At 36.8% G+C, this 461,373-nt stretch carries 463 protein-coding genes, 14 pseudogenes, 6 riboswitches and 1 other annotated feature (1 of these 484 cut by a window edge); of the genes and pseudogenes, 95 read left to right on the plus strand and 382 right to left on the minus strand.

The window, feature by feature from the left end:
- Window positions 1–660: 660 nt before the first annotated feature.
- Complete coding sequence (locus QUF99_RS19270) at window positions 661–1,176, minus strand: DUF3231 family protein (protein WP_289372072.1); 516 nt, start codon at window positions 1,174–1,176, stop codon at window positions 661–663.
- Window positions 1,177–1,521: 345 nt separating this feature from the next.
- On the opposite strand from QUF99_RS19270, the gene QUF99_RS19275 reads away from it, so the two are divergent.
- On the plus strand, window positions 1,522–1,824 hold the full coding sequence (locus QUF99_RS19275) for a WGxxGxxG family protein (RefSeq protein WP_289372074.1): 303 nt from the start codon (window positions 1,522–1,524) through the stop codon (window positions 1,822–1,824).
- Between the two features lie 787 nt (window positions 1,825–2,611).
- Here QUF99_RS19275 and QUF99_RS19280 read toward each other — a convergent pair.
- Window positions 2,612–2,995, minus strand: coding sequence for a RidA family protein (locus tag QUF99_RS19280; protein ID WP_289372076.1), 384 nt, complete (start codon window positions 2,993–2,995; stop codon window positions 2,612–2,614).
- Between the two features lie 105 nt (window positions 2,996–3,100).
- Here QUF99_RS19280 and QUF99_RS19285 point away from each other — a divergent pair, with 105 nt between their 5' ends.
- Window positions 3,101–3,448 (plus strand): winged helix-turn-helix transcriptional regulator, encoded by a 348-nt coding sequence (locus QUF99_RS19285; protein ID WP_289372078.1) that lies wholly within the window; start codon window positions 3,101–3,103, stop codon window positions 3,446–3,448.
- Between the two features lie 304 nt (window positions 3,449–3,752).
- On the opposite strand, the gene QUF99_RS19290 is transcribed toward QUF99_RS19285, so the two are convergent.
- From QUF99_RS19290 to QUF99_RS19365, 16 genes are all read right to left on the minus strand, one after another.
- Window positions 3,753–4,295 carry a site-specific integrase gene (locus tag QUF99_RS19290; protein ID WP_289372079.1) on the minus strand — a complete coding sequence of 181 codons (543 nt, stop codon included), beginning with the start codon at window positions 4,293–4,295 and terminating at the stop codon, window positions 3,753–3,755.
- Window positions 4,295–4,771 (minus strand): ArpU family phage packaging/lysis transcriptional regulator, encoded by a 477-nt coding sequence (locus QUF99_RS19295; protein ID WP_289372081.1) that lies wholly within the window; start codon window positions 4,769–4,771, stop codon window positions 4,295–4,297. The genes QUF99_RS19290 and QUF99_RS19295 overlap by 1 nt, the downstream gene beginning before the upstream one ends.
- 28 nt (window positions 4,772–4,799) lie before the next feature.
- Window positions 4,800–4,970 (minus strand): hypothetical protein, encoded by a 171-nt coding sequence (locus QUF99_RS19300; protein ID WP_289372083.1) that lies wholly within the window; start codon window positions 4,968–4,970, stop codon window positions 4,800–4,802.
- 114 nt (window positions 4,971–5,084) lie between these two features.
- Window positions 5,085–5,270 carry a hypothetical protein gene (locus QUF99_RS19305; RefSeq protein ID WP_289372084.1) on the minus strand — a complete coding sequence of 62 codons (186 nt, stop codon included), beginning with the start codon at window positions 5,268–5,270 and terminating at the stop codon, window positions 5,085–5,087.
- A 348-nt stretch (window positions 5,271–5,618) separates the two neighbouring features.
- Entirely contained in the window at window positions 5,619–5,813 is a 195-nt protein-coding gene (locus tag QUF99_RS19310; protein WP_289372086.1) for a hypothetical protein, read from the minus strand.
- Between the two features lie 947 nt (window positions 5,814–6,760).
- On the minus strand, window positions 6,761–6,958 hold the full coding sequence (locus QUF99_RS19315) for a DUF3954 domain-containing protein (RefSeq protein ID WP_289372088.1): 198 nt from the start codon (window positions 6,956–6,958) through the stop codon (window positions 6,761–6,763).
- A gap of 93 nt (window positions 6,959–7,051) precedes the next feature.
- Window positions 7,052–7,411, minus strand: coding sequence for a cell division protein SepF (locus tag QUF99_RS19320; RefSeq protein WP_289372090.1), 360 nt, complete (start codon window positions 7,409–7,411; stop codon window positions 7,052–7,054).
- Window positions 7,412–7,447: 36 nt separating this feature from the next.
- Complete coding sequence (locus tag QUF99_RS19325) at window positions 7,448–7,633, minus strand: hypothetical protein (RefSeq protein WP_289372093.1); 186 nt, start codon at window positions 7,631–7,633, stop codon at window positions 7,448–7,450.
- Complete coding sequence (locus QUF99_RS19330; RefSeq protein ID WP_289372094.1) at window positions 7,614–7,808, minus strand: hypothetical protein; 195 nt, start codon at window positions 7,806–7,808, stop codon at window positions 7,614–7,616. The genes QUF99_RS19325 and QUF99_RS19330 overlap by 20 nt, the downstream gene beginning before the upstream one ends.
- A 34-nt stretch (window positions 7,809–7,842) precedes the next feature.
- The gene (locus QUF99_RS19335; RefSeq protein WP_289372095.1) at window positions 7,843–8,718 is read right to left on the minus strand and encodes a DnaA ATPase domain-containing protein; all 876 of its coding nucleotides are present in this window, start codon (window positions 8,716–8,718) and stop codon (window positions 7,843–7,845) included.
- Complete coding sequence (locus QUF99_RS19340) at window positions 8,660–9,511, minus strand: phage replisome organizer N-terminal domain-containing protein (protein ID WP_289372097.1); 852 nt, start codon at window positions 9,509–9,511, stop codon at window positions 8,660–8,662. The genes QUF99_RS19335 and QUF99_RS19340 overlap by 59 nt, the downstream gene beginning before the upstream one ends.
- Window positions 9,512–9,516: 5 nt before the next feature.
- A complete protein-coding gene (locus tag QUF99_RS19345; protein WP_289372099.1) occupies window positions 9,517–9,699 on the minus strand; it encodes a hypothetical protein in 183 nt (60 codons plus the stop codon).
- Between the two features lie 96 nt (window positions 9,700–9,795).
- Window positions 9,796–9,951, minus strand: coding sequence for a hypothetical protein (locus QUF99_RS19350; protein ID WP_289372100.1), 156 nt, complete (start codon window positions 9,949–9,951; stop codon window positions 9,796–9,798).
- Window positions 9,948–10,262: a DUF771 domain-containing protein gene (locus QUF99_RS19355; RefSeq protein ID WP_289372101.1), complete on the minus strand. Its 315-nt coding sequence runs from the start codon at window positions 10,260–10,262 to the stop codon at window positions 9,948–9,950. The genes QUF99_RS19350 and QUF99_RS19355 overlap by 4 nt, the downstream gene beginning before the upstream one ends.
- A gap of 13 nt (window positions 10,263–10,275) precedes the next feature.
- Entirely contained in the window at window positions 10,276–10,986 is a 711-nt protein-coding gene (locus QUF99_RS19360) for a Rha family transcriptional regulator (protein WP_289372102.1), read from the minus strand.
- Window positions 10,986–11,237, minus strand: coding sequence for a helix-turn-helix transcriptional regulator (locus tag QUF99_RS19365; RefSeq protein WP_289372104.1), 252 nt, complete (start codon window positions 11,235–11,237; stop codon window positions 10,986–10,988). The genes QUF99_RS19360 and QUF99_RS19365 overlap by 1 nt, the downstream gene beginning before the upstream one ends.
- A 139-nt stretch (window positions 11,238–11,376) precedes the next feature.
- Between QUF99_RS19365 and QUF99_RS19370 the strand changes: the two genes are divergently transcribed.
- The 3 genes from QUF99_RS19370 (at window position 11,377) to QUF99_RS19380 (ending at window position 13,603) form a co-directional block, all read left to right on the plus strand.
- The gene (locus QUF99_RS19370) at window positions 11,377–11,805 is read left to right on the plus strand and encodes a helix-turn-helix domain-containing protein (protein WP_289372105.1); all 429 of its coding nucleotides are present in this window, start codon (window positions 11,377–11,379) and stop codon (window positions 11,803–11,805) included.
- Between the two features lie 22 nt (window positions 11,806–11,827).
- Window positions 11,828–12,256, plus strand: a complete 429-nt coding sequence (locus tag QUF99_RS19375) for an ImmA/IrrE family metallo-endopeptidase (RefSeq protein ID WP_289372106.1) — start codon at window positions 11,828–11,830, stop codon at window positions 12,254–12,256.
- Window positions 12,257–12,448: 192 nt separating this feature from the next.
- Complete coding sequence (locus QUF99_RS19380) at window positions 12,449–13,603, plus strand: tyrosine-type recombinase/integrase (protein WP_289372107.1); 1,155 nt, start codon at window positions 12,449–12,451, stop codon at window positions 13,601–13,603.
- 131 nt (window positions 13,604–13,734) lie between these two features.
- Here QUF99_RS19380 and glnA read toward each other — a convergent pair whose 3' ends face one another.
- From glnA to hflX, 4 genes are all read right to left on the minus strand, one after another.
- Window positions 13,735–15,069 carry a type I glutamate--ammonia ligase gene (glnA, locus tag QUF99_RS19385; protein ID WP_286121374.1) on the minus strand — a complete coding sequence of 445 codons (1,335 nt, stop codon included), beginning with the start codon at window positions 15,067–15,069 and terminating at the stop codon, window positions 13,735–13,737.
- A gap of 48 nt (window positions 15,070–15,117) precedes the next feature.
- Entirely contained in the window at window positions 15,118–15,507 is a 390-nt protein-coding gene (gene glnR / locus QUF99_RS19390; protein WP_289372110.1) for a transcriptional repressor GlnR, read from the minus strand.
- Between the two features lie 173 nt (window positions 15,508–15,680).
- A complete protein-coding gene (locus QUF99_RS19395) occupies window positions 15,681–16,952 on the minus strand; it encodes a methionine gamma-lyase family protein (RefSeq protein WP_289372112.1) in 1,272 nt (423 codons plus the stop codon).
- Window positions 16,945–18,222 (minus strand): GTPase HflX, encoded by a 1,278-nt coding sequence (hflX, locus tag QUF99_RS19400; RefSeq protein WP_289372114.1) that lies wholly within the window; start codon window positions 18,220–18,222, stop codon window positions 16,945–16,947. Before hflX ends, QUF99_RS19395 begins: the two co-directional genes overlap by 8 nt.
- Window positions 18,223–18,314: 92 nt before the next feature.
- On the opposite strand from hflX, the gene QUF99_RS19405 reads away from it, so the two are divergent.
- The 3 genes from QUF99_RS19405 to QUF99_RS19415 all read left to right on the plus strand — a co-directional run bounded on the left by QUF99_RS19405 (window position 18,315) and on the right by QUF99_RS19415 (window position 19,318).
- Window positions 18,315–18,938 carry a trimeric intracellular cation channel family protein gene (locus QUF99_RS19405; RefSeq protein WP_289372115.1) on the plus strand — a complete coding sequence of 208 codons (624 nt, stop codon included), beginning with the start codon at window positions 18,315–18,317 and terminating at the stop codon, window positions 18,936–18,938.
- Between the two features lie 95 nt (window positions 18,939–19,033).
- Window positions 19,034–19,171, plus strand: a complete 138-nt coding sequence (locus QUF99_RS19410) for a hypothetical protein (protein ID WP_286121383.1) — start codon at window positions 19,034–19,036, stop codon at window positions 19,169–19,171.
- 12 nt (window positions 19,172–19,183) lie between these two features.
- Entirely contained in the window at window positions 19,184–19,318 is a 135-nt protein-coding gene (locus QUF99_RS19415) for a hypothetical protein (RefSeq protein ID WP_286121385.1), read from the plus strand.
- Between the two features lie 11 nt (window positions 19,319–19,329).
- Here the strand turns inward: QUF99_RS19415 and QUF99_RS19420 are convergent, their stop codons facing one another.
- Together QUF99_RS19420 and spoVK are read right to left on the minus strand one after the other, a co-directional pair.
- On the minus strand, window positions 19,330–19,941 hold the full coding sequence (locus tag QUF99_RS19420; RefSeq protein ID WP_289372118.1) for a poly-gamma-glutamate hydrolase family protein: 612 nt from the start codon (window positions 19,939–19,941) through the stop codon (window positions 19,330–19,332).
- Window positions 19,942–19,986: 45 nt separating this feature from the next.
- Window positions 19,987–20,943, minus strand: coding sequence for a stage V sporulation protein K (spoVK, locus tag QUF99_RS19425; RefSeq protein WP_286121389.1), 957 nt, complete (start codon window positions 20,941–20,943; stop codon window positions 19,987–19,989).
- 118 nt (window positions 20,944–21,061) lie between these two features.
- Here spoVK and QUF99_RS19430 point away from each other — a divergent pair, with 118 nt between their 5' ends.
- Window positions 21,062–22,024 carry a tyrosine-type recombinase/integrase gene (locus QUF99_RS19430; RefSeq protein WP_289372120.1) on the plus strand — a complete coding sequence of 321 codons (963 nt, stop codon included), beginning with the start codon at window positions 21,062–21,064 and terminating at the stop codon, window positions 22,022–22,024.
- A 113-nt stretch (window positions 22,025–22,137) separates the two neighbouring features.
- Window positions 22,138–24,246, plus strand: coding sequence for a Gly-Xaa-Xaa repeat protein (locus QUF99_RS19435; protein WP_289372121.1), 2,109 nt, complete (start codon window positions 22,138–22,140; stop codon window positions 24,244–24,246).
- A gap of 86 nt (window positions 24,247–24,332) precedes the next feature.
- Here the strand turns inward: QUF99_RS19435 and hfq are convergent, their stop codons facing one another.
- The gene (gene hfq, locus QUF99_RS19440) at window positions 24,333–24,557 is read right to left on the minus strand and encodes an RNA chaperone Hfq (protein ID WP_000813896.1); all 225 of its coding nucleotides are present in this window, start codon (window positions 24,555–24,557) and stop codon (window positions 24,333–24,335) included.
- A gap of 25 nt (window positions 24,558–24,582) precedes the next feature.
- Window positions 24,583–25,533 (minus strand): tRNA (adenosine(37)-N6)-dimethylallyltransferase MiaA, encoded by a 951-nt coding sequence (gene miaA, locus QUF99_RS19445; protein WP_289372122.1) that lies wholly within the window; start codon window positions 25,531–25,533, stop codon window positions 24,583–24,585.
- 185 nt (window positions 25,534–25,718) lie between these two features.
- Here miaA and QUF99_RS19450 point away from each other — a divergent pair, with 185 nt between their 5' ends.
- Window positions 25,719–25,961: a hypothetical protein gene (locus tag QUF99_RS19450; RefSeq protein ID WP_289372124.1), complete on the plus strand. Its 243-nt coding sequence runs from the start codon at window positions 25,719–25,721 to the stop codon at window positions 25,959–25,961.
- 101 nt (window positions 25,962–26,062) lie between these two features.
- Here the strand turns inward: QUF99_RS19450 and QUF99_RS19455 are convergent, their stop codons facing one another.
- From QUF99_RS19455 to QUF99_RS19510, 12 genes are all read right to left on the minus strand, one after another.
- Window positions 26,063–26,932 (minus strand): cell wall-binding protein EntA, encoded by an 870-nt coding sequence (locus QUF99_RS19455; protein WP_289372125.1) that lies wholly within the window; start codon window positions 26,930–26,932, stop codon window positions 26,063–26,065.
- Between the two features lie 589 nt (window positions 26,933–27,521).
- Window positions 27,522–28,433, minus strand: coding sequence for a 1-phosphofructokinase (gene pfkB, locus QUF99_RS19460; protein ID WP_289372127.1), 912 nt, complete (start codon window positions 28,431–28,433; stop codon window positions 27,522–27,524).
- The gene (locus QUF99_RS19465; protein WP_289372129.1) at window positions 28,430–29,182 is read right to left on the minus strand and encodes a DeoR/GlpR family DNA-binding transcription regulator; all 753 of its coding nucleotides are present in this window, start codon (window positions 29,180–29,182) and stop codon (window positions 28,430–28,432) included. Before QUF99_RS19465 ends, pfkB begins: the two co-directional genes overlap by 4 nt.
- 180 nt (window positions 29,183–29,362) lie before the next feature.
- Window positions 29,363–30,526 carry an iron-containing alcohol dehydrogenase gene (locus QUF99_RS19470; protein WP_289372130.1) on the minus strand — a complete coding sequence of 388 codons (1,164 nt, stop codon included), beginning with the start codon at window positions 30,524–30,526 and terminating at the stop codon, window positions 29,363–29,365.
- A 122-nt stretch (window positions 30,527–30,648) separates the two neighbouring features.
- The gene (locus QUF99_RS19475; RefSeq protein ID WP_289372132.1) at window positions 30,649–31,188 is read right to left on the minus strand and encodes a DUF420 domain-containing protein; all 540 of its coding nucleotides are present in this window, start codon (window positions 31,186–31,188) and stop codon (window positions 30,649–30,651) included.
- Between the two features lie 315 nt (window positions 31,189–31,503).
- Window positions 31,504–31,836 carry a hypothetical protein gene (locus QUF99_RS19480; RefSeq protein ID WP_483298609.1) on the minus strand — a complete coding sequence of 111 codons (333 nt, stop codon included), beginning with the start codon at window positions 31,834–31,836 and terminating at the stop codon, window positions 31,504–31,506.
- A gap of 90 nt (window positions 31,837–31,926) precedes the next feature.
- Window positions 31,927–32,652, minus strand: a complete 726-nt coding sequence (locus QUF99_RS19485) for a BC_2427 family protein (protein ID WP_289372137.1) — start codon at window positions 32,650–32,652, stop codon at window positions 31,927–31,929.
- Window positions 32,642–33,193 (minus strand): hypothetical protein, encoded by a 552-nt coding sequence (locus tag QUF99_RS19490; protein ID WP_289372138.1) that lies wholly within the window; start codon window positions 33,191–33,193, stop codon window positions 32,642–32,644. Before QUF99_RS19490 ends, QUF99_RS19485 begins: the two co-directional genes overlap by 11 nt.
- A gap of 375 nt (window positions 33,194–33,568) precedes the next feature.
- Window positions 33,569–34,276, minus strand: coding sequence for a CsxC family protein (locus QUF99_RS19495; protein WP_289372140.1), 708 nt, complete (start codon window positions 34,274–34,276; stop codon window positions 33,569–33,571).
- Window positions 34,277–34,771: 495 nt separating this feature from the next.
- Window positions 34,772–36,172 (minus strand): amino acid permease, encoded by a 1,401-nt coding sequence (locus tag QUF99_RS19500; RefSeq protein WP_289372141.1) that lies wholly within the window; start codon window positions 36,170–36,172, stop codon window positions 34,772–34,774.
- Window positions 36,173–36,448: 276 nt separating this feature from the next.
- On the minus strand, window positions 36,449–36,664 hold the full coding sequence (locus QUF99_RS19505) for a hypothetical protein (protein ID WP_289372143.1): 216 nt from the start codon (window positions 36,662–36,664) through the stop codon (window positions 36,449–36,451).
- A 273-nt stretch (window positions 36,665–36,937) separates the two neighbouring features.
- The gene (locus QUF99_RS19510) at window positions 36,938–37,837 is read right to left on the minus strand and encodes a metallophosphoesterase (protein ID WP_289372146.1); all 900 of its coding nucleotides are present in this window, start codon (window positions 37,835–37,837) and stop codon (window positions 36,938–36,940) included.
- Between the two features lie 501 nt (window positions 37,838–38,338).
- Between QUF99_RS19510 and QUF99_RS19515 the strand changes: the two genes are divergently transcribed.
- Window positions 38,339–39,154 (plus strand): formate/nitrite transporter family protein, encoded by an 816-nt coding sequence (locus QUF99_RS19515; RefSeq protein WP_289372148.1) that lies wholly within the window; start codon window positions 38,339–38,341, stop codon window positions 39,152–39,154.
- 99 nt (window positions 39,155–39,253) lie between these two features.
- Complete coding sequence (locus QUF99_RS19520) at window positions 39,254–39,526, plus strand: HU family DNA-binding protein (RefSeq protein WP_286121422.1); 273 nt, start codon at window positions 39,254–39,256, stop codon at window positions 39,524–39,526.
- A 20-nt stretch (window positions 39,527–39,546) separates the two neighbouring features.
- On the opposite strand, the gene QUF99_RS19525 is transcribed toward QUF99_RS19520, so the two are convergent.
- The 7 genes from QUF99_RS19525 to QUF99_RS19555 all read right to left on the minus strand — a co-directional run bounded on the left by QUF99_RS19525 (window position 39,547) and on the right by QUF99_RS19555 (window position 46,482).
- The gene (locus QUF99_RS19525; protein WP_289372149.1) at window positions 39,547–40,026 is read right to left on the minus strand and encodes a GNAT family N-acetyltransferase; all 480 of its coding nucleotides are present in this window, start codon (window positions 40,024–40,026) and stop codon (window positions 39,547–39,549) included.
- Between the two features lie 22 nt (window positions 40,027–40,048).
- Window positions 40,049–40,867 carry an alpha/beta hydrolase gene (locus QUF99_RS19530; protein ID WP_289372151.1) on the minus strand — a complete coding sequence of 273 codons (819 nt, stop codon included), beginning with the start codon at window positions 40,865–40,867 and terminating at the stop codon, window positions 40,049–40,051.
- A gap of 25 nt (window positions 40,868–40,892) precedes the next feature.
- A complete protein-coding gene (locus tag QUF99_RS19535; protein ID WP_289372153.1) occupies window positions 40,893–41,711 on the minus strand; it encodes an ABC transporter ATP-binding protein in 819 nt (272 codons plus the stop codon).
- 15 nt (window positions 41,712–41,726) lie between these two features.
- Complete coding sequence (locus QUF99_RS19540) at window positions 41,727–42,749, minus strand: FecCD family ABC transporter permease (RefSeq protein WP_289372155.1); 1,023 nt, start codon at window positions 42,747–42,749, stop codon at window positions 41,727–41,729.
- Window positions 42,742–43,749, minus strand: coding sequence for a FecCD family ABC transporter permease (locus QUF99_RS19545; RefSeq protein WP_289372157.1), 1,008 nt, complete (start codon window positions 43,747–43,749; stop codon window positions 42,742–42,744). The genes QUF99_RS19540 and QUF99_RS19545 overlap by 8 nt, the downstream gene beginning before the upstream one ends.
- A 27-nt stretch (window positions 43,750–43,776) precedes the next feature.
- On the minus strand, window positions 43,777–44,745 hold the full coding sequence (locus tag QUF99_RS19550) for an iron-hydroxamate ABC transporter substrate-binding protein (RefSeq protein WP_289372159.1): 969 nt from the start codon (window positions 44,743–44,745) through the stop codon (window positions 43,777–43,779).
- A 675-nt stretch (window positions 44,746–45,420) separates the two neighbouring features.
- Window positions 45,421–46,482, minus strand: a complete 1,062-nt coding sequence (locus QUF99_RS19555; RefSeq protein ID WP_289372161.1) for a lactonase family protein — start codon at window positions 46,480–46,482, stop codon at window positions 45,421–45,423.
- A gap of 190 nt (window positions 46,483–46,672) precedes the next feature.
- On the opposite strand from QUF99_RS19555, the pseudogene QUF99_RS19560 reads away from it, so the two are divergent.
- From QUF99_RS19560 to QUF99_RS19570, 3 genes and pseudogenes are all read left to right on the plus strand, one after another.
- A pseudogene (locus tag QUF99_RS19560) lies at window positions 46,673–46,843 on the plus strand (AraC family transcriptional regulator); the annotation flags it as partial.
- Window positions 46,843–47,070 (plus strand): annotated as a pseudogene (locus QUF99_RS19565) (DNA-3-methyladenine glycosylase family protein); the annotation flags it as partial. The pseudogenes QUF99_RS19560 and QUF99_RS19565, both read left to right, overlap by 1 nt.
- A 356-nt stretch (window positions 47,071–47,426) precedes the next feature.
- Complete coding sequence (locus tag QUF99_RS19570) at window positions 47,427–47,645, plus strand: hypothetical protein (protein WP_289372163.1); 219 nt, start codon at window positions 47,427–47,429, stop codon at window positions 47,643–47,645.
- Between the two features lie 263 nt (window positions 47,646–47,908).
- Here QUF99_RS19570 and QUF99_RS19575 read toward each other — a convergent pair.
- Window positions 47,909–48,484 (minus strand): annotated as a pseudogene (locus QUF99_RS19575) (DJ-1/PfpI family protein).
- A 256-nt stretch (window positions 48,485–48,740) separates the two neighbouring features.
- Between QUF99_RS19575 and QUF99_RS19580 the strand changes: the two are divergent.
- Window positions 48,741–49,124, plus strand: a complete 384-nt coding sequence (locus tag QUF99_RS19580) for a YmaF family protein (protein WP_289372165.1) — start codon at window positions 48,741–48,743, stop codon at window positions 49,122–49,124.
- A 214-nt stretch (window positions 49,125–49,338) separates the two neighbouring features.
- Here the strand turns inward: QUF99_RS19580 and pepT are convergent, their stop codons facing one another.
- Entirely contained in the window at window positions 49,339–50,571 is a 1,233-nt protein-coding gene (gene pepT / locus QUF99_RS19585; RefSeq protein ID WP_289372166.1) for a peptidase T, read from the minus strand.
- Between the two features lie 885 nt (window positions 50,572–51,456).
- Between pepT and QUF99_RS19590 the strand changes: the two genes are divergently transcribed.
- Window positions 51,457–51,600, plus strand: a complete 144-nt coding sequence (locus QUF99_RS19590) for a hypothetical protein (protein WP_289372168.1) — start codon at window positions 51,457–51,459, stop codon at window positions 51,598–51,600.
- Window positions 51,601–51,876: 276 nt separating this feature from the next.
- Here the strand turns inward: QUF99_RS19590 and QUF99_RS19595 are convergent, their stop codons facing one another.
- The 3 genes from QUF99_RS19595 to QUF99_RS19605 form a co-directional block, all read right to left on the minus strand.
- Entirely contained in the window at window positions 51,877–52,596 is a 720-nt protein-coding gene (locus QUF99_RS19595; RefSeq protein ID WP_289372170.1) for a YebC/PmpR family DNA-binding transcriptional regulator, read from the minus strand.
- 332 nt (window positions 52,597–52,928) lie between these two features.
- Window positions 52,929–53,813, minus strand: coding sequence for an alpha/beta fold hydrolase (locus QUF99_RS19600; RefSeq protein ID WP_289372171.1), 885 nt, complete (start codon window positions 53,811–53,813; stop codon window positions 52,929–52,931).
- A gap of 713 nt (window positions 53,814–54,526) precedes the next feature.
- Entirely contained in the window at window positions 54,527–54,931 is a 405-nt protein-coding gene (locus QUF99_RS19605) for a DoxX family protein (protein ID WP_289372173.1), read from the minus strand.
- Between the two features lie 445 nt (window positions 54,932–55,376).
- Between QUF99_RS19605 and QUF99_RS19615 the strand changes: the two genes are divergently transcribed.
- Window positions 55,377–56,021, plus strand: a complete 645-nt coding sequence (locus tag QUF99_RS19615; RefSeq protein ID WP_289372175.1) for a YczE/YyaS/YitT family protein — start codon at window positions 55,377–55,379, stop codon at window positions 56,019–56,021.
- Between the two features lie 280 nt (window positions 56,022–56,301).
- Window positions 56,302–56,499, plus strand: a complete 198-nt coding sequence (locus QUF99_RS19620) for an XRE family transcriptional regulator (RefSeq protein ID WP_289372177.1) — start codon at window positions 56,302–56,304, stop codon at window positions 56,497–56,499.
- 35 nt (window positions 56,500–56,534) lie between these two features.
- On the opposite strand, the gene QUF99_RS19625 is transcribed toward QUF99_RS19620, so the two are convergent.
- The 9 genes and pseudogenes from QUF99_RS19625 to QUF99_RS19665 form a co-directional block, all read right to left on the minus strand.
- The gene (locus QUF99_RS19625; RefSeq protein ID WP_483298610.1) at window positions 56,535–57,386 is read right to left on the minus strand and encodes a MurR/RpiR family transcriptional regulator; all 852 of its coding nucleotides are present in this window, start codon (window positions 57,384–57,386) and stop codon (window positions 56,535–56,537) included.
- A gap of 182 nt (window positions 57,387–57,568) precedes the next feature.
- Window positions 57,569–58,993: a PTS transporter subunit EIIC gene (locus QUF99_RS19630; protein WP_289372181.1), complete on the minus strand. Its 1,425-nt coding sequence runs from the start codon at window positions 58,991–58,993 to the stop codon at window positions 57,569–57,571.
- Window positions 58,994–59,017: 24 nt separating this feature from the next.
- Window positions 59,018–59,905: an N-acetylmuramic acid 6-phosphate etherase gene (gene murQ, locus QUF99_RS19635; protein ID WP_289372182.1), complete on the minus strand. Its 888-nt coding sequence runs from the start codon at window positions 59,903–59,905 to the stop codon at window positions 59,018–59,020.
- Window positions 59,906–60,677: 772 nt separating this feature from the next.
- On the minus strand, window positions 60,678–61,349 hold the full coding sequence (locus tag QUF99_RS19640; RefSeq protein ID WP_289372183.1) for an ABC transporter ATP-binding protein: 672 nt from the start codon (window positions 61,347–61,349) through the stop codon (window positions 60,678–60,680).
- Window positions 61,349–62,413: an ABC transporter permease gene (locus QUF99_RS19645; RefSeq protein WP_289372184.1), complete on the minus strand. Its 1,065-nt coding sequence runs from the start codon at window positions 62,411–62,413 to the stop codon at window positions 61,349–61,351. The genes QUF99_RS19640 and QUF99_RS19645 overlap by 1 nt, the downstream gene beginning before the upstream one ends.
- A 25-nt stretch (window positions 62,414–62,438) precedes the next feature.
- Window positions 62,439–62,752: pseudogene (locus QUF99_RS19650) on the minus strand (COX15/CtaA family protein); the annotation flags it as partial.
- Between the two features lie 625 nt (window positions 62,753–63,377).
- Entirely contained in the window at window positions 63,378–65,774 is a 2,397-nt protein-coding gene (locus tag QUF99_RS19655) for a M60 family metallopeptidase (protein WP_353958406.1), read from the minus strand.
- A gap of 220 nt (window positions 65,775–65,994) precedes the next feature.
- The gene (locus QUF99_RS19660; protein WP_167535695.1) at window positions 65,995–66,135 is read right to left on the minus strand and encodes a hypothetical protein; all 141 of its coding nucleotides are present in this window, start codon (window positions 66,133–66,135) and stop codon (window positions 65,995–65,997) included.
- 189 nt (window positions 66,136–66,324) lie between these two features.
- Window positions 66,325–67,497 (minus strand): RICIN domain-containing protein, encoded by a 1,173-nt coding sequence (locus QUF99_RS19665; RefSeq protein ID WP_289372187.1) that lies wholly within the window; start codon window positions 67,495–67,497, stop codon window positions 66,325–66,327.
- Between the two features lie 674 nt (window positions 67,498–68,171).
- Here QUF99_RS19665 and QUF99_RS19670 point away from each other — a divergent pair.
- Window positions 68,172–68,732 (plus strand): annotated as a pseudogene (locus tag QUF99_RS19670) (recombinase family protein).
- A gap of 677 nt (window positions 68,733–69,409) precedes the next feature.
- On the opposite strand, the gene cntE reads toward QUF99_RS19670, so the two are convergent.
- The 6 genes from cntE to QUF99_RS19700 form a co-directional block, all read right to left on the minus strand.
- Window positions 69,410–70,570: a staphylopine family metallophore export MFS transporter CntE gene (cntE, locus tag QUF99_RS19675; protein WP_289372188.1), complete on the minus strand. Its 1,161-nt coding sequence runs from the start codon at window positions 70,568–70,570 to the stop codon at window positions 69,410–69,412.
- On the minus strand, window positions 70,567–71,358 hold the full coding sequence (locus QUF99_RS19680) for an ABC transporter ATP-binding protein (RefSeq protein ID WP_289372189.1): 792 nt from the start codon (window positions 71,356–71,358) through the stop codon (window positions 70,567–70,569). Before QUF99_RS19680 ends, cntE begins: the two co-directional genes overlap by 4 nt.
- 5 nt (window positions 71,359–71,363) lie before the next feature.
- The gene (locus QUF99_RS19685) at window positions 71,364–72,362 is read right to left on the minus strand and encodes a FecCD family ABC transporter permease (RefSeq protein ID WP_289372190.1); all 999 of its coding nucleotides are present in this window, start codon (window positions 72,360–72,362) and stop codon (window positions 71,364–71,366) included.
- Window positions 72,359–73,327: a FecCD family ABC transporter permease gene (locus QUF99_RS19690; protein WP_289372191.1), complete on the minus strand. Its 969-nt coding sequence runs from the start codon at window positions 73,325–73,327 to the stop codon at window positions 72,359–72,361. Before QUF99_RS19690 ends, QUF99_RS19685 begins: the two co-directional genes overlap by 4 nt.
- Before the next feature lie 43 nt (window positions 73,328–73,370).
- A complete protein-coding gene (locus QUF99_RS19695; RefSeq protein ID WP_289372193.1) occupies window positions 73,371–74,345 on the minus strand; it encodes an ABC transporter substrate-binding protein in 975 nt (324 codons plus the stop codon).
- Between the two features lie 630 nt (window positions 74,346–74,975).
- On the minus strand, window positions 74,976–75,536 hold the full coding sequence (locus QUF99_RS19700) for a class I SAM-dependent methyltransferase (RefSeq protein ID WP_289372195.1): 561 nt from the start codon (window positions 75,534–75,536) through the stop codon (window positions 74,976–74,978).
- Window positions 75,537–75,595: 59 nt separating this feature from the next.
- Here QUF99_RS19700 and QUF99_RS19705 point away from each other — a divergent pair, with 59 nt between their 5' ends.
- Complete coding sequence (locus QUF99_RS19705) at window positions 75,596–76,135, plus strand: TetR/AcrR family transcriptional regulator (protein WP_289374711.1); 540 nt, start codon at window positions 75,596–75,598, stop codon at window positions 76,133–76,135.
- 280 nt (window positions 76,136–76,415) lie between these two features.
- Here QUF99_RS19705 and QUF99_RS19710 read toward each other — a convergent pair whose 3' ends face one another.
- Window positions 76,416–77,297 (minus strand): 5'-methylthioadenosine/S-adenosylhomocysteine nucleosidase, encoded by an 882-nt coding sequence (locus QUF99_RS19710; protein ID WP_289372196.1) that lies wholly within the window; start codon window positions 77,295–77,297, stop codon window positions 76,416–76,418.
- A 205-nt stretch (window positions 77,298–77,502) separates the two neighbouring features.
- Window positions 77,503–77,606, minus strand: a riboswitch (purine riboswitch).
- Between the two features lie 347 nt (window positions 77,607–77,953).
- Between QUF99_RS19710 and QUF99_RS19715 the strand changes: the two genes are divergently transcribed.
- Together QUF99_RS19715 and QUF99_RS19720 are read left to right on the plus strand one after the other, a co-directional pair.
- Complete coding sequence (locus QUF99_RS19715; protein ID WP_289372199.1) at window positions 77,954–79,627, plus strand: ribonuclease J; 1,674 nt, start codon at window positions 77,954–77,956, stop codon at window positions 79,625–79,627.
- Window positions 79,628–79,825: 198 nt separating this feature from the next.
- A pseudogene (locus QUF99_RS19720) lies at window positions 79,826–81,388 on the plus strand (IS3 family transposase).
- A gap of 228 nt (window positions 81,389–81,616) precedes the next feature.
- Here the strand turns inward: QUF99_RS19720 and QUF99_RS19725 are convergent.
- From QUF99_RS19725 to QUF99_RS19750, 6 genes and pseudogenes are all read right to left on the minus strand, one after another.
- On the minus strand, window positions 81,617–82,039 hold the full coding sequence (locus QUF99_RS19725; protein WP_289372200.1) for a YfmQ family protein: 423 nt from the start codon (window positions 82,037–82,039) through the stop codon (window positions 81,617–81,619).
- Window positions 82,040–82,176: 137 nt separating this feature from the next.
- Window positions 82,177–83,655 carry an aminotransferase class I/II-fold pyridoxal phosphate-dependent enzyme gene (locus QUF99_RS19730; protein ID WP_289372201.1) on the minus strand — a complete coding sequence of 493 codons (1,479 nt, stop codon included), beginning with the start codon at window positions 83,653–83,655 and terminating at the stop codon, window positions 82,177–82,179.
- 192 nt (window positions 83,656–83,847) lie between these two features.
- The gene (pdxR, locus tag QUF99_RS19735; protein WP_289372203.1) at window positions 83,848–85,281 is read right to left on the minus strand and encodes a MocR-like pyridoxine biosynthesis transcription factor PdxR; all 1,434 of its coding nucleotides are present in this window, start codon (window positions 85,279–85,281) and stop codon (window positions 83,848–83,850) included.
- A gap of 412 nt (window positions 85,282–85,693) precedes the next feature.
- Window positions 85,694–85,888, minus strand: coding sequence for a hypothetical protein (locus tag QUF99_RS19740; RefSeq protein WP_289372204.1), 195 nt, complete (start codon window positions 85,886–85,888; stop codon window positions 85,694–85,696).
- A 608-nt stretch (window positions 85,889–86,496) separates the two neighbouring features.
- Window positions 86,497–87,888: an amino acid permease gene (locus tag QUF99_RS19745; protein ID WP_289372205.1), complete on the minus strand. Its 1,392-nt coding sequence runs from the start codon at window positions 87,886–87,888 to the stop codon at window positions 86,497–86,499.
- Window positions 87,889–88,323: 435 nt separating this feature from the next.
- A pseudogene (locus tag QUF99_RS19750) lies at window positions 88,324–89,391 on the minus strand (IS256 family transposase); the annotation flags it as partial.
- Window positions 89,392–89,739: 348 nt separating this feature from the next.
- On the opposite strand from QUF99_RS19750, the gene QUF99_RS19755 reads away from it, so the two are divergent.
- Complete coding sequence (locus QUF99_RS19755) at window positions 89,740–90,384, plus strand: formylglycine-generating enzyme family protein (RefSeq protein ID WP_289374712.1); 645 nt, start codon at window positions 89,740–89,742, stop codon at window positions 90,382–90,384.
- 679 nt (window positions 90,385–91,063) lie between these two features.
- On the opposite strand, the gene modA is transcribed toward QUF99_RS19755, so the two are convergent.
- The 17 genes from modA to QUF99_RS19845 form a co-directional block, all read right to left on the minus strand.
- The gene (modA, locus tag QUF99_RS19760; protein WP_289372207.1) at window positions 91,064–91,534 is read right to left on the minus strand and encodes a molybdate ABC transporter substrate-binding protein; all 471 of its coding nucleotides are present in this window, start codon (window positions 91,532–91,534) and stop codon (window positions 91,064–91,066) included.
- Window positions 91,518–91,727 (minus strand): hypothetical protein, encoded by a 210-nt coding sequence (locus QUF99_RS19765; protein ID WP_289372209.1) that lies wholly within the window; start codon window positions 91,725–91,727, stop codon window positions 91,518–91,520. Before QUF99_RS19765 ends, modA begins: the two co-directional genes overlap by 17 nt.
- 28 nt (window positions 91,728–91,755) lie before the next feature.
- Window positions 91,756–91,932, minus strand: a complete 177-nt coding sequence (locus QUF99_RS19770; protein ID WP_289372210.1) for a hypothetical protein — start codon at window positions 91,930–91,932, stop codon at window positions 91,756–91,758.
- Between the two features lie 158 nt (window positions 91,933–92,090).
- Window positions 92,091–92,633: a molybdopterin-guanine dinucleotide biosynthesis protein B gene (gene mobB, locus QUF99_RS19775; protein WP_289372211.1), complete on the minus strand. Its 543-nt coding sequence runs from the start codon at window positions 92,631–92,633 to the stop codon at window positions 92,091–92,093.
- Between the two features lie 150 nt (window positions 92,634–92,783).
- The gene (locus QUF99_RS19780) at window positions 92,784–93,833 is read right to left on the minus strand and encodes a P-loop NTPase (RefSeq protein WP_289372212.1); all 1,050 of its coding nucleotides are present in this window, start codon (window positions 93,831–93,833) and stop codon (window positions 92,784–92,786) included.
- A 188-nt stretch (window positions 93,834–94,021) separates the two neighbouring features.
- Entirely contained in the window at window positions 94,022–94,510 is a 489-nt protein-coding gene (gene moaC / locus QUF99_RS19785) for a cyclic pyranopterin monophosphate synthase MoaC (protein ID WP_289372214.1), read from the minus strand.
- A gap of 60 nt (window positions 94,511–94,570) precedes the next feature.
- A complete protein-coding gene (moaD, locus tag QUF99_RS19790) occupies window positions 94,571–94,807 on the minus strand; it encodes a molybdopterin converting factor subunit 1 (protein ID WP_289372215.1) in 237 nt (78 codons plus the stop codon).
- Between the two features lie 4 nt (window positions 94,808–94,811).
- Entirely contained in the window at window positions 94,812–95,276 is a 465-nt protein-coding gene (locus tag QUF99_RS19795) for a molybdenum cofactor biosynthesis protein MoaE (protein WP_289372217.1), read from the minus strand.
- Entirely contained in the window at window positions 95,257–96,573 is a 1,317-nt protein-coding gene (locus QUF99_RS19800; protein WP_289372219.1) for a molybdopterin molybdotransferase MoeA, read from the minus strand. The genes QUF99_RS19795 and QUF99_RS19800 overlap by 20 nt, the downstream gene beginning before the upstream one ends.
- Before the next feature lie 18 nt (window positions 96,574–96,591).
- Complete coding sequence (locus tag QUF99_RS19805; RefSeq protein WP_289372221.1) at window positions 96,592–97,608, minus strand: molybdopterin-synthase adenylyltransferase MoeB; 1,017 nt, start codon at window positions 97,606–97,608, stop codon at window positions 96,592–96,594.
- 62 nt (window positions 97,609–97,670) lie between these two features.
- Window positions 97,671–98,465, minus strand: a complete 795-nt coding sequence (locus QUF99_RS19810) for a formate channel (protein ID WP_289372222.1) — start codon at window positions 98,463–98,465, stop codon at window positions 97,671–97,673.
- 251 nt (window positions 98,466–98,716) lie between these two features.
- Window positions 98,717–99,733, minus strand: coding sequence for a GTP 3',8-cyclase MoaA (gene moaA, locus QUF99_RS19815; protein WP_289372224.1), 1,017 nt, complete (start codon window positions 99,731–99,733; stop codon window positions 98,717–98,719).
- Between the two features lie 66 nt (window positions 99,734–99,799).
- Window positions 99,800–100,597 (minus strand): formate dehydrogenase accessory sulfurtransferase FdhD, encoded by a 798-nt coding sequence (gene fdhD / locus QUF99_RS19820; RefSeq protein ID WP_289372226.1) that lies wholly within the window; start codon window positions 100,595–100,597, stop codon window positions 99,800–99,802.
- A 16-nt stretch (window positions 100,598–100,613) separates the two neighbouring features.
- Window positions 100,614–100,958 carry a Na-translocating system protein MpsC family protein gene (locus QUF99_RS19825; RefSeq protein ID WP_289372229.1) on the minus strand — a complete coding sequence of 115 codons (345 nt, stop codon included), beginning with the start codon at window positions 100,956–100,958 and terminating at the stop codon, window positions 100,614–100,616.
- Window positions 100,959–101,137: 179 nt separating this feature from the next.
- Window positions 101,138–101,620 (minus strand): helical membrane plugin domain-containing protein, encoded by a 483-nt coding sequence (locus tag QUF99_RS19830; protein WP_289372231.1) that lies wholly within the window; start codon window positions 101,618–101,620, stop codon window positions 101,138–101,140.
- A gap of 15 nt (window positions 101,621–101,635) precedes the next feature.
- Complete coding sequence (fdhF, locus tag QUF99_RS19835) at window positions 101,636–104,575, minus strand: formate dehydrogenase subunit alpha (RefSeq protein ID WP_289372232.1); 2,940 nt, start codon at window positions 104,573–104,575, stop codon at window positions 101,636–101,638.
- A 738-nt stretch (window positions 104,576–105,313) separates the two neighbouring features.
- A complete protein-coding gene (locus QUF99_RS19845; protein ID WP_289372234.1) occupies window positions 105,314–108,097 on the minus strand; it encodes a dynamin family protein in 2,784 nt (927 codons plus the stop codon).
- Window positions 108,098–108,320: 223 nt separating this feature from the next.
- On the opposite strand from QUF99_RS19845, the gene QUF99_RS19850 reads away from it, so the two are divergent.
- Complete coding sequence (locus QUF99_RS19850) at window positions 108,321–108,545, plus strand: DUF4097 family beta strand repeat-containing protein (RefSeq protein WP_289374714.1); 225 nt, start codon at window positions 108,321–108,323, stop codon at window positions 108,543–108,545.
- A 925-nt stretch (window positions 108,546–109,470) separates the two neighbouring features.
- Here QUF99_RS19850 and mutL read toward each other — a convergent pair.
- The 89 genes and pseudogenes from mutL to QUF99_RS20295 all read right to left on the minus strand — a co-directional run bounded on the left by mutL (window position 109,471) and on the right by QUF99_RS20295 (window position 209,745).
- On the minus strand, window positions 109,471–111,393 hold the full coding sequence (mutL, locus tag QUF99_RS19855; RefSeq protein ID WP_289372235.1) for a DNA mismatch repair endonuclease MutL: 1,923 nt from the start codon (window positions 111,391–111,393) through the stop codon (window positions 109,471–109,473).
- An 8-nt stretch (window positions 111,394–111,401) separates the two neighbouring features.
- Complete coding sequence (mutS, locus tag QUF99_RS19860; protein WP_289372236.1) at window positions 111,402–114,074, minus strand: DNA mismatch repair protein MutS; 2,673 nt, start codon at window positions 114,072–114,074, stop codon at window positions 111,402–111,404.
- A gap of 169 nt (window positions 114,075–114,243) precedes the next feature.
- Window positions 114,244–114,786, minus strand: coding sequence for an outer spore coat protein CotE (gene cotE / locus QUF99_RS19865; RefSeq protein WP_286121475.1), 543 nt, complete (start codon window positions 114,784–114,786; stop codon window positions 114,244–114,246).
- Window positions 114,787–114,915: 129 nt separating this feature from the next.
- Window positions 114,916–115,347: a YlbF/YmcA family competence regulator gene (locus QUF99_RS19870; RefSeq protein WP_289372238.1), complete on the minus strand. Its 432-nt coding sequence runs from the start codon at window positions 115,345–115,347 to the stop codon at window positions 114,916–114,918.
- 3 nt (window positions 115,348–115,350) lie between these two features.
- On the minus strand, window positions 115,351–116,880 hold the full coding sequence (miaB, locus tag QUF99_RS19875) for a tRNA (N6-isopentenyl adenosine(37)-C2)-methylthiotransferase MiaB (protein WP_289372239.1): 1,530 nt from the start codon (window positions 116,878–116,880) through the stop codon (window positions 115,351–115,353).
- Between the two features lie 552 nt (window positions 116,881–117,432).
- Window positions 117,433–118,299 carry a 2-oxoacid:ferredoxin oxidoreductase subunit beta gene (locus QUF99_RS19880; protein WP_289372241.1) on the minus strand — a complete coding sequence of 289 codons (867 nt, stop codon included), beginning with the start codon at window positions 118,297–118,299 and terminating at the stop codon, window positions 117,433–117,435.
- Window positions 118,286–120,043 (minus strand): 2-oxoacid:acceptor oxidoreductase subunit alpha, encoded by a 1,758-nt coding sequence (locus tag QUF99_RS19885; RefSeq protein WP_289372242.1) that lies wholly within the window; start codon window positions 120,041–120,043, stop codon window positions 118,286–118,288. The genes QUF99_RS19880 and QUF99_RS19885 overlap by 14 nt, the downstream gene beginning before the upstream one ends.
- Window positions 120,044–120,298: 255 nt before the next feature.
- Window positions 120,299–121,222: a dipeptidase gene (locus QUF99_RS19890; protein WP_289372245.1), complete on the minus strand. Its 924-nt coding sequence runs from the start codon at window positions 121,220–121,222 to the stop codon at window positions 120,299–120,301.
- 61 nt (window positions 121,223–121,283) lie between these two features.
- Window positions 121,284–121,544 (minus strand): stage V sporulation protein SpoVS, encoded by a 261-nt coding sequence (gene spoVS / locus QUF99_RS19895; RefSeq protein WP_286121482.1) that lies wholly within the window; start codon window positions 121,542–121,544, stop codon window positions 121,284–121,286.
- Between the two features lie 150 nt (window positions 121,545–121,694).
- Window positions 121,695–122,489, minus strand: a complete 795-nt coding sequence (locus QUF99_RS19900; RefSeq protein ID WP_289372247.1) for a TIGR00282 family metallophosphoesterase — start codon at window positions 122,487–122,489, stop codon at window positions 121,695–121,697.
- A gap of 190 nt (window positions 122,490–122,679) precedes the next feature.
- On the minus strand, window positions 122,680–124,242 hold the full coding sequence (gene rny, locus QUF99_RS19905; RefSeq protein ID WP_289372249.1) for a ribonuclease Y: 1,563 nt from the start codon (window positions 124,240–124,242) through the stop codon (window positions 122,680–122,682).
- 458 nt (window positions 124,243–124,700) lie between these two features.
- Window positions 124,701–125,126, minus strand: a pseudogene (locus tag QUF99_RS19910) (recombinase RecA family protein); the annotation flags it as partial.
- Window positions 125,127–125,452: 326 nt separating this feature from the next.
- Window positions 125,453–126,061 (minus strand): annotated as a pseudogene (gene recA, locus QUF99_RS19915) (recombinase RecA); the annotation flags it as partial.
- Window positions 126,062–126,205: 144 nt separating this feature from the next.
- Window positions 126,206–127,444 carry a competence/damage-inducible protein A gene (locus QUF99_RS19920; RefSeq protein WP_289372251.1) on the minus strand — a complete coding sequence of 413 codons (1,239 nt, stop codon included), beginning with the start codon at window positions 127,442–127,444 and terminating at the stop codon, window positions 126,206–126,208.
- Between the two features lie 20 nt (window positions 127,445–127,464).
- A complete protein-coding gene (pgsA, locus tag QUF99_RS19925; RefSeq protein WP_289372254.1) occupies window positions 127,465–128,043 on the minus strand; it encodes a CDP-diacylglycerol--glycerol-3-phosphate 3-phosphatidyltransferase in 579 nt (192 codons plus the stop codon).
- A 64-nt stretch (window positions 128,044–128,107) separates the two neighbouring features.
- On the minus strand, window positions 128,108–129,013 hold the full coding sequence (locus QUF99_RS19930; RefSeq protein WP_289372256.1) for a helix-turn-helix domain-containing protein: 906 nt from the start codon (window positions 129,011–129,013) through the stop codon (window positions 128,108–128,110).
- Window positions 129,014–129,034: 21 nt separating this feature from the next.
- The gene (locus tag QUF99_RS19935; protein ID WP_289372259.1) at window positions 129,035–129,820 is read right to left on the minus strand and encodes a DUF3388 domain-containing protein; all 786 of its coding nucleotides are present in this window, start codon (window positions 129,818–129,820) and stop codon (window positions 129,035–129,037) included.
- Window positions 129,821–129,958: 138 nt separating this feature from the next.
- Entirely contained in the window at window positions 129,959–130,207 is a 249-nt protein-coding gene (locus tag QUF99_RS19940; protein WP_289372261.1) for a DUF3243 domain-containing protein, read from the minus strand.
- An 80-nt stretch (window positions 130,208–130,287) separates the two neighbouring features.
- A complete protein-coding gene (gene ymfI, locus QUF99_RS19945) occupies window positions 130,288–131,001 on the minus strand; it encodes an elongation factor P 5-aminopentanone reductase (protein ID WP_289372263.1) in 714 nt (237 codons plus the stop codon).
- A gap of 63 nt (window positions 131,002–131,064) precedes the next feature.
- Entirely contained in the window at window positions 131,065–132,351 is a 1,287-nt protein-coding gene (yfmH, locus tag QUF99_RS19950) for an EF-P 5-aminopentanol modification-associated protein YfmH (protein WP_289372264.1), read from the minus strand.
- Window positions 132,352–133,626 (minus strand): EF-P 5-aminopentanol modification-associated protein YfmF, encoded by a 1,275-nt coding sequence (gene yfmF / locus QUF99_RS19955; protein ID WP_289372265.1) that lies wholly within the window; start codon window positions 133,624–133,626, stop codon window positions 132,352–132,354.
- Between the two features lie 242 nt (window positions 133,627–133,868).
- Window positions 133,869–134,828, minus strand: a complete 960-nt coding sequence (locus QUF99_RS19960) for an ABC transporter permease (protein ID WP_289372266.1) — start codon at window positions 134,826–134,828, stop codon at window positions 133,869–133,871.
- Entirely contained in the window at window positions 134,829–135,887 is a 1,059-nt protein-coding gene (locus QUF99_RS19965) for an ABC transporter permease (RefSeq protein WP_286121494.1), read from the minus strand. It lies immediately after the preceding gene.
- A complete protein-coding gene (locus QUF99_RS19970) occupies window positions 135,880–137,412 on the minus strand; it encodes an ABC transporter ATP-binding protein (protein WP_289372268.1) in 1,533 nt (510 codons plus the stop codon). Before QUF99_RS19970 ends, QUF99_RS19965 begins: the two co-directional genes overlap by 8 nt.
- Window positions 137,413–137,532: 120 nt before the next feature.
- A complete protein-coding gene (locus tag QUF99_RS19975; protein ID WP_289372269.1) occupies window positions 137,533–138,606 on the minus strand; it encodes a BMP family lipoprotein in 1,074 nt (357 codons plus the stop codon).
- Window positions 138,607–138,694: 88 nt separating this feature from the next.
- Window positions 138,695–139,420 carry a GntR family transcriptional regulator gene (locus QUF99_RS19980; RefSeq protein WP_286121497.1) on the minus strand — a complete coding sequence of 242 codons (726 nt, stop codon included), beginning with the start codon at window positions 139,418–139,420 and terminating at the stop codon, window positions 138,695–138,697.
- A 234-nt stretch (window positions 139,421–139,654) separates the two neighbouring features.
- Window positions 139,655–139,756, minus strand: a riboswitch (purine riboswitch).
- A 206-nt stretch (window positions 139,757–139,962) separates the two neighbouring features.
- Entirely contained in the window at window positions 139,963–142,356 is a 2,394-nt protein-coding gene (locus tag QUF99_RS19985) for a DNA translocase FtsK (RefSeq protein WP_289372271.1), read from the minus strand.
- A 390-nt stretch (window positions 142,357–142,746) separates the two neighbouring features.
- Window positions 142,747–142,950: a YlzJ-like family protein gene (locus tag QUF99_RS19990; protein ID WP_289372272.1), complete on the minus strand. Its 204-nt coding sequence runs from the start codon at window positions 142,948–142,950 to the stop codon at window positions 142,747–142,749.
- A complete protein-coding gene (locus tag QUF99_RS19995) occupies window positions 142,947–143,684 on the minus strand; it encodes a ClpP family protease (protein ID WP_289372273.1) in 738 nt (245 codons plus the stop codon). The genes QUF99_RS19990 and QUF99_RS19995 overlap by 4 nt, the downstream gene beginning before the upstream one ends.
- Before the next feature lie 101 nt (window positions 143,685–143,785).
- A complete protein-coding gene (locus QUF99_RS20000; protein ID WP_289372274.1) occupies window positions 143,786–145,456 on the minus strand; it encodes a ribonuclease J in 1,671 nt (556 codons plus the stop codon).
- A gap of 528 nt (window positions 145,457–145,984) precedes the next feature.
- A complete protein-coding gene (gene dapA / locus QUF99_RS20005) occupies window positions 145,985–146,863 on the minus strand; it encodes a 4-hydroxy-tetrahydrodipicolinate synthase (protein ID WP_289372276.1) in 879 nt (292 codons plus the stop codon).
- Window positions 146,864–146,874: 11 nt separating this feature from the next.
- The gene (gene dapG, locus QUF99_RS20010; RefSeq protein WP_289372277.1) at window positions 146,875–148,107 is read right to left on the minus strand and encodes an aspartate kinase; all 1,233 of its coding nucleotides are present in this window, start codon (window positions 148,105–148,107) and stop codon (window positions 146,875–146,877) included.
- A gap of 23 nt (window positions 148,108–148,130) precedes the next feature.
- Window positions 148,131–149,177: an aspartate-semialdehyde dehydrogenase gene (asd, locus tag QUF99_RS20015; RefSeq protein WP_289372278.1), complete on the minus strand. Its 1,047-nt coding sequence runs from the start codon at window positions 149,175–149,177 to the stop codon at window positions 148,131–148,133.
- Window positions 149,178–149,327: 150 nt separating this feature from the next.
- Entirely contained in the window at window positions 149,328–149,927 is a 600-nt protein-coding gene (locus QUF99_RS20020; RefSeq protein WP_289372279.1) for a dipicolinate synthase subunit B, read from the minus strand.
- Window positions 149,924–150,826, minus strand: coding sequence for a dipicolinic acid synthetase subunit A (gene dpaA, locus QUF99_RS20025; protein WP_289372280.1), 903 nt, complete (start codon window positions 150,824–150,826; stop codon window positions 149,924–149,926). Before dpaA ends, QUF99_RS20020 begins: the two co-directional genes overlap by 4 nt.
- 374 nt (window positions 150,827–151,200) lie before the next feature.
- Window positions 151,201–151,452 (minus strand): YlmC/YmxH family sporulation protein, encoded by a 252-nt coding sequence (locus QUF99_RS20030; protein ID WP_289372281.1) that lies wholly within the window; start codon window positions 151,450–151,452, stop codon window positions 151,201–151,203.
- A gap of 258 nt (window positions 151,453–151,710) precedes the next feature.
- The gene (locus tag QUF99_RS20035) at window positions 151,711–152,949 is read right to left on the minus strand and encodes a M16 family metallopeptidase (protein WP_289372283.1); all 1,239 of its coding nucleotides are present in this window, start codon (window positions 152,947–152,949) and stop codon (window positions 151,711–151,713) included.
- 88 nt (window positions 152,950–153,037) lie between these two features.
- The gene (locus QUF99_RS20040) at window positions 153,038–153,937 is read right to left on the minus strand and encodes a polysaccharide deacetylase family protein (RefSeq protein WP_289372284.1); all 900 of its coding nucleotides are present in this window, start codon (window positions 153,935–153,937) and stop codon (window positions 153,038–153,040) included.
- 162 nt (window positions 153,938–154,099) lie between these two features.
- Window positions 154,100–156,253 (minus strand): polyribonucleotide nucleotidyltransferase, encoded by a 2,154-nt coding sequence (pnp, locus tag QUF99_RS20045; RefSeq protein ID WP_289372286.1) that lies wholly within the window; start codon window positions 156,251–156,253, stop codon window positions 154,100–154,102.
- 168 nt (window positions 156,254–156,421) lie between these two features.
- Window positions 156,422–156,691: a 30S ribosomal protein S15 gene (gene rpsO, locus QUF99_RS20050; protein WP_286121511.1), complete on the minus strand. Its 270-nt coding sequence runs from the start codon at window positions 156,689–156,691 to the stop codon at window positions 156,422–156,424.
- Between the two features lie 100 nt (window positions 156,692–156,791).
- Window positions 156,792–157,760, minus strand: a complete 969-nt coding sequence (ribF, locus tag QUF99_RS20055) for a bifunctional riboflavin kinase/FAD synthetase (RefSeq protein WP_289372287.1) — start codon at window positions 157,758–157,760, stop codon at window positions 156,792–156,794.
- A gap of 42 nt (window positions 157,761–157,802) precedes the next feature.
- The gene (gene truB, locus QUF99_RS20060; protein WP_286121513.1) at window positions 157,803–158,726 is read right to left on the minus strand and encodes a tRNA pseudouridine(55) synthase TruB; all 924 of its coding nucleotides are present in this window, start codon (window positions 158,724–158,726) and stop codon (window positions 157,803–157,805) included.
- Window positions 158,727–158,962: 236 nt separating this feature from the next.
- Window positions 158,963–159,319, minus strand: a complete 357-nt coding sequence (gene rbfA, locus QUF99_RS20065) for a 30S ribosome-binding factor RbfA (protein WP_018764703.1) — start codon at window positions 159,317–159,319, stop codon at window positions 158,963–158,965.
- Window positions 159,320–159,334: 15 nt separating this feature from the next.
- Entirely contained in the window at window positions 159,335–159,616 is a 282-nt protein-coding gene (locus QUF99_RS20070) for a DUF503 domain-containing protein (protein ID WP_097847822.1), read from the minus strand.
- Window positions 159,613–161,682 carry a translation initiation factor IF-2 gene (gene infB, locus QUF99_RS20075; protein WP_289372290.1) on the minus strand — a complete coding sequence of 690 codons (2,070 nt, stop codon included), beginning with the start codon at window positions 161,680–161,682 and terminating at the stop codon, window positions 159,613–159,615. The genes QUF99_RS20070 and infB overlap by 4 nt, the downstream gene beginning before the upstream one ends.
- A gap of 4 nt (window positions 161,683–161,686) precedes the next feature.
- Window positions 161,687–161,998, minus strand: a complete 312-nt coding sequence (locus QUF99_RS20080) for a YlxQ family RNA-binding protein (RefSeq protein WP_289372292.1) — start codon at window positions 161,996–161,998, stop codon at window positions 161,687–161,689.
- Window positions 161,999–162,271: an RNase P modulator RnpM gene (rnpM, locus tag QUF99_RS20085; protein WP_141497286.1), complete on the minus strand. Its 273-nt coding sequence runs from the start codon at window positions 162,269–162,271 to the stop codon at window positions 161,999–162,001. It lies immediately after the preceding gene.
- A gap of 11 nt (window positions 162,272–162,282) precedes the next feature.
- A complete protein-coding gene (gene nusA, locus QUF99_RS20090; RefSeq protein WP_289372294.1) occupies window positions 162,283–163,383 on the minus strand; it encodes a transcription termination factor NusA in 1,101 nt (366 codons plus the stop codon).
- Window positions 163,384–163,400: 17 nt separating this feature from the next.
- A complete protein-coding gene (gene rimP / locus QUF99_RS20095; RefSeq protein ID WP_289372295.1) occupies window positions 163,401–163,871 on the minus strand; it encodes a ribosome maturation factor RimP in 471 nt (156 codons plus the stop codon).
- A gap of 337 nt (window positions 163,872–164,208) precedes the next feature.
- Complete coding sequence (locus QUF99_RS20100; RefSeq protein WP_289372296.1) at window positions 164,209–168,510, minus strand: PolC-type DNA polymerase III; 4,302 nt, start codon at window positions 168,508–168,510, stop codon at window positions 164,209–164,211.
- A gap of 125 nt (window positions 168,511–168,635) precedes the next feature.
- Window positions 168,636–170,336, minus strand: coding sequence for a proline--tRNA ligase (locus tag QUF99_RS20105; protein WP_289372297.1), 1,701 nt, complete (start codon window positions 170,334–170,336; stop codon window positions 168,636–168,638).
- Between the two features lie 165 nt (window positions 170,337–170,501).
- On the minus strand, window positions 170,502–171,758 hold the full coding sequence (gene rseP / locus QUF99_RS20110) for an RIP metalloprotease RseP (protein ID WP_289372298.1): 1,257 nt from the start codon (window positions 171,756–171,758) through the stop codon (window positions 170,502–170,504).
- 17 nt (window positions 171,759–171,775) lie between these two features.
- Window positions 171,776–172,918, minus strand: a complete 1,143-nt coding sequence (gene dxr / locus QUF99_RS20115) for a 1-deoxy-D-xylulose-5-phosphate reductoisomerase (RefSeq protein ID WP_289372299.1) — start codon at window positions 172,916–172,918, stop codon at window positions 171,776–171,778.
- 20 nt (window positions 172,919–172,938) lie between these two features.
- Window positions 172,939–173,730: a phosphatidate cytidylyltransferase gene (locus tag QUF99_RS20120; protein WP_289372300.1), complete on the minus strand. Its 792-nt coding sequence runs from the start codon at window positions 173,728–173,730 to the stop codon at window positions 172,939–172,941.
- Between the two features lie 17 nt (window positions 173,731–173,747).
- Window positions 173,748–174,524, minus strand: a complete 777-nt coding sequence (locus QUF99_RS20125; RefSeq protein ID WP_289372301.1) for an undecaprenyl pyrophosphate synthase — start codon at window positions 174,522–174,524, stop codon at window positions 173,748–173,750.
- Between the two features lie 85 nt (window positions 174,525–174,609).
- The gene (gene frr, locus QUF99_RS20130; RefSeq protein ID WP_286121525.1) at window positions 174,610–175,167 is read right to left on the minus strand and encodes a ribosome recycling factor; all 558 of its coding nucleotides are present in this window, start codon (window positions 175,165–175,167) and stop codon (window positions 174,610–174,612) included.
- 2 nt (window positions 175,168–175,169) lie between these two features.
- A complete protein-coding gene (gene pyrH / locus QUF99_RS20135) occupies window positions 175,170–175,892 on the minus strand; it encodes a UMP kinase (protein ID WP_286121526.1) in 723 nt (240 codons plus the stop codon).
- A 66-nt stretch (window positions 175,893–175,958) separates the two neighbouring features.
- Window positions 175,959–176,849: a translation elongation factor Ts gene (tsf, locus tag QUF99_RS20140; protein ID WP_289372302.1), complete on the minus strand. Its 891-nt coding sequence runs from the start codon at window positions 176,847–176,849 to the stop codon at window positions 175,959–175,961.
- Window positions 176,850–176,929: 80 nt separating this feature from the next.
- Window positions 176,930–177,631: a 30S ribosomal protein S2 gene (rpsB, locus tag QUF99_RS20145; protein WP_289372303.1), complete on the minus strand. Its 702-nt coding sequence runs from the start codon at window positions 177,629–177,631 to the stop codon at window positions 176,930–176,932.
- A gap of 531 nt (window positions 177,632–178,162) precedes the next feature.
- On the minus strand, window positions 178,163–178,942 hold the full coding sequence (gene codY / locus QUF99_RS20150) for a GTP-sensing pleiotropic transcriptional regulator CodY (RefSeq protein ID WP_286121529.1): 780 nt from the start codon (window positions 178,940–178,942) through the stop codon (window positions 178,163–178,165).
- Window positions 178,943–179,018: 76 nt separating this feature from the next.
- Window positions 179,019–180,410, minus strand: a complete 1,392-nt coding sequence (gene hslU / locus QUF99_RS20155; protein ID WP_289372304.1) for an ATP-dependent protease ATPase subunit HslU — start codon at window positions 180,408–180,410, stop codon at window positions 179,019–179,021.
- A gap of 22 nt (window positions 180,411–180,432) precedes the next feature.
- Entirely contained in the window at window positions 180,433–180,975 is a 543-nt protein-coding gene (gene hslV / locus QUF99_RS20160; RefSeq protein WP_286121531.1) for an ATP-dependent protease subunit HslV, read from the minus strand.
- Between the two features lie 43 nt (window positions 180,976–181,018).
- Window positions 181,019–181,918, minus strand: coding sequence for a tyrosine recombinase XerC (gene xerC / locus QUF99_RS20165; RefSeq protein WP_289372305.1), 900 nt, complete (start codon window positions 181,916–181,918; stop codon window positions 181,019–181,021).
- A gap of 65 nt (window positions 181,919–181,983) precedes the next feature.
- Window positions 181,984–183,288: an FADH(2)-oxidizing methylenetetrahydrofolate--tRNA-(uracil(54)-C(5))-methyltransferase TrmFO gene (gene trmFO / locus QUF99_RS20170; protein WP_289372306.1), complete on the minus strand. Its 1,305-nt coding sequence runs from the start codon at window positions 183,286–183,288 to the stop codon at window positions 181,984–181,986.
- A gap of 49 nt (window positions 183,289–183,337) precedes the next feature.
- Entirely contained in the window at window positions 183,338–185,416 is a 2,079-nt protein-coding gene (topA, locus tag QUF99_RS20175) for a type I DNA topoisomerase (protein ID WP_289372307.1), read from the minus strand.
- Between the two features lie 144 nt (window positions 185,417–185,560).
- Complete coding sequence (gene dprA / locus QUF99_RS20180; protein ID WP_289372308.1) at window positions 185,561–186,430, minus strand: DNA-processing protein DprA; 870 nt, start codon at window positions 186,428–186,430, stop codon at window positions 185,561–185,563.
- Window positions 186,431–186,518: 88 nt separating this feature from the next.
- A complete protein-coding gene (gene sucD, locus QUF99_RS20185) occupies window positions 186,519–187,421 on the minus strand; it encodes a succinate--CoA ligase subunit alpha (RefSeq protein WP_289372309.1) in 903 nt (300 codons plus the stop codon).
- A 19-nt stretch (window positions 187,422–187,440) separates the two neighbouring features.
- Window positions 187,441–188,601, minus strand: coding sequence for an ADP-forming succinate--CoA ligase subunit beta (sucC, locus tag QUF99_RS20190; RefSeq protein ID WP_286121537.1), 1,161 nt, complete (start codon window positions 188,599–188,601; stop codon window positions 187,441–187,443).
- A 193-nt stretch (window positions 188,602–188,794) separates the two neighbouring features.
- On the minus strand, window positions 188,795–189,568 hold the full coding sequence (locus QUF99_RS20195; RefSeq protein ID WP_289372312.1) for a ribonuclease HII: 774 nt from the start codon (window positions 189,566–189,568) through the stop codon (window positions 188,795–188,797).
- A gap of 220 nt (window positions 189,569–189,788) precedes the next feature.
- Entirely contained in the window at window positions 189,789–190,652 is an 864-nt protein-coding gene (ylqF, locus tag QUF99_RS20200) for a ribosome biogenesis GTPase YlqF (RefSeq protein ID WP_289372314.1), read from the minus strand.
- Window positions 190,653–190,673: 21 nt separating this feature from the next.
- On the minus strand, window positions 190,674–191,225 hold the full coding sequence (lepB, locus tag QUF99_RS20205) for a signal peptidase I (protein ID WP_289372315.1): 552 nt from the start codon (window positions 191,223–191,225) through the stop codon (window positions 190,674–190,676).
- A gap of 101 nt (window positions 191,226–191,326) precedes the next feature.
- A complete protein-coding gene (gene rplS / locus QUF99_RS20210; RefSeq protein ID WP_002014524.1) occupies window positions 191,327–191,671 on the minus strand; it encodes a 50S ribosomal protein L19 in 345 nt (114 codons plus the stop codon).
- Window positions 191,672–191,818: 147 nt separating this feature from the next.
- Window positions 191,819–192,553 (minus strand): tRNA (guanosine(37)-N1)-methyltransferase TrmD, encoded by a 735-nt coding sequence (trmD, locus tag QUF99_RS20215; RefSeq protein WP_289372318.1) that lies wholly within the window; start codon window positions 192,551–192,553, stop codon window positions 191,819–191,821.
- A complete protein-coding gene (rimM, locus tag QUF99_RS20220) occupies window positions 192,553–193,068 on the minus strand; it encodes a ribosome maturation factor RimM (protein ID WP_289372320.1) in 516 nt (171 codons plus the stop codon). Before rimM ends, trmD begins: the two co-directional genes overlap by 1 nt.
- A gap of 120 nt (window positions 193,069–193,188) precedes the next feature.
- Window positions 193,189–193,416: a KH domain-containing protein gene (locus tag QUF99_RS20225; protein ID WP_286121544.1), complete on the minus strand. Its 228-nt coding sequence runs from the start codon at window positions 193,414–193,416 to the stop codon at window positions 193,189–193,191.
- A 14-nt stretch (window positions 193,417–193,430) separates the two neighbouring features.
- The gene (gene rpsP / locus QUF99_RS20230) at window positions 193,431–193,703 is read right to left on the minus strand and encodes a 30S ribosomal protein S16 (protein ID WP_289372321.1); all 273 of its coding nucleotides are present in this window, start codon (window positions 193,701–193,703) and stop codon (window positions 193,431–193,433) included.
- 101 nt (window positions 193,704–193,804) lie between these two features.
- Window positions 193,805–195,154, minus strand: coding sequence for a signal recognition particle protein (gene ffh / locus QUF99_RS20235; protein WP_289372323.1), 1,350 nt, complete (start codon window positions 195,152–195,154; stop codon window positions 193,805–193,807).
- 12 nt (window positions 195,155–195,166) lie between these two features.
- Window positions 195,167–195,499, minus strand: coding sequence for a putative DNA-binding protein (locus tag QUF99_RS20240; protein ID WP_286121547.1), 333 nt, complete (start codon window positions 195,497–195,499; stop codon window positions 195,167–195,169).
- 287 nt (window positions 195,500–195,786) lie between these two features.
- Window positions 195,787–196,776: a signal recognition particle-docking protein FtsY gene (gene ftsY / locus QUF99_RS20245; protein ID WP_289372325.1), complete on the minus strand. Its 990-nt coding sequence runs from the start codon at window positions 196,774–196,776 to the stop codon at window positions 195,787–195,789.
- Between the two features lie 14 nt (window positions 196,777–196,790).
- Window positions 196,791–200,360 carry a chromosome segregation protein SMC gene (smc, locus tag QUF99_RS20250; protein WP_289372327.1) on the minus strand — a complete coding sequence of 1,190 codons (3,570 nt, stop codon included), beginning with the start codon at window positions 200,358–200,360 and terminating at the stop codon, window positions 196,791–196,793.
- Between the two features lie 281 nt (window positions 200,361–200,641).
- Window positions 200,642–201,379 (minus strand): ribonuclease III, encoded by a 738-nt coding sequence (gene rncS / locus QUF99_RS20255; RefSeq protein WP_286121550.1) that lies wholly within the window; start codon window positions 201,377–201,379, stop codon window positions 200,642–200,644.
- Window positions 201,380–201,438: 59 nt separating this feature from the next.
- The gene (gene acpP, locus QUF99_RS20260) at window positions 201,439–201,672 is read right to left on the minus strand and encodes an acyl carrier protein (protein ID WP_286121551.1); all 234 of its coding nucleotides are present in this window, start codon (window positions 201,670–201,672) and stop codon (window positions 201,439–201,441) included.
- Between the two features lie 82 nt (window positions 201,673–201,754).
- On the minus strand, window positions 201,755–202,495 hold the full coding sequence (gene fabG / locus QUF99_RS20265) for a 3-oxoacyl-[acyl-carrier-protein] reductase (protein ID WP_289372330.1): 741 nt from the start codon (window positions 202,493–202,495) through the stop codon (window positions 201,755–201,757).
- Complete coding sequence (gene fabD, locus QUF99_RS20270; protein WP_289372332.1) at window positions 202,489–203,439, minus strand: ACP S-malonyltransferase; 951 nt, start codon at window positions 203,437–203,439, stop codon at window positions 202,489–202,491. The genes fabG and fabD overlap by 7 nt, the downstream gene beginning before the upstream one ends.
- A gap of 14 nt (window positions 203,440–203,453) precedes the next feature.
- Window positions 203,454–204,446, minus strand: coding sequence for a phosphate acyltransferase PlsX (gene plsX, locus QUF99_RS20275; protein WP_289372333.1), 993 nt, complete (start codon window positions 204,444–204,446; stop codon window positions 203,454–203,456).
- Window positions 204,443–205,036 (minus strand): transcription factor FapR, encoded by a 594-nt coding sequence (gene fapR / locus QUF99_RS20280; RefSeq protein ID WP_289372334.1) that lies wholly within the window; start codon window positions 205,034–205,036, stop codon window positions 204,443–204,445. The genes plsX and fapR overlap by 4 nt, the downstream gene beginning before the upstream one ends.
- Window positions 205,037–205,125: 89 nt before the next feature.
- Window positions 205,126–207,174 (minus strand): ATP-dependent DNA helicase RecG, encoded by a 2,049-nt coding sequence (recG, locus tag QUF99_RS20285; RefSeq protein ID WP_289372336.1) that lies wholly within the window; start codon window positions 207,172–207,174, stop codon window positions 205,126–205,128.
- A 509-nt stretch (window positions 207,175–207,683) separates the two neighbouring features.
- On the minus strand, window positions 207,684–209,360 hold the full coding sequence (locus tag QUF99_RS20290; RefSeq protein ID WP_289372338.1) for a DAK2 domain-containing protein: 1,677 nt from the start codon (window positions 209,358–209,360) through the stop codon (window positions 207,684–207,686).
- 22 nt (window positions 209,361–209,382) lie between these two features.
- Entirely contained in the window at window positions 209,383–209,745 is a 363-nt protein-coding gene (locus QUF99_RS20295; RefSeq protein WP_070144601.1) for an Asp23/Gls24 family envelope stress response protein, read from the minus strand.
- Between the two features lie 377 nt (window positions 209,746–210,122).
- Here QUF99_RS20295 and rpmB point away from each other — a divergent pair, with 377 nt between their 5' ends.
- A complete protein-coding gene (rpmB, locus tag QUF99_RS20300; RefSeq protein ID WP_286121558.1) occupies window positions 210,123–210,311 on the plus strand; it encodes a 50S ribosomal protein L28 in 189 nt (62 codons plus the stop codon).
- A 73-nt stretch (window positions 210,312–210,384) separates the two neighbouring features.
- Here the strand turns inward: rpmB and spoVM are convergent, their stop codons facing one another.
- The 17 genes from spoVM to QUF99_RS20385 all read right to left on the minus strand — a co-directional run bounded on the left by spoVM (window position 210,385) and on the right by QUF99_RS20385 (window position 228,333).
- On the minus strand, window positions 210,385–210,465 hold the full coding sequence (gene spoVM / locus QUF99_RS20305; RefSeq protein WP_286125312.1) for a stage V sporulation protein SpoVM: 81 nt from the start codon (window positions 210,463–210,465) through the stop codon (window positions 210,385–210,387).
- A gap of 66 nt (window positions 210,466–210,531) precedes the next feature.
- Complete coding sequence (locus QUF99_RS20310) at window positions 210,532–211,173, minus strand: thiamine diphosphokinase (RefSeq protein ID WP_289372342.1); 642 nt, start codon at window positions 211,171–211,173, stop codon at window positions 210,532–210,534.
- Between the two features lie 116 nt (window positions 211,174–211,289).
- Entirely contained in the window at window positions 211,290–211,934 is a 645-nt protein-coding gene (gene rpe / locus QUF99_RS20315; RefSeq protein WP_289372344.1) for a ribulose-phosphate 3-epimerase, read from the minus strand.
- Between the two features lie 2 nt (window positions 211,935–211,936).
- Window positions 211,937–212,818: a ribosome small subunit-dependent GTPase A gene (rsgA, locus tag QUF99_RS20320; protein ID WP_289372346.1), complete on the minus strand. Its 882-nt coding sequence runs from the start codon at window positions 212,816–212,818 to the stop codon at window positions 211,937–211,939.
- Between the two features lie 220 nt (window positions 212,819–213,038).
- Window positions 213,039–215,015, minus strand: coding sequence for a Stk1 family PASTA domain-containing Ser/Thr kinase (gene pknB, locus QUF99_RS20325; RefSeq protein WP_289372347.1), 1,977 nt, complete (start codon window positions 215,013–215,015; stop codon window positions 213,039–213,041).
- Between the two features lie 8 nt (window positions 215,016–215,023).
- Window positions 215,024–215,776: a Stp1/IreP family PP2C-type Ser/Thr phosphatase gene (locus QUF99_RS20330; protein ID WP_289372349.1), complete on the minus strand. Its 753-nt coding sequence runs from the start codon at window positions 215,774–215,776 to the stop codon at window positions 215,024–215,026.
- A 4-nt stretch (window positions 215,777–215,780) separates the two neighbouring features.
- Window positions 215,781–216,869 carry a dual-specificity RNA methyltransferase RlmN gene (gene rlmN / locus QUF99_RS20335; RefSeq protein WP_289372350.1) on the minus strand — a complete coding sequence of 363 codons (1,089 nt, stop codon included), beginning with the start codon at window positions 216,867–216,869 and terminating at the stop codon, window positions 215,781–215,783.
- Between the two features lie 4 nt (window positions 216,870–216,873).
- Window positions 216,874–218,208, minus strand: coding sequence for a 16S rRNA (cytosine(967)-C(5))-methyltransferase RsmB (rsmB, locus tag QUF99_RS20340; RefSeq protein WP_289372352.1), 1,335 nt, complete (start codon window positions 218,206–218,208; stop codon window positions 216,874–216,876).
- Window positions 218,205–219,149, minus strand: coding sequence for a methionyl-tRNA formyltransferase (gene fmt, locus QUF99_RS20345; RefSeq protein WP_289372353.1), 945 nt, complete (start codon window positions 219,147–219,149; stop codon window positions 218,205–218,207). Before fmt ends, rsmB begins: the two co-directional genes overlap by 4 nt.
- A gap of 16 nt (window positions 219,150–219,165) precedes the next feature.
- Window positions 219,166–219,642 carry a peptide deformylase gene (gene def / locus QUF99_RS20350; RefSeq protein ID WP_289372355.1) on the minus strand — a complete coding sequence of 159 codons (477 nt, stop codon included), beginning with the start codon at window positions 219,640–219,642 and terminating at the stop codon, window positions 219,166–219,168.
- A gap of 11 nt (window positions 219,643–219,653) precedes the next feature.
- Entirely contained in the window at window positions 219,654–222,059 is a 2,406-nt protein-coding gene (priA, locus tag QUF99_RS20355; protein ID WP_289372358.1) for a primosomal protein N', read from the minus strand.
- Window positions 222,056–223,261 carry a bifunctional phosphopantothenoylcysteine decarboxylase/phosphopantothenate--cysteine ligase CoaBC gene (coaBC, locus tag QUF99_RS20360; protein WP_289372360.1) on the minus strand — a complete coding sequence of 402 codons (1,206 nt, stop codon included), beginning with the start codon at window positions 223,259–223,261 and terminating at the stop codon, window positions 222,056–222,058. The genes priA and coaBC overlap by 4 nt, the downstream gene beginning before the upstream one ends.
- Before the next feature lie 199 nt (window positions 223,262–223,460).
- Window positions 223,461–223,673: a DNA-directed RNA polymerase subunit omega gene (gene rpoZ, locus QUF99_RS20365; RefSeq protein WP_289372362.1), complete on the minus strand. Its 213-nt coding sequence runs from the start codon at window positions 223,671–223,673 to the stop codon at window positions 223,461–223,463.
- Window position 223,674: 1 nt separating this feature from the next.
- Window positions 223,675–224,292, minus strand: a complete 618-nt coding sequence (gene gmk, locus QUF99_RS20370) for a guanylate kinase (RefSeq protein ID WP_286121571.1) — start codon at window positions 224,290–224,292, stop codon at window positions 223,675–223,677.
- A 13-nt stretch (window positions 224,293–224,305) separates the two neighbouring features.
- Window positions 224,306–224,569 (minus strand): extracellular matrix/biofilm regulator RemA, encoded by a 264-nt coding sequence (gene remA, locus QUF99_RS20375; RefSeq protein WP_001251459.1) that lies wholly within the window; start codon window positions 224,567–224,569, stop codon window positions 224,306–224,308.
- A gap of 68 nt (window positions 224,570–224,637) precedes the next feature.
- A complete protein-coding gene (locus QUF99_RS20380; RefSeq protein ID WP_289372366.1) occupies window positions 224,638–225,513 on the minus strand; it encodes a YicC/YloC family endoribonuclease in 876 nt (291 codons plus the stop codon).
- A gap of 99 nt (window positions 225,514–225,612) precedes the next feature.
- Entirely contained in the window at window positions 225,613–228,333 is a 2,721-nt protein-coding gene (locus QUF99_RS20385; protein ID WP_289372367.1) for a calcium-translocating P-type ATPase, SERCA-type, read from the minus strand.
- Window positions 228,334–228,437: 104 nt separating this feature from the next.
- Between QUF99_RS20385 and QUF99_RS20390 the strand changes: the two genes are divergently transcribed.
- Window positions 228,438–230,147, plus strand: a complete 1,710-nt coding sequence (locus QUF99_RS20390; protein ID WP_289372369.1) for an Rqc2 family fibronectin-binding protein — start codon at window positions 228,438–228,440, stop codon at window positions 230,145–230,147.
- Between the two features lie 125 nt (window positions 230,148–230,272).
- Here the strand turns inward: QUF99_RS20390 and QUF99_RS20395 are convergent, their stop codons facing one another.
- Entirely contained in the window at window positions 230,273–230,785 is a 513-nt protein-coding gene (locus QUF99_RS20395) for a DinB family protein (protein WP_289372371.1), read from the minus strand.
- A gap of 50 nt (window positions 230,786–230,835) precedes the next feature.
- Window positions 230,836–231,804: an aldo/keto reductase gene (locus QUF99_RS20400; protein WP_289372373.1), complete on the minus strand. Its 969-nt coding sequence runs from the start codon at window positions 231,802–231,804 to the stop codon at window positions 230,836–230,838.
- A gap of 160 nt (window positions 231,805–231,964) precedes the next feature.
- Between QUF99_RS20400 and QUF99_RS20405 the strand changes: the two genes are divergently transcribed.
- The 3 genes from QUF99_RS20405 (at window position 231,965) to QUF99_RS20415 (ending at window position 233,785) form a co-directional block, all read left to right on the plus strand.
- The gene (locus tag QUF99_RS20405) at window positions 231,965–232,630 is read left to right on the plus strand and encodes a TetR/AcrR family transcriptional regulator (protein WP_289372376.1); all 666 of its coding nucleotides are present in this window, start codon (window positions 231,965–231,967) and stop codon (window positions 232,628–232,630) included.
- Window positions 232,631–232,764: 134 nt separating this feature from the next.
- Window positions 232,765–233,292 (plus strand): DinB family protein, encoded by a 528-nt coding sequence (locus QUF99_RS20410; protein ID WP_289372378.1) that lies wholly within the window; start codon window positions 232,765–232,767, stop codon window positions 233,290–233,292.
- Window positions 233,293–233,530: 238 nt separating this feature from the next.
- Window positions 233,531–233,785 (plus strand): YbeF family protein, encoded by a 255-nt coding sequence (locus QUF99_RS20415; protein WP_289372380.1) that lies wholly within the window; start codon window positions 233,531–233,533, stop codon window positions 233,783–233,785.
- A 98-nt stretch (window positions 233,786–233,883) separates the two neighbouring features.
- Here QUF99_RS20415 and pyrE read toward each other — a convergent pair whose 3' ends face one another.
- The 40 genes and pseudogenes from pyrE to QUF99_RS20610 form a co-directional block, all read right to left on the minus strand.
- Window positions 233,884–234,516 (minus strand): orotate phosphoribosyltransferase, encoded by a 633-nt coding sequence (pyrE, locus tag QUF99_RS20420; RefSeq protein WP_289372382.1) that lies wholly within the window; start codon window positions 234,514–234,516, stop codon window positions 233,884–233,886.
- The gene (pyrF, locus tag QUF99_RS20425; RefSeq protein ID WP_289372384.1) at window positions 234,513–235,229 is read right to left on the minus strand and encodes an orotidine-5'-phosphate decarboxylase; all 717 of its coding nucleotides are present in this window, start codon (window positions 235,227–235,229) and stop codon (window positions 234,513–234,515) included. The genes pyrE and pyrF overlap by 4 nt, the downstream gene beginning before the upstream one ends.
- Window positions 235,230–235,231: 2 nt before the next feature.
- Entirely contained in the window at window positions 235,232–236,143 is a 912-nt protein-coding gene (gene pyrD, locus QUF99_RS20430) for a dihydroorotate oxidase B catalytic subunit (protein ID WP_289372386.1), read from the minus strand.
- Entirely contained in the window at window positions 236,140–236,919 is a 780-nt protein-coding gene (pyrK, locus tag QUF99_RS20435) for a dihydroorotate oxidase B electron transfer subunit (RefSeq protein WP_289372387.1), read from the minus strand. The genes pyrD and pyrK overlap by 4 nt, the downstream gene beginning before the upstream one ends.
- Window positions 236,916–240,134, minus strand: a complete 3,219-nt coding sequence (gene carB / locus QUF99_RS20440; protein WP_289372389.1) for a carbamoyl-phosphate synthase large subunit — start codon at window positions 240,132–240,134, stop codon at window positions 236,916–236,918. The genes pyrK and carB overlap by 4 nt, the downstream gene beginning before the upstream one ends.
- Entirely contained in the window at window positions 240,119–241,216 is a 1,098-nt protein-coding gene (locus tag QUF99_RS20445) for a carbamoyl phosphate synthase small subunit (protein WP_289372391.1), read from the minus strand. Before QUF99_RS20445 ends, carB begins: the two co-directional genes overlap by 16 nt.
- Entirely contained in the window at window positions 241,213–242,499 is a 1,287-nt protein-coding gene (pyrC, locus tag QUF99_RS20450; RefSeq protein ID WP_289372392.1) for a dihydroorotase, read from the minus strand. Before pyrC ends, QUF99_RS20445 begins: the two co-directional genes overlap by 4 nt.
- Window positions 242,483–243,397 carry an aspartate carbamoyltransferase gene (pyrB, locus tag QUF99_RS20455; protein WP_286121584.1) on the minus strand — a complete coding sequence of 305 codons (915 nt, stop codon included), beginning with the start codon at window positions 243,395–243,397 and terminating at the stop codon, window positions 242,483–242,485. Before pyrB ends, pyrC begins: the two co-directional genes overlap by 17 nt.
- A gap of 148 nt (window positions 243,398–243,545) precedes the next feature.
- Window positions 243,546–244,829 (minus strand): uracil permease, encoded by a 1,284-nt coding sequence (gene uraA, locus QUF99_RS20460; protein WP_289372393.1) that lies wholly within the window; start codon window positions 244,827–244,829, stop codon window positions 243,546–243,548.
- A 148-nt stretch (window positions 244,830–244,977) separates the two neighbouring features.
- Window positions 244,978–245,520 carry a bifunctional pyrimidine operon transcriptional regulator/uracil phosphoribosyltransferase gene (gene pyrR, locus QUF99_RS20465; protein WP_289372394.1) on the minus strand — a complete coding sequence of 181 codons (543 nt, stop codon included), beginning with the start codon at window positions 245,518–245,520 and terminating at the stop codon, window positions 244,978–244,980.
- Between the two features lie 203 nt (window positions 245,521–245,723).
- On the minus strand, window positions 245,724–246,632 hold the full coding sequence (locus tag QUF99_RS20470; protein WP_289372396.1) for an RluA family pseudouridine synthase: 909 nt from the start codon (window positions 246,630–246,632) through the stop codon (window positions 245,724–245,726).
- 4 nt (window positions 246,633–246,636) lie between these two features.
- On the minus strand, window positions 246,637–247,095 hold the full coding sequence (lspA, locus tag QUF99_RS20475) for a lipoprotein signal peptidase LspA (protein WP_289372398.1): 459 nt from the start codon (window positions 247,093–247,095) through the stop codon (window positions 246,637–246,639).
- Between the two features lie 279 nt (window positions 247,096–247,374).
- Window positions 247,375–247,707 (minus strand): TraR/DksA C4-type zinc finger protein, encoded by a 333-nt coding sequence (locus QUF99_RS20480; RefSeq protein ID WP_289372400.1) that lies wholly within the window; start codon window positions 247,705–247,707, stop codon window positions 247,375–247,377.
- Between the two features lie 316 nt (window positions 247,708–248,023).
- On the minus strand, window positions 248,024–250,789 hold the full coding sequence (gene ileS, locus QUF99_RS20485; RefSeq protein ID WP_289372403.1) for an isoleucine--tRNA ligase: 2,766 nt from the start codon (window positions 250,787–250,789) through the stop codon (window positions 248,024–248,026).
- 80 nt (window positions 250,790–250,869) lie between these two features.
- Window positions 250,870–251,090 (minus strand) — a binding site (T-box leader).
- Between the two features lie 51 nt (window positions 251,091–251,141).
- Window positions 251,142–251,648, minus strand: coding sequence for a septum site-determining protein DivIVA (divIVA, locus tag QUF99_RS20490; RefSeq protein WP_286121591.1), 507 nt, complete (start codon window positions 251,646–251,648; stop codon window positions 251,142–251,144).
- Between the two features lie 90 nt (window positions 251,649–251,738).
- Window positions 251,739–252,512, minus strand: coding sequence for a YlmH family RNA-binding protein (locus tag QUF99_RS20495; RefSeq protein WP_289372406.1), 774 nt, complete (start codon window positions 252,510–252,512; stop codon window positions 251,739–251,741).
- Window positions 252,513–252,527: 15 nt separating this feature from the next.
- Window positions 252,528–252,791 (minus strand): YggT family protein, encoded by a 264-nt coding sequence (locus QUF99_RS20500; protein ID WP_289372408.1) that lies wholly within the window; start codon window positions 252,789–252,791, stop codon window positions 252,528–252,530.
- Window positions 252,792–252,797: 6 nt separating this feature from the next.
- Window positions 252,798–253,253 (minus strand): cell division protein SepF, encoded by a 456-nt coding sequence (locus QUF99_RS20505; RefSeq protein ID WP_289372410.1) that lies wholly within the window; start codon window positions 253,251–253,253, stop codon window positions 252,798–252,800.
- 19 nt (window positions 253,254–253,272) lie between these two features.
- Window positions 253,273–253,947 carry a YggS family pyridoxal phosphate-dependent enzyme gene (locus QUF99_RS20510; RefSeq protein WP_289372412.1) on the minus strand — a complete coding sequence of 225 codons (675 nt, stop codon included), beginning with the start codon at window positions 253,945–253,947 and terminating at the stop codon, window positions 253,273–253,275.
- Between the two features lie 5 nt (window positions 253,948–253,952).
- Window positions 253,953–254,762: a peptidoglycan editing factor PgeF gene (gene pgeF / locus QUF99_RS20515; protein ID WP_289372413.1), complete on the minus strand. Its 810-nt coding sequence runs from the start codon at window positions 254,760–254,762 to the stop codon at window positions 253,953–253,955.
- 115 nt (window positions 254,763–254,877) lie between these two features.
- On the minus strand, window positions 254,878–255,156 hold the full coding sequence (locus tag QUF99_RS20520; RefSeq protein WP_286121597.1) for a YlmC/YmxH family sporulation protein: 279 nt from the start codon (window positions 255,154–255,156) through the stop codon (window positions 254,878–254,880).
- A gap of 102 nt (window positions 255,157–255,258) precedes the next feature.
- Window positions 255,259–256,038 (minus strand): RNA polymerase sporulation sigma factor SigG, encoded by a 780-nt coding sequence (gene sigG / locus QUF99_RS20525; RefSeq protein ID WP_286121598.1) that lies wholly within the window; start codon window positions 256,036–256,038, stop codon window positions 255,259–255,261.
- Window positions 256,039–256,488: 450 nt separating this feature from the next.
- Window positions 256,489–257,208 (minus strand): RNA polymerase sporulation sigma factor SigE, encoded by a 720-nt coding sequence (gene sigE, locus QUF99_RS20530; protein WP_286121599.1) that lies wholly within the window; start codon window positions 257,206–257,208, stop codon window positions 256,489–256,491.
- A gap of 19 nt (window positions 257,209–257,227) precedes the next feature.
- Window positions 257,228–258,145 (minus strand): sigma-E processing peptidase SpoIIGA, encoded by a 918-nt coding sequence (gene spoIIGA, locus QUF99_RS20535; RefSeq protein ID WP_289372416.1) that lies wholly within the window; start codon window positions 258,143–258,145, stop codon window positions 257,228–257,230.
- A 328-nt stretch (window positions 258,146–258,473) separates the two neighbouring features.
- Window positions 258,474–259,631 carry a cell division protein FtsZ gene (ftsZ, locus tag QUF99_RS20540; RefSeq protein ID WP_289372418.1) on the minus strand — a complete coding sequence of 386 codons (1,158 nt, stop codon included), beginning with the start codon at window positions 259,629–259,631 and terminating at the stop codon, window positions 258,474–258,476.
- Window positions 259,632–259,670: 39 nt separating this feature from the next.
- Window positions 259,671–260,972, minus strand: coding sequence for a cell division protein FtsA (ftsA, locus tag QUF99_RS20545; protein WP_289372420.1), 1,302 nt, complete (start codon window positions 260,970–260,972; stop codon window positions 259,671–259,673).
- 189 nt (window positions 260,973–261,161) lie between these two features.
- Window positions 261,162–261,242 (minus strand): annotated as a pseudogene (locus QUF99_RS28770) (small basic protein); the annotation flags it as partial.
- Window positions 261,243–261,374: 132 nt separating this feature from the next.
- The gene (locus tag QUF99_RS20550) at window positions 261,375–262,142 is read right to left on the minus strand and encodes a cell division protein FtsQ/DivIB (RefSeq protein WP_289372422.1); all 768 of its coding nucleotides are present in this window, start codon (window positions 262,140–262,142) and stop codon (window positions 261,375–261,377) included.
- A 98-nt stretch (window positions 262,143–262,240) separates the two neighbouring features.
- Window positions 262,241–263,146: a UDP-N-acetylmuramate dehydrogenase gene (gene murB, locus QUF99_RS20555; protein ID WP_289372424.1), complete on the minus strand. Its 906-nt coding sequence runs from the start codon at window positions 263,144–263,146 to the stop codon at window positions 262,241–262,243.
- A 60-nt stretch (window positions 263,147–263,206) separates the two neighbouring features.
- The gene (gene murG, locus QUF99_RS20560; RefSeq protein ID WP_289372426.1) at window positions 263,207–264,301 is read right to left on the minus strand and encodes an undecaprenyldiphospho-muramoylpentapeptide beta-N-acetylglucosaminyltransferase; all 1,095 of its coding nucleotides are present in this window, start codon (window positions 264,299–264,301) and stop codon (window positions 263,207–263,209) included.
- A gap of 107 nt (window positions 264,302–264,408) precedes the next feature.
- Window positions 264,409–265,506 carry a stage V sporulation protein E gene (spoVE, locus tag QUF99_RS20565; protein ID WP_289372427.1) on the minus strand — a complete coding sequence of 366 codons (1,098 nt, stop codon included), beginning with the start codon at window positions 265,504–265,506 and terminating at the stop codon, window positions 264,409–264,411.
- Window positions 265,507–265,590: 84 nt separating this feature from the next.
- Window positions 265,591–266,943 (minus strand): UDP-N-acetylmuramoyl-L-alanine--D-glutamate ligase, encoded by a 1,353-nt coding sequence (murD, locus tag QUF99_RS20570; RefSeq protein ID WP_289372429.1) that lies wholly within the window; start codon window positions 266,941–266,943, stop codon window positions 265,591–265,593.
- Complete coding sequence (gene mraY / locus QUF99_RS20575; RefSeq protein ID WP_289372431.1) at window positions 266,944–267,915, minus strand: phospho-N-acetylmuramoyl-pentapeptide-transferase; 972 nt, start codon at window positions 267,913–267,915, stop codon at window positions 266,944–266,946.
- A 22-nt stretch (window positions 267,916–267,937) separates the two neighbouring features.
- Window positions 267,938–269,413 carry a UDP-N-acetylmuramoyl-L-alanyl-D-glutamate--2,6-diaminopimelate ligase gene (locus QUF99_RS20580; RefSeq protein ID WP_289372433.1) on the minus strand — a complete coding sequence of 492 codons (1,476 nt, stop codon included), beginning with the start codon at window positions 269,411–269,413 and terminating at the stop codon, window positions 267,938–267,940.
- A gap of 291 nt (window positions 269,414–269,704) precedes the next feature.
- Complete coding sequence (locus QUF99_RS20585) at window positions 269,705–271,621, minus strand: stage V sporulation protein D (protein WP_289372435.1); 1,917 nt, start codon at window positions 271,619–271,621, stop codon at window positions 269,705–269,707.
- Between the two features lie 84 nt (window positions 271,622–271,705).
- Window positions 271,706–273,862 (minus strand): penicillin-binding protein, encoded by a 2,157-nt coding sequence (locus tag QUF99_RS20590; protein WP_289372436.1) that lies wholly within the window; start codon window positions 273,860–273,862, stop codon window positions 271,706–271,708.
- An 18-nt stretch (window positions 273,863–273,880) separates the two neighbouring features.
- On the minus strand, window positions 273,881–274,237 hold the full coding sequence (gene ftsL, locus QUF99_RS20595; protein ID WP_289372438.1) for a cell division protein FtsL: 357 nt from the start codon (window positions 274,235–274,237) through the stop codon (window positions 273,881–273,883).
- Window positions 274,238–274,252: 15 nt separating this feature from the next.
- Window positions 274,253–275,185 carry a 16S rRNA (cytosine(1402)-N(4))-methyltransferase RsmH gene (gene rsmH, locus QUF99_RS20600; RefSeq protein ID WP_289372440.1) on the minus strand — a complete coding sequence of 311 codons (933 nt, stop codon included), beginning with the start codon at window positions 275,183–275,185 and terminating at the stop codon, window positions 274,253–274,255.
- A 408-nt stretch (window positions 275,186–275,593) separates the two neighbouring features.
- Window positions 275,594–277,210: a bacillithiol biosynthesis cysteine-adding enzyme BshC gene (gene bshC, locus QUF99_RS20605; RefSeq protein ID WP_289372442.1), complete on the minus strand. Its 1,617-nt coding sequence runs from the start codon at window positions 277,208–277,210 to the stop codon at window positions 275,594–275,596.
- Window positions 277,211–277,289: 79 nt separating this feature from the next.
- Entirely contained in the window at window positions 277,290–278,177 is an 888-nt protein-coding gene (locus QUF99_RS20610; RefSeq protein ID WP_289374717.1) for a 2-dehydropantoate 2-reductase, read from the minus strand.
- 331 nt (window positions 278,178–278,508) lie between these two features.
- On the opposite strand from QUF99_RS20610, the gene QUF99_RS20615 reads away from it, so the two are divergent.
- On the plus strand, window positions 278,509–278,982 hold the full coding sequence (locus QUF99_RS20615) for an N-acetyltransferase (RefSeq protein WP_289372444.1): 474 nt from the start codon (window positions 278,509–278,511) through the stop codon (window positions 278,980–278,982).
- A 28-nt stretch (window positions 278,983–279,010) separates the two neighbouring features.
- Here QUF99_RS20615 and QUF99_RS20620 read toward each other — a convergent pair whose 3' ends face one another.
- The 5 genes from QUF99_RS20620 to QUF99_RS20640 form a co-directional block, all read right to left on the minus strand.
- A complete protein-coding gene (locus QUF99_RS20620; RefSeq protein WP_289372446.1) occupies window positions 279,011–279,532 on the minus strand; it encodes an RsfA family transcriptional regulator in 522 nt (173 codons plus the stop codon).
- 86 nt (window positions 279,533–279,618) lie between these two features.
- Entirely contained in the window at window positions 279,619–279,786 is a 168-nt protein-coding gene (locus QUF99_RS20625) for a hypothetical protein (protein WP_289372448.1), read from the minus strand.
- 177 nt (window positions 279,787–279,963) lie between these two features.
- On the minus strand, window positions 279,964–280,134 hold the full coding sequence (locus QUF99_RS20630) for an enoyl-CoA hydratase-related protein (protein ID WP_289372450.1): 171 nt from the start codon (window positions 280,132–280,134) through the stop codon (window positions 279,964–279,966).
- A gap of 368 nt (window positions 280,135–280,502) precedes the next feature.
- A complete protein-coding gene (rpmF, locus tag QUF99_RS20635; protein ID WP_001984764.1) occupies window positions 280,503–280,676 on the minus strand; it encodes a 50S ribosomal protein L32 in 174 nt (57 codons plus the stop codon).
- A 62-nt stretch (window positions 280,677–280,738) separates the two neighbouring features.
- On the minus strand, window positions 280,739–281,248 hold the full coding sequence (locus tag QUF99_RS20640) for a YceD family protein (RefSeq protein WP_289372451.1): 510 nt from the start codon (window positions 281,246–281,248) through the stop codon (window positions 280,739–280,741).
- Window positions 281,249–281,401: 153 nt separating this feature from the next.
- Here QUF99_RS20640 and QUF99_RS20645 point away from each other — a divergent pair, with 153 nt between their 5' ends.
- On the plus strand, window positions 281,402–282,643 hold the full coding sequence (locus QUF99_RS20645) for a nucleotidyltransferase (protein WP_289374719.1): 1,242 nt from the start codon (window positions 281,402–281,404) through the stop codon (window positions 282,641–282,643).
- Between the two features lie 210 nt (window positions 282,644–282,853).
- Here the strand turns inward: QUF99_RS20645 and QUF99_RS20650 are convergent, their stop codons facing one another.
- Window positions 282,854–283,879 carry a SepM family pheromone-processing serine protease gene (locus QUF99_RS20650; protein WP_289372452.1) on the minus strand — a complete coding sequence of 342 codons (1,026 nt, stop codon included), beginning with the start codon at window positions 283,877–283,879 and terminating at the stop codon, window positions 282,854–282,856.
- Window positions 283,872–284,663 (minus strand): patatin-like phospholipase family protein, encoded by a 792-nt coding sequence (locus QUF99_RS20655; RefSeq protein ID WP_289372453.1) that lies wholly within the window; start codon window positions 284,661–284,663, stop codon window positions 283,872–283,874. The genes QUF99_RS20650 and QUF99_RS20655 overlap by 8 nt, the downstream gene beginning before the upstream one ends.
- 111 nt (window positions 284,664–284,774) lie before the next feature.
- Between QUF99_RS20655 and ylbJ the strand changes: the two genes are divergently transcribed.
- Window positions 284,775–286,007, plus strand: coding sequence for a sporulation integral membrane protein YlbJ (gene ylbJ, locus QUF99_RS20660; RefSeq protein ID WP_289372455.1), 1,233 nt, complete (start codon window positions 284,775–284,777; stop codon window positions 286,005–286,007).
- On the opposite strand, the gene coaD is transcribed toward ylbJ, so the two are convergent.
- The 3 genes from coaD to QUF99_RS20675 form a co-directional block, all read right to left on the minus strand.
- Window positions 285,999–286,490: a pantetheine-phosphate adenylyltransferase gene (gene coaD / locus QUF99_RS20665; protein WP_289372457.1), complete on the minus strand. Its 492-nt coding sequence runs from the start codon at window positions 286,488–286,490 to the stop codon at window positions 285,999–286,001. The two genes, ylbJ and coaD, sit on opposite strands and share 9 nt — an antisense overlap.
- Entirely contained in the window at window positions 286,478–287,053 is a 576-nt protein-coding gene (gene rsmD / locus QUF99_RS20670; protein WP_289372459.1) for a 16S rRNA (guanine(966)-N(2))-methyltransferase RsmD, read from the minus strand. The genes coaD and rsmD overlap by 13 nt, the downstream gene beginning before the upstream one ends.
- A gap of 255 nt (window positions 287,054–287,308) precedes the next feature.
- Window positions 287,309–287,455, minus strand: a complete 147-nt coding sequence (locus QUF99_RS20675; protein WP_289372461.1) for a hypothetical protein — start codon at window positions 287,453–287,455, stop codon at window positions 287,309–287,311.
- 148 nt (window positions 287,456–287,603) lie between these two features.
- Here QUF99_RS20675 and QUF99_RS20680 point away from each other — a divergent pair, with 148 nt between their 5' ends.
- On the plus strand, window positions 287,604–287,993 hold the full coding sequence (locus QUF99_RS20680) for a DUF7147 family protein (RefSeq protein ID WP_289372463.1): 390 nt from the start codon (window positions 287,604–287,606) through the stop codon (window positions 287,991–287,993).
- Between the two features lie 197 nt (window positions 287,994–288,190).
- On the opposite strand, the gene QUF99_RS20685 is transcribed toward QUF99_RS20680, so the two are convergent.
- The 6 genes from QUF99_RS20685 to QUF99_RS20710 all read right to left on the minus strand — a co-directional run bounded on the left by QUF99_RS20685 (window position 288,191) and on the right by QUF99_RS20710 (window position 291,845).
- The gene (locus QUF99_RS20685) at window positions 288,191–288,457 is read right to left on the minus strand and encodes a YlbG family protein (protein WP_286125315.1); all 267 of its coding nucleotides are present in this window, start codon (window positions 288,455–288,457) and stop codon (window positions 288,191–288,193) included.
- A gap of 138 nt (window positions 288,458–288,595) precedes the next feature.
- The gene (locus QUF99_RS20690) at window positions 288,596–289,045 is read right to left on the minus strand and encodes a YlbF/YmcA family competence regulator (RefSeq protein ID WP_286121626.1); all 450 of its coding nucleotides are present in this window, start codon (window positions 289,043–289,045) and stop codon (window positions 288,596–288,598) included.
- 351 nt (window positions 289,046–289,396) lie between these two features.
- Window positions 289,397–289,969: a histidine phosphatase family protein gene (locus tag QUF99_RS20695; protein ID WP_289372466.1), complete on the minus strand. Its 573-nt coding sequence runs from the start codon at window positions 289,967–289,969 to the stop codon at window positions 289,397–289,399.
- 77 nt (window positions 289,970–290,046) lie between these two features.
- Window positions 290,047–290,292 carry a YlbE-like family protein gene (locus QUF99_RS20700; protein WP_289372468.1) on the minus strand — a complete coding sequence of 82 codons (246 nt, stop codon included), beginning with the start codon at window positions 290,290–290,292 and terminating at the stop codon, window positions 290,047–290,049.
- 12 nt (window positions 290,293–290,304) lie between these two features.
- Window positions 290,305–290,718 (minus strand): YlbD family protein, encoded by a 414-nt coding sequence (ylbD, locus tag QUF99_RS20705; RefSeq protein ID WP_289372469.1) that lies wholly within the window; start codon window positions 290,716–290,718, stop codon window positions 290,305–290,307.
- An 89-nt stretch (window positions 290,719–290,807) separates the two neighbouring features.
- On the minus strand, window positions 290,808–291,845 hold the full coding sequence (locus QUF99_RS20710; RefSeq protein ID WP_289372470.1) for a CAP domain-containing protein: 1,038 nt from the start codon (window positions 291,843–291,845) through the stop codon (window positions 290,808–290,810).
- Between the two features lie 208 nt (window positions 291,846–292,053).
- Here QUF99_RS20710 and QUF99_RS20715 point away from each other — a divergent pair, with 208 nt between their 5' ends.
- Window positions 292,054–292,419 carry a YugN family protein gene (locus QUF99_RS20715; RefSeq protein WP_289372472.1) on the plus strand — a complete coding sequence of 122 codons (366 nt, stop codon included), beginning with the start codon at window positions 292,054–292,056 and terminating at the stop codon, window positions 292,417–292,419.
- A gap of 132 nt (window positions 292,420–292,551) precedes the next feature.
- Here the strand turns inward: QUF99_RS20715 and QUF99_RS20720 are convergent, their stop codons facing one another.
- The 7 genes from QUF99_RS20720 to cyoE form a co-directional block, all read right to left on the minus strand.
- A complete protein-coding gene (locus QUF99_RS20720; RefSeq protein ID WP_289372473.1) occupies window positions 292,552–293,550 on the minus strand; it encodes a formamidase in 999 nt (332 codons plus the stop codon).
- A 513-nt stretch (window positions 293,551–294,063) separates the two neighbouring features.
- Window positions 294,064–294,969 carry a cytochrome c oxidase assembly factor CtaG gene (gene ctaG / locus QUF99_RS20725; RefSeq protein ID WP_289372474.1) on the minus strand — a complete coding sequence of 302 codons (906 nt, stop codon included), beginning with the start codon at window positions 294,967–294,969 and terminating at the stop codon, window positions 294,064–294,066.
- Between the two features lie 87 nt (window positions 294,970–295,056).
- A complete protein-coding gene (ctaF, locus tag QUF99_RS20730) occupies window positions 295,057–295,395 on the minus strand; it encodes a cytochrome c oxidase subunit IVB (RefSeq protein ID WP_289372476.1) in 339 nt (112 codons plus the stop codon).
- 3 nt (window positions 295,396–295,398) lie between these two features.
- Window positions 295,399–296,022, minus strand: coding sequence for a cytochrome c oxidase subunit III (gene ctaE / locus QUF99_RS20735; RefSeq protein ID WP_289372477.1), 624 nt, complete (start codon window positions 296,020–296,022; stop codon window positions 295,399–295,401).
- A complete protein-coding gene (gene ctaD, locus QUF99_RS20740; protein ID WP_289374721.1) occupies window positions 296,022–297,857 on the minus strand; it encodes a cytochrome c oxidase subunit I in 1,836 nt (611 codons plus the stop codon). Before ctaD ends, ctaE begins: the two co-directional genes overlap by 1 nt.
- Before the next feature lie 60 nt (window positions 297,858–297,917).
- A complete protein-coding gene (gene coxB / locus QUF99_RS20745) occupies window positions 297,918–298,967 on the minus strand; it encodes a cytochrome c oxidase subunit II (RefSeq protein WP_289372479.1) in 1,050 nt (349 codons plus the stop codon).
- Window positions 298,968–299,059: 92 nt separating this feature from the next.
- Window positions 299,060–299,983: a heme o synthase gene (gene cyoE / locus QUF99_RS20750; protein WP_289372481.1), complete on the minus strand. Its 924-nt coding sequence runs from the start codon at window positions 299,981–299,983 to the stop codon at window positions 299,060–299,062.
- Between the two features lie 502 nt (window positions 299,984–300,485).
- Here cyoE and QUF99_RS20755 point away from each other — a divergent pair.
- Entirely contained in the window at window positions 300,486–301,433 is a 948-nt protein-coding gene (locus QUF99_RS20755) for a COX15/CtaA family protein (protein ID WP_289372482.1), read from the plus strand.
- A 233-nt stretch (window positions 301,434–301,666) separates the two neighbouring features.
- Here the strand turns inward: QUF99_RS20755 and pyc are convergent, their stop codons facing one another.
- From pyc to QUF99_RS20770, 3 genes are all read right to left on the minus strand, one after another.
- Window positions 301,667–305,113: a pyruvate carboxylase gene (gene pyc / locus QUF99_RS20760; RefSeq protein WP_289372483.1), complete on the minus strand. Its 3,447-nt coding sequence runs from the start codon at window positions 305,111–305,113 to the stop codon at window positions 301,667–301,669.
- Between the two features lie 330 nt (window positions 305,114–305,443).
- A complete protein-coding gene (locus QUF99_RS20765) occupies window positions 305,444–306,625 on the minus strand; it encodes an FtsW/RodA/SpoVE family cell cycle protein (protein WP_289372484.1) in 1,182 nt (393 codons plus the stop codon).
- 136 nt (window positions 306,626–306,761) lie between these two features.
- The gene (locus QUF99_RS20770) at window positions 306,762–307,049 is read right to left on the minus strand and encodes an Fpa/YlaN family protein (RefSeq protein ID WP_289372485.1); all 288 of its coding nucleotides are present in this window, start codon (window positions 307,047–307,049) and stop codon (window positions 306,762–306,764) included.
- A gap of 154 nt (window positions 307,050–307,203) precedes the next feature.
- Between QUF99_RS20770 and QUF99_RS20775 the strand changes: the two genes are divergently transcribed.
- Window positions 307,204–307,701: a molybdopterin-binding protein gene (locus QUF99_RS20775; RefSeq protein WP_289372487.1), complete on the plus strand. Its 498-nt coding sequence runs from the start codon at window positions 307,204–307,206 to the stop codon at window positions 307,699–307,701.
- A 30-nt stretch (window positions 307,702–307,731) separates the two neighbouring features.
- Here QUF99_RS20775 and QUF99_RS20780 read toward each other — a convergent pair whose 3' ends face one another.
- Both QUF99_RS20780 and QUF99_RS20785 read right to left on the minus strand, forming a co-directional pair.
- On the minus strand, window positions 307,732–309,060 hold the full coding sequence (locus tag QUF99_RS20780; RefSeq protein ID WP_289372489.1) for a PhoH family protein: 1,329 nt from the start codon (window positions 309,058–309,060) through the stop codon (window positions 307,732–307,734).
- A gap of 211 nt (window positions 309,061–309,271) precedes the next feature.
- Complete coding sequence (locus tag QUF99_RS20785) at window positions 309,272–309,727, minus strand: pyridoxamine 5'-phosphate oxidase family protein (RefSeq protein WP_289372491.1); 456 nt, start codon at window positions 309,725–309,727, stop codon at window positions 309,272–309,274.
- A 142-nt stretch (window positions 309,728–309,869) separates the two neighbouring features.
- On the opposite strand from QUF99_RS20785, the gene QUF99_RS20790 reads away from it, so the two are divergent.
- Window positions 309,870–310,070 (plus strand): YlaI family protein, encoded by a 201-nt coding sequence (locus QUF99_RS20790; protein ID WP_289372493.1) that lies wholly within the window; start codon window positions 309,870–309,872, stop codon window positions 310,068–310,070.
- A gap of 36 nt (window positions 310,071–310,106) precedes the next feature.
- On the opposite strand, the gene QUF99_RS20795 is transcribed toward QUF99_RS20790, so the two are convergent.
- From QUF99_RS20795 to typA, 3 genes are all read right to left on the minus strand, one after another.
- Window positions 310,107–310,382 (minus strand): hypothetical protein, encoded by a 276-nt coding sequence (locus tag QUF99_RS20795; RefSeq protein ID WP_289372495.1) that lies wholly within the window; start codon window positions 310,380–310,382, stop codon window positions 310,107–310,109.
- Window positions 310,383–310,396: 14 nt separating this feature from the next.
- Window positions 310,397–310,699, minus strand: a complete 303-nt coding sequence (locus QUF99_RS20800; protein ID WP_289372497.1) for a YlaH-like family protein — start codon at window positions 310,697–310,699, stop codon at window positions 310,397–310,399.
- 274 nt (window positions 310,700–310,973) lie between these two features.
- Window positions 310,974–312,818 (minus strand): translational GTPase TypA, encoded by a 1,845-nt coding sequence (gene typA / locus QUF99_RS20805; RefSeq protein ID WP_289372498.1) that lies wholly within the window; start codon window positions 312,816–312,818, stop codon window positions 310,974–310,976.
- 139 nt (window positions 312,819–312,957) lie between these two features.
- Between typA and QUF99_RS20810 the strand changes: the two genes are divergently transcribed.
- On the plus strand, window positions 312,958–313,137 hold the full coding sequence (locus QUF99_RS20810) for a DUF5325 family protein (protein WP_289372500.1): 180 nt from the start codon (window positions 312,958–312,960) through the stop codon (window positions 313,135–313,137).
- Window positions 313,138–313,181: 44 nt separating this feature from the next.
- Here the strand turns inward: QUF99_RS20810 and QUF99_RS20815 are convergent, their stop codons facing one another.
- Window positions 313,182–313,973 carry an inositol monophosphatase family protein gene (locus QUF99_RS20815; protein WP_289372501.1) on the minus strand — a complete coding sequence of 264 codons (792 nt, stop codon included), beginning with the start codon at window positions 313,971–313,973 and terminating at the stop codon, window positions 313,182–313,184.
- Window positions 313,974–314,061: 88 nt separating this feature from the next.
- Window positions 314,062–314,250, minus strand: a complete 189-nt coding sequence (locus QUF99_RS20820) for a hypothetical protein (RefSeq protein WP_286121649.1) — start codon at window positions 314,248–314,250, stop codon at window positions 314,062–314,064.
- A gap of 205 nt (window positions 314,251–314,455) precedes the next feature.
- Between QUF99_RS20820 and QUF99_RS20825 the strand changes: the two genes are divergently transcribed.
- Window positions 314,456–315,082 (plus strand): YktB family protein, encoded by a 627-nt coding sequence (locus tag QUF99_RS20825; protein ID WP_289372504.1) that lies wholly within the window; start codon window positions 314,456–314,458, stop codon window positions 315,080–315,082.
- An 81-nt stretch (window positions 315,083–315,163) separates the two neighbouring features.
- Here QUF99_RS20825 and QUF99_RS20830 read toward each other — a convergent pair whose 3' ends face one another.
- Complete coding sequence (locus QUF99_RS20830) at window positions 315,164–315,433, minus strand: UPF0223 family protein (protein ID WP_286121651.1); 270 nt, start codon at window positions 315,431–315,433, stop codon at window positions 315,164–315,166.
- A gap of 450 nt (window positions 315,434–315,883) precedes the next feature.
- Between QUF99_RS20830 and QUF99_RS20835 the strand changes: the two genes are divergently transcribed.
- Window positions 315,884–317,356 carry an aminotransferase class I/II-fold pyridoxal phosphate-dependent enzyme gene (locus tag QUF99_RS20835; RefSeq protein WP_483298611.1) on the plus strand — a complete coding sequence of 491 codons (1,473 nt, stop codon included), beginning with the start codon at window positions 315,884–315,886 and terminating at the stop codon, window positions 317,354–317,356.
- Between the two features lie 76 nt (window positions 317,357–317,432).
- Window positions 317,433–318,263, plus strand: coding sequence for a protein-glutamine gamma-glutamyltransferase (locus QUF99_RS20840; protein WP_289372507.1), 831 nt, complete (start codon window positions 317,433–317,435; stop codon window positions 318,261–318,263).
- Between the two features lie 37 nt (window positions 318,264–318,300).
- Here QUF99_RS20840 and QUF99_RS20845 read toward each other — a convergent pair whose 3' ends face one another.
- The 3 genes from QUF99_RS20845 to QUF99_RS20855 all read right to left on the minus strand — a co-directional run bounded on the left by QUF99_RS20845 (window position 318,301) and on the right by QUF99_RS20855 (window position 319,135).
- Complete coding sequence (locus tag QUF99_RS20845; RefSeq protein ID WP_017151126.1) at window positions 318,301–318,429, minus strand: GapA-binding peptide SR1P; 129 nt, start codon at window positions 318,427–318,429, stop codon at window positions 318,301–318,303.
- A gap of 62 nt (window positions 318,430–318,491) precedes the next feature.
- Window positions 318,492–318,620 carry a GapA-binding peptide SR1P gene (locus QUF99_RS20850; protein ID WP_286121654.1) on the minus strand — a complete coding sequence of 43 codons (129 nt, stop codon included), beginning with the start codon at window positions 318,618–318,620 and terminating at the stop codon, window positions 318,492–318,494.
- A gap of 218 nt (window positions 318,621–318,838) precedes the next feature.
- Window positions 318,839–319,135, minus strand: coding sequence for a DUF3055 domain-containing protein (locus QUF99_RS20855; protein ID WP_286121655.1), 297 nt, complete (start codon window positions 319,133–319,135; stop codon window positions 318,839–318,841).
- 137 nt (window positions 319,136–319,272) lie between these two features.
- On the opposite strand from QUF99_RS20855, the gene QUF99_RS20860 reads away from it, so the two are divergent.
- Window positions 319,273–319,665 (plus strand): DUF1885 family protein, encoded by a 393-nt coding sequence (locus tag QUF99_RS20860; protein ID WP_289372514.1) that lies wholly within the window; start codon window positions 319,273–319,275, stop codon window positions 319,663–319,665.
- A 4-nt stretch (window positions 319,666–319,669) separates the two neighbouring features.
- Here the strand turns inward: QUF99_RS20860 and QUF99_RS20865 are convergent, their stop codons facing one another.
- The 5 genes from QUF99_RS20865 to pdhA all read right to left on the minus strand — a co-directional run bounded on the left by QUF99_RS20865 (window position 319,670) and on the right by pdhA (window position 324,991).
- Window positions 319,670–319,897 (minus strand): hypothetical protein, encoded by a 228-nt coding sequence (locus tag QUF99_RS20865; RefSeq protein WP_289372516.1) that lies wholly within the window; start codon window positions 319,895–319,897, stop codon window positions 319,670–319,672.
- Between the two features lie 200 nt (window positions 319,898–320,097).
- Window positions 320,098–321,510 (minus strand): dihydrolipoyl dehydrogenase, encoded by a 1,413-nt coding sequence (lpdA, locus tag QUF99_RS20870; protein ID WP_289372518.1) that lies wholly within the window; start codon window positions 321,508–321,510, stop codon window positions 320,098–320,100.
- A gap of 5 nt (window positions 321,511–321,515) precedes the next feature.
- The gene (locus tag QUF99_RS20875) at window positions 321,516–322,802 is read right to left on the minus strand and encodes a dihydrolipoamide acetyltransferase family protein (protein WP_289372520.1); all 1,287 of its coding nucleotides are present in this window, start codon (window positions 322,800–322,802) and stop codon (window positions 321,516–321,518) included.
- A 92-nt stretch (window positions 322,803–322,894) separates the two neighbouring features.
- Window positions 322,895–323,872, minus strand: a complete 978-nt coding sequence (gene pdhB / locus QUF99_RS20880) for a pyruvate dehydrogenase complex E1 component subunit beta (protein WP_289372521.1) — start codon at window positions 323,870–323,872, stop codon at window positions 322,895–322,897.
- Between the two features lie 3 nt (window positions 323,873–323,875).
- The gene (gene pdhA, locus QUF99_RS20885) at window positions 323,876–324,991 is read right to left on the minus strand and encodes a pyruvate dehydrogenase E1 component subunit alpha (protein ID WP_289372523.1); all 1,116 of its coding nucleotides are present in this window, start codon (window positions 324,989–324,991) and stop codon (window positions 323,876–323,878) included.
- 593 nt (window positions 324,992–325,584) lie between these two features.
- On the opposite strand from pdhA, the pseudogene QUF99_RS20890 reads away from it, so the two are divergent.
- Both QUF99_RS20890 and def (QUF99_RS20895) read left to right on the plus strand, forming a co-directional pair.
- Window positions 325,585–325,665 (plus strand): annotated as a pseudogene (locus tag QUF99_RS20890) (YjcZ family sporulation protein); the annotation flags it as partial.
- Window positions 325,666–326,035: 370 nt separating this feature from the next.
- Window positions 326,036–326,590, plus strand: a complete 555-nt coding sequence (gene def / locus QUF99_RS20895; protein WP_286121662.1) for a peptide deformylase — start codon at window positions 326,036–326,038, stop codon at window positions 326,588–326,590.
- 132 nt (window positions 326,591–326,722) lie between these two features.
- Here def (QUF99_RS20895) and QUF99_RS20900 read toward each other — a convergent pair whose 3' ends face one another.
- Window positions 326,723–327,496, minus strand: a complete 774-nt coding sequence (locus QUF99_RS20900) for a Cof-type HAD-IIB family hydrolase (protein ID WP_289372525.1) — start codon at window positions 327,494–327,496, stop codon at window positions 326,723–326,725.
- 597 nt (window positions 327,497–328,093) lie between these two features.
- Here QUF99_RS20900 and QUF99_RS20905 point away from each other — a divergent pair.
- Window positions 328,094–328,306: a DNA-dependent RNA polymerase subunit epsilon gene (locus QUF99_RS20905; protein ID WP_289372526.1), complete on the plus strand. Its 213-nt coding sequence runs from the start codon at window positions 328,094–328,096 to the stop codon at window positions 328,304–328,306.
- 3 nt (window positions 328,307–328,309) lie between these two features.
- On the plus strand, window positions 328,310–329,977 hold the full coding sequence (gene rnjA, locus QUF99_RS20910) for a ribonuclease J1 (RefSeq protein WP_289372528.1): 1,668 nt from the start codon (window positions 328,310–328,312) through the stop codon (window positions 329,975–329,977).
- Between the two features lie 196 nt (window positions 329,978–330,173).
- Here rnjA and QUF99_RS20915 read toward each other — a convergent pair whose 3' ends face one another.
- From QUF99_RS20915 to QUF99_RS20970, 12 genes are all read right to left on the minus strand, one after another.
- A complete protein-coding gene (locus QUF99_RS20915) occupies window positions 330,174–330,839 on the minus strand; it encodes a potassium channel family protein (RefSeq protein ID WP_289372530.1) in 666 nt (221 codons plus the stop codon).
- Window positions 330,840–330,972: 133 nt separating this feature from the next.
- The gene (locus QUF99_RS20920; RefSeq protein WP_289372532.1) at window positions 330,973–331,839 is read right to left on the minus strand and encodes a cytochrome C oxidase assembly protein; all 867 of its coding nucleotides are present in this window, start codon (window positions 331,837–331,839) and stop codon (window positions 330,973–330,975) included.
- 303 nt (window positions 331,840–332,142) lie between these two features.
- Entirely contained in the window at window positions 332,143–332,601 is a 459-nt protein-coding gene (locus tag QUF99_RS20925) for a TlpA family protein disulfide reductase (protein ID WP_289372534.1), read from the minus strand.
- Between the two features lie 73 nt (window positions 332,602–332,674).
- The gene (locus QUF99_RS20930; protein ID WP_286121669.1) at window positions 332,675–333,223 is read right to left on the minus strand and encodes a peroxiredoxin; all 549 of its coding nucleotides are present in this window, start codon (window positions 333,221–333,223) and stop codon (window positions 332,675–332,677) included.
- Between the two features lie 210 nt (window positions 333,224–333,433).
- Window positions 333,434–334,564: an N-acetyldiaminopimelate deacetylase gene (locus tag QUF99_RS20935; RefSeq protein WP_289372536.1), complete on the minus strand. Its 1,131-nt coding sequence runs from the start codon at window positions 334,562–334,564 to the stop codon at window positions 333,434–333,436.
- Between the two features lie 59 nt (window positions 334,565–334,623).
- Entirely contained in the window at window positions 334,624–335,346 is a 723-nt protein-coding gene (dapD, locus tag QUF99_RS20940; RefSeq protein WP_289372538.1) for a 2,3,4,5-tetrahydropyridine-2,6-dicarboxylate N-acetyltransferase, read from the minus strand.
- A gap of 71 nt (window positions 335,347–335,417) precedes the next feature.
- A complete protein-coding gene (locus tag QUF99_RS20945) occupies window positions 335,418–336,275 on the minus strand; it encodes a transcriptional regulator CcpC (protein ID WP_289372540.1) in 858 nt (285 codons plus the stop codon).
- 328 nt (window positions 336,276–336,603) lie between these two features.
- A complete protein-coding gene (gene cbpB, locus QUF99_RS20950) occupies window positions 336,604–337,047 on the minus strand; it encodes a cyclic-di-AMP-binding protein CbpB (protein ID WP_289372542.1) in 444 nt (147 codons plus the stop codon).
- A gap of 320 nt (window positions 337,048–337,367) precedes the next feature.
- Window positions 337,368–337,559, minus strand: a complete 192-nt coding sequence (abbA, locus tag QUF99_RS20955) for an antirepressor AbbA (RefSeq protein ID WP_289372543.1) — start codon at window positions 337,557–337,559, stop codon at window positions 337,368–337,370.
- Window positions 337,560–337,644: 85 nt separating this feature from the next.
- Window positions 337,645–338,163: a ribonuclease H-like YkuK family protein gene (locus QUF99_RS20960; RefSeq protein ID WP_289372545.1), complete on the minus strand. Its 519-nt coding sequence runs from the start codon at window positions 338,161–338,163 to the stop codon at window positions 337,645–337,647.
- A gap of 75 nt (window positions 338,164–338,238) precedes the next feature.
- Entirely contained in the window at window positions 338,239–338,388 is a 150-nt protein-coding gene (locus tag QUF99_RS20965) for a hypothetical protein (protein WP_286121675.1), read from the minus strand.
- A gap of 295 nt (window positions 338,389–338,683) precedes the next feature.
- Entirely contained in the window at window positions 338,684–338,920 is a 237-nt protein-coding gene (locus QUF99_RS20970; protein ID WP_286121676.1) for a YkuJ family protein, read from the minus strand.
- Window positions 338,921–339,242: 322 nt separating this feature from the next.
- Between QUF99_RS20970 and QUF99_RS20975 the strand changes: the two genes are divergently transcribed.
- The gene (locus QUF99_RS20975) at window positions 339,243–339,485 is read left to right on the plus strand and encodes a glutaredoxin family protein (protein ID WP_289372547.1); all 243 of its coding nucleotides are present in this window, start codon (window positions 339,243–339,245) and stop codon (window positions 339,483–339,485) included.
- An 18-nt stretch (window positions 339,486–339,503) separates the two neighbouring features.
- Here QUF99_RS20975 and QUF99_RS20980 read toward each other — a convergent pair whose 3' ends face one another.
- The 3 genes from QUF99_RS20980 to fadH form a co-directional block, all read right to left on the minus strand.
- On the minus strand, window positions 339,504–339,998 hold the full coding sequence (locus QUF99_RS20980) for a DUF3993 domain-containing protein (RefSeq protein WP_289372549.1): 495 nt from the start codon (window positions 339,996–339,998) through the stop codon (window positions 339,504–339,506).
- A 181-nt stretch (window positions 339,999–340,179) separates the two neighbouring features.
- Entirely contained in the window at window positions 340,180–341,397 is a 1,218-nt protein-coding gene (locus tag QUF99_RS20985) for an EAL domain-containing protein (RefSeq protein WP_289372551.1), read from the minus strand.
- A 225-nt stretch (window positions 341,398–341,622) separates the two neighbouring features.
- Window positions 341,623–342,387 carry a 2,4-dienoyl-CoA reductase gene (gene fadH / locus QUF99_RS20990; RefSeq protein ID WP_289372553.1) on the minus strand — a complete coding sequence of 255 codons (765 nt, stop codon included), beginning with the start codon at window positions 342,385–342,387 and terminating at the stop codon, window positions 341,623–341,625.
- 536 nt (window positions 342,388–342,923) lie between these two features.
- Here fadH and QUF99_RS20995 point away from each other — a divergent pair.
- Together QUF99_RS20995 and QUF99_RS21000 are read left to right on the plus strand one after the other, a co-directional pair.
- Entirely contained in the window at window positions 342,924–343,790 is an 867-nt protein-coding gene (locus QUF99_RS20995; protein WP_289374723.1) for a metallophosphoesterase, read from the plus strand.
- A gap of 99 nt (window positions 343,791–343,889) precedes the next feature.
- Entirely contained in the window at window positions 343,890–344,129 is a 240-nt protein-coding gene (locus tag QUF99_RS21000; RefSeq protein WP_289372555.1) for a hypothetical protein, read from the plus strand.
- Between the two features lie 190 nt (window positions 344,130–344,319).
- On the opposite strand, the gene QUF99_RS21005 is transcribed toward QUF99_RS21000, so the two are convergent.
- Window positions 344,320–346,428, minus strand: a complete 2,109-nt coding sequence (locus QUF99_RS21005; protein ID WP_289372557.1) for an RNA degradosome polyphosphate kinase — start codon at window positions 346,426–346,428, stop codon at window positions 344,320–344,322.
- 109 nt (window positions 346,429–346,537) lie between these two features.
- Window positions 346,538–348,076, minus strand: a complete 1,539-nt coding sequence (locus QUF99_RS21010; protein WP_289372559.1) for a Ppx/GppA family phosphatase — start codon at window positions 348,074–348,076, stop codon at window positions 346,538–346,540.
- 177 nt (window positions 348,077–348,253) lie between these two features.
- On the opposite strand from QUF99_RS21010, the gene QUF99_RS21015 reads away from it, so the two are divergent.
- Complete coding sequence (locus tag QUF99_RS21015; RefSeq protein WP_289372561.1) at window positions 348,254–348,712, plus strand: YkyB family protein; 459 nt, start codon at window positions 348,254–348,256, stop codon at window positions 348,710–348,712.
- A gap of 30 nt (window positions 348,713–348,742) precedes the next feature.
- Here QUF99_RS21015 and QUF99_RS21020 read toward each other — a convergent pair whose 3' ends face one another.
- From QUF99_RS21020 to QUF99_RS21030, 3 genes are all read right to left on the minus strand, one after another.
- Window positions 348,743–349,363 carry a YkyA family protein gene (locus tag QUF99_RS21020; protein WP_289374724.1) on the minus strand — a complete coding sequence of 207 codons (621 nt, stop codon included), beginning with the start codon at window positions 349,361–349,363 and terminating at the stop codon, window positions 348,743–348,745.
- Window positions 349,364–349,418: 55 nt separating this feature from the next.
- The gene (locus QUF99_RS21025) at window positions 349,419–350,237 is read right to left on the minus strand and encodes a peptidoglycan-N-acetylglucosamine deacetylase (protein ID WP_289372563.1); all 819 of its coding nucleotides are present in this window, start codon (window positions 350,235–350,237) and stop codon (window positions 349,419–349,421) included.
- A gap of 266 nt (window positions 350,238–350,503) precedes the next feature.
- The gene (locus tag QUF99_RS21030; protein WP_289372565.1) at window positions 350,504–350,884 is read right to left on the minus strand and encodes a GGDEF domain-containing protein; all 381 of its coding nucleotides are present in this window, start codon (window positions 350,882–350,884) and stop codon (window positions 350,504–350,506) included.
- Between the two features lie 76 nt (window positions 350,885–350,960).
- Here QUF99_RS21030 and QUF99_RS21035 point away from each other — a divergent pair, with 76 nt between their 5' ends.
- Window positions 350,961–351,194 carry a phage holin gene (locus QUF99_RS21035; protein WP_289372567.1) on the plus strand — a complete coding sequence of 78 codons (234 nt, stop codon included), beginning with the start codon at window positions 350,961–350,963 and terminating at the stop codon, window positions 351,192–351,194.
- Between the two features lie 26 nt (window positions 351,195–351,220).
- Here QUF99_RS21035 and QUF99_RS21040 read toward each other — a convergent pair whose 3' ends face one another.
- A complete protein-coding gene (locus QUF99_RS21040; protein WP_289372570.1) occupies window positions 351,221–351,733 on the minus strand; it encodes a hypothetical protein in 513 nt (170 codons plus the stop codon).
- Between the two features lie 715 nt (window positions 351,734–352,448).
- On the opposite strand from QUF99_RS21040, the gene QUF99_RS21045 reads away from it, so the two are divergent.
- From QUF99_RS21045 to metE, 3 genes are all read left to right on the plus strand, one after another.
- Entirely contained in the window at window positions 352,449–353,984 is a 1,536-nt protein-coding gene (locus QUF99_RS21045) for an MDR family MFS transporter (RefSeq protein ID WP_289372571.1), read from the plus strand.
- A gap of 89 nt (window positions 353,985–354,073) precedes the next feature.
- Entirely contained in the window at window positions 354,074–354,640 is a 567-nt protein-coding gene (locus QUF99_RS21050; protein WP_289372573.1) for a PadR family transcriptional regulator, read from the plus strand.
- Window positions 354,641–355,025: 385 nt separating this feature from the next.
- Window positions 355,026–355,214, plus strand: a riboswitch (cobalamin riboswitch).
- 126 nt (window positions 355,215–355,340) lie between these two features.
- On the plus strand, window positions 355,341–357,629 hold the full coding sequence (gene metE, locus QUF99_RS21055) for a 5-methyltetrahydropteroyltriglutamate--homocysteine S-methyltransferase (RefSeq protein ID WP_289372575.1): 2,289 nt from the start codon (window positions 355,341–355,343) through the stop codon (window positions 357,627–357,629).
- A gap of 284 nt (window positions 357,630–357,913) precedes the next feature.
- On the opposite strand, the gene comJ is transcribed toward metE, so the two are convergent.
- Complete coding sequence (gene comJ, locus QUF99_RS21060; protein ID WP_289372577.1) at window positions 357,914–358,303, minus strand: competence protein ComJ; 390 nt, start codon at window positions 358,301–358,303, stop codon at window positions 357,914–357,916.
- A gap of 57 nt (window positions 358,304–358,360) precedes the next feature.
- Window positions 358,361–358,795 (minus strand): DNA-entry nuclease, encoded by a 435-nt coding sequence (gene nucA / locus QUF99_RS21065; RefSeq protein ID WP_289372578.1) that lies wholly within the window; start codon window positions 358,793–358,795, stop codon window positions 358,361–358,363.
- A gap of 239 nt (window positions 358,796–359,034) precedes the next feature.
- On the opposite strand from nucA, the gene QUF99_RS21070 reads away from it, so the two are divergent.
- Window positions 359,035–359,787 carry a DUF3967 domain-containing protein gene (locus QUF99_RS21070; RefSeq protein WP_289372580.1) on the plus strand — a complete coding sequence of 251 codons (753 nt, stop codon included), beginning with the start codon at window positions 359,035–359,037 and terminating at the stop codon, window positions 359,785–359,787.
- A gap of 26 nt (window positions 359,788–359,813) precedes the next feature.
- Here QUF99_RS21070 and QUF99_RS21075 read toward each other — a convergent pair whose 3' ends face one another.
- Window positions 359,814–361,088, minus strand: coding sequence for a sensor histidine kinase (locus QUF99_RS21075; RefSeq protein WP_289372582.1), 1,275 nt, complete (start codon window positions 361,086–361,088; stop codon window positions 359,814–359,816).
- Between the two features lie 311 nt (window positions 361,089–361,399).
- Here QUF99_RS21075 and QUF99_RS21080 point away from each other — a divergent pair, with 311 nt between their 5' ends.
- Both QUF99_RS21080 and QUF99_RS21085 read left to right on the plus strand, forming a co-directional pair.
- Window positions 361,400–361,600 (plus strand): hypothetical protein, encoded by a 201-nt coding sequence (locus tag QUF99_RS21080; RefSeq protein ID WP_289372584.1) that lies wholly within the window; start codon window positions 361,400–361,402, stop codon window positions 361,598–361,600.
- 261 nt (window positions 361,601–361,861) lie between these two features.
- A complete protein-coding gene (locus QUF99_RS21085) occupies window positions 361,862–363,019 on the plus strand; it encodes an aminotransferase A (protein ID WP_289372586.1) in 1,158 nt (385 codons plus the stop codon).
- Between the two features lie 21 nt (window positions 363,020–363,040).
- Here QUF99_RS21085 and QUF99_RS21090 read toward each other — a convergent pair whose 3' ends face one another.
- From QUF99_RS21090 to QUF99_RS21105, 4 genes are all read right to left on the minus strand, one after another.
- A complete protein-coding gene (locus QUF99_RS21090; protein WP_289372589.1) occupies window positions 363,041–364,063 on the minus strand; it encodes a LacI family DNA-binding transcriptional regulator in 1,023 nt (340 codons plus the stop codon).
- Window positions 364,064–364,481: 418 nt separating this feature from the next.
- Entirely contained in the window at window positions 364,482–365,324 is an 843-nt protein-coding gene (gene malD, locus QUF99_RS21095; RefSeq protein ID WP_289372591.1) for a maltosaccharide ABC transporter permease MalD, read from the minus strand.
- Window positions 365,325–366,626 carry a carbohydrate ABC transporter permease gene (locus QUF99_RS21100; RefSeq protein WP_289372593.1) on the minus strand — a complete coding sequence of 434 codons (1,302 nt, stop codon included), beginning with the start codon at window positions 366,624–366,626 and terminating at the stop codon, window positions 365,325–365,327.
- 77 nt (window positions 366,627–366,703) lie between these two features.
- A complete protein-coding gene (locus QUF99_RS21105) occupies window positions 366,704–367,963 on the minus strand; it encodes an extracellular solute-binding protein (RefSeq protein ID WP_289372595.1) in 1,260 nt (419 codons plus the stop codon).
- Between the two features lie 316 nt (window positions 367,964–368,279).
- Between QUF99_RS21105 and QUF99_RS21110 the strand changes: the two genes are divergently transcribed.
- Complete coding sequence (locus QUF99_RS21110; RefSeq protein ID WP_289372596.1) at window positions 368,280–370,040, plus strand: alpha-glycosidase; 1,761 nt, start codon at window positions 368,280–368,282, stop codon at window positions 370,038–370,040.
- A gap of 44 nt (window positions 370,041–370,084) precedes the next feature.
- On the opposite strand, the gene QUF99_RS21115 is transcribed toward QUF99_RS21110, so the two are convergent.
- Entirely contained in the window at window positions 370,085–371,779 is a 1,695-nt protein-coding gene (locus QUF99_RS21115; RefSeq protein WP_289372598.1) for a glycoside hydrolase family 13 protein, read from the minus strand.
- A gap of 291 nt (window positions 371,780–372,070) precedes the next feature.
- Here QUF99_RS21115 and QUF99_RS21120 point away from each other — a divergent pair, with 291 nt between their 5' ends.
- Window positions 372,071–373,171 (plus strand): ABC transporter ATP-binding protein, encoded by a 1,101-nt coding sequence (locus tag QUF99_RS21120; RefSeq protein ID WP_289372599.1) that lies wholly within the window; start codon window positions 372,071–372,073, stop codon window positions 373,169–373,171.
- 121 nt (window positions 373,172–373,292) lie between these two features.
- On the opposite strand, the gene QUF99_RS21125 is transcribed toward QUF99_RS21120, so the two are convergent.
- Entirely contained in the window at window positions 373,293–373,802 is a 510-nt protein-coding gene (locus QUF99_RS21125) for an SDR family NAD(P)-dependent oxidoreductase (protein ID WP_289374725.1), read from the minus strand.
- 546 nt (window positions 373,803–374,348) lie between these two features.
- On the minus strand, window positions 374,349–374,804 hold the full coding sequence (locus QUF99_RS21130; RefSeq protein WP_289372601.1) for an RDD family protein: 456 nt from the start codon (window positions 374,802–374,804) through the stop codon (window positions 374,349–374,351).
- Window positions 374,805–374,947: 143 nt separating this feature from the next.
- Between QUF99_RS21130 and QUF99_RS21135 the strand changes: the two genes are divergently transcribed.
- Window positions 374,948–375,385 (plus strand): DUF3997 domain-containing protein, encoded by a 438-nt coding sequence (locus QUF99_RS21135; protein WP_289372604.1) that lies wholly within the window; start codon window positions 374,948–374,950, stop codon window positions 375,383–375,385.
- 57 nt (window positions 375,386–375,442) lie between these two features.
- Here QUF99_RS21135 and QUF99_RS21140 read toward each other — a convergent pair whose 3' ends face one another.
- Window positions 375,443–375,628 carry a hypothetical protein gene (locus QUF99_RS21140; protein WP_286121711.1) on the minus strand — a complete coding sequence of 62 codons (186 nt, stop codon included), beginning with the start codon at window positions 375,626–375,628 and terminating at the stop codon, window positions 375,443–375,445.
- Window positions 375,629–375,714: 86 nt separating this feature from the next.
- Window positions 375,715–376,476, minus strand: coding sequence for a hypothetical protein (locus QUF99_RS21145; RefSeq protein WP_289372621.1), 762 nt, complete (start codon window positions 376,474–376,476; stop codon window positions 375,715–375,717).
- 574 nt (window positions 376,477–377,050) lie between these two features.
- On the opposite strand from QUF99_RS21145, the pseudogene QUF99_RS21150 reads away from it, so the two are divergent.
- Window positions 377,051–377,335, plus strand: a pseudogene (locus QUF99_RS21150) (AAA family ATPase); the annotation flags it as partial.
- An 87-nt stretch (window positions 377,336–377,422) separates the two neighbouring features.
- On the opposite strand, the gene QUF99_RS21155 reads toward QUF99_RS21150, so the two are convergent.
- The 3 genes from QUF99_RS21155 to QUF99_RS21165 all read right to left on the minus strand — a co-directional run bounded on the left by QUF99_RS21155 (window position 377,423) and on the right by QUF99_RS21165 (window position 379,628).
- Window positions 377,423–378,598 carry an acetyl-CoA C-acetyltransferase gene (locus tag QUF99_RS21155; protein WP_289372624.1) on the minus strand — a complete coding sequence of 392 codons (1,176 nt, stop codon included), beginning with the start codon at window positions 378,596–378,598 and terminating at the stop codon, window positions 377,423–377,425.
- Between the two features lie 165 nt (window positions 378,599–378,763).
- Window positions 378,764–379,213: an NUDIX hydrolase gene (locus QUF99_RS21160; RefSeq protein ID WP_289372626.1), complete on the minus strand. Its 450-nt coding sequence runs from the start codon at window positions 379,211–379,213 to the stop codon at window positions 378,764–378,766.
- A 121-nt stretch (window positions 379,214–379,334) separates the two neighbouring features.
- Window positions 379,335–379,628 carry a DUF3928 family protein gene (locus QUF99_RS21165; protein WP_289372629.1) on the minus strand — a complete coding sequence of 98 codons (294 nt, stop codon included), beginning with the start codon at window positions 379,626–379,628 and terminating at the stop codon, window positions 379,335–379,337.
- 237 nt (window positions 379,629–379,865) lie between these two features.
- Here QUF99_RS21165 and QUF99_RS21170 point away from each other — a divergent pair, with 237 nt between their 5' ends.
- Window positions 379,866–380,483 (plus strand): ImmA/IrrE family metallo-endopeptidase, encoded by a 618-nt coding sequence (locus tag QUF99_RS21170; RefSeq protein ID WP_289372631.1) that lies wholly within the window; start codon window positions 379,866–379,868, stop codon window positions 380,481–380,483.
- A 50-nt stretch (window positions 380,484–380,533) separates the two neighbouring features.
- Here QUF99_RS21170 and QUF99_RS21175 read toward each other — a convergent pair whose 3' ends face one another.
- The 3 genes and pseudogenes from QUF99_RS21175 to QUF99_RS21185 all read right to left on the minus strand — a co-directional run bounded on the left by QUF99_RS21175 (window position 380,534) and on the right by QUF99_RS21185 (window position 381,210).
- A complete protein-coding gene (locus QUF99_RS21175; protein WP_289372633.1) occupies window positions 380,534–380,716 on the minus strand; it encodes a hypothetical protein in 183 nt (60 codons plus the stop codon).
- A 2-nt stretch (window positions 380,717–380,718) separates the two neighbouring features.
- A pseudogene (locus QUF99_RS21180) lies at window positions 380,719–380,919 on the minus strand (PadR family transcriptional regulator); the annotation flags it as partial.
- Window positions 380,920–381,009: 90 nt separating this feature from the next.
- Window positions 381,010–381,210, minus strand: a complete 201-nt coding sequence (locus QUF99_RS21185; protein ID WP_483298612.1) for a PadR family transcriptional regulator — start codon at window positions 381,208–381,210, stop codon at window positions 381,010–381,012.
- A gap of 197 nt (window positions 381,211–381,407) precedes the next feature.
- On the opposite strand from QUF99_RS21185, the gene QUF99_RS21190 reads away from it, so the two are divergent.
- Entirely contained in the window at window positions 381,408–382,184 is a 777-nt protein-coding gene (locus QUF99_RS21190) for a 3-hydroxybutyrate dehydrogenase (protein WP_289372636.1), read from the plus strand.
- A gap of 151 nt (window positions 382,185–382,335) precedes the next feature.
- Here the strand turns inward: QUF99_RS21190 and QUF99_RS21195 are convergent, their stop codons facing one another.
- The 4 genes and pseudogenes from QUF99_RS21195 to QUF99_RS21210 form a co-directional block, all read right to left on the minus strand.
- A complete protein-coding gene (locus tag QUF99_RS21195; protein WP_289372638.1) occupies window positions 382,336–382,497 on the minus strand; it encodes a YvrJ family protein in 162 nt (53 codons plus the stop codon).
- Window positions 382,498–382,571: 74 nt separating this feature from the next.
- Window positions 382,572–383,627 carry an S-methyl-5-thioribose-1-phosphate isomerase gene (gene mtnA / locus QUF99_RS21200; RefSeq protein WP_289372641.1) on the minus strand — a complete coding sequence of 352 codons (1,056 nt, stop codon included), beginning with the start codon at window positions 383,625–383,627 and terminating at the stop codon, window positions 382,572–382,574.
- Entirely contained in the window at window positions 383,624–384,808 is a 1,185-nt protein-coding gene (gene mtnK, locus QUF99_RS21205) for an S-methyl-5-thioribose kinase (RefSeq protein ID WP_289372643.1), read from the minus strand. Before mtnK ends, mtnA begins: the two co-directional genes overlap by 4 nt.
- Window positions 384,809–384,897: 89 nt before the next feature.
- A riboswitch (SAM riboswitch) is annotated at window positions 384,898–385,039 on the minus strand.
- A gap of 170 nt (window positions 385,040–385,209) precedes the next feature.
- A pseudogene (locus QUF99_RS21210) lies at window positions 385,210–386,077 on the minus strand (carbon-nitrogen family hydrolase).
- A 14-nt stretch (window positions 386,078–386,091) separates the two neighbouring features.
- Here QUF99_RS21210 and QUF99_RS21215 point away from each other — a divergent pair.
- The 6 genes from QUF99_RS21215 to QUF99_RS21240 all read left to right on the plus strand — a co-directional run bounded on the left by QUF99_RS21215 (window position 386,092) and on the right by QUF99_RS21240 (window position 391,092).
- Window positions 386,092–387,282, plus strand: a complete 1,191-nt coding sequence (locus QUF99_RS21215) for a pyridoxal phosphate-dependent aminotransferase (RefSeq protein WP_289372645.1) — start codon at window positions 386,092–386,094, stop codon at window positions 387,280–387,282.
- 52 nt (window positions 387,283–387,334) lie between these two features.
- Window positions 387,335–387,440: riboswitch (SAM riboswitch) on the plus strand.
- 64 nt (window positions 387,441–387,504) lie between these two features.
- Entirely contained in the window at window positions 387,505–388,749 is a 1,245-nt protein-coding gene (gene mtnW, locus QUF99_RS21220; RefSeq protein ID WP_289372646.1) for a 2,3-diketo-5-methylthiopentyl-1-phosphate enolase, read from the plus strand.
- On the plus strand, window positions 388,746–389,405 hold the full coding sequence (locus tag QUF99_RS21225) for a 2-hydroxy-3-keto-5-methylthiopentenyl-1-phosphate phosphatase (RefSeq protein WP_289372648.1): 660 nt from the start codon (window positions 388,746–388,748) through the stop codon (window positions 389,403–389,405). Before mtnW ends, QUF99_RS21225 begins: the two co-directional genes overlap by 4 nt.
- Entirely contained in the window at window positions 389,402–390,040 is a 639-nt protein-coding gene (locus QUF99_RS21230; protein ID WP_289372650.1) for a methylthioribulose 1-phosphate dehydratase, read from the plus strand. Before QUF99_RS21225 ends, QUF99_RS21230 begins: the two co-directional genes overlap by 4 nt.
- Entirely contained in the window at window positions 390,018–390,530 is a 513-nt protein-coding gene (locus QUF99_RS21235) for a 1,2-dihydroxy-3-keto-5-methylthiopentene dioxygenase (RefSeq protein ID WP_289372652.1), read from the plus strand. The genes QUF99_RS21230 and QUF99_RS21235 overlap by 23 nt, the downstream gene beginning before the upstream one ends.
- A gap of 286 nt (window positions 390,531–390,816) precedes the next feature.
- Window positions 390,817–391,092, plus strand: a complete 276-nt coding sequence (locus QUF99_RS21240; protein WP_289372654.1) for a hypothetical protein — start codon at window positions 390,817–390,819, stop codon at window positions 391,090–391,092.
- Between the two features lie 139 nt (window positions 391,093–391,231).
- On the opposite strand, the gene QUF99_RS21245 is transcribed toward QUF99_RS21240, so the two are convergent.
- The 4 genes from QUF99_RS21245 to QUF99_RS21260 all read right to left on the minus strand — a co-directional run bounded on the left by QUF99_RS21245 (window position 391,232) and on the right by QUF99_RS21260 (window position 394,990).
- Window positions 391,232–391,564, minus strand: coding sequence for a DUF3909 family protein (locus tag QUF99_RS21245; RefSeq protein ID WP_289372656.1), 333 nt, complete (start codon window positions 391,562–391,564; stop codon window positions 391,232–391,234).
- Between the two features lie 22 nt (window positions 391,565–391,586).
- Complete coding sequence (locus tag QUF99_RS21250; RefSeq protein WP_289372657.1) at window positions 391,587–392,468, minus strand: NAD(P)-dependent oxidoreductase; 882 nt, start codon at window positions 392,466–392,468, stop codon at window positions 391,587–391,589.
- A gap of 4 nt (window positions 392,469–392,472) precedes the next feature.
- A complete protein-coding gene (locus tag QUF99_RS21255) occupies window positions 392,473–393,603 on the minus strand; it encodes a serine hydrolase domain-containing protein (protein ID WP_289372658.1) in 1,131 nt (376 codons plus the stop codon).
- A gap of 94 nt (window positions 393,604–393,697) precedes the next feature.
- Window positions 393,698–394,990, minus strand: a complete 1,293-nt coding sequence (locus QUF99_RS21260) for a GGDEF domain-containing protein (protein WP_289374727.1) — start codon at window positions 394,988–394,990, stop codon at window positions 393,698–393,700.
- 523 nt (window positions 394,991–395,513) lie between these two features.
- On the opposite strand from QUF99_RS21260, the gene QUF99_RS21265 reads away from it, so the two are divergent.
- From QUF99_RS21265 to QUF99_RS21275, 3 genes are all read left to right on the plus strand, one after another.
- Window positions 395,514–396,131, plus strand: a complete 618-nt coding sequence (locus QUF99_RS21265; protein ID WP_289372659.1) for a nitroreductase family protein — start codon at window positions 395,514–395,516, stop codon at window positions 396,129–396,131.
- 356 nt (window positions 396,132–396,487) lie between these two features.
- Entirely contained in the window at window positions 396,488–396,706 is a 219-nt protein-coding gene (locus QUF99_RS21270; protein ID WP_289372660.1) for a hypothetical protein, read from the plus strand.
- Window positions 396,707–396,918: 212 nt separating this feature from the next.
- A complete protein-coding gene (locus QUF99_RS21275; RefSeq protein ID WP_289372662.1) occupies window positions 396,919–397,224 on the plus strand; it encodes a DUF3915 family protein in 306 nt (101 codons plus the stop codon).
- Window positions 397,225–397,319: 95 nt separating this feature from the next.
- Here the strand turns inward: QUF99_RS21275 and ptsP are convergent, their stop codons facing one another.
- From ptsP to glcT, 4 genes are all read right to left on the minus strand, one after another.
- Window positions 397,320–399,032 (minus strand): phosphoenolpyruvate--protein phosphotransferase, encoded by a 1,713-nt coding sequence (ptsP, locus tag QUF99_RS21280; RefSeq protein WP_289372664.1) that lies wholly within the window; start codon window positions 399,030–399,032, stop codon window positions 397,320–397,322.
- On the minus strand, window positions 399,032–399,295 hold the full coding sequence (gene ptsH / locus QUF99_RS21285) for a phosphocarrier protein HPr (protein ID WP_289372665.1): 264 nt from the start codon (window positions 399,293–399,295) through the stop codon (window positions 399,032–399,034). The genes ptsP and ptsH overlap by 1 nt, the downstream gene beginning before the upstream one ends.
- Before the next feature lie 136 nt (window positions 399,296–399,431).
- A complete protein-coding gene (gene ptsG / locus QUF99_RS21290) occupies window positions 399,432–401,492 on the minus strand; it encodes a glucose-specific PTS transporter subunit IIBC (protein ID WP_289372668.1) in 2,061 nt (686 codons plus the stop codon).
- 338 nt (window positions 401,493–401,830) lie between these two features.
- Window positions 401,831–402,679, minus strand: coding sequence for a glucose PTS transporter transcription antiterminator GlcT (glcT, locus tag QUF99_RS21295; RefSeq protein ID WP_289372670.1), 849 nt, complete (start codon window positions 402,677–402,679; stop codon window positions 401,831–401,833).
- A 165-nt stretch (window positions 402,680–402,844) separates the two neighbouring features.
- On the opposite strand from glcT, the gene QUF99_RS21300 reads away from it, so the two are divergent.
- On the plus strand, window positions 402,845–403,663 hold the full coding sequence (locus QUF99_RS21300; RefSeq protein ID WP_289372671.1) for an HAD family hydrolase: 819 nt from the start codon (window positions 402,845–402,847) through the stop codon (window positions 403,661–403,663).
- Between the two features lie 76 nt (window positions 403,664–403,739).
- On the opposite strand, the gene phnF is transcribed toward QUF99_RS21300, so the two are convergent.
- From phnF to QUF99_RS21330, 6 genes are all read right to left on the minus strand, one after another.
- A complete protein-coding gene (phnF, locus tag QUF99_RS21305; RefSeq protein WP_289372673.1) occupies window positions 403,740–404,471 on the minus strand; it encodes a phosphonate metabolism transcriptional regulator PhnF in 732 nt (243 codons plus the stop codon).
- Window positions 404,401–405,189 carry a glucosamine-6-phosphate deaminase gene (locus QUF99_RS21310; protein WP_289372675.1) on the minus strand — a complete coding sequence of 263 codons (789 nt, stop codon included), beginning with the start codon at window positions 405,187–405,189 and terminating at the stop codon, window positions 404,401–404,403. The genes phnF and QUF99_RS21310 overlap by 71 nt, the downstream gene beginning before the upstream one ends.
- 4 nt (window positions 405,190–405,193) lie before the next feature.
- The gene (nagA, locus tag QUF99_RS21315; protein ID WP_289374728.1) at window positions 405,194–406,336 is read right to left on the minus strand and encodes an N-acetylglucosamine-6-phosphate deacetylase; all 1,143 of its coding nucleotides are present in this window, start codon (window positions 406,334–406,336) and stop codon (window positions 405,194–405,196) included.
- A gap of 315 nt (window positions 406,337–406,651) precedes the next feature.
- Window positions 406,652–407,554 (minus strand): ComEC/Rec2 family competence protein, encoded by a 903-nt coding sequence (locus QUF99_RS21320; protein WP_289372677.1) that lies wholly within the window; start codon window positions 407,552–407,554, stop codon window positions 406,652–406,654.
- Between the two features lie 75 nt (window positions 407,555–407,629).
- On the minus strand, window positions 407,630–408,205 hold the full coding sequence (gene scpB, locus QUF99_RS21325; RefSeq protein WP_289372680.1) for an SMC-Scp complex subunit ScpB: 576 nt from the start codon (window positions 408,203–408,205) through the stop codon (window positions 407,630–407,632).
- 287 nt (window positions 408,206–408,492) lie between these two features.
- Window positions 408,493–409,233: a segregation/condensation protein A gene (locus QUF99_RS21330; RefSeq protein ID WP_289372681.1), complete on the minus strand. Its 741-nt coding sequence runs from the start codon at window positions 409,231–409,233 to the stop codon at window positions 408,493–408,495.
- A 169-nt stretch (window positions 409,234–409,402) separates the two neighbouring features.
- On the opposite strand from QUF99_RS21330, the gene QUF99_RS21335 reads away from it, so the two are divergent.
- On the plus strand, window positions 409,403–409,495 hold the full coding sequence (locus QUF99_RS21335; protein WP_286121744.1) for a YjcZ family sporulation protein: 93 nt from the start codon (window positions 409,403–409,405) through the stop codon (window positions 409,493–409,495).
- A gap of 92 nt (window positions 409,496–409,587) precedes the next feature.
- Entirely contained in the window at window positions 409,588–410,106 is a 519-nt protein-coding gene (locus tag QUF99_RS21340; protein WP_289372684.1) for a DUF309 domain-containing protein, read from the plus strand.
- A gap of 20 nt (window positions 410,107–410,126) precedes the next feature.
- Here QUF99_RS21340 and QUF99_RS21345 read toward each other — a convergent pair whose 3' ends face one another.
- Entirely contained in the window at window positions 410,127–410,495 is a 369-nt protein-coding gene (locus QUF99_RS21345) for a GNAT family N-acetyltransferase (protein ID WP_289372685.1), read from the minus strand.
- A gap of 515 nt (window positions 410,496–411,010) precedes the next feature.
- Window positions 411,011–411,448, minus strand: a complete 438-nt coding sequence (locus tag QUF99_RS21350) for a peptidylprolyl isomerase (RefSeq protein WP_289372687.1) — start codon at window positions 411,446–411,448, stop codon at window positions 411,011–411,013.
- 187 nt (window positions 411,449–411,635) lie between these two features.
- On the opposite strand from QUF99_RS21350, the gene QUF99_RS21355 reads away from it, so the two are divergent.
- Window positions 411,636–412,502, plus strand: a complete 867-nt coding sequence (locus tag QUF99_RS21355; protein ID WP_289372688.1) for a DUF1002 domain-containing protein — start codon at window positions 411,636–411,638, stop codon at window positions 412,500–412,502.
- A gap of 28 nt (window positions 412,503–412,530) precedes the next feature.
- Here the strand turns inward: QUF99_RS21355 and QUF99_RS21360 are convergent, their stop codons facing one another.
- From QUF99_RS21360 to QUF99_RS21425, 14 genes are all read right to left on the minus strand, one after another.
- Window positions 412,531–413,316, minus strand: a complete 786-nt coding sequence (locus QUF99_RS21360; protein ID WP_289372689.1) for an HAD family hydrolase — start codon at window positions 413,314–413,316, stop codon at window positions 412,531–412,533.
- A 111-nt stretch (window positions 413,317–413,427) separates the two neighbouring features.
- On the minus strand, window positions 413,428–414,900 hold the full coding sequence (locus QUF99_RS21365; protein WP_289372690.1) for a spore germination protein: 1,473 nt from the start codon (window positions 414,898–414,900) through the stop codon (window positions 413,428–413,430).
- The gene (gene spoVAEA, locus QUF99_RS21370) at window positions 414,878–415,456 is read right to left on the minus strand and encodes a stage V sporulation protein SpoVABEA (protein ID WP_289372691.1); all 579 of its coding nucleotides are present in this window, start codon (window positions 415,454–415,456) and stop codon (window positions 414,878–414,880) included. The genes QUF99_RS21365 and spoVAEA overlap by 23 nt, the downstream gene beginning before the upstream one ends.
- Before the next feature lie 5 nt (window positions 415,457–415,461).
- Window positions 415,462–415,812, minus strand: a complete 351-nt coding sequence (gene spoVAE / locus QUF99_RS21375) for a stage V sporulation protein AE (RefSeq protein WP_289372693.1) — start codon at window positions 415,810–415,812, stop codon at window positions 415,462–415,464.
- Between the two features lie 3 nt (window positions 415,813–415,815).
- Window positions 415,816–416,829 carry a stage V sporulation protein AD gene (gene spoVAD / locus QUF99_RS21380; protein WP_289372695.1) on the minus strand — a complete coding sequence of 338 codons (1,014 nt, stop codon included), beginning with the start codon at window positions 416,827–416,829 and terminating at the stop codon, window positions 415,816–415,818.
- Between the two features lie 16 nt (window positions 416,830–416,845).
- A complete protein-coding gene (spoVAC, locus tag QUF99_RS21385) occupies window positions 416,846–417,301 on the minus strand; it encodes a stage V sporulation protein AC (protein WP_289372697.1) in 456 nt (151 codons plus the stop codon).
- 11 nt (window positions 417,302–417,312) lie between these two features.
- Complete coding sequence (locus tag QUF99_RS21390; protein WP_289374730.1) at window positions 417,313–417,729, minus strand: stage V sporulation protein AB; 417 nt, start codon at window positions 417,727–417,729, stop codon at window positions 417,313–417,315.
- Window positions 417,722–418,342, minus strand: a complete 621-nt coding sequence (locus QUF99_RS21395; protein ID WP_289372700.1) for a stage V sporulation protein AA — start codon at window positions 418,340–418,342, stop codon at window positions 417,722–417,724. The genes QUF99_RS21390 and QUF99_RS21395 overlap by 8 nt, the downstream gene beginning before the upstream one ends.
- Window positions 418,343–418,460: 118 nt before the next feature.
- Window positions 418,461–418,586: a methionine/alanine import family NSS transporter small subunit gene (locus QUF99_RS21400; RefSeq protein ID WP_353958407.1), complete on the minus strand. Its 126-nt coding sequence runs from the start codon at window positions 418,584–418,586 to the stop codon at window positions 418,461–418,463.
- Complete coding sequence (locus tag QUF99_RS21405) at window positions 418,562–420,088, minus strand: sodium-dependent transporter (RefSeq protein WP_289372702.1); 1,527 nt, start codon at window positions 420,086–420,088, stop codon at window positions 418,562–418,564. Before QUF99_RS21405 ends, QUF99_RS21400 begins: the two co-directional genes overlap by 25 nt.
- Window positions 420,089–420,351: 263 nt before the next feature.
- The gene (sigF, locus tag QUF99_RS21410) at window positions 420,352–421,110 is read right to left on the minus strand and encodes an RNA polymerase sporulation sigma factor SigF (RefSeq protein WP_289372703.1); all 759 of its coding nucleotides are present in this window, start codon (window positions 421,108–421,110) and stop codon (window positions 420,352–420,354) included.
- A gap of 12 nt (window positions 421,111–421,122) precedes the next feature.
- Entirely contained in the window at window positions 421,123–421,563 is a 441-nt protein-coding gene (spoIIAB, locus tag QUF99_RS21415; protein WP_289372705.1) for an anti-sigma F factor, read from the minus strand.
- A complete protein-coding gene (spoIIAA, locus tag QUF99_RS21420) occupies window positions 421,564–421,914 on the minus strand; it encodes an anti-sigma F factor antagonist (protein ID WP_286121760.1) in 351 nt (116 codons plus the stop codon).
- 171 nt (window positions 421,915–422,085) lie between these two features.
- The gene (locus QUF99_RS21425) at window positions 422,086–423,279 is read right to left on the minus strand and encodes a D-alanyl-D-alanine carboxypeptidase family protein (RefSeq protein ID WP_289372706.1); all 1,194 of its coding nucleotides are present in this window, start codon (window positions 423,277–423,279) and stop codon (window positions 422,086–422,088) included.
- A 165-nt stretch (window positions 423,280–423,444) separates the two neighbouring features.
- On the opposite strand from QUF99_RS21425, the gene QUF99_RS21430 reads away from it, so the two are divergent.
- The 4 genes from QUF99_RS21430 to QUF99_RS21445 are packed head-to-tail and all read left to right on the plus strand — an operon-like array spanning window position 423,445 to window position 426,905.
- Window positions 423,445–423,864 carry a GntR family transcriptional regulator gene (locus QUF99_RS21430; RefSeq protein WP_289372708.1) on the plus strand — a complete coding sequence of 140 codons (420 nt, stop codon included), beginning with the start codon at window positions 423,445–423,447 and terminating at the stop codon, window positions 423,862–423,864.
- Window positions 423,830–424,711 (plus strand): ABC transporter ATP-binding protein, encoded by an 882-nt coding sequence (locus QUF99_RS21435; protein ID WP_289372710.1) that lies wholly within the window; start codon window positions 423,830–423,832, stop codon window positions 424,709–424,711. Before QUF99_RS21430 ends, QUF99_RS21435 begins: the two co-directional genes overlap by 35 nt.
- Window positions 424,701–425,786 (plus strand): ABC transporter permease subunit, encoded by a 1,086-nt coding sequence (locus tag QUF99_RS21440; protein WP_289372711.1) that lies wholly within the window; start codon window positions 424,701–424,703, stop codon window positions 425,784–425,786. The genes QUF99_RS21435 and QUF99_RS21440 overlap by 11 nt, the downstream gene beginning before the upstream one ends.
- Before the next feature lie 48 nt (window positions 425,787–425,834).
- Window positions 425,835–426,905: an ABC transporter permease subunit gene (locus tag QUF99_RS21445; RefSeq protein ID WP_289372712.1), complete on the plus strand. Its 1,071-nt coding sequence runs from the start codon at window positions 425,835–425,837 to the stop codon at window positions 426,903–426,905.
- Between the two features lie 18 nt (window positions 426,906–426,923).
- On the opposite strand, the gene QUF99_RS21450 is transcribed toward QUF99_RS21445, so the two are convergent.
- Entirely contained in the window at window positions 426,924–427,469 is a 546-nt protein-coding gene (locus tag QUF99_RS21450; RefSeq protein WP_289372716.1) for a hypothetical protein, read from the minus strand.
- A gap of 102 nt (window positions 427,470–427,571) precedes the next feature.
- Window positions 427,572–427,991, minus strand: a complete 420-nt coding sequence (locus QUF99_RS21455) for a MarR family winged helix-turn-helix transcriptional regulator (protein ID WP_286121767.1) — start codon at window positions 427,989–427,991, stop codon at window positions 427,572–427,574.
- 159 nt (window positions 427,992–428,150) lie between these two features.
- Between QUF99_RS21455 and QUF99_RS21460 the strand changes: the two genes are divergently transcribed.
- Complete coding sequence (locus tag QUF99_RS21460; RefSeq protein WP_289372723.1) at window positions 428,151–428,813, plus strand: SIMPL domain-containing protein; 663 nt, start codon at window positions 428,151–428,153, stop codon at window positions 428,811–428,813.
- 137 nt (window positions 428,814–428,950) lie between these two features.
- A complete protein-coding gene (locus QUF99_RS21465; RefSeq protein WP_289372726.1) occupies window positions 428,951–430,240 on the plus strand; it encodes an NCS2 family permease in 1,290 nt (429 codons plus the stop codon).
- A 29-nt stretch (window positions 430,241–430,269) separates the two neighbouring features.
- On the opposite strand, the gene corA is transcribed toward QUF99_RS21465, so the two are convergent.
- From corA to spoIIM, 9 genes are all read right to left on the minus strand, one after another.
- Window positions 430,270–431,232, minus strand: coding sequence for a magnesium/cobalt transporter CorA (gene corA / locus QUF99_RS21470; protein WP_289372728.1), 963 nt, complete (start codon window positions 431,230–431,232; stop codon window positions 430,270–430,272).
- A gap of 61 nt (window positions 431,233–431,293) precedes the next feature.
- Window positions 431,294–432,598: a pyrimidine-nucleoside phosphorylase gene (locus tag QUF99_RS21475; protein WP_289372729.1), complete on the minus strand. Its 1,305-nt coding sequence runs from the start codon at window positions 432,596–432,598 to the stop codon at window positions 431,294–431,296.
- Between the two features lie 7 nt (window positions 432,599–432,605).
- Complete coding sequence (locus QUF99_RS21480) at window positions 432,606–433,427, minus strand: purine-nucleoside phosphorylase (RefSeq protein WP_289372730.1); 822 nt, start codon at window positions 433,425–433,427, stop codon at window positions 432,606–432,608.
- Between the two features lie 13 nt (window positions 433,428–433,440).
- On the minus strand, window positions 433,441–434,625 hold the full coding sequence (deoB, locus tag QUF99_RS21485) for a phosphopentomutase (protein ID WP_289372731.1): 1,185 nt from the start codon (window positions 434,623–434,625) through the stop codon (window positions 433,441–433,443).
- Between the two features lie 260 nt (window positions 434,626–434,885).
- The gene (locus QUF99_RS21490) at window positions 434,886–435,632 is read right to left on the minus strand and encodes a FixH family protein (RefSeq protein WP_289372732.1); all 747 of its coding nucleotides are present in this window, start codon (window positions 435,630–435,632) and stop codon (window positions 434,886–434,888) included.
- Between the two features lie 149 nt (window positions 435,633–435,781).
- A complete protein-coding gene (gene xerD / locus QUF99_RS21495; RefSeq protein ID WP_289372734.1) occupies window positions 435,782–436,672 on the minus strand; it encodes a site-specific tyrosine recombinase XerD in 891 nt (296 codons plus the stop codon).
- Between the two features lie 6 nt (window positions 436,673–436,678).
- Window positions 436,679–436,909: a YqzK family protein gene (locus QUF99_RS21500; protein ID WP_289372735.1), complete on the minus strand. Its 231-nt coding sequence runs from the start codon at window positions 436,907–436,909 to the stop codon at window positions 436,679–436,681.
- Between the two features lie 104 nt (window positions 436,910–437,013).
- Window positions 437,014–437,469 carry a ferric iron uptake transcriptional regulator gene (gene fur, locus QUF99_RS21505; protein ID WP_017150998.1) on the minus strand — a complete coding sequence of 152 codons (456 nt, stop codon included), beginning with the start codon at window positions 437,467–437,469 and terminating at the stop codon, window positions 437,014–437,016.
- A gap of 107 nt (window positions 437,470–437,576) precedes the next feature.
- The gene (gene spoIIM, locus QUF99_RS21510; RefSeq protein ID WP_289372738.1) at window positions 437,577–438,224 is read right to left on the minus strand and encodes a stage II sporulation protein M; all 648 of its coding nucleotides are present in this window, start codon (window positions 438,222–438,224) and stop codon (window positions 437,577–437,579) included.
- Window positions 438,225–438,349: 125 nt separating this feature from the next.
- Between spoIIM and QUF99_RS21515 the strand changes: the two genes are divergently transcribed.
- Window positions 438,350–438,901 carry a GNAT family N-acetyltransferase gene (locus tag QUF99_RS21515; protein WP_289372740.1) on the plus strand — a complete coding sequence of 184 codons (552 nt, stop codon included), beginning with the start codon at window positions 438,350–438,352 and terminating at the stop codon, window positions 438,899–438,901.
- 22 nt (window positions 438,902–438,923) lie between these two features.
- Here the strand turns inward: QUF99_RS21515 and QUF99_RS21520 are convergent, their stop codons facing one another.
- Complete coding sequence (locus tag QUF99_RS21520) at window positions 438,924–439,463, minus strand: NUDIX domain-containing protein (protein WP_289372742.1); 540 nt, start codon at window positions 439,461–439,463, stop codon at window positions 438,924–438,926.
- Window positions 439,464–439,537: 74 nt separating this feature from the next.
- Between QUF99_RS21520 and mciZ the strand changes: the two genes are divergently transcribed.
- Complete coding sequence (mciZ, locus tag QUF99_RS21525) at window positions 439,538–439,666, plus strand: Z-ring formation inhibitor MciZ (protein ID WP_289372744.1); 129 nt, start codon at window positions 439,538–439,540, stop codon at window positions 439,664–439,666.
- A 54-nt stretch (window positions 439,667–439,720) separates the two neighbouring features.
- Entirely contained in the window at window positions 439,721–440,635 is a 915-nt protein-coding gene (locus QUF99_RS21530) for an aldo/keto reductase (RefSeq protein WP_289372746.1), read from the plus strand.
- Between the two features lie 28 nt (window positions 440,636–440,663).
- Here the strand turns inward: QUF99_RS21530 and QUF99_RS21535 are convergent, their stop codons facing one another.
- The 4 genes from QUF99_RS21535 to QUF99_RS21550 form a co-directional block, all read right to left on the minus strand.
- Window positions 440,664–441,491 carry an aldo/keto reductase gene (locus QUF99_RS21535; RefSeq protein ID WP_289372748.1) on the minus strand — a complete coding sequence of 276 codons (828 nt, stop codon included), beginning with the start codon at window positions 441,489–441,491 and terminating at the stop codon, window positions 440,664–440,666.
- Window positions 441,492–441,643: 152 nt separating this feature from the next.
- Complete coding sequence (locus QUF99_RS21540) at window positions 441,644–442,147, minus strand: DNA topology modulation protein (RefSeq protein ID WP_289372750.1); 504 nt, start codon at window positions 442,145–442,147, stop codon at window positions 441,644–441,646.
- A 33-nt stretch (window positions 442,148–442,180) separates the two neighbouring features.
- Window positions 442,181–442,705 (minus strand): GrpB family protein, encoded by a 525-nt coding sequence (locus tag QUF99_RS21545; RefSeq protein WP_289372752.1) that lies wholly within the window; start codon window positions 442,703–442,705, stop codon window positions 442,181–442,183.
- An 86-nt stretch (window positions 442,706–442,791) separates the two neighbouring features.
- On the minus strand, window positions 442,792–443,055 hold the full coding sequence (locus QUF99_RS21550) for a YqkE family protein (RefSeq protein WP_289372754.1): 264 nt from the start codon (window positions 443,053–443,055) through the stop codon (window positions 442,792–442,794).
- 239 nt (window positions 443,056–443,294) lie between these two features.
- Between QUF99_RS21550 and QUF99_RS21555 the strand changes: the two genes are divergently transcribed.
- Window positions 443,295–444,884: a bifunctional metallophosphatase/5'-nucleotidase gene (locus QUF99_RS21555; RefSeq protein ID WP_289372757.1), complete on the plus strand. Its 1,590-nt coding sequence runs from the start codon at window positions 443,295–443,297 to the stop codon at window positions 444,882–444,884.
- Between the two features lie 208 nt (window positions 444,885–445,092).
- On the opposite strand, the gene QUF99_RS21560 is transcribed toward QUF99_RS21555, so the two are convergent.
- A complete protein-coding gene (locus QUF99_RS21560) occupies window positions 445,093–445,569 on the minus strand; it encodes a ribbon-helix-helix domain-containing protein (protein ID WP_289372759.1) in 477 nt (158 codons plus the stop codon).
- 131 nt (window positions 445,570–445,700) lie between these two features.
- Between QUF99_RS21560 and QUF99_RS21565 the strand changes: the two genes are divergently transcribed.
- On the plus strand, window positions 445,701–446,702 hold the full coding sequence (locus QUF99_RS21565; RefSeq protein WP_289372762.1) for an alpha/beta fold hydrolase: 1,002 nt from the start codon (window positions 445,701–445,703) through the stop codon (window positions 446,700–446,702).
- Between the two features lie 267 nt (window positions 446,703–446,969).
- Here QUF99_RS21565 and QUF99_RS21570 read toward each other — a convergent pair whose 3' ends face one another.
- From QUF99_RS21570 to QUF99_RS21580, 3 genes are all read right to left on the minus strand, one after another.
- Window positions 446,970–447,911 (minus strand): LacI family DNA-binding transcriptional regulator, encoded by a 942-nt coding sequence (locus tag QUF99_RS21570; RefSeq protein ID WP_289372763.1) that lies wholly within the window; start codon window positions 447,909–447,911, stop codon window positions 446,970–446,972.
- A gap of 118 nt (window positions 447,912–448,029) precedes the next feature.
- Window positions 448,030–449,193, minus strand: a complete 1,164-nt coding sequence (locus QUF99_RS21575; protein WP_289372764.1) for a cation:proton antiporter — start codon at window positions 449,191–449,193, stop codon at window positions 448,030–448,032.
- Window positions 449,194–449,366: 173 nt separating this feature from the next.
- Window positions 449,367–449,858, minus strand: coding sequence for a GNAT family N-acetyltransferase (locus tag QUF99_RS21580; RefSeq protein WP_289372770.1), 492 nt, complete (start codon window positions 449,856–449,858; stop codon window positions 449,367–449,369).
- A 73-nt stretch (window positions 449,859–449,931) separates the two neighbouring features.
- On the opposite strand from QUF99_RS21580, the gene QUF99_RS21585 reads away from it, so the two are divergent.
- A complete protein-coding gene (locus tag QUF99_RS21585; protein ID WP_289372772.1) occupies window positions 449,932–450,855 on the plus strand; it encodes an alpha/beta hydrolase in 924 nt (307 codons plus the stop codon).
- Between the two features lie 21 nt (window positions 450,856–450,876).
- Here the strand turns inward: QUF99_RS21585 and QUF99_RS21590 are convergent, their stop codons facing one another.
- On the minus strand, window positions 450,877–451,119 hold the full coding sequence (locus tag QUF99_RS21590) for a DUF2552 family protein (RefSeq protein ID WP_286121792.1): 243 nt from the start codon (window positions 451,117–451,119) through the stop codon (window positions 450,877–450,879).
- A gap of 104 nt (window positions 451,120–451,223) precedes the next feature.
- Between QUF99_RS21590 and QUF99_RS21595 the strand changes: the two genes are divergently transcribed.
- The gene (locus QUF99_RS21595) at window positions 451,224–451,466 is read left to right on the plus strand and encodes a CDGSH iron-sulfur domain-containing protein (protein ID WP_289372774.1); all 243 of its coding nucleotides are present in this window, start codon (window positions 451,224–451,226) and stop codon (window positions 451,464–451,466) included.
- 38 nt (window positions 451,467–451,504) lie between these two features.
- On the opposite strand, the gene crcB (QUF99_RS21600) is transcribed toward QUF99_RS21595, so the two are convergent.
- Together crcB (QUF99_RS21600) and crcB (QUF99_RS21605) are read right to left on the minus strand one after the other, a co-directional pair.
- On the minus strand, window positions 451,505–451,858 hold the full coding sequence (crcB, locus tag QUF99_RS21600; protein ID WP_289372776.1) for a fluoride efflux transporter CrcB: 354 nt from the start codon (window positions 451,856–451,858) through the stop codon (window positions 451,505–451,507).
- Entirely contained in the window at window positions 451,855–452,259 is a 405-nt protein-coding gene (gene crcB / locus QUF99_RS21605) for a fluoride efflux transporter CrcB (RefSeq protein WP_289372778.1), read from the minus strand. The genes crcB (QUF99_RS21600) and crcB (QUF99_RS21605) overlap by 4 nt, the downstream gene beginning before the upstream one ends.
- A 200-nt stretch (window positions 452,260–452,459) precedes the next feature.
- Window positions 452,460–452,603: riboswitch (FMN riboswitch) on the plus strand.
- Between the two features lie 310 nt (window positions 452,604–452,913).
- Here crcB (QUF99_RS21605) and ribD point away from each other — a divergent pair.
- The 4 genes from ribD to ribH are packed head-to-tail and all read left to right on the plus strand — an operon-like array spanning window position 452,914 to window position 456,343.
- Window positions 452,914–454,026 (plus strand): bifunctional diaminohydroxyphosphoribosylaminopyrimidine deaminase/5-amino-6-(5-phosphoribosylamino)uracil reductase RibD, encoded by a 1,113-nt coding sequence (ribD, locus tag QUF99_RS21610; RefSeq protein WP_289372779.1) that lies wholly within the window; start codon window positions 452,914–452,916, stop codon window positions 454,024–454,026.
- Window positions 454,008–454,652: a riboflavin synthase gene (gene ribE, locus QUF99_RS21615; protein WP_289372781.1), complete on the plus strand. Its 645-nt coding sequence runs from the start codon at window positions 454,008–454,010 to the stop codon at window positions 454,650–454,652. Before ribD ends, ribE begins: the two co-directional genes overlap by 19 nt.
- Before the next feature lie 12 nt (window positions 454,653–454,664).
- On the plus strand, window positions 454,665–455,858 hold the full coding sequence (locus QUF99_RS21620; RefSeq protein ID WP_289372782.1) for a bifunctional 3,4-dihydroxy-2-butanone-4-phosphate synthase/GTP cyclohydrolase II: 1,194 nt from the start codon (window positions 454,665–454,667) through the stop codon (window positions 455,856–455,858).
- Between the two features lie 23 nt (window positions 455,859–455,881).
- Window positions 455,882–456,343 (plus strand): 6,7-dimethyl-8-ribityllumazine synthase, encoded by a 462-nt coding sequence (gene ribH / locus QUF99_RS21625; RefSeq protein WP_289372784.1) that lies wholly within the window; start codon window positions 455,882–455,884, stop codon window positions 456,341–456,343.
- 25 nt (window positions 456,344–456,368) lie between these two features.
- Here ribH and QUF99_RS21630 read toward each other — a convergent pair whose 3' ends face one another.
- From QUF99_RS21630 to bioD, 6 genes are all read right to left on the minus strand, one after another.
- The gene (locus QUF99_RS21630; protein WP_289372786.1) at window positions 456,369–456,689 is read right to left on the minus strand and encodes a hypothetical protein; all 321 of its coding nucleotides are present in this window, start codon (window positions 456,687–456,689) and stop codon (window positions 456,369–456,371) included.
- 294 nt (window positions 456,690–456,983) lie between these two features.
- Complete coding sequence (bioB, locus tag QUF99_RS21635; protein ID WP_289372788.1) at window positions 456,984–457,982, minus strand: biotin synthase BioB; 999 nt, start codon at window positions 457,980–457,982, stop codon at window positions 456,984–456,986.
- Window positions 457,936–458,793: a malonyl-ACP O-methyltransferase BioC gene (bioC, locus tag QUF99_RS21640; protein WP_289372790.1), complete on the minus strand. Its 858-nt coding sequence runs from the start codon at window positions 458,791–458,793 to the stop codon at window positions 457,936–457,938. The genes bioB and bioC overlap by 47 nt, the downstream gene beginning before the upstream one ends.
- Complete coding sequence (locus tag QUF99_RS21645; protein WP_289372792.1) at window positions 458,783–459,499, minus strand: alpha/beta fold hydrolase; 717 nt, start codon at window positions 459,497–459,499, stop codon at window positions 458,783–458,785. The genes bioC and QUF99_RS21645 overlap by 11 nt, the downstream gene beginning before the upstream one ends.
- Window positions 459,496–460,683, minus strand: a complete 1,188-nt coding sequence (gene bioF, locus QUF99_RS21650) for an 8-amino-7-oxononanoate synthase (protein ID WP_289372793.1) — start codon at window positions 460,681–460,683, stop codon at window positions 459,496–459,498. Before bioF ends, QUF99_RS21645 begins: the two co-directional genes overlap by 4 nt.
- On the minus strand, window positions 460,649–461,373 hold the 3' portion of the coding sequence (gene bioD / locus QUF99_RS21655) for a dethiobiotin synthase (protein ID WP_289372795.1). Its footprint extends 4 nt past the window's final position; only the last 725 of its 729 coding nucleotides appear in the window; its start codon lies off the right edge, out of view; its stop codon occupies window positions 460,649–460,651. The genes bioF and bioD overlap by 35 nt, the downstream gene beginning before the upstream one ends.

The following is a 461,373-nucleotide window of genomic DNA, read 5'->3' on the forward strand; positions in this document are numbered from 1 at the left end:
GCCTTTTCCACAATGTAAGGGGTAATACTAACGGGCAAATCAACCTTTCCCAGTCCTTAACATTCTATGCTTATCTTTCCGTAATATTCATACGAAATAAAAAGAACAACCGTGCTTCAGTTTCCCTTTCGTCAAAAGCTTATGTTATTACTATAAATACGGTAAATGAAGTTTTATTCTCAATCAAAGAAATTAAAAACCGTTACCCAATCGGATAACGGCTTTCAAAATAGACAAGTCATGTTTGTGCGCTACATACTTCATTAAGTTTGGTTAAGGTGTTTTCACGCCTCTTTCAATCGCTAAAAAGTATATGACTTTCCCTAATACATATGTCTCTGCGTTAGCGACTGAAAGAAGAGCAAAAGCTCTCCTGTATCAACGGGTTTCATTCAACCTGCACCATTGATCTGGTTACGGATTTTTTAATGTACCGTCAATATGAACCGTTTAGAATTCAAGAATTAATATTGTGAGTTGTGTTTTCCGCCACTTCTCACAATACAAATATATCATGCTGAATCCAAAACAACCGGCACACTTGCGGTCAAAAAGCGGTCACGACTCTGCCACTTTATTTTAATTCGCCAATAACCTTTATTTCCCTAGACAAGCTCATTGCAGCAATCATAAAGAATAAATTGGATTGCTATTAAGGTATTATGCTTGTTCTGATTGTTGAACATGTAATGGAGGCGGAATAATCCAACCTTTTTTCTTATTCAGACGAAGTAATATAGCTCCAGCTTGTGCTTTTTTCATATGGAATTGACCAAACATCATTCCTACATCTTCTCGAAGAGATTGTCCCATAGCTTGGCTACATGCTACTAATCCAGCAGCAAGATCCATAGAAACTTTAGTTGCAATTTCTGCATCATTAATACGAGCACCAGGAGGAATCGTTTCAATAGATGCAACTGGTCTTTCTGGAGGTGCTGGTGGTAATGCAACACCATTTAATTTTAATAAATTTTTTAATTCTTCAACTTCTGATTGGATATCATTCTCTACAAGATTTTCTAAAAATTTCTTTAAATCGTCGTCTCCTGTGTGGTTAATAAGAACTTGATATCCAGCAATTGCACCTTGTGCCGCTGCAAGATAACTCCAAATCCCAAAGACTTCTCCGTAGTGCATTGGTTCATTTTGTGGATTTCCACTTAAAATACCCATTAAAATATTCCTCCTTAAAGAAATTAAACTCTTAACCAAAATGCTTACTATAGAAAAAATTTTCCCAACCATGTTCCGGATTAAAGAAAATAAGTTCTTATAACTCATAAGGAACACCTTACCCAAATATAGTAATTACATCTTATAGAATGTACTGTTTCAAAAAAATTATTCTTATAAATAACACATATATTTCAATTAACATAATCCATTATTATCAGTACTTTTAATAATAGAAATTAAAGATATTTATCATAATTTTAACTCAAATGGATTTATATATTCTTAAACGAATATTGTCTAAAGGAACTGGAGACATTACTAAATATGAAAGGAGGGAAAACCATGAAGAAAAAAATGTCATCTATTTTAGGTGCCCTATTACTAACTATTATGGTTTTTGGTACAAGTGTCCATGCTGAATACGATGGAAATAATATGAATAGAGTTAACAATGATGATATTACAACTCGAGCTAATGACAATAACATGAATAGAGTTAATAATGATACTAGAACTCAAAATGTGAATACAACAAATGATTTGAATAATGATCGTGATAATAATAATTGGGCATGGCTTGGTTTATTAGGACTAGCAGGTTTATTCGGTCTTAGAAGAAAAGAAAAAGAACCAGAAACACGTTAATGTAGAACATTGCATTTAAATTTAAAAGATACTTATTTATCAAAATGAATACACTATGCATCGCCTTTAATAAGGCGATTTTTTATTTTTTCAAAATCAATAATAATTACATAAAAACGGATACTATTAATCGGAAACAATAAATTTCTTAACTTGATGGTAATGGAGCGTTATGTCCATTTGACGAACTACGCTTCTTTTTTATGCCGTTGCTTCACTTACCCATATCTTATATTGTGTGTAACTGACGGAAACTCTGAATCCCTTGCTGTGCTTAATTTCATAAGACTTTTTATTTTGAGTTACACAACACGAAAAATATGAGTAACTGTATAAAATAAAACAAAGAAAATGTTGATTTTAAAAAAGTTTGTTAATTTATAAAAAAGTTTGATAAAACCCTGTATTAATTTAGGGTTTTTCTTTTGACCCTTAAACCTCAGTTGTATTGTTCAATTAAAGGGCCAGATTGTGGAACAACACCTTTAAAGAAAATTGGATATTTTATATTAAATTATAGAAGAGATTGTGAAATTCTTTACTTAAACAAACGAGGCAGGATTATTGAAGAAACAATAAAGCATTTTTTATAAAAACCAAAATTTGTTGAAAAGAACCCATTTTGAATTATTTTTCCAAAATGAATTCTCTTATTTACAGGAAGATATCTTTGCAATAATTTTGTTTTAAAGATACAAAATTATTGTAATTAGTTCGAATAGTATTCCTTTCTCATTCTCCCAGCTTCCTTCAATTTCAAAAATATTTTTGAATATAGTTTGTTAATTTAGTGGTGTGCGACTGCACGGATTTCAATCAGTTGGTGGGGGAATGCCAGACCTGACACGCCAACCAGGGTACCAGCTGGTCGATGATTGCCCACATACTCTTTGAACATTGCGACACACGGCTCAAAATGCTCTTGCGGGTTAGTCAAGAATATTTCCATTTCAGCAATGTTTGATCTTGTGACACCGAATCCCTTCAACACATCATCAAGATTTTGTAGTGTCTGCTGCATCTGTTTCTCAAAGTCACCCTCACCAATAAATGTACCCTCTAAATTATGGGAAAATTGACCTGAAATGTAGATTGTGCCGTTGACACTGTACCCTTGAGTGAGACCGAAAGCTTCTTCCCATGCAACACCATGATTATAAGTTTTATTCATTTTTATGTCTCCTTTACTTTAAGATAAGATTAGTATAGACTGGTCAAAAATAAAAAAATAGTACGCACTTTTTTGAAAGGTACTACCCGAAAGGATAGTGTTGTGATGGGAATGAAGGGATATGAAGGCAAGGTTAAAAGTGTTCAAGATACGCCATTCGGCTATACATTATCAATTATTGGCGGCAAATGGAAAATGGTGATCATCTATCTATTGGCAGAAAATGAACCGGTTCGCTTTAATGAACTGAAAAGACAAATAGGAGCTATCACTTTTAAAACATTGAGTTCGCAACTAAAGGAATTGGAATCAGATGGTATGGTGAATCGGATAGAATATCCTCAAATACCACCTAAAGTTGAGTACAGTCTCACGGATAAAGCTAAAACTCTATTACCAGCTTTGGAACAGTTATGTGAGTGGGGTGAAAAAAACAACAATAAAAATTTTTAAAGAATAAAGGATTGTTAAGGCAGCCCTTTTTTGTTCACCTAAAGGGTAGCTTTAGTAAAAGAAGAATTAGTTAATTTTTAGATTGAGATCATGTTTTATTTATTCCATTATAGGGCGCTTTAATTGAATAAGGATAACAGAAATAATCAATCTTTTTTATAAAAGATTGATTTACCGGGATATATTAAGAGCGTGTTTTGATCAATCTTTTTTTCAAAACACGCTCTTTCCTATTGTTCATTTATTAAAGTTATTAGTATTAATTTGATCAAACTTTATTCTAAAGCAACAGAAAAAGCAATGATTAGATTTTAAATCTTGTCATCGCTTTATCCATTGCATCTTGATTTACACCTATATAACGAAGCGTTACCTTCTCCGATGAATGATTAAATATCTCCATAAGTAAAGCAATGTTCTTTGTTTGCATGTACATATGGTATCCGTAGGTCTTTCTTAAAGTATGTGTACCTATCTCATCTAATCCAAACTCTGCTGCGGTTCCACTTAATATCTTATATGCCATGCTGCGACCGATCGGACGATTCTTTCCTTGTCTACTTTGTAATAAGTATTCACCATCTTCTCTATCTTCATTGAACCAGCGGAGCTCCCTCTTTAGTGCTGCTGTGATTTGAATCCGTTTCTGTTTACCTGTTTTCTTTTCTCGCATAGATATATGGCTACCTTTTACATCACCTACCTTTAATTTTAAGATATCACTGATTCGTAAACCTGTATTGATTCCCATGATGAATAAAAGGTAATTACGGTCATTCTTTTCTTTTAAATACTCTTTGATCTGTTGTATCTGTTCTGGATCACGTATTGGTTGAACAAAGTTCATTACTTATCACCTCCTGGTTGCTCTTGCTCGTAAACTTCTAATCTAAGAGCAAGAGTATAAAATGCCTTAGACTTCCAACGACGATAAGTACGTTCGCTCATACCAATTTCGTTATAAACCATATAGTCACACATATCCTCTTCTTCTAAATAACGCTTTTTAATAATGTCTCTTTGAATCTTCCCTGCACGACCGTTACCAAAACGAATTAACGTTTGATCAATTCGAAAAGACATATCCTTAAGAAACCCTTCACGTTCACTTCGTTTTACATTTTCTAAGGCTACATCTTCTAAAGGATTGCCAACTACATTTGTAGGACCATGATATCTAACTTCATAAGAAGGAGTGACTTTCATTTCTTGACGAATCATTCCAAACTGTCTGTAAATACGTACTTCCTCAAGAAGATTTTCTAATTCTTCCTGTGTTGCTGCACGATTGATTTCTGGTAAAAACGTTAATTGTTTAGTCATGTAAGACCACTCCTTATTATTTTTTAATTTACTTCTGTCTTAAAGCTCCGCGTCTACGTTCATAACGCGGTCCACGAATCCCCATTAAATCCTCGATATCTCTTGTACTAAACTTTTCTTTTCGTTTTTTCTTGTTTTTCTTTTTCACTTGTCTCGATTGCTTTTTCCATTCACGTAATTGGTCTTTTAATGCTTTCATTCCCCACATCTCCCTTTTATAAAATAAAAAGGACACCAATACATAGTGCAGCAAATACTACTGCTCTAATGAATTGATGTCCTCTAGTTTTCTAGCCGGACTATATTCAAAGGATTATTTTATTAAGTTTTGTTCATGTTTAATGATGATTTCTTTTGAAATATTAGTAGTAATTGTTTCATAAATCTTCCTTTGTGCTTCCTCTATGGTGTAACCTAGTTCTGCGCTAAGTTCTTCAGCTTTAGCATAAATGTATCCTTTAATAAACAATTCCTTTTCCTCAAAAGTCATTAGTCTCATTTTCCTCTACCTCCCCTGAATAAATCTTAAAATCCCGTCAATACTATAGATAAGCTGTGATAGCTTGAATGCATTTTTGTGGTACCCAATCTTTCTCCCTTTCCCTGGGACCGAGCAGTTAGCTTTTGCTAGCTGCTCTTATTTCTTCTGGTGTAGCATGTCTTAAAAACTCACTAGAAGCCAACCACTTAGTTTTATCTTCACAAAACTCAATGCGAATGATTTGATTGCGTGGTTTTATAACCCGTGCTAAACCGGATAATCCGGATGAACTACCATTACAAACTCGTCTTCTTTAAACCCCATTTACAGCACCTTACTTTTCTACAAAATGAAATTTTTGTTCATTTATACCTCAATAATCTCAAATTCCTGAGACGTATCCGCATGCCACATTTGAACGAATTCAGCATGTTCTTTTGACGGATACTTTTCCGCTTCTTCTGTGGTCTTAACATCGCTAAAGTGATAAGCGTCTGGATTGTAGTTGCCATTGTGTTTAAGATATTTCTTTGTTTTCACGTTTTGGATTACATACTTCATTTCCCATTTCCCCTTTGTTCATTATTTTGTAAAATCTATTTATCAGATCTTCTAAAATCACGTGTTACACTTAAAAAGTAGATCTGTCACATTCGGCAATCTAACACCCTTAGCAGCTCTAGCTTACCCTGGCTAGGGCTTGTCTTATTTGGACACATTTACCAGTTTTATTTCCAAGAAATTCATGTTGCGATTTCTTTGTTGAGTACGACACATCTCAGCTGTACGAAGCCCTGTAACATTTCCTGCAGGGCTTCTTTTATTTGATTAGTCGTAAATTTGCTGGAATTTCCTCTTTTAACCTTGCGATTTGTTTTTCCATTTCCAAAGACCTCCTTTGCTACTAAAATAGCGTTTTTGTTCAAAGTGATATGCCTTATTTATTTGGACAGATTTACCAATATTATTTTTCGAAAATTCATGTTACGGTTAATCAGTCGAGTACGTCATTACTTGACGATTACCCTTAGAAACCCTGTAGATAAACGGGGTTTCTTTTATTTAAATAAGGATTTTGTTCAAATATTAGATAGATGTTAATATTCTTAATAAAGGAGGTCTATTAATGAAAGAATTATGGGAAAAGATTTCTTTAGTTATTTTCATAGCAATTTTCCTTTTAATAATTTTATATTTTGTTGGTATGTCACTTTTTTGGAATCAGCCCTAAATTAAGCCCAGCAGTTAGCTTTTGCTAGCTGTTCTTTCTCTGTGAAATAACGCTTTTATATGAAACCCGTACACATTGTTGACACATCCACTATCACAATCCCCTGAAAATTCGTGATAATATTAATTTGTTGAATACGCCAAATTTCGACATTGCACGACAACAATATCTCCGTTATCGAATCCCTGTCCCTCAGGGATTTTTCCTTTTATTCATTACTTTTTGTTTCACTAAATTTTCATCCTGAACAAAATTCAAATTTTACTAGGAAAAATAATTATTTTATCTTTTCAGTAAACTTAGTATCCACACGATCAACTTTTCCATTAAGCCAAACTGCAACTTGCTCACCGTATCCACTTATTGGTGGTTCAATAGAAATGACACGACCGTCTTTCACAACGTAAATTTGATTCTTAGTAACATCTATCTCGACAGTTAATTGTTTAGTTTTTGTAAAGATTTCCTTTGTCACAGACGCTTCATCCTTTATTAGAGTTATAATGTAAGAGATTCACCTATCAATAAAATACCCTATCTTGTGCTAGGATCTCGCTCCTGGCTTTTTTTATTTCAAATACTCCACCACATTTGGTTTAAATCCGCTTCCTAAGTATATTCGTACCGGAATAGCTTCTTTATAATCCCTCGCTGCTCTACATAATTCTTCAGCGGCTTCCCAATTAAATAGCTTGTCCTGTTCGCGATGAAACCGCCATATTCCTATTGTGTAATCTTCAAATATTTCATACTGTTCATCTGGTTTAGTTGTACGAGGTAGTTCATCTGTACTTTTAGCATTCTTAGGAATTTGTACGCGCACATCAGTATATGTAATCTTTCCGATTCCTCTTTTCACATTGGCTTTACAAACATCAAATTGGATAATATCCGGTTCTACGTCAAAGATATTTAACTGTTTAGCCATTTTTACACCTTCATTTCTTATCAGATTATGCGAATACTAATTACACTGCATACGTTCCTTTTCTTGTATCCTTCCCTTTGCTTCTCCTTTTTGAAGAAGGAGGTCCATTAATTCTTTTGCTCCTTCCTTACTAAGAGCAATTCGTCCATCTAACAACTCCACATTGTCTTCCGAAAGCTTACCAGTAACTAGGCAAGCTTTTTTAGCTAACACGTTGTTCATGGTTTATCCCTCCAAACCTCATTTCCGATTCTTTAAATCGTTTTTCAAAATCCATCCACTCTTTCGATTGCTTTCTCCGTTCTGCACTTACTACTTCACAAGAACATGGTTCGATTATCCAAGCTCCTAAAAATGGTGAACTATATACTTTACCAGCGCCATTGCATGAGCACATTGCAATTCCCCTTTTGTTTTATTCCGTTCTATAATTAGAAAGGTAACTCTTTTCTCCGTCTATCTGGTGTATTTTTAAATGTCATTGCGGATTTGCATCCAAGTATCCTAGAGGTAATCCGTTGATCATAACAATATGTAATGGCTGCACCCACTAGATTTGTAGCAATTCCGTTTGCTTTACCTTGCCTTCCGTCAAAAATTGTCATGTAAGTGTCGTTCATATATTTTGTTGCTCTTTGAAGATCAGCAATATTACCTTGTCCTTTTTGGTTATGGAACTCTAGAGCTTTCAAATTGATATCTCGGTAATCTCCTAAAGTCGAGCCAAAATCATCAAAAATAACTACGTCTGCATCAATTATCTTTTGAATATAATCATCCTCAGACCGCTCTGAATCTTTCTTGAATGTCGCTTTTAATTTCTTGAACAAAATACCTTCGCTTACGAATAAAACTGTTTGCAATCCGCTCTCATTAATTTCCTCAGCTATCGCATGCATTAAATGACTTTTTCCTCGTCCAACATCTCCTGAAGCTACTAAGGTATATTTCATTTTGTTTATAAAATTATGAGCATGTGTTTTTGCTTGATCTTTATTGTTTATTTCTTCATCACATTCCGGTATAAAACTATCAAACGTTGCATTCATGATAGTAGGATCACTAATCAAACTATGGTTATGGAAAAATGCTTTTCTTTTTCGTTCTTCTTCACCTTTGTAATACGCATTACATTCCGCATACAATCTATCGTGATCTTTTTGTAAATAACACTTGGGACAAACTTCCTCATCTTGAAAAATCATTGTCCGTTGTTTGATCCCTTTTCCTTTACACACTTCGCATAGATTAGAAGTCAAATTCAGTTTCGTTGTAGTAAGCCGCTCCATTGTTGGCAATAGGGTCATTAGCTTTCGCTCCTTTTTTAGAATTCATCTGTATTGTTAGTTGATCAAATTTTTCACGTAGCTTTTTAGCTGATAAGATATTACCTTGCCAAAACGCATCTGCTTGGCACCAATCAATAATGTCTTTTATCTCCTGTGGTTCTCGATTATCTTTTTCACGCATTAATCTAAAGTCATTAGACCAAGAATCAAAGTTAGGTTCCTTTTGCTTTGGGTTATTATCCTTAATCTTTTCAAAAAGATATTTAGCAGCATTGATGTCGCAAGTTTCGAACTTGTGACGGGATGTCTTCTCTTTCTTTTTATTTATATCTAATTCTTTATCTTCTTCTATATCTGTGCCGTCACGTGACGTCACGGAAACGTCACTATCAATTTCTTTGTGTCCTAATGCTAATTGTTGTTGTTTCTTACGTTCACGGTATTTTTTATTTCTCTCAGCAGTTAATTGACGTACACGTTCTAAACCATCAACGTTCTGATGTTTCTCCCAGTTTGAAATGCAAATGTACTGATCATCTGTAATTTCAATCATTCCAAACTGTTTAAATGTTTGTAGTGCTAACCTAACTGTTGCAATCGGTCTATTGAAAAGTGTCGCAAGCATTTCGTCAGTATAAGGAATGTTTTTGCTAAGAAAAATATATCCACTTGCGTTTGTCTTACCAGCCTGGGACAGTAACCTAATCCATATAATGAGTAAAGTATCCGCTTCAGGCATACTCTCAATTAAACGGATTTTTTCATCCTCAAACATACTAGTTGATAACTTTATCCATTTAACTTCTGCCATTTTCATTACCTCCTTACACAAATCTCAACGTGTGATTCTCCGCTTTCAATGATTTCTTGAATCTCATAATTCGGATAACCTACGCTGAAATATTGTTCAATCATCTCATTTAATTCTTTTTCATTTTTTGCTTGTTCCCAAAATTTCCGAGGTAACAGTACTTGATAAGGAACTAGATTTATCTGCATGTACTACTTACTCACTTTCCGTGATATACTAAATTAAAGTGTTTTTTCTAAGATACTCATTGCCGTGGGTTTCTTTTTTATGCATTTTGCACATATTCAATGATGTTCGCCACTTTTCCGAATAAGAGCGTTTAAGCACACGAACCGATTCTCAATGAGACGTCGCTGCTTTTTATTTGGTAATTTGTAATGAGCCAGTAGTTTGAGATAGTCAGCTACTTTTACATTGTTGTAGTTGATAGTTAGATTCATTGGTTATTACCTCTTCCATTGAGATAATGAAAGTTTTGTTCTAAGAACTCGCGCATTTCTTTCGCCTTGAACATCCAACGCCCACTGCTTTTATTATTCGAAATTTCTTTCATTTCATTTTGGAACCTTGGATTAAATAAAATGTTTTCCGCTATCCAGTCATACTTACGATTTGTTTCTAACTTTAAGCGTTCCATGTTCCACCATGTTCCGATCCCCATTCCTTCTAAAATACTTTGAACCTTTTGTTCCGCTAGATTCCGAACATATTCTTCGTCAATAGCAACATTTACAACTGCTGTTCCGTTCATTAGGTATCCTCCCTTAAACCATCGGTCTCCAACCGTTAATAAAGTTCAGTGCTTCATTGAAATCTTTCTTCAAGATGTCACGATAACTGTTTACATTGAATGCATCTTTCAAATTACGTCCTAGCAATCCGAATAACTTACGAGTAGAATCATGTACGTCTCTATCTACATGTTCGTTTTCCCATAAGAAATAGATCCGTTTAGCTTTTACTTTTTCAATTACTCGTTGTTGCCCATAATCAACAGTAAGTTGCTTTTCAACTACCTGTTCCAATGAAGAAACTCTTTTATTCAAGTTACTAGTTCCTGCCGCTAACAACTCTATTTGACCGAATGTATCCCCAGGAATTTTCATCTTTTTTTCAATATGTTCTTTCATCCTTTTAAATTCTCGCAGAAATTCTACTTTCATTTTCATAGCTTCTAGAGTCACGTATGACATCGCAACAATTACGAACGCATCTTCTGTTAAAAGATATTTTTTATACCACTGTTTATTTTGAGGATGTTGATATTGGGTCTGCCCAAAGTTGAGCATCCCCCATTTTATTTCATTAGCTTCCGCTAGCTTTTCTAATTGAACCTCGATATCACGAATTACATTTTTATGCTCTTTTCCAAACATTTCAGCAACAGTTAAACTATCCGTTACAACCTCTCCATTATTGTCAAAAACTAATTTATTATTTTGTATTTCGTCATTTACTACCGCTAAATTTCCCATTATGAAACCTCCTTGTTACCATTATTTTTTTCAGACCAACAGGAAACTAAAAAGAACTTAAAGTTCGATTTGTTACTAAAAAAAATATCATCAATGTTCATATCAAAGAACTTTGCAATTTTCTTAGCTGTTTCCATTGATGGATTCCTTTCCTTCCGATCAATCATTCGGATATATCTTTCAGTAACTCCACAATAGATTGCAATTTCTTTATATAAGTTTCCTTGTGAGATGCTTATTTTATTTTTCATGTAATCACCCTCCAAAAAAGAACTATATGTTCTAAATACAGGACATAGAACTTTTTGTTCTATGTCAATGCAAAAAAGAACATTTTGTGCTAAACTTTAAAAAAAGTGAACAATTAGTTCAATTAGAGAGGTGAACAATATGATAGGTCTTAGAATAAAATCTTTGAGAAAAAAAGAAAATTTAACACAAAAACAACTAGCTGAAAAGATCGGAGTCTCCCAAAGAATGATAGGCTATTATGAATCCGAAGAAAGATTTCCTCCACATGATGTGCTAACTAAATTAGCTGATTGCTTTTCAATCTCCGCCGACTATTTATTAGGTAGAGCTGTTACGGATCAACCAAAAGAGCAGTTAACACAAAAAGATGAGAAAGATATAGCAAAAAGAATGGAAGAAATAAAAAGAGACCTTCAAGGTGAAGACGGCTTAATGTTCTCTGGTGAACCTATGAGTGAGGAAGCTGTTGAATCATTATTAGATGCAATGGAGTACATCGTGAAACAAACAAAAGTAATCAATAAAAAATACGTTCCTAAGAAATATCGTAATAACGAGAATGACTGATGCGAGCTTAGGAGGGAAAACATTGAAATTCGTCATAAGAGATCTAGTCACACAACTTTGCACAAAATATAACACGAAAAATCCCTTTGAGCTTGCTGATTGTTTAAATATCATTGTATTTTTTCACGATTTACATGAAGAAATTAATGGTTTTTACAAATGTGAAGAAGGAAATAAGTTTATCGCTATTAATAATAATTTATCAGAAACTATGCAAAGGACAGTTTGTGCTCACGAATTGGGACATGCTGTCCTTCACGAAGAAGTAAATACTCTATTCTTACGAAAAAATACTTTTTTATCTGTTGATAGATTAGAAATAGAAGCAAATACCTTTGCTGCATTTTTATTAACAGACAAAAATACCATTATTCCAGGTGATACAAAAAAATGTATAGCATATAAAAATAACATTCCTATAGAACTCTTAAAGTTTTATAAAATTTATTAAAAGAGGAAGTTGTTTTGATTATTGATTTAGCAATTGAAAGAGAAAAAAGATAGAAACAAAAAGAAAATCAACTTGTAAAATTGCCTATCGTTACGCGAGTTTACGAAGAAGATGGAGAAATTAAATACGAAATAGAAGGATATATAGACACACCTGTTTCTTGGTTAAAAGAAAAATAAAGGAGGGAAAATCATGGCGTCTTTCCAAAAATACCAAACAAAAGATGGAGCTAAATGGCTCTACAAAATTTACACCACTATTGATCCGAAAACAGGAAAGAAAAAACAAACAACAAAACGTGGTTTTAAAACAAAGAAAGAAGCTCAACTTCATGCTGCGAAGGCTGAAACAGAATTAAGTAACGGGACTTTTATAGAAGATAAAAATGTGATGATTTCTACATTTTTGAATGATTGGCTTATAACCTACAAAAAAGGAAAGGTTAGAAATCATACATACAATCTTCACAAAACAGCAATAAACAAACATATCGTTCCGTTTTTCGGATCGTATAAGGTATTCGATATTACACCTTCACTCTGTCAAAAATTCGTGAATCACCTCTTAGAAGAAGGGTATAGTGAAAATAGTGTTAAGAATTACACTGCACCTTTAAAAGGAGCTTTGCTCAAAGCTGTTGATTTGCAGCTTATTCAACAAACACCTTTCCGCGGAATTGTCATTGCTAAAAGTGATACTGAAGACAAAAAAATTAAGCATTTAGAAGGACAAGAAGTGAATACATTTGTTCAAAAATTAAAAGAAACAGAACCTCATTATTTCTCGTTGTTCTTTACACTACTTCACACAGGAATGCGCAAGGGTGAGGCACTGGCTTTACGATGGGATGATATTGATTTAGAAGAAGGAACAATAAGTATCCGTCACACCTTCACTTATGATTATAAAAGCCTAGATAATCTATTCGCTAAACCCAAAACAAAAGCATCTTACCGCACGATAATCTTAGCAGATTTTTTAATCCAAATCTTAAAAAATCATAAACTTGAACAGAATAAATGTAAACTGAAATTAGGAGGGTTATACCATGATCTTTCATTAGTATTCGCACGTGAAAATGGACTTCCTTATCCAAAGTCTACTTTACAAAGAGCTATGACTCGCATTTTAAAAAAAGCTAATGTAACAAATATCACGATTCATGGTTTACGTCATACACATGCCGTTCTTTTGTTAGACGCCGGATATTCAATGAAAGAAGTGCAAGAAAGATTAGGGCATGATTCAATTCAAATTACTTCTGACATATATGCCCACATTTCAAAAGAGATGAACAAAAAGAGTCTTAATAAATACGAAGCGTTTGCGAAACGCAACCTACTTTAAAAAGGTCATGGTATGGTCATGAAATAAATATGGTCAAAATATGGTCATAAGCTAAAAACAATTGATACTTCTCCCTTTATCCACGCATACAAAAAACCCTCAACACGTTATGTGTCAAGGGTTTGAGACTCTTAGTAAAGAGTCATATATTGATCGCGTTCCCATTGGTGAACTTGCGTTCTAAACATATCCCACTCAATTTCTTTCGCTTCGATGAAGTGCTCAAGTAAATGCTCACCTAATGCATTACATACGATTTCGTCAGATTGTAGTGTGATTAATGCTTGTGCTAATGTTGCTGGTAAATCAACGATACCTGCTTCTTCACGTTCTTCCTTTGTCATAACATAGATGTTACGATCTACTGCAGCTGGTGGCGTTAATTTATTTTTGATTCCTTCAAGGCCTGCTGCTAGTAATACTGCCATAACTAAGTATGGGTTTGCCGCTGGATCAACGCTACGTACTTCTACACGTGTACTTACACCACGAGATGCTGGAATACGTACTAATGGACTACGGTTTTGTGCAGACCATGCTACGTAACAAGGAGCTTCATATCCAGGTACTAAACGTTTGTAAGAGTTTACAGTTGGGTTTGCTACAGCTGTAAATGATGGTGCATGTTTTAAGATACCTGCGATGAAGTGACGAGCATCATCACTTAATTGTAAGTCACCGTCTTGATCGAAGAATACGTTTTTTCCATCTTTAAACAATGATAAGTTACAGTGCATACCAGATCCATTCACTCCGAATAATGGTTTTGGCATAAATGTTGCATGTAAACCATGTTTACGAGCGATTGTTTTTACAACAAGTTTGAATGTTTGAATGTCATCACATGAGCGAATTGCATTTGCATATTTAAAGTCGATTTCATGTTGCCCTGGTGCAACCTCATGGTGAGACGCTTCAATTTCAAAGCCCATTTCTTCTAGTTCAAGAACGATATCACGACGACAGTTTTCCCCTAGATCCATCGGCGCAAGGTCGAAGTATCCACCGTTATCGTTTAGTTCTAATGTTGGATTTCCTTTTTCATCAACTTTGAATAAGAAGAACTCTGGTTCTGGTCCAAGGTTGAACTCAGTAAATCCTAGTGCTTCCATTTCTTTTAGCATACGTTTTAAGTTGTTACGTGGGTCACCTTCAAATGGAGTGCCATCGGCGTTGTAGATATCGCAAATTAAGCGAGCTACTTTTCCTTTTTCAGCAGTCCAAGGGAATACTACCCAAGTATCTAAGTCTGGGTATAAGTACATATCAGACTCTTCAATACGAACAAATCCTTCAATAGAAGATCCGTCAAACATCATTTTGTTATCTAGAGCTTTTGTTAACTGACTAACTGGAATTTCTACGTTTTTAATACTTCCTAAAAGATCCGTAAACTGTAGACGGATATACTTTACATTATCTTCTTTTGCCAAACGGAAAATATCTTCTTTTGTGTACTTTGCCATTTTAAATTCCTCCTTAGTCCCTCTAAACACCTTCAGAATCAGTCATCTTTAGTGAAAAAACCTTGAAATATCACCTTGTCGTAATGAAGTTCGATTAAATCTGCCTGTATGCTGCAGTTCATCACGAAGAATTCTACGAAGCTCGGATTTTGAAATTTCTTTCGTTTCTTCTTTTGTTTTCACTGCTTCTGTTTGATTTTCTTTCATTTGTAATACTTGTTTAATACCAGCCATATTTAAGCCTTGATCTAACAAATCTTTAATTTCTAACAATTTATCTACGTCGTTAAATGAAAACAATCTACGATTTCCCTTTGTACGGGTTGGGAAAATTAAATTGTGCTCTTCATAATAGCGAATTTGACGCGCAGATAATTGTGTTAAATCCATTACAATACCAATTGGAAACAGCGGAGCAGAACGTCTATCTTCTTTCATTACTTCAGTTCCTCCTTCGCCTTAACTGTTTCTTATTTTATACCATGTTATGTTTCATGTCAACAGATGTGAGGTTTTCTTACATGGTTTTTTTATAAATTTTTTCATTCTTTTTTTAATGGAACAAATGCCTACTCCTATACAAAAAAGCTGCCAAAATCGACAGCTTTCCCTTACAAAATTATTAATAGATTTTTTTCAATTAGCGCATCAATTGCCGAGCAAATTGCAATTTTTACATGAGAGTACGTTAACCCACCTTGTACGTAAGCAACATATGGCGGACGAATTGGACCATCTGCTGACAGTTCAATACTTGCACCTTGAATAAACGTACCCGCAGCCATAATTACATCATCTTCATAACCTGGCATATAGGCTGGATACGGCGTAAAGTGCGAATTAATCGGAGATGCATATTGAATCGCTTGGCAAAATGCAACCATACGCTCTTTATCATCAAATTGAACAGATTGAATTAAATCTGTTCGCGGAGCATCCCAAGTTGGTGAAGTATTCATTCCTAATTTCTCTAAAAATGCCGCCGTAAAGATTGCTCCTTTTAACGCTTGGCCAGCAACGTGCGGTGCTAAGAAGAAACCTTGATACATTTCTTGTAAACTATATAAAGAGGCTCCTGCTTCTGCTCCAATACCCGGAGATGTTAGGCGATATGCACAAGCTTCTACATATTGTTCTTTTCCGACAATATAACCGCCCGTTTTAACGATACCACCACCTGGGTTTTTAATAAGAGATCCCGCCATTAAATCCGCACCAACGTGACAAGGCTCTAGTTCTTCAACAAACTCTCCGTAGCAGTTGTCCACAAATACAACAACATCCGACTTAATCTCTTTTACAAACGCGATCATTTCTTTAATTTCTGCAATTGTAAAGGACGGACGAGTTGCATAGCCTTTTGAACGCTGTATGCCAATCATTTTCGTATTTTCATGAATGGCTGCTTCCACAGCCGCATAATCAACGCGACCTTTTTCTGTTAACGGTACTGCATTGTAGCCAATATTATATTCTTTAAATGAACCGACACCTTTACCGCGAACACCGACAATTTCTTCTAATGTATCATATGGTTTTCCCGTCACATATAACAGTTCGTCACCAGGACGTAAAATACCAAATAAAGCTGTTGAAATGGCGTGTGTACCTGAAATGATTTGCGGACGAACAAGACCTGCCTCCGCCCCAAACACATCAGCGTATACTTTCTCTAACGTATCGCGACCGATATCATCATAACCATATCCTGTCGTTGGGATAAAATGAGAGTCACTAATTTTATGTTCGCGAAAACTTTCTAATACGCGAAATTGATTACTTTCAATTACTTCATCAATACGTTTATGTACATCTGTAATTTGTCCCTCTACTTCTTTTACAATCGGAGCTATCTTTTCTCCATTCTTCAAACGATCAAACATTTTTATTCTCTTCTCCTTTTTGCATCAAAAATCTCTTTAGTTGTCCATTAAGTGGCGAATGAGCAAAAATATATCCTTTACATTCATACGAGAGTCCATCTTCTTGGAACGTCATTTCCGTTAGTACCGTTTCTGTTCTTAGAAGGGTTAACAATCTACCTTCGCTTGGCGGAATCGTTACTTTGTAAGACTCCATCCGCTTCATCATTTTCGTTTCTACCGCTATTTTTAACTTGTCTAAATCCGTCTCATCAAAAGCGCTCGTCATAAGAAAGTCACTCTTTGGAAATGGAATGAAATTTTGGTGTAGTTTATCTTTTTTGTTATACACAGTAACGATTGGAATATGATCAACTTCAAGATCTTGTAGTAATTTTTTCACCGTCTGTTCATGTCCAACATAGTTCGGATCAGCAGAATCAATGACATGTAAAATGACATCCGCTTCATTTACTTCTTCTAACGTCGAACGGAACGCAGCAACTAACGATGTTGGCAGGTCTTGAATAAACCCTACTGTATCAGTTAGTAACACCGTATATCCGCATGGCAACTGCATTTTTCGTGTTGTCGGATCAAGCGTCGCAAAGAGTAAATCCTCTTCAAATGTATCCGCCATTGTTAATCTGTTAAACAAGGTTGATTTTCCAGCATTTGTATAACCGATTAGTGAAACTTGAAACACTTGATTATCTTTTCGGCGCTCACGATATCTTTTCCGGTGTTCCACAACAACTGACAGTTGTTTCTTAATTTCATCAATGCGAGAACGAATATGACGACGATCCGTTTCTAGCTTTGTTTCTCCAGGACCTCTCGTACCAATACCACCACCAAGACGTGATAGCGCCAATCCTTGTCCCACAAGGCGCGGCATGGTGTATTGCAGCTGCGCAAGTTCCACTTGCAGCTTACCTTCTCTTGATTTCGCGCGCTGAGCGAAAATATCTAATATAAGCTGTGTACGATCAATAACTCTTGCATCTAACTGCGCTGACAAATTTCGAATTTGACTTGGTGTTAACTCATTATTAAAAATAATAACATCTGGTTCTAGTTCTTCTGCCAGCAAAGCAAGTTCTTCTAATTTCCCCTTACCCACATAGGTAGCCGGGTGAAACTTCGGGCGTTTTTGCGTTGTAGAAATCAATACTTCCGCACGCGCTGTCTTTGCTAGTGATGCGAGTTCTTTCATGGAATGCATAAACCGTTCATCATCATCTTGCGGCAATTGACAGCCAACTAATATGACTTTTTCTTTTTCTTCCATCAAATATGTTCACTCATCCTTTTCGAAAATTAAACCTTCTAATATAATAGCAGAGGAAGCACATTTCATCTAGTTAGCGGGGGAGAAAATTCATGGCATGGGAGCTTTTTAGCATCATAGGTACAATCGCCTTCGCTTTAAGCGGAGCCATTGTGGCAATGGAGGAAGAATATGATATTTTCGGGGTATATATTTTAGGAATGGCAACCGCATTCGGGGGAGGCGCCCTTCGAAACTTATTAATTGGTTATCCAATCGTCGCGTTTTGGCAACAAGATATGTTATTCCAAATCGCACTCTTATCAATGACGATTATTTTTCTGTTTCCTAATAAATTAATTACACATTGGAAACGATGGGAAAACATTACAGACGCGATTGGTTTATCAGCATTCGCTGTCCAAGGGGCACTTTACGCACAAAAATTGAACTTACCGATTAGCGCTACAATCGTTGCAGCCGTTTTAACAGGAATCGGCGGTGGTATTATTCGTGATTTATTAGCACGACGCAAACCTCTCGTCCTTCGCGCAGATGTATACGCATTTTGGACAATTTTAGCAGGCTTTTTAATTGGTGCCAAGATCGTCGTTAGCGATTGGGCCCTATACATCTTATTTATTTTAATTGTTTGCTTCCGAATGGTTTCTATTCATTACAAGTGGCACTTGCCGCACAGACGTTTGGACAGTAAAGAGCATTCCATTCACAAATAACAACCTCACCCTTTACATTCGTAAAGGGTTTTTCATTTCTCACGTGTTTTTCTGTTCGTAGTGTAAATACTAAGCCTTAAAGCGAGGTGAACATAATGACAAAACACGTAAACAAAGGTGCTCAAAAAAGTTCCGTCGATCAAATTAGTCATGATCCAAATTCCGCACATGAAAAAAGCAAAAAGATGGAGCGGTATCATAATGCATATCAACAAAAGGCAAAAGAAGAATAGGAGTGATACAGGATGGCAAAAGGAAATAATAAAAGTAATCGCGGACAACGCAGCAGCGTTAACCCACAAGGACTTGCATCGGACGTAGCAGATCAAAGTCCGAAAAGCCAATTAGAACAACGTGCCAAAACAAAGAATACAAAATAGAACACGAAGCATTACGCTTCGTGTTCTTTTCTATATGATAGCGCCGCTTCACTTACCGCTTTTACATACAGCCAAAAGAATTCACTATACTGACCATCATTTGTTACAAAACGAGATCGCTCTGCTTCAGTAAGCTCTAATTGCAACCCCTTACCTCTTTTATTTCGATTTACAATATTATTAGGATGATCACCATTAATACTATCCGGAGCATCTGCAACCACAAATCCATACTCTTTCAATTTCTTAGTTGTAATTTCAATAAACACTTCATCACGTCCACCAACATATGTATGTATCTCTTCTCCCCAAGCTCCATGCACAGAAATTGTAAAATAAGATTGTCCCACAAGAGAAATCGCATGGGGCTCTTCAAAATAAGCTGACGTGACATGCAATTTTTTAGTATGAAATCCTTTTCGTCCTTTAAAAGTATAAAATGTCGCATCTAATTTCTCTGCAATTTTTTCCGCTAGTTCCGAAGTCATCTTTTCAATTTCCCCACCATGAATCGCTATAACCGTTTCACTCGGATTTCTCTTTATGTATATAATTTCATAATCCACTCCTTCCACTTCATGCTTTTGCAACTCCTCAAAGCTACCATATGTATCATTACTCATTGAAACACCCCTTCCACCTTCTAGTGTGACAAAAAAACGCACAATTTATGAACTGTGCGTCTCTTCTTCCAGTGTTAAATCACTACTTGATATCGCAATTAAATCATATTTATCATACGTATCCTCTTGCAACAGACGCATCGCCTGCGAACGAATCGATTTTTCAACAATATTTCGAACATAACGTCCATTACTAAACGACGTAATCTGCGATGAGTACTTTACTGCATGTAAATGATCACGAAATTTCCATTCTGCTTCTTTTGACAGCTGATATTCCCGGTCATCATACATTCTCTTCCCTATTTCCAACAGCTGATTTACTGTATAATCTGCAAACTCAATAATAAATGGAAAACGTGATTGTAGCCCTGGATTTAAAGAGAGAAAATGATTCATTTCTCTTGAATACCCTGCTAAAATCAAAACAAATCCATGTTGCTTATCTTCCATATGTTTCACAAGCGTATCAATTGCTTCTTTTCCAAAATCTTTCTCTCCACCACGAGCTAACGAATAAGCTTCATCAATAAATAAGATGCCACCCATCGCTTTTTTGATCAAATCCCGCGTTTTTTGCGCTGTATGACCAATATATTCTCCCACGAGATCTGCACGCTCCGCCTCTACTAAATGACCCTTTGATAAAATATTCATTTCAAACAGTAATTTCCCAATCATTCTTGCGACAGTTGTTTTCCCCGTTCCAGGATTTCCTTTAAACAACATATGAAGCACTTGTTTTTCTGATTTCAAACCAATTTCTTGCCTTTTTTTATTCACATAAATCCATGCATATATTTCTTTTATAATTTTTTTAATATCATCCATCCCAACAAGTTTGCTCATTTCCTCTTCAATTCGCTGCAGCATTTCATGTTTCGTAGCCGTTTCATTCGAAATAACTGATTTACTTTCTGAAGAAGGTACTGAGATTTTTTTTCGGTGATTTAGCACAATGTTAATTTGATTATTATTTTTCTTTCGCATCGATTGTTCCATACAATCACCTCATTTTTATCAACTTACCAAATATTGTTATCAATATTCCCACTTCCCCTATAAATAACTATTTTCAGAAAAATTTGTTATAATATAAGAAAACTAGGGTGGTGGGACTATGGAAACAACGGAACTTCATGATACGGTACAAGCTTTTTCCGCTTTTTTATTAAATAAAGGTCGGAAGCCTTCAACCATTAAACGTTATGTCTATGATATTGAAGATTTTGGACATTGGTTACAAAAGAATAAAAAACTTTCTTCTAGTAATATATGGGCGACACTTTGTACAAAAGACTATGAAGATTATTTTTCGGATTTAAAAATGAAACGACATTACTCCGAAAAGACTATGCATCGCGTATTTATTGTCCTAAATCGGCTCCATCAGTTTTTAAACCTACCAAGTCCCTTGAAAGATATGGAAATTGTTATTCAACCTGATCGTACGTTACGCAATGAAGATTTTATTTCCAAAGAGGACGAACAACGATTAAAGTATATTTTAACTTCACTAGAAGGGTTATCAGATAAACAACGCCCTGTTCGTCCCCTATTAATGGATCGGAATGTTTGTATCATTACCTTACTAATCGATTACGGCTTATCTCTTCAAGAGCTTGTATCGCTCCATATGAATCACGTGCATTTTGAAAATAATACACTATCCATTCCAGCGGTATCGGGTATCGAACGAACCATCCAATTAACCAACGAAGATAAAAAACAACTGTATAACTATTACAAAAAGATCCCAGAGCCAGTTCGCCCAAAGTATCATAGTGACGATCCATTATTTGTCGCATTCGATTTCAACCGCAACACCTATCGCTGGGTATACGAAAATGACGCCCCAAAAGCGTTAACAGAAATTGCAGTTCAAAAAATGATTCGCCTCGAAGTGGCCCGAGCTGGGCTACGAAAAGGTATTTCCGGACAACATTTACGAAATACATTCATTTTACGACTAATCAAACAACACATTCCAGAGCAAGAAATCATGAAACGCGTTGGTTTCAAATCAAAAATTTCATTAAAAAGGTATTATCATTATGCCAAGCAAAAAGAAAACGCCTCGTAATAGGCGTTTTTACTATTTTTACAGAAACAGCAAGTTCTCCTATTCCTTTTTACACTTTACTTGCATTTACTATGATAGGCTTTTCACCATCCCAATTAGAAAGGAGAATTTTAATGTCTGATTTTAACAATAATCAAAAAGAACTCTCAAAACCTTATTTTCCAATGCACCCTCGCCGTATTCCATCAGTTCACTACACCCCAATTCCAGAATCACACGTGAATATTTTTTCAAAAATCTTAAGTAACTTAACCGATATTATCCCATCTGTATTTTCAGATCCCTCACCATCCAACATTGAAGAACTTATACACATATTAAAAATAACAAAAGATTTTTTGGAACATGTAAGATTAACACTTGCACAGCGAGAAACTGGCATTGCGATTGTCGAAAATTTAATTACTATTTTGGATAATCAACCATTTGTAGCAAACGCAGTATATACTGAATTACAAAGTTTACTCAATTTTTCACTATACATCATAAAGTTATTTGGGTTAAATCAACATATATTCACAAAAATCAATGAGCAAATAAAAAAATTACAAATTACTTTACTACAAATTGCATCAATCGGAGTGACTGGACCTCAAGGCGAACAAGGACCTCAGGGCGAACAAGGGCTTCAAGGGGAGCAAGGACTTCAAGGGGAGCAAGGACTTCAAGGGGAGCAAGGGCTTCAGGGGGAGCAAGGGCTTCAAGGCGAACGGGGACCCCGAGGTATTCAAGGACTTCAGGGCGAACGGGGACCTCGAGGTATTCAAGGGCTTCAAGGAGAAATAGGATCTCAAGGCGAACAAGGCCTTCAGGGCGAACAAGGCCTTCAGGGCGAACAAGGGCTCCAAGGCGAACAAGGGCCTCAGGGCGAACAAGGGCCTCAAGGCGAACAAGGGCTCCAAGGCGAACAAGGGCTCCAAGGCGAACAAGGGCTCCAAGGCGAACAAGGGCCTCAGGGCGAACAAGGATTTCAAGGCGAACAAGGGCCTCAAGGCGAACAAGGACCTCAAGGGGAGCAAGGATTTCAAGGCGAACAAGGACCTCAGGGCGAACAAGGCCTTCAGGGCGAACAAGGGCCTCAGGGCGAACAAGGGCCTCAAGGCGAACAAGGGCCTCAGAGCGAACAAGGGCCTCAAGGGGAGCAAGGGCTTCAAGGCGAAATAGGACCTCAAGGGGAGCAAGGGCTTCAAGGCGAACAAGGCCTTCAGGGCGAACGGGGACCCCGAGGTATTCAAGGCCTTCAGGGCGAACGGGGACCTCGAGGTATTCAAGGACTTCAGGGCGAACGGGGACTTCAGGGCGAACAAGGGCTTCAAGGTGAACAAGGGCCTCAGGGCGAACAAGGGCTTCAAGGTGAACAAGGGCCTCAGGGTGAACAAGGGCCTCAGGGCGAACAAGGATTTCAAGGCGAACAAGGACCTCAGGGCGAACAAGGGCCTCAAGGTGAACAAGGACCTCAAGGGGAGCAAGGATTTCAAGGCGAACAAGGACCTCAAGGCGAACAAGGACCTCAGGGCGAACAAGGACCTCAGGGCGAACAAGGGCCTCAGGGCGAACAAGGATTTCAAGGCGAACAAGGGCCTCAGGGCGAACAAGGACCTCAAGGCGAACAAGGACCTCAAGGCGAACAAGGACCTCAGGGCGAACAAGGGCTTCAAGGCGAACAAGGGCTTCAAGGCGAACAAGGGCCTCAGGGCGAACAAGGACCTCAAGGCGAACAAGGGCTTCAAGGCGAACAAGGGCCTCAGGGCGAACAAGGACCTCAAGGCGAACAAGGGCTTCAAGGCGAACAAGGGCCTCAGGGTATTCAAGGACCAAAAGGTTTTAACTTTCCAACAACTACAGGCGTACTGAAAAACACACTTCCTCAAACCGTGAGACCAGATCAGAACATCCAGTTTAATATCGCTTCAAACATAAATAACATAAATTTCAACGGCATAGATACACTTACGATTCTTGATGATGGTGTATATGTCATTGACTTTTCAGCTTCAACAACCTTTCCAGGAACAACTCCCTTTGGCTTTGGTATATCCATTAATGGCGGAATTCCTTCAGATAATTTCTCAACAACCGCAATCGGAAGTGCAATTACCTTCTCAACAATAGACACTTTGACAGCTGGAACCACTTTAACCGTCAAATCTATCTCGAACACAATTTCCATTCCCGCAACAGACGACACAACAGCTAGACTTTCTATCTTCCGCATTAATTAACGGGTTTTGGGTAGAGATTCCTATATACATTTTAAAAATAAAAAAGAGCGAAGAATTCGCTCTTTTTTGTTATGTACAATTCGTTACTATTCTAATTCAATTGAAACATTCTTTTGCGGAACAAATGTAGAAATTGCATGTTTATAAATAAGCTGTTGCTTACCTTCTGTCTCCAATAAAACTGTAAAGTTATCAAAACCTTTAATTAACCCACGAAGCTGGAAACCGTTTAATAAGTACAGCGTCACAAACGTATTCTCTTTACGGAGTTGATTTAAAAACTGATCTTGAATATTGATTGATTGCTTCATGTCGAATCCTCCTCTTTTTCTCTACTTACTTATTATTCGACTTAAGTTGTAGCTTTCCTTCTATGTACTGCAAAATTTCTACTGTTTTTTCACCGTCTGTCACATCAAACCACGCGACATCCATTTTGTTGCGGAACCATGTTAATTGACGTTTTGCATAGCGACGTGAATTTGTTTTTAATTGCGATATCGCCTCTTCTAATGAAACATGACCTACGAAATAATCATACAGCTCTTTGTAGCCAATCGCTTGGATCGATTGACAATCTCGAACCCCATTTTCATATAAACCCTTTACTTCTTGTAATAACCCTTGTTCCATCATAATATCGACGCGCAAGTTGATGCGATCATATAACATTGCACGATCCATCGTCAAGCCAATTAACGAAACATCATATAGTAATTCATTTTCCTGTTCTTCTAACTGATTACTCATCGTTTCGCCTGTCGTATGAAAAATTTCTAAAGCACGGATAACACGCCTCACATTATTTACATGAATACGGTTCGCACTTTCTGGATCCACTTCTTGCAGCTTCTTATGTACATATTCCGCACCACGTTCTACTGCGAGTTTCTCCAAATTCTCTCGATACACAGGATCCCCAGCTTGATCTGTGAATTGATAATCATATAAAACAGATTGTATATAAAGACCGGTACCACCAACAATAATTGGCAATTTCCCGCGCTCTGTAACCTCTCGAATATGACCGCGAACCAGCTCTTGAAATTCTGCCACGGAAAATGAATCTTCTGGATCTTTTATATCAATCATATAATGCGGAATCCCGTTCATCTCTTCCTTCGTTACCTTAGCGGTTCCGATATCCATCGTACGATAGATTTGCATTGAATCACCACTAATAATTTCACCATTTAATGCTTTTGCAAGATCAATGCTAAGCTTCGTCTTTCCTACTGCAGTTGGTCCAATAATGACAGCAACTTTTTCACGCTGCATTTCTCCCATATACTTCAACTCTCTTTATATAATGTTTATCCATCTGATCATTATATCCAATCTTACCAATTTTAATAGCTACAATGCAAGTTCTTTCAATACGGTGAATGAAATTATGAATATGATAATTATAAAATAGACATAGTTTGTCCCAGATTTCATATACATGATAAAAAAGGATCGGAGAGGATACAATGAAAATTGGACAAGCTACTATTGATTACCCTACCTTAATAGAAGACCTTATTTTAGCAACGGCTATAAAAGAAAAGAACTGTTCGCAAGAAGAATTATATTTTGCTTTAAACTGTCTACTGCGTTCCTTTCATACAATGATAGACGATCAAATATTAGATGAATCATCATCACAATATACACAAACTCAATTTTGCAGTGCTTATAAGATTATTACTGGACGGACAATATATCCCTTTTAGCAAACCGGAAAAGATAGCTGTTCTGAACTCAAATTAATATATAATAAAAATACCAGCTCTCAATATACGAGAGCTGGCTTTACTTTTTAACAACAATAGCATTATTTTAAAATTTTCACTTTTACAGATTTACGTCCCCAGTTGTCAGCAGCTGAATCAGAACCAACTAGAACGTCGATACGGTTTCCTTTAATTGCACCGCCAGTGTCACCAGCGATTGCTTCTCCATATCCTTCTACCCATACTTTTGATCCAAGTGGAATCACTTTCGGGTCAACAGCAATCATCTTCATGTTCGGGTTTGCTGTTAGGTCATGACCCATTGCAGTTAATACACGGCCACCATATGTGCCACCGTTTTCGCTTGGATGAGCTGTATATGCTGTAGCTACAACTGTTAACTCACGGCCACCTGAAGGTGTGTTCGTTGTTGCTGCTTTTACAGCAGGCTTAGCTGCTGGTTGCGCTTGTGCCTGACCTTTAGCTGGTGCTTCAGCTTTAGCAGGAGCCGGCGTTTCTTGTTTTTCAATAACAGGTGCTGTACCTGTTAAGAAAGGAACATAAACGTAAGCCGTTTTTCCGTTATATTCGAATTGTAACCAACCGTTTTGTACTTGATTTGTTGTTTCGATGATATCATCTTTTTTCAACGTACCAAAAATTTCTGAGTTTGTGTTTGCTTCAGCACGTACGTTTAATACGTTTGTTGTTACATAATAGATGCTTTTTGTAAATTCTGAGCTTACGAATGCGTCTTTACCGTCTAATTTAACTTGTAACCATCCGTTTTGTGTATTTGTAACATCTAATTTATTACCATTTAGTAATTTTCCTACAACTTGTGATTCAGTAGTTGGGTTTTCGCGTACATTTAATACGTCTGTTGTGACAATAGTTTCTGCTTGTGCAGAAGATGTGAAAATCCCAAGACCAAAAACTAACGCTGTTGCTATACCAATTAATTTTTTCATGAATAGCCTCCCATGCTTTTGTTTTCGTGTTCTCATTATAGCAACACTTTTTTTGAGATTTGGAAAATCACACAATTACAAACGATTCGTAACAAACCATTAATACTTTGTAATATGAAGGTGAATGAAGAAAAGCGGTTTTCTATACGTATTTTTAAGAGTTTTAATATATTTCTCTCTTTCTAGCACAAATATTTTTTGCAATAAAAGTAACACTATTACCGTCCTGTTACAAAAAAGTACTGAAATGTTACATCACTTGCGTAATATGTACTTTTCCCTTAATTAGTTATCTAAACATACATATTTTCTTTGTGTATTTACAAAAGTAAACTACAATCTAAAAAGGACAGTTATCATAAACGATAGCTGTCCTTTTTAGATTTATCCGATACTCATTCTCAGTGGCGATGAAGAAACCCCCACTGAGAAAAATGTCACTTTATGAGATTTTCTTTTTCCATTTCCCAAGCATAAGAGCTGATACAACAGAACCTATTAATATAGAAAGAATATATAACAGCGGTTTATTTACTAACATAATGACAAACAATCCACCATGAGGAGCTGGTTTTCATATTCTGTTCCCCTACCGCTTGGTAATGATCACTTGCGATAATAATTCCTCTACTTTATCTTTTGTACATAAGTCAGTTGAAAAAGCTGTTGCACTGCCTGTCGCTACACCATAACGAAATGCTTCTTCAACATTTTTTGTTTTTTCATATATCCCTACAAAACCTGCAACAAGAGAATCACCCGCTCCAACAGAATTGATCACTTCCCCTTTTGGTACAGTCGCTTCATATACACCTTCTTTTGTAAATAACAGCGCCCCGTCCCCTGCCATAGAAACAATCACATGTTGTACACCTTGTTCAACCAGCTTTTTCCCATAAGGAATAATGTCTTCTACTGTTGAAAGCTTTTTCTGAAACAACTCTCCCAGCTCATGATGATTCGGTTTAATTAGAAATGGCTTTTTCTGAACAACATGTTCAAGTGCACTTCCGCTTGCATCGACAACGACGTTAATATGCTGCTCATCTCCATAAGCAGCAATTGTTTCATAAAACGTTTTTGGAACTGATTCCGGGAGACTACCAGCTAGTACAAGACAATCACCAGCCTGCATATTTTCAATTTCTTTTACCAACTGTTGTAGCTGTTCATCCGTAATAACTGGACCTTGTCCGTTCAACTCTGTCTCTTCCTGCCCCTTTATTTTCACATTAATACGTGAGTCGCCATTTACATGAGTAAAATTTGTGTTAACACCTTCTTTTTTCAATACATCCTCAATAAATTGACCTGTGAAGCCACCCTTAAAGCCAAGTGCTGTATTATGGATGCCAAGACGATGGAGAACACGAGATACATTAATTCCTTTTCCACCTGGAAACTTCATATTCTTTGTCGCTCGATTGACAGATCCTAACGTAAAATCATCCACTTGAACGACATAATCAATCGATGGATTTAAAGTAACTGTATAAATCATCTTTTATCAACCTCAATTATATTTGTTTTTCGTTTATATTCTTCTTGTTGTTCTTCCAATACATTTGTAATAATTGTCGCTTCTTCTATACTTGCGATTTTCGCAAATGCAACTTCTGAAAATTTGCTTTCATCTATTAAAAAATAACTTTCATTCGCTAATGTTAATGCCGTCTTTTTCAGTAATGCTTCTTCCGGATCCGGCGTTGTATAGCCAAGCTGTTCATGCACACCGTTTGCCCCTAAAAAACATATATCAAATCGGTAATGCTGCATGCTTTCCTGTGCCATTGCACCAATTAATGCTTTTGTTTGACTCTTCATCATTCCGCCAAGCAAATAAGCACGAATATTCTGTTCGACCAACGCCTCAATATGCATTAATCCATTTGTGACAACCGTAACTTCTTTATTTATTAAATACGGAATCATTTCAAATGTTGTACTTCCTGCATCTAAATAAATACAATCACCTTGTTCCACCAGTGAAGCGGCATATTCAGCAATTTGTTTTTTTATATGAATGTTTTTGGCTGATTTTTCAACCATCGTAGGCTCTTTACCTTTTCCAGTTAACATAGCCGCACCGCCATGTACCCTTTTCAGTAAACGTTGTTTTTCTAATTGTGCTAAATCACGACGAATTGTTGATTCTGAACTATTCGTTCGTTCCACTAATTCTTGTAACTTCACCACTTGTTGTTCTTTCACAAGCTCCAAAATAAGCTGATGACGTTTAAGAGTTAACATATCATTCACCTCTTCTTTGACTACAGTATAATGAAATCACATCCAAAAATCAACCAAAAACACCCAAATCCATTCAATAAAATTCACAAAAACATTCAATACCAACCATGAAACATAAAAAAACCTTGATATGTATACCAAATACATATCAAGGGGAACGTTCCAATTATCCTATATTTTTTATAGTGAAGCTTTATAAATTGCTACCACATCTTCTTTATTTAATTTTTTAAAATTACCAAATTCACCGTAAGCCATCGCTTTATCAGCCATTAGGTCAATTTTTTCTTCTCCAATTTCATAGTCAGCTAAACGAGATGGAGCCTCAATAGATATCCAAAATTGGCGCAATGCTTCAATACCTTCTACTGCAATTTCTTTATCTGTTCTCCCTTCTGTCTCTACATCAAAGACACGCACTGCAAATTGTTTAAACCGCGCTACATTTTCATCTAGTACGTGCCTCATCCAATTTGGGAATAAAATAGCTAAACCACCGCCATGTGGAATATCATACACAGCTGAAACAGCATGCTCAATATTATGCGTTGCCCAATCACCGCGTACACCCATTGCTAAAATGCCGTTTAATGCCATCGTTCCGCAATATAAAATTGTTTCACGATGTTCATAGCTTTCTAAATCGTTTAGAAGCCTCGGAGCTGTTTCAATTACCGTTTTTAAAATAGATTCACAGTAACGGTCTTGTAGTTCTGTATTTGTACCTTGATGAAAATATTGTTCCAATACATGCGACATAATATCAACCATGCCGTAAATTGTTTGATTACGTGGTACAGAAGCTGTATGAGCTGGATCTAAAATAGAAAACTGCGGGAATGTAACTGGACTTCCCCAGCCATACTTTTCATTTGTTTCCCAGTTCGTAATAACAGATCCTGCATTCATTTCAGATCCTGTTGCCGCAAGTGTTAATACCGTACCAAATGGTAAAGCTTCATTTGCGAATGCTTTCTTCGTCACAAGCTCCCATACATCCCCATCATATTTACTACCCGCAGCAATTGCTTTCGTACAGTCAATCACACTCCCGCCACCAACAGCTAAAATAAATTCAATGCCATTTTCTTTACAGATTTGAATTCCTTTATTTACAGTAGATAAACGTGGATTTGGTTCAACACCTGTTAATTCAAATATCTCTGCATCAATTTCTCTTAATGTAGAAATTACATTATCATATACGCCATTTCGCTTAATACTTCCTCCGCCATATACGAGAAGAACTTTTTTACCAAACTGTGGTACTTCTGTTTTCAATTGCTCTAATTGCCCTTTACCAAAAATAAGCTTTGTTGGATTACGAAATACGAAGTTTTGCATAATTCCCTATTCATCCTTCCTTCTAAAAAGTAACTATACTTTTGTATAACATACTTTGTTCATTTTACAAAGACATTTGCTTTACAAAAAAAGAATCTCAGCCCTTTGGCTAAGATTCTTTTTTAATAATAAGGTGAAATCATTAAGTACACAACAACACCAGTAAGACTTACATATAACCAAATTGGCATCGTCCAGCGTACAATTTTACGATGGCGAGTTAATTGATTTGTAAAGCCAAATACAAGCGAGAATAATGCAAGTGGCACAATGATAGCAGCAAGGAAAATATGCGTAATTAAAATAAAGAAGTACACATATTTAATAATCCCTTCTCCACCAAAATGCGTTGCTGGTGCTAAGTAATGATACGATAAATATGACACACAAAACAGCAGTGTGGATATAAATGCTGCCAGGATAAATCCTCGATGTAGCTTCACATTCTTTTTAATAATTGAGAACAATGCTATCAGTAAAAACACAAATGTAAAGCTGTTAAAAATTGCGTTTAACATCGGCAAAATTGTTACATCAAAATGTAATTCTCCTTTGTAGCCAACGGATCCAAAAAACAAAAATAAAATAATCGCATTGACGAGCACAGAAAGCGTTATCACAATAGGAGCATAGCTCTTTTGATTAGCAGAACGATCTGTCAAATTGGTCACTCCCTCTTTCTCTTCTACATATGTATAGGTAACCTCACTATTTTAACATATTATTCACAGTGCAAATGTGACAAAACTTTGACACAGTCAGATGTAACAAAGAAAAAATCCTTCTTAACCATACATCTTAAGAAGGATTTTATCGCTTTATTATTAAAATAGCAATTCATTTAGTTTTTATTAGAAAACATTTCGGTATATGCTTGGAAAATCTCTGATACTTGATATCCCATTAAAGAAATTGCAGTTAATGAAAAGAAACCAATCATAAGAAAACGAAACCACATATAAATCTCCTCCTTGTATTTAGCTTACAAACAATACGCTGGTCGGGTGGCAGTCTTCTTCTCCTTCCTTCTTCTTTACAATGGCCGTTATAAAACGGATGATGAAAAATGAAACCAAAGGCAGAGCGGTATATTTTAGATTGGCATCATTAGGTAACGACTCACGTTGCAAATCGGATGGGGATGTACTGGAAAAGAAAACACCTTGCTCTTCCATATACACAATAACTAGTTTCATACAAAATAAAATACCAAGAAATGAAACAATATCTTGCCAATCTGTTGTGTACAATACATTATAAAGATCCAGCACGTACTCTTCCACCATCACCCCTCCTTCCTTTTGTATCATTTTCCTAGTCAACGCATAAAAAGTCAAGAAAAATGTTTTATATACACTATGATAATAAGAATTACATATAATGGAATAACTTCTTCAGAATTAAACGATTTCCACTTGCACTTCTTGCTCTTGTAATAATTGGACAATTAACTCTAACACCATTTTTTGTAGTAACCGATATACCTTTGACGCATTTTGTTGAGTCCTTATCCTATATTCAATACGTTGCAAAACATAACCTTCCACAAATAATGTCCCTTTTTCAATTGTTATAGGGTGCTGATTTGAATTTATGACTTCTGTAGGCGAGAATTTACTATTTGTCAAAACAATCTCCTTTGAGACTTTCTCAATCTCTACTTCTTCTTCAAACATCACTTTTTCCTCTAGAATTATTTCCATTTTATACTTTCCTATTTCAATTGGTAACTTTGTTGTGATACAGTTACTAGTTTGTTTTTTTTCCTCTCTCTGTTTTGAAACCAAATTGTGCACAGGAATCCACGAAGGTTGCTGCAAATGATTCGTTTCCATATTCTTCACATAATTATGGGTGAACAACTCTACAAAAGCCCTCTGTTCAAAGAGCTTGGAAGAAGTTAAACAACAATATGGCTGTTCATAATAATGATGAACTGTAGCTAACAACTTTGTATCTAACTCACGGAACGTTTCATCCGTTTCGTTATGGAATGCAAATACTTCCTCATCCACACTGTTCAAAATAGGCAGCTTTAAAAAATCAGCCACTTCAGCAACAGTAGAAAATGGGGTTTTTACCATCATAGAACGTACTACACTTCCTACTTTTAATTCAGGAGGCAAGCTTTCTTCCTTCTTTAACTCTCGAGGCCATCTTTTTTTCTTCTCTAACTTTTGAGGTGATCTTTCTTCCTTCTCTAACTCTCGAGGTGATCTTTCTTCCTTCTCTAACTCTCGAGGCCATCTTTTTTCCTTCTCTAACTCTCGAGGCCATCTTTTTTCCTTCCCTAACTCTCGAGGCCATCTTTTTTTCTTCTCTAACTTTTGAGGTGATCTTTCTTCCTTCTCTAACTCTCGAGGCCATCTTTTTTCCTTCTCTAACTTTTGAGGTGATCTTTCTTCCTTCTCTAACTCTCGAGGCCATCTTTTTTCCTTCTCTAACTTTTGAGGTGATCTTTCTTCCTTCTCTAACTTTTGAGGTGATCTTTCTTCCTTCTCTAACTCTCGAGGCCATCTTTTTTCCTTCCCTAACTCTCGAGGCCATCTTTTTTCCTTCTCTAACTTTTGAGGTGACCTTTCTTTCTTCTCTAACTTTCGAGACACTCTTTCTTTCTTCTCTAACTTTTGAGGCGATCTTTCTTTCTTCTCTAACTTTTGAGGCCATCTTTCTTTCTTCCCTAACTTTTGAGGCGATCTTTCTTTCTTCTCTAACTTTTGAGACGATCTTTCTTCCCTCTCTAACTTTTGGGACGATCTTTCTTCCTTCTCTAATTTTTGAGGTGATTTTTCTTCCTTCTCTAACTTTTGAGACGATCTTTCTTCCTTCTCTAACTCTTGAGTCACTTTGTGCTCAGAAAAAATTCCATCTATCATTTTATTGTCAATCCACGGCTTATTCATCATCAATCACTTCCTAACTGATGAATTGAAAGACATATGTATTTTTTAAAATATATAACTGTTTTCAACATTATATATGTTTTATAACAATAAAAAAGACATCATCTTTCATACGAAAGATGATGATGTCTTTTTTGTTTTAAGCCCGTACTTGCTGTACTTGTAAGACTTTCAAAGTAAGATCCAATACAATCTTTTCACGAATCTTATCAAATGATTCATTTATCTTTGTAGGACATGGCGAAAAATCAAGTTCAAAGAAATTAGCGCTAATTAATTCACAAAACGGTTGTTCATTATAAACCACTGAATTTTCAAAGAAATACTTGTCTAATCGCGGTTCATCACCATTCTTAGGATTAATAAAGTGAGATGTAGTATCTGAAGAAGCTGCGATTAAAGGCTGTGTCAGAAAATCATCTCCTGCTAACTCTGCAAATCCAGAAAAATTAACATTAGCAATGCGATCATACAGTACTCCATTACACTCATCACTAGCAAATTCAATATTTTTACGAATAAAACCTTCTACAAATAATTTTGCTCTTGTAACTCGGCGGAAATTTGTATTTTGTACTGGTGTAAAGGCTACGGGTACTAACTTACATTGTGTTAAAAATACATTTTTTAAAACACGTTTAATTTCGGTCGCTGGAGGATCCAATGAAATAGTCGACTCTACCACAATTTGAATTGTTCTCTCAGCCAAAACAACTGGCACTTTCACCAGTGCATTTTGCGTAACAATAGGTGCTGCGGCTGTATCGCTAAGTGGAATTTGAGTCTTTCCTTCAACTGGACATGGCACCTCACTCGGACATTGTTTATCACCTTGAAGTTCACTCATAATTTATACTCTCCTTTTTAAGATAATTTTAGAGTTTTAAAAACTCCTTATGCTTCTAACATATGCATGTCTTTCTATCGTTGTGTAGGTTTGTATAATAGTCATTTTTATTATTTATAGAAAAAAACCGACTTAATAATAGTCACTTTTACATATATGATAGAAACCTTAACGAATACTTACCTATCATTTTTGAATGAAGTCTGATTACACATAAACGTATACACCTAAAAAAAACCTTCTTTCGTACTTTAAGTAAGCTTTCCCATTACTTAAAGTACGAAAGAAGGTATGTGTTCTCTTTTTCCTTATACATTTGCAACATTTATCCCGCTATTCGCAGGCAGTAAGACCCCCACCTCAAGATTCAGAGAGAGAGAAACAAGGAAGATAGGTGGGGAATAACTGCCCGTTAAAACCCGATTGGTGAGGGCTAATTATCAGTGGGGGATGAAGAAAACCCCACTGATAAAAGTTTCACTTTATCAAATATTATTATAGATTAGTCGATTCTTCATCTCTTTTTTGATGATAAGAAATTGAAATATTTCCTTTTCTATTAAAAAGAAAATAGGACACGATAATAAAAACTGTAACAAGCGTCGTTAAAAGAGCTTGTGAACGTAATGATTCGATAACAAACATAGCGATTAATACCGCTGTTATCCCAGCAATTGTGACATATGTTAAATAAGGAAACAGCCACATCTTCACCTTCAAAACTTCCTGATTTTTCTTATCCATCTTCTTACGCATACGTAAATGTGAAAAAGCAATAACAAGATACACTAACAAGGCAATCCCACCAGATGCGTTCACTAAGAATAAAAATACTTTATCCGGAGAAATATAACTGAAAATAACGCCAATATAAGCAAAAAATGTACCAAACAACACAGCTCGAACCGGTACTCCGCTGCTACTTAATTTTAAAAATGCCTTCGGAGCATCTCCTCTTCCAGCCATTGAAAAAAGCATTCTTGAATTTGTATACAAACCTGAATTTAAACAAGAAAGCACTGCAGTCAATACGATAAAATTCATAATCTGAGCTGCTGCTGGTATACCGATATGTTCCAGTACCGCTACAAATGGGCTTTTTAGTATATTAGCTGAATCCCAAGGAAGAAGAGTCACAACTACCGTGATAGAACCTATGTAAAATACAAGAATACGCCAAATCACACTGTTAGTCGCTGTTTTTACTGCTTTGGCAGGCTCTGTTGATTCCCCTGCTGCTACCGCAACAATTTCAGATCCCATAAATGAAAATATAACGACTGTAATTCCAAGAAGAACAGAACTTATACCATGAGGAATAAATCCCCCTTGCCCGACTAAATTAGAGAAACCGGGTGCTGAAGTTCCTGGTACAAGCCCCATAATAACAGCTAGTCCAAGACAAAGAAACAACACAATACTTACTACTTTTATAAAAGAAAACCAATATTCAAATTCTCCAAATGATTTCACTGAAAACACATTTGTAAGGGTCAAAAGAACAGTTAAAATTAAGCTTAATAACCAAAGTGGAACTTGTGGAATCCAATATTGAATAATCCCTGCTCCTGCCGTTGCTTCTATGGCAATAACGATTACCCAAAAAAACCAATACAACCAGCCAATTGTATACCCAGCCCACGGACCAATTGCCTCACGTGCATAGGTAGCAAAGGAACCACTTGTCGGATTAGCAACTGCCATTTCGCCTAGCATCCTCATTACAAAGATAACCAGCAGTCCAGCTAGTGCATACGAAAGTATAGAACCAGGACCGGTAGAATGAATAACCGCACCACTCCCAACAAATAGGCCAGCTCCAATAACTCCACCAATCGAAATCATTGTAATATGACGTATCTGTAAATCCTTCTTTAATTTTTTATCCGTCTTCATCTTATACCCCTCCCATTTTTCAGAATCCATGTAAAAGCATTAAGTATTACGTCTTGTTTTTATTATGTAAAAACTGTGTTTCTTCATCTTATATTTCATCCCCCCTTTTTACCCCATGATGAAATTCTTTTTTATACTTTCGTTTTCTTTTTAATGTGCGACACTAATTTAAAAATATCAAAATATTCCAAAAGTAACAAATGGTATATTTTTCTATAAAGAAAAAGATAGTCCTTGAACTTAAAAAACACATTTATTTAGAGTTTTTCTATTCTATTAATGTAACAAATAGTTCTTACAATTATTGCCTCGGCGAAATCCCCAACCAAAACAAAACAAATCAACTAACTCTTCTGCTGCTTTTTCTGGTCCACCCAGCTGTTCCATCAGTGAATGTTTGTTAGAAATTATCGTAACGGCAGAAAATGAATGTGCAAGTAGCAAAGGATTTTTCGTAGCAACTTCACCATTCTTTATCGCCGCTTGAAACAAATTTTCTAAAATGCACTGATCAAAGTTTTACTTTATTTTCTCAACAATTTTTTTAGTTAATTATGGTAAAATATAAATGGGATGGGAGTCCCCAATACATAAGTGGTTATTCAAGTCAGAGAAAAGGCACTCGTAATGAGTGCTTTTTCTCTGTTTAAGATCTTAATAGAAGGCATGAAATTGATTACATTTAGTACAAAAAGTACAAATGCATTCTCAAAATGAGAAAATTATTATTTTCTACTAACTTATCCATTTGGAATTCCTTTCAACTCAAATCTCTTTATTCGTCCGTTTCAACACGAAAACAGAGAGCTCAGGTTTACTTAAAAACCGCAAAGGCATTCTCGTAGTTCCAATTCCACGATTGACATACAATTGCAATGGTTTACTTCGATCTTTGAATAAATACAATCCTTCCACATATTTTTCAGCTAATGACGTAGTCACAATAGGCCCTATGAACGGAATTTGGACTTGCCCGCCATGACTATGCCCGGAAATCTGAAAATCTACTGGATATTTACGAATTTGATCTGCGACATCTGGTTCATGTACCAATAGTAAGTTAAAATCTTGACTTCGGAGCTGTTGCAACGTACGTTGAATTTGTGGCTTTCCGAGTAAAAAATCATCTAGTCCAGACACTGTAATATGATTACCATTTGCTACTGTTATCTTTTTCACTTCATTTACTAAAACAGTGAAACCCGCTTCCTCCATATATTTCTTATATAATCTACTCCCCCCTCCACCACGATCATGATTACCAAACACTGCATATTTTCCAAGCGGAGCACAAATTTGGCTCAAAATAGCTTTTGCCTGTTCTCTTTCAGAATGGTACGTACCAAAATGATCAATTAAATCACCCGTAAAAACAACAATATCAGGCTTTAGTATATTTATTTGTTCTACTAGCCCTTGTAGCTGTTGAAGAGTAAAATTTGGTCCTAAATGTGTATCTGACAACTGTACAATTTTTATATTATGAAAACCATCTGGAATATTAGAGTTTTCAATATCATTCCATGTGGTTAATATTGATTTAGGTTCAAATTTCGTGGCATATAAATAAACTACCACTGGTAAAATAAAAATGGCTAGGAAGCTAATTACAATTATTTTCTTTGAAATTATATTTTTCTTTTTTCTCTCTATATTAACACTCATATTTTCACCTCTGGATGTATCATAAGAGCTTAATGTTACATCCGTGTTACAAAATGAGAAGATAATACTACTATACGAATTTAAACACATTGTAATATATTAATTGCTTTTATTATGCATTTTTATCCATCATAAAGCCACACCCAATTGACAAGATTTTGAAAATTATGTAACATAAATTTATAATTTCTATATTTAATAAAAACGTTATTATTCCTAATACACTGTTCATTATGCTCCTACAAAATAAAGCTATTTCAGCCAGTATAAATGGTACATTTTCTACAAAAACAGGTCTGATTTATGTTGGTTTTTATATTTATTCCGCATTAATAGGCAGTAAGACTCCCATCTCAAGATTCTGAGAAATTCAAAGAAGATAGATGGGGGATAACTGCCCGTAAAAGTTCGATTGGTGAGGGCTAATGATCAGTGGGGGATGAAGAAAACCTCCACTGATCAAAGTTTCACTTTATTACCATAAATATGGAGGGGTTATTTATGTCTGTCTATGCACCACAAGAAATTACTGAATTGGCTACCAATTCAGGACAAAAGAAAGCTCTTTTACCACTACTGCCTATGCTAATTCTCGGGTTTCTAGGTGGCGCTTTCATTGCATTAGGTTATTTACTCGATATTCATGTAATTGGAACTGTACCAAAGTCTTGGGGATCGTTTGCTAGTTTTCTAGGAGCTGCTGTTTTCCCGATCGGTCTCATCTTAATTATTCTTGCCGGCGGTGAATTAGTAACTGGTAATATGATGACCGTACCAATCGCTTGGTTTTCTAAAAGGATTACCTTTTCTAAAGTATTAAAAAATTTAACGATTGTTACTGTTAGTAATTTTATTGGAGCTGTATTTGTTGCTTATTTTTTCGGGCACATTGTTGGATTAACGGAAGGACAGTTCTTAACAAAAACCGTAGCCATCGCTCAAGCGAAACTACATGATACACCTTTGCAAGCATTTGTCTCTGCTATTGGCTGTAACTGGCTCGTTTGCTTAGCCGTTTGGCTCAGTATGGGTAGCAAAGATTTTAGCGGAAAAGTAATTGGCATTTGGTTTCCTGTCATGACTTTTGTTGCCATTGGCTTTCAGCACGTTGTAGCCAATATGTTTGTCATTCCAGCAGCTATCTTTGCAGGACATATAACTTGGATGGAATACTTCCCGAATTTCATTGTCGTCTTTTTCGGAAATTTAGTCGGTGGTATGATTTTCGTTGCCTTACCTTATTTTTTAGCTTATAACAAACAGATGCAGTCTAAAAATGAAACAGCTGAATTAAAGAAAAAATCTGCGACTGCTTAACAAAATAATTTAACAGAAAATCAATAGTACACTTGTTCTCTTCTCTTTTATACGTTATAATAACAACTTATAATCAATACTTACATATGAGGTGAAGATATGAATAAAACAGAATTAATTAAAAATGTAGCACAAACAGCTGAAATTTCTCAAAAAGAAGCTACTGTAGTTGTGCAATCTGTATTAGAATCAATCACAAACACTTTAACAACTGGTGAAAAAGTACAACTTATCGGATTCGGTACATTTGAAGTTCGTGAAAGAGCTGCTCGTACAGGCCGTAACCCACAAACTGGTGAAGAAATGCAAATCGCAGCTTCAAAAGTTCCTGCATTCAAAGCTGGTAAAGAATTAAAAGAAGCTGTAAAATAATGAAAAAACGGCCTTCTCGCTTATGAGAAGGCTGTTTTTTTCATTATATAATTGATAAAAATTTGTCCATTATGTTTCTTGTTTTGTTTGTTTATACAGGTATATCCCTTCCTTTCAAAAAAAGGGCGTGCTGTAATACTCGCTTCTGTATACACTTCCTGATGTTCTAACTTTATTGCCTCTTTCTCCAGCATTTGCAATATTTTAGAAGCAACTCCCCACCCCTGATAATCTTTATGAGTAAATAATCGATCTATGTAAGCTTCATCATTATAATCCCCAAAACCAATCACCTTTCCTTCAAGCTCAGCTACATAACATATATTCTTTTCTAAAGAATTCAACCATTTCGTGCAACCTAAACCTTTTGGTGCCCATGCATCTAATTGCTTTTGATTATAATCTTTTTCATTAATTGTATGAACCGTATCATAAAAGAGCTGTAACACTTGGTCTAAGTCATTTTTATTAAAATTTCTTACTAATATATTTCTGGTCATTTTTAGTACCCTTTATCTGCAATTATTGATTAAATACAAACCGCAATGCCCTGCTTAAAACGGTCGGTATTACAGATACATGATTTTCTCCGTCAGCTTCATGGAAAGCAAACCGTAATCTACTATGTTGTAAATCAAATAAGCGCTCTGATAGTGCACTTGCATCCTCAACCATATGATCTTTTTCTAGTGATCCAACAGTAAGAAAAACCCCAATCTCAGAATCTGCTTTATCTAATTCATTTATAAAATCCGCTTCTTTTTCAAGAATGGATTGGTCGTTCCACCAAATAGAAGGACTGCTTATAAAATATGTTTGAAAAGCATTTATATTTGTAAACAATACGTACAAAACAAATAGTCCACCTAATGAATGTCCAAATATTGTTTGTCTCTTAGAATCAACTTGAAACTGTTTATTGATTCGTGGTTTCAATTCTTCTTGAATAAAATCTAAAAAAACATTCGCTCCTCCTGTTTTCGGCCATGGTTTTCCATCTGGTCTTGGCGGTAAAGTAAGAGAAGACGATGGAAGTGTAAAATCATAAAATCGGTAGGTAGAAGCAAAATTTTCTTCTATTGGATAACCGATACCAACAACAATAGCTGGTATAACTCCCGTTTTTTCAGATCTAACAGATTGTACCCGCACAGCCTCTTGAAACGTTTGGAAAAAAGCATTCCCATCTAATACATAAATCACGGGATATCCAGAAGGTGGCGCTTGTTGCTTTGGCTTCGAAATATGAATTCTATATTCACGATTCTCTTTTTTGGAATGCATATTCCATTGTTCTGTATTCGAAATGATAGCATCTTGTTTTTCAATACTGAAATTCATGAAATAAAATCCTCCCTCTTACTTTTTAACTCGTTACATAAATTTCTGTATTTTCCTCTTGGAATACACTGTCGTAACCGAAACATACAGGAGCCCCATTATATGGATCTATCATTACTCGTGCATCAATCTGAAACACATTTTTTAACACTTCATTTGTAATAATTTCTACAGGACTTCCAACTGTAACGATTTTCCCTTCTTTCATCGCGATAATTTCATGGGAAAATCGCGCCGCATGATTAATATCATGTAAAACCATAACTACCGTACATTTATGCTCCCTATTTAATCGTTCAACTATTTGCAGTACTTCTAATTGATGAGCCATGTCAAGATAGGTAGTTGGTTCATCTAATAATAAAATTTCCGTTTCTTGCGCTAAAGCCATAGCTAGCCATACTTTTTGTCTTTGTCCACCTGATAAATTTGCAATTTGACGTTTACGAAAAGCAGTCGTTTTTGTAATATCCATCGCCCATTCAATGATTTCTTTATCTTTTGATGAGATTTTATTGACATTGTTACGGTGTGGATATCGCCCGTAAGAAATCAGTTCTTCTACCTTCAATTCTCCTGGAGCAATTGGATTTTGTGGTAATAAAGCAAGCTGCTTCGCAATCTGTTTTGTAGGAATTGTATGTAAATCTTGTCCTTGTAAATACACCTTACCACTTTTCTGTTTTAAAATTCGGCCCATTGTTTTTAACAAGGTAGATTTTCCACATCCATTTGGTCCAATAATCGTTGTCACTTTACCTTCCTGTACTTCTACATTTAAATCACGAAACACCGTAAATTTTTCATAGCTTGTTTCTAAATTCTTTACGCTTAGGACACTCACTTCCTATCACTCCTTTTACGCCTTTGCTTTGTATAACAGATATAGAAAATATGGTACACCAATAATTGAAATCACGATTCCAACTGGTAACTCTGCTGGTGTAAAAAATGTTTTCGCAATAAAATCCGAGGCAATGACAAGTAGCATTCCAATTGCTCCGCATACGGGAATTACATGATTATGATGGATTCCGACCAGACATTTGGCAATGTGTGGCGCCATTAGACCAACAAAACCAATGCTTCCTGAAACAGAAACGCAAGCACTTACTAATCCAATACTACTTAATAATAAAATGGATTTTTCTTTTTCTACTGAAACTCCTAGGCTTGTTATACTCGTCTCTTCCAATTGAAATAAATCGAGCAAGTACGCTTTTCTTTTGATAATTGGAATTAAGATAATGAGCCAGGGCAACATTGCAATAATATATTTCCAGTTTGCATTATATATACTTCCCGAAACCCAAACCGTAGCCATTTCAAAATCAGTAGCTTTCATTTTCAATGATACATACATGGAAAATGCTCCAAATCCTGAACCTATCGCAATCCCTGTTAACAAAAGACGCTGCGAATCTAATTTTCCATTTCGCCAAGAAAACATATATATTAGTATTGCAGCTCCTAAGCCACCGACTAAACCAAACAATGGCATCATCATAATAGAAATCCAGTCTGTACTTTTTATTTGGCTTTGAAAGAAAAACATAAAGATAACGATTGCAGTTCCTGCTCCTGCATTAATCCCTAAAATACCTGGATCTGCTAAACCATTTCGTGTAACTCCTTGAATAACAGCACCTGCAATTCCAAGTCCTACTCCTACTAATCCAGCAATTACAATTCTAGGAAGCCTAAAATCAAATATAACTAAATCATGCTCAGGTACAGAATCAATCCGAAATATCGTTCGAAATACATCTGTAATCGTAATATCAAACGTACCATTTGTTAAACTCATATAAATTGCACTCAAAATTAAGAATATGATAATACTCATTGTCATTACATAACGCTGGCGTGAACCTCTAAGCATGCTTCTCTCCTCCTCTTGTTCTAATTAAGTAAAGGAAGAAAGGAATTCCAATTAATGACGTAACGACCCCTATTGGTGTTTCAAATGGATAATTTACAAATCTACTTAACACATCACATAAGGCTAGAAAAACTCCGCCGATTACACCAGCACACGGTACAATCCATTTATAATCTACTCCAATTAAAAAGCGAGTAATATGAGGAATAATTAGTCCTACAAAACCAATTTTTCCAACTAAAGCAACCGCAGTACCTGTTAAAAATACAACAGATATAATTGCAGTAGCTTTTACAAGTTTTGTGCGTTGACCTAAATTAATAGAAACCTCTTCCCCTAACGAAAGAATCGTAATAGATTTTGAGATAAGAAGCGCCAGAATAATACCAGCTAAGCCAAACGGAATTGCTAACTTGAGTATATTCGGATCTACTTGATGTAATTTCGCGTTATACCAAAAGCTAATATTTTGCGAGACTTGAAAATAGGATGCAATTGCAGCAGAAATACTACTTAAAAATGTTCCTATAACAGTTCCTATAATTGCCAGCCGAACTGGTGATAATCCATTTCGAAGCAATGAACCAAATCCAAAAACAATTCCAGCTCCTAATGCCGAACCGAGCATAGAACATAAAATCATATTCACTGAAGACATTCCTGGAAGGAACACCATACAAATTGTAATAACAAATGCAGAGCCATCTGTCACACCCATAATAGAAGGGGATGCAAGATAGTTTCTTGTCATCCCCTGCATAAGTGCTCCTGATATGGCTAGAAATGCTCCGACTAATAGAGCTCCAACTACCCTTGGTAAACGAGAAGTAATAACAATATTATGATTTACATTTCCTGAATTGAAATGAAACAGTGCATTCCAAGCTGTTTCAAAATCAATATTTTTCGCCCCATATAAAATAGATAACATAATCGTAAGTAAAATACATATGGGGGCCAGACATACAATTATCATTAGTACTGAATTTATTTTCCGCATATCATTCAACGCACCTTACTTATTTAATTATTTAGATAATTTTTTCTCTGCAGCTTTTAAGAATGCTGTTTTACTCCAAGCAGTACCACCTTGTGCCATTGGATCAACAGCGTTTACAAATACCTTTTTGTCTTTAACAGCATTAATACTTTGCCAGATTGGATTACTTTCTAATTCTTCTAGCGCTTTTGGCTTATCTTTATTTTCGCTTGCTTCAAATTGCAAGAAGACATAATCTGGATTGCTTTCAGCTAATTTTTCTAAAGAGATTGCTTCTTGCGCTTTTACAGCTTTAATTTGTTCTGGAACAGTTAATCCTAAATCTTTGTAAATAACAGGGTTGAAGTATACGCCTTCTGGATAAAGATACAAGCTACTAGCTCTTAGTCTTACTACAAGAACCTTCTTATCTTTTAACTTGTCTGATAGTTTTCCTTTTGCTTTCTCAGCATCTGCTTTGTAATCCTTAATAATTTTTTCTGCTTTATCTTTCTTACCAGATAGCTCTCCCATTAACTTTAAGTTATCTTCCCAATTTGTAGAAATGTGTGACACTGGGAATGTAGGAGCTACCTTCGTAAACTTCTCAAACGTTTCTGGTGGGAATTTTGAACTAGATGTAATTACATCTGGTTTTAATTGAAGTAACGTTTCAAAATTGGGTTGCATTTTCTCACCAACAGATTTTGCACCTTCTAAATCTTTTGCTAAATACTCAGGTAACTTTCCACCTACTGTAATTGCTCCTACTGGCTTAATTCCAAGTACAGCTGCATCTTCCATTGATTCTAAACTAGCTGTTACAATTTTTGATACTTTTGAAGGCACTGTATATTCTTTCCCAAGATATGTAATTTTCTGTTTCTCATCCTTCTTCGTTTCAGTCGCTTTACTTTGCTGCTTTTGTTCTCCTGAACTCTTTTCTGCACTGTTACATGCTGCAAGACCTACACTTAATACTGTTACCATTCCTAACGCAAATAATTTCTTCTTCATGTTTCTAACTACTCCTCTCCAAATTTACAATCTTAAAATGTATGAAATACACCATTTTAATAATTTTTATGAATCAAATGAAACATCGTCTTTATCTATGTATTTCCTTAGCGTACATCTATTCAACATTAAAAATCATTCGCTTCACTTCCTCCAATAACAAATCATCTTTTCTATCTCCATTAATTGATAATGATTATCGTTATTAAGTATATATTTATATACCAATTATTTCAATAATAATTTTAGAAATTTGAACAATTATGTGTACACTAACAATAGAGTTGTTTAATTTTAATCTCACCTCTTTTTTATTCATATAAATAATAGAAATGATATTCAAGAAATCCTCCTAAAAAAAACACGTTCGATTATATTAAATGTAATCGAACGTGTTTTTTTAGCTTTATTGTATACTTAATTTTATTAAAATATATCACCGCTGATTCATATTATATAAATCCATTTTGATTTTTCGACATATAGCCGCGGCTATGGATAACAAAAAGTGACCTGCACTCGTTTTCTCTCTTTGTTTTCACTTGACATGGGGCAGGAAAAGGCTCTGACCGCTTCTATGCATGGCCGGATGCTCTCTCCCACCTTAAAATTCGGTTTTTTAATTTGTATTTATATAGACGCCTACAACATGTCTACTTCAATACTATTTATAAATTAAATATTCAAAAATTTCATACATACCGGGTCAGGCACAACAACATCAGACTGCAAAAGCGTCAGCTTTCCTGTAGACTCGTTTCTTGAAAATAACACAAGATTACTGGATTTTTCATTTAAAGCAACAAGGAATTTTCCAGTAGGATCAAGTACAAAATCTCGTGGCCAATTCCCTTCTGTAGGTATAGATTCAACAAAAACAAGTTCACTTGAATCCTGATTTACACTGAAAACAGCAATACTATTATGTCCCCGGTTTGCCGCATATACAAAGCGACCATCCGAAGAGATATGAATCGCACTACCTTGGTTGTTCTCATTATATTCTTCTGGAATGGTAGAAATGTATTGTAACTCTTTAAAACTGCCGTCCTCAGCATTATATGTCAAAACGATTACCTCTGAACTAAGTTCAGTCATCATATAGGCGTATTTTTCATTTGGGTGAAACACAAGATGTCTTGGACCACTTCCTGGATTGACAGATAAATTGCTAACTTCCGTTAAAATACCTCTATTTACTTCATATGTAATCAATTTATCGATTCCCAAATCAATAGCTACTACATATTTTTCATCAGGAGTAAATCCTGCGTAATGTGTGTGCGGCTTTTGTTGTCTTTCTTTATTTGGGCCCGAACCTTTATGTTCAATAATGGATGTTGCAGAACTTACAGTTCCATTTTCCTGATTTACTAGATAGGATTCAATTGTTCCTTTATGGTAATTTGCTGTAACTACTGTGCGATTTTTTCTGTCAACACTAACATGGCAAGGGGGTGCCCCCTCTAATAATTGGGTATTTAGCGCTTCAAGATTTTTGGTCTGATTGTTAATTGAATAAACAGCTACACCTCCTGATTCCTCTTTTTTTATTACCGAATAGAGATATTGATTGTCTTGACTAATGGTTAAGTATGTGGGGTTGTCTAAATGAGCTGCTTCCTTTACATCCAAGATTCTTGCTGTTTCTGTATCCAGCGTAAAGCTGTAAATACCTTTGCTGTCACCTTTCGTATAAGTTCCGATATATCCAAAAAACTTACTTTTATTCATCATCTTTGTATGCTCCTTTCGGAAAATTTTATTCATATCATTGCATTCTAAGTTGGCTGTCAATAATCCCTTTATTTAAACACTGAAACAAATCCCCATGCTTCTAATGCAAGTTTACTATCTATAGAAACAGTAAACAAAGATATACTTACACACACTCGTTTACAAAATAATTTTTTTACTAAAAAGCCCCCGCCCCTGCAAACGATGTAAACCGAATGGACTGAGGTTGCCCGATGAAGATTGGGTAACACAAATTACGGAATACATTGATAATAATTACAATGAAACATTAACGTTAGAAACACTAGCAGCTATGTGTCACGGCAGTCCTTATCATTTACAGCGTACTTTCAAACGAGTTTGGTAAATATACGTGGAGTTGGGCCATGGACAGCAAATTATGTTTTGATGCGCTGTCTGAGAATTCCTTCTGCTTTTCCTATTGATGATGTCGGTCTGCATAACGTGATTAGACTTCTTACAGGTTCCGAGAACAAACCTACTAAAGAAGAAATTAGACAGTTCTCTTCAACATGGACAAACTGGGAATCCTATGCAATTTTCTATTTATGGAGAATTCTTTATTAATTTTATTCTAAAAATCTATTCCCTAGACAAAAACAGATACAATATCCTATACCCTGTGCAACTGCCACAGAATTGTGTTATTTATACAATAAAAGGTTCCTTTCACATTTTCGTGTTTTTAACTCAGCAATATTGGATCCTCTTCTTCCAAGTCCAATAACATTAAACATGCTTTCCCATCTTTTCTTTGCAGGTTCTTGTAAATCATTTCTAATATACAACTAGTGAAAATACTTCATACTGAAAACAAATTTCCAGCTTCTAAAAGTTCAAAACATAAAAGAAATGTACATAAAAACTGAGATAAGAGAAGATTATATAAGGGTATAAAAAATACAGTACAGGAGGAAACAAAAATGCCACAACAAATTGATACTAACCAATTAAAAAAAGCTCAAGCAGCAGTATCCCTTTCTAAGGGACTAATTACACAAGCAATTGAACAATCTGCTTCAGATCAAATACTATGTGAAGCAGCTTTAAAACAAGCTTCAACTGAGATAGCTCAAGCCCAAACCCTTGTGAGTCAAGTACAATCATCCCTTCAAACACAGTCAGCTCAACAATCAGAATAAAATCAATCTTATATGAAAAGAAAACACTGAAGATAGTAATTCAGCGTTTTTTGATTTATGTATATCATATTTATCCCGTAAAAGCCCGATTCGTGCGGGCTAATGATCAGTGGGGGATGAAGCCCCCCACTGATTAAAGTTTCACTTTATGTGAGGTTTACATAACCCCACTTTTCGGTAGTAAAAAGAAAAAGCTAGCATGATGCTAGCTTTTTTCATAAATCAATAATTAAAAATAAGTTTATTTATAACAAAGTTGATTACTACCTTACTTTTAATCCTTTTCCAACTGGTTGAACAGTCTCAATTACTTTGTTAACCATTTCTTCATCAATTAATAATTTTATGATCCATGAAACAAGCTCTTGTGCAGCTAAACATCCTGCAGCAGTTGATACATTACCTTCATTTACAAAACTTTCCTCAACCACATTAACACCATATTGCTCCAGTTGTTGAACCACTGTAGGGTATGTAGTGGCTTTCTTACCTGTTAAAAGACCTAATGCTCCTAGAAGCAATGCTCGTGAACACATAGAACCAATAAGCTATTTTTCTGGATTTAATTTTAGACTTTCCAAATAAGTAGATTCTTTTATTACTTTTTGTACACCAACACCACTAGAAATTAAAATAGCATACGCATTTATTATTTCTTCTAATGAACCAGAGGTAGGAATACATAATCCAGCCATAGATACATGATTTTCTTTTGTACCTATAATTTTCACCTCCCAATCAGTAACTCCTCCAATCAATTTCACTCTGTTTAATAATTCCCAAGGTAAAAAGACATCTATATCAGTGAACTGATTAAAACATAATATAACAATTTTCATAGACTATCCTCCATTTCAAATCAAAATTATTTGCATTTATCCTTTAACTGTTATGTACGCTCTCTTAACATATTAATTTCGTATTCAAATAGTAAAATCCCTGTTGTATATCTTATTCATATCAGATCTACATAAGATATCCTTACCGGTAGTAAACAAAAACTCATTAACAATTTTTCCAAATTTACTAACATACATTTTTATCAATTTTAATAACATATTAAAGTAAGTTTATCTAAAAGGAGGTAGTTCTTTCATGACGATAAATCCACCAGATAAGAATGTGCCAGAACCAAAGGAACAGAATAATACCAACACCCTCGAAGAAAATACAATACAGACACATGTACACGAATTTATAGCCAGTACTAAGTTAGCAGAAGAAGGTGACGACAGACATAATCACCGTTTTGCAGGCGTTACTAGCGAAGTAATACCAAAGGGTAACAGTCATGTTCATGCAATATTTGTTAATACCGATTTTTTTAATCATCATCATGAAGTAGCAATAACAACAGGTCCTGCTATCTTTATCGGAAATGGAAAACATATACATTTCATAAAAGGAACAACTACATTAGATGATGATCACGTTCATGAATTAGAATTCACTACTTTAATTGACCGACCTCTCTTATAAATCCATAAATGGTCATAAAAAAAGAACCTAATTAAATTAGATTCTTTTTTTTATTTTTCTTCTCGTTAATTTTTTTCATCCTGTATATCTATCTCAATAAGTCAATTTAATATTGATATTATTCTAGTTCATATCATAGTTGTTAAGCAAAAATTAAATAGATTTAAAAGAAATAAACCCAGATAGTAATCAACACCATCCGGGTTTATTTCTTTTATGCTTTTTCTTCAAATAACTGCGCTATCTCGATAATAACTTGAACAGCTTTTTCCATATTATCTACAGAAATATATTCAAATTTGCCATGGTAGTTTTCCCCACCAGTAAAGATATTTGGTGTTGGCAGACCCATATACGATAATTGGGAACCGTCAGTACCACCACGGATTGGTTGGATTTTCGGCTCGATATCGAGGTTTTTCATTGCTTCATAAGCAATATCCACAATTTCCTTGACCGGTTCAATCTTTTCAAGCATATTGTAGTATTGATCATTCATCTCGAGGATAATACTTTCAGTACCATACTTCTCCTGCATCTGATTCGCGATTGCTGCCACGTTTTCTTTTCGGGCAATAAAGTTGTTGCGGTTAAAGTCACGGATAATATAATTGGATTGACTTTGTTCAACATCACCATTTACCGAGATAAGGTGGTAAAATCCTTCATAACCATCTGTATACTCTGGTGCCTCTGCTGCCGGTAGTTGCTCGTGGAACTCCATCGCTAGCTTATTTGCATTGACCATTTTATTCTTGGCTGTACCAGGATGAGTATTGTTTCCTTTAAAAATAAGCTTGGCACTTGCAGCATTGAAACTTTCATACTCTAGCCCCCCCAGCGGTCCACCATCCATCGTGTACGCAAATGATGCCCCAAAAGATTTCACATCAAAATGTGCTGGTCCACGACCAATTTCTTCGTCAGGTGTAAATGCCACTCTAATTTTCCCATGTTTGATTTCTGGGTGATGTAATAGATAGTCCATTGCGGTCATAATTTCCGTAATCCCAGCTTTATCATCTGCGCCAAGAAGTGTTGTTCCATCAGTAGTAATCAATGTATGTCCTTTATAAGACGGCAGCTCCGGGAACATTTCTGGCGTTAGAATAACGCCCAATTCCTTGTTCAGCGTAATCGCTTTACCATCAAAATTTTGATGGATTTGCGGTTTAACATTTTTCCCTGTAAAATCTGTTGCAGTATCCAGATGAGCTAAAAATCCAATCACTGGAACCTGCTTGTCTGTATTTGCAGGAAGTGTCGCCATCACGTAACCATTTGCATCCATCGTTACTTCCGATAATCCCATCACGTTTAATTCTTCCACCAATAGTTTGGCAAACTCAATTTGACCAGATGTTGACGGTACTGTATGACTTTGTTCACTGGATTGTGTGTCTACCTTTACATATCTTGTAAAACGTTCTATGATTCCTTGTTTCATGCTACTTCACTCCTTTTCATGTTATCTTTCTTTATTATAGCCCCTGCTGCACAATATTTTTATTTATTTTAACTTTAATTGTACTACTATTCTCACTACATCTAGCATCTCATATCTTCCTTTACAAAAACTCCCGTTCCTATAAAAGAGACGAGAGTTAACCCGCGTTGCCACCCTAGTTGAAAGCATAAAAATATATACTTCCCCTTAAAACATTAACGACTTTTTATCCCGCATTAACGGGCAGTAATACCCCCACCTCAAAGTTCTGCAAGGAGAAAAGAAGTTAGGTGGGGGATAAACTGCCCGTAAAAGCCCGATTCGTTCAACTAATGATCAGTGGGGGATGAAGAAACCCCCCACTGATCAAAGTTTCACTTTATCTGAAAGTGATTACTAAATTCATAATGAAACGTTCCACATTTCGCTCAAGGATGGATTCATACTTGGTATTGGAAAACAGACATATCTATATAAATCCATTTTGATTTTTCGACATATAAGCCGCGGCTATGGATAACAAAAGGTGACCTGCACTCGTTTTCTCTCTTTGTTTTCACTATGTCTGGGGCAGGAAAAGGATCTGACCGCTTCTACGCATGGCCGGATGCTCTCTCCCACCTAAAAAGAAGGGTTTTATGTCGGTTTTTTAATTTGTATTTATATAATACCCGTTGTTACATGAGTACTGTTAAATTTTAAAAGCTTGTATCATTAATAATACCGTTAATAAATATATATTATCAATAGTGTTCATTTTTTAAAAATCATTTGAAACAGTGAAAAAATACATAAAATAAGTTATTTTTCGAACGATAAAAAGATTGAATATTCGATAATAATTGCATAAACAATATTTTCACCCATAACATAAGGAGGAATACAATGAAAGAGGATAAATTTTTTCAAAATAAAAACACCAAGAATGCCTGCAAGAAAAATACCGAAGATCTAAAAATATCACTTTTCAAGGAACATTTGAAAAAAGAATTGAAAAACATTTTAATAGGCGTTTATTCTAAAAAATAGATGAAAATCTAGTAGTCTAAAAATGTGACTACTGGATTTTCTATGTATTTATCCCACTATTCATGGGTAGCAATACGCTTCACCATAACACTTCTATACACATTCTCACAACAAAAGACATTCATCATATTTTAATTTGTTTCATTTTGATTGTACGTACACGGCGATATGTTCTAACATTAACAATAAAATCATTGAAAAACTACTCTGTCAGGCTTTCATGAAAAATCTAAAAAAGCAGACCTTTGTTACATAATAAAGGTCTGCTTTCATGTATTATTCTCCTAAATCCACATTGTGGTACACTTGTTGCACATCTTCTAAATCTTCTAATGCATCAATCATTTTTTCAAATTGTACTTGTGCGTCTTCTGGAAGTGTTAGCTCATTTTGCGCAAGCATTGTTAATTCTGCAACTGTAAATTCAGTTACACCAACATTCTTGAATGCTTCTTGTACTGCGTGGAACTGGTCAGGTTCAGCATAAACGATAACCGCTTCATCTTCTTCTAAAATGTCACGTGCGTCTACATCTGCTTCCATTAATATTTCAAGCACTTCATCTGCTGTTTTACCTTCAAGGCCGATGACAGCCGTTACATCAAACATATATGTTACAGATCCATTTACTCCCATGTTACCACCGTTTTTACTAAATGCAGCACGCACATCTGCTGCAGTACGGTTCACGTTATTTGTTAGTGTATCCACGATTACCATTGATCCATTTGGTCCGAAACCTTCATAACGAAGTTCGTCATAGCTTTCTTCTGAACCACCTTTTGCTTTTTCAATCGCACGGTCAATAATCGTTTTCGGTACACTGTAAGTTTTTGCACGCTCTAGTACGACTCTTAAAGTCTGATTTGATTCTGGATCTGGTTCACCTTGCTTTGCTGCTACATAAATTTCGCGTCCAAACTTTGCATATATACGACTCGTATTTGCATCTTTTGACGCTTTTTTTTCTTTAATATTGTTCCACTTACGGCCCATTCTGTTCCACTCTCTTTCAACTTTGAATCTACACAAATATATTACTATGAAATACTATACTTCTTCAACATAACGATAATGAATTCGTTACGATTTCATATTACTGACAAACAATATGAATTGAAGATGTTGCATTCATTCACTAGTTTCTATTATACCTTAATTTTATAATTTATCACGAGTTTAATATTGAACTCCCCGTGACTAAAGTCGCAGAATTCGAAAAAATAGCGTATTTGTTTTATTTAATATCTACACAGGTTGCATGTTCGATATCAATAGAAATACATAAAAAGTAAACATTTTTATTTCATTAAAACATACTGTTCATATTAATCATTTTTAGCGAGGCGATGTTTTTCAAAAAATGTTTGTACATATTCCATAAATTCTTTTGGATCTTGACGGAATGGGGCGTGATAACCTTGTTCAATAATATGGAAGGTACTATTGTTTAATAATTGATGATATATTTCGCCGTTTTTCCATGAAACACTTTTATCATGTCTTCCCCAAATAATCAAGGTTGGCACATGAATTTCATTCGCATCGATAATAAGGCGACGCTGCCGCATTTTACTTAATTCTGTATAATACTCTGTATCCTCACGTTTATATTTCACTTTATTTTCATGATAGTCTGTAATTGTAGATACGGTATTTAAGTCAGTCGATAAATTCGGTTTTATTGATCCTTCTCCTTGCTGCAAGGATTCTATCCCTGTCGCATCAGATAAAATAAGATGTGTGATCGCATTTGGATATAAGTACGTTAAATTGAGAGATATTTCTCCCCCCATCGAATGACCCAATATCGCAAACTTATCATAGCCTAATTTTTTCATTAATTTATAATATAAATTTGCTTGGTTTGGAAATGAATATTGAAAATCCATTGGCTTCGAAGAGTGACCGAAACCTAAAATATCGACCGCGATAATAGTATGATCTTTTGCTAATTTCGGATAAATATCACCAAAGCCATTAGAAGAACCTCCAAAACCATGAAGCATAAGTAAAGGTGGTTTATTTTCACCAATTTGTTTAAAATATATCGTTTGGCCATCAATTTCTACCATTTTTTCTTTTGTATTCAATTTTGTTGCCATTGTCTCTTTCACTTGTTTTACCTTTGCTGTTGGTTTTTCTATAACATTACAGCTCACTAATAATGCGAGAGCAAGACAACTGATTATATAAAGCGTTAATCGTTTCAAATTAAGTTTCTCCTTTCTAATCTATTGCTGCATCCAGCATAGCAAGTAACATATTCCAATTATCAGGAAGTTGGAGTGTTTATCATAAGAGATAAAATAACAGTTTTTTAAAACTACGAGGGTATAGCTACTTTGGAGATTAGATTGAGAATATGGAATGTGTACGAATGCGTGCCAGCCTCTATAAATAATTTAAGCCGCCTATTACTAGACTGCTTAAATTATTTCATACCGCTCATCGCAACCGTTACTTTTTAGAATCTTATTGCCTCTTGAACAATATGACTATCTTATATTCCCTCACTTTTTTTATTATCACCTTCAGTTGTAACCTAATTAGTTACAAATTAGGCAAAAAAATATGTTCAGTGATTGTAAAACTACTACTAGTTTTCATATTTACCGCCTTTGTTGTAATCAATATAGTTACAACTAAAACAGAAGTCAACCCTTCTTCACAAAAATTTATACAAACAATTCTAACCCCATTAAAATAAGGAGATTACGAGCTGCTAACGCCTTACAAATACCTTAATGCAAGATAAATACTCCAACGCATGTAGTAACATATTTCATTTAAATTCTTTAAATAGTAATTATTGCACAAAAAAACGCCGTCTTTTTGCAAATTTATTTACCAAAAGAACAGCATTTTTTTACATATAAGAAATCGTGTGCATTTTTTCTTGTTAGCACCAGGGACAAAATCCCTTTTAGTTTTTTTTCATTACTTTTTCCTTTAGGAAACGATCTACATACCCTTCTGCTTTTGCAACAAATAAGTAAGCGCTCATTGCTAATAAAGCAAGATCTAGTTCATATCCAGGATTCTTTCCATCTCCTAATAACCCAGCAGCTCCATTTACCTTTACAATTGCTCCAACTAAAATAAGTGCAAATAATAATCCAACATATCTTACACCTAAACCGATAATTAATAACATACCACCGACTAATTCAAATGTTGCTACTCCATATGCAAGGCCACCTGGTAATCCCATGCTTGTAAACCAACCTGCAACGTTGTCAATCCCTGATTGAAACTTTGCTAAACCGTGTGCAAAGAACGTTACCCCTAACACGATACGAATAATTAAATTCCCAATATATTGATTCATTTTGAACTCTCCTTTATTGTTTTGTAATATCGAACTTTTATTCACATAACAAAACATACAGTATGTTTTGTTATTCGTCAATTCTTTTTTGAAAGAAAGTAAAAAAAGACGATCACCCTTATATAGATGTTAATTAACAGAAAGACGGAATAATTATTATGAATATTGGTTCTGCAATACACGAAATACGTACAAGAAGCAGCATTACACTCGCACAAATTTGTGAAAAAACAGGACTTCAAAAGAGTCCTACCGCAAAGATAAATCATATTCAGAACAGTATTATGGGAGGTTAATGCTTCAAAATGAATTAACTTTATTATTACTAAACACCTACTAAAAACTTTTATTTAAAACTTTATATATTAAGATAAACAACTTGTCTTCTCAGACTTATTCATCTAATATGTATATAATTATATATTTCCAAAAGGGCGGTGAGAAAATGAGACTGAGACTCTTTCGGTATTTTCTTTTTTTCTTAGGATTGACTTTCTTCGGACTCGGCAACGCTATTGCAGTAAAGGTTAAATTCCTTGGTCTGCATCCATGGGAGGTTCTGAATATGGCACTGTATCAGCGATTTGGATGGACAATCGGGACATGGAGTGTTGTATGCGGCTTATTTCTCGTTCTTGTTTCCTTAGTGGTGGATCGAAGATACATTAATGTAGGGACATTCTTAAATGCACTGCTAATTGGTCCTATTATGGATTTTTTCTTACGATTAAACATTCTTCCTCATGCTACACATTATTTATGGATAAATCTCCTTATTTTACTTACTGGAATTATAATTACAGGCATCGGAGGCGGAATGTATGTTGCTGCAGGGATCGGTGCAGGGCCGCGGGATGGATTCATGCTTGCCATTTCAGATAAAACGGGATTATCTGTAAGCCGTGCGAGAATTATTGTGGAAAGTGTTGTGTTAGTAATTGGATATATTCTAGGAGGTCCCGTATTTATCGTGACATTCCTATACACCTTTATTCAAAGCCCTATATTTCAGCGGTCATTCAAGCTATTTCAAATATTTCTAGATACCTTGGAGAGGAAAAAGAAAGGGCAAATCAGTACAAATTTGTAGACATACAAAAATGGAGACGTACAGTCTATAGCTATTCATAAAGTGAAACTTTAATCAGTGGGGGATTTTCTTCATCCCCTACTGATTATTAGCCCTCACCAATCGGGCTTTTACGGGCAGTTTATCCTCCACCTAACTTCTTTGCTTCTTGCAGAACTTTGAGGTGAGGGTATTACTGCCCGCGAATAGCGGGGTAAACGAATAATTGCGGACTACATTCTGTAGAGTGCAAAGGGTTACTCTCTCAAAATTGTCTTATAAAGATAAGGAGAGTGATCTGTTGAAAATTGAAGAGGCATTTGGAGTTACATTACAAAAACACATAACTCTTTCCAAAATGAGTCAAGAACAATTAGCACTTAATTCTAGCTTAGATATAACTTATAGTACAATTTTCGCACCAAAACCCCTTTTCGGCATTTCAAACTATGAAAGATTTCTTCCTTGCCTAGCACTCGCTAATTCAATAATGACGTAACTACTTATTTTTTAAACTTTGTAACAAAAAGGCATTTATTCATGCAGATGCTGTATAGCATGTTTTGTTTTTTCTAATTGCTTTACTGTAAATTCATATTGAGAAGACGAGTATGCAAAGAAAACAACATCGACTACTAATAGTTGAGCAAATCGAGAACTTGTTGCTGCACTACGAAATTTCGCTTCGGGTGCACGTGCTGTAAATAAAGATACATCTGCTAGCTCAGAAATCTTATTGTTTCCTAAACGAGAAAGGCTAATTGTTTTCAGCCCAAGCTCTTTTGCTGTTTTCATTAGCTCTATTACATCCCTTGTTTCTCCACTATAGGAGACTCCCCAAAATAATGCATTTTCTGATTGAGTAGCCATTGCTACTGCTAACAAATGACGATCTGAGATTGCATAAGCTTTTTTACCTAGACGAATCCATTTCTGTGCCACATCCTCTGCAATAAGAAAAGATGCCCCCACTCCATAAATATAAATAACTTCTGCATCTCTTAGGAAATTCACTGCTTTTCCAATAGATTTCGTCTCTAATTGACCCACTGTATCATGAAGTGTTTGTACTGTATTAGATAACGTTTTATCAATAATTGACTGCACTTTTTCATTCGGTTCAATATCAAAATATCCTACATGATGCATATGCTCTACTTCAGCATATAGACGTGCTTTCAAATCCGGAAAACCCGTCACCCCTAATGATCGACAAAAGCGAACAACAGCTGCACTACTTGCTTCTGCTTCTTTTGCTACTTGATGTATTGTCATATGGGTTACTTCTTTTGCATGAGAAAGAATATATTCTGCGATTTTTTTCTCTGAGACAGGTAACTCACCTAAAATTAATTCTATTTGTGTTCGAATACTATTTACTGCCAATTGTTTCATCTTCTTTCTATTTATATTTTTCTCTATTTAGCTATAGGGATGTTTTTCCTTTAATAAAAAAATATGTAGTTATTACTTGTTCATGAATTACCAATATTTTCTTCTTATTTATTATATAGAAAAAAGCACGACTAACCAAAGGCTCAATCGTGCTTTTTGAAATTTCGTAATTATTATTCTTGTTCTACCATTGCTTCCTTTGGTACACCGAAGAAATATGTGAGAACAAATCCAGCAACATATCCAGCAAATAATCCAATTACATAGTTCAACCATGCTCCGTTTGCAATTAATGGAATTAAAGCCATACCCGATGGTCCAATTGCAATTGCACCAACTTGACCCATTAAACCAATAACTGCTCCTCCAATACCGCCGCCAATGCAAGCTGTAATAAAAGGACGACCTAATGGTAATGTTACACCATAGATAAGCGGTTCACCAATTCCAAGGATACCCACTGGAAGTGCACCTTTTATCATATTTGTTAATGACTTATTCTTTCTACAGCGAGCCCATAATGCAATTGCTGCACCAACTTGTCCAGCACCTGCCATTGAAAGAATAGGAAGTAATTGTGTCGCACCTATTGTATTAATCATTTCAATATGAATTGGTATTAATACTTGATGTAGCCCTAACATAACAAGCGGTAAGAACGCTGCTCCAAGTACAAATCCTGAGAATACACCACCATGTACTAATAACCAGTTAATTGCACCAATTAAATTACTTGATATAAAACCAGCGAATGGCATAATTAAGAAAATTGTGATTAACCCAACAACTAACAATGCAATTGTTGGTGTAACAATAATGTCTATTGCATCAGGAACAAATTTACGTAACTGCTTTTCAATAAGTGCTAAAATCCAAACAGCTAACAGAACTCCAAGTACTCCACCTTGGCCTGGTGATAGTGGTTGACCGTTGAATATATTGTGTATCGGAAGATCAGCTGTTACGCCTGTTAAAAGCGTTACACCACCGATTACTCCACCAAGAGATGGTGTTGCTCCAAATTCTTTTGCTGCATTAATTCCAACATAAATAACCAAGTAACTAAATATTGCATTTTTAATGACGTTAAAAATCGTTACATATTGCTGCCATGTAGCACTATCTAAGTTTCCTGCAGTAATATTATTTGACAAAATCGATGCAATACCAGCAATCAAACCCGCTCCAACAAATGCTGGGATTAAAGGGATGAAGATATTCCCAATTTTTCTTAAAAATGTTTTGAAAGGCGTATTATTCTTTTTCTTTAATTCGGCTTTCATTTCTGCACCTTTTGCTTGTAACTCTTCAGCAGAAGGAGATGATGAGCTAACAGATTTGTCTTTTTTCTGTGCTACAGCAATATTGAACTGCTCTGCTACTTTTGTAACAACACCTGGTCCAAGAATAATTTGATATGTTTCATCATCAACAACTCCAAGAACTCCGTTAACTTTTTTCACAGCTTCTTCATTAATTCGGCCTCGATTTACTGGTGTTATACGAAGACGTGTCATACAATTTGTATAAGATGATACATTCTCACTTCCACCAATAGCCTCTAATATTTCAGATGCCATATTATGATATTTACTCATGATAAACACCTCACTCATTTTCTATTATTTAATTGCTTGGCGAATAAAACCTTGTGTTTCTTCTAATCGTTGCACTGCTTCTTCTTTTGAAAAACCTGTTAAAATCATTACAATTGCAATTTTCGGCTTATTATCAGCCTTTGCTAAATATAATTCAGCTGTTTCATAGTCACAAGACGTAGCTTCCATTACAATACGTTTAGCACGTTCTACAAGCTTTTTGTTTGTTAATTGTACATCTACCATCAAGTTTCCATATACTTTTCCAATCCCAACCATAGATGCTGTTGAAAGCATATTACAAATTAATTTTTGAGAAGTACCAGATTTCAATCGAGTAGAACCCGTTAATACTTCTGGTCCATTATTAACTTCAATGGCAATGTTTGCCTTTTTCCCAATTGCTGAACCTTTATTACAACTTACTGCTACTGTTTGTGCTCCAATAGAATTCGCATACTCTAAACCACCAATCACATATGGAGTACGTCCACTTGCAGCAATTCCTACTACGATGTCTTTATTTGTTAGATTAATGTCCTTTAAATCTTGAATTCCTAATTCTTCACTGTCTTCTGCGCCTTCTACTGCTTTGATGAAAGCTTTCTCGCCACCAGCAATTAATCCAACTACTTCTTCAGGTTCTGTGCCAAAAGTTGGCGGACATTCAACTGCATCTAACAAACCAATACGGCCACTTGTTCCAGCACCAATATAAATTAAGCGTCCTCCTTTTCTTTTCGCTTCTACAATTGCTTCTACTGCTTTTGCAATTTGTGGAAGTTCTAACTTCACTCCGTCCGCTACTTTTGCATCCTCTTCGTTCATTACTGTAAGAAATTCTATTGTTGACATTTCATCTAAGTTCATTGTTTTTTCATTACGGGTTTCTGTTGTTAAATTTTCTAACATATCTATATCATCCTTTTCTTTTTATTGAAAGCATTTACTGAAATCGTTTTCTTTTTATTGAAAGTATTTACCGAAAACGTTTTCTTGATCTGAATATAGAATAACACCTTTGAAATATAATTTCAATTATTTTTTAAAAAATTAAAATTTAATTTCAATAATCATAAAAAAAATACCTATACGGAGGTCTGTGTAGCAATACTTCTTTGATTTTTGCTGAATTTTGAGGTGGGGGTTTTACTGTCCACTTAGGCTATACAAGCCCAACATCTTTAGCTAGATTCTGTAAGGTATTTGGGGATAAAAAGCTCTGAATCTCCTGTGCAAACAGTTGTAACTTGTTAGATACAGAAACAGACATACAAAAAACGCCATCCTTTCCTATGGTTCTACAGAAAGAATAGCGTATTTTTTTCGTTTTTGGGGTATTTCTGTTTGTTAGTTTGCTAGCGATGTGGCGATACCCTATCGCCATCAAGCTAAGGTTTTGAAGTACCCCCTAAATGAAAATTTTCTTTCTCTACAGTTAGTTATTTTGAGAAGTCAGCTCATTTTTTTGTTTTGGGGGTGTTTACTTTTCTTAAGTTGATGGGTATGTTTCCGTACCCCTAAAAAGGAATTTATATAAAGAAGATTTTTATGATGTACGCAAATAATAAAGTTGTTTTAAAGTAATAAAACTATGATAACATTTGATCTCAAAATTCATCTAAATAGATAATAATTCACAAAAACAGCACAGGAATTCCTCCTGTGCTGTTTCACATACTTTCTATACTAAATTTCCGTCTCTAAGTGTTAATATCCGATCACATACATCAAGAATTTTCTCATCATGCGTAATCATAATCGCTGCTTTTTGACTTTCTTTTACTTCTCGTTTCATCATTTCGACAACTTCTCGTCCACGTTTTGAATCAAGGCTTGCCGTTGGTTCATCTGCTAATATTAAATCTGGATTATTCATAAAAGCACGAGCAATCGCAACTCTTTGTCTTTCTCCACCAGATAACTGATGTGGGTAGTGATTTTTTCTCTGAGATAGTCCAAATACTGTTAGCAAGTGATTCGCACGCGTTTCAGATTCTTTTCGGTCTTCTTTCTTTAATTTTGCAATGTATAGTAATTGTTCTTTTACATTTAAATAGGGAACAAGATTAGCGAATTGAAAAATGAACCCGATTTTTCTTAACCGAATATCTGTCATTTCCTTTTCTGATAAATGGATAATATTTTGCTCACCAATATAAATATTACCTTTTGATGGTGATAATAATGCTCCAGCAATCGATAACAATGTACTTTTTCCTGAACCAGAAGGCCCCACAATACCGATGAATTCTCCAGCCTTCACATCAAGTGAAATTGGATGAAGGGCTGTTACCTCTGTGTTCCCTTCACCATATACTTTACTAACTCTATCTAGTTTCAATAGCGATGTCATTACATGCCCCCTCCAATTGCCTCTAGTGCATCCACTTTTAATACTTGATATAAGGAAATCAGTGTTCCTAGTATACTAATTACAATAAAGATTCCTGCATATTGGCCAATCATTGTCGTTGTCAATAAGAACGGCATACTTTCTGGCAAAATTATTTGCAAACCTTCTACTAACACAATACTTATAGCCATTGCGACAACAGATAAGAATAATGCTTGCACAACTAAACTATTTGCTAAATACGAATTTTTTGTTCCAATCGCTTTTAGTACACCTAATTGCTGTGTTTTTTGTAATGTAATAACATAGAAGAATACACCGATTAAGAGCGTTGCAATCACGAGTAAGAATGCAATAATCATTGTTAATGAGTTTTGTTGCCCTTTATGGCCTGGAATACTTTGAAGAACTTCGTTTTTCTCTATTACATGTGCATTTTTTACTTCCTTATCAGTACGAAGAGCAATTGCGTTGTAATCCTTTTGGTTCGGTTGTGCAATTTCTCCCCATACATCTCGATTCACATAAACAACAGGTGTATGACTGAACTTTTGACCTTTTGTAAAGCCAGCAATTTTAAATTCTTTTTTAGAAACCGGATCGATAATCATATCTCCAATATCTAAGCCTTTTTCTTTAATCGATTCGTCAGCAATCATTTCATTTTGTGCTGTTCCTAATGCATCACCTTTCACAATCTTTGGTTCCAAGAATGTTTCGCGTTCACTTGCAAATATTGCAATATCAACCTTTTTTGAACTATCCTTCTTTTCATATGTCGAAACTTTCACATGGAATGGTACAGCATCTTTTGCACCAACTTGTTTTACTACATTATCCACATCTTCTTTCTTAATTTGTGAACGAAGCAATGAATTTTCCACATCATTTGCTAATACAAACTTTTGGGCATCCATATTTTGAATGGAAGAGACAGTATTATACGCTAAACCATTTGCTAATCCAGAAATCACAAGAACTAAAAATGATAATAAAACCATCATAAGCCCAATTAATCCATATTTAAATTTTGATTGTTTTAATTCACGCAGAGCTAAAAACATGCTGCTTGAACCCCCTTATTTATTTCTATTTATCTCTATTTCTTTCTTCTCTTTTACTTCTTGTACTTAACATGGATAAATAATATTGCACAGCAAACAAGCAGGAAATAAATAGTGAATGTAATAGTGTCATTATTAGATTTAAATCTATGTATACAACTAAAATTCCTGCGGCAGCTTGAAATATCACAAGGATAAATGAAATGAACCACCCTCAATATATCACTTGTTGTTGTTGATAATGATGTGTAGCAGGAAATAATGCATATAGTATCCAAGCAAATATTAATATTGCAGCAATTCTGTGATCCATTTGAACCCCCATTCCTGTAATTGAGTAAGAATTGAACAATCAATAGTGGGATTATATTCTTTTCATCATATTTTCCTTTCTTATTATTATCAAAAACATATATGACTATAATATTGGCTTATTAAAAGTTGTACAATGGATATAATAGTTTTGAAACAAATAATTCACAATTTTAAAGCAACGTTAGGCGTTTTAAGAATGTCGATTCGATATGCATTACTAGGGGAACCTGAAGTTTTCGAAAAACTTAAAGAACTACAAAATGAAATAGTGTAAATAAAAAAGAGGAATCCATTTTGTTTTGGATTCTCCTTTTTTGTTCGTAAAAGTATACCTTTGGGAACGAAAAAAACTCCTTCCACGATTGGTGAAAGGAGTTTCCATATTTTGAAAGGGTATTTTCATTTTAATATATAAGGTAAAAAACTTGTATTGATAAAGTATACCTTTATACACAATCATTTACTTTTCCTATTTGTGAAAGAAGTATTTCAGTTGAGATTTTAAAAATCATCGAATTTCCAGTACCAAATAGTCCTTATTTAACTGAAAAATAGTCTTAACGTAAAATTTTCTTTTTTTTGATATGGTGACCCCTAATAGGTGTCTAGTAATATTACTGCCAGCTTGGTAAAACTTCACAAAATTAGTTCATATCTTTTTAATAGATCTTTTCCAAAGAATGGCACTTACCAATAATAATATAACACCAATTAAACCTAAAATAGATATTTGAGAACCCGTATTTGGTAATACATCATTTTTATTCGTCATTTGCTTTACAGAGGGTTCTATAGGTTTATTTTCAGTATTGGAAGACTTATTACTTGGTTCGTTGCTATTTAGTTCATTGTTACTTGTTTGATTGTTACCTGGTTCATTACTACTTGGTTGATTGTTACCTGGTTCATTACTACTTGGTTGATTGTTATCTGGTTCATTGTTACCTGGCTCATTATTACTTGGTTCATTGTTATTATTTCTAGTTATCCCTACATCGAATGTTAAATTATCATTTGAAAAAGCAATATCATCTGTTACCCCAGTCTCATTTACATTGGAGTCAACCGTTACATCTTGTCCACTTTGTTTTAGTGTAAAGACATAACCGGACGGTGTCTCTACTTGTACACGGTATATGCTTTCTGTTAAACCATCAAACAAGTAGTTTCCTTCTTTATCTGTTTTTATTTCTTTTAATACATTCCCTTCTTTATCTAGCAGTAGAACACGAACGCCCTCTATTCCTTTTTCATCTTGATCTTGAATGCCATTTCGGTTACTATCTTCCCATACTCGGTCACCTAGTTTGAGGAGTGGAACTTTCACTGTTACTTTATTACTTTCTTTTTCTTTACCATTCCATTGTACTTTTGCTGTATTTGGAATGGTTCTTTTTTCATAATTAGAGAGGTCCGCTTCGTCTTTCAGTTTGCCTGTAACCTTCATGAAAACATTGTTTCCGGCTACTTCTTTAATCTTGTCTTTCGCAAAATTGAATTCCACTTTACCTGTTGCCTTATCTACTTTGATTTCACCGTAGCTACTGATGTCTGTTCCTTTTTCATCTTCTACCGTTATTTTCTCTATATCAATCACATTTTCGGTATCATCATAAATACGTAACGAGTCATATCCAACTACCTCTACCGGAAGTGTCACCTTCACATTATATATAAAGTCTTCGTTTTTCTTCTGTAATTTAACATCTGTTTTATCCTTTTCATCAGTGTCACTTACTTGGTTTGTAATTGTTGGTTCCTCGACTTTCACCTTAATAGGTTTAGAATCAGTGGCTTCCCAAATAGGCGCGGTTAAAATTGGATGATTTAATGCTTCTACTTTTTGTCTTGTTTCCGGTGTAGCCATAAGTCCCCATTTATCAAAGAATGGAAGTAAATTTTGTTTTGCCACCTTGGATGTATTGTAAATAAAACCTTGTATTTTCTCTTCATTATTTTTAGGGAGTTCTTCTTTAGAAAGCGAACGATACTCTTGATGTAGTTTAGGATAGAATTCTTCCCCAAATGCTAAATCTAGCTGCCAAAACATTGCTAATTTCACAAAAACATCATCTATTTTATTGTAGTCTTTTTCTGACTGAGGTTTATTTAAATAATTGAATACTTTTTCATATGTTCCCTTCTCTAATCTCGATTTATTTCCAAAGGCCCGTTGTACAGACATACTGTAAATGTTTACAGTAACTTCTCCTAATCCATCCCACGTCCAAGGAATTTGTTGCCTCTGATGACCAGCTTCATGCCAAGGCCCCCATCCGTCTTTGGTAAAATCATTGACATCTAATATATGTTGAATCGCATCTCCAACATATGCTGTTCTACTAGAATACGAATACATATAATAACCTTGAGAATGATTATCCTCTACGAAGTGCACATAATGCTTGTCTGCTTCTTCATAAGATAACCCTGAAACTCGATCTTGAATTCTAATAGATTCATCTATTTTTTTCAAGAGTTGTACAGGGTCTGTATTAGAACCTATTAAATATTTTTTTACTCTTTCAGGACTTGCAGTGATTAGTACTCGTTCTCCTTTTAACTCAACTGCATGTGCATTAGGATATGTATCTAGCATGTTTACTAAATCTTGTTTAGTATGTTTACCTAATTCAAAAAACGGAGTAGGTGCTCCTCCTGCTGTTATTTCAGCTCGAACTGTACCACCTTGTTGAGGATTATAGAAATAAATCATCCCACCGTTTGGAGATTCAATTGTATTTTCCCCTGGTTTTAAGGTAAACGACTTTATTAACGAATCTTGATTCCAAGCGGCATCGTATGAGAATGTCCCTATGTAAGCTTGAATATTCTGTGTCCCTTCTACAAGAATCGTTATTTTTTCATTTGGATTTGCATATAACCCAGTTGGTTCATATGGACTAAATCTAAACTGACGTCTATCCTTATCTTTGATTTGATCTACATTCCCTTTACCCATAACTTGAAAAACATGCTCGGTGGATACTTGTTTTTTTATGGTTTTTTCTTGTGTTTCAGCTGAAACCTTTGTTATCCAAGCCATTTCTCCTATAAAGGGAAAAGTAAGTACATTCACAGCTATAAAGGCTTTTATTGCTATCTCCTTATTTCTTTTTTTGATATTTTGTTTCATTTTGTGTCACAAACCTTCCTTTAGTTTGATAAATTTAATATTTTAACAACATGTCTAAATAGTTCTGTATTTTACTATAATTCATAAATGAGATCTAACGTAAGTACATCATTCACATGACCCAAATTTTTTAATACTCAAATGGAAAGATAGACATTAAATCCACCTCTTCAGTTTCTTCTTTAGAATTCGTTACGACCTCGTTATGTTCAAAAGACATACTCGTTAGTATTGCAAATGCTACTAAATTTGCTAAAAAAATTTTTTGCATCTTCTGCTCTCCTCACATTTCTTCCTAGTAAATATAGCCAGGAGAAATATTTACTAGGAAGAAATACTTATTTTATCATTTGAAGTAAACAAATAATTGTAACAAGGGAAACCCCCTCATTTTTTGAGGGGGCTCCACCACTTCGCTTTGCTTGTCCACTTACTGTTGACATATATCGCAATATGTTTCCTATTTAGTTTGTGTTCTTGGTAGTGTTTGCGTAGGGTCTTTTACAATCCAAGGAGCTGAAACAGCTGAACCGTCTGTTCTCTTCAACGTATATTTTGTTTTCAGTTGATATTCTGTATATCCTGTGTCTTTACCATCTTTACTTGGAGCAATCTTTTCAATTGTTTCTTCCTTTGAGTCCGTATTAGTTGTACTAACTTCTGTTTGTAATGTTTTTGAAACACTTGATTTAATTGATAGAGATGAGTCTCCAAATTTTAATCCTAAGTCTGTTCCAAAGCTCATAGCAAGCGTTTCAGTCATCTTTTGTTGATCTGTATTACTTACACCTGTTTTAAGTGTATACTTACGACTACCACCAGCAGGAATAATGTCTGAAAATGCTTTCTCCCAATATTCTTCTTTTACTAAAACATAATATGGTGAATTATGTATTTTTGTTTTATCACTCGCACCATTATCCTTTACCATAATAGATGGTATTAAAGATGCCCCAACAACAACAGACTCTGAAGTTTGAGGTAATTGTTGATCAATAGGTCCACCATCAGTATACTTTGGAGCATTTGGTCTAGTTCCTACAGTTGGTAAGGTTGGTAATGAAAAAGTACTGCGAGCAGCTGGAATGTTAAATAGCCTATCATTATCAGAAGGATTTGATTCATCCAAATCTACATAATCTTTATATCCATACAGATTAACCCCCGCCCAAGATGCAACTTTCCCAGATCCTTGGTTTACAATTTCATAATTATTATTTCCCTTGTCTCGTAAATACCATTGTTCAGTAGAGGCACCAGTCCAACTCGTTTGTCGCAAACCCTCATTATTGTAAGAGGGAAAATGACGAACACCATCACTACCAATGATAGCATTACCAATCCCTACAGGTTTTCCACTATTTTTATTTACGATTGCATATGCTCCTCCATCAAGTGGGAAAAATACAAATTGTTCATTGTCACCACGGTCTCCATTCCATAGAAGAATCCCTGCATCATCAGAGTCCCATCCTCTATATACATCCCAAGCTATGTTTGTATTAGCTGCCAAATGAATAGTATGATATTCATTATTCGCTGGAGCTGCTGCTTCACTTGAAGGAGCCCAGATAGATAGACTCATTGCTCCTACACCTAACCCTGCCATGACTTTCTTTGATATTGATTTCATAATATACCCCCTAGTTTTGTTGGTAAGATTCCTACAAGATTACAAAAAATGATATTATACTGTACATTGCTTATACTTTTATTGCGAAATAAAATCACTTTTGCTATGTAGAAACTTAAAACCAATTTTGTACAAATATGATACTTTTGTGATTCGAGATCCCCTTTTTAAAATAACTGAATATTAAGAAAGTTTAAATCGACATAATGTTACTTGCTACTTTACCAAACTTCTATTAGTGTAATCTTCTTCTTTCTCAGTGGTCATACCAGTTATGTTTATATTAAATCATTAAACTTTCGATGCGTAAATAGTAGAATTTTGTCGAATGTATTTAATGATTTGAATGTTACGTACTAATATGAGTGAGAATATTATACCGATAAAACTAATATTGAATTCCACTACAGAAATTATAATAGTTATAACTTGATATATATGATGAAAAAACAATCATTCTAATTAAATTAACTTAGATTTAATTTAATTAGAATATTTTTAGTATAATTTAATATCATTACTCAAAGTGTTTCCCTTTATTTGGATATGCATAATTGCATATTTTCCTATCAATAGAGTGTACCCTATTGGTAAGAAATGCTTTCCTTGATATTATTAGTCTCAGAGACTCTCAATAACACTTATCAAAAATACATACAAAAAGAGGGGTAAAAATGGTCTATGGATACGCTCGTGTAAGTGCACAAGATCAAAATCTAGATACACAGATCGAACAGCTCATGAAATATGGAGTAGATGAGATTATAAAAGAGAAAATAAGTGGAGTAACAAAACAAAAGCCAGAGTTAGACACTATACTTTCAAAACTAACTACTGGGGATACTTTGGTCGTAACTAGAATGGATCGTTTAGGTCGAAATACCATTCAGCTATTACAATTAGTAGAACAACTTCGGGAAAAGGATGTTCACTTTGTGATTTTAAATTTAGGAATAGATACTAGAACTCCAACAGGAAAATTCTTTTTAACTGTCATGGCTGCCTTTAGTGAACTAGATCGAGAAATGATTAGAGAAAAACAACGTGCGGGAATAAAGTTAGCGAAATAAAAAGGAGTGTATAGAGGAAGATTGAAGAAATACACGGATAAGCACCCAGGTATGAATCATGCGATTGAATTAAGGAAGCATACCAAAAAAACTGTTAAGGAAATATGCCAAATTACAGGAGTGAGTCAGGCCGCTCTGTATCGTAGATTAAAAGAACTTGAATAAAGTTCTTTTTTATTTGTAATTAAATCCCAAAGTGGCCCCTCATACCCAGAATCGTTTCCGTACCCCATAAAGAGATAAAATTTCCGCTTTGAGGATACTTTAAAATATTAGCTTGATGGGCATGTATAGTGACCCCTTATAGCAATAAAACCAGCTTATGTAATATTGCATATTAAAATGTATTGATATATATGTAAGCGCTTACTATAATAAGGGTATAAAGATTTACAACATCTTACTATACAAAATAAGAGGAGGAAATAATATGGCAATCGCAATGGCAGTTTTATCATTCTTAGGTTCAATAATCCCATTAGTAGGAGAGCTTTTAAAAGCAGTAATGTAAGTTCATTATTCCGCAATTGCAATTATATGTAAAAAAATATCATACAAATGATCTGTATATCAAGAATGAATTGATGTGCAGATCATTTGTGTGAGCAAACTTTAAACAAGAAAAAGAATCCCAGAAATCATAAGGGATTCTTTTTCTTTATGTAATTACGGCATTAACATTTTTGCTACTGTAGATTTATAATAAAGTTTGATTAAAAAGTTAAATGTAATCCCTATTTTATAACAAATATAAAAACTCCATTTTGAAAAAAGATTGATCAAAATTAGATTAAATTCATGTATCACTTGATTAAACAACCTTATTTCATCGCATATTTATTTCAAAAATACACCTTGGCATTTTTAAATACTATGATTAGTACCATACATAGAATAGATAATACACTACATACCATAAACATTGCATTATATGAAACATATTCAATAATGAACCCTGTTGCTAAGCTACCTAGCGCGAATCCTAAATCATAGAAAGCTAAAAATACGCCGAGTAACATACCATTTTGTTCGGATTTAACAGCAAATGTAATGTATGTTGTTAATGTAGGGTATAACATGGCTGATGCTAATCCATTAAAAATAGCTGCTATATAAAATCCAGTCTCTCCTGCTAACAATAGCGTACCTAAAACACTTGATAATAATACTAATAAAATAAATCGTGGATGCCACTTGCCATCCGAAGGAATTTTTTTACGTAACGTAAAACGACTACCAACAATGACAACCGCTTGTAAAAATAAATAAATGGATGGATTCCCCACGTGTTCTTTCATAGCATATAGGGGTAAAAATGTCGCAATTGCACTAAAAACTAGTGCTCCTACTAGCATAATGAAAGATGCTAAATATAAAATTGGTTCCTTTCGCATATTATATGCTACCGTAAACATACTACGTACTGAAAACGAGGGCAGGTTCTCTCGTTCTTTTGGAAATGGTGATTTCACAAAACAAAGTAATGGAATTAACGCCAAAACTAAGATAAAAAAAGGTATATATCCTTTTGCATCATTCCATAGTAATAACGCTACTGCTGGGCCATAAAGTGAGGGCACAACAGATGAAAGGGAGTACATGGACATTCCTTGACCCCGGTCAGCGTTAGATAAAATTTTTGTAATTGCTTGTTGTATAGCCATCGAAAAAAAAGCTGTAGTCACCCCTTGCAATACGCGTACAACATAAATGCCATTTATTCCAAAAACTATATATATACATAATGTGACATCATGCACTAACAATAAGTATTTCATGACTGTATAAGAACTATATTTTGAAACAATTCGGCCTGCATAAGGACGTATAATCATACAAACGAGCATATAAATCCCCATAACTATACCAATTTCAGAAACTTTCATTGCATCGCTTTCTGCTTGAAGTGGGAATAAAACAGTTAGCATTGAACTCGATGTAAAAAACAAAACCGAGAGTCCATATATTTGCAACATCGGTCTTGATAACGGTGCTAAATTCATATTTTGCGTCCCGTACCTTTTGGTACACATAATGGTGTACCAAATATAGGATCCTTTATAATCATGCTGTCCACATGAAATACATCTTTGACAAACGCTTCTGTTACAACATTTTCTGGTCGACCTTCAGCATAAACTTGTTTATCTTTTAGTGCTATCACATGATGTGCATAACGACACGTAAGATTTAAATCATGCAATACCATAACAATCGTACGTTGTTCTTTTTCATTTAGCTTAAATAATAAATCTAGTACTTCGATTTGGTGTGTTAAGTCCAAATAAGTTGTTGGTTCATCTAATAAGATGACATCTGTTTCTTGCGCAAGCGTCATTGCAATCCATGCCCGCTGACGTTGACCACCAGACAGTTCATCCACCTTCTGATGCTTAATATCATATAATCCTGTTGCTTCAAGAGCGCGCTTCACCGCTGTTTCATCCTCATTGGTCCATTTTTTAAAAAAACTCTGATACGGATAACGCCCCTGCTTTACTAATTGCAAAATCGTCAAACCCTCTGGTGCCTCTGGACCTTGCGGCAAAATAGCAAGCTCCTGTGCCACGTCCTTTGTAGCCATTTTACTAATTGCCTTTCCATCTAAAATTACCTCACCTGCTTTTGGCTTTAATAAACGTGCAACAGAACGTAATAAAGTAGATTTCCCACAACCATTACTTCCTACAAAAACAGTAATTTCTTTAGGTGGAATAACTAATGATAACTCGTTAATGATCGTTTTATCATCATATGCTAATGTCAACGACTTTGTTTCTATTGAAGTCATACTACTCATCCTTTAGTTTTAAATAAAATATAAATAAAATATGGTGCACCAATTAAAGCTGTAAATACACCGGCTGAAATATCAAGTGGAGTAAATAATGTACGGCCTATTAGATCTGCAGCAACGACAATAATTGCGCCAACTAAAGCTGATACGACAACCATACTGTCAAACATTGATCCAACTAAGCGGCGTGCAATGTGCGGTGCAACTAGACCAACAAAGCCAATTGTCCCTGCAAATGCAACTGCGCTTCCTGCTAATGCCGTACTTAACAGTAGTAAGAAGAAGCGTTGCTTTTGCACACTACTCCCTAGGCTCATAGCAGTATCTTCATGTAATTGCTGTACATTCACATGCCTTACATTCATCCAAATTGCTATCAATAACACAAGTAAAATGGGTGCTAAAACCGCAATTTGCTCCCATGTCGCACGACTCACTGTACCAGTAATAAATAAATTTGCCTGTGCTGCTTGATGAATAGCACTTTTCATCATCATTAATGTTGTAATGGATTGTGATAGCATCGCCATCCCAATTCCAATCAAAACAAGCGTAAAAGTAGAAACACGTCCATTTTTACTCGATAACAAATAAACAACTAATCCAACAACTGTCGCACCAATAAAAGCTGCTAACGGTAACCATTGAATACTTACAGTCAAACTTTGGCTTTGTCCATTCGTACTAAATATATATAGAAAAGTAATAACAGCCAAGCCTGCTCCATTTGTTACACCAATAACATCTGGTGAAGCTAGTGGATTTCGTACGATACTTTGTAATAATGCACCAGATATCGCTAAGGCAACCCCCACCAGTAAAGCTAAAATAATTCGAGGCAAACGCAAAGACCAAATCACTAAAGTATCCATTTCGTTTCCAACACCAAATAACGTTTGAACAACTTTCCATGGGGAAATAAAATTTTCTCCTACTGCAATACTACTAACGACTAGAAGTACGAGTATCAGAAATAAACTACCTACGATTTTTTTCATGACCTCGCTCCCTTTCGTGCAATATAAATAAAGAATGGTGTACCAATGATTGCTGTGATAACGCCAACTGGAACCTCACTTGGCATAATAACAAAACGTGCAATAACGTCTGAAATTGTGATAAGCAACGCCCCTAATACGGCACTATAAGCAATGCCCCAATAATGGTTCGAGCCAACAAAAAAACGTGCTATATGTGGGATAACAATTCCTACAAAGCCGATTGGTCCTGCAATGGCAACTGCGCTACCCGCAAGTAAGACAACAATGACGATTACACTCACCTTTAATAACGTTGTACGCACACCTAACCCTTGGGCCACACTCTCACCTAAATTAAATAAATTTAATTTTGCAGACAACAACCAAGCCCAAACGAGACCAATAAGAATACTTGGCAACGTCGCCCAAACAACATCTAACTCTCTTCCTTGAATAGAGCCCGCTAACCAAAATAGCACTTCATCTAAAACCGATTCATTTACTACTAATAGCCCCTGTGTTAAGGCAGAGAAAAAAGCTGCCATCGATGCGCCTGCCAAAGTTAGTTTTACAGGCGTCAAGCCACCTCGACTAAATGCGCTCAATCCAAAAACAATAGCACTTGCAATCGCAGCACCTAAGAAGGCGTAATAAGGATTTGATACCCCAAATAGTGTTAAACCCAAAACAATCATAAAACCTGCACCAGCATTAATTCCAAAGACACTTGGTGAGGCAAGACCATTTTTTGTGATCGTTTGCATCAGCATTCCCGCTACTGCTAGGCTTGCGCCAACAACTACAGAAATAATAGCACGGGGTAAACGATTTTCGACAATCACAATATGTTCATTACTGCCATCAAATTGTGTAAACGCCTGCCAAACTATTTGCCAACTAGTATCAGTATAGCCATACACAATACTTGCTAGAAATGCCATGATAAGAACTATAAAGCTCGCTATAAGTCCGATCCCTTTCATCTAAATAACTCCTTAAATTGAAAAAAGCCAGAAAAATTCTGGCCTATTTCACAAGTGATTTCTCAACGTCTTTAAGCATTTCGTTAGCGGCTAATACACCACCAGCTGTATTCCATACAGCATCACTTACTTCATAAGCATGACCTTCTTTTACTACGTTAAGATTTTTCCACATTGAATCGTTTAGCCATTTTTCCTCCGTCTTTTTAACTTTAGTATCGCCTTCTACTGTGTATGCAAAGTAGAATAAATAATCTGCGTCAAATTTCGGAATAACTTCTTTACCTACTTCAACTGAAAAGTTACCTAGCTTATTATTTTCTCCAAATAATTCAGCTTGTGCTTCAGGTCGTTTGAATCCAAGTTGATCAAAAATAACACCAGAGAATGAATCTGTGTAGTATAAGTAAGATGTTCCCGCTACAAAGCGTACAACTGATACTGTTTTATTTGATGTGTCACCTAATTTTCCTTTTAAATCAGCAATATTATTATCAAAATCTGCTAAAACTTTTTCACCTTTTTCTTCTTGTTGTACAGTTTTAGCATATAACTCAAAATTATTTTTCCAGTTGCCTGTTAAATTTTCTGAAAATACTGTTGGAGCAATAGCTTGCAGTTTATCATAAATTGCTTCTTGACGTACTTTATTGCCAATGATTAAATCCGGCTTTAACGCCGCAATCTTTTCAATATTTACTTCAAGCTCTGTACCGACAACTTCGACATCTGCCATATCATCTTTAATATGGTCATACCATGGATTACCTAACCAAGACTTTACAGCACCTACTGGTTTAATGCCTAAAGCTAATAATGCTTCTGTTCCTTCATTTGTTAAAACAACAATACGTTTAGGTTCACCCTTAATTTCTGTTTTTCCCATACTGTGTCCAATAGTATATGTACTTTCTTTCTTTAAAGCTGTTGTTGCTTCGTCTTTAGCATCGGCATTTCCACAAGCTGCCAATACTAAGACTAGTATCACACTAAAAATAAGTAATAGCCTTTTTTCCATTAAGTTCCCTCTACCTTCTAAAATTAGTAGCAATTATTAATGATAATGATTATCATTAACGATCTTCCTCAATTCTAATTGTACAACTCCTCATTGTCAATATTTTTTAAAAATAATTAACTTTTTAAACATTTAAAATCAGGTGAATACGCATCCGAAAGTATTTCATCGAAACTTTATTATAAAACCCCAAAAAAATATGGTATAAAAATCCAGTTTTACACCATATTTTTAAACAACTATTTTATTTTTTAAAGAACTTTATTATTTGAAGACAGAATTTTTGATCCCGCTGCTTATATGATAAATTGAATAAATGGTACATATTGGGGTCTGTGTACATGCCCATCAACTTAAGAAATTGGTAGTTCCCCATGCCCATCAAGGTAATGCTTTCTAGTGCCCCCAGAATGAAAATTTCATTTAACTTTCATTTTTATTATTTTGGGTGCCTGTATGTAACTTTCCCGTGATTTATAAACCCATGTTACGAAATTGCCTGATACCTCAATATCATTATATCGATAAAGAGGTTCAAGACTGCTGAGCTATGATGCTAACAAAGTCGATTTCCTATTGGGAATCGACTTTAAAGCCCTTCTTCAAGAAAAGCACCTGGTAGCTTAATAACTAACACTTTATTGCATCTATAATTAACGATGGACAAACAAGTTTATCTCCTTGATTTCGTGGGTCATATTTTTTCGAACGAAAAATAACCCCATCGGCTCCATCCCACTCATTATAATGAAAATCTCCTTCTTCATCACAATATTCAAGTAATTGGACTTCATATCCAACAGTTTCAAACATTTTCCTTAAAGTTTTATAATTATGAACTATTTTATGACTGGCTGCGGGATGGTCATTAGGTCCAGGACCACCTACTTTAACTATATTTTGGTATGACTCATCTTGAAAAAATCCATCGGGAACGGCACAACGAATATATCCAGAATGCGTTAAAAATTCATAACACATTTTTGCAGCTTCGAGTCCTTCTTCATATGTAAGATGCTCCCATACGTGTTCTGCCAAAATTGCCGTAATAGAATGATAATCGAACCTGTTATTCCAAGTATTTTCATCTAATAGATTAAGCTCTTCCTCCTGTGTATGTATCCAACCTGGATTATTGTTATATTCACCTGCACCAATTACCAGCTTAATTTCCTTTTGTTTTATAGCCAACAGTTTCACCTCTTAGAGTTTTATTCGTATTACTTCGATTTTTCGGGAAAAATCCGCCAATTAATAACGCATCTTTAGAATTATTCAGTAAAAGAGGATTTATTGCAGTTAGTATAAAAGATATTGCCACATTGGCAAACGTTTCACAGGTTTCCATTTATAATTATTTTGGAAATAAAGAAGCATTAGTGAAAGAATGTGCCACTATAGTAATGAAAGATACTTTGCAAATAGCGCAAAATTTACTCTCTGTAGAAATGGATTTTAAGGAAAAATTATGTAAGGCTCTCTCTCTATGTTCTAACCAAATCAACCAATCATTATATGAGTATTTTTCACAGTCAGCATTAGAAGACACAGCATTGCTGCATTTGCTGGTTGAAAATATAAATAAAATAAAGAAAGACATTTATAGGGGCTACATAGAATTAGGAAAACAAGAAAATATAATTGATAATTCAATCTCAACTTCTACAATATTAGAACTCATAGAAGCTATCAATAGAATTGGAATTGACATGAAGCCAGAAAATATAGAAACAAAACAGGAAGAATTACATAAATTGTTTTTATACGGAATCATTGGCAAAGGTAAATAACTAAAAAAGTGTTTTCATGTCAAGAAAACACTTTTTTACTTCTATTGATTATAAAAAAAGACCCTAATGCCAGAGCGATTAGGGTCAATTCTTCCATATGGCTAAAGCACCCGATAACTTAAGATCGATTTGCCATACATAAGCTTCACTGATATTCCAGAAAAGTTCCCGAAAATGGAGGCACTTTTTTGCCTACAGACAGTCGAACCTGAGGTAGAGGCTAGGGATCAATTGTTGCTTTAGTTAAAAATGGTACTGATGTAAATGTAGTTTTACTATATTATTTGCTTGATATCGTAGCTATATATTTTTTAACTACTTCATAAACATATTCTTGATTTGCTGCTGCTGTATTCGGGTTGTACTTACCACCATTCACTTTATTATTTGATAGTACTCTAATACCTAAGAATGCTACATCATAAGCTTCGGCAATTTGTGCTGCTGCGGCACCTTCCATTTCTTCTACAGATGTACCATACTTAGTATGGAACCATTTAATTCTATCAACTTCATTATTCCAAACGTCTGCTGAACCTATAGTACCCTCGACAACCTTACCCTTAGTGTATTTATCTTTTACTGCATTAGCAGCCGCGAGTAAATCCTTATCTCCCTCATAGTAACGGATTTTTTCAGCATTAGGATCTTCTCCTGCACTTCCTTCCGAAGCCATTAAGTCCATAGGTTTCCATTTGGTTGGATCAATTCCTTGTTTTTCATCCATATTTGCTGTTTTTAATGCACCTAAGTTTGTAACTCTTTTTCCTAAAACAATATCAAATACGTTTAAACTCGGATCATGTCCGCCTGCTGTCCCTTGATTGATTATTGCTATAGGGTTATATTTTTCAATCGCCACTGCTGTAGCAGCTGCTGTATTTTCCATTCCCTTACCTGTTTTAGCAACGATTACAGGATAATTGTCCAGAGTTCCTTTGTAAAAGACAAAAGTTCCTGATTTTTCTTCTTTAACATTTTCTAACCTTTTTGCAAATTTTTCAGCTTCTATAGGCATTGGACCTTGAATGATGATAGGTTGTTGAGCTTTTTCTTGTTCAGTTTTATTTTGTGATGCTGAACTGCATCCTGCAAATACCGATATTAAAAGTACAGTAATAGCTACTAATAAAGTGTACTTTTTTAGCATTTTGTTTTTCATAATTAAGCTCTCCTTTTTTCTCTTGTTGTTTGTCTTGTTGTTTGTCTTGTTGTTTGATACACTCGAAAATTTGGTCCAAAGAAAAAGATCTAGAAAATGTAGAATAATTTCTACCTTCTAGACCTACGAAAGTCAAAGTATAAATAATTAAGCAAAAAATGAAGCTAATGCTAAATTATAAAATGGCAACGGCTAAAAAGCCTAACAGCCATATACTTTAACTCGTAGTCCAGTTCTTTCATTGGGAACCAGGTAGAAACACTCAGACCATATTACCGAGTATATACGAGTAATGATATTTAAGATTATTACTTTGATAATATAGCAAACTTATAAAAAACACTCAACAAAAACATGAACATTAATCTAAAAAAACTTTTTAATGTTTGTTTTTCAAGGGAAAAACAAGAAAAAAAACGGGATTTAATCATTATGTATTCGAAAAAAATAATGGTACCCAAATTCCAAATCAGGTACCACCAGAAGAAAATTCAATCCGAGCTTTTGAAACAGCTACTCCACATGAATTGATAAAAGGAAAATGAATATTTGTTTCACTATAAATTGGAATAACATTTAGTTAGATGGGTAATTATAAAAAAAATTCCGTATTTCTTCGGACATACTTGCATGTTTTAAAAAGGAGGGTATTCATTTTGAGTACAGTAAAAAATACACTATCCATTTTTGCTTTAGGCGGCGTAAATGAAATAGGCAAAAATATGTATGCAATACAATATGCAGACGATATCGTGGTAATCGATTGCGGTTCTAAGTTTCCGGATGAAAGTTTATTAGGAATTGATTTGGTTATTCCTGACATTACATACTTGCAAGAAAATAAGGATAAGATTCGGGCTTTAGTTGTTACACATGGACATGAGGATCATATTGGAGGAATCCCGTATTTATTAAAACAGTTGAATGTACCAATTTATGCAACACGTCTAACGCTAGGGTTAATTGAACTTAAATTAAAAGAACACGGACTTCAAAATTTAACGCGGTTGTGTGTTATTGACTCTGAATCATTAATTGAGTTCGGACAGATAAATCTAACTTTTTTCAAAACGAATCATAGTATCCCTGATTGCCTTGGTATTGCTTTTCATACACCAGAAGGCACAGTCGTACATACAGGTGACTTCAAATTTGATTTGACTCCTGTAAATAATCAATATCCGGATATTCATAAAATGGCTAACATCGGAAGTAATGGCGTTTTAGCTCTACTCTCTGAAAGTACGAATGCGGAACGTCCAGGCTTCACTCCATCAGAACGATTTGTAGGCGATCATATTCAAGAAGCATTCATCAAAGCTCGCAGAAAAGTTGTTATCTCTACCTTTGCTTCTAACGTTAATCGTGTACAGCAAGTGGTACATGCTGCTTTAAAAACGAATCGAAAGCTCGCCTTGCTCGGGAGGAGCATGGTAAATGTAGTGTCTGTTGCACTGGAGCAAGGTTATTTGGATATTCCTGAAGGGATGTTAATTGAAGCAAATGAAATCAATCGAATGGATCCAGAAAAAGTAGCTATTCTTTGTACTGGTAGTCAAGGTGAACCTCTGGCTGCTCTATCTCGTTTAGCCAGTGGAAACTATCGACAGGTGGATATCCTGCCTGAAGATACTGTGATTATAGCTGCAACTCCTATACCAGGAAATGAACGCAATGTTTCACGTATTATAGATAATTTATTTTTATTGGGAGCTAATGTTATTTATGGATCGGGAAGTTCAACGGGAATGCATGTTTCCGGACATGCCTATCAAGAAGAATTAAAATTAATGCTCACTTTAATGAAACCAAAATATTTCATTCCTATTCATGGCGAATTTAGAATGTTACATCATCATCGCTTATTAGCAGAATCCGTTGGTGTTAAGAAAGATAATATTTATGTTATTAACAATGGTGATGTTGTCGATATAAGCAACCAAGTGGCTCGTCAATCTAGACGAATACCTGCAGGGAATATATATGTAGATGGATTAGGCATTGGTGATGTTGGAAATACTCTTTTACGTGACCGCAAACAGCTTTCTGAGGATGGTATGCTTGTTATAGTTATCACTCTTAGTAAAAGGGATGGGAAAATTATTTCTGGTCCAGACACGATTTCTCGTGGATTTGTATACGTTCGCGATTCGGAAGATTTCTTGAAGAAAATTAATCAACTAGTTGTAACAACCATTAACAATTTACAAAAAGCAAATATTAGCCAATGGAATGTTCTTAAAAGAGACATAAGAGAAACACTTGGCCAGTTTATATACTCACATACAAAAAGAAAACCAATGATTCTTCCTATAATAATTGAAGTATAAAATGACTGCTTTCATGTGCTAATCAAATAGTCGAATTAATTCAAAGTGTAGCTTTATAAAAAAGTTTGATTAACAAGATCTTATAAACACTTATTTTAGTCCAAAGAAAAAGAATCCATTTAGACAAAAGATGATATGCTCCCCATTAGGTAGACAGATAAAAAATAAAAACCTGTTTATCTAAGGGGAGTATTTTCTATGGCTCGAATTAAATATTCTAAAGCTGAAAAATTGGCCATTTTAGCTCTTTATAAAGATGGTCATCATTCAATAGCTGACATTACTGCTAAATTTTTTGTTGATTCTGGGACGATTAGAGATTGGAAGAGAAGGTATGAAGTAAATGGTGAAGACGGCCTAGAAGAAGCAATTTCTTGGAAGCGTTATTCAAAAGAGTTAAAGTTAGCAGCCGTCAATGATTATCTATCAGGACACTATTCGTTATGCAAGGTTATCCAAAAATACAATATATCCAGTACTGCTGTTTTGAGAAAATGGATTAAAAAGTATAATAGTCATAGAGAATTAAATGATACCGGTAAAGGAATGACAAACTCTATGACAAATAGAAGAAAAACAACATTAGAAGAACGAATTCAAATTGTAAATTACTGTTTACAACACCAGAAAAACTATCAGCGCGTAGCCGAAAGCTATGAAGTTTCTTATCAACAAGTATATCAATGGGTCAAGAAGTTTGAAGCAAATGGTGAAGAAGCACTACAAGATAAACGAGGTCGAAAAAAAGAGGAATATGAATTAACAGATGAAGAAAAGTTTAAGCTGGAAGTGAAACGTTTAGAGCGAGAAAATGAACGATTACGTGCAGAAAATGCTTTTTAAAAAAAGTTAGAGGAACTCGAAAGGAGGCATCGTTAACAAGCATTCGCCTACAAAATAAATATAGAGCGATTCAAGATTTACACGCGAATGAAAATCTGCCAGTAATCCTTTTATGTGAAATTGCCGGTGTATCTCGTGCTGCTTATTATAAATGGCTACAGCGTACGCCGACAGCTAGAGAATTAGAGAATGAAGCAATTCTTCAGGATATTCAAGCTATTTATGCACGAGTAGGAGGCATTTATGGGTACCGAAGAATGAAATTAAATATTAATAGGATATATCATAAAGAATTTAATCACAAACGTATTTATCGCTTACTGCACATCGCTGGATTACAGTCTGTGATTCGTCGGAAAAGAAAGCGCTATGTTCCCTCATCTGTGCAATATGTCGCTGAAAATCGACTCAATCGTGAATTTACTGCAAGCAAGCCCAATGAAAAATGGGTAACAGATATCACGGAGTTCAAATTAGGAAACGGAAGGAAAACGTATTTAAGCGCCATTTTAGATCTTTACGATGGCTCCATTATTAGTTATGTATTGGGACATTCAAACAATAATAAATTGGTATTTCGAACGTTGGATCAAGCTATCACTATATTAAAAGAAAATGAACATCCATTGATTCATAGTGATCGAGGGTATCAATATACGTCACATGGGTTTAAGAGAAAAATAGAAAAAGCAAAAATGATTCATAGCATGTCACGTGTAGGAAAATGTATAGATAATGGACCAATGGAATCGTTTTAGGGAACGTTGAAGTGTGAAAAATATTACCTACATAAGTATGAAACATTTGAAGTGTTACAACAAGCAATAGATGATTATATCCAGTTTTACAATAACGAACGTTACCAAGAAAGATTAAACGGCTTGAGCCCTCTTGGAATACAGGGTTCAAGCCGCTTAAAATATTTTTATTATTTCCACTGTCTATTTGACAGGGAGCTGTTCAAGACTGCTCAAAATGGATTCTTTCATTGCGCATGATGACTTGATTTTTATAAAAAAATTTGATTATTTTTATTTAAAACAGTAAATCCCTTTAGCTTACTACAATCATAGATACCACTAGATACAACTATTTCTGAACTACCCCAATTTCATTTGAAAAAAAACCGTCTCTTTGACGATCCTTTTAAACTAAATCCCCCGTTACTAACATAGAACGTTTTTGAAGGCTATCGGAACGCAGACTATACGCGACTACTTTCTTCTTGTACTGTTTGACTACATCAACGTGATCGTTGTAACTGTACACAGAAAACCTAACATCATTTTTGCCCCTCTTAGTATTAATGACCAATGGAGTCCCACTGCTCTTTGGAGGAAAATAATGTCGCTCTAAAAATATCGCTTGGTTAAAATGATTAATAACTTGAATTTCATCTTCACCTTCCAAGCGTTTTCCGTCGATAGTTACGGTGACAGTCACGTCATTAAGTTTTGGATGCAATTCAAATTTGCTGACAAACGAGTCCACAACAGAGGTTGGCAGACACGTCACTATTATTTTAATACAACCCATAAGAATCAACGAAAGTATTAACCAGGTCGGCATGTTTTATCATCTCCGTTCCGTTCTAAAATAATATTGCTATATTATTTTAGAACAATTAGTTAATTTTTGTACATTTTCCCCATACTAACCACATATATATTCCTCTTTTTTCCTCTAAAAAATATAATTCTTTGAAACTATTCATTTATAGCACGATCTTCTTTTATTACGCGAAATGATTTCAGCTCATAATCTTCAGCACCTTGAACAGGAAGACCTACTTCCTTATTCTTTTTCGTATATATTAGGTTTTCTTCCGTAATAATTTCACCGGGAATGAAAATAGGAATGCCCGGCGGATAAATCATGACAAATTCGGCCATAATTCTTCCGACCGCTTCTTCAAATGGAATCATCTCCGTTTCGGCATAGAATGCTTCCCGCGGCGTTAAAGCGAGTACTGGAATGTCTGGCAATAATACAGACGCATTTATATTTGAATTCGTCTGATTTTCAAACGCAACCGACAGTTCTTTCAACGCATGAACAAGCTTTAATAAGTCTTGTTCGGTATCACCGGGTGTGGTAATACAAAGAATGTTATACAGATCTGACAGTTCAACCTCAATGTTAAACCTTTCACGAAGCCATTTTTCTGCATCATAACCAGTAATTCCAAGATCTTTTACTGAAATAAGGAGTTTAGTTGGATCCATGGTAATCGCAGCATTTGTTCCTAAAATCTCACGGCCGACACAGTACAGATATTCAATTTCATTAATTTGTGCACGGGTTTGTTCAGCCAAACGAATCGTAGTTTCTAGTAAAACTTGTCCTTCAGTCGCTAGTTGTTTTCTGGCCACATCTAAAGAAGCTAGCAAGATATATGAAGTGGATGTAGTCGTTAACATACTTAAAACCGCTTGTACACGCTTCGGTGAAATACGACTTCCTTGCAAATTTAAAATGGAGCTTTGTGTCAGTGATCCCCCTAATTTATGCACACTTGTCGATGCCATATCAGCACCTACTTGCATTGCAGAAAAAGGAAGTTCATCGTGGAAATGAATATGAGCACCATGCGCTTCGTCTACCAGAACCGGAATATCACGTGTATGAGCGATGTCTACAATTTTTTTCAAGTCTCCAGAGATTCCAAAATAGGTAGGGTTAATTACAAGTACAGCTTTAGCATCTGGGTGCTGTTCCAACGCTTTTTCTACAGCTTCAGGTGTAATCCCGTGTGAAATACCAAGATTCTTGTCAGCCTCGGGGTGAATGAAAATAGGAGTTGCACCTGAGAAAATAATACCGCTCATTATAGACTTGTGTACATTACGAGGTACCAGAATTTTCTCTCCCGGTCCGCATACACTCATTACCATCGTCATAATGACACTACTCGTTCCTTGAACAGAAAAGAAGGTATGATCAGCACCAAATGCTTCAGCAGCCAGCTCCTGTGCCTGTTTAATTATTTCTTTTGGATGATGTAAATCGTCCAATGGTTCGATGTTGATCAGATCTATGGAAAGAGCATTTTCGCCAATAAACTCTTTAAATTCAGGATCCATTCCTCTTCCTTTTTTATGGCCCGGAATATGGAATTGGATCGGTTGTTTTTGTGCATGTTCTACAAGTGCAGTAAACAATGGAGTTTTAAATTGAGAACACATTTTTAGTATTCACCTCTTAATCATAAAATTTAATAAATCTTAATATAAAGAATTAATAATTAATACTCTGGGGGCAATAAGCTCCCAACAAAGACACATTTCATAGTGACAATTTGAATGATAATAAAACATATATTATGCAACTATTTTGGCATACACCATCTCCCTTTCTTTACTTTTTTATATGCATTATTATCGAATGCTATTTAGAGTCTCCACAAATCTTGTAACCCCTACATGAATGTGGTTCGTGTTCACTCTTCCAAAAGTAAAACGTACATACTCTTTTTTCGAGCCCAAAACACTTCCTGGAACAAAAGCTACACCATTTTGTATAGCTCTTCCTAATAAATGATATTCATTAATTGGGTCCTGCACCTTACACCATAAATGGATTCCACCCTCTGGAACAAGAAATTCAACCCGATCACCTAAAAGTTCACCAAGACTTGTGATTAATTGATTCCTTCTCTGTTTGAGTTGTTTGCGAAGCATAGAGATATGTGCATTAAAATTTTCTGATTCTAAAAATTGATTTGCTATCCATTGAGTGAAGACACTATGTCCAAAATCTACTTGCTGCTTTGCATCTGCTAAACGTTCAATTACTCGCGGAGGACCAATAACCCACCCAATTCGCAGTCCAGATGCTACGATTTTCGATAATGAACTAATATATAGAACATTTCCATTGGGATCCATGGATTTTAAGGTTGGATTTACTTCTCCATTGAAGGAAGTTAAGCTATAAGGATCATCTTCCACAATTGGTATACCAAATTCAGATGACAATTCCAAAATCTTTTTACGACGGGACAATGAAAGAACCGTTCCGGTTGGATTTTGATAATCCGGATTTAGAAATATCATTCGAATTCGGTGCTTTTTGTGTAAATCTATCAGATCATCCGGATTCATGCCATGTTGATCCACAGGTAAATGGAATATTTTTAACCTAGCAGATTTGAACATCGGAAGCGAGAAACAATAAGATGGATCCTCAATAGCAATAGCATCTCCCGGTTTAAGCAAGCATTGAACAATAAGATTAAGAGCTTGTTGAGCCCCCGATGTAATTAGAATAGAACCCGGATCAGCATCTATGTTTTTATCTGTATCAACATGTGAAGAAATTGTTTTCCTTAACATTTCATTTCCTTGTGGATGATCATAACCCAGATTCCCCGTAAATGTTTGTTCTGAGAGAATAGTACGAAACTGATCGGTTGGAAACAAATCCGGTGACAATTCACCGCTAGCCAAATTAATCAAATCATCCTTCTGAGTTTCAGTTCGAATTCGTTGAACCAATGGCAAATTTGGGAGAAATGAACCATCTTCTACATATCTACCCCAGTTTGGGATACGTTTACGTGATACCCCCCATATGTCTGTGTTTACACGCGTTCCGCTTCCTTTTTTCCGCTCTACTACCCCAAGTGATTTCAGTTCCTCATATGCTGCTACTATCGTACTGCGGTTAACTTGCAACTCTTTTGCTAAAGTACGTTCCGAAGGTAACATATTATCTGAAGAAAATTCTCCTAAAGAAATTCCCCGTTCTATATAGTCAGCAATTTGTTTGTAGACCGGCGTCTTATCTGCACGATTGGGTTTCCATTCCATCTAGTCCCCCTCCCCCTTACCATCAGGTTTTTTGTTGATTTAAATAAAGTTCTGGTGTTAACCTCTGTTTGCTACATACTAAGTCCTTCCGTAAGAAAAGCGAAAAAAGATACAATTTATAAATCGTTTAGTTTGAAAGTATTCCTCTTTTTGAATTTAGCATAGTTTTCCTCATTCATCTCCAATTATTAAGATATTCATTAATTCTACAACGTCAATAGCAGTAACTAAGCATACATACAAAGTGAATGCCCGCTCCTGCCGCACATTCACATACTTGAGGAATGGAACTTCTTTACTTTTTCATTAAAAGGTAATATATTTTTCCATCCTTATAATAAAGAATAGTACTACGAAATAAGCCGCCAATTTGATATTATTTTGACCATCCACTTATCCAAAAATAGAAAGACTACAAGACGGCAACCGCATACCACGTAACTCCTATGAGAAGGCTTAAAAGAAGTACGATATAAATAGTAGACAAGTTAGTCACATTCTGCTTCGTAGACTGACCGTAATTTCCCTCCACATTTCTTGCAACTAATACCGTTCCCAAGAGTGATACAATTACAATAATAATGACTAATGAAATTGCAAATTCCATTGGCTTTCCCCTCTCTAAAACCAGTCTATTTGAATAGAAAATCTAATAGTTAAACTAAAAAAACTTTATATTTTCTGAATGAGAACATTTGTCTATATGAGGGTCTCATCCCATAATAACTATATGAAGCATACATATACAAAACACGTTCTATACTTAAAGAATACTACCTTTCCCTTTTATAATAAGGGATATTGGTTAAAAAAGGACCATCCACTTTCACAACTTTTTGCTCATCCACTTTGTAAGTGAAAAGTATTGTGATTCTAAGCAATTGCTATCACTAAAAAACAAAAGAAATTTAAACTTCTTTTTGAAGTAACTAAAAGGAACAATACCAGCAAAAAAGCAAACAACCTACTTATCGGTTGTTTGCTTTATATTAGCATTCTGAAACTTTGCAATTACTTTTTTGATTTATTTCATGAAAAGGCGTACGAAACTGCAGTTTCGCACGCAATGAACCAAAAATCAACTTTGTTATAGAACATATCTAATCAAGAAAAGAAATCATGCTTATGTCGTTTTAAGAAGTTGGATATATAATATTACTTTATTGATTTTTTCACTCGCTATTACTTACTCTAACGTTAACCAAACAAAGTGAATTATCGGTTAATCACTTCATCATCTGTTTGAGCATCTACTGGAACACGTTTGCCTATTCCAAAAGCATAAAAACTAATGACAACGATAGCCAGGAAAATAACTCCTACAATCAGTGAGATCCGCGTGTCTTCATTGAACCACATACCAATTAGTACCATAATTAAAAAGACAATCGTTAAATAGTTTGTAACAGGCGCAAAGGGCATTTTGAACGGATGATTGTCCATTTCAGCTCCTTTTGCTTTTCTGAATCGAATTTGACTAATCAGAATGACAAACCACGGAATCATACCAGGAAGCACACTTGCACTGTATACATACACGAATAAGTTTTTTGGTGCAATATAACTTAAAATAACGCCAATCACTAAACCAAGTAACACACCAATCGTACCGAATAAAGGCACACCGTTACGGGAGATTTTTGTAAAGTATTTTGGTGCTTGACCATTCATTCCTAATGTATAAAGCATACGTCCTGCACTGTAAATACCACTGTTACAGCCAGACATTGCAGCTGTGATCACAACAAAGTTAATCAGTCCAGCAGCTGCTGTAATCCCAACTTTTGCAAAAGTTGCAACAAATGGGCTACCAATTGAGCTTAGTTGATCCCAAGGGTAAACAGTTACAATAACAAAAATTGCCCCAATATAGAAGATTAAAATACGCCAAATCGTACTTTGAATTGCTTTAGTTAACGTTTTTTTCGGGTCTTTTGCTTCGCCAGCTGTAATCCCAATTAATTCGACACCTTGATAAGCCCCAACAACTAGTGATAGTGCAAAGAAGAACCCTGACCAGCCACCCGTAAAGAAGCCGCCATTTTCCCAAAGGTTAGATAAACCGATTGCATTCCCTCCGTTACCAAATCCAAAGAAAATAAGTCCAAACCCCGCAATAATCATTAACACAATGGTAACGATTTTAATCATCGCAAACCAAAATTCAAATTCACCAAATGATTTAACAGAAATTAAGTTCGCCGCACCAAGAATCACCATTGTGATGATACCTGGCACCCAAGCAGGCAGATCCGGGAACCAGTACTGCATGTATGCCCCAACCGCTATAATTTCTGACATTCCAACGATCACCCACTGGAACCAGTTACTCCATGCCGTCATATATCCTGCTAATGGGTGTATATACTTATGGCCAAATGTCGCAAATGAACCTGTACCTGGCTCTACATACAACATTTCTCCCATCGCACGCATAATGAGGAATATAAAAATCCCTGCGATTGCATAAGCAAGCATTACCGACGGGCCTGTCCATTGAATCGTGCTGGCTGAACCCATAAATAAACCAACACCAATTGTACCGCCCAAAGCAATCATCTGAATATGACGCGCTTCCAAGCCTCTCTTTAGTTCTTTGTTTTCCACTCCATTTCCCCCTCTTACCCTATTAAATCCCAAGCTGAACACTATACTACAATTTCTATTAGGTATCAAAATGATGAAGCAAGCGTCACTTTTTTAATCTATCTTAAAAGCTGCCCCCTAAAATCATTCTTCACTTCTTATTAATCATTCCGAACAGTTAGAAAGATTCTTCATCTTCCTTTCGTTATACAATCGCCAAATTACTTATTTTATAATAATTGATTTATCTGAAAAATACAATTGTTTTTTTTAGATAAATCAATATATAAATTAAATACAAAATAGTAACTATATTAGAAACGAAAAAATTTCATTTCAATATAATTTAAATTTTGTGAAAATTATCCAAAAACACTTCTTAGTTGGAGAAAACCTAGACGAATGATTATTTGTAATTGAACCTAAGGTTAAACATCGTCATCTATCTTCTATTAATATCTTTCTTTCCTTCGGGAATTGTTCTTTGCGTTTCGTATATTTTTTGATTTGCTTGTTAAACGATTCAATTAAATTTGTTAAATAAATACTTCTCCAAATAGACTTTGGAAATTTATAAAACGTAAAAATATATGGATTTTCAAGAAGCAATTTTGTGACTTTTGGATAAGCGGATTTCCACTTCTCTATGAAATCCTGAAGCGCTTTTTGACCCATTTCCAGATTATTAGCACGATAAATGGATTTGAAGTCATCACAAATTTCAGCACGTTCACTCATACCTACTTTATGTGAGATATTACGTGAAATATGGACGCAACACGCTTGGTATTGTGCTTTTGGGTACATGGTAAAGATACTATCTGTTATGCCTTTTAAGCCGTCAGAGATGAATAAAAGGACTGCTTCTACACCACGTTCTTTTAGATCTTCAAGAAGTTCTTTCCAGATAAATACTGATTCTGTTGGGGCAATCGTATAAGCAAGCACCTCTTTCGAACCATCTTCACGAATACCAATGGCAATATATATTGCTTCTTTTGAGACTGTTTCACGTTTCACCGCGATATAGGTCGCATCTAAATAGACACATGCGTAACGTGAGGTAAGTGCTCGAGATTGAAAAGCTTCCACCTGGCCGTTCATCGCTTTTGTCATATGAGAGATTGTTTGTGGCGTATAGTGATGGCCATACATCTTTTCAATCAAATCTGAGATTTCAGCCTTCGTTACACCTTTTTGAAACATATGAATCACAAAGGATTCCAGCGTATCATTGGAGCCTTTATAAGGTGGTACCGTTTGTTGTTTAAACTCACCATTGCGGTCGCGAGGTATGATAATCATCAAATCGCCATACTCTGTATGAAGCTTTCTCGAATAAGCTCCATTTCTTGAGTTCCCTGAATGAAACCCACTACGATCATACTTTTCGTAGTCTAAAAATGCGGTTAATTCTGTCGTTAAAAGTGTATTCACAGCCATTTCTAAATGCGCACGAAAAATCTCTGTAATATCTTCTTTTTTTACTAGAGCTTGAACAAGATCTGTTGTAAACTGATTCATAGGGAAGACCTCTTTTCTATGGATTGTTGTGTGGTAACTCCATTCTACTAGAAAAGGTCTTCCTTTTTTGTATTTATTCATTTACACAAAATATTTTATACTCTCTTCTTGAATGTTACTTCTTAGTTCTTACAAAATGATTCATTATAGCTTTGAAAGAAATTTTGATTAAATTATATGCTATATCCCCTGATAAATAGCTAAATAGAAAGAGAGTATTATCATGAGAAAAACAACGTAATTTTTGTATTGATCTAATGGTTCTGAATGTGATGAAATTTGTAAAATTAAGATCGTTAGGAGGAAGATAGAGTGTCAAATGAAATAATGAGTTACATTGACTATCCAATGGTAAAAATTCCAGGGGGAGAAATAGAATTAAGAGACGATAGAATAAAAAGCAAATGGAAAGCTGAAATAAGACCGTTTCTTCTTGCACGGTATCCTGTAACTATGGGTCTATATTATGCTATTACAAATAAATCACCTATTTCTTTTGATGGAGATCTAAAACCGGTTGTGAATATTTCTTGGAATGATGCAATTACTTTTTGTAATCTACTTTCACAGAAAGCTGGACTGAAAGAGTGTTATTCTATAAGTAATGATGGTGAAAACATTATTTGTAATTGGGAATCTGACGGCTATCGACTTCCTTCAGAAGCAGAGTGGCAATATGCATGTAAAGCAGAGACTACTGGTTATAGATATGGAGAGCTTGATAAGATTGCCTGGTATAATGAAAATTCAGGAGGCAAAATCCATGAAGTAGGAAGAAAGGAACCGAATGCATGGGGTCTGTATGATATGTTAGGGAATGTTTGGGAGTGGTGTTGGGATTTATATGATGAACAAGTGTACGGATCCTACCGAATTTTTCGAGGAGGTAGCTGGGCTGAAGAGGCCAGGGGTTGTGGGGCTTCGTGTCGTCGTCGTAGCCATCCGTCATTTTGCATAGACGACCTTGGATTCCGTGTTGCCCAGTCTTTTTAACTCCTACAAAGAAGCCAACTTTCGGGGTTTTACAGCTCAACTAACGGAGTGCTAAAGTTAAATAAAACAAATATATTTACTTCCAATAACACTGATTATGTGAATGGAAAGTTTCTTCAGTTTTTCTGAGGGGACCTTTGAAGCTTTTGCAACACATTGGTTCTATGTTAACAAAAGTTACTTTTATGTACAGAAAACATCTTTTCAATCTACAACTATTTTTTAACACTCTATCCGAAAGAATTCTCCTTCCTCAAGCGTGTGCAGGGCGATAGCCCAACGCTAGGTGGGAGATGAATTTCGGTTTGGCACAACCAAAAGATTTTTGATAAACTAGACACATGAAGTTCTTTGATAACTTGATATATAAGGTTGCAGGAAGAAAACACAGTGCGAAAACCAAGCCGTTCGGTTCCTGCGTAAAATATCAACCGTAAAAAAGAACGTCCAAGCGTTGGACATCTAGGGGTGGAATAACCCGAAGTAACGCTCAGGGAGACGAAAGGTTGCTTTCGTCGTGGAACTGAGAAGCTCCCACTTCAAAATTCATTAGAATTTAAGTGGGGGTAGTTCACTGGGACAATTTTTTATTTGATCTAGATATTTTTTCACCAACGTAACTTTCTTACCACCTTATAACAAATAAATTAAGAATCTTTACAAACTAAAAAGAAGCGATTTATTTTATCGCTTCTTTTTTTGTTAAATCCCCAAAGTTTTTCACACTAGACTCTATATCCTTAGGAACAACTAACACAAGCTCATTTCCAAATAAATCAACACCATCTTCTTTAGAAATTAATCCATCCTTAACTAGTGAATCACATTTATCTTTTGTAGCTGAGAAAAATAAATCTACCGGCGCTCCCTGTGCAATTTGTTGTTGCAATGCTCCGGCAGCTCCAAAATTAAATTTTAACTTTATATTGGAATGATCTTTTTCAAACGTTTTTTGAAGTTCTACAAGAGCGTCTTGCAAGCCCGCAGCAGCAGATATAGTTAACTCTACTTTTTCTTTTTTCTCTCCAGTAATTTTTTTATTACTTGACTCACTGCTTGTATCTAAATTACCAGAACAGCCAACACCAATTGCAATTGCCGCTACCAAAAAGAACACTGTTATACGCAATCTCTTAAATCCCATTTTCATTTCTTTTCTCCCGCTCTTCTTTAGATGCTAGGTCGTACTTTTTTAAAAGGTGAAATAGTTCATTTAATATTTGCTGTGAATGATTGCTCTTTAGAAATTCATGTAAGTCTTTAACCAAAAATCCGGATACAAAGTATTGCTGAGTTTCAAGTTTATTGATTACATCTTCAAAAGAATGATCTATATTACACATTCTATCCCCCTCCTTATATCCCACTCTTTTACAAGTTCCGTTCTTTTACTATGTTGATATTTAATTTCCATCTAGCATGTTTGATTAGTTCTTTTGATGATGTGGAAATTATCCAATGTTGACGATCAATCTGTTTAACATTTACTTTTTGCGCGCGAATTCCTTTTCTTTTTAAGTCTTTAACTATAGCATCAATTGACTTCATAAAAATCACCTCTTAGATAGTTCATTATGCACATTCACTTGAATGAGATGTTAATATAAATGCAATTGTATCTCGATTTTTAACAACCTCATCATCTGTTACAAAATTTTTATTCACTACTGATAATTTCTTCAACAAATACTAGATTACAAAAAATCCTACACAGTTCTGTCCCTGCTCCTTTTCATTGCTTCTTTCATTAAAAAATCTATATACAAATCATCATCTTCCAGCTGAAAAACCTGATAATGCTTGAGTTCCTTACTATTCAATTTCACATGACTTATTACACACCTGACATTAACTAGTGAATTAAGCAATGAAAGATCGTCCTCATCTCTAATTAAAACAACTTTAGGATAAGACTTTTTCTTATATCCCTCTACGAAAATAATATCTACAGAAAAAAAATGATATAACTTAATCATTTCCTCGAGATCCCAATTATCAAACTTAGCACATAGCTGTAAGACACCATCTCCTTCCACACTAGAAATTACAGCACCGGCTTCATGATGACGTATACTGTCTTTTGAGCTTAATTCATTATCTGGGGGTCCTCCATGTCCATGATGTTTAATTGATGCCGCTTTTAATCCAGCTTTACTAGCTCTAAAAATTAATTTTTCTGAGAGCGTTGTTTTGCCGCTGTTTTGAAATCCTACAATCTGCAGGATAGGACAAATTTCCCCCACGCTCATTCACTCCTTATATTTCAATTTTCATTTTATCTTCATAAGAAATAATCGCCGATTCCATTCATAAGAGACGAAGAACTATTTTAGTTAACTGCAATATTTATATAAAAAGATTTATTTCTATTTTCATGCCAGCCTTTTTTTTCTAATATATTACCCTTTGTAGACAAAATCTTGAGCTAAAGATGTAAAGATCTCTCCAACAAGCGAATCTTCGTCATATACGGACGAGCCTTTATTTTCTTCACGTTTTGCAAAAGGTATTTGTGCTATCACTTCTGTCTGCAGTTGTTCTGCTAACATTTCGCCTCCGCCTTTGCCAAAGAGATAGTTTCTTGAGCCATCTTGTTCTTCATAATATGCCATATTTTCAACGATACCTAAAATATCGTGTTTTGTATGCTTTGCCATTACCCCTACTCTAGACGCGACAAATGAAGCTACATTATGAGGCGTGGTAACGATAATTTCCTTCGCTTGTGGAATCATCGCAGCGACATCAATCGCAACATCTCCTGTTCCAGGTGGTAAATCAAGAAGAAGATAATCTAATTCTCCCCAGTGAGTGTTAACGAGAAAATTTTGAATCCATTTGTTTAACATTGGTCCTCGCCACATAACTGGGTTATTACCTTCTGTAAAAAATCCCATTGACATAATTTTAACACCGTGACTAACGACCGGAATTGCTGTCTGATCAATCATTGTTGGCTTTTGATTCGTTTCCATCATAGCAGGGATACTAAATCCATATATATCTGCATCTAAAATCCCAACTTTTTTCCCCATACGAGCTAAAGCAGTAGCAAGGTTAATCGTCACAGTTGATTTTCCGACTCCTCCTTTTCCGCTTGTCACAGTAATAAAACGTACACCTGAATCAGGTCGGAGCATACTAGGCATACCGGTTTCTGTTCTAGCATTTTTCTTTAAAGTTTCTGTTAATGCCGCTCGTTCTTCCGGTGTCATAGAACCGAATGTTAAAGATACATTAGAAGCTCCAATGTTTCGGAGAGAGTCTTCAATATCTTGTTGAATTTTCGCCTTTAACGGACAACCTTGAATAGTTAAAATGACTCCAAGTTGAACCTGTGTACCATCAATTTGAATATTTCTTACCATGTTTAATTCCACAATACTTTTGTGCAACTCTGGATCTTCTACATGGCTTAAAGCGTTCATAATTTTTTCATGAGTAATCATAAAACTCATTCCTTTCCGTCTTCTTAATTTGTATACAAAAAACACCATGTGTAATGAAACCTAATACAATAGGCTTCATTACTCATAGTGGAATAGATTACTAGCAATACTTACTAATATACCAATCCAACCATTTATAACATACGTAAAACGATAACAATCCATTATTACCATTCCATCCATTCTCATCATTTCAACTTATGAAAAAAATCTCCGCTTTTACCACCCGTTTTTTGAACCAAATATGTTTCTTTAATGACCATTGTTTTATCAACAGCTTTACACATATCATAAAAAGTAAGGGCGGCGATTGATACGGCAGTTAACGCCTCCATTTCTACCCCTGTTTTACCACTACATTTTACTGTAGCTCGTATAATTAAATCATATCCATCTAGTCTCTTTTCATAATTGAACGTAAAGTCTGTTCCTTGTATTAATATAGGGTGACACATAGGGATTACATCTGCTGTTTTTTTAGCACCGATAATTCCAGCTACTTGTGCTACTTGAAGTGGATCACCTTTTTTCAGCCCTCCACTTTGAATCGCTTGAAATAATTCATTAGATAAAGAAATTGTACTTTGTGCAACAGCTGTACGTGTTGAAATATCCTTTTGAGAGATATCAACCATTTTGGCTCTTCCCTCTTCGTTCCAGTGCGAGAAATCACTCATAATTATCCTCCTTAATGTGTGAAAGGTGCTGTATTCAAGGTGAAAATAGAATAGAAAGAATTATCCTCCGCTTACAGGTGGGATAAACGCAACGGTATCTCCGACTTTTACAATATCTTCGTCGATTGCGAATTCTTCGTTAATAGCTACCATAACTTTATCCAACGATTGTAAATGGTAATTATCTTTCAGCCATTCTTTTAATTGATGAACATTAATCCCTTGTCTTTCTATTATTACTAATTGATCTGAGCCGACTTCTTCTCGCAAATTTGCGAACAGTAAAATTGTAATCATCTTCTCATTCTTCCTTCTTTGGTTTTCCTTCTGAATACGGAGTATTTTCAAGCTGATCTCCAATCCACATCGTTCCATCTTCCCAAAATTCTTTTTTCCAAATTGGAACGATTTGCTTTATGCGTTCAATTGCGTATTCATTCGCTTCATAAGCTACTTTACGATGCGGTGACGATACTGCAATTACAACTGCAATATCCATTATTTCTAGTCGTCCCACTCGGTGTGTGATTGCTATTTTTGCATCCGGCCATTTTTTCTTAATTTCTTCTCCAATTTGAGTAAGCATTTTTACTGCCATCGGTTTATATGCTTCATACTCTAAATGCAAAGTTCTTTTTCCTTTTGTTAATTCTCTTACTGTTCCAATAAAGGTTGTAATCGCACCTGCTTCTCTTCTTGCTACCTTATTCGTTACTTCTTCGACTAAAATCGGAGTATCTACGATTTCAAATAGTACTTGTCCCATCAGAACCCCTCACTTTATAAGATGGAATAATATCGCTCCAAGGCCATTCACTACCTTCGTTATCTTCTAATAAGAGAACATCTACAAACATCTCTTTTTTATATCCTCTCGTACCGCCTGGTAGTACGATAAAAGCGTTTGATTCTGCTAATGAAGAAACTGAACTAGATTTATCAAATCCTGATGGATAGACGATTAGTTGTCCTTCGTTATATTTAAGCTTCGCTCGTACAAATCTTGTAAATGGATTAGGTTTTAGAAAATCTTCTCCTAATAATGCTTTTTCTCGCTTTAAATGTGCTTTTTCACTAAACATATAAGTACGAATGCTAGGTTTTACGAATAATTCAAAGCCTACGTAACAAGCAGAAGGATTACCTGATAATCCAAATAAGAGTTTTTTATTTAATTGTGCTACAGTCGTGACGCTGCCCGGCCGCATTGCAACTTTGTTGAAAAGAACCGATGCCCCTAATTTTTTGTATATAGCTGGCAAATAATCGTAATCTCCTACTGAAACACCACCGGTTGTAATTAACATATCAACTTGGGTTAACGCTTCTTTTACAACTGTAAAGCACGTATTCAAATCGTCACTAAACTTCCCAAAGTACTTTACTCTTCCACCCGCTCTTCGAATTTGGGACAATATCATATACGTATTACTATTCCGAATTTTCCCGGGTTGTAGTGATTCATTGACATCAAGAAGCTCACTCCCAGTCGCTAACACTCCAATTACAGGCTTTTTGACAACTGGCACTTCGCTGTAACCAAATGTAGCAAGGAGAGCTGAAATACCCGGATTAATGTAACAACCTCTCTTCGCAAGAATCTTCCCTTTACGTGCATCTTCACCTTGAAAGGAAATATTGTCCCCTTTTTTGAATAAGCGTTTCACTTCCATATAGGTTTTGCCGACATCTTCATATTGATGAGTCAGTTCTAGCATTACAACTGCGTTACATCCTTTCGGAATTTGCGCCCCCGTCATGATTCGAACTGCTTGAAATGGACCTACCTCTTGAGGAAATATGGAGCCTGCCCCAATTTCGCCAATTACTTCAAATAAAGTTGGATTCTCATAACTTGCCGAGGCAGTATCTTCTGCCCTAATAGCAAACCCATCATATGGTGAGCGATCGAAGGAAGGAACATCGTGATCAGCTACTAAATCCTCTGCTAATGTACGTCCGTAAGCTAATTCAAGTGGCAGTAGTTCTTTTAAACCACGATTGGCAAATTCCATTACTTTACGGACGGCCTCTTCAACTGCAATCGGCACTCTTCTTTCCATCATTACCAACCCTTTCTATTATCCTAATAAACGATAGTATATCTGTTTCGCTTTTTGAACTTCATTTGTCCCGTGAATAAATACACGACCATCTTGAAAAATGACCATGCGATAATCATCTAGTTGGCAAGATAGCAAATACGGGTTTCGATCTACTTTCCCGTGTTTTTTTAGCATTTTTTCTAAATCGTCAAAGTTGTACTGACTATTATGCGCCGTTCTAATTTGAACTGTATTTCTTCCGCATAAAACAACTGTCTTCGTTTGATTTTCATAAGATAAATAAGGATAAGTTCTATGTGTTCCGCACGAAGGACAATTGTCCGTTTTTATTTTTCCTAGTTTGATAGAATGATGATGATTACTCCATATATCAAACATTAAAAAAGTTTTTCTAATTGCTGAGAAATCTTCCACTAAAATTTTGAACGCTTCTGCCACTTGATATGCTGCGACCATTTGGACAGCTGGGCTAATAATTCCAACTGTGTCACACGTTGCTCCTGTAACGGGAACACTTTTAAGTACACAATGTAAACACGGTGTTTTCTTTGGAATAATGGTATAGCTCATACCATATCCCCCGACACAAGAACCGTAAATCCAAGGAATATCATATTTTTGTGATAGATCATTGATCACAAATCGAATATCAAAATTATCTGCTGCATCAATAATTACATCGACATCGTCTAATAAAGCTTCCATATTTTCTACTCTGGCATCCATCACGAGAGCATGAATCTGTACTTCTGAATTGATTTGTTTTAAACGCTTCTGTGCTGCAATTGCTTTTGGTAATTTTTCTATCGCATCTTGTTCAGCGTAAAGTTGTTGCCGCTGTAAATTACTCCATTCTACATAATCACGATCAATAACCGTTAACTTTCCGATACCTGCACGTACAAACGCTTCTGCACTCGCACTTCCTAATGCACCTGCTCCCACAATCAACACATGCTTATTTCTAATCTTCTCTTGTCCTTTACTCCCAATAGGAGTGAACAACTGTTGACGTGAATACCGCTCTATCATTAGATAGCCTTCCTTTCATATAAATAATCATCGATTAATTAAAAAATCTGCTTCATATTCGGTTATTTTTTTAAAAAATCTTTCTCTAAAGCACCTTGTTTCTGATAACAAGAAAAATAAGCAAATCCAACAAATCCAGCTCCACCAATTACATTTCCGATAAAAACAGGAACAAAGTTCTTAGCAAGATCCATCCACGTAAGGTGACCAGCAAAAATAACTGCTGAAATTACAAACATATTTGCTACTACTTGCTGAAATCCAATTACTACAAATGCCATAATAGGAATCCAAATTCCAACAATCTTCCCAACCAAATCGTTCGTTCCATAAGCTAACCAAATTGCAAGGCAAACGAGCCAGTTACAACCGATTGCTAAAATTAAAGTTCTCCCAAACGATTCATGTAATTTCTCTTGGGCTATCGCTATTGTTTTATTTAAATATGCCCCCTCCGTCAACCCGCCAAGGTGACCGAAACAATAAGCTACGAAAAGTGCACCAACAAAGTTAGTTAAAGTGATCCAAACCCAATTATTTAACACATTTTTCAATGAAATTTTCCGTGCATACAATGCCATGGACAGCGACATCATGTTTCCCGTAATTAATTCTCCTCCTGCTAAGACAACAAGCATAAGCCCTATAGGAAAAACCGCTCCTCCTAAAAAATTCACTAAACTTCCCCATTGCTGAGGTACATTACCTAGAACGCGAATATTAAGCAAAAATCCTAACGAAATGAATGCTCCTCCTAAAAAGCCGAGAATAAGCATAGCGGATAGCGATTGCCTTACCTTTTGAACACCGGCTTCAATCACAAGCTCAGCGATTTTTTCCGGTTTATGAAATGCCATAACCAATTCCTCCATTTTTTCAATTAAAAAAGCAGCTTCAAAAAACCCTTAACATAGTAAGGTTTTTTGAATGCTGCTTAATCTCCCTGCATTTCTCTTACAGGGATATCAATCATCACTTTTACTATAAAATAGAAAATCTGCAAAACTTGCAAACTTTCCACTTCGCGCTATTTGCTGTAACAAAAAGAAGCTACGAACAGCCTTCTTTCATAATGTTTTGAATGTTACCCTAACATATCCTTTATTTCTCAACCACCAATATGCGACATTTCAATTTTTGGCAATGTTTTTTTATTTGTATTGCTAAGCCGTTCATCTGAATAGCGATCTGAACGATTATTCCAAATATCACAAATAGCATCGGTAATCTCCTCATCGGTATAGCCAGAACGAAGTAATTCTCTAAAATCATTTCCTTTAGAAGCAAACAAACAAGTATATAATTTTCCTTCTGCGGAAATACGAGCTCTTGTACATGATGAACAAAAAGAATCTGTTACAGATGAAATAATTCCTATTTCCTCATCACTACCAATATAACGATAGCGAGTAGCAACTTCACCAGGATAGTTTGCTTCAATTCGTTCCAGCGGCATAACTTTATTAATCATCTCTAATATCTCTTGTTTAGAGACTACCTCTCCTAATTCCCAGCCGTTAAAATTCCCAACATCCATATATTCAATAAACCGAAGAATATGCTTATTCTCTTTAAAGTATTGCGCCATCTGAACGATGTCCTGTTCATTTTTTCCTTTTTGAACAACCATGTTCATTTTAATTTTCATCCCGACTTCCGCTGCAGCCTGTATTCCTCCAAGAACCGTTTTCACTTTACTTCTATTCCCATTTAAATAAGCAAAACGCTCTTCGTCCAAAGAATCCAAACTAACTGTCACACGTGATAAACCCGCCTTATATAAATCAGGAGCAAATTTCTTAAGTAAAGATCCATTTGTAGTCAAACCGATATCCTCTACTCCATCAATTTTGTTAAGTCGCTGGATTAGTTCAGGAAGATTTTTCCGAAGTAAAGGCTCTCCCCCAGTAATACGCAACTTTCTTACACCTAAAGAAACAAAAATACGTGTCACCCTTTCAATTTCATCAAAAGATAAAATTTTATCATTAGACAAAAAAGAATAATCTGGACCAAATATTTCCTCCGGCATACAATATCGACAGCGAAAATTACAGCGATCGGTAACAGAAATACGTAAATCCTTTAAAGGACGGTGCAATTTGTCTAATGTGACAGATTTCATGTTTATTGCCTCGCTTTTACATATTTTATAATTCCGTACAAGTTTTATTCTCTAGCCAGTTTGCATTTATTTCATATTTACAACCCGCTCTGGATGAGTATATACATTTAAAGATTGATTACGAATAAAACCTATTGTAGTAATTCCTAACTGTTCTGCTAGCTCTAGTGCTAACTCAGTTGGAGCGGATTTTGACAATATTACTTCACAACCAATTTTTGCAACTTTTAACAAGATTTCAGAAGATATACGGCCACTAAAAACAATAATTTTATCACCAATAGAAATATTATTTTTTAAACAATAGCCGTAAATTTTATCTAAAGCATTATGTCTTCCTATATCCATTCGGCTTAAAACAATCCCATTCATATCGCATAAAGCTGCATTATGAACCCCGCCTGTATGCTGAAAAGTAGCCGCAGATTGCTGCATATCATTCATTAATCGAAAACAATCCTGAGCAGAGATCTTTACGCGAATATCATTCATCTTCTTCGCAGTCAGCGCATCGTTTGCGAAAACAAATCCTTGTCTACTCATTCCACAGCATGAAGTAATATAACGCTTATTTTGGATGTCACAATAATAAGGATTGATTTTTGTCGTTTTTACATGTACATAACCTTCTTTATCCTGTACCCATATTTCATCAATGTCTTCATACTTTCGGATAATACCTTCAGATGCTAAAAAGCCTATTACCATATCTTCAATATACTCTGGAGTACTAACCATTGTAACAAGTTCCTGTCCGTTAATTTTAATCGTAACTGGAAACTCTGTTACAATGCTGTCCTCTATATGCTTAATTTGACCATTCTCATACCGGAAAATTTCCCGTTCCACCTGTATCGATTTCACGATCAATATCCTTCTCTCACGTTATATTTTTATCAAAGACAAATACTGAAACTGCAATATCTTCGTCTACTTTCATATCCGAAAACAGATGAACTAATTTGGCCCCAACAAGGTCCTCCAAATGTTCACGAGAATTAACAGCATAAACTTCCTGAATCATTTTCGTTCTAGCCATATGAACCATTTCCGCGCCATCCAAAGTTCCCGAAATGAATTTCTCAGTAGGTGTCAAATTCCCATAAAGTGTGGCAATAGCCATATTTTCAGCAAATACAGTATGAATTCGTTCCGGCCCTTTTCCGAACAAATCTTTTCGAAGCTTTCGTATCATATCATTAAATTCATGTACCATTTTTGACATACTTGCATTCCTCTCCGGTTCATTAATAATACTTTTCAAATACTACTTCATCATAAATATTTTAACAAAATGACCTTTTCCTCTGAATTATTCATTCAAATAATTAGACGAAAAGGCTCATTTTTTAGAATTATTTCAAACATACATAAAACCTATGAAATAATATTATTGTTGCTTACCTATTCGTCTTTTAACCCCTTACCTATACCTTTTAAGAAATGAAGACCGAATCCGATAGCACGGTTAATATCTGGATCCTTAAGCACTTTCATAAGGTCCAGTATTCCTACTTTTTTATTACTTTGCAGATGCTTGCTTCCTTCATCCATACCTGTCAATACACTACTTACAAGTTTTTTAGTAAGTTCCGGATCAAGTTCTGTTAAAGCTCCTGCGGCGCCCATCATATTATTAATCAAATTCGTGACTGGTTCACGAGTGACTTGTCCTAGAACAATTTTTGTGATTGGTTCTTTCGCTTTAAGCATAGAACTTGCAGCTTCCAGCATCCCAATGTCATTCAGTTCACCTACAATATTAAACATTTGATTTAAAGCTTCTTCATTATCAGCTAGAAGTGCTTTTAAATCTTCTAACTTTTGTTGTCGTTGTTCTTCCTCAGTTGGCTCATCCTTTTGGATAGCTTTAATAGGTGCTGCCATATTCTTTTCTCCTCCCTAGTTATCCGTTAAGTGTACGTATCCTGGACGAGCCCACTTACGATTTACCTCAATCCCATTTTGAGGGTGACGCTTTTTATTACGAGGATTCGCTTTTGGCATCGGATTTTCACCTTCTACTTGTAACACTTCCATACGAACTTTCGTTTGTTTATATGCAGGCGTATTCGTACGTTGATCGACCGCAGGGCCCGTTAGGAAATTAATCGCCGATTCTTTATCAGTCGAGTTCATCGGTAAATAAAGCTCATTTGCTTTTACACGATCCGTTACAAGTGCACGTAATTTAAGTGCTCCAAAAGGAGAAACAAGACGTACTAACGAACCCGTTTTAATTCCACGTTCTTGTGCAAGTTCTGGAGAAACTTCAACGAAAACACCAGGCACTTTAGCTTGAATACCATTTGATTTATTTGTCATGTTACCTTCATGGAAATGTTCAAGCATACGACCATTATTAATATGAAGATCGTATTCCGCTGGGAATTCAGCAGGACGTACCCAGTCAGCTATCGCGAAACGAGCTTTTTTGTCTGGGAAGTTAAATCCATCTTGGAAAAGAAGCGGTGTATTCGTTCCTTCAAAGCTTCCCCAATGGAAACTGTTCCAGCCTTCAAGCACTTCATAGTTTGCTTTTGCGAAAAGTGGCGATAAACTTGCCATTTCAGCAAAGATTTCACTTGGATGGCTATAGTTCCAGTTTGCGCCTAATTTATTTGCAATCGCTTGTACGATCCACCAGTCTGGTTTCGCATCTTCCAGCGTAGGAAGTACTTGATATAGTCTTTGTACACGACGCTCTGTATTTGTAAAAGTACCTTCTTTTTCAAGAGATGGTGCTGCTGGTAATACTACATCGGCGTATTGAGCAGTTTTAGAAAGGAAAACATCTTGAACGACAAAGAAATCAAGGCTTGATAGAACTTCATGTACATGATTTGCGTTAGAGTCTACAAGGGCCATATCCTCGCCAACAAGATACATAGCTTTCATTTTCCCTTCTTCAATTGCGTGAAGCATTTGAATGTTGTTGAGACCTGGTTTGTTATCAATTTTTACCCCATAAGCTATTTCAAATTTTGCACGTTCTACATCGTCGGTAACGTGCTGATACCCTGGAAGCCATCCTGGGAGAGTTCCCATATCACAAGCACCTTGTACGTTGTTATGACCTCGAAGCGGATACGCACCAGCACCTGGACGACGATAATTTCCTGTTGCAAGAAGTAAGTTTGAAATCGCAGCCGAAGTATCTGAACCACCCGTATTTTGAGTTACACCCATTCCCCAAAGAATACAAGTACCATCTGCATCACGAATCATTTCTGCCATTTGAACGAGAGTTTCTTTTGAAATGCCTGTAATCTTCTCTGCATATTCAAGTGTATATTCTGCCAGACTATCTTTGAAATCTTCAAAGAAGTTTACATTCTCGTCGATGAACTGTTGATCATGCCAGCCTTGATCAATCATATATTTGGTAACAGCCATTAACCATACTTGGTCTGTTCCTTGCTTTGGACTAATAAAGATATTTGAACGCTCTGCCATTTCGGTTTTACGAAGATCTGCAACAATTAGTTTTTGACCGTGAAGTTTATGCGCACGTTTCACACGAGTAGCTAACACCGGATGGCCTTCTGTTGGATTTGAGCCCACGATAATAACAAGGCCTGCTTGTGCAATATCTTTAATTGTTCCTGCATCTCCGCCCATACCAATTGTACGGAACAATCCATCTGTTGCTGGTGATTGACAATAACGAGAGCAGTTATCAACGTTGTTCGTTTCGAACACTTGTCGAGCTAATTTTTGAATGACATAATTGTCTTCATTCGTAATTTTAGAAGAAGAGATAAAACCTACAGAACCTTTACCATATTGTTGTTTAATGGAGCCTAATTTATTTGAAACTAAATCCAGCGCTTCTTCCCAAGTTGATTCAACAAATGTTCCATTTTTACGAATTAAAGGCTTAGTGAGGCGTTCTTCAGAATTTACGAAATCCCAACCAAATTTTCCTTTTACGCAAGTAGAAATTGCGTTAACCGGCGCCTCAGAAGTTGGTTGTACTTTAAGAATTTTACGTCCTTTCGTCCACACTTCAAATGAGCACCCTACACCACAGAACGTACATACCGTTTTCGTCTTCTTCGTACGAGTTTCGCGCATCGCAGCTTCTACTTCTGACACAGCGAAAATACCGCTGTATCCGGGTTCAACTTCTTTTATAAGATCAACCATAGGCTCAAGAATGTCCGGCTTCAGCCCAGTCATAAATCCAGCTTCACCAAGCATAGATTTCTCCATTAAAGCATTACAAGGACAAATAGTTACACATTGACCGCAGCTTACACATGAAGAATCGTTAATAGCCGCTCCGTCGTCCCAAATAACACGAGGACGCTCTGCCTCCCAATCAATAGATAACGTTTCATTTACTTGCAAGTTTTGACAAACCTCTACACATTGACCGCACGCGATACACTGATTAGGGTCATAGCGATAAAATGGATGAGACATGTCAACCTCACTCACATCTACTTTTGGCTTGTAAGGATATTTTTGATGCTCAATTTCCATTAATTCTGCCGTATTATGCAATTTACAGTTCCCATTATTGTTGTCACAGACCGTACAGTAAAGTAAATGGTTTTCCAATAAGCGGTCCATCGCCTCCGTTTGTGCTGCCTTGGCACTAATAGAGGACAACTCAATATTCATACCGTTCGTCACTACCGTTGAGCAGGATCGCACAAGTTTTCCATCAACTTCTACAATACAAGTATCACATGTTTGAATAGGATCCACTTCAGGCACATAACAGATTTGTGGATGTTCAATCCCGTTCTGATTAATGATGCCCAAGATAGTTGAACCCGGCTTAGCACTATATTCTTTGCCGTCGATTGTAATATGAACCATGCTGTCGTTCATGGTCTTTCCCCCTTTTTGAGAATAAAAAAACTCCACCACGAAAATATACGCACCGAATTAATAGGTACGCTATCATCATGGTGGAGTAGTTCATTAGCACATCTTGCTAAAATACCAATCCATTTATTCATAAATAAAATGATAGATTCATAACAGGTCATATCACGATTCCATCTTTAACACTATAATTATATCGTTTAATCCAAAAATACACAATATAAAAATTATAAAAAAGGGCACAGCACTTATGAAGTGACCTTTTTGGATATATTTGCTTAATCACGCAGCCATGCATTGACAAGCATAATTGCACCGCATGCTGTTGAGCCTTTGGTTAATTAACTTTGCAGCCTCCATCCGTTTCAACATAGAAGTTCATGCTGTTTCTCAACAGTTAAGTGTTTGTGTCCGTATAATTATACTAACCCCAGATTAATTAAAGTAATTTAATACTTATTAAACATAAAGATTGAAACAACTAAAAAAGCATGACATTTCTCTGTCATGCTTTTATTATTTTTTACAGCAAAATTAGATTAATCTAAGTCCCTATCATTATCTTCGTTATTTGTTTGAAACGCTTCCCAACATCGATTTAAACAATAAAGAGGAAATTGATAAAGTCTTGCCGTGGTCAATGGATTTACCATCTAGTTGCAGAGTACCGAAAAAAAGTGAAGCAAACAAAAAATAACTCCAAAATCAACTTTTATTGTATATTTTGGAGTTACTTTACGTTTACTCTATGTTTGTTTCTAAAGTTAAATCTGTATAGGAATTATCCTCACCTATATTTAAGATTACTTCACATTGACGTAATCTCAATTCAAAGAGCGTTATAGAATCATGATAAACTTCAGGATTTGATTTCATTTTATGCAGTGTATCTTGTTTTTCTTGTATTTCTAAATGAGTGTTTTCTACAGCTTGTTCCAACGCGCCAAATGGATTTCTAAAGAACATATTAATATCCCGCTCTTGTGCGTGTTCAAATAGCTCAAATTGCAAGAAAAATTTGTTCATAATAGAAGCCGTTACATCGGTATAATCTTCATTTTCTAAATACTGTTTGTATTTGTTATATAGCATAGCTTTATTTTTAGGAAGAACTCCAAATAATTTACCGGCACTTTTCAGTAAAAATTGTGCTGGTGTAAATCGGCGTAAGATATTTACTTCTTCCATTTGTATTCTAGTTGTCATTCTATCAGTATCTCTACGCCAGTCATCAAGCACTTTAAAGTCACATTCTAACTGTATTCGATTTTCTCCACATAAAGAATTAAGTCCTTCACTGATTTCTTCTAAGTACGATTGACTTTGAAGGAACTCGTTATTAGAAGTTGCAATCCAATTTTGCATAGAGCGAGCAAGATTAGGTAACACAGTTTGTTCTAGATATTTTTGAACTCTTTCGTTCATCGCTGTATTTAGTTCAATATCAATGTGCCCAAAATCGCTTTCTTCACTAATTAAATCAGAACAACTCTGCAATAGTTTCGGAATATGTTCTGTAAGATCATTAGTAATTTCGTTTTTCATTGTACGATATGATTCTGTAATTAAATGAATTTTTTCCTTCTCAAAAGCAGTAAGGTTATTAATAAAACCATTTAGTTTAACTAACATATCTTCATCCCAATTAATAGAATCCACTAGGTTATTTTCCATCTCGACGCGTTTATCCAAAAGATATGTAATTGTTTTTCGAATGAAAAACAATAGCTTTTCAGTACGTTCTGCATCGATATTTTTATGGTTAAAGTTAAAATGAATAAACTCAGTTAAATCGTTTAGTTGTTGACTATTTGTATATAACGAAGAGTAAGGGAAAATTCTCGCTTGCGGGAAATATGCGTTTATTCTCGCTTGCGTATCATGTATAACTCTTTTTGCTTCTGCTTCACTGTAAATGTTATCGATTTTATTTAATAAGAAATGAATTTGTAGATTTGGTGTATGTTCTTGAATACTTAATAGAATGTCACGTTCTTTGTCAGTAAAAGGTGAATCCGCATTCAATACGAATAATAATTCGTCTACAGAATTTAAATATTCGAATGTTCCATCTCTAGTGTCGTTGTTCCTATTAAAGCTAGGTGTAACAACGAATGTAAGTTTATTTTTACTTAAAAATCTGCATGGTAATTTAAATTCAACACATGCTCTATCTCTATATGTTTGGCGGTGTAGAGACATCATGTTATGGTAATCAGAGAAATTCTCAGTTGTTGTAATTGCTGAATCTGTTATAGCGTTAATTTCTGTATGAGCGTCATTTTTAAAGACAACTACATTTGAGATTGAGTTTTCTAATATATTTTCTCCTAGTATAGAGTTAATAAATGAAGCTTTTCCGTTTCCTGAAGTTCCAGTTACTAAAAGGCGATTTGTTCTTAAATCTGCAAGCTCGCCAACTAACCATCTAAATCGATGGCCCATTTCTAAATCATGTTTTTGTGCCCACTGTGTAATAGATTCAAAAAGATGTAAACTATACTCTAAGCCATTCACATGATTAACAGAATATGACAGTAGGTTTTCCGCATGTTTTATATTTGCTGAATCTATTTTGGAAGGGGAAATCTCATCCCATGCCAATACTGCTGCAGATGGAAATACAGAATGAGACGGATTGGCTACCTTCAACCAATTTGTTAAAAGATTTGGAATGATATCGTGTAATTGTCTTAGCATATATTGACCTTGAATTAATTCAAAGTACGTTTCTTCATAAAGAGAAGAAATTTTGTCCCATATATCGGACGAATGTATTTCGATATGTAAGAAAAACTCATTTATTGTTTTAAGCCATAATAAGTAATTTTGTTCATTTTTATAGCTGTGCCAAAGTGATGAAACAATTTGCGTAAATTGTACTTGATCTACATTATTTAATGTAACTAATACTTTATAAAAATAGTCTGGTGAAATATTTTTAGTAAATCCTTTATCGATATATTCTTTTAGAACCTCAAACCATGGAAAAGATTCTGTTCGAATTAACTCATTCACAGCAAGCTCTACTGCACTGTCAAAATCTTGCTGTTCTTCATAAAAGGAACGTGCAATTGTTGTGACGTTTGGATAATCGGGATTTAAAGAAACCGCTTCTTTAATAACAGCGAAAGCTGAATCAAGATTATTTTGCTCGATGTAAAGAGACAGTAATTGCAGTACAATTTCGGTCATAAGTATTTTGTTATCAGTAGTAATGGAGGTATAAACATTTTCAGCAACTGATAATTGGTTAAGTTCAAAGTAAGCATCCGCAATATTTTTTTGTGCCCATGGTGCCAATTCATTACTGACTTTCTCCCATTTAAAAATAGCTGATTCAAAATCTTGATGGTGATAATAAAATTCACCTTGTGCAAAACGAATATAAGATCCATCGGAAATCTCATTTTTTTGTTCGTTAAAATAAGCTTCTCCAAGTACTTGAAGAGGTGGATGTGTTTCATTCTCCATTAGGAATGTTTCATAATATATCTTTTTTATTAATTGTTTTTCTAATCTCATTTTTTCCCCCACTATATCTTGAAGAATACATTTTTCTCCATGTGTCAACACTTTTTTTGTATTTATGCTTTTTATTTTAACAAAGAATTTCTTTTGAAAAATTTCATTTTCCTTTCATTTTTTAAGTAAGATTGAATTTTAATGAGAAAAGTTTCAGTTTTTTTTCAATTTCCTTTCAGTTGTGAAACAGCATTAGATGTTCCTAATAACTTAATGCGAATATATTACGTTACAGGGAGTAGAAGGGAAGTTTGATATTCAAAATGATATGGGAGAGGTAAATGTATCCACGATTTCAGAGTTAAGAGGGAAAAGTCAAATAAAAACCGAATCATCTAATATAAATATAGGCTTTAAGAAAGAGCCGAGAAATTTAGGTGTTGATTTGTCAACACGTGCGGGGCAAATCAACAATGATTTTTCACTTTCTTACAAACTAGTATTTTGATTCATTTCTGTATTTACAATTATATAAATTAACTTACAGTCATATTCAAAAAATGGTATTACGCTCACGACTAAACATCGTTGGTCTAATTAGATTTCCCTATTCTTATTTTTCTAATTTAGTAATATAAAGATTTAGACTGATGACTAAGTTTCATTTCGTTAAGAAAGTATTTATTAAAATAAAGTATTAGACTAAGTAGTAGATATGCGATTTTCATACGAGAAATAAGACTAATTCTGAGAAAGCATACCTTTACGAATAAAAAAAGATTCTATCAAGTCCTCAATTAAAAAAAGATAGTGTTGCTTTGAAATAAAGTTTGATCAAAAACACCTCACAAACCCGTATTTTACGGTAAATAAGAAGAATCCATTTTGAAAAAAAGATTGATCAAAATGGATTCGTATCTAGCAAATTTAAGTTTCAGTTTTATAAAAAAGTTTGATTAAAACTCACTTAGGATTCTTTAATCGAAAAGGAATAAAACGGTGCAACTTTTTTGTAAACGGTATAACTTTCTTTAAAACGGTACCTCTTTTTTATATAACCACATTTCGTACATTATTATTTTTTCAGTATATTAACGTAAAAACTCATTAATTCAGTGGTATTTTTCATTCTTTATACTAACTTTAAACATTACAAACAATTTTCATTACCCAGTAGTGGACTTTTTTCCCTTTGGACAATATCTTGCATATTGCTGAAACTAGCAATACTAACAAACAAATGAAAAAGAAGCGATTTATTTTATCGCTTCTTTTTCATTACATAATATTTTATCAAAATAGCAACTAACAAAACCTATTTTTTTATGTTCATTCTACTTTTCCTACTCATTTTCATTTCAGTAGTGATAATTTTTCCTCGAGTCTAATTAATTTTTCCCCAGTCTAATTAATTTCCCCCCAACACACCAACTTTACATCACCCGCTTAAACATCTTCTCCAGTTCATAAGTCGAATGATGCACAACAATTGGTCTACCATGCGGGCATGTATACGGATTTGTTGTTGTCCGGAGTTCTTCTAGTAAGGCAAAGATTTGATCGTTCGTTAAATATTGATTGGCTTTGATCGATGCTTTACAGCTCATCATAATAGCTGCTTCTTCACGCAGTTTTTTGATATCGACTTTTTTCAACTTCACTACTTGTTGCATCATGTCATCAATGATTTCCGTTTCTTGTCCTTTTGGAAACCATGTTGGATGTGAGCGGACAATGAACGATTGATGCCCGAATTGTTCCAGGAATAAGCCTACTTTTTTTAGTTCTTCCAATTGCTCTTCTACTCGTAAAAATTCATTGAGAGATAAATCAATTCGGTACGGCACAAGTAATTCCTGAACTTCTGGTGCTACCCGCCCTACTTTGTCACGGAAGTATTCATAGTTGATACGCTCTTGCGCTGCATGTTGGTCAATCATATATAAGCCTTTGTCATTTTGAGCAAAAATGTATGTTCCGTGCATTTGTCCAATTGGATAAAGCGGCGGTAAATCGTTCCCGTTCATTTCGATTTCTTGGATTTCTTCCAATTCTTCTAATTCAAAGTCTTCCTCGCTGCTTTCCCACTCATTCTCTTCTTGGGCAGATTCTTCAATTATTGGCTTAGATGGCTGCCAACTGTTTTCTTCTTTTATAAGAGACTGCGGTGGCTCCCACTCCTGTTTTGGTTGCCTCCACAGGGGTGGTTGTTGCTTCGGCTGTTCCTCTTGTTTCTCATCCATTCCGGTTGGCAAAATAATATTTGGCATCGGTGGTTCTTTCGGTTTTGCATGCTCGAACTGAAACTGCTCTTGCACGCTCTCATCTTTTTCTTTTTTCTTCGTTGTGACTCCGGCATCCGGAATCAGCTGAATTTTTTTAAATGCATCCTGCAGTGTTTTTTCAATAAGCTGCAATAGCTCTTGTTCTTTACTGAAGCGCACCTCTAATTTCGCTGGATGAACGTTCACATCAACTAGCATTGGATCCATTTCAATCGATAAGAAACCAATTGGGTAACGTCCAACCGGAAGTAATGTATGATAACCTTGCTGCACAGCTTTCATTAATACATAGTTTCGAACGTAACGGCCATTTACAATCGTTGACATATAGTTGCGAGATGCACGCGTTACTTCAGGCAACGTCACATAACCACGAATCGTAAAGTCTAACGATTCCACCTCAATTGGGATTAGCTTTTTCGCAACTTGAATGCTATAAATCGCTGCAAGTACTTGTCTCACATCACCATTTCCTGATGTATGGAGCAGTTTTTTCTCATTATGAAACAAGCGAAGCGATACTTCTGGGTGTGACAGTGCAATGCGGTACACAATATCTGTAATATTTCCAAGCTCTGTATGAATTGTTTTCATATATTTCAAACGTGCTGGTGTGTTAAAAAATAAGTTTTGAACCGTAATATCTGTTCCTTTACGGCTCGCTGTTTTTTCTTGTTTGATAATGTCGCCACCTTTAATGACAAGGTGCGTACCTGGTGCATCCCCGGTGCTCGTAATGAGCTCTAATTCACTGACAGACGCAATACTTGGCAGCGCTTCTCCGCGAAAGCCGAGCGTCCGAATTCGGAATAAATCATTTTCATCTTTAATTTTGCTTGTAGCATGTCGTTCAAAAGCAACAATGCAGTCTTCTTCAGCAATGCCATCTCCATTATCGATAATGCGAATTTTAGATAATCCAGCTTCCTCTAAGTGGATTTCAATAGATGTACTATTCGCATCGATGGAATTTTCGACAAGTTCTTTTACAACTGAGGCAGGGCGTTCAACTACTTCCCCTGCCGCAATTAAGTTAGAGAGTTGGTCATCGAGTTTGCGAATTTTCCCCATCTACTTACTCATCCTTTCTTTAACTTTTTCTGTAAGCGGTACAATTCATTTAACGCTTCTAGTGGTGTCATATCAAGTAAATCAATTTTTTTAATTTGCGTTAATACAGCTGTTTCCTTTTGGTCAAGCATCGGCTTTTCTTCTTTCTTCGCAGTTTGTTCCGCGGTAAAGAATGATAGCTGTGATTCTTCTGCTTCCTCTTGATCTTTTGTCAGCGTCTCTACCTCTTCTTTTATGACTACTGTTTCTTGCACTGTTTCTTTTGGAACTTTTGTTTCCACTCGCTTCGGAAGCGTAACTTCCTCTTGCCCTTCAAGCTGGGCTAATACTTCTTTTGCACGAGCGATTAAGCTATCTGGAAGCTCTGCAAGCTGTGCAACGTGAATACCATAACTTTTATCTGCAGCTCCATCTTGAATCTTATGCAAGAAGACAACCTTACCATTTTCTTCAATAGCTGAAACATGTACATTTTTAAGCTGCTCTAAACTTTCTTCTAGCACTGTTAATTCATGATAATGCGTTGAAAATAATGTTTTCGCCCCGATTTGATCATGAATATGCTCGATAATTGCTTGCGCTAGCGCCATACCATCATACGTAGATGTACCGCGGCCAATTTCATCAAATAAAATTAAACTTCTTTCTGATGCATTCGCAATTGCGTTTTTTGCTTCTAACATTTCGACCATAAATGTACTTTGCCCGGAAATTAAATCATCCGCTGCTCCAATTCTCGTGAAAATTTGGTCAAAAACAGGCAGCACAGCTTCTGTTGCTGGTACAAAGCAACCAATTTGTGACATCACGGTAACAAGTGCTAATTGGCGCATATACGTACTTTTACCGGACATATTTGGACCAGTAATTAAAAAGACATCCATATTTTCAGGCATAACACAATCGTTTGGAACGTAAAGCTTTCCATTTAATACTTTTTCAACGACAGGATGACGACCATCTTTTATAAAGATTTCTCGTTTATTTGTTAACGTTGGTTTTACAAATTGCTCTTCTTCACTAACTGTCGCAAAGCTTTGAAGTACATCTAGTTCACTAATAACTTTCGCTAATTGCTGCAATTTCGGAATAAACACTTTCACTTCTTCACGAAGAGCAGTAAATAGATCGTATTCTAGCTGAACAATTTTTTCTTCTGCTTCTAAAATCATCGTTTCTTTTTCTTTTAACTCATCCGTAATATAGCGTTCTGCATTTGCAAGCGTTTGTTTTCGTTCATAACGACCTTCTGGAAGTGATGCAAGGTTTGCTTTTGTCACCTCGATATAGTATCCAAAAATACGATTGTAACCAATTTTCAGAGACTTAACCCCTGTTATATCACGCTCGCGCTTTTCAAGCTCCGCAATCCAAGTTTTTCCGTTTTTACTTACATAACGATACTGGTCTAACTTATCATTATAGCCGTCTTTTATAATGTCACCATCTTTTATAGAAAGCGGTGGATTTTCTTGAATACTTCTGTCTAGTAGTTCCGTTAAACTTTCACATGGATCAACACCTTGAATTAATTGGGATGCATATCCATTCTCTAAACGATCTACTGTCTCTAAAATAGCAGGCACTTGCAGTAATGAGCGCTTTAATTGTAATAAATCACGAGCATTCACACTGCCGTATGCAACTTTCCCTGCTAAACGTTCTAAGTCGTATACTTCTTTTAATTTTCCTTTTAAATCTTCACGTAAGAAATAATCATTCACAAACGTTTCAACCATTTCTAAACGCTCTTCAATTTTTTCTTTTTGTATGAGCGGACGTTCCATCCACTGCTTTAACATTCTTCCACCCATCGCTGTTTTTGTCTTATCTAACAGCCATAATAGAGAGCCTGTTTTTTCTTTTGTTCGAATGGTTTCTGTTAACTCCAAATTACGTTTAGAATGAACATCAATCTTCATAAATTGATTTGTATAATAAATATCGACTGGCTGCAGATGATCTAGCGAACGTTTTTGTGTTCGTAATACATAGTTAAATAAGCGCCCAACTGCTGCAACTAATTTCGTTTGCGTCACATTTTGAACAAGGTGTTCCAACCCTTCAGGAATTTTTGTTTCATCCTCATAGGAAATTGTCATTTTCAATGTTTCTGTCAGCTTATTTAGCTCATCTTTTGAAAACGTAGATGCCACGACAATTTCTTTTGAACCTGTCGCATATACTTCTAATAAAACATCTTCTACAGTACCAGTTAGCAATGTAACGGTATTTTGTCCTGTCGTTAAGTCATTGCAAGCCAGGGCATAGGAACCATCTTCAAAGCGTGTCAACGCCGCTAAGAAGTTATTCTCTTTTTCATCAATTGTACGCCCCTCCATCATCGTTCCAGGCGTAATTAATTGAACTACTTCACGGCGTACAACGCCTTTTGCTGTTTTCGGATCTTCTACTTGTTCACAAACCGCCACTTTATATCCTTTTTCAACGAGCTGTTCGATATAATTTTTAGCAGCGTGGTGCGGGACACCGCACATTGGAATACGGTCGCTGCTCCCCCCATCTCGGCTTGTTAACGTAATTTCAAGTTCATGAGCCGCTTTTACTGCATCCTCAAAGAACATTTCATAAAAATCACCTAAGCGAAAAAATAAAAAGGCATCTTGATAGTCTGCCTTGACTGTTAAATATTGTTGTATCATCGGGGTATACTGAGCCATTTGTTTCCTCCACATTTTATACATAATTAGCTATATATTATATGCCGTACTTCACGGACAATCATATCTCCACTGATAGGAGTCTCTCTTTATTATAACACGAAAAAATTCAATTGAGCATCTCTGACCCCATGTAAAAAAAGCTAGGAAGAATCTCCCTAGCTTTCTTTTATTCCTCTTCTGCGTCTACAATAAAGTTTGGATCTAAATCTTCAAATTCGTCATCATCCACTTCAAAATTTTCTTCCTCTTCCGGACAGCCATCAGGATTTACACTTACACAAATTTTTGTTTCTCCAACAACTTCTGTTACAAATTCACGCTCTACAGTTACAACTATTTTGTTACCATTTGGTGAAACAATTGCTTCTAAACAATTCGGATGCTGAATAACACGAGCAATAATTTCTAAATCGTCACCAGAAAAGTTTTTGTCACGATAGCCAATTTTCACCTCATCTGTGTAATTCACACGTTCTGTTACAACTTCTGTTTTGGTATTTTCATCAAATGAGTACCAAGTATTAATATCATAATATCCTTCAATTTCTACAGTTTTACCATTCTTTTTCGCCTCATATGCGTGATTAATTACCCAACATCCGAGAATACTTGTAGGTTCATGATTTGATTCGCATGTATGAGTGGTTTTCATATACTTTCGTCCTTTGCCCACAACGGCTTTCGTAATGATCTCTCTAAATTCGGACATTTGGAACCCTCCTCAATCAATATTCACTTAATCATATGCGTGACAAGAGCGGAATGTGTCATTCTTTTTTTGACAAAACAATATGTATCCTAAATAAAATAAAAAAGAGATGTCCATAAGACATCTCCTTTAACAGCCACAGTTCCCTTTTTTGCTCGCTACTTCAGCACCAGTTTCTCCTTTTAACACATCGCCACCCGTTGAAATTAATATTTCATCCGTTACGTTATTTGAAATGGTACTCGCTACAAGTTGCAGCAAATCATTTACATATGTTTGAGACGATTTAAACTCCTGCACAACCGGAATGCTATCCAGTTTATCTTGCAATGCATCAATTTCCGCTTCTACTTTTTTCAATGCTTCCCACTTACCATAATGCTGCAAATTAACTGCTTGTTTTTGCAGTGCTTTAATTTCATCAATCGCACGTTTTACATTTTCATTTTTATGAATTTGCGCCTCCGCACGTTTAAAAAAATCTACTTCTTCTGTTTCAGCAATCAATTTCGCTAATTCTTTTGCACGCTCTACAATTTCATCTTTTGAATAAGCTGCCATCTATTATTTCACCTCGATTGGCTCCTCAACCAATTCCCCGTTTAGAGACCAAGTATTTGCTTTTATCACTTTTACTTTTACAAGCTGACCAATTGTTGATTTTGGTGCTGCGAAGTTCACGAGCTTATTAGCACGTGTATAACCTGCCAGTACATCAGGATTGTTCTTACTTTCTCCATCAACAAGTACTTCAACAATTTGCCCTTCATATCGTTTATTCTTCTCTACAGAGAATTCATTTACTAATGTGTTCAAGCGTTGTAAACGCTCTTTTTTCACTTCCATTGGTACATTATCTTTCATTTTTGCAGCGGGTGTACCTTCACGCGGAGAATAAATAAATGTAAATGCACTATCAAAGCCTACTTCGCGATATAACGACATCGTTTCTTCAAATTGTTCGTCCGTTTCATTTGGGAAACCAACGATAATATCAGTTGTTAAAACAGCATTCGGAATCGCTATTTTAATTTTACGTACAAGTTCTAAATAATGCTCACGCGAATATTTACGCGCCATAATTTTCAACATATCTGTACTTCCAGATTGCACTGGTAAGTGAATGTGTTCAACTAAATTACCGCCTTCTCCAAGCACTTCAATCAAGCGGTCATCAAAATCACGTGGATGGCTTGTTGTAAAACGAATACGCGCTATATCAATCTTACGAAGTTCCTCCATCAGATCGCCTAAGCCATATTCTAAATCTTCAAAGTCTTTTCCGTATGCGTTTACGTTTTGACCAAGCAGCGTAATTTCCTTATAGCCATTTGCGGCTAAATGACGTACTTCGTTAATAATATCTTCTGGGCGACGGCTACGTTCTTTCCCACGTGTATAGGGTACGATGCAGTATGTACAGAACTTGTCGCACCCATACATAATATTTACCCATGCTTTAATATCACCACGGCGTACTTTTGGAAGGTTTTCAATTACATCCCCTTCTTTTGACCATACTTCAACAACTGTTGCTTTTGAGAACATGGCATCTTTTAAAATGTAAGGTAAGCGATGAATATTATGTGTACCAAATACCATATCTACATGCTGATTTTTTTGCATAATTTTGTTTACGACAGATTCCTCTTGAGACATACAACCACATACACCGATTAAAAGGTCAGGGTTTCTTTGTTTTAACGGTTTTAAATGCCCCAGTTCCCCGAACACTTTATTTTCAGCGTTTTCACGAATTGCACAAGTATTTAATAGGATCACATCTGCATCTTCTGTTGAGAATGTTGGTTCATATCCAAGTGCTGTAAAAATACCAGCCATTACTTCTGTATCATGCTCATTCATTTGACACCCATAAGTGCGAATATAAAATTTTCTTCCTATACCAAAGTTACGAAATTCTTCTGGTAAGCCAAAATCACGTTCAATTTTAACTTCTTCTTTCCCACGTTTTTTCGCATCTTTTAAGGAAGGTGGCTGATATACATTTTCAAAGTATTTGCTATAATCTTTTTCTTCTTTTTTCATAGAAGAATTGGCTTGTTGACTTGCTAATCGTTGTTGCTCGTTCATGAGTAATCTCCTTTCAACCCAAACTATACACAATCTTTTTAGCTCACTCTAATGGGCAATAAGACCCCATCTCAAAGGTTATGAAGCTAGTTGAGAGATAACTGTCCTAAGAGCCCAATTCACCGAGCTAACCATCCGTATGAGTGCAATTTCTTCCTACTGATGGACATTTCCCTTTATCCTTGTTGTTTTACCTTGTCTTTGTCAAAAACATATTGCTATACACATTATCATAGTATAAAGCGTTTAACAAAATTAAACAACAAAGAGGCACTTGTCCCATAACCGATTCCTACAGGGAACGAACACTGTCTCATGTTATAGCCGTTCATTAATTATTCTATCATTCCGAATTTTCTAAGTAAACAAACCCTTTGAAGATAAGGTGAAACTTTTCTCAATGAGGGTTTTACTGCCATATGAGATAAATGTGAATTTCTATTCATGGTTTTCAATCTTACTGATGGATATTGCAGTACACTATATTCTTAGAACAAATGCAAACAACATCCTACTATACTAAAAAAGGCTGCCAGTTGGCAGCCTTTTTTATTACATAAACTCAGCAACGAGTTCATCAAACATTTTTTGATCCATTTGTAAATCAGCTTGAACTAAAGGTTTTTCACTGTAGCCTTTTACAAGTTCTTGGTAAGAAGGCTGTTGTGCATTTTGATAAATTAAGCCCGTTACTAAACCTTTGTTTTCCATTAATGTTTGCATTGCAACCATACGGTTAGATGGGTCATACCCTTCTACTGTACTTAGTTTTGTTAAATTCTCTTTAAACCAATCGTACGTATTTACTTTATTGTAAGTTACACATGGGCTAAATACGTTAATTAAAGAGAAACCTTTATGTTGAATACCAGCTTCAATCAGCTGCGTTAACTCTTTTAAGTCGCTAGAGAAACTTTGTGCAACAAATGTTGCACCAGCAGTTAACGCCATTTCCATTACAGATAATGCTGGCTCAATTGAACCTTGTGGCGTACTTTTCGTTTTAAATCCAGCTTCACTACGTGGTGAAGTTTGGCCTTTTGTTAAACCGTAAATTTGGTTATCCATAACGATATACGTAATGTCAATGTTACGACGAATTGAGTGGATTGTATGTCCCATACCGATCGCAAAACCATCACCGTCACCACCAGATGCGATAACTGTTAAATCACGGTTTGCCATTTTCACACCCTGTGCAATTGGAAGTGCACGTCCATGAATACTATGAACACCGTACGAATTAATATAACCCGAAATACGACCAGAACATCCGATACCAGAAATAACCGCTAATTCATCTGGATTTAAGCCGACGTTAGCAGCCGCACGTTGAATTGCTGCTTGCACTGAGAAGTCACCGCAACCTGGACACCAATTTGGTTTTACACTGTTACGAAAGTCCTTAAATGTTGCCATTTAATACAACCCCTTTTTTGCATTCGTTGTAAATTTCTTTTGGTAAGAATGGATTTCCGTCGTATTTTAACAAACTAGAAATTTTCTCGCCAAAGCCAAGATTCATCTTCATAATATTAGTAAGCTGACCCGTTGCGTTATTTTCTACAACAACAACACGTTTTGCACTCTTCACAAGCGAAAGAATTTCATTTGTTGGGAATGGATGAATTAAACGAACGTGAGCGTGGTTTACTTTTAACCCTTCTTGCTCTAAGCGCTCCATCGCTTCTTCAATTGCACCGCGTGTAGAGTTAAAGCCTACTAGTAGTACATCAGCGTCATCATACTTGGCATTTTTATAAACAGGGGTATTAAACTTCAGATTTTCCATTTTACGGAAACGTTTGTCCATTTGTGATTTACGGTTCAGTGCGGATTCAGATGGTTTACCCGTTTCATCATGTTCTACACCTGTTACATGGTGAACACCATTTTTCATACCAGGTATAACGCGTGGTGAAACGCCGTCTTCTGTCACTTCGTAACGTTTGAAATATGCTTTATTTTCACGTTCTGGTAACTCTGCTTGTAAATCAAGCTTACCGCGGCGAATTTCTACTTTGTCTAATTTCAGTGGTTCTACTGTTTGCTTACCTAAAGAAAGCTGTAAATCTGTTAAGAAGATAACAGGAACTTGATATTCTTCTGCTAAGTTAAACGCTTCGACAATGTCATAGAACGCTTCTTCAACAGTACTTGGCGCCATTACGATTTTTGGAATTTCACCATGTGTACCGTAAATCATCGCCATTAAATCAGATTGCTCTTGTTTTGTTGGTAAACCTGTACTTGGACCACCACGTTGTGTATCAACAATAACAAGAGGTGTTTCTGTAATACCAGCTAAACCAATTGCCTCCATCATTAAAGATAGACCAGGACCTGCTGATGCTGTTAACGTACGTACACCAGCGTAGTTTGCACCAATTGCCATTGTACAAGCAGCAATTTCATCCTCTGTTTGAATAACTGTTCCGCCTACTTTTGGCAGCTTCTTAATTAAGTATTCCATAATTTCAGATGCAGGTGTAATTGGATATGCAGACATGAAGCGAGCACCACCAGCTACTGCCCCAAATGCAATTGCATCGTTACCAATCATAAACATACGTTTTTGACCATCTGCTTTTTCAAGCTGCATCATATTTACTTGCTCACCAAGTAATTCTTTCATATATTGAGAGCCGCGTTTAATTGCTTCCATATTCTTTTCAACAACTGCTTGACCTTTGCGGCCGAAAATTTCATCTACAACGTCTAAATAAACAGTTTCGTCTAATCCTAATACTGCACTAGATGCTCCAACAGCAACCATGTTTTTCATTAATGATGTACCAAGTTCAGAAGCGATATCTGTAAATGGAATTGCATATAGCGTCACATCTGTACTTTCTGGAATGCTTGGATTAAACTTTGCATCAGCAACGACAATTCCGCCCGGACGTAATTCGTGGAAGTTAAAGTCAATTGTTTCTTGGTCAAACGCAATTAAAATATCTAAGTCATCGGATATCGCGCGCACCTCTGTCGTACTTACGCGAATTTTATTATTTGTATGACCACCCTTAATCCGTGATGAAAAGTGGCGATAACCGTATAGATAATAACCTAATCGGTTTAATGCAATACAGAAGATTTCCCCTGTACTTTCAATTCCTTCACCTTGTTGTCCTCCAACTTTCCATGAAAGTTGACTAATCATCTCCTACACCCCTTTGGCTGCATTCATTGTAGTGTATTTTTTTACAGTATTAGTGTAGCACTTTTTATGCAAAGAAACTACAATGGACGCAAATTATACCTCTTCTGACTTCCCTGAATGTTTTGCATAATCTTAATTCGTCTACAATTCTAGCCTTACCACAGAAAAAATGCAATAAGTTGGCCTGATTTTATTTTAATTTTTTAATTTTTCTAACTTTTGTTTTTCGTTGGAAATACAGCACAAAATAAGCGACTAAAAAGGCATATGGTTGACAAAATTATCATATAAAAAGCGCTGAACATGAGTTTCACTATATCGCTTACTTAATTCATTGATTATATATTCATAATGATTGTATGTTTTCACACCTACAACCATCTCCGAAATACCATCAAAATCAGAACCGAATCCAACATTACGTTCTCCTCCAAGCGAGCAAATACGCTCGACATGCCGTAATATATCATCTATATAGGCTGGACTATGATTTGTTAAAAATTGTGGAACAAATGTCACACCAATTACACCATCTTTTTGAATGAGTGCCTTTACTTGCTCATCTTTTAGATTGCGTGGATGCCCACAAAGGTGATAACAATTTGAATGTGATGCAATCGGATATGTAGCGATTTCCATCACATCCCAAAATCCTTTTTCATTCAAATGAGATACATCCGTCCATAAACGACATGAGTTGAGCTCTGCTACGACTTCCTTACCAAAGGTAGTAAGTCCCGCGCCTCTTGTCTCCATTGCTCCATCAGCTACTAAATTCGCATGATTCCACGTTAATCCAACAGACCGGACCCCTAAACGATAGAGTGTACGTAATTTCATTGTTTCTTTTCCTATTGCTTCGCATCCTTCTAACGTTAAAACAGCACCAATTTCATTTTCACCTAATTGCTGTAAGTCTTTTTTTGTCTGTATCAATTTCATGTTAGGCAACGACAAAATTTGCTTATAAAATATATCTACCATGGCTAACGCAACTTCAAAACGCTGTTCATATGGTACTGTTTCGGGAACATATATTGCAAAGCATTGTATACTTCCTTTTCTTTGCTGTAATTGTTCAAAAGTAATATGTAAAGAAGGATCATTTTGAAAATCCTTCTTGCCATTCGCTTTCCATAGTTGCCATAACACATCACAATGCGCATCAAAAATTTTCAATTCCGCTCCCCCTTCTCCATAAAAACAACCTGTTTGCTTAAAGCAAACAGGTTGTTCGAACTTAACGAGGTTCTACAATTAATTTTATTGCTGTACGTTCTTCACCATCAATCATGATATCTGTAAAAGCTGGGATACAAATCAAGTCTAAACCACTAGGCGCTACAAACCCTCTTGCAATTGCTACTGCCTTCACCGCTTGATTTAATGCACCTGCGCCAATGGCTTGCATCTCTGCTGAGCCACGCTCGCGAATAACTCCAGCAAGTGCACCAGCTACAGAGTTAGGGACCGAAGTTGCTTTAACTTTTAATATTTCCATTGCTCGTTTCCTCCTCGTTTCTTTATAAAGTATTAGCGATTGATTTCACTTTTAACTTATATTCACGAGGAACAGCATGTATTCCTGCTAAATCTCTGTAATTTTTCTAAAAAATTAAAATATAATGTTTTTTCTAACTTTTATAAAATACTATTCAAAAAAAGGTTGATCATCATTAATTAAAATACGCTCGATTCTTTTTGCTTTTCCTGTATTCGGATCCACATCAATTAAAACCGCACTTAGCTGCGTTCTACCATTTGTCACTTCAAAACGTACAGGTAGATTCGTTAAAAATTTCTTCAGTACAGCTTCACGATCCATACCTAAAATACCATCGTATGGACCTGTCATACCTACATCTGTAATATACGCTGTCCCACTTGGTAAAATACGATTATCTGCTGTCGGAACATGCGTATGCGTTCCAACTACTGCCGTAGCACGACCGTCTACATACCAACCAAGCGCCTGTTTTTCACTCGTTGTCTCAGCGTGAAAATCAATAAAGATGATATTTGTACGTTTCTTCGCAATGTTAATTAATTCATCTACTTTTCGAAACGGACAATCAATTGGTGGTAAGAATGTACGTCCTTGTAAGTTAATAACCGCTACTTCTGTGCCATTACAATTCACAAAGATAAGTCCTTTTCCTGGCGTTCCTTCCGGAAAATTAGCGGGTCTTGCAAGATATTTTGCATTATCAATAAACTCAAAAACTTCACGATTATCCCAAGCGTGATTTCCAAGCGTCACAGCTTGTGCACCGCACTCTAAAAAGTTTCGGTAAATTTTTTCTGTAATACCACGTCCACCTGCAGCATTTTCTCCATTAATGATTGTTACAGTAGGCGTATACTTTTTCTTTAACGCCGGTACGTATTGTTGAATCATACTTCTTCCAGGAGATCCTACTACATCCCCAACAAATAAAATTCTCATATGTCTTACCCTCTCTATGTACTACTTATTTTATTCTTATCATACAAGTTCATCACGTATAAAGGAACAATATTGCTTGTGTATACAGTGCAACTTTTCTCAGTCAGAGATGAAAAAATTCTCACCACTAGAAGCTTCATTCTATGTTACCCAATCCCAACACAAAAAAATAAAGTGGCGTAACACCACTTTATTTCGCATATTCCACTGCACGAGTTTCACGAATAACCGTCACTTTAATATGTCCTGGATAATCCAATTCATTTTCAATGCGTTTTCGAATATCACGTGCTAAACGATGAGCTTCTAAATCATCGATTGTATCCGGTTTTACCAAGATGCGAACTTCACGTCCTGCTTGAATTGCAAAAGATTTTTCTACACCTTCATAGGATTCTGAAATCTCTTCTAACTTTTCAAGACGACGAATATAGTTTTCAAGAGTCTCACTTCGAGCTCCAGGTCTTGCAGCTGATAATGCATCCGCTGCTGCAACTAGAACTGCAATGATAGAAGTTGGTTCCGTATCACCATGGTGAGATGCAATACTGTTAATAACAACAGGATGCTCTTTATATTTCGTTGCAAGTTCAACACCAATTTCAACGTGACTTCCTTCTACTTCATGATCAATCGCTTTACCGATATCATGCAATAGACCTGCACGTCTTGCGAGTTTTTCGTCTTCGCCAAGTTCCGCTGCCATAAGTCCCGCTAAATACGCTACTTCCATAGAGTGTTTTAAAACGTTTTGACCATAACTTGTACGGAATTTCAAACGACCTAAAATCTTGATTAAATCTGGATGTAATCCGTGTACACCCACCTCGAAAGTCGTTTGCTCTCCTACTTCGCGAATATACTCGTCCACTTCACGTCTTGATTTTTCAACCATTTCTTCAATACGTGCTGGATGAATGCGTCCATCCTGAACGAGCTTATCAAGAGCAATACGAGCAGTTTCACGACGAATTGGATCGAATCCTGATAAAATTACCGCTTCTGGCGTATCATCAATAATAAGGTCAATACCAGTTAATGTTTCTAGCGTACGAATATTACGACCTTCACGTCCGATAATACGGCCTTTCATTTCGTCATTTGGAAGATTTACAACCGAAACGGTTGTTTCAGCAACATGATCAGCTGCACATCTTTGCATTGCAAGAGATAAAATCTCCTTCGCTTTCTTGTCTGCCTCTTCTTTCGCACGAACTTCAGTTTCTTTTACCATAACGGCAATTTCATGAGAAATTTCACTTTCGACTTTACCTAAAATGATTGCTTTAGCTTGTTCGCGTGTCAGACTAGAGATGCGCTCTAATTCTGTTTGTTGCTTTTGTACTAACTCTCCCACTTTGCTTTCCAACTCTTCAATCTGTTGTTGTCTCGCTACAAGAGATTCCTCTTTCTTTTCTAACATATGCTCGCGTTTATCGAGCGTCTCGTCTTTACGATCAAGGTTCTCTTCTTTTTGCATTAAACGATTTTCTTGCTTTTGCAATTCGCTTCTACGGTCACGAATTTCTAATTCAGCTTCTGTACGAAGTGTGTGAATTTCATCCTTTGCTTCTAAAAGCGCTTCCTTCTTTAGTGCTTCTGCTTCACGACCCGCTTCTTCTAAGATGCGTCTCGCTTCATTTGCTGCACCGTTAATCTTCGCTTCTGCAATAGACTTTCGAATAAAAAAGCCAACAACTGCACCGACTGTTGCAAGCAAAATGGAGATGAGTATCCAAACTGTGCTGCTCATGATTTCACCTCCCCTTGCTATGAATGAAAAAAGACTGTCGGCATGTACATTGATTTGCAACGTACAGCAAAGACCGTCGCCCCGCTTTTTTAAGGGACTTTCTTCATTTCACGATTAAAATGTCATATTATTATTTCGGAAAGATTCACAATCTACTCCGAATGTTACTTCTCTTCTAGAGAAGAGTGTATCGTATATAAGAAAAAATATACATTCTCATTGTATCTATCGCAATTTTCATTGTCAAGCGTTGTCTACTTTTACTTTCTTTACCTTTGTGAAGCGGAACTTTTCTTAAATAAGAATTTTCTTCCTTCTAATCCATCATTAAAAGAAAAATTCGGACTTTTTGAGGGATTTCCCTCCCATTTCGCCTTATTAATTCCTTATTTATTACCTCTGACACTCACCCTATATATTCCATGATAAAAAAAATAAAAGACACGAAATCGTGTCTTTTATTCATTAGAAAGATCGGTATCTTCTCCACTTTCAGAATTAGATCCTTCACCAATACCATGATGCTCACGAATAAAGAATGCAATTTCATCTGTTAGCTCTGGATTTTCTTTTAAAAATTGCTTTGAATTTTCACGACCTTGCCCTAAGCGCTCCTCATTATAGGAATACCATGCTCCACTCTTTTGGACAATATCAAGTTCAGAAGCCATATCTAAAATCTCACCTTGTCTTGAAATCCCTTCTCCGTACATAATATCAACTTCTGCTACACGGAAAGGAGGTGCCACTTTATTTTTCACTACTTTTATTTTTGTTTTATTACCAACAATGTCGTTACCTTGTTTTAACTGCTCAGCACGACGCACTTCAAGACGCACTGTTGAATAGAATTTCAACGCACGACCACCTGGAGTTGTTTCTGGCATTTGCTATAGATTTTCCATTTCTATAGTGTGGACTATCTCTTCATCTCTTTACAGAGAGCCTTGCACTTCCAGCAGGAGCCTATCTTCTGCCGTACCCTACTCAGTTAACTTTAAAAGTCCTTTTCGGTAGTCTCTACACCTTCTTCATACAAGGTATGAAGCTTGGCACGGTATTACCCTATATTTGGAGGGCTTCACCGTTAGCAGCTGTATCGCCACACCCCTAGGCAATAAGGTTCACAAGGTTTTTTAACATGCTATCACTAGCAAGGGAAACCCATAGTAAACTCCTTAATCTTTTACGATTAAGCAACTTTTAGTTGATTTCCAAACATAACCCCAACTTTTTCACGAATTTGGTTAATAAAGATAGCGATTGTTTTAGACTTGTTAATTGCACCTGAAAGCTTACGAAGCGCTTGTGACATTAAACGTGCTTGTAAACCAACGTGAGAGTCACCCATTTCACCTTCAATTTCCGCTTTTGGAACAAGAGCTGCTACAGAGTCAATAACGATAATGTCAACTGCCCCACTTCGTACTAACGCCTCTGCGATTTCTAAACCTTGTTCACCTGTATCTGGTTGTGATAATAGTAATTCATCAATATTAACACCTAATTTTTGTGCATATACCGGATCCATCGCATGCTCTGCATCAATAAATGCTGCTTGTCCACCTTGACGTTGCACCTCTGCAATCGCATGTAACGAAACTGTTGTTTTACCTGAACTTTCAGGCCCATAGATTTCAATAACACGGCCTCGTGGGTAGCCACCGACACCAAGAGCTACATCAAGTGCTAACGAGCCACTTGAAATCGTAGAAATTCTACGTTCTGCTTGCTCCCCCAATTTCATAATAGAACCTTTACCGAATTGCTTCTCTATTTGTTTTAACGCCATATCTAATGCCGCTTGACGATCACTCATTCAAATTCCTCCTTAACGTTATTGCTAATCTTATTATACCTATTTTCGTTTCAATTTGCCAACAAAAATCGAACGTTTATTCGATTTTTTTATTTTTTCTAGAGAAATGTCTTATTTTCAGCCACAAAAAAAGCTAAAAGAGACTTACATCTCTTCTAGCTTTTTGTATAAATGATAAAACCCATATTTTACAGAACGTTCTCGAATTTGCTGGCGGCTTCCACTTAATATAAGTGGAAAAGCAAGCGTTGGTTCCCCTTCTATTGCTAAGCCAACAAAAACAGTCCCCGGATCTTTTCCTTCTGAAGCATCCGGACCTGCAACTCCAGTAAAACTAATACCAATATCTGCATTCAAAAGTTTTTTAACGTTTTCAGCGAGGTATCGAGCACATTGTTCACTGACAGCGCCCACTGTTTGTAATGTTTCCTCTGGTACTTGCAAAATGTGTTGCTTCACATCGTTATGATAGCAGATCACGCCGCCTTTAAATATAGAAGATACACCAGCACTTTCGATCACTTGATCGCCAAAAAGGCCACCAGTTAAACTTTCCGCACATGCTAACGTTAACCCTTTTTGCTTCAATAGAGCAATCGCTTTATGATGAAGCAAATCTTGATTATATCCGTAGAAGAATTCCCCTACTCTTTCTAAAATCAAATCCTCCACATACTGAATCAACACTTCTGCTTGCTCAGCATCATGATGTTTCGCAGTCAGGCGAAGTGTTACTTCCCCTTCAGAAGCAAGCGGCGCAATCGTTGGATTTGTTTGGTTATCAATTAAATCTTGAACTTTCACTTCTAGTTGAGATTCTCCAATGCCGAAAAAGCGGAGAACGCGGGAATATATATGTTCACCAGTTGTAAAGTTACGTAAAAACGGCTCTACATAACTTGTATACATCGGCTTCATTTCTTTCGGTGGACCTGGTAATAAAATAAATACCTTCTCGTTCTTGGTCAACCCCATACCTGGGGCCATACCGTGATCATTTGCAAATACAGTCGACCCTTTTAAAACAAGCGCTTGCTTCTTATTATTTTCTGTAAACTCACGCCCTGTACGCTTGTAATACGCGCCAATTGACGTTAGTGCTACTTCGTCATACACAAGTTCTTCTTGTAAGGAAGATGCGATCGTTTCCTTTGTTAAATCGTCTTTTGTCGGCCCTAATCCTCCAGTGAAAATTAACATATCTGCCCGCTTCTCAGCAATTTGAATTGCTTCTTGTAAGCGGTGATTATTATCACCTACAACAGTATGATAATAGACATTAATTCCAAGTAAGGCCAACTTCTCAGATAAAAATTTCGCATTTGTATTTGTGATTTGCCCGAGTAATAATTCTGTTCCAACCGCAATAATTTCGGCATTCATTCCGATTCCCCCATAAGCTGTTATTTTGAATTCATAAACACAGCTCTATTTTTCCAGAAATAATCCCATCCTGAAATAACCGTAAAAATAAGTGCAATCCAAATTGTAATCTCCGCAACTGGAATATGAAGTAGATTAAATGGTACATCATGGAGTAGATATGCAGAAATTGCAATCACTTGCATCCACATTTTTATTTTTCCAGGCATCTTTGCAGCTGCCACCTCTCCAGTACCAGCTAATACAAGACGTAGTCCCGTAACCGCAAACTCACGGCTAATAATAACAATAGCTATCCATGTTGCCACATAATGTAAATCCACAAGTGTGATTAATGCGGCAGATACCAATAATTTGTCTGCTAAAGGATCTAAAAACTTCCCTAAACTCGTCACAAGATTGTGTTTTCTTGCATAATGTCCATCAATCCAGTCGGTAGCTGAAGCAATGATGAAAATAATCGCTCCTGCTAAATGCTGAATTGGTAAATCCATATTTCCAATTGAATAAGTTCCCCAATTAAAAGGAGCAAGCATAATCACTAGAAAAATTGGAATAAGGCAGATTCGAGATATTGTAATTTTATTTGGTAAATTCACAGCTATTCCTCCATCATGTCAAAAACATTCGTTCATTGCAAAAAAGTCATCGAAGCGATGACTATTATTGTGCTGGTTGCTCTGTCCCTAAGTTTTTAATCACCAATCTTTGATGATATTCTTTTTCTGGATCTAATGGGAAAGCAACAACTTGGCCATTCAGTTTAATTTCAACATTCGGTGCACTTCCAATGTTAAGGCGCACTTCTTTTTCTGTTGTTAAATCACGTTGTTCTGTCTGGCCTTCTTGTAACGTGCCATTAAAAATGACATTTTCACCACCATTTTTAATATCTACATAACTTGCACCTTTTGCTGTAATTTCCAGCTGCAATGCTTTATTATTATGAATTTCTAAAGTAGATGTCTTTCCACTTGTTCCAACAACTTTAACTTCCTCTTGTGTTGAAGCTGGTGGCTCTTCTTTTTTAGGTTCTTCTTTTTTAGGTTCTTCTTTTTTAGGCTCTTCCGCTTTTACTCCATCTTTTTTTTCATCAAGCGGAGAGTTTTTTACTTTCTCTACTTCTATTTGTTCACTTTTACTTTGTTTTACTTGTACCTCATCTTTTCCAGCCAATGCTTGGAAAATAAACCAAACCGCAACCCCGACTGCAATCACTAACAATGCAATCAAAATCTTTGGCATGTGATCTGCAATTGGAAGTGATGTTGCTTTTTGCATTGTTTCTTGTGTTTTTTGGCCTTTTGATACTTGTGGTACATCATGAGATACTGATTGTGGTACTACGCTTTGATACTCTACCAACAACTCTTCCCCGTTCAAACCAACGGCGTCCGCATATTGTTTAGTAAACGCACGTGCATAAAAAGCACCAGGCAATATACTGTAATCGCCCTCTTCAATCGTCACTAAATATCGTTTTTGAATTTTCGTAATTTCCTGTAGCTGATCAATAGAAAAGCCTTTCGCTTCTCTTGCTTCCCTCAGCTTTTGTCCTAATTCCGTCACTGCTAACACCTCAATATTTCTTTAAAAGTCAAACATAGAGAAATTATTTTGCGTTCCTTGCTCAATTTCATCTACTAAATTATATTCAATTTCTTCATCATAATCGTTACGCAATTCAATAATATAATCAAAATCATCAAGTGTATATTCTGATTGACTCACAAATACATCTGGATGTTCGACAACCTTTGTTGCTGGTAATCTCATAATTTCACGAACAAGCTGCCAATGCCTTTCATTCGCACGCTTTGTTGAAACAATTCCATCTAATATAAAAATATTATCGTCGCTATACTCATCTTCAATCAGTTGACTACGTACAGTTTGTTTAATGAGCGTTGATGAAACAAACAGCCAACGCTTATTTGCACAAACACTTGCAGCAACGATAGATTCTGTTTTCCCAACGCGAGGCATACCTCGAATCCCGATGAGTTTATGGCCTTCTTTTTTCATCAATTCTGCCATAAAATCCACCAGTAATCCTAATTCATCACGTACAAAACGAAATGTCTTTTTATCATCTGCATCTCGTTGTATGTACCTGCCGTGCCGAATTGCCAACCTATCCCGAAGCTTCGGCGGACGATATTTCGTTACCGTTATATTATCCATCGTATTCAAAATTGATTCAAGTCTAGAAATTTGCTCTTGATTATCACACATAAGCAACAATCCACGTCGAGCATTATCTACACCATTAATTGTGACAATATTAATGCCAAGCATACCGATTAACGAAGAAACGTCACCAAGCAAGCCAGGTCGGTTTTTATGTATTTCATATTCAAAATACCATTCAATCATCCAAGACCACTCCCCTTGCTTACTTTACACCTACGTACTATATTATATGATTTTACGTTAATAGGGAAGATAAATGTACAATCGAATCACAGTATTTTCTATCGCTCAAAAAAAAGAGAGGATTTTCTCCTCTCTCTTTTACTTATGTTGTACAAATTTCACCATTAAGTTCGCAATTGTATGCTGCTCTTGCTCATCAGCAACTTTCCAAAGCTCTGCTAAAAGCTTTTCTTGGTCATTGCGTGCCTCTACTTCATTTGCAAGATAATCTCCAACGCGGTATGCCATATCTGAAACGGCACCACCATCAAGACCTTTTCCTTGCGCTTGCTCTAGACGCTCTCCTAAATAACCTTTCCATTGTTCAAAGTTATCTAATACTGACATGTTTAAGCACCTCACTATTAAGTAATAGAATCATGCTTAATTTGTACAATTTCTTGCTTTTTATGTACTTATTTTTTATTTTAACAATGCCAGCCACCGTTGACTCCAATAATTTGTCCTGTTATATAGGAAGAGTGCGGGGAAACAAGGAAAGAGACGGTTTTTGCAACCTCTTCTGGCACTCCTAATCGTCCAGCCGGAATTTCTTCCGCGATCCCTTTCTTATCCTCCTGTGAAAACACGCTTAACATTTCCGTTTCTATTGCTCCTGGAGCTACTGCATTTATACGTACACCACTTAAAGCAACTTCTTTTGCCAAGGCTTTGACATAAGAATTTTGTGCACCTTTTACCATAGAATATAGTACTTCACAAGAAGCCCCTATTTGCCCCCATATAGATGAAATGATAACGATATTTCCATAACGCATACGAATCATTGATGGAAGTGCAAATGACAGAAGTTTATATACACTTTTCACCTGCAATTCCACCATTTCATTCAATTGCTCATTTGTAACATCTGTCGCTAACCCAAATATACTTTTTCCAGCTGCATACACAATGACGTCAATTGGATGATGAATTTGTGCCCAAAGCTTATCTGCACCATCTGGCGCTGCCAAATTCGCTTGAACTGGAATAATCGTACCAAACCGCAGCTCTAATTCTTTGACTTTCTCTTCACTTCGATTGTAATGAACATATACTGTATAACCATCTTCAATTAACTGTGTTGTAATTGCGGAGCCAATTCCTCCGCTTCCCCCAGTCACTAATGCAAACTTTTTCATGTCTTTCCTCTCTTAAATCCATTCGTTGTTCCATCAATATAGGAAAGGCCCACATTGATGACTTTATTTCTTCGGCAATACTTGGCAAACGCTTATTCTTTCTTCTGATAAGAATGTTTTTGCTACTTCTTGCAAATCTCGAACCGTTAAGCTCTCTAAAGTCGAAAGTGCATCAAATAAACTAGAGCCATTAAAAGCATACCGTGTAAATTGATTTGCAATATATTCTGGCGAGTTGAGCGAGCGTAAAAAGCCACCAATTTTCTTTTTCTTTACACGTTCTAACGTTTCTTCGCTTAACTCATCATAATTTGTTTCCAGCAAAATACTGATTAAACGATTTGCTAACTCGTCGGGTTGTTTCGTGTCTCCTCCAACCATTGCAAAGCCAAAATTACTTTCTTCCGTGTAATCATAAGCGAACGTATCATCAATTAAACCTTCATTATATAAAGATTCATAATGCGTAGAACCTTTACCAAACAAATAATCTAAAAGCAGTGTCAATGCAATCTCCTGTTTTAAAAGTTCATCCCCTTTTTGTTTTAGTTGGTTCGCTTTCACACCAACTAAACATTTTGGAGTTTGAACAGGCATGGAAATGACCATTTTCTTCTCATTTACTTCTTCTGGTTCTTCTTCAAAAGAACGAACGATTTCTGGTTGGTTTTTATAATCTTTCTTCGCCTGATTTTCACGTACTAAATCCATTGTTTTTTCCGGGTCAATTGCGCCTACAACAAACATCAGCATATTGCTCGGATGATAAAACGTCTCGTAGCATTCATATAATAAGTCTTTTGTAATGTTGCTAATGGACTCAATCGTTCCTGCAATATCAATCTTAATCGGATGTTTGACAAATAAGCTATCGATTAAGCCGAAATATAAGCGCCAATCTGGATTATCTTGATACATTTGAATTTCTTGACCGATAATTCCTTTTTCCTTTTCAACGGTTTGTTCAGAGAAATAAGGTTCCTGTACGAAATTCAATAATGTATTTAAATTTGTTTCGACATTTGATGTACACGAAAACAAATAGGCCGTTCTCGTAAATGACGTAAATGCATTAGCAGAAGCCCCTTGTTTACTAAACAGTTGAAACGCATCATGATCTTCCTTCTCAAACAACTTATGCTCAAGGAAATGGGCGATTCCATCCGGCACCCGCACCATTTCTTCTTTTCCAAGTGGAACAAAAGTATTATCAACGGAACCGTATTTTGTTGTAAATGTTGCAAATGTTTTATTAAAACCCTGTTTTGGTAAAATGTATACTTCTAATCCATTCGGGAGCTTTTCATAATAGAGTGTTTCTTTTAATTGTTCATAAACGATTTTTTCCATTTATTCTCCCTCCGTTCCGTGTAAAAAGTAAATGGTATCTAACTCAATGCTATTCGCAACTTTTACAACATCTTCTTTTGTAACACGCTCAATTCCCGTTAACCATTCCTCTACCGGACGCGTACGTTCTGCAATGACACCATGATAAAGGAGCTCAACGAAACCGCGAGGTGTATCAATTGCTTCTAAAATTTGATTTTGAATCACGCTTTTTGTTTGTTTCATTTCCTCTTCTGAAAAATCACCATTTTGCATCGCTTTCATCTGCTCTTTAATAATCGTAACTGCTTTTTCATAATTTTTCGCCTCAATTCCAGACATAACAAAGAGGAGTCCTTTATGACTTTCAAAGCGAGATGCTGCATAATACGCTAAACTGTTTTTTTCACGTACATTGACAAACAATTTCGAATGTGAAAAACCTCCAAATAAACCGTTGAACAACTGCAGTGCAAAATAATCTTCATCGCGGTACGTAATGTACGTGCGATATCCAATATTTAATTTACTTTGCTTTAATTCTTGTTTCTCCACTATTTCTTGTTCTTCATTATTTCTTTTATGAAGAAGGACATTTTTTTCTTTCAGCGCACGAGGCGAAATTGAAAAATATTTACCTACAAGATCAATTGCATCTTCTCCAATATCACCAATGATATATAAATCCATTTCATCTTCTGCTAACACTTTTTGATAATATTGATATAAAGTTTCACTGGCTATACTTGTTACGCGCTCCTTTTGTCCATTCGCACTTAAACGATATGGTTCCACTTTACACATTTCTTCTATTAATCGTTCATTTGCATAACGCATTTTATCATCATATGTAGCTTCAATTCGCTGCACAAGAGCCCTTTTCTCGCTTTCTACAATCGATTGCAGAAAGCCGTTTCCTTCTGTTGCCGGATGTAATACAATATCCGACAGCATGGCAAGTGCTTTTTCAAACAGCGGCGGTGCATCTTGTAAATACGTTTCATTTGCAACGTCTACATAAATAGAGATAATATGATCTTCCCCTTTTTTACTTACATCCACCGCTAGGGACGAACCGTATAATTCCTCTAAATATTGACGAAGGCGAATAACAGATGGTAGTTTTTCTGTTGCGCTTTGTAATACATATGGCAATAGCGCTCGCTCTGTCACCGTTTCCTCGTTTAAAGGTGCTTTTAAGCGAAATACAAAGGTATTCGTTTTATATTTGTCTGTTGGAATAATATGTACACGCAAACCACCTAGTTCATGCATTTGCTGTTCCATTAATTTCATTATATAGCCCTCCTTTACATATGTAGGAATATTCCTCTTCAATATACAGTTTTTAGAAAAGAAAAAGCAACTTTTCTTACCTTTTCACTTTATTCTACTATCACATCATCTCTTATAATGTAAGTATCGTATAAAAGGTATTTTACTGTATTAGACATATTGTATGTAAAAAAGCTCGCACTAATGTGCGAGCTTTTTACATCTTATTTTTTATTACAAATACTTTTAACTGCAAGAGGCCTTTATCGTTTCCCTTTTTCATATGGCGTTCCAAGTGCTTTTGGAGCTTCTGAACGTCCTACAAAACCAACGAGTGCTAAAATCGTGAATACATATGGCAATATTGTTAAGAAAACACTTGGAATTTGATCTAATACAGGAATCGTACCACCTGTTACACCAAGAGATTGTGCAAAACCGAAAAACAGAGCAGCACCAAGAGCACCGAGCGGATTCCATTTACCAAAAATCATAGCTGCTAACGCTAAAAATCCTTGTCCTGTAATCGTTGCACCTGAAAAGTTATTTGAGATTGACATTGCAAAGATGGCACCACCAACCCCAGCAAACATTCCTGAAATACAAACAGCGATATAACGCATCTTGTACACATTAATCCCCATCGTATCCGCCGCCATCGGATGCTCACCAACAGCACGCAGGCGAAGACCAAATGGAGTTTTATAAATAATGTACCAAACAACAAATGCTAAAATAATGGCAATATACGATGTTAATGGTACATTGGAGAAAAAGATTTTTCCGATGACCGGAATATCAGAAAGTCCTGGAACATCAATTTTTTCAATACGATATTGAATAAAATCAGTTTGTCCTTTACCAAATATCTTCTTAATTGCAAAGACCGTTAAACCGAGTGCTAAAAAGTTAATGGCAACCCCACTTACCACTTGATCAGCACGGAATGTAATGGATGCAACCGCATGAAGAAGAGCAAATAGTCCACCGCCAATTGCAGCAAATACAAGCGCAATCCAAGGCGTCATTGGACCCCACGTATCACCCATTAACAAGGTTGTAACAATACCAACAAATGCACCAAATAACATTAACCCTTCTAAAGCAATATTTACAACACCGGATTTTTCGCTAAACACTCCGCCGAGCGCTGTAAAGATAAGTGGCGCTGCCGTATATAACGTACCTGTCACAAGAATGGCTAAAATATCTAGGAAACTCATTTATTTCCCCTCCTTGCTCATGCGTGTCAGCGCCCACCGTAAAACATAACTACAAGCAACAAAGAAGATAATACATGCAATGATTACATTAATTAACTCAGACGGAACATCTGCTTCGAAGTTCATTTGTGGTGCTGCACTTTTTAAACCACCGAATAATAATGCTGCTAGTAAAATACCAAATGGATTATTTCCTCCAAGAAGCGCTACTGCGATTCCATCAAATCCAATTCCCGTAAATGAAGACATCGCCGTCATATTTTGGAATGTTCCAAGCCCTTCCATTGCACCGCCGATTCCTGCAAACGCGCCAGCAATTGTCATCGATAATATAACGTTACGAGATACTTTCATACCAGCATATTGAGAAGCATGTTGGTTAAATCCAACTGATTTCAATTCATACCCTAAAGTGGTTCGATCTAATAAGAACCACATGAGAATTGCAACTAGAATCGCAACTACAATTCCCCAGTGAAGACGAGATCCTTCCGTTAAAGAGGATAACCACTCAGATGATAATGATGCGCTCGACTGTATATCATATGATTTCTCATTTGCTTCATGTAAAAAGCGTTTAATAAGGTCATATGTGACATAAAGTGCAATATAGTTCATCATAATAGTCACAATAACTTCATTGACCTTAAATTTCCCTTTCAAATATCCAGGAATAAAGCCCCAAAGTCCGCCAACAATTGCTGCAACTAGAATCGATAAGGGAATATGGAGAAATGCTGGTAATGAAACAGCATACCCAAACCAAACCGCTGCAAGCCAACCCACTAATAGTTGGCCTTCAACACCGATATTAAATAGTCCAGTACGGAACGCAAATGCAACAGAAAGACCAGCCAAAACAAGTGGAATCATCGTACGAAGCGTTTCACCTAAAGCCTGCGGATTTCCAACCATACCTTCCCATAACGCTGTATAGCCGACAATTGGATCGTATCCACTGACTAACATGACAATGGCACCAACAAGCAAACCAAAGATAACGGATAACACTGGAACTAAAATATTAATCGTTCGCTCCGTTAAAAATTTTTTAGCCATTTGTATTCACCTTCTCTTTCCCTGTTCCCCCAGCCATCAAAAGACCAAGCTGTTGCTCGTTCGTTTCTTTCGCATCAATAATAGCAACGATTTTTCCTTCATAAATAACAGCAACTCGGTCACTCACATTTAAAATTTCATCAAGTTCCAACGAAAGAAGAAGCACTGCTTTTCCTTTATCTCTCTGCTCAATTAATTTTTTATGAATGAATTCAATGGCTCCCACATCTAAACCACGTGTTGGCTGTGCTGCAATTAATAAATCCGGGTCACGATCTACTTCACGTGCAATAATTGCTTTCTGCTGATTCCCACCAGATAATGCTCGAGCTAACGTTTGTTCACTTGGCGTACGCACATCAAACTGTTGAATAAGCGTTTTTGCCTTTTCAGCAATCTTGGCGAAGTTCAAAACCCCTTTATTAGAAAATGGATTTTTATAATATGTTTGTAAAACCATATTATCTCTTACTGAAAAATCGAGAACGAGACCATGTTTATGACGATCTTCCGGAATATGACCGATACCCTCTTCTGTAATCCGCCTAACAGGCCAATTTGTTATTTCCTTCTCTCTAATTGCAATAGAACCTGACTCAACTTTTCGTAAACCAGTAATCGCTTCTATTAGTTCACTTTGTCCATTTCCATCAATCCCTGCAATACCGATAATTTCTCCTGCACGAACAGTTAAGTCAAGCCCTTTTACAGCAGGCAATTGACGTGCATCATGAACCACAAGGTTTGCAATAGAAAGTACCTCTTCCTTAGGTTTGGCGTCTGACTTTTCTGTTTTAAAATTCACTTGACGTCCGACCATTAATTCTGCAAGTTTATGTTCATCTGTATGTGCAACGTCAACAGTTCCAATTCCTTTACCTTTACGAATAATCGTACAACGATCGCAAACTTCCATAATTTCTTTTAACTTATGTGTAATAAGAATGATAGATTTGCCTTCTTGCACAAGTTTTTTCATAATTTGAATCAGTTCATGAATTTCTTGAGGTGTCAATACAGCTGTCGGCTCATCAAAAATTAAAATATCCGCACCACGATAGAGCGTTTTTAGTATTTCCACACGCTGCTGCATCCCAACAGAAATATCCTCAATTTTTGCATATGGATCCACCGCTAAACCGTATTGTTCAGATAACTTTTTAATTTCTTTTGCCGCTTCATCAATGGCAATCTTCCCTTTTTTCTTCGGTTCATTTCCTAGAATAATATTCTCTGTAACTGTAAAATTATGAACAAGCATAAAATGCTGATGCACCATACCAATACCAAAGTCATTTGCAATATTAGGGTTTGTAATTTTTACAGATTTCCCTTTAATTTTAATTTCTCCCTGCTCCGGTTGATACAAACCAAATAGTACATTCATTAACGTTGATTTCCCTGCACCATTTTCTCCAAGTAAAGCATGTATTTCTCCCTGTTTTACTTGCAGCGTAATATTATCATTCGCTACAATTCCTGGGAATACTTTTGTAATATTATTCATCTCAATTACGTATTCCATATTGTTCCTCCTTTTAGCAGGGAACACTCCCCTATTACAATCTATTAACAGCAATCCTAGTACACACTTTATATATGCAAAGGTTAGTTCTAAGAACTAACCTTTGCTATTTCTCTATAATTATTTTTTAAGAGAGGCTTCATATGTTTTGTACTCTTCTGGAGTAGCTGGTACTTTAATTTCACCATCTGTGATTTTCTTTTCAAACTCTTCCACTTTTGTTAAAATTTCCGGATTTACTTTTTTCACGTTATCAGTTGTTTTCGCAATACCAATACCGTCATCTTTTAAACCAAACTCTTCTATTTTTCCACCTTTTAACTTACCATCTTTTGCTTCTTGTGCTACTTTCGCAACTGCAATGTCAACACGTTTTACCATAGAAGTTAAAGTTACGTTTTCAGGCATACCTTCTTGATTTTGATCACGGTCAACTCCGATTACCCAAACGTTTTCACCTTTTTTCTTACGGTTTTTCGCTTCTGTAAATACACCGTTACCAGTCGCACCAGAAGCATGATAAATTACGTCAATGCCTTGACCATACATTGCTGATGCTAATACAGAGCCTTTTTCCGGTTTGTCAAATGCATCTGCATATTGTGCAACAATTTCAATGTTAGGGTTTACCGCTTTAGCACCAGCTTTAAATCCAGATTCAAATTTCTCAATTAATGGACTTTTCACTCCACCGATAAATCCAACTTTATTTGATTTCGTTGTCATTGCTGCTACAGCTCCAACAAGGAAAGAACCTTCATGGTCTTTAAATGTAATGCTTGTTACGTTTGGTTTTTCGACAACTGTATCTACAATCGCAAACTGTTGTTTTGGATATTGATCTGCTACTTTTTCAATTGACTCTTGCATTAAGAATCCAATACCGAACGTTGCATTATAATTACTTTTCGCAAACTTTGTTAAGTTTGGAATATAGTCTGAATCCTTGCTTGATTGAAGGTAACGATATCCTTCATTTTTTTTCAAGTCGTTGTCTTTACCAAACTTCGTTAAACCTTCCCAAGCGGATTGGTTAAATGATTTATCATCTACGCCCCCAACGTCTGTAACCATACCAACTTTGAAGCTTTTATCCGCTTTTTCGTCACTTGCCTTATCCGAATTACCACATGCACCTAATACTGCACTCGCTGCTAACGTTAATGATAATAAAATACCTACTTTTTTCTTCATACTAGAAACCCCTCCTAATTTATATATCTATCTACTAATATGCCATTGTCCCCTTCTTCTTGCTGTCACCTCCCTAAAAAAGGACATATTACATACGCTTTCTTAATACGTGGAAGCTAAATTTATCTGCTCTAAAATAATTAATAGAATATAAGATTGCTTCATCATTTTGATCATAGTGCATTTGCTTTAAAATAAGTAGCGCTGTTTCTGGTCCACATTGTAAAATCGGCGATATTTTCGGATGATAGCCCATCGGTTCAATATGAGCAACCGCATATGTAATGCGTTTATGCGTATTATTGTGTATGACTGTAAGAAGCGATTCCTCATTGTATTCCGATAAATTTGGTAATACTTCTTTTGCTAACTTATCAATGCAATAGACAACAGGTTCCCCGTCTGCTGTACGAACACGTTCAATCATTAACGCCTCAAAGCCTTCTTCACTATTAAACTTTTCTTTTTCCTCTTCTGTTAAGCTCGTAGTAGATGACGATAAAAAGATTGTTCCTGGTGTTTTCCCCACACTGGTAATCATATCTGTAATACTTGAAAGCTGTTCAATTCCAGAAGAAAACAAAGGTTTTGCATTCACAAAAGTACCAACACCATGTCTTCGAATGACAACATTTTCTTCTTCTAAAATACGTAATGCCTCACGTAAAGTAGCTCTACTTACGCCGAGTTCTTTCGCTAAATCAAATTCTGAAGGCAACTTCTGTTTCTCTTTATATGCCCCGCTTTTGATTTTTTCTTTAATGTGGTCGATCACCCGTAAATATAAGTGTCGACTATCGGATTTGACTGACATAAGACTCCCCCGCATTCCAATTATTCGACCTCTGATGTAAGACTTCTGTTCTCTTTTTTCAACAGATCATATAGTATGAATCGTTCTAAATTAAAATAGAAAATAATGATTTGTCGAATAAGTGTTAATAATTTTGTAAGGCGAAATTTTCTATCTTTATTTTATAAAAAAAACTTTGCACCCAACATTTCTCTTGTAGAGAAAAAGTTAGGCACAAAGATCCTTACATCCTTTGTTACATACTTTTCCCCTCATAGTCCAGCAATTCATGGTTGCTAGGTAGAAACTTATGGACCTTATTTCCAAGATTATATGAGGTACTGATTCTTTTCGAAGTAATCGTACCACTTGTCCCAATATGTGTCAACATAATTCGACACTTTTCCAAGATAAATATCGAACGTTTTTCAAGATAAGAACAAAAGCATTCGTATTCTAAAGATATCCTTTTGATTGAAAGCCCTTTCTTCCTGAATGACTATAGTATATAACAAAATTACCATATAAAAAAGCCCAATTGTATAAACAATTGGGCTTTTTTATTAAGAACTTTTTTCTTGTATATCTGTAATCAATACTTCTCTTGGCTTGCTACCTTCGTATGGTCCAACTACACCGTTCATCTCCATTGCATCAATGAGGCGTGCCGCACGCGTATATCCAACTCGGAATCTACGCTGCAACATAGAAACAGACGCCGTTTGCATTTCTACAACAAGTTGAACTGCTTCATCATATAAACTATCTTCTACTTCTCGCTTTGTATCTGGTACATCTTGTGGAATCATATCTTCTTGATATTGTGCTTTTTGCTGTGCAACAACGTACTCCACTACTCTTTCTACTTCATCATCTGATAAAAATGCACCTTGTACACGAACTGGTTTTGAAGCACCGATTGGTATAAATAACATATCTCCGCGTCCTAATAGTTTTTCTGCGCCCCCGCCATCAAGAATCGTCCGAGAATCAGTTTGCGAAGAAACCGCAAAGGCAATACGAGATGGAATATTCGCTTTAATAACACCGGTAATAACGTCAACAGACGGACGCTGCGTCGCAATAATTAAATGAATGCCAGCAGCACGTGCCATTTGCGCAAGACGCATAATCGCATCTTCTACATCAGAAGAGGCGACCATCATTAAATCTGCTAACTCGTCCACAATAACAACAATGTATGGAAGCTCTGGCTGTTTTGCTTCTGATTGCTCATTATGGTTTCTAATGTATTCGTTATACCCTTCAATATTACGCGTACCACTATGAGCAAACAATTCATAGCGGCGCTCCATTTCACTGACAACTTTTTTCAGTGCTTGTGATGCTTTCTTCGGATCCGTTACAACGGGCGTTAATAAATGCGGGACACCATTATACACATTTAACTCTACCATTTTCGGATCAATCATCATTAATTTTACTTCATGCGGTTTTGCACGCATTAAAATACTAACGATAATACCATTGATACATACACTTTTTCCGCTACCAGTTGCTCCAGCTACTAATAGATGGGGCATTTTATTTAAGCGCGCTAACACGGCTTCACCGGTAATATCACGACCAAGACCAATTAACAACTTTTCTTCTGGATGATTGTTTGCTTTCGAATCCAGTACTTCTCTAAGTGTTACCATCGCAACTTCTGAATTCGGCACTTCAATCCCCACTGCTGATTTCCCGGGAATTGGTGCTTCAATTCGAATATCTTTTGCAGCTAACGCAAGGGCTAAATCATCACTTAAACTTACAATTTTACTTACTTTAACCCCCATATCGGGATAAACTTCATATTTCGTAACCGCAGGACCTTTATGCACTTTCGTTACTTTTGCTTTTACACCAAAACTTTGGAAGGTGCGTTCCAACTTACGGGCATTTTCATAAATTTTCTCATTCTCATTTGAAACTTGTTTATTTTTTGGAAACTTCAATATATCTAAAGATGGGAGCTCATAATCTTTATTTTCCACATTTGCAAATTGCATCGGTGGTGCTTTTGTTTCTCCTTCAAGAGACTCAACAATTTTTTCTCCTCTTTTTTTCTGCGGTTGCTCTTTTTGTACAGGAGGAATTTCTTCCTCCACCATATGCGGCGGAGCAATTAAATTGTTTTCATTTTTGTTATCCTTATCTTTCTCTTCACTTACAGGATAATTCTCTGTAAAATTCGAAATAATAGGTGGTCCGATTTCTATTTCTTCTATCGGCTCATCAATTTCTTCTTGAACGTCATGACGTCGTTCACTATGCGTACGCCTTGTTGTTTTTTTCTTTTCTGTTTGCTCAGCAGCACGTTTCGTTCTCCAGTCTTTATAATCTCCCTGCATGTCTTGAAACTGACTTCGTAATATCCGGCCAATCGGAGCAAGTACTTCTCCGATATGTTTGTTCGTAATACAAAGTATACCAAGAATAACAAGAATAATACCAACGATATAGGCTCCTACTTCATCAAATAAAAAGTAACATGTTGCAAACATAAGGGCACCAAACATACCACCGCCTAGATGAACAGATTCTACACCTTTTTTCATCTCATAAAAAAATAAATCTTTCGTACTAACAATCACAGATGCATTTTCTACTGTTCCCTCTTTTGAGAGAAGGTTAAATAATGTAATATGACTAAACATTAATATCGCTAATATAATTAAATATACGCCAATTAATCGCTTATTTAATAAATTTGGCCATGCTCGTTTTATGACAAATGCAATTGATAATGCAATTACACCTAGCACGCCAATTATGTACCATTCTCCAAAGAAAAAGCGAAAAAATAACACAAATGCTTTACCTACAACACCTAGCTGTAAAATTGTAATAATTGAAAGTGCAAAAAGAGTCAAACCGACGATTTCATAATACAAAGTTGGTTTTATCGTACGTCTTGCTTTTGCTTTCGTCCCTCTTTGCTTTTGTTTTGCCATTTCTTCACCTCAAATTCCTAAATAAAGTAAAAGTTTCGTTCATAGAAAGTATTCTATATATATCGTTCGCCACATCAATCTGATTTTTCCAAACAGCCTTTCACCATCTATGTATGTCTCACACTTCTTTTGAAATGCAAAATAGACAGAAGAAAGCAGCCTAATCATGGCTGCTCAACCGTCTTGTTTTTTATATTATACCATAGCTTCTGAACAAAATCCTGCTTTTTGCTAAAAGTACGTGTTCAAAAAGGAGGATAAAGAGAGCCAAGCAATTCGAGGCACGGAAGCCAGAAGGATACGGAGTGTAGCTAGAACTACATGAGTACCGGACTGGCAACGTAACGACGAAATAGGGCAGCTATCTTTACCGGACTTTTTGAACATCTTCTAAAAGGTTATTTTCTGTCCAGGCTCAAATTGTAAATAATGAGAGGGATTCGTACTTAGTACACGAACAATGGAATACTGCTGTCCATTTTCTTCGGACACGACCATCTCTATACCGTTTACATTCACTATTTTTTGCTGCGCACACTGCGAATAGTCGGCCGGATAAACAAGTTGCTCTGGCATAATTGTATATAAAATCATTGTAGCAACTTCCCTTCCTGATTCATCTCTGCTCGTATATCTATTAATTCATTTAATTTCCGAATCGCATGCCCAATACCACCGACATCATCTATTAAACCATACTTCACTGCATCTATTCCAATAACATTTGTCCCAATATCGCGTGTTAAGTTACCCTTCGCAAACATAAGCTCTTTAAAACGATCTTCCGTCACTTTTGAGTGTTTTGTTACGAACCTAATAACGCGTTCTTGCATTTTATCCAGATACTCAAATGTTTGCGGCACACCAATGACAAGACCCGTCAGACGAATTGGATGAATTGTCATTGTAGCAGTTTCTGCAATAAACGAATAATCTGTTGATACCGCAATTGGTACACCAATCGAATGCCCTCCACCTAAAACAAGAGATACAGTTGGCTTTGAGAGCGAAGCCACCATTTCGGAAATCGCCAAACCTGCTTCTACATCGCCGCCTACTGTATTAAGCAATAAAAGCAACCCTTCAATTTTTGGGTTTTGTTCAATCGCCACAATTTGTGGTATCACATGTTCGTATTTGGTTGTCTTATTTTGTGGTGGTAACTGGACATGCCCTTCAACTTGTCCAACGATTGTTAAACAATGAATGCGCGACTCGTTCATTTGTGGAACATTCGTTTGACCAAGCTGTTGAATTTTTTCTAACACTGATGCCTCTTTCGCATCAGGTTCTTTCTCTTCATTTGTGAAACCATCACGTTCTGTCATATCGCATCCCCTTTCGCTCGTATACAACTATTATCTCTTAAGTTATAAATTTCATTCGATAGAGGAGAAAAAGAAAAAGCCGCCCGTAAAGGCAGCTTTCATTATACTTCCATAATAATTGGTAAAATCATCGGTTTTCTCTTCGTTTCTTCATATAGGAATTGACCTAACAGTTCACGAATATTTTGTTTTAGCATGGACCATTCAATTGAATATTCTTTAATCGATTGTTCTACAATTGTACGTACAATATCTGTAGATCTTTCAATTAATGCTTCAGATTCACGAACATAGACAAAACCTCGTGAAATAATTTCTGGTCCAGAGACTATTTTCTTCTCATCTTTTCCAAGCGTTACTACCACTACTAAAATTCCGTCTTGTGATAGCATTTTCCGATCGCGCAAGACGATATTTCCAACATCGCCTACCCCTAATCCATCAATAAGAACATTGCCCGCTTGTACCTTACCAGCTGGCTTTGCTTCTTCACCTTCAAATGCAATTACATCGCCTTTTTCTACGATAAAGATGTTTTCTTTTAAGACGCCCACATCTTCCGCTAAATATGCATGTGCTTTTTGCATGCGAAATTCACCATGTACGGGTATAAAATATTTCGGTTTCATTAAATTCAACATTAATTTAAGCTCTTCCTGACTGCCATGACCAGAAACATGCACTTTTCTTTCTCCATAATATATAACTTCTGCACCAGCTCGAAATAGTAAATCAATGATTTTAGATACTGATATTTCATTTCCTGGAATTGGAGAAGCTGCAATAATAACTGTATCACCTTTACGAATAGAAATTTGTTTATGAGCTTGCTTTGCCATACGTGAAAGGGCTGCCATTGGTTCCCCTTGACTACCAGTCGTTAATATCGCTACCTTTTTCTCAGGGAAATTATCAACCTCTTGCAATGAAATGACCATACCCTCTGGAACTTCTAAATAGCCAAGACGTCTCGCAATATCCACTACTTTCACCATACTACGACCAACAACGGCTACTTTACGTCCAGTTTCGGCAGCTGCATCAAATACTTGTTGAATGCGATGTACGTTAGATGCAAAAGAAGCAACAATAATGCGTCCTTCTGCATTATAAAATACTTTTGAAATTTCTACGCCAACTTCTTTTTCAGATCCTGTATAACCAGGACGTTCAGCATTTGTACTATCAGATAATAAACAAAGAACACCTTCATTTCCAATTTGCGCCATCTTTCCAAGATCTGCCCCATTGTTGCCGATTGGTGTTTGGTCAAATTTAAAATCTCCTGTATACACAATAGCACCTTGTGATGTATGGAAGCACACACCAACTGAATCCGGAATACTATGCGTTGTTCCGAAAAATGAAACCGTTGTCGTATTAAATTCTACTGTAGAATTCGAATCAATTGTTTTTAAGTCTACACGCCCCAGCATTCCTGCTTCACCAAGTTTTTCTTGTATAAGACCTAACGTTAATTTTGTTCCGTACACAGGAATAGATAGTTTTCGCAAGACATAAACAATACCGCCAATATGGTCTTCATGTCCATGTGTGATAAATAAGCCTTTTACTCGATCTTGATTTTCTACTAAATATGTAATGTCTGGAATAACAATATCAATGCCAAACATTTCATCTCCCGGGAACATTAATCCTGCATCTACGATGAAAATTTCAGAATCAATTTCCACACAATACATATTTTTCCCGATTTCACCTACGCCACCGAGCGCAAATACTTTTATAGCATCAATCTCTTTTCTCTTCATGTTGTTGCCTGGTTTAAAAATCTTGCAAACACTGATTTCACTAAAATCGTAGAGACACCAGGGGAAACTCTACAACCACCATATTTTCACCGTCCAAGACGAATGTCCTTACCGTTATGCGATATCATGTTCTTTTTCGTTTTTAAACCAGGTTTCACCTCTCTTTCATTATATAAATCAAATATCTTATGCGATATGATATAGAAATTCCATTAAACCTTAATTTTCCCAATTTTGCTAAGCATACCCGTACTAAGCTACTTAGCCATATTATAACTGATACAAGAAATAGAACACAAGTTAAATTGTGAGAAAGAGAAAAGAAGCATCTGAATTTCATATGAAGTGAAACTTCCATCAGTGAGGTTTTTTTCCTCCTTCATCTAACTTCTTTCACGCTGGAAAACGTTAAGGCAGTGGTCTTATTGCCTATTTGTAATGGGAAATAAGAGATGTTATTTATATTGATATAAGGAAATAATTGAGGAAAAGAAAAGTGACTTAGTTTTTTACTAAGCCACTTTCTTATTAGCGAGGAATCGCCTGCATTACACCATGTAATGTTATTCGTTCTTCTTCTGTTAATGGAAGAAGAGGTAAACGAACAGATCCTACGTCCAATCCAAGCATTTGTAACGCTGTTTTTACTGGTGTTGGGCTTGGTGCCATAAATAGGGCACTCGTTACTCTTACAAGTAATTGATGCAATTTCTGTGCTTTTTTGAAATCTCCCGCTTGAAATGCAGCAATCATTTCTTGCATTTCATTTCCGATCACATGAGATGCAACAGAGATAACGCCATTTGCCCCAACCGCCATTGCTGGTAACGTTAAACCATCATCACCGCTGTATACAGCAAAGTCGTCCGCTGTTTTTTCAATAATTTCTGTCATCGTTAATACATCGCCGCCAGCATCTTTAATTGCAACAATGTTTGGTATGTGTGATAAACGAACAACTGTATCAACGGAGATTTGTACAATAGATCGTCCTGGAACATTGTATAGCATAACCGGAAGTACTGTACTTTCAGCAATTGTTTTAAAATGCTGATACATTCCTTCTTGACTCGGTTTATTATAATACGGTGCAACTAGCATAATTGCATCGACACCAACTTCTGTTGCTTTTTTCGTTAATTCAATAGAAGCATGTGTATTATTGCTACCTGTTCCAGCAATTACGGGCACCCTTTTCTCGACAACAGATACAACATGGCGATATAACGCTACTTTTTCTTCTGATGATAATGTAGGAGACTCTCCAGTCGTTCCTCCTACAACGATTGCTGTTGTACCGTTATCAATTAAATAATTTACCAGTTTTGTTGTCTTTGCAAAGTCGATATTCCCATTCTTATCAAACGGTGTCACCATCGCCGTCGCAATTGTTCCAAAATCTATCATGGTCTCACTCCTTATTGTTCCAGTTGCTTTTCTTTTGAAAGCTCAAATGCACTATGTAATGCATTAACAGCTTCCACTAAATCTGTTTCTTTTACAAGCACCCAAATTGTCGTATGACTATCTGCTGATTGTAAAATTTGAATCCCTGTTTCAGCTAAAGCTGTGACGATTTTAGCGGTAACCCCTGGGTAACCAGCCATCCCAGCTCCCACAATGGATACTTTCGCGCAGTGCTCTGTCACAATTGGATCATATCCAAGTTTTTGAAGAAGTTCAACAGCACGGTTCGATACATTGTCATTCACTGTATATGCCACACCTGTAGGTGAAATATTAATTAAATCTACACTAATTCCTTCATTCGCCATCTCTTTAAAAACGTGCTTTTGCAGATCATACGATCCTTCTTTTGCAAGTACTTTAATTTGCGTCACATTTGATACATGAGCGATTCCTGTAACAGGCCGTTCTTCTACATCACGGCCCCTTGTAGCACCATCATATGCCGCAATGAGTGTTCCTTCACTATCAGAGTACGTAGAACGCACACGAAGTGGTACCTTTGCGTGCATTGCAATTTCAACTGCCCGCGGATGAACAACTTTTGCACCTTGGTAAGCCATGTTACAAATTTCATTGTATGTTACGTTTTGAAGATGACGTGCGTCTTTCACAATACGCGGATCAGCAGTCATTACACCTTCTACATCTGTAAAAATATCGATATATTCAGCATGAAGCGCAACACCTAAAGCTGAAGCCGAAGTGTCACTTCCACCGCGCCCAAGTGTTGTCGCATCGCCATCTTTTGTTTGTCCTTGAAAACCTGTAACAACAACAACGTCTACTTCTTGTAATTCCGCTAGAACACGATCGCAATTCATTTCAATGATTTTTGCATTCGTAAAGTCATTATTCGTTACAAAACCAGCTTGTGCACCATTTAACGCTGCTGCTTTTATTCCGTTTTCATTTAACATATTCGAAAAAACAATTGCCGAGATTAATTCCCCGCATGATAATAATAAATCTTGTTCACGTTTTGAAATACGAGATTCCTGTTGATTCACAAGACTTAATAATGTATCCGTTGCATATGGTTCACCTTTACGCCCCATAGCTGATACAACGGCAACTACTTTATAGTCAGCATCTAATGATTTTTTAATGTGGTGAAGTGCATGCTTACGTCCATTTTCATCACGCACAGATGTACCACCAAATTTTTGAACAATAATTTTCATTTTTTGCACCTTCTTTTAGCCGTTTACACTAATTGTAATTTTACTAATCGTTCTGCAATTTGAACAGAGTTCCATGCAGCACCTTTTAATAAGTTATCAGATACGACCCAAAGATGGAATCCCTTATTGTTATTTAAATCTTTGCGAATACGTCCAACGAATACTTCGTTTTTGCCTACTGCCGTGGATGGCATTGGATATAACTGTTCTGCCGGATTATCTTGTAGTACAATTCCTTCTGCATTTGCAAGCAAGTTTTTCAGTTCTTCTACTGTTACACCTTCTTTTTCAACCTCAATGTAAACAGATTCAGAATGACCTGATACAACAGGTAAACGTACGCATGTTGCTGCTACTTCCAACTCTGGCATATGCATGATTTTTTTCGTTTCATTAATCATTTTCATTTCTTCGAATGTAAAGCCATTATCTTGAAACTTATCAATTTGTGGGATTGCATTAAAAGCAATTTGATAATGTTTTTCGTCACCCGATACAGGTAAAACATTTGCTTTTACTTCTTCCCCATTTAAGATTGCTTGTGATTGTTCATGAAGCTCTTCAATTGCAGCAGCACCTGCACCTGACACAGCTTGGTATGTGGAAACGATTACTCGTTTTAAACCAAATTGCTGACGAATTGGCTCAAGAGCGACTACCATTTGAATTGTAGAACAGTTTGGATTCGCAATGATACCATTGTGCTCCTTTAAGTCCTTTTCATTCACTTCGGGTACAACAAGCGGCACATTTTCCGTCATGCGGAATGCACTTGTATTATCAACAACAATTGCACCGCGTTTTGCGGCTTCTGGTGCTAATTGTTTAGATACAGATCCACCTGCACTAAAGAGTGCAATATTCACTCCTTCAAAGCTTTCAGGAGTTGCTTCTTGTACTGTGAATTCTTCTCCCTTAAATACAAGTTTCTTACCTGCAGAACGTTTAGATGAAAGTAACGTTAACTTTCCAATTGGAAAATCACGTTTCTCTAAAGTATTTAACATTTGTTCACCAACTGCGCCGGTTGCTCCAACTACAGCGACATGAAAAGATTTTTTCTTTTCCATCACTATGCCCCTTTCTAGATACCAATCCTTCTATACTTAGAATTAGAAGGAGTATAGAATACTCCTTCTAATTCTTAATATCATTAATTTTATCATATTCTGCGATAAGAATGATGATTTCACAAAAAATTGTCTGTTTTTTTTCGTTTTTTAATTCATATATCTGAATTTTTCTACAACTACAGGTTGTAGTTGTTTACCCTCCATCGCTTCTACAATTGTATCTTGAAGAAGTTCCATACGTGCTACCATTGAATTTGGTTTTTTCTCCGGCGCGTCTTGCCCAAATGGTACAAAATAAATATCTTTCGTGGCCATGAGACGCATGAGATTCACACCATTTAGTCCAAGTGCATCATTTGTGGAAACAGCTAACACAACCGGCTTTCCATTTCGAAGTGTCGCCTTTGCTGCCATTAATACTGGAGAATCTGTCATTGCATTTGCAAATTTACTCATTGAATTTCCTGTTAACGGGGCAATAATCATGCAATCCAAGGGGATTTTTGGACCAAGTGGCTCTGCTGCTACAATCGAATTAATCACCTTATTTCCTGTTATCGCTTCGATTTTTTCAATCCACTCTGCTCCTTCACCAAATCTTGTATTTGTCGTTTGCAACGTATATGATACAACAGGCAATACTTCTGCTCCTTCAGCGACGATTTTCTCTACATGCGGCATTACTTCGGCGTACGTACAATGAGACCCTGTAAATCCAAAACCAATTCGTTTGCCGTTTAAACTCATTTTCCATTCCCCTCTCTTGCTTCCATATCGGTCAATAATAGTTGAGAAAGAACATTCGCTAAGATTTGTCCTGCCGTTTTTGGCGCAACAATTCCTGGAAGGCCAGGTGCCAACAACGCTTTAACTCCCCTCTTCTCTGCATAACGAAAGTCTGTTCCACCAGGTTTAGATGCTAAATCAATAATTAGGGTATGAGCTGGCATACGTGAAATCACATTTGCAGTTACAACAAGATGTGGAATCGTATTAATTACAATATCAACATCACACACTTCTTTCTCAATATCCTTCATATGAAAAGGAGATAACATCATTTCCGAAATACGAGCAATGTGTTCTGAACGCCGCGCCCCTACTTTGACATGAGCTCCTAATGCTTGAAAAGCTCTTGCTACACTCATTCCCGTTCTACCAAAGCCTAAAACCATTACATTCGACCCATGAATGGTATAATCTGTATGTTGAATGACCATCATTATCGTTCCTTCTACCGTTGGAATAGAATTGTAGATAGCCACATCATCACGGTCGAATAATTTCACAAGCTTTCGACTCGTAGCAGAGACAATATCCTCTAAATGCGGAGTTCCAATACCTGAATATATAGTAAAATTTGCTGGTGTTTTTTCAATCTGGTCTTTCGTAATAGAAACTTTTGCATTTGAAAAAATAGTATCTACTTCCCCTTTTGCATTTGTTCCAGCCACCGGTAAAATAATTGCATCTAAAGAAGTGAAATCTAGATTTTGCATACTCTCTTTTGCTGCCCCTGTAAAACCATGATCCAGTTGATCAAATCCTATCAATGAAAGTTTCGCATCCAGTTCAACCAACTTCCGAATCACTTCAAGCTGTCTTGCATCTCCACCTATGACAGCAATGTGCATCTCAGTCAACATTCCCTACTTCACCTTCTTTTTCTTTCATTTATAAGAAAAGCGCCTACTTTTTCTTTTTCCTCCACATCATATGTAATGTACGAGTCAGAGGTGATTGAAAAGCAAAAAGCATACACCATTTCCAAATATCTACACTTCTATAAAGTGAAGCTTTTTTCAGTGAAGGTTTTCTTCATTCCCCACTTATCTTCTTTGTTTCTCTCTGAATCTTGAGGTGGGGTCTTACTACCCACGAATAGTGAGATAAAGTAACCTTCCCCTTCAGTCGCGACCTTCATCCTTACCTAACTTCTATGCTTTCTCTGTATTTTGAGTTGAGGATACGACTACCTGTTAAAACAGAATAAAAAAAAGACAACCAAAACGGTTATCTTTCACTGCGAACTTGAATGATTTGCAAGATCAAAAATAATCATATCATGCCCAACTTTTTTAATTCGGCTCCATTCTACCCGTACTTCCTGCTGTTCTCTTTTAAATCCACCCCATTTCCCCACCGGTATGATGAGAGCTTGAATTTTTCCATCTTTCTCGTTTATTTCTAAATCTGCGTGACCTAAAACTCCCATTTTTTCTGCGCGTTCTAAATCCACAATTTCTTTTCCACTTAATTCACTTAAACGCATATCATTCTCTCCTTTACAATCATCTATGAAATGCATATCTCAAATTCCACTCTATAATAACTACGTATTCTGCATGTCTTTAAAAAATACCAAGAAGATTGAATGAACTTCCATTACCAGAAGTCTTTGATGTTTGTAACAGGTTTACCAAAAAAATAGCCGTATCTCATTATAATGAGATACGGCTATTTTTATCTAACAGGTAGTGTTCAACTAACTATTAACAGGAGATGAAACCCCACTAATGGAAGTTTCACTTTATTTCATTCCTTTTGGAAGCTCGCCAGTTGGACTAATGAGTGCTGCAGAAAATTCGTTTGTAAACATGTTACGAATCAACTCGTCTACATTCGTTTTTGTAACAAGGTTCACGCTTTCAATAATTTCATCAAGCGAACGATGTTTTTTCAACAGTAATTCATTTTTTCCATTACGGCTCATACGGCTATTCGTACTTTCTAAGCTTAACATAAGGTTTCCTTTAAGCTGCTCTTTACTATTAACCAATTCTTTTTCTGTAATACCTGTATTTTTCAATGTTTCCAATGTTTCCTGCATTGTTTCATATAAAGTATCTAATTGTTGACTTCCTGTTCCGCCGTAAAGCGTTAACATCCCTGTATCTTCATAAGAAGAATGGTAAGAGAATACGGAATACGCTAAGCCACGTTGCTCACGCACTTCTTGGAATAAACGGCTACTCATGCTACCGCCTAATACATTATTTAATACGATTAAGTTATAAATATCCTCATGACCCATTTGCAGTCCTTGGAAACCTAAACATAAATGAGCTTGCTCCGTTTCTTTTTTACGGGCTACTTTATTGAAATGAAAAGTTGGGCTATGTACTTGTTCACGATTCGTTGTTCCTTCATAATTCCCAAAATATTGTTCCACTGTTTGAACAAATGCTTCATCAATATTCCCAGCAATCGAAACAACGACATTTTCAGGTGTATAATGATCTTTTATATATTGACGAAGCGTATCTCCTGTAAAGGTCTCAAGTGTTTCTTCTGTTCCTAAAATGGGATATCCAAGTGGATGTGTTTCATACGTCGCTTTCGTTAACATATCATGTACGATGTCATCTGGTGTATCTTCATACATTTTAATTTCTTCAAATACAACATTCTTCTCTTTTTTTAATTCTTCTTCATCGAATGTTGAGTTAAAGAACATATCTGCTAAAACATCTAGTGCATAGTTCGCATGCTCATCAAGCACTTTTGCGTAGTAACACGTATATTCTTTTGAAGTAAATGCATTCACTTGACCACCTATGCTATCAAATGATTCTGCAATTTCTCTCGCACTGCGTGTCTCTGTCCCTTTAAAAAACATGTGCTCTAAAAAGTGAGAAACTCCATTGTTTTTTTCATTTTCATTTCTCGATCCCGCATGAATCCATATTCCAATTGCAACAGATCTTACAGTTGGAATATTCTCCATTACAATTCTTACTCCATTTTTACAAGTATATTTTTTAATCAAAAACCTTCCTCCTAATGCCAGTTTCTCTATAAAAATTTTCTATTACTTAATGATAACAAGTTTAAAGACGAATGTCATGCAAATGTATTTAATCGATTCGCTTTTCATCTAGTAATTCTGTAATATTTCCTACTTTATAACCTTGTTCTTTCAACTGTGAAATCATCGTATCTAATGCGTGTGCTGTTGATGACGTAGGGTGCATGAGCACAATTGCCCCTGGATGCACCTTACTCATAACGCGCTGCAAAAGCACTTGTGGTTCCGGTCGTTTCCAATCAATCGTGTCAACTGTCCACATAATCGTTCCCATTCGCAAATTAGCAGCCGATTGAACAACTTCTTCACGAAAACTTCCGCTTGGAGGTGCAAACCAACGTACTTTTTGATTCGTTACCGCCTCAATAATTTGATTTGTTTTCTGTAATTGTTCATGTATCGCTCCTGCAGATAGCGTTTTCATATCAGGATGTGTATAGGAGTGATTTCCTACCTCTTGCTTTGCATCCACAATCATTTTCGCAAACCTTAAATTTTCTTTCACCCAACGACCTTCCAAAAAGAAAGTTGCCTTTACACCATGTTTTTGTAGCGTCTCTAATATACGAGGAAGATACTCATTTCCCCAAGCAACATTTATCGTTAAACCCACCATTTTTTTATGTGGATGCCCCCGATAAATAGGAGAGGGTGATAAATCTGCTAAGTGTGTGTGGGGTGAAACCTCCCGATATACAAATTGCTTTTCGTCAAATCCACCGACCTTCTTCATATTTTGATATGATGCCTCAATATCAACCTCTTTACCATTATATCCCGGTGTTGCTTTCCAAATCTTATCAATGACTGCATTTTGCGGGGCAATTCTATACTGTTTCGCTTGTTTCTGAATTTCTTCGTAAAGATGGTCTTTTGCAAATACCGCATATGAACATGGTCCCATACAGAATAATAATATAGATATAAATAAAAATATACGAGTTCTCATATAAACCCTCCCATTAACTATACAAAAAGAAATAATCCATTTTCTTCTTATCCTTGTTAATTTGAGCGTTCTCAGTAAAACTATACCTCATTTCCTACAAAAATCTCTCCGTCTAATGTTTTTATATAATAAAAAAAAAGCCAGGATTACTGGCTTTTTCACTTATTTTTGCTCTTGCTCATTTTCTTGTTTTGAGGCTTCTTCTTTTGCAGCTTCTTTTTCTTGCTCTTCTTTAAGCAATACTTTTCTAGACAAGTTTACACGACCTTGTTTATCAATCTCGATAACTTTTACTGAAATCTCGTCACCGATTTTCACAACGTCTTCTACTTTGCCTACACGTTCAAGTGCAAGTTCAGAAATATGAACAAGACCGTCTTTACCACTAAATAATCCAACGAAAGCACCGAATTTTTCAACGCGTTTTACTTTTCCTAAGTAAATTTCGCCTACTTGTACTTCACGAACAATATCTTCAATGATTTTCTTCGCCTTTTCATTCATCTCTTGATCAATAGAAGAAATAAAGACTGTACCATCTTGTTCAATATCAATTTTCACGCCAGTTTCTTCAATAATTTTGTTAATTTGCTTACCGCTCGGTCCAATAACATCACGGATTTTGTCCGGATTAATTGTCATTGTAATAATTTTCGGAGCATACGCAGATAACTCTTTACGAGGCTCGGCAATAGCAGATAACATATGATCTAGAATGTGCATGCGGCCAACTTTTGCTTGTTGCAATGCTTCCTCTAAAATTTCACGAGATAAACCAGCAATTTTAATATCCATTTGTAGCGCTGTTACACCTTGAGCTGTACCTGCTACTTTAAAGTCCATATCACCTAAGTGATCTTCCATACCTTGGATATCAGTTAAAATTGTGTAGTGCTCACCTGACTTCACAAGCCCCATTGCAATACCAGCAACTGGTGCTTTAAGCGGAACACCTGCATCCATCATTGCTAACGTACTTCCGCAAATGCTTGCTTGTGAAGTAGAACCATTTGATTCTAATACTTCTGATACAAGACGAACTGTATACGGGAAGTCTTGCTCGGATGGAATAACTGGTTCAAGCGCACGTTCACCTAATGCACCGTGACCGATTTCACGACGACCAGGTCCACGCATTGGTCTTGTTTCTCCAACACTAAAGGACGGGAAGTTATAGTGATGCATAAAACGTTTTGATTCCTCTACACCAAGACCGTCTAAAATTTGCACATCGCCTAATGCACCTAACGTACAAATACTAAGCGCTTGTGTTTGTCCACGTGTAAATAAACCAGAACCGTGCGTACGAGATAAAATTCCTACCTCTGATGCTAAAGGACGGATTTCGTCACCTTTACGTCCATCTGGGCGGATTTTTTCAACTGTAATAAGACGACGTACTTCTTCTTTTACAATTTTATATAAAATCTCATTTACTTGTCCTAATGTTTCTCCATCAGCTTCATTTGCTTCATAGTGCTCAATCACACGCTTTTTCACTTCGTTAATTGCATCTTCACGTGCATGTTTTTCATATACTTGAATCGCAGCATGCATATCTTTCTCTGCCATTTCGCGTACATTTTGATTGATTGCAGCATCTACTTCATATAATTTCACTTCTGTTTTTTCTTTACCAACTGCTTGTACAATCTCTTCTTGGAAAGCAACTAGACGTTTAATCTCATCATGACCGAACATAATCGCTTCTAACATTATTTCTTCAGGTACTTGATCAGCTCCTGCTTCTACCATGTTAATTGCATCTTTTGTTCCAGCTACTACAAGGTGAATATCACTTTGTTCTTGTTGTGCTACTGTTGGGTTAATAACAAATTTCCCGTCAATACGACCAACTGTCGCGCCAGCAATCGGACCTTCAAATGGCACATCTGAAATCGATAACGCTAAAGAAGAACCAAGCATAGCTGCCATCTCAGAAGAACAATCTTGGTCTACACTCATAACGATGCTGACAACTTGCACTTCGTTACGGAAACCATCTGCGAAAAGTGGACGAATTGGACGGTCAATTAAGCGACTCGCTAAAATTGCCTTTTCACTTGGACGACCTTCACGTTTAATGAAGCCTCCTGGAATTTTACCTACTGCATATAAACGCTCTTCATAGTTTACTGTTAATGGAAAGAAATCTACATTTTTAGGCTCTTTTGATGCAGTTGCTGTAGATAGAACCGCTGTGTCGCCATATCTTACTAATACTGCTCCGTTTGCTTGTTTTGCAAGCTGACCTGTTTCAATTGTAAGCTGACGACCAGCTAAATCTATCGAGAAGACTTGCTTTTCGTGACTCATTTAAGTACCCCTCTCAATTTAAAATATTAAAATATTCAATTCTTCTATGTAAATGGATAATATATCACAATATTCTTCCTCTAGTATTACCGAAATATAAGTAAGCTATTAAGAGTAGAAGATATATTTTTACCTAACAAAAAAGCGGGAATATTCCCGCTTTTTTGACTATCGACGTAAGCCAAGCTTTGTGATTAATTCACGGTAACGTGTGATGTCATTGTTACGAAGGTAAGTAAGTAAGTTACGACGTTTACCAACCATCTTTAATAGACCACGACGTGAATGATGATCCTTCTTGTGAGTACGTAAGTGCTCATTTAGAGTGTTAATTTGCTCTGTTAGGACAGCAATTTGAACCTCTGGAGAACCAGTATCAGTCTCATGAGTTCTAAATTGTGCAATGATTTCATTTTTACGCTCTTGTGTTAAAGCCATCCTATTTCACCTCCTAATTATTAAACCCCCAATTACCTAGCAAGCGTCGGTGAGTCGCAATGCCAAGCAATGGTTGTCATAAAGTACATAACATAGAATACTACTTTTCATTTGAAAAAGCAAGTATATTCTTTGCAGTGCTAAAATATTCTTGCGCCGTCTGTTTATCTTTCGCGATCTGCGCAACTAACTCATCGATACCATTAAACTTTTTCTCTTCCCGAATACGCACACGCCACTCCACAACAACAGACTGGTCATATATATCTTGATGGAAATTAAGTAGATGTACTTCAATAGAAAGCTGGCGCTCTTCTTTAAATGTTGGCCTATAGCCGATGTTACATACGCCATCATGCCACTCATCATTTACTTTCATTCTCACCGCATATACACCAACAGGTGGCAGAAGATATTCATCCTTTAAAGCAACATTTGCTGTTGGAAAACCAATTTGACGTCCGCGTTTATCTCCGTGAACGACAGTTCCTTCCACAGTATAGGCCCTGCCTAAAATAGACGGAATTTTTTCCATTTCCCCATTACGAATCAACTTTCGTAATGATGTGGAACTTACTTTTTCTTCTTGAAATTCTACTTTTTCAATCACGGTCTGTGTAAACTCCCCTCTTGCATGAAATGGCAAAGTTTCCATCGTTCCTTTTCCTAAACGTCCATACGAATAATCAAAGCCAGCTACAATATGTTTTGCATTCAACCCAATAATATATTCATCTACAAATTGTTGAGGCAACAAATTAGCAAATGATTCATCAAATTTCACAACGTATAACGTGTCAATTCCTAAACTCGCAATTACTTTTTCTTTTATGCTCATTGGAGTAATGTACTCCACATGTGCTTCTTTTTTCCCTAATACAACAGATGGGTGTGGATGAAACGTCATAACAGCACTTTTACATCCTATTTCGTCCGCCATCTTTTTTGCTGTTTGAATTACACGCTGATGTCCTAAATGAATGCCATCAAAATATCCTAATGCCATTACAGTAGGCGGTAATTCTATTTTATTTTGTGCATGGGGATGAGTTAAATGAATGAGTTTCACGCTTGAATCCACCTTTTCCGTAATAATTCTTCTAATAATTCATTATAGCTGTAGTTCTTGATTATTCACAAGTACTTTCATTGGCTTTAACATTCCAGGGTGCTTTGGATGATGTTCATAAATTGCTAAGCAACGTTCATTTGTATCAAATACTGTAATAAATGGCGCTGTCACTTGCAACTCATTCTTTAAAAACATGCCATTTTTTATTTTTTCTGCTTGCTCATCATCTACAACCATTTTTGGAAACTTACTTAATGCTTCATCAATGGAAATAAAAATAGAATCCACTGTTCCATTTTGCACCGTTTGTTCAATTTCTTCAAATGATATGCAATCTTCTAAGTTAAATTCTCCTGATGCTGTTCGCACAAGATGTGACATATGTGCCGGGAAACCAAGCTTTTCACCAACCATAACAGCTAACGTTCTCACATATGTTCCTTTACTGCACGTAACGCGGAAACGGAATGAAACCGCCTTTCCTTCAAACACTTCCCGGTCATCAAGTAGCGCAAATTCATGAATTGTAATCGTACGTACTGGACGTTCTACTTCTTTTCCAGCTCTGGCATATTCATATAGTTTCTTTCCGTTTACTTTTACAGCTGAGTACATCGGCGGCACTTGTTCAATTGTCCCCGTTAGTTCCGCTAATACAGATTCCACCTCTTGGCGTGTAATAATACGATTTACATCTTGTTTTTCCACAACTTCACCTGAAGCATCTTCTGTCGTTGTTGAGAAACCAAGGGTAACTTCACCTTCATACGTTTTTGTTTCACTTGTTAAAAACTGCGCAATTTTTGTAGCACGCCCTACACAAATTGGTAATACACCTGTCACATCTGGGTCTAATGTACCTGTATGACCTATACGTTTTTCTCTTAATATCTTTCTTAACTTAAATACGCAATCATGTGACGTCATGCCTTTTGGTTTATGTAGTAATAATACACCTTCCATATGTTCACCTCATCGTTATACTGTTGTAGAGAATGCTCAAAAAATCCGGTAAAGATAGCTATCGCATTTCTTCGTTACGTCGCCAATTCGGTACTCATGTAGGTCAATCTACACGCCGCACTTTCCTGGCTTCCGCGCCTCGAACTGCTCGGCTCTCTTTATCCTCCTTTTTGAACACGCACTTGTATACAAAAATTACTTCCCATTGAAAAAATGGATAGACAATTGTCTATCCATTATTCTTCGCGTTTACCGTCTTTATTAATTTCATGTAAAAGCGTGTCAATTCTATGTCCATAAGCGATAGACTCATCAAATTCAAAGGTAATTTCAGGTGTTTTACGAAGGCGAATACGCTGCCCAATTTCAGCACGAATAAAACCTTTTGCCTTCGCTAAGCCTTTTAATGTATTTTCTTTCTGTTGTTCGTCTCCTAAAACAGAAATATATACTTTGGCAATCTGTAAATCCCCACTTACTTGCACATCTGTTACTGTCACAAAACCGATACGTGGATCTTTAATTTTGCGACTGATAATTTCGCCTAGTTCTTTTTTCATTTGCTCGCCCACGCGATTTGCACGTAGCTTCATAACTAATCACCTCATTCAATACCATTCCAATTGTGTTATCGTACGTTCAATCTCAGGAAATGAGTCAACATACGCAAGTACACGATTCATTTCTTTTTCGCAGACAACACGATTTGAGGATACGGAAACGATTGCAATTTCTGTACGTTGCCATACATCCTGGTGTCCAACTTCTGAAACAGATACATTGAACCTTTGTTTCACACGAGTTAAAACACGCTGTAAAATTGCTCGTTTCTCTTTTAAAGAATGCACATCATAAATCATACACTCAAATGAGAGTGAAGCGATAATCATCGCTTCACTTCTTCCATAATGTATGCCTCAATGATGTCCCCTTCTTTAAGATCATTATATCTTTCAATTGTGATACCACACTCATAGTTTTGTGCAACTTCTTTTACGTCATCTTTGAAACGTTTTAACGTATCAAGTTGTCCTTCGAAAATAACTACGCCATCACGAATGATACGCACGCCGCTATCACGTGTGATTTTACCATCAGTTACATAACAGCCTGCAATTGTTCCAACTTTAGTAACTTTGAATGTTTGACGAACTTCTGCTTGCCCAATTACTTTTTCTTCGAATTCAGGATCCAACATACCTTGCATTGCTGCTTCAATCTCTTCGATTACTTTGTAAATAATGCGGTGTAAGCGAATATCAACATTTTCTAATTCAGCTGTACGTTTCGCGTTTACATCAGGACGTACGTTAAATCCAATTACGATTGCATTTGATGCAGAAGCTAAAATAATATCAGATTCTGTAATTGCACCTACGCCTGTATGAATGATTTTTATTTTTACGCCTTCAACATCAATTTTGCGAAGTGATGCTGCCATTGCTTCTACAGAACCTTGTACGTCTGCTTTCACAATTAAGTTAATTTCTTTCATTTCGCCTTCTTGAATTTGTTGGAATAAATCTTCAAGGCTTAATTTAGATTTTTCACCACGTTGTGCAACCAATGCTTGTTGCGCACGTGATTCACCGATTTGGCGTGCTTTCTTCTCGTCAGCAAATGCCATAAAGCGATCGCCGGCTTGTGGTACTTCGTTTAAGCCTGTAATTTCAACAGGAGTAGACGGACCAGCAACTTTCACACGACGACCAATATCATTTACCATCGCACGAACACGGCCGAATGATGTACCAACAACAATTGGATCTCCTACTCGAAGCGTACCGTTTTGCACAAGTAATGTTGCGATTGTTCCTTTACCTTTATCAAGCTGTGCTTCGATTACAGTACCAGCTGCATAGCGATTTGGATTTGCCTTATATTCTTCTACTTCACTTACAAGAAGAATCATTTCTAACAAGTTGTCAATTCCTTCGCCTTGAATTGCAGAAATTGGTACGAAAATTGTATCTCCGCCCCAAGCTTCTGGAACTAATTCGTACTCTGTTAACTCTTGCATTACGCGGTCTGGATTTGCTGATGGTTTATCCATCTTATTCACAGCAACGATAATTGGTACTCCAGCTGCTTTCGCATGGTTAATCGCTTCAACTGTTTGTGGCATAACACCGTCATCAGCTGCAACAACAAGAATTGTAATATCTGTTACTTGCGCACCGCGTGCACGCATTGTTGTAAACGCTGCGTGACCTGGTGTATCTAAGAACGTAATTTTCTTGTCACTTACTTCAACTTGGTATGCACCGATATGCTGTGTAATTCCACCAGCTTCACCAGCAGTTACTTTTGAATTACGAATAGAATCAAGTAGTGTTGTTTTACCATGGTCAACGTGTCCCATAATTGTAACAACCGCTGGACGTTCTTTTAAGTTTTCTTCATTGTCTTGCTCGTCCATGAAAGTTTCAAATTCTGTTTCACTAACAACCACTTCTTCTTCTACTTCAATACCGTAATCACTAGCAATTAGCTCAATTGTATCTTTATCTAAATCTTGGTTAATTGTCGCCATAATACCTAGCATAAAGAGCTTTTTAATAAGTTCAGATGGCTCTTTTCCTAGTTTTTTTGCAAGTTCACTTACTGTAAGAGTGCCAGAGAAAGTAACTTTATCCGGTGTCTCTACTGTTTGTGTTGGTTGTCTTCCAGCAAAGTTTTCTTGACGTTTGTCTTCATTTCCTTTGCCTTTTTTCTTCTTCTTATTATTGCTGTTCTTTTTACTGCGAACAACTTTTTCTTCTACTTCAAACTCATCTGCAACAGAAGGTTTTTCTGTTTCATTATTATATTGATTATCTAAATTATTTACTACTTCATCGTCTAACATTGTCATATGATTGGAGACCTCAATATTCATTTCTTTTAGTTTTGTAATAATATCTTTACTTGAGACATTGTGTTTCTTCGCATATTCATATACTCGAATTTTACTCATACCTTCACCCCCGGTAAGTTGTATCGAGCATGCTACGCAGCTTTTTCGCAAAGCCCTCATCTAACACGGCTACAACGACTCGCTCTTCTCTCCCAATCGCATGCCCTAATTGTTGTCGATTTTCGACTTTTTTCATTGGTACGTTGTAGTACGTTGTTTTATCAGTAATACGTTTTGTTGTGTTCGCTGACGCATCTTCAGAAAGCAATACGAGCTTTGCTTTCCCATTTCGTACTTCTTTTAAAACAAGTTCTTCACCCGAAATGATTTTTCGAGCACGGTTTGCTAGTCCTAAAAAAGATTTCCAATCGGACACTTACTTCGACTCCTTCTCAACAAGCTCAAGAAGCTCTTCATAAAGAGAACTGTCGACTTTCGCTTTTAGATGATGTTCCAAAACATTTTTCTTTTGAGCCTGTAGTATACATTCTTTGTCTTTTGACAAATATGCACCGCGTCCTGATTTTTTTCCAGTTACATCAATTGACACTTCGCCCTCTTTGGAACGAACAATGCGAACGAGCTCGCGTTTAGATTTCATTTCTTGTGTTGCAATACACTTTCGTAACGGAACTTTTCGATTGCTCACAATCATCACCTCTATTCGATTTCGTCTTCAGCTGAATCGAATGCGATCATGTTGTCTTCTTCTGTTACTATGCCTAGTTGCTTCGCATCAGACTCGCTTTTAATATCAATTTTCCAGCCCGTTAATTTCGCTGCAAGTCTTGCGTTTTGTCCACGCTTACCGATTGCTAATGAAAGTTGATGGTCTGGAACAACTACAGTCGTTGCTTTTTCCTCTTCATTCACAAGTACTTTTACAACTTGTGATGGACTTAAAGCATTTGCTACATATTCAACTGGATCATTTGACCAGCGAACAATATCAATTTTTTCACCTTTTAGTTCATCTACAATGCGTTGTACACGTTGTCCTTTTGGACCTACGCAAGAACCTACTGGATCAACATCAATATTCTCTGCATATACAGAAATTTTAGAACGATCGCCTGCTTCACGTGCTACAGAACGAATTTCTACCGTTCCATCATAAATTTCTGGCACTTCAATTTCAAATAAACGTTTTAAAAGGCCTGGATGTGTACGTGATACATAAATTTGTGGACCTTTTGTCGTTTTTTCTACTTTTGTAATAAAGACGCGGATGCGGTCATGTGGTTTATATTGTTCGTTTGGCATTTGCTCACTTACAGGTAGTAATGCTTCTACTTTCCCTAAGCTTACATATATAAAACGAGCATCTTGACGCTGCACAATACCAACCATAATGTCTTCTTCACGGTCGCTAAATTCTGAATAGATAACGCCGCGTTCCGCTTCACGTACACGTTGTGTTACAACTTGTTTTGCTGTTTGTGCTGCAATGCGTCCAAAATCTTTTGGCGTTACTTCAATTTCTAATACGTCGCCATCTTGATAGTTCGGATTAATCTGTCTTGCTTCCTCTACAGAGATTTCAAGACGTGGATCAAACACACTGTCTACAACATCCTTACGTGCTAAAACTTGAATTGTACCCACTTCAGGGTTAAAGCTAACACGCACGTTTTGTGCTTGGTTAAAATTGCGTTTATAAGCAGAGATTAAAGCTGCTTCAATCGCATCAATAATAATATCTTTGCTAATACCTTTTTCTGATTCTAATACGAGCAAAGCATCTAACAACTCCGTGCTCATGAAGATCCCCCTTCTAACTAAAACGTAACGGCAAGTCGCGATTTCGCAACTTTGTCCATTGGAATTTGAATTTCCTTTTTACGTGTTTTAATCGTTAATAATAGTGTAATTGTTATACCATCATATGACAGTAGCTTTCCTTCAAACATTTTTTCACCATCAATTGGCTCATATGTTTTAATTGCCACTTGTCTTCCTACCGCTTGCTGGAAGTCTTTTTCTTTCTTCAATGGGCGCTCTGCTCCAGGAGACGATACATCCAAAAAGTAAAGGTGAGGAATTGGATCCTCTTTATCTAAAGCTTCGCTTAAACGTTCGCTTACCGCACCACATTCTTCAATATCTATTCCTGTCTCAGAATCGATGAATATGCGTAGGAACCAGTCTTTTCCTTCTTTCACATACTCTACATCTACAAGTTCAAGATTTAATTCTTCAACAATCGGCTGTGCAAGTGCTTCAACAACTTCTGTGACTTTCTTATCCATAAACAGCCTCCTTTCTGCCGCCATGTACCATTCGAAAGAAAATATTCCGCTCCGTTTGTTCGATCGCGGTCTATCTTATTCTTTCTCGTTAGCTAACAAAAGCCCCTGCCGTTAAGCAGGGAATATCTGTCTTAGTATTACCAAATTTAAGAAGTAAAACTTGTAACAAATTATGTATATACGACAGAAATGTCTCACCTAATATGTATAGAAACATAGATAGTAACACGAAAGAGTGGGTTTCCCCACTCTTTTTTTTCAAAATATACATGACATGGTTATCTCGGTTAATAGTATAACATAGCAAATACCGTTTTGCAAAGAATTTTCCTGCCTACTAGAACAGTGATAACTGGTTTTGATCTGGTAAATCACCTAAACAACCTTGACTATCTAAATACTCTATGATTGTTTTAGAAATTTTACTACGCTGCTGTAAATCCTCTTTTGATAAGAACTCACCATTTTGACGCGCTGATACGATATTTAACGCAGCGTTTGTACCAAGACCAGGTATTGCATTAAATGGCGGAATCAATGTGTCCCCATCAATAATAAAGTCAGTTGCACTTGAACGATATAAATCAACCTTTTGGAATGAATAACCGCGTTCACACATTTCAAGTGTCATTTCTAACACTGTCAGTAAACTTTTCTCTTTTGGTGCAGCATCTAAACCTTTTTGCGCAATTTCATCAATTCTCGCGCGGGTCGATGCGGAACCTTTTACCATCGCATCTAAATCAAAGTCATCTGCACGAACTGTAAAATATGCCGCATAAAACAAGAGTGCAAAATGTACTTTGAAATAGGCAATACGCACAGCCATTAGTACATAAGCGGCCGCATGTGCCTTAGGGAACATATACTTAATCTTTTTACATGAATCGATATACCAACCAGGTACATTGTTCGTACGCATATCCGCTTCCCATTCTTCAGGTACACCTTTACCTTTACGCACTGATTCCATGATTTTAAACGCTAATGATGGATCTAATCCTTGATAGATTAAATACACCATAATATCATCACGACAACCGATAACTTCGCTCAGCGTACATGTACCGTTATAGATGAGCTCATTTGCATTACCAAGCCATACGTCCGTACCATGAGATAATCCAGAAATTTGGACAAGCTCTGAGAATGTCGTCGGTTTTGTTTCCTCTAACATTTGTCGTACGAATTTTGTACCAAACTCCGGTATACCGAGTGTACCCGTTTTACAATTAATTTGCTCTTCTGTAACCCCTAGAGACTCCGGTCCTGAGAAGATTTTCATCACTTCGGGGTCATCTGTTGGTATTGTTTTCGGATCAACTCCGCTTAAATCTTGGAGCATACGAATGACGGTCGGATCATCGTGTCCAAGTATATCAAGTTTTAACAAATTATCATGGATCGAGTGGAAATCAAAGTGTGTCGTTCTCCACTCCGCCCCTACTGAATCTGCTGGGAATTGAATTGGTGAAAAATCAAATATGTCCATGTAATCAGGTACAACGATAATACCACCTGGATGCTGCCCTGTTGTACGTTTTACCCCGGTACAACCAGCAACAAGCCGATCAACCTCAGCATTTCGAATTGTTAAGTTATGATCTGATGCATAACCTTTCACATAACCATAGGCTGTTTTCTCCGCAACTGTACCAATTGTTCCAGCACGGTATACATAATCCTCACCAAACAGTACTTTCGTATAGTTATGGGCACGTGGCTGATATTCCCCGGAGAAATTCAAATCTATATCCGGTACCTTATCTCCTTTAAATCCAAGGAACGTTTCGAACGGAATGTCATGTCCATCTTTTACATATGGCACATGGCAAGTTGGACAATCTTTATCAGGTAAATCAAAACCAGAACCTACAGATCCATCATTAAAGAACTCAGAATGCTTACATTTTGGACAAATATAATGCGGTGGCAATGGATTTACTTCCGTAATTTCCATCATCGTTGCAACGAATGATGAACCTACAGATCCACGTGAACCAACAAGATAGCCATCTACAAGTGATTTTTTCACGAGTTTATGTGAAATTAAATAAATAACGGCAAAACCATGTCCAATAATACTTTTTAATTCTTTTTCCAAACGGGCTTCTACAATTTCTGGTAATTCATCACCATAGATACTGCGTGCCATTTTATAACTCATATCCCGTGTTTCATCATCTGCACCTTCAATTTTCGGTGTGTATAGATCATCTTTTACGGGATGAACTTCTCCAATCATCGATGCAACCTTGTTCGTGTTTGTAACAACAATTTCTTTTGCTTTCTCTTCCCCTAAAAAGGAGAAGCACTCTAACATTTCATCTGTTGTTCGGAAATACACAGGCGGCAGAGAATGACGATTTAATGGGTTTGCCCCGCCTTGCGAACTCACTAAAATTTTACGATACATGGCATCTTCCGGATCAAGATAATGTACATTTCCTGTTGCAACTACAGGTTTATCTAACGTTTCACCTAATTTTACTAAGTTAGAAATGATCGCTTTTAGCTGTCCTTCATCTCGAACAAGCTCGAGCTCCACTAAATGTCGCAACACTACTGGCGGCATAACTTCAATATAATCATAAAACTGTGCAATTTCCTCTACTTCTTCTGGTGCCTTTTGCATCATCGCTTCAAACACTTCACCTTTATCGCAAGCTGTACCAACTAATATACCTTCACGATATTTCTTCAATAATGAGCGCGGAACGCGAGGCACACGGTAAAAGTAGTTTAAATGTGCAAATGAAACAAGTTTATATAAGTTTTTTAAACCTACATCGGATGTGGCAAGTAACGTCACATGACTTGGACGTCCGCGTTTATACGCATCACCTTGTCCCATACTATCATTTAATTGATCGTGATATTCAAATCCTCTTTCAATCGCATCTTTTAGCATTTTGACAAGTAAGTAACCCGTCGCTTCTGTATCATAAATCGCACGGTGATGCTGTGTTAATTCAATATCAAGTTTTTTACACATCGTATTTAGGCGATGATTCTTCATATCTGGAAATAGAAAACGAGCTAACTCCAATGTATCAATAACTGGATTTGTTGGTTTTTCTAATCCACTTTTCTTGAACCCAACATTTAAAAAGCCCATATCAAAGCTTGCATTATGTGCAACAAGCGTATGATCGCCCATCCACTGCTCAAACTTTTTAAATACTTCTTCTACTTCTGGTGCATCAGTTAACATATCATCTGTTATACCCGTTAACTCAATAATTGTTGCAGATAGCGGTTGATGCGGATTTGCAAAAGATTCAAATCGATCAATAATTTCGCCGTCTTTAATTTTTACAGCAGCTAATTCGATGACCGTATCATACACAGCCGATAATCCAGTCGTTTCTACGTCAAAGACAACGTATGTTTCATCTGCCAATAAACGATGTTCCTCATTATAAGCAATCGGTACACCATCATTTACAAGATTAGCTTCTACACCATAAATCACTTTTATTCCTGCCTTTTTCCCGGCTGAATATGCTTCTGGGAAGGACTGTGCAACCGCATGATCTGTAATTGCTATCGCTTCATGTCCCCATTTCCCTGCTTGAGCAACAAGTCTAGATACTGAAGTGACTGCATCCATTTGACTCATCGGTGTATGCAAGTGAAGCTCTACCCGTTTTTCTCCTTCATCGGCTTTATCTTTACGAGACGGGCCTGTAATTTCATTAATATCGTTGGCAATCATAACTAAGTCACGAACAAACGTATCGTTTTGTACCGATCCACGTGCCTTCACCCACATACCTTTTTTCAATGATTGTAGGAGCGGAATATCTTCTTTATCACGCGAAAACATTTTAATCATGATTGAATCGGTATAATCTGTTATTTTTAACGTTAATAACGTACGGCCGCTTCGAAGTTCTTTCGTTTCCACATGAAAGACATAACCTTGTACAGTTTTTCGTCTTTCTTCATCTTGAATTTCGCGAAGTGGTGTAATCTCCTCATCAGGCTTAATGAGATATCCAAGTACAATTGGCCCTTCATGTACTGTGTCACTCTCTTCCGCTTGTCGTTTTGCCATTTCTTCCATGGCTTGGATGACACGCTGACGGTCTTCTTGCTGTGTTTGTTCACGAAACTTTTGAACTTCCTCATCATTTTGTTTTACATTTGTTTCAAGCTGAAAGCGTGGGAACCCAAATGTTTCATATTGATCTCCAATTGGTTTCGTAAGATTTTTCTTCAATGTTGTAGCCTCTAAATCATTATTTACATTTAACGACAGCTTGACCCCATTCACATGTGGAAGCTGCTTTTTTAAATATGCAAACATAGGAGAAAATGTAATTCTATTTGTACAAAGTGGCCAATATGCTTGTACCTCTTCCTCCGTAAATTGTTTATTCTCTGATTCTAATGCAAAAGTTGTTTTTGCAATATGTGAAAACGACTGCCTGAGCTGCGTTTCTAACAATTCATATAGATCTGTTGGCAAAATGCGCGGCACTTGTAAATCAAAATGCCAACTTTTATTTATTTTATCAACAACCAATCTTTGAATACCACCGCCTTGCAAATATTGACTTACAAGGTTTTCCGGCATTTGCAACTGCTGCAATAAAATTTGAAACCGTTCTTGTTGTTCATTTGTTAACGACATAAGCAACCTCCTTCCATTCGCTATTATAAATTGAAACTTTCAGCAAGGAAAGATTTCTTCCTTCCATTTGATAACTTTTCACTTCACATAGCAAGAGAAGGTACCTCACAATGAGGTACCTCGTCTTATTTTAAAATATTTGCAATGTATGTGTGAAGTTCTTCAACTTTTACTTCAGCAGATTCATTTGTAGCACGTACTTTTACTTCAACGATACCTTCATCGACTTTTTTACCAACCGTTACTCGAACTGGAAGACCGAATAGATCAGCATCAGCAAATTTTACACCTGCACGCTCTGCACGATCATCTAATAATACTTCATAACCTTGCTCTTGTAATGAACTGTAGATGTTTTCGCCTACTTCACGTTGTGCATCAGATTTCATATTTACTGGAATCACATGCACATGGTACGGTGCAACAGCTACTGGCCAAGTCAAACCGTTTTCATCATTAAATTGTTCGGCAATCGCTGCTACTGTACGAGATACCCCAATACCGTAGCATCCCATGATAAGTGGCTTAGCTTTTCCGTTTTCATCTAAAAACGTTGCATTCATTGCTTCACTATAACGTGTACCTAGTTTAAATACATGTCCAACTTCAATGCCACGTGCAAAGCGGATTATTCCATTTCCATCTGGAGATTGATCTCCTTCTTGGATGAATCGTAAATCTGTATATTGACTTACTTTAAAGTCACGCTCTGGATTTACATTCACATAATGGAAACCTTCTTCATTTGCACCACAGCAACCATTCACAATTGCTTGTACAGCATAGTCAGCAATTACTTCTACATCTCCTGCTACACCAATCGGTCCTAAAGAACCAATTTCACATTGTAACAACTCTTTTACATCCTCATGAGAAGCAAGTTCTACAACTGAAGCACCGTATACGTTCTTCACTTTTACATCATTTACTTCATGATCTCCGCGAACAAGTACAACGACAAATTTCTCATCTACTTTAAAGACCATAGATTTAATGCAATTTGATGCTTCAATATTTAAGAATGCAGACACTTCTTCAATTGCTTTTTGATCTGGCGTTACTACTTTTTCAAGTGCCTTTTCCGCCTTATCACGTTTTTCATAGGAAGTGACAACAGGTGCCATTTCAATATTTGCAGCATAATCAGATGTATCAGAATACGCAATTGTATCTTCTCCAACATCGGATAATACCATAAATTCGTGTGTATCCTTTCCGCCCATTGCTCCAGAATCAGCAATAACTGCGCGGAAATTCAAACCACAACGAGCAAAAATATTCGAATATGCTTGATAAAGACGATTATATACTTCATCTAAACTTTCTTGCGTCGCATGGAAAGAATATGCATCCTTCATTAAAAACTCTCTTCCGCGTAGCAAGCCAAAACGAGGTCGTTGCTCATCACGGAATTTTGTTTGGATTTGATATAGTGTTAAAGGTAATTTTTTATAGGACTTAATTTCGTCACGTACAAGATCAGTAATTACCTCTTCATGCGTTGCTCCTAAAGCAAACTCACGATCATTGCGATCTTTCATACGCATTAATTCGGAACCGTAAGAATACCAGCGGCCCGACTCTTGCCATAATTCAGCCGCTTGAAGAGCTGGCATTAATAGTTCCACTGCTCCTGCTCGTTCCATTTCTTCTCGAACAATACGTTCTACTTTATGCAATACTTTCAAGCCAAGTGGGAGAAAGCTATAAATACCTGAAGCATTTTGACGCATAAATCCTGCACGGAGTAATAACTGATGACTTTTAATCTCAGCGTCAGCTGGCACTTCACGTAGTGTAGGACTAAATACCATACTTTGTTTCATCTATTAGCACCTCTTTATTCCGCTCTAAGGGGCAGTCCCTCCTCACCTTAAGATCCAGAGAAATCAAAGAAGTTAGGTGGGAGATAACTGCCCCAAAGAGTCCGATTGTTGAAAGCTTTCTATCAGTGGAAGATGAAGAAAACTCTCTTTGATAGAAGTTTCAATTTATAAGAAAAACTTCCGAATATCATTCCATGTAACAACTAACATAAGTAGCATTAATAAAGCAAAGCCAATAAAATGGACCATTCCTTCTTTTTGGCGATCAATCGGTTTCCCGCGCAGGGCTTCAATTAAGAAGAAGAAAAGGCGTCCTCCGTCAAGAGCTGGAACTGGCAATAAGTTAAATAAACCAAGGTTTATACTTAAAACAGCCGCTAAGCTAAGAACACGAATCGGCCCATACTCTACCACCTGATCTGTTAAATTATAAATACCTACTGGACCAGATAAATCATTAATCGAAAAATGTCCTGTTACCAATTGAATAAGGGAAACAAAAATCATTTTTGTCCATGTATATGTTTGTTCAAATCCAGATTTAATAGAACCAAAAATAGATTTCTCTACTGGAGAGTATACACCAATTCTACCAACTTCCTCCTTGCCCTCTTTATCAGCAGAAGGCGTTACTTTTACAGTAAATGGCTTATCGTCACGTTGTACTTTCATCGTAATTTCTTTATTTGCGTTTTCACGTACGATTGTTACAACATCTTGCCAAGTGTTTGTATCTTTACCATTAATCGTTTGAATCGTATCATCTTGCTTTAATCCTGCCTGCTCTGCAACACTATCTTTCATTACTTTCCCAATCATCGGCTTATCAATAGGAATCCCTTGTACCAATCCAATGATGACAAAGATAACAAATGCCAGTATAAAGTTCATAGCAGGACCCGCAAAAATTGTTAACGCTCGCTGTCCTAACGTTTTAGAACCAAACTGTCTTTTAAACGGAGCGATTTGTATTTCTTCCCCCGCTGAAACAATACGTGCTTTTTCATTCACACGAAATGTTTGTAAATCTTCCTCATACTCTTCGTATCCAGAAATGGTGAGATTATGTTCTAAGTCTGCTTGTTCCACTTCAATCACACGAACATTCGGATACTTTTCACGCTGATCTAAAACTAATTTCATAACCTCGTCGTTTTCATTTAAAACAAGTCCAACTTTTTTCCCTGGTTTTAATTCCACCGTTTCCGCATCTTCACCAGCCATTCTAACATAGCCTCCAAGCGGAAGTAGTCGAACTGTATAAACTGTTTCATTCTTTTCAAACGAAAATATTTTTGGTCCAAAACCAATTGCAAACTCGCGACATAAAATACCCGCTCGTTTTGCAAAGTATAGATGCCCTAGCTCATGGAAAAATACGAGTGCACCGAAAATTAATATAAAGGCAATCGCTGTATTCAATTCCATAACCACCTTTGCTAAATTTGTTCCATCACAAACCGTCTTGTGGCCGCATCGATTTCCTGAATTTCTTCTAAGCTCGGACGTGCAATGACATTGTGATGGTGCATTGCTTTTTCAATAAGGTCTTCTATTGTTAGGAAACCGATTTTCTTTTGTAAAAAAGCTTCTACAGCAGCTTCATTTGCCGCATTCATCACAGTTGGCATACTTCCTCCTGTTTTCCCTGCTTCATATGCAAAACGGAGACAACGGAAACGCTCTTGATTCATTTGCTCGAAGTGTAATGTTCCTATTTCCCATAGGTTTAACTGTTTTGTATTCTGAAGTGGTAAACGATCTGGAAATGTAAGTGCATATTGAATTGGTACACGCATATCAGGTGAACCAAGTTGTGCCATTACACTGCGATCTTTAAATTCAACCATAGAATGGATGATGCTCTCTTTATGTAAAACAACATCGATTTGCTCATAAGGAATACCGAAAAGCCAATGTGCTTCGATAACTTCCAATCCCTTATTCATCATTGTAGCAGAATCAATTGTAATTTTCGAACCCATTGACCAGTTTGGATGACAAAGTGCATCTTCTACTGTCACATGATGCAATTCATCTCTCGTCTTATCACGAAAGCTTCCACCGGATGCTGTCACAATTAGGCGAGAGATCCGCTTTTCATTTTCTCCATTCAAGCATTGAAAAATAGCCGAATGTTCGCTATCTACAGGAAGTAAGGACACGTTATGCTTTTGTGCAGCTTCCATTACTAAATGTCCAGCTGTTACTAACGTTTCTTTGTTCGCAATTGCAATTGTCTTTTTCGCTTCAATTGCGCGTAATGTCGGCAATAGTCCTACGCTTCCTACAACAGCATTTACAACAACCTCTGCCTCTGAATGAAGGGCTACTTCTAAAAGACCTTCTTCACCGTATACGACTTTCGTATTTCCAGAAACAGATTGCAACCGTACAACATCTTCCTCTCTTTGCACTGACACGAGACGAGGAGAAAATTCTTGAATAACTTGTATTGCATGGTCAATATTTTTCCCTACAGAAAAAGCAACGAGACGGAATTGGTCTGGGTGCGAGCGCAATACGTCCAATGTTTGCGTTCCAACCGATCCACTTGCACCTAATAAACTAATGTTTTTCATTACTCCAACCCCTCGTTCATTTATGAAATGAAATGTAAGAAATGTAAAATAGGTAATACGAACAACCAACTATCTGTTCGATCTAATATTCCGCCATGTCCAGGTAAGATTGTACCTGAATCTTTCACACCATAATGGCGCTTAAATGCGGATTGTACTAAGTCACCAATTTGTCCAAAAATTGAAATGGCTATCGTAACAACAATTAACATCCCAATGTTCCCATGAACTTGGAAAAACATGTTGTATACAAAAGCAACTACAATCCCACAAATAATACCGCCCAATGAGCCCTCTATCGTTTTATTCGGACTAATCTCTGGCCACAATTTTCTTTTTCCAATTGCTTTTCCAATGAAATATGCACCTGAATCCGTTGCCCAAATGACAAATAATGCATAAAACACATAATGAATCCCGGCGATTCTTGTTTCATTCAAATATAAGAATCCCATTGCAACATAAGTCGTTGCCATAAGCAAAAATGAAGCATTGTCAAAAGTAAATGTATTCTTCGAAAGGACAGTATATGATAAAAGTAACAAAACAATCACAAATGTGATTTCTAATTTATCTAATCCAATCCAATCAAACATTCCTAGTGCATTACTTGGAACTAAAATAATCCACAGTAATAATGCAGCTAAAACTGTCGGCACCGAAAGAAGTGTAAGCTTGTTCATACGAACTAATTCATATAGTCCAATTGAAGCAAGTGCATACACTAAAACTGTAAAAGGCACGCCACCGTAAAATACGATGGGAATGAATAGTGCGGCAGCAATCACTCCAGTAATAATTCTCTGTTTCACTACCAAGCCCTCTCTTTCTACACGCCCCCGAATCTGCGTCCTCTATGTTGAAAGTCTGTAATTGCATTTAGTAAATGTTCTTCCGTAAAATCCGGCCAATATACATCCGTAAACCAAAGTTCTGAATATGCAATTTGCCATAGCATGAAATTGCTAATACGAAGTTCCCCACTCGTACGAATAAGCAGGTCCGGATCAGGTAATGTTCTCGTCATTAGGTAAGAAGAAATCATTTCTTCATTTACTTCTGTCGAACGAATCTTCCCTTCTTCGTTATCCTTCATCATATTTTGCACAGCAGAAACAATTTCATCACGACTTCCATAGTTTAACGCAAAATTGAGAATTAATCCTGTGTTCTCTTTTGTATCTTCCATGGCTTTTTCCATTGCTCTGCGCGTATGCGTAGGAAGACGATCTTTTTGCCCAATTACTCGGACCTGTACATTTTCCTCAATTAACTCTGGTAAAAATGCACCTAGAAATTCTTCTGGAAGCTTCATTAAATAATCGACTTCTATTTTCGGTCTTTTCCAGTTCTCTGTAGAAAAGGCATAAAGGGTCAGTACTTTCACATCAAGTTTACTAGCAAACTTTGTAATTTTTTTTACAACTTGCATCCCTTCATGATGTCCTGCAATGCGAGGCATCGCTCTTCTTTTTGCCCATCTTCCATTACCATCCATAATAATAGCAATATGCTCTGGGATATGTCCCTTTTTTGCTTCTTCAATGAGATGATCAAACGATGTGATCTTTTTGCCCTTAAAAAAAGGAAGCTTTTTAAACATCATTCATACCCTCCAACAAGCAGACGTATGCCTAAAAGTGTAAAAAGACCCCCTTAAGAAGAGGGTCATATTTGCGAAGGAATCGCTATTACACTTCCATGATTTCTTTTTCTTTGTTTTTCGCGATTTCGTCAACTTTTGCAATATATTTATCTGTTTCTTTTTGGATATCTTCTGCATATCCTCTTAAGTCATCTTCTGTGATATCGCCAGATTTTTCAAGTTTTTTAAGATCATCATTTGCATCACGGCGTACGTTACGAACTGCTACTTTTGCTTCTTCAGCATATTTTTTAACAGTTTTCACAAGATCACGGCGGCGCTCTTCTGTTAATGCAGGGAACGCAATACGAATTACTGTTCCATCATTAGAAGGATTTAGACCTAAATCTGCTTTTAAAATCGCTTTTTCAATATCACCAAGAGAAGATTTATCATACGGTTGAATTACAAGTAAGCGTGCTTCCGGTACTGTAATGTTTGCTAATTGTACAACCGGAGTTGGCGCACCGTAGTAATCAACTTGTACTTTATCTAATACAGCTGCGCTTGCACGACCAGCACGAACTGTTGAAAGCTCACGTGAGTATGCTGAAACTGCTTTTTCCATTTTTTCATTTGTTGCTTTTAATACTTGTTGTCCCATTTTTATTTCCCCCTTACAATTGTTCCGATATTTTCGCCAAGAACGGCACGTTTAATATTTCCTTTTTCCATAACAGAGAATACAATTAATGGAATGTCATTGTCCATACATAAAGAAGAAGCAGTAGAGTCCATTACACCTAAACCTTCTTTTAATACATCTAAATATGTAAGTGACTCATATTTTGTTGCTGTTGGATCCACACTTGGATCTGCACTATAAACACCATCTACATTATTTTTCGCCATTAAAATAACATCAGCTTCGATTTCCGCTGCACGTAATGCCGCAGTCGTATCTGTAGAGAAGTAAGGGTTACCTGTACCCGCTGCAAAGATAACAACACGCTTCTTCTCTAAGTGACGAATTGCTTTACGACGAATGTAAGGCTCTGCCACTTGACGCATCTCAATAGAAGTTTGAACACGTGTTTGAATGCCGATATTCTCCAAGCTATCTTGAAGAGCTAACGAATTCATAACTGTCGCTAACATGCCCATGTAATCTGCTCCTGCACGATCCATGCCCATTTCGCTTCCAATTTTCCCGCGCCAAATGTTTCCGCCGCCAACAACAACTGCAACTTCAACATCTAATTCAGCGATTTCTTTCACTTGCTCTGCAACTGATTTAATAACAGATGGGTTAATGCCAAACCCTTTTTCACCAGCTAAAGCTTCACCGCTCAGCTTTAAAACGACACGATTATATTTCGGTTGACTCATAATGAACCTCCAATTGCTTACATCTTTATTTTAAAAAAGGGAACACAATGTGTTCCCTAGTCTTTATTAGTTGTTACCTTTTACTTGGTTCATTACTTCTTCAGCAAAGTTGTCTTCACGCTTCTCAATACCTTCACCAACAGCGTAGCGAACAAATCCGCGTACTGTGCCACCTTTAGACTCTACGAATTGACGAACTTTCAAGTCAGGGTTTTTAACGAAAGCTTGATCAAGTAAGCAAATCTCTTCGAAGAATTTACCTAGGCGACCTTCAACCATTTTTGCAACGATTTTTTCAGGCTTGCCTTCATTTAACGCTTGTTGCGTTAATACTTGACGCTCATGCTCAACCTCTTCAGCTGTTACAGCATCGCGGTCGATGTATTTAGGGTTAACAGCTGCAACGTGCATTGATACGTCTTTTGCTGCATTTTCTTCTGTAGTTCCTTCAAGAACTGTTAGTGCACCAATGCGGCCACCCATGTGTAGATAAGCACCAAATGCATCAGCATCAGTTTTTGATACGATTTCGAAACGACGAAGTGTAAGTTTTTCACCAATTTTAGCGATTGCTTCGTTGATGTGAGCTTCTACTGTTTTGCCTTCGCTTCCGATTGTTTGAGCCATAGCTTCTTCAATAGTTGCAGGCTTATTAGCTAATAAGTGAGCAGCTAATTCTTTTGTTAATGCTTGGAAACCTTCGTTTTTAGCAACAAAGTCAGTTTCAGAGTTAAGCTCTAAAATAACTGCTTCATTTCCATTTACTTCGATATAAGTTAAACCTTCAGCAGCAATGCGGTCTGCTTTGTTCGCAGCTTTCGCAATACCTTTTTCACGTAAGAAGTCAATTGCTTTCTCCATGTCGCCGTTAGTTTCTGTTAAAGCTTTTTTGCAGTCCATCATACCTGCGCCAGTTTTTTCGCGAAGTTCTTTTACCATTTGTGCAGTAATTGCCATACTTTTCATCCTCCTAAAATATGTATATACCTTAAAAAAGGTGATAAAAGGCCGAACCCCTTATCACCTTTCCAAATTTGTTACGCAGTAACAGTTTCTTCACCTTGTTTTGCTTCAAGGATCGCGTCTGCCATTTTAGATGTAAGAAGTTTTACAGCACGAATCGCATCATCGTTTGCTGGAATTACGTGATCGATTTCGTCTGGATCACAGTTCGTATCAACGATACCGATGATTGGAATGTGTAATTTGCGTGCTTCAGCAACTGCAATACGCTCTTTACGAGGGTCTACTACGAATAATGCACTTGGAAGACCTTTCATATCTTTAATACCGCCTAAGAATTTTTCAAGACGTTCTAACTCTTTTTTAAGTTGAACAACTTCTTTCTTAGGAAGTACTTCGAAAGTACCATCTTCTTGCATTCTTTCGATATCTTTAAGACGCTTGATACGTTTTTGGATTGTTTGGAAGTTTGTTAACGTTCCACCTAACCAACGTTGGTTAACGAAGTACATGCCAGCACGAGTTGCTTCTTCTTTAATAGCTTCTTGTGCTTGTTTTTTTGTACCAACGAATAAAATGTTACCGCCTTCTGCAGCGATGTTTCTCATTACGTTGAAAGCTTCTTCAACTTTTTTCACAGTTTTTTGTAAGTCGATGATGTAGATACCGTTACGCTCTGTGAAAATGTAACGTTTCATTTTTGGGTTCCAACGACGAGTTTGATGTCCGAAATGAACACCTGCTTCAAGCAATTGTTTCATAGAAATTACTGCCATGATTTTGTTCCTCCTAAATGGTTTCTGATATCCTCCGTTCACTTCATCTTTAAGTGAAACTACAAGCGTAGCACCAACACTTAAATCAGTAAACGTGTGTACTTTGTACTGACACCACTGATTACTATATCATAATGAAATATCACAATCAAGTTGAAAATACGAACATTGTAAAACTTTCTTTTTTTATTATGATTTTACACGTCCATTTCAAAAGTTCACTTTCAGTATTACCACTCTTTTTCTACTTTAAGCGTCCCTACTATTATAAAGTGAAACTTTAATCAGTGAGGCTTTTCTTCATCCCCCACTGATCATTTGCCCTCACCAACCGGGCCTTTACGGGCAGTTTATCCCCACCCTAACTTCTTTGCTTCTTGCAGAACTTTGAGGTGGGGGTATTACCGCCCACGAATAGCGGGATAAAGTGGGCCTTCTTTTAGCAGAGGGATTTATTACTTATTAGGAGACAATGAGTCTCTTATAGAATAAAAAAAGCTCTCCTCATACGAAGAGAGCTTTCCCTAACAATTAGTTAGTTTTTAATTTCGCAAGTTCTTGTAAAAACTTGTCGTTTAATACTTTAATATACGTTCCTTTCATACCTAAAGAACGCGATTCAATTACGCCCGCACTTTCTAATTTACGAAGTGCGTTTACGATTACAGAACGAGTAATACCTACACGATCAGCAATTTTACTTGCAACAAGTAAACCTTCTGTTCCGTTTAACTCTTCGAAGATGTGCTCGATTGCTTCTAACTCACTGTATGATAATGAGCTGATTGCCATTTGAACAACTGCTTTGCTACGAGCTTCCTCTTCGATTTCTTCTGCTTTTTCACGCAGAATTTCCATACCTACTACAGTAGAGCTATACTCAGCAAGAATTAAATCATCATCTAAAAACTCTTGCCCAAGACGAGCTAGCACTAATGTACCTAAACGCTCACCACCACCAACGATTGGTACGATTGTAGTTAAGCCTTGACCAAATAATTCCTTATTTTCGACAGGAAATGCTGTGTACTGACTTTCAACACCTAAGTTTGAAGATGTTTCTGTTACGTGGAATAAGCTTTGTGTATACTCTTCTGGGAATTGACGCTCTGCAAGCATTTGTTTCATACGTTCGTTTTCGATTTGTTGATGAATTGCATATCCTAATAATTTACCGCGACGGCTTACAACAAATACGTTTGCTTCAATTACTTCACACATTGTATCTGACATTTCTCTAAAGTTTACAGGTTTTCCTGCTGCGCTTTGTAATAACGCGTTTAATTTTCTCGTTTTTGCTAATAATTCCATTTCAAAAGTTCCTCCTACATGTTACTTACATATTTTTCATCACTTGGAAACTAGGGCGAGTCACCTGATGATACTATTACAAAATAAACTGGCTCACATCTTTATTTTTAGCAATTGTCGCTAATTTTTCCTCTACATATTGAGGTGTTATCGTTATCTTTTCTAACGTAATTTCAGATGCTTCAAATGATAAATCTTCAAGAAGTTTTTCCATAATCGTATGAAGTCTTCTTGCTCCAATGTTATCCGTATCTTGATTGACTTGAAAAGCAATCTCAGCAATCTTACGAATAGCTTCGTCTGAAAATTCAATTTCTATACCTTCAGTTTCTAATAATGCTATATACTGTTTCACTAAAGCGTTATCCGGTTCCACAAGTATTTTCACGAAGTCATCCACTGATAATTTCGTTAATTCAACTCGAATTGGAAATCTTCCTTGCAACTCCGGAATCAAATCAGAAGGTTTGGACATATGAAAAGCACCAGCTGCAATAAATAAAATATAGTCTGTTTTTACTGAGCCATATTTCGTTGCAACGTTTGAACCTTCTACAATCGGCAAAATGTCACGTTGTACACCTTCACGCGATACGTCCACGCTATTCGACTGCTTACCAGCAATTTTGTCAATTTCATCAATAAAAATAATCCCGAGCTGTTCAGCACGATAAACAGCCTCTTGTGTAACTTCATCCATATCAATTAAGCGCTGTGCTTCCTCATTTGTCAAGAGTTTTCTTGCTTCTTTCACAGAAAGTTTGCGTTTTTTTGTTTTTTTCGGCATAAAACTCCCTAATGCATCTTGGAAATTCATACCCATTTGTTCCATACCTGTTCCTTGAAGCATATCAAACATGGAAGACTGTTGCTCCGTAACTTCAATCGATACAATTTCCTCTTCAAGCAGACCAGAAGCAAGTTGTTTTTCGATATCTTGACGTTTTTTTTCAATTTCCATATCATCTTGCGTTTCAGTTGTCTGATTTGTATTTTGGTTTCCGCCAAATAACATCTCTAACGGATTTTTAAATCCAGATTGTTTTTGTGGACTTGGTACCAAAATTTCTACAAGTCGTTGATTTGCTTGTTCTTCAGCTTTATCTTTGACTTTGACCATCATCTCTTCTTTTACGATTCGAACTGACGTTTCTACAAGGTCACGCACCATAGACTCAACGTCACGACCCACATAGCCAACTTCTGTGAATTTTGTTGCTTCAACCTTAATAAAAGGTGCTCCAACGAGCTTTGCCATTCGTCGTGCTACCTCTGTCTTTCCAACCCCTGTCGGTCCGATCATTAAAATATTCTTCGGAGCGATTTCATCGCGCAAATTTTCGTCTAACTTACTGCGGCGATATCGATTTCTCAGTGCTACTGCAACCGCTTTTTTCGCATCTTTTTGACCAATAATATACTGATCCAACTTCTCTACAACTTGACGCGGGGTAAAATGTAAATGCATATGAAATGCCTCCCTTACGATTCTACAATTCTTCAACAATAATGTTGTTATTTGTATACACACAAATATCGCTAGCAATTTCTAAACTTGCTTTTGCAATCGCCTTTGCTGTTAAATATTCACTCGCATGTTGTTTTAAAGCACGACCGGCTGCAAGCGCATAATGCCCACCTGAACCAATTGCTAAAATACCATCATCCGGCTCAATCACTTCTCCTGTGCCCGATACGAGAAGTAACGTTGTTTGATCCATAACAATTAACATCGCTTCTAATTGGCGTAGCATTTTATCGCCTCGCCATTGTTTCGCCATCTCAACTGCAGCACGTTGTAAATTCCCGTTATACTCTTCTAATTTCCCTTCAAACATTTCAAAAAGAGTAAATGCATCCGCAACAGACCCAGCAAATCCAGCTAACACTTTTCCTTGAAATAGCTTTCGGACTTTACGTGCTGTATGCTTCATTACAACAGCGTTTCCAAACGTCACTTGCCCGTCACCAGCCATTGCACACTCTCCATTATGGTGAATCGCAAATATCGTTGTAGCATGGAAATTTCCCATAGAAAAAACTCCTTTATATGTTTTTATAGCTTTTAAAAGCAATTTATGCTCGTGGGTGATGCTTCATGTAAACAGAACGCAATCTTTCTTTTGAAACATGCGTATAAATTTGCGTCGTTGATAAATTTTCATGCCCTAACAACTCCTGTACAGTTCGTAAATCCGCCCCTTCATTTAACATATGTGTAGCAAAAGTATGTCTTAGCATATGTGGGCTGATTCGCATTGTAAGAGAAGCTTGCTTAATGAGTTCATTTAAAATATAACGGACACCTCGATCTGTTAACGGCGTACCCTTTGCATTTAAAAACACCATTTGAGAGTGTTCCTCTGTTTTTTTAGCTAACTTCTTTCTCCCGTTTTCTATATACGTAATTAAAGCATCTTGTGCATAACTTCCAAACGGAACGTATCGTTGCTTTTTGCCTTTCCCAGTCACTAAAATTGTCCCAACGGAAAAATCAATGTCAGTGAGTTGTAAACTTACACATTCACTTACACGGATCCCTGTTGCATACATAAGCTCCAGCAAAGCTTGATTTCTTTGTCCTAACGGCTCTTCTGTATCAGAAACTTCAAACAATTCTTCCAACTCTTCAACGTACAAAAACTTTGGAATTGACCATTCTTTTTTGGGGAGTGACGCAAGTGCAAACGGATTATCCTCTCGATATCCTTCACGCATCAAAAAGCGATATAAACTTCGTAAACTTGATACTTTTCTTGCGACAGATTTACGGGCTAACTGTTCATCATGCAAGGTTGTTAAGTATAAACGAACATCTATGTATGTAACGTCTAAAAAAGAGGATATGCCTTCTCGCTCCATAAATTGCACAAAATGTTCTACATCATTTTGATAACTTACAATTGTATATTTTGAATAATTTCTTTCAATTTGTAAATATCCGACGAATAATTGTAACAAATTGTTCACATCCATACATCTCACCTCAATAAAGGCTACTAAATCGTATCACAACTTAGTAACCTTTGCAAGAAATTTAACTAAATATTTACAAAATTTTGAATTGTTTCCAAAGCACGTGCTGCATACGCTTCATTGCGTTCTTGTTTCTTTTTAATTTTCTTTTCTAGTGGCATAAATAAACCGAAGTTCGCATTCATCGGCTGGAAGTTTTTAGGATTTGTTGCAGTGATATAATTTGCCATGCTTCCCATTGCAGTTACAGGAGGTAGAACAACAGGCTCTTCTCCTTTAACAAGGCGTGCTGCATTAATACCTGCTAATAGTCCTGAAGCAGCTGATTCTACGTACCCTTCTACACCCGTCATTTGACCAGCAAAGAATAAATCATCACGATTTTTATATTGGTATGTCGGGCGAAGTAACCTAGGTGAATTAATAAAAGTATTACGATGCATGACACCGTAGCGTACAATTTCTGCATTTTCTAATCCAGGAATCAATTGCAACACTTCTTTTTGCGGTCCCCACTTTAAGTGTGTTTGGAAACCGACAATATTGTAAAGCGTTCCCGCTGCATCATCTTGACGTAATTGAACAACCGCATACGGCGTTTTTCCTGTTTTCGGATCTTCTAATCCAACTGGTTTCATTGGTCCAAATACTAATGTTTGTCTACCGCGGTTTGCCATTACTTCAACCGGCATACACCCTTCAAAGAAAACTTCTTTTTCAAACTCTTTCAGCGGAACTGTTTCTGCAGCAATTAAAGCCTCGTAGAAACGATCAAATTCTTCTTCTGTCATCGGACAGTTCAGGTACGCCGCTTCCCCTTTATCATAACGGGATTTCAAGTACACCTTATTCATATCAATGCTGTCTTTCTCAACAATCGGTGCAGCAGCATCATAGAAATAAAAATAATCTTCACCCGTTAACTCTTTTAGTTGTGCAGAAAGCGATGGAGAAGTAAGCGGACCCGTTGCGATAACAGTCGGTCCTTCTGGAATTTCTGTAATTTCTTCATTCATTACCGTTACGTTCGGATGATTTTTTACATACTCTGTTACTTTTGCCGCAAATTCATGGCGATCCACCGCTAAAGCTCCCCCTGCTGGTACAGAGCATTCATCCGCTGCACGAATAATAACAGAATCCATAAGACGCATTTCTTCTTTAATTACACCAACAGCGTTTGTTAATGTATTTGCACGAAGCGAGTTACTACATACAAGTTCAGCAAACTTATCTGTATGATGTGCTGGTGTTTGCTTCACTGGTCGCATTTCATATAACCTTACTTGGACACCACGTTTTGCAATTTGATAAGCAGCTTCGCTTCCTGCAAGACCTGCTCCAATGACGTTTACTACTTGTGTTGTCATATATATCACCATTCCTTTTCTATCCCGAAAAAAATGTGAGCAGTTACGCTCACATTTGTTGTTCTTCTTCATAATCACAAGAAATACATTGTACTTGAACACCTTTTTTCAACTTCTTCTCTACGAGCATCCCTTCGCACTTTGGACATTTCCGACCAATCGGCTTATCCCAAGAAACAAAGTCACATTCTGGATACGTACCGCATCCATAAAAAAGACGTTTCTTTTTGTTGCTTCGACGTTCAATAATTTGTCCTTTATCACATTTCGGACACGTTACACCGATTTCTTTCACAATCGGTTTTGTATTGCGGCAATCTGGGAAATTAGAACAAGCCATAAACTTCCCGAATTTACCCATTTTAAAGACCATTGGATGACCGCACAATTCACAGTCTTCCCCAGCAGGTTCATCTTTAATTTCTACTTCACGCATTTCCTTCTCCGCTTTTTCCAAACGCGGCTCAAAACCTACGTAGAAATCATCGACAATTTTTACCCAATTCGCTTTTCCCTCTTCTACCTCATCAAGATTTTGCTCCATATTAGCAGTAAACTCAATGTTAATAATTTCTGGGAAGAACTCTAAAATAAGTTCAATTACAATTTGACCAAGCTCAGTAGGAACAAATCGTTTATTATCTAAACCAACATAACCTCGTTTTTGAATCGTTTCTAGTGTCGGTACATATGTAGACGGTCTACCGATTCCAAGCTCTTCTAACGTTCTAACTAAACGAGCCTCCGTATAACGTGGTGGCGGTTGTGTAAAATGCTGCTTCGGTTCCATATCTTTTGAAAATACCGTCTCTCCTATTTCTAAAGGAGGAAGCATTTTATCTTTCTCTTCCGCACCATCATCTTTTGATTCCACGTATACTTTCATAAAACCAGGAAATTTCACTACTGATCCACTTGCACGGAATTGAACATCATTATTAATGAGTCTAGCTGTAACAGTATCCATTATAGCAGATGCCATTTGACTTGCAACAAATCGCTCCCAGATCAACTTATACAAACGGTGCTGATCGCGACTTAAGTAACTTTTCAACTCATCTGGCTTTCTCATTACAGAAGTTGGACGAATCGCTTCATGCGCATCTTGCGCATTTGCCTTTTTCGTTTCCTTCCTTTTCTCTGTTCCTATGTAATCTGAACCAAATGCTTCGGTAATATAAGAACGTGCTTCTCCTTGAGCAGTCTCTGAAATACGTGTTGAGTCTGTTCTCATATACGTAATAAGACCTACAGTTCCTTGCTTTCCAATATCTATGCCTTCATACAGCTGCTGTGCAAGCATCATTGTTTTCTTTGCTCGCATATTTAATTTACGTGCAGCTTCTTGCTGTAAAGACGATGTTGTAAACGGCAGTGCAGGATTACGCTTTCGCTCTTTTTTTGTTACATTTTCAACTGAAAATGCATTGTCTTTCATCTTTTCAATGATGTCATTTACTTGCTCTTCATTTGTTAACTGAACCTTTTCCCCGTTTATACCGTAAAAAGATGCTTCAAATGTGTCTTTTCCTTTTACAAATTCCGTTTTGATTGTCCAGAATTCTTCAGGGATAAATGCTTGAATTTCTTTTTCACGATCGATAATTAAGCGAACCGCTACAGATTGTACGCGTCCTGCACTTAATCCTTTTTTAACTTTCTTCCATAATAAAGGACTAATATTATAACCAACAAGACGATCAAGTATACGTCTTGCTTGTTGTGCATCTACTAAATCCATATTAATTGCACGAGGGTGTTTAAATGACTCTTTAATTGCATCTTTTGTAATTTCGTTAAATACAACACGGCAATCTGACTCGACATCTACATTTAGCGTATTCGCTAAATGCCAAGCAATCGCTTCTCCTTCGCGATCTGGATCGGCTGCGAGATAGACTTTCTTTGCTTTTTTTGCTGCCGTTTTTAAATCTTTTAAGACAGGACCTTTACCGCGAATGGTAATATACTTCGGGGTGAAGTTGTTTTTCACTTCGATCCCCATTTGGCTTTTAGGTAAATCGCGAACATGTCCCATAGACGCGACGACTTTGTATTTTTTCCCTAAATATTTCTCAATGGTTTTCGCCTTAGAAGGCGACTCCACGATTACGAGGTAATCTGACATGCTAGTGCCTCCTTAAGAGGTGGATTCAAGTCTTCATTAATCTTAGTGATTTCTCTTGTTTTTGTCAATCAAGAATGAGTATACCATACAGCGTTAATCTACCATTTGTCAATAATTGTTTAATAAAAACATAAAAATATAAGGTTAATTTAGAAATTCTTCTAGAATATCCTCTGCTTTTTGAACAAGTTTTGCTCCTTGCTGAATGAGCTGATTCGTTCCCGCTGCACCCTCTGCATAAATAGGACCAGGAACAGCAAACACCTCTCTATTTTGTTCTAAAGCGAGGTCAGCAGTAATGAGTGAGCCGCTCCGCGCTTTCGCTTCCACAACTAATACACCTTTACTAAGACCGCTTATAATTCGATTTCGTTTTGGGAAATACCATTTTCGCGGAGGATAATGGGGTGGATATTCTGTTAATAGGAGCATGTGTTCTTTCCACGTTTCATAAAGCAGGTGATTTTCCTTCGGATACATATACTGCAGTCCATGTCCTAACACAGCAATAGTCGGACTCTGCTGCTGGACTGTAATTTCATGAGCAAACGTATCAATTCCACTTGCAAATCCGCTAACAATCATCCATTTTTTGCATAAAAGCGGTTGTAAAATAGATTGTATGCTATCTTTCCCATACAAAGACGGATTTCTTGTTCCAACAACTGCAATTTTATTATCTTTTGCTAATAGTTCCCTCTTTCCTCTTCCATATAAAACATACGGTGGATCTGAAATTTCACGTAGTAATGGTGGGTAATCTTCATCCCATATCGTGACATAGAAAATGTGATTTTTTTCTAAATGGCGTATACAAGTGGCAGGAGTTGATGTTTGCAAGAAAGAAGTAAGTTCAGAGGATTTTTCCGAAGATAGTCCCGCATACTTTTTAAATTGAGCGGAGCTAAACGTATAGATACGATTTATATCTGGATCTATTTTTAATATTTGATTTAACGCTTTCCAATGATCCGCCAACATATAATGAAGATGAAGTAATCTCTCATTTTTCACATTCATTCTCCTTACCCATAATTTTTATTATGTTAACAGTAAAATGTGTAAAAAGACACCCTCTAAACGAAGGTGCCTTTCAAAAAGATTAGTAGTTTTTACAAGTTTCAAATAATCCCTTTTCTTTTAAAACAGAGATTAATGTTTCACCCATAACAGCTGGTGTTTCAGCAACTTTAATACCACAAGATTCCATTGTTTTAATCTTTTCAGCAGCTGTACCTTTACCACCAGAAATGATTGCACCAGCATGGCCCATACGTTTGCCTGCAGGCGCTGTTTGGCCACCGATAAAGCCAACAACAGGCTTCGTCATATTTGCTTGTACCCACTCAGCAGCTTCTTCTTCTGCCGTTCCGCCGATTTCACCAATCATAATAACAGCATGTGTTTCTTCATCTTCATTAAATGCTTTTAAAGCATCAATAAAGTCTGTACCATTCACAGGGTCACCACCGATACCAACTGCAGTTGATTGACCGATACCCTCTTGTGTTAATTGATGTACAGCTTCATATGTTAACGTACCAGATCTAGATACGATACCCACATGACCTTTTTTATGAATATATCCTGGCATAATACCAATCTTACATTCATCTGGCGTAATAACACCTGGACAGTTTGGTCCCAGAAGACGTGTATTTTTACCTTCCATGTATTTCTTCACTTTTACCATATCTAATACAGGAATACCTTCTGTAATACATACTACTAAGTCAATCTCTGCATCGACAGCTTCCATAATTGCATCTGCCGCAAAAGCGGGTGGAACATACACAACAGAAGCGTTTGCACCTGTTGCTTTTACAGCGTCTTCTACTGTATTAAATACTGGTACACCTTCAATGTCAGTACCACCTTTACCAGGCGTTACACCACCGACAATTTTCGTACCATATTCAAGCATCTGTTTTGTATGGAATACACCTTGAGAACCTGTAATACCTTGTACAATAACTTTTGTATCTTTATTAACTAATACGCTCATTTTTCTCCCCCGCTTTCTATTAGCCCACTAGTGAAACAATTTTTTGTGCACCGTCCGCCATAGATTCTGCTGCAACAATATTTAGACCAGATTCATTTAAAATTTTCTTCCCTAACTCTACATTCGTACCTTCTAGACGAACAACAAGTGGTAGTTCAAGACCGACTTGTTTTGTCGCTTCGATAACACCTTCTGCAATTACATCACATTTCATAATGCCACCGAAAATGTTAACAAAAATACCTTTTACATTTTTGTCAGAAAGAATAATTTTGAAAGCTTCTGTAACTTTTTCAGCTGTAGCACCGCCACCAACATCTAAGAAGTTAGCTGGATCTCCGCTATAATGTTTAATAATGTCCATCGTTGCCATCGCTAAGCCGGCACCATTTACCATACAACCAATATTTCCATCTAAAGGAATATAGTTTAGGTCATATTTAGAAGCTTCAATTTCTTTTGGATCTTCTTCATCAAGATCACGAAGTTCTAAAATATCTTTATGGCGGTATAACGCATTAGAATCGAAGTTTAATTTTGCATCTAACGCCATAACTTTCCCATCACCTGTTGTTACAAGTGGGTTAATTTCTGCGATAGAACAGTCTTTTTCAATAAATGCACGGTATAAGCCCATCATAAACTTCACAGCTTGGCCTACAAGCTTGTTTGGAATGTTGATGTTAAACGCAATACGGCGTGCTTGGAATCCTTGCAGACCTACTGCAGGATCGATATATTCTTTAAAGATTTTTTCTGGTGTTTTTTCTGCTACTTCTTCAATTTCTGTTCCGCCTTCTTCAGACGCCATTAAAACAACTTGAGAAGTTGCACGGTCTAAAACAAGACCAACATAATATTCTTTTTTAATATCGCATCCTTCTTCGATAAGTAAGCGTTTTACTTCTTTACCTTCAGGACCCGTTTGATGCGTAACAAGTGTAGTACCTAATATACTTTCCGCATATGTACGAACTTCTTCTACATTTTTCGCAACTTTTACACCGCCAGCTTTGCCGCGTCCGCCAGCGTGAATTTGTGCTTTTACTACACATACACTCGTTCCTAGTTCTTTCGCTGCTTCTACAGCTTCTTCTACTGTAAAGGCAACCTTCCCGTTCGGAACGCTAACCCCATAGCTTCTAAGGACTGCCTTACCTTGATACTCATGGATATTCATGGTCCCATCCTCCCCTATTTTCCTGTTTTACTCGAAAAGTTTTTTAATGTTTAAAAAACACTACATTGCCATTGTATAAAATGATTGGCACGCTGTCTACAATAAAGTGTCAGAAAACTGAAATCGCTTTATTCTTTTTTGAAAATAGTAATGTTAGTATACAAAAATAAAGAATAAGCTATGGATTCACAGCTTATTCTTTATTCGTATCTTTAATTGGAGCAAATGTTTTTCTATGTTCCTCTAACACACCGTGTGTTTCAATTGCTTGTAGATGCTGCTTCGTTCCATAACCCATATGTTGCTCGAATCCATACTGCGGATATTGTTTCCCGAGCTCCTTCATCATGCGATCACGTGTTACTTTTGCAATCACAGATGCAGCTGAAATAGAAATACTTTTCGCATCTCCCTTAATAATAGACGTTTGCGAAATTTGCGTGGGAAGTTTCATTGCATCAATGAGCAAATGTTCTGGTGTACATGATAAGTTTGCAACGGCATCTAACATCGCTCGTTTCGTTGCTTGATAAATATTTATCTCATCGATTACCTGAGGTGGTATAATTCCGATTCCAATCGCTAGTGCATGTTCTTGAATCCCCTCATAAAACCGGTCACGCTTCGCTTCACTCAGCTTTTTAGAGTCATTTAACCCTGGCATATAGAAATCCTCTGGAAGCATGACAGCAGCTGCAACAACAGGACCTGCTAATGGTCCTCTTCCTACTTCATCAATTCCAGCAATATACGATATTCCCTTTTTACGTAACGCCTGTTCAAACTTAGACATCACTATAAATTGTTCTCTTTCTTTTTCCGTATGTTCTTTTTGCTTACGCCATTTCACAATCTGTTTTTGAACGCCTTTTCGCTCATCCTTTACTAACAGTTGAAAACGTTCATCTGCTTCTGCTGTAATTTCTTGCAATAAACATTCTACTTCTTGAATCGTTAGCTTTTGCATTTTGTGTGTCCTCCTGTAAAGTGCGCTCCAACAGCGAATGATACATCTACTATTTCTCTATAAAGTGAAACTTCTATTAATCAAGGTCTTCTCTCTCGTCGATAGACAACTGGATTCTTACGGTGAATGTACCCGCTTCCTCTCATTTTTAAAGCAATGGTTACCGTTAAAGCGTAATCAAAAATAACGCAAAAAAGAAAAGACGTACAAACGCACGTCTTTATACCTCTTCTACAAATTCTTCTGGTGTTTCAAATGTCATTTTCCCAAGTTTACCACCGCGAAGTTCACGTAGAATAAGTTCTGATGTCTTATCATAATCAATCATTCCGCCGCCCATTAAGCAACCTCTGTTTTTTCCAACCGCATCAAATAGTTCCACAATATCTTCTGGAATTTCATTTAATTTATAACGCTCTTTTAAACGTTCTGGATAATACTTCTCCATAAAGCGCAGTGCGTACACAGCTACATCTTGTAAATTTAAAATAGAATCTTTAATCGCACCAGTTGTCGCAAGGCGAAGTCCAACCATTTCGTCTTCAAATTTCGGCCATAAAATACCTGGCGTATCTAACAATTCCATTTCTTTACCTACTTTAATCCATTGCTGAGCTGTTGTAACACCTGGACGATCGCCAGTTTTTGCAATATTTTTCTTCGCTAATTTATTAATTAACGTAGATTTTCCGACATTCGGAATTCCAACGATTAAAGCACGAATTGCTCTTGGTCTAATCCCTTTTGCGATCATTTTATCAAATTTTTCTTTCACAAGTAATTTACATGCTGCTGTAATTTCTTTCATACCTTGTCCAGCTTGCGCATTAATCGAAATTGCTTTATGACCTTTTTCTTCAAAATAAGTGATCCATTGCTTTGTTACACGATCATCTGCCATGTCTGCTTTATTTAAAACAACTAATCTTGGCTTATGCGTAATAATTTCATCAATCATCGGATTTCGGGAAGATAAAGGTAATCGAGCATCTACGAGTTCAATAACAACGTCAATTAACTTTAACTTCTCTGTTACTTGACGTCTCGCTTTTGCCATATGTCCTGGAAACCATTGAATTACCATGTTGCCACCTTCTTTTTTCGTTTATTTCACAATACGTGCATCTTTTAATGGCCAATATAACATATTTGCTTCTCCAATTACTTGGTCGATTGAGATTGTCCCAATTGTACGACTATCTTTACTAAAACGACGATTATCGCCTAATACAAATAATTGACCTTTTGGAACAGTTGTTTTACCTGTAATTTCTTCAAGCTTAAAATCATATGTAAGAGGTCCATCAGCAAGCTGTTTTTTCTGTTTCTCTAAATACGGCTCCTCGTAAGGTTTTCCGTTAATATAGAGCTTATCATTACGATATTCAATGCGATCACCTGGCAAACCGATAACACGTTTAATATAATCTTTGTCTTCCGTTGCTTGGAACACAATAATATCAAAGTGCTTTGGCTCTCCAATGTGATAGCCAATTTTATTTACAATCATTCGATCACGGTCATGAAGTGTCGGTGACATCGATACACCATCTACAAGAATTGGTGCAAAGAAAAACTGTCTAATCACAACCGCTAACACAACAGCGATTAAAATCGCTTTTATCCATTCCCAAAGTGAGCTCTTTTCTGTCTTCATGCATTTCCCCTCCACAGTTATGTAAGCTGCCCGTATTATATCAAAAATCCATATAGATTGGAAAAAGGGAGCTTGTGCAATTACAAGCTCCCATACATGTCTTATCGAATTTCTTTAATACGCGCTTTTTTACCGCGAAGGTTACGTAAGTAGTATAACTTAGCACGACGTACTTTACCACGGCGAAGTACTTCGATGTTCGCGATTCTTGGTGTGTGAACTGGGAATGTACGTTCAACACCTACGCCGTAAGAAATCTTACGAACTGTGAACGTTTCACTGATTCCGCCACCACGACGTTTAATTACAACACCTTCAAAAAGCTGAATTCTCTCACGAGTACCCTCTACTACTTTTACGTGTACACGTAAAGTATCACCAGGACGGAATGAAGGTAGGTCAGTTTTCAATTGGCCTTTTGTAATTTCTGTGATTAATTGTTGCATATTCAATTCTCTCCTTTAAACAGATGCTCTTGCAAAGTCTATACTAAATTACAGCGGAACATCGTTAATACGGCTACTTCTTTGAGTAGCACAAATGTTATAATAGCATATTGCTAGTTCTGTTGCAATAGCAAATATATGAAGTCGTTACTTATCTGTTTTGATTTCCTTAAGCCATTTTTCTTCTTGTTTCGATAGAGGACGTTCTTCCAATAAGTCCGGTCTACGTGTATACGTACGACGCAGTGACTCTTTATGCCGCCATTCGTCGATATGTTTATGATTTCCAGACATAAGCACATCTGGCACCTTCATGCCACGAAAATCAGCAGGACGCGTATAGTGCGGATGTTCTAACAAGCCTGTACTAAAAGAATCTTCCACTTGGGAATGCTGATTTCCCAGTACGTCCGGCAAAAGACGCACCACGCTATCCGTAATGACCATAGACGCTAACTCTCCACCCGTTAACACATAGTCCCCAATGGAGATTTCATCTGTTACAAGATGCTCACGAATCCGTTCATCATATCCTTCATAGTGACCACACACAAAGATAACATGTTCTTCTTGTGCTAATTCTTCGGCTTTTTTCTGCGTAAAGCGCTCACCTTGCGGACACATTAACACAACCCTTGGTTTACGTTCCGTTTCCTTTGTTAAATGCTCTACTGCATCAAAGATAGGTTGCGGAGTCAAAACCATTCCAGCCCCGCCCCCATATGGATAATCATCAACACTATTATGTTTACTTGTCGTGTAATCACGAAAATTCACAACTCGAAGCTCCACCGCTTCTTTTTCTTGTGCTTTTTTTAAAATAGAAGACCCGAACACACCAGTGAACATTTCTGGAAACAATGTTAAAATATCAATTTTCATTATAGCAATCCTTCCATTACATGAATGGTTACTAATTTATTTTCAATATTTACTTGCAGTACAACATCGTCAATATACGGAATTAAAAGTTCTTGTCCTTTTGGACGCTTAATCACCCATACATCATTTGCACCAGGAGATAAAATCTCTTTTATTTCCCCTAATGTTTCTCCATCTTCTGTTACAACAGTACAGCCAATAATCTCATGGTAATAGTATTCACCTTCAGCTAATTCACCAAGTTGATCTTCAGGTACCTTTAATAGGGAGCCTTTAAATTGTTCCACTTCATTTACATTGTTATAACCTTCAAACGTTAATAGATCAAATGTCTTGTGCTGACGATGAGAAGTTATTTTTACAGGAAGTGGTTCCGTTCCTTTATCATTCCATATGTACAACACATTTCCTACTTTATAGCGTTCTTCTGGAAAATCCGTACGAGAAATGACGCGTATTTCTCCTCTAACTCCATGAGTATTTACAATTTTCCCTACATTAAACCATTTTGTCATAAACAGCATGTCACCCCTGTTTTCTATATAAGTTAAGCATCTCCATTCCATATATGGAACATGCAATTTCTCTTGAAATGTTAAAAAAGGGAGAGGAACAGATCCTCGCCCTTTTTACATTTATTGAATTTCCAGTGTAACTTTTTCATGATTATGATGTCCCACTGAATACAAGAGCATTCGAATTGCTTTTGCAACTCGCCCTTGCTTTCCAATGACCTTGCCCACATCCTCAGGATGTACGGTTAATCGATACTTCATCTCTCCGCTGCACAGTTCCTGTGTAACCTTTACATCTTCAGGATGATCGACAAGAGGCTTGACAATCGTTTCGATTAACCTGTTCATAGCCATTGTCTCAATTACTTACCTTGTTTAGATAAGTGGAATTTCTCCATGATACCTTGGTTAGAGAAAAGATTACGAACTGTATCAGATGGTTTCGCACCGTTTCCTAACCATTTTAATGCTGCTTCTTCGTTGATTTTCACTTCAGCTGGTTGAGCAACCGGATTGTAAGTACCGATTTCCTCGATGAAGCGTCCGTCACGAGGAGAACGAGAATCTGCAACAACTAGACGATAGAAAGGAGATTTTTTAGCTCCCATACGTTTTAAACGAATTTTAACTGCCATTTATAAAGCACCTCCGAATTTATTTCACACAGATAATTATATTAGCAAAAAGACTAATGCTTTGTAAAGTATTTTTTCTTAACAGAGCCATCTTTTTTTCCTTACATAAATGGAAACTTCAATCCACCTAGTCCTTTTTTCTTACCTTTTTGCATGCCTGTCATCGTCTTCATCATTTTTTTCATATCTTCAAACTGCTTTAATAGACGATTGATTTCTTGTACCGTTGTACCGCTACCTTTGGCAATGCGTTTTTTACGACTAGCATTGATCATTTCCGGTTGTTCCCGCTCTACTTTTGTCATAGAGCGTATAATTGCCTCAATATGCCCAATTTGTTTTTCATCAACTTGCGCATTTTTTAGCCCTTTAATTTTATTTGCACCAGGAAGCATTCCAAGCAATTCATCAAGCGGTCCAAGTTGACGCACTTGTCCAAGTTGCTCTAAGAAATCATCTAGCGTAAACGAAAGCGTACGCATTTTCTGCTCAAGCTCTTTTGCTTTTTCTTCATCAACTGTAGCTTGCGCTTTTTCAATTAACGTTAAAACATCGCCCATCCCTAAAATACGGGATGCCATGCGCTCAGGATGAAAGGCTTCTATTGCGTCTAATTTTTCACCCATACCAGCAAATTTAATTGGTGTATTTGTAACAGCTTTAATAGATAATGCCGCACCACCGCGCGTATCACCATCTAACTTCGTTAAAACAACACCCGTTAAACCTAACTGTTCATGGAAACTTTGCGCAACATTTACCGCATCTTGCCCTGTCATCGCATCGACAACAAGGAAGATTTCATCTGGCTTAGCAATTTCTTTCACTTGCGCTAATTCACCCATTAGTTCCTCATCGATATGCAGACGACCTGCTGTATCAATTAAAACATAATCATGATGATCTTCTTTCGCTTTCGCAATCGCTTGTTTCGCAATCTCAACTGGACTTACTTGATCTCCTAATGAGAAAACAGGCATGTCCAATTGCTTCCCTAATGTCTCAAGCTGTTTAATAGCTGCTGGACGATAAATATCAGCTGCAACAAGCATCGGCTTACGATTATGCTTTTTACGAAGCAAATTCGCAAGTTTTCCTGTTGTTGTCGTTTTACCTGCCCCTTGCAATCCAACCATCATAATAACAGTTGGTGGTTTCGTGGAAACAGCAATTTTACTTTGTTCCCCGCCCATTAATTGTGTAAGTTCTTCCTGTACAACTTTGATAACTTGTTGTCCAGGTGTCAAGCTTTTCATTACATCTTGTCCGACAGCACGCTCAGACACACGCTTTACAAAATCTTTTACTACTTTAAAGTTAACGTCTGCTTCTAAAAGAGCAAGACGAACTTCTCTCATCATTTCTTTTACATCGGCTTCGGATACTTTCCCTTTGCCGCGGATTTTTTGCATTGTCTGTTGAAGTCGGTCGGCTAATCCTTCAAATGCCATATTGCCGCCCTCCTAATCTAATTTTTCGATAGCTTCAACAACTTGTTTCATTTCTTCATTTACATGCTCTTCTTCGCTGAGTAGCTGTTTTAGCTTTGCAACAAGTCGCTGTCGCTCTTGAAACTTTTGAAGTAATACTAATTTGTCTTCATATTCTTCAAGCATCGCTTCAGTCCGTTTAATGTTATCATACACGGCTTGGCGGCTTACATCAAATTCTTCTGCAATTTCACCAAGAGATAAATCATCCAAATAGTAAAGCGACATATAACTTCTTTGTTTTGGCGTTAACAACGATTGATAAAAATCAAATAAATAATTCATTCTCGTTGTTTTCTCGAGCATGTTGGATCATCCTTTGTTAAGTGATTTCCCTTTACATGCATTAGTTTACATGGAGTAGAAAAGGGTGTCAAGTTTTTTTCTTAACATCGTATAAAATTTTATCCCGCATTAACGGGCAGTAATACCCCCACCTCAAGATTCTAAGGAAGCCAAGGAAGATAGGCGGGAGATAAACTGCCCGTAAAAGCCCGATTGGTGAGGGCTAATAATCAGTGGGAAATGAAGAAAACTCCCACTGATTAAAGTTTCACTTTATAAAAAAGAAGCGGTTACGCCGCTTCTTCCTCTTATGCTTCTTCTGTTTCTACGAGATTTGCAAACAAACCGTAGACATATTGTTCCGGATCAAATTGCTGTAAGTCGTCCATTTGCTCTCCAAGACCAACAAACTTCACGGGTACATTCATCTCATTACGAATCGCTAATACGATACCACCTTTAGCGGTTCCATCTAATTTCGTTAAGACAATACCTGTAACATTTGTCGCCTCACGGAATGTTTTCGCTTGGCTTAAACCATTTTGTCCTGTCGTTGCATCAATTACGAGCAATACTTCATGAGGAGCACCTGGAATTTCACGCTCAATCACGCGTTTTACCTTTTCCAGCTCTTTCATTAAGTTCACTTTATTTTGCAAACGACCTGCTGTATCACATAATAACACATCTACTTTACGTGCTTTTGCCGCTTGAACTGCATCGTACATAACAGCCGCTGGATCAGAACCTGATCCTTGTTTAATGACTTCAACACCTACACGGTCACCCCATACTTCTAACTGCTCGATCGCTCCTGCACGGAACGTATCTCCTGCTGCTAACAATACAGACTTGCCTTCCGATTTAAATTTATGAGCCATTTTTCCAATTGTTGTTGTTTTCCCAACACCATTAACCCCAACAAATAAAATAACCGTTAATTGATCTTGTTGCACATTTATTTCATTACTAAAGTCAGTATCACCTTTATAAATGCCCACTAACTTTTCAGAAATGACTGCTTGTACTTCTTTCGGATCTTGAATGTTTCGGCGCTGCACTTCTTCCTTCAGCTGCTCGATGAGTTCCATCACTGTCCCAACACCAACATCTGCACCAATTAAAATTTCTTCTAGTTCTTCAAAGAAATCTTCATCAATTTTGCGGTAGCGATACACTAAATCATTTACTTTTTCCGCAAACGAATTTCTCGTTTTTTCTAGTCCATGTTTAAATTTCTCTGTTACTGTATCCGTTTGTTTCGAAATCTTTTCTTTCAGTTTTTTTAAAAAGCTCATTCTTCCCATCCTTCCTATTTATTCGTAACAACCTCTTCTTCGTCAGCTAAACGCACAGAAACAAGCTTAGAAACACCAGACTCTTGCATCGTTACCCCATATAGTACATCAGATTCTTCCATCGTACCTTTTCGGTGTGTAATGACAATAAACTGTGTTTCATCACTAAACTTTTTCAAATACTGTGCAAAACGAGCTACGTTCGCCTCATCAAGAGCCGCCTCAACCTCATCTAGCACGCAGAACGGAACAGGTCGTACTTTTAAAATACCAAATAACAAAGCAATCGCTGTCAAAGCGCGTTCTCCACCTGAAAGCAAACCTAAATTTTGTAATTTCTTACCAGGTGGTTGCGCTACAATATCAATGCCAGTATTTAATAAATCTTGTGGGTTTGTCATCACTAAATCAGCTCTGCCACCACCAAATAATTCACAGAAGACCGCTTGAAACTCTGTACGAATCGCTTGGAATGTAGTAGAAAAACGTTTTTTCATCTCTTCATCCATCTCAGTAATGACTTGATGCAACGTTGACTTCGCTTCTTCTAAGTCATCCCGTTGCTCCAGTAAGAACGTATGGCGCTCTGCTACACGCTCATACTCATCAATCGCTCCAAGATTTACCGTGCCTAGCTCTTCGATTGATAGCTTGATTAATTTTACTTTTTTACGTGCATCTTCTGCAGGCATCGTCATTGTGTATTTCAGTTTTGCTGCTTCAAATGAAATGGTATACGTTTCACGTAAATGTTGCAATCTATTTTCTAATTCAACATCAAGACGATTGATTTTCACTTCTTGATTTTTTAAAACCTCGAGTATATATTTATGTTGCCCTTTTGTCTCTTTTACTTCGCGATCTAAATGCTCTACTCGTTCTTGCAGCGTAAGGCGTTGCTCACGACGAGAACTGATTAATTCCGATGTCTGATTCCGATCATGCGCTTTCTTTTGAATCATATTCGTAATTTGTTCTTCACCGCTTGAATTTGATGTCATCTCTTGTTTTAAGAACGCTAAATCCTCTTTCGTTTTCACAAGTGTCCGCTCTGCTTCCTCTTGCTCTTTCGTCAGACGATCTACTTTCTCTTTTTGATTAGACAAACGTTGTTGTTGCTCTGCCGCTTGTACTTTCAACTCCGTCATTTCCGTCTGCACTTTTTCTTTCGAAGAATGCTGTTCACTCTTCTGTTTCGTTAAAGCAGCGATTTTTTCATCAAGCTGTGTAATTTCTTCTTGAAGACCCGATAAAATTTTTCCCAGCTCTTGCTTTCGCCCTTGCATTTTGACTTGATCCTGTAAAAATCCTTCTATTTCTAAATCATAGATAGATAAGCGATCATTTATACGGTGTTCTTCTAATTTTAGTTGATTTACTTCTTCTTTTAATTTTTGTTCATCTACACGCTCTTCTTCTACATTGTGACGCAATTCTTTCACTTTCAATTCTTTTTCTTGAATTTCCTGTTTTAATGCTTTCACATAGTTTTCTAGCTTAGACGTCTTTTCTTCCATGTCAGTAAGCTTCTTACTCCACTCTTCTAATTCACGCTGACGTCCTAATAAAGAAGATTTAGCTTGTTTTACAGCTCCACCGGTCATAGAGCCACCCGGATTTACAACATCACCTTCCAACGTTACAATGCGGTAGCGATATTGCAATTGCTTCGCTAATTCATTCGCCCCTCTTAAATCCTTCGCAACAACTACTGTTCCTAATAAATTCGAAACAATATTTTCATATTTTTTGTTGTAATGTACAAGCTCTGCTGCAACTCCAATAAATGATGGATGTTGGTTTACAGTGCGTTGCTGATCAAAAGATAACGATCTACCTTTTATAACCGCTTGCGGTAAAAATGTCGCACGACCATGCCTGTTTTGTTTCAAAAAGGCAATCGCTTGACGAGCATGCTCTTCTGTTTGTACAACAACATGTTGCATCGCTGCACCGAGTGCAATCTCCATTGCCACTTCATATTCTTTCGGCACAGTAAGAAGCTCAGCTACCGCACCTTCAATTCCATGAAGCCGACCATCACGTGCCTTTAATACTTCCCTTACACCTTGATAGAATCCTGAATAGTCTTCTTGCATCTCTTCTAGCATTTCTTTTCGGGAACGAGCCTGCTGAACAAATTGATACGCTTGGTACAATTTCGTTTCATTTTCACTATATTGCGCTTTGCATTTCCCAAGCGTATCTTCCGTCTTTTGTATGTTTGTAATGGTGTTTGCAATTTTCTCTTTTACTTGTTCATAATTCTCTACAAGCTTTGCTTTTTTTGTTGAAATTTGCATACGCATCTGTACATACTTTGCATTTTCTTCATCAAGACGTTGATTTTTAGAATTTTGTTGCTGGAATTGTTCCTCTAACATAGACAGTTCATTACGATAACTTGCTTGTCGATTTAAAAGCTCAATATAATCACCTTTTAAATGTTCAATTTGTTCTTCCAAATCTTCTGCATATGCAGAAAGAAGCTTCTCGTTGTCTTGTAGTTTCTGTTCTAACTCTTTTACTCGGCTCGCAAATTTCATTAGTTCTTCTGTGCTTGCCTCAATATCCCCATCGTACGTTCCAACTTTTCCTGTTAACTCACGAATAGATTGCTCAAGCTGTTCGCAATGCGAAGTTGCATTTTGCTTTCGCTCCTTTAACAACTCACGCTGCCCTTCTAATTTCTCTAACTCTTTACTAGAAAGAAGAAGAACCTCTTGCAACGAATCCACTGATTCATCGATTGCTTGCAGTTGACCACGCAATTCTTCTAACTCTACTTCACTTTTTTGTAAGTGCGTTGACATTTTGACTTCTTCATCTTTATTATGTCCAAACTGTTTGCGAAGTGTTTCCCATTTTTCATGTAATTCTTCAATTTCATATACAATGAGAGCCGCTTCTACTTTTTCTAACTCTTCTTTTTTCTCAAGATAATCCTTCGCAATCGATGCCTGTCTTTCAAGTGGCTCCACTTGACTACTTAATTCGTGAATAATATCTTGCACACGATTTAAATTTTCTTGCGTTTCCGCTAATTTTCCTTCGGCTTTCTTTTTACGGAGTTTATATTTTAACACCCCTGCCGCTTCTTCAAATACGCCACGACGCTCTTCTGATTTACTGCTTAAAATCTCTTCAACTTTCCCTTGGCTAATAATTGAGAAAGCTTCCCGTCCCATACCAGAGTCCATAAATAAATCAATAATATCTTTTAAACGACAAGACTGTTTATTAATACGAAAATCACTATCTCCTGAACGAGAGACACGGCGCGTGATACTCACTTCGTTATATTCAATTGGCAAACGCTGATCTTCGTTATTTAAGGTTAATGTTACTTCTGCAACATTAACCGCTTTACGCGTATCACTTCCAGCAAAAATTACATCCTCCATTTTTGCTCCGCGTAATGATTTTACAGATTGTTCACCAAGCACCCAACGAATCGCATCCGTAATATTACTCTTTCCACTTCCGTTTGGACCAACTACAGATGTTACACCTGGAACAAAGTCAACGGATACACGCTCTGCAAAAGATTTAAATCCTACTATTTCTAATCTCTTTAAAAACACGAAAGGCCTTCCCCCTTTTCTCGGTTGTCATAGACGATATCTTTCCATGTGTCCCAAAAAACAACCTAAAATACGGATCTATATTTATCTTTTATATACAAGTAAGAATGAGCTCTTCTTTTTTTAATAAAGTGAAACTTTAATCAGTGGGGGTTTTCTTCATCCCTCATTGATTATTAGCCCTTACCAATCGGGGTTTTACTACCCGCGAATAGCGGGATAAAGTTTCATTCTATACATAAGGAATCCCCCTCATTTAAAGGGGGATTCCTTATGCTTCTTTATAATTGTTCTTTTAATGTTTTCAATGCTTCTGCAGCAGCTTGCTGTTCTGCTTCTTTTTTAGACTTACCGCTTCCAAGACCTAAAGCCACGCTATTTAACGTTACACGTGACACAAATTCTCGATTGTGCGCTGGTCCTTTTTCTTGCAGAATTTGATATTCAATGTTACCGCTACCATCACGCTGAATTAATTCTTGCAGTTGACTCTTATAATCCATCACATGAGAAAAAGCACCTTCATTAATTTTTGGATATACAATTTCTTTTAAGAATTCCCAAACTGTATCCAATCCTTGATCAAGATAAAGGGCACCAATAAACGCTTCAAAGACATCCGCTAATAAAGCTGGTCGTTCACGTCCACCCGTCATTTCTTCCCCTTTTCCTAATAGAACGAGGTTACCAAATGACATTTCATTAGCAAAACGGACAAGAGATGGTTCACACACAACAGCTGCACGCAGCTTAGTTAATTCCCCTTCGCTCATTGTCGGATATTTTTGAAACAAATACTGCGATACAGTTAGTTCTAATACAGCGTCTCCAAGAAATTCAAGACGTTCATTGTCTTCATGTGGCTTTTTTCGATGCTCATTCACATACGATGAATGCGTAAATGCTTGAATCAATAATTTTTCATCCGTAAACGTAATACCTATTTTTTGTTGAAACGTTTTAAAAGCTTCACGATATTTTGTTTCATATTTTTTTTCTTTATATTTTCGGTACGGCATAGGTCCCTCCAGATATAAGCCGAGAAAGCCCCGCTATAAAACGGGACTTCACTCAAACATTATAGATGACTCTCTATGTAAGTCACTGCATCGCCAACAGTAGCAATCTTTTCAGCATCTTCATCAGAAATTTCCATTTCAAACTCATCTTCTAATTGCATAACAAGTTCTACTACATCTAGGGAGTCTGCACCTAAATCTTCTTTAAAGCTAGCAGCTTGTACTACTTCTGTTTCGTCTACTCCAAGACGATCTACGATGATTTTTGTTACACGCTCTAAAACATCTGCCATTTTCCATTCACCTCCCCTCAATATTATATTAAATATTGTACAAAAAAACTAGGCAAAATCAATTCTTTCCTCGTTTCTTTTGTTACATTACCATACCGCCATCGACATGTAGCGTCTGTCCCGTAATATATTTACTGTGATCAGCAGCAAAAAATGTTACAGCATTCGCGATATCTTGCGCTTCTCCAAACTTCGCAGCAGGAATTATTTTCAACATTTCTTCTTTCAAGTTTTCAGCTAATACCTCTGTCATATCTGTGGCGATAAACCCAGGTGCAATGGCATTTACTGTTATATTACGGCTAGCCAATTCTTTTGCAGACGTCTTTGTTAACCCTATAACCCCAGCTTTCGCTGCCACGTAATTTGCTTGTCCTGGATTTCCTGTAACCCCAACAACAGAAGCAATATTAATAATACGACCGTGACGCTGACGCATCATATAACGCGATACTGCTTTCGTACATAAGAAAACACCTTTTAAGTTTGTATCAATAACTGTATCCCATTCTTCTTCTTTCATACGCATCAATAAATTATCTCGCGTTACACCTGCATTATTTACAAGAATATCGACTTGTCCAAAAGTATCTACAGTTTGTTTCACCATATTTGTAACTTCTTCAGAATTTGCAACATTTGCTTGTACTGCAATTGCTGAAGAACCAAGATTTTTAATTTCATCCACAACTTCGTTTGCTTTTTGTTCATTTCCAGCATAGTTAACTACAACTGTTGCACCTTGCTTTGCTAAATCGATAGCAATTGCACGGCCAATCCCGCGTGATGCACCTGTTACTAATGCAACTTTCCCTTTTAACATCCGCTTTCTCCTCTCAAACTTGAAATGGTCTCTTTCAACGTCTCCTCATCATATATCGCATATACCTTTGCAGAAGGAGCAATTGATTTCATAAGGCCAGCAAGAACTTTCCCAGGTCCAATTTCAATAAATGTGTCCACACCATGTTCCACCATACGTTCAATTGACGGGTACCATAAAACAGGTGAATAGAGCTGTTCAATTAGCTTTTCTTGAATTTCTTCTTTACGAGTGATGCAATCTGCCGAAACGTTTGCAACAACCGGGACTTTTGCATCTTGAATTGCAATTTCATTTAAGACACTTTGAAATTTCTCAGCTGCCGGCTTCATTAATGATGAATGAAACGGACCGCTAACACGAAGCGGAATCGCACGTTTCGCACCGTTTTCTTTTGCCTTTTGCGAAGCTAGTTCTACACCTTGCTTCGTCCCAGAAATTACAATTTGTTTTGTACTATTCATATTCGCAATTTGCACAGCATAACCTTCTTTTGTAACTTCTTCTGTTACTTCCTTAAGCATTGCTGGATCTGCTCCTAAAATAGCGGCCATTGCACCTTCTCCGTTTGGAACAGCCTCTCCCATATACTCGCCTCGTTTTCTTACAGCGTATACACCATCTTCAAATGACAATGCTCCTGCTGCAACGAGTGCGCTGTACTCACCTAAACTATGTCCTGCCACATAATCAGGCGTAATGTCATATTGTTTTAAAGCTGTTAAAATAGCAATGCTCGTTGTTAATAACGCCGGCTGTGCATTTGTCGTTGCTGTCAACTTCTCCTGAGGCCCTTCAAAAATTAATGATGAAAGAGACTCATGTAAAATTTCATCTGCTTTCTGAAATACTTTCGCAACCTCTTTATCATTTCCCGCTAATTGTTGTCCCATTCCAACTATTTGTGAACCTTGACCTGGAAAAAGAAATGCTAGTTTTCCCATTTCAAACCCTCCTCTTATTGAAGTGGCTCTTTCTCCATTACGTTTGAAATCATAGGAATTACTTCTTTCGCTACCATCTCTCTCGTTTGACGAATCGCACTAAAAATCGATTGATCATTGGAAGAACCATGAGCCTTAATGACAGGTGCTTTTAATCCAAACAATGCCGCACCGCCATACTCCGAATAATCCATTTTATCTTTCAATACCATAAGCTTCGGTTTTAAAACCGCCGCTGCTAATTTACTTGTAAACGAACTCATTAATTGTTCTTTTAACATAGAGAATAACGCAAGCGCTGTTCCTTCAAGTGATTTTAACGCTACATTTCCTGTAAATCCATCACATACAACTACATCTGCCACACCTTGTAATAAGTCCCTTGACTCAACGTTCCCAACGAAGTTAATTGGGGCATCTTTCAGCATTGCAAATACTTGTTTTGTAAGTTCATTTCCTTTTCCATCTTCTGTCCCAACATTTAAAAGACCAACGCGTGGATTATCAATTCCTCTTACCTTTTCGGCATATACAGAACCCATGACAGCATATTGATATAAATGAATTGGTTTGGCATCAACATTTGCTCCAACATCTAACATAACAAACCCTTTGCCATCAATTGTCGGCATTGTAGGTGACAATGCTGGGCGTTCAATCCCTTCCATACGTCCTACAACAAACAATCCAGCTGCCATAAGAGCTCCTGTATTTCCTGCCGAAATACAAGCATCAGCCGCTTCTTCTTTTACTTGCTGCGCTGCAAGCACCATCGAAGCTTTCTTTTTGCGACGAACCGCTCTTACAGGCTCATCTGTTCCTTCAATGATTTCATCCGTATGAAGCACTGTAATGCGTTCTTCGTTCGTTAAATATTTACGAATCTCATCTTCTTTTCCTACCAATGTAATATGTAAATCTGAATACTGACTAATTGCTTTCATTGCTCCTAATACGACTGCTTTTGGAGCATGATCTCCGCCCATTGCATCTATTGCGATTTTCATAAATTATTACCTTCCTCACTATAATTACTAGATCGATACATTTCAAAAGTGCCTGAAAAAACAAGTTCTTCTCCAACAAAACTGTGCACTTTGATAACCGTCCAACCTTTATCATTCTCAACATCTTCAACGCGTGCTTTTGCGACAATGCGCTCTCCCAATTTTACAGGACGAATATATCGAATGGTAGACTTTGCAGTTAAAGCGAGTTCTTCGTCAATAACCGCAACAGCTAGTGAGTTTGCTTGGGCGAACAAATGATGCCCACGTGCAATTTGATTTCGTTTAAACACATGCTCCACCTTTACTTCAAAGATGGAAATTGCGTGTCTATCTAATTCTATATCAATAATTTCTCCAACTACCTCTTCTAGAGGCAAGGATTTTACATCTTCTTCATGTTGTTTCGTCGCCACATGCTTAATTCGCTCTCTTAATTCAGGAATAGATAATTCCATGCGATCAAGGCGAACTGTTTGTATGCTCACTTGAAACTGCTCTGCTAATTCTTCATCCGTGACAAACGGATTCGTTTCTATCGTTTGTTGTAATAACATTTGTCTTTCTTTTTTACTTTTTCTCTTTTTCATACCGCACCATCCATTTTTATGACTAGGTACTAACAGTAGTATATAATCATTAAAAGTAGAATGCAACAAAAATTTTATGCATTCTACTTTTAATCGAGCTTCTCTCCTTGGAACACACCTGTTCCCTCTAGATAAACACGCAAAGCAGCATATTGTTCATTATGCCAAAATGCTTCTGAATCAACGAGCAAAGCTGCATCTTGCCTTGCCGTTTCTAACGCTCGATAATCATGTACCATATCAGCTACCTTGAATTCTGGTAGACCGCTTTGTTTAATTCCAAAAAAATCTCCAGGACCTCGTAACTCTAAATCTTTCTCCGATAATACAAATCCATCATTCGTTTCTGTCATAATACGCATGCGTTCTTTCCCAGTTTCCGATTTTGGATCTGCAATTAAAAGACAATAAGACTGTTCATTTCCACGCCCAACACGCCCTCTAAGCTGATGAAGCTGAGATAAACCAAAACGCTCTGCATCATAAATGACCATAACCGTTGCATTTGGCACGTTAACACCAACTTCAACTACCGTTGTCGAAACAAGGATTTGTACTTCATTTTCACTAAACTGCCCCATCACATCTTCTTTTTCCTTTGAAGATAGGCGCCCGTGCATTAACCCTACTTGAAACTTCCCTCGATAATGATGCATAAGCATACTGTGCAAATCAATTGCATTTTGCACATCCAATTTCTCAGATTCTTCAATTAGTGGACAAATAACGTAAGCTTGCCTTCCCTTCTTCACTTCTTTTTCAACAAAGCCAAGAACACGATCTAACATGTCGTGTTTCGCCCAATATGTTTCAATTACTTTACGGCCAGCTGGCATCTCATCAATAATCGAAACATCCATTTCTCCAAAAGCAGTAATTGCCAGCGTTCTAGGGATTGGAGTTGCCGTCATAAATAACACATCTGGACTTTCTCCTTTTTCCCGCAAGACGCGGCGCTGCGCCACTCCAAAACGGTGCTGTTCATCCGTAATAACAAGTCCTAGCCTGTGAAAAACGACCTCATCTTGAATTAAGGCATGCGTTCCAACAAGAATATCTATTTCTCCCTGCTCGAGTTTCGCTAAAATTTCACGACGATGCACTCCTTTTACTGAACTTGTTAATAATTCAACACTCATACCAAAATGAGAAAACGTATCTGCTAACGATTGATAATGTTGCTCTGCTAAAATTTCTGTAGGAACCATTAGCGCCCCCTGGTAATGCGCTAACTTCGCCGCATAAAGAGCAATAGCAGCTACTACTGTTTTCCCAGACCCTACATCTCCTTGCAGCAATCGATTCATTCGATATGGAGACTGTAAATCTTTCATAACCTCAGAAACAACGCGGCGCTGAGCACCAGTTAGTGGAAACGGAAGTGCCTCGATAAACTCTTCTAATTTTTCGGTAGAAATTGTTTTTTCCGTTCCTTTCGAACTCTCTCTTTCTATTTTACGAAGAGCTTGCATCTTAAGTTGGAATAAGAAAAACTCTTCATATACAAAACGGCGACGTGCTTGCTTCAAGTCTTCTTGTCCAACAGGAAAATGCAGCCCCCGAAGCGCCTCATAACGTGGTAATAATTTATAACGCCCTAGCAAACCCTCCGGTAATACTTCTGTTATAGTAGAACCATATTCTTTTAGTGCTTGTGCGATAAAACGGCGTATTTGCTTCACTGTTAATTTTCCTTTTACAGAATACACCGGTTCTACTTCTTGCTGTCGTACCACTGGACCAAAGTGCAGCTCAGATACAGAAATGGTTTGACGATGTTGATCCCACTTACCAGTAATCGTTACCGTCTCTTCCAGGTTTAATTTTTGCTTATAATACGGCCTATTAAAGCAAACAGCCGTAATTAAATAACGTCCGACAAGAACACGAACTGTGAGACGCGATTTTTTCTTTCCGTAATATTGCAATAAGGGAGCACTATGCACCTTTCCTTCTACTGTCACTCGTTCATCGTGCTTTACTTCTGCTAAATCCTTCATCGCATAGTCTTCATAACGGTACGGAAAATGCTCTAATAAATGGGAAACTGTATAAATCCCCATCTCATGTAATAATTCAGATGTCTCTTCCCCGATTCCCTTTACATCCGTCACAGGAACTTGCACAACTTCATTCAAGATTTTCACGCTCCGTCACATCATTTTCTTATTGTCACTATATCGCTACTTTCTATACTTATATTCATAGCAATTACACACAACTTATAATTGCTCTCTTCTACCATTTCTATTTTATCATAGGCATTCTAAGCGAAACTACTCTCATATACTCTTCACGCTATCCGTCGTATGTAACATTTTTTCTGATACTTCCAAACACCTATTTACAACATATTTGAAAATCAGCAAACTGAATAAGGGACAACTATGAGTATGAACCAATTCATTCAGCGAGGTCTCATAAAGTGAAACTTTCATCAGCGTCGTTACCTTCCAAACTTTCCACGAGCGATATACAAAACGAAGAAATATATACGAAAGAAAAGAGCCTCACTATAACAGCAAGGCTCTTCTTTATCATCATTATGCTAGCCTTTTGAAGAAGAGCCACTGACAACATCCCGTCGCTAGCCCTCACTCATTAGCAGATAAACAGCTCATTCCTCAACAAAAACAAGAATTTCAGCTTATTCTACAGAGAAGATGAAAGAATATACAGGTTGATTTCCTTGGTGAACTTCTACCTCTACATCTTCGAATTTTTCTTCTACAAATGCAGCTAATACAGCAACTTCTTCATCAGTTGCATCTTCACCTTGTAGAATCGTTAAAATCTCAGAATCTTCATCCAACATACTTACTAGCAATTGCTCAGCTGCAGCTACTTTGTCTCCATTTGTAGAGACAATTTTGCCGTCTGCAATGCACATGAAGTCATTCTTTTGAATTGCTACACCGTCAATTTCTGTATCGCGAACTGCATATGTAATTTGACCCGTTTTCACATGAGCAAGTGCTTCTTTCATGCTTTCTTCGTTCTCTTCTAACGTTCCTGCAGGATTAAACGCTAGCATAGCAGCCATCCCTTGCGGAACAGTTTTAGAACGAACAACGATAACATCTTGATCAACGACAGACGCAGCTTGTTCTGCTGCCATCACGATATTCCCGTTATTTGGTAAAATAATGATTTTTTCAGCGTTAGCTTCTTCAATTGCCTTTACGATATCCTCCGTACTTGGATTCATCGTTTGGCCACCTTCAATCACTTGTGTCGCGCCGATGCTCTCGAATAGGTTTTTAATACCCGATCCCATCGCTACCGTTACAATGCCGTACTCTTGTTTCTCTTTAGGTTGTTTTATTTCCTTATGCATTGGTGCCGGCTCATCCAATAAAGCAGTATGCTGCTCACGCATATTTTCTACCTTGATTTTAATTAAACTACCGTAACGTTGCCCGTAGTTCATCGCATCTCCAGGATGTTCTACATGAATATGAACTTTTACAACTTCCTCATCTGATACAACAAGTAACGAATCACCATATGCACTAATATCTTCGCGGAATTTTTGCTCAGAGAAATTATGTTCTTTCATTTTTTCCGGCTCCAATTTCACCATAAATTCAGTACAATATCCGTATGTAATATCCTCTGTACTCAATTGACTTTGTACACTACGGTGATGCTCTGCGCGTACCATTTCATTCATAGATGGTTGTGCTGGTGCATCAGAAGAAATTGTTTCTCCTTTTAAGTCAGCTAAAAAGCCCTCATATACTACAACAAGGCCTTTACCACCGCTATCTACAACACCAACTTGTTTTAATACAGGTAATAGATCTGGTGTACGATTTAACGATGCATTTGCTTCTTTCACAACATCTTCCATAAACAAAACAAAGTCGCGCTGTTTTTTCGCAACTGTGACTGCATGTTTACTCGTTTCTCTTGCAACTGTTAAAATCGTTCCCTCAATCGGTTTCATAACCGCTTTATATGCCGTTTCTACACCAGCTTCTAAAGCTGCTGCAAAATCAGCTGTTGTTAACTCTTCTTTTTGTTCAATTGATTTAGAAAAGCCACGGAACAACTGAGATAAAATAACACCCGAGTTACCACGTGCTCCCATTAATAATCCTTTTGCTAAACTTACTCCGACTTTACCAGCGTGTTGTGACGGTTTCTCTTTCACTTCGCGCGCACCTGAAGTCATTGATAAGTTCATATTTGTACCGGTATCGCCATCTGGAACTGGAAAAACGTTTAAAGCATCAACAAGCTGAACATTGTTTGTTAAATTATTCGCTCCTTGTATGATCATTTGTGACAAACGTTTTCCATCAATTTTTTGAATTGACACAGTTCTTCCTCCTTAATGCACATTACAAGTTTATTACTTTAACTCCTTGGACATAGATATTCACAGAATCTACTGCTAGTCCTACCGTTTGATCTAGTGTATATTTCACTTTCGTTTGAACGTTGTGTGCTACCTCTGAAATTTTTGTACCATAGCTCACGATAATATACATATCAATATGTACTTCATCTTCATCTTTACGAACGATAACGCCTCTAGTGAAGTTTTCTTTTCGTAAAATATCTGTTAATCCATCTTTTAATTGGTTTTTTGAAGCCATACCAACGATACCGTAGCAATCTACCGCGGCACCTCCAGCAATTGTTGCAATTACCTCTGTACTAATATCAATTTGACCGTACTTTGTTTTAATTTCAATTGACATCTCGTTTCCCCCTTCAGAAATGGTGAAAGTGAGCTAGACTACTTTAGTTACTATCATATAATCTTTTCAAAGAAAATTCCATCGTTCTTTCTTTTCGCTCTCACATTTATACAATAAAGTAGCACTTTTTATGATGAGCACAATAGTCCATTGTTATTATACAACATGTATCACTATAATATGTCAAGTGATTTTTCTTGATTTTTACTTTTCTTTCCTTTCATATAGTGTCAAGTAATTTTTCTTGATTTCTTTTTTGTACACTGTTGCATTCTTTTTTTAGTTGTGTTAAATTATAGTAGTGTTTTTAGCATCGCATAAAAGACTAACATTGAAAAAAATACGTATGTTACGGTAGTTAAGGGAGGGAAATATAGATGGCTCGTGTTTGTGCTATTACTGGAAGAAAATCTCGTTCTGGGAACTCACGTTCTCACGCAATGAACAAAACAAAACGTAAATGGGGCGCTAACCTTCAAAAAGTTCGCGTACGCATCGACGGTAAAGTTCAACGTGTTTACGTTTCTGCTAGAGCGTTAAAATCTGGTAAAATTGAACGTGTTTAATAATAAAAAAAAGAGCCTATAGGCTCTTTTTTTATTATCTCCATGAAAAAAGCACCGGTAATAGGCGCTTTTTTTATCCCTTTTTAAAGGTATTTAACATCGCACGAACAATTCCACCAAGAAATTTTGGCAACTTAATTGTATAAAATCTCATGGTTTCCCTCCTAATCCCCATTACTCCACTTGTTTACTATATGACGCAAGCAGCAAAAGTGTTTCTTCAATCAGCGCTTCTTATCACCATTAATATGCCAGAAGTAAATGAAAAAGTACCTTTTTCCGCAACGAGTTCATTACTAATACAAAGTGTCGATCCCCATTCTATCGTTTTATCTGTAAGAGGATATTTAAAACCATGAAGTGTAATGCCTTTTACAATTTCCGTAACCGGTACAAATGATACATATGGAAACTGTTTATTTGCCTCAATTATATATGTACCCTCTTTTTTTACAGCTATTTCATTTTGATTATCAACAATATGCATTTCAGTATGTGCATGCAAACCTTTTAGCAGCATTTGTATGTTCGCTAAACCATGATCAAGCCTTCCACCTGTAGCACCAAAAATACGAACTAGTTTTGGCTTTTGCTCCAATGCCCAGTTAATTGCAATTTCTAAATCAGTTTGATCCTTTTCCCGTGGAACAATATGTAACTCACTTGTTTGTTTTTGCATCCACGCTAATTCCTCAGCTGTAACTGAATCATAGTCACCAAAAGCGACTGATGGTATGATCCCTCTCTGCAATAAATGGTACACTCCTCGGTCTACCGCAGCCCATACAACCTCTTCACTTTTATATTTGGAGAAATCCGCACAATACTCGACGGGTCCACCAGCTAAAATATGAATAATCATGTTCTCTTCTCCTTCTATAGAAAAAAGGCAATCTGCCAGTCGGTAGATTGCCTTTTTCACACTTTCCCCGTTCTAACGGTCATAAAACTCTCAAGTCATGAGTGTTACTTGTATCTTTATCCACGAATTACTCGAATTGCTTCACCACGGTCTTTTTGATTGTATACTGCAGAACCCGCTACAAGGACGTTTGCTCCTGCTTCCACACAAAGCCTAGCAGTCTCAGCATTTACACCACCATCAACTTCAATTTCTACTTGCAAATTGCGTTCCGCGACCATTTCTGCAACTTGCTTAATTTTTGGTAATACAGAATGAATAAATTTCTGCCCACCAAAGCCTGGATTTACTGTCATAAGTAATACCATATCTATATCTTCTAATACATGTTCAATTATAGAAACTGGTGTATGCGGATTTAAAACGACTCCTGCTTTAATACCATGCGATTTAATTAATTGAATTGTACGATGTAAATGTGGACAAGCCTCCACATGAACAGTAATAATATCTGCTCCTGCTTTTGCAAAAGTAGGAATATAATTATCAGGATTTTCAATCATTAAATGTACGTCTAATGGTAAAGATGTAATCGGACGAATTGCCTCTACAATTAATGGACCGATTGTAATGTTCGGAACAAAATTTCCATCCATTACATCAACATGAATGTAATCCGCTCCGCCTTTTTCTACATCCTTAATTTCTTCCCCTAATTTCGAAAAATCTGCTGATAAAATCGATGGTGCAATTTTAATCATGATTAATACCTCGGCTTTCTCTCTCTAATTTCTTCTACAAACTGTTTGTAATTTTCATAACGATAACGAGTAATCTTACCTTCTTCAACCGCTGCCTTTACCGCACATTTCGGTTCCGAAAGGTGTGTACACCCTCTAAATTTACAGTATTGACTCTCTTCTTTCAACTCTGGAAAACAATGTGTAAGATCTTCTACTTCTATATCAATGAAATCGAGAGAACTAAAACCTGGTGTATCTGCGATCAGACCACTTCCCACTTCAATTAATTCCACATGTCTTGTCGTATGCTTTCCGCGGCCTAAATGAGTTGAAATATCGTTTGTTTTCAATGCTAAATCCGGACGTAGTACATTTAGCATTGATGATTTTCCTACACCCGATTGCCCCGCAACAACAGAAACACAACCTTCTAACAATGGTTTTAAAATATCAATACTGTCCGATGCGATTGTAGAAGTAAATAATACGTCATATCCCATTGCACGATAATCATTTGCATACGATTCGACCGTTTCTCGCATTTTGTCATCTACTAAATCCATTTTACTAATGCAAATAATAGGTGTAATGTTATGAAATTCAATTAATACTAAAAAGCGATCTAATAATCCCGGATTAAAATCTGGCTCAACTGCAGAAAAAACAAGAATCGCCTGATCGACGTTCGCGATTGGTGGTCTGACAAGTTCATTTTTACGCTCAAAAACCTCTAAAACATACCCTTCACTCGGATTATCCGCTTGAAAAATGACTTGATCTCCAACAAGTGGTGTAATTTTATTTTTTCGGAATACACCACGGCCACGACACTGCGTAATACCTTCTTCATGCTGTACATAATAAAAACCACTTAAAGCTTTTATAATCTTTCCTTCTGCCATATAATCCTCCTTTATTCTATATAAATCCAATTTGTAACTAACTGTTTAAAGTTATACATTCATCAGTTCAGAGTTTGCTTAATCCTCTATGTTTTGAGTAGCAAAGCTTTACTATCTGCTAGAGCCCAAGATACGCAACTTAAATTCTCGTAGCGTATAGAAGCAATAGGATCCACTCATCATACAAAGAAGGTGGAATCCAACGAATGGAGACTCACCTTTATTGAGCTGGATATAACACTTCTTTATCAATGATAGTTGTTCCATCTCGAACAATTTTATAATGTCCTTTTGTTCCCTCTTCAATTACAAACTCTAGAGAAATAGTAGCGGATTCTGTTATCGTTCGCGTCTCAATTGGCTTATCCATCTTCTGCTGCATATCTTCTTTATAGATCTCAACTGTTTGTGTTTTTTTCTCACCAGCTAGAGAAGCTTCATATGGAATCGCAATATTATCTACTTTTACAGTTTTCGTTACTTTTGGTTTCGGTCCAGCAGATACAATGATTGTTACTTTATCCCCTTCTTTTAATGGTGTCCCTGGTTTTGGGGATTGCGAAATCACCAGCCCTTTATCAACTGTATCTGAATATTCCCTTTTTATATCTGGGATAATTTTTTTCTCATTCAAATAGCTATTCACGCTATTTTCTGTCCACCCTGAAAAGTCAACAGGGCGAATTTGATAAGGACCTTTACTTACCCAAATTTTTATATCTTGCTCATTTTCTACAATCAGCTCATCTGCATTTGGCGTTTGTTCTACAATTTCACCTTGCGGCTTTTCGCTTTCAATATAATAAGGAACAACAATTTTATATTGTCCTTCTAATTCATTCTTCAGACTTTCAAAATCTTTACCAATTAAATTACGCATTTTATTCTTCTGTTTTCCACCAGATTGATAAATGGTAATCTTTGTATTTTCCTTCACAACACGTCCTGCTACTGGATTTGTTTTAATGACCTTCCCAGCTTCCATATCATCTGTATAGACAATATTAGGTTCGGCCACCTCAAACCCTTTCTCAACAAGAGAATTGACCGCAGTTTCATATTTCATACCGGACACATCCGGAACTTTCACATCTTTCGGTATAAAGAATCCTGGAATTACAGTAAGAGCTAACGTAGTACCAATAGCTAAAAGTAGAAATGTTGTAATTAAAACTTTAAACCATTTATTACTTCGCTGTTTTTTCTTTTTGGGTTTCACTTGCTCATCTTTCGTCTGTTCATCCGTCTTCTTTTCAGTTAGTATGATTGTTTCATCACTCAGATTTTCCAGTAAATGTTCCTGTTGAATGATTGGAATTGCTTTTGTCGCTTCCATATCTTCAGGTATATAGAACGGCTGCTCATTAATTCGCTCTGGATATAATGCTGTTTCAATATCTCGCTTCATCGCATTTACAGATTGATAACGATGAAATGGATCTTTGGCAGTCGCTTTTAAAATAATATTTTCCACACTTTGCGGAATATCCGGATTCCATCGTTTCGGAGATGGTGTTTCATTTTGTAAATGTTTTAAGGCAATGGCAACTGCAGACTCCCCAGAAAATGGCGGGCGTCCCGTTAACAATTCAAACATGACAATTCCAAGAGAATATATATCTGATTGTTTATTCGCTATTCCCCCGCGCGCTTGTTCAGGTGACAAATAATGAACAGAACCAAGGACTGAATTCGTATGCGTAATTGTTGTCGCACCATTCGTTGCCATCGCTATTCCAAAATCCGTCACCTTTACAATTCCATCACTTCGAATTAAAATATTGTGCGGTTTTATATCTCGATGTACAATTTCAAAATGATGGGCGTGTGCCATTGCAGATGTTAACTGCTCCATAATATCAAGAGCCTCTCCTATAGGTAGCAGCCCTCGCTGATTTATGTATTGTTTTAATGTTTGTCCCGGGACATATTCCATGACAAGATAGTAAATGCCATCTTCTTCCCCAACATCATACATATTCACAATATTTGGATGCGACAACGTTGTGACAGATTGCGCTTCTCGATGAAAACGTTTAATAAATTCATCGTTATTTGCATAATCGAGTCGCAATATTTTTACCGCTACATCCCGGCCCAGTATATCATCATGAGCTAAATATACATTGGCCATTCCGCCGCCGCCAATCATTTTCAGCAATTTATAACGGTCATTTAGGCGTCTTCCAATCATCACGTTGTAATTCACCTACTTTCGTTTGCCGAATCCGCATAATCAACAATGACAAGAGTAATATTATCTTCTCCACCAAGATCGTTTGCAAGTTGAACAAGATGTTTTCCCTTTGTCTCTAGTTGTTGGTTTAATTGCAAAATCTTTTTCATATCATCCATTGCAACTTTATTTGATAATCCGTCAGAGCAAAGAAGCAGTTGATCGTTTTCTTCTAACACTAATGTTTTGACATCTAATTCAACTTTTTCTTCTGTTCCAAGTGCCCGTAATAGCACATTCTTTTTCGGATGGTATTCCGCATCCTCTTTTGAAATCTCTCCATGTCTTACAAGTTCATTTACGAGTGAATGGTCTTCTGTTACAAGCGATATATGTCCATCTGATACCATATAACAACGGCTATCTCCTATATGTCCAATCGTTACAAATCCTGCTGTACAAACAGCTACAACAATTGTTGTCCCCATTCCACTGCACTCTGTATGCTTCTTAGAGTACTGATATACTCGTTCATTAATCATCTCGACATGCGTATGTAGCCACTGCTCTGCCTTTTTTGGTGTATCCATATTATAGGATTGTTTCCAGTAATCCTGGAATAATTGAATGGTCATCGAGCTAGCGATATCGCCTGCTCGATGACCTCCCATTCCATCAGCTACTACTACCAATATATTTCCATCTAAATTTTGAAAAACTCCTGCACTATCTTCATTATGTTGACGAACTTTTCCTTTATCCGATAGAAATACGGTTTTCATCTTGTCACCTCGTCTCTTCTTTGCGCTCCTTCGCACGCAACTGACCGCAGGCAGCATCAATATCATGTCCTTGTTCACGACGAATCGTTACATTCACACCACGATCTTTTAGCGTTTTTTCAAATAGGAAAATTTGTTCACGTGGTGTTCTCACGTAGTCGCGTTCCGGTACATAGTTAACCGGAATTAAGTTCACATGACATTTAACACCTTTTAACAGTTGAGCAAGTTCTTCAGCATGCTCAACTTGGTCGTTTTCTCCTCCAAATAAACCGTATTCAAACGTAATACGACGCCCGGTTCTATTTACATAATATTTTATAGCTTCCATTAAATCAGGTAGCTTATAAGCACGGTTAATCGGCATTAATTTTGAACGCAATTCTGAGTTAGGAGCGTGCAGCGAAATCGCAAAGTTAATTTGTAAATCTTCCTCAGCGAACTTATAAATTTTCGGGATAATTCCACTAGTTGAAACCGTCATATGACGCGCACCGATATGAATTCCTTTTTCATGATTTACAATGCGTAAAAATGCCATTAAATGATCGTAGTTATCAAACGGTTCTCCAATCCCCATTACAACAAGGGAGCTAACACGTTCTTCTGTTTCATCGAGCGCACGCTGTACTTCTACAACTTGTGCCACAATTTCTCCAGCTTCTAAATTACGCTTTAAACCACCAAGCGTTGATGCACAGAACGTACAACCAATTCGGCAACCAACCTGCGTTGTTACACAAATGGAATTTCCATATTCATGTCGCATTAATACCGTTTCAATGGAATAGCCATCATATAATTGAAATAAAAATTTAATTGTACCATCGGAAGATGTTTGTTTTACTAACGTAGTTAAAGTAGTAATATCAAAGGAATTCGACAATTTATCACGCAATCCTTTGGAAAGGTTTGTCATATCCTCATAATTTTTCACACGTTTTTTATATAACCAATCAAAAATTTGACCTGCACGGAATGTAGGTTCTCCCTGTTCCTTTAACCAATCTTGCATCTCATGAAGTTGTAAAGAATAAATAGACATTTTTTTTGTTTCTAGATTTTTCTTTTGTTTTTTTACAGTCGTTTCCATGATGCTACACCCTCTTTCTTAAACAAGCAATATAAAAGCCATCAGTTGCAAAATAATGCGGTAAAATTCGTAATTGCCCTTCATTTATATACGGGCTTACCTTTTCTGGCATGCGTTCTTTCACAGTAGAATCCCATTCAAATTCAGGATGTGCTTGTAGAAATTGCTCTATCACTTGTTCATTTTCTATTTTTTCAATTGTACACGTACTATAAACGAGTCGGCCGCCTTCTTTTAAAAGAGGTGCCACTTTTTCTAGTATCGCTAGCTGAATTGTCGATAGTCTTTCGCTATCTTCTTTTCCTTTACCTAATTTAATATCAGGTTTGCGGCGTATTACACCAAACCCAGAACACGGTGCGTCTACTAATATTTTATCAAAGCTTTCGTTTTCGAAATGCTCTTGTACTTTTCTTGCATCCAACGCTTTTGTTTCCACGTTGTCTAAATCAAGGCGCTTCGCCTGCTGCTGAATTAAACGCACTTTATGTGGATGTAAATCAAGTGACATTACCTGCCCAGTTCCATTTAACAGTTCTGCAATATGCGTTGTTTTTCCACCTGGAGCAGCGCAGCTATCAAGAACTGTATCTCCTGCTTCTGGATTCAAGGCACGTGCAACAAGCATAGAACTTTCATCTTGAATGGAAAGAAAACCTTGTCGGAACGCTTCTGTATGCGCTACATTTCCCTTTTCAATTTGAATGGCATCTTCTGATAAGTCGCCACGTTTCGCTTGTACACCTTCATTTTGCAGTAAGGTAATAGCCTCTTCTACCGTTCCTTTTGCCACGTTTACACGCGCAGCCGAAACAGGTGGAAGCAAGTTCACTTCACACATTTTTTGTGCCGTATCTAGATCATATGCTGTTACCCACTCATGAACAAGCCACTCAGGGTGACTTGTTGCAACTGCAAGTCGCTTCTCTGGATTTTCGATTTCATCCACAGATGGAACACCTTCACGCTGAATAGAACGAAGTACCCCATTGACCATTCCTGCGATCCCTTTATGACCACGACGCTTTGCAATTTCAACCGCTTCATGAATGACCGCTCTTTCTGGAACACGGTCTAAATATAACATCTGGTACAAAGAAAGGCGTAATAGAACTTTTACCCATGCCTCTACTTTTTTTCTTAAAAATGGTTGCAAGTAGTAATCAAGTGTATCACGGCGTTGAATCGTTCCATATACAATTTCTGTTAATAAGCCGATGTCTTTTTTATCAATCTCACTTTTTTCAATCAAATTATTTAAAAGTAAATTGCTGTATGCACCGCTTTTTTCTACCTGTATTAAACCATCAAGGGCTAACTCACGAACATTTTGCCTCATGCTTCTTCTCCTAACTTCGTGCCAATCTCAGGTTTTGTCCCACGTAAAAATTGTGCACAGTTCATACGTTTTTTACCTGATGGCTGCAATTCAGTAATTTTGATTGCCGTTTCATTTCCTGTTGCCACAACAAAACCATCTTCTTCAACTGCTATAATTGCGCCCGCTTCAGCTTGCTCTTTTACTAGAACTTTTTCACCCCACCATACTTTTACAACTTGTCCTGCTAAAGTTGTATAGGCAACCGGCCAAGGGTTTAAGCCACGAATGTGATTGTAAATTTCTTCACCTGTTTTCGTCCAGTCAATTTTTTCTTGCTCACGTTTAATATTGTATGCAAAAGTTGCTTCCTCATTATTTTGTTTGATAGGTTCTAATTTCCCTTGTAGTAAAAGCGGCACTGTTTTCGATAATAAATGTGATCCAGCCTCACTTAATTTATCAAATAATGAACCTGTTGTTTCACGTTCCTCAATTTCAACTTCTACTTGCGTTAAAATATCACCAGCATCCAATTTTTCAATCATATACATAATTGTAATACCTGTTTTTTCTTTTCCTTGCATGATGGAATAATGAATTGGTGCACCACCGCGAAGTTCTGGGAGTAATGAAGCATGGACGTTAATACATCCGTACTTTGGTGCTTCTAAAATTTCGTTTGGTACAATTTGTCCGAATGCAGCTGTCACGATTAAATCCGGCTGCAAGGCCAACACTTTTTCATATTCATCTTTTTCACGAATTTTTAACGGTTGCAACACTGGAATACCATGTTTTTCCGCTTCTACCTTAACAGGAGTTGGCGTCATAACCTTTTTTCTGCCCACTGGACGATCTGGCTGCGTCACAACACCAATCACATCATATCCATCTTCAATAAGACGACGAAGCACCGGTACAGAAAAGTCCGGTGTTCCCATAAATACTACTTTCACCATTCAAAAACCGCTCCTTTTACATCTCTTCTAATTCATTTTCCTCATAATATCTCGTCACTTTCGATGTAAACAATACACCATGTAAATGATCGATTTCATGTTGAATTGCACGTGCTAGAAAATCATCGGCCTCTAATAAAAATACTTTACCACGACGATTTTGAGCGCGTACTTTAATATATTCCGCACGCTTTACTTCACCATAAAGCCCCGGAAAACTTAAGCAGCCTTCGGGACCTACTTGTTCACCACGTTTTTCTAAAATAACTGGATTAATCAGTTCAATCTTTCCAGTATCATCGCCGATATCAATAACAGCCACTTGCAAACTTACACCGACTTGCGGTGCAGCTAAACCGACACCATCTGCAACTAACATTGTTTCGTGCATATCTTTCAATAACTTCACTAACTTTTTATCAAAGTTAATAACCCGTTCACATGGGGTTTCTAACACTTCATTTGGATGATTTACAATTTCTAAAACTGCCATATTTCCCTCCGCTACATTAACATTGTTGGATTAAAGTCAATTGAGATCTGTAGCTCTTTTTGCATTTCTGCTTGATAATGTTCATTTACCATTCTGAGCACGTACTTTAAGTTTGGTTCCCGTTTGTATTTTATCATGCATTGATAGCGATATCTATCCTTTATCCTTGGAATTGCTGATGCAACCGGACCTAATATCATGGTTTGCGGTGAACAGTGTTGCCGTAAGTAGCTGACAATTTTTTCCGTTACTTGCACTGCTTTTAATAATTCTGGATGCGATACTGTTACAAGAGCAACATAGTAGTAGGGTGGATACTGCATCATTTTCCTCATGTGCATCTCTCGTTCAAAGAACACATCGTACTGCTGATCTTTTGCTAGTTCTACACTATAATGCTCCGGTGTATACGTTTGAATTACAACTTCCCCTGGCAAATCATGACGTCCAGCACGTCCGCTTACTTGTGTCAATAACTGATACGTTTTTTCACTTGCTCGAAAATCTGGCAAATGTAGCATCGTATCAGCGGTTAATACACCAACAAGTGTAACTTTTGGAAAATCAAGACCTTTTGCAATCATCTGTGTCCCTAGTAAAATATCCGCCTTCTCTTCACCGAATGCTTTTAACAGCTTTTCATGCGTCCCTTTACGACTTGTCGTATCAACATCCATTCGAATGACACGTGCTTCAGGAAACAACTTTGTAATTTCTTCTTCCACCTTTTGTGTACCTGTTCCAAAGAACCGAATATAGGAACTATTACAAGCAGGACAAGCATTTGGTAAATTTTCCTCATAACTACAATAGTGACATTTCAAACGATTATTCATCCTGTGATACGTAAGTGAAATATCACAGTGTGGGCATTGTACCACATAGCCACAATCACGGCACATGACAAATGTCGAATGTCCTCTTCTATTTAAAAAGAGAACCATTTGCTCCTTTTTCTCTAATCGATCCGCTATTTTTTCATGAAGCAGCTTAGAAAACATCGAACGATTCCCATCGCGCAATTCTTCACGCATATCGATAATCTCCACTGTAGGCAACGCTTGTTCATTCATACGTTTTTGCATTGTTAACAGCTCGTAGACACCTTTCTTTGCTCTAGCAAATGATTCGAGTGTCGGTGTGGCACTTCCGAGCACAACTGGACAGCCATGATATTGCCCTCTCCAAATCGCAACATCACGCGCATGATATCGTGGATTGTCTTCTTGTTTATAGCTAGATTCATGCTCTTCATCAATAATAACAATACCTAAATTTTCAAAAGGGGCATAAATGGCAGATCGTGCTCCCACAACCACTTTGACTTCTTTTCGTAAAATTTTACGCCATTCATCATATTTCTCCCCAACTGATAACGCACTATGAAGAACAGCAACTTGAGAACCAAAGCGTCCTTTAAAACGATCTACCATTTGCGGTGTTAACGCAATTTCTGGAACGAGCACAATCGCTTCTTTTCCTTTTTGCAATACCGCATCAATTGATTGTAAATACACTTCGGTTTTACCACTTCCTGTTACACCATATAGTAAAAATGAATTGTGCATTTCATTTGCAATAGATGACAAAATAGGTGTAATCACTTGCTCTTGTTCAGTTGTAAGCGGAAATGGCTTTGTCTGTTCAAATGCATCATCGTCATAAGGATTACGATATACTTCCACATACTTTTCTGAGAGTAACCCTTTTTTCACAAGTGACTTTACCGGCGCATCTGTTATTTGCAGTTCTTCTGTTAACGTTTTTAATGGTACGCTATGATAATTTTCTACAAAATAATAAAGTACGTCTTGTTGCTTCTTACTTTTCAGCTCATATGCTGCTGCCTCTAATTGTTCTTGAAGAATCACAGGCTGAACCACTCTTTGTTTTTTCTTTTGTACTTTATCCTTTACTTTGTACACAACTTCAATCGTACCGTTTACAATCTCTTTTTGTACTATACGATATATATGTGGATGTGCCCCAAGTTCTTCCCAATCTATCACTTCTTTCTCTTGAAATAAAACACGAACCTCATTAGCTACTTCTTTAGGTTTATGAAGCTGTAATTGCTTTTTATAAGTCGCTTTTATAGCAGTTGGAAGCATAACTTGAAAAGCGGAAATGGTATAACATAACGTTTCATTAGTGAGCCAAAACCCAAGCTTTAACAACTCTTCATTTAAAACTGGTGTCACATCTAATATTTCATATAATGCCTTTAATTTTTTACTTTCTACATCCACTGAATCTTTTATTTCAATAATAAAACCTTGCAGTTTCCGCGGACCAAATGGAACGACTACACGCATACCCCTTTGCACAAGATCTTCCCATTTCTTCGGAATGATATAATCAAACGGTCTATCCGTTTGACGTGCCGGTACATCAACAATTACACTGGCAAATTTCATGCGTGATCCTCTTCTAACATCGCTTCAATTTGCATTACGATTTTACGAGCTACTTCTCGCTTTGTTAAAAGTGGTAGTTCAATAATTTCTCCATCTTTCTTATACATTGTTACAATGTTCGTATCCGTCCCAAATCCCGCACCAACTGCCTTCACATCATTGGCCACAATCATATCAGCATTTTTCTCACGTAATTTTTTCGTTGCGTATTCTTCAACATTTGTTGTTTCAGCCGCAAAACCAACGAGCAGTTGATGTTCTTTTTTCTCACCTAGCGTTTTTAAAATATCTGTCGTCCTTTCTAACTCAATAACAGCATCGCCGCTTTTCTTTTTCATCTTCTCATCATAGACAAACTTCGGGCGATAATCTGCTACTGCAGCTGTTTTAATTACGACATCCATATTGGGATAATTACGTAGCACCGCTTCTAGCATGTCCTGTGCCGACTGCACTTGTACAGTTGTTACATTCGCAGGCGGTGTTAACGCCGTTGGTCCTGAAACAAGGATGACCTCTGCACCCCATTCTGCTGCAATTTCTGCTAAAGCATATCCCATTTTTCCTGATGAAAAATTCGTCATAAAACGAACGGGGTCAATCTTTTCACGCGTTGGTCCTGCTGTCACTAAAAGTTTTTTTCCTTTCAGTGGCTTATTTTGTGCAAAAGCCTCTTGTAATCGAGCGATAATTGTCTCCGGTTCTTCTAATCGGCCTTTTGCAACATATCCACAAGCTAAAAAACCTTCTCCAGGTTCGATAAATGTATATCCAAAGGTTTTTAACGTTACCATATTTTTTTGAACAATTTTATTTTCATACATATGCACATTCATAGCAGGTGCAATCCAGACCGGTGCCGTAGTAGCTAATACTGTTGTTGTAATCATATCGTCTGCAATGCCATTTGCAAGTTTTCCAATACAATTCGCTGTTGCTGGTGCAACAAGTACCACATCTGCCCAATCTGCTAAGTCGATATGTGCAATCACTGCAGAATCTTTTTCATCAAATGTATCTATATATACATCGTGGCGAGAAAGCGCTTGAAACGTAAGAGGTGTCACAAACTTCATCGCTGACTCACTCATCATTACTTTTACAAGTGCTCCTGCTTGCGTTAATTTACTTGTTAAAGCAGCTGCTTTAAAGACAGCAATGCCTCCTGTCACACATAGAAGTATCTTTTTCTCTTTTAGCATATGACTCGTCCTCTTTCTTTTAAAACTTATTCTGCTGAAATGTAGTAATTCCAGCTAGTCAGTGCTAGCATTCCATCAAACAAAAGTCTTTTTTTGTTCCGTCTCTATCGTAAAAAAATAACAACCTACTTGTAAATAGGTTGTTACCGTTACATAGAAAAGTATAATGTCTATGTTTTCATTTGTCGAAGAGAATGCCTTATTCAGACACTTTCTCTTCGCTTGGCTCGTAGCTTAATACTTCTGCATCAATTTCTTCTAGTGCTTTTCCCACACATTTATGAGATACAGGTTGCGCAATCACACAATTATCAGCAATTTGCATTTCACGAGCACGTTTCGCTGCTACTGTTACTAATGTATATTTAGAGTCGATTTTTGTTAATAATGAGTCAATTGATGGATTTAACATATTATATACCCTCCGTCATTTCTTTGTAATATTTTGCTACTCTCTCGCGGCGACAGTGTTCACCAACTACAATGGCCTTAATACGTTCGCAAGCAAGCTCTACTTGATCATTTTCTACAACATAGTCATAAGCGTCCATCATATCGATTTCTTCTTTTGCTACTGTTAAACGATTTTGAATGACATCTTCTGTCTCTGTACCACGGCCAACGATACGATTCTTAAGCTCCGATAAACTTGGAGGAGCTAAGAAGATAAATACGCCTTCTGGAAATGCTTTCTTTACTTGAAGTGCGCCTTGCACTTCAATTTCTAAGAACACATCTTTCCCTTGCTGCAATGTCTGTTCTACATAATCGACTGGTGTCCCATAATAATTCCCAACAAACTCTGCCCATTCAAGCAACTTTTCGTTACGAATCATTTCTTCAAACTCTTCTCTTTCTTTAAAGAAATAATCCACGCCGTCTACTTCACCCTCACGTGGTTTACGTGTTGTTACTGAAATAGAGTATTGTAACTTTGCATCTTCATGGCTAAACAATTCTTTTCGAACCGTCCCTTTCCCAACGCCAGAAGGTCCTGAAAGAACGATGAGCAACCCTCTTCTACTTCTCATAAATATGTAAAACCTACCCTTCCTCACTTAAATCTTCTTTATTATTTAAACGATGTGCAATCGTCTCAGGCTGAATTGGACTTAATACAATATGCCCATCATCCATGACAATAACTGCCCTTGTTTTTCTCCCATACGTAGCATCAAGCAACACGTTATGTTCACGTGCTTCCTGTACCGTTCGTTTAATAGGAGCTGACTCCGGACTTACAATAGCAATAATTCGATGAGCAGATACGATATTCCCATATCCAATATTTAAAAACCGCATGGCCATAGTTTGCGCCTCCTAGTAAGTCTATCCGATTTCTCCACCACGTATAACTTTATCTACTTTTTTGACAGCTACTCAATATTTTGTACTTGTTCACGAATTTTTTCAAGGTTATTTTTCATTTCTACAACATATTTTGAAATTGTTAGGTCGTTTGCCTTTGAACCAATCGTGTTAATTTCACGATGCATTTCTTGTACGATAAAGTCCATTTTTCTACCAATGGGCTCCGTAATCTGTAATGCTTCATTAAATTGATCTAAATGGCTTTGTAAACGAACTAATTCTTCATGAATATCACAACGCTCTGCAAACATAGCTATTTCTGTTAGCAACCGTTGTTCATCTAACTCTTGATTATGTAATTCCTTTAAACGATTTCCCAATCGTTCCCGGTACTTTTGAATCACAATTGGTGCATGTGGAATAATCGCATTTACACAATTGTGAATCTCTTGTAGACGGTGCTCTATATCTTTATGTAATCGTTTCCCTTCACCATCTCTCATCATTTTCAACATATGAGCAGCTTGGCGAACAGCTTCATATAAACTATCTTCAAATTGTTCGTTTACATTTTCCATTTCTTCAATTGCCGTTACCTCTGGCATTGTCATTAATTGTTGTAATGTAATGGAATCTTGTAATTGGAATTTCATTTTTGCATCTTCCATAATGGATTTATATTGTTCCAGAAGTGGCCAATCCACACGTAATTTTCGTTCAACAAGCCCTTCACCTGCAATAGTAACAGACATTTCAATACGTCCGCGGCGAACTTGTTCAGCAATCAACTTACGAATTTTATCCTCAAATACCATCATTTGCTTCGGAAGTCGAATGTTCATCTCTAAAAAGCGATGATTCACTGACTTCATTTCTACTATAATTTGAAAAGCATCGTTTTCCACCTTTGCTCGTCCAAATCCTGTCATACTAGAAATCATCTTTATCACATCCAAGCCATGAAATAACTCAACGAAAAAGGTAATAGAGATGCAACTCTACTACCTTTTGTAAATTATATCACATTTTCATATCATTGACTATTTCAAGTTTATACCTCGTTTATAAATCATGGACTTCTTTTTCTCTTTTTTACGTGTCAGTAAAGAACCGACTAGCAAAAATGTTGGAATGGAAGATAAACCAACGATCAGTAGCCAGTCTCTCGCCTGAATTGGCATTGTACTAAAGATTGGTTGCAACGGTGGATAATAAATAACAACTAGCATTAATAACATTGAAATGATTACCGCTCCAACTAAATACAGGTTTCCAAACGGATTACGATGAAAAATAGAATGTTCACTTCGGCAATCAAACACATGAATGAGCTGCGCTAATACAAGTGTTGCAAACGCAACTGTTTGTGCATATTTCAATTCATTCGGATGCTGATTATATGCAATGATAAATGCAAGCAACGTTGCAATGCCAATTAAAAAGCCGCGGCTTACGATTTTCCAAGCAAGCCCTCTCGCAAATACACCTTCTTTCGGATGGCGTGGATTTCTCCTCATCACATCTCCCTCAGCAGCATCCAACCCTAGCGCCATCGCTGGCAAACCATCCGTCACTAAATTCACCCATAAAATTTGAATAGGAACGAGTGGAAGCGGTAATCCTAGCAGCATTGCAAATAACATAACAAGAATCTCTCCAACATTTGATGCTAATAAATAACGAATGAATTTTCGGATATTTTCATATATATTTCTTCCTTCTTTAATTGCTGCTTTAATAGTAGCAAAATTATCATCTAGCAGTACGAGAGACGAAGCTTCTTTCGCCACATCCGTACCCGTAATCCCCATTGCTATACCGATATCAGCGGTTTTAATTGCTGGGGCATCATTCACCCCATCCCCTGTCATCGCTACGATATGATCTTTGTTTTGAAGAGCCTTCACAATTTTCAATTTATGCTCAGGAGACACACGGGCAAACACATATGTGTCTTCTACAATATCTTCTAACTCCTCGACAGACATTTTTGCCAGCTCTACACCTTCCACAACACGGCCATTCGGTGGTAAAATGCCTAACTGTTCAGCAATTGCCATCGCTGTTACTTTATGATCTCCTGTAATCATCACCGTTTTAATACCAGCATCTTTACACTCTTGTACCGCCTGTTTTACTTCTGGTCTTGGCGGATCAATCATTCCCTGTATGCCAACAAGCATTAAATCTGTTTCTACTTCTCGTTCATGCTCAATTTGATCTGTGACTTTTAAAGGTCTAAACGCAACAGCAATCGTCCGAAGTGCTTGACTTCCAAGATTATGAATAGCCGTTTGCACTTCGTTACGATACAGTTCACTTAACGGCTGCTGTTTATTTCCCCATAAAATAGTTTGACTCATTTGTAAGAGGACATCCGGCGCTCCCTTTGTTACTACAAATTTTTTACCGTCACGATCACGAACAATGACACTCATCATTTTCCGTGTTGAATCAAAAGGGAATTCACGAATGATTTCAAATTTCCCTTTTAAAGCTTCTCGTGATACACCCGCTTTCATCGCCGCGGCAACAAGTGCTCCTTCTGTCGGATCTCCATCTAAGATATACGTTTTTTTCTTCTTCATAATGTTGGCATTATTACATAAACAACCAAACGTTAATAATTGATATAGAGAACGGGCAGATGTCGGATCAATCTTCTGCTCATCTTTCATAAATGATCCAGTGGGTTCATAGCCTTGCCCTGTTACATGCCATGTCTCTCCACCTGACCACAAATGCGTAACCATCATTTTATTTTGCGTCATCGTCCCTGTTTTGTCCGAACAAATAACCGAAGCACACCCTAGTGTCTCTACAGCCGGTAGTTTTCGCACAATTGCTCTTTTTTTAATCATACGCTGTACACCGAGTGATAAAGCAACTGTAACAATAGCTGGTAAACCTTCAGGTATCGCAGCGACTGCAAGTGACACACCTGCTAAGAACATGTGATATACTTCGTTCCCTTGATAAACCCCTGCTAGTACGACGAGTGCTGTTAAAATAAGCGCAACAATAATTAAAATTTTCCCAAGTTGTTCTAGCCTTCTCTGTAAAGGTGTTTCCATTTGCTCTGCATTTTGCAACATATTTGCAATTTGTCCCATGGCAGTATTCATTCCTGTTCCTACTACTACGCCTACCCCTGAGCCTCTCGTTATCATCGTTCCCATAAAAGCCATATTTTTTTGATCACCAATCGCAACACTTTCACCTTGTAATGCTTCTACTTTCTTTTGAACAGGCACAGATTCCCCTGTTAACGCCGATTCTTCGATGTATAAACTTGATGCTTCAATAAGACGAATATCAGCACCAATACGATCTCCACTAGAAAATTTAATCACATCACCAAGAACAAGAGCTTTTGACGGCGCTTTTATCCATTTTCCATTTCGTAAAACAGTAACTTGCGGGGCAGCTAATTCCTTTAAAGCTTCCAGTGATTTTTCTGCTTTTCTCTCTTGGAAAAAACCGAGAATCCCATTAATAATTACAATTGCTACAATAGCAATTGCATCGATATACTCTCCTAAAAATGCTGAAATAATTGTTGCACCAAATAAGACAAGTACCATAAAATCTTTAAACTGTGCCAAAAATACAACGAGTGCAGAAGGCCGCTTTGCTTCTTGCAATTCATTTGGGCCAAACTTTTTTAATCGACCTTCTGCTTCTTGCTCTGTGAGCCCTATCTTTACATTCGTATTCGTTCTTTCTTCTACTTCATGTGCACGCATTTCATACCAATTCATCTCGCTATCGACCTCCTGATTGCAGACATGCTCTAATGAAAGCTTATTCAGCCTCGTCCAAAAAAATGCTATAATTAACATTTAGTTAGAAAGGAGTGTTCATTATGGCATTCGATGGATTATTTACGAGAGCGATTACACATGAAATTGCAAATTCTCTTCAAACAGGAAGAATTTCCAAAATATATCAACCGTCTAAATATGAAATTCTGTTACATATTCGGGCAAACGGAAAAAATCAAAAGCTACTTCTCTCCGCCCACTCTACATATGCGCGTATGCATCTTACAAGTCAAAGTTATGACTCACCTGCTCTGCCGCCTATGTTTTGCATGTTGCTTCGCAAACATTTAGAAGGTGGATTTATTGAAAAGATTGAACAAATTGATTTAGAACGAATCATTCAAATTACGGTTCGTAGCCGTAACGAAATTGGTGATGAATCAGTAAAAACATTAATCATTGAAATTATGGGTCGTCACAGCAATATTATTTTAGTAGACTTCAAAACAAATATGATTTTGGATAGCTTAAAACACGTTTCCTTAGCAGTAAACCGTCACCGTACTGTATATGCTGGAGCAGAGTATATCGCACCACCAGCGCAGCATAAAAAGAATCCTTTACAGATTGAAACGAAAGAAGAATTAATTAGACCGTTAGACTTTTTAGCTGGAAATATGGATAAACAACTTGTTCAATCCTTTATGGGGATTTCTCCACTATTTGCAAAAGAAGTGGTCACACAAGCTGGCATGGTAAATGAAAATGCATTATCAGAAGCATTTTTCACATTACAAAAATCGCTGAAATCACATCAGTATACGCCAACAATGATAACGGCAAACGGGAAAGAATTCTTTTACTTATTCCCCCTTACACATCTAAAAGGTGAAGAAAAAGCATTCTCGTCTGTAAGTGAACTGCTAGATCGCTTCTTCTTTGGAAAAGCAGAACGCGATCGTGTGAAACAGCAATCACATGACTTAGAACGATTTATGCACAATGAAAAAACAAAAAACGAAAAGAAATTAATTAAATTACAAAAAACATTGCAAGACGCTGGCAAAGCCGATAAATATCAATTATTCGGTGAATTACTTACTGCTAATATGTATGCATTGAAAAAAGGTGACAAAGAAATTGAGGTTATCAATTACTACGATGAAAATAGCAGAACGGTAAAAATTACGTTAGATCCACTGCGAACACCATCACAAAATACACAGCGTTATTTCCAAAAGTATCAAAAAGCAAAAAATTCTGTCGCAATTGTTACCGAACAAATTGAAAAAACAAATGAAGAAATTCTTTACTTTGACAGCCTACTGCAACAAATGGAAGCTGCCTCTTCAAAAGATATTGCAGAAATCCGTGAAGAATTAGCTGAAGAAGGATATGTTCGTAATCGCAAATCCAAAAATGCTAAGAAAAAACCGACAAAACCTGTATTAGATAAATATATTGCAAGCGATGGAACAGAGATTTTAGTCGGTAAAAACAATAAACAAAATGACTATTTAACAACTAAATTCGCACGTCGTGATGAAATTTGGTTACATACGAAAGACATTCCAGGTTCACACGTTGTCATTCGTTCATTAGAACCTTCTGAGGAAACTTTATTAGAAGCCGCAAAACTTGCTGCTTATTACAGTAAAGCAAAAGAATCTAGCTCTGTTCCAGTTGACTTCACAAAAATTCGTCATGTGAAAAAACCAAGCGGTGCGAAGCTTGGTTTTGTTACCTATGATAATCAACAAACCTTGTATGTAACACCCGATGCGGATACGGTAATGAAATTAAAGGCTTAACATCATAAAGAGGTGCTATCCATTTCATAATAAATGGATAGCACCTCTTTTACTTTTCTTATTTTCCTTTAATAAAAACACAAATTCTCGATTGATAAACTCAACTATGTTACATTCATGATTTTTCAAATAGGATAACCGCCACTAGGTGGAGGCCAAGCCTCCAATAAACGACGCAGCAATACGATTTCTCCTAAATGATAACTATTATGCGAAGCAATATTGCGCAACGTATCTGCACGAGTTACATCTGGATATTGCGCTAAATCTTCATCTAGTTTTGTTGTTTGGGCAATAGTACAAGCTGTGTCTACTCCTGATAGGAATTGTTCGATAACTTCCTCCCATTCTTCTTGGCTCTTTGCCATATGTTCAACCGGCCAGCTCTCCTTCACGTCCGTTGGCAATTGTGGTTTTTCACCTTGCAAACCAAGTAAAAGAAAGTCTTGCCAATATATCATATGCTTCAATAATTGATAGATAGAATACGGAATGTTTTCTATCTGCTTTCCTGATAGTTCCCAATCTATATCTTCAATTGCATTCTTAATTGGAATATGCCCGCGTTCTCCTCGTAATGATTTTACTAACGTTCTAGCAAATGATTCATTTCTAAAATGACTGCTTTCTGTATGCACGTAATCCCGCCCTTTATCTTTTCAATTGATTCTTTATATGATTACCAATCTTAATACCGATTACCAAACGTATCACCAATTGGTGCAATGGTATTTAAGTACGCTAACTCTCCCTTTGTTAAAGTTATTTCAATAGCCGCTACGTTTTGCTCCAAATACTTTACTCGTTTTGTGCCTGGAATTGGTACGATTCCCTCACCTTGTGCAACGACCCAAGCAAGCGCTAATTGAGCTGGCGTACATTCCTTCTCTTGCGCAAGCTGTTTAATTCCCTCAACAATTTTCATATTAGAAGCAAACGCCTCTTCTGAAAAACGCGGGTTATAATATCTCCAGTCATTTGGTGCTAATTGATCACGGCTTGTTAAATTTCCTGTTAAAAACCCGCGACCGAGTGGACTATACGGCACAAACCCAATACCTAACTCACGGCATACCTGTAAAATACCTTTCTCAGGATCGCGAGACCAAAGGGAATACTCTGTTTGGACAGCTGAGATGGGATGAATAGCATGAGCTGCTTTTAATTGCTCTCCTGTCACTTCCGATAGTCCAATATAACGTACCTTTCCTTCCTGAACTAACTCAGCCATTGCACCTACTGTTTCTACAATTGGTGTATCGGGATCAACACGATGCAAATAGTATAAATCAATATAGTCCGTTCCTAATCTTCTTAAGCTTGCTTCACATGCTTCTTTCACATATTGAGGTGAACCATTGTATCCGAGTGCTTCTGTTGCATTTCGCAGTGCCCCAAACTTCGTTGCAATTTTTACACCCTGACGGAATTGCTTCAATGCTTTTCCGACTAACTTTTCGTTTGTTCCAATTCCCTCTTCATCATATCCATAAATATCGGCTGTATCGAACATTGTAATTCCAAGATCCAGAGCACGATGAATTGTTTTTGTTGCTTCTACCTCATCTGTCTGACCATAAAATTCAGACATTCCCATACACCCTAATCCCATTTCCGATACTTCTAATCCTTGTGAACCCAATTCCTTCTTTTTCATAAGCTCTCCTTCTTTCGAAAAAATGGTGTGAAAAGAGAATAACACACCATTCATACCAAGTAAACTATTTTTGCATTTTTAGTTCATTATATATTTGTAGTTTAATTTGTATAACTTAATAAAATTATTTATAATAAAATGAGTTACAAGGAGGATTGTTATGTTAAATCACAATGCCGATAATCAAGTAGAAATGAAAAAAAAGCTCATTTATAAATTATTACCTATCGTTAAGAAGCAAGGAATAAGTCCGTTGCGAACAGATGACATTGCACGTTATATGGATATTAGTAAAGCAACTATGTACAAATATTTTTCATCAAAAGATGAGATTATCCAATACATCGTCCAAATTTATGCCGAATATATTACCAGCATTGATCAAACCATTTTTGAGGAGACAGTTCCATTTGGAGAGCGATTTCAAAAAACATTTGAACAGTCATTACTCATCTCTTTTTACATCTCTGAATCGTTTTTATCCGATTTAAAAAACAATTCATTAGTTCTATATGAGCAAATCATACAGGCTCAAAACGAACGCAATAATAAATTAAAGAAATTTTATGAAGAACATATAAAAAAAGAAGTATTCAATGCTATAAATCCAGCACTTATTCTTATACAGGATGATATACTGCTGCGGAAACTCTTTGAACCAGTTATTTTAATTCAAAACAATATGACACTATATCAAGCACTCTTTGATTATTACATACTCAAAAAGCATCAAATTATTCATTATCAATATAGAGACGACGTCGACGATACGAAAATGGAATCAACACTACAATATATTGTTCAAAAAGTATCCAATTATATGTAAGCCCCCCCATTTAGCGATGATTTCGCTTGTAATGGGGGGTTTTTCTTTATTCCGTATGATTATCCGAAAAAGGAATTTCCTTCTACACACAGAAATCTTTTAATGAAGAAATCTTTTTCTGGGAGGAAACTATATTGAATTTCTTAATTGATAAGATCGACGGATTAAACGCGGAGTTTTCCAAACTTGTTTCGATGATGAATTACGCTCGCTCTACAACGTTACGGGCTGTACAAGATTTAACGATTGAAGAACTCGATTATTTGTACGATGATAAAGCAAATTCAATTGGCATGCTCCTCTATCATATGGCTGCAATTGAATACTACTATCAAATTCATACCTTTGAAGATAGAGAGCCCACGAAAGCTGAATTAGAGCGCTGGTTACCAGGAATTGAATTAGGAGATCTTGGACGTCAAAATATTAAAAACCACCCAATAGACTACTACATAAATACGTTGCAAGAAGTCCGCGCTAAAACTATCGTAACGTTTCAATCACTGCCAGATGAATGGCTCTATAAAACAACGCCGTTTTGGCATGACAAACCAGCAAACAATTATTTCAAATGGTTTCACGTCTTTGAAGATGAACTAAATCATCGCGGACAAATTCGGTTAATTAAAAAGATGCAAAAAGCTCATTCGGTGAAGCAATAAAGTGAAACTTTAATCAGTGGGGTTTTCTTCATCCCCCACCTATTCCTTAGAATCTTGAGGTGAGGGTATTATTGCCCGCGAATAGCGGGATAAAAAAGGTGCTATCTCGCAACGAGGTAGCACCTTCTTATATTTTAGATCCATCATCATCTAGTAATAACTTTTCATTCACTTTTTTAACAATACTTCAAAACGTTTACGAGAAACGAATCACTTCTTAAGAAAAGAGGACATGACCATGAGTGAATTTATCTCCGTCTTATTTATTTGTCCATTGCTTATTTTTATCATTTCAGTGATTGGAACTCGTATAACAAAAACGTATTATGTTATGCCCATTGTAACGTTTGCCATTTTTCTTATTTTAGGAGTTACAATGTTTAGTCCGTCCTTTTTCTTTTGGGTTGGTATGTATAGTATTTTTTCATTTATCGTTTCTTATATGACTTTATTATTTATAAAAGGGAATAAAGCTGTAGAAAGAAAACAATAACTATGTACCTTCCATCTTTTTTTGTTTTTACTTCTAAACAAATTATTTACCCATAAAAAAACACGACCGAGTTTCCCCCCACGGTCGTGTTTTCTTTGTTACGCTGTAATCCAAGCCTCGTTAGCTGGATTTTTACGCCATTCTTGCAATTTCTTCGTTTCAGCTTGACCAATCATCCCTTTTTCTGCTGCTACTTCAGTAAGTGCACTGTAGTCGCTTAAAGAGTATGATATTACGTTCGCTTCTGCTAATTTTTCTTTTCCTGCTTCAAGCTCGTATGTGAAGATTGATACGATTCCCAATACTTCACAACCTGCCGCGCGGAGTGCTTCTACACAAGTAATGGCACTGCCACCTGTTGAAATTAAATCTTCTACTACTACTACTTTTTGACCTTTTTCTGCTTTGCCTTCGATCTGGTTTCCTTTACCATGACCTTTTGCTTTGCTACGTACATAGCACATTGGTAAGTTCATGCGGTCACTTACCCAAGCTGCATGCGCAATACCAGCTGTTGCTGTTCCTGCAATAACCTCTACAGTAGGAAAGTGTGCTTGAATTAACTCTTCTAATCCTGCTGCAATCGCTTGGCGTACTTTCGGATAAGATAACGTTAAACGATTATCACAATAAATTGGTGATTTCATGCCAGAAGACCATGTAAATGGATCGTTTGGTTGTAAAAATACTGCTCCAATTTCTAATAGATGAGATGCGATTTCTTTTTTCATATTGTTACACCTTCCCACTGTTGTTTTATTGTTCTATACGCTGCAAGCGGATTTTCTGCCTTCGTAATACTACGTCCTACTACGATGTAGCTTGAACCAAGTTCACGAGCACGCTTTGGCGTTGCTACGCGCACTTGATCATTCACATCATCACTTGCAAGACGAATTCCCGGTGTTACTGTTACAAATGCACTCCCGCATACTTCACGTAATTTTGGTACTTCCAGCGTTGAACAAACAACGCCATCTAGTCCGCTTTCTTTCGTTAATTTGGCATAATGAGCAACCGCTTCTTCTAACGTTTTCTCAATACCAATCTCTTTTTTCATCATAGCTTCCGATGTGCTTGTTAGTTGTGTAACTGCAATGCAAATCGGTCTCTCTTTTCCTTCTTGTTTACCTGCCTCTAATCCCTCAAGCGCTGCTTTCATCATGTTGCTTCCCCCAGCAGCATGAACATTTACCATATCGACATCTAAACTAGCTAAGCTGCGCATTGCGCTTTTCACTGTATTCGGAATATCATGAAGTTTTAAATCTAGAAAGATTTGATGTCCTTTTTCCTTTAAATAAGTAATAATAGCAGGTCCCTCTTTGTAAAACAGTTCCATACCAACTTTGACGAATAATTGTTCCTCTTCAAAGTGACTTAAAAACTGTTCTACCTCTGCTTTACCTGGAAAATCCAGTGCAACGATTAGCGACTGTGACATGTTTATTTCCAGCTCCTTCCTTGACATTCCGAAATATGTTCAAATCCTAATTCATCTAAAAGTGCTGGTAATTCTTCAATAATCGTCGGACATACGAGCGGATCAACAAAATTCGCTGTTCCGACTGCAACCGCACTTGCACCAGCGTAGAAGAATTCAATTACATCTTCCGCCGATTCAATACCGCCCATTCCGATAATCGGAATGTTAACAGCTTGACTTACTTCATGCACCATACGAATCGCAACTGGCTTAATTGCCGGTCCGGATAGTCCACCTGTACGGTTTGCTAAAATTGGTTTTGCTGTTTTTAAATCTAAACGCATGCCAAGCAATGTATTGATCATCGTTAATCCGTCTGCACCAGCATTTTCGATTGCCTTTGCAATCTCAACAATGTTTGCCACATTCGGTGATAATTTTACATATACTGGAACTTCAGAAACCTCTTTCACTCGCTTCGTTAAATCCGCAGCAATTTCTGGCACTGTCCCAAAAGCAATACCGCCCGTTTTTACGTTTGGACAAGAAATATTTAACTCTAATGCATGAACGTTTGGTGCTTTAGAAATTTCTTTGGCAACCGCCACGTAATCCTCTGCTTGTGAACCAGCAACGTTTGCAATAATCGGCAGATCAAATTGGTCCAGCCATGGTAATTCTGAACTCATCACTTTTTCTAGACCTGGATTTTGCAGACCGATTGCATTTAGCATTCCGCCTGGTGTTTCAGCAACGCGAGGCGTTGGGTTTCCAAAACGAGGTTGTTCTGTCGTTGCTTTAATCATGATTGATCCAAGTACGCTTAAATCGTAAAATTGTGCATACTCACGACCAAATCCGAAACAGCCAGATGCTGGGATGATTGGATTCTTCAACGATAATCCTGGTAAGTCAACTTGCAATCTGTTCATAGTACAACCTCCCCAATCGGAAATACCGGACCGTCACTGCACACCTTCTTGTAAGAATATCCAGTTGGATCTTCTTGCAGGTGACATACACAAGCGAAACATGCTCCGATACCGCAGCCCATACGTTCTTCAAGTGAAATATATGCTTTTTTCTCTTTATAACGGCCTTCTAATGCACGTAGCATCGCAAGAGGTCCACATGAATATAAAATGTCAAAGTCAATTCCATATTCATCGATGACATCTGTTACAAATCCTTTTGTACCGTGTGTACCATCGACTGTTGCTACATACGTATCACCAAGCTCTGCAAATTTTTCTTCATAGAAGACAACATCTTTTGACTGAAATCCTAAGATGTGAATAACACGTACTCCTTTTGCAACAAGACGTTGTGATAACTCATAAAGTGGAGGTACACCAATTCCGCCTCCTACTAATAAAGCTGTCTGTCCTGCTTCCGCTTCTTCTACAGGAAATCCATGACCTAATGGTCCTAATACGTCTACAAGTTCACCTTGTTTTTTCTTCGCTAGTGTTTTTGTTCCCTGTCCTTCCGCACGATAAAGCATTGTAAATTCGTTCTTCTCTTGATCAACATTACAAATACTAATTGGGCGACGTAGCAGAGGCGTAATGCCTTCTGCTACTTTAATGTGTACAAACTGCCCTGGTTCGTTCATTTGCTGCACTAAATCACCTTGGAGCACTAATTCGTAAATGTTTTTGGCGATTTCTATTTGGTTAACGACAACCATATTTTGCTTTTGCATCATGCATGTATCACCTCGTGACGCTCTGTTGGCGCTACTTCTTTCATTGCGTGAGCAGAGAATGTCATAGATTCTAATACTCTTAGAATCGCTCTTGTTGTATCAAGTGATGTTAAGCATGCAACACCATTCTCTACAGACTCACGACGAATACGGAAGCCATCACGCGCTGGTTGTTTTCCTTTTGTTAATGTGTTAATTACAAATTGTGCTTTTCCTTGACGAATGATATCAAGTAAGTTGTAGTCTTCAGAATCAATTTTGTTTACAACTTGAACTGGAATATCTTGTTCTGTCAATGATTTCGCCGTTCCTGCTGTCGCTAATAAGTTATAGCCAATTTCATGGAAGCGTTTTGCGATCTCCATTGCTTCTTCTTTATCTTTATCTGCCACAGTGATAATAACAGATCCATGTGTTGGAATGCTGATTCCAGAAGCAACAAGTCCTTTATACAATGCTTTTTCAAGCGTTAAATCTTTCCCCATTACTTCCCCTGTTGATTTCATTTCAGGTCCTAATGTTGTATCAACAGAACGCAATTTTGCAAAGGAGAATACCGGTGCTTTTACATATACTTCTTTCGCTTCTGGATGATAACCTGTTTTATATCCTTGCTCTACTAATGATGCACCTAGAATAACTTTCGTTGCGATATTTGCCATCGGTACGCCTGTAATTTTGCTTAAGAATGGTACCGTACGGCTCGCACGCGGATTTACTTCTAGTACATACACTTCATCTTTGAACACTACAAACTGGATATTTAGTAAACCAATGATGTTTAGTCCTTTTGCCAGAGAAATTGTATTTTCGATAATTTGCTCTTTAATTTTTTCGGATATACTTTGCGGTGGATATACGCCGATCGAGTCACCAGAGTGAACCCCAGCTCGCTCAATATGTTCCATAATACCTGGAATAAATACATTCTCACCGTCAGAAATTGCATCTACTTCAATTTCTTTCCCAACCATGTAGCGGTCAATTAGTACCGGATGCTCAGCGTGAACTTTTACTGCGTTTTTCATGTAGTGCAATAGTTCTTCTTGACGATAGACGATTTCCATCGCACGTCCGCCAAGTACGTAAGATGGTCTTACAAGTACTGGGTAACCAATTTCTTCAGCGTTTGCTACCGCTTGTTCTACCGTTGTTGCTGTTTTACCAACTGGCTGCGGGATACCTAATTTTGTTAATGCTGCTTCAAATTTATCACGATCTTCTGCACGATCTAAATCTTCAAGTGATGTTCCTAAAATTTTCACACCGTGTTCTTCTAATTTAGCAGCTAAGTTAATTGCCGTTTGTCCACCGAATTGAACGATAACACCTTCTGGTTTCTCTAAATCGATAATGTGCATGACATCTTCAATTGTTAGTGGTTCAAAGTACAGTTTGTCAGAGATACTGAAGTCTGTTGAAACTGTTTCTGGGTTATTATTCACAATAATTGCTTCATAACCAGCTTCTTTAATTGCCCATACAGAGTGTACTGTTGCATAGTCAAATTCAACACCTTGACCGATACGGATTGGACCAGACCCAAGAACAACTACACTTTTGCGATCTGTAACGATTGATTCGTTTTCATCACCATATGTGCTGTAGTAGTATGGCGTTGCAGATTCAAACTCTGCCGCACAAGTATCTACCATTTTGTATACTGGTATCATGTTGTTTTCTATACGCATGTCGTATACTTCACGCTCTGTTTTGTTCCAAGCTGCTGCAATATAATGATCGCTAAAGCCCATTACTTTCGCTTCTTGTAACACTTCCATATCGCCTACATACTCTTTCACTTTACATTCCATGTTTACGATGTTCTCGATTTTTTGTAAGAAGAAGAAGTCCATTTCACACCATTCATTAATTTCTTTCTTCGTTACACCTTGACGAATCGCTTCTGCTACTACGAACAGGCGTTCATCATCTGCTTTTATAATGCGTTTTTTCATTGTTTCTTTATCAAGTTCTTTTAGATAATCCAGCTCTAGGTGATAAACGCCAAGCTCTAGAGAACGAACTGCTTTTAACAATGACTGTTCTAGGTTACGACCGATAGACATAACTTCTCCAGTCGCTTTCATTTGTGTACCGAGTGTGCGGTTTGCTGATTCAAACTTATCAAATGGCCAGCGTGGAATTTTGGAAACCACATAGTCTAATGCTGGCTCAAAGCATGCATATGTTTTTTGTGTAACCGGGTTGATGATTTCATCCAGCGTTAAACCCACTGCGATTTTCGCTGCTAATTTTGCAATTGGGTAACCTGTTGCTTTAGACGCTAGTGCAGATGAGCGACTTACACGTGGGTTCACTTCAATTACATAGTATTGGAAGCTATATGGGTCAAGTGCAAGCTGAACGTTACATCCACCTTCAATGCCTAGTGCACGAATAATTTTTAATGATGTGTTACGAAGCATTTGATATTCACGATCACTTAGCGTTTGGCTTGGCGCAACAACGATGGAATCCCCTGTATGTACGCCAACTGGGTCGATGTTTTCCATGTTACATACTACGATGGCATTGTCGTTTGCATCACGCATTACTTCATATTCAATTTCTTTACAACCTGCGATGCTTTTTTCTAGTAGACATTGTGTTACTGGGCTATGTTTTAAACCACCTGAGACGATTTCAATTAGTTCTTGTTCATCATTACAAATTCCGCCGCCTGTTCCACCCATTGTAAATGCTGGGCGAACGATAACCGGATAACCAATTTCTTTTACAAATTCATGTGCTTCTTCTAACGTGTGAATAATTGTACTAGATGGAATTGGTTCGTTTAATTCTTGCATTAATGTACGGAATAAATCACGGTCTTCCGCTTGTTCAATTGCTGATAATTTCGTTCCTAAAATTTCAACTCCACACTCTTCTAGTACACCTGATTTTGCAAGTTCAACAGCCATGTTTAAACCTGTTTGTCCGCCAAGTGTTGGCAAGATTGCATCTGGGCGTTCTTTACGAATAATGCGGCTTACGAATTCTAATGTTAATGGTTCAATATATACTTTATCTGCAGTTGCAGTATCTGTCATAATTGTTGCTGGGTTAGAGTTAACAAGGATAACTTTGTAACCTTCTTCTCTAAGAGATTGACAAGCTTGTGTTCCAGAGTAATCAAACTCCGCTGCTTGCCCGATTACAATTGGTCCTGATCCGATTACTAAAATGGTGTTAATGTCTAGGCGTTTTGGCATAACTCTTCCCCTTCTTTCTTAAAGTTTTCAATCATTGCTAGGAAATCTTCAAATAAGTTGTTTGCATCTTCCGGTCCTGCTGATGCTTCTGGATGATATTGTACAGTGAATGCTGGGAACTTCGTATGACGAAGGCCTTCTACTGTGCCATCGTTTAAGGCAACATGTGTAATTTCAAGATCTGTACTCTTTATTGATTCTCCCTCTACTGCATAGCCGTGGTTTTGAGAAGTAATAGCAACTTTTCCTGTTGCTACATGTTTTACAGGATGGTTTAAACCACGGTGACCAAATTTTAATTTGATTGTATTTGCACCAGATGCTAGAGCAAACAATTGGTGGCCAAGGCAAATTCCGAATAATGGTACTTTCCCAAGAATCCCTTTCAGCATTTCGATTGCTTCAGGTACATCTTTTGGATCTCCAGGTCCGTTACTGAGCATAATTCCATCTGGACTTAAACGTAGAATTTCTTCTGCTGTTGTGTTATATGGCACAACAATCACATCGCAATCGCGCTTATTTAATTCGCGTAAAATGCCGTGCTTCATACCGAAATCAACAAGAACAACACGGTATCCACGTCCTGGACTTGGGTATGGGTCTTTTGTAGATACACGCTTCACATGATCTGTAAATACTGTTGCTTTTAGTTGACTAACAATGTAGTCTACATCTGCATCCATATTACAAAGACGTCCGCGCAGTGTTCCATATTGACGAATTTTTCGTGTTAATTTTCTTGTATCAATTCCTGCTAATCCTGGAATATTTCTTCCTTGTAAATACTTATCTAATGAGATTTCGTTACGAAAGTTAGATGGGTGATCACAAATCTCGTTAACGATTAAGCCGTGTACAGATGGCTGAATCGATTCAAAATCGTCACGATTAATCCCGTAGTTTCCGATTAATGGATACGTAAATGTCACGATTTGACCGCAGTATGATGGATCAGATAATGTTTCTTGGTATCCTGTCATCCCTGTTGTAAATACGACTTCCCCCGATTTTTCAATTTCTCCGCCGAAGCCTTTTCCAATTAATACTGTTCCATCTTCTAAGATAAGCTGTCTTTTCATACTAATGCACTCTCCTTTTGCCATGCGATCTTACCGCCAACTACTGTCATAACCGGCCATCCTTGGCACTTCCAGCCTGTAAATGGCGTGTTTTTTCCTTTTGATAAGAATGTTGTTGGATCAATCTCTTCTTCTTGTTCTAAATCAATAATTGTAATATCTGCCGCTCTACCTTCCTGCAGACGACCAGCTTCTAAGCCAAATGTATCAGCTGGTTTTTCTGTTAAGAATCGAATTAATTGTTCTAATGTAATAATTCCTTTTTTCACAAGGTTTGTGTAAAGAAGCGGGAACGCTGTTTCAAAACCAGTAATTCCGAATGGTGCTCTTTCAATTCCTTGTGCTTTTTCTTCTGCCGTATGCGGTGCATGATCCGTTGCAATCATATCGATTGTTCCATCTAATAATCCTTCAATTAACGCCTCATGATCTTCTTTTCCGCGAAGCGGTGGATTCATTTTAAAGTTTGGGTCAACACCAGGGATATCATCTTCACATAGTACTAAGTGATGCGGTGTTACTTCTGCTGTTACTTTAATTCCAGCACGTTTTGCATCACGAATGACACGTACAGATCCTTTTGTGCTTACGTGACATACGTGATAGTGACAATTAGCTGCCTCTGCAAGTAATATGTCACGAGCAATATGTACGGATTCACATACAGATGGAATTCCGTTTAGGCCATGTTCTTTAGAAAATTCCCCTTCATGTACACAACCTTTATTAATAAGCGTATTTTCTTCACAGTGCGCAACGACTGCCATATCTAATTTTGCTGCACGTTTCATCGCTGCAAGCATCATGCTTGCATCTTGTACACCAACTCCATCATCAGTGAACGCGAATGCGCCTAGCTCCTTTAATGTTTCAAAATCTGTCATTTCAGCACCTGCTTGACGTACTGTAATTGCCCCATATGGCAGTACATTTACATGTGCTTTTTCTTGAATTCGTTTTTGTAAATCTTCCATATGTTCTTTACTATCTGGTACAGGGCGGGTATTTGGCATTGCGCAAATCGTTGTAAATCCACCTTTTGCAGCTGCGAGTGTCCCTGTTGCAATTGTTTCTTTATGTTCACCGCCTGGTTCACGAAGATGCACATGTACATCCACTAATCCAGGTGCGATTAATTTTCCATTTACATCTATTACTTCAACATTTTCTGCCGTAATATTTTCTGCTACTTTCGCAATTTTACCGTCTTGTACAAGAAGATCTGTTGTTACAATATTTCCTTCTTCATTTAGATAACGTCCATTTTTAAACAAATAATTCATGTTTCATTCCTCCTAATACATTTGGTAATGCGCGTTTTAGTACAGCCATTCTTACGTAAACTCCATTTTCCATCTGTTTGAAAATGCGAGAACGCTCACACTCAACAAGCTCGCTTGCAATTTCTACATCACGGTTTACAGGAGCTGGGTGCATAATAATGCTTCCTTGTTTCATCCTTTTTTCGCGTTCAATCGTTAATCCGTGCTCTACATGATACTCTTTCATGATGTCTGTTTCATAATGATCATGACGTTCATGTTGTACACGTAATAACATCATCACATCAACTTCTGGAACAAGTTCATCTAAATCTTTGTATGTTCCAAATGTGTTTGTTTCATCTTTCCACTCTTCTGGGCTAGCAAAGTAGATTGTTGCTCCTAACTTTGTTAATGCTTCAGCATTTGAGCGAGCTACTCGGCTATGACGAATATCTCCAACAATCGCAACCTTTAATCCTTCAAATCTTCCAAACTCTTGTTTAATCGTTAGTAAATCGAGTAAACATTGTGTTGGATGATTTCCACATCCATCTCCGGCATTTAAGATTGGAATATTTACATTGTCTTTTAGCTCATCAAAGTAGCGATCTTGTTGATGGCGGATAACTACTGCTTTTGTTCCGATTGATTCTAGTGTTCTTATCGTATCGTATAATGTTTCTCCTTTTTGTACGCTAGAAGAGTCTGCAGAGAAGTTTAAAACATCCAACCCTAATTTCTTCTCGGCAACTTCGAAGCTAAACTTTGTTCTCGTACTATTTTCAAAGAACAAGTTTGCTACAAATGTTTGCTCCGATGTTTTTCTCTCTTTTCCATTCGCGAAATCTTCTGCGTCTTTCAGGATTTCTGAAATCTCTAACTCCGATAATTCACTCATCGTTAACAAATGGCTCATTGTCATCCCTCATCTTTCTGATTTTTATGATAACATCTTTGTATTTATATAACAATAACTGCATAAAAATACCCTAGTCATGTGAGACTAGGGTGCCAGAAAGTAGCCACCCTTTTCCGTCTCACAGGACTGAATTAAAAGGTTGTTTTTATGAAGCAATCTGCTTTGATTGTTCTTTTTGTTTCATTTCAGGTAATACTAGATGTAACAGTACCCCAACGATTGCCGCTAATGCCATCCCTTCCACTTGGAATGATTCTCCGACACGAAGTACCGCACCACCAATACCGATTACGAGAATCACCGATGCGATTATTAAGTTTCGTTTATCGCTTAAGTCTGTTTTCTCATCTACCATCATGCGTAAACCACTTGATGCAATTACACCGAAGAGCAGGATTGATACACCGCCCATAACTGGTGTTGGAATCGAATGAATCAGCGCTGAAATCTTTCCGATAAACCCGAACATGATTGCGAATACCGCTGATCCAAAGAATAGGTACACACTGTATGCTCTCGTAATTGCGAGTACGCCAATGTTTTCACCGTACGTTGTATTTGGTGGCCCTCCGATTACAGAGGCGATTAATGTTGCAACACCATCTCCAAAAATCGAGCGATGCAAGCCTGGTTTTTCAATTAAGTCTCGGTTAATAACATTTCCAAGTACGATTTGATGTCCGATATGTTCTGAAATCGTTACAAGTGCAACTGGTACCATTAAGAGTACAATCTTCCATGAAAACTCTGGAGTATAAGTTACAAACGGTACTACAAAGTCTGGTACATCAAACCATTTCGCCTCAGCCACCGGCTTTAAGTTTACTAATCCTTGGAAGTAAGCGAAGATATATCCTCCGATAATCCCGAGTAAGACCGGTATGATACTGAAAAACCCTCTTCCAAATATGGAGAAAATGATTGTAATCGCTAGTGTTACTAGTGCTACTGAAAAGTGTGTAAAATTATACTTGCCATCCGCACCATTCATTGCCATATTAACCGCTGTATGCGCTAAAGCTAAACCAATAACCATTACAACCGGACCAACTACAATCGGAGGAAGTAACTTCATAATCCAATTCGATCCAGACCTCTTAATTCCAAGTGAAATTAAGATGTAAACAAGTCCTGCTAGTAAACCACCAAGCATCGCCGCCCCTGGTCCACCTGCTGTCTTTGCTGTAATAATTGGTGCGATAAACGCGAATGATGATCCTAGATATGCTGGTACTTGACCTTTTGTTATAAGAAGAAACGCTAGCGTTCCTAATCCACTTGAGATTAAAGCTACTGATGGATTCAATCCTGTTAAAAACGGAACTAGCACTGTTGATCCAAACATCGCAAACAAATGTTGTATACTTAAAAATAACCATTTTCCCGGTTTCGGTACTTCATGAATGTCTAACACTGGCTTTTGCTCCATTGTTGCATCCTCCTTCAGTATGAAAATTTCGCAATAAAAAAACTCTTTGTGCCCTGTGCACAAAGAGTCCTATACTTTCATATGTCAAATTTGACATATGAAAGTCAAGACCCTTTGGCAGCCTCACGGGACCACATTTAAAAGGGCTTTACTTATCGTATATGCTTACTCGATCTTGCTGATCTGTCTCTTGCAAATCAACCTCAATACGTTCTTCACTTGATGTTGGAATGTTTTTCCCAACATAGTCAGCGCGAATTGGTAATTCACGGTGACCTCTGTCTACAAGAACAGCTAGTTGGATTTGTGATGGTCTACCTAGATCCATCAGAGCATCCATTGCCGCTCGAACCGTTCTACCTGTATATAGTACATCATCAACAAGAATGACCTTTTTCTTTGTAATATCTACTGGAATATCAGAACCTTTTACAAGCGGTTCTTTATTTTTGGATTGTAGTGTTAAATCATCACGGTATAACGTAATGTCTAATTCCCCTACTGCCATTTCTTTCCCTTCAATTTGCCCGATACGTTCTGCCAAACGCTGTGCGATAAAGATACCACGTGTTTTAATCCCGACAAGAACACAATTCTCAACACCTTTATTACGCTCCACAATTTCGTGACTAATGCGTGTTAAAGCGCGGCGAATCATTTGATCATCTAGAACAACTGCTTTTTCTTCCATATTCTGCACCTCCAAGCTTTTTCTTGCGTGAGAGGAATGGTATAAAAAAAATCCTCTCGTCGTGTGCGAGAGGATTTTTTGAAAAAGGGTATAAGCATACCCTAAGCATTTCAAACCGTTACCTTCTCAACCTCACGGGGCTGTGTTAAAGGATCATTATTTAACTGTTGTTAGTATCGCAGTTTTTTTCGGTTTTGTCAATATTATTTACGTAAATCATTTAAAACTTCTTCAAATACTTGTGGAATCGGTGCTTCAAACTCGATATATTCTCCTGTACGCGGGTGATTGAATCCTAAAATTCCAGCATGAAGTGCTTGTCCATTTATATCCATTGTTTTCTTCGGACCATATTTTGGATCTCCTGCAAGTGGAAAACCAATATATTTCATATGAACACGAATTTGATGCGTACGCCCTGTTTCTAAACGGCATTCGACAAGTGTAAAGTTGTTGAATCGCTCTAACACATGAAAATGTGTTACAGCATTCTTTCCCTTATCCTCAACTGTCATACTTTGACGGTCTTTCTTATCACGACCAATTGGTGCATCAATTGTTCCTTTATCGTGCGGAATTACGCCGTGAACAATTGCCTTATAGCGTCTTGTTACCGTTTTTGCTACAAGCTGATTCACAAGAGATTCATGCGCCATATCATTTTTTGCAACCATTAATAAACCAGAAGTATCCTTATCAATGCGGTGTACAATACCCGGACGCATTACACCATTGATTCCTGATAAATCTGTACAATGATACATCAATCCATTTACTAACGTACCCCTTGTGTGTCCAGGTGCTGGATGTACAACCATACCACGTGGCTTATTCACAACAAGTACATCTGCATCTTCATAATAAATTTCTAAGTTCATATCTTCTGGCAAAATATCAAGTTCTTCTGGTTCTGGAATTGCAATTGCAATTTCGTCATTTACCTTTACTTTATAATTTCCTTTAATGTCATTTCCATTTACGGTTACAACACCATCTTTAATCCATTGTTGTACTTGTGAGCGTGACCATTCATTGTTCACACCTGCAACAAACTTATCAATTCGCTCACTTTTTTGTTCTTCTGTAACTGTTACTTGTACTACTTCGCTCATTCAATTACTCCTTCATTTTCTTTCCTTCTAATAGGGTTTGAATAATAATTAATACAACACCAATACATAAAGCTGAATCAGCTATATTAAATACTGGATAGTTGTATGAGAAAATATACACGTGAATAAAATCCACCACTTCTTGTCTAAATACACGATCAATAAAATTACCTATTGCTCCGCCTAAAATAAGACCTAATGAAATGCCTAGGAGTTTATCTGTTTTTGCGTATTTTTTCATATAAAATACGATAAAGGCAACAAAAACAACTGTGATAATATAGAAGAACCACATTTTATTTTCTAAAATGCCCCAGGCAGCTCCTCGATTCCGATGAGATGTTATGTATAACACATTATCAATAATCGGTATACTCGTACCTAATTCCATATTCTTCACAATCAACCATTTCGATATTTGATCGATGGCAATAACAAACAATGCTATTAAGTAATATATCATTTTCATTTCCCCCACAAAGACAGTGTACCTCAAAATTTTAGCATAGCTGCTATGTTTTCACAATGAACCTTTGCGGAAGAATAAAATAAAATGAAAAAAGGTACTATAATATCGTTGTGCTTATAGCAGATGTTCAAAAAATTCGGTAAAGATAGCCGCCCTATTTCTTCGTTACGTCGTCACTCTGGTACTCATGTAGTTCACTCTACACTCCGTATCCTCCTGGCTTCCGTGCCTCGAACTACTCCGCTCTCTTTATCCTTCTTTTTGAACAAGCACTTATAGCACGTTCACTTTGTCATATAGGAATTCACAAATCGTACGAGCGGTTGGCATCATCTTCATTTGCCTTACTGGAATATTTTTTCCTGTTTCTTCGCAAACACCATACATGTCAATTTCCATTTTAAATAGCGCTCGCTCTACGTCTTTTAAATCTTCTCTCATATCATGTAATAACAACTTCTTTTTAGAATTTCGCGTGGACTCATATCCCAATTCCTGTCCAAATTCCATATGATAGGTGTGCATCGCTTCTTTTGCCAGTCGCTCCTGTAGTTCTTTCCTCATCAATTGTAATTCTTGCTTAATTTCCATATAGATATCATTCACGTGTACATTCCTCCCGGCTGCAATGTACCGTTAGTGTATCCGAAATAAGCTCCCTTACCGCACACACATTTTTCCTGCCTAGGAAAGAGATAAAGTGAAACTTTGATCAGTGGAGGAATTTTTCAACACCTACTGATCATTAACCCTCACGAATCGGGCTTTTACAGGCAGTTTATCCCCCCATCTAACTTCTTTGCTTCTTGCAGAACTTTGAGGTGGGGATCTTACTGCCCACGAATAGCGGGATAAATAATTTCTATTTATAAAAGTAAAAACTGACCGCCATGATAAGCAGTCAGTTTTTATTCACGTACAATTATTTTACATAATTTTCTTTTACAACTGTCGCACAACGCTCACATAATGTTTCATGATCAGCATCGTTACCAATTGTTTCAGAAACAACCCAACAACGTTCACATGTTTCACCAGCCGCCTGCGCTACAACAACAGCTGTGTGCTCATATTTTGGTGCATCTGCTGGAGCTTCTTCAATTGTTCCACCAAGCTTATAATCAGAAACAATAAACAATTGTTTTAAATCTTCGCTAATTGATTCTAACGTTTGTTTCATTTCTACAGTTGGGTAAAGCGTAATGCTTGCATTTAAGGACTTACCGATTATTTTCTCATTACGGGCAGCTTCTAACGCTTTTAAAACGTCATCTCGAAGTGTCATAAATGCATCCCATTTTATTTTTAACTCTTCAGCACCGTCTACTTTGGCTGCTTCTGGCATATCAGTAAGCTGAACACTCTCTTCTACTGCACCAGGTACATATGGCCATACTTCATCAGCTGTATGAGGTAAAATTGGCGTTACAAGTTTCGTTAATGCAACAAGAACATCATATAACACTGTTTGAATTGCACGACGCTCATGATTATTTGCAGCTTCAATATATAAAATATCTTTTGCAAAGTCTAAATAGAATGAACTTAGATCAATTGTACAGAAGTTATGAATTGCATGATATACAGCAGCAAATTCATACGTTTCATATGCTTCTTTCACTTTTGTGATTAAGTCATTTAATTTCACTAACATGTAGCGATCTACTTCGCGAAGTTCAGCCGATGCTACCGCATCTTTACTTGGATCAAAATCAGCTAAGTTTCCTAATAAGAAACGGAATGTGTTACGAATTTTACGATATACTTCTGCTACTTGTTTTAAAATATCATCTGAAATACGTACATCAGATTGATAATCAACAGAAGATACCCATAGACGTAAAATATCCCCACCTAATTGATCCATAATTTTTTTCGGTACAACAATGTTTCCGATAGACTTACTCATTTTACGACCTTCACCATCTAGTACGAAGCCATGGCTTAGTACACCTTTATACGGTGCTTTACCTGTTACCGCAACCGCTGTTGATAAAGAAGAGTTAAACCATCCACGATATTGGTCAGATCCTTCTAAATACAAGTCAGCTGGACGCTGCAGGTCATCACGCTCTTCTAACACAGCTTGGTGAGAAGATCCAGAATCAAACCATACATCCATAATATCTGTCTCTTTACGGAATTCACCATTCGGACTAGATGGATGTGTAAAGCCTGCTGGTAATAAATCTTTCGCTTCACGTTCAAACCATACGTTAGAACCATGTTCACGGAATAAATCTGCTACATGCTGAATTGTTTCATCTGTAATAATTGGGTCGTTATTTTCTGCATAGAATACAGGAATTGGTACACCCCACGCACGTTGACGAGAAATACACCAATCACCACGGTCACGAACCATGTTATGAAGACGTGTTTCGCCCCATGCCGGTACCCATTTCGTTTCTTCAACAGCTTGTAACAGTTCACTACGGAACGCTTCAATAGAAGCAAACCATTGCGCTGTTGCACGGAAGATAATTGGTTTTTTCGTTCTCCAGTCATGTGGATAAGAATGCGTAATAAATGTTAATTTTAATAACGCGCCAACTTCTTCTAATTTTTCCGTAATTGGTTTATTTGCTTTATCATAGAATAAACCTTCAAATCCAGGTGCTTCACTTGTTAATACACCTTTATCATCAACTGGGCAAAGAACTTCCAAGCCATATTGTTTACCAACAAGGAAGTCATCCTCCCCGTGTCCAGGCGCTGTATGTACACACCCTGTACCAGCATCTGTTGTAACGTGCTCACCTAGCATAACAAGAGAATCACGGTCATAGAATGGATGTTGTGCTACAGTATATTCGAGTTCGCTACCTTTTACTGTTTTAACAACTTCTGTGTTTTCCCACTCTAATGTTTTTGCCACTGTTTCAAATAGTTCAGAAGCGATGATATATTTTTCATTGTTTACTTTTACAATGCTATACTCAAGCTCCGGATGAACGGAAATACCTAGGTTTGCTGGTAATGTCCAAGGTGTTGTTGTCCAAATGATAAATTTCTCGTCGCCTTCTAAAACGCCTTTTCCATCTTTTACAGGGAATGCTACGTAAATAGATGCAGACTTTTTATCTTGATATTCAATTTCTGCTTCTGCTAAAGCAGATTCACTTGTTGGAGACCAGTAAACAGGCTTTTGTCCTTTGTAAATATAACCCTTTTTCGCCATGTCACCAAACACTTTAATTTGCTGCGCTTCATACGCTGGCTCTAATGTAATATAAGGATGATCCCAATCTGCACGTACACCAAGGCGTTTAAATTGCTCACGTTGACGGTTCACTTGTTCATATGCATATTCTGCACATAATTTACGGAACTCTGCAACTGTCATTTCTTTACGTTTTACCCCTTTATTTGTTAAAGCTTGCTCAATTGGTAAGCCGTGTGTATCCCATCCTGGTACATATGGTGCAGAGTATCCAGTCATAGATTTGTAACGGACAATAAAATCTTTTAATACTTTATTTAACGCATGGCCCATATGAATGTCACCATTTGCATATGGAGGACCATCATGTAATACAAATAAAGGACGACCTTTTGTATGTTCTTGTACTTTTTCATAAATATTCATTTCAGCCCATTTTTCTTGCATCGCAGGCTCACGTTTCGGTAAATTCCCACGCATTGGAAACTCTGTTTTTGGCATTAGTAATGTATCTTTGTACTCCATGCTCAATTCCTCCTTGAATGTATAAAAGAAAGACATTTTTTCTTAATAAATGGAATAAAAAAGAGACCTTCTCATCCCCAAAAAGGGACGAGAAAGTCTCCCGCGGTACCACCCTAGTAGACCATACATAAATGCACTGGTCCTCTTTACATTCTTAACGCGAATACACGCCTACGCTTACTCATTGTTCAGCGCGGAACTCCAGGGTGATATTCCATTCTCTCCTTATCCTGAGCTTACACCATCCTCAGTTCGCTATATAAGGTATGAAAAAAGTACTTATCCCTATCTTCGTTTTTCTTAATAAATATGTTGTTTAAAATTATATGTAATAATGAGAAAAACGTCAAGCTTACACTGTTTCTTCTTTCTTCAACAGTTCGTCCACTTCGTCTTCTAATTCAATAAGCTTGTCCCAATCATCATTGTTTAACATTTCAAGCTGTGCTTCTAACAGCATACGGAAACGAGTACGGAACACTTTCGCTTGTTTCTTCAACTCTTCAATGTCAAATGCAACTTTTCTTGATTTTACTAATGCTTCGTTAATGATACGATCTGCATTTTTTTCTGCTTCACGGACAATTAATTTTGCTTCTTTTTGTGCATTACGCTTTACTTCTTCTGCTGCTTCTTGTGCAACAACGATAGATTTATTCAATGTGTCTTCAATGTTAGAAAAATGATCTAACTTACCTTCTTGTTGCGCAACTTTTTCTTCTAATGCTTTCTTCTCACGAATGACCAATTCATAATCTTTGATGATTTGATCAAGAAACTCATTTACTTGATCTTCATCATAGCCACGGAATCCGCGACCAAATTCTTTGTTATGAATATCTAATGGTGTTAACGGCACAAACGCCACCTCCAAATAGTTATCTAAATTTTCCTTTTTAATTATATCTTTTCTTCGACAAAATAAGAGATTTTCCTTCTAAAAAACCAATCATTTTAGTATACCATACAAAACTCTCCATTTGTCGCGTTTCGTTTTTCCCTCTACAGAAAATACTTTACTTCGGCCATATCCCCTAACTGAAAAAACATCCCCTGGGAAACATTCATAGGCAGTTTGTTCTATGACCTTCCAATTCACTTTCACAAGACCGCTTTTAATAAGCGGCTGTACTTTTTGCCGGGATATATGAAGCATTTCAGCTAGTAAGACATCTAATCGGAGTGACGAAACAGTTCCAGATTGTTCTATCCATTCCTCTTGCAAAGGCAATACTTGCTCTACTTGTACCGAACTCAGTGATACCTTCGTTTTTCCTATTGATTGTAAATTCATTTCAATATATGAAACAACTTCTTTTGCAACTACAATTTGGGCACGATCTTCTTGAAGCCAAATATCACCACATTTTTCTCTTGTTAAACCAAGAGACATAAATGCGCCTAATATTTGCCTGTGTTCAAGCGTATAAAACTTGGAAGGATAGTCAATTTCTAATACTTCTACTTGAAACTCTTCTTCATCTAACTCAAGATAATTAGGATAAATAAGAGCTCTTTTTCTTTCCGCTTTTGGCGCAGCACCATAAAACTGTAAAGCAGCATCCCCCTGATTTCCAATCACCATAGTAGCAATTTGCTGCTGACGTGGATCAAGAAAATCAGTTAATTTTACTTGATGATACTCCTCAGCTGCTTGTTTCCATTCTAACGCTTTATCAACAAAGACCTCTTCATCGGGTCTAAAATGCTCATAGATGCTCATTGGTTCAACCTCTTACTACAGGAAATAATGAAATAGGCTTACTAAACCACCGCTAGCTAATCGCAATACAATAATTGCAACGATTGGAGAAATATCCATTACACCAAATGGCGGGATAAACCTCCGGAATGGCTCTAAATATGGCTCGCAAATACGTGCAAGGAAATCACCAAATTTTGATTCTCTTGCCCCTGGAAACCAAGAGAGAAGAATATAGATAATAAGCGCGTAGGAGTAAAATTGTATTAAATAGAGCAATACTTGTAAAATCATTGTCATGGCGTATTACCACCTCTTTATATTTGTATCTTCCTCTTCACCGAATAACTCAGAAATCGCTCCAACAATATCCACAGTTTCAGGTGTACATATAAATGTTTTCGGCCCTAATTTTTGAATATCCCCGCCTATAGCGTATACAGTACCACTTAAAAAGTCAATGATGCGCAGCGCTTGATCTGTTGACATTCTTTGCAAATTAATAACAACAGCTCGTCTTCCCTTTAAATGATCCGCAATACCTTGCGCCTCTGAATATGTGCGCGGCTCTAACAAAACAACTTTAGAGGATTGCTTTGCCGTTTCAATGCTCACGATATTTTGCTTTGGCTGTACTTTTGCAAGTGGGATATCCTGCTGCTGAGGATCCTGTTGTTTTTTCATTTCTTCTTGCTCCTTTTCATAAGCTTCTCGCTCTTCCGGTGTGTCAAAAAAGAAGTATTTTACTTTTGACCAACTCATAATAATATTCTCCTTCCTTCTACGCTTTTCCTACTAAAATCGTTCCCAAACGAATATATGTAGCACCCTCTTCAATTGCAATCGTATAGTCATTTGACATCCCCATCGATAACTCTTCACACGGAGCGTATGACAATTGTAGTTCCTGCACCTGTTTTTGTAACCCGCGCAATGTTTGAAAACAACGACGAATCTCTTCATCTTCACCTGAAAATGGTGCCATCGTCATCAATCCAACAACTTCGATCTTATCAAACTCTTGCAACGCACGAATAAACGCAATCGTTTCCTCTACCTGTAATCCTTGCTTTGATTCTTCAGAAGACGTTTTAACTTGCACAAAACATCGAACTGTTTTTGTAGCACGTTTTTGGATTTCTTTTGCGAGTGAAAGGCGATCTAATGAATGCAAATAATCAATTTCATTTATGACTTCCTTTACTTTTCTCGTTTGTAATGAACCAATGAAATGCCAATTTACGTTTGAGCCAAAATGTTCATATTTTGATATAAAACCTTCATTACGATTCTCACCTAAATCAGTAAGTCCAGCTTCTATTACTTCGTTTGTTTTTTCGATTCCTACTGTTTTTGTTACAGCAACGAGCTTAATCTCTTTTGACGAACGATTTGCTCGTTCGCATGCTTTTTTAATCTCTTCTTGTACAATTGCTAAACTCTCTTGTACTGCCACTGTTTTCAATCCTCCTTAAAGCCTATGAAACTCAACATTCTTCCCGTCTTCCCTTGATCACGGCGATGCGAGAAAAACAATTGTTCTTCACAGCTTGTACAAAGAGACGACATCACAATATGTTCTTCTCTTACGCCAGCTTGTATACATAATAAGCGATTGACTTCTTTTAAATCAATTGCATATTGTCCGTCTGAAATCACTTTATATGGAGCAGGTCCGTTTAGTGCTCGTTTTGCTGCTGATAACACACGATCATCGACAACATAACAGCACGCCCCAATAGCTGGTCCAATTGCAACATGAATCTCATGAATTGGTACTCCTTCTTCCTTCCACTTTTGGATCATTTCTCTCGCAATTTCTTTGACAGTTCCTTTCCATCCAGCGTGTGCAAGGCCTATCATTCCATGTGAGGGTGCGTAGAAATAAAGTGGAACACAATCAGCATAACAAGATGTTAAACACACATCTTTATCAGTCGTATAAATACCATCCGTATTTGGAATACCGTCTTCATATAAGAAGATTCCTCGCCCTTTTTCTTGCTGTCCAACTTTTTCAACGTAATGATCATGAACTTGTTCTGAACAAATCCAACTTTCTAATGGTTTCTGTAACTTGTCCGCTAAAATACGTCTATTTTCATGAACATTCTCCATGTTATCATTTACATGTAATCCCAAGTTCATCGCATGAAAAGCCCCTGTACTTATCCCGCCTTCTTTTGTCGTAAATCCAGCAGTAATGTTTCCAAGTTCTTTCCATGCTTGTAAATACAATATACCGTCCTCATATATAAATGGTTCTCTCATAAAGCGGCTCCTTATAATAAAATAACATAAAAAGTATGGTACTTCCTGTCTATTTTACCATACTTTTATTTTTCCATAATGACAACATAAAAAAAAGAAGAATTTGTAATATTTTTTAAGAAATTGTCGGTGTTTGTATTGGTTCTGTTACAGAATTGACATGATCTGCACGAACTAAGATAACATCTTCGCCAATTTTCAAAATTTGTTTCCATGGAATGACAAATTCCGCTTCTTTTCCAAATATGCCTAACATACGAGCTTGCTTTGAAATGATGATCGCTTGTATTCTCCCTGTTTGCATATCAATATCAATATCACCAATATTCCCAAGTTTTTTTCCATCCGATACATTCACAACATCCTTCATTTGAAACTCTGAAATCCGTATCATTGCCATTCCCTCCTTTAAAGCCATTATATGAACACCCCATCTTCTCTATGAACGGAATGTGATTTGTTCATTATAAAAGATCTCATCATGAATGATGAGATCTTATCCTTGAATTGTCTTATTCATTTGTTTAATTGCTGATTTTTCAAGACGGGATACTTGCGCTTGAGAAATGCCGATTTCCTCAGCAACTTCCATTTGTGTCTTTCCTTGAAAGAATCGTTTACGAATAATCATTTTTTCTCGTTCATTTAATCGCTTCATTCCCTCTTTCAACGCCAATTCTTCGACCCATTGCTCGTCCCTTTGTTTATCATCACTTAACTGATCCATCACAAAAATAGGATCTCCCCCATCATTATAAATAGGTTCAAATAACGAAACTGGGTCTTGAATGGCATCAAGAGCAAACACAATTTCTTCATGTGTAACTTCAAGCACTTTTGCAATATCCATTGCCGTTGGTTCCTTCGAATTTTCAGCAATAAGTTTTTCTCGTACTTGTAATGCTTTATACGCAATATCTCGCAAAGAACGAGAAACACGAATTGGATTGTTATCACGCAAATATCTTCGAATTTCTCCAATAATCATCGGCACAGCATATGTTGAAAATTTGACATTTTGGCTTAAGTCAAAGTTATCAATGGATTTCATAAGTCCAATGCAGCCAACTTGGAATAAATCATCAACAAACTCCCCTCTGTTGTTAAATCTTTGGATGACGCTCAGTACAAGACGTAAGTTTCCATTTACTAATTTCTCTCTTGCGCTTATCTCTCCACTTTGCATTTCTCGAAATAATTTACGCATCTCTTCGTTTTTTAGTACTGGAAGTTTAGCTGTATCAACACCGCAAATTTCTACTTTGTTTCTCGTCAAAGTGTTCCCTCCTATCGGGAGTTGCTGTACAGTGTAAAGTATCTCCTTTGGAGGGAATTTTATGCATACGGCTTTTCTGCTCTTCAAACAAACACATCTATACACACTTTGTAAAAAAATACAACAAAACCAATCGGAATACCGATTGGTTTCATTCACCTCATTACAAAAATACGATCTCTAAAAGACTCACTTTCTCCATTATTACCAGACGGATACCCCTAAAAACAGTTACATACTACATATACATTTTATTACGTATTCGTGCAGATCATACCAACCGATGAAATGCTTACTTTATCCCGCTATTTGCGGGCAGTAATACTCCCACCTCACAGTTCAGCAAAAAGCAAAGAAGTTAGGTGGGGGGATAAACTGCCCGTAAAAGCCCGATTCGTGAGGGCTAATGATCAGTGGGGGATGAAGACCCCCACTGATCAAGGTTTCACTTTATACCATTTTATTAAATTCTTTCCGAAGCCTTTTTATGATTCGTTTTTCCAGACGCGAAATATAAGACTGTGAAATTCCTAGCATATCTGCCACGTCTTTTTGTGTTTTCTCTTCTCCTCCAGCGAGCCCAAAGCGCAGCTCCATAATTTGTTTTTCACGGTCATTTAATTGATGTAGTGCTTTCATGAGAAGATGTCGATCTACCGTGGCCTCTAAGTCTTTTGTAATAATATCTTCATCAGTCCCAAGAACATCGGATAGTAACAGTTCATTTCCATCCCAATCAATATTTAACGGTTCATCGAATGATACTTCAGAACGATTTTTATTATTTCGACGTAAATGCATTAAAATTTCATTTTCTATACAACGTGATGCATAGGTTGCTAACTTTATTTTCTTTTCAGGATTAAACGTATTAACTGCCTTAATGAGGCCAATCGTACCAATACTAATCAAATCCTCAATATTAATTCCTGTATTTTCAAATTTACGAGCTATATACACCACAAGACGCAAGTTTCGCTCTATTAATAATGACCTTGCTGCTTGATCTCCTTTTGGTAGTTTATTTAAAAGAACTTCTTCTTCCTCTTTCGTCAAAGGCGGTGGTAATGCCTCACTTCCACCAATGTAATAAATTTCATCGGTCTTAATTCCTAATTTCAGCAATACTTTATACCAAAGATAAATAAAATAAAATTTCAGTTTTAACATACTCTCCCACCTCTCATTATTAAGCAATTGTTACTTTTTGTGATATCAACATTTTTGGGTGTATGATGCATTGATATTCTCCGTTTGCAGACAATTGCTGTGTATTTAATCCGATTAATACTTTACTTACAATCATATCGCTACCTTCGTGATGAATTTGAACGCTATCCGGCTTAATCGCCCATAAAAATTGATGATCCACCCCTACAGCCCGGAAGGGGATTAAGCGCAGCCTGGTTGCCCACCCTGAATCTGTTTCTGGAATTTGTGGAATCTCTGTTTTTACATAAATTTGTTCTGTTAACCATTTTGGTAAACAATGCTCTAATGATGAAACATGCATAATCATAACAGGTGTTTTCGTTAAAGGATCATGAAGTTGATTTCCACTATCAATCAATCCATCTAGTTCAATTTCATTTTCAGCTAGTTTAATATTCACTTTTACAATTTGTTCATAATGAATTTTTGTCACTTCAACATTTGCAATGCGTTTTTTTGAAAAATAGTAAATAATCGGAAATCCGAAGATAACAAAAATCCAGCTCACCGGATCACCATAGGAAATTGATTTGGTAGAAATAAGCCCATTTACCATCTCATTTGTTTGAAGAAAAAAATGAGTTCCAATTAATCCGCCACCTACCATAAATGTCACAAAATAAAAGGTGAAGACCGTTTGTGTATAATCTCGAAAAGTAGTAAACCCAAATGCTGCATACACGATGAGTAATGAATACAGCAGTTTCATGATTGGATGTGTCATAGTAGCTGCCAAAGGTGTAAAGGCAAAGATAACAATTGTTGAACCAATACATGCCCCCAGTACAAGCCTCCATCTTTTGACCTTCTTTTTTAATACAGTTGCAGTTAATACAAGTAAAAGAAAATCAATACAGAGGTTTAACAACCAAACAATGTCGGCATAAACAACCAAACAGTTCACCTCTTTTTATAAGTTGAGACTAGTATAAAGCATATCCAATAGGAAAGTGTGTCAATTTGCGGAGGGGTTTTTTTGTTATTTTGTGGTTTCTAGACATAATCTGTCGTGAAGGTAATAAAGTGAAACTTTTCTCAGTAGAGGATCTCTTCATCCCCCATTAAGAATTATCCCCCACCTATCTTCTTTGTTTCTCTCTGAATCTTGAGGTAGGATCTTACCGCCTGCGAATAGCGGGATAAAAAAAAAGACCCATTACAAGGTCTTCTTTTTCATGCTGAACAGCACGCTATATTCTTCTTTGTTTTAGCACAATATTCTTTTATCGTCTACGACGGTTACGTAAAAATGCTGGAATATCAATGTCATCCGAATCTGTATTACGATCATGCGCAATCGGCTCTTCACGTTTCACTTCACGCTTTATTTCACGTTGTTTTTGTGGTTGAGCAACAGGTTGTTGTTGCTGTGCATGATTGGTAGCAGTTGTAGGACGAGTAAACGGTTTTGGTGGCTGAATGGAAATGCTATCATCAAAACCTGTTGCAATTACTGTTACAACAATTTCATCTTTTAAGCCTTCATTAATTACAGAACCAAATATCATATTCACTTCTGGATCTGAAGCTGAAGCTACGATATCTGCTGCTTCTTGTACTTCATACAAGCTTAAGTTTGAGCCACCTGTAATATTCATAATAACACCTTGTGCGCCATCAATAGATGTTTCTAATAACGGACTAGAAATTGCACGTTTTGCCGCTTCTGCTGCACGATTTTCGCCACTACCAAAACCGATACCCATTAAAGCGGAACCTTTGTTAGACATAATTGTTTTTACGTCTGCAAAGTCTAAGTTAATGAGACCAGGTGTAGCAATTAAATCAGAAATACCTTGAACACCTTGACGCAATACGTTATCCGCTTCACGGAATGCTTCAAGCATCGGTGTATTTTTATCAACGATTTCTAGTAAGCGATCATTTGGAATTACGATTAAAGTATCTACATTTTCTTTAAATGCCGCAATACCGGTCGCAGCTTGCGTCGCACGTTTGCGACCTTCAAATGTAAATGGGCGTGTTACAACACCAACGGTTAATGCTCCTAACTCTTTTGCAACTTGTGCGACAACTGGAGCTGCACCTGTACCAGTTCCACCGCCCATACCAGCTGTTACGAACACCATATCTGCACCGCGAAGTGCCTCTTGGATTTGTTCTTTACTTTCTTCAGCGGCTTTTTTCCCTACTTCAGGGTTTGCACCAGCACCAAGCCCGCGTGTTAATTTTCCACCAATTTGCATTTTTGTTTCAGCTTTTGATAAATTTAATGCTTGTGCATCAGTATTCACAGCGATAAAGTCTACACCTTGTACGCCGTGTTCAATCATACGGTTTACGGCGTTATTTCCGCCACCACCGACACCGATAACTTTTATATTCGCTAATTGATCTTGAGTAGTATCAAACTCTAACATGTCGAAATCCCCCTAGAACCTCATTTTTCGTGTCCAATTTTAATCCCACAAATATCGGAATACACGTTTTACTTTTGACATCATGCGTTCATCATTTTCATTATTATTGTTTTGATTACGATTTTTTTGTTTCATAGGCTGCTGCTGCACCGGAACTGGTGCTGGTACAGGCTCAAAATGCTCTTGCTTGTCCTGCACACTTTTCCCTCGCAATTTAGCCTTTTGATAGGAATGTTTAATTAATCCAACTCCAATGGTATATTGGGGTTCACGAACGCCAATATAATCTGGTGTTGCTATACGAACATTTTCATGTAGAATATCATATGCAAGATCAAGAACACCAGGCATAGAGGCAATACCACCAGTAAGTACATAACCAGATGCTACATGTTTTACGCCTAGTTTACTTACTTCATCTTGAATATGCATCAAAATTTCCTCTACGCGTGCCTCAATAATATCAGATAATTCTAATTGAGAATATTGTTCTGTTTGATCGCTTCCCATAATAGAAACCGTGAACATCTCTTCTTCAGACGCAGTATCATAAAAAGCATGTCCATATTTCAGTTTAATTTGATCAGCATTCTCTGTTGAAGTTTTCAATCCAATGGCTATATCCTTTGTTATATGATCTCCACCTATTGGCAATACACTCGTTACTTGTAACTCTCCATCCTGAAAAATTGATAAAGTTGTAGAACCTCCTCCAATATCAACTAGAGCAACTCCTCTATTTTTCTCATCAGAAGATAAAGCAACCGTTGCTGCAGCTAATGGTTGCAGACAAATATCAACAATTTCGAGGCCCGCTTTTTCTACACAACGAAGTAAATTATGTAATAACGTTCTAGAGCCTGTAATTAATGTACCTTCCATTTCTAACCTTACACCGATCATCCCGCGTGGATCGTTAATTTCGTCAAGACCGTCTACAATGAACTGTCGAGGTACCACATCAATAAATTCACGTTCAGGAGCAATCGATACAACTTGTGCTGCATCCAGAACGCGTAAGACATCTTCATTTCCGATTTCACGATCTTCGTTTGAAACAGCGACTACTCCGTGACAAGGAAGAAGCTGTACTTGGTTGGCATTGACACCTACAACAACGTGTTCAATATGAATCCCCACCATACGTTCAGCTTGTTCAATTGCTTTTTTAATTGATCGAACAGTCTCGTCTATGTCAACAATGGAGCCCTTTTTCAAACCACTTGATTTTACGTTTCCAACACCAATAATGTTCAAACCATCATTAACCATTTCGCCAATGATGACTTTAACATTGGATGTACCGATGTCAAGACTAACATATATTTCATTGCTGTTCATTCTTTGGCACCTCCTTCTTTATTTATACCATACAATTCAATATATGGAACAACAATCGCAGCTTTACTATATTATAAGAAAAATATTCAACGTCTTTATGCGTTTCCCTTTTTTAACCCTGTATTTTTCTTATTTTTATTTAACATTCACTCATCTATATAGCAGTAATCCGTGAATGACTGCTTTATTTTAAAATAACTCTACTTCAAACGCAAAGATTACCGCCAAGTATAAGTCTACACTAAGATGTACTCGTAGAAAAGCTAAACTTGTATCAATCCTTACATGAATCGGGGAAAATTGGGATATTTTTCATCTAATGGATCATTATAATAAATAAATGTATAAGAGAGTGCACACGTGTGTATCGTTGTTATATTTTTAAAAAACTTACACACTATTCTACTGTTTTTCTTCCTCATCTAAATATTTAATGAATGCACCAACTTCTAAATCAACTAGTACTTTTCTATTTGGCTCTATATTTTTTATAATAAGCGGGTACGCTTCCATACGCTTTGCAAAATCCTGAATGGTCGTGCTGACCTCATAGCCCTCATTCATATACAGCGTAAGATGATCTTCATTCGAATTCGTCGGCGCATAATGAATTTCAGAAATGGAGCGAAGAATAGTCGGTGTTAATTTTTCTAATTCAGCAATTAGCTCTTTCATTTTTTTCTCTTCAAACGGTGCGAAAATCGGAGCAGCAACAGGTAATTTTCCATTAGGGAATACCTCAAGCGTTTTACCATTTTCTAAAAGCGGTTGCAATTGGCCCTCTTTGTTCATATAACCGATCGTTACATATTCTTCGATTTGGATATCAATTTTATTTGGGAAGCGTTTTTTGACATTTACTTTCTTAATTTCTTTTCGTTTCGTTAAATTTTCTTCCGCTTTATGTGCCGTCACCCGAAAATAACTTGTTTCATATGTAATGCCAGATTCCTTCATTACTTGTTCATCTGTCATATAATGATTCCCAAGAACCGTTATCTTTTTTATATTACTCAATGGAGACCGAAAATAAATTAAAAAAAGTACTAATAAAAATAAAATCGATACATATAAAATTAATCGATTATTGACTGGCTTTTTGTTCTTTTTCTTTTGATTTGTTAATTTTGGTACACGATCTTGTAGTTTGATAACTTTACTATTTTTCATGTACGATCCCCCTATGTAACATAAAGAACGGCATGTTACGCATGCCGTTCTTATCTTCTTATTATATCATAAATGATAATGAGCGGAACAGACAACAGTTATCTTCCAATGATTTCTACTTCTGTATGCATATCTACATCAAATTTTTCTTTAATTGTTTTTTTGACAAATGCAATTAAATCTAGTACATCTTGCGCTGATGCTGATCCTGCATTGACAATAAAGTTCCCATGCATTTCAGAAATTTTCGCCCCGCCGATTTGATGACCGCGTAAGCCAGCTTTTTCTACTAAATCTCCAGCGAAATTAGGTAGTGGATTTCTAAAAATACTACCTGCACACGGATGATTCCATGGTTGTGTCTCACGGCGATAGTCTTTGTTTTTCTGCATTACGCCAACAATCTCTTCACGATTTCCTTCTGTTAACTTCAATTCTGCTTCTAATACAATCCCAGGACGTTTTGTTTGTAAAATAGAAGTACGGTAAGAGAATTCCAACTCTTCTTTTGTTACCCATGCAATGGTACCATCTTCAAACATAATACGGGCTTTCGTCAAAATTTCTGATACATCAGATTTATGTGCACCAGCATTCATATATACAGCCCCGCCAACACTTCCTGGAATACCACTAGCAAATTCTAATCCTGACAATCCTTGACGACTAAGTAATGTAGACAGCTTAATAAGAGGATAGCCCCCTCCTACTCGTACAGTCGTTCCTTCCACTTCTAGATGATCTAATCCTTCTCCTAGACGAATCACAACACCTTCAATTCCTTTGTCCGATACTAAAAGATTGGAACCACGTCCAATTGCTGTCCACTTTGTTTCGTATTTTCCCACTAATTCTAAAGCCTTCTCCACACCAGCAACGCTGCTTGGCACAATTAGAATGTCAGCTGGTCCTCCTATTTTCATAGTTGTATAACGTGCTAACGATTCATTTTCTAACACTTTACCAACTTCTGCTTCCATCAGTTCTTTTGCTAATTGTTTCATGATGATCTCCCCCATATTAAATCTCCGTATTACAGTAGTATGCAGGGCATTCACCTAACGTTATTTTGTACAAAGCTTTTTCATCACTTCAAATAACCTATTTGCTGCATCCGGAATTCCTAACTGCTTAGCAGCTAGTTTCATATTTTGTAATATTTGTGTATCTAATAAAATTTCATCGATATCATGAAGAAGGGTTTCAGCTGTTAAATCTTTTTCAAGAAGCATTTTAGCTGCTCCCTTATCGACAACAGAGTTTGCATTTTTTTCTTGATGGTTATTTGTCACATAAGGGCTCGGAATTAAAATACTTGGTTTTCCGAGCGCGGTCAACTCTGCCAGTGTTGTGGCCCCAGCACGTGAAACAACAAGGTCCACACCAGTAAGAACCTCTGGCATATTATGAATAAACGGTTTAATGATTACATTGTTTGGATTCCCTTTTTGTTTCACAGCCTCCATTACTTTATCATAATGCACTTCACCTGTGATATACAATACTTCATAATTTTTGTTACCAAATTGTTCAATTGCTTCTATAAATGCATCATTAAGTGGCCTTGCTCCGCGGCTTCCCCCAAAAATAAGTACAGATTTTTTAGAAAGGGATAGTCCTACAGATTGCTTCCCTTTCATACCGTTTTGGTTCATTACTTCTGATGCACGTGGATTTCCGGTCATGACAACTTTAGATTGTGGAAAATGTTCGGATGCTGCTTCAAAACAAACAGCTACTTTATCCACATAACGGCTTAAAAATTTATTTGTCACGCCAGGTACACTGTTTTGCTCATGTACAATTGTTGGAATACCTAATTTGGCTGCCGCATATACGACCGGTCCACATACATAGCCACCTGTCCCAATGACCACATCTGGATTAAAACGACGAATATAACGTTTACTATCTTGCACACCTTTTAGAAAACGCATCACTGTTTTCACATTATCCAAGGATACTTTACGTTTAAATCCACTAATGACAATAGATTGAAACGGTATTCCTGCTTTTGGAACTATCGTGCTCTCTAGTCCATTTTCTGTACCAATGTATAAAAATCGTGCTTCAGGATGTAGTTTTTTTATTTCTCTAATTAAAGCAAGGGCTGGATAAATATGACCGCCTGTTCCACCACCACTGACTAATACTCGCACTACAAATTCCTCCGCTTCTCTGTTCTAATTTCATCTTAATTTATTCATATACCAATGATATAATTTCCGTTTTTGACACACGAAAAACCCTGTCATATAAACAGGGTTTAGTAGCGAGAGTGACGACTTATATTTAATAATACTCCAACCGCCATTAGCATCAAGGTCAAACTTGACCCACCATAACTGAAAAATGGCAAAGTAATTCCTGTAACAGGCATCAATCCTGTTACAACACCAACATTAATCATCACTTGAATCGCAATCATCGCCACAATACCTACTGCTAAAAAAGTACCATATAAATCAGGCGCTCCTAATGCTATACGAATCCCGCGCCATAATAACAGACTAAATAATAATAACACAAACGACCCACCAATAAAACCTAATTCTTCGGATAAAATAGCAAAAATAAAGTCAGTTTGTGGCTCGGGTAAATACAGAAATTTTTGCCTACTTTGTCCAAGACCAAGACCAAACAAACCACCTGGTCCAATCGCAAGTAATGATTGAATAATCTGAAACCCACTGCCGAGTGGATCCGCCCATGGATCCAAATAGGATGTAATTCGTTTCATTCGGTACGGTGCAGATGCAATAAGTCCTACAAATCCTGCTAATCCTGCTAATCCTAACATTGCAAAATGAAAAACACGTGCTCCTGAAATAAAAATCATCACCACACACGTTCCAACCATTACCGTTCCTGTACCAAGATCTGGTTGCAACATGATCATGCCAAAAGCAACAAATACAAAACCAAGTGCTGGGAGTAATCCCTTTTTAAAAGACGTAATCACTTTTTGCTTTTCTGATAAAAATTTCGCTAAAAAAATAATCATCGCAAATTTCATAAATTCTGAGGGTTGAATTGAAAATGCCCCGATTCCAATCCAACTTCGTGCTCCGCCTCGTACTAGTCCAACCCCTGGAATCAGGACAAGAATGAGCAGAATAAAACAGATGAGTAAAATAACTTTTGAATAGGTACGCCACACCCAATAGTCAATTTTCATAATAAAAAACATTGCGACTACACCAAGTCCAGCAAATAATAGTTGTCGTTTTGCAAAAAAGAATGAGTCACCCATCTTATAGGAGGCCCAAACAGCGCTTGCACTGTAAACCATAATCATTCCAATCGTTAACAATAATAAGGTAACGATAATGAGAATAAAGTCAGGCGTTTTCTTTACTGGCAATGAACATCACCTCTTTTAAAGAAGCATTTATTTCTATGTAACAAAACATCAGTAGGTGTTAGCCTACTGATGTTTTGTTTCACTTTATATTAGTCTATGCACAGCTTGTATAAAAATGTCTCCTCTTTCTTCGAAGGTTTTAAATTGATCCCAGCTTGCACATGCTGGTGAAAGAAGAATAACATCTCCATCTGTAGAAAGAGCGTACGCTTTTTCTACAGCTTCTTCTACATTATCGACACTTTCAATTTTGTCTATTCCAGCTTTTTCAGCAGCTTTTACTAATTTCGGTGCCGTTTGTCCAAATGTTAGTAATACTTTTACATGCCCCAAATAAGGAATTAAATCATCAAATTCATTTCCGCGATCAAGGCCACCAGCTAGTAAAATAACAGGCTGCGTAAATGCAGATAACGCCTTTTCTGTCGCTAACATATTTGTTGCTTTTGAATCGTTATAAAACTTACGATTTTGAATTGTTGTCACATATTCTAAACGATGTTTTACACCTGCAAAACGTTTCAACACTGCAATAATCGCTTCATTTGCCACACCCAGTAATTTCGCTATACTCATTGCAGCTAAAATGTTCTCTAAATTATGCTTACCAGGTAAAACGATATCTTGAACATCAATGACTTTCTCACCTTTAAAGTAAAGAGCATCCTCATTTATGTATGCACCGTCTTCAATCACTTTTGAAGTTGAGAAGAACACTTTTTGTCCTTTACTATTTGCTGATAGCGCCATTACATCCGCATCATCCGCATTAATTACACTATAATCTGTGTCAGTTTGGTTTTTGAAAATATTCGCTTTCGCCAAACCATACTCTTTCTTCGTACCATGATAATCTAAATGTGCTTCAAACAGATTTAAAAATGCTGCAATTTTCGGTTGGAACATTTCTACTCCCATTAACTGAAACGAAGAAAGCTCGGTTACAATTACTTCGTTTTCTTTCGCTTGCTGCGCTACTTCGCATGCGACAGTCCCAATATTCCCAGCAATAACAGGGTGTTTTTGTCCTTCTTGTAACATTTCAAACGTTAATGTTGTCGTTGTTGTTTTTCCGTTAGATCCCGTAATTCCAATAAACGGTGCTGCTGAAATGCGATACGCTAGCTCCACTTCTGTCACAATTGGAATTTGTTTTTCTTTTGCTGCAACAAGCAATGGGTTGGAATATGGAATTCCTGGATTTTTTACAACAAGTGAAATATTTCTTTCTAATAGCTCTAATGGATGACCGCCGCAGACAACGTCCATCCCTTTCGCTTGTAGTTCTGCAGCTAACACATTGTCAGCTAATGACTTTCCGTCATTTACAATGACATTTGCTCCTAAGCTTTTTAATAAGGTTGCTGCTGCATAACCACTTTTTGCAATACCTAATACAAGAATATTTTTATTTTGATAGTCAATTACAGTTTTCAATTACATCCACACCCCGATATAAATTCCTAATACTGCTAATAAGAACCCTACAGACCAAAACGTCACAACAACACGCCATTCTGACCAACCACATAATTCATAATGATGATGCAGGGGGCTCATCTTAAAGACACGCTTTCCTGTCGTTTTAAATGAAATAACTTGAATGATAACAGATAAAGTTTCCATTACAAACACGCCGCCAATTATAACGAGTAATAACTCTTGTTTTAATAAAATGGCCACAGCAGCTATTGCACCACCTAAAGCAAGAGAACCAGTATCTCCCATAAATACTTTAGCAGGATTTGCATTAAACACTAAAAATCCAAGTACAGCTCCTACAACTGACATGCAGAAAATAGCTATCGCATATTGGTCTTGAGCCACTGCAATAATACTAAATGCTCCAAATGCAATTGCCGCTGTTCCTGATAATAACCCGTCTAAGCCATCGGTTAAATTGACCGCATTCGATCCCCCAATTAGCATAAAAAGAACAAGAATAAAATATGCCCAGTGTAAATCAAATTTGACCTCTGTTCCTGGAATCATTATATGCGTGTCGAAGCCTTGGCCAATTGCAATAATAAAGAACGCTACTGCAATAAAGAGCTGTGCTACTAATTTTTGTTTTGATGTTAAACCGAGATTTCTTTTTTTAACAACTTTAATATAATCATCCAGAAAACCAATTAATCCATATCCAAATGTAACGAGAAGTAATAAGTACGTATCTGAACTTTTTTCAAACTTAAACATCATGATAATTGATGTAACCATGATGGAAACAAAAATGACAATCCCGCCCATCGTCGGCGTTCCTGATTTCTTTTGATGTGATTTTGGACCTTCATCACGAATGCTCTGTCCAAACTTTAGACGACGTAAAAATGGAATAAACAGTGGCGAAAGGGCAACAGAAATTAAGAATGCTACCCCAGCCGTTATTAATAAACCTTGTTCAAGCACATGTAGTCCCCCTCTCATGTTGTTACTCTTTGTGGCTTAAACGTTGTGCAATTGCCTCTTGGGCAACTTCACGATCGTCAAAATGATGTACTTCTTTTCCAATAATTTGATATGTTTCATGGCCTTTTCCAGCAATAATGATAATGTCTTCTGCTTGTGCTTCTGAAATTGCATAGAAGATAGCTTCTTTCCGATCGACAATTACTTCATAATTATTCCCTTTTGCACCTGTTAACATATCATCCAAAATTGCTTTTGGATCTTCACTTCTTGGATTATCGGATGTATAAATTGCATGCGTTGCAAACTCCGCCGCAACACTTGCCATAATTGGCCTTTTCGTACGATCACGGTCCCCACCGCAACCAACGATACAATAAATATTCCCTTTTGCAAATTGCTTCGCTGTCGTTAATACATTTTCTAAACTGTCTGGTGTATGTGCATAATCTACAATAACTGTAAAATCCTGCCCGCCATCAACAACTTCAAAGCGTCCTGGAACTCCCTTTAAATTTTTCACAACATCAATAACTGTTTGTAAAGACACACCGGAAACAAGAGCTGCTGCTGTTGCTGCTAATACATTATATACATTAAACTTTCCGATTAATTTCATTGTAATTTTGGTGCTTTCATTAGGCGTAACAAGCTTGAATGTTGTACCTCCACTTGTCATCTGAATATCTTTTGCCATAATATCACTTTGCGTATCAATACCATACGTAATAACAGTGGCAGCAGTACTTCTCATATAGTCTTCAGCTGCTTCATCATCACGATTTAATACAGCATACTTTTCACGATTATGATGATAACTATTACCAAGCTGGGCAAAAAGCAAACCTTTCGCATGCTTATATTCTTCCATTGTCTTATGATAATCTAAATGATCTTGTGTTAAATTTGTAAATACTGCAACATCATAATCACAGCCATGTACACGACCAAGGTGCAATGCATGTGAAGAAACTTCCATCACTGCACTATTCACATTTTGCTCAACCATGCGATGAAACGTTTGTTGAAGCGTTAGTGCATCTGGCGTTGTATTTTTCACCTCAAATGTTTCATCACCGATTTTCATATTAATCGTTCCAATCAGCCCTGTTTTATGACCGTGTGCTCGCATAATTTCATCCATAATATGCGATGTTGTTGTCTTTCCATTTGTACCTGTAATCCCAATTAAATGTAATTTTTGCGTTGGCTGCTCGTAGAAATAATCAGCTAAAACAGCTAACGAACGAAAGGTATTTTTCACAAGTACAACTGGAACGTCAACATCAATCGGTCTTTCCGCAACAATAGCAGCCGCACCTTGCGCGGCTGCTTGCTTAGCAAATTCATGGCTATCAACCGTATACCCTTTCATACATACAAATACACTTCCATTTGTCACTTTACGTGAATCTGCTTCAATGGATGTAATTTCTGGGTTTTCTTTTGGAACAACTGGAAAATCATGCAAACATGATACAAGTGTGTGCAACTTCATTTCACTAAATCCTCTCTACTTGTTTATTTATACCCTACTGAATGGGTAGTAAGTTCCCCCATCTTAAGTTCATAAAAAAACACATAGAAGTAAGACGGGGGAAATTTCCCTAATAGCCCAATAAATCAGGCTCCTCCATCAGTGAAAAATATAGCCTCAACTGACGGAATGTTCACTTTATCTCTTATTTTTAGGAGAGATACATTCTTGTTTCATAGAAACCAAATTTCTATGAAAACATATATTGACTCAACTTCCACCAATTGTATCATAAAATACAATCCCTTACTCTTAATTACCGAAGTAAATTCGAATTTTTGAGCCTTCTTTTACTTTGGTACCTGGCTTGGGAGATTGTTCAATAATTTTCTCTCCTTCACCGCTTGCATCGAGCTGTAAATCTACAAGCTGTGTTTGTAAATCTTTTTTCTTCATCCCCACTAAATCAGGAACTTCTATTGTAGGTGTGTCGCCCCATTTGAATTCTTTTTCAATCTGTTCTTTTCGCGGTTCTACCCCCATAACAGGAAGTGCATCACGAAGAATATTTCCAACGATTGGAGCAGCGACAACACCACCAAATTGCGTAATCCCTTTCGGGTTATCAACAGCAACATATACTACAATTTGAGGATCATCTGCTGGAGCAAATCCAATAAACGACACAATATAGTTATTATCTAAGTATTTTCCATCTTTTACTTTTTGAGCTGTTCCAGTTTTCCCACCAACGCGGTAGCCATCAATATAAGCTCCTTTACCAGAACCTTTCGCTACAACATTCTCTAGCGCATAACGAACTTTTTCTGATGTTTCCTTGGAAATAACCGTTTTCTTCGCTACCGGCGTTTTCTTACTCACAACTTGTTTATTCGATGGATCAACAAACTCTTTCGCAATGTATGGTTGGTATAATGTTCCCCCATTTACAGCCGCTGCCACTGCAGCAACTTGTTGAATCGGTGTAACAGATACTCCTTGCCCAAAAGAAGTTGTCGCTTGTTCAACTGGCCCAACTTTTTTTAAGTCGAATAAAATCCCTCTGCCTTCTCCTTGCAAGTCAATTCCTGTCTTTTGTCCGAATCCAAAATTACGAATATATTGAAATAACTTTTCTTTCCCTAGACGGTCCCCCAGTTCAATAAATCCTGGGTTACAAGAATTTTGAACGACTTCTAAAAAGGTCTGGCTGCCATGCCCACCAGCTTTCCAACAACGCAATCTGGCTCCACCGACTTCAGCTGCTCCATCATCATAAAACGTATCTTTCTCTAAGTCTACTAAATTTTCATTCAAAGCAGCTGCTAATGTAATAATTTTAAATGTCGATCCCGGCTCATATGTACTCCACACAGGCAAGTTTCGGTTAAACACTTCTGGGGAAACACTTTTGAAGTCTGCCGGATCAAAACTTGGTCGACTGGACATCCCTAAAATTTCACCATTCTTCGGATTCATAGCAATCGCAATCATACCATCTGGATTATATGTCGCTTCTGCAATATTGAGTTCTCGTTCCATGATCGTTTGAACACGAGCATCAATTGTTAATTTTAAATCCAAACCATCCTCCGGTTCTTTGAAATCATCACCTATATTCGGCATTCGTTGTCCTTTCGCATCTGCAAAGAAGCGAACGTGTCCTTTATCACCATTTAACTCTTTATCATAATTCAGTTCTAATCCCATAAGACCTTGATTGTCAATGCCAGCAAAACCTAATACATGTGATAAATATTTTCCAAATGGATAATGTCGAATAGAATCTTCGGCAATATAAACTCCTTTTAAACTTAACGCTCGCACTTCCTTTGCTTTATCATGCGAAATTTTCCTTCCGCCTTTATCCAACCTTACAATAGATGACTTTTTTGTAATACGACCATAAATTTCCTCTTTTTCCACACCTAAAACTGCAGCTAACTTCTCTGCAGTCTCTGCTGGTTTTTCGATTTGCCTCGGTACAACAAAGACAGTTGGTGCACTTTTATTTGTTGCAAGCTCCACACCATTGCGATCTAAAATTTTCCCTCGTTCAGGTTCGAAAGTAATATTACGACTCCACGAATCTTTCGCACGATCTGTTAACATATTCCCAAGAAAAAACTGCACATACCCAAGGCGAATATCAATAATCGTAAAAATGAGTATACCTGATACAAGCGCAAAAATAAGTCTCTTTCTAACAGTTACATTCGATACACGCATATCGGAACAAGCCCTCCTTTACGCCTAGCTTGTTCCAATATATGCTTGTACTTGTTTCATTAGAACCTCTTGATTCTCCTCACATTACGTACCTTCTTCTTTCTCGGCCTCTTGTTGTGGCTCAAGCGGCGGCACTAATGTTACGCCTAATTCCGTTCCTTCTTGCAGCGGTGTTCCTTCCGCCACACTTTGTTCTGTCACATATCCTGTTCCAGACGGTGTCAAATTAAGATTTAACATTTTCGCTAAATTCATAACATCACGAAGTGCCCATCCTTGTATGTTTGGCATAACCGGGTTATCTCCCACTAAGAAGATTCGATCGCCCTTCAATGTTTTTTCAGTCGCTTTCGGCACTTGTTGTTTCACTTTACCTTCGCCTAAAATAATCGGACGGAATTTTGCTTTTTCTAACGTCGCTTTCGCTTCTTCCATCGATTTTCCAAGTACATCAGGAACCGTAGCTTGCTGCTGTTTTACATATTTCTTCGGCTCTTTCACTTCATGCGGTTTAATTTTCAAATACTCTAAACTATTTTTCGTTACAGATTTAAACATTTCCGCAAGCGGTTGTGCTCCGTACTCGTTATCTTTCAACTTCGGTTGTTTAATTGCTAAGTATACGATTAACTGCGGGTCATCCATAGGGGCCATACCAAGGAATGAGAAAATGTAATTTTCTCTTCCAGTCATATATCCGCCTTTTCCATTTGGAATTTGCGCTGTCCCCGTTTTTCCTCCGACAGAGTACCCATCAATTTTGTACGCATTCCCCGTTCCTTTTGGTGATGTAACAACGCGCTCTAATAATTGTCTTACTTGTGCAGCTGTTTCTTTTGTAATCGGCTGTCCTACTTCTTCTGGTTTATGCTGCAATGTGACTTTATTATTTATTGGATCCACAATGCGATCAATTGTATATGGCTTCATCATTTTCCCATCATTTGCAATGGCTGTCGCAGCTTGTACAAGCTGTATTGGTGTAACAGTAGACCCTTGCCCAAACGCTGTTGTCACTTGCTCAACTTGTTTATCAAACAAAATTGTATTTTCACCTTCACCAGGCAAATCAATATGCGTTTTTTCATCCATTCCAAATTTTTGAATGTATTGACGGAAACGATCCGGTCCCAGTTTCTTATCTCCTAAAATTGCAAATGCAACGTTGGAAGAACGCTCGACACCTTCATCAAACGTAATGGAACCCCATCCAGCACCATTGTTATGATCTCGTATTATGCGATCACCAACTGTATATGTACCGGATTGATAATAATCCTGTCCATTATATACGCCCTCATTAATTGCAGCAGCTAATGTAAAAATTTTCATTGTTGACCCTGGTTCATACGCATTTGCGATTGGATCATTTAAAAAGTATTGAATATCACGCTCATTTGGATCATAGCTAGGTCGACTCGACATCCCCAAAATTTTTCCTGTTTTTGGATCTGCTACAACTCCAATCAACATAGAAGGTTCATAATGTTTATCAGCTTCTACCATCGCCTCTTCTAAAAATCCTTGTATACGCTGATCAATCGTTAAATACACATTATCACCATTTTTCGGTGGTTTTACATCTGCTTTTCCACCTTCAAGAGAAATACCATTACGATCTCCTGTATATGCTACGCTTCCATTCGAAGCACGTAAATATTTATCTAAGCTCTTTTCTAGTCCAAATTTACCTTCTGCAATCCCTACGTCATTAGGTTTAGCAAAACCTAATACATAAGAAGCAAAGTCTCCATTCGGATATACTCTCGCTTTTTCCGTAACAAATGAAATGCCATCTATACGAAGAGCTTCAATTTGCTCTTTTTGTTCTTTCGTCAAGTTTTTCCCTATCGATCCAAACTCCACTTGGTTTTTATCTTTATTTAAATACTCTAAAATCTCTTGTTCATTCTTTCCAAGTACACCTGCAATTTTATTAGCAGCATCCTGTTTGTCTTTTACAGGTTTTTCACCTTTTAACTCAGCCACGATCTTATATGAATTCGCATCTTGAGCCAACACATAACCATTTTGATCATAAATCGTTCCACGGTTTGCTTCAAGTACACCGTTTTTATTATGTTTTTCTTTTGCAAGTTTCTTTAAATCCTCACCGTTCACTGTTCCTGTTGCTTGAATAAAAAAGAAACGGGCTAACAACAGAAAAAAGAGCAGGAGGAAAAATATCATAAAGTAACCTGCTCCTTTATTAGTATGAAATTTATTCATATTTCTCTTCATATTCGCTTCACACCTATATTAATCTAGACCTTTCACGTTATTCGCATTAATCTCTAGCCCGTGTTTTTTTGCGATTTCTGCGATACGTTCATAACGGCTTAACTTTTCCACTTCAGCTTGTAATTCTTGATTTTTCTTTTGTTGCTTAACAATTGTACTCTCCATTTGTGCTGTTTCAGCATCGGCTTGGTATAATCCTGCTTTATTTCCAATAAAAGCAATGCAGGCATATAATAAAAAGCCAATAAAAGCAACATACAACAACTTCTCAATTCTTGTGATTTTTGTTTTCACATTAGGTTGTACCATCTGCTGGGGTACCTGAGTCTGCACTTGCTCTTGTTGCTGTTTATACTTTACAGCTAAATTTGTCATACCTCTCTCTCCCTTTTATCGCTTTTCAGCAATTCGTAACTTCGCAGAGCGCGCCCGGTTATTCTCTTCTAATTCTAACTCAGAAGGTAAAATTGGTTTTCTTGTAATCAGTTTTAACTTTGGCTTAAACTCATCAGGAATGATTGGTAATCCTGGTGGAAGATCTGGTGTTGTACTATTTCGTTTAAATGTCGTTTTACAAATACGGTCTTCTAACGAATGGAATGTAATGACGCTAATTCTTCCACCAGGCTTGATCATTTCAATCGCTGATTCCAGCGCTTCTTCAAATACTTTCAATTCATCATTTACCGCAATACGGATCGCTTGGAATACTCGTTTCGCAGGGTGACCACCTGTTCTACGCGCTGGGGCTGGAATTCCTTCTTTAATTAATTCTACTAACTCCCCTGTTGTTTCAATCGACTTGTTCTCGCGATACGCTTCTATTTTCCTTGCAATTTGCTTTGAAAATTTCTCTTCACCATATTGGAAAAAGATTCTTACGAGTTGCTCATATGACCAGCTGTTTACAACGTCATATGCCGTTAATGGGGCATCTTGGTCCATCCGCATATCTAGCGGCGCATCATGATGATAACTAAAACCACGTTCTGGTGTATCTAATTGTGGGGATGAAACTCCTAAATCGAATAGAATGCCATCTACTTCTGTAATTCCTAATTCATGTAGTTTTTCTGACAGGTAGCGAAAATTACTTTTCACTGTTATAAATTGTTCACCATAAGAAGAAAATTTTTCTTTTGCATTTTGAATGGCAATCTCATCTTGATCGAATGCAATTAACTTTCCTCCTGCTGTTAGCTGGGATAATAAATAAGAACTATGTCCTCCTCCGCCCAGCGTACAATCTACATATGTACCGCCCGGCTTTATATCCAAACCATCTACTGTTTCTTTTAAAAGAACTGTTACGTGTTTAAACATTGTTGCACCTACTTTTTGCAAAATAATACGTTGAATTCGTCTCTTCTCGCTCTAGTTAGCCATACTCCTTCCAACTCAACCTTACGAGAAATCGTCAGGGGAAAGTCATGCCCCCTAAAGACTTGATTCATCCAACTAATCGTCAGTAGAAATGAAATATCTACTAATCGAAGTTTCCCTTTATTATATACTAAATTTTATCATCTTTTGCGGTAAATTACATAAAAACCTGTCGAAAAACATAATAATACGTTTACATTTTGTTCTATTTTGTCATATGCATGCTTTTTCGGTGTCAATATCGAACTTGCATCCTTTTTTGAAGGTAAACTACGCAAAAAGAAATGAATTGATTTTACAGGTAATTCCACAAAACAAAAATAAAATCCTGCTCCTAAGAGCAAGATTTTACAGTTTTATAATATGATGTTTTCCATCCCAAGCGAACGATTGCTTCATCACTCGTTCTACAAAATCTAAACCAAACTGATTTAAGTAATAACATATATTCCATACGCGCTCTTGCGGTGCACCTAAAGGACGCAGTGCATATTGTAAACGGCGGAATTTATTGAGCTCTACCTCGTGCTTTTTTTCAATATTTCGTTTCAACGTTCTTTCTAACAATTGCAGCTGCTCTATAATCTTTTGTTCATTTTTTTTAGAAAATTGCTGTAACCCAGGATCTACTTTGCTTACAAATTGTTGCAAGGAGGTATGCAGCGCAACTATTTTCTCTGTCGTCTCTGTAAATTGACAATCAATCGGCTCTTCTCCTTGATTAGAAAGCCATTTTTCACGAAGTATATCCATATCATTTAAAAACGGATCACTTTCTTGTAATTGTAAATCTTGTAAATCCGTTGCAATATCACGCTCCATATAACTAATTGTGAGACGTGGAACAACCGGGGGCATTTGAAAACCAAACGCATGGAATACTTGCTGCAATTCACTCCAGTAAGCAATTTCACCCGGGCCTCCAATAAACGCTAATGTTGGAAATACGTATTCTTGCATAAGTGGTCTTGTCACAACATTATTGCTAAATCGTTCCGGATTTTTTTCCATTTCATCTATTAATTCTTCATATGAAAACGAATATACGCCATTTTTCCCAACAAATTGGCCATTCTCTTCTTCTAACAACACACGTTCTTGATCAATTTGCATAAAAATATGAACTGCACTATGTTTCGTTTCAATAATTGGTTTATACCCTTGTTCTCTCAGTAATTGCTGTTGGTTCTGAAGTCCAACCTGCACTTCTTTGTAACAGCTTACGATTTGCTTGAAAAAGGAAACTTCCAATTTTCTTAGCGCTGGATGATGGGAATCGACAAGAATTAAACCAGAATCTGCAAACAACTTCATTATGAGCCGCGCAAAGAAATCTACATATGTATGAGAATTTTGCAGGGCATCTTCTACAAACTGTAATACATCCTTTGTAAAATTCGTTTCTGGGTACGTTTTAAAAATTTCCTCTATCCACTTTTTACAATCTTCGATTGAAAGATCAGATTCAGATGCACTCGCATTTTTCGGATGTCGATCGTGAAAAATTGTCTTTTTTATTTTTTTATTTTTTGTTACGAACACATGATTAATTTCATCAATATCATGATCTTCTCCAGCAATCCAAAAAACAGGAACAACACGAACTCCTAAAGTTGCTTCTTTTTCCTTAGCAAGCTGTAAAATCGAGATAATTTTATGCACTGTATAAAGAGGTCCAGTTAACAAGCCCGCTTGCTGCCCTCCGACAACAACATATGTATTTTCATCTGCCAATGCTTGAATATTCCGAAGTGTATGGTCTCCAGCATGCAAATTTGTATTATATTGTAATAAATGCGCCACCAAATCTTGACGGAAATACTGTTTATCACGTAAATCATGCAGTCGCTGTCTAAATCCATCTTCTGTCAACGGATAATCAAAGCACGCTTGAATCTCTTTACTATCTTTCATATAGTCCGCTACAACACCTTGTAGTGGAACAGAGATTTTTTTTATCTCCATATAATTCTTCCTTTCATATCCTGTTCTCTCACCAACCCACATTGTAGTCAATGTTTGATGCAAAAGCAAAGAATATCTCTTATACTTCTAATCCCTTTATCGAATGATGTAAAAACTTAAGTATAGGAACTTGCTTTTGTTGCTTCTCAGCTTCCTCTATCGTATAACCGATAATCGCATCAATTTCCGTTTTCCGATGATTCTTCACATCAGCTAACATAGAAGAGATATTACTCGATGTACTTTCACATACGTTACAAACGAATTGCCACAACTCTTCCTTTTTCTCCTCTTCTACAAGAAAAATAACTTCCTGAAATACTTGCTCCATCACTTTATAAAAGAATGGATTCGTTAACAATTCTCCGTTCTGCACGCCAAATAAAGCTGTTAGCGGATTAATACAAACGTTTACTATCAGTTTATTACACATTGTGCTTTTCCAATCCTCTTCAATCTGAAGTGGAAACAATTCTGAGGAAAAACAATGAAATAACGATTCAAATTGTGCCTTGTCACCACGAACAAATCCAAACTTTGTAACTCCTACTCCTGTATGGTGTACTGTATCATCATTTTCCTTCTTCGCACCATGCTCTACGATACCAACCGCTATGTTTTCATGCTTCATCTTTTGAAATAGATGAAGGTGAGACATCCCATTTTGTAAAAAAACAAGCCGCTGCTGCCCTTTTATAAAAGGCAGTATATGTTCTAAGTGATATTGTTTCACAGCAACTAACATATAATCCATTCGATCATCTGCCACTTTCTCTAAAGGCTTAACATCCGGAAATACTGTTTCCGTTTTTCCATGCCGAAAACACGTTACACCAACCTCCATTAATTTTTCAGCTTGTTCTATCGTTCTTGTATACAATGTAACGTCCTGTTTATTCTTTTTTAGATAAAACGCAAAAAGAAGGCCAATTGCCCCTGGACCAATAACTCCAATTTTCATCTCTATTCACGCAAGAGCCCCCAGGCCAATCGTGTGAAAGACAAAGCCTCACAATCAGTCCTAGGTCTCCTGACTTCCTCCTCTCCATTCATCATGCTGTAACACTTTCAATAATTTTTTAATTTCTTCTAGCTCACAATCTGCCGAGTAACAATTCCATTTCATAATCGCCATACCGATAAAAGTTTCACTTTATAAGACTAGTGTAGCAAATTTTTTTTAAAAATAACGAAAGAATTATTCTATTCTATTCATAAAAGTGAAAAAATGAGTTATAATATAATTGAAAATATTTATACTTTTCTTTATTTTCAAGACAAGAAAAGGATGTGATAAAATGACTTTCCCAAAAGTCGAGCGCTTGCTCATCAATTATAAAACATTAGAAGAATTTAAAAAATTTAAAGGCTGTGGCGCTCAAGAGCTATCTATGTTTGAAGAGTTACAATCGAATATTATTGAAAATGATAGCGAATCTCCATTTTACGGAATTTACTACGGAGGATCTCTCATCGCACGTATGAGTTTGTACATGAGGAGACATGGTGAAGCGAATCTCGAAATCACTGGACCTTACGTAGAGCTTTCTAAACTTGAAGTATTGCCAACTTATCAAAAACAAGGTTTTGGCAAAATGCTCGTTAGTTATGCAAAGCAACTACAATTTCCAATTAAAACTACAGCTCGGATCCAATCCGCTGCATTTTGGGATAAACTAAATTTCAAAAATGTACTAACCGCCGATCACGAATTTTATATTTGGTATCCAGAAGCTAATTTGAATGCGGTTACAAACGAAGAATCTGCTTAAAATAAAAACAGCTGTATAACAGCTGTTTTTATTTTTTCACTTTTTCTAACGCTTCATGCTCATGAATAACATCTCTTTCTTTTGTTTCTAGTACCATCACATTTCTTTTTCTATCAATGTAATCCAGTAAAGTACGATATTCTTCCTCATATACAGATAAGCGCTTAAGAAGCCATTCTTTTTCTTTTTGTAACAATTCGATTTTTTGCTGCAATTCTTTTGACTCTTTTTCTTCTTTATATTTTTGCAAAAAGACAATGACATCGTTTAATGTAATGGATACTGAAGGAAACTCTGTTTTTTTCGGTTGCTGCACATCATAATTTTCTATTTTTCGTATTTGTTTCGCCTCTTCAATACGTTCCTTATATTGCTTTCTAACGTAAGAATTCCATCGAAATCCACAGGCTGCAGGTGTACGAGATAAATTTCTGCCTACCTCTTTAAAGGCAGACAGCTGCGTGCCACCTTCGCGAATATGCCGGAGTACTACTTCTGCCAGAAGTAAATCTTCATCATCAGTCCATGCATCTTGTCTTGTTGTCGCCATCCTTCTAGTCCTCCTTATGCATTTTTTATTAAACATATGCAGTTACTAGAAAAGATAGACTATTAACATGCAAAGAATATATTTTTCTATTTCTTTACAAGCGTTGCAATAGCCTGACTATGCTCTTCGGATCCCCATAAACGTGCACATTCTGTTATTTCTTCTTCCATCCGCTCTCTTAAGTTATTTTCTCTCCACTTTCTAATCGCAGCAGCCTTATATGCTCTTTGCACTTTTGTGCTTGGAATTAACATCTCCCCTAACCATTTTTGACATACCTCCTTTACATTACCTTCAAATATCTCATGTATAAATCCATAATTACGTGCTTTCTCGGCAGAAAAGCGACGTGCTGAGCAAAGCAAAGCCACAGCCTGATCGTATCGAACCTTCTCATGTAGTATGACCGCTCCCCCCCGCCCTGTTATGATTCATAAATTTCCCTGTATAAAACCAATAATCGCATCTTTAGAAGCAAAACGATAATCACATGCCGCAGCAAGTTCACATCCGCCTCCAACTACCGCTCCATTTAGAAGTGCTACTGCAGGCACAGGAAGCGTCATAATTCCATACAAACCCCTTCCCATCCGCTCTAGCATACATAAGCCGCTTCCTCTGTTTACAGCCCGTGAAACGCCTCTAAATCTCCTCCTGAGCAAAACAACCTTCCATTCCCTGTTATTACAACACCTTTTATTTTCATATCCCGTCTTATCTCTTACAGAGCACGTTCTAAATCATTCATCATCTCATAGTCAATCGCATTATGACGTTTAGGGTGATTTAATGTAACCCGAACAATATCTATTTCTCTGCGTTCTATTAGAAACTTCGTCACACTTCATTTCTCCTTTCACTTCACAAAATTATGTTCGAGAAAAATGAAAAAACCGCCTCTTTCGTCTAATAGGAAAAAAAGACAAAAAAAATAAACGCAGAAGAATATCTTCTGCGTTTATTTCCGCAATTACTTGCTGATTACTTCTTTACCTTTGTAAGTACCGCATGCTTTACATACACGGTGAGCTAATTTCGCTTCACCACAGCTTGGGCACTCTACCATACCAGGTACTGATAATTTGAAATGCGTACGACGCTTTCTTTTTACTGTTTTAGAAGTTCTTCTAAAAGGTACAGCCATTCTTCCCACCTCCTTAAAAGAAAAAGTTATTTTCATATTGAAGGCCTGAACCAGTCTTCCGATTATTTGTCAAAAAACTTTGCAAGTCCTGCTAATCTTGGATCAACAGTCTTTTCTTCGTTTTTCTCCGAAATCACTTGCCAGTCTTGACCTTTCGACGGTGCTCCACCGGAAACATCATCACTGAAAATTTGCATTGGAATCTCCAAAAGTATATTTTCCTTGATTATAGGGAGTAAGTCAAGTACTTCTCCTTCTAAACGATGGATTTCCGCTTCCGTTTCATACTCTTCTGCTACTTCTGCGGAAGTTTGAAACACCTCAATTGTTTTCATGTCAAATGGTAATGTTACATCTACTAAAGAGCGAGAACATGGCAAGACCATGCTTCCAGTTATATGTAGATGAAACGTAAACTTGTTGGAGCCAAAATCAACTCTACCTGTTACATGAACAGGTTTAATTTCACGAATATCTTTCTCGACTTCTTTTAGCTCACTTACATCTACCATCTCATCCAATGTCAATCCTTTATTTCTTAATTTGTTTAATTGATGGATGGACCATTTCATATCATATCACCTCAAGGCAACAAACAAAATTATAGCTAGCCATTTTATATTTGTCAATGTTTTTTCTTTACACTATAATGAAGTCATTATAGGAAATAATATATAGATTATCATGTTTTGAGAAAAGATGCTACATCGAAAGGAGAGATTATCATAAAGGCTAGCGGTATTATCGTTGAATATAACCCATTTCATAACGGTCATGCTTATCATGTGCAACAAACAAAAAAATTAACACAGGCTGACATTATCATCGCTGTCATGAGCGGAGCTTTTTTACAACGCGGTGAGCCAGCTCTCTTATCAAAATGGTATCGTACAAAGATGGCATTAGCTGGTGGCGTTGATCTCGTCGTCGAGCTCCCCTATACATTTGCAACGCAAAAAGCTGAAACATTTGCAAACGGGGCCGTTTCTATTTTAGACGCTCTTGGTGTCTCTGAAATTTGCTTTGGCAGTGAAAATGGACATATTCAAAACTTTTATAACACACTCTCTTTACGCCAAGAAGAACAAGATAATTTTAATCGTTTTGTGCAGCAATTTATGAAAGCGGGAAATAGTTATGCAAAAGCAACTTCTGAAGCTTTTTCACACATCCAGCAAAACATAGCTACCGTTGATATGTCTCAGCCAAACAACATATTAGGCTTACATTATATTGACGCTATCCTTTCACAAAAAAGCACAATGAAGGCGTATACAATAAAGCGCTTTGCTTCTCATTATCACGATGAAACATTTCAAGACGAGCACATTGCAAGTGCAACAAGTATCCGGAAGCAATTGTTTAGTGAAAACAGCTCATTTACAACCATCTATCCATTTGTACCAAACAGCACCGCCGCTCTTTTAGAGCAATATAAACATACATATCACTGTCTACATAATTGGGAAAAATATTTCCCATTCTTAAAATATAAAATTATGACAATGTCTCCATCCGAACTACAACATATATATGAAATCGAGGAAGGATTGGAACACCGTATTTTATCTAAAATGCAAGGTACCTCGTCATTTCTTTCATTTATGGAAGCATTAAAAACGAAGCGTTATACATGGACCAGGCTGCAGCGAGCATGTACACATATTTTAACAAATACGACAAAAGAAGAGATAAAACAAGCAAACATACAAGAGCATGCAGCATACGTTCGTCTACTGGGGATGTCTCAAAAAGGACAAACCTATATTTCAAATAGTAAAAAGAAAATAGAGCTGCCACTTCTTTCTCATACAAAGACATTCCAGCATCCCATTCTAGATATAGAACGAAAAGCAAACGCTGTTTATTTTTCTATCCTACAAGAACCTTTGCGGACCGAAATGATAAAAAAAGACATCACACATCATCCCATTCGATATGATGAAATAACCGGGAAATTTCTATAAGATGAAATCTCCCCTTGTTAAGTGAACTTTATTCCCTCTAAGTGAGTTCTACACACTCTCTGTTAGCTCATTTGATCCAATTAGACTCCAGCCCTATAAACTTAGCGAGGACGTTCTTACAGCTAATGTAAGCAGAACAACATATTTTTCTTTATCCCTATATACTCATCTTATTCGCTACATAAAAAAACCTCTCTAAAACGAGAGGTTTTATTTTTTTTCTGTCATTTTTTCTAAGTATGCTAATGCATCATCCAGCGTATCTACCGGCACAATTTTCATCTTCGTTTTAATATCTTTAGCTGCTATGATCGCTTCCTTATAATTCGATTTCGGTGCCCCTTTTTCATTTGGAGCAAAAAATATTTCTGCTCCTGCATCATGAGCGGCAACTACTTTTTGTTGGATACCACCAATTGGGCCTATTTCTCCTTTTTCATTGATTGTTCCTGTTCCAGCAATTTCATGACCTTTTGTCATATCTTCTTTTACAAGCTGGTTATAAATTTCCAACGTAAACATTAATCCAGCAGAAGGCCCCCCAATATCATTTGCATTAATTTTCACTTTTGGATCGACTATTAATTCTTTATCAGTAATAATAGAAACCCCGATTCCTGCACGACTCTTATCTTCAGGAATTGGTTTTAATGTTAGTTTTTCTGTATGCGGCTTCTTATCCCGCACGTATTCAATGTTTGCTGCTTCACCTTCTTTTTTTCCTTTCATATACGCAATAAATTGCTCCGCTGTTTCAAAGGATTGCCCATCAACAGCTACAATAATATCTCCAAGTTTTAATTTTCCTTCCGCAGGCATATTTTTTGTAATTCCAGCTACTAATACCCCTTTATTTTGGAATGACACAGAACGATTCGCCCGCTTGTATGCATTATAAATCGCTGCATTTTGAGAATCTTTCATCGCGTATACTTGGCGAAATTGATATTCCTCGTCACTTTCATTTTGTTGTAAAATCTCTTCTTCCTTAAAAATTTGATTATACTTATTAAATTTTGCGGATAAAAAATTCACAACATTTGCACGTCCCATTGAAACCGTTACGAGCATAAAGTCTCCTGATTCTTTAGTTCCACCATCAACTTGTACATATGGTTCTAACTTTTCCGCCATACCTGGTTTTGTAATATAGTATGGAAGGCGAACATACACAAGTAGCATTGCTAATATAACCCCAATTAAAAGTGCATATACAAACCGAAACCGTTTAAACATTATTTTTCTCCTTCCACTGCTCAATTAATAAGTAAATTTCCTGAATATGTCTTTCTGCCTCTTCTTCTCCAACTCGAATAATATCTTCAATATTTGTAAAAGCACGAGAACTAAACTGTTCTACTGCCGGACGCATCATTAAATCTGAAGCGATTTGCCGATTAACAACAAGTTCATGCTGCATAATTTCAATACTCTGCATAATGACATCATAAATGGATGTCACTTCTCCATTCACTTTAATAGGTGATACATCTACAGCAATCACAATATCAGCACCCAGCTCTTTTACGACAGATACAGGAATACGATCAATAACTCCGCCGTCCACTAATAACCGACCGTCTATTTTCTCTGGTACAAATACACCCGGAACAGAAATACTTGCTCTCACGGCATCAGCAATAGAACCGCTTGTAAATACAACCTTTTCCCCCTTTAAAATGTCAGTGGCCACAACTGCAGTTGGGATATCTAACTCTTCTAATTTTTTATTATATGTAAACATTTTAATCATATCTTTTACACGTTTTCCAGAAATAAATCCCATTTTCGGCACAGTAAAATCTAAATAATATTTCCGTTTAAATAATGCCGCCATACGATAGAGCCTCTCGACGTTACAACTTGCTGCATAAAAAGTACCGATTAATGCCCCCATACTGCTTCCAGCAATCATATGAATTGGGATATTCGCCTCTCGTAATACTTTAATTACGCCGATATGTGCGAAGCCTTTCGCACCTCCAGACCCAAGAGCTAAACCAATTTTCGGTTCTTTCATTTCTCTCACCCTCAAAAATTTTTCACTCTCTTTTCATACTTATGGTCTAAACTCGCCATGTATCCACGTATACTGAAATGAACGTTTTGGGACAAAGGGGGATACGACAAAATGTATGAAAAATGGAAAACAGCTTTTCTCACCATAGCCATGATGTTTCTAACATTTTCTCTCGTACTTCATCCCCAAGCCGCCTTACAATCTTCTATTCGCGGATTAAATATATGGTGGGAAGTTGTGTTTCCTTCACTACTGCCTTTTTTTATTGTTGCAGAGCTATTAATTAGTATAGGTGTTGTGAAGTTTATCGGTATACTATTAGAACCTCTCATGCGCCCGCTTTTTCGTGTGCCCGGCATTGGCGGATTTGTTTGGGCCATGGGAATGGCTTCTGGCTTTCCAGCAGGCGCAAAACTAAGTGCCAGGCTCCGTCAAAGTAATCAATTGACACAAATTGAAGCAGAGCGCCTCGTGTCATTCACAAATTCTTCCAATCCGTTATTTATTTTTGGTGCTGTTTCAATCGGTTTTTTTAACAATCCAAGATTGGGTTTTATATTAGCCGCAGCTCATTATATTAGCAATTTTGCAGTCGGTTTACTCATGCGTTTTTACGGCAACAAAACAAAGTACATAAAAACAGAAAAACGCATACAAAAACGTCCATTACAACACGCATTTTCTATTCTTCATGAAACACGGTTGCAAGAAAAAAGGTCGATTGGAAAATTACTTGGTGATGCTATTATATCCTCTATTCAAACATTACTTATGATTGGCGGATTTATTATTTTATTCTCCGTTTTAAGTAAAATGATTACTATCTTTCAAATCACAGCGGCTCTTGCTTTTATTATGCAACAACTTTTAACATTCTTCCAACTTTCACCACATTTTAGCACACCCATCTTATCGGGTCTTTTCGAAATGACACTTGGAAGCCAAATGATTAGTCAAACCAATCAGACTACAATCCTCGAACAAGCAATGGTAACAAGCTTTATACTCGCATTTAGCGGCCTTTCTATCCAAGCTCAAGTCGCAAGTATTTTAGCAGAGACTGATATTCGCTTTAAACCATACTTCTTTGCACGAATTATACAGAGTATTCTTGCACCTATCTTTACACTTATATTTTGGAAACCACTTTATGAAAACCTGCATTCTTTTTCACCCAACCAAGAAGATATTCCTGTTTTTTTATCCAATCATTCTTCCGTCTTTTTAAAGGGGTGGGATTTATTAATCACTTACGGTCCTACTTTTACACTGTTTTGTTTATATCTATATGTGACTTTATTATTCTTACGCCTTATGAATAAAGAAAAACCCCGTTCATCTTAACGGGGTTTGAAACTTCTCTTTTAAAGCACGCTCTACAACTGGAGGAACAAGACCTGCTACATTTCCACCATAGCGAGCCACTTCTTTTACAATACTTGAACTTAAAAATGAATATTGATTATTTGTCATGATAAAAAATGTTTCAATATCTTCATCTAACTTACGATTCATTGATGTAATTTGCATCTCATATTCAAAATCAGACACCGCACGTAAACCACGTAAAATCGCGTTCGCATTACGCATTTTCGCATACTCAACTAACAATCCACTATGTGAGTCAACTTTTACATTGGGAATATCTTTTATTGCTTCTCGAATTAATTCTAAACGTTCTTCCACTGAAAAGAACGGTTTCTTGGACGAATTATTTAAAACAACAACATATACTTCATCAAATACCTTTGCGCCTCTTTTAATAATATCCAAATGCCCCAGGGTAATCGGATCAAAACTTCCTGAAGAAATTGCTATGCTTGCCATTCGGTCCCCTCACCTTCATGCTTATAAATCGAAATTGCAGTAATACCATAATTTTCAGCTCTTACCTTTACAAGTCCCCCTATTGTATCCGGTAAGATTACACCGTCTTCATGCTCAGCCATAATCAAACCATCATCGTTTAACAAACCATGCTGTTCCATTACACTGATCAAAGAAATAATTTTTTGATCTTTATACGGTGGATCTAACAATATAAGATCAAATGACAATTCGCGTTTAATTAACGCCTTTACAGCACGCTCTGCATCATTTCTATACACTTCAGCTTGCTCTTGCACCTTACAGCTTTCTAAATTTTGATGGATTACCTTTATCGCTTTATTATCACGATCAACAAAAATAGCTTTGTCAATCCCTCTGCTAAGCGCTTCAATTCCAAGCCCACCGCTGCCTCCAAATAAATCAAGTGCGGTTCCGCCTTCAAAATAAGGACCGATCATATTAAAAATTGCTTCTTTTACTTTATCGGTTGTTGGACGCGTTGTATTGCCTGGTACAGCTTTTAAAGGGTGTCCTTTACATTTCCCAGAAACTACTCTCATCTGTTGTCACTACCTTCATTTCAATCTATCGAGCGATTATTACAAACGAATATCCATTCTCATAACCGCTATCAAACTCCCTACTTTCAGGAATTATTTTTTCTCTATCAAGAGATAATCAACTTCCATTCGTACTACAAAGAAAAGTCAGTTTCCACTAAAATAAAACCCACTTTATTTTACTGAAAAACTACCTTTTCATCATACAATTTTCTTTCAGTAATCCCATGTGTATATTCATCTTTTTTTATCCTATCATAAAATATAAGAAAGAAAAATAAAAAGCCTACGATAAAATTTAATTTCACCATGTATATCTTCAAATAGATTGGACATAAATAAATATAACAACATCACCTTCGATGTTGTTGCCAACCGCGGAGAAGACTTACGTTTCCCCATAAGTTCTTCCTCCGGTTTCTCCTCTCCCTTTTCCTTCTTGCTAGTATATACTAGTGTAAGAAGGGCCCTGCGTTGCAGGGTTTTTTTCTTTGCTTGCTTTTCATTTTAAAAATGAAATGATACAGTAAAAGAAAGAGGAGGAAAAGATATGATTCAACGTTTTATTGAACTAGGAGAAGGATACTCCGATTTATATGAATTACTTGAAATTGCCAAAGCAAATAAGGATCGTGTATCACATATGTTGCAATTTCAAACAACAAAAAATGAAAAAACAGTATGTTCTCTTGCTGTTATTCTTAATCCGACAACAAGCGGTGATTTCCAGCCCCTATACATATGTCGCGAGGGAATTCCTGTACTTGAAGATAAAAAAAGCAAACGCATTGTTTTATTTGAAGAAACTGCTGAGCAAATCGGAAAGAAAGTTACTTCTTTCACTGTAAAACCTTCTACAACTTTTCCAGAAAAGGAACTATATTTTAATCATCTCATCGGTATTTTACGAATGAATCATTTCATTCCACCAATGCGGTAAAGCGAACCAATCGGGCTCTTACGGTTAGTTCGCTTTACCTCCCTGTCCTTGCTTTTTACCAACCGTTTGAGCGGGGTAAAGTGAAGCTTCCTTCAGTATATTTCTCAGCTGAGGGTTAGCCCTCACTAATCGAACTCTTGTCTGTTCATGCTAGACTATAGAAAAGCCCCCACCAATCACGGTGGGGGCTTTTCCATTTAACTATAATCGTATTCTTTCGCACGATCTGGTCGTGAATTCTCAAATTCCGTTTTTAAAAACGGGCGATACGACGGCTCTATTTTTTTTACAAAAGGAAGCTTATTTAACTTTTGCATCATGTGCTCTATTTGTTCCATGTCACAATATACAACTGCATATTTAAACCGCTTTGATATGTAATGAATATTACCATATTTCCTTAAAATCTTAGCATGTTTCAATGAATGTAAATAAACAATCATACTTTGTCGTTGCCCGAACATAATTTTCTCCATCTTCTCCTTTTATATGCTTGTATTCTTGTATCGTATAAACAGCAATCAGAAATTTGTGAAATTATAGTACATTGTAGAACAATCTTCTGTATACGTTTTCTTCAATATCCTAAAAAACGGGGCACATCACCCCGCCTTACAACCACAACCACCACCAGAGCCACAGCCGCCTCCGCAGCCACCTGCGTCAAAGAACGGATTTCCCGTTGGCACTTTAATAGCAGATGATACTTGAGAACCAATCGCTACACTGACTTCATCTAATAATTTTTGTAAAGTATTTTCTGCCTTTTTAAAAGCAGCTATCTTTTCATGCAAATCCACAGAGCGCTTTAGTTCGCGCATATTTGTTGAAACAAAAGTATAATCAGGATGATATTTTCCAAAGCGTTGCACTTCTTCATATCGCTCTTTCATCGCTGTAAATTGACCAATTAATGTTTGAGCTTCTCGATCTTCCTGTAATGCCTTATAACACTCGCGATAACTCTCTGCTATATCTGAACAAACAACTGCTTTCGCAAGCTGTTCTGCCTTGTCTAAAATCATTACGCCTTCAAGCGTCGCTACGATCATGAGAGACACCTCCGAGTATTCATCATAACATATTTAAAACAGAACTACTAATTTCACTGCTTTACTCACACATAAAGTGAAACTTTGATCAGTGGGGGGATTCTTCATCCCCCACTGATCATTAGCCCTCACCAATCGGGCTTTTACGGGCAGTTTATCCCCCACCTAACTTCTTTGCCTTTTGCAGAATTTTGAGGTGGGGATATTATTGCTTGCGAATAGCGGGATAAAATAAAACTTCTATCCATAAGAGTTCACTCCCCCGTAAAGTGGTATATAATGAAAATTCCATAAGTGGAGGTTTTGTCCCCACTTATGGAATTTAAACCAATCGGACTCTTATCGAATACATTACAGACAAATATGTCCTGCAATGTTATATTGTAGCACATCCCATTTCCCATCATTCTCTTTTACATAACTAATACATGCATTTTTTAATGGGGTTTTAAATGTAATCTCATTCGGTGAGATCGCATGTAAAATTGCTTTAATCGCATGAGAATGTGCAACCACAATAATCCGCTTACCCGTATGCTTTTGAGCAACATCTTGCAAAGCCTCAAAACAACGAGCTACGATTTCTTCATCTGTTTCCATATCTTCTACATTTCCATCTGCAATAAGTTGTCGAACTGTAGGAACAGGTTTTCCAGAAGCTTCTCCAAAATCCCTCTCTACAAAACGCTCATCGAGAAGAATAGAATGAATCCCAACAGCATTCGCAATCGCTTGTGCCGTTTCATGAGCTCTTATTAAGGGGCTGCTAATGATAACATCCCATGTTTCTGCTTGCAATGCAGCTGCACTTTGACTCGCTTGTCTTTTCCCTACTTCATTTAGCGGAATATCTTCACGCCCTTGAATAATCTCTTGAAAATTCCAATCAGTTTGTCCATGTCGTACTAAACAAATTTCCGTCATGCTGTAACTCCTTTTTTCAATAATCCGTTTCTATTGTAACAAAAGTTTCGCATGACGGACATATTTTTTCCTTCCAATTACGTTGTATTTTGCTGTTTCATATATTGAAACATGTCAATCATAATAGACGCGACACTTAATTGATTTTGAAATTTCGCTACTTTATCTGGAATGGTCTTTTTAAAATGCTGTAATGCAGCTAGTTCAAATGCATCCTTTTCCTTTGGATTACGTGACAATTTCCGATACCAATATGGTTGTTCCCGAATATAGCGTTCTAAATCTTCATTAGATTTTAGAAATTCAACAAGTTCTGCCCTCATCCTCTTTTCCTCCTAGTCTTTTTGAAAGAAAAATGGATTATTTTCAGAAGTTCTTTGCTGCGTCTGTGTTCGATTTCCTTGAAACTGCTGAATGACTTGCTGTACACTTCCAATCGCATTCGTTACATTTTCCAAATGTTGCTGCATTTGCTCTGCATCTAACTTTTTGAAAAAAGATACCATTTGTCCCATCAAATCAGCTGTTTTTTCATCACTTTTTTCTTGTACAGGTGAAGCAAGCGCTTCTCCATCCGCTTTATAAGCCTTCCACATTTCATCTTGCTCTCCAAGTAAATACCATTCTTCATAAAATTGTTGCCATGTTTTTTGACCCTTTCGAACATCATGAACCATTTTAGGGTGATGGTTTACAAACTCTTTAAATTGTTGAACAGAAGGATGTAAAGCCCCTTTCGTTGTTGTCATAATCCTCACCTCTTCAGATGTATCTACTATATTGTAAGAAAAAAAAGGCACATGGTTCGCCTATTTTTAGACGATTCATGCACCTTTGCTTATTTTCGAATGAAATTTTGGGTATAAAATTTATCATACACCCCCACACCTAACTCAGTAAATTGTTCATTTAACAAATTCTTCCGGTGTCCTTCACTATTCAACCAGCCATGCATCGCAGCAATTCCATCATTATGCTGTGCTGCTATATTTTCACCCGCGAGTTGAAATGCTACCTGTCCACGTTGTAATCGATCTCCTAATGTCCCAAACTTTGGCGAGTCATGCGAAAAATAATTATTCTCTTTCATATCTTTACTATGTCCAAATGCCACTTCCGCTGTTCGTTGATCCCATGTTAATAATGACAATTGATGACGACTACGAATAATGTTTGTCAAATCTAAAATTTGTTGCATATTTCCATGTTCTACTTGCGTCATTTTCTCTGCTGACAGCGGCTGTGCGTTTTTTAATTCTCCAGAATACACAAGCTGATATGGCCTTTGCTGAACTAATATTTCATCATCCATATAACGAATTCCAACAAGCTCATGGGTGAAATGATCAAAATATAACTGTGCCCAACCACCTTTTTCCATAGATACAAGTGGTTGTTCCACAATTTCAGTATCAGACAATTCAAATTGGTAGCTGTTTCTTCCTTTTTTTAGAGAAATTTCATGGGAGAATGAATTTTTTTTGTACACTTCTTCATATTTTTCATTCATATGAAATGGCGCTATATCAACTTGATCTCCAGCAGCATACGCTGTTACAATTTTATGTTCAGCAATACCGAACTGCACATATCGTGATAGATCCTGATTATAGATCCACCATTCGTAGCCATATGCTGAAGGCTCAATTCGGGCAGGCTCTCCCCATCTCGCTAATAAGTTTTCTGAATCCCCACCTATTAATTGCGAAATTGTCTCAGGAAACTCTTCATTTGTTTGTTGTTTTTTCTTAACGATCTTCTGTTCTTGCTTAGAATGAGATGGTTGTAATATATATTGCGAAACGAGTAATTTCCCGTATAAGTCAATCGCTAAAATAAAAATTGTAATGATTACGATACGCAATAACTTCTTCAAACGATATACCTCCTGGTCGAACATCAAATTGAGATATACACAAACACTTTTCTTCTATTTTGTGTGTACCGTACTATTTTCACTATATCATATTTTTATGAAAAAAGCCGAGATTCTCCCTTTTCCCTCAATATGAATTGCGATTTCTTATTATTCATACTATTATAAAATCAAGGGATTTTTTATATAACAAATAAGGAGGGATTTCATGCAGTTTACAAATTCAAAACTTATAGGGGCAGTTATTGATTTTGCACTTTTAACCGATGTTATGCAAAATCATCATTTCGTACTTGCTGGACAATGGGATTATGAACGTGTTACATACGACTATAAATTTGAAATACTAACAGATGTATACTACTTACGAGTACGAGGTTTTGCTGTTGAAGGTGATGTCGGCGGTCGACATGCACAAATCAAATTGATTGAGCCACTTTTAGGAAAACATTATTATCCACACGGCGTAGAATATGGTGAGAACGAAAAATTCCCTACAAATGTGCTTCAGAAAAGTGAACAACTACTTCAAAATATTGAAAAAGAGCTTACAGAATTAGCAATTATAGAATAAACCAAGAAGGTGTATCAAATTGATACACCTTCTTGGTTTACTCTAACCTGACACACTACTTTACATTTATACGCCTACACTTTGGACATATAACAAACCTGCTAAAAATAAGTTTAAGGTTTGTATCATGCCTTAAGAATGAATGGTCTTTTTAACTGGATATCCGTAAATCGACCCATCTTTTATTTTGATTTTATCTTCCCATGGCACCTTGTAATTTCCTTCTGCTAAATCTTTTACAAATGTATATGGATTTTCTTTTACCCCACCCGGTGTAGATACATATCCTCTAGAACCTAAATTGTAAATATTATTTTCAAGACCCCAACTTATTCTAGCTTGATCAGCTAATTCTGGATATACTTCCGCAGTAACAATTTCCCATGGGTTTCGATGACCTTGCACTAAAGTAGTTCCGTCAAAATTGCATACTTGTCCTTCACCGAAATAATAAAATACACCGTCATACCCTGCTAAATTCACTGATAATGTATACATTAAATTTTGCCATGCGTTCGAACGATTCGTTAACATCCACTGTTCACTCACCTGCGTACTGTATCCAGAAATACGTATTAGAACATTGGCACCTTTGTAGGCTGCCTCGCGAGCAACTTCTGGGAACATGCCATCATGACAGATACAAACAGCTAATTTACTACCACCTGGTCCTTCACAAACAGGTAATCCTAAGTTCCCAGCTTTCCAAGGCTCAACCGGAACCCAAGGGTTTAATTTGCGATATTTTAAAATCATCTCTCCTTGAGGATCAATAATAATAGCAGTGTTATACGGATCTCCACCATCCGGATTTTTCTCCATTATAGAAAAAACACCATAGACTTGCGCTTCTTTACACGCTTGGGCAAATAAGTCTGTTTCTGCTCCTGGAACAGTACATAAAAACTCTTCTGTTGTCCATTTTTTTGTATTTAGTCCTTGCATGCTATATTCAGGAAATACAATTAATTCTAATCCAGGATAACCAGCTTTTGTTGAATGAACAGTTTTAATAATTTGTTTAATTTGTTTATCAATATCTGCTCGTGATTCTACTACTGGTACCGGATATTGAATTAAAGCTGTTAAAAATCCATTTATTGGTTTTACCATACTTCCGCTACTACCCATAAAAAAATCCCCCTTAAAATAGTTTATGTTTAATAAAGAGATCCACCTTTTCATAAACCTCTCTACAGAAACCTAATAAAAATCAGAAAAAACAGTTATCTGTTTTTGTCAATAAATCAAGTACAACTGCTCTCTACGAGATTATCTTAACGATGTTATTTTTATCCAATTAAGTAACATGTCCATCGTAACATTAAATAGCAGAAAATTCTATCATTTCTCCCCTTCATTAATTCTCTTCTTTATTTTTTATTTATTCAAATGGTATATTTCCTTCCAGAGAACAATAAAAAATCTATTTCTACATAAAAAGAAAGTGAGGATTCACAATAAGAATCCTCACTTTCTTACTCTATATTTTAAAATCCCTATTCATTACGCAAACACAATTCCCTTTAACACTCTAACGCACTGTTTGAAGGAGTCTCATTTATTCTTCACAGGGTAGTCACAAGTCATTTCACTTCTCTTTTTCGTTGAAGTATTTACACATACGTTATACGAATCATCACGCTATTTTGATTGTAAATAAGGAGGTACAGCATGTATTTGTTCTTCATCTTTTTTACGCTCTTTTCGTACCCAATTAAAAAATACATATCCAATAATTGTACCGTACACTATTTCCTGGACAATTTTCATAATAACACCGCCTGTTTGCTGATCTTGTACAATCGACATCCAATGTAAAAAGTCTGGTCCAGTAATATTTAGATCAGTCAATGTTCCAGCAGGGACACATAGTTCCATCGCTTTCATCCACGCGCTCGGATCTGTATATGTAGCAAACAACGATTCACTAGCAAAAATGATTAGCGCACAGGCTGGCGTTAATAATATGCCATTTGCAAACATGTATCCTATTTTCTTTATCTCACTTAATGATTGGTACTCTGGTAATGGATTTAACATCGGCCACCACATCGTCATTGCAGTAAAGAACAATACAGCAAGAAAAATAGGATGGGCAACTTGACTTTGCTTTACCGCATCGAAAACAACTGGCAAATGATAAATAGAAAATAATCCGTTAAATACAAACAATGCAATAAGCGGTTTTGTAAACATGATTAACACGACTTGGACAGTACGAAAAGATGTAATATATTGATACAACCAAACTGGTATTCCTAATAATAATAATGGTGGCACCGCAATATACATCACAGCCATCTCAAACATATGCGCACTAAATATAATATGTCCAAGTAAATCAATAGGTCCTCCCTTTACAAAATATAAAAGGGCAATTCCAGTTGTAAAATAAAAGATTTGTTTTTTGCTTACCTTTTCCGCATTATTAAACCGTTCTCTATACGGCCCAATAATGAGAAAGTAACAGATAAGGATAGCAACCATAAACAGTAAAAAAATCGGGCTCCATAACGCTTCAAAACCAAATATCCATAAGTTGCTCATTGCTATCATACCCTCCTTTTCTGTATGAACTTTTTACCTTCATAGGAAAAAGGAGTGAAGAAAACTTCAACTCCCCTCCTTTTCTATTTAAATCCACACAATCGTCATAAAAGCCAAAATTGTTAACAACCCTATTAACAATCCTGAATATAAGAAAAAGGTTGCTGCTTCATGCCCCTTATGATTCATATGCATGAAATAATATAACTGAAAAATAACTTGAATGACCGCTAGCAGTAAAATAAATGGTACAGAGAAAAGAGGACTAAATGTTTTCGGATAAGCGACTGCTACAAAAGCTACAATCGTTAAAAAAATCATTAATCCAAATGTGACAACTTGATGTCTCATTTCCTCTGCACTTTTTCTTCTGCGATACACAAGATCTACCTTTGGATTACTTGTATTTGTTTGTTTTGTCGCCATTGTTTATCCCACCATTCCCATCAAGTATACTACAGTGAAAATAAACACCCAAACTACGTCGATAAAATGCCAGTAAATTGATGCGACGTAAAACTTTGGAGCATTATATAAATTTAAACCACGCTTCGCATTGCGAAAAATTAACGTTAAAATCCACAATAATCCAAATAATACGTGTAATCCATGTGTCCCAACAAGTGCATAAAACGCTGAACCGAATGCACTGCTTCGCATCGTGTGTTTAAATTCATGCGCATAATGATTGAACTCATAAATTTCAAACCCTAGAAATCCCGCACCAAGCAATACCGTTACAATTAACCAAAACTGCATTTTCTTAAAGTTAAAGTTTTTCATATGATACATCGCATAAACGCTCGTTAAACTACTTGTTAATAAAAGCATTGTCATAATAAACACAAGTGGCATTTGGAACATTTCTTGCGATGAGGGGCCACCATTTGTAGAATTTTTCAAGGCTAAATATGTTCCAAATAAGGAAGCGAACAAGACAGTTTCGCCTCCCAGAAACAGCCAAAATCCAACAAACTTATTTTTCCCCTCGAGGGTTGCTTTTTCAGGCTCTGCTGGAAATGTTTCATTTGTTAAGTTTTCCTCTACATGCATTACGCCTTGCCCCCCTTATCATCTAAATCTTCTTTATGAATATGATAACCATGGTCATCAATTACCGAACGAAGGAACATCGTACCAAATGTGATGATAAGTCCGATAATCGCGACTACCAACCAAAACTTATCTTTTCCACCTTGCATATACATTGCACCAAATGCTGCAATAAACAATCCAAGCGAAATGACAAATGGTGAGAATGAAGCATTTGGCATATGAATGTCACTAACAGGTTCTGCTGGTGTCATTTCCTTATTCCCTTCACGCTTTTCAATCCAAAATGGATCTAATCCACGAACAAACGGTAATTGCTTAAAGTTATACTCTGGTGTAGGTGCCGGCATTGTCCATTCTAACGTACGAGCATCCCATGGATCGCGTCCCGCTTTCTCTTTAGATAATGACGTTTTGACTACGTTGTATAAGAGAACAATCGTTCCAAGCCCCATAAAGACTGCTCCAATCGAACTAATTAAGTTACCAAGTTCCAACCCTTGCCCCTCTAAATACGTGTAATAACGACGTGGCATACCTATTAAACCAAGGAAGTGCTGAATAAAGAACGTTAAGTGGAAACCAATAAAGAACAACCAAAACGTAATTTTCCCAAGCGTTTCATTTAGTACTCTGTTAAACATAAGTGGCCAATAATAGTGTGCACCTGCTAATAATCCAAATACAACCCCACCAACAATTACGTAGTGGAAATGTGCAACTACGAAATAGTTATCATGGAACTGATAATCAGCCGGAGCTGATGCAAGCATAACCCCTGTTACACCACCCATAACGAATGAAGGGATGAAGGCAACCGCCCATATCATTGGCGTTGTAAAACGAATACTTCCGCCCCACATTGTAAACAGCCAGTTAAAGATTTTAATACCGGTCGGAACTGCAATCGCCATTGTCGCAACTGAAAAAATGGCATTTGCGACGGGTCCTAGACCAACTGTGAACATGTGATGCGCCCAAACCATAAAGCCTAAAAATCCGATTAACACTGTTGCAAATACCATAGATGAATATCCAAATAAGCGCTTCTTAGAGAATGTGGCAAAGATTTCTGAGAATATTCCGAAAGCTGGGAGTATAAGAATGTATACTTCTGGATGACCGAAGATCCAGAATAAATGCTCCCATATAATCGTATTTCCACCTAACGCCGGGTTGAAGAAACTTGTGCCAAATAAGCGATCTAACATAAGTAATCCCAATCCAACTGTTAATGGCGGAAAGGCAAATAAAATGAGTGAAGATGTTACAAATGTTGTCCATGTAAACATTGGCATGCGCATATATGTCATTCCAGGGGCGCGCATATTAATAATGGTAGCAAGGAAGTTAATTCCTCCTATCAATGTTCCAATCCCCGAAATTTGAAGTCCTAATACATAAAAGTCAACACCATGTCCTTTCGAAGCAAGCGCTAAAGATGCATAGGATGTCCACCCCGCATCAGGTGCTCCTCCTAAAAACCAACTTAAATTTAAAAATACACCACCAAAGAAAAATAACCAAAATCCAAGTGAATTTAGAAATGGAAACGCAACATCACGTGCTCCAATTTGAAGCGGTACGGCAGCGTTCATAAATGCAAACACAAGCGGCATGGCTGCGAGAAAGATCATTGTTGTACCGTGCATCGTTAATACTTGGTTATACGCATCTCCAACGAGAAAATCATTGTTTGGAATTGCCAATTGAAGACGGATAAATAGTGCTTCTATTCCGCCGATGATAAAAAACAATCCACCTGCAATTAAATAGAGAATGGCAATTTTTTTATGGTCCACTGTTGTTAAATAATCCCATATAACAGCGCCCATCCCCTGTTTTTTTGCTACAGAACTCACGTTTTCAACCTCCCCTTCGCAAATAATCCCTCTTTACTTCTCAACTTTTAACGTTTTCAAATAAGCATTTAATGCCTCTACTTGATCATCCGTTAGGTTGCCATATTTACCAGTCATTTTATTGCCTGGTTTCATAGATTCAGGATCCTTTAACCATTTTTTCAAGTTTTCCTCATTATTTTCGGCAATGCCGGCAACCATATCACGATCAGCAAAGTTTGCTAAGTTTGGCGCGATACGTGCTGAAGGTGGTCTACTATCATTTGATCCAACTGCATGACAACCAATACAGCTTTTATTGAAAATTTCCTTTCCTTCTTGCGCTTGTGTAGAAGCTACTTCTTTCTTACCATCAAGCTTCTTCATACCAGCAATCCAAGATTTGTACTCGCTTTCATCAACAGCTATTACTTTAAATTGCATTAAAGAATGCGAGGGTCCACAAAATTCTGTACAAAAGCCATTATAAGTGCCCGATTTATCTGCTTTTAACCACATTTTGTTGACATTATCCGTATTTGTGTCCATTTTTCCAGCTAAAGATGGGACCCAAAATGAATGTTTAATGTCGGCACCTTTCAAATTCAGATACACCTTTTTACCTGTAGGGATGACTAAATCTTGCGAAGTTACTAACTTTTCGCCATTGTAAGAAAATTCCCACCAATAAAGATTCGCTGTTACATCAACAACGATTGTATCTTTATCAATATTCTTTTTCTCCATCGCACTTACATCAGCAAGTTTGAATGTATATGTAACAGTTGGAACAGCCAATACGAGTAAAAGTAAAATCGGAATGACTGTCCATATAATTTCTAGCTTGTGATTTCCTTCAACTTGCTTCGGGATATAATCTTCCTGTCCCTTCTTTTGACGGAAACGCACAATTACATACAAGAAAATAATTGTAACTACAAGTACGACACCTATCATAATTGCACTTGCTAACAGCAATAAATCATATTGCATTTTTGCTACTTCGCCTTGCGGAATCAAAGTAGATTGAAAAGCTTTACCGCATCCCCCTAACAGTAAAGCTAGCAGTGAAACGAACGAAAGCAGTCGCCACTGTTTCTTCATACAAACAACCCCCACTTTCTTTGTTTATTAGATTGTACTTTATAGTAAGTAAAGTAAATCTCAACGTAAAGAAATCCCCTCATGTCGTTGTCTTAGAAGAATGTAACTACAATCATTGACACAAATAAGATTACCAAGTAATTCAAGGAGTAAACAAACATTTGTACGGACCATTTGATGTCATCTTTCTTACGGAAACCATAGAAGCCTAATACGATCCAACCGATGTTAAGCAATGTTGCAATTACCATAAATGTTACTCCAAGTGCACTCATATAAAATGGAAGCGGTAATAAACATACTGTCCAAATCATAATTTGACGTTTTGTAATATCAAATCCATATACAACAGGAAGCATCGGAATGCCTGCATTGCGATATTCTTCAACACGTTTCATCGCAAGAGCGAGGAAGTGTGGAATTTGCCAAATGAACATAATTAAAAATAGCATCCAAGCAATTGGATGATCTAAACTTGGATCAATTGCCGCCCAGCCAATTAAAGGTGGAACCGCTCCAGATACACTACCTACTACTGTATTAAGTGTATATGCTCGTTTCGTCCATAATGAATATAGAACAACATATGTGAAAGCACCAATAAAACCAATAAATGCTGCCATCGGCGTTGTCAGTAATAAGAATACCAATCCAAGAAGCAATAATACAATGCCTAATGTGAATACAAATCCAGGTTTATATTTTCCAGTTACTGTCGGACGGTTTTTTGTCCGTTCCATTAAGTGATCAATATCTCGATCAATATAGTTATTTAAGCAGCATGCTCCTGCCATAATTAGTGCAGAACCTGCGATTACAAAAAACATTTTATCTAATTGGTTCAAAAAATTTAATCCATTAAAATGTAAAGCCAACCATACCCCTGTAAATACAGTAAGCGTATTTGATTTTACAATTCCAATCTTAACGAGCGCTAATAAATCTTGTACACGAGTTGTTTCCGGTACCTTCGTTACAGCTGACTCATCATGCAATTCACTTGTTGCATGGTTCATCATTTCAACCCCCTCATAAAACTTTCATCCTTCTTTTTACGTCTTTACTTCATGGAAGTAGCACGCTTCTATATAGCAATATTATTACAGTAGAAATGTTGTTTTCTCATTCTACTACTAATCTACGCTAATACTCGAGTATATTAAAACATATTTCCCGAACATTTTGTGAAGAAAACATGAACTTTTTGTGTCGAACCACAAAAAGTTTTACCTATTACTCCATATCATAACACGAGATTCTCTTCTATAATAAACTATTTTGTCATATTTGGCATGCATTCTCCCCCCATTTCTTTTCATAATAGAGACATTTCTCCCTAAAATTAGTGATTTTTATTCCAATTTTTATTTTTTGAAAGCACTTTATATCTCTTTCTCATACCTTTGCTATTTTATTATTTTTTATATATCATAGGACTGTAGCGCATTTAATTCCAAAAACATTGATGGAATTAAAGTATTTCACAATAACTTCATAACAGAAAGATGGTGAAACAGATTGCAACGTTTTATTAAATTGTTAGCAGTCATAACAAGTCTCGACTTATTATTCGTTTTAATGGGTGGAGCATTGGTTACAAAAACAGGTTCCGGGCAAGGATGTGGTAAATCTTGGCCACTTTGTCATGGTGAATTCCTTCCTTCTAATTTATCAATGGAAACAATTATCGAACTAAGTCACCGTTTAACATCAGGATCTGCGGGAATTCTCGTTACACTTCTTTGTATCTTATCCTGGAAATATTATAAACATGTACAAGAAACAAAAACGCTCGCTATTCTGTCTTTCGTATTCTTAGTTGCGCAAGCATTGATGGGGGCAGCTGCAGTTGTTTGGGGACAAATACCTGCCGTATTAGCTATTCATTTTGGTATTTCTTTAATTTCATTCGCTTCCGTAATTTTACTAACGTTTCTTATTTTCGAAATCGACAAGAAGTTTGATGCTCGTTCTCTTATTATGGACAAAAAAATGAAGTTTCATATTTATGGTGTAACAATTTACAGTTATATTGTCGTCTATACAGGAGCGCTAGTGCGTCATGAACGTGCAAGCTTAGCATGTCCCAATTTCCCTCTATGCAGCAAGAATACACCATGGCCTACCCAGTTTCACGAATGGATTCAAATGGGACACCGTGTTGCTGCTATGTTAATTTTCGCTTGGATTTTGTACGCTACAGTGATTGCAATTCGTCATTATAAACAACAAAGAGTTGTCTATTGGGGCTGGATTACATCATTCATTCTCGTATCTCTTCAAGCAATTGTTGGTGTTTTAGTTGTATATACAAATGCAAGCTTGCTAATGTCACTTCTACACTCACTCTTTATCTCTTGCCTCTTTGCTATCTTATGTTATTTAGTCATGCTTGGTACGCGAAGCAAAGCAAACGCAGTAGAGACAAAGGATACATCTACTACACAAAATAAACAATCCTTATAGTACGTGTTCAAAAAGGAGGATAAAGAGAGCCGAGTAATTCGAAGCACGGAAGCCAGGAGGATACGGAGTGTAGATTGAACTACATGAGTACCAGAGTGGCGACGTAACGAAGAAATGCGATAGCTATCTTTACCGGACTTTTTGAACATCTTCCTAGAATAACTTGCCGTAGTGGCAAGTTATTCTTTTTGTATACAAAAAAAGCTGCTTGTTAGCAGCTCTTTTCTTGTTGATTATTGCTCCAATTCAATCAGTAAATCTCCTGTTTGAATTGCATCGCCATCTTTTACATACATTTTTTTCACTATACCATTAAATGGCGCTTGAACCGTAGTTTCCATCTTCATCGCTTCTGTAATTGCCATAGAATCGCCTTTTTTCACTTCATCGCCTTCATTCACAACGACTTTAATCACAGTTCCTGGCATCGTCGCACTAATATGATTTGGATTTTCACGGTTTCCTTTCACACGCTGTGCAACTGTCGCTTTAACACTTTCATCTTTCACAACAATCTCACGTGGTTGTCCGTTAAATTCAAAGTAGAGGACGCGCGTTCCATCCGGTTGTGGCTCACCAATTGAAACTAATTTAACGATTAATGTTTTACCACGTTCAATTTCTACGCCAACCTCTTCACCAAGTCTCATACCGTGGAAGAATGTTGGAGTATCAAGTACAGATACATCGCCATAAAGTCCCGCTACCTTTTGGTAATCCATAAATACTTTTGGATATAAAGCATATGCAACAACATCAAAAATAGTCACTTCGCGACCGATTTTATGGAATAATTCTTCTTTTAAAGCATCGAAATCAATCGGTTCTAACAATTCACCCGGTCTTACCGTTAATGGTTTTTTTCCTTTTAAAATGATTTCTTGTAGTTCTTTTGGGAAACCACCATATGGTTGACCAAGATCACCAGAAAACATTTCTATAACAGAGCCTGGGAAGTCTAATGAATGTCCACGCTCATAAATATCTTGTTCTGTTAGGTGATTCTGTACCATAAACAGTGCCATATCACCAACAACTTTTGATGATGGCGTTACTTTTACAATATCACCAAACATATCATTTACACGGCGATACATAACTTTTACTTCATCAAAACGATCTCCTAGCCCAACTGCTTTGGCTTGTTGTTGAAGGTTACTATATTGTCCGCCCGGCATTTCATGCATATATACTTCTGTATGAGGTGCATTCATACCACTTTCAAATGGTGCATAATATTTACGAACATCTTCCCAGTAATGTGAAAGTTTCTCTAATGAATTCACATCAACGTCTGGCTGTCTTGCATTTCCACCTAATGCATAGAATAACGTGTTCGCACTTGGTTGTGATGTTAATCCTGCCATTGAACTTACTGCCACGTCAACAATATCAACACCTGCTTCAATTGCTTTCGTATACGTTAATACACCATTTCCACTTGTATCGTGCGTATGAAGATGGATTGGAATCGATACTGTTTCTTTTAATGCTGAAACTAAATCATAAGCTGCATTTGGTTTTAATAATCCAGCCATATCTTTAATCCCTAAAATATGTGCTCCTGACGCTTCCAATTCTTTTGCTAAGTTTTTATAATAATTCAAATCATATTTACTACGCATTGGATCATGAATATCCCCTGTATAGCACATTGTTGCTTCTGCAATCTTGCCGCTGTCTCTTACAGCATCAATTGCAACTCTCATGCCTTCCACCCAGTTTAAGCTATCAAAAATACGGAATACATCAATACCAGCCTGCGCTGAACATTCCACAAACTTTTGAATTAGGTTATCTGGATAGTTTTTATATCCAACTGCATTCGATGAACGAAGAAGCATTTGGAATAGAACGTTCGGCATTCTTTCACGAAGCTCTAATAATCGTTCCCACGGGTCTTCTTTTAAGAAACGATACGCAACATCAAACGTCGCACCGCCCCACATTTCAGATGAGAATAAATTCGGCAACATTCTTGCTGTTGGTTCAGCAATTTTGTGTAAGTCTTTTGTACGAATACGTGTCGCAAGTAGGGATTGATGTGCATCACGGAATGTTGTATCCGTTAGTAATACACGCTTTTGCTCTTGCACCCATTTTACTAGTCCATCTGCTCCCCGTTCGTCTAAAATTTGTTTCGTTCCACTTTGAACAGGTTCATAATGTTTTACGTGTGGAATGCGAGCCTCTGAGAAAATTGGTTTCTCTTGCTTTCCTACTCCCGGGAAACCATTTACTGTCACTGTACCAACGTAGCTTAACATTTTCGTTCCACGGTCTTTACGTTTTGGAAATACGAAAAGTTCTGGTGATGCATCAATAAATGATGTATCATACTCCCCTGATAAAAAGTTTTTATGTTTAACTACATTCTCTAAGAATGGAATATTTGTTTTAATACCACGAATACGGAATTCTTTTAAATTACGTTCCATTTTCGCAGCAGCTTGTTCAAATGTAAGTGCCCAAGTTGTTACTTTTACAAGTAATGAATCGTAGTATGGTGTAATAACAGCTCCTTGGAAACTGTTCCCTGTGTCTAGACGCACACCAAAACCTCCACCAGAACGATACGCCATAATTTTCCCTGTATCAGGCATAAAATTATTAAGCGGATCTTCTGTTGTTACACGAGATTGAATTGCATATCCATGCACAATAATGTCTTCCTGTTTTGGAATGCTCACTTTTGAACTATGTAAAGAATGTCCATCAGCAATTAAAATTTGAGACTGAACAATATCAATTCCTGTAATCATTTCTGTAATTGTATGTTCTACTTGTACACGTGGGTTTACTTCAATGAAATAGAAATTATCACCTTTTACAAGGAATTCAACTGTACCAGCATTTAAATAATTTACATTTTTCGTTAACTGAACTGCCGCTTCACAAATACGATCACGAAGATCATCAGAAAGCGATACACTTGGTGCAATTTCTACCACTTTTTGATGGCGACGTTGTACAGAGCAATCACGCTCATATAAATGTACAACATTTCCTTCTTCGTCCGCTAATATTTGAACTTCTATATGTTTAGGTTTTCCAACGAACTTTTCAACATAGACTTCGTCATTACCAAAAGCTGCTTTTGCTTCTGATTTTGCACGATCATAGGATTCTTTTAATTCATCACTGCTGCGCACAATACGCATACCGCGACCGCCACCACCAAGGGAAGCTTTAATAATAATCGGGTAATCATGCTTCTTAGCAAACACTTCAACTTCTTCTACTGAATTAACAGGTCCATCGCTACCAGGAATAACTGGAATATTTGCTAATTGCGCTTGTGTTCTTGCCTTTACTTTATCTCCAAACATATCTAAATGTTTACTTTTTGGCCCGATAAAGATAATCCCTTCTTCTTCACAGCGTCTCGAAAATTGAATGTTTTCTGACAAAAAACCATATCCAGGGTGAATAGCATCTACCTTATTGCTTTTTGCAATCTCAATTATGTTTTCAATATCTAGGTATGCATCAATTGGCTTTTTGCCTTCCCCTACTAAATAAGCTTCATCTGCTTTATAGCGATGGTAAGAACCGTTATCCTCTTTTGAATAAATCGCAACTGTACTTAACCCAAGTTCTGAGCAAGCTCGGAACACACGAATTGCAATTTCTCCACGGTTAGCTACTAATACTTTTTGAATACGTTGCAGCTTTGTCATGATTTTCCCCCTCTACTTTACTACCACTCTAGAGATTACATATTTTCACGTTCTAGTGAGCGTGAAGTTCTTCACTTTCTTTTATACATCATAACTAGAAAGCTTCACTTATTTTTATACATCATACCTTATTTTTCAACAAATGATAAGTTTTCTGATCAATTTGTTTCACAAAAATAGTATAGCATAACTCTCTATTTTCTGACACCCCTATTGTAAAACACATTTATTCCAATGTGTCATACTTTTATTCCGAATCACATTCAAAGTATAACGTATTAGAATGGATAAATAAAAAAAGCTTTGTGTCATTAAAACACAAAGCTTTTTTTATTTAACAACAACAAGATGCCGTTCACCTTGTTGTTTCTTTTCATTCAATTGTTCTTGCTGCTTTTCTTGTCGTTTCACATAACTACCTAAGTTTAGTAATATTCCCATCGCAATTAAATTCGCTAATAGAGAACTACCTCCGTAACTGATAAATGGTAAAGGTACCCCTGTAAGAGGTAACAATCCAGTAATACCACCAATATTAACAAATGTCTGTATACCAATTAGACTTCCAATACCTATTGCAATTAAACTTCCAAACGGATCTTTACATTTTTGAGCAATCCGAAAAGAACGAATAATAATCAGTAGCAAACTTATTAAAATAATTGCTACACCGATAAAACCAAGTTCTTCTGATATAATTGCCATTATAAAATCCGTATGTGGTTCAGGTAGATATCCATACTTTTGTATACTATTTCCAAGACCTCTCCCATCTAATTCACCTGAAGCAATTCCAATAAAGGAGTTCACAAGTTGAAATCCACTCCCTTGCGCATCATGAAATGGATCTAAAAACACTGCAAAACGTGCTTTTTGATACGGGTCCAATGTATAGTTACCAATAAAGTATATGAGCGGGGCCCATATAATAGAAGTTAACAACAAACGTTTTATCCACATATTTACAGGAACACCTGAACAGAGAAACATAATTCCAACCGTTCCTATTATTAATAAAACTGTACCTAAGTCATGTTGCTTTAAAATTAAAAACAGTGTTAATGCTACGAAAAGAATTGTTCCACCTGATCCTTGCCAAACTGGCGTATCTGTATCCTGCTTTCTTGCAAAGAATCGGGCCAATACGATAATAATAGAAATTTTAACAAATTCAGCGGGTTGTATACCAAATACCCAAGCTTGCGCGCCGTTTACTTTCTTCCCAATCACCAATACCAATCCTAGCAATATGATACTAACTGCCATGACTAGTAATACAATAATTCGCTTTCTCCAAAATTGGAATGGTATTGGCATTACGATTCCTAATCCTATGATTGTTCCACCAATTAGTGTAAATAATTGCTTATTAAAAAAGAAATCAGCCGGTTTTTCCGCCCTCGTAATCGCTACAATAGAGCTTGCACTGTATACCATTATAACTCCCAGTACACATAAAATAACAAGAGGAAGCAATAATGAATAATCCATTGACTTCCATACTTTTTTCATTCAATATCCTCTTTCTATTTTCATTTTAACTGTTGTATTCCATATGTAGTGGAACTCTTCCTGCTTTATTATACAAATTCATTTTTCGTACAAAAAAGCTCAAACTGGTCAGTTTGAGCCCCCTTATTTGAACCCGTTATTGTTGTTTGTTAGTAAAAGCTTCATGAAGTGCTGATAGCTCTCGTTCGAGCTCTCCTAAAATGTCTTTTCCTTGCTCTTCTGCAATAAGACCAAGACGAACCGCAAAATCAACCTCACGGGATAATCCAAACATTTGTGTGTCCAACACTTCTTCATATAATGGACATTGCGGCATCGTAAGGTGGTCCATTTGCACCTTAATAAGTCTTAAAATCTTCTCCGCATCCGCTTGTAGAAGGGCAAGTGCCTTTTCCTGATGATTTACTACTGTCTCAGACGCCAAATTGATTCCCTCCGTTTCCGTCCTACTCTCCCTATCCTATCTATTAATATTAGCGATAGTTTTAATAAATTGCAATAGAAACATTTTTTGTGACAATCGTCTCTAGTGCTATTATACTGAAAAGTGGGAGTATAATACAAATGGGGGAACAACAATGAGTGAAATTTTATTTATAAACGGGAAAGTACGCTTTTCTATTACCATTGATCCGAGCGTTTGGATTTTTGATGATCGAAAAGTAGACTTAACAACTTATTTTACAGAAACAAGAGACGAACAGTCTGAATTAGAGACCTATCTAAAACATACTTCAGAGCATTGGGATCGAGAAATTCGTGATGGAGCAGCTTTCCCACCTATCAATAAAAGTGTGAAAAAGTTCAAAAAGGAACAAATGATTACAGGCACGTTCGGCATACCTCTTCAACCATTTTTACAAAATGCCGAGATTACAAGTGAGGCAACGCACGTTGAAATTCACACAACACTTGATACGATAACAATTTCATTAGAAGCAGGCAAAACTGCTATCCTTGGTTTTTCAAAAGACGGAAAACCGTTAAGAGAAGATGGACCTGTTCACCTATACTTTGGTGATGGCTCCAATGCTAGCAATCCAATTCGAAATATCCGCAGATTTACAATTATCTAAAAAAGGAGTGGGCGAAAAGCCCACTCCTTTTTATAATAAATCTGCTGCTAATTGTGCCAAGTTAGAACGTTCACCTTTTACAAACTTCACATGCCCGCTAATTTTTTGCTCTTTAAACTTTTCTACAACATATGTTAAACCATTATTATATTCATCCAAATACGGATGATCAATTTGTTGTGGATCTCCCATTAGCACAATCTTACTTCTTTCGCCAACTCGCGTTAATATTGTTTTCACTTCATGTTTCGTTAGATTTTGTGCCTCATCAATAATAATAAATTGATCTGGAATACTTCGTCCTCGTATATACGTAAGCGCTTCTACTTCAATGGATCCCATACCTGCTAAAATTGCATCTAATTCTCCAGGTTTTTTTGTATTAAATAAATACTCTAGATTATCAAAAATAGGTTGCATCCACGGTCTCAACTTTTCTTGTTTTTCTCCTGGTAAATATCCAATATCCTTTCCAACAGGAACGATAGGACGGGCAACGAGAAGTTTTTTGTACAATCCTAAATCTTCTGTTTGCATAAGTCCTGCAGCTAGTGCAAGTAACGTTTTACCAGTGCCAGCCTTACCCGTTAATGTCACGAGCGGAATATCTTCACGAAGCAACAATTCTAGCCCCATAATTTGCTGTACATTTCGCGGACGAATACCCCAAACTTGTTCATTATGAAAAACAAGTTTTTTTACGTTTTTCCCTGAATGATCAACAATTCCCAGCGCAGAGCTCGAACCACCTAATGCATCTTTCATAACGACAAACTGATTTGGATAAAAAGGATGATTCGCAATTTCAGATAAAGGAAGCTCTCCTTTTTCATAAAAATGATTTAATGACTCTTTTGGTATGTAACCTTCCAAAAATCCTGTATATATATTTTCCACTTCAATTACACGATCACTTAAATAATCTTCAGCTTGCAAATCAAGAGCATCCGCTTTTACTCTAACTAACACATCTTTACTTACTAAAATGACAGACTTTCCATTCTCTTTCGCCTGCTCTTCTAATGATAAATTTTTTGCAACTGCTAAAATTCGATTATCGTTTGTTTTCTCAACAAAGATATCTTGTAGTTGAACAAATGAACGGTGATTTAATTCAATACGAAATGTTCCTCCATTTTCCAGAGGAATACTTTCATGCAGTTTTCCAAGTTCACGGAATTTATCTATTAATTTAGATACATATCGTGCATTTCTTCCAACCTCATCCATATAGCGTTTTTTCGAATCCACCTCTTCTAACACAACTGCCGGAATAACTACTTCATTCTTTTCAAAAGAAAAAATAGATAACGGATCCTGCAAAAGTACATTCGTATCTAACACATAAATTTTATCCAACCTGTTACCCCCTGACTCCACTTTTAAATTTGTAGAACAAGGGTTTCATCCATTATATGGACGAACCATTGTTATAATTATATGTAATGTATAAATGAGGTAGAATAGAAATTCATATAATGCGGAACTTTTCTTCATTCTCATTAAGAATTAGCGCGGGATCAAGTAGAAGAAAAAGAATGAACCACGCATAGTGCCCACTCTTTTTTCTCTACAATTCTTTCATCACTGTTAAAACTTGATTATCCAGTTTTGCAGCAGCACGAGGATCGTATGTTTTTTCATATTTTGGTTCAATAGTAAGCTTTGCTCCATAAAACATCACATCACGTACTTCTTGAACAGATACTTCTACTAAAGTTAACTTGAGCGAAATTCCTTCCATTCGATCTGCTACAATCTTTGCTTTACCGCTAATGGAAAATACAGATTCATTTGCCATTACAGTTAATACAAGCGTTGCATGATGGCGTAAATTTTCCACAATGCGAGAACGTTGATCGACTGCAAATCGAATACTTGTCTCATTCATTGCATATACCCATGAAATAGCACTTACATTTGGAACAGCTTTTTCGTAATCAGTCGTTGCAATTGTAACAATATTCTCCTCACGTAAAGATTGTACTAAAGAATCTGTTAATGCAGGTTCTACCACATTTGCCATATTTCCACCTCCAATATTTTCTTTATCTTTATGATAACGTATTTTTCGAATTGCGAAAATATTATTTTTTTCTCCTATAGTTCAAAAACATTGAACTTACATGATATACTAATATTGATAGAATTCGTATTGAGGTGACGAGATGAGAGTCAAATGTATTCTTTGTGATAAAAAAGAAGAGTTAGATGACGAAAACCCTATAGCCAAACGGCTTCGTAACCGTCCTATTCATACATATATGTGCATGGAATGTACAGAGCGTATCGCAGAACGTACAACGGAACGTCATGCAACTGGAAAGTTTAACCTCTATCGTGATAAGACGGTAGAAGATGAGTGGTAAAATGTGAAATAAGCCCTTACTTATTCCGCTAAGGGCTTATTTATATTTCTCTGGCTCCCGATTCATTTGATCTAAAAAACAATCAATTAGTTCCAGTGGAAATCTTGTAGATTTCTTTTCACCTTCTTGTTCGTATGTAACAAAATACATATCCTCTTTCTTTTCCACTGCCACATCTGTTACATAATGATCTTCATGTAACATGTTCCGAAACAGCAAATATGTTTCTTGTGCAGCTTCATCATGTGGACGAGCTTCCGCAACAGTCTTAATCGTTAGCCAATTATATAATGCATCTTGTACAGATCGCATCAAATATTCCCCCTTTAGCTTACTTTTTGTTGCTTTGCTTGACGTAAACGTAATTTATAAATACCGAGCACAATAGCTGCAACAACAAGTCCTTCTCCTACTGGTAAAAAAACCGCAAAAAAAGTTAAAACAGTGCAACCAGCTGCTAATACTATATAAATTATGACATTTTTTAATATGGATAGCTTTCTAGCAAACCCTAAATTATACACGATAGCACTTAATATGATCATTGTAACGTAAAGAAGCCACATACCTACTTCAGGATTCCCATCAACATTGCATAACTTTGCAAAAAATGACATTCTCTCTGCCACTATACTTCCCCCCTTTATCTAGCGCGAACGGACAATACGTCCTCCATCTCAACACACAAAAGAATCAAAGAAGACAGATGGAAGATAACTACTCATAAGAACCCGATTCATTCCACTCACCATCAATGCCTATTTATGGAAGTTTCACTTAATATGTCGCCTACTATAAGAGTACCTTGCAAAAAAAGTGCTGTCTAGATAAAAGATTAAATTTTCGAAAAAATATAATTTCAAAAAAAGCTACCTTTTTATAAAAAGGCAGCTACACATTCTTTTATGCTTCTACAGATTTCTTTTTCTTAGCAGATCTTTCGCGCTCACTCTTATCAAGAATCTTTTTACGAAGACGGATTGATTCTGGTGTTACCTCACAGAATTCATCTTCGTTTAAGTATTCTAGTGATTCTTCTAATGTCATAAGACGTGGTTTTTTCATTGTTGCCGTTTGATCTTTCGTTGCAGAACGAATGTTCGTTTGTTGTTTCATTCTTACAACGTTAACTGTTAAATCGTTCTCACGTGTATGTTCTCCAACAATCATACCTGCATACACTTCTGTACCTGGTTCTACGAAAATAACACCACGGTCTTCTACTTGACTAATACCGTATTGTGTTGCTTTTCCTGTTTCTAATGATACAAGAACACCTTGACGACGTCCGCCAACTTGGCCAGCGTGTGCTGGTTGATAGCTATCAAATGTATGGTTTAAGATACCATATCCACGTGTTAATGTTAAGAATTCTGTTGTATAACCGATTAAGCCACGTGCTGGAACCATAAACGTAAGACGGACTTGACCGTTTCCGTTATTTACCATATCAAGCATTTCACCTTTACGTGCGCCCATTGATTCCATAATAGAACCTGTATACTCTTCTGGTACGTCAATTTGTACACGTTCTACTGGCTCACATCTTACGCCGTCGATATCTTTAATAATTACTTCTGGTTTAGATACTTGTAATTCATATCCTTCACGGCGCATATTTTCGATTAAGATAGATAAATGTAATTCTCCACGTCCAGATACAATCCAAGCATCAGGAGATTCTGTATTATCTACACGTAAACTAACATCTGTTTGTAACTGGGAACGAAGACGTTCTTCAATTTTACGAGATGTAATATATTTTCCTTCACGACCTGCAAATGGGCTGTTATTTACTAGGAATGTCATTTGTAGTGTTGGCTCATCGATACGTAATAATGGAAGTGCATCTTGATGTTCAACTGGACATACAGTTTCACCAACGTTAATGTCTTCCATACCAGAAACAGCAACTAAGTCTCCAGCTTTTGCTTCTTCGATTTCTTGACGTTTTAATCCCATATACCCAAATAATTTTGTTACACGGAATTGTTTTACACTACCGTCAACTTTCATTAAAGCAACTTGTTGTCCTACTTTCATTGTACCGCGGAATATACGTCCAACTCCAATACGACCAACATAATCATTATAGTCAAGAAGCGCTACTTGGAATTGAAGTGGCTCTTCACTATTATCGATTGGCGCTGGAATATGGTCAACGATTGTATCGAATAATGATTTCATATTTTCTTCTTGGTTTGCTGGATTTGAGTCCAAGCTTGCAGTTCCGTTCATTGCTGATGCAAATACAACAGGGAACTCTAATTGATCTTCGTTTGCACCAAGTTCAATGAATAAGTCGATTACTTCGTCAACTACTTCATCTGGGCGAGCAAAGTCACGGTCAATTTTGTTTACAACAACGATTGGAGTTAATTTTTGCTCTAACGCTTTCTTTAAAACGAATCGTGTTTGTGGCATACAGCCTTCATATGCATCAACAACAAGTAAAACACCGTCAACCATTTTCATGATACGCTCTACTTCACCACCGAAGTCAGCGTGTCCTGGTGTATCTAAAATGTTAATTCTTTTATCTTCATAATGAATCGCTGTATTTTTCGCTAAAATCGTAATACCGCGTTCTCTTTCTAAATCATTTGAATCCATTGCACGTTCTTCTACGTGCTCATTTGCACGGAACGTCCCCGCTTGACGTAATAATTGGTCAACAAGTGTTGTTTTACCATGGTCAACGTGGGCGATAATTGCTATATTACGTAAATCTTGTCGTTTTTTCAACATTTCCAACTCCTAGTGTCTTTTTAATCCTTCTCTATTATAAGAGTGAAGGGGATACATGGCAATCAAAATAAAATCTAGAATGAAAATATAGTTGTATTCTTACTTTTGTGAAAGTAAAATGAAATTGGAGGGTGAAGATATGGAACACATTCAATATCGCTTTTTACTGACAGCTATTATCGGTGTTATTTTCTTGATTGGTATCGGAATCATGATTGCCGAAAATAGTCCAATCGGTATTATTATTTGCATCATTGGTACATTTGTTACTATCGGATATGGATTTATGACAAAACGCAAAATGCGAAAATCACAGTAACATCAAAAAGTAAGAAGCGATTTTATCGGCCTCTTACTTTTTTGTTACTGTGATACATATTGTAATAATTCATCATATACTCCCGGCTTGGCAACCAATACGCTACTCTTTTCAACAATGGAAAGTGGGGTACCTGTAAATGTCGTTACTTTACCACCGACTTCTTCCACAATGATCATTCCCCCGCCAAAGTCCCAAGGAGACAATCTCGGCGTCACATAGGCGTCCAATCGTCCTGTTGCAACATATACCATCTCTAATGCTGCACAGCCATACGAGCGCGTTCCCCTTGCCGCCTTCACAAGCTGCATCATTTTCTCCATATTCAGAAGTGGATTATCTGTAAGCCACGTTGCATTTAAGGCAATGATCCCATGATTTACTGTACCTTCCTCTAGAATAGGAATTAATACTCCGTTACAAAAGGCCCCTTCTCCCTTTACAGCATGATAAAGTTCATCATGTACTGGATCATATATGAGGCCAACTTTTCCGATACCATTCTCATATATGCCAATTGAAATTGCAAAATTTCTTTTTTGATGCACAAAATTCATCGTACCATCAATTGGATCAATTAACCAAACAACCCCATTTGAAGAAGTAATGTCATCTCCGTACCCTTCTTCTCCTAAAATATAATGGTTTGGAAATGTTTCTTTAATTTTCCCAATAAAAAACTGTTCTATTTCTCGATCCATATTTGTTACTAGGTCAGCAGCATTTGACTTCGCCTCCACAATAAGCGCTTGCTGCATGGATGCCATCAATCGTTCACCAGCTTCTCGAATCCACTGTTTTGCATGTTTATCAATCTCTTTCCATACCTCTTGCATGTTTAAACACTCCGATCTGTACTGTTCACAGAAAAAACGAACCCTTTATAAGGTTCGCACCAACAAAAATTTTATACATATACTATTATTACGCTTCTAAACGGATCATTTCAAGTCTTAACACTTCTAATTTTTGCACACACTCTTCTTTCTTTAGATTATCATTTTCCATCATCGCATCATATAGCGTTGCTAATTCATAATCTAATTCTAATCTTAACACCGGAATTCTCTTTTCAGCATCTGTTCTCTTTAATGCATTAATCACCTGTCTCATTTTGTTTGCCTCCTCCCAATATTCGCCTGCCCTTGGACTAGAATTAACTCAATTTTCTGATTTTTTGTTTTATACTATATTATGTTGGATAAATCATCTATGCAACAAATTTATGTTTTTTTACTTAAATTTTTTTGAGCTCTTTTTTTATGAATAGTACAAGCTGTGCTAAAATGAAAACAAACTAGGAGTTGGAGGAACCGTCATGACATTACAAACATTTAAAGAAAATGACTTTGCAGTCTTCTCTGTCGATGGTCTTGAAGAACGAATGAACGCTATTAAAACGAATATCCATCCGAAATTAGATGCTCTAGGCGAGCGATTTTCTCATTTTTTATCCGAAAAAACTGGTGAATCTTTTTTCTACCATGTAGCGAAACATGCACGTCGTAAAGTCAATCCACCAAACGATACTTGGGTTGCTTTTTCAACAAATAAACGCGGATATAAAATGCTACCACATTTTCAAATTGGTCTATGGGGTACCCATGCTTTCATATACTTTGGTTTAATCTATGAGTGTCCACAAAAAGTGGAAGCGGCTCACGCCTTCTTAGAACATTTAAATGATTTAAAAACAAATATACCAAATGATTTCGTTTGGTCCATTGACCATACTAAATCGGTTGTGAAACCACATAATACGCTCGAAACAGACGATTTACAAAAAATGATTGAACGCTTAGCTACTGTCAAAAAAGCAGAGCTATTAGTTGGTATTCACGTTTCCCCAGAAGAGTTTGCAACACTTACCAATGAACAATTTATTGCAAAAATCGAGGCAACGATGCAATCACTCCTTCCTTTATATACAATTTGTAATCGATAGTATAAAACGGACAATATTTATATTGTCCGTTTTGGTTGTTTATCCATTATAGCACTTTGAATTTTATTTTTCAAAATTTTTTTACATTTTAACAATTGCTTTTTCTTCTACTTGTTTTGCCTTTTGAATCGCTCGATATATCGAATAGCCACTCACCTCTTGAAACTCTTTATCAATTTTCTTCTCTTCTGCTTTTGCTGGTACAATTTCTTTAAAACGACGGTATAGGCTCATCAGTTCTTCTCTCGCAATTCCTTTTTCATATACCTTTTCAATCGCTTCGTAAAATGTAACAATCGCGACCATTTCATCATTTGACCAATTATAATCAAGCGGATATTGATATTCCATGTTTACACCTCATTTATTTCCTGTTGTTTTATAGTTGCTCTACTTCATAAAGCGAGACTTTCATTCTCTATATTTGTAGCCACTTTGCATTATACACTATTTCTCTTTTTTTATGGAATTGCCTTCTTTATTAATAGCTACTCACGAGCAATAGAATGCCTCTATCTTCTTTCATTTTTTTAAGTAGTACAACTGTAAACTTACTATCAATTATATGTGGGATAAAAACCAATATTTTTTTCTATACATCTATAGTTATTGGTGATATAATGCTTTTGTTTTATAGCAAATAAAGTGAAACTTCCATTTCCTAAGTTTTCCACATAGATGGTGAGTAGAACGAATCAAGTTCTTATAGATGGTTATATATAATGGGAGATAACTTTCTTGTTGAACAAGATAAACATAAAACAAACACTATAAATATCACGAAAAGAAGGGGTGTATAGATTGTCCCAATACAAAACACCATTGTTTACTGCTTTAGTAGAGCACAGCAAGCGAAATCCAATTCAGTTCCATATTCCAGGTCACAAGAAAGGGCAAGGCATGGATCCTGCATTTCGCGAATTTATTGGGCATAACGCATTATCAATTGATTTAATTAATATTGCACCGCTCGATGATTTGCATCATCCAAAAGGTATGATTAAAGAAGCTCAAGATTTAGCTGCAGCCGCATTCGGTGCAGATCATACCTTCTTCTCCATACAAGGAACCAGCGGTGCAATTATGACAATGGTGATGAGTGTTTGTGGTCCTGGCGATAAAATCCTCGTACCACGTAACGTTCATAAATCTGTTATGTCAGCTATTATTTTTTCAGGTGCAAAACCGATTTTTATTCATCCTGAAATTGATCCGAAACTCGGCATTTCACATGGGATTACAATTCAATCAGTAAAAAAAGCACTTGAAGAACATTCAGATGCAAAAGGGTTGCTTGTTATCAATCCAACCTACTTTGGATTTGCTGCAGACCTGCAACAAATTGTAGAATTAGCTCATTCCTACGATATACCGGTATTAGTAGATGAAGCTCACGGTGTTCATATTCATTTTCATGATGAATTACCGATGTCAGCTATGCAAGCTGGTGCAGATATGGCAGCAACAAGCGTTCACAAATTAGGCGGCTCATTAACACAAAGTTCTATTTTAAATGTTAAAGAAGGTCTTGTGAATGTAAAACATGTACAATCCATTATTAGCATGCTTACAACCACATCAACTTCTTATATTTTGTTAGCTTCTCTAGACGTTGCAAGAAAACGCCTTGCGACTGAAGGGAAAAATTTAATTACACAAACAATTCAGCTAGCAGAGCATGTCCGAAGCGCTGTAAACAATATTGAACATCTTTACTGTCCTGGCAAAGAGATGCTAGGTACAGATGCAACTTTTAGCTATGACCCAACAAAACTAATTGTATCTGTAAAAGATTTAGGCATTACAGGCCATGAGGCAGAGTTATGGTTAAGGGAGCATTACAATATCGAAGTAGAGCTTTCAGACTTATATAACATTCTATGTCTCGTTACATTAGGGGATACAGAGAATGAAACTAATGTGCTCATCCATGCTTTAGAAGAGCTAGCAACTGCATTTAAACATAGAGCAGACAAAGGCGTTCAAGTACAAGTTGAAATTCCAGAAATCCCTGTACTTGCTCTCTCTCCTCGAGATGCCTTTTATTCAGAAACAGAAGTCATTCCGTTTGAAGAGGCTGCCGGTCGTGTTATAGCTGATTTTGTTATGATTTATCCGCCAGGTATTCCAATCTTCACCCCTGGTGAAATTATTACGCAAGAAAACTTAGACTACATTCATAAAAACTTAGACGCTGGACTACCGGTACAAGGTCCTGAAGATATGACATTACAAACATTACGCGTCATTAAAGAATATAAGCCTATCAGTTGATGGGCTTTTTTTTTCACCCTTTTTTCTTTTATTCATACGATACTAAAGAATGTAACGTATAGGTGGGGATACAATTATGATTGTGATTGGTCGCTCTATTGTACATCCTTATATCACGAGTGAAAATGAACCATTTTTTGCTGAAAAGCAACAAATTTTAGCCATAATGACCGGAAATCAAGAAGTATATTCATTTCGAACAGCTGATGAACTCAGTTTTGATATTAATCTACGAATCAACATTATTACATCCGCTTTAGAACTTTTTCAGAGTGGATTCCAGTTTCGTACATTCCAAGAATCATATTGCAATCCTGAGTTTTGGGAGCGTACACCACTCGGAGGTTTTCAACTTCGTTCAAATCTAGCACCATCTGTTGCCATACGAGATATTTTTAAAAATGGGAAAAAGTATGGAACGGAATGTGCAACAGCAATGATCATTATTTTTTATAAAGCCCTTTTAGGGCTGTATAACGAAGAAACATTTAATCACTTATTCGCAAACCTTCTACTATATACATGGGATTATGACAAAGATTTAAAGCTTATAACGAAAACAGGTGGAGATATCGTTCCTGGCGACCTTGTCTACTTTAAAAATCCACAAGTAAAACCATCAGCGATTGAATGGCAAGGAGAGAATGCCATTTATTTAGGAAATTTCTTTTTTTACGGGCACGGTGTAGGAGTAAAAACAGAAGATCAAATCATTTACTTATTAAACGAACGGAGAATCCCGTACGCCTTCATATCAGCATACTTAACAGATTTTATTACACGTATAGATAGTCGCTTCATGAGCCAATATACTTCCCCTAACAAGCTACAAACAAAGCTGAGCTTTACTCCCATTCGAGATGATGCAATTGTTGCAACAATCGGTCATACAACTAGTATCTATTAAAAAAACGCCTGCAACTGCAGGCGTTTTTTTTATATTATTAGGCTTTAGTATGCTCCTTATGATCACATTCGCAATGAGATCCACATTTCCCGTAAAGTACTGTTGTTTTTTCATCTTCAAAGTGTGCGATTGTACCTTCACAAACTTGACATACGATAGTTCCCATCTTAAAATTCCCCCTAAGTTTATGGTCCCAAAAACTTTTATACTTACAAGCGTCCTTTATAATTACTGGGCTTTAGTATGCTCCTTGTGATCACATCCGCAAGATCCACATTTTCCGTAAAGTACTGTTACTTTTTCATCCTCAAAGTGTGCGATTGTGTCTTCACAAACTTGACATACGATAGTTCCCATCTTAAAATTCCCCCTAAGTTTATAATCCCAAAAACTTTTTGTAACCGCTTTAACTTTTTTGTAACCGCTTTAACCTTCTGTCTTCATTTTAATATGTTATACTTTTTTCGTCAATAGTTTTTTAGTATGTCACATTAATTTATTTTCATTTTAATTAGTATGGGATAATGGAATAAAAAAAACAGTCATATCTTATATGTACGACTGCTTTCTATCTTTTATTCTTCATATTCGGCATGCAAAGAAGTAGGTGGCACTAAAAACTTAAAAAATTGCGCGAGATCATCCGCTTCTTCCTCTGATTGTAATTTAAAGACCTCTTGCAGATGTTGAACATTATCTACATCATCCTGTCCAAGGAGAGTCGCTCGGCCTGTTTGCATGCAAACAACAAGCGGTTTTCCAAAAAACATATTTGTATAAATCACCCCGAAATCATAACGGTTTTCATTTGTCATAAATCCAAGGAAACGAACTTTTACGTTTTCATGTTCATCATACAGTTTTTCAAACATTTACTTCCTCCTTTCTTCTTCTGAAAGTCGTCCTTTGTATATATTAAACAAAAAAAAGAAATATCCCTTTTAAATTGTCAAAAAATTTACAACAATGCTAAAATAATAATATATATTACGTCAGGGGGAGAACGATTATGCAAGATGCATTTATTAAACTTGTACCTAAATCTAAACAACAATCTGTCTCATTAGAAGATGTGAAACAACTTTTTCATTACTATAAAACAATTACGTCTCAAACAGGTGTACAAGTAAACTTTTCCTACACTAACGCTGCCTTTCCATATGAAATACTTGATACGTCAGACACTACACTTCAACTAAAATCTAATCATGATCGATATGATTCTATTTATGTGGGCGTTGGAACAGAAAATGAGCAAACATTCGTTCAAATTTCGTTGCCTTCTACTGCAACATTTGGAGATAAAGGAAAAGCAAATGAGTTTTGTCGTTTTTTAGCAAAGAAATTAGAGGGGGAATTACGATTATTTAATGGAAGAACGATGTATTTTTACAAACGTTAATTCGTCAAAAAAGAAACGAAATTACGAAAAATAATATACTGTGTGTAAGTGTGAGAAACAATGCCTTTTTTCTTGAATACAGTACAACACACGCAATCACATATGCTAAATAAAAAAACACAAAAAAGAGCATCACTTTATAATGGAATTTATCACCGTTCGATAAAGATAATACAATTGAAAATCCACTCCATAAAAGGAAATGATAAAATATAACATGTATTATTTTCATGAAACCTTCTCCTTTGACATGCTCTATATTATTACAATATATGGGGTTTAAATGAAATCATTACATAATATAAAAAGATGCCCCGCTATTCTCAAGATGAATCTAGTGGACGTTTTTTTATATGAAACATTCGCTTACAATATAACAAAGAAAACCGTCTCTTAGTATATAAGAGACGGTTTTCTTTTTACTTAGCTTTATTATTTTACAATGTGAATTGGCATTCCAAGAGCAACTTCTGCTGCTTCCATTGTGATTTCACCTAATGTTGGGTGAGCGTGGATTGTTTGAGCGATATCTTCAGCTGTCATTCCAGCTTCGATAGCTAAACCAATCTCAGAGATAATATCAGAAGCACCTGCACCTGCAACTTGTGCACCTACAAGAAGACCATCTTCTTTACGAGTTACAAGTTGTACGAAACCGTCTGTGCTATTTAAAGATAATGCACGACCGTTAGCAGCGAATGGGAATTTAGAAACTGCTACTTCCATTCCAGCTTCTTGTGCTTGTTTCTTTGTATAACCAACAGATGCTAATTCTGGGTCAGTGAAGCATACAGCTGGAATTCCGATGTAATCGATTGCTGATGCATGACCGCTAATTGCTTCAACAGCTACTTTACCTTCGTAAGAAGCTTTGTGAGCTAATGGTGGTCCAGGAACAATATCACCGATTGCGTAGATGTTTGGTACGTTTGTACGGCATTGCTCATCGATTTCGATGATGCCACGGTCAGTCATTTTAACACCAACTTGCTCAAGACCGATTTCTTGAGTATTTGGACGACGACCTACAGTTACTAATACATAATCAGCTTCAACAGTTTGTACTTCGCCTTTTACTTCGAAGCTAACTGTTACGCCGTTTTCAGTTTCTTCAACGCCTTTAGCCATAGCTTTTGTATGGATTTTAACGTTTCCTTTTTTCTGAAGGGCACGTTTTACAACTGTGCTCATTGCTTTTTCAAAACCAGCTAAGATTTCGTCGCCAGCTTCTACTACAGTTACTTCTGTACCGAAGTTAGCGTATGCAGTTCCTAATTCCATACCGATGTAGCCGCCGCCGATTACAACAAGTTTTTTAGGAATTTCAGGTAAGCTTAAAGCACCAGTAGAGTTGATAACGCGTTTAGAATATTTGAATCCAGGAATTTCGATTGGTGTAGAACCAGTTGCAAGAACAGCATTTTTAAACGTATATGTTTGTGCTGCATCTTCAGTCATTACACGTAATGTGTTTGCATCTACGAAGTAAGCTTCGCCGCGAATGATTTCAACTTTGTTACCTTTAAGAAGGCCTTCCACACCGCCAGTTAATTTCTTAACTACGCCGTTTTTCCATTCTTGAACTTTTGTAAAGTCAACTGTTACGTTCTCTGCAGTAATACCCATGTCATCAGAATGTTTTGCATTTTCATAACGATGACCTGCATTGATTAATGCTTTAGAAGGAATACACCCTACGTTTAAGCATACGCCACCAAGGTTAGCTTTTTCAATAATCGCTACCTTTTGACCTAATTGTGCTGCGCGAATTGCTGCAACATATCCACCAGGACCTGCACCAACAACGACTGTATCTAATTCAATTGGGAAATCTCCTACTACCATTGTTATTACGCCTCCATTACTAATAATTGTGGGTCGTTTAATAAACGTTTAATTTGGTTTAATGCTTTTTGAGCAGTTGCACCGTCGATTAAACGATGGTCAAAGCTTAGAGATAATGCTAATACTGGAGCTGCAACGATTTCACCGTTTTTCACAACTGGTTTCTCAGCAATACGACCGATACCAAGGATTGCTACTTCTGGGTGGTTGATAACTGGAGTGAACCATTGTCCACCTGCAGAACCAATGTTTGTAATTGTGCAAGAAGCACCCTTCATTTCTGCTGGAGCTAAACGACCGTCACGAGCTTTTCCAGCAAGTTCATTGATTTCGTTAGAGATAGTGAAGATAGATTTACGATCTGTATCTTTTACAACTGGTACTAAAAGACCTTTGTCTGTATCAGCTGCAATACCGATGTTGAAGTAATGCTTGTGAACGATCTCTTGAGATGCATCATCTAAAGCAGTGTTCAACATTGGGAATTCACGTAATGCAGATGTTAAAGCTTTTACAACGTATGGAAGGTAAGTTAATTTAATACCTTTGTCAGCTGCAACTGCTTTGAACTTTTTACGATGAGCAACAAGTTCTGTTACATCTACTTCATCCATTAATGTTACGTGAGGAGCTGTATGTTTAGAGTTAACCATTGCTTTTGCAATTGCTTTACGGATACCACTCATTTTCTCACGAGTTTCTGGATATTCACCAGCTGGGATTGGTTGTGCTTTTGGAGCTTCTTCTTTTGCTGCTGCTGGAGCTGCTGCTACTGGAGCTTCCGTTTGTGTCACTGCTGCTTGTCCACCATTTGCAAATGCATCGATATCAGCTTTTACAACGCGACCGTTTTTACCAGTACCAGCTACTCTGTGAATATCTACGCCTTTTTCACGGGCATATTTACGAACAGATGGCATAGCAATTACGCGCTCGTTAACTACTTCTTCAGCTGCTGCTGGAGTAGCTGCCGCTGCTGGAGCTTCTTCTTTTGCTTCTTCAGCTTTTGGAGCTTCGTCGTGATCGTCACCTTTAAATTTAAGGTTTTCGTATCCAGGAGCGTCAAGTTTAATAAGAACATCTCCTACTACTGCAACAGTGCCTTCTTCTACAAGTACTTCAAGTACTTTACCTTTAACTGGAGAAGGAATTTCTACTACTGCTTTATCATTTTGTACTTCAAGAAGTACATCATCTTCGTTTACTTCATCGCCTGGTTTAATAAACCATTTTACGATTTCACCCTCGTGGATACCTTCGCCGATATCTGGTAATTTAAATTCAAATGCCACGGATTTCGTCCCCCTGTGCAATTTATGCATTATTATTGAACATTGCAAAAGAAATCAACATGTGCTGATTTCTTTTGCACATGAAACTAAAATTAGAAGTTCATTACTTTGTTAACAGCTTCAACAATATCCTTATGGTTTGGTAACCATACGCCCTCAGCTTGAGAGAATGGGAATACTGTATCAGCAGCTGCAACACGTACAACTGGTGCTTCTAAGTTTAAGATTGCGCGGTCGTTAATTTCCGCTACAACGTTAGCTGCAATACCAGCTTGCTTTTGAGCTTCTTGAACTACAACTACACGACCTGTTTTTTCAACAGAAGCAATGATTGTTTCGATATCTAATGGTTGAACTGTACGTAAGTCAACAACCTCTAAAGAGATACCTTCTTTTTCAAGTTCTTCAGCAGCTTTTAATGCCGCATGTACCATCGCACCGTATGCGATAACAGATACATCTGTACCTTCACGTTTCACATCAGCTTTACCTAAGTCAACTGTGTAGTCGCCTTCTGGTACTTCTTGACGGAAAGAACGGTACAATTTCATGTGCTCTAGGTAAATAACTGGATCGTTGTCACGAATCGCAGAGATTAAAAGACCTTTTGCATCATATGGAGTAGATGGGATAACAACTTTTAAACCAGGTTGTTGTGCCACTAATCCCTCTAAACTATCAGCATGTAATTCTGGAGTATGAACGCCACCACCGAATGGAGAACGAACTGTAATTGGAGCAGTCCAACGTCCACCAGAACGGTAACGTAAACGAGCCATTTGACCAGAAATTGAATCCATTACTTCATATACGAAACCGAAGAATTGGATTTCTGGAACTGGACGGTAACCTTCAAGTGCAAGTCCAACTGCAAGTCCGCCGATACCAGACTCTGCAAGTGGAGTATCCATTACACGGCCTTCACCAAATTCAGCTTGTAGACCTTCAGTAGCACGGAATACACCACCGTTTACACCAACGTCTTCACCAAACACAAGTACGTTAGGGTCATTTTTCATTTCAACGCGTAAAGCATCAGTGATTGCTTGAATCATTGTCATTTGAGCCATGGCTTACTTCGACTCCTTTTCTTTGTAAATTTCATATTGTTCTTGTAAGTTGAAAGGCATTTTTTCGTACATGATTTCCATTAAATCAGTTACTTTTTGTTTTGGAGCTTGGTCAGCTTTAGCAATCGCTTGTTTGATATCTTCTTTTGCTTCTTCGATTACTTTTTCTTCTGTTTCTTGAGACCATAAGCCTTTGTTTTCTAAGAACGTACGGAAACGTACGATTGGATCTTTTTGTTCCCATTCGTTTTCGATATCTTTTGTACGGTAACGAGTTGGATCATCGCCAGCCATTGTATGTGGACCGTAACGGAATGTTAAAGTCTCAATTAAAGTAGGACCTTCACCGTTTACTGCGCGCTCACGAGCAAAAGCAGTTGCTGCATATACAGCTAATGGATCCATACCGTCTACTTGAATACCGTAGATACCTGCTGCAACTGCTTTTTGTGCTACAGTTTTTGCTGCAGATTGTTTTTCTACTGGAGTAGAGATTGCATAACGGTTGTTTTGAACAACGAAGATTGCTGGAGCTTTGAATGCACCCGCAAAGTTCATTCCTTCGTAGAAGTCACCTTGAGAAGCGCCACCGTCACCAGTGTAAGTAATTGCAACAGATTTTTTACCACGTAGTTTCATACCTAACGCAACACCAGCAGTTTGGATGATTTGCGCACCGATAATGATTTGTGGAGCAAGTGCATTTACATTTTCAGGCATTTGGTTACCCATGAAGTGTCCACGAGAGAATAAGAATGCTTGGTATAATGGTAAACCATGCCATACTAATTGTGGAACATCACGATATCCTGGTAAGATGAAGTCTTCTGCTTCAAGTGCGAAATGACTCGCTAATTGAGAAGCCTCTTGTCCAGCTGTTGGTGCGTAGAAACCTAAACGTCCTTGACGGTTTAAAGAAATAGAACGTTGATCTAGTACGCGAGTATACACCATACGGCGCATTAATTCTTTTAATTGATCATCAGTTAATTCAGGCATTGCTGCTTCATTCACAACTTCGCCTTTTTCATTTAAAATTTGTAATGTTTCAAACTGAGCTGCGATAGCTTTCATTTGCTCATCAACATTAAATAGGGTCTTTTTTGTTTTAGTACCCATTCCGTTCACCTCTTCCTCTCTTGAACCATATTCTGAAACGCTTTCACTAGCACTTGGCTAGAAAAAAAACGTAACGATGTAAACCGACGAGGATGCTTGTCGGTTGAGAATAATTTTGTGTACCTAACAATCTGTACTAATGCTTTTTCAAAAACATATTAATACAATCTTGATCACGTTTTTTAGTTTACAACTATTCTAATCACGATGTCAATTACTTTGGTTACGATTTTTTTATGAATATCACTGAGGTTTCCGCTACAAGTACGTGTTTTTATTTTCACATCTGTATTAGTAGGCAATAACCTCCTGTTATATTATTCCCTATTCATCCATATTTTGATCGTAGAATAATATGTAAACGGTTTAATTCTTTTTAGTTTTTCTCTCTTTATTATAAAAATATGCAACCACTTCTTCCTTTCTAGGCAAATGTCTACACATTTCTAATTGCCCTCCATACATTATAGTAACCGCAATTGTTAGCGGGAAATGATAAAGGAGGTCATCTCATGTACGGATACACGTGTTGTTATCCAACAACTTACCCATGTCCTACGTATGGCTATGGTGGCTATGGTGGTTCTTGCGGTGGAGGGTCTGGACGCGGCTTTGCCTTAATCGTTGTGTTGTTTATCCTTTTAATTATCGTTGGCGCTGCCTGCATTCGTTAACGTAAAACAAAACAACTATAAAAAGAAATAGGCGGCTTTGCCGTCTTTTCTTTTTCAATTCTTGAGAATTAGTAACTTTTTTATACTACATATGAAATAATTGAAAAAGAAAGAATAAAGTGGAACTTTGATCAGTGGGGTTTTCTTTCCCCCACTGATCATTAACCCGCACGAATCGGGCCTTTACGGGCAGTTTATCCCCCACCTAACTTCTTTGCTTCTTGCAAAACTTCGAGGTGGTGGTATTACCGTCCGCGAATAGCGGGATAAACCTGAAACAGGTCAACTATTCCGCATGAATAGACCGTTCACTTTATCATGACTTTTTTCATGTCCTTTGGTAGACTAAAGAGGAAAGGAGAGATTGCATATGCTTACAATGGATAATGTAATTCGTGAAGGAAATCCCATTTTACGAGCAGTGGCAGAAGAAGTACCTCTGCCAGCAAGCGAAGAAGATGTACATACACTACGAGAAATGATTGAATTTGTAATCAACAGTCAAAACCCTGAAATGGTTGAAAAATATAACTTACGTCCAGGAATTGGGATAGCTGCACCACAAATCGGCATTTCAAAAAAGATGATTGCTGTTCATGTTACAGATTCAAATGAAACATTATATAGCTACGCTTTATTCAACCCTAGAATCGTGAGTCACTCTGTTGAACGTACGTACTTATCAGGTGGCGAAGGCTGTCTATCCGTAGATCGTGAAGTGCCTGGCTATGTTCCCCGCTATACACGAATTACAGTTAAAGCGACAACCGTCGATGGTGAAGAAATAAAATTACGTTTAAAAGGGTTACCAGCAATTGTATTTCAACATGAAATCGATCATTTAAACGGCGTTATGTTCTATGATCATATTAATAAAGAAAACCCATTAGCAACTCCAGATGGTGCAAATCCACTCGAAAGATAAAAACTCCCACTTTAAGGTCTTACCGTCCATTAAAGTGGAATAAAAAAGGTAGAAGCTCCTGCTTCTACCTTTTTTATAACTAATAACAGAATAATCCATTTCACCCTGTGTGAAATGGTTTCCACATCACTTTTATAATAAACGGGCCCACTGTAAGCCGTGAAGAATACCATCCTCATCAACATTTTTCGTGACATAATTAGCAAGCTTTTTCAATTCAGAATGCCCATTCCCCATTACGATGCCTGTTCCTACTGCTTCAATCATCTCTAAATCATTTAGACCATCTCCGAAAGCATATACTTGCTCACGCTTGAAACCTAATTTTTCAATGAATTTTTCAATTCCTTTTGCTTTGGAACCACCATTTGGGATAATATCCATTGAATACGCATGCCAGCGTATAAAATGAAAGTCTTGATAATCATGAATAAACTTCTCTTCCTCACCAGCTTGACAGAAAAGAAGCGTTTGATAAATATCCCGATTTTCATAAAATTTCGGTTCATATACTGGGTGTTCAAATTGCAGACTTCCGAAGCTTTCTTTTACATAATCATGATATTCTACTGTCGCTTTCATATCCTCATGATCTAAGTAAACAAGAGGATACCCCTCTTGTTTCGCGAACGTCGTAAACGTACGTAACGTATCAGGGTGTAATGGATTTTTATATACAACCTCATCTTCAAATACAACATATTGTCCATTGAAACTTACATAGTTATGAATATTTAGTTCCTTGCGAATATCTTCAAACATAAAAGGTGCACGGCCTGTCGCAATTGCTACATGCACTCCTTTTTCTTGCAATGCACATACCGCTTCTTTTGTAGATTGCGGGATTTTTTTGTCATGATCTAGTAATGTTCCATCAATATCAAAAAAGACGATTTTATCATTCATTTGCAAAATCCTTTCTAACACTTCTATGTATCTATCTGGATTATTTCTTTTCAAACACTAAAAAAAAGTATAACATATAAAACATCTGTGAAGAAAGCGTTCACTTTCTGACCTTATTTATGAAATATGCATATACTATCAAAAGAATGCTGGTATCGGTTCGAATGAATTTTCTTTTCTAATATATCTCATACTATAACCATAAGCAGGAGCTTACTTCCTGTTTGAGCGGACTAAATAGTACACACGATATCACCTTACAAAAGCGAATGAAATGTATCGAGCCCAACTGGACAGCAAGCCTCTATTTATCTTCCATGATTTTTCAAAGCATGAATGATGAAGGGTTACAACCCGTTAGAGCGGGATAAATATGCATGTTTGAAGTAAGGAAAGGAAGGAGCAATCATGCTGAAGAAGCTGCAGAAAAAGTTAAAACGATATTTAAACGAGTTAGTTCGTAAAAAGACAATCGCTTAAATCGTGCCCATTTTGGGCTTTTTCTTCATTCTCATCGAAAAAACATGAAAATCATCACTGTTTGCTTTATAATAGGTAACAGATAATGCAAAACATAGAAAAAGAGAGGTTTTTCCAATGATTTTTAAAGTATTTTATCAACAAAAACTGACTGAAGTTCCTGTACGTGAAAATACAAAGGTACTATATTTAGAAGCTGAATCCGAAAAAGACGTTCGTACAAAATTACAAAAGTTCGCATATAATATCGAGTTTGTCCAATCTGTTACTGGCGCTCATCTTGAATACGAAAAGCAAAATGCTGATTTAACATTAACGGAGATTGTATAATTTATGAAATTCCTAAAAAATGATCAAGCGGCTGTTTTCGCCCTTGGCGGACTGGGTGAAATCGGCAAAAATACATACGCTGTTCAATTTCAAGATGAAATTATTATAATTGATGCTGGAATTAAGTTTCCAGAAGACGAACTTCTAGGGATTGACTATGTTATCCCTGATTACACTTATTTTGTACGAAACGAAGATAAAATTAAAGGTCTATTCATTACACATGGTCACGAAGACCATATTGGTGGTATCCCTTATTTATTACGTCAAGTGAACATCCCGATTTACGGTGGGAAATTAGCAATTGGCTTACTTAAAAACAAATTAGAAGAACACGGATTACTTCGTAAAGCGAAGCTTTACGAAATTCAAGAAAACGATGTAATTAAATTCAAAAAGACATCTGTTTCATTCTTCCGTACAACGCACAGTATTCCAGATTCGTACGGTGTTGTCGTAAAAACACCGCAAGGACAAATCGTTCATACGGGTGACTTTAAGTTTGACTTTACACCAGTTGGCGAACCAGCAGACTTAACGAAAATGGCGGAAATCGGTAAAGCCGGTGTTCTTTGTCTACTCTCTGATAGTACAAATAGTGAAGTGCCAAACTTTACTATGTCTGAACGACGCGTTGGCGAAAGCATTCAAGATATTTTCCGCAAAGTTGAAGGTCGTATCATCTTCGCAACATTTGCGTCAAATATTCATCGTTTGCAACAAGTTGTAGAAGCAGCTGTAGAAAATAATCGTAAAGTTGCCGTATTCGGTCGAAGCATGGAATCAGCAATTGAGATTGGTCAAAACCTTGGTTATATTCGTTGTCCAAAAGATACATTTGTGGAAGCGTCTCAACTGAATCGTATACCAGCAAATAAAATTGTTATTTTATGTACAGGCAGTCAAGGTGAACCAATGGCAGCACTTTCTCGCATCGCTAACGGTACACATCGCCAAATTCAAATCATTCCTGGTGATACAGTTGTATTCTCTTCTTCACCAATTCCAGGAAATACAGTCAGCGTAAGCCGCACAATTAATATGTTGTATCGTGCTGGTGCTGATGTCATCCATGGTAAGCTTTCAAATATTCATACAAGTGGACACGGTGGACAAGAAGAGCAGAAATTAATGCTACGTCTTATTAAACCGAAATACTTCATGCCAATTCACGGTGAATATCGTATGCAACGCATGCATTTAAAGCTAGCAAATGATTGTGGCATTCCTGAAGAAAATTGTTTCATTATGGACAATGGTGATGTTCTTGCCCTACGCGAAGATGAAGCAAATATCGCTGGAAAAATCCCATCTGGTTCTGTTTATATTGACGGAAATGGTATCGGTGATATTGGCAATATCGTATTACGCGATCGTCGTATTCTTTCGGAAGAAGGACTCGTTATCGTGGTTGTGAGCATTGACATGAAAGAGTTTACGGTTGCAGCTGGACCTGACATTATCTCTCGTGGATTCGTTTATATGCGTGAGAGCAGCGATTTAATTAACGATGCACAATCATTAATTACAACTCATCTAGAAAAAGTAATGGAGCGAAAAACAACACAATGGTCTGAAATTAAAAATGAAATTACAGATACATTGGCACCATTCTTATACGAAAAAACGAAACGTCGTCCAATGATTTTACCAATCATTATGGAAATATAAGAAAAAGGACAATGCTCATGATGTTGAGCATTGTCCTTTTCTATATTGGGCTTCTTTATCCCGCTATTTGCGGGCAGTAATACCCCCACCTCAAAGTTCGACAAGAAGCAAAGAAGTTAGGTACTGCCCGTAAAAGCCCGATTGGTGAGGGCTAATAATCAGCGGAGGATGAAGTCCCACTGATTAAAGTTTTACTTTATCTCAAGAAGTGTTTAAAACGATTCACTTCATCATCATGACCAATTACAATTAAAATATCTCCAGATTGAATATTTTCTGTAGCACGAGGAGAAACAATTACTTCCTTTCCTCGTTTAATCGCTACAATGTTTAATCCAAACTTCGCACGAATATCTAATTCAATTAAAGAATGTCCATCAATCTTTTTATTTGCAATAATCTCCACAATACTATGTTCATCTGAAAGTTCTAAGTAATCTAACACGTTACTTGAAGCAATGTTATTTGCAATTCGTTTGCCCATATCCCTCTCAGGATGAACAATATGATCCGCTCCTATTTTAGTTAACACTTTTTCATGATAATCATTTTGAGCTTTGACAGTAATATTTTTCACACCAAGTTCTTTTAAAATCAATGTCGTTAAAATACTCGCATTCAAATTATCACCAATTGCAACTACAACATGATCAAAGTTTCGAATTCCAAGACTTTTTAAAACCATTTCATCAGTTGAATCTGCAATGACTGCGTGAGAAGCGATATTCGCAAATTCATTGATTTTATCTTCATCAAGATCAATTGCCATTACTTCCATACCTAATTGAGCCAATTCACGACAAATACTACCTCCAAAACGCCCAAGGCCGATGACAGCAAATTCTTTTTCTTTCTCACTCACATGAATTCCTCCAATAACATCAAGTCCTATTTACTATCATTGTAGCATAGTTTATTCCGCTATTTGCGGACAATAATACCCCCACTAATCAAAGTTTCACTTTATATTCGCTACAAAGATTACCGATTCATACTTACTTTTGCTTTTGTATATAGAAATATTGTTGTAAATAAAAAGCAATGATACAAACAAGCATCCCAAAAATAAAGATGTTGCCGAACGAACTAAACGTTTGAAATACAAATAATAGTGTTTCTTGTCCAAAAAAGGCAAATAAGAGCTGTGTAAAAGCAAATAAGAGTGCCCATTTATAATGATGCTGATGAAATAAATAATGAGTTGCTCCCAAGAACGCACCAAAAGAAACTATAAAGATCCACCATGTTTCCAAAAAGCTTTTCCAACCCACAAAATTATATCCGTTTACAACAAGCGCAATAATTGCAATGACCAGCATTGTCGGAACACTCCAGAATAGCGCTTGATTCCGAAAAAATTTGACTCCGTTTGTATCACCTTTTTCGCTTGCACAATACGTTAAAAAGGTTGTACTGATATACAGAACAGAAAAAATCGTTAACACAATGATTAGCCAGAAATGAAGCTGAAAATACTCATGTTCTATATTTGTAACAATAGCTGCTAACATACATGGCATAAGCATCCCTGTCCAGCCGTCAATTTTTCGCTCATTCCAAAATACAGCATTTCCAATCCGAATACCTAATAGCATAAAAATAATCGTACCGATTACGAATAAAGTTGTCTTATTTCCAACTAAACTTGTGGAAAAAGCAATTAAACCAATAAATAAAAAAAGAACAAATCCATTCATAATTTCTAATACAGGGGATAAATAACCTTTCACCCACTTATATGTTTCTTCATACTCGTGTTTATTCGTTAGGCGATATGCATAAAAGCTTATCCCAAAATAAACCGCTGCAATAATAACATATGCATATAAAAAGAAACATAAAATTACACTACCAATTTGCACCTTATTCCCCACCCTTTTTCTATGTATCACATTGATTTTACACATTTTCTATATAAAAAGTAAACCAAAACGTATAGTGGAACTTACATTAGTGAGGTTATTTTCCTCATATGAATCGTTAATCTGACAAACAAGGCTACCTCTTAACTTTTTCCTTCCTCCCCTCTCAAAAAAGACGATTACAGCACAAAAAGTAAGAGTATCTTTCTCAAAATAAAAACCTCCTAACAAAGAGGAGGTTTTTAACGAACTCTATAAAAGCCCCACTTATACCCATTCACTTTAAAGCGGGATTTTTTTTACTTATTCATCTTCTTTTTTTGCTTCATCTAACACACGATTTACTCGTTTTGTTAGCATTTTCATGCCACTTCCACCTGCTTGGAAATGACGAAGCATACCATTTTTATCAAATACATAATATGCTGGTACATATTCATTTTCAAATGCATTTGTAATCGCATGCTGATTATCCACTAAAATAGACTGTATAATTCCGTGTTCTTTTGCGACTGCTTCTACTTGTTCTAGATCTAAATCTTCTTCTGAGCGTGGCATATGAACCGCTACAACATTTAATTGCTCTTTATATTCATCACGGAATTCATTAATACTTGGCATAGCCTCTTTACATAAGTGACAACTTACTGACCAAAAATGAATGAGTGTTGGCTTTTCACCAATTAGTGATTCTCGCACTACTTCTCCATTTAATATTGTTGTTGCACCGTCTAAAGAAGGCATTGGTTGACGTAATTTCATGATTTTCCCCCTTTACAGATGTAGAGAAAGGTCTAACAAAATATTGTTAGACCTCCTGTTGTTTACATTAAGATTAAACGTTTAAAGTTGCTTCACCTGGTTTCCAGTTTGCTGGACAAAGTCCACCAGTTTGAAGAGCTTGAAGAACACGGATTACTTCATCAACTTCACGTCCGATGTTGTTGTGATGTACAACTTGGTACATTAATTCGCCTTCTGGGCTAATGATGAATAAACCGCGAAGTGCGATACCCTCTTCTTCAAGTAATACGCCATAATCACGAGCTACTACATGGTTTGTATCAGCTGCTAATGGATACTTTAAATCACCTAAACCGTTTTTCGTACGGTCAGTATTAATCCAAGCTAAATGAGTGTGGATTGTATCAGTAGATACACCGATTACTTCTGCATCTAAATCTTCGAATTCATCGTAACGCTCAGAAAGTGCGATGATTTCTGTTGGACATACGAAAGTGAAGTCCATTGGATAGAAGAAAAGTACTGTCCACTTGTCTTGCTTCATAACTTCTTCAAGGCTTACTTTACCAAATTCTTTGTTTGGCATAACAGCGTCCATTTCAAAGCGTGGCGCTTGTTTTGCTACCATACGTTCTGCCATATGTATCAACCTCCGTAAATTTTTTTATCATATATTGTCTACTCTTGTATTATATAAGAGAAATCAGTTTTTAGTCAATGTTATTTGATAATTATTATAAAATAACTCACTATCAACTTTTTCCCCCATCTACCATTATAAAGTATTGTTCTAGAATTACAAAAAAAATGCATTGTAAACAATAATTTTTCCTATGGAAAAGAACAGGTATTATCCTCTGTTCCCTTTCCATTTTACATATTGATCTAAAAATGCGATTGTCTGTTCAATCGCTTCTTCGTTTGGTTGTAGTTTCGCATGATGTAAGCCATATTCAGAATCTACACCAAGCCAAAACATAAACCCTGGAATATCGCGAAGCATGTATCCAAAGTCTTCTCCTGTCATCGCCTCGGTACATGTAATCAAGTTCATATCTGTTTGCTCCGCCACAAATGACATAAATTCTCGCGTCAATGCTTCATGATTATATACTTGATGGTACATCGCTCCGTAATCAATACATGCTTCACATTGAAACGAAGCTTCAATCCCTTCAACAATCGCTTCAATACGACCTTTTACCCGTTTCATCGATTCAACTGATAATGTTCGAATCGTCCCTTCTAAGCGAGACTTCTCTGCAATAATATTTTGTACAGTTCCGCCTGTAATTTTACCAATTGTAATAACTGCACTATCCAGGGGGTTCACATTACGACTAACAACGGATTGAAGCTGTGTGACAAGGTGACTTGCAGCAACAATCATATCATTTGCTGTATGCGGATATGCTGCGTGACCACCTTTTCCTTTCAAATCAATATATAATTCTGATGTATTTGCAAATAGCAATCCTTCTTTTGTTGCTATTGTTCCTACTGGATACTCGGGTGCAATATGAAGGCCCAAAATCATGTCAGGCTTCCACATCTTCAGCTCTTCACTTTCTAACATAGGTAGAGCGCCACCTGGCCCCTCTTCGGCCGGTTGAAAAATAAAGACAAGGTTATCATCTACCCTTTCCTTTACAGCAGCTGTTAAGAGTCCTAGACCGATTGTTGTATGCAAATCATGACCACACGCATGCATCAGCCCTTCATGTATGGAAGAGAATTCATATCCTGTTTCCTCTGAAATCGGTAAGCCATCAATATCTGCACGATAACCGATTGTTTTCTCAGGATTTTTTCCATTTACTTTTACAATTACACCGGTTTTCCATGTTTTCACTTCGAGATATTCACTCGGAAGGGTATGAATATAATCTAAAATATATTGCTGTGTTTTCCATTCTTGAAACCCTAGTTCCGGGATTTGATGCAACTCTCTACGCATTTCCACAAATTTACTGACTGTCATATTTCCACCACCATTTATAAAAAAGCGTAAGAGCGAATTTGCCCTTACGCTTTCTGTTTTTATTTTTCTGGGTTTAATTGACGAAGCTCTTGTTTAATTTCTGTTTTTGCTTTTGTTTTTTCATCAATTTCTTTAATAACACGTGCTGGTGTTCCTGCAACAACTGTGTATGGTGGCACGTCTTCTGTTACAACTGCACCCGCTGCAACAACTGCACCTTTACCTACTGTAACACCTTCTAAAACAACTACATTCGCACCAATTACAACATCATCTTCAACGATAACTGGTTTTGCAGAAGGTGGTTCGATAACACCTGCAAGGACAGCTCCAGCACCAACGTGACAGTTTTTACCTACTGTAGCACGTCCACCAAGTACTGCATTCATATCAATCATAGAACCTTCACCGATTACAGCACCAATGTTAATTGTTGCATTCATCATAATAACTGCATTGTCACCAATTTCAACATGGTCACGAATAATTGCACCTGGTTCAATACGTGCTGTAATACCTTTTAAGTCGAGCATTGGAATTGCAGAGTTACGACGATCATTTTCTACAACGTAATCTACAACGTGCTTTTTATTTTCTTCAAGAAGTGCCTTAATTTCAGACCATTCTCCAAATAATACACCTGATTTTTTATTTACAAAAGCTTGTACTGTTTCCGGGAATGTAATTTCTTTTAAATCCCCTTTTATGTATACCTTTACAGGAGTTTTCTTCTCGCTTTTTTGAATAAACGAAATAATTTCGTTTGCATCCATCATTTTCATGCTTGTTGCCTCCTAAATCCATTTATAATGTTACTCTACCAAACGCAAGAGCTCCCCGCAAGATAATAATCTTATTTTTGGGCTTGAATTTCTTCGATAATTTCTAAAAATGCTTGCACTTGTTTTAGTTGCCTCGCTGACTCACTTGTCAATAACCACGTTTCGCGCGTCAATTGTACCGGTGTTTTATATGTCTTTTCTCTCACTTCTTTTAAAACAGTAGACGGTAAAAGTGCATAACCAATCCCATTTAAAACAAGCTGCTTACATGTTTCAATTTGATCGACAACAATCGTTCGTTTTGGGGGGTTAGAAAACAAACCATACCACCAATTTTGTATTTGTCCATAATATGTCGAATCACTTTTAAATTGAATGAATGGTTTATTTGTATCTTTTAACATGGAAATATCTTTAATATCCGTATCAACTAAATATAGCTCATCTTCAAATAATTGCTGTTTATATCCTTTATACTCTTGTGTCCCTCGCAAAATGGCTACATGGACATCCCCTTCATAAAAATGCTTTTGCACTTCACTACTCCAGCCTGTAAATAAAGAGATTTTTACGAATGGGTACTTTTGTACAAACCTCTTTAAAACAGGTGGTAACCAGTATTGACCAATAACAGAAGCGACAGCTAACTTTAAAGTACCGTATGTTTCCGTGTGAAATACCGCCAATTCACTCTTGATCGCTTCTTCCCTTTGCAGCATATCTTTCGCATAATTGGCTACTTTCTCTCCTTCAGGTGTAATTGTTAACCCTTTTTGCGAGCGAATAAAGAATTTCATTCCCCATTGTTTTTCCATTGATTGTAAGCGTTGACTTAACGCTGGCTGTGAAACAAACAGACGCTCCGCAGCTTTTCTCATATTGGATTCCTGTGCTAAAACAACCATCATTTGAAAATCATCAATTTGCAACTTTCTCCCTCTTTCCTATCTCACATGTAACCATCTAACCTCAATATATATGTACTGTTCAAAAAAATGCGACATCTATGTTACCACTTTTAAGAACTCTTGATAAAGTGAAACTTTAATCAGTGGGGTGTTCTCCCCTTCACTAATCATTAGCCCGCAAATAGCGGAATAAATGGAATTTTTATTTACTTACAAATCCACTATAATTTTATCCATTACTGCTTTTTTACACCCTGTAAAGTGTCAAAGTCATTATGTATTTTATCAAAACAAAGTTACATGATAAAAAAGCGACTTCACTTTTTCCCTCGAAGTCGCTCACACTCCTTTAGCGATTATATTGTCGCACTTTTTTATTTAACAGTTTTAAAATCGCACGCCTTGTTAAAATGCCTTCAAAATACCCTTCATCGTTTTCCGCACAAATAAACGGATGATCAATTGTCATTTCTAATGCTTTCGCAAATGAATCATCTAGCTGAAGACGCGGAATATCATCCTTCATAACATGCTCGACTTTCATATCCTCCAGCTTTTCAAATTCAATGCGTTCTAATCCTAAAATTCCATCCAAAATCATCGCAGTGCTAACTAATCCATGTAACTTGTACATTGAATCCAAAACAGGAATCGCAGAATATCCAGACTTTACAAGAACAAGCAAAGCATGCTCTAAGCTATTTCCAATTTGAACATGTGCTACTTTTTCAGACGAAATTATTAAATCTTTTACAAGCACTTGTTGAAATTCTTCTTTTGGAATACTAATCATATTAAATCCCCCACTTTTATCCCTTTTTTCCTGCTTACATGGTTTCTGATATACATTTCATGTTTTATCACTGCTTTGAATCTAAATCCACTTTCAATCTGTTCCAATACGTCTAAAGGCGTAACAATCCATAAAAATCTTATTATTTCGGCCAATCCTCTCCAGTATTGAAAGTTACACTTTATTTCCCACTTCTATTCACATCATATGATAGCGTTTTCACATTATTATTTTGTCTTTATTTTTTTATATAAAAAAAATAAAGACACTCAGTTATTTTACCATAGAAACAAAAAAAAAGACTACCTTTCTGGTAGCGCTTAGTACCCTTCATTTTTCAAACGGTTAAATAATCTTGTCATTTGTTTATATTGGGAAATGTCTACTCTTTTTAAACCCGTTTCAATATCCGTAATCTCAGCAGCAAGAATTTCACTAGCGTAATTTTGACCAAATAAAACGTCTAACAGTATATTTTGTTCTTCTTTTGTTAAACCAACTTCCTTTTTCATATGCTCCTCTCCTTATTCCCTTTTCCTTATTATTTATTATATAAAACATTTTCTTTATTTAATAGATGAAAAATTCAGTATTATTTTATTTTGTATAGCGATTTGCATAACTAAAAGCAGCATAAGCATCTGGTTTAATTTTTGCCGTTAATCCCATCGCTCTCACCTTCATTGTCATATCCAAAATAAATTCTTTTGTTAATCCATTATTTCCGATATCTAAGTGAATTTCCATTACAAATCCAGCACCTTCATGACCATATGGATGTAGTAAATCCCATATCTGCCTTATATGATCTGGTGTAAACAAACATGCAACCTCTTGGCTAAACTGCGTTTCTAAATATATTTTTTCACGTAAAGTAGGTGGCTTTTTATATATTACTTTTTGTCGTAAACATCCCCACGCCCCTTTCCCAACACGATGAAGATGGATTGCTGTAATAAAGCGAGTATCTTTTTTGTGTGCTTGTGAGTCTGTCCCGATAGATAGTCGATATAAATTGCGCGGATCTCTTTCAATAAATTTACAAATATGCGTAAAAACTCTTTCAAAATCCATATGCTGCTCGGATAGATTATCAAATCGGTGCTCTCCGTTCATACAGTCACGTCCCTTCAATTAGACAGACTTTTTGTATTCTCAATGTATGGGACAAAAGAGCAAATTATGACTTCATTATCCTTTATTCGTTTCTATATTTCGAATGTAATACTTGCATGATGGACATGTATAAATAACATTTTGGTTAGATTGAGCAGTTAATACATGCACAATTTCAGATGACGTATGACATTTTGGACAAACAACAATCGGTAATTTCTCCATTTTCCCACTTTCCTTTCTCCTTTTTATCCTGCTATTCGCGGGCAATAATACCCCCACCTCAAAGTTCTGCAAGAAGCAAAGAAGTTAGGCGGGGGATAAACTGCCCGTAAAAGCCCGATGGGTGAGGGCTAATGATCAGCAGGAGATGAAGACCTTCCACTAATCAAAGTTTCACTTTATACCAGTGTAGGAATAACAAAAAAATCTTATACATCTAATTCTCTAACCTTTAAGTTGCAATTTTACTGCCTATAAAAAAGAAGGTACCGCCCTAGCGGTACCTTCTTCGTATGTATCAAGAAATAATATCGTAAATCTCGATCGCAACCATGTCAATGTTATCAAATTGATACACTTGTGGTTTTTCACCTTGTTGATACACTTCCAACTCATACATATCACTTTTATCAAAATATTTTACGCTACATTTGCGTTCACCGTTCACTTCAAAATAGCGTTGTGCTACTTCACCGCTTTCAGCTTGTTCTTGTAGACTAACAAGACGAGTTAAAATTCCTTGGAGTAGAGACATGAAATCTCCCCTTTCTCTAATCTGCCTACCAATAGGTTTTACAGCTATACTCATTCTATCCGTCATAACAGAAAAAATGTTCCACACTCTAGGATAAAGGTTCTTGGCCAGAAACTCAACTAAAATTTGTCGAAAAAAGGTGTAAAACCCCGAAAGAAAATCTTTATCTTTCTTTATTCCGCATTAACAAGTAGTAAAACCCTACCTTAAGATTTAAACAAGTGTAAAAAATAGGTGGAGGATAAATCCGATTAGTTGAACTTTATTGCAGTTTTTATAGCTGCAGAATATAATAAAAAGCAGAAATAGAGGAGGCTTTATGATGAAAAAAATAGAGGTTTATACACAGCCGGATTGTCCGCCATGTGTAATTGTAAAAGAATTTTTAAAACATAATAACGTAACATTCGAAGAATTTGACGTAAAAAAAGACGCTGCCGCTCGCAACCGCCTTTTACATGATTATGACTCCTATTCAACACCCACTGTTGTCATTGGTGGAGAAGTTATCGCTGGTTTTCAAATTGAAAAGTTACAACAGCTATTAAACCTGGAACAGGAATAGGCGATTTTACACCTATTCCTATTCTTGCAATTCTTGTAATTTTTTCATTTCTGTCAAAAGTTGCTGGTTCTCATGATAACCAGCTAATTTCCACTTACCTGCATCTTTTTGTAACATAATAATTTGATATTGCTCATTCTTCGTCCGTTCATATACGTATAAAATACGGTGTTCTTCGTCATATACTAGTTTTGTTTGAGAAGTAAAAGAAAAAGGAGCTTCTTTTGTAGGCAATAAATATTCACCACTTTGTTTTGTATCAAGACTGTTTTCATCTGTAAAGACTTGAAGGAAATTATCTGTAAAATATGGTGAAAGTGTATCAATCATTTTACTCGTTGATAAATGTTTTCCCCGAATTGAAAATTGTACCTCATATCCTTTTTGAATTGTTGTAAATACTTCTTTTCGATCCACTTTTGTTTCTTCCTTACCGAGAACCGTTGTAACACTATATCCAACTAGAAAGGTAACACATAAAAATAGTACAAACCAAATTCCATATTTTTTCATTCTTTCACCTTCCTTTAAAAAGCTTGTCTTTGTAGTATTCATTGTAACAATGATTATGCAAAGAAAGGGGATGTTTCGTTCGTAAAATCTTTACAATGATAGACAGCATTTTTGCCATCTTTCTCACTATTACCAATTTATGATAAAAAAAACAAAAAAAATGCACGAATCGCTTCGCGCATTAAAATAAAACATCTTCTTCGTATAAAAATTCATAAGACAAATCAATGAATAAGAAATGTTCATCATCAATCGGAAAGGAAAATGTTCGTACCATTTCTCCAGTTTCTATATCTGCATATAAATCAGAAAGCCTTGCTTTATTTTCAAAACGCATTTTCATTATATTTTCTAAAAAATAGGGACGCCAGCTCCAATTTTTCATATAATACTCCGGCATTAAAACCCATTTACCATTTTGTTTCATGATATTTCCTGATTGCTGAAATCCATCTTCGTTACAAATAAAAATTCGAAAGCTATAATGTGATACTTGTTGACTAAAATTTAATAGCCAATTATTAAAATTATCAATTTTTTTATGTTTAGACAGCACATTTCCTACATGATCCCGCAATGTTTCTGTTAATTGATAAATTTTTTGAAGTTTTTTCTTTTCATGTTGAATAAATTGATGACATTCATTTCGAAGACGCTCTTTCAAAATGTCAGCTTCTATAAAATCAGGTAAAAACTCTTTTAAATAATTCCCTTGGTAATATCTTCCGCCATTTTTCCACGCATATTGCAACTGGTAAAAAGCGTCAATTTCTTCATATAATAATGTTGCACCAATTCTTCTTGCTAAGAGCGATAATGAATATAAAATATCTTGGTACGATTGTAAAAGTGCGGTTTGCCTTAAATTCGTTAAATCAACTTTTAAGATGTCAGGCGCTAGTACGCTAATACGCTCAAGATTACTTGTACCTGTGCCGATTTTATTAATTGAAATTTGAATTCCATATGTACGGTAATATAAAAGTAAGTGATTAAATTGTTCTATGTCTTCCATACAATCATGCTCCGTTATTTCTAATACAATATGATGTAGGTTTAACCCTTTCTTTTCATACGTTAACAATAAATGAAGTAAACTTTCGTCTTCATCATTCATTAATATATTCGCATTGCGATGTATAAACAATAAAAACTTTTGATCTGTTTCTAAATATCGTTCCAACGCTTTTTCTACAATGACATTATCCGCCTCTAGTTGAAACTCACCTGGAATTGAATCGTCATGAAAAAAAGAAGACAGACTTTGTAAACCATCCTCTGTTTGGATACGCCCTACTACCTCATATCCAATTATTGTATGTTCATCAGCACTAAAAATAGCTTGATAGTAAGGAAGGACTTTATCCAAGTTACTCATTACATCTAATGCATCTACCACAATGTTTCCCTCCTTTTACTTTTCAAAAATTATAACATGATATGTATAGAAAAATAATAAAAAATCCCTTCAGTTCTCCTGAAGGGATTAGAGGGGTAAAATGCTAAGGGGAATTAGCAATTCTACTATGAAGAAAAAAGAGGTCTTAAATATACCTTACAACTCACCTCTTGTAAATACTTTTCTTTCATACGTCACAAAACCGTCACATTTTACATAATCCCTTTAGAATGGATACTGATGTAAATGCTGTCCACCATCCATTGTCATACACGTGCCATTTATATATGCAGCTTCATCGGAACATAAATAATAAGCTAAGCCCGCAATTTCTTCCGGTGTACCAAGACGACCGAGAGGGACACTTTGTAAAGTACGTTTTGCAGCCTCTTCTGAAGTCCACAATTTATCAGCACCGCCAGTTCGTTCAATTGGACCAGGAGCAATCGCATTGACACGAATGCCATATTTACGTCCCCACTCAACGGCAAGCGTTTTTGTCATTGCTAGCACACCGGCTTTAGCAGCTGCAGAATGAATCACTCCAGGTCCCGCATCCCATGCATATGTCGCAACCATATTAATGATATTCCCTTTTATTCCCTTTTCAATCCAATACTTCCCTACTGCTTGGCTACAATAAAACGTTCCATTCAATACAATATTAATAACGGAATTCCATCCATTTATTGATAAGTCTTCGGCAGGACAAACAAAATTACCCGCTGCATTATTTACTAAAATATCAATACGTCCAAATTTCTCATCAATCTGTTCAATCATCCGTTTAATATCTTCTATATTTCGAACATCCATTTGTACAGTTAACACTTGTCCTGGAAACTGCTCAATTTCTTTCCTTGCTTCATCTAGACTCTCTAGCGTACGTCCTGTAATAACAACACGCGCACCTTCCTTTGCAAAACGAGCTGCCATTCCTTTTCCCATTCCACTTGAACCACCTGTAATTACCGCTACTTTTTCTTTCAAGTTTTCCCCTCCCCAAAAATGAATATGTATTCATTTTATCACTTTATTTAATAGAAATCTTTATATTTTTAAATTTTTCTGATATCTTTTAATAAAATGATACTATTCAATATAGATTCTTTATCCTATTTACAGCAATTTTACACTTGAAACTTTGTAATGGAATCTTAAAAACACAACAAAAACTAGCATTCGTGGCCATTCTCTTCATTCCCTATCATCACGAAAAGCTTACAGCCTTACATGCTCTATATATCCATTTTGATTTTTCGACATATAAGCCGCGGCTATGGATAACAAAAGGTGACGTGCACTCGTTTTCTCCCTTTGTTTTCACTTGGCATGGGGCAGGAAAAGGATCTGACCGCTTCTATACATGAACGGATGCTCTCTCCCACCTAAAAAGAAGGGTTTCATGTCGGTTTTTTAATTTGTATTTATATAGAAAAGTGAATACAAGGAGAGGAGAGCTGTAGTGACGCTATAAGAGTTTACTTCTCATTATATTTTTCTCTTATAGTTTCTCTCATATGAATATGAATCGATTAACAAGAAGGAAATTTATAAAATCGGCTATACGTACATCCTTTTACACATGTGCAACAACTGGTTTAGGCTATTACTATGCGAAATATATAGAACCACGCCTTCTTTCTTTTACCCATCATTCCCTTCGTTCTCCACTCATTCCTAAAAACTTTCACGGCGTGAAAATCGTTCAATTTAGTGATTTACATTTAGGGTACTATTTTTCACTCCAACAGCTGTCTAAAATCGTTTCCAAAATAAATGAGACACAGCCGGATATTGTATTTTTCACCGGTGACTTAATCGATGATTATCAGACATATAGTGAAACGCCTTTTGTTTCTTCTATTTTACGAAACATTCGTGCCCCTCTTGGAAAATTTGCAATCTACGGAAACCATGATCACGGTGGATACGGAACAGAATACTATAGTCAAATTATGAGAGAAGCAGGTTTTGAAGTACTACAAAATGCCGAAAAACGTATTCACCTATTCGACGATAGTGAAATTTCTATTTTCGGAATTGACGATATGCTTCTTGGTAATCCAGAAATTGATGCGACATTACAACACGCACAAAAGGAACTGTATACAATCGTACTCGTACACGAGCCTGACATAGCGCCGAAAATTGCGAATTTCCCGGTAAATCTCCAACTTTCTGGACATAGTCATGGCGGACAAGTACAACTACCTTTCTTCGGAGCAATTGTTACACCAACGCTTGCAAAGCACTACATTGAAAGTTTTTATCACATTCAGGAAGCACATTCACTACTATTATATGTAAATCGTGGCCTTGGAACGACACGAGTTCCATTCCGTTTTATGGCTAGACCGGAAATTACGGTCTTTACTCTTCAGCACCCATAACGTACAACTGCCTATTTTCTACTATATCCTTTCTTGTACTCGCTCATCCATCTCTTTTTCCCATATGATAACAATGAGTCCAATAAAGGAGGTTGTTACATGTACCCATATCTTCAGCCCTTTCCAGTTCGTTCAGCACCCATTGGTCCAGTAGGCGACTCACGCTTCTTACCATTTTTCGGTGTTCCATTTTTAGCAGGACTTGCTGGTGGTTTAATTGGCGGAGCATTGGCATTTGGTCCTAGACCACCTTACTATCCACCATACCCACCTTCACCATATCCGCCTACACCGTATCCTTGTTATGGAGGTCCTTGCCAACAACCGTATTACTATTAATATAAAGTAAAACTTCTATTAGCAGGGGTTTACTGCCGTTAGATTGAGACAAACCAAAAACTATGAAAAAAGCCTCTTATTCATAAGAGGCTTTTTTCATAAGGGGCTTTTTTCATTCATTACTATAAAGAGATGTTCACCTTATCATTTTGAAAGGGGGTGCCACTTCTCTTTCATACACCATCACACATTATTCTGCATCGGTATTTTGATAAGCCATTTGAAACAGTTTCACTTGGCTATCAATTTCTTGCGAACCATCACTTATTACATAATAATATTCCCCATCTTTACGTTGCTCGCGCGTTTTTACATTATCTGCCAAAATAAGCTGTAATATTGCTTTAATTCTAGCTTTCATTTCAACTCCCAAAATTGGAAATGAAATTTCTACGCGTTTTTCCATGTTCCGTGTCATCCAATCTGCAGAAGATAAGTAGACCTTTTCTTCTCCATTATGGTGGAAATAATAAATGCGACTATGCTCTAAATAACGCCCAACGAGACTAATTACACGAATATTTTCACTTACATTTCCAATACCAGGACGTAAACAACATGTTCCCCTTACAATTAGTTCAACTTTCACCCCAGCTTGAGATGCCTCATACAACTTTTGAATGAGTGGTTTATCTGTTAAGGAATTCATCTTGGCAATGATATGTCCATTACCGTACTGTTTATGGTAACGCATCTCTTCATCAATTAATTCAATAAACTGATTCCGTATATCAAATGGAGCAACTGACAAATGATGAAAATGTGGCTTTGTCGTATAACCACTTAAATAATTAAAGAAGTTTGTTGCATCAATTCCAAACTCCTTTCGAGATGTAATATAGCCAAAGTCTGTGTATAGTTTTGCAGTAGCATCATTATAATTCCCTGTACCTAAGTGGACAAATCGTTCAATCGCACCATGCTTCCGTCTCACGACAAGTGTAATTTTACTATGTGTTTTCAAATGGCTAACACCATAAATAACGTGACAACCAGCCTGCTCTAGTTCCTTTGCCCAATGAACATTATTTTCTTCATCAAAACGAGCTTTCAATTCAACAAGAACCGTTACTTGCTTCCCTTTTTCTGCAGCAATCTTTAACGCTTGTATAACAGGAGAATCCCCACTTACACGGTACAACGTTTGTTTAATGGCCAATACGTTAGGATCATCCGCTGCATCACGCACGAAATCAACCACAGGCTGAAAAGATTCAAACGGATGATGCAGTAAAATATCATGTTCGATTGCCTTTTCAAATACGTCTTCCTCATCACCTAAATCTTGAGGTGGCTGTGGAATAAGAGCTGGATAAATGAGATGTTCATATATAGGAGCCAATTTTTTATATAGTGAAAACAAACATGTTAAATCTAATGGTCCATCCATTAGATATACATCTTCATCTTTCACTTCTAATACTTCATATAGTAAAGATAAAACCCTCTCATCTACATGTTCTTTTCCAATTTCTAAACGAACAGCCGCTCCCCATTTACGTTTTTTTAACTCTTTTTCAATAACTTTTAATAAATCACGTGCTCCCTCTTCGTGAATGGTTAGATCAGCATTACGCGTAATACGAAAACGAGTGACAGAAGATACCGCATATCCTGTAAATAACTTATGAGTAAAACTACTAATTACGTCTTCTAGCAAAATAAATTTTTGCTTTTGATCTTCACTCGGCAAGAAGATGAAACGTTCTAGTAATGATGGAACTTGAACAATTCCAAGTTTTGTTCTATTTTCTTCTTCCGCTTGTCCCTCATCATATAAAATGGTAGCCAAATTTAAACTTTTATTTAATAACATCGGAAACGGACGGTATGCATCAATTGCAACGGGTGTTAGTACAGGGAAAATTTGTTCATCGAAGTACTCTTCAATAAATTCACGCTGTTCTTTCGTTAAATCATGAAACGTTAACGGCTCAATTCCTTCAGCTTCCAAAGCTGGCAGCACAGTATTTTTGAATGTATTATACTGAACCTTCATCAATTCATGTGCCTTCACAGCAATTTTATTAATCTGCTGTTTTGATGTTAATCCAGCCTTATTTTCTGGTTGATTAAATCCCGCTTTTACTTGATCTTTCAAGCCTGCAACACGTACCATAAAAAATTCATCTAAATTCGAACTAAAGATACTGATGAACTTTAGTCTTTCTAATAGCGGATTATTTTCATCTTGCGCTTCTTGCAACACGCGTTCATTAAAAGCAAGCCAGCTTAATTCACGGTTATTGTAGTAAGCAGTATCATTTAAATTCACCAGATTCCCCTTGATCATTTCCATTTTTCTTCACACTTCCCCTTGAAACTTTTTCAATATAATTTAATTACATTTATTGTAGCAAATTCCAATTTGTTAAACTGTAAAATTTTTGTAAAGAAGTTCGTACTTCTTAACATTTCATTTCAAATACTAATTCGATGTTCATCTTTAATGCTTTTTCAAGTTGTTTTTTCTGCTTTTCGGCTTGTACTTTTTCAGCTAAAGCCGATTGTTCGCACATAATGTAAAATACAAGTCCCTCCTTATTTTTTTTTACTTGAATCGCTTCGATAAGATCTCGATGTCTTACATTTAAAGCAGCAGAAAATTGTAAAATTGCCCCTAACAACCGAATCTTTCTCTGTTCATTTTTATCAAACCAACCTTCAAACGGATTCAAATGCTGCTTAAATAACATTTTTGACTTATAAGATGCGATAAGCGCCAATCTGATACGTTCTTTATGCATCATGCCATCAATTGTTTTATTCGCCAATAAATAGAATGTATGTAGACGGCTTGCCTCTGCATCTATGTATTTTCCAATATTAAATACTTTTGCAGCTTGATATAATATATCCCAATCTTTCTCTGTAAAAGAAACAACCTTGCACTCTTCAAGTTTTTTACAAATTAACGTTCCCTGCTTAATCAGTTGCACAACAAATCTCATATCCATTTCATATTCGTGAGATAATAAGTGCAAACTCTCTTCAATTACATTTGGATAATAAGAAACACCTAAATTCTTTGTCAACTCCTCATAGAAAACCCCTTCTCGTAACCCTTTCCGGCTCAATATAAATGAAGGAGCTTGTACGATAGTTGTTAATGTAGAAAACACTTCCACTGCCGGAATAATTGTATCTGCACGATCTTTCGCTAAACCATCTAACTTTTGTAATTCCGTAAAAGGAAGCGCTCTCAGTTCTTCTTGTACATCTTTAATGTCAGCTTCTTTCATTTTATATAAATGCAATCCGGCTGTTGGATAAGAAATTAAATTTTGATGAATTTTCACCATGTTTCGTGCACTTCCACCAATCGCAATAAGGGGCAACTTTTTATCCTTTAACCAAGGTAACGCTTGAAATTGATACCATAAATATTTTCTCAATTCCTCTAATTCTTCCGTAGTTGGTGTCTCATGATGAATAAATTGTTGTTTTAAGGAAAGCGCTCCAAAAGGAAAACTATGATATTCTACAATTTCTCGGTTTCGAAAATACGTAACCTCTGTACTTCCACCCCCAATATCAACTGTAATACCTTCTGTAAAAGAGGTTGAATTCATCACCGCTAAGTAGCCATAACGTGCTTCTTCATATTCCGATAAAATTCGAAGTATAAAATCGGTTTTCCCTTCCACAAGCCTATTAATTTCCTCTTGATTTTTTGCTTGTCGAATTGTCGCTGTCGCCACGCAAAGCACATTATGTAATCCATGAAACCTTGTACTTTCTTGAAATTGAAGTAATGTTTGAAGCAGTAACTCCATTCCTTCTTCTATTAGTACACCATCTATTAAATAATTTCTTAAACGTGCAACTACCTTTGTATTTTCAATTTCTTTATAAAATCCCCCGTTTTGTTTCTCATAAATAACTAATCGCATTGTATTTGAGCCGATGTCAATAATGGCATATTGCTGTTTCAATATATTTTTCATTGCTCTCACTCTTTCATTATTGAATTCCCAAAACCATTTCTATCACTATTATACAAAATAGTTGTTTTTTGTAACAATATTACTTTAATATTGAAAATACATACAATCATTTTTTATATATAATAAAACTACTTTTATTTATGCTATAATAATGAAAACTAGAAAGGGGGTCTCACTATGAAACCTTCACACCCACAGTCTCATCCCTATAAACAACAATCTATTGATCGATTGGCTCAATCTATTTTCGTTGTGAATCGGCATGCAAAATCCGCTACAAATCCTAAATATTTATACTGGTTAAAAAAGACTGCTTTAGAACGTTTAATTATAGAAAAGAAAGCAATAAAAGAAGGGTTACACTTTTCCAAAAACCCTCGTTTTAGTCAGCAACAATCCGATGTTCTCGTTCGAGTAGGTGACTATTATTTTCATATTCCTCCGACAAAAGATGATTTTCGTACCCTCTCACATCTTGGTAGTCTCGACTCTTCTTATCGAAACCCCAAAACAACTCTATCTTTAGCAACAGCAAAAAAGACGCTTCAAGATTATATTGGTGCTGAGGCACTTAGACAAGAAAAAAAATTAAGTGAACCCATCCCTTGGTATCGACGTACGTATACAAAAAAATAAAGCAGGTTAGCCATAATGGCTAAACCTGCTTTATTTTTTCTCTTCTTTTATTTTAATATTCGCTTGTTTATAAAATGCTACTTTTTCTGCATTATACGATTTTGTATACTCATTGAATTTATCTTTTTCAGTATCAATGTCTTTATAAGATTGGTTTACTGTTTTTACTTTATCACTAATTGCTTTTAATTTCGCATCTTTATCTTGTAGCATTGTGTACAATTCTTTTTCTAGTTTTAATGATTTACTATAGACATCATACATTTTCTTAAACGAATCGTGTCGTTTTTCATAGGCATTCTGCACTTTTTTTGCTTGTTGTTTCAACTTATTATCTTCGATTTTTTTTACGTGTTCATCAACTGATTTGATTTCTTCTTGCGCTTTATTCAACGCTTCTTTTTCTTTATCCATTACTTTTCCACGTTCTTCTGTATTCTTCACTGCCTGATCTAACTTTTCCTTGACAGCTTGATTGTTGTCTTTACCTTCTTGTACAATTTGAGCGTATAGTTCTTGACCTTGTTTTTCTAAAGTCTCTAGTTTTTTTGTATCTTCAAACATCGGCTTTTCTTGCTTTGCAGCATTTTCAAATGCTACATATAATTCTTCTTCTGGTTTCGGTCCAAAGCAACCAGCTAATAAAGTCATAGATAAAGCAGTTACAAGTGCTATTTTTTTATATTTCAACGTCTATTCCTCCTACTTATATACGATCGTCATGCCAAAAATTCAAAGGGAAATGAGCGGATTCCTCATATACTTCAAACTCATATCCTTTTTTGCTAAGATCATCAATAATTGTTTGTAATGCTTGCACAGTTTGTTTCTTCTCATGCATTAAAATAATTTCGCGTTCTTTTTGTGCATGAGAAACTACATTTTGTGCGATACCATTCGGATCCCCGGGTAATTTCCAGTCCAATGAATCAACTGTCCAATCCCATTCTTTCATGTCAACCATTGCCATTTGATCACGCAATGCTTGATTCAGTCCTGGCATACTTCCATATGGACAGCGAACAAGCTTAGGGTGAATGCCGGTAACATCTTTCATTATGTTTTGTGCTTGTTTCATCTCTTCAACAAACTGTCCTTGTTTATAAAGTTTCGCATAATTATGTGTCATGCTATGAACACCAGGATAGTGCCCTTCCTTTACTAAACGCTTTACACTGTCTTTATGAGATGGAATGTTTCTACCAATCATGAAAAATGTTCCCTTTATTTCATTTTTCTCTAAAATATCTAAAATTTCTTTTTGAAATTTACTCGGTCCATCATCAAAAGTTAAGTAGGCTACCTTGCGCACTTGTCCATTAAATTTCACCGGTGCTGTTTTATCCATTTTAACTTTCGTTTGCTCACTAGCAAGTTGGATCGGATTTTCTTGATTTGCTACAGCTTTTGCAGGAGACGTAATGGATTGAAACATGAAAAACCCTACTGCGATAGCGCAAATTGCAATAGCAATGATAACCAGCCGCTTAACCATTGATGAGCGCCAGTTCCTAACGTCTATCATTCTATCATTCCCTTTCCATCTATCTATTAATCTTTTCTTGTTCATTTTACACAGTGTAAAGTCTCGCTTGCAACAATTTACAAATATTCTTTTATTTCCCTTAAAAAGAAAAGTGTAGAGATTGTTTACCTCTACACTTTTAAAATAAGAAATCATTGTGCAAAATGTACTGACACATCCAAACATAATTATATGATGATTGAATATATTTTAAAAGTCTTTTGTTACAAAAAAACAAAAAAATTGTAATAAAAGAGAAGGAACTGTTACAATCCCATAGTTTTCACATCTCCATTTTTATACAGACGAGCCTGTGCTGTATGAAATAAATTTTCAAATGAATTTCCTTCTAAAGGATATGTCGCAACCCCAAACAAAATTGTGATATTCACAACATCATTCTGCAGTTCCTTTGTTACATTTGTTAGCAATCTATCTATTAATGTTGATTGTTCATATCCATTATCTACAGCCACAAGCACATACTTATTGTCTTTCCAACGTGTAACGACATCGCTTTTTCGAACCGTTTTCAATATGATATTTTCCACGTTTTGAAGCAATTGTTTTAACTTTTTATCTCGTATGTTTCGATATAAATAATGTTTTTTTACAAAACAAAAAAATGTACGCACCACTCCATACATTTTTTCTCAGGCTTGTATTCATTTTCTTTTTTATTTCATATGTATATTATATATACCTTATCAAAAGGAGACGAACATGATAAAAGGTGAAAACGTTTCAGATATTATTCGTTTTATTACTGGTTTTCCCTTATCATTAAGATTATTATTTGAATCATTTGGGCTTACTTTTATTACAAATGACCAAATTGATGCGATTGTAAATGTCGCTTCATTTTTATTCATTTTATACTTTGGATACAAAAATAACTATGTAGGAAAAAAGGGCCTGGAACAAAAAGAGTTACTGAAAAAGCATAACCTTCATTAAAAAGGAACCAGCATCGTGGTTCCTTTTTATTTTTTTATCAATATCACATCTTTTGTTTGAAATGGACCATATACTAGGTCCTTATGCTTAAATGTATACGTAGCACGTAATGGAATGCTAGAAGGAATCGGTATACGAATGACTTTCAATTGACAAATTAATTGCACTTTTTCATTCGGTAGCAACGTATCAATTCGCCATCGCACAAGTTGAAATAAAAATTCTCCTCTCCCTTTATTCGCTTGTAGTGTGCTAGGTACATATGCAAAGTGATCACGAATCATATGGCTGACGAGAATATGAGAAACCCCTTCACCACTTATATTTTTGACCTCAAGTTGAATACAGAAAATCTCATGCACATCATAAACAAGTTTATGTGAAAAGGATTTCTCTTTCAAATTGCGAACTTGCAATGTTACCTCTACATTTGGAGTAGAGATTTCACTTGTAACCCCTTTAAAGTCACCACCAAGCCACAGAACAGGCTGTGAAAATAGAGGAAACTCTTCTTTCGGTATCATTTTCCAACTTTTCATGATAGAAATTCACCTCATTCCAGATGATATTGCCTAACAAATTTATCCTGCTCTCATGAGCAGTAAGATACTTTCCCCAAAACAGTTTACTTTAGACTTCCCCTTATCTTCTTTCGACGAGAATATAGGCTTTCACCTTTTTCACCTTTCTTTTATATTTTATTCGACCATTCAATAAAAAAACCATTCTAAAAAGCTGTACAATACTGTACAGCTTTTTGGAATGAAGAATAATGCCCCCTTCCCTATGCCTATTAGAAAGTGTCATTCTGCCTCATCAATTCTTATATTATGAATCATTTTTCATAGCATGTTTTATATACCAATCTATTCTCCACTAATTACCATACTATTCATCAATTATCTTCTTAGATCTATGAAATAAAGAGAATTTTGCCGGAAGAAAAAATTTGCCTTTTAGTCAAATTTGACTATAATATGAATTGTACTTTCTGTTCTTTATTACATTGAAACCACCATCTCAATTTTATCCCACTCTAACGAACAGTAAACTCCTCACTTCAAAATTCAAAAAAACAAAGAGGTTAGATAGGAGACAACTGCCCGTAAAAGTTCGATTGGTGATAGAAATGCGAACAGCCTAGGTGGAATCACAACCGTACATAAGAACCTAATTGATTATGAACGACTCCTTATGGAGAAAATAATGTCTCATTAAGGAAAATTTAATCTTACTATAAAAGGAGGGGTATGTTTGGAAGAGCAAACATCTCAAAACAAAGCAAGTAAAACGAAATTTGTTGTCGCCGGATTGTTACTTGGTATTTTAATGGCAGCAATGGATAATACAATCGTTGCTACTGCCATGGCGACAATTGTTGGAGACCTAGGGGGATTTGATAAATTCGTTTGGGTTACTTCAGCTTATATGGTAGCAACAATGGCAGGAATGCCGATTTTCGGAAAACTATCTGATATGTATGGACGTAAACGGTTTTACATCGGCGGACTACTTCTCTTCTTACTCGGTTCAGTACTTTGCGGCACAGCATCTAGTATTGAACAGTTAAGCATTTACAGAGCGATTCAAGGAATTGGTGGCGGTGCTCTTATGCCAATCGCTTTCACCATTATGTATGATATATTCCCACCGGAAAAACGCGGTAAAATGACAGGACTATTCGGAGCTGTTTTTGGAACATCAAGTGTATTTGGCCCATTATTAGGCGCATATATTACAGATTATATAAGCTGGCACTGGGTTTTTTATATCAATATTCCATTAGGGCTCATTTCCTTCTTTTTCATCTCGAAGTATTACAAAGAATCCCTACAATATAGAAAACAAAAAATTGACTGGGCTGGTGCTATCACACTTGTGGTAAGTATTATTTGCTTAATGTTTGCTCTAGAACTTGGCGGCAAGCAATACGCATGGAATTCCAATATGATTCTTGGCTTATTTGCAACATTTGTTACTATGCTTATTATCTTCTTCTTCGTAGAACGAAAAGCAACAGAACCAATTATTTCTTTCCACTTATTTAAAAAGCCTTTATTTGCAGCAAGTCAAGGTGTTGCATTTTTCTATGGGGCAACTTTTATTATTTGCACAGTTTACATTCCTATCTTTGTGCAAGGTGTTCTCGGTGGATCCGCAGCAAATGCAGGATTAATTTTAACGCCAATGATGGTAGGATCTGTAATTGGAAGCCAAGTAGGCGGACAACTCGCAACACGCACAAGTTACCGTAATATTATGATTGTATCTGGTATCTTCTTTGTGCTTGGCATCTATTTACTTGGCACATTAACGATGGAGACACCACGTACACTCGTAACAATCTTTATGATTCTTGCTGGACTCGGAGTCGGCTTCTCTTTCTCTGTTTTAAGTATGTCTTCCATTCATAATTTAGAAATGCGTGATCGTGGTTCTGCTACATCAACAAACTCGTTCTTCCGTTCTCTCGGAATGACTCTCGGCGTTACCATTTTTGGTACAATACAAAATCACATTTTTACTGATAAGTTAAAAGCAGTTTTCCCTCCAGAGTTAGCTAAGATGGCACCTAAAGATGGAGACACAAGCTTTTTATTATCACCAAATGCTGCCGAAAAAATCCCACCACAAATATTAGGTGGAATTAAACAAGCTTTGGCAACATCCATTGCTGATACGTTTTTCTGGGCTCTTATTCCTGCTATCTTAAGTATTATCTGTATCATATTAATGGGAAAAGAACGTCTCGTAATTGGAACAAGTAAAAAACAAAAACAAGTAAGTTAATAGTAGTACAAGGAAACGGTATACCTCTTTATCGAAAGAGATATACCGTTTATAATATGTATAAAGTTTATTTTAGGAGTTGAGACAGCATGAGCATGAAATTAGTCATTCTCGGCTTATTACTCGAAGGAGACAAACATCCATACGAAGTACAGCATACAATGAAAGAACGACAAATGGATTGTTATATTAAATATGCAAAAGGGTCTCTCTATTACGCTTTTGAACAATTAGAAAAACAAGGTGCGATTGCGATTACAAATGTGGTCCGAGATACAAACCGACCAGATAAAACCATTTTCCATATTACCGATATCGGCAAAGACCTTTTTCATACTCTTTTATTAAAGCAATTTGAGGCCAAAAATCAAATATACAAACCAATTTATTCAGCTCTTTCTTTTGCTCATTTTGGAGATGAAGAAGCAATTATTCCTATTTTAGAGAAAAAGAGAAATGACACAATTCAATATTTACATACGATGAAAATGATATACGAACGCAGTAAAATAAACATTCCACGGGCACAGCTATATATTTTAGCAAGTGTTATAGAACACATCTCTGTTGAGTTACGTTGGTTAAATGAACTACATAAAGATGCAAGTGCTGGACGTCTTTCCGAAATCGGCACAGACATAAAGGGAAGGCTCTAACGAGCAGTCACCTCCCCCTAACCTCTTTGTCCTATATGAATTTGCGGGGGCTTTACCGCCCGATTGGTTGCGTTTCTATCAATGGGAGTATTCATCTCCTGCTGATAAACCCTCAACCAATCAGGCTCTTATATTTTCCATTTCCCCTCTTCTCTCATTTTAAACTAAGATATGACTGACCATTAAAACGCAATAAAAAACAATCCATACTATTTTTCTTCCAATCTGTTATAGAAAAGCAAAACGATTTACACAGTAAAAGAATAGTTTCCATTCCTCTAAAAAATGCCAATTTAAATCAGAATATTCTTATTTCAAAACAGTGGACAAAATTCAAAAAATTATGTTAGAATTTGTTTCAATATCATATTCGCTTGTTAAATTCCTTTCAAAAAGGAAAATAGGTACGCGAAATTTTTTATTTCGTGTTTAAAAGGGAAGTTTGGTGAAAATCCAACGCGGTCCCGCCACTGTAAGTGCAGAGAGCTCTTTCCTATACCACTGTGAAAACGGGAAGGTGAAAGAACTCGTATGAAGCATCAGCCAGGAGACCTGCCTATTTTAACAACACTGATAGACTCACGGATGATGAGGAGGTGTTTTTAACGGAAATGGAGTATTTTCTGCTCCTATATACTTTTCGTTAAGAGCATTTCCGAGTAAACGGAAATGCTTACTTTCAATTAGGGAGGAAATTTAAATGGTGATTCAAACGAGTAACTTGGGGTATCCGCGCATTGGATTACACCGCGAATGGAAAAAAACATTGGAAGCTTTTTGGGCAAACAAAATTAATGAAGAACAATTTTTAACGAACACGAAAGAAATTCGTCTTCAACATGTAAAAACGCAACAAGAAAAAGGAATTGATTTAATTCCAATTGGTGATTTTACATACTATGATCATGTACTGGATACAGCTTATATGCTCGGTTTTATCCCATCCCGTTTTTCTGAGTTTACGTCTTATCTTGATGTATATTTTGCGATGGCACGTGGCTCTAAAGATCACGTCGCTTCTGAAATGACAAAATGGTTTAATACAAACTATCATTATATTGTTCCTGAATATGAAGAAGGGTTAAAGATCTCTTTAAAAGATAACCGTCCTCTTCGTTTATATGAAGAAGCAAAACAAGAACTAGGAGTAGATGGGAAACCAGTAATATTAGGACCCTATACATTCTTAAAATTAGCAAAAGGTTATAAACAAGATCAATTCCCAACAATTCTACAACAACTGGTTGCACCTTATGTACAGCTATTAACTGAATTACATGATGCTGGTGCACGCTTCGTACAAATTGACGAACCAATTTTTGCGTCTTTAACAAAAGAAGAAATCGCACAAGCGAAAGAACTTTATGAAACAATTCGTAAAGAAGTACCACATGTATCTCTTATTTTACAAACTTATTTCGATAGTGTAGAAGAAAACTATGAAGAGATTATTACATTCCCTGTATCCGGCATTGGATTGGACTTTGTTCACGGTAAAGAAGGCAATGTAAAAGCAATTTTAGAACACGGATTCCCATCCGATAAAATTTTAGCTGTAGGTTGTATAGATGGCCGTAATATTTGGAGGGCAGATCTTGATGATGTTCTTTCTTTATTCGAGACATTAAAAGAGCATGTTACGCCAAAAGATTGGATTGTCCAGCCTTCTTGTAGCTTATTACATACTCCAATTGACAAGACAGAAGAAACGCACCTGTCAAAAGAATTATATGATGCACTTGCATTTGCAAACCAAAAATTAGAAGAACTTACTATTTTAAAACAAGCACTTGCACATGGTGTAGAAAGCATAAGTACAGAACTTACAGCTTATCGCAGTGCCCATGAAGCAATTCGTTCTTCAGCTGCACGTAATCGTGAAGATGTGAAAACATCACGAGCAGCGCTTCAGGAAGCAGACTTCTCTCGACCTCTTCCATTTGAAAAACGCTATGCTGTGCAACAAACTGCATTACAATTACCATTGTTACCAACAACAACAATCGGTAGTTTTCCACAAACTACTGAAGTTCGTCAAACACGTAAACAATGGCGTAATGGTGATATTACAAATGAACAATACGAACAATTTATTGAAAAGGAAACAGAAAAATGGATTCGATATCAAGAAGAAATCGGCCTTGATGTGCTCGTTCATGGTGAATTTGAACGAACTGATATGGTGGAATACTTCGGAGAAAGACTTGCTGGTTTCTCTTTCACAAAAAATGGTTGGGTGCAATCATACGGTTCTCGTTGTGTAAAACCACCTGTTATTTATGGTGACGTTGCCTTTATTAACGGAATGACAATTAAAGAAACTGCATTTGCACAAAGCCTTACAAATAAAGTTGTAAAAGGTATGCTAACAGGACCTGTAACGATTCTAAACTGGTCATTCGTTCGAGATGATATTTCACGAAAAGAAGTTTCCTACCAAATCGCATTAGCACTTCGTCATGAAATTAAATTACTTGAATCTTCAGGTATCCGTGTTATTCAAGTCGATGAGCCAGCGCTTCGCGAAGGAATGCCGCTAAAAGAAAAAGATTGGGAAGCATATATCACATGGGCTGTTCAATCATTCCTTTTAGCAACTTCTTCTGTAGCAAATGAAACACAAATTCATACACATATGTGTTACAGTAACTTCGAAGATATCGTAGATGCAATTCGTGCATTAGATGCCGACGTTATTTCTATTGAAACATCAAGAAGTCACGGCGAATTCATTCACACATTGGAACATACGACATATGAAAAAGGAATTGGCCTAGGAGTCTATGATATTCATAGCCCTCGTGTTCCAAGTAAAGATGAAATGTATACAATTGTAGAACAATCCTTAAAAGTATGTGATCCGAAATACTTCTGGATTAATCCTGATTGTGGTTTAAAAACAAGAAGAACAGAAGAAGTTATTCCTGCTCTGGAACATATGGTTCAAGCTGCAAAACAAGCACGTGAACTTCTAAAAACAAATGTATAATTAAAAAATGAGGATGTCCAAAAAGGGCATCCTCATTTTTTATGCTATGAAATTTTCAACTTGCTTTCGTCTCTATATAAATCTATTTTGATTTTTCGACATATAAGCCACGGCTATGGATAACAAAAGGTGACCTGCGCTCGTTTTCTCTCTTTGTTTTCACTTGGCATGGGGCAGGAAAAGGACCTGACCGCTTCTATGCATGGCCGGATGTTCTCTCCACTTAAAAAGAAGGGTTTTATGTCGTTTTTTTAATTTGTATTTATATATTTGCGGCGGTGTTATCATTCTCTCTCTTCAAAATACAGTTCATACTGTACTTTATAAAGTTCATCTTCTGTCGGCTCTTCAAGTGGAATTGCTTGCACAACTAGTATATATGCGCCTTGTGGAATCGAAATATGTAATTTATTAGAAAGAATACTGCTTATAAAAACGCCATCATTATGCACAGTAAATGGCGCTAATATCGTTCTCATCACTCCTTCTTTCTCTACATGCTTCCCAACAACTGCAGCAATTTCACACGTATAATCAGAGAGCGTTTCAAAAATAATGGTACCATCCGTTTCGGCATACCCTCTCTCGAAATCTTCATCCGTCCATTCTACATACGGTTGTTCTTCCTCATGATTCATAACGATTAATTGTGAGTAGGAAATTGTTAACTCCATGCATGCCATTCCTTTCCATCATTTACTTTCAGTCCATTCGCCTCAAATCATTATCTGCTATTTCACCACAAATTTCACACGTGTGCCATCTGGATATTTGTCTAACTTATTCCCAACCCAAGAACCGGCACCTCGGTTATCACCCGGACTAATATATTCAATATGTGCACCTTTTCCACCTTCTTTGCACATTGCCATCGGCCATTCATCACGGTCATACCCTTTTTTTGCTGGATACGGAGCTAAAGACAGCTTTCTTCTATCAACTGCACCATTTCGATCAATCGTACACACCTTAGAATGACCTTCATTTATTGCATCTGCAATATGCTTTCCAGTTTCAGGGTAACGTTCTTTTGGAAAATCTAGAACTTGGTCATATGCGGATTCTTTCTTACTCTTTGGTTCTGTTGGTATGAAGACTTCATAAACAGCAACCAAGATAGAAAGAATCGTGATAATTGAAATAATAATGCCTTTTAATTGCTTCATATATGTACCTCCATTTTCAAAAACCTTTTCTCATTCTAGGCTATTATAACAAACTTACCAAGCTTATGTTTTCAGACATTATTTGCGCTCTTCTTCTTCTTTACGCCAAAAACATTCATTTTTATGCAACTTCTCACTAATCATGTAGAAATCTTCTAGCCTTCCGACATTCTTTTTTAAAGGAAGTATAAATAAAAAATGGAATTGGTATATACGATACTTTTTGGGGAGGAAACGTCATGGAGGCAATATATAAAACGAAGGATGTCACAAATAAAACCGGAATCCCGAAACATATAGTTCGAAAATACAGTCAACTTTTAGAGCAACATGGTTATACAATTGCAAAAACCGCTGATGCTCGTATATACAAAATGGATGATATGCAACTCTTAAAATCAATTCATGAACGAGCAGCCACTTTACAAGAAGACATCACAGAAACAATTCCCATCATTTTAAAAGAAAAAAACACCCCACCCGCCCCCATCCTAAAACAGAATCAAGAAGTGAAAGCGAAAGAGGAAGGGCGAAACTTTGAAGAATTTATGTTAAAACTTGAGATGCTCGCACAACTAAATGAAGCTATTATTCATCAAAACTCAACCTTAATTACTCAAAACCGTTTAAAAGATGAAAAACTGGATGAATTAATGCAGCAAGTCTATGTAAAAGAAGAAAAACAAGCAGATATGCTGCAAGACCTTGTCGATCACGCTGTCCAAACAGATGCTCTACAAAAAGAAAAAATGGACTTATTAATGAATCATATGTATAAACGCGAATCGAAGCAAGAAGAAAAGATAAATAAGCTTGTCAATCACGTTTACAATAAGGACAGCAATCGAGACAATCAACTCATGCAAGTCATTCGTGAAATTCAAGAAACAAAACGATTAATAGCCGCATCAAAAGAACAAAGCTTCTTTCAATCATTTAAAAATTTATTTGTCCGGGTTAAATCTGAAAAAGCAAATGAAATGAATAAATAAAAAAAGTTACCTCATTTCGGTAACTTTTATTCCTTATTTATGACAGCTGGCAACGTAATAATTGCTTCTGTTCCTTTTCCACTCTCACTTTGATATTCAACCGTACCATTATGTGCCTGTAGAATACTAAACGTTACCATCAGTCCTAGACCAGTTCCTTTTTCTTTTAGCGAATAATAAGGCTGCCCAAGTCTCGCTAGCTGTTCTTTCGTCATCCCAACACCGCTATCTTTTACTCGTATCATAATGACATTACCTTGTTGAACAGCGGTTACTTTTAAATACCCTTTGTTTTCTTGAATCGCTTCAATCCCATTTTTAACAATATTCATAATTGCTTGTTTTAATTTTGTTTTATCGCCAATCGTATACAGATTTTCAGAAATTTCAACTTGTAAATAGACACCTTGCATTGCAGCAAATGACGACATTAAAGTAGTCATTTCAATGAGTTGTGCCGATAAGCATATGTGTTCTTTTTTATCAATTTGTGGCTTGGCTAAATTTAAATAATCCGAAATAATTTGTTCAGCTCGATCTAGCTCTGCCAATACAAGACGCATATAATCCTTATTCTTTACATCTTCTGTACTCTCTAACAGCTGAATAAAGCCACGAACAACTGTAAGAGGATTTCGTACTTCGTGTGCTACACTTGCCGCTAGCTCACTTATGATATTCAGTTTCTCAGACTTTTGCATTTCTGTACGCAGCAGCGCATTTTCATTTAAATACTCTGTTAAGTACACTTGAAATACCATTGTCATAATCATAATAAGAGAAGCAAATATGTATCCGCTGTATAAATGAGACATAGGTGGCGTAAAGCCTGTTCCTAGCAACACATCAAACATCTCAAATACTAAACAGACGAGCACATATAAAGATGATATGATGAAGGATAAAATAAGCTTCTTATCCCTTGGGAAAATGGCCCACTTTTTAGATAACAATAGAGGAATAATTGCAAGAAACAGAACTTCTACTATTCGAAACCAATTTAGGCCATGCATAAACCAATCGTATATAACAAAAATAAAAGCTGGAATGATTCCCGCTATACCACCATACAAAAATCCACTGATAATCGGAATTTGGTGAAAATTATAACCACAAACATTGCCAAAACAAACGGGATACGTCATGGAAAGAACAAGCGTAATACTTGATAAAAACATAATAAAGTAGCGATTGGGTTTTGGAAGCGTATTTTGATAACGATTTAGGCGAATCGCTTCATATAAAAATAGTGGCAGAATAATGATAGCAACTTGAATCATTAAGTCACGGATAAGCACCATACCCTCTCATCCCCTATATGTATTTTGATATGATTATATCATTTTATAGACATTTTTGTTTTAAAATTTAGATTTTTCTCAACATTTTTGTAAATCATTTGTGAAGAATAGTTAAGAAATGTTACAACTTTCCGAAATGATTGTAAACCCTGTACCAAATTACGGCTAGGCAGTATACAATGAATACGGATAAAGAAAATAAAACAAAAAACAGTCCAGTGAATGGACAATTATAACAGCATACGGCATATAATCCATACTATCTCTGTTTACAAATAAGTGACCACTATTTTAGTAGGAGGAAGATAAATATGGCAGGAACTACGCTTGTTTTAAATGAGGAAAATTTGGTTGTTCTCGAAAATGTTGACAAATCAGTATACGAGGAACTACAAGAACAAACTGGAGAAGAACATTGCACATGCGCTGTCGATGCATCGGTTGTGCATCTTGGAAAGGTATCTTCTGTTCTTTGGAATGAAGATGAGATAGATTGGGCATACGGTTATTAAAAAGGTCGCATTAAGCGGCCTTTTTTTATATGCTTAAAGAGGATGTTCAAAAAGTCCGGTAAAGATAGCTGCCCTATTTCTTCGTTACGTCGTCACTCTGGTACTCATGTAGTTCACTCTACACTCCGTATCCTCCTAGCTTCCGTTCCTCAAACTACTCGGCTCTCTTTATCCTCCTTTTTGAACACGTATTTAAAAGGCGAAGATATAAAAAATATGGTAAAATAAAAGAAATTTTGCAACGGAAGAAAGGGAGACAAAATGGAACAATTCATTAATCCTAGAGTAAAGGACATTCAAATTTCTGGTATCCGTCAGTTCTCTAATATGATTCAAAACTATGATAATCTCATTTCTCTAACAATTGGACAACCCGATTTCCCAACACCTTCTTTAGTAAAAGAAGCTGCAAAACGGGCAATTACAGAAAACTTTACGAGCTATACACATAATGCTGGGCTGCTAGAATTACGCAAGGCGGCTTGTAATTTTTTGAAAGAACGTTACGATTTACACTATTCACCAGAAGACGAAACAATCGTTACGATCGGTGCGAGTGAAGCAATCGATGTTACGTTCCGTACGATTTTAGAAGAAGGCACAGAAGTTATTTTACCTGCTCCTATTTACCCTGGCTATGAGCCTATTATTCGGATGTGTGGTGCAACACCTGTTTTTGTAGATGTTCGTAAAACCGGATTTCGCTTAACAGCTGCTGCGATTGAAAATGCGATTACAGATCAAACGAGATGCATCGTTTTACCTTATCCTTCTAATCCAACTGGTGTAACACTTTCAAAAGAAGAATTAACAGACATTGTAGCTGTTTTAAAAAATAAAAATATTTTCATCCTTTCTGATGAAATTTACAGTGAACTTGTATATGAAGATGATCATACGTCCATTGCTCATTTTCCCGAAATGCGTGATAAAACAATTGTCATTAATGGTTTATCAAAATCCCATTCCATGACAGGCTGGCGTATTGGTCTTTTATTTGCTCCAGACTATTTAGCAAAGCATATTTTAAAAGTTCATCAATATAACGTTACATGCGCAACTTCAATTGCACAATATGCTGCGATTGAAGCATTAACAGCTGCAAAGGATGCACCGCGAATGATGCGTCATCAATATAAAAACCGTCGGAATTACGTGTACAGTCGTCTGACTCAAATGGGCTTAACTGTAGAAAAGCCCACAGGTGCGTTTTATTTATTCCCGTACATTGGAAACTTAACATCTTCATCCTTTGATTTTGCAGTTCAACTTGTCAAAGAGGCCGGACTTGCTGTTGTTCCTGGAACAGCATTCTCAGAATATGGAGAAGGTTATATTCGTCTTTCTTACGCTTATAGTATGGAAACATTAAAGGAAGGCTGCGACCGTTTAGAACAATTCCTACAGCAAAAAAGCTAAGAGATTCCTCTCTTAGCTTTTTTATATGTTGTTAAAACAAGTTTGACGCTTCAATAATTTATGTGGGATGATAATACATTTCGTAATTGATTCTGAGTGTTCTATCTTGTCAACTAAAGCTTTTGCCGCTTCATACCCTAATTGATAAATGTTTACATCCACTGTTGTAAGTGGTGGGCTTGCAATTTCAGATAATAAAGCATTGTTAAAGCTAACGATCGAAACATCCTTCGGCACAACAAATCCCTTTTTCGATAGCGCACTTAAAACTCCTAGTCCAATTAAATCATCTGTCGCCATAATCGCCGTTGGTGGCTTTGAAAGTGCCATTAACTCTTCTACAGCCTGCTGACCACTTTCCCTTGAGAAATCAAAATGTAAAATATATTCCTTCGGCAAAGGAACATCAGCTAGTTTCAAAGCATCACTCATTCCAGCTAAACGATCTTTCGTAACAAGTAAATCTGAACCTCCACCAATGAAGGCAATTTGCTTATGTCCTAGTGAAATCAAATATTCCGTTACTTCCCTGGCAGCTGTATAATTATCATTATCTACATATGTAATTTCATCTTTTCTTTCATATGGCTTTCCAATTAAGACAAACGGAAAATTTTGTTGCTGTAAATATTGGATAATGTGATCATTTTCACGTGAGTACAGAAGAATAATTCCTCCAATTTGACGACCTTGTACCATTTTTACAACGCCATTAAAAATCTCTTCTTCCGTTTCTCCAGTTGATATATATAAGGAATATTCCTCTACATGCGCAAACGAACTAATTCCTCGAAGAACCTCTGGGAAAAATGGATTTTGAAATGCTTTACTTGCAGAACTTGGCATAACAAGTCCAATTGTTTTCGTCGTTTGATTTGCAAGACTTCTTGCATTTAAATTCGGATGATATCCTAACTCATTCATCACTTTACGTACACGACGCTTTGTTTTTTCACTAATACTTGGATTATCCGCAATAACACGCGAAACAGTGGAAGGAGCAACATTTGCTTTTTTTGCCACATCTTTAATTGTAACTGTCATAAATTTGTTCCTTCTCTCTTCTTTTTTACATGATTTATATAAGTTACATCTATTTTTGTACCATTCATATAGAAACCTCTATTAACCCAAACCTACCTTTTCCCTCTCCATGTATTGTAAAGGATATAGCTTTATTTTCCTATACTATAAAATATTTTTTTCATATCTTTCAATTCCTATGTCACATCAATCCCGATAAAAAACATATTTTATAATATGGAAAATTCTCATCATTTCTATAAAGTGAAACTTTTATCAATGAGAATTTTCTTCATCCCCTACTGATAATTAGCCCTCACCAATCGGGCTTTTCCGGGAGGTTATTCCCACCTTCATTATTTTCTCTGAATCTTGAGGTGGGGGTCTTACTGCCCGTTCATGTGGGATAAAAAGAGAAATGGGACATAAAGTCCCATTTTCATCCCTTCGTTCCTCCAGCTGTTAAACCGGAAATAAAATATTTTTGCAGTGATAAGAATAAAATGGAAATTGGTATTGCAATTAATACAGAACCCGCTGCAAACGTTGTAAATTCATTACCAAATTTTTTCGCTACCATTTCGTACAATCCAACTGCTAACGTATAATTTTCTGGCGTACGTAAAATGATGCTTGCTAAAATAAAGTCAGTAAATGGGCCGATAAATGTGAACAATGCTACAACCGCAACAATTGGCTTTGCGAGTGGCATGATAATTTGCCAAAAGATGCGAAAATGACCTGCTCCGTCCATACGAGCTGATTCGTCCAATTCTTTTGGAATGGTATCAAAGTACCCTTTCATGAGCCACGTATTCATAGGAATTGCACCGCCGACATAAATTAAAATTAATGCAAGATGTGTATCAATTAATCCTGTTAGCTGCGCTAGTATATATAGTGCAATTAACGCTGAAAAGTTTGGAATCATTTGCAGAATTAAAAATGTTACTAAACCGTTTTTTCGCCCTACAAAACGATATCTTGAAAATGCATATGCTGTAAAACTAATCGACAATACAGAGAAAATCATTGTCAAAACACTAACTTTCAACGTATTTTTATACCAAAGTAAATAATTACTTTTGGAAAGATCAAGTAGTTCTCGATAATGATCTAGCGTTGCATTTTTCGGAATGATACTTGATCCCGACAAACTATCACCTGGATTAAATGATGAACCAACAATCCATAATAATGGATAGAAAATAATGACACACATAACGAAAATGACGAAATAACTTAATGAAAGACGTAACATCTTCTGTCGTTTTATATTCATTTACATCATATCCTCTTCTTGGAATGATTTTGTTCTTTTAAATTGCCATAAAGCAACTGTAATAACAATTAACGATAAAATCAGCGTCAGTGCTGCCGCTTTCCCATATTGAGCTGATGTCATCGTTAACTTATAAATCCAGGAAATTAAAATATCTGTTCCACCTGCATTTTGTCCTGATACAGCCGGACCACCACTATTAAACAGATAAATAATACTGAAGTTATTAAAGTTGAACGTATATTGCGTAATTAAAATCGGTGCAGTTGCATATAAAACGAGCGGCAATGTAATTTTACGAAATTGTTGCCAAGCTGTTGCACCATCTACTGTAGCCGCTTCATACAATTCACCTGGAATCGATTGCAATATACCTGTCGTCATCGCAAAAATAAACGGAAACCCCAGCCATGTTTGAATGAAAATTAAAGCGACTTTTGCCCAAAATGGATCTGTCATCCATGCTATCTTTTCGATTCCAAATAGAGTCAACACCTGATTGTTAATTGCCCCAAATGATTCGTTAAACATACCAGCAAATACGAGAATAGATACAAACGCTGGAACTGCCCAAGGTAAAATAAAGATTGTCCGAATCACTGCTTTTCCTTTAATCCCTGGTTGATTTACTAAAATTGCCAAGAAAATACCAAGTGCCACTTGCAGCGTCGTTGCGATAAATGTCCAAATGACAGTCCAAGATAATACACTTAAAAATGTATCTCTCCACATTGGTAATGTGAAAATATCAATAAAGTTTTTAAAACTAACCCACTCTACCAATTTTGCAGGTGGAGAATGATATAAGTCATAGTTTGTAAATCCAATTAATAGAACAAAAATAATCGGAAACACAACGACAAAGATAAGTAGTAGAAACCCTGGTGAAACCATCAGGTATGGGAATCCTTGGTCTAATAGATGGTGATATTGTTCCTTCACAGAGTTTAGCGGTATTCCTACGTCACGTTTCTTCCCATTTTGATAGGCATCATATAGATTAAAAGCATATACTCCTAACCCAAATGCAATAACAATAAGTGCTAAAATACCCTCTACCAGTAGAAAAATAGAATGATCACGAGGAACTTCTGTACCTAGCGTTACAATTCCCCACAATCCTATATTTAACAAATCAGCAAACGCTACAAAAAATGAGCAAGTTAGTACAAGAAAGATAATACCTTTTACATATTGTTTATTATACAGTTGTCCGATACCTGGAATGATTGACAGCGCTGCCGCTGTTTTTCGATGTTTTGATCCGGTTACTTCATTCGCTGGTTCAAAGGATGTTTGCATTGTTCTTCCCCCTTTTTTCTTCCCCTTGGAAGGAGGAGAATTCGTGTCCCTCATTTACAAGAGACACGAATTCTATATTATTTTTGCTTACCATGGTTCGCTTCAATATTTCCTTTAATTTGTTTGACCGCTTCATCAAGTGCTGCTTTTGGTTCTTGTTTTCCCGCTGCAAGTAGCTCTAATGCAAATCTTGATGGCTCCCATACTTCTTGCATTTCTGGAATGTTCGGCATTGGGATACCAGTTGCAGCCTGTGTAGTTATCGCTTTTGCAGCTTCACTTTCCTTAATAATTGGATCTTCCATTAATGATTTTACAGGAGGAATTTCTTTTGATTTTTCATAGCGAATTTTAGCATTTTCTTCATTTGTTACCCAATCAACAAATTTTGTTGCTAAATCTTTATTTTTTGAAAAACTTGTTACATGCCATCCTTTTACACCAACAAATGTTTTCATCGGTTCACCATTTGGCAATTTCGGCATCGGTGCTACACCATAATCAATTCCGGCTTTTTCCATCGCTTGAAATGCCCATGGACCGTTCATAATAGACGCAGCTTTTCCTTCATTAAACAATCCATCAGCAGCTGCCCCTCCAGATTCACCGATGATACCTTTCGGGAATAGCTTTTCCTTGTACCATTTTTGAATGTATTCCATACCTTGTACTGCTCCACTACTATTTAATCCGATATCCGCTGTATTTGGTTTCCCATCTTTCTCACCGAATACATATCCTCCCATACCAGCCATAAATGCATTAGCAAAATACAAATTATCTCCTAATGCTAAAAATCCATATTTTCCATCTTTTGTGAAATCTTTCGAGAATTTGTATAGCTCGTCCATCGTTTCTGGTGCTTTTGGCATAAGCTTTTTATTATAAATAAAAACTGGTGTCTCAATCGCTTTCGGCAATCCATATAATTTCCCTTTATATGTTTGCGCTTCTAAAGATAGATCAGTAAATTTGCTCTTTACAGCATCATCAACCTTTACTTCGTCAATTAAACCTTCTGTAACAACATTTCCAATATGGTCATGCGGTAATGTTACAACATCAGGCCCTGTGCCTGCTGGTCCATCAAGACGCAGCTTTTTCGTTTGATCTGTCATTTGAATTTCTGCAACTTTTACTTTTACATTATATTTCTTTTCAAAGCTCTTTACTGCTGGTTCTAAAGCAACACCTTTTTTGAGATCTTCCCAAACAAGAAGATCATAATCCTTCTTCTCCTTGCTCGCTTCCTTTTTCCCTGAATCTTTCGGACCACATGCAGACAACATACCAATTGCCAAAGCAGAGACCGTTAACAATGATAGCGCTTTCCTCATCCTCAAAACCTCCCTGAATTATGTACGTAATATCTTAATAAATGAAAACGTTTGCACTTACAAGTTTAATAGAAGCGCAAACAACTTTCTAATCTATGAAAACGTTTGCGCTATTTGTCTATCATTATACATTCTTTTATAGATTTTGCAAATATTATCTTTCTTTATTTTTCAAAAAATTTATGGGCTTATTGTTTATAATCATTGACTTTACACGAAAGGAATACTACCCTTATAAACAATATCAAGATTATACAAAAGGCAATCGTTTGCAATATAATCTTATTTATAGGATTATCAAAGGGGGATTTTCTATATGTTTAAAGAAGCAATATACCATAGACCAAAAGATAATTACGCATACGCTTACAATGAAAAAATGATTCATATTCGGTTACGTACAAAAAAAGATGATGTTGATACCATATCCTTCATTTATGGTGATCCATATGAATGGCAGGACGGAAAATGGCTAACAACAAAAATGCCAATGAAAAAAAGTGGTTCGACGGAATTATTTGATTATTGGTTTGTTTCGATCGAACCAAAATTTAAGCGCTTACGTTATGGGTTTGAACTGAAGAACAAAGTAGAATCTATCGTTTATACAGAACGCGGTTTCTTTTCTGAGGCCCCTACTGACGATATTGGCCATTACTTTTGCTTCCCATTTGTACATGAAAAAGATGTTTTTACAGCTCCTTCATGGGTGAAAGATACAGTATGGTATCAAATCTTTCCAGAACGCTTTGCGAATGGAGATCCTACATGCGATCCAGCTAATACCCTTGCTTGGAATAGTACTGCTCCGACTGCAGCTAACTTTTTCGGTGGTGATTTTGCCGGTATTATAGATCATCTTGATTATCTTGTAGACCTTGGTATTTCCGGTATTTACTTTACCCCAATCTTTACGGCTCACTCCAATCATAAATACGACACAATTGACTATATGGAAATTGATCCACAATTTGGGACGAAAGAAACATTTCAAAAACTGGTTGAAGCCTGCCATCAGCGCGGTATAAAAGTGATGCTAGATGCTGTTTTTAACCATAGCGGTTACTTTTTCGATAAGTTTCAAGATGTGCTAATAAAAGGGGAGCAATCTTCTTATAAAGACTGGTTTCACATTCATGATTTTCCACTTATAACAGAACCACTACCGAATTATGATACCTTTGCTTTCACACCATATATGCCAAAATTAAATACGGCTCATCCAGACGTAAAAGAATACTTACTTGAAGTAGGGCGTTATTGGGTACGAGAGTTTCACATTGATGGTTGGCGACTTGACGTGGCCAATGAAGTGGATCATACATTTTGGCGAGAATTCCGAAGTGAAATAAAAGAAATTCATCCTGATGTATATATTTTAGGCGAAATTTGGCACGATGCTCTTCCATGGCTACAAGGCGATCAATTCGACGCTGTAATGAGCTACCCTGTTACAAACGCTCTTCTTTCTTATTTTGCAAATGAAACCATTCGAGCAAGTGAATTTATGGAGCAAATTGCAGAGTCACTTCACTCCTATTCCATGAATGTAAACGAGGCTGCTTTTCATCTATTAGACAGTCACGATACACCGAGAATTTTAACAACCTGTAACGGAAATAAGGATAAAATGAAGTTACTCTATGTATTCCAGCTCTCCTTTATCGGTTCACCATGTATTTATTATGGTGATGAAATCGGAATGGATGGTGGTATGGATCCGGATTGCCGAAAGTGTATGGTGTGGGATGAAGACAAACAAGACAAAGAATTATTCCAACATATAAAAACATTAATTTCACTACGAAAACAATATAAAGCATTTGGTGGACATGGGACATTTACATGCATTGAAGCCAATAATGAGCAGAATTATATCTCTTATACGAAGACACAAGAAGAAGAAACAATCTTTTTCGTTTTAAATCCTACAAATAACGAAATTATCGCTCCTATACCATTTGATATCACTAGTAAAAAAATTGTAAATCTTTATACCGGAGAAGAATTTTCTGCCGAAACAAAATCACTACAAGTCTCCCTCCCTGCATACGGATTTTCAATTTTAAAATGGTAACATAAACAAAAACCTTGTGTAAAAAAATTACACAAGGCTTTTGTTTATTTCAATTTATACACTCTTGTTTCATATGGCTGCAATGATATATTTTCGATTGATTCATCTTGCACAGCATAGTTGTGTATGAATAAATCTGCTTGATTGTACGCTATCTCTTTTGGTAATTCAAATACACATTGATCCTCTGTAAAGTTTGCAATTACTACTAACTTCTCATCTTCCCATGTTCTTATGTAAGCAAAAATAGATGGATGGTTTTCCAGAATTAAATCATACGTACCATATACAATTATTTCATGTTGCTTACGCAGTTCAATCAATTTCTTATAGTAGTAAAAAATAGAATTTGAATCCTGTAGTGTCTGCTTCACATTAATCTCTGTATAATTAGGATTTGCTTGAATCCATGGTTTACCTGTTGTAAATCCAGCGTGTTCGCTGTCATCCCATTGCATTGGTGTTCGGGCGTTATCGCGTCCTTTTATGTAAATAGCTCGCATCACTTCCTCTTGATTTTCACCACGTTCAACCACTTTTTCACGGTACATATTCAGCGTTTCAATATCACGATACTCACCAATAGACGCAAATTGAACGTTTGTCATCCCAATTTCTTCTCCTTGATAAATATAAGGTGTTCCTTTCATCATATGAAGTACCGTTGCTAACATTTTAGCGGACTGGACACGATAAGTTGTATCATTACCAAAGCGTGAAACAACGCGAGGCTGATCATGATTGTTCCAATACAAACTATTCCATCCTGTTTGTTCTAGCGCTTTTTGCCATTTTGTTAAATTTTGTTTTAGCGTAAGGATTGAACATGGTTTAACATCCCACTTGCCGTTGTCTCCAGAATCTAAATCCATATGTTCAAACTGAAATACCATTTGTAATTCTTGACGCTCTTCTCCTGTACACAGTTTCGCTTCTTCTGTTGTTACACCTGGCATTTCACCGACCGTCATAATGTCATATTGAGACAGCACCGCTTCATTCATTTCATGTAAATACGGGTGAATATTTGGTCCGTTCATAAAATATCGATGACCCGATACGTAACCTTCTGTTTCTGTTTCCACAATTGGTAACCCTTCTGCTTTAGAAATGAAGTTTATGACATCCATACGGAAACCATCAATCCCTTTTTCAAGCCAAAACTTCATCATCTCATAAATATCTTTTCGTACTCGCTCATTATCCCAGTTTAAATCTGGTTGCTTTTTAGAGAATAAATGTAAATAATATTCGTCCGTTATTTCATCATACTGCCAAGCAGATCCACTAAATGCGGCTTCCCAATTGTTTGGCTCTTTTCCATTTTTCCCAGGACGCCAAATGTAGTAGTCTCGATATGGATTATCCTTTGACTTACGTGATTCAACAAACCAATTATGTTCATCTGAAGTGTGATTAACAACTAAATCCATCATTAACTTCATATTACGTGCATGCATTTCACTTAGTAGCTCTTCCCAATCACTCATTGTTCCGAACTCATCCATTATTTTGCAATAGTCACTAATATCATAGCCGTTATCATCATTTGGTGATTCGTAAACTGGTGATAACCAAATAACATCTATGCCTAGCTCTTTTAAATAATCGAGCCTTGAAATAATACCACGAAGATCACCAATCCCATCACCATTACTATCCATAAAACTACGCGGATAAATTTGGTATACAACACTTTCTTTCCACCATTGTTTCTCCATCATGCTACCCCATTTCATTATTTAATTCAAAAACAGGCGCAAACGTTTTCATTAATGAATCATATCAGATTTTAACAGAAATGAAAACAGCGCTTACAATTTTTTATACCATTTAAAAAAATGTAATTATCGCTCTTACCACCTTACAATCATTATATTTATAGATCCTCTAGCAAGAATGTATCCACCCTAGCAAATTTATGAAAACGTTTTATTTTTTACATCGTTTATATTTCTTTTTCTTTTACATTCGTTTATAATGAATTCAAAGAAAACGTTTGCATACTTTTTTCACTGGGAGGAAAAATCATGGCAGAACTAAAGTTAGAAAACATTTATAAAATATATGACAATAACGTAACGGCGGTAACAGACTTCAATTTACATATACAAGATAAAGAATTTATCGTTTTCGTTGGTCCATCTGGATGTGGAAAATCAACAACATTACGAATGGTCGCTGGTTTAGAAGATATTTCAAAGGGAGAATTTTCAATTGATGGAACTGTGATGAATGATGTCCCTCCAAAAGATCGGGATATTGCAATGGTTTTTCAAAACTATGCACTCTATCCACATATGAGTGTTTACGACAATATGGCGTTCGGTTTAAAACTACGCAAAATACCAAAAGATGAAATTGACCGCCGGGTAAAAGATGCAGCTCGCATATTAGGACTGGAAGAATATTTAAATCGAAAGCCGAAAGCTTTATCCGGGGGACAACGACAACGTGTCGCGTTAGGACGTGCAATTGTTCGTGATGCAAAAGTCTTCCTAATGGACGAACCCTTATCAAATCTTGATGCAAAATTACGTGTAGCTATGCGCTCTGAAATTTCTAAACTGCATCATCGCCTTGGAACAACAACTATTTATGTTACACATGATCAAACAGAAGCAATGACAATGGCGTCACGCCTTGTCGTTATGAAGGATGGGGAAATCCAACAAATTGGTACACCAAAGGAAGTATATGAAACACCAGAAAATATTTTTGTTGGCGGATTTATCGGCTCACCTGCGATGAACTTTTTCCGTGGTCAATTAACAGGACATCACTTTGTTATAGACAATAAAATAAAAGTTAAAGTATCCGAAGGAAAAATGAAACTACTGCGTGAACAAGGTTATATCAACAAAGAAATTGTTTTAGGAATTCGTCCAGAAGATATTCATGATGAGCTTTTATTTTTGGAAGCTTCACAAGACACAACATTTACAACACAAATTGATGTTGCCGAGCTATTAGGTGCGGAATCTATTTTATATATGAAACTCGGAAATCAAGATTTTGCGGCTCGCGTTGACGCTAGACATACCTTTACACATGGAGATACAATTAAACTTGCATTTGATGTAAATAAAGCACACTTCTTTGATGCAAAAACAGAAAAACGAATTCGCTAAAGTTCAATTTTTCTCCATCCCCACTAAGAAAAATTGAACCAATCGGGGTATTACTGCCCGTTAATAGCGGGATAAATACAAAAAAACCGTCCACATATAAATCGAGGGCGGTTTTCTACTATTATACTAGGGTTCCTACTGCATGAAATGATTGTTCTTTCATCCTAATAATACCAAAAATAGGTAAATCGGTTAACCTCACTTCTTCTTGCTGTTTCATAAAAGATGACGTTAATTGCTTTATCTCTATCCAAACATCATTAATACAAAATACATTGGAATCGTTCTCTTGTTGTCGAGAGAAAATAGAATCTACTTTATATAAGCCAGCATTATTAAACAAGACATCTATGCTTTTATAAGCTGTAATAGCAACTTCTATAACATATTTCCAATCTTCTTGCTTCTCCACATCATGAGCAACAAAAAGCGCTTCTCCGCCTAAACCTACAATCTCCTCAGCTGTTGCTTGTCCACTTTCTTGATCAATGTCCGTTACAATTACTTTTGCACCTTGTTGTGCCAACAAAAGAGCCGTACTACGGCCAATACCGATACCTCCACCAGTTACAACGGCAACTTTCCCTGCAAGTTTCATCGTCATTACCCCTTCTGTAAGTCTTACCGTCATCAGTATACTCCTTTCTTTGTTATATCTGCAAGCAGGAAAAAGGTCACCCTCACCATTGTAAACGCTTATCCACTTACTGACTTTCTCTTTTTTCTTACTATTATATTGATCAAAAACAAGACCGATAAAAATAAGTATCCCCAAAAAAATTAAGTCTCCTCCTGCCATTCCGGCCTCCCCCTTGTTATATGACACTATCTTTTTATTTATTATGTAACTTTCTTAATTTCCAATCTATTACAACAAAAAAATTGGATGTCTTAAAAAGTTTGGTATTCCTTACTTTCTAAAACATCCTTAACTAATATGGAGGGTACTATATAGGAGATGCCCGTCCTATATAAATTCCATTATACCAACTTAATTTATCGAATATTGTAAAAACTTAGGGTGAAATAAAATATTTTTAATAAATATTTATGCATCCTCTCACTTACCTTTCTCATTACAAAAGGTAAGCACATATTAAACATATCTAATACGTGCTTACCTTTATTTTTAGGATTCTTAACTTTTATATCTTGATAATTTTTGAACCTTCACGGACTATACGATACTCATCACTTTCGTTTTCATAATTAAATCATGAAAACCACAATTGTCATGACGAAACAACATCATATACACATTAACAATTGATGGAATTCCAAGCAGCAATATGTTTGGTATTAACAATACAAAAAATCGAGCTATCAACGCTTGTATTGTTATCCTTTCACTTGTTAGTGAAATAAGCCTTGTGCGCGTAATTTTTTTACCTATTGTACAACCGTTCCAAACAAATGGCACGAAAATAAAATATACAGCCATTAATATAAATACAAGCACAAGGTCGTATCGATAGTCGCCCAGACTAATATTAAAGCGATTGAAGATGGCACCATAGTTTCCCGTTGCAAGTGCCACAACCGCACCGTACATAACAGAAATGAAAAACATATCAATAATGGAGGCACCTAGGCGATTCATTACCACCGCTGGACGATGCATCTTTAACTTCATTTTATGTCGACTCCTTCGTATCCTTCTTTACCTCTTTCATCGTAACATTTCTAAAAAACATTGTAAATAACTCATATATTGGCGTTTCTTTCCCTTTTCTTGTACAATGTGTTACAACAGCGTTTTAGAAGGAGGACATCATATTGAAGCAATGGATAATCGTATTTGCTATTATATTGCTGACTGGTTGCACAGCGAATTCTACTCATTCCGCTTACACCATTAACGATGAATATGAACTGGTTAATACTTCCGGAAGTGCATTTGAACTTTTGCCAAAGCAAGACGCTATATATGCTACGCAATATATTCCAGCAAAAATTGTAGAAATTGCATGGGATGATATATATATTATGGTAAAACAACTTGAAGAAAAATCAGACCCAAATAACCCAGAAGCAACGATTGCAAATAAACAAAACGAGCATTATTGGATTATTGACGTGAAAAATAATCGCCGTTTTGGTCCTTATAACGAAAAACAATTTCAAGAGCAAAAGGAAGCGTTCCGAATTTCCAAATCATTACAAACCGTAGAAACATATATAAATGAACAAAACAAACAGTCAGCAAAATCATAGAACTGGCTGTTTGTTCCAAGCATTGTGAATGAATATCTTCTCCCACGATGTTTGATATTATTTCATGCGTTTATCATGATAATCAGGATGCTCACCTTTCATCGTAATAACCGCACCACAATTTTTACAAACCTCTATCTCCGCCACAGTTTGTGCAAATAAAGTAAGCTGACTTTCCATACTCGGGGCTACTGTTCCCTTTTCTATCTCTTTACTTCCGCATTCATAGCATCTTTTTTCCACTTTTACTTCCTCCTTTGCACTCTATTCCTATTACATTCGCTTCCATACGACAGATTTCCTGTTCTTTTTCCATGCAAAAAACCACCTCACTTTGAAAGTGAGATGGTGAATTTTTTCGGTTCAGACACATTTTCATGTGTATCGCCCATTGCAACAGCATCTGTTGTAAAGTCTATTTGGGTAATCTCTTTTTTTCCATCATTAAGTAATAACCCAATGATTCCTTCTCGTGTCTCACCTGGCTTGTAGTCTGCTCTCGTCACACCTTTTGTACCAACTAACGTATCCTCTCCGTATAAAAAGTTTTGAGTCGGCACGTTAAATTGTTGATCTTCATTAATGATAACATCATTCATGGAGAAAAACTGTATTTCTTTATCACCGCTATTTTCTACTTTGTATGAAATCTCGACATAGCGTACTGTATCACTGATGTCTTTTCCGCTTAATGAAGCATATAATTCTGCATCTTCTCGGCTCACTCCATCACCAAGTCTACGTTGTATTTCTTCCGGAGTTAATGCTGTATATACCTTCAATGTGTCTTTTGCATCCTGAGTCATATGTGATAATGCAATGACTTTTACATCTTGTACATGAATTTTCATTGGGGCTACTTCAAATATTTGATTCACTTGTTTCATTTGTTCTAATTTGAATGTCCCCCATCCTCTTTGTTTTACAGCCTGTCCAACTTTTTTCAATTCCTTGCCACCATATTCAGTTGTTTCTGGAATTGATTCTTTCTTTATTTCCTTCGTTTCCTTCGTTTCTTCTTTATGAAAACAACCACTTAATAAAACTATAAAACTACATAAAATACAAATACTTTTCCACGCTTTCATCACTCTACTCCTAACAATCTAATTCATAATCAAACTCGATAACACGAATCATTTCTTGTCCCGTATATTGCCGAAACAATGAAAAGTCCACAAAAAATACTTGTGATTGCTGATACTATATAAATCCATTTTGATTTTTCGACATATAGCCGCGGCTATGGATAACAAAAGGTGACCTGCACTTATTTTCTCTCTTTGTTTTCACTTGGCATGGGGCAGGAAAAGGATCTGACCGCTTCTATGCATGGCCGGATGCTCTCTCCCACCTAAAAAGAAGGGCTTTATGTCGGTTTTTAATTTGTATTTATATATTATACTCCCTATTTGTAGAATTTGAAAATATGTGTCTACCAACGTATGGACAATAAAGAACCCTAGTGCCATAACCATTAACCAACCCCAATACTTCCACTTCTTTCTCGCTGGTGTAGAATCTACTTCTTTTATAGACCCTCGACACTTCCAAAAAAACTACTTATAAAAGCCTCACTTCATCATAACGACAACAATTATCCTTATGCAAGGCTTATTTCCACATTCTGATATTCATATTAAAAATGATACAATCCATATGTAATTTTCAGGAAAAGTCTTGTATATTTTAGACGAGCCTGAAGCAGCTTTGTCACCGATGCGTCAGCTTTCGATGCTCATCCCTATGCATGAGCTAGCCCAGTAGCAATCACAATTTATTATTGCAACGCACTCCCCTCTTTTGATGGCGTATCCAAATGCCAGTATATATTCTTTAACACAAGAAGGAATGAGTAAAGTAGCCTTAGAAGAAACAGAACATTACCAGACAATGAAACTCTTTTTTGAAGACCGGAATCGCTTGCTTCATCATCTATTTCATTCATAGTATAAGAGAATACCGAAAATGATTATACATATCTATTTTAAACTACTCTACATCAAAAAAAAAAAAAGCAGCTCATGCTGCTTCTTTTTATAATGCTTCTATAAACAAGGCTACTCCAATGCCGCCACCGACACAAAGAGATGCAATTCCTTTTTCTAAACCTTGTCTTCTTAATTCATGAATTAAGCTGACAGTAATACGAGCGCCTGTGCAACCAATTGGATGTCCAAGTCCAACGCCACTTCCGTTCACATTTACTTTCTCACGGTTCAAACCAAGCTCTTTCTCTACGGCTAAGTATTGTGCTGCAAAAGCTTCGTTAATTTCTAATAAGTCAGCGTCTTCCACTGACCAATTCACTTTTTCTAAGCCTTTGCGAATAGCTGGTGCTGGTCCAATCCCCATAATCTTTGGATCTACACCTGCTACAGAATATCCAACGATTCTTGCTAACGGCTGCAATCCTTTTTCTTTCGCTTTTTCTTCACTCATTAATACTAAGGCTGCACTTCCATCATTAATACCTGATGAATTCCCTGCAGTTACTGTACCACCTTTACGGAATGCTGGCTTTAACTTTTCCAATTTTTCTTGTGTAATATCTGCACGTGGATGCTCATCTTTTGCAAACACAACTTCTTTTCTACGCTCTTTTATCGTAATCGGAACAATTTGTTCATCAAAATAACCTGCTTCAATTGCCTGAAGGGCTAGTTGATGACTACGCAATGCGACCTCATCTTGTTCCTCTCTTGTAATCTTATATTGTTCAGCAAGATTTTCTGCTGTTTCACCCATCATAATGTTATGTATCGGATCTTCCAATACTTCCCACACCATATCGCGAATTTCTCCGTGCTGCATACGTTGTCCCCAACGATGCTGCTTTAATGCATAAGGGCTAGAGCTCATCGCTTCTACTCCACCTGCTACGACAATATCGCTTACTCCTAATTGAATCTGCATTGCTGCTGACATAATTGCTTGCATACCAGAAGAACATTGACGCTGAATCGTATAGCCTGTTACAGTATCAGGAAATCCTGCTGCTAACGCGGCAGTTCTAGCGGTATTCGCTTCATCTGTTCTTTGAATGCAATGCCCTAAAATTACCTCATCAACTTCGTGCGGTTCCACTCCACCTCTTTTTACAGCTTCTTGAAGTACAGGAACGATTAATTCCACTGGTTTTACATTTTTTAATGCTCCTCCAAAAGTTCCAATTGGCGAACGAACTGCAGCTGTAATTACCACATTATGCATCGTGCACTTGCCCCTCTCTTATGTCCCTAGTAAATTTTCGGATGGAATAACATAAGCTGTATATCTAGATTTATCATACTACAAGCATACTAAAAAATCAAAATATTTAATATAGTAAGAATAGAGAAAATAGAGAGAACGAAAAAATAGAGAGATTCCACCTCTCTATTCCGTTAATGCATATAAAAATTTTTGTAAGATTTTTTCTGTCGTTTTATTTAATTTCGGTAATTTATCGGCAGGGAAATATCGAATATCTAATCCTTCTTCATCACACTTCATTTTCCCAATCACATGGTGCGCTTGAAAAAGACTGATGACATTGAAAATTTCATCTCCGTTCGGATAGCGATAATACAATTCTTTACCGGAAAGAACACCGAGAAACTGTAATGCCTCAGCCTCTAATCCCGTTTCCTCTAACAGTTCTCGCCGAGCTGTTTCTTCCGTTGTTTCTCCAAGTTCCATTGCACCACCCGGTACTCCCCAATCATACGTATCCGAACGATATTGAAGCAACACCTCTTGCTTTTCATTTAAAATGATAACTGCTGATCCTACAAGAATAAGCGGTCTAGTACCGACTAAATTTCGTAACTCTTCGATATACCCCATTGCATAATTCTCCTTTCATCTCCTTCCTTATCATAGCAAAATTCCTTATTTTTTTGTTCTATGTATTTGAAAATATTCTTCCCAATAAAAAAAGGAAGCATTTACTTCCTTTTTCTTACTTCTAACCACGAAAGCTTTCATATTTCACATCTTCAAATGCTTTCTCAATCTCTTCATTACGATAATGAACATATGTAAAACGTCCTAATTCTACTAAACGTGCAATTTCTTGTAATGCTTTTGTTTTTTCATATACTTCCTCAATTGTTATATGTACATAAAATTTCATAAGTGGATGTTCATACAAAGATTCACCGACCTCCACATATACATCCTTTACCCCTTGAACCACTCTTACATAACTTGCAAACTGATAAACAGCTTCACGATCCGAAACAATTTTAAATGTATACATGTATTCTCCCCCTTTCTTTTTACTATACCAGAAAGAAACAAATATAACTTTATTGAACTATGAATATTTTCTGACTTATTTTGTTAATTATTTACGGCTCAAAATAAATAAGTCATACATTTGTCCCACTCTAACGATTAGTAGAAGTTTCACTTTGTAGGCATTTACTCCATACAAACCGCCCCTCTCCCACATACAGTATAGCAATTAACCGTTTTTTCATTCGAGGTGTATAGGATGTATCCATACGTCAATATATGTATTTGTATTACCCCAGGCTCCAACATTGCAAATGACCGCATTGCAAAAGATTTAGCAATTGCTGAATCTATATGGAAACCAATTTCATTTCAAATTATAGATGTCATTATATTAGATGAAGCATTTCGGTTTCACGATAGTGAAATTAGCTATTTAGAGTCTATTCAAAAACAACCAAAGGTTTCTTCTTTATTTAATGCTTGTTTATCAGAAACGCCAGATTGCGATATTTATGTTTGTTATATTGGGAGCAATTATTTTAAAGAGCAATCCGTTATTGCATGTGCTTACTCGTTAGCCATGCGACAGAACATTACAGGCTATATCATACTTACAAACGCTGCCTCCCCTTCAAAAAACATATACACACTCGCTCACGAGCTCGGTCATATTTTATTTACAAGGCGTATTCAAGGAAAACTTACACATGCCGATCCTCACTCTCTAACAGGCTCTGAACACCATCCATCTTCTACAAACCTCATGCATCCTATCGTTCCTCGTCCTGATATAGTTAATGTTGATTCTTTATTAACAAAAGAACAGCGAGAGTTATCTTTACAAAGCCCTTTATTGCGCAAAGAAAGACCGTAACGATGATAGTTACGGTTAAAATAATATATTCCAGTCCATACAGTGAAACTTTAATCAGTGGGGTGCTTTATCCCCCACCTACCTTCTTTGCTTTTTGCTGAATTTTGAGGTGGGAGTTTTACTGTCCGCGAATAGCAGGATAAAAATACATATCCTGATGTATTATCTAACAAATTTCCAAAATAGTCTTCATCTTCCATAAAAGAAGTGATTTCAGCATCTTCTAAAAACACCTCTATATCGCTTTCCTTCCCCCCTTTCCTTCCAGTAAGCGTTGCACGCTACTTTGCATCGCTTCCCAGCGTTCCATAAATTCATCTAGTGCATCTTCACCTTGTTCTGTTAATGTATAATATTTTCGCTTTGGACCAGATGGAGATCCCTTCATTGTGCTTACAATTAACCCCTCTTTTTGCATCCGAATTAATAACGGATAAAGTGAAACTTTAATCAGTGGGGGTTTTCTTCATCCCCCACTGATTATTAGTTGAACCAATCGGGCTTTTACGGGCAGTTTATCCCCCACCTAACTTCTTTGCTTTCTGCAGAAATTTGAGGTGGGGGTATTACTGCCCGTTAATGCGGGATAAATACTACCTTCACTTGCCATTGTAAAACCGTACTGCGCCAATTTTTCGCTCATTTCATATCCGTATATTTCTCCTTCAGAGATAATGGCAAGAAGGCATCCTTCAAGAATCCCTTTTAGCATTTGACTTGTCGACACAATTTAAATCCTCCCTCTATCTTGTTTTACAAGATAGATAAGCATAAGTATCTTGTAAAACAAAGTAGTATAGCAGAGGCTATTTTGTAAAGCAAAATAGCTAAACATATTTTTTCCAGATGTTTGCAGGATTTCCTTTGTTTTTTCTCTAAATAGAGCATTAAGACTAATCTTACAAATAAAGGAGTGCTTACTTGATGTTCACGAATCGCGTTGTATTTTTAACAGGTGCCGCAAGCGGAATTGGCTATGAAATGGGGAAAGCTTTCGCAAAGGAAGGTGCGAAAGTTGTAATCAGTGACCGCCTTGAAGATCGTGCCAAAGAAGCTGCCGAGCAGTTACGTCAAGAAGGGTATGAAGCAATTGGAATGAAATGTGATGTCACGTCTGAAAAAGAAATTTCACAAGCTATTTCTGAAACTGTTACACACTGGGATTCACTTGATGTTTTAATCAATAACGCTGGTATGCAGCACGTTTCACCTATTGAAGAATTTCCAACAGATAAGTTTGAACAGCTCATTAAAATTATGCAAATCGCACCATTCATTGCGATTAAACGCGCTTTCCCTATTATGAAAAAACAAAAGTATGGCCGAATTATTAATGTTGCATCTATTAATGGACTTGTTGGTTTTGCAGGAAAATCTGCTTACAATAGTGCCAAGCACGGTGTTATTGGCTTAACAAAAGTGGCTGCTTTAGAAGGTGCAGAACATGGAATTACTGTAAATGCCCTCTGCCCAGGCTATGTCGATACACCGCTTGTTCGCAATCAACTACAAGATTTGGCAACAACAAGGAATGTGCCGCTAGAACGTGTATTAGAAGAGGTCATTTATCCGCTCGTTCCACAAAAACGTTTGTTGGCAGCACAAGAAATTGCCGATTATGCTTTATTTTTAGCAAGCGAAAAAACAAAAGGTGTAACTGGACAAGCTGTTGTTGTTGATGGTGGATACACAGCGCAGTAGTTTTTTATCCCGCTATTTGCGGGCAGTAAAGCCTGATTGGTCAGGGCTAATAATCAGTCGTGGATGAAGAAAACTCCCACTGATTAAAGTTTCACTTTATCTTTTAGATCACCAAACAGGCTTATGCTCTTACATGCATAAGCCTGTTCTGTTACCTCGTTTCATTCGGATCCTCATATCTTGTCATTTGCTGTGGGAGCTTCTCAATTGCTACAATCACTCCATCTAACTTACTTTCAATGCGATGCAGTAAATATAGCGTCACAACAATCGGAAACCCCACATTGCCAACCATAGATATCCATTCCTCCATGTGCTTCTCCTCCTTTCTTCTATATAAATAAGAGGAAGCAAAGGAAATTGGCAAAAAAAACAAGCTAACATCCATCAGCTTGTTTTTCTAAATAATGAAGCAATTTCACCTTCATAATTTCCTTGTAAAATTCCTTTTTCGGTAATAATCCCTGTTATTAGATCATGCGGCGTCACATCGAATGCCGGATTGTATACATCAATACCTATTGGTGCAATTTGCTTCCCGTCAAACTTTGTAACCTCAGATTCATCTCGTTCTTCAATAACAATTTCAGCGCCCGTTTTCTTTGTAATATCAAATGTAGAAAGTGGGGCAGCTACATAAAAAGGAATCCGAAAATATTTTGCTAGTATAGCTAAATTTGATGTTCCAATTTTGTTTGCTATGTCACCGTTCGCAACAATTCGATCTGCCCCCACAATGATTGCAGCAATCTTTTTCTTCCGAATCGTATGTGCTGCCATATTATCTGTAATAAGTGTTACATCAACACCCGCTTGCTTTAGCTCCCATGTAGTAAGACGTGCACCTTGTAGGACAGGCCTTGTTTCACATGCATATGCGTGTAGATTTACGCCTCGTTCTTTTCCGATATAAAACGGGGCTAACGCTGTTCCATAGCGCGCCGTTGCAATACTTCCTGCATTACAAATCGTTAAAATACGGTCGCCATCTTTAAACTGTGTCAGCGCATTCTCTCCAATGCTACGGCACACTCTTTCATCTTCCTGCTGAATTTGAAGTGCTTCCTCTTCTAGTTTCTTTCTTGCTTCTTTAATTGTTGTTACATGCTGAATAGAAGCAGTAATCCGATCAATTGACCAAAATAAATTAACCGCGGTTGGGCGTGATGTCGCTAAATAGTTACAGTCTCTTTTAAATTGTTTTTGAAAGTCTTCGATATTCGTAACATCATATTTTTTAGCAGCAAGTGCCAAGCCAAATGCAGCTGTAATTCCAATGGCTGGTGCTCCGCGCACTTCTAACATAACGATGCTTTTCCACACATCTTCAATCGTAGTTAGTGTTTTATATTCTACAACATGTGGTAATTTCGTTTGATTTAATACAGCGATAGAATTCCCTTTCCAGCTTACAGAACGCGGAACAGCAACTGTTGTGCTCATATTCTTACTCCCTCTCCTGATACAATACATTGAAATAACGCTTGAAACACCTGGATATCTGCACCTGTCGTTTCATGTAACAATAATTCTCGACCTAAATATAGCGCTTGTTTTTTTGCTTGAATTCTTCTTTTTTCGTCCACGATTCCATCTAAATCAGCTACATGCGCTAACCCAATTGTTCGTCGAATAATTTCACAACCAGCAAATCCAACTGCATCAGCAAAAATATTTTGCATTACAATCGCTAACCACTGTTTCTCTTTCGTATATGATTCTACTCCTTCTAATACCCATAGTTTTGTAAAGGTTTCTACAAAATTACTCCACGTTTTTTCGATATGATAGAATAGTATATTTCTTTTCTCTTCTTCTCGTGATAGCGCATTTAGCAACAAATTCGCAATAAATTGTCCAAGATCAAATCCAAGCGGCCCAAATGTTGCAAACTCCGGATCAATCACCTTCGTTTCTGATGGAGAAGAAAAAATACTTCCTGTATGTAAATCTCCATGAATTAACGCTTCTTTTCTCGTTAAGAATTTATATTTATACTGCGCTACCTGTAATTTCAGTTTTTTATCACACCAAAGTTCATCTAGGGCAGGTTGCAGTGCTTCTTCGTAATCATTTGTAGTAGAATTTGCAAATGGATCTGTAAATACAAGATCTTCCGTTATTTTACAAAGATCAGGATTCACAAACTGACCATCTAGTACTCTCTTTTCTTCTGATTGCAGCCCAAAATCTGAAGTGTAAAAAAGGACATGTGCTAAAAAACGACCAATATGTTGTGATAAAAGCGGATAATCCTCGCCCTCTATCAATCCTTTACGGGTAATTGTAAGATTCGATAAATCCTCCATTACCGTCACAGCCAGCGTTTCATCATGACCATATACTTTCGGTGCATATTCAGGCACATATTTCCCAAAAATCTGCAGCGCTTGGCTTTCAATTGTCGCCCGTCCTAATGAAAGTGGCCAACTTTCCCCAACGACTTTTGCATATGGAAGAGCCTGTTTTACAATGATACCGCGATCCCCATCATGAAGATGGAACACATAATTTAAATTTCCATCCCCAATTTCATGACAAGTCACCTTTGCACCTTTTTCAAAATACCCATGCTCTTTTACATATTGGATTGCCGTTTCTTCTGTTAATGATTGATATCCCATCTTCTTCTCCCCCTTTTAAATTTCAGGGTTTTTCATCACAAGAAAAACCCCTTTCAACGACGAAAGAGGTTTGAAGTTTATCTTCTCCCCTCTTATCTGTCAGAAAGCTTTCCTTTCTGCTGGAATTAGCACCGTGCCTTAATGGCGCATACGCGCCCCATTTCACAATGGTATTACGGTCGGTTGCTGGGTTTCATCGGGCCAAATCCCTCCACCTGCTCTTGATAAGAGTTGCGATATTTGAATTTTCAAGTTTCTGATGAAGACTATAACAAGAATAAAAATCATTTGTCAACATTTTTATCCCGTATTAACGGGCAGTAATCCCCCCTCCGGCAGGAAACACAGAAGTTTGCTTGGGGATAAACTGCCCGTAAAATTCCCCTGATCAAAATTTCACTTTATTTGTATAGATCTGGACGGCGATCAGCAAAGACAGGAATTCCTTTTCGTACTTCATTGATTTTTTCTAAATCCAGCGCTCCATTCAAAATAGATTCTGTTTCATCTGCTTCCGCTACAATTTCTCCCCATGGATCAATAATAAGAGAGTGACCAGCAAACACATTATTTGGATCTTGTCCAGCTCTATTACACGCCACAACATAACATTGATTTTCAACTGCTCTCGCTTGAAGAAGTAAACGCCAATGCGCTAAACGGACAAGCGGCCATTCTGCTACAACGAATAATACATTTGTTCCTCTTGCAGTATGAACACGCATCCATTCTGGAAAACGAATATCATAACAAATTACACCCGCACACTGCACACCATCAAGTGTAAACTCTCCCGTTCCATCACCAGCTATTAAATAGTTGTGCTCATCCATCAATTGAAACAAATGCACTTTACTATACTCATGTTGCAGTTGTCCCTCGCGATTGGCTGTATACATTGTATTGGTAATACCTTGATCAGTCTGTTTCGCAATGGAGCCACCAACAATATTTACACTATACTGCTTCGCCCATTCTGAAAGAAGTTGTTTTGTTTGCACTCCGGCTTGATCAGCAATTGCGGTAAGCCTTTGTAAATCATAGCCCGTTGTCCAAAGTTCTGGTAATACAATCACATCTGGATTTTCTTTCATCGCTTCTTCTATTTTCTTCTTTGCATTTTTAATATTTTTTTCCACATCACCAAAAGCAATGTCCATTTGAACACAAGCAATTTTCATTTTGTCCGCCCCGTTCTCTTTTATTTTTTTCTTTACAAAAAGTTGGAAAGGTTATATTATTTGTCACTAGAATTGTAACAACTTTCAAAAGAGGTGGAAAGTATGAAACATTTTCAACCTTCCGAGATTGTAACATCATTACCAACACAATTTTTTGCTTCACTCGTCACTAAAGTAAATAAAGTGGTGCAAGCAGGACACGATGTTATTAATCTAGGACAAGGAAATCCAGATCAACCAACACCGCCACATATCGTAACAGCTTTACAACATGCGGCAGAAAAAGCAGTTCATCATAAATATCCACCATTTCGTGGGCATGAAAGCTTAAAAGAAGCCGTCGCTACGTTCTATAAACGCGAATATGGTGTGGAAGTAAACCCAAAAACAGAAGTAGCTATTTTATTTGGTGGTAAAGCAGGACTTGTCGAATTACCACTTTGTTTCACAAATCCTGGCGATACGATTCTCGTGCCTGACCCCGGATACCCTGACTATTTGTCAGGCGTCGCTTTAGCGAAAGCACAATTTGAAACCATGCCATTATTAGCAGAAAATGATTTTTTACCAGACTATACAAAAATCGACCACAACACTGCTGATAGAGCAAAATTAATGTTTTTAAATTATCCAAACAACCCAACTGGTGCTACTGCATCAAAAGAATTTTTTGAAGAAACGATTTCTTTTGCAAATGAGCATGATATTTTAGTTGTACATGATTTTGCTTACGGAGCAATTGGTTTTGACGGTAAAAAACCAACGAGTTTCCTACAAGCAAAAGGCGCGAAGGATGTTGGAATCGAGATTTATACATTATCAAAAACATTTAATATGGCTGGCTGGCGTATTGCCTTTGCCATCGGTAACGAAAGTGTAATTGAAACAATCAATTTGCTACAAGACCATATGTATGTCAGTATTTTTGGTGCGGTACAAGAAGCTGCTCGTGAAGCACTATTAAGCTCACAATCTTGCGTGAATGAACTGGTAGAACGCTATGAATCACGAAGAAACACATTCATTACAGCTTGCCGCTCTATCGGCTGGAATGTTGTCGCACCAAACGGATCGTTTTTTGCATGGCTTCCCGTCCCTGATGGATTTACATCAGTGCAATTTGCTGACTTATTGTTAGAAAAAGCACACGTAGCAGTTGCTCCTGGCATTGGATTTGGTGAACATGGAGAAGGCTATGTACGCGTGGGATTATTACATACAGAAGAGCGATTGCAAGAAGCTGTCCAACGCATCCAGAAATTAAAAATTTTTAAAAAATCGTTGACAAATTAAATGCAATGTGAAAAAATTCAGATATCGAAAAAATTTAAACATTTCTAAATACTTCTTATCAAGAGCAGGTGGAGGGACGAGCCCGATGAAACCCGGCAACCGATCTACAATTGTAGGCACGGTGCTAATTCTCGCAGCATTATGCTGACAGATAAGGAGCTGGTTGTAAAAAAACCTCTCCTTAGCTGAGAGGTTTTTTTATTTAACTAGGAGGTTATGAAAATGAGCGGAATAACAGCAACATATTTAATCCATGATGATTCTCACAATTTAATGCAAAAAGCAGAGCAAATTGCACTCGGTTTAACGATTGGTTCATGGACACATTTACCACATTTATTACAAGAACAATTAAAACAACATAAAGGCACTGTCATTGGTGTCGAAGAATTAACAGAACAAGAACATGTTAATTCTTATCTTGGTAAAAAAGTTACACGTGGGCTGATTAAAATTCATTATCCAGCGCTAAATTTCAGTCCTGATTTACCAGCGATTTTAACAACAGCATTCGGAAAATTATCACTAGATGGCGAAGTAAAACTTATCGATTTAACATTTTCAGATGACTTAAAAGCGGCATTCCCTGGTCCAAAGTTCGGTATTGAAGGAATCCGAAATCTTTTACAAGTTCATGATCGTCCTCTTCTTATGAGCATTTTTAAAGGTATGATTGGTCGCAACATCGGATATTTAAAAACGCAATTACGTGATCAAGCAAACGGTGGTGTAGATATCGTAAAAGATGATGAAATTTTATTTGAAAATTCATTAACGCCACTTACACAGCGGATTGAGTCAGGAAAAGAAGTGTTACAGTCTGTATATGAAACATATGGTCATAGGACGTTATATGCGGTTAATTTATCAGGACGCACATATGATTTAAAAGATAACGCGAAACGTGCTGCCCTGGCTGGTGCAGATGTTCTTCTATTCAATGTATTCTCTTATGGATTAGACGTACTTCAATCACTTGCAGAAGATGATGATATATCAATCCCCATTATGGCTCATCCTGCCGTAAGCGGTGCTTATACTTCATCAAAATTATACGGATTCTCTTCTCCGTTACTACTTGGGAAACTACTTCGTTATGCTGGTGCAGATTTCTCTTTATTCCCATCTCCATACGGCAGTGTTGCACTGGAGAAAGAAGAAGCGCTTCTTGTCTCAAAAACACTCGTTGATGAGAATGAACCGTTGAAGCGTAGTTTCCCTGTCCCATCAGCCGGTATTCATCCTGGCTTTGTTCCCTTTATCCTTCGTGATTTTGGCACAGATGTTGTCATTAACGCAGGTGGCGGTATTCATGGTCATCTAGCTGGTGCACAGGGTGGCGGAAAAGCATTTCGAGCAGCTATCCGTGCAACATTACACGGAACGCCACTATATGAAGTGGACGATACTGATTTACATGCAGCATTGCAATTATGGGGCAATCCATCTGGCGAGGTGAAATCATGAGCATTCGAATCTTTTGTGATTTTGATGGCACAATTACAAATAACGATAATATCGTTGCCATTATGGAGAAATTTGCTCCGCCAGAAGCGGAAACAATTAAACAAAAAATTTTATCACAAGAGATTTCTATTCAAGAAGGTGTAGGGCAACTATTTTCTCTCTTACCTTCTAATTTACGAGATGATATAACTACTTTCATAAAAGAAACCGCAGTTATTCGAGCTGGCTTTCAAGAGTTTGTACAGTTTGTTCAAACAAACCATATTTCATTTCATATTATATCAGGAGGAATGGATTTTTTCATCCACCCTCTTCTTGAAGGACTAATTGCTCCAAACCACATTTATTGTAATACGACTGATTTTTCAGGTGAAACAATTAAGGTGAACTGGCCACATCCGTGTGATGAGCATTGTAAAAATAAATGTGGTCTTTGTAAGTCAACACTTATTCATCAACTCGGTTCACAAGGTGATTTTAACATTGTAATCGGTGATTCGATTACAGATTTACAAGCAGCAAAACTTGCTAACAAAGTATTTGCTCGTGATTTTCTCACTACAAAATGTAAAGAACATCATATTCCCTATACATACTTTGAAACATTTTATGACGTACAAACAGAAGTCCAGCAATTGTTGGAGGTGAGAAAATGAAACAACTCTTTCGTCAATGGCAAGAACTGAGTGAATTAAAAAAGGAATTAACTGATCGTAACTGGTTTCCCGCTACAAGTGGAAACATTTCAATAAAAGTGAGTGAAACCCCGCTTACCTTTCTTATTACAGCAAGCGGTAGAGATAAAACAAAAACAACACCTGATGATTTTCTATTAGTTGATCAAACTGGAAATGCTGTTTTAGAAACAGATCTACGACCTTCGGCAGAAACATTGCTACACACTCACATTTACAACTATACAAAAGCTGGATGTGTCTTGCACGTCCATACGACTGATAACAATGTGATTACAAACGTATATGACAAAGAAGTCTTGCTTTCTAATCAAGAAATTATTAAAGCACTCAACATATGGGAAGAAGGAGCCTCTATCCGGATCCCGATTATTGAAAATCATGCTCACATTCCAACCTTGGGGAAAGAATTCCATAAACATATCCATGAAGATACAGGAGCTATATTAATTCGCAACCATGGCATTACAGTTTGGGGGAAAGATAGCTTTGATGCTAAAAAAAGATTAGAAGCATATGAGTTTTTATTCCAATTTCATATCAAACTATTATCAATTCAAGGAGGCATTTCTAATGGCGCAAATTCGTATTCATGAAATCAACACTCGTATTGAAAACGAAGTGGAAGTTGAGCAATTTTTACAAGAAGAGGGTATTTTATATGAAAAATGGGATATTTCAAAACTTCCAGCTCATTTAAAAGAAAACTACACCTTAACAGATGAAAACAAAGAAGAGATTTTAACAGCGTTTTCTGAGGAAATTGCTGATGTTTCAGCGCGTCGTGGTTATAAAGCTCATGATGTCATTTCACTGTCAAGCGCGACGCCAAATCTTGATGAGTTATTAATCAACTTTAAGCAAGAACACCATCATACAGATGATGAAGTTCGCTTCATCGTCTGTGGACATGGCATCTTTGCCATTGAAGACAAGGATGGTCGTTTCTTTGATATTGAACTTGAGCCTGGTGATCTTATCTCTGTACCTGAAAATGCAAGACATTATTTTACATTGCAAGATGATCGCCAAGTTGTAGCAGTTCGTATTTTTGTTACAGCAGAAGGCTGGGTTCCTATTTACTAAGGTAGTTAGTTGAATAGAAGGAATTGGTACCCCTTTTCCAACCTTTTATTCACTCTACATATATACATCCTCCTATAGAACAGGCTTATTTCACTGTAGTGAAATAAGCCTGATTTTTTGTTCTTTTCTTCGGAATACAACATTTCCCTCACTTTTAATTTTATCAAGTGTATTTTCCAAAAAAATTTGAACATTTTTTGAACTTTTTCTGAAAATTCTGTTTAAAATGTGCTATAATACAAATAATAGAAAAAGAAACTAAAATTGCAAATAGAGGGGGAAAAACATGAGTTTAATTATGGCACTTGTAATCGGTGTTACTTGTGGTGCTGTTCCTGCAATTCTGGGGGCGATTATGGAGGAATTAGAAATCGGTATGATGGGTTTTGTCGCATCTTCTGTAAGCGCTTTATTTTTTGGTTTGTACGGTGCTATTCCTGTTGGTATACTCTTTGCATTTTATATATTACGCCACGCTCGCACAAAACAATTTAGCCGCAATCATATGGCCAAAATCATTCCATTTCCAATTGAAAGATCTCGCCGTGCTTCAAGCTTATAATAAACTGAAAATTTCACTGCTATTTTTTATATCCTCACAAATAATCTACCCTATAAATCCTACTATGACAAATCATTATCTTCCACCTATATGTAACGGTTACTGAGACCAAAATAAAAAGTCCTCAAACGGGGACTTTTTATTTATTCTCTTCTAAAAACTGAAATAGCTCTTGTAAATGAAGCGCGTCCTCTCCATAACTAACAGACACATAACATGTTTCCTCAATCTCAGCATGCATATATAAATCAATACCCTCACGATCGTACTTTAAAGCTAAATAAAATTCCATTTCTTCTAGCATTTTCTTTGTTGTGCGAATTACATAACGTCTTGTCTCATCACGTCCATATTCAAATGATGGCTCAAAATCATATTTTTGTTTAAAGGCAGCTCGTTGCTTTTCATTAATCTCTATACACTTTGCACGTTGTACAGCATCAATCATTCCGTCAAACTTTTCTAAGTTCATCATTTTCCTCCTTTTTGAACAATCACTTTATGTATTTTTTGTATAATACTTGCGTTCCACTGTTTTCCTCGCCTGCTTGTATTAATTGCTCATATAAATCTTTCGCAAGAGTTAAACCTGGTACAGGTAAATCTAATTTCTCAGCCTCATCTAACGCAATCTTCATATCCTTCATAAAGTGTTTTACATAAAACCCTGGTGCAAAATCTTCCTGCAGCATACGCGGAGCTAAATTACTTAAAGACCAACTACCAGCGGCTCCAGTTGAAATACTTTGCAAGACTTTATCTGGATCTAAACCTGCTTTCTTTGCATAAGCTACCGCTTCACAAACCCCTATCATATTAGAAGCAATCGCAATTTGATTACACATTTTTGTATGCTGTCCGCTTCCCGCAGCTCCTTGCAGCTTAATATTTTCTCCCAATCGCTCAAATAGAGGGCAACATGCATCATATACTTCTTGCTCTCCACCAATCATGATTGCAAGTCGCCCTTCTTTCGCTCCAATATCTCCTCCAGATACAGGAGCATCTAGCGTATACACACCTTTTTTATTTCCCTCTTCATATATACGCTTCGCAAGAGTTGGTGTGGATGTTGTAAAGTCAATCGCAATAGTTCCCTCGCTTGCATGCTGCAGAATTCCTTCTGTTCCAAAATAGATTTCTTCTACATCATGCGGATAACCGACCATTGTCATGACAACATCCACGTTCTTTACCAGCTCTTTTGGTGTATTACACCAGTGTGCTCCAGCATCTAATAAAGAAGCTGCTTTTTCTTTCGTACGGTTATATACATATACTGTATAACCACCCTGTAGTAAATGATGTACCATACTTTTCCCCATAACACCTGTACCGATAAAACCAATCGCAGCTGATGACAATATTTGTTTCATCCACTCATCCCCTTTTCTCTAATAAATCACTTACCATCTTTCGGAATTCCTTATTAAAATCATCGTTAATAGCATCTTGCACATTTGAAAATAGGATTACAAATATTTGATGATCCCAATTAAAATTATTAAATGTGTTCCACCCAGCAACTACACCATGATTATGATAGTAGTCAGGATTAACATAGAAACCAAATCCATAGTTTCTTCCTGATGGTGGTGTAATCATCTGCTGTAAACTTTGTGATGAAAAAAGCTTTCCACTCATAATAGCTTCATCAAGTTTTTTCATATCCGTAGCAGTTGTATACATTTCACCACAACCATATAACCAATTCATTGCTAATTTTGGTGCTAGTACAAGTTTTTGTTCTTTCTGTTTATATCCTTTCGAAAAATTCACATCACCTGGCACTTGATTTCCCATACCTGTTTCATGCATACCAGCTGGTACAAAAATATGTTCTTTTATATACTTGTCTATTGGTTGACCAGAAACCTTTTCTACAATATAAGCTAGCACCATATAATTATAATCCGTATATCCCCAACCTGTCCCCGGTGGAAAATCAACTTTTTGTTTCCCAATCCATGTCACTAAATCTAAACGCGATGCTGCATTTACTTTTCCCGTTCCTTTACTCGGCAATCCTGACGTATGTGTCAATAATTGTTGTAAAGTAATATTTTTTTCCATTGGGAAAGAAGGGATATATTTATTTACATTATCTTGAATATTCAATTTCCCTTTTTCTTGTAACTGCAAAATCGAGGTCGATATTGTCATTTTTGTAATCGAGCCCGTTCTGTATTTTGTTTGCGGCGTATTTTCAATTTTATTTTGAACATCTGCATATCCATACCCTTTATTGAGTACAATATGATTTTTATCTGCAACAAGAACTGTCCCATTAAACCCTTTTTCTTGTAAATATTGATCTAATTTTTGTGCCACACTTGCATAATCAATGGATGGCTCCTTCTCTTTTTCTGTATTTCCTTGTACTTGTGCTTCAACAGAAGGGGCTACTTTTGAAGCGTGAAAATCTTTCTTCACAGTTTCTTTCCAAAATAAATATATACTTCCACCTATGATAAAACAAATAAAAACCATAATCATCAATCTTTTTCTCATTAATAAACCTCCAAGGTTACTTCATAATAAATGGTCCCCCTTCTTTCTATTATCGGTCAACAAAAAAAAATCGCAACACTTTGTTACGAAAAATTCACATTTTTTCTTTTCTATATAACCGAACTTGATTCTTCCCATTTTTTTTTGCTTCATATAATGCAACATCAGCTCGCTGCACTAACTCTTCTTTTGTAATCCCTTTTTCACATAAAGCAACTCCAAAACTTGCTGTTAATTTCGAAATCCCAGAAAATTGTTTTGTTTCAATGAAAAAACGCAGCGATTCTGCAATTTGAAAGGCTTCTTTTTCTGTTGTATTCATCACTAGCATAATAAACTCTTCTCCTCCCCACCTTGCAAAAATATGATGAGGTGCTAGTTTAGATTTCATAAGTTCTGCTAACTGAACTAATGCTAAATCACCAAAATCATGACCATATGTGTCATTGACCTTTTTAAAATCATCTATATCAAACAAAATAAGCGCTATTGTTTGATTCATTCGTTGTCCATTTTCCCACATCTCTTCCAATAGCTGTTGAAACTTCAAGCGGTTGTATATGTCTGTTAAAGAATCCATTGTCGCCAAACGTTCTTGCTCTTGATATACTTCATCCAATTCAGTAATATCTGTACATCTAACAATAAACCTGGACAAATCTTCTGGTAAAGAAGCAGCTCGCAATAAGAAGACAAACTCTTCCCCCGCATCATTATACATTTTAATCTTTCTCGCTTGAGATAAACAATCATCTAGCCAAGTGATATCATGACTTGCTGCATAGTATCCATTTTCTTGTACAAAGTGTTCAGCAAATATAATATGATGCTCATGATATGAAAATAAGTCTTCATATCCAAAAAAGCGTAAAAAATTTGTATTACAGTCAACAATCTCATCATCTTCCACAATAAATAATAAATCATTTTGAAAATCAAACATCATTTGAAGCAGCTCCTGCTGTATCATCACTTGCTGTAGTAAAGATAATTGATAGACACTCTTGTTCACCTCTGCTAAGACAGCCTGAGGAGTAATAGGAGCTATAACAATATTTCGTATCCCGATTGTAAGCAATTCTAGAAATTTCGATGTAACTGGCTGATCCCAAATAATAATAAAAGAGCTCTGTGAATTATACATGCTTTTTATATACTCTACTTGCGCACCATTCGATACATATATAATTACGATTTGTGGCTGCACTTTTTCAAACAACATTTTCCCTTCTTCGAAACTACTTGCTAAAAACATACATTTTGGTTGTACATTCGCAACAGTATGTTGGTGATTACAACCTTCTTCTATATAAAGTACATTGACACTGAGATCCTGCAATACGTTTTGAAATACCGTATTCTCTAACAAAAAATATAGTATGTTCACCACTGGGCTTCACTCACTTCATATATCCTGTTCTACTGAATTCCCCACTATTCTTTTTTACAAGAGATAGTTATCAAAAGAACCCAATTGTTGAGGGCTGAGCATCAGCAGGTACGAGGAACTCTCCCACTGACGGGAGGTTTACTTTAAATACCGTTTCTTAAGCTCTGAATCATCTTTTTATTGTATGACAACAATAATAACAATGTTTGTGCGAATGCCTTTTCTTAGAGGAAGTTCAACAAGTCCGGTAAAGATAGCTGCCCTATTTCTTCGTTACGTCGCCAGTCCGGTACTCGTGTAGTTTCATCTACACTCCGTATCCTCCTGGGTTCCACACCTCGAACTGCTCGGCTCTCTTTATCCTCCTTTTTGAACACGTACTCTTATTCTATTCTTAAAAAACTTGACAATTAAAATGAAGATATTATATTCTTTTACAGTAATAACTTACAAAATGTAAGTGAAGAATATTTTCACATTTGAACTTTTACAAATCGAAGCAAAATCTGGAGGATATATTATGACACAGCAAGATTTCTTTACTGTTTTATACGAGCGCACATCCAATCGTGCATTTAACCCTGAGAAAGAAATTTCAAAAGAAGAATTACAAGAAATTTTAAAAGCAGCTGGACAGGCGCCATCCGCTTGGAACTTACAGCATTGGAAGTTTCTTGTTTTCCAAGGTGAAGATGTACAAAGTCGTTTGCATCCAATCGCTTATAATCAACAACAAATTTTAGATGCTTCTGCAGTAGTTGCTGTTTTAGGTGACCTAGAAGCAAATAAAAATGTTGCTCCTGTGTACGGACCTATTGTTGAGCAAGGGTTTATGAAAGAAGAAGCAAAAGAACGCTTAGCACAGAACATTGAATCCGCATACCAACGTGAACAATATCCACGTGATGCCGCTTTCTCTAATGCTTCCCTAGCAGCTATGCAACTTATGCTTGCTGCAAAAGCAACTGGCTGGGATACTTGCGCAATTGGTGGTTTTAATCCACAAGCACTAATGGAAGAATTCAATGTTTCTTCTCGTTATGTACCAATCATGCTTATTACAATTGGTGAATCTACATTAAAAGGACATCCAGCACCACGTATGAAGGTAGACCAAGTAGTAGAATGGGCAAAATAAGGTGAAACTTTTCTCAATGGGGGTTTTCTTCACCCTCACTGAGAATTAGTTGAAAAAATCGGCTCTTATAGCCAGTTTTCCCCTTCAAAATTTTGAAGAGGTGTATTACTGCCCGTTAGTACGTGATCAGAGACGAAGGGGATTCACCTTCGTTTTTATTTTGTTTGTCATTCCCTTGTAATATTCCCATATATAAAACGACATTTTATCACAAAATAACAAATAGTCCATTTCTTACTTGCATCTAAAAATGACGTATTCTGTCGAACTGTGTTCATCCCTTGGGATATTGGGATGTTTTTTTGTTACATTTGTGATACAATAATAACAAATAGATAACAAGTGAGGGATTTTCATTGAATTCATATGGGAGCTTTATTGCAATTTTATGCTACGCTGTAACTGTACTGCTTCTATACTTTGTTGGAGATGCCACTAATATTTCATTGCTACAATTTCCAAAAGACAAAGCACTACAGCTAGAAGAAGGACTACATACTTCACGATTTATCGTACCATTACTTCTGGCTCTTCCTGTGTATGCAATCGTTTTATATAAAAGTAAAAAAGCGTAAAAGACTACCTTTCTAATAAATAAAGGTGGTCTTTTTTAGTACATACACCCTTCTATCCATCACACTCTAGGCATTTGTCCATCATAAAATTAACATAAAGTAATACATAACCATTTGGGCTATTAAAATAAGAAAATATCCCAGTAAAAATTCCACGCTCTGTTCAATCACCACATATGCAACTTACATACATTATAAATGTGAAGGGGGTGATGAGAATTATATTTGGATCTTTTGGATGTCGTGACGATTTTAGAGATTGTAAGAGAGATGATTTCCGTAATGTCCTTCGTAACATTTCAATTGGACCAAAAATTTCTCTTCTAAGAATTAAACATGACGGTTCGTTCCGTAACGTTATATTTGAAGGATTTTCCTGTGGAGTGGCTCTATTCTCCAACCAGGACAATAGAAAAGATTGGGATGACGATGGAAAGTGTAACAATAACAGTAACAGAAACAAATTTAGAGGGTTATTACGTGTTTGCCCAGAGGATATAATTGCGATTGCAATTTAAGTAGTCTATTTCTAATCTTTTAAGTTAATATAATCAACCTGCATGTATTAATAAAAAAACCTGAGACCGATTTCAAATCGGCTCAGGTTTTTTTATTAGATGCTTTTTACAAGTTCAACTACTTCTTTAGCAGTCGACATGTTTAAAGCTTTTTGTGCTAACTCTTTCATTTGTGCTTTTGACAACTTGCGAAGTTGTGCTCTTGCAGGAAGAATAGATGTTGCACTCATGCTGAATTCATCTAATCCTAATCCAAGTAATAATGGGATTGCAAGCGCGTCTCCTGCCATCTCACCACACATACCAGCCCATTTTCCTTCTTTATGAGCAGCATCGATAACCATTTTTACAAGACGTAAAATAGATGGATTATACGGTTGATATAGGTAAGCTACACGTTCGTTCATACGATCTGCAGCCATTGTGTATTGAATTAAGTCATTTGTTCCGATAGAGAAGAAATCAACTTCTTTCGCAAACTGATCTGCTAATACCGCAGAAGCAGGAATTTCTACCATCATACCAACTTCAATAGCATCAGAAACAGTTGTACCAGCTTGAACAAGTCTTTCTTTTTCCTCTAACAGAATTGCTTTCGCTTGACGGAATTCATCAAGTGTTGCAATCATTGGGAACATAATTTTTAAGTTACCATACACACTTGCACGAAGTAATGCACGAAGTTGTGTACGGAACACATCTTGTTCTTCTAAGCATAAACGAATTGCACGGTAGCCTAAGAATGGATTCATTTCTTTCGGTAAATGTAAGTATGGAAGCTCTTTATCTCCACCGATGTCAAGTGTGCGAACAACAACTGGTTGACCTTCTTTTACACCTTCAAGAACTGCTTTATACGCTCCGAACTGCTCTTCTTCTGTTGGAAGATTGTCACGGCCCATGTATAAGAATTCTGTGCGGTATAAACCAACGCCTTCTCCACCATTGTCAATGATACCTTGTACATCGTTTGGTGTTCCGATATTTGCTACAAGCTCAACATGATGTCCATCGCTTGTTACAGTTGCTTCATTTTTTAGTTTTGCCCATTCTGCTTTTTGTTCTTCGAATTTTGCTTTCTTATCTTCGAAAGTACGAAGTGTTTCTTCAGATGGGTTCACAATAACTGCTCCATCTAAACCGTCGATGATAACGATATCACCATTTTGGATTTTTTCCATAGCCACTTTTGTACCAACAACAGCTGGAATTTCCATAGAGCGAGCCATGATTGCAGAGTGAGATGTCCGTCCGCCGATATCAGTTGTGAAACCTTTTGCATATTTACGGTTTAACTGTGCTGTATCAGATGGTGTTAAATCTTCTGCAATAATGATTACTTCTTCAGAAATTGTGCTTGGATTTGAGAAGTTAATGCCTAATAAATGTGCAAGCACACGTTTTGTTACGTCGCGAATATCTGCTGCACGCTCTTTCATATATTCATTATCCATGTTTTCAAACATACTAATGAACATTGTTGCAACTTCATCCATTGCAAACTCAGCATTGATTTTTTCATTATTCACTTTATCTTTTACTGGATTTACTAGTTCTGGATCGTTTAATACTAGTAAATGAGCTTCAAAAATAGCTGCTTTATCAGCACCAAGCTCAGCAAAAGCGTGATCTTTAATTGCTTCTAATTCAGATTTTGCTTTCTCAAGCGCAGCGTCTAAGCGTGCGATTTCCGCAGCTTCGTTCGTAATCGTTTTCTTTTCAATGTTAAATTCAGGATTCTCAAGTCGGAAAGCCTTTGCAATAGCAATCCCACTTGATGCAGCGATCCCTTGAATGTTAAGAGTCATTATTCTCCTAAACCTTCATTTTTCATAGTTTCTTCGATAGCTGCTAGTGCTTGAGCTGCATCATCACCATTCGCAGTGACTTTAATTTCCGCGCCTTGTTGAATACCTAAAGACATAACGCCCATGATTGATTTTAAGTTTACGTTTTTACCATTATATTCTAAGTTAATATCAGCACCAAATTTGCTTGCAGTGTTCACAAGTAAAGTTGCTGGACGAGCATGAATTCCTGAGTCACTAGTTACTTTGAAAGTTTTTTCCATAATAATCTATCTCCTTTAAGTACAGCATTTTTTAGTTGTATAGACGTTAGTACTACACCATCTATATTGTATATAATAGGCGATGTTCGGTCAACCACATCGCCCATTATAATTATAAACATTTTGCGTCAAATTCTTACTGAATGTCAATAATAGCTGTTTCACCTTTCTTGACATTACCTTCTTTTTTCAACTCAATCTGTTGTCCTTGTTGTAAGTTTGTAAAAATAATTGGTGTAATAATAGACGGTGCATTATCTTTTACAAATGCTAAATCTACTTTTAATAACGGTTGTCCTTGTTTTACTTTATCACCTTGAGCGACAAGCGCTTCAAAGCCTTCACCATTTAATTTTACAGTATCAATACCGAAGTGAATTAAAATTTCTTTTCCACCTTCAGATTGAATACCAATCGCATGTTTTGTCGGGAATACATTTACAATTTCACCATTTACTGGAGAAATGACTGTTCCTTCTGTTGGTTCAATTGCAAATCCGTCTCCCATCATTTTCCCTGAAAATACTTGATCAGGTACTTCTGTAATCGGTAAAAGTTTTCCTTCAATTGGAGATACAATTGTTTCATTGATATCTGCTTGTTGAACTGGCTCTTCTACTTTTACAGGTTCTTCTTTTTCAACGTGAGGTGTACGACCTGACATAATATCATGAATTTGTGATTTTAATGTGTCAGATTTCGGTCCGAAGATTGCTTGAATGTTATTTCCAACTTCAAGTACCCCCGCTGCCCCAAGTTCTTTTAAACGATCTTTATTTACATTTTTTTGTTCGTTGACTTGAACACGTAAACGTGTAATACAAGCATCTAAAGAAGCAATATTCTCTTTACCGCCAAGCGCTACTAACACTTCACGTGGAAGTTCGCCTGCTTCTGTTTTTCTTGCGCCATCAGTATCTGTTGTTACTTCACGACCTGGAGTTTTTAAATTCCATTTACGGATTGCCCAACGGAATCCGAAGTAGTAAATAACTGCAAGTACTAGACCGACAACGATTACCCACCACCATGCTGTACGACCTGGTAAGACACCAAATAGCATGAAGTCGATTAAACCACCAGAGAATGTCATCCCGATTTTAACACCTAAAATATGCATTGTCATAAATGATAAACCAGCAAATACAGCATGTATTCCGAATAATACTGGTGCTACGAATAAGAATGAAAATTCAAGTGGTTCTGTAATACCTGTTAAGAAAGATGTTAACGCAGCAGAACCTAAAATACCAGCTGCTAATTTTTTATTTTCTGGACGTGCTTCATGATACATTGCTAACGCTGCTGCTGGAAGACCGAACATCATGAACGGATATTTACCTGTTGTAAATGTACCAGCTGTTAATGCTACACCGTCTTTTAATTGTGCCATGAAAATCTTTTGGTCACCGTGGATAATGTCACCCGCCGCATTTGTATATTGACCAAACTCAAACCAGAATGGTGCATAGAAAATATGATGTAATCCAAATGGAATTAAGGAACGTTCAATTAAACCGAACACAAATGCCGCTAATGTTTTATTTGCATCAATCATTTGATGCGAGAACGTATTTAACCCACCTTGAATCGTTGGCCAAATGAAGCACATCAAAATACCTAATACTAAAGAAAATGTTGCTGTTGCAATTGGCACGAAACGTTTACCCGCAAAGAATCCTAAATATGATGGTAATTCAATATTAAAGTACTTATTATAACAATATGCTGCTAATATCCCTACAAGAATACCCCCAAACACTCCCGTTTGAAGTGTCGGAATACCTAATACATTTGCATATGCTTGATCTGTAAAACCAGTTTTAACTGGAACTTTGTCACTTACAATTGTAACAAATTTTTCTACTCCTAAGTAGACACTCATTGTCTTGTTCATAATCAAGTATCCAACGAAGGCTGCTAACCCAGCTACTCCGTCTCCACCTGCTAACCCGATGGCAACCCCTACTGCGAATAATAATGCAAGGTTTGCGAAAATAATATCACCAGATTGTTCCATAATTTTTGCTACTAGAACAAACCAATCTGCCTTTAAAGCAGGGATAAGATTTGTTAACTGTGGATTTTGAAATGCATTACCAAATCCAAGTAAAATACCTGCTGCCGGTAAAATCGCTACTGGAAGCATTAACGCTTTTCCGACCTTTTGAAGAACACCAAAGATATTCTTAAACATGGAAACCCTTCCTCTCTTTTATATATGGTTAATTTTTCGACAAACGCCAAAAAAGCATGAGGAAAAAAAGATAGAACAGTAGCTATACAAAAGGTAGTATATCCTTTTCTTTAGCTTACATTCCCAACTTTTCTCCACTCATGCCTGATCGAATCAGTAACACGTGTCAAAAATAGGTATACATATAAGTTCACTATTTCAAGCAAACGTTTTCGTTATTTTCTTCAAGGTGTTTGTCGAAATTTGTATAACTTTGCATGACTTATTATACATAACAATTGTAAGCGATTCAATCATTTTTTTGAACGTTTTCATTTCCGACAAATTTTAAAGACTTTTTACGCCTGTTCGGCTTTTACTAATCTTTGCAAGTGCATCGTTAAATAAATACTTTCAGCTTCAAATACGGGAAGTTGTAACTCTTTTTGCATAATTTTTACAAGCGTCCAGGCTAAACTATAGCACGCTGGGTACTCCGCTTTTAAAAGATCCGCAAAGCTTTGTGACTCTTCCACTTTTTCCTTTCTTTTTACCCGCTCTATTGCATATTGTAAATGGCGAACAAGACGTAAGTAATGAATGCTTTCTTTATCCATTACAAGCTGTAAGTTGGTTTCGATTACTGAAACAAGCTGCGTAATGAGACGTGAATTTTGATTAATAGAAGATACTTCTGAGTTTGTAATGGAGCTATAGATGTGCAGTGCAATAAATCCAACTTCACCTTCTGGAAGCGCAATATTCAAACGAGAATTAATAAATTGTACAACTCCCTCGGCAATTTCATATTCTTTTGGATACATTATTTTTGTTTCAACTAAAAAAGGATTATCTACCGTAAATCCTTGTTTTAATCGCTTAATCGCGAAAGCAATATGATCTGTTAATGCAATATGAATATGTTCATTTAATGGAGACTCTACTCTTTCTTGAATATAAAACATAATTTCGTTCATTAATTCGATTAGCTTCTCACTTATATGAGGAACTAAAAGTTTATATTGCTCACGATCACGTTCATTTTTTAAGACAAACATCTTTTCAATCTGTTTTGCTTCTAACATTTCTTTTGCTTTTTTCCCAAACCCAATTCCTTTTCCAATCACTACTACTTCCTCATGTTCTTGATGGGTAGCAATGATGACGTTATTATTTAAAACTTTTTTAATTTCTAGACAATTATTCATAGAACACCACCCTCGCACTTAAAAAGCTTGCTTTTATGTTACAGAACATTCTTCTTTTTCGTCAATGTAAAACATCTACCATTTTAGAAAATGTCGTTTTTTAGACATGATTGTATGAGATGCGTATAATGTAAGAACAGCTGTACATAGAAAGGAGTAACAACTATGATTAAAATGTTTGTTAGCGATATTGACGGTACCATGATGCAACACGGAGGTATCATTGACGATCAAGATATTACTGCACTGCGCAGCCTTGCTGAGCAAAATGTGATTCTTTGCTTCGCTTCCGGGAGACTTGATAATGAAATTGCCAAATTAATGAAAGAGGTCGGTACAAACTTCCATCGCATTAGTGTAAACGGTGTGTTTGTATATACCCATGAAGATAAACAATTATTATCAGCAACATTTGACTCCAATATTTTACCTGATTTATTATCTATGACAAAAGAAGCGCCTTACTTTCGTTATGTGAGTGATGAGCATAATTATTACATTGAAGAAAAAACGCCTTTTATTCACGAACTGGAAAAGCAAGTCACGATGACTTCTGTTGAAGAACCAAACTTGTTACAAAAAATTGATGATACAATCTTTCCAAATAAAATTTCTGTCGGTGGTATAAAGGAAGACTTACAAGTCCTACAGAAAAAAATTGATGAAAAATTCCATGGAAAAGTCAGTACTTTTATTTCTGCTGAACAATGCTTAGATGTCATGCCACCAAATATTAGTAAAGGTTCTGCTATCTCCATTTTATTACAAGAATTTCAAATTCGTCCTGAAGAAATTGCTTGCATCGGTGATTCTTACAACGATATTCCCATGTTTTCGTTAACACCACACAGCTTTGCAATGTCACAAGCTGATCATGCTGTGAAAGAACACGCACAACATGTCGTTTCTTCCGTAAAAGATGCTGTAGGGTACGTTCTTTCTTACAATGCAAAACAACATAAAAATACGACTCACTCCTTATAAGGAGTGAGTCGTATTTTTTATTTCCTGAAAAGCCCGATGAATCGAAACTTCACCTTATTTCACAAAATAAAGTGTATTACTTATTTCGTGAAATATTTGTAATGAACTTATAACGATCACCGCGATAAATACATTTTACGTATTCTAACGGCTGTTCGCCATCTGCATACGACCATTGTCTCATAACGAGTACAGGTGCTTTTTTCGGAATATGCAGATGTGCTGCTTCGTCATCCGTTGCAATTGACGCTTCAATTGCTTGGGTAGCACGAACAAGTTTAAAGCCTAACTTCTTCTCTAAATGTTCGTACAGAGATTGTTGTAAAATTTCTTCGTTAATATCTTTTACAAGAGCTGGCGACAAATATGTCGTCTCAAAAGCAATCGGCTCTTCATCAGCTAAGCGTATACGCCTCACTTCATAAACCGATTCCCCCTCTTGTATTCTAAGCCGGTCTGCTAATTTAGCAGTAGCGGAAACCATGCGGAAGCTTAACAATTCACTGCTCGGATTCATGCCACGGGAAATCATATCCTCTGTAAATCCAGTCATACCTTGCAGCTTCTGTTCTACTTTAGGAAGTTGGACAAACGTTCCAATTCCACGTTTTCGATATAAATATCCTTGTTCCACTAAGTTATTAATCGCCTGTCTGATTGTCATACGACTTACTTCGAACTTATCACATAGTTCATTCTCAGATGGAATTTTATCTCCCGGCTTCCATTCGCCGTCCTCAATTAGCTGTTTCACCCACTCTTGAATCTGATAATAGATCGGAAATGGTGAATACTTGTCGATGTTCATCAGCAATCGCCTCACTGCATAAAGATAGAGCTTCTGGATCTGCGATTACGATTACATTCGGATGACGTTGTAAAACTGTTGCAGGACACGCTTCGCTATATTCACCTTGCAATAATTCTTTGATTGCTTCTGCCTTTTTTGGACCCATAGCAACAAGTAGAATTTGTTTCGCTTTCATAATGCTTCCAATACCCATTGTAATCGCATGAGTTGGCACATCTTCTTCTTTTTCGAAGAAGCGAAGATTTGCTTGGCGAGTAGACTCTGTTAATTCTACAATGTTAGTTGGAGAATTAAATGATGTCCCTGGTTCGTTAAATCCGATGTGACCGTTTTCACCGATTCCAAGAATCTGTAAGTCAACTGGGTTAGCTGTTAGAATGCCTTCATAACGCTCGCATTCTTCTTTCAAATCACTTGCCATCCCGTTTGGTACATAAGTTTCTTTGAAAGGAAGATGATCAAACAACTGTTCTTGCATAAAGTAATGATAGCTGTTTTTATCTTCATGTGGTAAATTTACGTACTCATCTAAGTTTACAGTGGTTACATGACTTGTATCAAGTTTATTTTTTCTCATTTCTGCATAAATCCCAAGTGGAGAGCTTCCTGTAGCCATTCCTAATGTTGGATTTTCTTTAGAAGTCACAACTTGTTCAATTAATTTAAAGCCTGCTTCAGCTAATTCTTCTGGAGTTTTTACAACGATAATATTCATCAGTTTATTTCCCTTCTTTCATATGAATTCCTAATCGAACCGTATCATATACATGTAAATCTTCAGACATCACAACAAAGTCTGCATCTTTTCCTGCTTCTAAAGCACCTTTATTACTTAATCCGAACTCTTCTGCTTGGTTAACAGATGTCATAAGGACAGCTTCTTCCACAGAACATCCTGTGAACGCAATTATATTTCGGAACGCTTGATCCATTTTCAAAATGCTACCAGCCAATGTTCCATCCTCTAAGCGTGCACTTCCACCTTTTACATGTACAGGCTGTCCACCAAGTTCGTATAAGCCTTCTTCTAAACCTTTAGCACGCATCGCATCAGTAATGACACTTACTTTTTTAGGTCCTTTTAATTTGTATGCTAGTTTCACCATATCTGGGTGAATATGAATGCCATCTGTAATAATTTCAACCATTACATCTGGATTTAATAACACATGACCAACTACACCAGGTTCACGGTGATGTAAACCACGCATCTGATTGTATAAGTGAGTAGCATGCGTAATATTTCTATTTTTCAACTGCGCATCAATTGCATCTGTATGACCTATTGTGCCAACTACACCAGTTTCAGCGAGATATTGTTCAAATTGTTCTGCACCTTCTTCTTCTGGTGCATACGTTACTAGTTTAATTAAATTACCACTTGCTTCTTGCCATTGTTTAAATTGTTCAATATTCGCTGGGACGATGTGCTCAAGAGGTTGTGCTCCTGCACGTTTTTTTGAAACATACGGTCCTTCTAAATGAATATATTCAAAATGCGCTCCTTTTTCTTTCGCTTCTTTTGCAGCACTTAAAGCTGCTTCAATCGCTTCTGGAGCTTGCGTCATTGTTGTTGGGAAGTAAGTTGTAACTCCTTCTTTTAACATTTCTTTACCAAGAGTTACTAAACCATCGCTATTTGCATCCATCGCATCAATATCGTATCCACCATGAATATGAATATCGATCATACCCGGAATCACAATCTTTCCTTGTGCATCAAAAACAATTTCATTTTCTTGTGATACATATTGAGCCATCAAACCAATTTCTTCAATTTTTTCTGTATAACGAATAAATCCACTTTCTATTACTTCGTGACCTGTATAAATGTTGGCATTGATGACAACTTGCGTTTTCATTTTCATCGATCCTTTCCCATGAAATACCTACTTATTATTATTATCTATTTGCCTATTCCCATCATAATATATACACGAGTAGTTGTCTAGACATTCAAAGTAAATTTCCTTTTTCATAATCGAAAAAAGGAAATTTACTTTTCTTTTCTAATTATAATATATGTGATTCACTTTTTCCAAAAGGAGACATTGAGCCTTTTATCCCCACTGATTAAAGTTTCACTTTATGAAACTTTAATCAGTGGTTCCTTCTCTCTCATTTATTCTCGTGTATTTTACTATATAATAAAAATATACGAAAAAACTATATGCCAGTTACTTTAACAATGGGAGGGGCATATTTCCCCACATTGCAATATGATCTCCATCTGTTTCAATTTCTATCGTTTTTTTATCAGTTGTATACATCAGCACACCATATCGTTTTAACCTTTTTACTACACTTTGATGTGGATGTCCGTACGGATTCTTTTTATCATAGGAAATAATAGCAATTTGCGGACTCACCTTTGCTAAAAAACGTTCTCCAGTCGAAGTATATGATCCATGATGCCCTACTTTTAAAACATCTGCATGCACATCATACTGCTTTATTATCTTATTTTCAGTCTGTACATCAGCATCTCCCATCAATAGAAAATCAGCTTTTCCATACCTAATTTTTAAAACAATAGAGGATTCATTGTTTTCCATTTTTGATTTCCCATCGTTTAATACCTGTATAGAAACATGGGGATCTAGTGGAATATGCTGTCCTTGTTTGACACGAACAAACGGAATTCCTCTCTTTTTAATACTTCTCCTATATGTATGATATGTAAAGGAACTATATAGTTTCCCACTATCTAATACAAGTGAAACTGGCATTTGTTCTATAATGGGAATCAATCCACCTATATGATCCATATCTGGATGGGTACCCATGACAACATCTAAATGCTTAATTCCTTTTTCAACTAATTTTTGAATAATTACCTCACCTGCCCCATAAGGTCCTCCATCGATTAACATTGTTTGACCATTAGGTAAAGAAATGAGTGTTGCATCCCCTTGGCCTACCTTAAAGAAACTAATCTTCATTCTCCCTACATGTGGACGTGGCATAGAAAAGGAGGCAGCAGTATGAACGGATGTCACATATCTTTTTGCAAATGCACTGTTTAATGTAAAGCACAATAAAACAGAAACTAACAATAGAATCATTCGTACACCTTTCATAGCTCGTCTCCTTTTTTCATTTAGTATGACGCTCTATGTATTTCATATACAAAAAAAGCTTAGCAAAGTGCTAAGCTACGATTTTGACAATTCTTGTAAGGATCCAAAGAATAAGTCTGCTTCATTCATTTCTTCATTTTCTTCAGAAAGAGAAGGCAATTCCTCTAACGTTCGCATTCCAAACGTATCTAAAAACTCTTTCGTCGTACCATATAAAATAGGACGACCTGGCCCTTCTGCTCTGCCTGTTTCTTTGATAAGTAAATGCGAAACTAGCGTTTGCAAGGCACGATCTGTTTTCACACCTCGAATCTCTTCCATTTCTGTTCTTGTAATTGGTTGACGATACGCAACAATCGCCAATGTTTCAAGAGCTGCCTGGGAAAGAGAGGCTGCTGTTGGTGTATCCATTAACTTTTGGTAATACGTTGCGTGCTCTTTTTTTGTAGCAAGGCGATACACCTTTGCATATTGCACGATTTGTAAACCTCGCTGCACACTTTCACATTCTCTTTGCATTTCCTCAACAATCTCAATTACATCTTTCTTTTCAATTTCGAGTACTTTCGCAATTTGTTCCGGATAAATTCCTTCATCCCCTGCAACAAATAAAAGTCCCTCAATAATTGCCATCTGTTCTTTTCTATCCAACGGACAATCTCCTTTCTCATATCTTTTTCATACAAAATATACATACTAAAAACCGAATCACAGTATAGCGTGTCCGGTCCAACATTCCTTCTATTGTTCCAAGCAAGATACAGTGAAATTTCAATCAGTGGGAGTTTTTTCAGCTCCCACTGATTGTTAGCCCTTACCAATCAGGCTCTTATGGACAGTTATCTTCCGCCTAACCTCTTTGTTTCCTCTAAATTTTGAGATAGGGGCCTTACTGCTCGTTAGAACGGGATAAAGTGAAACTTTAATCAGTGGGGGTATTACTGCCCGATAATGCGTGATAAAAAGATTTCATCAAAATTGTGTTCTTGCTCAATGACGATTTGTTGATTTTTCATTAGTTCGAGCACTGCTAAAAACGTTACAATCATAACTTCACGCTCTTCATCAGCAAATAAATCATAGAAGCTTTGGCGACCGCCCACTGTTTCTAACTGCTTTAAAATGTCAGTCATGCGTTGTTCAATCGGTATTTCCTGACGAGTGATCCGCGTTGTTACCGGGCGTTGTATTTTTTTTCGACGTATAAGTTTTTGAAACGCTGCCAGCATATCATAAAGTGTGACATCAAGGGGCAGGTTTGTATCTTCGTCTTGCTGAAACGATGTAAAATCGATCGGTGGACGTGTATAAAGCTGTGCTCTTTCTTGTTCTCTCTCTTTTAATTCCGTAGCAACTTGCTTATATTTTTTATATTCAATTAACCGCTCCATCAATTCTTGACGAGGGTCATCTATAAAGTCTTCACCATTATCAGGTACATCTTCTTCTTGTTTCGGTAACAACATTTTACTTTTAATTTGTAATAGCGTTGCAGCCATCACTAAATACTCACTTGCAACATCTAATTGCAATTCTTTCATCGTATGGATATAGGATAAATATTGCTCTGTAATTTCCGCTACAGGAATATTATATATATCAATTTCATAACGATGAATTAAATGTAACAATAAATCTAAAGGCCCTTCGAAAGCCTCTACTTTAAAATTGTACTGCACAAAGCATCCCACCACATTTTTTCTATAACAACATAAGTATAGAGCATACTTATGTTCTATCCAACCTTTTTCAGAAATTTAGTTAAAAATAGACGCCTGCCTACGCAACAATGCCCACCCTCTTCATATGATAGCAGTGTAAGAAGTAGAATGTAGGAGGTTAAAAACTATGGGCCATGTTGATGGTTTTCACGGCGGCTTCGCTTTACTTGTCGTGCTATTTATTTTATTAATCATTGTAGGCGCGGCTTGCTTCTGCTAATGCAGAATATAATAAGCGGCTAGAGAATACTCTAGTCGTTTATTATTTATGATAAACTGTACATAAGATTGTTTAGACAGGAGCGAAAAAGGATGTATCCTACAGCATACATACAATTTTTAATTCATTTTCATGGAGATTATGATTACTTTGAGTGCCATGAAGTGCTAGAAGAATACTGGAAATTAAAACCACGTGGAGAGCGTGACGACTACTTGGTTGGTTTTATTCAAATTGCCGTTTCGTTATATCACCATAGACGCTCGAATTGGAACGGTGCAGTACGAATGATGAAAAGCGCAATCTCGATTTTAGAAAAAGAAGGTGACCAAATACACGCATATGGTCTAGACCACCGAAAACTAATACCCTTGCTCAAAAACCACTTACAGTCCACCCAGAACGGCGAACCTTTCGCACACCTATTTTTACCCTTTGCGGATGCTACATTAGAACAAACATGCATACAATTATGCACAAAAAAGGGCCTGCTTTGGAAAGATACTGCCTCTATACAAACTGAATATATTGTCCATAAACATACGTTACGTAACCGAAGCGACGTAATCGCCGAACGAAACGAACAACTAAAAAAAAGAAAGCAGAGATAACATGAATCGTATCTCTGCTTTTACGAATGTATATTCTGTTCAAATCCCTTACATTTTTCACAAAAACTAGCAGTTTGTTCATTACCACAAATCGTAACATCTTGAAACTTGAATCTCAATTCTTGAACCATCTTCGTACCAATCCCCATATGACGATGCGATGGATTCACACTAAGATGTTGAATTTCTAATACATTTCCTTCTTTCTTTATAACCCCGAGTATCCCGACAAAATCATCGTTCTGTTTCCATAAATACAATTGCCAACTATCATTTACGTCATATTCTTTCATTGTCAATTGTAATTTTTTTACATCTTTTTCGGTTGGCATAAAAGAAAGAAGCCCCATTGCAATCTTTTCATAACTTTTTTTAAAACGAATTAACATAAACCTTATCCCTTCTTACAAAAGTTACAAACCATGTATCCCCTCAACCACTATTTCTATACCATGTCTATTCTACAATATTTTCACTATAGTGAGAAGAGCCGCCAAAACAACTTGATAATCATACAAAGAGAACATAGGAAAGTCAAATGTATAAGAGTTCCTGATTTCGCACTGATGAAAGTTTCATTGTATCATATGTCGTGTTACTAAAGACTGCTCTCATAGTCAAAGTAAACCCCATCTGCAAAGACGTTTCGTTATCCTTCGTTATTTGCTCCCTCTACCTATCATTTACTTCATGATGCCTACAAATTCCTGTTTATAAAGTGAAACTTTTCTTCTTGGGCTTTTTCTTCATCCCCTACTGATCATTAGCCCTCACCAATCGGGCTTTTACAGGCAGTTTATCCCTCACCTAACTTCTTTGCTTCTTACAGAATTTTGAGGTGGGGGCATTACTGCCCATGAATAGCGAGATAAATAAAAAAAGAGCGCATAACGCTCTCTTTAACTTATTCTTCCCAAACTTTAACTTCTTTCATTACATCGCCTTGACGCATGTTTAACACTGTTTCAATGCCACTTGTGGCTTTACCAAATACAGTATGAACGCCATCTAAGTGCGGTTGTGGCTCATGAACAACAAAGAATTGGCTACCACCAGTATTACGGCCAGCATGCGCCATAGAAAGTGATCCAACTAAATGTCTATGAGGATTTCCATCAGTTTCACATGGAATGGAATAACCAGGACCACCTGCTCCTGTTCCTGTTGGGTCTCCACCTTGGCTTACAAAACCAGGAATAACTCGATGGAAAGTAACTCCATCATAAAAGCCCTCGTTTGCTAATTTTTTAAAGTTCTCAACTGTTTTTGGTGCTTCTTCTGGGAAAAATTCTAATTCGACTTTTTCACCATTTTCCATTAATATGTATCCTAAAGTTTTCATACGTATATGTCTCCTTTCAACTATCTCAGCACTATATTACCATATTCATGCCCAGAAACAAAAAGAATCCGACAATCTGTATACTTCTTTTTTAAAATCACCAAGAAGACGGATGACAAATTTAAAAAATATACTATAATTACTCTGTTGCCCGAAAATTTCATAAAGAGAAAGGGAGCGATTTTTGGTGAAAACGAAACTATTAGCTCTGCTATTAGCTGTTATGGTATTTATGATTCCAACAGCTTCATTTGCAGACGTGATTGAGGGAGAATCAATCGTTACACTAGGAGAAAATTTATCTGAACAACAAAAACAACAACTTTTAAAAGAAATGAAAGCACCAAAAGATGCGCAGATCATTACAGTATCTAATGCAGAAGAACATAAATTTTTAGATGGTGTTGTGCCAAAAGCACAAATTGGAACGAAAGCTATTTCCTCTTCCATGATTACGTATACGAAACCAAGGTCTGGTCTTATTGTACGAACAAATAATATTAATTGGGTAACAGATGCAATGTATACGAACGCATTAATTACAGCTGGTGTAAAAGATGCCGAAATCCAAATTACCGCACCTTTTAAAGTATCAGGAACTGCTGCTTTAACTGGTTTGATGAAAGCTTACGAAACAACAGCAAACAAAGAAATTCCTGAAGAAGTAAAAAAAGTAGCAAATGAAGAAATGGTACAAACTGCAAAACTTGGTGATCAAATCGGTGAGGAAAAAGCGGTTCAGCTTGTAGCAAAAGTAAAAGAAGAAATTGCCAAAGAACAACCTCAGACAACAGAAGACTTACGTGCACTTATTAAAAAAATTGCTGATCAACTTGGAATTACGCTAACTGATGAGCAATTAAATAACTTAGTTGCGCTGTTTGACAAAATGAAAAACTTAAACATTGACTGGAATCAAGTAGGTGACCAGTTAAATAAAGCGAAAGAACACGTTTCTGCCTTTTTAGGATCTGAAGAAGGACAAGGTTTTTTAGAAAAGCTAAAAGGTGTATTCTCTAGCTTTATTGACTTTATTAAATCATTATTTAATTAAAAAAGCTCGTCATTGACGAGCTTTTTTCTTATACAAGTAACGGTAGTTTCATAATTGCTTCCTCTACAGAACGAACAACATGCTGTGCCTGGTTCTTCACATATGGATGCGCATGATGAAGCGTAAAAGAATGCGGTGTTACTGTAAACATGGAAACATCATTGAAAGAATCACCTATGCACGCCACTTCATGTGACTCTATCTGCAAATGTTCCATTAAAAGCCTCAGAGCACTTCCTTTACTAATACCAATTGGCATAATATCTACATATCGTTTGCCGGAAATAAAAACTTCAGCCTTCTCACGAAATGCTTCTCTTAACTCTTGATCTAACGAAACAATTTTTTCTTCTTCCCCGTACACAAATAACTTCGCAGGATGAATCGTTTTGCCAAATTCTTTTTCTAACGTCTCCATTTCAGCAATTTGTACACCCATATATTCTTCAAATAAATGATGATGTTTATTTTTCTTTTTCGTATATCTTTGCTCTTTTGCACATACAATATCAGCCAGTCTTTTTTCATGTATATATCGATATATTTCCTGGGCAACTTCGTCATTAAACGTCGATTCATGCAGCATCTGTCCGTCTGGTAATAACATAATCGCTCCATTTAGCCCCGTTGTATAATACGGGAACGAAAATTGTCTAACCACATCATGAATACGGTGTGTAAAACGACCCGAAGCAAAACAAATATTCGTCCCTTTTTCCGCTAGCCAACTGAGTGCCTTTTTATCTTCTTTATGAATACGGTTCGCATTATAAACGAGCGTATCATCTAAGTCACTTACGAATAATTTAATCATGCCTTTTCCCCTCCCTATACAATGTCTACTCTAATTGTACGAAAGAATTGTTAGGTTTTTGTTACAAAACAATAAATTTATAACAAAAAATAAGCAGGAATAAAATCCTGCTTATTTTTGTCTACGAATATCTTGTGGATGCACGATGCTAGGACGCACTTTTAAGCTAGACATTGTTGGGCGAATTAAAATCTTCGTTAACGCTCCCCAATCAAATGGTAAGAACGGCCATAAATATGGTGTTTGTAAACTTTTAATAGATGTTAAAAATAAGATTAACATTGTCATCCCAATAACAAATCCCATTTCATGGAATAAGCCTGTTAAAATAATTACAAACAATTTTCCTATTTTATTTCCTAACCCCAATTCATAACTTGGTGTTGCATATGATCCAATCATTGAAAGTGCTGTATATAAAATAACTTCTGGAACAAATAACCCAACATTAATTGCAATCTGGCCGATTAAAATTGCTGAAATAAGACCAGCAGCTGACGATAACGAACTTGGGGTATGAATCGCTGCCATTCTTAAAAATTCGAGCCCAATATCCGCCATAATAATTTGCAATAAAATAGATAGGTGCGTCATTTTATTCGGTCCAATAAAAGCCATTTTCTCCGGTAATAATGTTGGATCTAAAACAAATACGAGCCAAAAAGGCAGCAAAAACAGTGAAAATAAGATACCAACAAATCTTATCCAGCGTAAAAATGTACCAACCGCTGGATTTTGCCTAAACTCTTCTGCGTGCTGTACATGATGAAAATACGTTGTTGGCGTAATCATAACACTTGGAGATGTATCAACCATAACTAATACATGACCTTCCAATAAATGATTGGTTGCTACATCTGGTCTTTCTGTATAACGAATGAGAGGGAAAGGATTATAACCTTGCTTTACTAAAAACTCTTCCACCGTTTTATCTGCCATTGTAATCCCATCAACCTCGATATTTTCCAACTCTTGTTTTATAATTTTAACTAAATCGGGATTTGCAACATCCTGTACATATGCAACACAAATATCAGTTTGTGACCTTTCTCCTATCCGAATGATTTCATGACGAAGACGTGGATCACGAATACGCCTTCTTATTAATCCTGTATTCACAATAATATTTTCTACAAAACCATCTCTTGCTCCGCGAACAACTTTTTCTGTATCTGGTTCTGTTGGTGTTCGTCCCGGATAACTACGGACATCAATAGCAAAAGCTTCTGTTTCACCTTCTACAAAAATAATAATGAGCCCACACAATACTTGTACAATCACATCATCCATCGTTTTTACTTTGCTTACTTGTTGATGAATAAGACGATTTTCTAACAGCTTAACCGTATCTTCTGTAACGTCTCGAATTTCATTTGTATCCACTGCTTCTTCCAAAATTGGAATGATATAATTTGTATCACATAACCCATTTACAAATAAGACACCAATTTCTTTATCAAGAACTTGAAACTTACGAATCCCGACATCAAATGTAACGCCAAGTCCCACTGTTTGTTTTAAATAATTTTCATTATCACTCAAAAAGGAAGAAATCGGGATATTAACTTTTTTCTGTTTCGTCATAAAATCCACTCCTCTCTAAAATTAATTGAATCGCTTTTTTCGTAATTGGTGATCCTCGTTTCCACTCATCATTTCCACACATTTTCCCAACATCACCAATCCCAACAATGACAGGGACGTTTAATTCGTCTAGACAATAAATTGTATCTCCGTTAATCCTGCCAATTTCACCATCAGGAAGACCAAATTTATCAACACCGTATTCTGTTAATCGGCCCTCCCGATCCACGCTTACATCAACACGTGCCCACTCCCAATGATGCGTATTAGAAGCAACAGCTAAAATGCCAAGTACATCAATTTGTTTATGTGTCGCTACATACTTTAACGCCCGTTCACCTGAACCTTCTCCGATATATCCACTATCATCAAACATGACAAAAACAGGGTCATATGGCGTTTGCATAATGAGCTCAACAATCTTTTTTCCCGTTAATTTTGTTGGATTGCTTTGCGATGCTGAAATGCATCGACCTCCAAACTCTTTTGCCAAAAATGCGATTGTTCGCTGTGCATATTCGTCTCCATCTGTCACCAAAATAACCCTTCGTCTCATTTGATTTATCCTTTCGGTTTACATATAAGTGCTACTAAAAACGCAAATAGTATTGCTGCTGAAATACCTGCGGAAGTTAATGTAAACATTCCAATTCCTATCCCTAGATACCCATGTTTTTCAGCAGCTTCCAGTGCTCCATGTAAAAGGGAATGCCCAAAGCTTGTAATGGGAACCGTTGCACCTGCACCTGCAAATTTTATGAGTTTGTCATATAATCCAAAGCCATCTAAAATGGCCCCAGCTACTACAAAAGTCGCCATCAAGTGTGCAGGCGTTAATTTTGCGAAGTCTAACAAAAGTTGTCCGACTACACAAATTGTTCCTCCAACAATAAATGCATATACAAAATCCACAATTCACACCCCTTTGACTCTTTCAAATACAACACCGTGTGCAATCGTTGGAATGGTTTCTTTTTGCTGTATCATAATTGGACTTAATAAAGCTCCTGTTGCTACTACAAAAATGCGTTGTAAATTTCCTTTTTTCATTTCTTGTAATAAATGACCATATGTAACAACTGCCGAACAAGCGCATCCACTTCCCCCCGCAAAAACTTGCTGCTGCTCACTATAGATCATTAAGCCGCAATCATTATATACATTTCCCAAATCATACCCTTCCTCTAGTAGAAGCTGCCGCGTAATAGGTGCCCCGACCCCTGACAAATCTCCAGTAACAATGAGATCATAATCAGCCGCACTTCTCTGTAAATCTTCAAAATGCCGTTGAATGGTATGTGCAGCAGCAGGTGCCATCGCTGATCCCATATCAAAAGGGTCTGTGATTCCTAAATCTTGCACTTTTCCAATGGTTGCAGCCGTTATTCTAATACTGCTCCGCTCTTTACTAATTAAAGCTGTTCCCGCTCCTGTAACAGTCGATGTCGCTGTCCCTGGCCTTTGACCACCATATTCCGTTGGATAGCGAAATTGACGTTCTGCTGTCGCATTATGACTACTCACCGTGGCTATCACACGATTCGCAAATCCTCCATCAATAAAGGCCGCTCCAACTGCTAATGTCTCCATCGATGTGGAACAAGCACCAAACATACCTAAAAAAGGAATTCCGAGATCTCGGGCCACATAATTCGCTGTAACTGTCTGATTTAATAAGTCTCCTGCTAAAAAGAAATCAATTTGCGAAGGCATTACATTTCCCTTTTGTATTACTTGCTGAATTGAATCATTCATAAGCCTTCTTTCAGCAAGCTCCCAGTTCTCTTCCTCACAGTGCAAGTCACCATACGAAACATCAAAACAATCTCCAAGAGGACCTTCCGCTTCTTTTGGACCGACAGCTGTACCTGTTGCATTCACAAATACATTATTTTGAAATACCCATGTTTGCTTCCCTGTCAATCTCATATCCATCCTCCTTTGGCTACATCAAAAGTTGAAATGTATATCGAATGAGTCCAACAATATACGCCCCCACAACCCCAAATACAATTACACTTCCAGCAAGTTTAAACATATTTGTAGCAACACCAAGTACAATCCCTTCACTACGGTGCTCCATTGCTGCACTTGCCATTGAATTTGCAAATCCTGTAACTGGAACGGCAGAACCAGCTCCTCCAAATTGACCGATTTTATCATACACACCAACCCCCGTTAACAGAGCAGATAATAATACAAGAGTTGCTACAGTAGGGTTTCCGGCCTCTTGCTCACTAAAGTGAAAATAATGCATATAAAACTTCATCAATACCTCGCCTACTGTACAAATCAGTCCCCCCACAACAAAAGCCTTCACACAGTTCATGACATAATTTGGTTTCGGGTGATAATCTTTTATTTTATTTGTATAATCATCTTTTAATTTATTTTGTGTCATATTATACCCTCCTACCTTGCGAAATAAATCCAATGAAATAAAGAACCGATTACTTTTCCAAGTACAAGTGCAACAAGTAAAATGACAATCTTCCCATCAACGCCCACTCTTTTTGCCAATATCGGCAAAACATTTAATACTTCTGTTAAAGCAGCAGCAAGCATTCCAACAAACGTACCGCAAAATAAACCAAGTATAATGAGCCAGTACTGCGATGCTAGAAACGTTACATCCCTCAAGCTGCACCATGCACCGAGTAGAGAACCCAAAATAACAGCCCATTCAAAAAATTGAATACGATGACCACTTCTCGTTAATTGAGCTAACCGTGGAATGACACCAAGCACGGCTAGAAATGCGACATATCCTCCTCCAACCGCAATCCCACCAGCTAATCCAACGATCATTACCACTCCATACTCAATCATCTGCAAGTTGTTTTGCACTCTCGTTATTCTCGTTTATCATGACATATTGATCGAGAGACTGTTGATACTGGAACATTTCAACTTCTAACGGACTCGGCTCTTCATTAATTCGTTTTTGAAATACATGATTAAAAAACAAAATCATCCCGAGGCCAAGCCCTAAAGAATATGGAATTTGAAAAAGTAGCGGCTTGTTGCTGAACTTTCCTGTAACCATGTAATACAACCGTTGATGTACTTGCTGCATGCTTACATCTTCATGAAAATAAATAATAGCAAGAGCCGCCCCGACAAAAAGCAAAATCCAAACTATCGCAAAGAAAAAAGGATTTACTTTCTTTTTTTCATAGACAATTTCAACAAGGGTCTGCGCCGGTCCAAACAAATTAATTTGTACATGCTGCGTAGTTTGTTGAATCATTTGAATAACTTTCATAGCATCAATTACTACATGTGTTTTATCACGCTGTGTAATTTTATATACGAGCTGCTTTTTTATTTTTGCTACAACACTGGTATCTCCGACTACTTGTGCAATATCCTCAATCTTCACTTCATATGAAGGGGATACTTGCAGACGATTTCGCATTTTGAGATAGATTGTTTGTTCCACTCAGAGCTCACCTCTTCACTATTCCTCGTAGTTGTAGTATGGTTTCTGGAAAATTTTCTAATACAACTTTTTTTCACAAAAAAAACATCTGCACCAGAACAGTGCAGATGTTTTTGATTTACGCCTTCTTTTTTCTAAATAAATTTGCAATACTTAAAACTAAGCCACCCCAAATGATAACTATTCCAATTATCATCATCATAATTGCTGATCCACTCATTACGAAGCACCTCGCTTTTTCCATTCTTTTTCAAGCTGAGCAGACTCTGAATGAATTTGTGAATTCCACTTTTTTAGACTAATAATCAATGCGACTACAAGAAATGCTGCCGCAAGCACCCAGCCATAAGTAACAACAAACTCTGTTGGATAATCCCCGTAGTTCTTTTGAATATTTTGAATGAATCCATCAATTAACATATACCCTAACATCAACGGTGTAATAACGAGTAAACTTACTCTCCAAAACATTCCTAGCTTAATATCTGATGTAAAGTTCGCATGATTTTGATAGACTGGCAAACGGCGAAGAATCAATCCAACAGTCACAACCTCTACCAATGCAATTACAATCAATCCAAAGTTGTTGGCAAAATAATCGACAACATCTAAGAACATAAGTCCACCACGCGTTGCGAACACAAGCGAAACAAGTACGAGAAGCGTTCCCATAATCCCAATTGTTTTTTGACGGCTTAAACTAAATTTTTCAGAAACAGCTGCAAAACACACTTCCGCTAACGAAATTAGCGATGTAATTCCAGCTACAGTTAACGACAAGAAGAATAAAACGCCAAATAGTGGTGACAGAGGTAACTCGTTAATAATTTGCGGAAATACAACAAACGCGAGTCCCACTCCAGCACTTGCTACTTTATCAACCGGAACCCCCATGTTATTTGCCATAAAGCCAAGTGCAGCAAAGACACCGATTCCAGCTAACAGCTCGAACCCTGAGTTCGCGAATCCAGTAATAAACGCATTATTTGTTGTATCAGAGTTTTTCGGTAAATAACTAGAGTACGTAATCATAATTCCAAACGCTAAAGATAAACTAAAGAAAATTTGCCCGTAAGCAGCAAGCCATACTTTTCCATCTAAAATACGGCTCCAATCTGGTTTAAAAAAGGCATCAAGACCTTGCATAGCACCTTCCATCGTAACAGCACGAACAACAATAATGAGGAACATAACGACAAGAAGAGGGATAAAAATACGATTTACTACTTCAATGCCTTTCTTAACCCCTTTAAACGCAACACCTAGCACAATAATCCATACAAGCGCAAGTGGAATCAATACTTCGGGCACAAGACCTCCAAATTGTCCCGGTTTATCCGCAACTTGTAAATACTCTTTAAATAAAAATGCTTCCGTGTCTTTCCCCCACGCTCCAGTAAGCGAAAAGTACGTATAGGAAATGGACCAAGCAATAATAACCGCGTAATAGGTTGAAACAATAAATGTAACCGCCATTTGCCACCAACCAATAAATTCAGCACGCGGACTTATGCGAAAGAACGTAAGTGGTGCTGATCCACGGTGACGATGTCCAAGAGCAAATTCAAAAGCTAATAATGAGATACCAGTCGTTAATAACGCAAATAAGTACGGTAAAAAGAATGCTCCTCCCCCATTTTCATACGCCGTGTACGGAAAACGCCATATATTCCCCAGTCCAACGGCAGAACCGATTGCTGCAAAAATAAATCCAGCTCTCGTTCCCCATTGTTGCCTCGTTTCCATGTTTTCTTCCCCCTTTATGACAAGTTATACTTGGATTATATTTCAAATTTAGTAAATATTCAATAAATTCAGTAAATATTTTCTAATGATTGAAATTTTTTTATTATGGAAAGGATAACAACAATAGAAAAAATTGACATTCCTATTGGCATTAACTTCATCCCTATTTATGGAAGAGAAACTCTTCCATATCTTGCTCCCATCAAAGCTTGAACTGAATTATTACCGTTTCTTAGAAAAAATAAAAAAAATCGAATAGATGGCTATTCATCTATTCGATCTTTCATCTGCTTCAATATTTTCTTTTCAAGCCTTGATACTTGTACTTGCGAAATCCCAATTCGCTCAGCTACTTCTGATTGTGTCTGGTCTTTGTAATAACGCAAATATACGATTAATCGCTCGCGCTCATCTAATTCTAGAATTGCTTCTTTTAAGGCGATTTTATCAAACCATTTCGTTTCGGTCTGATCCGCGATTTGATCCAATATAGTAATTGGATCTCCATCATTTTCATAAACCGTTTCATGTATGGAAGATGGGGTCCGACTCGCTTCCTGCGCCAGAACAACCTCTTCCGGCGTAAGTTCAAGCGCTTCCGCAACCTCTGTAATTGTTGGAGCTCGTCCATACTCTTTAGAGAGCTCATCTTTCATTTTTCGAATTTTATTTCCGGTTTCTTTTAAAGATCGACTGACCTTTACTGAACCGTCATCACGTAAAAATCGCTGAATTTCTCCAATAATCATCGGAACTGCATATGTTGAAAATTTCACGTCGAAAGATAAATCAAATTTGTCCACCGATTTCAAGAGGCCAATACAGCCGATTTGAAACAAATCGTCTGGTTCATATCCCCGATTTAGAAACCGCTGTACAACCGACCATACAAGACGCATATTGCTTTGGACAATAACATCTCTTGCTTGTTGATCTCCACTTTGACTTTTTTGAATTAACGCTTTTAACTCGTGGTCCTTTAACTGAGCCTTCTTCTTCTCATTTCTGACCTCTATGTCCATAGGCGATTCTCCTTAATTGCATAGAGCGTTACTATTTGATAAGTACTTCGTCAAATGGATTGTTGTCCCGAAAGATTCGTTTGAAATAACTTCTACTTCATCCATAAAATTTTCCATGATAGTAAATCCCATTCCGGAACGCTCTAATTCAGGTTTAGTTGTAAAAAGAGGTTGCCTTGCCTCGTCTAAATCAAAAATGCCAACCCCTTCATCTCGAATCGTGAGTTTCACCATTGCTTCTTCCAAAATCACTGAAATGTGAACAACGCCTTCTGCATTCCCTTCATATCCGTGAATAATTGCATTTGTGACCGCTTCAGACACAACTGTTTTAATTTCTGTCAATTCTTCCATCGTTGGATCCAGTTGTGCAATAAAAGCAGCAACCGTGACGCGAGCAAACGATTCATTTTGACTTAATGCTGAAAATTGAAGGTTCATTTCATTTCTCATCTATGCCACCCCCAACGTCGCGAGCGCATGCGCTTCACTTTCTTCTAACCGAATAATTTTAAACAGACCCGACATTTCAAACAAACGTTTCACAGGAGGAGAAATTGCACAAACGACCATTTCTCCTCCTAAACCTTTAATATGTTTATATCTGCCTAATATAACGCCAAGACCAGAGCTATCCATAAATGTCAATTGCTCCAAACTTAATACAATATGATGAGTACGATGCGTCTCAATCATATCCGTTACTTTCGCTCGCAACTCTTCAGCAGTATGATGATCTAGTTCGCCCGCTAGCCGAACACATAAGACGTCACGCTTTACTTCTAAATGTATGGAAAGACTCACACGATTTCCTCCTTATGCTCAAACTTTACTCATTTACATAAGTTTTCGAGAAAATAAAATAAGAATCCTTCCCCTTGACAAAAGAAGTACTATTTCGTCATAATGTGAATCTTTCAGCAATTATTCTACTTTTTTCATGTATGCAATAGGAAAGCGGCAATGCATTTGTCGCTATTTTGATGTTGAAAACATCCCAAAACTTCTCTTAAATAATTCCCACCAGCTTGCTGCGGCAACATCTTCTTTTGCCACAATTGTTTGCTTTAATAAAACATCCTTACCCTTTTTGACAACAAGTGTACCGAGTGCATCGCCTTTTTTAATCGGCGCCTTTACTTTCTTTTCAGCAATAACTTCTTGTTTTACCTTATCCATACTTTCGCCCTTTTTCATTAGAAGCGATACATTTTCGGATGCGATTAAATCTACCTTTTCTTTCTTACCTTTTCCCACGTTGACAGTCTTAATTTTTTCGCCTCTCTTATACAACTTCTTCGTTGTATATTGGCCAAATGCATAATCAAGGAGCTTTGTTACCTGATTATTGCGCTCTTTTGAAGTTGGCGCTCCCATCACAACAGAGATAACACGCATTCCATTTTTTTCTGCTGAAGCTGTTAAACAATATTTCGCCTCTGTCGTAAATCCTGTTTTTACTCCGTCCACGCCCGGATAAAAACGAACTAATTTATTTGTATTCACAAGCCAAAACTTTTTCTCTGTATCCTCTCGTAAATAATCCTCATATTTCCCTGTATATTTTCGAATTAATGGATACTTCATCAACTCTTTTGCCATAATTGCCATATCATGTGCTGTTGAGTAATGATCTTTCGCTGGAAGACCGGTTGGATTTTGAAAATGTGTGTTTTTAAGTCCTAAATCCTTTGCTTTTTTATTCATCATGTCTACAAAACCTTCTTCTGAACCAGCGATATGCTCTGCAACAGCAACAGATGCATCATTTCCAGATGCAATTGCAATTCCTTTGAGCATTTCATTCACTGTCATTTCTTCACCAGGCTCAAGAAAAATTTGTGATCCTCCCATTGAAGCTGCATGTTCACTCGCTCTCACTTTATCTTGCAACTTTAGCTTTCCCTTCTCAACTTGTTCCATAATAAGCAGCATCGTCATAATCTTTGTCATACTAGCAGGCGGTAACTTTTCATTCGGACTTTTTTCAAACAAAACTTTACCTGTATCTTGCTCAATGACAATTGCTGACGATGCTTGCTCCGCTAACTTTGGCTTCGTTTCTACCGCTGTTTTTTCAGGCTGCGTTTTCTCAGACTGTGCAAAACCAACTGGAATAGCGGAAAGAAACAACATGAAACAAACAAGTACTCCAACAACTCGCTTCATGACTAACCCTCCATTCTATATCAAACCTATTTTTTCCAAATAATATGTTTTTATACCATATTTTTCTATAAATTCATATTGACAAACGACTTGACTGCATATATTGTATTAAGTGTATTACACCGTATAGTACACTTAAATTTCATCAGGAAGGAGACATTGCTCTTGCACATTCAACTTGACCCAAGAAGCAACACTCCGATATGGGAACAAATTGTTCAAAATATAAAAGAACTGGTGTTAAAAAGGATGTTAGCGCCAAACGATAAATTGCCATCTGTACGTGAACTCGCTTCATTACTTGTCATTAATCCAAATACAGTCAGCAAAGCTTATCAAGAATTAGAACGACAAGGGATTATTGAAACATTGCGGGGAAAAGGCACATTTGTTTCCCAATCGATTACACCAATATTGGATGAAAGGAAAATCGCTATGGTTGAAAAACAATTTCATCAATTATTACTAGAAGCTTCTTACCTCGGTATTTCAAAAGAAAAAATTCATGATTGGATTGATTCATACTATAAAGAATTAGGAGGGAACGCACATGCTGAAGGTGGCGAACATCCAGAAAACCATTGATAATCAAGTCGTATTAAACAATATTTCTTTCACATTACAAAAAGGAAGTATTGTTGGATTACTTGGCAGAAACGGTGCGGGGAAAACAACTTTACTCCGGACACTTGTTGGTATTTTAGACCCAGATGAAGGAACTGTTACATATGACGATATGGATGTTCATAAACACCCTGAAATCAAACAAAAGGTCGCCTATGTACCGGATTCTACTAATATATTAAATGGGTATACAGTAAAAGAAATCGCGAAGTTTTATAAAGCAGTCTATACAGCATTTGACGAAAACTATTTCTATCAACTATTGGAACGCTTTAATTTACCTAATAAACGAATTCGCAGTTATTCAAAAGGTATGAAAGCATTGCTTGCTATCATTTTGGCTTTTTGTACAGGCGTAGAATATATTATTTTAGATGAACCAACAAATGGACTTGACCCAATTGTAAAAAGACAAGTCCTTCAGTTTGTAATTGAAGAAGTAGCAGAACGAGAGATTACAATTCTCATTTCTACTCACCACTTAGATGAAGTAGAAAAAATCGCAGATACAATCATCATTTTAAAAGATCATACAGTTGCATCCATCACAACATTAGAAGATACAAAATCTTGCTATGCGAAAATCCAAGTGGCATACGAACGGTCGCTACCACAAAAGCTAGAGAATTTATGTAATATAAAAATATTAAATCAAACAGGAAAAGTGTACACCATCTTAATCGAAGGCAACGTGGCAGTTACATTAGAAAAATTTCATAAAGAACAGCCTCTCTTAATAGAAGAATTACCAATGTCACTTGAGGATGTATTTGTGACGACATTTGAGGAGGGGTCACATGTTTCATAAAGCGTTATGGATGCGACAGTGGAAACAAGGAAAATATATTATTCTACTGTTTTGGTTAAGTAGTTTATATTTGCTACCGTACCAGTATTATAATAAAGCACAAATGGCACTTAATAGCTCAAAAATGAAAATTGATGATTATGTTTATTATTATTCCTACTACTTTGATGCTCTTGAAACTACCTTTGCACAGGGTATCATTCTCATTGCACTCGCTTGCCTCTTAATTGGATGGGAACGTAACAATCAATCTACTGATTTCTTGTTATCAATGCCGTTTAAGCGAAAAGATATCTTTTTAACAAAATGGTTGTTTGGCGTTTTGAATATCATTACAGTAAATATCATTTGCTGGATAAGTATGTATGAAATAAAGAACGTATCGTTTCACGATCAATATCAAATCTTCACTCCGTTCCACACGTACTTTTTATTTGCTACGGTTGTACTTATTGCGACCTATACATTTGCTTTATTTATCGGCACTATTACCGGAAATATTTTCTCACAAAGCAGCTTAACTGCAATTCTATTATTTCTACCGTACGGTTTAGTATTATTAATATCCGGGTTTGTTTACACCCATACACAAGGGTCAGTAGAAGCCATGGGCGAAATAGAACGGAAAACTCATGCGTACTTACAACATCTGGATATCGTTTCACCATTAGAATCTTTTAATATTAATTTTGATTACCACCCTATAGAAAAATTTGATGACCAAGGAAATAAAATTTCTAGTTTACCACAGGAAAATCCAATGGAATTTACATCTATTTCTTCTCCTTGGAGACTCTTAACACCATTTGCTTACATTATTACCTTTTTACCGATTGCGACTTTTCTTTATACACGTGCTCCGAACGAACAAAACGGAAAAATATTATTGTTCCCGGGGTTACAGAAATGGTTCATGTTCTGCACCGTTCTTTGTTTTGCTTTGTTTGGCGGAAGGTTACTCGGTGGAAGAGATGCACTCCTTGCTTATTACGTCGGTTTTTTCATAACCAGCATTATGAGTTACTTCGTTTTTACTCGCCTACTAAAATTAAAGTTTTCTTTTGGCGGAAAATAGCGATAGTGATTAAAGCAGGAAAAATAAGTATTATTTGAGGTGACCTACATGTTTCATAAAGCATTATGGCTTAGAAATTATAAACAAGGAAAATATGTTATTTGGCTCTTTTGGCTAAGTATTTTATACGCGTTGCCCTATAAATATTATACACACGCACAGCAAATGGCTGAATATTTTCGTATAAAAAAAGATGACCCTTATTATATGTATCATTTAGGAGGAGCTGACACCATACTATTTCCTGCTCTTCTATTAATCGGATTAGCTACCCTATTAATAGGATGGGAACGCAATAATCAAACAATCGATTTACTTTGGTCTATGCCCTTTAAACGGTCGTACCTATTTTTATCCAAATGGTTGTTGGGTACCGTTCATATTGTGAGTGCACTTAGCTTCAATTGGCTTCTTATGTATATCATCTACAGGAACACGATACATGCTCAATATCAATCATTTTCGCCGTTTCATTCATACTTTATACATACAATCATTACATTAATTGCAGTCTATACGTTCACACTCTTTATTGGAACAATTACAGGAAACATCATCTCGCAAAGTGCGTTAAGTTATATTCTCATAGTTTTCCCATTATATATTTTCCAGCTAGTGTTCCCGTTCTTTGCATTACATGTAGATTTATCGCAAAAGGAATACAATTATAATTATAATAAGTACGCAACTTATACAGAAAATGCAAGTATGGTAGCTCCTCTTAATCATTTTCGCATTAACTACGACTATAATTCACAAAGGGAACCTATAGAAGATGAATTCGGAAACATACAGGAAGGACCTACTTACCATCATATCTCGTCTGTTTGGACACTCATAAGTCCTACTATCTATATACTCATTTGTCTTCCGCTAGGAACCTATTTATATACGCGCGCTCCAAATGAGCATAACGGAAAAATACTGCTATATCCAAAGCTTCATGTATATTTTTCAATATGTACTTCTATTTGTTTCGCACTTCTTGGCGGTATTGTTTTTACTGACGGCAGTGATTCTTTACCGCTTTACTATATTTATTTTATAGGATCTGGCATACTGACATACGCTATCTTACACCGACTGTTAAAGCATAAGCTTTCTTTACATGCAAAATAACCTCCTCCCCCGAGGAGGTTATTTCACATTCTCTCGTCTTTCTCCATACTGCTTCTCTTCCATCATCCCAAACCCATCACCATTTTCAACAATTTGATCTGTCGGTGCGACCACACTTTCAGCAATTTTCCAATCTCCTTTTTCTTTCACAAATACTTGGAGGAAATAATTCATTCCATTTAATTGATATGGATTTTCCTTTTTCACTTTATACCTTACCGCAACATAGTAAACTTGAATATTTTCTTTTCCGGCTCTTGAAACATATTGAGATAATCTTGGAATGTACACCGATGCTTTTGCAAATGGTAACTGCTTCACTTTTACAAGAGATGAACTTGTCACATTGCGCAGCGTATCTTTATGACGGATGTTATCACTATGGTGGAATAACACTGTATTCTGCATAGAACGAACCCATAACTTTGAATATAATACCGGCTTATCATTCGCAATGTATTGCACTTCTTTTTGCACAACTTGAATGGGCGTATCAGCATACATCAATTTACTAAAGCAAAAAAAACTTCCTATAATGATTATAAGCGAAACAATTTGTTTCATTATTTTTCCTCCGATACTTTTTAGTTAAAGTATCGGAATTTCAAAATAGTTTTATTCAAAAGAAAAAGGATAGGAAAGCACTTTGCTTCCTATCCTCATTTATTATAATACGCGACCAAATAAATCTAACACCATTTCAATTTCTTGATCGCTCCATCCTTGAAATTTCTCTCTATAATATTCTTTTCGTACATTTTCAAGCTTTTCCGCAACTTCTTTTCCACGATCTGTAATTTCTAGGTACACAATGCGGCGGTCGGAATCAGAACGTTTTCTCGTGACAAGGCCTTTACGAACAAGACGGTCTGTTACCGCTGTAATATGACTAGATGTAACGTTGACTTCATTTGCAATTTGCGATGCCATTTGTGGACTTTTCCAAAACAATGCACGTAGTACAGAAAACTCATTCCATGGCATATACTCTGAAAAAAGTTCATTAATATCATTTTGTAATAAACGTATCATTTTTCGAAATGATGTAGATAAATCTAAAATAAGCGCTTCTCTTTTTTCGTTCACTAGCCTCGACCCTTTTTTTATAATATTTACACATATTATAATCTATAAATACCTACATTGTATATGTTTTCTTTCCCCATGATTTTCAATTCTGTAACTTATTTCATTAAATTTTCTTTCCTTTCGTTCATATACATATAGAAAGGACGGTGAGCGAGAATGCAAGTTGGTATGAATCCATATTCACTTGATATCCGCAATGCAAAAGAAGCTACCATCACTGTGCAAGGAGAAGGAATTGTAAAAGTCAAACCAAATGTCGTCGTGTTAACCATCGGCGTTAGAAGTGACAATAAAAATGTGAAACAAGCGCAGGAAGAAAATGCGATCCAATCCAGGCAACTACTCGACGCACTCAAACAGCTGGGCATTGCCGATAAGGATATAGAAACAATCTCTTATACAATTACACCGCAATATGAACATATGAATGAGAAACAATTATTACAAGGCTATCGAGTTGAACATTTGTATGAAATTACCGTTTTAAATGTTCAAAAAGCTGGGGAAGTATATGATATAGCAGTTACCAATGGAGCAAATGTCGCAAAAGGATTACGGTTTCGTGTATCCCATCCAAATGCATACTATCAGCAAGCACTATTACAAGCGGTGCAACATGCACAGGAAAAAGCTCGTGCCATTGCGAGTACATATAATCTAAACATCAATCCAGTCCCTCTCTCCCTCGTTGAAGAATCAGCACAAATACCGCGTGAAGTCGTTTCTTATGCTACGTTACATGCACAAGCCGCTCCGCCAATTCAATCAGGGGAACTCGAGGTTATTTCTTCTGTTCGCGCTATTTTTACTTATTTGTGACGTAATAATAATTTAAAAAGTAACCGTTCTCATTTTCACTGTTGTAAAAACATTTTGTTTTGATATAATAAAGAACGGTGAACCCTTACAGAAGGGATATCACGGGTGGGAGAGGGATATGAAAAAGAAGGTTTAACATGAAAGGAATACTTGAAAGAACGTTTAAATTAAACCTACACCACACATCGTCAAAACAAGAAATAATGGCTGGAGTGACGTCATTTTTCACAATCGTTTATATTATGATTGTCAATGCGTCAATTTTATCAGATGCCGGTATTCCGCTTGAGGCTGGAATTTTGGCAACTGTTTTCAGTTCGTTTGTCGGATGTCTACTGATGGCATTTTGGGCAAATGCACCTGTCATTCTTGTACCAGGTATGGGTGTAAATGCATTCTTCACGTACACAGCTGTGCATACGCTTGGATTAAGTTGGCAAGAAGCTTTAGCAGCTGTCTTTATCGCTGGTATTATTTTTGCAATTGCCGCGTTTACACCGATTGCTCGCACGCTTTCATTATCAATTCCAAAGTCATTAAAAGAAGCAATTACTGTCGGCATCGGTTTATTCTTAGCTTTCATTGGCTTGCAAAAAGGTGGTCTAGTCGTTTCGCATCCAAACACTGCTGTTGCATTAGGAAAATTAAGTAGTCCAGTTGTTCTTGCAACACTGCTTACCCTTATTGTGGCACTAGTTTTATTCATTCGTAACGTACGTGGAAACTTTTTATGGACGATTGCAATTGGGACTGGTATTGCATGGCTATTTGGTCTTGTTGATACAAGCCAAGTAGGAAGCAGCTCATTTTCATTCGCTAACTATGGGGATGTATTTGGAGCTATGTCTTTTGGAAAGCTTTCTTCCTTACCGTTTTGGATTGCAACATTCTCATTAAGCATGGTGCTTATTTTTGAGAACATGGGGCTTTTACACGGTTTACTAGAAGACGATCGTAAATTCCCACGTGCTTATCAAGCAAATGCAATCTCAGCAATGACATGTGGTCTATTTGGCACAAGCCCTACCGTTTCAACAGTAGAAAGTGCCGCGGGTATTACAGCAGGCGGTAAGACAGGTCTGACGTCTATCGTTACAGGGATGTTATTCTTTGCATCACTGTTTGCTCTTCCGTTTGTAAAATTAATTCCTGATAGTGCCATTGCACCAATCTTAATTATTATTGGCGGCTTGATGATTACAAACATTCAACAAATCCCTCTAAATGACTTTTCAGAAGGATTTCCAGCATTTTTAATCATCGTTATGATTCCGCTCACATATAGCATCGCTGATGGTATTGCGTTCGGATTTATTGCTTATCCTATTTTAAAGATTGCTCTTGGAAAGCATAAAGAAGTCGCACCGTCCATGTATATTATTACATGTCTATTCTTAGCCATGTTTGTGTTACACGCTATTGGCTAAAAAAGCGCTGGGAATTCCCCAGCGCTTTTTTATTTAAACCACCCTTTTTTATAAAACCAGGCCATCATTCCTCCGCCAATTAGTGCCATAATGACTAAACAAATAAAATAGCTATATTTCCCTGCTAGCTCTGGCATATGCGCAAAGTTCATCCCATACACCCCTGCAATGAATGTTAATGGCATAAAGATGGTCGAGAAAACCGTTAATGTTTTCATAATATTGTTCATATGATGCGAGTTCAATGAAAAATAGCTGTCCCGAATATCCGCTGTTAATTCTCGGCTTGCTTCAATCATTTCTGAAAGCTTCAGCAAATGATCATGAATATCTTTAAAATAAATTTCATGATCGCTCACACCATAAAAGCGTGTCGAATTTAAAATACGATATAACAAATCACGCATCGGGATGATTGTACGGCGAAGCTTTGACAAGTCAGCACGAATATCAAATACCTCTTCTAATACTCTTCCTGCTGTATCCCCTGTTAAATTATCGTCGATTGCATTTAAATGATCTTCAATATAGTAAACCGGTGCAAAGTAATCATCGACAATTTGGTCAATAATTGTATGTGCAACATTCAGAGGACTCTTCTTAATTCGTTGCCTCTCTCCAAGCTTCGTCCATACTCTTTCTATCGCATTATTATGCGAAAAATGGAAAGACACAATATAACGCTCACTAACAAATAAATCAATTTCATGTGGCTCTAATCCATCTTCTCCAAATGCATGAAGAACTAAGAAATTATAGCCATCATAAAAATCAACTTTCGGCCTCTGTACATATTCTACACAATCTTCAATCGCAAGGGGATGGAATTTAAAATGCTCCTGTAAGATATATGTATACTCTTCTTTTGTCGGCTTATATAAATCAAGCCAAAACCATATAACATCTTCTCGCTCTGTATCTTCTAACGAAACATCATATAATACTTCATCTTCTTTCGTTACTGCACAAATTCTTATCATAATTTCACCCATTATTATTATAAACAAAAAATAGCAAAAAAAGCCAAGGAGAAGACTCCTTAGCTTTTTAACCTTATTTCGTTACGATACCATGCACTAATTTTGGTGCATCAACATGTGCTGCTGCTATTTTCATGTTCTCATAAATTTTTGCCTTTACATCTTCTACATTTTCACGGTTTGCGTAAATCGTAACAAGTGAGTCACCTTTTTTCACGATTTCGCCTACTTTTTTGCGAAGCATAAGTCCAACTGCTAAATCAATCTCAGATTCTTTCGTTGCACGACCTGCACCTAAAAGCATCGCTGCTGTTCCAATTTCATCGGCAACAATTTCAGATATATATCCATCTTCTTTCGCTTCTACTTCAATCTTATATTGTGCTTGTGGCAGCTTAGAAGGATCATCAACAACAGAAGCGTCGCCGCCTTGTGCTGCTAGGAACGTTTTAAATGATTCTAGCGCTTTTCCATTATTCATCACTTCAATTAACTTTTCACGCGCATCTTCTAAAGAAGAAGCTTTTCCAGCAAGATATACCATTTGACTTCCAAGTGTTAAACACAGCTCTTCTAAGTCTTTCGGTCCTTTACCTTGCAATGTATCGATTGCTTCTTTTACTTCTAGTGCATTACCGATTGCTTCACCTAGTGGTTGACTCATATCTGAAATAACTGCCATCGTTTTACGACCAACGTTATTACCGATGCGTACCATTGCTTCTGCTAAACGCTTCGCATCTTCATCCGTTTTCATAAATGCGCCCGCACCTGTTTTCACATCAAGTACGATTGCATCCGCACCGGCTGCAATTTTCTTACTCATAATAGAACTTGCAATAAGCGGGATTGAGTTTACTGTTGCTGTTACATCACGAAGTGCATATAGCTTTTTATCAGCAGGTGTTAAATTTCCGCTTTGGCCGATAACAGCAATTTTATTTTCATTTACAAGACGAATAAATTCGTCATTTTCAATTTCCACATGGAATCCCGGTACTGCTTCTAATTTATCAATTGTACCACCTGTATGTCCTAATCCACGGCCAGACATTTTTGCAACTGGTACATCTAAAGCAGCCACTAATGGACCTAACACAAGAGTAGTCGTATCACCAACACCGCCTGTTGAATGCTTATCTACTTTTACCCCTTCAATCGCTGATAAGTCAATTGTATCGCCGCTATTCACCATTGCCATCGTTAAATCAGCACGTTCTTGTTCATTCATATCTTGGAAGAAAATCGCCATTGCAAATGCGCTCATTTGATAATCTGGAATATCACCATTTGTATAGCCCTCTACAATAAAGTTAATTTCTTCTGTCGTTAATGTATGTCCATCACGTTTTTTTGCAATTAGGTCCACCATTCTCATTGTGAACTCACCCCTTCATTTGTTTTACGATTTCTTTTACTAATGCTAAGAAATTAGATTTTACACGTTCTGTCGTTTCAATTACTTCATCATGATGAAGCGGTTGATCTAAAATACCAGCTGCCATGTTTGAAATACAAGAGATACCAAGTACTTTCATACCTGCATGACGTGCTACAACAACTTCTGGTACAGTTGACATCCCAACCGCATCTCCGCCAAGTGTACGAAGCATACGGATTTCCGCAGGTGTTTCATATACAGGACCTGTCATCGCGACATATACGCCTTCTTGTACTTTAATATTTAAATCAGCTGCAACCTGTTTCGCCATTGCGCGAAGTTCTTTACTATACGATTCAGACATATCAGGGAAACGTACACCCATTTCAGAATCATTTGGTCCGATTAATGGATTATGACCCATGAAGTTAATATGATCTGAAATAAGCATAAGATCGCCTGGTTCAAATGCTGTATTTACACCGCCAGCAGCATTTGTTACAACCACTGTTTCTACACCTAGCTCTTTCATAACACGAACTGGGAATGTTACCTTTTGCATGTCATATCCTTCGTAATAATGGAAACGTCCTTGCATTGCCACTACTGTAACTCCTTGAAGTGTACCAAATACAAGTTGACCAGCATGGCCTTCTACAGTTGAAACAGGAAATTCAGGAATTTCACTATATGGTACTGTTACTGCATTTTCAATTTCATCTGCTAGTACACCTAGTCCAGAACCAAGGATAAGTCCTACCTGTGGTGTTTCTTGGAATTTTCCTTTTAAGTATGCAGCTGATTTTGTAATAAGTTCACGATTCATTATGTTATCCCCCTTATTTTTTCAAGTCGTTTAAGAAACTTGTTCCATATTTCGGCATTGTTACGCCAAAGTTTTCCGCTACTGTTGCACCTATATCAGCAAATGTTTGGCGAATTGCTAATTCTTGTCCGCCATCTTTCATACTTGGGCTGTATGCTAGTAATGGTACATATTCACGCGTATGGTCAGTACCATGGTGAATTGGATCATTACCATGATCTGCTGTAATAAGTAACAAGTCATCTTCTTTTAGTTTTTCAAATACTTCTGGAAGGCGTGCATCATATTCTTGCAACGCTTCTCCGTATCCTTGAGGATCACGGCGGTGACCAAACAACGCATCAAAATCAACAAGATTCACGAAACTAAGACCTGTAAAGTCCATATTCAATGTATCAACAAGCTTGTCCATTCCATCCATGTTAGATTTTGTACGAAGAGACTCTGTTACCCCTTCTCCGTCATAAATATCAGAAATTTTACCAATTGCAATAACATCATATTCACTATCTTTTAATTCATTCATTACCGTACGACCAAATGGTTTTAATGCATAGTCATGACGATTTGGTGTACGCTTGAAGTTTCCAGGCTCTCCAACGAATGGACGAGCAATAACGCGACCTACCATATATTTTTCATCTAATGTTAACTCACGTGCAATTTTACAAATTTTATATAACTCTTCAAGTGGTACCACTTCTTCATGAGCTGCAATTTGTAGTACGCTATCTGCTGATGTGTACACGATTAAAGATCCTGTTTCCATTTGCTCTTTACCAAGTTCATCAAGGATCTCAGTTCCTGAAGCTGGTTTATTCCCAATAATTTTACGACCTGTTTTCTCTTCTAACTCATCAAGTAGCTCTTTCGGGAATCCTTCCGGGAATACTTGGAATGGTGTATCAATGTAAAGCCCCATGATTTCCCAGTGCCCTGTCATTGTATCTTTCCCAGTAGATTTCTCTTGCATTTTTGTATAATAACCAAGTGGTTTCTCTACTTTTGAAATCCCTTTCATTTCACGAATGTTACCAAGACCTAATTTCACCATGTTTGGCATTTGTAATCCATTCATATGCTCAGCGATATGACCAAATGTATCAGAACCTAGATCACCAAATGCTTCGGCATCCGGTGCTTCTCCAATTCCTACGGAGTCCATTACCACTAGGAAAATACGTTTATATTTATTCACAACTGCAACCTCCTATATGTTCAGTTCCACTTAATGTAGTATGTTCAAAATGATGTAAAAACTTCCCTTTTTCTCTAAGTCAGATGTCAGACATCTCATATGGGTATCATAACATGTTTACGCTTTCTTTTTAAGTGATTTTCGAAGAAATTCTTTTTTCTTTCACATTTTCTATTGTAATCCATTCTGTACCGAAGTGCTAATGAAATTATTATTTATTTCCTTATATAAAAATAAAGAGCAGCTCTAAGAGCCACTCCTTATTTTACTTCTACTGTTTCGTCTTTATGTTCGTGTAGTTCACCTTTTCTTACATGAACTTTCACTTTATACGTACCTGCTTCTTTAAAAGTATGTGTACTTACATACTCGCCTTGATTACCTTCCTTAGCTGGAATAAATTCATGCTTTGCTACTCCGTCTTTCGAAATTTCAAGTTGTACTTCAGCACCAGTTAACGCTGCGTCTTTTTGTTTTAAATGTACTTTCATTGTAGATTCAGCATTTGCTTTTACATCACCCGCCATAAGATGAATCATCGTGTCGCTTTTATGATCACCATGACCTGCTTCATGTCCACTGTTCTCTTTCTTTGTATCTTCTACTTTCGCATTACCTACAGCCACTTTCACTTCTGGCATCACATGCATTTCACGTGCATTTGTATGTGCGATAACATGATACACACCGTCAGATGGGAATGTTTTATCCACTGCATAAACCCCTTTACCTTTATGCTTGCCGTTTAACATTTCATGTTTTTCTTCGCCATCTTTCCAGATTTCAAACTTTACATCATCGGCATCTGTTACGTTTTCTTTCCCTTGTGTAACAAGTGCCTGTACTTCTACTTTTTCATTCGGCTTAAGTTCTTTTGGGTTTGTTTTTACCTCTACCTTTACTTCCTCAATCTTTTTCTTTTCTTTTGACTGTTCATCTGCTTTTGTATTGCAGCCAGCTAACGCTAGCATCGCGATAAATAAAGTAATTACTAATTTTTTCATCATAACTTCCTCCTTCATACTTTCATTAGTATAGAGGAAATGACTGGTCAAATTCTAGCCTTCTACTGAAAACAATGTACGAAATGTTTGTGAAGTTTTTGTGAAGTGCATTGTGATTTATATTTTCAAATAATAAAAGAGCATAGCTAGGACTATGCTCTTGGGTGAAACTGTTTATATACATCTTTTAATCTAGTTTTTGAAACATGCGTATAAATTTGCGTCGTTGAAATATCTACATGTCCAAGCATTTCTTGTACAGCACGCAAGTCCGCGCCATTTTCTAATAAGTGCGTTGCAAAAGAATGACGGAGTGTATGTGGCGTAAGTTCTTTTGCAATATTTGCTTCTTTCGCTAGTCGTTTTAAAATTTTCCAAAAACCTTGACGGGATAAGCGATTACCATGATGGTTTAAAAAAAGTGCATCTACTGTTTTTTTTCCTAGCAGTTCTGTTCTTCCTTTTTCAATATAATGTTGAATTGCTTCTGTTGCTAAACTCCCAAGAGGAATGATTCTCTCTTTATTTCCTTTCCCAATGCAGCGAACAAATCCCATTGTTAAATGAACATCATCTAAATTCAATGCAATCAATTCCGAAACACGGAGTCCAGTGGCATACAATAGCTCTAACATCGCCTTATCACGGATACCAAATGCACTTGTCACTTTTGGCGTTTGCAGTAACGCTTCTACCTCACTTACTGACAACACTTTCGGTAACTTCCGCTCGCCTTGAGGTGTTTCAATATGTACAGATGGATCATGTTCAACCACTCGTTCACGTAATAAAAACTGATGAAACGAGCGTATAGACGCTATGTGACGAGCTAGTGTTTTTGATGATTTCCCGTTCTCTTTTAAATACTGCAAAAAATTAACAATGTGTATTCGTGTCACCTCATGATACGTTTTGATTTGCTCAACATGTTGTAAATATTTCACATAACTTTTCAAATCTCGCTCATATGATACAATCGTATTTTTTGCTAGTCCTTTTTCGACAACCATATAATGAATAAAATCTTTTAATTGATCTTCCAATCTACACTACTCCCCATTTTCATAGAAAAAAATTATTCTATTTACAAAAGTATCTTTTGCCGGTTCTTCATTCCCTGATACTTTTTCTACTGTCTCTTCTTTTGGTTTTTCATAACGATGATAGCTCTCATATTCTTCATTTACCCATAGTATAGCGAAATAAAACATAATCGTACAACCCGTAAATAATAAAAATACTTTCATCCCATCAAAAGTCAGCTTTAGAGCTCGGCGCATTGTAAACTCCTCCAAAATATATATTATTACAACATATGCCAAGCTCTCCACGATTTATACCTAGATTCAAATAAAAAACCTCTCCCTAGCAAAATAGGAAAAGGTTATTTTTCATTCGTTTCATTTTCTTGACAATTTTTACAGATTCCATGGAAAGTCAAACGGTGGTCTTTTACTTTAAAGCTCCAGTCTCGTTCTACTTTTTTCTCTACTTCACCGAGTAGATCTTCTTGGATTTCTTGTACAGCACCGCATTGTGTACAAATTAAATGATGATGGAAACGCTGTGCACCTTCTTGACGTAAGTCATAGCGTGAAACACCGTCACCGAAGTTAATCTTATCGACAACTTTTAACTCGGATAATAACTCCAAAGTTCGATAGACGGTTGCAAGTCCGATCTCTGGCGACTTTTCTTTTACAAGGAGGTAAACATCTTCTGCGCTTAAATGATCTTCTTCATTTTCTAGCAGCACACGAACTGTTGCTTCACGTTGTGGTGTTAATTTATAGCTCGCTGCATGTAATTGCTTCTTAATTCGTTCAATTCTTTCTTCCATTCGGTACTACTCCCTCCTCGCCACTCTTACACCATTATATCAGAAGAAGGGCTACTGTCAAAAGAAAAGACAATCAAAATAACTTGATAATTATTCTCAAGTAGTATTTATTTTTTATTAATAGTCTCCACGACTTCTTTCATTAAAACTGGTGAAGCATACGCTTCTATACTAGAAGCAACCGCTAACACAACACCGATGATAAGAAAAAAACAAGTGTAGCGAATTAACATCGGCAATAGTGGCTCATTTACTTTTCGAATAAATTGATGCCTTATCATTCGTAAGGAAAAACTTGCTGCAATTGTCGTCATCACAAGAAACGTTGGAATAATGATTAAGTTTTGCGGCAACACAGATACAAATGCTAACAACAATCCATTCCAACCATGCTGACTCACTAAAAATCCTACTGTAAATCCAACAACTACTCCTTTTAAAAATAATAAAAGGAAGATGAGCGGTAATCCAATAATAGAAATCCCTAAAATCCAAATAAATCCAATGTATTTTAATAGCGAAAAGTAACTTTCTCGAAACATTTCGCCTGCAATTGCAAATTCACCTTTGGAAACTTGTCCAAAAAAACGACTCAAATAAAAAGATAAATCCTGCTTTTGATTCACCTGCAAGCTATTTACAAGAATAGCTCCGAATACTACACCCATTAATAACAAAACAGAAACAAATATATAAAGCGAAGAATTTTCTTGTATATGAGAGATTACACGTTCTTGCCAAGTTTTTCGCAACATTTTTCTTCCCTCCGTTCATACTCTTACTAAAATGTATGAAAGAAAGAAAAAAAGTATGACGAATTAACATTGAAATTCCGCTCGACTTTGCTAAACTTAAAAGTAGAGAATAGGAGGGATTTTGCTTGAAACCATTATTATTAGATTTTCCAACATTATTTCAAACCGAGCGCCTACAAGTACGTAAACCGTTCCCAGGCGATGGAACAGAAGTATATGAAGCAATTCAAGCTTCTTTAGAAGACTTACAACCTTGGATGCCAATCACATCCGAAACAGAAGAAACTGCCGAAGAAGCGGTTAGAAAAGCACACGGACAATTTTTACTTCGTGAAACTTTAGCTTTTCACTTATACGATAAAGTAACAGGTACATTTATCGGGGCCCTTACTCTTCACCCAGAAAACTGGAATATTCCAAAGTTTTCTGTTACCTTCTGGCTGCATAGTTCTTATACAAAACAAGGTTATATGACAGAAGCATTAAAAGGTGCTGTTCAGTTCGCTTTCGACAAACTTGGTTCTAGACGCATCGAAATTCGCTGTGATGCTACAAATGCAAATGCATGTGCCTTAGCAGAACGTCTTGAGTTTATTTTAGAAGGTACATTAGAAAATGACTTTCTTGCTCTAGACGGTAGCTTACGCGACACACGTGTATATGCCAAAATTAATTAAAACACTCGCCTTAGGCGAGTGTTTATTTTTGCAATTGTAAATATTGTAGTGCAAATATCGTCTTCGCATCATGAATACGTTGTTCTTGCATAAGTGAAATTGCTTCTTCTAATGACAATTCCATTAATTCCACAAACTCATCTTCATCTAAAGCTGCTTTATCTTCTTTTTTCTTTAATCCTGTTGCTTTATATACATACAAAATTTCGTCCGCAAAACCAGGTGATGTATAAAACGATGTAACAAATTCCATGCTGTCACACACATAACCTGTTTCCTCTTCCAACTCACGAACCGCAGTTATTTCTGGTTTTTCCCCTGGCTCTAGTTTCCCAGCTGGAATTTCAACAATCTCTTTTTCCAGCGCTTTGCGGTATTGCTCAACAAGTACAATCTTTCCTTCATCTGTAACAGCAATAATCGCAACTGCACCAGGATGATTTACAATTTCACGTTTACTCATTTCTCCATTTGGCAATACTACTTCATCAACACGAACTTTAATAACTCTTCCATCAAAAATCGGTTCAGTTGCAATTGTTCTCTCTGCAAGATTACTCACAAGACTTCATCTCCTTGTTCTATTTCCTAATCGTTCTTCATACATTTTACCACATTGAAAGGAGCGTGATAAAAATGAAGGTTTATATTTTGTCAAATCGTATCACACTGGTCGGCAAAGCTTGGCAAATTAGACATGCACTCAAACAATATGAAAAACGATATCACACTATTCAAGACTGGATAACAGGTAACGAGAAGTAAACTGTTTGTCAACCTCTTTACGCTCTCGTACAATAAGAGTAAGGAGGTTGACCCATGAACAAACGACAATTAGGAAACTCAGATTTATATGTTACTGAAATGGGACTAGGTTGTATGTCTCTTGGCACCAATGAAACAGAGGCCATCCGTATCATTGATGAAGCAATTGATTTAGGAATTAACTTTTTAGATACAGCAGACTTGTACAACTATGGCCAAAATGAAGAGTTTGTTGGCAAAGCACTTCGAGGGAAACGTGATCAAATTGTTCTCACTACGAAAGTAGGAAACCGCTGGACAGCGGATAAAAATGGATGGTCTTGGGACCCTTCTAAAGCCTATATAAAAGAGGAAGTAAAAGAAAGCTTACGCCGCTTACAAACAGATTATATTGATTTATATCAATTACACGGCGGTACAATTGAAGATCATATCGATGAAACCATTGAAGCATTTGAAGAATTAAAACAAGAAGGTGTCATTCGTCATTACGGTATTTCTTCTATCCGTCCAAATGTCATTCGTGAGTATGCAAAACGCTCCAATATCGTTAGCATATTAATGGAGTACAGCCTATTAAATCGCCGGCCTGAAGAATGGTTTCCACTACTTCGAGACAATCAAATTAGCGTTATTGCTCGTGGGCCACTCGCAAAAGGTTTGTTAACTGACAACAATGAAAGAAAGATAGAAAAGGTAAAAGAAAAAGATTATCTTTCTTATTCTTTTAATGAGTTAACAGAAACAGTAACTACTGTAAAAGAGATTACTAAAGAACGTTCCTTAACAGAGACGGCTATTCAATATTGTTTACATGATCAGGCTGTTGCTACTGTTATTCCAGGTGCTAGCTCAATTACACAACTAAGAGAAAATGTACGAGCTGGAAATCAGCCACCGTTAACAAATGAAGAATACAGACAAATTCAAGCTGCTGTCAAAAATGATACATATGTATTACACCGCTAAAAAAACGCTACCTTTTGGTAGCGTTTTTTTACATCGTATCGTATTTATCAGGGTTTGTTCCTACATGCAAATTACGATCAAGCGTATCAATTTTCTTTATCTCTTCTTCTGTTAAGGAGAAATCAAAAATAGTAAAGTTCTCTTTAATACGAGATGGTGTAACAGATTTAGGAATTGTAACGATTCCGCTCTGAATATCCCAGCGTAAAATAATCTGTGCAGGTGTTTTTCCATATTTCCTAGCAATTTCTTGAATAATTGGATGCTGAAATACTTCCCCACCTCTCATTAACGGGCTCCATGCTTCCATTTGAATTTGTTCATTTTGACAAAAATCACGCAGTTCAAACTGTGCAAGCATTGGATGAAGTTCTACTTGGTTCACCATCGGCTTCACATTACAATTGGGCAGCAGCTGCTCTAAATGATGCTGATGAAAGTTAGAAACGCCAATTGCACGTACTTTTCCTTCTTCATATAGCTTCTCAAGAGCACGATATGTATCTACGTATTTTCCGCGTATAGGCCAGTGAATTAAATATAAGTCCACATAATCCATTTGCAACTTTTCTAAACTTTTTTCAAATGCTTGAAGCGTCGTTTCATACCCTTGGTCATCATTCCATACTTTTGTTGTAATAAAAAGTTCTTCACGTGCAATTCCTGATTCACGAATCGCCACGCCGACACCGCTTTCATTTTCATATACAGTGGCTGTATCAATAGAACGGTAACCAACCTCTAAAGCCGTTTTTACTGCTCGATTTACTTCTTCACCTTCTTGCGCTTTATACACGCCTAAACCGAGCATTGGCATTTTCACGCCATTATGAAGCGTAGTTGTTGGAATATGCATAACAGTTCCTCCTTCTTCTATCCTGCACCTTACATGCAAGCAGATACCATTCGTTTTCAATAACCATCACTTTATTTGAACAGGAAAAAAATAAAAAGTCAAAAGATACACCTAGTTTACATAATATTTTTATAAAGTGAAACTTCCACATGTTACAGTTGCTCTAGAAACTTCGCTACTTCGGCTGAAGACCTAAAAATAATTATGTCCTTTTCAGCTGATACAGCTTGTAGCTTTTCCAAAATGACAGGTCGTTTTACTTTTGAATACGTCCATACCCACTTCAAAAACTCGAAATCCAATTGTTCATCACAGCCTTTTCCCATATCTGGGCGCGTTTTATTATGGTATTGTATTCTTCTTTTTACTACACGATATAAGCACTGTATTCTTGGTAAATCAACAAAAATAATTGTATCAGCCGCCTCTAACCGCATATCCATTGTAAAACCATAGTTCCCATCTATAATCCAACAATCTTGCGCTACTAAGTCTCTTTGCACCTGTATTTGTTCTTCTCGACTTGCTAGCACCCAATCTTCTTTCCAATAAAGTGCATCAAGGTGATATACAGGAATGTGTAACAAATTTCCTAGCTCCCTAGAAAACGTAGATTTCCCTGCACCTCCAGAACCAATAATCATAATTTTTCTCACTTTTCCCCCCTCCCTAATAAAAATAACGCGTGCTTACTCGCTCGCGTTATTTCCCATCCACTCTTTTGCTTTTTCATCTATGTTACGAACAAACTCATCTTTTCCCTCGACATATTGCTCTGCATCATATGTAAATCTCTCTGCCAGCTCTCGCTTTAACGTCGCATACGCTTCCACTTCTTCACAGTGTGCCATCATATAATCTCGAAATGCTAAATGCCGTACAATTTCTGGATTTCCAGTCGCAAATACATGTAAATGATACGATCGTTTTTCCTCTGTGCCATGAATAAAAAAGCGGCGACCTGAAATACCATTTTCCCCCTTCGGTATGTACCCTAGCTCTCTAAAATGTTCACTCCACTGATCTACTCGTTCAATCTGCTTTACTTCCATAATCATATCAACAATTGGCTTTGCCGCTAACCCAGGGACAGATGTACTACCGATATGATGTACTTTAACAAGTTCTGGTAGTGCTTCTTTTAAGCGCTTTGCTTCTTGGTGAAACTTTTCTGTCCAATGATTTTCATATGGTACCACTTCAATTTTTCTCATCCCAATCCCCTTTTCTCTAACCTATTTATTCCTCAAAGCGTTTAAAAAAATCATCAGTAGATTTCTCCTGATGATTTTTTTAAAAGTTATTTAAAGTCTTTCCATGTAAGGCTACTTTCACTTAACAGCTCTTCAAACGATTTATTTTTCTCACGTTCTCGCTGCTCTTTGCGCTTTCTTTCTATTTCTTCCACTTCTTTTTGTTCTTCTCTCACTTGCAATTCTTTCTTCTTGCTCTTTAATTGATGCATTAACGCCTCATTCAGTTGATCACCAATCGTAATGGACTCTTTTTCTGTTTGATTCGTTTGTGTTTGTCTTTGCATTTGTCTTTGTTTCTTTTTCTTCATACTGCTCACCTTTTACTTTTTTCTCCATTATAGGGGAAATAGTAGACTCTCGACAATAAAAAAAGAAATATTCACTTTCAATTCTTTCCTTTTTCTATTATTTGAAATTTGTAAAAATGTAAAGGAAAAGATAATATTTTGTTAATATTTATAATAAACTGAATTTCTATAGAAAATTCTCTCTTAATCTATTAAAATAGTGTCGTATGATGTCATATTTTAAAAAGGGAGAAAAAATCATGTGGAAAAAAGTCATTCCTGTCGTCGCTGTTTTAAGTACCATTACGTTTTCAACCGTATTTGCTGCACCTCCAACTCAGACATCCGCACAACAAGATCGCTACATTGATGTTCAAATGCTTGGTGTTAATGATTTTCACGGTCAATTAGACACAGTAAAAAAAGTAAATAACAAAGAGGCTGGTGGCATCGAATATCTCGCTTCTTATTTACGAGAGCGAGAGAAACAAAATCCCAATACATTACTTGTCCATGCTGGTGACATGGTAGGAGCAAGCCCGCCTGTTTCTGGACTCTTACAAGATGAACCAACCATTGAAATCTTAAATGATCTAGGCTTTGATGTTGGAACAATTGGAAATCATGAATTTGATGAAGGCCTTGACGAAATGCGTCGTCTCATTTACGGCGGATACCATGAAAAAACAGGAGATTTTAAAGGTGCAAATTTCCCTTATGTTGCTGCAAATGTCCACAATAAGTCAACCGGTCGCTTATTTCTACCACCATTTACTGTAAAGATGGTCCAAGGCGTACCCGTAGGTTTTATCGGTGTTGTAACAACTGATACTCCTAATGTTGTCATGCCTACCATGCTGAAAAATGTACAGATTACTGATGAAGTCGAAGCAATCAATAAGTCTACGAAACAACTAAAAAGACTTGGAGTTAAATCAATTGTTGTACTCGCACATAACCCGGGAACTACAGACGAAAGTGGAACTACAGAAGGCGATCTCGTTCGCTTAGCAGAAGGAATAGATTCAGAAGTAGATGTTATTTTCGGTGGTCATAGCCATACTTATGTAAACGGAACAATCAACAACAAACTCATCGTACAAGCAAATTCCTATGGCATGGCTTTTGCTGATGTTGATGTGAAAATTGATCGTAAAACGAAAGATATCGTAGAGAAAAAAGCTGAAGTAGTTACAACATTCCATGACGGCATACAACCTGATCAACAAATAAAAAAGAAAATGGACCAATATGCTGAAAAAATAGCTCCTCTTGTCAATGAAGTTGTCGGAAAATCTGCCGCTCCTTTAAATCGGACACAAAATGCTGCTGGCGAATCTACGCTAGGTAACTTAATTGCTGATGCACAGCGCAAAACAATGAACGGACAAATTGCGCTCATGAACCCTGGTGGAATTCGTAATGATTTAGATGCAGGCGATATTACATGGGGAGAATTATACGGGATTCAACCGTTTGGAAACCAATTAATAAAAGTCAATTTAACTGGTCAAGATATTCATGACATTTTAAATCAACAATGGCAAAAAGACAAAACGAGAATGCTTCAAATCTCAGGTATTCAATACACTTGGGATCAACATAAACCAGATGGAGAAAAGGTTACAAATATTCATTTAACAAGCGGAGAAGAACTTGTTGCTTCTGAAACTTACACAGTTGTAGCCAATGCTTTCCTTGCTTCTGGTGGAGATGGATTTGTATCCTTTAAAAACGGAAAAAATGCCGAAACAGGACCAAATGATTTTGAAGCATTAGTTGATTATGTAAAACAAACGAAAGAGCCTATTCAAGCTATAATTGACGGGAGAATAAAAAGAGTCAATTAAACGAATTGGGATTCTATAGCAATCCAGATTTTCTTAATATAAGTGCTTGTTTTCTATTAAAGTGAAACTTTGATCAGTGGGGGGGTTCTTTATCCCCACTGATCCTTAGCCTTCACCCAACTTCTTGACTTTCTCCCGAATTTTGAGGTGGGGGTATTACTGTCTTCAAATAGCAGGATAAAGAGTGAAGTTGCATGACTTCTCTCTTTTATTTATCTTTATACAATTCATCAAGTTCTTCATATTTTTGTATATATTCTTTTAAAGCTTCTTCCACAATTTTGGATTTATAAACACCTCTTGCCTGCGACAAAATGTCTAATTTCTCTAAAATTTCCGTACATATAGAGAAATTACGCTTCTTCTTTTCACCACTTTTTGCCGTTTTCGCTATAAAGGGTTCCTCTCTTTTTCGAAGCAACTCATAAATGTTCTGCAGTTGCTCATAAATGAGTGCTTGATAATCTGTTTTTACATATTGAAGTGCAGCAGCTTCTTGAAGATATAAATGGCGCGGCTCTTCTCCTTCTCCAATAAATATTCGTTTCTTTTTCTCACCGTCATATTCGTATCCAATCATCCTTAGCTTTTTTGACAATGTATATGGGCTCATTTCGAGGCGTTTAGCAATCATTGCAAGTGGTTCACGCTTATTTAAACGATCTATAATTTCTCCAATTGTCACTTCTTCCCTCCTTTCTGAGCTTACATACTTGAAATTAGATCGGCATGTTATGATACAATAATTTTTTAACAGTATATGCTGAAATTACAGCACCGTGCAGTGCACACCATTTAAGAAAAGGAGGTTTTTTTATGCTTTTCCGTAGCCGCACTCCTTCCTTTTACAACAAAGAGAAGAATCCAATTCCTAATAGCGTCGCCACGATAGAAAACGTTACGATTAACAATCGAAAACAAGCTCTGCTCATACGCGGTCAAGACGTGAATCAGCCTATTTTATTATGCTGTCACGGCGGTCCTGGCATGGCGCAAATTGGATTTATTCGCCATTTTCAGGAAAACTTAGAAAAACATTTTATCGTTGTAAATTGGGATCAGCGCGGAGCTGGCAAATCCTTTTCATGGCGTGATATAAACACACCATTCACAATTGAACAATTTGTTTCAGATGCTCATAAAATCATTCAATATCTACTTTCTCGGTTTAAAAAACAAAAACTATTTCTCGCTGGTCATTCCTGGGGAAGTATTATTGGTCTACAAATAACAAAGAAATATCCAAAGTACATCGAAGCATATATTGGAATCGGACAGATTGTACATATGAAACAAAACGAAGAATTGTTGTATCAACATTTAATTCATTCTGCAAAAAAACATGGACACGCACGGGCATTGACTTCTCTAACAAAACTAGGCAAACCTCCGTTTTTAGATATGCGGCGTCTTATCATTCAAAGAAGATGGCTTGGTACATTTGGTGGTGCGGTTCAAAGTGGAACTTCGTTTTCTTTTATTCGAAAAGGGCTACTTTCTTCTGAATATACATGGCTAGATTGGTTGAAGTTTCTCGCAGGAAATATAAAATCAGGGACGTTGTGGGAGGAAATGCTCACAGTGGATTTCTTTTCTACAATCTCAACTCTTTCCGTACCCGTTTATTTTTGTTCTGGCCGTTACGACTATCAAACACCTTATGCACTTGTACAGCAATATTGCGATATGATTCAAGCACCGATAAAAAAAATGATTTGGTTCCCAAACTCAGCCCATTCTCCAAATTTAGAAGAACATGAACTTTTTGCAAGCACTCTATGCTCTATAAAAAAAGAGCTAACCTTTTCGCACGTGTAACAACCATTACTATATAAATCCATTTTGATTTTTCGACATATAGCCGCGGCTATGGATAACAAAAGGTGACCTGCACTCATTTTCTCTCTTTGTTTTCACTGTGTCTGGAGCAGGAAAAGGATCTGACCGCTTCTATGCATGGCCGGATGCTCTCTCCCACCTAAAAAGAAGGGTTTTATGTCGGTTTTTTAATTTGTATTTATATACCTTTTACATTTCACGAAAAGCACTCTATAAGAAAAAAGGTGCGTTTCACAGACGCACCTTTTACTTTGTAGATTCACGCTCAATTAAGATAAAATCATTTTCCAATTCCTCACGTCTTACTTGTTTCTTCTTTATTTTCCCCATCAACTTCTGCACTGCAATTGTTCCTTGATTATCAATAGAACTTCCGATTGTCGTTAAAGAGGGAGTAATCCCTTCACCTTGCAAGCTCCCTTTAAAACCAATCACTTGTAATTGTTTTGGTATATGAATGCCAAGAGATTTCGCCGCACGAATTGCCGAAATCGCAACAGCATCACTAGAAGCTACAATGCCTTCTATATAAGGATGCTTCCGTAATATTTCGATGATTTCTCTTTCTCTCTCTTCCTCATGAGCAGTTATTTGTTCTTCCCGATAAGCAATTTGTTCTTCCCAAACAGCATCTAAAAAACCCGATACGTGCTCTTCCATTACATCAGCTTCTGCCTCTTCTTGTATATAAGCAACAAAATGGCAACCTTTTTCTTTTAATAAAACAACAGCCTTTCTAGCACTTTCATAATAAGCAGAGACAACTTGTTGTTCTTCCATCTCCAGTACAATAAATGGAATAGAAAGCTCGTCTAGGTGTGCAGATACCTCTCTCGTCATAATGACTCCTGCAATATTATTTTGCAAAAGTATATCTATGTATCCACTTTTATTTTCTACGTTGCAAACAACAATTTGATAGCCCTCTTTATAGGCAGCTTCTTCTACCGAACGAAGCAAGGTTATATACGATGGATCTTGTAAATTTGATACAAGTATAGCAATCATCGTCGAAGATTTTTTAAACAATGCCTTCGCTACTGCGTTTGGCTTATATTGTAATTCTTCAATTGCTTGTTTTACTTGTTTTACTGTATCTTCATGTACGTATCCTTTTTCATTAATGACTCGTGAAACGGTTGCGACTGAAACACCTGCCAACTTTGCAACATCACGTATTGTTGCCACATCGTCACCCCTTAATATGGTAATAGCTTACAGTTTAAACCTAAAACAAAATCTGACATTCGTCAAGGTTATTGTTTTATATTTCTGAAAATTGTTACATAAAAAAAAGAAGCGCTTATTAAGCACTTCTCTCTTGTTTTAACTGTCTATCTTTCACTGTAAATGTCTTTTTCAACATAGGCGGTGTAATCATTGTCGTTAAAATAACAACGATGACAATTGCCGTGAAATAGTCCTGTGCTAGCAATCCAGAAGCAAGTCCCTGCCCTGCGATAATAAGAGCAACCTCACCCCGAGAAACCATTCCAGCTCCAATGATTGTAGATGACTGGAAATCAAATCCTGTCATCCGTGCACCAAAACCACATCCAACTAGTTTTGTTAGTACAGCAATCACTGTTAAAATAGCGATAAACCAAATTTTATCACCAATACCAGCAAACGTAATATTCATCCCAATACTTACAAAGAATACGGGAACAAACATCGCATAAGCAATTGGTTCCACTTTCTTTTCTACTTCATGTTTATAATCTGTTTGGGAGATAGCAATCCCAGCCGCAAACGCTCCGATAATCCCCGCAATTCCTAATAATTCGCCAAAGTACGCAAAAGCGAAGCAAATAATAAGAGCTGCACTAATAATGGATTCTGATACGCGTAATGGAGATAACCAGCGCATAATCATCGGAACGCCCTTCCATCCGATTAGGATAATCGCCGCAAAGAAGACAACCTTTTTCAAGATAATCATTGTTAAGTTTACATCACCTGTACCTAAGAAGCTCATGGCAAAGGCTAGTAAAATAACAACTAGAATATCATCAAATACAGCTGCTCCAAGCATCGTTGTACTTTCACGCGTTTTCATTTTTCCTAAATCCCGAAGCGTTTGCACAGAGATACTAACACTCGTTGCACAAAGAAGCAATCCTAAAAAGACAGCATTTCCTTGTTCCATGCCCATAACAAGCCCTGCAACATAACCACCAACAAACGGAAGAACGATTCCACCAACCGCAACCGCTAAAGAAGAATTACGATTTTCATTTAATTCTTTTAAGTCCGTTTCTAAACCAGCCATAAACATAAGGAGAATAACCCCTACTTCACTTAACTGCTTAATTAACTCTGAATTATCAATCCACCCTAATAAAGCTGGACCAATAACGATACCAATAATCAATTTTCCAAGTACAGACGGTTGCCCTAGCCTGACACTGATGTCACCTGCAAGTTTCGTACTTAACAAAATCAACGCTATTTGGAAGAAAAATTCCATCTCATCTCTCCTTTTCTCATCTTACTCATCGGATTAATTATATACAACTTCTACTAGTCTGTGAAATTATCAAATTCGGTTCATCCTACAATTATTTACGTTTAAAATACCATTTAATCCCTATAAAAATAATACTTCCTATTTATATAATAGGTATATTTTTTTCACTATATTTAATCAATAATCTTACAAAAAAAATATTCTAATTTAATCTCATGTAATATTGGAATGTTGTCATAGCCAATAAGCGGAATTTCTGGTTTTATGTTCCGTGCTTCTTTCACTGCATCTACATATAAATTTGTCATTTTAAAACCAAACTTCTGATAAAAACGAAGTGCATTTGTATTATCATTTGTTGTGATAAGCCATACCTTTTTACAAAACTGTCTTTTTGCAAACTCGATTACACATTCTACAAGTTTCGTTCCAATCCCATTATTTTCCTGAAAACTATCAAGTGAGGCAATCTCGCAATGCTTCTCTTTTATTTGATATGTAATAATTCCTATAATTCTGTTATTTTCAATTGCAACAAAACCCGGTAATTGATCTAATTGGTGAACCTGTCCACGTGAAACCATCAATGAGCTCCCCCAATTCTCACACATGAATTGTCCAATATGTTCTCTCATTTCCTTTGTTATTTTTTGTATGTGAAACATGCTTTATCACTCCCCTTTTCCCATCATTATGATACAATAATTGTATCATATGCAGTTATATGGAGGTTAAAGCATGAAACGATTTTTCACAGCATTGCTAACCATATTAGGAGTGTTAATTGGTATCAGTATTTTCTTTACCAATAAAGTGATGTACTTAAAGAAGAAATCAGAGGAAGAAATTTTAGAACGTGAAACCAAAAAACATTTTCGCGTAGAAGATTTTGAATCTATTCCAAAAGAAGAAGTCTTTATCCCTTCTCAATTCGGATACGACATGCACGGATACTACATTTCTGCAGGTAATTCTAATAAATTTATGATTTTTTGCCACGGTGTAACCGTGAATAAAATAAACTCTGTCAAATATGCCAATTTATTTTTGAACAGAGGGTATAACGTGTTTATTTATGATCATCGTCGCCACGGGAAAACCGGTGGGAAAACGACAAGTTATGGCTACTATGAAAAGTATGACCTAAAAACTGTAGTCGATTGGTTAAAAGAACGTTTTGGAAAGAATATTACACTCGGTATTCACGGGGAATCCATGGGAGCTGCGACATTGTTACAATACGCAGGTATGGTAGAAGACGGTGCTGATTTTTACATTGCCGATTGTCCATTTTCCGACTTTTACGATCAGCTACATCATCGTTTAAAAGTCGAGTTTCACCTACCAAAATGGCCGCTATTACCATTAGCAAACGCCTTGTTAAAAGTTCGTGATGGCTATACAATTCGCGAGGTTTCTCCGATTGATTGTGTAAAAAATATACAAAATCCAGTGCTCTTTATTCACAGCAAAGAAGATGACTATATTTTATGTGATATGACGAAAGCATTGTATGAAGCAAAAGAAAATAACAAACAACTCTTTATTGCAGAGCATGGTGCACACGCTTGCTCTTATAACGAAAATAAACAAGAATATGAAGCTGCGGTTGATCAATTTTTAGGAACATATGTAAATAAAACAAAGAACAGGCTTGCGTAAGCCTGTTCTTTTCATATCTTCCTATGCTAGAACGTCTGTAACTTGTTCCATATTTTCAGAAATCCATGTCACCGCTTCATCAAGCGTTTGAAATTCTGTCGTCTGAAATGTCACTTCATCTTGCAGTAGCCAAACGTCTTTTGCTTCTTGTTGCACTCCAGCAATCGACCAATGAAGTAAGCTATATGGATGATTATCATTTAAAAATGATACCCAAGTGCGCTCGTCCGCGATCGTTTGTAATGAACGTATTTGTTTATTCATGCTTCTTCACCTTACTATATCTCAATTATAAACGTTATTATAACATTCTCTTCTACCGTATACAAAGTATCGTTTTCTTATTGTAAAGCGGTTCCTGTAATTATATGATAAACATAAGCGTTTGGGAAGGAGGGATAACATTGACAAAAGTACAAATTAAAGTAAATGATAACGGTTCGTTTCGCATTACAGGGGATGTGGAACTAATCGATTCACAAGGTAATGCTTTCCCGGCAAAACCGGCATTTTCTTTATGCCGCTGCGGCTTGTCGCAAAACATGCCATATTGTGATGCTTCACATAAAGGAAAATTTGAATCTGTTGTTCGAGCACCAAAAGGAGAATAATAGCGAAAGAAGCACGCACAAATCAATGTGCGTGCTTCTTACATACCCCCTATATAAAAGCCTAGGAATGCCGAACCAATTCCCGTGATATAGCTCATTACCAAATACAATACGGCCCTTTGTCCTTCACGTTTATGTATAAATTGTACGATTTCAAGTTTGTATGTTGAAAAGGTTGTAAACGCCCCCATAAATCCGGTTCCACATAATAATAACCACATGCTACTAACCTCAGCTCCGTACAATAGACCGAGTAAAAAGGAACCACATACGTTCACAAATAATGTTCCATATGGAAACAAACTTCCGTACTTTTTTTTCATTGCATTGCCCATGAAGAATCTAGCAATCGCTCCGAAAAAACCACCGATTCCTACAAGTAAAATATTCATAGCGTTCCTTCCTTCTTCACGCTTCGTTCATACAACATATTCCCAAGATAAAACCCGAGTAAAGATAATAATAATCCGCCAACTACACTTGTACTTACATAGTAAAAAGCCATCATAAAAGCTTCATGCTGTAATAGTTTCATCGTCTCTACACTAAATGTCGAAAAAGTTGTAAAAGAACCGATAACCCCTGTTCCAATCGCACTTGTCATAACGAGTGAAACATGTTTCATACGAAACAAATACATCGTTAAAAATGCTAATAAAAAACTACCAATCATATTTGCTGACCACGTTGCTAACGGAAAAGCATCTACAGATGTAGATCCCATCCATTGTCCTAATCCATAGCGAGCTAAAGCACCTATAATGCCTCCCATTCCTACTGCAATATATTTCATATTTCCACCTCAATTTATGCACATACTGAAATCTTTCCCATACTAGTATAGCAAAATTCACCCCGCTATTTGCGGGCAGTAATACCCCCTGGGGGATGAACCCACACTGATTAAAGTTCCCCTTCATTTTCACACAATTCTTCACATTCGAATATTTTTTACTAACATTTTTTCTTTTGTGTGCTATAATGTGAGCAAACAGCATCCTTCGGGGTCGGGTGAAATTCCCAACCGGCGGTGATGAAGTGCACACTTCTAAGTCCGTGACCCGTTTTCAACTCGAAAACGGTGGATCTAGTGAGATTCTAGAGCCGACAGTATAGTCTGGATGGGAGAAGGATATGTTTTCTAGTGCTTATATATATCGAATACACTTTTATTTTAGCATACACATTTTTACTGATTCTTTTTGAATCTCTGTATATGTTTTCTTTTATATACCTATGTTTCTATGCTGAAATAAAAAGATACGACTAGCTTGTAAAAAATTTGTATTTTGCTAGGTTTATTTCTAATGCGAAAATACAAATTATTGCTAGGTTTCTTAACTATACTCTCGTATTCGGACTATATTTCTAGAAATCACGTCTCCCAAACCCCAAGGATTTTATTATCCTTGGGGTTTTTTGATTTTTCTTAGGAGAGGTGAAACGTATGACTGATCAAGAATATATGACAATTGCTCTGCAATTAGCAAAAAGTACAGCTGGGCAAACAAGTCCAAATCCAATGGTCGGTGCTGTTGTTGTAAAAGATGGGAACATCGTTGGAATGGGCGCACACCTACGAGCAGGTGAAGAACACGCTGAGGTTCATGCTCTTCATATGGCAGGAGCCAAAGCAAAAGGCGCCACTGTATATGTAACGTTAGAGCCATGCAGTCATTTTGGAAAAACTCCACCTTGCTGCGATTTACTGATCGAAAAGCAAGTGAAACGAGTTGTAATTGCAGCACTAGATAGCAATCCACTCGTTTCAGGTAACGGTGCAAGCCGTTTACAAGACGCGGGCATCGCTGTAACAATTGGCGTCCTTGAGGAAGAAGCAATCGCATTAAATCGCTACTTTTTCCACTACATGAATACAAAACAGCCATTTGTGACGTTAAAAACAGCGATGAGCTTAGACGGAAAAATAGCAACTGCTACTGGAGATAGCAAATGGATTACAGGTGAAGCTGCTCGCGCGGACGTTCATCAATATCGGCATGAACACGACGCTATTCTTGTTGGTGTAAATACTGTCATTACTGATAATCCGCAGTTAACAACACGCCTTCCAAACAGCGGAAAGCATCCAATTCGAATCATTTTAGATACACACTTACGAACTCCACGTTCCTCACATATCATCACAGATGGAGAGGCACCAACATGGATTATTGTTGGAAAAGACGTGGAAAAAGAAAAAATAACAGCATACGAATCAACGATGGTATCTGTATTGCGAATGAAAACGAGCCATATTGAAATACGTGACCTTCTTTCCCTTCTTGGAGAGAAACACATCCTTTCACTCTTTGTTGAAGGGGGACAATCGGTTCATGCTAGCTTTTTAGAAGCAAAGTGTTTCAATGAACTCGTGACATATATAAGCCCGAAACTAATCGGTGGAAAAACAGCACCGACATGGTTTGGAGGCAATGGTTTTTTAAAACTACAAGACGCTCTTTCCTTGCAAATTCAAACGATGGAGCAAATTGGTGACGATATAAAAATCGTTGCTACCGTGCGAAATGAGGTGTCTGAATGTTTACAGGAATTGTAGAAGAGCTTGGAACCATTTCAAATATGCAGAAAAGCGGAGAATCGATGAAGCTGACAATTACCGCATCTTCGATTTTATCAGATGCAAACTTAGGCGACAGCATTGCTGTTAATGGAATATGTTTAACCATCACTTCCTTTACAGCACATTCTTTTACTGTTGATGTCATGCCAGAAACGATGAAATCTACGTCACTCCGAATGCTAAGCCGCAGTTCTAAAGTGAATTTAGAACGTGCTATCGCAGCAAACGGTCGTTTTGGCGGGCATTTCGTCACTGGACATATCGATGGCATTGGAACCATTTTGAATAAAAAACAACAGTACAATGCTGTTTATTACAAAATCGAAATACCAGACACATTGCTCCGCTATTGTTTACAAAAAGGATCGATTGCTGTTGACGGCACAAGCTTAACGATTTTTGATATTGATGATTCTTCTATTACAATTTCGCTCATTCCACACACACTAAGTGAATCTATATTAGGCGGAAAAGCAGCTGGTGATATCGTGAACATAGAATGCGACATGATCGGGAAATATATCGAGCGTTTTGTGCTACAGCCTACAAGGCGAAACAACTCAGTGACAGAAGGCTTTTTACAAGAAAACGGATTTCTATAAGGAGGAAGCACAATGTTTCATCGTATTGAAGAAGCACTAGAAGATTTAAAACAAGGAAAAGTTGTTATTGTATGTGATGATGAACACCGAGAAAACGAAGGTGATTTCATCGCTTTAGCAGAGTATATTACGCCCGAAGCTATTAATTTTATGATTACACATGGCCGTGGTCTCGTCTGCGTACCCATTACAGAAGAATGTGCAGATCGATTACAATTAGAACCTATGGTTGCTCATAATACTGATTCTCATCATACTGCGTTTACAGTGAGTGTTGATCATATTTCTACAACAACCGGTATTAGTGCTTACGAACGTGCAACAACTGTACGTGAGCTATTAAATCCAAACTCGAAAGGAACAGATTTTAATCGACCTGGCCATATCTTTCCGTTAATCGCAAAAGAGGGCGGCGTTCTTCGCCGTGCTGGACATACGGAAGCAGCTGTTGATTTAGCAAAACTGTGCGGAGCGGCACCAGCTGGGGTCATTTGTGAAATTATAAAAGAAGATGGCACGATGGCACGAGTTCCTGACTTATTACAAGTTGCAAAACAATTTGATATAAAAATGATTACAATCGAAGATTTAATCGCTTACCGCCGTCATCACAAAACACTCGTAACACGCGAAGTTGAAATTACATTACCAACCGATTTTGGTACATTTCACGCAATCGGTTACTCAAATTCACTGGATCAGAAAGAGCACATCGCTCTTATCAAGGGCGACGTTTCAACAGGTGAACCTATTCTCGTCCGCGTCCATTCTGAGTGTTTAACCGGCGATGTTTTCGGCTCTTGCCGCTGTGACTGCGGGCCACAACTTCATGCCGCTCTCGCTCAAATTGAGCGGGAAGGAAAAGGTGTTCTTCTTTATATGCGCCAAGAGGGCCGTGGTATTGGGTTGCTCAATAAACTACGCGCATACAAACTGCAGGAAGAAGGATTCGATACAGTTGAAGCAAATGAAAAACTAGGCTTTCCAGCAGATCTTCGCGATTACGGTATTGGCGCTCAAATATTACAAGATTTAGGTTTACAACAATTGCGATTATTAACGAATAACCCAAGAAAAATTGCAGGCTTACAAGGTTACGCTTTAGAAGTCGTCGAACGCGTCCCTTTGCAAATGCCAACAAAGGAAGAAAACAAAGCATATTTACAAACAAAATCGGAAAAGTTAGGTCACTTATTAAATTTATAATACATTAAGGGAGAGATAAAATTATGGTATTCGAAGGTCATTTAGTTGGTACAGGATTAAAAGTAGGGATTGTCGTTGGACGTTTTAATGAATTTATTACGAGCAAACTATTAGGCGGTGCGTTAGACGGTTTAAAACGCCACGGTGTAGAAGAAGGTAGCATTGATGTTGCATGGGTGCCAGGTGCATTTGAAATCCCATTAATCGCAAAAAAAATGGCAAACAGCGGAAAATATGATGCTGTCATTACACTTGGCACGGTGATCCGCGGTGCTACAACGCACTATGATTATGTTTGTAATGAAGTTGCAAAAGGTGTTGCTTCTCTATCACTACAAACGGACATCCCAGTTATTTTCGGTGTATTAACGACAGAAACAATTGAGCAAGCAATTGAGCGCGCTGGTACAAAAGCTGGTAACAAAGGCTATGAATCCGCAGTTGCTGCCATTGAAATGGCACACTTATCAAAACAATGGTCATAAAAATAAAAGGAGGCTTCGGCCTCCTTTATTTTTTAACTTTTTTTCGTACGTCTTTTATTAATTCATTCATTGTTTTCCCTTCAGTTGCTATGCGAAGGTTTTGTGCCGTTCTCCAAACATTTTCCCGTTTCTTTTCTTCTTGCACGATATGAAGTTCTTGCCGTACTTCTTTTAAGTCTTTTCCTTCTGTCTCAATGCCAAGATGCTCAGCTTTAGTTCGAAAATGCTGTTCAATTCTTTGTTGCATTTCTTTCTGCTCTGGATTTTCAGCTACCTTAACTGGATCAGCACTAATTGCCTTTAATAAAATAAGAAAAGTCATAATAGCTAATATATATTTGTGCATGCGAGATCCTCCAAACCGATATGAATTACTCTTTTACTATGTACAATTACGGATTGGAAAATGCGTCCACACATTGTGTTTTTTCTGTTAGAAAACCAATCATATAAAGTGAAACTTTAATCAGTGGGGCTTTCTTCATCTCCCATTGATTATTAGCCCTCACCTAACTTCTTGACTTCCTACCAAATTTTGAGGTAGGGTATTACTACCCGCGAATAGCAGGATAAAGGTTTCTAAGCGTTTTATTCCATTTTATTTACAAAAAAAAGAAAGCCCCAAAGGAGCTTTCTTTTTTTATAGTGCACATTCTTCAATTTCAAATCCTAAATCTTCAATCATACCCCAGTCAGCTGTTGGTTCCTGTCCTTCGGTTGTTAAATAATCACCAACAAAGATAGAGTTTGCTGCAAACAGACCAAGTGGCTGCACGGAACGCAAATTGATTTCGCGACCACCAGAAATACGAATTTCTTTTGATGGATTAACAAAGCGCATCATTGCTAGCACCTTCAAACATTCTACCGGCGTTAATTCTTTTTGCCCTTCTAACGGCGTACCTTTCACAGAAACAAGGAAGTTACATGGAATAGAATCCGCATCTAAACGTTGTAATTCAAGCGCAATTTCCACTCGCTGTTCAATTGTTTCTCCCATTCCAAAAATCGCGCCCGAACATGGAGAAATACCAGCTTGCTTTGCTTTTTCTACTGTGTCAACGCGGTCATCATACGTATGTGTTGAACAAATACTATCATAATTATTCGCATGTGTATTTAAGTTATGATTATAGCGATGAACACCCGCTTCTGCTAACCTTCCTGCTTGATCTTCATTTAAAAATCCGAGGCAGCAGCAAATTTTCAAATCTGTTGTATCACGAATTTCTTTTACCGCACCAATGACATGATTTACCTCTTTATCAGTTGGGCGACGTCCAGAAGCAACAATACAATATGTACCTGCTTTTCGGCGAACTGCTTCGTGTGCACCTTCAACGATTTTTTCTTGTGTTAACCATGCATACTTATCAATTGGCGCCTCTGATACGATAGACTGTGAGCAATATCCACAATCCTCTGGACATAATCCAGATTTCGTATTAATAATCATATTTAACTTTACTTTTTTACCAAAGTGATGGTGACGAATGATATATGCAGCATTCATAATTTCTAACACTTCTGTATCGTCTGCCTGTAAAATCGCTACAGCTTCTTCTTTCGTAATGCTTCTTCCTTCTACAACTTCAGATGCAATTTGTTTCCAATCTGTTTTCGTTTGTACTTGTTTCATTTTTTCTCTTCCCCTCTTTTTCAATATACGCAAATAAAGCATGATACGTTGCTACAATTTCTCCTTCTTCCGTGAAATCTCTTTCGTATATGCGAAGCATTGTCCGAAAGATAGAAGGGCTTTGACAATAGGACTCTGCATTACTATTCGTCGCTCCTACCTTCCGGATGGACTGTAGAAATCCGCGAACTGTAGCAAACCTTTCTATGTAACATGTTTCATCAACATGAACATCCCCTGTTACACTTTCACATACGCCTTGCAATTGTCTTCTCGTCAAAAAACGTTGTCCAACAGCAACGCTATTTTGCATACTTTGTTCTGCTTTGGCACGCTGAAATGATGTATGCAGCTCTTGAAACGTTTGATCCCCAAACGTCGAAAATAACAACAAGCCATTTTCATATACATGACGATATAAATTTTTGACCGTTGCTTGCAGATCGTTTAACCATTGAAATGTTGCACTAGAGATGATGACATCAAATGTTTCATTTAATGTAAGCTTTTCAATGTCTTCACAGCGAAATGTAACTGATTCTACATGATTTCTCATTTTGGCAACTGCAACCATACTTTCAGCAAAGTCAACCGCTGTAATTGTTGCGTTTGGAAAAGAAATTGCAAGCTGCTCGGTCACATAACCTGTGCCACATCCAAGTTCTAAAATACGGATAGACGACACCCTGTCATACCGTTCTTTCATTGTAGAAAGTAATTGGTGCGCCATCCTTTTTTGCACATTTGCATATTGATCATAGGATACAGCTGCCCCGTTAAATCGTTTTTGTAATAACGTTTTATTGATCATGTTGTATCCCCTCTACAAACTGATTGATTTCGTTTGCGCAATATTCCGAATTTGTCGTACAAAGTGCGTGCCCGGCTCCTTGTATCACCTTAAGCGTAGCGTTCGTATTCTCTTGAATATAGTGAGCAGCAGAAAGTGGACATATCGTGTCTTTTTCTCCGTGAAGAAGTAATATAGGTGCCTTTATATGCTCTAGCTTACTTCTCACATCCGCTTCTATTAAATAGTCGAGTCCAATTTGCAAAGAATCAATAGAATCTCCTTGAAACCCTTCCACAATGCTCATAAACCATTCGCTTTCTTGTGTCTCCTGTTCCGCAAACATACTCCTATAAAAACGGTTCAACGTGCCATCCTTTTGCTTTACCAAGCTTCTTTTCATTCGCTCTACAAAAGATCCTTTCCATCCGTCCTCATAATCCTCACTCACGGTAAACTTTGCTGTACCACCTATTAAAATCATTCCTTCTATCTGTACCCTATCACATACTTGGAGAGCAGCTAATGCACCGAGTGACCAGCCAATCAAGATCGTTTCCTGCCCCTTCGTGGCTGCTATCACTCGTTCTGCAAAGTCACTAAGTTCTTTTACATCACGCCATTCAACAATCTGAACTGCATACTCTTGAAAATACGGGAGTAACGAATCCCAAACTTGTTCTTCCATTCCCCATCCAGGAATCAGAACAATGTGAGTCTGTTTCATATCATTACCCCCTCATCTTTGCCAATTCTTACAATCTGGTCAATTGCCCATTGTAAATCAGCTTTTGTATGCTGAGCCGTAACTGCAAATCGAATGCGTGAACTATCATATGGAACGGTTGGTGGCCGGATCGCAATCGCAGCAATTCCTGCTTCCTGCAATTTCTCACTAAAATGAATCACAGCTTCATTTGATGCAACAATAACTGGTACAATATGTGTCGTACTATCACCAATATTGAAACCAGCTTCTTGTAAAGCATTGCGAAAATACGTGCCATTTTCCAAAAGTCGTTGACGACGTTGTTCATCTTCTTTTACAATTTCAATTGCGCGTTTGATTGCTCCAAGCGTACTTGGCGGTAACGCCGTTGTGAAAATAAAGCTTCTCATCACATTCTTCATATAATCTATACAGATTTCATTGCCTGCTAGATAAGCACCATAGCACCCTAACGCTTTACTAAACGTTCCCATATGAATGTCAATTTGTTCGGAAAGTCCTTGTTCAATATGAGCCAACCCTGCACCATGCTTTCCGTATATACCTCCCGCATGCGCTTCATCAACCATCAGAAAAGCCCCATACTTTTCTTTAAGCATAACTAAATCTTTTAAATGCGCGGTATCACCATCCATGCTAAAAACAGTGTCTGTTACAATTAATTTTCTCTTCGCTACAGGCGCTATCTGTAACAACTTTTCCAAATGTTCTAAATCATTATGACGATAACGTTTATGTTCCGCACCACTCAGGACGATTCCATCAACGATGCTTGCATGATTCAATTTATCGCTAAAAACGATGTCATGGCGGCTTACTAACGAAGAAATCGCACCAAGATTTGCTGTATATCCACTACTTACAATCATCGCACTTTCAGTTTCTTTCCACTTACATAAACACTGCTCAGCATCTTCATATAATGGATAATTCCCAACAACGAGCCTTGAAGCTGTTGCTCCTACTCCATACTGTTGTGTCGCTTCGATTGCCGCTTCTTTTAATCGTTCATCCCCAGCTAAGCCTAAATAATTATTAGAAGCTAAATTTAGCATATTTCGTCCGTTACGAACGAGCCAAGCTTCGTCTGACTGTTCTGTTACAAACAATCGGCGATGTTGTGATTTTTCCGTCAAACGATTTAATTTAGATTGAAAATGTGTTTTCCACGCTTGATTCATTGCGTAATAACTCCTCTAATTTTGAAATCGCAATACTCTCCTCTGCTGCATATAGCAATTCATCTCGAGTAAAACCTTCACGAAGGGCTGGCAATAAACCTAGAACGGGTACACCACTTAATTCCTCTATCATTTCTTTATTCTCTAATACCCTCTCTTTTTCATGTTCTTTACAGCCAGATAAAATGACACCAGCAACAGATAAGCCATGCGCCTTTGCATAGGAGATTGTTAAAACCGTATGATTAACAGTCCCAAGTGTCGGACGGGCAACAATGATCAACGGCAACTGTAGTTGCTTAGCAAAATCCACTACAAGTGCATCTTCTGTATAAGGAACAGCAAGCCCCCCCGCTCCTTCTACAAATAAACCATCAAATTCTTTTAACAGTTCATGGTAATACGTTATAATTTGCTTTAAGTGCACAGCTCTTCCCGCTCGTTTCATCGCGAGTCTCGGCGCAAGAGGTTCTTCAATAGAATAGGGACAAATTCTCTCCTCCGCTGTCGTTACACCCGATGCCACTTTCAATCTAAACGCATCTCCTTCTGGATTAGAAGCAACATGTCCACTTTGTAACGGCTTATATACCCCGATGTTATAGCCGCGGTTTCTTAGCATTCCTACTAACGCTCCTGTAACAACTGTTTTTCCGACTTCAGTATCTGTTGCTGTTATAAAAAAGCCGC

Origin of the sequence: Bacillus sp. DX4.1 (assembly GCF_030348195.1) — a bacterium.
GTDB lineage: Bacteria > Bacillota > Bacilli > Bacillales > Bacillaceae_G > Bacillus_A.

Coding starts and splice junctions, on each gene's coding strand:
- QUF99_RS19270 (WP_289372072.1), bottom strand. CDS start 1,176: ATGGGTATTTTAAGTGGAAATCCACAAAATGAACCAATGCACTACGGA.
- QUF99_RS19275 (WP_289372074.1), top strand. CDS start 1,522: ATGAAGAAAAAAATGTCATCTATTTTAGGTGCCCTATTACTAACTATT.
- QUF99_RS19280 (WP_289372076.1), bottom strand. CDS start 2,995: ATGAATAAAACTTATAATCATGGTGTTGCATGGGAAGAAGCTTTCGGT.
- QUF99_RS19285 (WP_289372078.1), top strand. CDS start 3,101: ATGGGAATGAAGGGATATGAAGGCAAGGTTAAAAGTGTTCAAGATACG.
- QUF99_RS19290 (WP_289372079.1), bottom strand. CDS start 4,295: ATGAACTTTGTTCAACCAATACGTGATCCAGAACAGATACAACAGATC.
- QUF99_RS19295 (WP_289372081.1), bottom strand. CDS start 4,771: ATGACTAAACAATTAACGTTTTTACCAGAAATCAATCGTGCAGCAACA.
- QUF99_RS19300 (WP_289372083.1), bottom strand. CDS start 4,970: ATGAAAGCATTAAAAGACCAATTACGTGAATGGAAAAAGCAATCGAGA.
- QUF99_RS19305 (WP_289372084.1), bottom strand. CDS start 5,270: ATGAGACTAATGACTTTTGAGGAAAAGGAATTGTTTATTAAAGGATAC.
- QUF99_RS19310 (WP_289372086.1), bottom strand. CDS start 5,813: ATGAAGTATGTAATCCAAAACGTGAAAACAAAGAAATATCTTAAACAC.
- QUF99_RS19320 (WP_289372090.1), bottom strand. CDS start 7,411: ATGGCTAAACAGTTAAATATCTTTGACGTAGAACCGGATATTATCCAA.
- QUF99_RS19325 (WP_289372093.1), bottom strand. CDS start 7,633: ATGAACAACGTGTTAGCTAAAAAAGCTTGCCTAGTTACTGGTAAGCTT.
- QUF99_RS19330 (WP_289372094.1), bottom strand. CDS start 7,808: ATGTGCTCATGCAATGGCGCTGGTAAAGTATATAGTTCACCATTTTTA.
- QUF99_RS19335 (WP_289372095.1), bottom strand. CDS start 8,718: ATGACCCTATTGCCAACAATGGAGCGGCTTACTACAACGAAACTGAAT.
- QUF99_RS19340 (WP_289372097.1), bottom strand. CDS start 9,511: ATGGCAGAAGTTAAATGGATAAAGTTATCAACTAGTATGTTTGAGGAT.
- QUF99_RS19345 (WP_289372099.1), bottom strand. CDS start 9,699: ATGCAGATAAATCTAGTTCCTTATCAAGTACTGTTACCTCGGAAATTT.
- QUF99_RS19350 (WP_289372100.1), bottom strand. CDS start 9,951: ATGAATCTAACTATCAACTACAACAATGTAAAAGTAGCTGACTATCTC.
- QUF99_RS19355 (WP_289372101.1), bottom strand. CDS start 10,262: ATGAACGGAACAGCAGTTGTAAATGTTGCTATTGACGAAGAATATGTT.
- QUF99_RS19360 (WP_289372102.1), bottom strand. CDS start 10,986: ATGGGAAATTTAGCGGTAGTAAATGACGAAATACAAAATAATAAATTA.
- QUF99_RS19365 (WP_289372104.1), bottom strand. CDS start 11,237: ATGAAAAATAAAATAAGCATCTCACAAGGAAACTTATATAAAGAAATT.
- QUF99_RS19370 (WP_289372105.1), top strand. CDS start 11,377: ATGATAGGTCTTAGAATAAAATCTTTGAGAAAAAAAGAAAATTTAACA.
- QUF99_RS19380 (WP_289372107.1), top strand. CDS start 12,449: ATGGCGTCTTTCCAAAAATACCAAACAAAAGATGGAGCTAAATGGCTC.
- glnA (WP_286121374.1), bottom strand. CDS start 15,069: ATGGCAAAGTACACAAAAGAAGATATTTTCCGTTTGGCAAAAGAAGAT.
- glnR (WP_289372110.1), bottom strand. CDS start 15,507: ATGAAAGAAGATAGACGTTCTGCTCCGCTGTTTCCAATTGGTATTGTA.
- QUF99_RS19395 (WP_289372112.1), bottom strand. CDS start 16,952: ATGTTTGATCGTTTGAAGAATGGAGAAAAGATAGCTCCGATTGTAAAA.
- hflX (WP_289372114.1), bottom strand. CDS start 18,222: ATGGAAGAAAAAGAAAAAGTCATATTAGTTGGCTGTCAATTGCCGCAA.
- QUF99_RS19405 (WP_289372115.1), top strand. CDS start 18,315: ATGGCATGGGAGCTTTTTAGCATCATAGGTACAATCGCCTTCGCTTTA.
- QUF99_RS19410 (WP_286121383.1), top strand. CDS start 19,034: ATGACAAAACACGTAAACAAAGGTGCTCAAAAAAGTTCCGTCGATCAA.
- QUF99_RS19415 (WP_286121385.1), top strand. CDS start 19,184: ATGGCAAAAGGAAATAATAAAAGTAATCGCGGACAACGCAGCAGCGTT.
- QUF99_RS19420 (WP_289372118.1), bottom strand. CDS start 19,941: ATGAGTAATGATACATATGGTAGCTTTGAGGAGTTGCAAAAGCATGAA.
- spoVK (WP_286121389.1), bottom strand. CDS start 20,943: ATGGAACAATCGATGCGAAAGAAAAATAATAATCAAATTAACATTGTG.
- QUF99_RS19430 (WP_289372120.1), top strand. CDS start 21,062: ATGGAAACAACGGAACTTCATGATACGGTACAAGCTTTTTCCGCTTTT.
- QUF99_RS19435 (WP_289372121.1), top strand. CDS start 22,138: ATGTCTGATTTTAACAATAATCAAAAAGAACTCTCAAAACCTTATTTT.
- hfq (WP_000813896.1), bottom strand. CDS start 24,557: ATGAAGCAATCAATCAATATTCAAGATCAGTTTTTAAATCAACTCCGT.
- miaA (WP_289372122.1), bottom strand. CDS start 25,533: ATGGGAGAAATGCAGCGTGAAAAAGTTGCTGTCATTATTGGACCAACT.
- QUF99_RS19450 (WP_289372124.1), top strand. CDS start 25,719: ATGAAAATTGGACAAGCTACTATTGATTACCCTACCTTAATAGAAGAC.
- QUF99_RS19455 (WP_289372125.1), bottom strand. CDS start 26,932: ATGAAAAAATTAATTGGTATAGCAACAGCGTTAGTTTTTGGTCTTGGG.
- pfkB (WP_289372127.1), bottom strand. CDS start 28,433: ATGATTTATACAGTTACTTTAAATCCATCGATTGATTATGTCGTTCAA.
- QUF99_RS19465 (WP_289372129.1), bottom strand. CDS start 29,182: ATGTTAACTCTTAAACGTCATCAGCTTATTTTGGAGCTTGTGAAAGAA.
- QUF99_RS19470 (WP_289372130.1), bottom strand. CDS start 30,526: ATGCAAAACTTCGTATTTCGTAATCCAACAAAGCTTATTTTTGGTAAA.
- QUF99_RS19480 (WP_483298609.1), bottom strand. CDS start 31,836: ATGATACAAAAGGAAGGAGGGGTGATGGTGGAAGAGTACGTGCTGGAT.
- QUF99_RS19490 (WP_289372138.1), bottom strand. CDS start 33,193: ATGGCCTCAAAAGTTAGAGAAGAAAGAAAGATCGCCTCAAAAGTTAGA.
- QUF99_RS19495 (WP_289372140.1), bottom strand. CDS start 34,276: ATGAGTGAACTTCAAGGTGATAAACAATGTCCGAGTGAGGTGCCATGT.
- QUF99_RS19500 (WP_289372141.1), bottom strand. CDS start 36,172: ATGAAGACGGATAAAAAATTAAAGAAGGATTTACAGATACGTCATATT.
- QUF99_RS19510 (WP_289372146.1), bottom strand. CDS start 37,837: ATGAGTGTTAATATAGAGAGAAAAAAGAAAAATATAATTTCAAAGAAA.
- QUF99_RS19515 (WP_289372148.1), top strand. CDS start 38,339: ATGTCTGTCTATGCACCACAAGAAATTACTGAATTGGCTACCAATTCA.
- QUF99_RS19520 (WP_286121422.1), top strand. CDS start 39,254: ATGAATAAAACAGAATTAATTAAAAATGTAGCACAAACAGCTGAAATT.
- QUF99_RS19525 (WP_289372149.1), bottom strand. CDS start 40,026: ATGACCAGAAATATATTAGTAAGAAATTTTAATAAAAATGACTTAGAC.
- QUF99_RS19530 (WP_289372151.1), bottom strand. CDS start 40,867: ATGAATTTCAGTATTGAAAAACAAGATGCTATCATTTCGAATACAGAA.
- QUF99_RS19540 (WP_289372155.1), bottom strand. CDS start 42,749: ATGCTTAGAGGTTCACGCCAGCGTTATGTAATGACAATGAGTATTATC.
- QUF99_RS19545 (WP_289372157.1), bottom strand. CDS start 43,749: ATGCGGAAAATAAATTCAGTACTAATGATAATTGTATGTCTGGCCCCC.
- QUF99_RS19550 (WP_289372159.1), bottom strand. CDS start 44,745: ATGAAGAAGAAATTATTTGCGTTAGGAATGGTAACAGTATTAAGTGTA.
- QUF99_RS19555 (WP_289372161.1), bottom strand. CDS start 46,482: ATGATGAATAAAAGTAAGTTTTTTGGATATATCGGAACTTATACGAAA.
- QUF99_RS19570 (WP_289372163.1), top strand. CDS start 47,427: ATGCCACAACAAATTGATACTAACCAATTAAAAAAAGCTCAAGCAGCA.
- QUF99_RS19580 (WP_289372165.1), top strand. CDS start 48,741: ATGACGATAAATCCACCAGATAAGAATGTGCCAGAACCAAAGGAACAG.
- pepT (WP_289372166.1), bottom strand. CDS start 50,571: ATGAAACAAGGAATCATAGAACGTTTTACAAGATATGTAAAGGTAGAC.
- QUF99_RS19590 (WP_289372168.1), top strand. CDS start 51,457: ATGAAAGAGGATAAATTTTTTCAAAATAAAAACACCAAGAATGCCTGC.
- QUF99_RS19595 (WP_289372170.1), bottom strand. CDS start 52,596: ATGGGCCGTAAGTGGAACAATATTAAAGAAAAAAAAGCGTCAAAAGAT.
- QUF99_RS19605 (WP_289372173.1), bottom strand. CDS start 54,931: ATGAATCAATATATTGGGAATTTAATTATTCGTATCGTGTTAGGGGTA.
- QUF99_RS19615 (WP_289372175.1), top strand. CDS start 55,377: ATGAGACTGAGACTCTTTCGGTATTTTCTTTTTTTCTTAGGATTGACT.
- QUF99_RS19630 (WP_289372181.1), bottom strand. CDS start 58,993: ATGAGTAAATATCATAATATGGCATCTGAAATATTAGAGGCTATTGGT.
- murQ (WP_289372182.1), bottom strand. CDS start 59,905: ATGTTAGAAAATTTAACAACAGAAACCCGTAATGAAAAAACAATGAAC.
- QUF99_RS19640 (WP_289372183.1), bottom strand. CDS start 61,349: ATGACATCGCTATTGAAACTAGATAGAGTTAGTAAAGTATATGGTGAA.
- QUF99_RS19645 (WP_289372184.1), bottom strand. CDS start 62,413: ATGTTTTTAGCTCTGCGTGAATTAAAACAATCAAAATTTAAATATGGA.
- QUF99_RS19655 (WP_353958406.1), bottom strand. CDS start 65,774: ATGGCTTGGATAACAAAGGTTTCAGCTGAAACACAAGAAAAAACCATA.
- QUF99_RS19660 (WP_167535695.1), bottom strand. CDS start 66,135: ATGCAAAAAATTTTTTTAGCAAATTTAGTAGCATTTGCAATACTAACG.
- QUF99_RS19665 (WP_289372187.1), bottom strand. CDS start 67,497: ATGAAATCAATATCAAAGAAAGTCATGGCAGGGTTAGGTGTAGGAGCA.
- cntE (WP_289372188.1), bottom strand. CDS start 70,570: ATGAATTTAGCACCGTTATCAAGACCGATGTTGCAAATATATGGACTC.
- QUF99_RS19680 (WP_289372189.1), bottom strand. CDS start 71,358: ATGACTTCAATAGAAACAAAGTCGTTGACATTAGCATATGATGATAAA.
- QUF99_RS19685 (WP_289372190.1), bottom strand. CDS start 72,362: ATGAAAAAAATCGTAGGTAGTTTATTTCTGATACTCGTACTTCTAGTC.
- QUF99_RS19690 (WP_289372191.1), bottom strand. CDS start 73,327: ATGAAAGGGATCGGACTTATAGCGAGCTTTATAGTTCTTATCATGGCA.
- QUF99_RS19695 (WP_289372193.1), bottom strand. CDS start 74,345: ATGGAAAAAAGGCTATTACTTATTTTTAGTGTGATACTAGTCTTAGTA.
- QUF99_RS19710 (WP_289372196.1), bottom strand. CDS start 77,297: ATGAAAAACAAAATGCTAAAAAAGTACACTTTATTAGTAGCTATTACT.
- QUF99_RS19725 (WP_289372200.1), bottom strand. CDS start 82,039: ATGCCGACCTGGTTAATACTTTCGTTGATTCTTATGGGTTGTATTAAA.
- QUF99_RS19730 (WP_289372201.1), bottom strand. CDS start 83,655: ATGTGTTCTCAATTTAAAACTCCATTGTTTACTGCACTTGTAGAACAT.
- pdxR (WP_289372203.1), bottom strand. CDS start 85,281: ATGGAATGGAAACCCAATCGTGCAGATAAGACGCCGGTCTACAAACAA.
- QUF99_RS19740 (WP_289372204.1), bottom strand. CDS start 85,888: ATGGAATTTGCAATTTCATTAGTCATTATTATTGTAATTGTATCACTC.
- QUF99_RS19755 (WP_289374712.1), top strand. CDS start 89,740: ATGGTAAAAATTCCAGGGGGAGAAATAGAATTAAGAGACGATAGAATA.
- modA (WP_289372207.1), bottom strand. CDS start 91,534: ATGAAAATGGGATTTAAGAGATTGCGTATAACAGTGTTCTTTTTGGTA.
- QUF99_RS19765 (WP_289372209.1), bottom strand. CDS start 91,727: ATGTGTAATATAGATCATTCTTTTGAAGATGTAATCAATAAACTTGAA.
- QUF99_RS19770 (WP_289372210.1), bottom strand. CDS start 91,932: ATGAAGTCAATTGATGCTATAGTTAAAGACTTAAAAAGAAAAGGAATT.
- mobB (WP_289372211.1), bottom strand. CDS start 92,633: ATGAGCGTGGGGGAAATTTGTCCTATCCTGCAGATTGTAGGATTTCAA.
- QUF99_RS19780 (WP_289372212.1), bottom strand. CDS start 93,833: ATGATTACTCATGAAAAAATTATGAACGCTTTAAGCCATGTAGAAGAT.
- moaC (WP_289372214.1), bottom strand. CDS start 94,510: ATGAGTGATTTCTCGCACTGGAACGAAGAGGGAAGAGCCAAAATGGTT.
- moaD (WP_289372215.1), bottom strand. CDS start 94,807: ATGATTACAATTTTACTGTTCGCAAATTTGCGAGAAGAAGTCGGCTCA.
- QUF99_RS19795 (WP_289372217.1), bottom strand. CDS start 95,276: ATGGGACAAGTACTATTTGAAATCGTAGATACTCCGATTTTAGTCGAA.
- QUF99_RS19800 (WP_289372219.1), bottom strand. CDS start 96,573: ATGGAAAGAAGAGTGCCGATTGCAGTTGAAGAGGCCGTCCGTAAAGTA.
- QUF99_RS19805 (WP_289372221.1), bottom strand. CDS start 97,608: ATGATAGAGCGGTATTCACGTCAACAGTTGTTCACTCCTATTGGGAGT.
- QUF99_RS19810 (WP_289372222.1), bottom strand. CDS start 98,465: ATGGCATTTCATAAACCGGAAAAAATCGCTGAGCTTGTGATTGAAGCC.
- moaA (WP_289372224.1), bottom strand. CDS start 99,733: ATGAAATCTGTCACATTAGACAAATTGCACCGTCCTTTAAAGGATTTA.
- QUF99_RS19825 (WP_289372229.1), bottom strand. CDS start 100,958: ATGTCAAAAATGGTACATGAATTTAATGATATGATACGAAAGCTTCGA.
- QUF99_RS19830 (WP_289372231.1), bottom strand. CDS start 101,620: ATGGCAGCACCTATTAAAGCTATCCAAAAGGATGAGCCAACTGAGGAA.
- fdhF (WP_289372232.1), bottom strand. CDS start 104,575: ATGAACGACAGCATGGTTCATATTACAATCGACGGCAAAGAATATAGT.
- QUF99_RS19845 (WP_289372234.1), bottom strand. CDS start 108,097: ATGAGATTAGAAAAACAATTAATAAAAAAGATATATTATGAAACATTC.
- mutL (WP_289372235.1), bottom strand. CDS start 111,393: ATGGGGAAAATTCGCAAACTCGATGACCAACTCTCTAACTTAATTGCG.
- mutS (WP_289372236.1), bottom strand. CDS start 114,074: ATGGCTCAGTATACCCCGATGATACAACAATATTTAACAGTCAAGGCA.
- cotE (WP_286121475.1), bottom strand. CDS start 114,786: ATGTCCGAATTTAGAGAGATCATTACGAAAGCCGTTGTGGGCAAAGGA.
- QUF99_RS19870 (WP_289372238.1), bottom strand. CDS start 115,347: ATGGCAGCTTATTCAAAAGATGAAATTGTAGAGCGTGCAAAAGAATTA.
- miaB (WP_289372239.1), bottom strand. CDS start 116,880: ATGAACGAGCAACAACGATTAGCAAGTCAACAAGCCAATTCTTCTATG.
- QUF99_RS19880 (WP_289372241.1), bottom strand. CDS start 118,299: ATGGCAACATTTAAGGACTTTCGTAACAGTGTAAAACCAAATTGGTGT.
- QUF99_RS19885 (WP_289372242.1), bottom strand. CDS start 120,043: ATGATTAGTCAACTTTCATGGAAAGTTGGAGGACAACAAGGTGAAGGA.
- spoVS (WP_286121482.1), bottom strand. CDS start 121,544: ATGGAAATATTAAAAGTTAAAGCAACTTCGGTCCCTAACTCTGTAGCT.
- QUF99_RS19900 (WP_289372247.1), bottom strand. CDS start 122,489: ATGAGAATTTTATTTGTTGGGGATGTAGTAGGATCTCCTGGAAGAAGT.
- rny (WP_289372249.1), bottom strand. CDS start 124,242: ATGAGCAGCACAGTTTGGATACTCATCTCCATTTTGCTTGCAACAGTC.
- QUF99_RS19920 (WP_289372251.1), bottom strand. CDS start 127,444: ATGAATGCCGAAATTATTGCGGTTGGAACAGAATTATTACTCGGGCAA.
- QUF99_RS19935 (WP_289372259.1), bottom strand. CDS start 129,820: ATGATTGAATGGTATTTTGAATATGAAATACATAAAAACCGACCTGGC.
- QUF99_RS19940 (WP_289372261.1), bottom strand. CDS start 130,207: ATGTCAGTATTAGATAACTTTGAACAATGGAAAGGTTATTTAGGAGAG.
- ymfI (WP_289372263.1), bottom strand. CDS start 131,001: ATGAAAAAGTTTGCATTAGTGACTGGGGGAAGCGGAGGAATTGGCTCC.
- yfmH (WP_289372264.1), bottom strand. CDS start 132,351: ATGGAAAAAATCGTTTATGAACAATTAAAAGAAACACTCTATTATGAA.
- yfmF (WP_289372265.1), bottom strand. CDS start 133,626: ATGAAATTAATGGAACAGCAAATGCATGAACTAGGTGGTTTGCGTGTA.
- QUF99_RS19960 (WP_289372266.1), bottom strand. CDS start 134,828: ATGAGTTTCCTAGATATTTTAGCCATTCTTGTGACAGGTACGTTATAT.
- QUF99_RS19965 (WP_286121494.1), bottom strand. CDS start 135,887: ATGGCTAAAAAATTTTTAACGGAGCGAACGATTAATATTTTAGTTCCA.
- QUF99_RS19970 (WP_289372268.1), bottom strand. CDS start 137,412: ATGGAATACGTAATTGAGATGAATAATATTACAAAAGTATTCCCAGGA.
- QUF99_RS19975 (WP_289372269.1), bottom strand. CDS start 138,606: ATGAAGAAAAAAGTAGGTATTTTATTATCATTAACGTTAGCAGCGAGT.
- QUF99_RS19980 (WP_286121497.1), bottom strand. CDS start 139,420: ATGTCAGTCAAATCCGATAGTCGACACTTATATTTACGGGTGATCGAC.
- QUF99_RS19985 (WP_289372271.1), bottom strand. CDS start 142,356: ATGGCAAAACAAAAGCAAAGAGGGACGAAAGCAAAAGCAAGACGTACG.
- QUF99_RS19990 (WP_289372272.1), bottom strand. CDS start 142,950: ATGATTTTATATACAATTATGCCAGAGCAACTTGTTTATCCGGCCGAC.
- QUF99_RS19995 (WP_289372273.1), bottom strand. CDS start 143,684: ATGACAGAACGTGATGGTTTCACAAATGAAGAGAAAGAACCTGATGCG.
- QUF99_RS20000 (WP_289372274.1), bottom strand. CDS start 145,456: ATGAAGAGAAAAGAGATTGATGCTATAAAAGTATTTGCGCTCGGTGGC.
- dapA (WP_289372276.1), bottom strand. CDS start 146,863: ATGATAGATTTTGGAACAATTGCGACGGCGATGGTGACACCGTTTGAT.
- dapG (WP_289372277.1), bottom strand. CDS start 148,107: ATGAAAATTATTGTTCAAAAATTTGGTGGTACATCTGTGCGTGATGAA.
- asd (WP_289372278.1), bottom strand. CDS start 149,177: ATGGAAAAGAAAAAATCTTTTCATGTCGCTGTAGTTGGAGCAACCGGC.
- QUF99_RS20020 (WP_289372279.1), bottom strand. CDS start 149,927: ATGAGTTTAAACGGCAAACGAATTGGTTTTGGATTTACAGGGTCTCAT.
- dpaA (WP_289372280.1), bottom strand. CDS start 150,826: ATGTTGACTGAGATGCACATTGCTGTCATAGGTGGAGATGCAAGACAG.
- QUF99_RS20030 (WP_289372281.1), bottom strand. CDS start 151,452: ATGCGTTTAAGTGAATTAAGTGGAAAAGAAATTGTGGATTTAGAACGC.
- QUF99_RS20040 (WP_289372284.1), bottom strand. CDS start 153,937: ATGAGAACTCGTATATTTTTATTTATATCTATATTATTATTCTGTATG.
- pnp (WP_289372286.1), bottom strand. CDS start 156,253: ATGAGTCACGAAAAGCAAGTCTTCTCGATAGATTTAGCTGGTCGTCAG.
- rpsO (WP_286121511.1), bottom strand. CDS start 156,691: ATGGCTTTAACACAAGAGCGTAAAAATGAAATCATTGCACAATTTAGA.
- truB (WP_286121513.1), bottom strand. CDS start 158,726: ATGGAAGGTGTATTATTACTACATAAACCAAAAGGCATGACGTCACAT.
- rbfA (WP_018764703.1), bottom strand. CDS start 159,319: ATGAAGCTACGTGCAAATCGCGTGGGCGAGCAAATGAAAAAAGAACTA.
- QUF99_RS20070 (WP_097847822.1), bottom strand. CDS start 159,616: ATGATTATCGCTTCACTCTCATTTGAGTGTATGATTTATGATGTGCAT.
- infB (WP_289372290.1), bottom strand. CDS start 161,682: ATGAGTAAAATTCGAGTATATGAATATGCGAAGAAACACAATGTCTCA.
- nusA (WP_289372294.1), bottom strand. CDS start 163,383: ATGAGCACGGAGTTGTTAGATGCTTTGCTCGTATTAGAATCAGAAAAA.
- rimP (WP_289372295.1), bottom strand. CDS start 163,871: ATGGATAAGAAAGTCACAGAAGTTGTTGAAGCACTTGCACAGCCGATT.
- QUF99_RS20100 (WP_289372296.1), bottom strand. CDS start 168,510: ATGTCGTTAACAAATGAACAACAAGAACGGTTTCAAATTTTATTGCAG.
- QUF99_RS20105 (WP_289372297.1), bottom strand. CDS start 170,336: ATGAAACAAAGTATGGTATTTAGTCCTACACTACGTGAAGTGCCAGCT.
- dxr (WP_289372299.1), bottom strand. CDS start 172,918: ATGAAAAACATTAGTTTATTAGGTGCAAGTGGATCGGTTGGAACGCAA.
- QUF99_RS20125 (WP_289372301.1), bottom strand. CDS start 174,524: ATGATGTTTAAAAAGCTTCCTTTTTTTAAGGGCAAAAAGATCACATCG.
- frr (WP_286121525.1), bottom strand. CDS start 175,167: ATGGGACAACAAGTATTAAAAGCAACAAATGAAAAAATGGAAAAAGCA.
- pyrH (WP_286121526.1), bottom strand. CDS start 175,892: ATGAGTCAACCGAAATATAATCGTGTCGTTTTAAAGCTGAGCGGTGAA.
- tsf (WP_289372302.1), bottom strand. CDS start 176,849: ATGGCAATTACTGCACAAATGGTAAAAGAACTTCGCGAAAAAACTGGC.
- rpsB (WP_289372303.1), bottom strand. CDS start 177,631: ATGGCAGTAATTTCTATGAAACAATTGCTTGAAGCAGGTGTTCATTTC.
- codY (WP_286121529.1), bottom strand. CDS start 178,942: ATGGAATTATTAGCAAAAACGAGAAAATTAAACGCGTTATTACAAAGC.
- hslU (WP_289372304.1), bottom strand. CDS start 180,410: ATGCATTTACATTTTACCCCGCGTCAAGTTGTAGAGAAGTTGGATCAG.
- hslV (WP_286121531.1), bottom strand. CDS start 180,975: ATGGGAAATTTCCATGCTACAACGATATTTGCGATTCACCATAATGGA.
- xerC (WP_289372305.1), bottom strand. CDS start 181,918: ATGGATGTGAACAATTTGTTACAATTATTCGTCGGATATTTACAAATT.
- trmFO (WP_289372306.1), bottom strand. CDS start 183,288: ATGACAACACAAGTAGTAAACGTCATTGGAGCAGGTCTTGCAGGAAGC.
- topA (WP_289372307.1), bottom strand. CDS start 185,416: ATGTCAGATTACCTCGTAATCGTGGAGTCGCCTTCTAAGGCGAAAACC.
- sucD (WP_289372309.1), bottom strand. CDS start 187,421: ATGAGCGTATTAGTTAATAAAGATACAAAAGTTATTGTACAAGGTATT.
- sucC (WP_286121537.1), bottom strand. CDS start 188,601: ATGAATATCCATGAGTATCAAGGTAAGGCAGTCCTTAGAAGCTATGGG.
- QUF99_RS20195 (WP_289372312.1), bottom strand. CDS start 189,568: ATGCAAAAGCTAACGATTCAAGAAGTAGAATGTTTATTGCAAGAAATT.
- ylqF (WP_289372314.1), bottom strand. CDS start 190,652: ATGGTAATTCAATGGTTTCCAGGACATATGGCAAAAGCGAGACGTCAA.
- lepB (WP_289372315.1), bottom strand. CDS start 191,225: ATGAAGACAGAAAAGAGCTCACTTTGGGAATGGATAAAAGCGATTTTA.
- rplS (WP_002014524.1), bottom strand. CDS start 191,671: ATGCAACAATTAATCACAGAAATTACAAAAGGCCAATTGAAAACTGAC.
- trmD (WP_289372318.1), bottom strand. CDS start 192,553: ATGAAAATTGATATTTTAACATTGTTTCCAGAAATGTTCACTGGTGTG.
- rimM (WP_289372320.1), bottom strand. CDS start 193,068: ATGACAAAATGGTTTAATGTAGGGAAAATTGTAAATACTCATGGAGTT.
- QUF99_RS20225 (WP_286121544.1), bottom strand. CDS start 193,416: ATGAACAGGTTAATCGAAACGATTGTCAAGCCTCTTGTCGATCATCCT.
- rpsP (WP_289372321.1), bottom strand. CDS start 193,703: ATGGCAGTTAAAATTCGTTTAAAACGTATGGGAGCTAAAAAATCTCCT.
- ffh (WP_289372323.1), bottom strand. CDS start 195,154: ATGGCATTTGAAGGATTAGCCGACCGACTTCAACAGACAATGCAAAAA.
- QUF99_RS20240 (WP_286121547.1), bottom strand. CDS start 195,499: ATGCTCGAGAAAACAACGAGAATGAATTATTTATTTGATTTTTATCAA.
- ftsY (WP_289372325.1), bottom strand. CDS start 196,776: ATGAGCTTTTTAAAAAAACTGAAAGAAAAGATTTCGAAACAAACGGAT.
- rncS (WP_286121550.1), bottom strand. CDS start 201,379: ATGCCGTACCGAAAATATAAAGAAAAAAAATATGAAACAAAATATCGT.
- acpP (WP_286121551.1), bottom strand. CDS start 201,672: ATGGCAGATGTTTTAGAGCGTGTAACAAAAATCATCGTAGATCGTCTT.
- fabG (WP_289372330.1), bottom strand. CDS start 202,495: ATGTTAAAAGGGAAAGTTGCATTAGTAACAGGTGCATCACGCGGGATT.
- fabD (WP_289372332.1), bottom strand. CDS start 203,439: ATGGGAAAACTAGCATTTCTTTTTCCAGGTCAAGGTTCACAAATAGTT.
- plsX (WP_289372333.1), bottom strand. CDS start 204,446: ATGAAAATCGCAATAGATGCAATGGGCGGAGATCATGCTCCAAAAGCA.
- fapR (WP_289372334.1), bottom strand. CDS start 205,036: ATGAAAAAGAGAAAAAGTAAAAAAGAAAGACAAATGTTATTACAACAA.
- QUF99_RS20295 (WP_070144601.1), bottom strand. CDS start 209,745: ATGTCAATTGAAATTAAAACAAAGTACGGTCAAATTGATATTAGTACA.
- rpmB (WP_286121558.1), top strand. CDS start 210,123: ATGGCTCGTGTTTGTGCTATTACTGGAAGAAAATCTCGTTCTGGGAAC.
- spoVM (WP_286125312.1), bottom strand. CDS start 210,465: ATGAGATTTTATACAATTAAGTTGCCAAAATTTCTTGGTGGAATTGTT.
- QUF99_RS20310 (WP_289372342.1), bottom strand. CDS start 211,173: ATGATTATTCATATTTTAGCTGGTGGACCCGTCGAGTATTGTGCGGAT.
- rpe (WP_289372344.1), bottom strand. CDS start 211,934: ATGATTAAAATTGCACCATCGATTTTATCAGCAGATTTTTCGAAATTA.
- rsgA (WP_289372346.1), bottom strand. CDS start 212,818: ATGGCAGAAGGAAAGATTATAAAAGCTTTAAGTGGTTTTTATTATGTA.
- QUF99_RS20330 (WP_289372349.1), bottom strand. CDS start 215,776: ATGAAAACCGTATTTCTATCGGATAAAGGAAAAGTTCGTCAACATAAT.
- rlmN (WP_289372350.1), bottom strand. CDS start 216,869: ATGGAAACGACTGTAAAAAAACAAAAGAAAAATCTAGAAACAAAAAAA.
- rsmB (WP_289372352.1), bottom strand. CDS start 218,208: ATGAGGCAAAATGTTCGTGAGTTAGCCCTTGATGGTTTAATACAGGTA.
- fmt (WP_289372353.1), bottom strand. CDS start 219,149: ATGGTGAAAGTAGTATTTATGGGAACACCGGACTTTTCTGTACCGGTG.
- def (WP_289372355.1), bottom strand. CDS start 219,642: ATGGCAGTTTTAGAAATTGTAAATCATCCAAATGAAGTGTTAGAAACC.
- priA (WP_289372358.1), bottom strand. CDS start 222,059: ATGAAATTTGCCAGTGTAATTGTTGATGTACCGGCACGTCAAACGGAT.
- coaBC (WP_289372360.1), bottom strand. CDS start 223,261: ATGCTAAAAGAGAAAAAGATACTTCTATGTGTGACAGGAGGCATTGCT.
- rpoZ (WP_289372362.1), bottom strand. CDS start 223,673: ATGTTAAATCCATCAATTGACTCATTATTAACAAAAATCGACTCTAAA.
- gmk (WP_286121571.1), bottom strand. CDS start 224,292: ATGAGAAGTAGAAGAGGGTTGCTCATCGTTCTTTCAGGACCTTCTGGC.
- remA (WP_001251459.1), bottom strand. CDS start 224,569: ATGGCCATGCGGTTTTTAAATATTGGATATGGGAATATCGTATCTGCT.
- QUF99_RS20380 (WP_289372366.1), bottom strand. CDS start 225,513: ATGATTTCTAGTATGACAGGATTTGGACGAGCAAAGGTGGAAAACGAT.
- QUF99_RS20385 (WP_289372367.1), bottom strand. CDS start 228,333: ATGAATTGGTATGAAATGCGTGCACATGAAGTAGAAGAAAGAACGAAT.
- QUF99_RS20390 (WP_289372369.1), top strand. CDS start 228,438: ATGGCATTCGATGGATTATTTACGAGAGCGATTACACATGAAATTGCA.
- QUF99_RS20400 (WP_289372373.1), bottom strand. CDS start 231,804: ATGAAAAAGAAGGAATTGGGTTCACAAGGATTAGAAGTATCGGAAATG.
- QUF99_RS20405 (WP_289372376.1), top strand. CDS start 231,965: ATGTTAAATCACAATGCCGATAATCAAGTAGAAATGAAAAAAAAGCTC.
- QUF99_RS20415 (WP_289372380.1), top strand. CDS start 233,531: ATGAGTGAATTTATCTCCGTCTTATTTATTTGTCCATTGCTTATTTTT.
- pyrE (WP_289372382.1), bottom strand. CDS start 234,516: ATGAAAAAAGAAATCGCATCTCATCTATTAGAAATTGGAGCAGTATTT.
- pyrF (WP_289372384.1), bottom strand. CDS start 235,229: ATGTCACAGTCGCTAATCGTTGCACTGGATTTTCCAGGTAAAGCAGAG.
- pyrD (WP_289372386.1), bottom strand. CDS start 236,143: ATGAACAGATTGCAAGTTGACTTACCAGGATTATCGTTGAAGAATCCA.
- pyrK (WP_289372387.1), bottom strand. CDS start 236,919: ATGATGCAAAAGCAAAATATGGTTGTCGTTAACCAAATAGAAATCGCC.
- carB (WP_289372389.1), bottom strand. CDS start 240,134: ATGCCAAAACGCCTAGACATTAACACCATTTTAGTAATCGGATCAGGA.
- QUF99_RS20445 (WP_289372391.1), bottom strand. CDS start 241,216: ATGAAAAGACAGCTTATCTTAGAAGATGGAACAGTATTAATTGGAAAA.
- pyrC (WP_289372392.1), bottom strand. CDS start 242,499: ATGAATTATTTGTTTAAAAATGGACGTTATCTAAATGAAGAAGGAAAT.
- pyrB (WP_286121584.1), bottom strand. CDS start 243,397: ATGAGCCATTTGTTAACGATGAGTGAATTATCGGAGTTAGAGATTTCA.
- uraA (WP_289372393.1), bottom strand. CDS start 244,829: ATGGAGCAAAAGCCAGTGTTAGACATTCATGAAGTACCGAAACCGGGA.
- pyrR (WP_289372394.1), bottom strand. CDS start 245,520: ATGGAAGAAAAAGCAGTTGTTCTAGATGATCAAATGATTCGCCGCGCT.
- QUF99_RS20470 (WP_289372396.1), bottom strand. CDS start 246,632: ATGAGCGAAGTAGTACAAGTAACAGTTACAGAAGAACAAAAAAGTGAG.
- lspA (WP_289372398.1), bottom strand. CDS start 247,095: ATGATATATTACTTAATAGCATTGTTTGTTATTGCCATCGATCAAATA.
- ileS (WP_289372403.1), bottom strand. CDS start 250,789: ATGGAGTACAAAGATACATTACTAATGCCAAAAACAGAGTTTCCAATG.
- QUF99_RS20495 (WP_289372406.1), bottom strand. CDS start 252,512: ATGAGCATCTATGAGCATTTTAGACCCGATGAAGAGGTCTTTGTTGAT.
- QUF99_RS20500 (WP_289372408.1), bottom strand. CDS start 252,791: ATGACAATGATTTTACAAGTATTGCTCTATTTAATACAATTTTACTCC.
- QUF99_RS20505 (WP_289372410.1), bottom strand. CDS start 253,253: ATGAGTTGGTCAAAAGTAAAATACTTCTTTTTTGACACACCGGAAGAG.
- pgeF (WP_289372413.1), bottom strand. CDS start 254,762: ATGAGAGAACCATTTATATATGAGGACGGTATATTGTATTTACAAGCA.
- QUF99_RS20520 (WP_286121597.1), bottom strand. CDS start 255,156: ATGATACGGATTTCAGAGTTTCAAATGAAGGATGTTGTGAATGTATCG.
- sigE (WP_286121599.1), bottom strand. CDS start 257,208: ATGTTAAAACTGAAATTTTATTTTATTTATCTTTGGTATAAAGTATTG.
- ftsZ (WP_289372418.1), bottom strand. CDS start 259,631: ATGTTAGAGTTTGATACTACTCAAGATCAATTAGCGAATATAAAAGTT.
- ftsA (WP_289372420.1), bottom strand. CDS start 260,972: ATGAACAGCAATGAAATATATGTTAGTCTTGACATCGGTACATCCAAT.
- QUF99_RS20550 (WP_289372422.1), bottom strand. CDS start 262,142: ATGAAAAATAGTAAAGTTATCAAACTACAAGATCGTGTACCAAAATTA.
- murB (WP_289372424.1), bottom strand. CDS start 263,146: ATGAAACAATTAGCAAAAGAACTGATGGAAGCAGAAGTTGGTAAAGTG.
- QUF99_RS20580 (WP_289372433.1), bottom strand. CDS start 269,413: ATGAAGTTGCACACACTTGTATCATGTTTGCATGATTTTCCAGTTGTT.
- QUF99_RS20585 (WP_289372435.1), bottom strand. CDS start 271,621: ATGCGTGTATCGAATGTAACTGTTAGAAAGAGACTTATTTTTGCGCTT.
- QUF99_RS20590 (WP_289372436.1), bottom strand. CDS start 273,862: ATGAAGAGAAATATGAATAAATTTCATACTAATAAAGGAGCAGGTTAC.
- ftsL (WP_289372438.1), bottom strand. CDS start 274,237: ATGACAAATTTAGCTGTAAAGTATAAACAGCAACAAGAGCAAGTGCAG.
- rsmH (WP_289372440.1), bottom strand. CDS start 275,185: ATGTTTAAACACGTAACAGTTCTTTTAAAAGAAACAGTAGATGGTTTG.
- bshC (WP_289372442.1), bottom strand. CDS start 277,210: ATGGAGATAAAAAAAATCTCTGTTCCACTACAAGGTGTTGTAGCGGAC.
- QUF99_RS20615 (WP_289372444.1), top strand. CDS start 278,509: ATGACTTTCCCAAAAGTCGAGCGCTTGCTCATCAATTATAAAACATTA.
- QUF99_RS20620 (WP_289372446.1), bottom strand. CDS start 279,532: ATGGCGACAACAAGACAAGATGCATGGACTGATGATGAAGATTTACTT.
- QUF99_RS20625 (WP_289372448.1), bottom strand. CDS start 279,786: ATGTTAATTCCAAGCACAAAAGTGCAAAGAGCATATAAGGCTGCTGCG.
- QUF99_RS20630 (WP_289372450.1), bottom strand. CDS start 280,134: ATGCTAGAGCGGATGGGAAGGGGTTTGTATGGAATTATGACGCTTCCT.
- rpmF (WP_001984764.1), bottom strand. CDS start 280,676: ATGGCTGTACCTTTTAGAAGAACTTCTAAAACAGTAAAAAGAAAGCGT.
- QUF99_RS20640 (WP_289372451.1), bottom strand. CDS start 281,248: ATGAAATGGTCCATCCATCAATTAAACAAATTAAGAAATAAAGGATTG.
- QUF99_RS20650 (WP_289372452.1), bottom strand. CDS start 283,879: ATGTTTAAACGGTTTCGGTTTGTATATGCACTTTTAATTGGGGTTATA.
- QUF99_RS20655 (WP_289372453.1), bottom strand. CDS start 284,663: ATGAAAGAACCGAAAATTGGTTTAGCTCTTGGGTCTGGAGGTGCGAAA.
- ylbJ (WP_289372455.1), top strand. CDS start 284,775: ATGTATGAAAAATGGAAAACAGCTTTTCTCACCATAGCCATGATGTTT.
- coaD (WP_289372457.1), bottom strand. CDS start 286,490: ATGGCAAGCATAGCAATTTCTTCAGGAAGTTTTGATCCGATTACCCTG.
- rsmD (WP_289372459.1), bottom strand. CDS start 287,053: ATGAGAGTAGTTTCTGGGAAATGTAAAGGACACCCTTTAAAAGCTGTA.
- QUF99_RS20675 (WP_289372461.1), bottom strand. CDS start 287,455: ATGGGGAAACGTAAGTCTTCTCCGCGGTTGGCAACAACATCGAAGGTG.
- QUF99_RS20680 (WP_289372463.1), top strand. CDS start 287,604: ATGATTCAACGTTTTATTGAACTAGGAGAAGGATACTCCGATTTATAT.
- QUF99_RS20685 (WP_286125315.1), bottom strand. CDS start 288,457: ATGTTCGGGCAACGACAAAGTATGATTGTTTATTTACATTCATTGAAA.
- QUF99_RS20690 (WP_286121626.1), bottom strand. CDS start 289,045: ATGATCGTAGCGACGCTTGAAGGCGTAATGATTTTAGACAAGGCAGAA.
- QUF99_RS20695 (WP_289372466.1), bottom strand. CDS start 289,969: ATGACGGAAATTTGTTTAGTACGACATGGACAAACTGATTGGAATTTT.
- QUF99_RS20700 (WP_289372468.1), bottom strand. CDS start 290,292: ATGAGGGCAGAACTTGTTGAATTTCTAAAATCTAATGAAGATTTAGAA.
- ylbD (WP_289372469.1), bottom strand. CDS start 290,718: ATGACAACAACGAAAGGGGCTTTACATCCTTCTGTTCAACAATTTAAA.
- QUF99_RS20715 (WP_289372472.1), top strand. CDS start 292,054: ATGCAGTTTACAAATTCAAAACTTATAGGGGCAGTTATTGATTTTGCA.
- QUF99_RS20720 (WP_289372473.1), bottom strand. CDS start 293,550: ATGGGTAGTAGCGGAAGTATGGTAAAACCAATAAATGGATTTTTAACA.
- ctaG (WP_289372474.1), bottom strand. CDS start 294,969: ATGAGCAACTTATGGATATTTGGTTTTGAAGCGTTATGGAGCCCGATT.
- ctaF (WP_289372476.1), bottom strand. CDS start 295,395: ATGGCGACAAAACAAACAAATACAAGTAATCCAAAGGTAGATCTTGTG.
- ctaE (WP_289372477.1), bottom strand. CDS start 296,022: ATGCATGTAGAGGAAAACTTAACAAATGAAACATTTCCAGCAGAGCCT.
- ctaD (WP_289374721.1), bottom strand. CDS start 297,857: ATGGGCGCTGTTATATGGGATTATTTAACAACAGTGGACCATAAAAAA.
- coxB (WP_289372479.1), bottom strand. CDS start 298,967: ATGAAGAAACAGTGGCGACTGCTTTCGTTCGTTTCACTGCTAGCTTTA.
- cyoE (WP_289372481.1), bottom strand. CDS start 299,983: ATGAACCATGCAACAAGTGAATTGCATGATGAGTCAGCTGTAACGAAG.
- pyc (WP_289372483.1), bottom strand. CDS start 305,113: ATGACAAAGCTGCAACGTATTCAAAAAGTATTAGTAGCTAACCGTGGA.
- QUF99_RS20765 (WP_289372484.1), bottom strand. CDS start 306,625: ATGAAAAAAGTATGGAAGTCAATGGATTATTCATTATTGCTTCCTCTT.
- QUF99_RS20775 (WP_289372487.1), top strand. CDS start 307,204: ATGAGTGAAATTTTATTTATAAACGGGAAAGTACGCTTTTCTATTACC.
- QUF99_RS20785 (WP_289372491.1), bottom strand. CDS start 309,727: ATGGCAAATGTGGTAGAACCTGCATTAACAGATTCTTTAGTACAATCT.
- QUF99_RS20790 (WP_289372493.1), top strand. CDS start 309,870: ATGAGAGTCAAATGTATTCTTTGTGATAAAAAAGAAGAGTTAGATGAC.
- QUF99_RS20795 (WP_289372495.1), bottom strand. CDS start 310,382: ATGCGATCTGTACAAGATGCATTATATAATTGGCTAACGATTAAGACT.
- typA (WP_289372498.1), bottom strand. CDS start 312,818: ATGTTGAAAAAACGACAAGATTTACGTAATATAGCAATTATCGCCCAC.
- QUF99_RS20810 (WP_289372500.1), top strand. CDS start 312,958: ATGGAACACATTCAATATCGCTTTTTACTGACAGCTATTATCGGTGTT.
- QUF99_RS20815 (WP_289372501.1), bottom strand. CDS start 313,973: ATGCAAGAGGTATGGAAAGAGATTGATAAACATGCAAAACAGTGGATT.
- QUF99_RS20820 (WP_286121649.1), bottom strand. CDS start 314,250: ATGAGACAGGTGATTAATGCATTAAAGAGAACAGATGCTGAAAAGAGA.
- QUF99_RS20825 (WP_289372504.1), top strand. CDS start 314,456: ATGACATTACAAACATTTAAAGAAAATGACTTTGCAGTCTTCTCTGTC.
- QUF99_RS20830 (WP_286121651.1), bottom strand. CDS start 315,433: ATGGAATATCAATATCCGCTTGATTATAATTGGTCAAATGATGAAATG.
- QUF99_RS20840 (WP_289372507.1), top strand. CDS start 317,433: ATGATTGTGATTGGTCGCTCTATTGTACATCCTTATATCACGAGTGAA.
- QUF99_RS20845 (WP_017151126.1), bottom strand. CDS start 318,429: ATGGGAACTATCGTATGTCAAGTTTGTGAAGGTACAATCGCACACTTT.
- QUF99_RS20850 (WP_286121654.1), bottom strand. CDS start 318,620: ATGGGAACTATCGTATGTCAAGTTTGTGAAGACACAATCGCACACTTT.
- QUF99_RS20855 (WP_286121655.1), bottom strand. CDS start 319,135: ATGTTTGAAAAACTGTATGATGAACATGAAAACGTAAAAGTTCGTTTC.
- QUF99_RS20860 (WP_289372514.1), top strand. CDS start 319,273: ATGCAAGATGCATTTATTAAACTTGTACCTAAATCTAAACAACAATCT.
- QUF99_RS20865 (WP_289372516.1), bottom strand. CDS start 319,897: ATGAAAATAATACATGTTATATTTTATCATTTCCTTTTATGGAGTGGA.
- lpdA (WP_289372518.1), bottom strand. CDS start 321,510: ATGGTAGTAGGAGATTTCCCAATTGAATTAGATACAGTCGTTGTTGGT.
- pdhB (WP_289372521.1), bottom strand. CDS start 323,872: ATGGCTCAAATGACAATGATTCAAGCAATCACTGATGCTTTACGCGTT.
- pdhA (WP_289372523.1), bottom strand. CDS start 324,991: ATGGGTACTAAAACAAAAAAGACCCTATTTAATGTTGATGAGCAAATG.
- def (WP_286121662.1), top strand. CDS start 326,036: ATGCTTACAATGGATAATGTAATTCGTGAAGGAAATCCCATTTTACGA.
- QUF99_RS20900 (WP_289372525.1), bottom strand. CDS start 327,496: ATGAATGATAAAATCGTCTTTTTTGATATTGATGGAACATTACTAGAT.
- QUF99_RS20905 (WP_289372526.1), top strand. CDS start 328,094: ATGATTTTTAAAGTATTTTATCAACAAAAACTGACTGAAGTTCCTGTA.
- rnjA (WP_289372528.1), top strand. CDS start 328,310: ATGAAATTCCTAAAAAATGATCAAGCGGCTGTTTTCGCCCTTGGCGGA.
- QUF99_RS20925 (WP_289372534.1), bottom strand. CDS start 332,601: ATGAAATTACGTCAACCAATGCCTTCTTTAGACGGTGCAACAACAATA.
- QUF99_RS20930 (WP_286121669.1), bottom strand. CDS start 333,223: ATGGCAGAACGTATGGTAGCAAAACAAGCGCCACGCTTTGAAATGGAC.
- QUF99_RS20935 (WP_289372536.1), bottom strand. CDS start 334,564: ATGACAGTCAGTAAATTTGTGGAAATGCGTAGAGAGTTGCATCAAATC.
- dapD (WP_289372538.1), bottom strand. CDS start 335,346: ATGAAAATGATGGATGCAAACGAAATTATTTCGTTTATTCAAAAAAGC.
- cbpB (WP_289372542.1), bottom strand. CDS start 337,047: ATGATTAGTATTCCAAAAGAAGAATTTCAACAAGTGCTTGTAAAAGAT.
- abbA (WP_289372543.1), bottom strand. CDS start 337,559: ATGAAAAAGGAAGTTGGTTTAACAAAAGAAGAACAAAATATACTGTTA.
- QUF99_RS20960 (WP_289372545.1), bottom strand. CDS start 338,163: ATGAACGGAGAGCACCGATTTGATAATCTATCCGAGCAGCATATGGAT.
- QUF99_RS20965 (WP_286121675.1), bottom strand. CDS start 338,388: ATGGAGAAATTACCGATTGTTGTTTGTCCAAAATGTCATACGTCATCT.
- QUF99_RS20970 (WP_286121676.1), bottom strand. CDS start 338,920: ATGTCTCTACTCCAAGGAATTTTAACTCGTCTTGTTAGTCTACAAGAA.
- QUF99_RS20975 (WP_289372547.1), top strand. CDS start 339,243: ATGAAAAAAATAGAGGTTTATACACAGCCGGATTGTCCGCCATGTGTA.
- QUF99_RS20980 (WP_289372549.1), bottom strand. CDS start 339,998: ATGAAAAAATATGGAATTTGGTTTGTACTATTTTTATGTGTTACCTTT.
- QUF99_RS20995 (WP_289374723.1), top strand. CDS start 342,924: ATGAATCGATTAACAAGAAGGAAATTTATAAAATCGGCTATACGTACA.
- QUF99_RS21000 (WP_289372555.1), top strand. CDS start 343,890: ATGTACCCATATCTTCAGCCCTTTCCAGTTCGTTCAGCACCCATTGGT.
- QUF99_RS21005 (WP_289372557.1), bottom strand. CDS start 346,428: ATGGAAATGATCAAGGGGAATCTGGTGAATTTAAATGATACTGCTTAC.
- QUF99_RS21010 (WP_289372559.1), bottom strand. CDS start 348,076: ATGAAAAATATATTGAAACAGCAATATGCCATTATTGACATCGGCTCA.
- QUF99_RS21015 (WP_289372561.1), top strand. CDS start 348,254: ATGAAACCTTCACACCCACAGTCTCATCCCTATAAACAACAATCTATT.
- QUF99_RS21020 (WP_289374724.1), bottom strand. CDS start 349,363: ATGACTTTATTAGCTGGTTGCTTTGGACCGAAACCAGAAGAAGAATTA.
- QUF99_RS21025 (WP_289372563.1), bottom strand. CDS start 350,237: ATGATAGACGTTAGGAACTGGCGCTCATCAATGGTTAAGCGGCTGGTT.
- QUF99_RS21030 (WP_289372565.1), bottom strand. CDS start 350,884: ATGTATGGAGTGGTGCGTACATTTTTTTGTTTTGTAAAAAAACATTAT.
- QUF99_RS21035 (WP_289372567.1), top strand. CDS start 350,961: ATGATAAAAGGTGAAAACGTTTCAGATATTATTCGTTTTATTACTGGT.
- QUF99_RS21040 (WP_289372570.1), bottom strand. CDS start 351,733: ATGAAAAGTTGGAAAATGATACCGAAAGAAGAGTTTCCTCTATTTTCA.
- QUF99_RS21050 (WP_289372573.1), top strand. CDS start 354,074: ATGAGCATGAAATTAGTCATTCTCGGCTTATTACTCGAAGGAGACAAA.
- metE (WP_289372575.1), top strand. CDS start 355,341: ATGGTGATTCAAACGAGTAACTTGGGGTATCCGCGCATTGGATTACAC.
- comJ (WP_289372577.1), bottom strand. CDS start 358,303: ATGGAGTTAACAATTTCCTACTCACAATTAATCGTTATGAATCATGAG.
- nucA (WP_289372578.1), bottom strand. CDS start 358,795: ATGAAGCAATTAAAAGGCATTATTATTTCAATTATCACGATTCTTTCT.
- QUF99_RS21070 (WP_289372580.1), top strand. CDS start 359,035: ATGGAGGCAATATATAAAACGAAGGATGTCACAAATAAAACCGGAATC.
- QUF99_RS21075 (WP_289372582.1), bottom strand. CDS start 361,088: ATGGTGCTTATCCGTGACTTAATGATTCAAGTTGCTATCATTATTCTG.
- QUF99_RS21080 (WP_289372584.1), top strand. CDS start 361,400: ATGGCAGGAACTACGCTTGTTTTAAATGAGGAAAATTTGGTTGTTCTC.
- QUF99_RS21085 (WP_289372586.1), top strand. CDS start 361,862: ATGGAACAATTCATTAATCCTAGAGTAAAGGACATTCAAATTTCTGGT.
- QUF99_RS21090 (WP_289372589.1), bottom strand. CDS start 364,063: ATGACAGTTACAATTAAAGATGTGGCAAAAAAAGCAAATGTTGCTCCT.
- malD (WP_289372591.1), bottom strand. CDS start 365,324: ATGAATATAAAACGACAGAAGATGTTACGTCTTTCATTAAGTTATTTC.
- QUF99_RS21100 (WP_289372593.1), bottom strand. CDS start 366,626: ATGCAAACATCCTTTGAACCAGCGAATGAAGTAACCGGATCAAAACAT.
- QUF99_RS21105 (WP_289372595.1), bottom strand. CDS start 367,963: ATGAGGAAAGCGCTATCATTGTTAACGGTCTCTGCTTTGGCAATTGGT.
- QUF99_RS21110 (WP_289372596.1), top strand. CDS start 368,280: ATGTTTAAAGAAGCAATATACCATAGACCAAAAGATAATTACGCATAC.
- QUF99_RS21115 (WP_289372598.1), bottom strand. CDS start 371,779: ATGAAATGGGGTAGCATGATGGAGAAACAATGGTGGAAAGAAAGTGTT.
- QUF99_RS21120 (WP_289372599.1), top strand. CDS start 372,071: ATGGCAGAACTAAAGTTAGAAAACATTTATAAAATATATGACAATAAC.
- QUF99_RS21125 (WP_289374725.1), bottom strand. CDS start 373,802: ATGACGGTAAGACTTACAGAAGGGGTAATGACGATGAAACTTGCAGGG.
- QUF99_RS21130 (WP_289372601.1), bottom strand. CDS start 374,804: ATGAAGTTAAAGATGCATCGTCCAGCGGTGGTAATGAATCGCCTAGGT.
- QUF99_RS21155 (WP_289372624.1), bottom strand. CDS start 378,598: ATGCATAATGTGGTAATTACAGCTGCAGTTCGTTCGCCAATTGGAACT.
- QUF99_RS21160 (WP_289372626.1), bottom strand. CDS start 379,213: ATGGGGTATATCGAAGAGTTACGAAATTTAGTCGGTACTAGACCGCTT.
- QUF99_RS21165 (WP_289372629.1), bottom strand. CDS start 379,628: ATGTATACATTTAAAATTGTTTCGGATCGTGAAGCTGTTTATCAGTTT.
- QUF99_RS21170 (WP_289372631.1), top strand. CDS start 379,866: ATGTATCCATACGTCAATATATGTATTTGTATTACCCCAGGCTCCAAC.
- QUF99_RS21190 (WP_289372636.1), top strand. CDS start 381,408: ATGTTCACGAATCGCGTTGTATTTTTAACAGGTGCCGCAAGCGGAATT.
- QUF99_RS21195 (WP_289372638.1), bottom strand. CDS start 382,497: ATGGAGGAATGGATATCTATGGTTGGCAATGTGGGGTTTCCGATTGTT.
- mtnA (WP_289372641.1), bottom strand. CDS start 383,627: ATGAGCACAACAGTTGCTGTTCCGCGTTCTGTAAGCTGGAAAGGGAAT.
- mtnK (WP_289372643.1), bottom strand. CDS start 384,808: ATGGGATATCAATCATTAACAGAAGAAACGGCAATCCAATATGTAAAA.
- QUF99_RS21215 (WP_289372645.1), top strand. CDS start 386,092: ATGAAACATTTTCAACCTTCCGAGATTGTAACATCATTACCAACACAA.
- mtnW (WP_289372646.1), top strand. CDS start 387,505: ATGAGCGGAATAACAGCAACATATTTAATCCATGATGATTCTCACAAT.
- QUF99_RS21225 (WP_289372648.1), top strand. CDS start 388,746: ATGAGCATTCGAATCTTTTGTGATTTTGATGGCACAATTACAAATAAC.
- QUF99_RS21230 (WP_289372650.1), top strand. CDS start 389,402: ATGAAACAACTCTTTCGTCAATGGCAAGAACTGAGTGAATTAAAAAAG.
- QUF99_RS21235 (WP_289372652.1), top strand. CDS start 390,018: ATGGCGCAAATTCGTATTCATGAAATCAACACTCGTATTGAAAACGAA.
- QUF99_RS21240 (WP_289372654.1), top strand. CDS start 390,817: ATGAGTTTAATTATGGCACTTGTAATCGGTGTTACTTGTGGTGCTGTT.
- QUF99_RS21245 (WP_289372656.1), bottom strand. CDS start 391,564: ATGAACTTAGAAAAGTTTGACGGAATGATTGATGCTGTACAACGTGCA.
- QUF99_RS21250 (WP_289372657.1), bottom strand. CDS start 392,468: ATGAAACAAATATTGTCATCAGCTGCGATTGGTTTTATCGGTACAGGT.
- QUF99_RS21255 (WP_289372658.1), bottom strand. CDS start 393,603: ATGAGAAAAAGATTGATGATTATGGTTTTTATTTGTTTTATCATAGGT.
- QUF99_RS21265 (WP_289372659.1), top strand. CDS start 395,514: ATGACACAGCAAGATTTCTTTACTGTTTTATACGAGCGCACATCCAAT.
- QUF99_RS21275 (WP_289372662.1), top strand. CDS start 396,919: ATGAGAATTATATTTGGATCTTTTGGATGTCGTGACGATTTTAGAGAT.
- ptsP (WP_289372664.1), bottom strand. CDS start 399,032: ATGACTCTTAACATTCAAGGGATCGCTGCATCAAGTGGGATTGCTATT.
- ptsH (WP_289372665.1), bottom strand. CDS start 399,295: ATGGAAAAAACTTTCAAAGTAACTAGTGACTCAGGAATTCATGCTCGT.
- ptsG (WP_289372668.1), bottom strand. CDS start 401,492: ATGTTTAAGAATATCTTTGGTGTTCTTCAAAAGGTCGGAAAAGCGTTA.
- glcT (WP_289372670.1), bottom strand. CDS start 402,679: ATGAATAATTGTCTAGAAATTAAAAAAGTTTTAAATAATAACGTCATC.
- QUF99_RS21300 (WP_289372671.1), top strand. CDS start 402,845: ATGATTAAAATGTTTGTTAGCGATATTGACGGTACCATGATGCAACAC.
- phnF (WP_289372673.1), bottom strand. CDS start 404,471: ATGAACATCGACAAGTATTCACCATTTCCGATCTATTATCAGATTCAA.
- QUF99_RS21310 (WP_289372675.1), bottom strand. CDS start 405,189: ATGAATATTATCGTTGTAAAAACTCCAGAAGAATTAGCTGAAGCAGGC.
- nagA (WP_289374728.1), bottom strand. CDS start 406,336: ATGAAAACGCAAGTTGTCATCAATGCCAACATTTATACAGGTCACGAA.
- QUF99_RS21320 (WP_289372677.1), bottom strand. CDS start 407,554: ATGAAAGGTGTACGAATGATTCTATTGTTAGTTTCTGTTTTATTGTGC.
- QUF99_RS21335 (WP_286121744.1), top strand. CDS start 409,403: ATGGGCCATGTTGATGGTTTTCACGGCGGCTTCGCTTTACTTGTCGTG.
- QUF99_RS21340 (WP_289372684.1), top strand. CDS start 409,588: ATGTATCCTACAGCATACATACAATTTTTAATTCATTTTCATGGAGAT.
- QUF99_RS21345 (WP_289372685.1), bottom strand. CDS start 410,495: ATGTTAATTCGTTTTAAAAAAAGTTATGAAAAGATTGCAATGGGGCTT.
- QUF99_RS21350 (WP_289372687.1), bottom strand. CDS start 411,448: ATGAAAACTTTAGGATACATATTAATGGAAAATGGTGAAAAAGTCGAA.
- QUF99_RS21360 (WP_289372689.1), bottom strand. CDS start 413,316: ATGATTAAATTATTCGTAAGTGACTTAGATGATACGCTCGTTTATAAT.
- QUF99_RS21365 (WP_289372690.1), bottom strand. CDS start 414,900: ATGACGAAACAGAAAAAAGTTAATATCCCGATTTCTTCCTTTTTGAGT.
- spoVAEA (WP_289372691.1), bottom strand. CDS start 415,456: ATGAGACGAAGGGTTATTTTGGTGACAGATGGAGACGAATATGCACAG.
- spoVAD (WP_289372695.1), bottom strand. CDS start 416,829: ATGAGATTGACAGGGAAGCAAACATGGGTATTTCAAAATAATGTATTT.
- spoVAC (WP_289372697.1), bottom strand. CDS start 417,301: ATGACACAAAATAAATTAAAAGATGATTATACAAATAAAATAAAAGAT.
- QUF99_RS21390 (WP_289374730.1), bottom strand. CDS start 417,729: ATGATTGAGTATGGAGTGGTAATGATCGTTGGATTAGCTGGTGGGATT.
- QUF99_RS21400 (WP_353958407.1), bottom strand. CDS start 418,586: ATGGAAAAAGCGAGGTGCTTCGTAATGAGTGGATCAGCAATTATGATG.
- QUF99_RS21405 (WP_289372702.1), bottom strand. CDS start 420,088: ATGGAAACGAGGCAACAATGGGGAACGAGAGCTGGATTTATTTTTGCA.
- sigF (WP_289372703.1), bottom strand. CDS start 421,110: ATGGACATAGAGGTCAGAAATGAGAAGAAGAAGGCTCAGTTAAAGGAC.
- spoIIAB (WP_289372705.1), bottom strand. CDS start 421,563: ATGAGAAATGAAATGAACCTTCAATTTTCAGCATTAAGTCAAAATGAA.
- QUF99_RS21425 (WP_289372706.1), bottom strand. CDS start 423,279: ATGAAGCGAGTTGTTGGAGTACTTGTTTGTTTCATGTTGTTTCTTTCC.
- QUF99_RS21435 (WP_289372710.1), top strand. CDS start 423,830: ATGCTGAAGGTGGCGAACATCCAGAAAACCATTGATAATCAAGTCGTA.
- QUF99_RS21440 (WP_289372711.1), top strand. CDS start 424,701: ATGTTTCATAAAGCGTTATGGATGCGACAGTGGAAACAAGGAAAATAT.
- QUF99_RS21445 (WP_289372712.1), top strand. CDS start 425,835: ATGTTTCATAAAGCATTATGGCTTAGAAATTATAAACAAGGAAAATAT.
- QUF99_RS21450 (WP_289372716.1), bottom strand. CDS start 427,469: ATGAAACAAATTGTTTCGCTTATAATCATTATAGGAAGTTTTTTTTGC.
- QUF99_RS21460 (WP_289372723.1), top strand. CDS start 428,151: ATGCAAGTTGGTATGAATCCATATTCACTTGATATCCGCAATGCAAAA.
- QUF99_RS21465 (WP_289372726.1), top strand. CDS start 428,951: ATGAAAGGAATACTTGAAAGAACGTTTAAATTAAACCTACACCACACA.
- corA (WP_289372728.1), bottom strand. CDS start 431,232: ATGGGTGAAATTATGATAAGAATTTGTGCAGTAACGAAAGAAGATGAA.
- QUF99_RS21475 (WP_289372729.1), bottom strand. CDS start 432,598: ATGAGAATGGTGGACCTAATTGCAAAAAAACGTGATGGACATACATTA.
- QUF99_RS21480 (WP_289372730.1), bottom strand. CDS start 433,427: ATGAATCGTGAACTTATTACAAAATCAGCTGCATACTTAAAAGGAAAA.
- QUF99_RS21490 (WP_289372732.1), bottom strand. CDS start 435,632: ATGATGAAAAAATTAGTAATTACTTTATTTATCGCGATGCTAGCGTTA.
- QUF99_RS21500 (WP_289372735.1), bottom strand. CDS start 436,909: ATGCGCCGAGCTCTAAAGCTGACTTTTGATGGGATGAAAGTATTTTTA.
- fur (WP_017150998.1), bottom strand. CDS start 437,469: ATGGAAGAAAGAATTGAACGAATTAAGAAGCAATTACATGCAGCGAGC.
- spoIIM (WP_289372738.1), bottom strand. CDS start 438,224: ATGTTGCGAAAAACTTGGCAAGAACGTGTAATCTCTCATATACAAGAA.
- mciZ (WP_289372744.1), top strand. CDS start 439,538: ATGAAGGTTTATATTTTGTCAAATCGTATCACACTGGTCGGCAAAGCT.
- QUF99_RS21530 (WP_289372746.1), top strand. CDS start 439,721: ATGAACAAACGACAATTAGGAAACTCAGATTTATATGTTACTGAAATG.
- QUF99_RS21535 (WP_289372748.1), bottom strand. CDS start 441,491: ATGCATATTCCAACAACTACGCTTCATAATGGCGTGAAAATGCCAATG.
- QUF99_RS21545 (WP_289372752.1), bottom strand. CDS start 442,705: ATGAGAAAAATTGAAGTGGTACCATATGAAAATCATTGGACAGAAAAG.
- QUF99_RS21550 (WP_289372754.1), bottom strand. CDS start 443,055: ATGAAGAAAAAGAAACAAAGACAAATGCAAAGACAAACACAAACGAAT.
- QUF99_RS21555 (WP_289372757.1), top strand. CDS start 443,295: ATGTGGAAAAAAGTCATTCCTGTCGTCGCTGTTTTAAGTACCATTACG.
- QUF99_RS21565 (WP_289372762.1), top strand. CDS start 445,701: ATGCTTTTCCGTAGCCGCACTCCTTCCTTTTACAACAAAGAGAAGAAT.
- QUF99_RS21575 (WP_289372764.1), bottom strand. CDS start 449,193: ATGGAATTTTTCTTCCAAATAGCGTTGATTTTGTTAAGTACGAAACTT.
- QUF99_RS21580 (WP_289372770.1), bottom strand. CDS start 449,858: ATGTTTCACATACAAAAAATAACAAAGGAAATGAGAGAACATATTGGA.
- QUF99_RS21585 (WP_289372772.1), top strand. CDS start 449,932: ATGAAACGATTTTTCACAGCATTGCTAACCATATTAGGAGTGTTAATT.
- QUF99_RS21590 (WP_286121792.1), bottom strand. CDS start 451,119: ATGAATAAACAAATACGTTCATTACAAACGATCGCGGACGAGCGCACT.
- QUF99_RS21595 (WP_289372774.1), top strand. CDS start 451,224: ATGATAAACATAAGCGTTTGGGAAGGAGGGATAACATTGACAAAAGTA.
- crcB (WP_289372776.1), bottom strand. CDS start 451,858: ATGAATATTTTACTTGTAGGAATCGGTGGTTTTTTCGGAGCGATTGCT.
- crcB (WP_289372778.1), bottom strand. CDS start 452,259: ATGAAATATATTGCAGTAGGAATGGGAGGCATTATAGGTGCTTTAGCT.
- ribD (WP_289372779.1), top strand. CDS start 452,914: ATGACTGATCAAGAATATATGACAATTGCTCTGCAATTAGCAAAAAGT.
- ribE (WP_289372781.1), top strand. CDS start 454,008: ATGTTTACAGGAATTGTAGAAGAGCTTGGAACCATTTCAAATATGCAG.
- QUF99_RS21620 (WP_289372782.1), top strand. CDS start 454,665: ATGTTTCATCGTATTGAAGAAGCACTAGAAGATTTAAAACAAGGAAAA.
- ribH (WP_289372784.1), top strand. CDS start 455,882: ATGGTATTCGAAGGTCATTTAGTTGGTACAGGATTAAAAGTAGGGATT.
- QUF99_RS21630 (WP_289372786.1), bottom strand. CDS start 456,689: ATGCACAAATATATATTAGCTATTATGACTTTTCTTATTTTATTAAAG.
- bioB (WP_289372788.1), bottom strand. CDS start 457,982: ATGAAACAAGTACAAACGAAAACAGATTGGAAACAAATTGCATCTGAA.
- bioC (WP_289372790.1), bottom strand. CDS start 458,793: ATGATCAATAAAACGTTATTACAAAAACGATTTAACGGGGCAGCTGTA.
- QUF99_RS21645 (WP_289372792.1), bottom strand. CDS start 459,499: ATGAAACAGACTCACATTGTTCTGATTCCTGGATGGGGAATGGAAGAA.
- bioF (WP_289372793.1), bottom strand. CDS start 460,683: ATGAATCAAGCGTGGAAAACACATTTTCAATCTAAATTAAATCGTTTG.